This is a genomic window from Ramlibacter tataouinensis TTB310 (assembly GCF_000215705.1).
In the GTDB taxonomy this organism is placed as follows: Bacteria; Pseudomonadota; Gammaproteobacteria; order Burkholderiales; family Burkholderiaceae_C; genus Ramlibacter; species Ramlibacter tataouinensis.
The window spans coordinates 570,001-1,012,376 of record NC_015677.1; the positions used below are offsets into that span (position 1 = coordinate 570,001).

448 protein-coding genes, 1 tRNA gene, 2 rRNA genes, 1 other RNA gene, 4 pseudogenes and 1 riboswitch (2 of these 457 only partly in view) are annotated in these 442,376 nt (G+C 69.6%); of the genes and pseudogenes, 306 read left to right on the plus strand and 150 right to left on the minus strand.

The genetic code is table 11. The features are described 5' to 3' along the window. Nucleotides 1–1,036 (plus strand): 23S ribosomal RNA (locus tag RTA_RS02770); it begins 1,839 nt to the left of the window's first position. A 134-nt stretch (nt 1,037–1,170) separates the two neighbouring features. After that, a 5S ribosomal RNA gene (gene rrf, locus RTA_RS02775) occupies nt 1,171–1,283 on the plus strand. Nucleotides 1,284–1,352: 69 nt separating this feature from the next. Here the strand turns inward: rrf and RTA_RS02780 are convergent. After that, nucleotides 1,353–3,038 (minus strand): AMP-binding protein, encoded by a 1,686-nt coding sequence (locus tag RTA_RS02780; protein ID WP_013899854.1) that lies wholly within the window; start codon nt 3,036–3,038, stop codon nt 1,353–1,355. Nucleotides 3,039–3,169: 131 nt separating this feature from the next. Between RTA_RS02780 and RTA_RS02785 the strand changes: the two genes are divergently transcribed. The 3 genes from RTA_RS02785 to RTA_RS02795 all read left to right on the plus strand — a co-directional run bounded on the left by RTA_RS02785 (nt 3,170) and on the right by RTA_RS02795 (nt 5,540). After that, nucleotides 3,170–4,084, plus strand: coding sequence for an esterase/lipase family protein (locus RTA_RS02785; protein WP_013899855.1), 915 nt, complete (start codon nt 3,170–3,172; stop codon nt 4,082–4,084). A gap of 98 nt (nt 4,085–4,182) precedes the next feature. After that, entirely contained in the window at nt 4,183–4,812 is a 630-nt protein-coding gene (locus RTA_RS02790) for a helix-turn-helix transcriptional regulator (protein WP_013899856.1), read from the plus strand. 68 nt (nt 4,813–4,880) lie between these two features. Continuing rightward, complete coding sequence (locus RTA_RS02795) at nt 4,881–5,540, plus strand: Crp/Fnr family transcriptional regulator (RefSeq protein ID WP_013899857.1); 660 nt, start codon at nt 4,881–4,883, stop codon at nt 5,538–5,540. Here the strand turns inward: RTA_RS02795 and RTA_RS02800 are convergent. From RTA_RS02800 to hppD, 3 genes are all read right to left on the minus strand, one after another. After that, on the minus strand, nt 5,512–6,096 hold the full coding sequence (locus RTA_RS02800) for an adenylate/guanylate cyclase domain-containing protein (RefSeq protein WP_013899858.1): 585 nt from the start codon (nt 6,094–6,096) through the stop codon (nt 5,512–5,514). The two genes, RTA_RS02795 and RTA_RS02800, sit on opposite strands and share 29 nt — an antisense overlap. Nucleotides 6,097–6,204: 108 nt before the next feature. Continuing rightward, entirely contained in the window at nt 6,205–7,065 is an 861-nt protein-coding gene (gene phhA, locus RTA_RS02805; RefSeq protein ID WP_013899859.1) for a phenylalanine 4-monooxygenase, read from the minus strand. Between the two features lie 13 nt (nt 7,066–7,078). Further along, nucleotides 7,079–8,224, minus strand: a complete 1,146-nt coding sequence (hppD, locus tag RTA_RS02810) for a 4-hydroxyphenylpyruvate dioxygenase (RefSeq protein WP_013899860.1) — start codon at nt 8,222–8,224, stop codon at nt 7,079–7,081. Nucleotides 8,225–8,333: 109 nt separating this feature from the next. Between hppD and RTA_RS02815 the strand changes: the two genes are divergently transcribed. The 10 genes from RTA_RS02815 to RTA_RS19615 all read left to right on the plus strand — a co-directional run bounded on the left by RTA_RS02815 (nt 8,334) and on the right by RTA_RS19615 (nt 20,937). Beyond that, a complete protein-coding gene (locus tag RTA_RS02815) occupies nt 8,334–8,816 on the plus strand; it encodes an Lrp/AsnC family transcriptional regulator (RefSeq protein WP_013899861.1) in 483 nt (160 codons plus the stop codon). An 86-nt stretch (nt 8,817–8,902) separates the two neighbouring features. Further along, a complete protein-coding gene (locus RTA_RS02820; protein WP_013899862.1) occupies nt 8,903–9,556 on the plus strand; it encodes a GNAT family N-acetyltransferase in 654 nt (217 codons plus the stop codon). A 105-nt stretch (nt 9,557–9,661) separates the two neighbouring features. Continuing rightward, entirely contained in the window at nt 9,662–10,552 is an 891-nt protein-coding gene (locus RTA_RS02825) for a CorC family transporter (RefSeq protein ID WP_013899863.1), read from the plus strand. After that, a complete protein-coding gene (gene lnt / locus RTA_RS02830) occupies nt 10,552–12,150 on the plus strand; it encodes an apolipoprotein N-acyltransferase (protein ID WP_013899864.1) in 1,599 nt (532 codons plus the stop codon). Before RTA_RS02825 ends, lnt begins: the two co-directional genes overlap by 1 nt. Nucleotides 12,151–12,161: 11 nt before the next feature. Then, a complete protein-coding gene (glyQ, locus tag RTA_RS02835; RefSeq protein WP_013899865.1) occupies nt 12,162–13,082 on the plus strand; it encodes a glycine--tRNA ligase subunit alpha in 921 nt (306 codons plus the stop codon). Nucleotides 13,083–13,087: 5 nt separating this feature from the next. Then, nucleotides 13,088–15,199 (plus strand): glycine--tRNA ligase subunit beta, encoded by a 2,112-nt coding sequence (gene glyS / locus RTA_RS02840; RefSeq protein WP_013899866.1) that lies wholly within the window; start codon nt 13,088–13,090, stop codon nt 15,197–15,199. After that, on the plus strand, nt 15,196–15,753 hold the full coding sequence (gene gmhB, locus RTA_RS02845) for a D-glycero-beta-D-manno-heptose 1,7-bisphosphate 7-phosphatase (RefSeq protein WP_013899867.1): 558 nt from the start codon (nt 15,196–15,198) through the stop codon (nt 15,751–15,753). The genes glyS and gmhB overlap by 4 nt, the downstream gene beginning before the upstream one ends. 37 nt (nt 15,754–15,790) lie before the next feature. Next, a complete protein-coding gene (locus RTA_RS02850; protein ID WP_013899868.1) occupies nt 15,791–16,564 on the plus strand; it encodes a lysophospholipid acyltransferase family protein in 774 nt (257 codons plus the stop codon). Next, entirely contained in the window at nt 16,536–17,453 is a 918-nt protein-coding gene (locus tag RTA_RS02855) for a M48 family metallopeptidase (protein WP_013899869.1), read from the plus strand. The genes RTA_RS02850 and RTA_RS02855 overlap by 29 nt, the downstream gene beginning before the upstream one ends. Nucleotides 17,454–17,523: 70 nt before the next feature. Beyond that, complete coding sequence (locus RTA_RS19615; RefSeq protein WP_013899870.1) at nt 17,524–20,937, plus strand: PAS domain-containing protein; 3,414 nt, start codon at nt 17,524–17,526, stop codon at nt 20,935–20,937. A gap of 11 nt (nt 20,938–20,948) precedes the next feature. On the opposite strand, the gene RTA_RS02865 is transcribed toward RTA_RS19615, so the two are convergent. After that, nucleotides 20,949–22,019: an MBL fold metallo-hydrolase gene (locus tag RTA_RS02865; RefSeq protein ID WP_041674991.1), complete on the minus strand. Its 1,071-nt coding sequence runs from the start codon at nt 22,017–22,019 to the stop codon at nt 20,949–20,951. 113 nt (nt 22,020–22,132) lie between these two features. On the opposite strand from RTA_RS02865, the gene RTA_RS02870 reads away from it, so the two are divergent. Genes RTA_RS02870 through RTA_RS02945 form a run of 16 tightly spaced genes read left to right on the plus strand, consistent with a single transcriptional unit; the run spans nt 22,133 to nt 35,539 of the window. Then, nucleotides 22,133–22,558 carry a MerR family transcriptional regulator gene (locus RTA_RS02870; RefSeq protein ID WP_013899872.1) on the plus strand — a complete coding sequence of 142 codons (426 nt, stop codon included), beginning with the start codon at nt 22,133–22,135 and terminating at the stop codon, nt 22,556–22,558. A 32-nt stretch (nt 22,559–22,590) separates the two neighbouring features. Next, nucleotides 22,591–23,055 (plus strand): PaaI family thioesterase, encoded by a 465-nt coding sequence (locus RTA_RS02875; RefSeq protein ID WP_041674992.1) that lies wholly within the window; start codon nt 22,591–22,593, stop codon nt 23,053–23,055. A gap of 23 nt (nt 23,056–23,078) precedes the next feature. Next, nucleotides 23,079–24,257 carry an isovaleryl-CoA dehydrogenase gene (locus RTA_RS02880; protein WP_013899874.1) on the plus strand — a complete coding sequence of 393 codons (1,179 nt, stop codon included), beginning with the start codon at nt 23,079–23,081 and terminating at the stop codon, nt 24,255–24,257. 49 nt (nt 24,258–24,306) lie between these two features. Beyond that, nucleotides 24,307–24,966 (plus strand): carbonate dehydratase, encoded by a 660-nt coding sequence (gene can, locus RTA_RS02885; protein ID WP_013899875.1) that lies wholly within the window; start codon nt 24,307–24,309, stop codon nt 24,964–24,966. Nucleotides 24,967–24,986: 20 nt separating this feature from the next. Beyond that, entirely contained in the window at nt 24,987–26,777 is a 1,791-nt protein-coding gene (gene aceK / locus RTA_RS02890) for a bifunctional isocitrate dehydrogenase kinase/phosphatase (RefSeq protein ID WP_013899876.1), read from the plus strand. A gap of 10 nt (nt 26,778–26,787) precedes the next feature. Continuing rightward, nucleotides 26,788–27,276 carry a hypothetical protein gene (locus RTA_RS02895; RefSeq protein ID WP_013899877.1) on the plus strand — a complete coding sequence of 163 codons (489 nt, stop codon included), beginning with the start codon at nt 26,788–26,790 and terminating at the stop codon, nt 27,274–27,276. Nucleotides 27,277–27,292: 16 nt separating this feature from the next. After that, nucleotides 27,293–28,474: an acetyl-CoA C-acyltransferase gene (locus tag RTA_RS02900; RefSeq protein WP_013899878.1), complete on the plus strand. Its 1,182-nt coding sequence runs from the start codon at nt 27,293–27,295 to the stop codon at nt 28,472–28,474. An 8-nt stretch (nt 28,475–28,482) separates the two neighbouring features. Beyond that, the gene (locus tag RTA_RS02905) at nt 28,483–29,136 is read left to right on the plus strand and encodes an SDR family oxidoreductase (RefSeq protein ID WP_013899879.1); all 654 of its coding nucleotides are present in this window, start codon (nt 28,483–28,485) and stop codon (nt 29,134–29,136) included. A gap of 51 nt (nt 29,137–29,187) precedes the next feature. Further along, nucleotides 29,188–29,460: an AbrB/MazE/SpoVT family DNA-binding domain-containing protein gene (locus RTA_RS02910; protein WP_013899880.1), complete on the plus strand. Its 273-nt coding sequence runs from the start codon at nt 29,188–29,190 to the stop codon at nt 29,458–29,460. Beyond that, nucleotides 29,457–29,855 carry a type II toxin-antitoxin system VapC family toxin gene (locus RTA_RS02915; RefSeq protein ID WP_013899881.1) on the plus strand — a complete coding sequence of 133 codons (399 nt, stop codon included), beginning with the start codon at nt 29,457–29,459 and terminating at the stop codon, nt 29,853–29,855. The genes RTA_RS02910 and RTA_RS02915 overlap by 4 nt, the downstream gene beginning before the upstream one ends. A gap of 11 nt (nt 29,856–29,866) precedes the next feature. After that, nucleotides 29,867–30,994: an acyl-CoA dehydrogenase family protein gene (locus tag RTA_RS02920; protein WP_013899882.1), complete on the plus strand. Its 1,128-nt coding sequence runs from the start codon at nt 29,867–29,869 to the stop codon at nt 30,992–30,994. After that, nucleotides 30,991–32,385 carry a Trk system potassium transporter TrkA gene (trkA, locus tag RTA_RS02925; protein ID WP_013899883.1) on the plus strand — a complete coding sequence of 465 codons (1,395 nt, stop codon included), beginning with the start codon at nt 30,991–30,993 and terminating at the stop codon, nt 32,383–32,385. The genes RTA_RS02920 and trkA overlap by 4 nt, the downstream gene beginning before the upstream one ends. Before the next feature lie 2 nt (nt 32,386–32,387). Further along, entirely contained in the window at nt 32,388–33,848 is a 1,461-nt protein-coding gene (locus tag RTA_RS02930) for a TrkH family potassium uptake protein (protein WP_013899884.1), read from the plus strand. A 4-nt stretch (nt 33,849–33,852) separates the two neighbouring features. Next, nucleotides 33,853–34,269 carry a YchJ family protein gene (locus tag RTA_RS02935; RefSeq protein WP_013899885.1) on the plus strand — a complete coding sequence of 139 codons (417 nt, stop codon included), beginning with the start codon at nt 33,853–33,855 and terminating at the stop codon, nt 34,267–34,269. A gap of 47 nt (nt 34,270–34,316) precedes the next feature. Then, entirely contained in the window at nt 34,317–34,997 is a 681-nt protein-coding gene (locus RTA_RS02940) for an HAD family hydrolase (protein ID WP_013899886.1), read from the plus strand. Between the two features lie 47 nt (nt 34,998–35,044). Further along, nucleotides 35,045–35,539: a hypothetical protein gene (locus RTA_RS02945; protein ID WP_013899887.1), complete on the plus strand. Its 495-nt coding sequence runs from the start codon at nt 35,045–35,047 to the stop codon at nt 35,537–35,539. A 22-nt stretch (nt 35,540–35,561) separates the two neighbouring features. On the opposite strand, the gene RTA_RS02950 is transcribed toward RTA_RS02945, so the two are convergent. Then, entirely contained in the window at nt 35,562–36,158 is a 597-nt protein-coding gene (locus tag RTA_RS02950) for an ATP-dependent Clp protease proteolytic subunit (RefSeq protein ID WP_013899888.1), read from the minus strand. A gap of 238 nt (nt 36,159–36,396) precedes the next feature. Here RTA_RS02950 and RTA_RS02955 point away from each other — a divergent pair, with 238 nt between their 5' ends. Then, on the plus strand, nt 36,397–36,720 hold the full coding sequence (locus tag RTA_RS02955) for a hypothetical protein (RefSeq protein ID WP_013899889.1): 324 nt from the start codon (nt 36,397–36,399) through the stop codon (nt 36,718–36,720). A 24-nt stretch (nt 36,721–36,744) separates the two neighbouring features. On the opposite strand, the gene RTA_RS02960 is transcribed toward RTA_RS02955, so the two are convergent. Then, nucleotides 36,745–37,131 (minus strand): AraC family ligand binding domain-containing protein, encoded by a 387-nt coding sequence (locus RTA_RS02960; RefSeq protein ID WP_013899890.1) that lies wholly within the window; start codon nt 37,129–37,131, stop codon nt 36,745–36,747. A gap of 82 nt (nt 37,132–37,213) precedes the next feature. Between RTA_RS02960 and RTA_RS02965 the strand changes: the two genes are divergently transcribed. Further along, nucleotides 37,214–37,540, plus strand: a complete 327-nt coding sequence (locus RTA_RS02965; protein ID WP_013899891.1) for a hypothetical protein — start codon at nt 37,214–37,216, stop codon at nt 37,538–37,540. Nucleotides 37,541–37,549: 9 nt separating this feature from the next. Here the strand turns inward: RTA_RS02965 and RTA_RS02970 are convergent, their stop codons facing one another. Further along, entirely contained in the window at nt 37,550–39,607 is a 2,058-nt protein-coding gene (locus RTA_RS02970; protein ID WP_013899892.1) for a hybrid sensor histidine kinase/response regulator, read from the minus strand. Nucleotides 39,608–39,701: 94 nt separating this feature from the next. Here RTA_RS02970 and RTA_RS02975 point away from each other — a divergent pair, with 94 nt between their 5' ends. From RTA_RS02975 to RTA_RS02985, 3 genes are all read left to right on the plus strand, one after another. Next, nucleotides 39,702–40,280 carry a restriction endonuclease gene (locus RTA_RS02975; RefSeq protein WP_041675991.1) on the plus strand — a complete coding sequence of 193 codons (579 nt, stop codon included), beginning with the start codon at nt 39,702–39,704 and terminating at the stop codon, nt 40,278–40,280. 85 nt (nt 40,281–40,365) lie between these two features. After that, complete coding sequence (locus RTA_RS02980) at nt 40,366–40,677, plus strand: hypothetical protein (protein ID WP_013899894.1); 312 nt, start codon at nt 40,366–40,368, stop codon at nt 40,675–40,677. Then, nucleotides 40,674–41,180 carry an ankyrin repeat domain-containing protein gene (locus RTA_RS02985; protein WP_013899895.1) on the plus strand — a complete coding sequence of 169 codons (507 nt, stop codon included), beginning with the start codon at nt 40,674–40,676 and terminating at the stop codon, nt 41,178–41,180. The genes RTA_RS02980 and RTA_RS02985 overlap by 4 nt, the downstream gene beginning before the upstream one ends. Before the next feature lie 30 nt (nt 41,181–41,210). Here the strand turns inward: RTA_RS02985 and RTA_RS21090 are convergent, their stop codons facing one another. Continuing rightward, the gene (locus tag RTA_RS21090) at nt 41,211–42,200 is read right to left on the minus strand and encodes a hypothetical protein (protein ID WP_013899896.1); all 990 of its coding nucleotides are present in this window, start codon (nt 42,198–42,200) and stop codon (nt 41,211–41,213) included. A 134-nt stretch (nt 42,201–42,334) separates the two neighbouring features. On the opposite strand from RTA_RS21090, the gene RTA_RS02995 reads away from it, so the two are divergent. Then, on the plus strand, nt 42,335–43,318 hold the full coding sequence (locus RTA_RS02995; RefSeq protein WP_013899897.1) for a Bug family tripartite tricarboxylate transporter substrate binding protein: 984 nt from the start codon (nt 42,335–42,337) through the stop codon (nt 43,316–43,318). A 27-nt stretch (nt 43,319–43,345) separates the two neighbouring features. On the opposite strand, the gene RTA_RS03000 is transcribed toward RTA_RS02995, so the two are convergent. Then, a complete protein-coding gene (locus RTA_RS03000) occupies nt 43,346–44,293 on the minus strand; it encodes a tripartite tricarboxylate transporter substrate binding protein (RefSeq protein ID WP_013899898.1) in 948 nt (315 codons plus the stop codon). A 43-nt stretch (nt 44,294–44,336) separates the two neighbouring features. After that, on the minus strand, nt 44,337–45,416 hold the full coding sequence (locus RTA_RS03005) for a tartrate dehydrogenase (RefSeq protein ID WP_013899899.1): 1,080 nt from the start codon (nt 45,414–45,416) through the stop codon (nt 44,337–44,339). A gap of 95 nt (nt 45,417–45,511) precedes the next feature. On the opposite strand from RTA_RS03005, the gene RTA_RS03010 reads away from it, so the two are divergent. From RTA_RS03010 to RTA_RS03020, 4 genes and pseudogenes are all read left to right on the plus strand, one after another. Continuing rightward, nucleotides 45,512–46,420, plus strand: coding sequence for a LysR family transcriptional regulator (locus tag RTA_RS03010; protein ID WP_013899900.1), 909 nt, complete (start codon nt 45,512–45,514; stop codon nt 46,418–46,420). 17 nt (nt 46,421–46,437) lie between these two features. Continuing rightward, nucleotides 46,438–46,503 (plus strand): annotated as a pseudogene (locus tag RTA_RS21410) (hypothetical protein); the annotation flags it as partial. A 46-nt stretch (nt 46,504–46,549) separates the two neighbouring features. Continuing rightward, nucleotides 46,550–47,149 carry a pseudouridine synthase family protein gene (locus RTA_RS03015; RefSeq protein WP_013899901.1) on the plus strand — a complete coding sequence of 200 codons (600 nt, stop codon included), beginning with the start codon at nt 46,550–46,552 and terminating at the stop codon, nt 47,147–47,149. Between the two features lie 125 nt (nt 47,150–47,274). Then, nucleotides 47,275–48,258, plus strand: coding sequence for a Bug family tripartite tricarboxylate transporter substrate binding protein (locus RTA_RS03020; protein ID WP_013899902.1), 984 nt, complete (start codon nt 47,275–47,277; stop codon nt 48,256–48,258). On the opposite strand, the gene RTA_RS03025 is transcribed toward RTA_RS03020, so the two are convergent. After that, nucleotides 48,255–49,145, minus strand: coding sequence for an NAD(P)-dependent oxidoreductase (locus RTA_RS03025; protein ID WP_013899903.1), 891 nt, complete (start codon nt 49,143–49,145; stop codon nt 48,255–48,257). The two genes, RTA_RS03020 and RTA_RS03025, sit on opposite strands and share 4 nt — an antisense overlap. A gap of 95 nt (nt 49,146–49,240) precedes the next feature. Here RTA_RS03025 and RTA_RS03030 point away from each other — a divergent pair, with 95 nt between their 5' ends. After that, nucleotides 49,241–50,086 carry an alpha/beta fold hydrolase gene (locus tag RTA_RS03030; RefSeq protein WP_013899904.1) on the plus strand — a complete coding sequence of 282 codons (846 nt, stop codon included), beginning with the start codon at nt 49,241–49,243 and terminating at the stop codon, nt 50,084–50,086. A gap of 37 nt (nt 50,087–50,123) precedes the next feature. Continuing rightward, nucleotides 50,124–51,350, plus strand: coding sequence for a YbfB/YjiJ family MFS transporter (locus RTA_RS03035; RefSeq protein ID WP_013899905.1), 1,227 nt, complete (start codon nt 50,124–50,126; stop codon nt 51,348–51,350). A gap of 42 nt (nt 51,351–51,392) precedes the next feature. Here RTA_RS03035 and RTA_RS03040 read toward each other — a convergent pair whose 3' ends face one another. The 5 genes from RTA_RS03040 to RTA_RS03060 all read right to left on the minus strand — a co-directional run bounded on the left by RTA_RS03040 (nt 51,393) and on the right by RTA_RS03060 (nt 56,178). Then, nucleotides 51,393–52,070, minus strand: coding sequence for a putative Ig domain-containing protein (locus tag RTA_RS03040; RefSeq protein ID WP_013899906.1), 678 nt, complete (start codon nt 52,068–52,070; stop codon nt 51,393–51,395). Between the two features lie 109 nt (nt 52,071–52,179). Further along, nucleotides 52,180–53,151 carry a Bug family tripartite tricarboxylate transporter substrate binding protein gene (locus RTA_RS03045; RefSeq protein ID WP_013899907.1) on the minus strand — a complete coding sequence of 324 codons (972 nt, stop codon included), beginning with the start codon at nt 53,149–53,151 and terminating at the stop codon, nt 52,180–52,182. A 30-nt stretch (nt 53,152–53,181) separates the two neighbouring features. After that, nucleotides 53,182–54,168 (minus strand): zinc-binding dehydrogenase, encoded by a 987-nt coding sequence (locus RTA_RS03050; RefSeq protein ID WP_013899908.1) that lies wholly within the window; start codon nt 54,166–54,168, stop codon nt 53,182–53,184. Nucleotides 54,169–54,178: 10 nt separating this feature from the next. Beyond that, nucleotides 54,179–54,988 carry an enoyl-CoA hydratase gene (locus RTA_RS03055; protein WP_013899909.1) on the minus strand — a complete coding sequence of 270 codons (810 nt, stop codon included), beginning with the start codon at nt 54,986–54,988 and terminating at the stop codon, nt 54,179–54,181. Next, nucleotides 54,988–56,178, minus strand: a complete 1,191-nt coding sequence (locus RTA_RS03060) for a CaiB/BaiF CoA transferase family protein (protein WP_013899910.1) — start codon at nt 56,176–56,178, stop codon at nt 54,988–54,990. Before RTA_RS03060 ends, RTA_RS03055 begins: the two co-directional genes overlap by 1 nt. A gap of 103 nt (nt 56,179–56,281) precedes the next feature. On the opposite strand from RTA_RS03060, the gene RTA_RS03065 reads away from it, so the two are divergent. After that, nucleotides 56,282–57,211 carry a LysR family transcriptional regulator gene (locus RTA_RS03065; protein ID WP_013899911.1) on the plus strand — a complete coding sequence of 310 codons (930 nt, stop codon included), beginning with the start codon at nt 56,282–56,284 and terminating at the stop codon, nt 57,209–57,211. A 12-nt stretch (nt 57,212–57,223) separates the two neighbouring features. Here the strand turns inward: RTA_RS03065 and RTA_RS03070 are convergent, their stop codons facing one another. Then, complete coding sequence (locus RTA_RS03070) at nt 57,224–57,550, minus strand: GNAT family N-acetyltransferase (protein ID WP_013899912.1); 327 nt, start codon at nt 57,548–57,550, stop codon at nt 57,224–57,226. A 180-nt stretch (nt 57,551–57,730) separates the two neighbouring features. On the opposite strand from RTA_RS03070, the gene RTA_RS03075 reads away from it, so the two are divergent. The 4 genes from RTA_RS03075 (at nt 57,731) to RTA_RS03090 (ending at nt 61,093) form a co-directional block, all read left to right on the plus strand. Then, complete coding sequence (locus RTA_RS03075) at nt 57,731–58,636, plus strand: DUF5996 family protein (RefSeq protein ID WP_013899913.1); 906 nt, start codon at nt 57,731–57,733, stop codon at nt 58,634–58,636. Further along, on the plus strand, nt 58,633–59,391 hold the full coding sequence (locus RTA_RS03080; RefSeq protein ID WP_013899914.1) for an alpha/beta hydrolase family protein: 759 nt from the start codon (nt 58,633–58,635) through the stop codon (nt 59,389–59,391). The genes RTA_RS03075 and RTA_RS03080 overlap by 4 nt, the downstream gene beginning before the upstream one ends. 257 nt (nt 59,392–59,648) lie before the next feature. Then, the gene (locus RTA_RS03085; protein ID WP_013899915.1) at nt 59,649–60,683 is read left to right on the plus strand and encodes a VWA domain-containing protein; all 1,035 of its coding nucleotides are present in this window, start codon (nt 59,649–59,651) and stop codon (nt 60,681–60,683) included. Nucleotides 60,684–60,853: 170 nt separating this feature from the next. Continuing rightward, complete coding sequence (locus tag RTA_RS03090) at nt 60,854–61,093, plus strand: hypothetical protein (protein ID WP_041674994.1); 240 nt, start codon at nt 60,854–60,856, stop codon at nt 61,091–61,093. Nucleotides 61,094–61,158: 65 nt separating this feature from the next. Here the strand turns inward: RTA_RS03090 and RTA_RS03095 are convergent, their stop codons facing one another. Next, nucleotides 61,159–61,524: a hypothetical protein gene (locus RTA_RS03095; protein ID WP_041674995.1), complete on the minus strand. Its 366-nt coding sequence runs from the start codon at nt 61,522–61,524 to the stop codon at nt 61,159–61,161. Between the two features lie 99 nt (nt 61,525–61,623). On the opposite strand from RTA_RS03095, the gene RTA_RS03100 reads away from it, so the two are divergent. Together RTA_RS03100 and gdhA are read left to right on the plus strand one after the other, a co-directional pair. Continuing rightward, nucleotides 61,624–63,144, plus strand: a complete 1,521-nt coding sequence (locus tag RTA_RS03100; RefSeq protein ID WP_041674996.1) for a protein adenylyltransferase SelO — start codon at nt 61,624–61,626, stop codon at nt 63,142–63,144. A gap of 41 nt (nt 63,145–63,185) precedes the next feature. After that, a complete protein-coding gene (gene gdhA / locus RTA_RS03105) occupies nt 63,186–64,529 on the plus strand; it encodes an NADP-specific glutamate dehydrogenase (RefSeq protein WP_013899919.1) in 1,344 nt (447 codons plus the stop codon). A 5-nt stretch (nt 64,530–64,534) separates the two neighbouring features. Here the strand turns inward: gdhA and RTA_RS03110 are convergent, their stop codons facing one another. From RTA_RS03110 to RTA_RS03125, 4 genes are all read right to left on the minus strand, one after another. Continuing rightward, entirely contained in the window at nt 64,535–64,993 is a 459-nt protein-coding gene (locus RTA_RS03110; RefSeq protein ID WP_013899920.1) for a carboxymuconolactone decarboxylase family protein, read from the minus strand. Nucleotides 64,994–65,102: 109 nt separating this feature from the next. Continuing rightward, on the minus strand, nt 65,103–65,978 hold the full coding sequence (locus RTA_RS03115) for an RNA polymerase sigma-70 factor (RefSeq protein ID WP_013899921.1): 876 nt from the start codon (nt 65,976–65,978) through the stop codon (nt 65,103–65,105). A 108-nt stretch (nt 65,979–66,086) separates the two neighbouring features. Then, the gene (locus RTA_RS03120) at nt 66,087–66,968 is read right to left on the minus strand and encodes a universal stress protein (RefSeq protein ID WP_158307816.1); all 882 of its coding nucleotides are present in this window, start codon (nt 66,966–66,968) and stop codon (nt 66,087–66,089) included. A gap of 47 nt (nt 66,969–67,015) precedes the next feature. Beyond that, entirely contained in the window at nt 67,016–67,426 is a 411-nt protein-coding gene (locus tag RTA_RS03125; RefSeq protein WP_013899923.1) for a GreA/GreB family elongation factor, read from the minus strand. A 397-nt stretch (nt 67,427–67,823) separates the two neighbouring features. Between RTA_RS03125 and RTA_RS03130 the strand changes: the two genes are divergently transcribed. From RTA_RS03130 to RTA_RS03160, 8 genes are all read left to right on the plus strand, one after another. After that, on the plus strand, nt 67,824–70,691 hold the full coding sequence (locus RTA_RS03130; RefSeq protein WP_013899924.1) for a monovalent cation/H+ antiporter subunit A: 2,868 nt from the start codon (nt 67,824–67,826) through the stop codon (nt 70,689–70,691). Further along, entirely contained in the window at nt 70,691–71,035 is a 345-nt protein-coding gene (locus tag RTA_RS03135) for a Na+/H+ antiporter subunit C (protein ID WP_013899925.1), read from the plus strand. The genes RTA_RS03130 and RTA_RS03135 overlap by 1 nt, the downstream gene beginning before the upstream one ends. Then, nucleotides 71,032–72,588 (plus strand): monovalent cation/H+ antiporter subunit D, encoded by a 1,557-nt coding sequence (locus RTA_RS03140; protein ID WP_013899926.1) that lies wholly within the window; start codon nt 71,032–71,034, stop codon nt 72,586–72,588. The genes RTA_RS03135 and RTA_RS03140 overlap by 4 nt, the downstream gene beginning before the upstream one ends. Next, nucleotides 72,585–73,076, plus strand: coding sequence for a Na+/H+ antiporter subunit E (locus RTA_RS03145; RefSeq protein WP_013899927.1), 492 nt, complete (start codon nt 72,585–72,587; stop codon nt 73,074–73,076). The genes RTA_RS03140 and RTA_RS03145 overlap by 4 nt, the downstream gene beginning before the upstream one ends. After that, nucleotides 73,073–73,354 carry a K+/H+ antiporter subunit F gene (locus RTA_RS03150; RefSeq protein ID WP_013899928.1) on the plus strand — a complete coding sequence of 94 codons (282 nt, stop codon included), beginning with the start codon at nt 73,073–73,075 and terminating at the stop codon, nt 73,352–73,354. Before RTA_RS03145 ends, RTA_RS03150 begins: the two co-directional genes overlap by 4 nt. Next, nucleotides 73,351–73,701 carry a monovalent cation/H(+) antiporter subunit G gene (gene mnhG, locus RTA_RS03155; RefSeq protein ID WP_013899929.1) on the plus strand — a complete coding sequence of 117 codons (351 nt, stop codon included), beginning with the start codon at nt 73,351–73,353 and terminating at the stop codon, nt 73,699–73,701. Before RTA_RS03150 ends, mnhG begins: the two co-directional genes overlap by 4 nt. A 261-nt stretch (nt 73,702–73,962) precedes the next feature. Then, nucleotides 73,963–74,226: a hypothetical protein gene (locus RTA_RS20570; RefSeq protein ID WP_143762892.1), complete on the plus strand. Its 264-nt coding sequence runs from the start codon at nt 73,963–73,965 to the stop codon at nt 74,224–74,226. Between the two features lie 42 nt (nt 74,227–74,268). Beyond that, a complete protein-coding gene (locus tag RTA_RS03160; protein ID WP_143762893.1) occupies nt 74,269–74,799 on the plus strand; it encodes an adenine nucleotide alpha hydrolase family protein in 531 nt (176 codons plus the stop codon). Between the two features lie 167 nt (nt 74,800–74,966). Here RTA_RS03160 and ygiD read toward each other — a convergent pair whose 3' ends face one another. The 10 genes from ygiD to RTA_RS03210 form a co-directional block, all read right to left on the minus strand. Then, nucleotides 74,967–75,878 carry a 4,5-DOPA-extradiol-dioxygenase gene (ygiD, locus tag RTA_RS03165; protein ID WP_013899931.1) on the minus strand — a complete coding sequence of 304 codons (912 nt, stop codon included), beginning with the start codon at nt 75,876–75,878 and terminating at the stop codon, nt 74,967–74,969. Nucleotides 75,879–76,043: 165 nt separating this feature from the next. Continuing rightward, nucleotides 76,044–77,549 carry a glycosyl hydrolase family 79 C-terminal domain-containing protein gene (locus RTA_RS03170; RefSeq protein WP_143762894.1) on the minus strand — a complete coding sequence of 502 codons (1,506 nt, stop codon included), beginning with the start codon at nt 77,547–77,549 and terminating at the stop codon, nt 76,044–76,046. A 5-nt stretch (nt 77,550–77,554) separates the two neighbouring features. Further along, entirely contained in the window at nt 77,555–79,918 is a 2,364-nt protein-coding gene (locus RTA_RS03175; protein WP_013899933.1) for a beta-glucosidase, read from the minus strand. A 98-nt stretch (nt 79,919–80,016) separates the two neighbouring features. Then, nucleotides 80,017–80,898 (minus strand): cytochrome c oxidase assembly protein, encoded by an 882-nt coding sequence (locus RTA_RS03180; RefSeq protein ID WP_226986105.1) that lies wholly within the window; start codon nt 80,896–80,898, stop codon nt 80,017–80,019. Nucleotides 80,899–80,954: 56 nt separating this feature from the next. After that, nucleotides 80,955–81,335, minus strand: coding sequence for a hypothetical protein (locus tag RTA_RS20915; protein ID WP_041674999.1), 381 nt, complete (start codon nt 81,333–81,335; stop codon nt 80,955–80,957). Continuing rightward, complete coding sequence (ctaD, locus tag RTA_RS03190; RefSeq protein ID WP_013899936.1) at nt 81,322–83,904, minus strand: cytochrome c oxidase subunit I; 2,583 nt, start codon at nt 83,902–83,904, stop codon at nt 81,322–81,324. The genes RTA_RS20915 and ctaD overlap by 14 nt, the downstream gene beginning before the upstream one ends. Continuing rightward, a complete protein-coding gene (gene coxB / locus RTA_RS03195; protein WP_081466198.1) occupies nt 83,901–84,878 on the minus strand; it encodes a cytochrome c oxidase subunit II in 978 nt (325 codons plus the stop codon). Before coxB ends, ctaD begins: the two co-directional genes overlap by 4 nt. Further along, entirely contained in the window at nt 84,868–85,854 is a 987-nt protein-coding gene (locus RTA_RS19620; RefSeq protein WP_013899938.1) for a c-type cytochrome, read from the minus strand. The genes coxB and RTA_RS19620 overlap by 11 nt, the downstream gene beginning before the upstream one ends. Further along, entirely contained in the window at nt 85,851–87,620 is a 1,770-nt protein-coding gene (locus tag RTA_RS03205) for a GMC family oxidoreductase (RefSeq protein WP_013899939.1), read from the minus strand. The genes RTA_RS19620 and RTA_RS03205 overlap by 4 nt, the downstream gene beginning before the upstream one ends. Before the next feature lie 3 nt (nt 87,621–87,623). Further along, entirely contained in the window at nt 87,624–88,316 is a 693-nt protein-coding gene (locus RTA_RS03210) for a gluconate 2-dehydrogenase subunit 3 family protein (RefSeq protein ID WP_264362255.1), read from the minus strand. Nucleotides 88,317–88,636: 320 nt separating this feature from the next. Between RTA_RS03210 and RTA_RS20070 the strand changes: the two genes are divergently transcribed. The 5 genes from RTA_RS20070 to RTA_RS03240 all read left to right on the plus strand — a co-directional run bounded on the left by RTA_RS20070 (nt 88,637) and on the right by RTA_RS03240 (nt 94,259). Continuing rightward, complete coding sequence (locus tag RTA_RS20070) at nt 88,637–90,607, plus strand: universal stress protein (RefSeq protein WP_013899941.1); 1,971 nt, start codon at nt 88,637–88,639, stop codon at nt 90,605–90,607. A gap of 72 nt (nt 90,608–90,679) precedes the next feature. Next, the gene (locus RTA_RS19625) at nt 90,680–91,387 is read left to right on the plus strand and encodes a hypothetical protein (RefSeq protein ID WP_013899942.1); all 708 of its coding nucleotides are present in this window, start codon (nt 90,680–90,682) and stop codon (nt 91,385–91,387) included. Then, complete coding sequence (locus RTA_RS03230; protein WP_013899943.1) at nt 91,384–91,920, plus strand: nucleotidyltransferase family protein; 537 nt, start codon at nt 91,384–91,386, stop codon at nt 91,918–91,920. Before RTA_RS19625 ends, RTA_RS03230 begins: the two co-directional genes overlap by 4 nt. 216 nt (nt 91,921–92,136) lie before the next feature. After that, nucleotides 92,137–93,258 carry a YsnF/AvaK domain-containing protein gene (locus tag RTA_RS03235; RefSeq protein WP_013899944.1) on the plus strand — a complete coding sequence of 374 codons (1,122 nt, stop codon included), beginning with the start codon at nt 92,137–92,139 and terminating at the stop codon, nt 93,256–93,258. A 41-nt stretch (nt 93,259–93,299) separates the two neighbouring features. Next, the gene (locus tag RTA_RS03240) at nt 93,300–94,259 is read left to right on the plus strand and encodes a hypothetical protein (RefSeq protein ID WP_041675002.1); all 960 of its coding nucleotides are present in this window, start codon (nt 93,300–93,302) and stop codon (nt 94,257–94,259) included. Nucleotide 94,260: 1 nt separating this feature from the next. Here the strand turns inward: RTA_RS03240 and RTA_RS03245 are convergent, their stop codons facing one another. The 4 genes from RTA_RS03245 to RTA_RS03260 all read right to left on the minus strand — a co-directional run bounded on the left by RTA_RS03245 (nt 94,261) and on the right by RTA_RS03260 (nt 97,535). Then, the gene (locus RTA_RS03245; RefSeq protein ID WP_013899946.1) at nt 94,261–94,521 is read right to left on the minus strand and encodes a hypothetical protein; all 261 of its coding nucleotides are present in this window, start codon (nt 94,519–94,521) and stop codon (nt 94,261–94,263) included. Nucleotides 94,522–94,655: 134 nt separating this feature from the next. Further along, the gene (locus tag RTA_RS03250) at nt 94,656–95,723 is read right to left on the minus strand and encodes a thioredoxin family protein (protein WP_049871210.1); all 1,068 of its coding nucleotides are present in this window, start codon (nt 95,721–95,723) and stop codon (nt 94,656–94,658) included. A 129-nt stretch (nt 95,724–95,852) separates the two neighbouring features. Then, the gene (locus RTA_RS03255) at nt 95,853–96,509 is read right to left on the minus strand and encodes a cupredoxin domain-containing protein (protein ID WP_013899948.1); all 657 of its coding nucleotides are present in this window, start codon (nt 96,507–96,509) and stop codon (nt 95,853–95,855) included. A gap of 27 nt (nt 96,510–96,536) precedes the next feature. Continuing rightward, nucleotides 96,537–97,535 carry a catalase family peroxidase gene (locus RTA_RS03260; RefSeq protein ID WP_013899949.1) on the minus strand — a complete coding sequence of 333 codons (999 nt, stop codon included), beginning with the start codon at nt 97,533–97,535 and terminating at the stop codon, nt 96,537–96,539. Nucleotides 97,536–97,746: 211 nt separating this feature from the next. Between RTA_RS03260 and RTA_RS03265 the strand changes: the two genes are divergently transcribed. Next, complete coding sequence (locus RTA_RS03265; RefSeq protein WP_041676009.1) at nt 97,747–98,913, plus strand: mandelate racemase/muconate lactonizing enzyme family protein; 1,167 nt, start codon at nt 97,747–97,749, stop codon at nt 98,911–98,913. A gap of 16 nt (nt 98,914–98,929) precedes the next feature. Here RTA_RS03265 and glsA read toward each other — a convergent pair whose 3' ends face one another. From glsA to RTA_RS03280, 3 genes are all read right to left on the minus strand, one after another. Beyond that, nucleotides 98,930–99,862: a glutaminase A gene (glsA, locus tag RTA_RS03270; RefSeq protein WP_041676011.1), complete on the minus strand. Its 933-nt coding sequence runs from the start codon at nt 99,860–99,862 to the stop codon at nt 98,930–98,932. Between the two features lie 103 nt (nt 99,863–99,965). After that, nucleotides 99,966–101,081 carry an MFS transporter gene (locus RTA_RS03275; RefSeq protein ID WP_013899952.1) on the minus strand — a complete coding sequence of 372 codons (1,116 nt, stop codon included), beginning with the start codon at nt 101,079–101,081 and terminating at the stop codon, nt 99,966–99,968. Between the two features lie 91 nt (nt 101,082–101,172). Beyond that, complete coding sequence (locus tag RTA_RS03280; protein WP_041675004.1) at nt 101,173–101,565, minus strand: TraR/DksA family transcriptional regulator; 393 nt, start codon at nt 101,563–101,565, stop codon at nt 101,173–101,175. 194 nt (nt 101,566–101,759) lie between these two features. On the opposite strand from RTA_RS03280, the gene RTA_RS03285 reads away from it, so the two are divergent. After that, nucleotides 101,760–102,104 (plus strand): four-helix bundle copper-binding protein, encoded by a 345-nt coding sequence (locus RTA_RS03285; RefSeq protein ID WP_013899954.1) that lies wholly within the window; start codon nt 101,760–101,762, stop codon nt 102,102–102,104. A 33-nt stretch (nt 102,105–102,137) separates the two neighbouring features. Next, nucleotides 102,138–102,680 carry a DUF4334 domain-containing protein gene (locus tag RTA_RS03290; RefSeq protein ID WP_013899955.1) on the plus strand — a complete coding sequence of 181 codons (543 nt, stop codon included), beginning with the start codon at nt 102,138–102,140 and terminating at the stop codon, nt 102,678–102,680. A gap of 32 nt (nt 102,681–102,712) precedes the next feature. Here RTA_RS03290 and RTA_RS03295 read toward each other — a convergent pair whose 3' ends face one another. Next, nucleotides 102,713–103,054 carry a hypothetical protein gene (locus RTA_RS03295; protein WP_041675005.1) on the minus strand — a complete coding sequence of 114 codons (342 nt, stop codon included), beginning with the start codon at nt 103,052–103,054 and terminating at the stop codon, nt 102,713–102,715. Nucleotide 103,055: 1 nt separating this feature from the next. Further along, complete coding sequence (locus RTA_RS03300; protein ID WP_013899956.1) at nt 103,056–103,391, minus strand: hypothetical protein; 336 nt, start codon at nt 103,389–103,391, stop codon at nt 103,056–103,058. A gap of 237 nt (nt 103,392–103,628) precedes the next feature. Between RTA_RS03300 and RTA_RS03305 the strand changes: the two genes are divergently transcribed. Then, complete coding sequence (locus tag RTA_RS03305; RefSeq protein WP_013899957.1) at nt 103,629–104,690, plus strand: alpha/beta hydrolase; 1,062 nt, start codon at nt 103,629–103,631, stop codon at nt 104,688–104,690. Nucleotides 104,691–104,746: 56 nt separating this feature from the next. Here RTA_RS03305 and RTA_RS03310 read toward each other — a convergent pair whose 3' ends face one another. Together RTA_RS03310 and RTA_RS03315 are read right to left on the minus strand one after the other, a co-directional pair. After that, nucleotides 104,747–105,820 (minus strand): alpha/beta fold hydrolase, encoded by a 1,074-nt coding sequence (locus RTA_RS03310; RefSeq protein ID WP_013899958.1) that lies wholly within the window; start codon nt 105,818–105,820, stop codon nt 104,747–104,749. Nucleotides 105,821–105,857: 37 nt separating this feature from the next. Further along, on the minus strand, nt 105,858–106,817 hold the full coding sequence (locus tag RTA_RS03315; RefSeq protein ID WP_226986106.1) for a recombination-associated protein RdgC: 960 nt from the start codon (nt 106,815–106,817) through the stop codon (nt 105,858–105,860). 171 nt (nt 106,818–106,988) lie between these two features. On the opposite strand from RTA_RS03315, the gene RTA_RS03320 reads away from it, so the two are divergent. Next, the gene (locus tag RTA_RS03320) at nt 106,989–107,750 is read left to right on the plus strand and encodes a S1 family peptidase (protein ID WP_049871211.1); all 762 of its coding nucleotides are present in this window, start codon (nt 106,989–106,991) and stop codon (nt 107,748–107,750) included. Here the strand turns inward: RTA_RS03320 and RTA_RS03325 are convergent. Then, entirely contained in the window at nt 107,716–108,003 is a 288-nt protein-coding gene (locus tag RTA_RS03325) for a hypothetical protein (protein ID WP_226986111.1), read from the minus strand. The genes RTA_RS03320 and RTA_RS03325 overlap by 35 nt on opposite strands. A 133-nt stretch (nt 108,004–108,136) precedes the next feature. Then, nucleotides 108,137–108,373: a hypothetical protein gene (locus tag RTA_RS03330; protein WP_013899961.1), complete on the minus strand. Its 237-nt coding sequence runs from the start codon at nt 108,371–108,373 to the stop codon at nt 108,137–108,139. A 191-nt stretch (nt 108,374–108,564) separates the two neighbouring features. On the opposite strand from RTA_RS03330, the gene RTA_RS03335 reads away from it, so the two are divergent. Further along, complete coding sequence (locus RTA_RS03335) at nt 108,565–110,007, plus strand: DHA2 family efflux MFS transporter permease subunit (protein WP_013899962.1); 1,443 nt, start codon at nt 108,565–108,567, stop codon at nt 110,005–110,007. Nucleotides 110,008–110,538: 531 nt separating this feature from the next. On the opposite strand, the gene RTA_RS03340 is transcribed toward RTA_RS03335, so the two are convergent. Together RTA_RS03340 and RTA_RS03345 are read right to left on the minus strand one after the other, a co-directional pair. After that, nucleotides 110,539–111,327 (minus strand): TraX family protein, encoded by a 789-nt coding sequence (locus RTA_RS03340; RefSeq protein WP_318532693.1) that lies wholly within the window; start codon nt 111,325–111,327, stop codon nt 110,539–110,541. Then, nucleotides 111,261–111,734 carry a phasin family protein gene (locus RTA_RS03345; RefSeq protein WP_013899964.1) on the minus strand — a complete coding sequence of 158 codons (474 nt, stop codon included), beginning with the start codon at nt 111,732–111,734 and terminating at the stop codon, nt 111,261–111,263. The genes RTA_RS03340 and RTA_RS03345 overlap by 67 nt, the downstream gene beginning before the upstream one ends. A gap of 267 nt (nt 111,735–112,001) precedes the next feature. On the opposite strand from RTA_RS03345, the gene RTA_RS03350 reads away from it, so the two are divergent. After that, nucleotides 112,002–112,529, plus strand: a complete 528-nt coding sequence (locus RTA_RS03350; protein ID WP_013899965.1) for a porin family protein — start codon at nt 112,002–112,004, stop codon at nt 112,527–112,529. 69 nt (nt 112,530–112,598) lie between these two features. On the opposite strand, the gene RTA_RS03355 is transcribed toward RTA_RS03350, so the two are convergent. Beyond that, nucleotides 112,599–113,345 (minus strand): formylglycine-generating enzyme family protein, encoded by a 747-nt coding sequence (locus tag RTA_RS03355; RefSeq protein ID WP_041675007.1) that lies wholly within the window; start codon nt 113,343–113,345, stop codon nt 112,599–112,601. A gap of 118 nt (nt 113,346–113,463) precedes the next feature. On the opposite strand from RTA_RS03355, the gene RTA_RS03360 reads away from it, so the two are divergent. After that, nucleotides 113,464–113,937, plus strand: a complete 474-nt coding sequence (locus RTA_RS03360; RefSeq protein WP_143762896.1) for a hypothetical protein — start codon at nt 113,464–113,466, stop codon at nt 113,935–113,937. 1 nt (nt 113,938) lies between these two features. Here the strand turns inward: RTA_RS03360 and RTA_RS03365 are convergent, their stop codons facing one another. Next, entirely contained in the window at nt 113,939–114,544 is a 606-nt protein-coding gene (locus RTA_RS03365) for an acyloxyacyl hydrolase (protein WP_013899968.1), read from the minus strand. Nucleotides 114,545–114,677: 133 nt separating this feature from the next. On the opposite strand from RTA_RS03365, the gene RTA_RS03370 reads away from it, so the two are divergent. Beyond that, nucleotides 114,678–114,914, plus strand: a complete 237-nt coding sequence (locus tag RTA_RS03370) for a DUF2061 domain-containing protein (RefSeq protein WP_013899969.1) — start codon at nt 114,678–114,680, stop codon at nt 114,912–114,914. Between the two features lie 100 nt (nt 114,915–115,014). Further along, the gene (locus tag RTA_RS03375; protein WP_049871213.1) at nt 115,015–115,824 is read left to right on the plus strand and encodes a glycine zipper 2TM domain-containing protein; all 810 of its coding nucleotides are present in this window, start codon (nt 115,015–115,017) and stop codon (nt 115,822–115,824) included. Here the strand turns inward: RTA_RS03375 and RTA_RS03380 are convergent. Further along, nucleotides 115,821–116,918 (minus strand): AraC family transcriptional regulator, encoded by a 1,098-nt coding sequence (locus RTA_RS03380; protein ID WP_049871214.1) that lies wholly within the window; start codon nt 116,916–116,918, stop codon nt 115,821–115,823. The two genes, RTA_RS03375 and RTA_RS03380, sit on opposite strands and share 4 nt — an antisense overlap. Before the next feature lie 121 nt (nt 116,919–117,039). Here RTA_RS03380 and RTA_RS03385 point away from each other — a divergent pair, with 121 nt between their 5' ends. From RTA_RS03385 to RTA_RS21095, 12 genes are all read left to right on the plus strand, one after another. Further along, nucleotides 117,040–118,647, plus strand: a complete 1,608-nt coding sequence (locus tag RTA_RS03385; RefSeq protein WP_041676027.1) for a carboxyl transferase domain-containing protein — start codon at nt 117,040–117,042, stop codon at nt 118,645–118,647. A 52-nt stretch (nt 118,648–118,699) separates the two neighbouring features. After that, on the plus strand, nt 118,700–119,839 hold the full coding sequence (locus RTA_RS03390; protein ID WP_041675008.1) for an acyl-CoA dehydrogenase family protein: 1,140 nt from the start codon (nt 118,700–118,702) through the stop codon (nt 119,837–119,839). Between the two features lie 17 nt (nt 119,840–119,856). Further along, the gene (locus tag RTA_RS03395) at nt 119,857–120,642 is read left to right on the plus strand and encodes an enoyl-CoA hydratase/isomerase family protein (protein WP_013899974.1); all 786 of its coding nucleotides are present in this window, start codon (nt 119,857–119,859) and stop codon (nt 120,640–120,642) included. Between the two features lie 5 nt (nt 120,643–120,647). Beyond that, complete coding sequence (locus RTA_RS03400) at nt 120,648–121,286, plus strand: DUF4126 domain-containing protein (protein ID WP_013899975.1); 639 nt, start codon at nt 120,648–120,650, stop codon at nt 121,284–121,286. Next, entirely contained in the window at nt 121,287–123,317 is a 2,031-nt protein-coding gene (locus RTA_RS03405; RefSeq protein ID WP_013899976.1) for an acetyl/propionyl/methylcrotonyl-CoA carboxylase subunit alpha, read from the plus strand. Nucleotides 123,318–123,344: 27 nt separating this feature from the next. Beyond that, nucleotides 123,345–124,265 carry a 2-hydroxyacid dehydrogenase gene (locus RTA_RS03410; RefSeq protein ID WP_013899977.1) on the plus strand — a complete coding sequence of 307 codons (921 nt, stop codon included), beginning with the start codon at nt 123,345–123,347 and terminating at the stop codon, nt 124,263–124,265. A 45-nt stretch (nt 124,266–124,310) separates the two neighbouring features. Continuing rightward, a complete protein-coding gene (locus RTA_RS03415) occupies nt 124,311–125,231 on the plus strand; it encodes a hydroxymethylglutaryl-CoA lyase (protein WP_013899978.1) in 921 nt (306 codons plus the stop codon). 12 nt (nt 125,232–125,243) lie between these two features. Continuing rightward, nucleotides 125,244–125,753: a YbaK/EbsC family protein gene (locus tag RTA_RS03420; protein WP_013899979.1), complete on the plus strand. Its 510-nt coding sequence runs from the start codon at nt 125,244–125,246 to the stop codon at nt 125,751–125,753. Further along, nucleotides 125,750–125,953: a DUF1289 domain-containing protein gene (locus RTA_RS03425; RefSeq protein ID WP_041675009.1), complete on the plus strand. Its 204-nt coding sequence runs from the start codon at nt 125,750–125,752 to the stop codon at nt 125,951–125,953. The genes RTA_RS03420 and RTA_RS03425 overlap by 4 nt, the downstream gene beginning before the upstream one ends. Next, entirely contained in the window at nt 125,950–126,597 is a 648-nt protein-coding gene (locus RTA_RS03430; RefSeq protein ID WP_013899980.1) for a 2-hydroxychromene-2-carboxylate isomerase, read from the plus strand. Before RTA_RS03425 ends, RTA_RS03430 begins: the two co-directional genes overlap by 4 nt. A gap of 155 nt (nt 126,598–126,752) precedes the next feature. Then, complete coding sequence (locus RTA_RS03435) at nt 126,753–128,423, plus strand: MFS transporter (RefSeq protein WP_013899981.1); 1,671 nt, start codon at nt 126,753–126,755, stop codon at nt 128,421–128,423. Nucleotides 128,424–128,497: 74 nt separating this feature from the next. Then, nucleotides 128,498–128,656: a hypothetical protein gene (locus RTA_RS21095; RefSeq protein WP_013899982.1), complete on the plus strand. Its 159-nt coding sequence runs from the start codon at nt 128,498–128,500 to the stop codon at nt 128,654–128,656. Nucleotides 128,657–128,714: 58 nt separating this feature from the next. Here RTA_RS21095 and RTA_RS03440 read toward each other — a convergent pair whose 3' ends face one another. Beyond that, on the minus strand, nt 128,715–129,827 hold the full coding sequence (locus RTA_RS03440; RefSeq protein WP_013899983.1) for an ABC transporter substrate-binding protein: 1,113 nt from the start codon (nt 129,825–129,827) through the stop codon (nt 128,715–128,717). Nucleotides 129,828–129,999: 172 nt separating this feature from the next. On the opposite strand from RTA_RS03440, the gene uvrA reads away from it, so the two are divergent. From uvrA to RTA_RS03470, 6 genes are all read left to right on the plus strand, one after another. Then, complete coding sequence (gene uvrA / locus RTA_RS03445) at nt 130,000–135,747, plus strand: excinuclease ABC subunit UvrA (protein WP_013899984.1); 5,748 nt, start codon at nt 130,000–130,002, stop codon at nt 135,745–135,747. A 163-nt stretch (nt 135,748–135,910) separates the two neighbouring features. Continuing rightward, entirely contained in the window at nt 135,911–138,385 is a 2,475-nt protein-coding gene (locus RTA_RS03450; RefSeq protein ID WP_013899985.1) for a glycoside hydrolase family 5 protein, read from the plus strand. 122 nt (nt 138,386–138,507) lie between these two features. Further along, entirely contained in the window at nt 138,508–139,758 is a 1,251-nt protein-coding gene (locus RTA_RS03455; protein ID WP_013899986.1) for an MFS transporter, read from the plus strand. A 60-nt stretch (nt 139,759–139,818) separates the two neighbouring features. Continuing rightward, nucleotides 139,819–140,793 (plus strand): tripartite tricarboxylate transporter substrate binding protein, encoded by a 975-nt coding sequence (locus RTA_RS03460; RefSeq protein WP_013899987.1) that lies wholly within the window; start codon nt 139,819–139,821, stop codon nt 140,791–140,793. A gap of 77 nt (nt 140,794–140,870) precedes the next feature. Beyond that, nucleotides 140,871–141,647 carry a gamma-glutamyl-gamma-aminobutyrate hydrolase family protein gene (locus tag RTA_RS03465; RefSeq protein ID WP_013899988.1) on the plus strand — a complete coding sequence of 259 codons (777 nt, stop codon included), beginning with the start codon at nt 140,871–140,873 and terminating at the stop codon, nt 141,645–141,647. 1 nt (nt 141,648) lies between these two features. After that, nucleotides 141,649–142,464: a gamma-glutamyl-gamma-aminobutyrate hydrolase family protein gene (locus tag RTA_RS03470; protein ID WP_013899989.1), complete on the plus strand. Its 816-nt coding sequence runs from the start codon at nt 141,649–141,651 to the stop codon at nt 142,462–142,464. Here the strand turns inward: RTA_RS03470 and RTA_RS03475 are convergent. The 3 genes from RTA_RS03475 to RTA_RS03485 form a co-directional block, all read right to left on the minus strand. Beyond that, a complete protein-coding gene (locus RTA_RS03475) occupies nt 142,461–143,258 on the minus strand; it encodes an HAD family hydrolase (RefSeq protein WP_013899990.1) in 798 nt (265 codons plus the stop codon). The genes RTA_RS03470 and RTA_RS03475 overlap by 4 nt on opposite strands. Then, nucleotides 143,258–144,496: a S41 family peptidase gene (locus RTA_RS19630; RefSeq protein ID WP_143762897.1), complete on the minus strand. Its 1,239-nt coding sequence runs from the start codon at nt 144,494–144,496 to the stop codon at nt 143,258–143,260. The genes RTA_RS03475 and RTA_RS19630 overlap by 1 nt, the downstream gene beginning before the upstream one ends. 62 nt (nt 144,497–144,558) lie before the next feature. Next, on the minus strand, nt 144,559–146,190 hold the full coding sequence (locus RTA_RS03485) for a peptide chain release factor 3 (protein ID WP_013899992.1): 1,632 nt from the start codon (nt 146,188–146,190) through the stop codon (nt 144,559–144,561). 98 nt (nt 146,191–146,288) lie between these two features. Between RTA_RS03485 and ligD (RTA_RS03490) the strand changes: the two genes are divergently transcribed. From ligD (RTA_RS03490) to RTA_RS21180, 5 genes are all read left to right on the plus strand, one after another. Next, entirely contained in the window at nt 146,289–147,521 is a 1,233-nt protein-coding gene (gene ligD / locus RTA_RS03490) for a non-homologous end-joining DNA ligase (protein WP_013899993.1), read from the plus strand. 46 nt (nt 147,522–147,567) lie between these two features. Then, nucleotides 147,568–147,891 (plus strand): hypothetical protein, encoded by a 324-nt coding sequence (locus RTA_RS03495; RefSeq protein ID WP_041675011.1) that lies wholly within the window; start codon nt 147,568–147,570, stop codon nt 147,889–147,891. 112 nt (nt 147,892–148,003) lie between these two features. After that, on the plus strand, nt 148,004–148,189 hold the full coding sequence (locus RTA_RS03500) for a hypothetical protein (protein ID WP_013899995.1): 186 nt from the start codon (nt 148,004–148,006) through the stop codon (nt 148,187–148,189). 577 nt (nt 148,190–148,766) lie between these two features. Then, nucleotides 148,767–149,945, plus strand: a complete 1,179-nt coding sequence (locus RTA_RS03505; RefSeq protein ID WP_013899997.1) for a CgeB family protein — start codon at nt 148,767–148,769, stop codon at nt 149,943–149,945. Then, entirely contained in the window at nt 149,848–151,434 is a 1,587-nt protein-coding gene (locus tag RTA_RS21180; RefSeq protein ID WP_226986112.1) for a TIGR04290 family methyltransferase, read from the plus strand. The genes RTA_RS03505 and RTA_RS21180 overlap by 98 nt, the downstream gene beginning before the upstream one ends. On the opposite strand, the gene RTA_RS03515 is transcribed toward RTA_RS21180, so the two are convergent. The 3 genes from RTA_RS03515 to RTA_RS03525 form a co-directional block, all read right to left on the minus strand. Further along, nucleotides 151,426–152,808, minus strand: coding sequence for a phosphomannomutase/phosphoglucomutase (locus RTA_RS03515; RefSeq protein WP_013899999.1), 1,383 nt, complete (start codon nt 152,806–152,808; stop codon nt 151,426–151,428). The genes RTA_RS21180 and RTA_RS03515 overlap by 9 nt on opposite strands. Nucleotides 152,809–152,842: 34 nt before the next feature. Then, a complete protein-coding gene (locus RTA_RS03520; RefSeq protein ID WP_041675012.1) occupies nt 152,843–153,109 on the minus strand; it encodes a hypothetical protein in 267 nt (88 codons plus the stop codon). A 133-nt stretch (nt 153,110–153,242) separates the two neighbouring features. Beyond that, nucleotides 153,243–154,319 (minus strand): ATP-dependent DNA ligase, encoded by a 1,077-nt coding sequence (locus tag RTA_RS03525; protein ID WP_013900001.1) that lies wholly within the window; start codon nt 154,317–154,319, stop codon nt 153,243–153,245. Between the two features lie 136 nt (nt 154,320–154,455). On the opposite strand from RTA_RS03525, the gene RTA_RS03530 reads away from it, so the two are divergent. The 5 genes from RTA_RS03530 (at nt 154,456) to metF (ending at nt 158,424) form a co-directional block, all read left to right on the plus strand. Beyond that, complete coding sequence (locus tag RTA_RS03530) at nt 154,456–154,746, plus strand: nucleotidyltransferase family protein (RefSeq protein WP_013900002.1); 291 nt, start codon at nt 154,456–154,458, stop codon at nt 154,744–154,746. Continuing rightward, entirely contained in the window at nt 154,743–155,141 is a 399-nt protein-coding gene (locus RTA_RS03535; protein WP_013900003.1) for a HepT-like ribonuclease domain-containing protein, read from the plus strand. Before RTA_RS03530 ends, RTA_RS03535 begins: the two co-directional genes overlap by 4 nt. 63 nt (nt 155,142–155,204) lie before the next feature. Further along, a riboswitch (S-adenosyl-L-homocysteine riboswitch) is annotated at nt 155,205–155,273 on the plus strand. A gap of 74 nt (nt 155,274–155,347) precedes the next feature. After that, entirely contained in the window at nt 155,348–156,784 is a 1,437-nt protein-coding gene (gene ahcY, locus RTA_RS03540) for an adenosylhomocysteinase (RefSeq protein WP_013900004.1), read from the plus strand. A gap of 46 nt (nt 156,785–156,830) precedes the next feature. Beyond that, nucleotides 156,831–157,625 (plus strand): TlyA family RNA methyltransferase, encoded by a 795-nt coding sequence (locus RTA_RS03545; RefSeq protein ID WP_013900005.1) that lies wholly within the window; start codon nt 156,831–156,833, stop codon nt 157,623–157,625. Next, the gene (metF, locus tag RTA_RS03550) at nt 157,606–158,424 is read left to right on the plus strand and encodes a methylenetetrahydrofolate reductase [NAD(P)H] (protein WP_013900006.1); all 819 of its coding nucleotides are present in this window, start codon (nt 157,606–157,608) and stop codon (nt 158,422–158,424) included. Before RTA_RS03545 ends, metF begins: the two co-directional genes overlap by 20 nt. Before the next feature lie 21 nt (nt 158,425–158,445). Here metF and RTA_RS03555 read toward each other — a convergent pair whose 3' ends face one another. From RTA_RS03555 to RTA_RS03585, 7 genes are all read right to left on the minus strand, one after another. Beyond that, complete coding sequence (locus RTA_RS03555) at nt 158,446–159,180, minus strand: transglutaminase-like domain-containing protein (RefSeq protein ID WP_013900007.1); 735 nt, start codon at nt 159,178–159,180, stop codon at nt 158,446–158,448. A 73-nt stretch (nt 159,181–159,253) separates the two neighbouring features. Then, nucleotides 159,254–160,351: a 1,2-phenylacetyl-CoA epoxidase subunit PaaE gene (paaE, locus tag RTA_RS03560; protein ID WP_013900008.1), complete on the minus strand. Its 1,098-nt coding sequence runs from the start codon at nt 160,349–160,351 to the stop codon at nt 159,254–159,256. 12 nt (nt 160,352–160,363) lie between these two features. Further along, the gene (gene paaD / locus RTA_RS03565; RefSeq protein WP_013900009.1) at nt 160,364–160,879 is read right to left on the minus strand and encodes a 1,2-phenylacetyl-CoA epoxidase subunit PaaD; all 516 of its coding nucleotides are present in this window, start codon (nt 160,877–160,879) and stop codon (nt 160,364–160,366) included. Between the two features lie 14 nt (nt 160,880–160,893). Then, entirely contained in the window at nt 160,894–161,688 is a 795-nt protein-coding gene (gene paaC, locus RTA_RS03570; protein WP_013900010.1) for a 1,2-phenylacetyl-CoA epoxidase subunit PaaC, read from the minus strand. Next, nucleotides 161,688–161,981, minus strand: a complete 294-nt coding sequence (paaB, locus tag RTA_RS03575; RefSeq protein ID WP_013900011.1) for a 1,2-phenylacetyl-CoA epoxidase subunit PaaB — start codon at nt 161,979–161,981, stop codon at nt 161,688–161,690. The genes paaC and paaB overlap by 1 nt, the downstream gene beginning before the upstream one ends. After that, nucleotides 161,978–162,997, minus strand: coding sequence for a 1,2-phenylacetyl-CoA epoxidase subunit PaaA (gene paaA / locus RTA_RS03580; protein ID WP_041675014.1), 1,020 nt, complete (start codon nt 162,995–162,997; stop codon nt 161,978–161,980). The genes paaB and paaA overlap by 4 nt, the downstream gene beginning before the upstream one ends. Nucleotides 162,998–163,050: 53 nt before the next feature. Beyond that, nucleotides 163,051–163,971, minus strand: a complete 921-nt coding sequence (locus RTA_RS03585; protein ID WP_013900013.1) for a 23S rRNA (adenine(2030)-N(6))-methyltransferase RlmJ — start codon at nt 163,969–163,971, stop codon at nt 163,051–163,053. 205 nt (nt 163,972–164,176) lie between these two features. On the opposite strand from RTA_RS03585, the gene rplM reads away from it, so the two are divergent. The 5 genes from rplM (at nt 164,177) to erpA (ending at nt 166,672) form a co-directional block, all read left to right on the plus strand. Then, a complete protein-coding gene (gene rplM, locus RTA_RS03590; protein ID WP_013900014.1) occupies nt 164,177–164,605 on the plus strand; it encodes a 50S ribosomal protein L13 in 429 nt (142 codons plus the stop codon). A 10-nt stretch (nt 164,606–164,615) separates the two neighbouring features. Further along, complete coding sequence (rpsI, locus tag RTA_RS03595; RefSeq protein ID WP_013900015.1) at nt 164,616–165,008, plus strand: 30S ribosomal protein S9; 393 nt, start codon at nt 164,616–164,618, stop codon at nt 165,006–165,008. A gap of 104 nt (nt 165,009–165,112) precedes the next feature. Next, complete coding sequence (locus RTA_RS03600) at nt 165,113–165,820, plus strand: DUF6776 family protein (protein ID WP_013900016.1); 708 nt, start codon at nt 165,113–165,115, stop codon at nt 165,818–165,820. 26 nt (nt 165,821–165,846) lie between these two features. Further along, nucleotides 165,847–166,248, plus strand: coding sequence for a bactofilin family protein (locus RTA_RS03605; RefSeq protein ID WP_013900017.1), 402 nt, complete (start codon nt 165,847–165,849; stop codon nt 166,246–166,248). A 58-nt stretch (nt 166,249–166,306) separates the two neighbouring features. Then, nucleotides 166,307–166,672: an iron-sulfur cluster insertion protein ErpA gene (gene erpA / locus RTA_RS03610; RefSeq protein ID WP_013900018.1), complete on the plus strand. Its 366-nt coding sequence runs from the start codon at nt 166,307–166,309 to the stop codon at nt 166,670–166,672. Here the strand turns inward: erpA and RTA_RS03615 are convergent. Further along, a complete protein-coding gene (locus RTA_RS03615; RefSeq protein WP_193384818.1) occupies nt 166,669–167,784 on the minus strand; it encodes an anhydro-N-acetylmuramic acid kinase in 1,116 nt (371 codons plus the stop codon). The genes erpA and RTA_RS03615 overlap by 4 nt on opposite strands. Before the next feature lie 29 nt (nt 167,785–167,813). Beyond that, complete coding sequence (locus RTA_RS03620; protein WP_013900020.1) at nt 167,814–169,172, minus strand: M23 family metallopeptidase; 1,359 nt, start codon at nt 169,170–169,172, stop codon at nt 167,814–167,816. A gap of 170 nt (nt 169,173–169,342) precedes the next feature. On the opposite strand from RTA_RS03620, the gene tyrS reads away from it, so the two are divergent. The 3 genes from tyrS to dtd are packed head-to-tail and all read left to right on the plus strand — an operon-like array spanning nt 169,343 to nt 171,950. Continuing rightward, entirely contained in the window at nt 169,343–170,578 is a 1,236-nt protein-coding gene (gene tyrS, locus RTA_RS03625) for a tyrosine--tRNA ligase (RefSeq protein ID WP_041675015.1), read from the plus strand. A gap of 5 nt (nt 170,579–170,583) precedes the next feature. After that, nucleotides 170,584–171,513, plus strand: a complete 930-nt coding sequence (locus RTA_RS03630; protein WP_013900022.1) for a cation diffusion facilitator family transporter — start codon at nt 170,584–170,586, stop codon at nt 171,511–171,513. Continuing rightward, complete coding sequence (dtd, locus tag RTA_RS03635) at nt 171,510–171,950, plus strand: D-aminoacyl-tRNA deacylase (protein WP_013900023.1); 441 nt, start codon at nt 171,510–171,512, stop codon at nt 171,948–171,950. Before RTA_RS03630 ends, dtd begins: the two co-directional genes overlap by 4 nt. On the opposite strand, the gene ybeY is transcribed toward dtd, so the two are convergent. Together ybeY and RTA_RS03645 are read right to left on the minus strand one after the other, a co-directional pair. Further along, nucleotides 171,944–172,345 (minus strand): rRNA maturation RNase YbeY, encoded by a 402-nt coding sequence (gene ybeY / locus RTA_RS03640; RefSeq protein WP_013900024.1) that lies wholly within the window; start codon nt 172,343–172,345, stop codon nt 171,944–171,946. The genes dtd and ybeY overlap by 7 nt on opposite strands. 88 nt (nt 172,346–172,433) lie before the next feature. Further along, nucleotides 172,434–173,381: a PhoH family protein gene (locus RTA_RS03645; protein WP_013900025.1), complete on the minus strand. Its 948-nt coding sequence runs from the start codon at nt 173,379–173,381 to the stop codon at nt 172,434–172,436. 26 nt (nt 173,382–173,407) lie between these two features. Here RTA_RS03645 and ruvA point away from each other — a divergent pair, with 26 nt between their 5' ends. The 3 genes from ruvA (at nt 173,408) to RTA_RS03660 (ending at nt 176,144) form a co-directional block, all read left to right on the plus strand. After that, a complete protein-coding gene (gene ruvA / locus RTA_RS03650; RefSeq protein ID WP_013900026.1) occupies nt 173,408–173,989 on the plus strand; it encodes a Holliday junction branch migration protein RuvA in 582 nt (193 codons plus the stop codon). A 7-nt stretch (nt 173,990–173,996) separates the two neighbouring features. After that, nucleotides 173,997–175,052 (plus strand): Holliday junction branch migration DNA helicase RuvB, encoded by a 1,056-nt coding sequence (gene ruvB / locus RTA_RS03655; protein WP_013900027.1) that lies wholly within the window; start codon nt 173,997–173,999, stop codon nt 175,050–175,052. A 150-nt stretch (nt 175,053–175,202) separates the two neighbouring features. Further along, nucleotides 175,203–176,144, plus strand: a complete 942-nt coding sequence (locus tag RTA_RS03660) for a Tim44 domain-containing protein (protein ID WP_013900028.1) — start codon at nt 175,203–175,205, stop codon at nt 176,142–176,144. A gap of 8 nt (nt 176,145–176,152) precedes the next feature. Here the strand turns inward: RTA_RS03660 and RTA_RS03665 are convergent, their stop codons facing one another. Next, the gene (locus RTA_RS03665) at nt 176,153–177,016 is read right to left on the minus strand and encodes a nucleotidyltransferase (protein ID WP_013900029.1); all 864 of its coding nucleotides are present in this window, start codon (nt 177,014–177,016) and stop codon (nt 176,153–176,155) included. Nucleotides 177,017–177,192: 176 nt separating this feature from the next. Between RTA_RS03665 and RTA_RS03670 the strand changes: the two genes are divergently transcribed. Beyond that, complete coding sequence (locus RTA_RS03670; protein ID WP_013900030.1) at nt 177,193–177,969, plus strand: metallophosphoesterase family protein; 777 nt, start codon at nt 177,193–177,195, stop codon at nt 177,967–177,969. 6 nt (nt 177,970–177,975) lie between these two features. Here RTA_RS03670 and RTA_RS03675 read toward each other — a convergent pair whose 3' ends face one another. The 6 genes from RTA_RS03675 to RTA_RS03700 are packed head-to-tail and all read right to left on the minus strand — an operon-like array spanning nt 177,976 to nt 183,537. Further along, entirely contained in the window at nt 177,976–179,163 is a 1,188-nt protein-coding gene (locus RTA_RS03675; RefSeq protein WP_013900031.1) for a DSD1 family PLP-dependent enzyme, read from the minus strand. Then, nucleotides 179,147–179,788, minus strand: coding sequence for a histidine phosphatase family protein (locus tag RTA_RS03680; RefSeq protein ID WP_013900032.1), 642 nt, complete (start codon nt 179,786–179,788; stop codon nt 179,147–179,149). The genes RTA_RS03675 and RTA_RS03680 overlap by 17 nt, the downstream gene beginning before the upstream one ends. Nucleotides 179,789–179,844: 56 nt before the next feature. Next, nucleotides 179,845–180,522, minus strand: coding sequence for a DUF4136 domain-containing protein (locus tag RTA_RS03685; RefSeq protein ID WP_013900033.1), 678 nt, complete (start codon nt 180,520–180,522; stop codon nt 179,845–179,847). 36 nt (nt 180,523–180,558) lie between these two features. Further along, nucleotides 180,559–181,488, minus strand: a complete 930-nt coding sequence (gene ttcA / locus RTA_RS03690) for a tRNA 2-thiocytidine(32) synthetase TtcA (RefSeq protein ID WP_013900034.1) — start codon at nt 181,486–181,488, stop codon at nt 180,559–180,561. Between the two features lie 33 nt (nt 181,489–181,521). Further along, a complete protein-coding gene (locus RTA_RS03695) occupies nt 181,522–182,502 on the minus strand; it encodes a Bug family tripartite tricarboxylate transporter substrate binding protein (RefSeq protein ID WP_013900035.1) in 981 nt (326 codons plus the stop codon). 57 nt (nt 182,503–182,559) lie between these two features. Further along, entirely contained in the window at nt 182,560–183,537 is a 978-nt protein-coding gene (locus RTA_RS03700; protein WP_013900036.1) for an LLM class flavin-dependent oxidoreductase, read from the minus strand. 154 nt (nt 183,538–183,691) lie between these two features. Here RTA_RS03700 and RTA_RS03705 point away from each other — a divergent pair, with 154 nt between their 5' ends. After that, complete coding sequence (locus RTA_RS03705) at nt 183,692–184,702, plus strand: Bug family tripartite tricarboxylate transporter substrate binding protein (RefSeq protein WP_013900037.1); 1,011 nt, start codon at nt 183,692–183,694, stop codon at nt 184,700–184,702. Nucleotides 184,703–184,729: 27 nt separating this feature from the next. On the opposite strand, the gene RTA_RS03710 is transcribed toward RTA_RS03705, so the two are convergent. Together RTA_RS03710 and RTA_RS03715 are read right to left on the minus strand one after the other, a co-directional pair. Further along, on the minus strand, nt 184,730–185,098 hold the full coding sequence (locus RTA_RS03710; RefSeq protein WP_013900038.1) for a dihydroneopterin aldolase: 369 nt from the start codon (nt 185,096–185,098) through the stop codon (nt 184,730–184,732). A gap of 13 nt (nt 185,099–185,111) precedes the next feature. Then, nucleotides 185,112–185,909: an SDR family oxidoreductase gene (locus tag RTA_RS03715; RefSeq protein ID WP_013900039.1), complete on the minus strand. Its 798-nt coding sequence runs from the start codon at nt 185,907–185,909 to the stop codon at nt 185,112–185,114. Here RTA_RS03715 and RTA_RS03720 point away from each other — a divergent pair. The 9 genes from RTA_RS03720 (at nt 185,908) to RTA_RS03760 (ending at nt 195,290) form a co-directional block, all read left to right on the plus strand. Then, the gene (locus RTA_RS03720) at nt 185,908–187,023 is read left to right on the plus strand and encodes a class I SAM-dependent methyltransferase (RefSeq protein ID WP_013900040.1); all 1,116 of its coding nucleotides are present in this window, start codon (nt 185,908–185,910) and stop codon (nt 187,021–187,023) included. The two genes, RTA_RS03715 and RTA_RS03720, sit on opposite strands and share 2 nt — an antisense overlap. Before the next feature lie 186 nt (nt 187,024–187,209). Continuing rightward, nucleotides 187,210–188,439 carry an ROK family protein gene (locus tag RTA_RS03725; protein ID WP_049871356.1) on the plus strand — a complete coding sequence of 410 codons (1,230 nt, stop codon included), beginning with the start codon at nt 187,210–187,212 and terminating at the stop codon, nt 188,437–188,439. Beyond that, nucleotides 188,436–189,923, plus strand: coding sequence for a sugar ABC transporter ATP-binding protein (locus RTA_RS03730; protein ID WP_013900042.1), 1,488 nt, complete (start codon nt 188,436–188,438; stop codon nt 189,921–189,923). Before RTA_RS03725 ends, RTA_RS03730 begins: the two co-directional genes overlap by 4 nt. Further along, nucleotides 189,904–190,914 carry an ABC transporter permease gene (locus RTA_RS03735; RefSeq protein WP_013900043.1) on the plus strand — a complete coding sequence of 337 codons (1,011 nt, stop codon included), beginning with the start codon at nt 189,904–189,906 and terminating at the stop codon, nt 190,912–190,914. The genes RTA_RS03730 and RTA_RS03735 overlap by 20 nt, the downstream gene beginning before the upstream one ends. A gap of 41 nt (nt 190,915–190,955) precedes the next feature. Continuing rightward, nucleotides 190,956–191,930: a substrate-binding domain-containing protein gene (locus RTA_RS03740; protein WP_013900044.1), complete on the plus strand. Its 975-nt coding sequence runs from the start codon at nt 190,956–190,958 to the stop codon at nt 191,928–191,930. Nucleotide 191,931: 1 nt separating this feature from the next. Next, entirely contained in the window at nt 191,932–192,939 is a 1,008-nt protein-coding gene (locus RTA_RS03745) for a sugar phosphate isomerase/epimerase family protein (protein ID WP_013900045.1), read from the plus strand. 29 nt (nt 192,940–192,968) lie between these two features. Further along, nucleotides 192,969–194,102 carry a Gfo/Idh/MocA family protein gene (locus RTA_RS03750; protein ID WP_049871357.1) on the plus strand — a complete coding sequence of 378 codons (1,134 nt, stop codon included), beginning with the start codon at nt 192,969–192,971 and terminating at the stop codon, nt 194,100–194,102. 44 nt (nt 194,103–194,146) lie between these two features. Then, entirely contained in the window at nt 194,147–194,341 is a 195-nt protein-coding gene (locus tag RTA_RS03755) for a DUF2905 family protein (protein WP_041676046.1), read from the plus strand. 1 nt (nt 194,342) lies between these two features. Further along, nucleotides 194,343–195,290, plus strand: coding sequence for an ROK family protein (locus tag RTA_RS03760; protein WP_013900048.1), 948 nt, complete (start codon nt 194,343–194,345; stop codon nt 195,288–195,290). 57 nt (nt 195,291–195,347) lie between these two features. Here the strand turns inward: RTA_RS03760 and RTA_RS03765 are convergent, their stop codons facing one another. The 4 genes from RTA_RS03765 to RTA_RS03780 form a co-directional block, all read right to left on the minus strand. Then, nucleotides 195,348–195,881, minus strand: a complete 534-nt coding sequence (locus tag RTA_RS03765) for a hypothetical protein (protein ID WP_013900049.1) — start codon at nt 195,879–195,881, stop codon at nt 195,348–195,350. 132 nt (nt 195,882–196,013) lie between these two features. Further along, on the minus strand, nt 196,014–197,243 hold the full coding sequence (locus tag RTA_RS03770; RefSeq protein ID WP_013900050.1) for a multifunctional CCA addition/repair protein: 1,230 nt from the start codon (nt 197,241–197,243) through the stop codon (nt 196,014–196,016). A gap of 35 nt (nt 197,244–197,278) precedes the next feature. Beyond that, complete coding sequence (dapA, locus tag RTA_RS03775; RefSeq protein ID WP_013900051.1) at nt 197,279–198,190, minus strand: 4-hydroxy-tetrahydrodipicolinate synthase; 912 nt, start codon at nt 198,188–198,190, stop codon at nt 197,279–197,281. Then, nucleotides 198,187–198,867 carry a glutathione S-transferase family protein gene (locus RTA_RS03780; RefSeq protein ID WP_013900052.1) on the minus strand — a complete coding sequence of 227 codons (681 nt, stop codon included), beginning with the start codon at nt 198,865–198,867 and terminating at the stop codon, nt 198,187–198,189. The genes dapA and RTA_RS03780 overlap by 4 nt, the downstream gene beginning before the upstream one ends. A gap of 151 nt (nt 198,868–199,018) precedes the next feature. Here RTA_RS03780 and RTA_RS03785 point away from each other — a divergent pair, with 151 nt between their 5' ends. Genes RTA_RS03785 through RTA_RS03795 form a run of 3 tightly spaced genes read left to right on the plus strand, consistent with a single transcriptional unit; the run spans nt 199,019 to nt 200,332 of the window. Then, nucleotides 199,019–199,441 (plus strand): ArsR/SmtB family transcription factor, encoded by a 423-nt coding sequence (locus RTA_RS03785; RefSeq protein WP_013900053.1) that lies wholly within the window; start codon nt 199,019–199,021, stop codon nt 199,439–199,441. Between the two features lies 1 nt (nt 199,442). Beyond that, the gene (locus RTA_RS03790) at nt 199,443–199,931 is read left to right on the plus strand and encodes an SRPBCC family protein (protein ID WP_013900054.1); all 489 of its coding nucleotides are present in this window, start codon (nt 199,443–199,445) and stop codon (nt 199,929–199,931) included. Further along, on the plus strand, nt 199,928–200,332 hold the full coding sequence (locus RTA_RS03795; protein WP_013900055.1) for a GFA family protein: 405 nt from the start codon (nt 199,928–199,930) through the stop codon (nt 200,330–200,332). The genes RTA_RS03790 and RTA_RS03795 overlap by 4 nt, the downstream gene beginning before the upstream one ends. An 18-nt stretch (nt 200,333–200,350) precedes the next feature. Here RTA_RS03795 and RTA_RS03800 read toward each other — a convergent pair whose 3' ends face one another. Together RTA_RS03800 and RTA_RS03805 are read right to left on the minus strand one after the other, a co-directional pair. After that, nucleotides 200,351–200,857: an MgtC/SapB family protein gene (locus tag RTA_RS03800; RefSeq protein ID WP_013900056.1), complete on the minus strand. Its 507-nt coding sequence runs from the start codon at nt 200,855–200,857 to the stop codon at nt 200,351–200,353. Next, nucleotides 200,857–202,854 carry a lytic transglycosylase domain-containing protein gene (locus tag RTA_RS03805; protein WP_013900057.1) on the minus strand — a complete coding sequence of 666 codons (1,998 nt, stop codon included), beginning with the start codon at nt 202,852–202,854 and terminating at the stop codon, nt 200,857–200,859. The genes RTA_RS03800 and RTA_RS03805 overlap by 1 nt, the downstream gene beginning before the upstream one ends. A gap of 9 nt (nt 202,855–202,863) precedes the next feature. On the opposite strand from RTA_RS03805, the gene RTA_RS03810 reads away from it, so the two are divergent. After that, entirely contained in the window at nt 202,864–203,448 is a 585-nt protein-coding gene (locus RTA_RS03810) for a 5-formyltetrahydrofolate cyclo-ligase (RefSeq protein WP_013900058.1), read from the plus strand. Between the two features lie 19 nt (nt 203,449–203,467). Further along, the gene (locus tag RTA_RS03815; protein WP_013900059.1) at nt 203,468–204,658 is read left to right on the plus strand and encodes a serine hydrolase domain-containing protein; all 1,191 of its coding nucleotides are present in this window, start codon (nt 203,468–203,470) and stop codon (nt 204,656–204,658) included. Here the strand turns inward: RTA_RS03815 and RTA_RS03820 are convergent. After that, a complete protein-coding gene (locus tag RTA_RS03820) occupies nt 204,655–205,638 on the minus strand; it encodes a LysR substrate-binding domain-containing protein (RefSeq protein WP_013900060.1) in 984 nt (327 codons plus the stop codon). The two genes, RTA_RS03815 and RTA_RS03820, sit on opposite strands and share 4 nt — an antisense overlap. Nucleotides 205,639–205,745: 107 nt before the next feature. On the opposite strand from RTA_RS03820, the gene RTA_RS19635 reads away from it, so the two are divergent. The 5 genes from RTA_RS19635 to RTA_RS03845 all read left to right on the plus strand — a co-directional run bounded on the left by RTA_RS19635 (nt 205,746) and on the right by RTA_RS03845 (nt 208,842). Beyond that, nucleotides 205,746–206,240: a DUF2917 domain-containing protein gene (locus RTA_RS19635; RefSeq protein ID WP_013900061.1), complete on the plus strand. Its 495-nt coding sequence runs from the start codon at nt 205,746–205,748 to the stop codon at nt 206,238–206,240. Nucleotides 206,241–206,385: 145 nt separating this feature from the next. Then, nucleotides 206,386–206,985 (plus strand): TetR/AcrR family transcriptional regulator, encoded by a 600-nt coding sequence (locus RTA_RS03830; RefSeq protein WP_013900062.1) that lies wholly within the window; start codon nt 206,386–206,388, stop codon nt 206,983–206,985. Next, nucleotides 206,982–207,494 (plus strand): gluconokinase, encoded by a 513-nt coding sequence (locus tag RTA_RS03835; RefSeq protein ID WP_013900063.1) that lies wholly within the window; start codon nt 206,982–206,984, stop codon nt 207,492–207,494. The genes RTA_RS03830 and RTA_RS03835 overlap by 4 nt, the downstream gene beginning before the upstream one ends. Nucleotides 207,495–207,563: 69 nt before the next feature. Next, complete coding sequence (locus RTA_RS03840; RefSeq protein ID WP_013900064.1) at nt 207,564–208,553, plus strand: MBL fold metallo-hydrolase; 990 nt, start codon at nt 207,564–207,566, stop codon at nt 208,551–208,553. 103 nt (nt 208,554–208,656) lie between these two features. Beyond that, a complete protein-coding gene (locus tag RTA_RS03845) occupies nt 208,657–208,842 on the plus strand; it encodes a hypothetical protein (protein ID WP_013900065.1) in 186 nt (61 codons plus the stop codon). A 4-nt stretch (nt 208,843–208,846) separates the two neighbouring features. Here the strand turns inward: RTA_RS03845 and RTA_RS03850 are convergent, their stop codons facing one another. Continuing rightward, nucleotides 208,847–209,734, minus strand: a complete 888-nt coding sequence (locus tag RTA_RS03850) for a DUF6279 family lipoprotein (RefSeq protein WP_013900066.1) — start codon at nt 209,732–209,734, stop codon at nt 208,847–208,849. 17 nt (nt 209,735–209,751) lie between these two features. Between RTA_RS03850 and glmU the strand changes: the two genes are divergently transcribed. Beyond that, nucleotides 209,752–211,155 carry a bifunctional UDP-N-acetylglucosamine diphosphorylase/glucosamine-1-phosphate N-acetyltransferase GlmU gene (gene glmU, locus RTA_RS03855; RefSeq protein WP_013900067.1) on the plus strand — a complete coding sequence of 468 codons (1,404 nt, stop codon included), beginning with the start codon at nt 209,752–209,754 and terminating at the stop codon, nt 211,153–211,155. Here the strand turns inward: glmU and RTA_RS03860 are convergent. The 4 genes from RTA_RS03860 to RTA_RS03875 are packed head-to-tail and all read right to left on the minus strand — an operon-like array spanning nt 211,152 to nt 215,294. Beyond that, nucleotides 211,152–212,633 carry an aldo/keto reductase gene (locus RTA_RS03860; RefSeq protein WP_013900068.1) on the minus strand — a complete coding sequence of 494 codons (1,482 nt, stop codon included), beginning with the start codon at nt 212,631–212,633 and terminating at the stop codon, nt 211,152–211,154. The genes glmU and RTA_RS03860 overlap by 4 nt on opposite strands. Beyond that, entirely contained in the window at nt 212,630–213,928 is a 1,299-nt protein-coding gene (locus RTA_RS03865; RefSeq protein ID WP_013900069.1) for an ABC transporter substrate-binding protein, read from the minus strand. The genes RTA_RS03860 and RTA_RS03865 overlap by 4 nt, the downstream gene beginning before the upstream one ends. Continuing rightward, entirely contained in the window at nt 213,925–214,953 is a 1,029-nt protein-coding gene (locus RTA_RS21185; protein ID WP_013900070.1) for an aldo/keto reductase, read from the minus strand. The genes RTA_RS03865 and RTA_RS21185 overlap by 4 nt, the downstream gene beginning before the upstream one ends. Beyond that, nucleotides 214,950–215,294 carry a TIGR04076 family protein gene (locus RTA_RS03875; RefSeq protein WP_041675018.1) on the minus strand — a complete coding sequence of 115 codons (345 nt, stop codon included), beginning with the start codon at nt 215,292–215,294 and terminating at the stop codon, nt 214,950–214,952. The genes RTA_RS21185 and RTA_RS03875 overlap by 4 nt, the downstream gene beginning before the upstream one ends. Nucleotides 215,295–215,330: 36 nt before the next feature. On the opposite strand from RTA_RS03875, the gene RTA_RS03880 reads away from it, so the two are divergent. Genes RTA_RS03880 through RTA_RS03895 form a run of 4 tightly spaced genes read left to right on the plus strand, consistent with a single transcriptional unit; the run spans nt 215,331 to nt 218,707 of the window. Next, nucleotides 215,331–216,086 (plus strand): ABC transporter ATP-binding protein, encoded by a 756-nt coding sequence (locus RTA_RS03880; RefSeq protein ID WP_226986114.1) that lies wholly within the window; start codon nt 215,331–215,333, stop codon nt 216,084–216,086. Then, entirely contained in the window at nt 216,083–216,814 is a 732-nt protein-coding gene (locus tag RTA_RS03885; protein ID WP_013900073.1) for an ABC transporter ATP-binding protein, read from the plus strand. Before RTA_RS03880 ends, RTA_RS03885 begins: the two co-directional genes overlap by 4 nt. Continuing rightward, entirely contained in the window at nt 216,811–217,725 is a 915-nt protein-coding gene (locus tag RTA_RS03890) for a branched-chain amino acid ABC transporter permease (RefSeq protein WP_013900074.1), read from the plus strand. The genes RTA_RS03885 and RTA_RS03890 overlap by 4 nt, the downstream gene beginning before the upstream one ends. A gap of 1 nt (nt 217,726) precedes the next feature. Next, nucleotides 217,727–218,707: a branched-chain amino acid ABC transporter permease gene (locus RTA_RS03895; protein ID WP_013900075.1), complete on the plus strand. Its 981-nt coding sequence runs from the start codon at nt 217,727–217,729 to the stop codon at nt 218,705–218,707. Here RTA_RS03895 and RTA_RS03900 read toward each other — a convergent pair whose 3' ends face one another. After that, the gene (locus RTA_RS03900) at nt 218,708–219,208 is read right to left on the minus strand and encodes an Lrp/AsnC family transcriptional regulator (protein ID WP_013900076.1); all 501 of its coding nucleotides are present in this window, start codon (nt 219,206–219,208) and stop codon (nt 218,708–218,710) included. Nucleotides 219,209–219,328: 120 nt separating this feature from the next. On the opposite strand from RTA_RS03900, the gene glmS reads away from it, so the two are divergent. The 7 genes from glmS to RTA_RS03935 all read left to right on the plus strand — a co-directional run bounded on the left by glmS (nt 219,329) and on the right by RTA_RS03935 (nt 227,797). Beyond that, nucleotides 219,329–221,224, plus strand: a complete 1,896-nt coding sequence (glmS, locus tag RTA_RS03905; RefSeq protein WP_013900077.1) for a glutamine--fructose-6-phosphate transaminase (isomerizing) — start codon at nt 219,329–219,331, stop codon at nt 221,222–221,224. A gap of 245 nt (nt 221,225–221,469) precedes the next feature. Beyond that, nucleotides 221,470–222,009 (plus strand): DUF4402 domain-containing protein, encoded by a 540-nt coding sequence (locus tag RTA_RS03910; RefSeq protein WP_013900078.1) that lies wholly within the window; start codon nt 221,470–221,472, stop codon nt 222,007–222,009. A gap of 8 nt (nt 222,010–222,017) precedes the next feature. Then, nucleotides 222,018–222,476 carry a DUF4402 domain-containing protein gene (locus tag RTA_RS19640; protein ID WP_013900079.1) on the plus strand — a complete coding sequence of 153 codons (459 nt, stop codon included), beginning with the start codon at nt 222,018–222,020 and terminating at the stop codon, nt 222,474–222,476. A gap of 11 nt (nt 222,477–222,487) precedes the next feature. After that, nucleotides 222,488–223,369 (plus strand): fimbrial biogenesis chaperone, encoded by an 882-nt coding sequence (locus RTA_RS03920; RefSeq protein ID WP_013900080.1) that lies wholly within the window; start codon nt 222,488–222,490, stop codon nt 223,367–223,369. A 57-nt stretch (nt 223,370–223,426) separates the two neighbouring features. Continuing rightward, a complete protein-coding gene (locus RTA_RS03925) occupies nt 223,427–226,471 on the plus strand; it encodes an AMIN domain-containing protein (RefSeq protein WP_226986116.1) in 3,045 nt (1,014 codons plus the stop codon). A 59-nt stretch (nt 226,472–226,530) separates the two neighbouring features. Beyond that, nucleotides 226,531–227,046: a sterol desaturase family protein gene (locus RTA_RS03930; protein ID WP_013900082.1), complete on the plus strand. Its 516-nt coding sequence runs from the start codon at nt 226,531–226,533 to the stop codon at nt 227,044–227,046. Then, a complete protein-coding gene (locus RTA_RS03935; protein WP_013900083.1) occupies nt 227,027–227,797 on the plus strand; it encodes a fatty acid desaturase in 771 nt (256 codons plus the stop codon). Before RTA_RS03930 ends, RTA_RS03935 begins: the two co-directional genes overlap by 20 nt. Before the next feature lie 8 nt (nt 227,798–227,805). Here RTA_RS03935 and RTA_RS03940 read toward each other — a convergent pair whose 3' ends face one another. Genes RTA_RS03940 through RTA_RS03955 form a run of 4 tightly spaced genes read right to left on the minus strand, consistent with a single transcriptional unit; the run spans nt 227,806 to nt 232,766 of the window. After that, the gene (locus RTA_RS03940; RefSeq protein WP_013900084.1) at nt 227,806–228,738 is read right to left on the minus strand and encodes a phytoene/squalene synthase family protein; all 933 of its coding nucleotides are present in this window, start codon (nt 228,736–228,738) and stop codon (nt 227,806–227,808) included. Next, the gene (locus tag RTA_RS03945; RefSeq protein ID WP_013900085.1) at nt 228,735–230,222 is read right to left on the minus strand and encodes a phytoene desaturase; all 1,488 of its coding nucleotides are present in this window, start codon (nt 230,220–230,222) and stop codon (nt 228,735–228,737) included. Before RTA_RS03945 ends, RTA_RS03940 begins: the two co-directional genes overlap by 4 nt. Continuing rightward, nucleotides 230,219–231,415 carry a lycopene beta-cyclase CrtY gene (gene crtY / locus RTA_RS03950; protein ID WP_013900086.1) on the minus strand — a complete coding sequence of 399 codons (1,197 nt, stop codon included), beginning with the start codon at nt 231,413–231,415 and terminating at the stop codon, nt 230,219–230,221. The genes RTA_RS03945 and crtY overlap by 4 nt, the downstream gene beginning before the upstream one ends. Before the next feature lies 1 nt (nt 231,416). Continuing rightward, nucleotides 231,417–232,766: a glycosyltransferase gene (locus RTA_RS03955; RefSeq protein WP_013900087.1), complete on the minus strand. Its 1,350-nt coding sequence runs from the start codon at nt 232,764–232,766 to the stop codon at nt 231,417–231,419. A 174-nt stretch (nt 232,767–232,940) separates the two neighbouring features. Between RTA_RS03955 and RTA_RS03960 the strand changes: the two genes are divergently transcribed. Both RTA_RS03960 and RTA_RS03965 read left to right on the plus strand, forming a co-directional pair. Further along, complete coding sequence (locus RTA_RS03960) at nt 232,941–233,939, plus strand: polyprenyl synthetase family protein (protein ID WP_013900088.1); 999 nt, start codon at nt 232,941–232,943, stop codon at nt 233,937–233,939. Nucleotides 233,940–234,054: 115 nt separating this feature from the next. Further along, nucleotides 234,055–234,759 carry a hypothetical protein gene (locus tag RTA_RS03965; RefSeq protein WP_041675020.1) on the plus strand — a complete coding sequence of 235 codons (705 nt, stop codon included), beginning with the start codon at nt 234,055–234,057 and terminating at the stop codon, nt 234,757–234,759. A 16-nt stretch (nt 234,760–234,775) separates the two neighbouring features. Here RTA_RS03965 and RTA_RS03970 read toward each other — a convergent pair whose 3' ends face one another. Genes RTA_RS03970 through RTA_RS03985 form a run of 4 tightly spaced genes read right to left on the minus strand, consistent with a single transcriptional unit; the run spans nt 234,776 to nt 240,189 of the window. Further along, nucleotides 234,776–235,663 (minus strand): NAD(P)H-hydrate dehydratase, encoded by an 888-nt coding sequence (locus RTA_RS03970; protein WP_013900090.1) that lies wholly within the window; start codon nt 235,661–235,663, stop codon nt 234,776–234,778. Continuing rightward, nucleotides 235,660–236,412 (minus strand): histidine phosphatase family protein, encoded by a 753-nt coding sequence (locus RTA_RS03975; RefSeq protein ID WP_013900091.1) that lies wholly within the window; start codon nt 236,410–236,412, stop codon nt 235,660–235,662. The genes RTA_RS03970 and RTA_RS03975 overlap by 4 nt, the downstream gene beginning before the upstream one ends. Before the next feature lie 14 nt (nt 236,413–236,426). Further along, on the minus strand, nt 236,427–239,012 hold the full coding sequence (ligD, locus tag RTA_RS03980) for a DNA ligase D (protein ID WP_041675022.1): 2,586 nt from the start codon (nt 239,010–239,012) through the stop codon (nt 236,427–236,429). A gap of 49 nt (nt 239,013–239,061) precedes the next feature. Continuing rightward, nucleotides 239,062–240,189 carry a ferritin-like domain-containing protein gene (locus RTA_RS03985; protein WP_013900093.1) on the minus strand — a complete coding sequence of 376 codons (1,128 nt, stop codon included), beginning with the start codon at nt 240,187–240,189 and terminating at the stop codon, nt 239,062–239,064. A 223-nt stretch (nt 240,190–240,412) separates the two neighbouring features. On the opposite strand from RTA_RS03985, the gene RTA_RS03990 reads away from it, so the two are divergent. From RTA_RS03990 to RTA_RS04005, 4 genes are all read left to right on the plus strand, one after another. Next, nucleotides 240,413–240,871 (plus strand): hypothetical protein, encoded by a 459-nt coding sequence (locus RTA_RS03990; RefSeq protein WP_041675023.1) that lies wholly within the window; start codon nt 240,413–240,415, stop codon nt 240,869–240,871. A gap of 58 nt (nt 240,872–240,929) precedes the next feature. Further along, complete coding sequence (locus RTA_RS03995) at nt 240,930–241,808, plus strand: hypothetical protein (RefSeq protein WP_013900095.1); 879 nt, start codon at nt 240,930–240,932, stop codon at nt 241,806–241,808. 121 nt (nt 241,809–241,929) lie between these two features. Beyond that, the gene (locus RTA_RS04000) at nt 241,930–243,381 is read left to right on the plus strand and encodes an APC family permease (RefSeq protein WP_013900096.1); all 1,452 of its coding nucleotides are present in this window, start codon (nt 241,930–241,932) and stop codon (nt 243,379–243,381) included. Between the two features lie 25 nt (nt 243,382–243,406). Beyond that, nucleotides 243,407–244,012, plus strand: coding sequence for an SAM-dependent methyltransferase (locus RTA_RS04005; RefSeq protein ID WP_013900097.1), 606 nt, complete (start codon nt 243,407–243,409; stop codon nt 244,010–244,012). 19 nt (nt 244,013–244,031) lie between these two features. Here RTA_RS04005 and metK read toward each other — a convergent pair whose 3' ends face one another. Next, entirely contained in the window at nt 244,032–245,219 is a 1,188-nt protein-coding gene (gene metK / locus RTA_RS04010) for a methionine adenosyltransferase (RefSeq protein ID WP_013900098.1), read from the minus strand. 148 nt (nt 245,220–245,367) lie between these two features. Between metK and RTA_RS04015 the strand changes: the two genes are divergently transcribed. Further along, the gene (locus RTA_RS04015; RefSeq protein ID WP_013900099.1) at nt 245,368–246,207 is read left to right on the plus strand and encodes a lysophospholipid acyltransferase family protein; all 840 of its coding nucleotides are present in this window, start codon (nt 245,368–245,370) and stop codon (nt 246,205–246,207) included. Then, the gene (locus RTA_RS04020; protein ID WP_013900100.1) at nt 246,204–247,100 is read left to right on the plus strand and encodes an LpxL/LpxP family acyltransferase; all 897 of its coding nucleotides are present in this window, start codon (nt 246,204–246,206) and stop codon (nt 247,098–247,100) included. Before RTA_RS04015 ends, RTA_RS04020 begins: the two co-directional genes overlap by 4 nt. Here the strand turns inward: RTA_RS04020 and RTA_RS04025 are convergent. Further along, nucleotides 247,094–248,023 (minus strand): alpha/beta fold hydrolase, encoded by a 930-nt coding sequence (locus RTA_RS04025; RefSeq protein ID WP_041675024.1) that lies wholly within the window; start codon nt 248,021–248,023, stop codon nt 247,094–247,096. The genes RTA_RS04020 and RTA_RS04025 overlap by 7 nt on opposite strands. Beyond that, nucleotides 248,020–248,712, minus strand: a complete 693-nt coding sequence (yihA, locus tag RTA_RS04030; RefSeq protein WP_081466205.1) for a ribosome biogenesis GTP-binding protein YihA/YsxC — start codon at nt 248,710–248,712, stop codon at nt 248,020–248,022. Before yihA ends, RTA_RS04025 begins: the two co-directional genes overlap by 4 nt. Before the next feature lie 86 nt (nt 248,713–248,798). Here yihA and RTA_RS04035 point away from each other — a divergent pair, with 86 nt between their 5' ends. The 5 genes from RTA_RS04035 (at nt 248,799) to msrQ (ending at nt 254,773) form a co-directional block, all read left to right on the plus strand. Further along, nucleotides 248,799–249,512, plus strand: coding sequence for a c-type cytochrome (locus tag RTA_RS04035; protein WP_013900102.1), 714 nt, complete (start codon nt 248,799–248,801; stop codon nt 249,510–249,512). A 93-nt stretch (nt 249,513–249,605) separates the two neighbouring features. Continuing rightward, a complete protein-coding gene (locus RTA_RS04040) occupies nt 249,606–251,729 on the plus strand; it encodes a cytochrome c biogenesis protein ResB (protein ID WP_041675025.1) in 2,124 nt (707 codons plus the stop codon). Continuing rightward, a complete protein-coding gene (gene ccsB / locus RTA_RS04045; RefSeq protein ID WP_013900104.1) occupies nt 251,726–253,048 on the plus strand; it encodes a c-type cytochrome biogenesis protein CcsB in 1,323 nt (440 codons plus the stop codon). The genes RTA_RS04040 and ccsB overlap by 4 nt, the downstream gene beginning before the upstream one ends. 65 nt (nt 253,049–253,113) lie before the next feature. Continuing rightward, on the plus strand, nt 253,114–254,112 hold the full coding sequence (gene msrP, locus RTA_RS04050; RefSeq protein ID WP_013900105.1) for a protein-methionine-sulfoxide reductase catalytic subunit MsrP: 999 nt from the start codon (nt 253,114–253,116) through the stop codon (nt 254,110–254,112). A gap of 1 nt (nt 254,113) precedes the next feature. Then, complete coding sequence (gene msrQ, locus RTA_RS04055; RefSeq protein WP_013900106.1) at nt 254,114–254,773, plus strand: protein-methionine-sulfoxide reductase heme-binding subunit MsrQ; 660 nt, start codon at nt 254,114–254,116, stop codon at nt 254,771–254,773. A gap of 10 nt (nt 254,774–254,783) precedes the next feature. Here msrQ and lysA read toward each other — a convergent pair whose 3' ends face one another. Together lysA and lptM are read right to left on the minus strand one after the other, a co-directional pair. Further along, nucleotides 254,784–256,055, minus strand: a complete 1,272-nt coding sequence (lysA, locus tag RTA_RS04060) for a diaminopimelate decarboxylase (protein WP_013900107.1) — start codon at nt 256,053–256,055, stop codon at nt 254,784–254,786. Further along, nucleotides 256,052–256,288, minus strand: a complete 237-nt coding sequence (gene lptM / locus RTA_RS04065; RefSeq protein WP_041675026.1) for an LPS translocon maturation chaperone LptM — start codon at nt 256,286–256,288, stop codon at nt 256,052–256,054. Before lptM ends, lysA begins: the two co-directional genes overlap by 4 nt. A gap of 12 nt (nt 256,289–256,300) precedes the next feature. On the opposite strand from lptM, the gene cyaY reads away from it, so the two are divergent. Continuing rightward, nucleotides 256,301–256,636, plus strand: a complete 336-nt coding sequence (gene cyaY / locus RTA_RS04070) for an iron donor protein CyaY (protein ID WP_013900108.1) — start codon at nt 256,301–256,303, stop codon at nt 256,634–256,636. Here cyaY and RTA_RS04075 read toward each other — a convergent pair. Further along, nucleotides 256,633–259,119, minus strand: a complete 2,487-nt coding sequence (locus tag RTA_RS04075) for a penicillin-binding protein 1A (protein WP_081466206.1) — start codon at nt 259,117–259,119, stop codon at nt 256,633–256,635. The two genes, cyaY and RTA_RS04075, sit on opposite strands and share 4 nt — an antisense overlap. Before the next feature lie 270 nt (nt 259,120–259,389). On the opposite strand from RTA_RS04075, the gene RTA_RS04080 reads away from it, so the two are divergent. The 12 genes from RTA_RS04080 to RTA_RS04135 are packed head-to-tail and all read left to right on the plus strand — an operon-like array spanning nt 259,390 to nt 270,620. Then, nucleotides 259,390–260,469: a pilus assembly protein PilM gene (locus tag RTA_RS04080; protein WP_013900110.1), complete on the plus strand. Its 1,080-nt coding sequence runs from the start codon at nt 259,390–259,392 to the stop codon at nt 260,467–260,469. Beyond that, nucleotides 260,466–261,080, plus strand: a complete 615-nt coding sequence (locus RTA_RS04085) for a PilN domain-containing protein (RefSeq protein WP_013900111.1) — start codon at nt 260,466–260,468, stop codon at nt 261,078–261,080. The genes RTA_RS04080 and RTA_RS04085 overlap by 4 nt, the downstream gene beginning before the upstream one ends. Before the next feature lie 5 nt (nt 261,081–261,085). Continuing rightward, nucleotides 261,086–261,751, plus strand: coding sequence for a type IV pilus inner membrane component PilO (locus tag RTA_RS04090; protein WP_013900112.1), 666 nt, complete (start codon nt 261,086–261,088; stop codon nt 261,749–261,751). Then, the gene (locus RTA_RS04095; RefSeq protein ID WP_013900113.1) at nt 261,751–262,296 is read left to right on the plus strand and encodes a pilus assembly protein PilP; all 546 of its coding nucleotides are present in this window, start codon (nt 261,751–261,753) and stop codon (nt 262,294–262,296) included. Before RTA_RS04090 ends, RTA_RS04095 begins: the two co-directional genes overlap by 1 nt. Further along, nucleotides 262,293–264,422 carry a type IV pilus secretin PilQ gene (locus RTA_RS04100; protein ID WP_013900114.1) on the plus strand — a complete coding sequence of 710 codons (2,130 nt, stop codon included), beginning with the start codon at nt 262,293–262,295 and terminating at the stop codon, nt 264,420–264,422. The genes RTA_RS04095 and RTA_RS04100 overlap by 4 nt, the downstream gene beginning before the upstream one ends. A gap of 21 nt (nt 264,423–264,443) precedes the next feature. Then, nucleotides 264,444–265,181 carry a hypothetical protein gene (locus RTA_RS04105; protein WP_013900115.1) on the plus strand — a complete coding sequence of 246 codons (738 nt, stop codon included), beginning with the start codon at nt 264,444–264,446 and terminating at the stop codon, nt 265,179–265,181. Next, complete coding sequence (locus RTA_RS04110; protein ID WP_013900116.1) at nt 265,181–265,717, plus strand: shikimate kinase; 537 nt, start codon at nt 265,181–265,183, stop codon at nt 265,715–265,717. The genes RTA_RS04105 and RTA_RS04110 overlap by 1 nt, the downstream gene beginning before the upstream one ends. Before the next feature lie 24 nt (nt 265,718–265,741). Then, on the plus strand, nt 265,742–266,839 hold the full coding sequence (gene aroB / locus RTA_RS04115; RefSeq protein WP_041675027.1) for a 3-dehydroquinate synthase: 1,098 nt from the start codon (nt 265,742–265,744) through the stop codon (nt 266,837–266,839). An 11-nt stretch (nt 266,840–266,850) separates the two neighbouring features. Continuing rightward, nucleotides 266,851–267,981, plus strand: a complete 1,131-nt coding sequence (locus RTA_RS04120; RefSeq protein ID WP_041675028.1) for a deoxyguanosinetriphosphate triphosphohydrolase — start codon at nt 266,851–266,853, stop codon at nt 267,979–267,981. Then, nucleotides 267,978–269,186 carry an MFS transporter gene (locus RTA_RS04125; protein WP_013900119.1) on the plus strand — a complete coding sequence of 403 codons (1,209 nt, stop codon included), beginning with the start codon at nt 267,978–267,980 and terminating at the stop codon, nt 269,184–269,186. Before RTA_RS04120 ends, RTA_RS04125 begins: the two co-directional genes overlap by 4 nt. A 10-nt stretch (nt 269,187–269,196) precedes the next feature. Continuing rightward, the gene (locus RTA_RS04130) at nt 269,197–269,754 is read left to right on the plus strand and encodes a DUF1415 domain-containing protein (RefSeq protein WP_041675029.1); all 558 of its coding nucleotides are present in this window, start codon (nt 269,197–269,199) and stop codon (nt 269,752–269,754) included. Further along, a complete protein-coding gene (locus RTA_RS04135) occupies nt 269,751–270,620 on the plus strand; it encodes a class I SAM-dependent methyltransferase (protein WP_013900121.1) in 870 nt (289 codons plus the stop codon). Before RTA_RS04130 ends, RTA_RS04135 begins: the two co-directional genes overlap by 4 nt. Here the strand turns inward: RTA_RS04135 and RTA_RS04140 are convergent. Next, nucleotides 270,592–270,774 (minus strand): hypothetical protein, encoded by a 183-nt coding sequence (locus RTA_RS04140; protein WP_041675030.1) that lies wholly within the window; start codon nt 270,772–270,774, stop codon nt 270,592–270,594. The two genes, RTA_RS04135 and RTA_RS04140, sit on opposite strands and share 29 nt — an antisense overlap. A 118-nt stretch (nt 270,775–270,892) precedes the next feature. Here RTA_RS04140 and RTA_RS04145 point away from each other — a divergent pair, with 118 nt between their 5' ends. The 28 genes and pseudogenes from RTA_RS04145 (at nt 270,893) to tatC (ending at nt 295,083) form a co-directional block, all read left to right on the plus strand. Further along, nucleotides 270,893–271,594 carry a transposase gene (locus RTA_RS04145; RefSeq protein ID WP_013900123.1) on the plus strand — a complete coding sequence of 234 codons (702 nt, stop codon included), beginning with the start codon at nt 270,893–270,895 and terminating at the stop codon, nt 271,592–271,594. 135 nt (nt 271,595–271,729) lie between these two features. Then, entirely contained in the window at nt 271,730–276,451 is a 4,722-nt protein-coding gene (locus tag RTA_RS04150; protein ID WP_013900124.1) for a glutamate synthase-related protein, read from the plus strand. Nucleotides 276,452–276,480: 29 nt separating this feature from the next. Further along, nucleotides 276,481–277,947 (plus strand): glutamate synthase subunit beta, encoded by a 1,467-nt coding sequence (locus RTA_RS04155; RefSeq protein ID WP_013900125.1) that lies wholly within the window; start codon nt 276,481–276,483, stop codon nt 277,945–277,947. Between the two features lie 106 nt (nt 277,948–278,053). Continuing rightward, nucleotides 278,054–278,872 (plus strand): ABC transporter ATP-binding protein, encoded by an 819-nt coding sequence (locus RTA_RS04160; RefSeq protein WP_013900126.1) that lies wholly within the window; start codon nt 278,054–278,056, stop codon nt 278,870–278,872. Continuing rightward, entirely contained in the window at nt 278,869–279,651 is a 783-nt protein-coding gene (gene mlaE / locus RTA_RS04165) for a lipid asymmetry maintenance ABC transporter permease subunit MlaE (protein ID WP_013900127.1), read from the plus strand. Before RTA_RS04160 ends, mlaE begins: the two co-directional genes overlap by 4 nt. 27 nt (nt 279,652–279,678) lie before the next feature. Further along, a complete protein-coding gene (gene mlaD, locus RTA_RS04170; RefSeq protein WP_013900128.1) occupies nt 279,679–280,176 on the plus strand; it encodes an outer membrane lipid asymmetry maintenance protein MlaD in 498 nt (165 codons plus the stop codon). After that, nucleotides 280,173–280,958, plus strand: a complete 786-nt coding sequence (locus RTA_RS04175) for an MlaA family lipoprotein (protein ID WP_013900129.1) — start codon at nt 280,173–280,175, stop codon at nt 280,956–280,958. The genes mlaD and RTA_RS04175 overlap by 4 nt, the downstream gene beginning before the upstream one ends. Before the next feature lie 102 nt (nt 280,959–281,060). After that, nucleotides 281,061–281,702: an MlaC/ttg2D family ABC transporter substrate-binding protein gene (locus RTA_RS04180; protein ID WP_013900130.1), complete on the plus strand. Its 642-nt coding sequence runs from the start codon at nt 281,061–281,063 to the stop codon at nt 281,700–281,702. After that, nucleotides 281,698–282,021 (plus strand): annotated as a pseudogene (locus RTA_RS04185) (STAS domain-containing protein); the annotation flags it as partial. The gene RTA_RS04180 and the pseudogene RTA_RS04185, both read left to right, overlap by 5 nt. Nucleotides 282,022–282,035: 14 nt before the next feature. After that, nucleotides 282,036–282,962, plus strand: coding sequence for an ABC transporter ATP-binding protein (locus RTA_RS04190; RefSeq protein ID WP_013900132.1), 927 nt, complete (start codon nt 282,036–282,038; stop codon nt 282,960–282,962). Continuing rightward, nucleotides 282,959–283,714: an ABC transporter permease gene (locus RTA_RS04195; protein WP_013900133.1), complete on the plus strand. Its 756-nt coding sequence runs from the start codon at nt 282,959–282,961 to the stop codon at nt 283,712–283,714. Before RTA_RS04190 ends, RTA_RS04195 begins: the two co-directional genes overlap by 4 nt. 13 nt (nt 283,715–283,727) lie before the next feature. After that, nucleotides 283,728–283,976 carry a BolA family protein gene (locus RTA_RS04200; protein WP_013900134.1) on the plus strand — a complete coding sequence of 83 codons (249 nt, stop codon included), beginning with the start codon at nt 283,728–283,730 and terminating at the stop codon, nt 283,974–283,976. Between the two features lie 9 nt (nt 283,977–283,985). Continuing rightward, nucleotides 283,986–285,248, plus strand: a complete 1,263-nt coding sequence (murA, locus tag RTA_RS04205; protein WP_013900135.1) for a UDP-N-acetylglucosamine 1-carboxyvinyltransferase — start codon at nt 283,986–283,988, stop codon at nt 285,246–285,248. After that, the gene (hisG, locus tag RTA_RS04210; protein WP_013900136.1) at nt 285,245–285,895 is read left to right on the plus strand and encodes an ATP phosphoribosyltransferase; all 651 of its coding nucleotides are present in this window, start codon (nt 285,245–285,247) and stop codon (nt 285,893–285,895) included. The genes murA and hisG overlap by 4 nt, the downstream gene beginning before the upstream one ends. After that, nucleotides 285,892–287,241 carry a histidinol dehydrogenase gene (hisD, locus tag RTA_RS04215; protein ID WP_041675032.1) on the plus strand — a complete coding sequence of 450 codons (1,350 nt, stop codon included), beginning with the start codon at nt 285,892–285,894 and terminating at the stop codon, nt 287,239–287,241. Before hisG ends, hisD begins: the two co-directional genes overlap by 4 nt. Next, nucleotides 287,238–288,317: a histidinol-phosphate transaminase gene (hisC, locus tag RTA_RS04220; RefSeq protein WP_013900138.1), complete on the plus strand. Its 1,080-nt coding sequence runs from the start codon at nt 287,238–287,240 to the stop codon at nt 288,315–288,317. The genes hisD and hisC overlap by 4 nt, the downstream gene beginning before the upstream one ends. Continuing rightward, the gene (gene hisB / locus RTA_RS04225) at nt 288,314–288,913 is read left to right on the plus strand and encodes an imidazoleglycerol-phosphate dehydratase HisB (protein ID WP_013900139.1); all 600 of its coding nucleotides are present in this window, start codon (nt 288,314–288,316) and stop codon (nt 288,911–288,913) included. The genes hisC and hisB overlap by 4 nt, the downstream gene beginning before the upstream one ends. 10 nt (nt 288,914–288,923) lie before the next feature. Then, a complete protein-coding gene (gene hisH / locus RTA_RS04230; RefSeq protein ID WP_041675033.1) occupies nt 288,924–289,568 on the plus strand; it encodes an imidazole glycerol phosphate synthase subunit HisH in 645 nt (214 codons plus the stop codon). Nucleotides 289,569–289,577: 9 nt separating this feature from the next. Continuing rightward, on the plus strand, nt 289,578–290,318 hold the full coding sequence (gene hisA / locus RTA_RS04235) for a 1-(5-phosphoribosyl)-5-[(5-phosphoribosylamino)methylideneamino]imidazole-4-carboxamide isomerase (protein WP_041675034.1): 741 nt from the start codon (nt 289,578–289,580) through the stop codon (nt 290,316–290,318). Beyond that, a complete protein-coding gene (locus RTA_RS04240; protein ID WP_041675035.1) occupies nt 290,315–291,175 on the plus strand; it encodes a D-hexose-6-phosphate mutarotase in 861 nt (286 codons plus the stop codon). The genes hisA and RTA_RS04240 overlap by 4 nt, the downstream gene beginning before the upstream one ends. Nucleotides 291,176–291,182: 7 nt before the next feature. Next, on the plus strand, nt 291,183–291,962 hold the full coding sequence (gene hisF / locus RTA_RS04245) for an imidazole glycerol phosphate synthase subunit HisF (protein WP_013900143.1): 780 nt from the start codon (nt 291,183–291,185) through the stop codon (nt 291,960–291,962). 14 nt (nt 291,963–291,976) lie between these two features. Beyond that, nucleotides 291,977–292,366, plus strand: a complete 390-nt coding sequence (hisI, locus tag RTA_RS04250) for a phosphoribosyl-AMP cyclohydrolase (RefSeq protein ID WP_041675036.1) — start codon at nt 291,977–291,979, stop codon at nt 292,364–292,366. Between the two features lie 7 nt (nt 292,367–292,373). Beyond that, nucleotides 292,374–292,748 (plus strand): phosphoribosyl-ATP diphosphatase, encoded by a 375-nt coding sequence (locus RTA_RS04255; RefSeq protein WP_013900145.1) that lies wholly within the window; start codon nt 292,374–292,376, stop codon nt 292,746–292,748. Continuing rightward, complete coding sequence (locus RTA_RS04260) at nt 292,745–293,101, plus strand: DUF4870 family protein (RefSeq protein WP_013900146.1); 357 nt, start codon at nt 292,745–292,747, stop codon at nt 293,099–293,101. The genes RTA_RS04255 and RTA_RS04260 overlap by 4 nt, the downstream gene beginning before the upstream one ends. A gap of 2 nt (nt 293,102–293,103) precedes the next feature. After that, nucleotides 293,104–293,466: a histidine triad nucleotide-binding protein gene (locus RTA_RS04265; protein WP_013900147.1), complete on the plus strand. Its 363-nt coding sequence runs from the start codon at nt 293,104–293,106 to the stop codon at nt 293,464–293,466. A gap of 89 nt (nt 293,467–293,555) precedes the next feature. After that, nucleotides 293,556–293,798, plus strand: a complete 243-nt coding sequence (gene tatA, locus RTA_RS04270) for a Sec-independent protein translocase subunit TatA (RefSeq protein WP_013900148.1) — start codon at nt 293,556–293,558, stop codon at nt 293,796–293,798. 28 nt (nt 293,799–293,826) lie between these two features. After that, nucleotides 293,827–294,291: a Sec-independent protein translocase protein TatB gene (tatB, locus tag RTA_RS04275; RefSeq protein ID WP_013900149.1), complete on the plus strand. Its 465-nt coding sequence runs from the start codon at nt 293,827–293,829 to the stop codon at nt 294,289–294,291. Between the two features lie 3 nt (nt 294,292–294,294). Next, on the plus strand, nt 294,295–295,083 hold the full coding sequence (tatC, locus tag RTA_RS04280; RefSeq protein ID WP_013900150.1) for a twin-arginine translocase subunit TatC: 789 nt from the start codon (nt 294,295–294,297) through the stop codon (nt 295,081–295,083). Nucleotides 295,084–295,110: 27 nt separating this feature from the next. Here the strand turns inward: tatC and RTA_RS04285 are convergent, their stop codons facing one another. Together RTA_RS04285 and RTA_RS04290 are read right to left on the minus strand one after the other, a co-directional pair. Next, a complete protein-coding gene (locus tag RTA_RS04285; RefSeq protein WP_013900151.1) occupies nt 295,111–296,985 on the minus strand; it encodes a monovalent cation:proton antiporter-2 (CPA2) family protein in 1,875 nt (624 codons plus the stop codon). 10 nt (nt 296,986–296,995) lie between these two features. After that, nucleotides 296,996–298,135, minus strand: a complete 1,140-nt coding sequence (locus RTA_RS04290) for a S1C family serine protease (RefSeq protein WP_041675037.1) — start codon at nt 298,133–298,135, stop codon at nt 296,996–296,998. Between the two features lie 110 nt (nt 298,136–298,245). Between RTA_RS04290 and RTA_RS04295 the strand changes: the two genes are divergently transcribed. Together RTA_RS04295 and pdxA are read left to right on the plus strand one after the other, a co-directional pair. Further along, nucleotides 298,246–299,004, plus strand: coding sequence for a Nif3-like dinuclear metal center hexameric protein (locus RTA_RS04295; protein ID WP_041675038.1), 759 nt, complete (start codon nt 298,246–298,248; stop codon nt 299,002–299,004). Next, complete coding sequence (gene pdxA / locus RTA_RS04300) at nt 299,001–300,032, plus strand: 4-hydroxythreonine-4-phosphate dehydrogenase PdxA (protein WP_013900154.1); 1,032 nt, start codon at nt 299,001–299,003, stop codon at nt 300,030–300,032. Before RTA_RS04295 ends, pdxA begins: the two co-directional genes overlap by 4 nt. Here the strand turns inward: pdxA and mscL are convergent. Continuing rightward, nucleotides 300,022–300,453 carry a large conductance mechanosensitive channel protein MscL gene (gene mscL / locus RTA_RS04305; RefSeq protein WP_041675039.1) on the minus strand — a complete coding sequence of 144 codons (432 nt, stop codon included), beginning with the start codon at nt 300,451–300,453 and terminating at the stop codon, nt 300,022–300,024. The two genes, pdxA and mscL, sit on opposite strands and share 11 nt — an antisense overlap. A gap of 141 nt (nt 300,454–300,594) precedes the next feature. Between mscL and petA the strand changes: the two genes are divergently transcribed. From petA to RTA_RS04335, 6 genes are all read left to right on the plus strand, one after another. Continuing rightward, complete coding sequence (petA, locus tag RTA_RS04310) at nt 300,595–301,191, plus strand: ubiquinol-cytochrome c reductase iron-sulfur subunit (RefSeq protein ID WP_013900156.1); 597 nt, start codon at nt 300,595–300,597, stop codon at nt 301,189–301,191. A 5-nt stretch (nt 301,192–301,196) separates the two neighbouring features. Then, entirely contained in the window at nt 301,197–302,612 is a 1,416-nt protein-coding gene (locus tag RTA_RS04315; RefSeq protein ID WP_013900157.1) for a cytochrome b, read from the plus strand. Nucleotides 302,613–302,629: 17 nt separating this feature from the next. Beyond that, nucleotides 302,630–303,400, plus strand: coding sequence for a cytochrome c1 (locus tag RTA_RS04320; protein WP_013900158.1), 771 nt, complete (start codon nt 302,630–302,632; stop codon nt 303,398–303,400). 94 nt (nt 303,401–303,494) lie between these two features. Beyond that, nucleotides 303,495–304,106, plus strand: a complete 612-nt coding sequence (locus tag RTA_RS04325) for a glutathione S-transferase N-terminal domain-containing protein (protein ID WP_013900159.1) — start codon at nt 303,495–303,497, stop codon at nt 304,104–304,106. 15 nt (nt 304,107–304,121) lie between these two features. Next, nucleotides 304,122–304,646: a ClpXP protease specificity-enhancing factor gene (locus tag RTA_RS04330; RefSeq protein WP_013900160.1), complete on the plus strand. Its 525-nt coding sequence runs from the start codon at nt 304,122–304,124 to the stop codon at nt 304,644–304,646. Nucleotides 304,647–304,692: 46 nt separating this feature from the next. Beyond that, nucleotides 304,693–304,765: transfer RNA gene (locus RTA_RS04335), tRNA-Thr, on the plus strand. 32 nt (nt 304,766–304,797) lie between these two features. Here the strand turns inward: RTA_RS04335 and RTA_RS04340 are convergent. Continuing rightward, nucleotides 304,798–305,106: a hypothetical protein gene (locus RTA_RS04340; RefSeq protein WP_013900161.1), complete on the minus strand. Its 309-nt coding sequence runs from the start codon at nt 305,104–305,106 to the stop codon at nt 304,798–304,800. A 21-nt stretch (nt 305,107–305,127) separates the two neighbouring features. On the opposite strand from RTA_RS04340, the gene RTA_RS04345 reads away from it, so the two are divergent. The 3 genes from RTA_RS04345 (at nt 305,128) to cqsA (ending at nt 310,378) form a co-directional block, all read left to right on the plus strand. Then, a complete protein-coding gene (locus RTA_RS04345) occupies nt 305,128–306,081 on the plus strand; it encodes a M23 family metallopeptidase (protein WP_013900162.1) in 954 nt (317 codons plus the stop codon). Nucleotides 306,082–306,209: 128 nt separating this feature from the next. After that, nucleotides 306,210–308,990, plus strand: a complete 2,781-nt coding sequence (gene secA / locus RTA_RS04350; protein ID WP_013900163.1) for a preprotein translocase subunit SecA — start codon at nt 306,210–306,212, stop codon at nt 308,988–308,990. Nucleotides 308,991–309,121: 131 nt separating this feature from the next. Continuing rightward, complete coding sequence (gene cqsA / locus RTA_RS04355) at nt 309,122–310,378, plus strand: alpha-hydroxyketone-type quorum-sensing autoinducer synthase (RefSeq protein WP_013900164.1); 1,257 nt, start codon at nt 309,122–309,124, stop codon at nt 310,376–310,378. Between the two features lie 6 nt (nt 310,379–310,384). Here cqsA and RTA_RS04360 read toward each other — a convergent pair whose 3' ends face one another. Next, on the minus strand, nt 310,385–311,365 hold the full coding sequence (locus RTA_RS04360) for a response regulator (protein ID WP_041675040.1): 981 nt from the start codon (nt 311,363–311,365) through the stop codon (nt 310,385–310,387). A 39-nt stretch (nt 311,366–311,404) separates the two neighbouring features. Continuing rightward, nucleotides 311,405–312,751, minus strand: a complete 1,347-nt coding sequence (locus tag RTA_RS04365) for a sensor histidine kinase (protein ID WP_013900166.1) — start codon at nt 312,749–312,751, stop codon at nt 311,405–311,407. A 31-nt stretch (nt 312,752–312,782) separates the two neighbouring features. Between RTA_RS04365 and RTA_RS04370 the strand changes: the two genes are divergently transcribed. Both RTA_RS04370 and RTA_RS04375 read left to right on the plus strand, forming a co-directional pair. Continuing rightward, on the plus strand, nt 312,783–313,451 hold the full coding sequence (locus RTA_RS04370) for a helix-turn-helix transcriptional regulator (protein WP_041675041.1): 669 nt from the start codon (nt 312,783–312,785) through the stop codon (nt 313,449–313,451). Between the two features lie 57 nt (nt 313,452–313,508). Next, entirely contained in the window at nt 313,509–314,276 is a 768-nt protein-coding gene (locus RTA_RS04375; protein WP_041675042.1) for a type III pantothenate kinase, read from the plus strand. On the opposite strand, the gene RTA_RS04380 is transcribed toward RTA_RS04375, so the two are convergent. Then, nucleotides 314,277–315,389 (minus strand): M14 family metallopeptidase, encoded by a 1,113-nt coding sequence (locus RTA_RS04380; protein ID WP_041675043.1) that lies wholly within the window; start codon nt 315,387–315,389, stop codon nt 314,277–314,279. Continuing rightward, nucleotides 315,386–316,582 (minus strand): M20 aminoacylase family protein, encoded by a 1,197-nt coding sequence (locus RTA_RS04385; RefSeq protein WP_013900170.1) that lies wholly within the window; start codon nt 316,580–316,582, stop codon nt 315,386–315,388. Before RTA_RS04385 ends, RTA_RS04380 begins: the two co-directional genes overlap by 4 nt. Before the next feature lie 93 nt (nt 316,583–316,675). Here RTA_RS04385 and argE point away from each other — a divergent pair, with 93 nt between their 5' ends. After that, nucleotides 316,676–317,842, plus strand: coding sequence for an acetylornithine deacetylase (argE, locus tag RTA_RS04390; RefSeq protein ID WP_041675044.1), 1,167 nt, complete (start codon nt 316,676–316,678; stop codon nt 317,840–317,842). 53 nt (nt 317,843–317,895) lie between these two features. On the opposite strand, the gene RTA_RS04395 is transcribed toward argE, so the two are convergent. Then, on the minus strand, nt 317,896–319,026 hold the full coding sequence (locus RTA_RS04395; protein ID WP_041675045.1) for an ABC transporter substrate-binding protein: 1,131 nt from the start codon (nt 319,024–319,026) through the stop codon (nt 317,896–317,898). 84 nt (nt 319,027–319,110) lie between these two features. Here RTA_RS04395 and RTA_RS04400 point away from each other — a divergent pair, with 84 nt between their 5' ends. The 5 genes from RTA_RS04400 to RTA_RS04420 all read left to right on the plus strand — a co-directional run bounded on the left by RTA_RS04400 (nt 319,111) and on the right by RTA_RS04420 (nt 324,669). After that, nucleotides 319,111–321,207 (plus strand): molybdopterin-containing oxidoreductase family protein, encoded by a 2,097-nt coding sequence (locus tag RTA_RS04400; protein WP_049871217.1) that lies wholly within the window; start codon nt 319,111–319,113, stop codon nt 321,205–321,207. A 14-nt stretch (nt 321,208–321,221) separates the two neighbouring features. Continuing rightward, nucleotides 321,222–322,310 carry an aminopeptidase gene (locus RTA_RS04405; protein ID WP_013900174.1) on the plus strand — a complete coding sequence of 363 codons (1,089 nt, stop codon included), beginning with the start codon at nt 321,222–321,224 and terminating at the stop codon, nt 322,308–322,310. After that, complete coding sequence (locus tag RTA_RS04410) at nt 322,303–322,671, plus strand: polyhydroxyalkanoic acid system family protein (protein WP_013900175.1); 369 nt, start codon at nt 322,303–322,305, stop codon at nt 322,669–322,671. Before RTA_RS04405 ends, RTA_RS04410 begins: the two co-directional genes overlap by 8 nt. Then, nucleotides 322,668–323,594, plus strand: a complete 927-nt coding sequence (locus RTA_RS04415; protein ID WP_013900176.1) for a LysR family transcriptional regulator — start codon at nt 322,668–322,670, stop codon at nt 323,592–323,594. Before RTA_RS04410 ends, RTA_RS04415 begins: the two co-directional genes overlap by 4 nt. A 103-nt stretch (nt 323,595–323,697) precedes the next feature. Next, nucleotides 323,698–324,669, plus strand: a complete 972-nt coding sequence (locus RTA_RS04420; RefSeq protein ID WP_013900177.1) for a Bug family tripartite tricarboxylate transporter substrate binding protein — start codon at nt 323,698–323,700, stop codon at nt 324,667–324,669. A 364-nt stretch (nt 324,670–325,033) separates the two neighbouring features. Here RTA_RS04420 and RTA_RS04425 read toward each other — a convergent pair whose 3' ends face one another. From RTA_RS04425 to RTA_RS04445, 5 genes are all read right to left on the minus strand, one after another. Next, on the minus strand, nt 325,034–325,288 hold the full coding sequence (locus RTA_RS04425; protein WP_013900178.1) for an acyl-CoA-binding protein: 255 nt from the start codon (nt 325,286–325,288) through the stop codon (nt 325,034–325,036). 63 nt (nt 325,289–325,351) lie between these two features. Then, the gene (locus RTA_RS04430) at nt 325,352–325,807 is read right to left on the minus strand and encodes a hemerythrin domain-containing protein (RefSeq protein ID WP_013900179.1); all 456 of its coding nucleotides are present in this window, start codon (nt 325,805–325,807) and stop codon (nt 325,352–325,354) included. A gap of 72 nt (nt 325,808–325,879) precedes the next feature. After that, nucleotides 325,880–326,653 (minus strand): tetratricopeptide repeat protein, encoded by a 774-nt coding sequence (locus tag RTA_RS04435; protein ID WP_013900180.1) that lies wholly within the window; start codon nt 326,651–326,653, stop codon nt 325,880–325,882. A 19-nt stretch (nt 326,654–326,672) separates the two neighbouring features. Further along, nucleotides 326,673–327,338 carry a TetR/AcrR family transcriptional regulator gene (locus RTA_RS04440; RefSeq protein ID WP_013900181.1) on the minus strand — a complete coding sequence of 222 codons (666 nt, stop codon included), beginning with the start codon at nt 327,336–327,338 and terminating at the stop codon, nt 326,673–326,675. Between the two features lie 88 nt (nt 327,339–327,426). Continuing rightward, entirely contained in the window at nt 327,427–327,933 is a 507-nt protein-coding gene (locus RTA_RS04445; protein ID WP_013900182.1) for a phasin family protein, read from the minus strand. A 202-nt stretch (nt 327,934–328,135) separates the two neighbouring features. Between RTA_RS04445 and rfbB the strand changes: the two genes are divergently transcribed. The 14 genes from rfbB (at nt 328,136) to RTA_RS04515 (ending at nt 342,899) form a co-directional block, all read left to right on the plus strand. Further along, a complete protein-coding gene (rfbB, locus tag RTA_RS04450) occupies nt 328,136–329,203 on the plus strand; it encodes a dTDP-glucose 4,6-dehydratase (protein ID WP_013900183.1) in 1,068 nt (355 codons plus the stop codon). Between the two features lie 7 nt (nt 329,204–329,210). Then, complete coding sequence (rfbD, locus tag RTA_RS04455; protein ID WP_013900184.1) at nt 329,211–330,101, plus strand: dTDP-4-dehydrorhamnose reductase; 891 nt, start codon at nt 329,211–329,213, stop codon at nt 330,099–330,101. A gap of 6 nt (nt 330,102–330,107) precedes the next feature. Next, the gene (rfbA, locus tag RTA_RS04460; RefSeq protein WP_013900185.1) at nt 330,108–330,995 is read left to right on the plus strand and encodes a glucose-1-phosphate thymidylyltransferase RfbA; all 888 of its coding nucleotides are present in this window, start codon (nt 330,108–330,110) and stop codon (nt 330,993–330,995) included. Beyond that, nucleotides 330,992–331,549, plus strand: coding sequence for a dTDP-4-dehydrorhamnose 3,5-epimerase (gene rfbC, locus RTA_RS04465; RefSeq protein WP_013900186.1), 558 nt, complete (start codon nt 330,992–330,994; stop codon nt 331,547–331,549). Before rfbA ends, rfbC begins: the two co-directional genes overlap by 4 nt. Nucleotides 331,550–331,643: 94 nt before the next feature. Further along, a complete protein-coding gene (locus RTA_RS04470; protein ID WP_041675046.1) occupies nt 331,644–332,462 on the plus strand; it encodes an ABC transporter permease in 819 nt (272 codons plus the stop codon). Beyond that, nucleotides 332,452–333,798, plus strand: coding sequence for an ABC transporter ATP-binding protein (locus RTA_RS04475; protein WP_013900188.1), 1,347 nt, complete (start codon nt 332,452–332,454; stop codon nt 333,796–333,798). Before RTA_RS04470 ends, RTA_RS04475 begins: the two co-directional genes overlap by 11 nt. Further along, nucleotides 333,795–335,039, plus strand: a complete 1,245-nt coding sequence (locus RTA_RS19645; protein ID WP_013900189.1) for an FkbM family methyltransferase — start codon at nt 333,795–333,797, stop codon at nt 335,037–335,039. Before RTA_RS04475 ends, RTA_RS19645 begins: the two co-directional genes overlap by 4 nt. Then, nucleotides 335,036–336,610, plus strand: a complete 1,575-nt coding sequence (locus tag RTA_RS04485; RefSeq protein ID WP_013900190.1) for a glycosyltransferase — start codon at nt 335,036–335,038, stop codon at nt 336,608–336,610. Before RTA_RS19645 ends, RTA_RS04485 begins: the two co-directional genes overlap by 4 nt. After that, a complete protein-coding gene (locus RTA_RS04490) occupies nt 336,607–337,860 on the plus strand; it encodes a hypothetical protein (RefSeq protein WP_013900191.1) in 1,254 nt (417 codons plus the stop codon). The genes RTA_RS04485 and RTA_RS04490 overlap by 4 nt, the downstream gene beginning before the upstream one ends. 119 nt (nt 337,861–337,979) lie before the next feature. After that, nucleotides 337,980–339,254, plus strand: a complete 1,275-nt coding sequence (locus RTA_RS04495; protein WP_013900192.1) for a hypothetical protein — start codon at nt 337,980–337,982, stop codon at nt 339,252–339,254. Beyond that, a complete protein-coding gene (locus tag RTA_RS04500) occupies nt 339,251–340,276 on the plus strand; it encodes a glycosyltransferase family 2 protein (protein WP_013900193.1) in 1,026 nt (341 codons plus the stop codon). The genes RTA_RS04495 and RTA_RS04500 overlap by 4 nt, the downstream gene beginning before the upstream one ends. A gap of 166 nt (nt 340,277–340,442) precedes the next feature. After that, nucleotides 340,443–340,802 (plus strand): DMT family transporter, encoded by a 360-nt coding sequence (locus RTA_RS20575; protein WP_143762899.1) that lies wholly within the window; start codon nt 340,443–340,445, stop codon nt 340,800–340,802. A gap of 109 nt (nt 340,803–340,911) precedes the next feature. Beyond that, entirely contained in the window at nt 340,912–341,904 is a 993-nt protein-coding gene (locus tag RTA_RS04510) for a glycosyltransferase family 2 protein (RefSeq protein ID WP_013900195.1), read from the plus strand. Further along, nucleotides 341,904–342,899, plus strand: coding sequence for a glycosyltransferase family 2 protein (locus RTA_RS04515; protein WP_013900196.1), 996 nt, complete (start codon nt 341,904–341,906; stop codon nt 342,897–342,899). The genes RTA_RS04510 and RTA_RS04515 overlap by 1 nt, the downstream gene beginning before the upstream one ends. Before the next feature lie 10 nt (nt 342,900–342,909). Here the strand turns inward: RTA_RS04515 and RTA_RS04520 are convergent, their stop codons facing one another. Then, nucleotides 342,910–343,674 (minus strand): glycosyltransferase, encoded by a 765-nt coding sequence (locus RTA_RS04520; protein ID WP_041675048.1) that lies wholly within the window; start codon nt 343,672–343,674, stop codon nt 342,910–342,912. Between the two features lie 86 nt (nt 343,675–343,760). Between RTA_RS04520 and RTA_RS04525 the strand changes: the two genes are divergently transcribed. Then, nucleotides 343,761–344,870 carry a glycosyltransferase family 4 protein gene (locus RTA_RS04525; protein WP_013900198.1) on the plus strand — a complete coding sequence of 370 codons (1,110 nt, stop codon included), beginning with the start codon at nt 343,761–343,763 and terminating at the stop codon, nt 344,868–344,870. Nucleotides 344,871–344,896: 26 nt separating this feature from the next. Here RTA_RS04525 and RTA_RS19650 read toward each other — a convergent pair whose 3' ends face one another. From RTA_RS19650 to RTA_RS04560, 7 genes are read right to left on the minus strand one after another with little or no spacing between them, the layout of a single operon-like run. Beyond that, on the minus strand, nt 344,897–345,946 hold the full coding sequence (locus tag RTA_RS19650) for a WavE lipopolysaccharide synthesis family protein (RefSeq protein ID WP_013900199.1): 1,050 nt from the start codon (nt 345,944–345,946) through the stop codon (nt 344,897–344,899). Beyond that, on the minus strand, nt 345,943–346,677 hold the full coding sequence (locus tag RTA_RS04535; RefSeq protein WP_013900200.1) for a glycosyltransferase family protein: 735 nt from the start codon (nt 346,675–346,677) through the stop codon (nt 345,943–345,945). The genes RTA_RS19650 and RTA_RS04535 overlap by 4 nt, the downstream gene beginning before the upstream one ends. Further along, nucleotides 346,674–348,212, minus strand: coding sequence for a phosphotransferase (locus tag RTA_RS04540; RefSeq protein WP_013900201.1), 1,539 nt, complete (start codon nt 348,210–348,212; stop codon nt 346,674–346,676). The genes RTA_RS04535 and RTA_RS04540 overlap by 4 nt, the downstream gene beginning before the upstream one ends. 1 nt (nt 348,213) lies before the next feature. Next, nucleotides 348,214–348,594: an HAD family hydrolase gene (locus tag RTA_RS04545; protein WP_013900202.1), complete on the minus strand. Its 381-nt coding sequence runs from the start codon at nt 348,592–348,594 to the stop codon at nt 348,214–348,216. An 11-nt stretch (nt 348,595–348,605) separates the two neighbouring features. Next, complete coding sequence (locus RTA_RS04550; protein ID WP_013900203.1) at nt 348,606–349,316, minus strand: ABC transporter ATP-binding protein; 711 nt, start codon at nt 349,314–349,316, stop codon at nt 348,606–348,608. 11 nt (nt 349,317–349,327) lie between these two features. After that, the gene (locus RTA_RS04555) at nt 349,328–350,122 is read right to left on the minus strand and encodes an ABC transporter permease (protein WP_013900204.1); all 795 of its coding nucleotides are present in this window, start codon (nt 350,120–350,122) and stop codon (nt 349,328–349,330) included. Beyond that, the gene (locus RTA_RS04560; RefSeq protein WP_081466209.1) at nt 350,119–351,114 is read right to left on the minus strand and encodes a glycosyltransferase; all 996 of its coding nucleotides are present in this window, start codon (nt 351,112–351,114) and stop codon (nt 350,119–350,121) included. The genes RTA_RS04555 and RTA_RS04560 overlap by 4 nt, the downstream gene beginning before the upstream one ends. Nucleotides 351,115–351,436: 322 nt before the next feature. Here RTA_RS04560 and RTA_RS04565 point away from each other — a divergent pair, with 322 nt between their 5' ends. The 6 genes from RTA_RS04565 (at nt 351,437) to pdeM (ending at nt 357,129) form a co-directional block, all read left to right on the plus strand. Then, nucleotides 351,437–352,531: an FkbM family methyltransferase gene (locus tag RTA_RS04565; RefSeq protein ID WP_013900206.1), complete on the plus strand. Its 1,095-nt coding sequence runs from the start codon at nt 351,437–351,439 to the stop codon at nt 352,529–352,531. A gap of 88 nt (nt 352,532–352,619) precedes the next feature. Next, on the plus strand, nt 352,620–353,510 hold the full coding sequence (gene argB, locus RTA_RS04570) for an acetylglutamate kinase (protein ID WP_041676093.1): 891 nt from the start codon (nt 352,620–352,622) through the stop codon (nt 353,508–353,510). 25 nt (nt 353,511–353,535) lie between these two features. After that, nucleotides 353,536–354,243: a response regulator transcription factor gene (locus tag RTA_RS04575; RefSeq protein WP_013900208.1), complete on the plus strand. Its 708-nt coding sequence runs from the start codon at nt 353,536–353,538 to the stop codon at nt 354,241–354,243. Between the two features lie 59 nt (nt 354,244–354,302). Further along, nucleotides 354,303–355,682, plus strand: coding sequence for a sensor histidine kinase (locus RTA_RS04580; protein WP_013900209.1), 1,380 nt, complete (start codon nt 354,303–354,305; stop codon nt 355,680–355,682). A gap of 94 nt (nt 355,683–355,776) precedes the next feature. Next, nucleotides 355,777–356,445 carry a nucleoid occlusion factor SlmA gene (gene slmA / locus RTA_RS04585; RefSeq protein WP_041675050.1) on the plus strand — a complete coding sequence of 223 codons (669 nt, stop codon included), beginning with the start codon at nt 355,777–355,779 and terminating at the stop codon, nt 356,443–356,445. Then, nucleotides 356,446–357,129 (plus strand): ligase-associated DNA damage response endonuclease PdeM, encoded by a 684-nt coding sequence (gene pdeM / locus RTA_RS04590; protein ID WP_013900211.1) that lies wholly within the window; start codon nt 356,446–356,448, stop codon nt 357,127–357,129. 94 nt (nt 357,130–357,223) lie between these two features. Here the strand turns inward: pdeM and RTA_RS20085 are convergent, their stop codons facing one another. From RTA_RS20085 to RTA_RS04620, 9 genes are all read right to left on the minus strand, one after another. Beyond that, on the minus strand, nt 357,224–358,042 hold the full coding sequence (locus RTA_RS20085; protein ID WP_226986142.1) for a polysaccharide deacetylase family protein: 819 nt from the start codon (nt 358,040–358,042) through the stop codon (nt 357,224–357,226). Nucleotides 358,043–358,085: 43 nt separating this feature from the next. Next, on the minus strand, nt 358,086–359,021 hold the full coding sequence (locus RTA_RS20090; RefSeq protein WP_081466210.1) for a GNAT family N-acetyltransferase: 936 nt from the start codon (nt 359,019–359,021) through the stop codon (nt 358,086–358,088). A gap of 12 nt (nt 359,022–359,033) precedes the next feature. Then, nucleotides 359,034–360,548: a glycosyltransferase family protein gene (locus tag RTA_RS20580; protein WP_143762900.1), complete on the minus strand. Its 1,515-nt coding sequence runs from the start codon at nt 360,546–360,548 to the stop codon at nt 359,034–359,036. Nucleotides 360,549–360,944: 396 nt separating this feature from the next. After that, nucleotides 360,945–362,012 (minus strand): malate/lactate/ureidoglycolate dehydrogenase, encoded by a 1,068-nt coding sequence (locus tag RTA_RS04595; protein ID WP_013900215.1) that lies wholly within the window; start codon nt 362,010–362,012, stop codon nt 360,945–360,947. 8 nt (nt 362,013–362,020) lie between these two features. Beyond that, a complete protein-coding gene (locus RTA_RS04600; RefSeq protein ID WP_013900216.1) occupies nt 362,021–363,535 on the minus strand; it encodes a UxaA family hydrolase in 1,515 nt (504 codons plus the stop codon). A gap of 366 nt (nt 363,536–363,901) precedes the next feature. Beyond that, on the minus strand, nt 363,902–365,296 hold the full coding sequence (locus RTA_RS04605; RefSeq protein WP_013900217.1) for a TRAP transporter large permease: 1,395 nt from the start codon (nt 365,294–365,296) through the stop codon (nt 363,902–363,904). Nucleotides 365,297–365,300: 4 nt separating this feature from the next. Next, on the minus strand, nt 365,301–365,876 hold the full coding sequence (locus RTA_RS04610) for a TRAP transporter small permease (protein ID WP_013900218.1): 576 nt from the start codon (nt 365,874–365,876) through the stop codon (nt 365,301–365,303). A 10-nt stretch (nt 365,877–365,886) separates the two neighbouring features. Then, on the minus strand, nt 365,887–366,879 hold the full coding sequence (locus RTA_RS04615; protein ID WP_013900219.1) for a sialic acid TRAP transporter substrate-binding protein SiaP: 993 nt from the start codon (nt 366,877–366,879) through the stop codon (nt 365,887–365,889). Then, nucleotides 366,876–367,625: a FadR/GntR family transcriptional regulator gene (locus RTA_RS04620; RefSeq protein ID WP_013900220.1), complete on the minus strand. Its 750-nt coding sequence runs from the start codon at nt 367,623–367,625 to the stop codon at nt 366,876–366,878. Before RTA_RS04620 ends, RTA_RS04615 begins: the two co-directional genes overlap by 4 nt. A gap of 137 nt (nt 367,626–367,762) precedes the next feature. Here RTA_RS04620 and RTA_RS04625 point away from each other — a divergent pair, with 137 nt between their 5' ends. From RTA_RS04625 to RTA_RS04635, 3 genes are read left to right on the plus strand one after another with little or no spacing between them, the layout of a single operon-like run. Beyond that, nucleotides 367,763–368,509, plus strand: coding sequence for an SDR family oxidoreductase (locus RTA_RS04625; RefSeq protein WP_013900221.1), 747 nt, complete (start codon nt 367,763–367,765; stop codon nt 368,507–368,509). Then, the gene (locus RTA_RS04630) at nt 368,506–369,252 is read left to right on the plus strand and encodes an SDR family NAD(P)-dependent oxidoreductase (protein ID WP_013900222.1); all 747 of its coding nucleotides are present in this window, start codon (nt 368,506–368,508) and stop codon (nt 369,250–369,252) included. Before RTA_RS04625 ends, RTA_RS04630 begins: the two co-directional genes overlap by 4 nt. Before the next feature lie 24 nt (nt 369,253–369,276). After that, entirely contained in the window at nt 369,277–370,128 is an 852-nt protein-coding gene (locus RTA_RS04635) for a fumarylacetoacetate hydrolase family protein (protein ID WP_013900223.1), read from the plus strand. 17 nt (nt 370,129–370,145) lie between these two features. On the opposite strand, the gene RTA_RS04640 is transcribed toward RTA_RS04635, so the two are convergent. Genes RTA_RS04640 through RTA_RS04655 form a run of 4 tightly spaced genes read right to left on the minus strand, consistent with a single transcriptional unit; the run spans nt 370,146 to nt 374,074 of the window. Next, the gene (locus tag RTA_RS04640; protein WP_049871220.1) at nt 370,146–370,970 is read right to left on the minus strand and encodes an amidohydrolase family protein; all 825 of its coding nucleotides are present in this window, start codon (nt 370,968–370,970) and stop codon (nt 370,146–370,148) included. 2 nt (nt 370,971–370,972) lie between these two features. Next, nucleotides 370,973–371,962: a tripartite tricarboxylate transporter substrate binding protein gene (locus RTA_RS04645; protein WP_013900225.1), complete on the minus strand. Its 990-nt coding sequence runs from the start codon at nt 371,960–371,962 to the stop codon at nt 370,973–370,975. 8 nt (nt 371,963–371,970) lie between these two features. Beyond that, complete coding sequence (locus RTA_RS04650; protein ID WP_438865679.1) at nt 371,971–372,750, minus strand: GntR family transcriptional regulator; 780 nt, start codon at nt 372,748–372,750, stop codon at nt 371,971–371,973. 52 nt (nt 372,751–372,802) lie between these two features. Beyond that, nucleotides 372,803–374,074, minus strand: coding sequence for an MFS transporter (locus tag RTA_RS04655; RefSeq protein ID WP_013900227.1), 1,272 nt, complete (start codon nt 374,072–374,074; stop codon nt 372,803–372,805). Nucleotides 374,075–374,246: 172 nt separating this feature from the next. Between RTA_RS04655 and RTA_RS04660 the strand changes: the two genes are divergently transcribed. The 18 genes and pseudogenes from RTA_RS04660 (at nt 374,247) to RTA_RS04740 (ending at nt 389,581) form a co-directional block, all read left to right on the plus strand. Beyond that, entirely contained in the window at nt 374,247–374,906 is a 660-nt protein-coding gene (locus RTA_RS04660) for a TetR/AcrR family transcriptional regulator (protein WP_041675052.1), read from the plus strand. A 26-nt stretch (nt 374,907–374,932) separates the two neighbouring features. Continuing rightward, complete coding sequence (locus RTA_RS04665) at nt 374,933–376,729, plus strand: acyl-CoA dehydrogenase C-terminal domain-containing protein (RefSeq protein ID WP_013900229.1); 1,797 nt, start codon at nt 374,933–374,935, stop codon at nt 376,727–376,729. 116 nt (nt 376,730–376,845) lie between these two features. Further along, entirely contained in the window at nt 376,846–377,244 is a 399-nt protein-coding gene (locus RTA_RS04670; protein ID WP_081466211.1) for a DUF2147 domain-containing protein, read from the plus strand. Nucleotides 377,245–377,265: 21 nt separating this feature from the next. Further along, nucleotides 377,266–378,132, plus strand: coding sequence for an alpha/beta hydrolase (locus RTA_RS04675; RefSeq protein WP_013900231.1), 867 nt, complete (start codon nt 377,266–377,268; stop codon nt 378,130–378,132). Between the two features lie 65 nt (nt 378,133–378,197). Further along, complete coding sequence (locus RTA_RS04680) at nt 378,198–380,621, plus strand: 3-hydroxyacyl-CoA dehydrogenase/enoyl-CoA hydratase family protein (protein ID WP_041676105.1); 2,424 nt, start codon at nt 378,198–378,200, stop codon at nt 380,619–380,621. Between the two features lie 110 nt (nt 380,622–380,731). After that, nucleotides 380,732–381,085, plus strand: a complete 354-nt coding sequence (locus RTA_RS04685) for an endonuclease domain-containing protein (RefSeq protein ID WP_264362375.1) — start codon at nt 380,732–380,734, stop codon at nt 381,083–381,085. Next, the gene (locus RTA_RS04690) at nt 381,085–382,290 is read left to right on the plus strand and encodes an acetyl-CoA C-acyltransferase (protein WP_013900233.1); all 1,206 of its coding nucleotides are present in this window, start codon (nt 381,085–381,087) and stop codon (nt 382,288–382,290) included. Before RTA_RS04685 ends, RTA_RS04690 begins: the two co-directional genes overlap by 1 nt. A gap of 4 nt (nt 382,291–382,294) precedes the next feature. Beyond that, a pseudogene (locus tag RTA_RS04695) lies at nt 382,295–383,134 on the plus strand (alpha/beta hydrolase family protein); the annotation flags it as partial. A 75-nt stretch (nt 383,135–383,209) separates the two neighbouring features. After that, entirely contained in the window at nt 383,210–384,025 is an 816-nt protein-coding gene (locus RTA_RS20095; protein WP_081466334.1) for an acyl-CoA thioesterase, read from the plus strand. Between the two features lie 2 nt (nt 384,026–384,027). Further along, entirely contained in the window at nt 384,028–384,750 is a 723-nt protein-coding gene (locus RTA_RS04700) for an SDR family oxidoreductase (protein WP_013900235.1), read from the plus strand. Beyond that, entirely contained in the window at nt 384,747–385,337 is a 591-nt protein-coding gene (locus RTA_RS04705) for a 2-hydroxychromene-2-carboxylate isomerase (protein ID WP_041676108.1), read from the plus strand. Before RTA_RS04700 ends, RTA_RS04705 begins: the two co-directional genes overlap by 4 nt. After that, nucleotides 385,334–386,098, plus strand: a complete 765-nt coding sequence (locus RTA_RS04710; protein WP_013900237.1) for an enoyl-CoA hydratase — start codon at nt 385,334–385,336, stop codon at nt 386,096–386,098. The genes RTA_RS04705 and RTA_RS04710 overlap by 4 nt, the downstream gene beginning before the upstream one ends. A gap of 45 nt (nt 386,099–386,143) precedes the next feature. Then, nucleotides 386,144–386,500 carry a YciI family protein gene (locus RTA_RS04715; protein WP_013900238.1) on the plus strand — a complete coding sequence of 119 codons (357 nt, stop codon included), beginning with the start codon at nt 386,144–386,146 and terminating at the stop codon, nt 386,498–386,500. A 115-nt stretch (nt 386,501–386,615) separates the two neighbouring features. Further along, nucleotides 386,616–387,089 (plus strand): VOC family protein, encoded by a 474-nt coding sequence (locus tag RTA_RS04720; protein WP_013900239.1) that lies wholly within the window; start codon nt 386,616–386,618, stop codon nt 387,087–387,089. A 21-nt stretch (nt 387,090–387,110) separates the two neighbouring features. Then, nucleotides 387,111–387,536, plus strand: coding sequence for a YciI family protein (locus RTA_RS04725; RefSeq protein ID WP_013900240.1), 426 nt, complete (start codon nt 387,111–387,113; stop codon nt 387,534–387,536). A gap of 30 nt (nt 387,537–387,566) precedes the next feature. After that, entirely contained in the window at nt 387,567–387,980 is a 414-nt protein-coding gene (locus RTA_RS04730) for a VOC family protein (protein WP_013900241.1), read from the plus strand. A 6-nt stretch (nt 387,981–387,986) separates the two neighbouring features. Next, nucleotides 387,987–389,270: an RNA polymerase sigma factor gene (locus tag RTA_RS04735; RefSeq protein WP_013900242.1), complete on the plus strand. Its 1,284-nt coding sequence runs from the start codon at nt 387,987–387,989 to the stop codon at nt 389,268–389,270. After that, on the plus strand, nt 389,267–389,581 hold the full coding sequence (locus tag RTA_RS04740; RefSeq protein WP_013900243.1) for a GNAT family N-acetyltransferase: 315 nt from the start codon (nt 389,267–389,269) through the stop codon (nt 389,579–389,581). Before RTA_RS04735 ends, RTA_RS04740 begins: the two co-directional genes overlap by 4 nt. An 11-nt stretch (nt 389,582–389,592) precedes the next feature. Here the strand turns inward: RTA_RS04740 and RTA_RS04745 are convergent, their stop codons facing one another. Further along, nucleotides 389,593–390,042, minus strand: a complete 450-nt coding sequence (locus tag RTA_RS04745) for a helix-turn-helix domain-containing protein (protein ID WP_013900244.1) — start codon at nt 390,040–390,042, stop codon at nt 389,593–389,595. 87 nt (nt 390,043–390,129) lie between these two features. Here RTA_RS04745 and RTA_RS04750 point away from each other — a divergent pair, with 87 nt between their 5' ends. Both RTA_RS04750 and aroD read left to right on the plus strand, forming a co-directional pair. Next, complete coding sequence (locus RTA_RS04750; protein ID WP_013900245.1) at nt 390,130–390,615, plus strand: thioesterase family protein; 486 nt, start codon at nt 390,130–390,132, stop codon at nt 390,613–390,615. Between the two features lie 39 nt (nt 390,616–390,654). Further along, nucleotides 390,655–391,431 (plus strand): type I 3-dehydroquinate dehydratase, encoded by a 777-nt coding sequence (gene aroD, locus RTA_RS04755; protein WP_049871222.1) that lies wholly within the window; start codon nt 390,655–390,657, stop codon nt 391,429–391,431. On the opposite strand, the gene RTA_RS04760 is transcribed toward aroD, so the two are convergent. Next, entirely contained in the window at nt 391,428–392,516 is a 1,089-nt protein-coding gene (locus tag RTA_RS04760) for an AI-2E family transporter (RefSeq protein ID WP_013900247.1), read from the minus strand. The genes aroD and RTA_RS04760 overlap by 4 nt on opposite strands. 39 nt (nt 392,517–392,555) lie before the next feature. Beyond that, complete coding sequence (locus RTA_RS04765; protein WP_013900248.1) at nt 392,556–392,966, minus strand: acyl-CoA thioesterase; 411 nt, start codon at nt 392,964–392,966, stop codon at nt 392,556–392,558. A 43-nt stretch (nt 392,967–393,009) separates the two neighbouring features. On the opposite strand from RTA_RS04765, the gene RTA_RS04770 reads away from it, so the two are divergent. The 14 genes from RTA_RS04770 (at nt 393,010) to htpX (ending at nt 405,409) form a co-directional block, all read left to right on the plus strand. After that, nucleotides 393,010–394,896: an ABCB family ABC transporter ATP-binding protein/permease gene (locus RTA_RS04770; protein ID WP_013900249.1), complete on the plus strand. Its 1,887-nt coding sequence runs from the start codon at nt 393,010–393,012 to the stop codon at nt 394,894–394,896. 22 nt (nt 394,897–394,918) lie between these two features. Continuing rightward, nucleotides 394,919–395,299, plus strand: a complete 381-nt coding sequence (locus RTA_RS04775; protein WP_013900250.1) for a hypothetical protein — start codon at nt 394,919–394,921, stop codon at nt 395,297–395,299. Nucleotides 395,300–395,324: 25 nt separating this feature from the next. Beyond that, complete coding sequence (locus RTA_RS04780; RefSeq protein ID WP_013900251.1) at nt 395,325–395,603, plus strand: hypothetical protein; 279 nt, start codon at nt 395,325–395,327, stop codon at nt 395,601–395,603. Next, complete coding sequence (locus tag RTA_RS04785; protein ID WP_049871223.1) at nt 395,584–396,096, plus strand: metallophosphoesterase family protein; 513 nt, start codon at nt 395,584–395,586, stop codon at nt 396,094–396,096. Before RTA_RS04780 ends, RTA_RS04785 begins: the two co-directional genes overlap by 20 nt. A gap of 9 nt (nt 396,097–396,105) precedes the next feature. Continuing rightward, complete coding sequence (locus RTA_RS04790; RefSeq protein WP_013900253.1) at nt 396,106–397,035, plus strand: LysR substrate-binding domain-containing protein; 930 nt, start codon at nt 396,106–396,108, stop codon at nt 397,033–397,035. 84 nt (nt 397,036–397,119) lie between these two features. Then, complete coding sequence (locus tag RTA_RS04795; protein ID WP_013900254.1) at nt 397,120–398,529, plus strand: aspartate ammonia-lyase; 1,410 nt, start codon at nt 397,120–397,122, stop codon at nt 398,527–398,529. 104 nt (nt 398,530–398,633) lie between these two features. Continuing rightward, nucleotides 398,634–399,530 carry an amino acid ABC transporter substrate-binding protein gene (locus RTA_RS04800; protein ID WP_013900255.1) on the plus strand — a complete coding sequence of 299 codons (897 nt, stop codon included), beginning with the start codon at nt 398,634–398,636 and terminating at the stop codon, nt 399,528–399,530. A gap of 95 nt (nt 399,531–399,625) precedes the next feature. Then, nucleotides 399,626–400,345: an amino acid ABC transporter permease gene (locus tag RTA_RS04805; RefSeq protein ID WP_013900256.1), complete on the plus strand. Its 720-nt coding sequence runs from the start codon at nt 399,626–399,628 to the stop codon at nt 400,343–400,345. Next, nucleotides 400,345–401,013, plus strand: coding sequence for an amino acid ABC transporter permease (locus RTA_RS04810; protein WP_013900257.1), 669 nt, complete (start codon nt 400,345–400,347; stop codon nt 401,011–401,013). The genes RTA_RS04805 and RTA_RS04810 overlap by 1 nt, the downstream gene beginning before the upstream one ends. Nucleotides 401,014–401,027: 14 nt before the next feature. Next, nucleotides 401,028–401,765 (plus strand): amino acid ABC transporter ATP-binding protein, encoded by a 738-nt coding sequence (locus RTA_RS04815; RefSeq protein ID WP_013900258.1) that lies wholly within the window; start codon nt 401,028–401,030, stop codon nt 401,763–401,765. 141 nt (nt 401,766–401,906) lie between these two features. Next, nucleotides 401,907–402,941: a dihydroorotase gene (gene pyrC / locus RTA_RS04820; protein ID WP_013900259.1), complete on the plus strand. Its 1,035-nt coding sequence runs from the start codon at nt 401,907–401,909 to the stop codon at nt 402,939–402,941. Then, nucleotides 402,938–403,705, plus strand: a complete 768-nt coding sequence (locus RTA_RS04825) for an NYN domain-containing protein (protein ID WP_013900260.1) — start codon at nt 402,938–402,940, stop codon at nt 403,703–403,705. The genes pyrC and RTA_RS04825 overlap by 4 nt, the downstream gene beginning before the upstream one ends. After that, nucleotides 403,702–404,436, plus strand: coding sequence for a DUF3025 domain-containing protein (locus RTA_RS04830; protein WP_013900261.1), 735 nt, complete (start codon nt 403,702–403,704; stop codon nt 404,434–404,436). Before RTA_RS04825 ends, RTA_RS04830 begins: the two co-directional genes overlap by 4 nt. A 106-nt stretch (nt 404,437–404,542) precedes the next feature. Further along, nucleotides 404,543–405,409: a protease HtpX gene (htpX, locus tag RTA_RS04835; protein ID WP_013900262.1), complete on the plus strand. Its 867-nt coding sequence runs from the start codon at nt 404,543–404,545 to the stop codon at nt 405,407–405,409. Between the two features lie 36 nt (nt 405,410–405,445). On the opposite strand, the gene RTA_RS04840 is transcribed toward htpX, so the two are convergent. Both RTA_RS04840 and RTA_RS04845 read right to left on the minus strand, forming a co-directional pair. Beyond that, a complete protein-coding gene (locus RTA_RS04840) occupies nt 405,446–406,123 on the minus strand; it encodes a hypothetical protein (RefSeq protein ID WP_013900263.1) in 678 nt (225 codons plus the stop codon). Nucleotides 406,124–406,159: 36 nt separating this feature from the next. Beyond that, entirely contained in the window at nt 406,160–407,803 is a 1,644-nt protein-coding gene (locus tag RTA_RS04845; protein WP_013900264.1) for an NAD(P)/FAD-dependent oxidoreductase, read from the minus strand. Nucleotides 407,804–407,857: 54 nt separating this feature from the next. Here RTA_RS04845 and rnpB point away from each other — a divergent pair. Further along, nucleotides 407,858–408,202, plus strand: an RNA gene (rnpB, locus tag RTA_RS19970) — RNase P RNA component class A. Nucleotides 408,203–408,218: 16 nt separating this feature from the next. Here the strand turns inward: rnpB and RTA_RS04850 are convergent. Beyond that, nucleotides 408,219–409,853 carry an MBL fold metallo-hydrolase gene (locus RTA_RS04850; protein WP_041675054.1) on the minus strand — a complete coding sequence of 545 codons (1,635 nt, stop codon included), beginning with the start codon at nt 409,851–409,853 and terminating at the stop codon, nt 408,219–408,221. Nucleotides 409,854–409,881: 28 nt separating this feature from the next. On the opposite strand from RTA_RS04850, the gene RTA_RS04855 reads away from it, so the two are divergent. Beyond that, nucleotides 409,882–410,883: a tripartite tricarboxylate transporter substrate binding protein gene (locus RTA_RS04855; protein ID WP_013900266.1), complete on the plus strand. Its 1,002-nt coding sequence runs from the start codon at nt 409,882–409,884 to the stop codon at nt 410,881–410,883. Between the two features lie 12 nt (nt 410,884–410,895). Here RTA_RS04855 and RTA_RS04860 read toward each other — a convergent pair whose 3' ends face one another. Beyond that, nucleotides 410,896–411,438, minus strand: coding sequence for a carboxymuconolactone decarboxylase family protein (locus RTA_RS04860; protein WP_013900267.1), 543 nt, complete (start codon nt 411,436–411,438; stop codon nt 410,896–410,898). Nucleotides 411,439–411,511: 73 nt separating this feature from the next. Between RTA_RS04860 and dapF the strand changes: the two genes are divergently transcribed. From dapF to RTA_RS21100, 27 genes and pseudogenes are all read left to right on the plus strand, one after another. Further along, nucleotides 411,512–412,381, plus strand: coding sequence for a diaminopimelate epimerase (gene dapF / locus RTA_RS04865; RefSeq protein ID WP_013900268.1), 870 nt, complete (start codon nt 411,512–411,514; stop codon nt 412,379–412,381). Further along, entirely contained in the window at nt 412,378–413,067 is a 690-nt protein-coding gene (locus tag RTA_RS04870) for a DUF484 family protein (protein ID WP_013900269.1), read from the plus strand. The genes dapF and RTA_RS04870 overlap by 4 nt, the downstream gene beginning before the upstream one ends. Before the next feature lie 6 nt (nt 413,068–413,073). Next, a complete protein-coding gene (locus tag RTA_RS04875; protein ID WP_013900270.1) occupies nt 413,074–414,003 on the plus strand; it encodes a tyrosine recombinase XerC in 930 nt (309 codons plus the stop codon). Between the two features lie 81 nt (nt 414,004–414,084). After that, nucleotides 414,085–414,480 carry a hypothetical protein gene (locus RTA_RS04880; RefSeq protein ID WP_013900271.1) on the plus strand — a complete coding sequence of 132 codons (396 nt, stop codon included), beginning with the start codon at nt 414,085–414,087 and terminating at the stop codon, nt 414,478–414,480. Between the two features lie 123 nt (nt 414,481–414,603). After that, nucleotides 414,604–415,788, plus strand: a complete 1,185-nt coding sequence (locus RTA_RS04885; RefSeq protein WP_013900272.1) for a class I SAM-dependent rRNA methyltransferase — start codon at nt 414,604–414,606, stop codon at nt 415,786–415,788. Between the two features lie 100 nt (nt 415,789–415,888). Next, nucleotides 415,889–416,929: a CobW family GTP-binding protein gene (locus RTA_RS04890; RefSeq protein WP_013900273.1), complete on the plus strand. Its 1,041-nt coding sequence runs from the start codon at nt 415,889–415,891 to the stop codon at nt 416,927–416,929. A 279-nt stretch (nt 416,930–417,208) separates the two neighbouring features. Beyond that, on the plus strand, nt 417,209–418,240 hold the full coding sequence (dksA, locus tag RTA_RS21190) for an RNA polymerase-binding protein DksA (protein ID WP_013900274.1): 1,032 nt from the start codon (nt 417,209–417,211) through the stop codon (nt 418,238–418,240). A 34-nt stretch (nt 418,241–418,274) separates the two neighbouring features. Beyond that, entirely contained in the window at nt 418,275–420,281 is a 2,007-nt protein-coding gene (locus tag RTA_RS04900; RefSeq protein WP_013900275.1) for an STAS domain-containing protein, read from the plus strand. 96 nt (nt 420,282–420,377) lie between these two features. Further along, nucleotides 420,378–420,929 carry an ATP-dependent protease subunit HslV gene (gene hslV, locus RTA_RS04905; protein ID WP_041675056.1) on the plus strand — a complete coding sequence of 184 codons (552 nt, stop codon included), beginning with the start codon at nt 420,378–420,380 and terminating at the stop codon, nt 420,927–420,929. Continuing rightward, nucleotides 420,926–422,236, plus strand: a complete 1,311-nt coding sequence (hslU, locus tag RTA_RS04910) for an ATP-dependent protease ATPase subunit HslU (RefSeq protein ID WP_013900277.1) — start codon at nt 420,926–420,928, stop codon at nt 422,234–422,236. The genes hslV and hslU overlap by 4 nt, the downstream gene beginning before the upstream one ends. A gap of 247 nt (nt 422,237–422,483) precedes the next feature. Then, complete coding sequence (gene mraZ / locus RTA_RS04915; protein ID WP_013900278.1) at nt 422,484–422,909, plus strand: division/cell wall cluster transcriptional repressor MraZ; 426 nt, start codon at nt 422,484–422,486, stop codon at nt 422,907–422,909. An 11-nt stretch (nt 422,910–422,920) separates the two neighbouring features. Beyond that, the gene (rsmH, locus tag RTA_RS04920; RefSeq protein ID WP_041675058.1) at nt 422,921–423,832 is read left to right on the plus strand and encodes a 16S rRNA (cytosine(1402)-N(4))-methyltransferase RsmH; all 912 of its coding nucleotides are present in this window, start codon (nt 422,921–422,923) and stop codon (nt 423,830–423,832) included. Further along, the gene (gene ftsL / locus RTA_RS04925; protein WP_013900280.1) at nt 423,829–424,110 is read left to right on the plus strand and encodes a cell division protein FtsL; all 282 of its coding nucleotides are present in this window, start codon (nt 423,829–423,831) and stop codon (nt 424,108–424,110) included. The genes rsmH and ftsL overlap by 4 nt, the downstream gene beginning before the upstream one ends. Beyond that, a complete protein-coding gene (locus RTA_RS04930; RefSeq protein WP_013900281.1) occupies nt 424,107–425,843 on the plus strand; it encodes a peptidoglycan D,D-transpeptidase FtsI family protein in 1,737 nt (578 codons plus the stop codon). Before ftsL ends, RTA_RS04930 begins: the two co-directional genes overlap by 4 nt. Next, a complete protein-coding gene (locus RTA_RS04935; protein ID WP_013900282.1) occupies nt 425,843–427,327 on the plus strand; it encodes a UDP-N-acetylmuramoyl-L-alanyl-D-glutamate--2,6-diaminopimelate ligase in 1,485 nt (494 codons plus the stop codon). The genes RTA_RS04930 and RTA_RS04935 overlap by 1 nt, the downstream gene beginning before the upstream one ends. A gap of 5 nt (nt 427,328–427,332) precedes the next feature. Then, nucleotides 427,333–428,752, plus strand: a pseudogene (locus RTA_RS04940) (UDP-N-acetylmuramoyl-tripeptide--D-alanyl-D-alanine ligase). Next, nucleotides 428,742–429,920 carry a phospho-N-acetylmuramoyl-pentapeptide-transferase gene (gene mraY, locus RTA_RS04945; RefSeq protein ID WP_041675059.1) on the plus strand — a complete coding sequence of 393 codons (1,179 nt, stop codon included), beginning with the start codon at nt 428,742–428,744 and terminating at the stop codon, nt 429,918–429,920. The pseudogene RTA_RS04940 and the gene mraY overlap by 11 nt, the downstream one beginning before the upstream one ends. 2 nt (nt 429,921–429,922) lie before the next feature. Further along, a complete protein-coding gene (gene murD, locus RTA_RS04950; protein WP_081466213.1) occupies nt 429,923–431,515 on the plus strand; it encodes a UDP-N-acetylmuramoyl-L-alanine--D-glutamate ligase in 1,593 nt (530 codons plus the stop codon). Next, the gene (ftsW, locus tag RTA_RS04955) at nt 431,512–432,756 is read left to right on the plus strand and encodes a putative lipid II flippase FtsW (protein ID WP_013900286.1); all 1,245 of its coding nucleotides are present in this window, start codon (nt 431,512–431,514) and stop codon (nt 432,754–432,756) included. The genes murD and ftsW overlap by 4 nt, the downstream gene beginning before the upstream one ends. Next, the gene (murG, locus tag RTA_RS04960; RefSeq protein ID WP_013900287.1) at nt 432,753–433,826 is read left to right on the plus strand and encodes an undecaprenyldiphospho-muramoylpentapeptide beta-N-acetylglucosaminyltransferase; all 1,074 of its coding nucleotides are present in this window, start codon (nt 432,753–432,755) and stop codon (nt 433,824–433,826) included. The genes ftsW and murG overlap by 4 nt, the downstream gene beginning before the upstream one ends. Next, nucleotides 433,823–435,235: a UDP-N-acetylmuramate--L-alanine ligase gene (gene murC / locus RTA_RS04965; protein ID WP_013900288.1), complete on the plus strand. Its 1,413-nt coding sequence runs from the start codon at nt 433,823–433,825 to the stop codon at nt 435,233–435,235. Before murG ends, murC begins: the two co-directional genes overlap by 4 nt. Next, a complete protein-coding gene (locus tag RTA_RS04970) occupies nt 435,232–436,203 on the plus strand; it encodes a D-alanine--D-alanine ligase (RefSeq protein ID WP_013900289.1) in 972 nt (323 codons plus the stop codon). The genes murC and RTA_RS04970 overlap by 4 nt, the downstream gene beginning before the upstream one ends. Further along, nucleotides 436,200–436,997: a cell division protein FtsQ/DivIB gene (locus tag RTA_RS04975; RefSeq protein WP_013900290.1), complete on the plus strand. Its 798-nt coding sequence runs from the start codon at nt 436,200–436,202 to the stop codon at nt 436,995–436,997. The genes RTA_RS04970 and RTA_RS04975 overlap by 4 nt, the downstream gene beginning before the upstream one ends. A 46-nt stretch (nt 436,998–437,043) precedes the next feature. After that, nucleotides 437,044–438,273 (plus strand): cell division protein FtsA, encoded by a 1,230-nt coding sequence (gene ftsA, locus RTA_RS04980; RefSeq protein WP_013900291.1) that lies wholly within the window; start codon nt 437,044–437,046, stop codon nt 438,271–438,273. Nucleotides 438,274–438,398: 125 nt separating this feature from the next. Next, entirely contained in the window at nt 438,399–439,622 is a 1,224-nt protein-coding gene (gene ftsZ / locus RTA_RS04985; protein WP_013900292.1) for a cell division protein FtsZ, read from the plus strand. Nucleotides 439,623–439,706: 84 nt separating this feature from the next. Continuing rightward, a complete protein-coding gene (gene lpxC, locus RTA_RS04990) occupies nt 439,707–440,630 on the plus strand; it encodes a UDP-3-O-acyl-N-acetylglucosamine deacetylase (protein WP_041676119.1) in 924 nt (307 codons plus the stop codon). A gap of 22 nt (nt 440,631–440,652) precedes the next feature. Beyond that, a complete protein-coding gene (locus RTA_RS21100; RefSeq protein ID WP_013900294.1) occupies nt 440,653–440,829 on the plus strand; it encodes a hypothetical protein in 177 nt (58 codons plus the stop codon). 2 nt (nt 440,830–440,831) lie between these two features. On the opposite strand, the gene RTA_RS04995 is transcribed toward RTA_RS21100, so the two are convergent. After that, complete coding sequence (locus tag RTA_RS04995) at nt 440,832–441,758, minus strand: LysR family transcriptional regulator (RefSeq protein ID WP_013900295.1); 927 nt, start codon at nt 441,756–441,758, stop codon at nt 440,832–440,834. A 134-nt stretch (nt 441,759–441,892) separates the two neighbouring features. Here RTA_RS04995 and RTA_RS05000 point away from each other — a divergent pair, with 134 nt between their 5' ends. Further along, nucleotides 441,893–442,303, plus strand: a complete 411-nt coding sequence (locus RTA_RS05000; RefSeq protein ID WP_013900296.1) for a RidA family protein — start codon at nt 441,893–441,895, stop codon at nt 442,301–442,303. On the opposite strand, the gene ruvC is transcribed toward RTA_RS05000, so the two are convergent. Next, nucleotides 442,300–442,376, minus strand: partial view of a crossover junction endodeoxyribonuclease RuvC gene (ruvC, locus tag RTA_RS05005; RefSeq protein WP_013900297.1) — the final stretch only. Its footprint extends 472 nt past the window's final position; only the last 77 of its 549 coding nucleotides appear in the window; the start codon falls outside the window, past its right edge; it ends in the stop codon at nt 442,300–442,302. The genes RTA_RS05000 and ruvC overlap by 4 nt on opposite strands.

Genomic DNA, 442,376 nt, shown 5'->3' on the forward strand with positions numbered 1-442,376 from the left:
TGGGGTGCAAGCTCTTGATTGAAGTCCCAGTAAACGGCGGCCGTAACTATAACGGTCCTAAGGTAGCGAAATTCCTTGTCGGGTAAGTTCCGACCTGCACGAATGGCGTAACGATGGCCACACTGTCTCCTCCCGAGACTCAGCGAAGTTGAAATGTTTGTGATGATGCAATCTCCCCGCGGAAAGACGGAAAGACCCCATGAACCTTTACTGTAGCTTTGTATTGGACTTTGAACAGATCTGTGTAGGATAGGTGGGAGGCTTTGAAGCTTGGTCGCTAGATCAGGTGGAGCCAACGTTGAAATACCACCCTGGTGTGTTTGAGGTTCTAACCTAGGCCCGTAATCCGGGTCGGGGACAGTGCATGGTAGGCAGTTTGACTGGGGCGGTCTCCTCCCAAAGCGTAACGGAGGAGTTCGAAGGTACGCTAGTTACGGTCGGACATCGTGACGATAGTGCAATGGCATAAGCGTGCTTAACTGCGAGACTGACAAGTCGAGCAGATGCGAAAGCAGGACATAGTGATCCGGTGGTTCTGTATGGAAGGGCCATCGCTCAACGGATAAAAGGTACTCTGGGGATAACAGGCTGATACCGCCCAAGAGTTCATATCGACGGCGGTGTTTGGCACCTCGATGTCGGCTCATCTCATCCTGGGGCTGTAGCCGGTCCCAAGGGTATGGCTGTTCGCCATTTAAAGAGGTACGTGAGCTGGGTTTAAAACGTCGTGAGACAGTTTGGTCCCTATCTTCCGTGGGCGCTGCAGATTTGAGGAAGCCTGCTCCTAGTACGAGAGGACCGGAGTGGACGCACCTCTGGTGTACCTGTTGTCACGCCAGTGGCATCGCAGGGTAGCTATGTGCGGAAGAGATAACCGCTGAAAGCATCTAAGCGGGAAACTCGTTTCAAGATGAGATCTGCCGGGGCCTCGAGCCCCCTAAAGAGTCGTTCAAGACCAGGACGTTGATAGGTCGGGTGTGGAAGCGCAGCAATGCGTTAAGCTAACCGATACTAATTGCTCGTGCGGCTTGACCCTATAACTTTGATCCAATGCCGGAGGCATTCCCTCCGGTTGCTGATCAGGGTGTTATGCCAAGTGACGCATTCAAATAAGCTGATTTGCTCTATGAATTGGTTGTCTTGACCTAGTCAAGACGACGACAAGTTATGCCTGATGACCATAGCGAGGTGGTCCCACTCCTTCCCATCCCGAACAGGACAGTGAAACGCCTCTGCGCCGATGATAGTGCGGATTCCCGTGTGAAAGTAGGACATCGTCAGGCTCTTACAGCGGCAAAGGCCCAGCAGAAATGCTGGGCCTTTTGCTTTTGGGCAGCTGAATCCCGAGGTGCTTATTTCGTGCCCCGCAGCTCGCGCCGCAGGATCTTGCCCACGTTGGTCTTGGGCAGCTCGTCGCGGAATTCGATGTACTTGGGGATTTTGTAGCCCGTGAAGTTTTCCCGGCAGTACTTCGCCACGTCTTCCTCGGTGAGGATGGGGTCGTTCTTGACGATGAAAACCTTGATGGCCTCGCCCTGTTTTTCGTCCGGGACGCCGACCACGGCGCATTCGACGACGCCGGGGCAAAGGGAAATGACGTTCTCGAGCTCGTTGGGGAAGACGTTGAATCCGCTGACCAGGATCATGTCCTTCTTGCGATCGATGATCCTGGTGTAGCCGCGTTCGTCCATCACGCCGATGTCGCCGGTGCGCATGAAGCCGTCGGACGTGAAGGCGTTGGCGTTTTCCTGCGGCTGGTTGAAATAGCCCGACATCACGTTCGGACCACGGATGCAGATCTCGCCCGCTTCGCCCTGGGCCAGGCTGTTGCCCGCGTCGTCCTTGATGGCGATGTCGATGCCCGGCAGCGGGAGCCCTATCGACCCCGAGAACTCCCTGGTGGTCACCGGATTGTTGGTGCCGATCGCGCAGGTCTCGCTCATGCCCCAGCCTTCCACCATTGCGCAGCCCGTCACACGCTGCCACTGGCGCGCCGTTCCCTCGGAGGCCGCCATCCCACCAGCCTGCGACACGCACAGGTGAGAAAAGTCCACCGTCCTGAACTGCGGATGCTGAAGCAGCGCATTGAACAAGGTGTTCACCGCCGGCAGCAGGTGGAAGGGGCGCTTCTTGAGCACCTCGACGAACTTGCCGATGTCGCGGGGATTCGGGATCAGCGTCATGTGCGATCCCCAGCGGATCGCCAGCAAGGACAGCGTCAGCGCGTAGATGTGGTACAGCGGCAGGGCCGCGATGCCATTGGTCCGGCTCACGTCCCCGATGCGCTTGAGCGCCGGCGTGAACCAGGCTTCGGCCTGCAGGATCGCCGCCACGATGTTGCGATGCGTGAGCACCGCGCCCTTGGACAGCCCGGTCGTGCCGCCGGTGTACTGCAGGAAGGCCACCGAATCCAGCGTCTGGGCGCAGGGCCGCAGCTGCAAGCGCAGGCCCTGCGCCAGCACCCGTGAAAACGGCGTGACCTGCCGCCCCTCGGACAGCGGCAGCTTGTAGGCCGGCACCAGCTTGGCCAGGTGCCGGACCGCGAACGTGATCCATCGGCCGTACCAGAAGCCGAGCAGGTCCCCCATGCTCGCCACGACCACATGCCGCAGCGGCGTGCGCTGGATCACCTGCTCCAGCGTGTGCGCGAAATTCTCGAGGATGACGATCGCCGTGGCGCCCGAGTCCTTCAGCTGGTGCTCGAGCTCCCGCGGGGTGTACAAGGGATTGACGTTGACGCAGGTGAAGCCGGCGCGCAGCACGCCCGCCATCGTCACTGGAAACTGCGGGACGTTTGGCAGCATGATCGCCACCCGCGCGCCGGTCTCCAGCCCCTGGGCCTGCAACCAGGCGCCGATCGCGGCCGACCACTCGTCCAGGGCGCGATAACTCATCCACTGCTCCAGGCAGACCGAGAACGGACGCGAGGCGTTCTTTTTGAAGGACTCTTCCAGCAGGTGGGTGAACGAGCGGTATTGCTCGGGATGCACCTCGTGCGGCACGCCTTCGGGGTAGCTTCTGAGCCAGTATCTGTCCATTGCGTCTCCTTGCGCGCGATTGTGGGAGCAGAGCCGCCCGCTGCTCAGGGGGCTTGTCCTAGGATGGACTCCAGCCCGGTCACCGCAGGTGACAAGGTGGCGCCGAGTGGGCGCCGGGCGATACTCGCCTGATGCCCCGGCTCTCGATCCTCGCGCGTCTCCAGCAGTTCATCGTGGCCGGCCTGGTCCTCGCCGCAACCGGCTGGCTGGCTTGGCAATGGCCCCGTTCGCCTTGGCTAGCGATGCTGGGCGCCTGCGCCATCCTGTTCGTGCATGCAGGTTTCCTGGCTGCCGAATTCCTGCTGCTGCGCACCGTGGGCCGTGACGATGCGGTGCCCGTGCCCTCTTCCCGCGAGCTGTTGCGCGCCTGGTGGTGCGAGACCCGGATCGCCGTGGCGATCTTCGGCTGGCGACAGCCGTTCCGTTGGCGGGACGTGCCCGACCAGCTGCAGGGCCCCGGTGTGGCAGGCCGGCGCGGCATCGTGTTCATCCATGGTTTCGTGTGCAACCGCGGTTTCTGGCGGCCTTGGCTGGAGCGAGTGCGCGCCGACGGGCGGGCCTTCGTTGCCGTCAACCTGGAGCCGGTGTTCACTTCCATCGACGACTATGGCCCCATCGTCGAGCGCGCGGTGGCGGCGGTCACGCAAGCCACCGGCCGGCCGCCGGTGCTGGTGTGCCACAGCATGGGCGGCCTGGTGGCCCGCGCCTGGCTGCGCCACCGCCCGGCGCAGGCGCCGGGGGTCGCCCACGTGGTGACCATCGGCAGCCCGCACCGCGGCACCTGGCTTGCCCGCCTGAGCCAGGTGGCGAACGGACGCCAGATGCGGCTGGACAGCCCATGGGTCGCTGAACTGGGGCGTGCAGAGGCTGCACGGGACCGGGTGCCCTTCACCTGCTGGTACTCGCATTGCGACAACATCGTGTTCCCGCCCACCACCGCCACCCTGTCCGGCGCGGACAACCGCCTAGTGCACGGTGCGGGCCACGTGGACCTGGCCTTCGTGCCCAGGGTGATGGAGGAGTCGCTTCTCATCGCCCGCGAGTGAAATACCGCACAGGATTTGGCGGTTCTACTGCACTGACGCTGCGATGGGTCATTCCTAACCTTGCGCCATCACAAGAGAAGCTTCAGGGAGGGATAGGAATGGACATGGTCTTGGAGGGCGGCCGCACAGCCGCCATGCGCCCGTGGGAGGGTGGCGAGGAGCTGGCTCAACTGGTGGACGAGCTCGCGCACGGCATGCTGGTCGCCAGCTTGCAAGGACGGCTGTTGCACGCCAACCAGGCTGCGCTGCAGGAGCTGGCGCGTGGCCGCGTGATCACGGCCCGGCATGGCGCGCTGCAGGCCTGCGGCGCGGACAATGGCCGTGTGCTGGCCAACGCGCTTCGCCAGGCGGGCGGGGGCCGCCGCAGCCTGATCACCCTGTCCGGCCCCGACGCCGTGATCACCGTGGCCGTGGTGCCGCTTCGCCAGCCGCAAACGAGTGAACACTGCAGGGTGGCCCTGGTTTTCGCGCGGGCCAGCGTGTGCGATTCGCTCATGCTGTGCTTCTTTGCCCGCGGGCATGGGCTGACGCCGACCGAGGAGCTGGTGCTGGGCATCCTGTGCCAGGGGTTTTCCGCGCCGGACATCGCCCGGCAGATGCGGGTGGCCGTCTCCACCGTCCGCAGCCACGTGCGAAGCCTGTGCGCCAAGACGCGCTCCAGCGGCGTGCGCGAGCTGGTCAGCCGCGTCGCCGTGCTGCCACCCGTGGCATGCGCGCCCCTGCACTGAACCTCCCGGCGGGCGCGCGGGCGCCGTGCCCTGTCGTGCTAGAGTGTCCTGCGCAGGGAGAACCACGTATGAGCGCGCCGAGCCCGTCCACGGCCCGCGAGAGGCTGCTGGCCGCGGTCAGCACGCCGCTGCGCGCCCTGGCGTTGCGTGGCCAGCTGCGCAGCTACCGCAAGAACAGCGTCGTCATCCACGAAGGCGACCCGGGCGAAGCGCTGTTCGTGCTGCTGCACGGCAGCGTCAAGGCTTATGCCACGGACGAGAACGGCCGCGAGATCATCTACGGAACCATCCATGCCGGGGGCTACTTCGGCGAGATGTCGCTGGACGGCGGGCCGCGCTCGGCATCCGTCATGACGCTGGAGCCCTGCACATGCGCCGTGGTCCCGTGCGCCGCCGTGCGCGAGCACCTGACCCAGGAACCTGGATTCGCGCTGGACCTGGTGCTGCAGGTGATCCAGCGGGCCCGCGCCGCCACCGAGACGGCCCGTCAGATGGCGCTGCTGGACGTGTACGGCCGCGTGGCCGCCACGCTGGAAGGCCAGTGCGGCCCCGCCCGCACCGATGCGCCGGTGCTGCTCGCCCCCATCACCCACCAGGGCATCGCCAGCCGGGTCGGCGCGTCGCGCGAGATGGTCAGCCGTTTGCTCAAGGACCTGGAGCGGGGCGGCTATGTCGAACTGGGCGTCAAGCGCATCATGCTCAAGAAGAAGCTGCCGGCGCGCTGGTAGCGCTGCCCGGGGCCGAGACGCGGAAAAGGCGGATCGTGTTGCGCACGTGTTTGAGCCAGCATTCGCCCAGATCCTCCACATCGGCATGCAAGCCGGCGGTCAGCTGGTCCCGCAGGCCGGCGGACACGAGGAGCTGGTCGATGCCGGCGAGGCCGGCGATGCGAGCCGTCAGGTTGACCCCCGAGCCATAGATGTCGAACCTGTCACAGAGGTAATCGGTCACGTGGGCGCCCATGCGCAGGCACAGGTGGTGCGCCGCCTCCAGCGGCCGGTTGAGGTCCTGGGCCGCCTGCTGGATGCCGAAGGCGGCGCCCACGCATTGCCGCGCATCGCCGAATTCCAGCATCAAGCCGTCCCCCAGGCTCTTGACGATGCGCCCGCCGTGGACCGGCAGCACCTGCTGCTCGGTCTGCTCCACCAGCCGCCGCCAGCGCCTGACGAACCCGCCCTCGTCCTCCTCCATCAGCCGGACCGACTCCACCACGTCCATCACCATCAGCACGCCATGACGGCGGGCGAGGGACTCCAGGACGGAGGGAGGTTGGGCGGGCGGCATCGGGCTTGCAGCAAGGCGAAACGCCTCCTCATTGTGGAGGAGGCGTTTCGCCTTGTCTGCCCGATCCGGCCGAGAGCGGCCCGCGGCCGCAATGGCGTTGCCGCCTGACTACGCCGTGACGGCCTGCACGTCTTCCTCGTGGTCCAGCCGGGCGTCGGCCGCCAACGGCGGCAGGGTCCGCACCCGTTCGTACAGCGGCGTGAAATCGGGCGCCGTCTTGTCGAACAGTTCGCGGAAGCTGTCGATCACGAAGTAGGTGGACTGGTAGCTGTCGATCTTGTAGCGGGTGCGCATCACGCGCTCGATGTCCAGCGGCAGGCGCTGCGGCTCGCGGCTTTGCACCGCGTGCTGCAGTTCGCCCGGCGAGCTGAGGATGCCGGCGCCGTAGGCGCGCAGGCCGTCCTTCTGGCGGATCAGGCCGAACTCCACCGTGTACCAGTACAGACGGCTCAGCAGCTCGCAGGCGCCCAGCCCGTGCGCCTTGAGGCCGCCCTGGCCGTAGGCCTGCACGTGGTCGGCGAACACCGGATCGAACAGCAGCGGCACGTGGCCGAACAGGTCGTGGAAGATGTCCGGTTCGACGATGTAGTCGAACTCGGCCGGCGTGCGGATCCAGTCGGTCACCGGGAACCGGCGGTTGGCCAGCAGGGTGAAGAATGGCACCTCGGGGATCAGCCCCGGCACGCCGACGACCTCCCAGCGCGTGGCCTTGTACAGCCGCTCGTTGATCTCCTCGAAGCGCGGGATGCGGTCCTTGATGCCCAGCGACGGCAGGGCGGCGATGAACTCGTCGCAGGCGCGCCCCGGCAGCAGCGCGGCCTGGCGCTCGTACAGGCGCCGGTAGGTGTCATGGTCCGCGGGCGTGTAGCTGTCGTAGGCCTGGGCGCAGGTGTAGTCGGCGCCGGCGCGCGCGTAGTCGCCGCGTGGCGGCCGCTCGCTGGCGCCGTAGATCACGGGTTCGACGGCCATGCTTGCCTCCTTGTCAGGCCGGCTGCTTGGCGGGCAGCACGCCGCGGCGCATCTGGTCCAGCTCCATGGTCTCGAACAGGGCCTTGAAGTTGCCCTCGCCGAAACCCTCGTTGCCCTTGCGCTGGATGAACTCGAAGAAGATCGGGCCCAGCTGGTTCTCGCTGAAGATCTGCAGCAGCAGCTCGCCCGACTTGCCGTCCACCAGGATGTTGCGCTGCTGCAGGGCCGGGATGTCCTCCTGCAGGTCGGGGATGCGCCTGGGCAGCAGCTCGTAGTAGGTCTCGCTGGTGTTGAGCAGCTTGATGCCCGCCATCTGCAGCGCGTCCACCGTGTCGTACAGGTTGGTCGAGCCCATCGCGATGTGCTGGATGCCCTCGCCATGGTACTTGTCCAGGTACTCCTGGATCTGGCCGGCCTTGTCGTTGCCTTCCTCGTTGATCGGGATGCGGATCTTGCCGCAGGGGCTGGTCATGGCCTTGCTCTTGACGCCGGTGGCCTGGCCCTCGATGTCGAAATAGCGCACCTCGCGGAAGTTGAACAGCCGCTCGTAGAAGTCGGCCCATTCAGCCATGCGGCCGCGGTGCACGTTGTGGGTGAGGTGGTCGATGTAGGTCAGCCCGAAGCCCGCCGGCTCCAGCGCGCCGGCACCGCTCACGCCCGGCAGCGGCTCGAAGTCCACGTCGAAGAAGCCTATGTTGCCGATGTCGCCTTCCCTGGCGCCGTTCTTGCCGCGCCAGCGGTCCACCAGGTAGATCAGGCTGTCGCCGATGCCCTTGATGGCCGGGATGTTCAGCTCGCCCGGGCCGGCCTGGCCGGCATAGCCCCAGGCGCCCAGGGCCACGGCCCGCTCGTAGGCTGCCTTGGCGTCCTGCACCCGGAAGGCGATGGCGCAGATGCTGGGGCCATGCAGGCGCGCGAAGCGCTGCGCGAAGGAGTCGGGCTCGGCGTTGACGATGAAGTTGATGCCGCCCTGGCGGTACAGCGTCACGTTCTTGTGGCGGTGCCGGGCGATAGGCTTGAAGCCCATGCGTTCGAACAGCTGGCCCATGGCCTGCGGGTCGGGCGCGGCGTACTCGATGAACTCGAAACCGTCGGTGCCCATGGGGTTGTCCCAGGCAGCGGCTTGTCGTATGGCGGGTTGAGGCAGGGCGGCGTTCATCGCGAGTGTCTCCGAATCAGGCTGGAAGCTTGCACTGTAGGACTGCCGACCTTCAGGTTTTTGCTGTCTTTGCGCCTGATTGGGCATATAGGAGCAATAATCCTGCGCGATGAACGAAACCGCAGCACTCGACAAGCTCGACCGTGCCATCCTGCGCCGCCTGCAGGCTCATGGCCGCGAGACCTACGACGTGGTCGGCGAGCAGGTGGGCCTGTCGCCCAGCGCCGTGTTGCGGCGGGTCAAGCGGCTGGAGGAAGCGGGAGTGATCGACCGCTACGTGGCCCTGGTGCGGCCCGAAGCCGTGGGCCTGGGCCTGACCGCCTACATCAACGTGCGGCTGGAAAAGCATACCGAGAGCCACAAGCGCAACCCGATGGACGTGTTCCGCGCCAGCGTGCAGACCTGGCCCGAGGTGGTGGAATGCGCCGCCCTGACCGGCGACATGGACTACCTGCTGCGGGTGGTGGTGCAGGACATGGCGCATTACAGCCGCTTCATCATGGACACGCTGCTCAAGCACCCCAGCGTGCAGGATTGCAGGACCAGCTTCGTGCTGGATCGGGTGAAGGCCACCACCGCCGTTCCGCTCTAGCCACGGCACTAGGTAGTACTACCTGATTCACCACACTTGCCGGTTCTTTGGCTTGGCAACCTGGTGGAAACCCTTAAATTGGAGACATGTCCGCTCCGCCCGCCACCCGGCCGACCTCGCTGATCGTGCCCATCCGCTCGCTCGGGCCCGGTCACCGCGATCGCATTCGCACGCATCTGCTGGCGCTGGAGGGCGAGGATCGTTACCTGCGCTTCGGCTATGCCGCCAACGACGAGCAGATCAACCGCTACGTGGACGGCCTGGACTTCGAGCGCGACGAGATCTTCGGCATCTACAACCGCCGGCTGGAACTGATCGCCATGGCCCACCTGGCGTTCTCGCACGGTGCCCACGCCGGCACGGCCGAGTTTGGTGTCTCGGTGCTGCGCAAGGCGCGCGGCCGCGGCTACGGCAGCCGGCTGTTCGAGCGGGCCGTCATGCACGCGCGCAACGAAGGGGTGGATGTGCTCTACATCCACGCGCTGACCGAGAACACCGCCATGCTGCGCATCGCGGCCAAGGCCGGCGCCGTGCTGGAGCGCGAAGGCTCCGAGACCGAGGCGCACCTGCGCCTGCCGCCCGCCACGCTGGACAGCCGCGTCAGCGAGCTGGTGGAAGAGCAGCTGGCCCAGACCGACTACCGCCTCAAGGTGCAGGCCAAGGGCTGGGCCGACTTCCTCGCCGGGCTGCAGGAGGTGCGGCAGGGCGTGCGCGACAGCCGCGGCAAGTCCGGGCGCTGAAGCCGCTGCCGGGGCCCTGTGCCTCCCGCTTGCCCCTGAGCCAGGGCGACATTCGATTGGGCTATCCTATCGCTCCCCCATTACCGCACGTCCTGCCCCACGGCTGTGTCCGACCCGCACCCTGCGCGCGCTTCCCCGGAAAAGGAAGACAAGCGCACTTTCCTGCAAAAGCTCGCTGAATTCATCCACCCCGGGCCGGATTCCCGGGCCGAGCTGATCGAAACACTGGCCGATGCGGAGGACAACGACGTCATCGGCGCCGAATCCCGGGTGATGCTCGAGGGCGTCATCCGCATGGCGGACCTCACCGCCGGCGACGTGATGGTCGCCGCGCCGCGGATGGACGTCATCAACATCGACTCGCCCTACGACGAGATCCTCAACGTGGTGATCGACACCGCGCACTCGCGCTTCCCGGTGTACGAGGGCGACCGCGAGAACATCATCGGCATCCTGCTGGCCAAGGACCTGCTCAAGCTGCAGCGCGCGCCGGAGCTGAACATCCGGGCTTTGCTGCGGCCGGCCGCCTTCGTTCCGGAAAGCAAGGGCCTCAACGACCTGCTGCGCGAGTTCCGCGGCAACCGCAACCACCTGGCCGTGGTGATCGACGAGTTCGGCCGCATCGCCGGGCTGATCACCATCGAGGACGTGCTGGAACAGATCGTCGGGGAGATCGAGGACGAGTTCGACATCGCCGAGGACGAGGGCGACATCTTCGCCCTGGCCGACCGGACCTACCGGGTCAGCGGCGACACGGCCGTGGAGCGCGTGGCCGAGGCTTTCGGCGTCACGCTGGCGCCCAGCCAGGGCAGCGATGGCGAGCACAAGTTCGAGACCATCGGCGGCCTGGTCGCGCACGAGATGGGCCACGTGCCCAAGCGGGGCGAGTTCCTCACGCTGGCCGGCCTGAACTTCGTGGTGCTGCACACCAAGGGCGGCGCCGTGCGCTGGTTCAAGGTGGCGCCGGCCACCGAGACCGACGACAACACCGGTTGATGGCTCCCCCCCGAAGCGGCCTGCGGCCACCACTGGAATGGCGGCATCTGGGCCTGGCGGTCTTCGCGGGCCTGGCGCAGGCGGTGTCCATCGCGGCGCCCTGGAACGGGCAGCCGCTGTGGTGGCTGCAGATCCTCTCGCTGGCCATGCTGGCCGGCCTGCTGCAGCGCCAGCCTTCGTGGCGGCGTGCGGGCCTGGTGGGCTGGACGTTTGCCATCGCCTGGCTGGCCGGCACCTGGTGGTGGCTGTTCATCTCCATGCATGTGTACGGCGGGCTGGCGGCGCCGCTGGCCGTGGTCGCGGTGCTGGGGCTGGCCGCTTTCCTGGGCAGCTACTACGCCGCCGCCGGCGCGGCCTTCTGGGCCCTGGCCCGCGGAGGGACCGGCGCGGGCGCCATCGTGTTCGGCGCCCTCTGGCTGCTGGCGGAGCTGATGCGCGGCACCTGGTTCACCGGCTTTCCCTGGGGCGCCGGCGGCTATGCCCACGTGGACGGGCCGCTGGCCGCGCTCGCGCCCTGGGTGGGCGCATACGGCATCGCCTTTGTCGCGGCAGCCCTGGCGGCCGCGCTGGCCGGCCTGACGCTGCGCCCCGGCCGCGTCGCTGCCGCGGCGCTGGGTGCCGGCGCGCTGGCCCTGGTGGGCGCCGCCCACCTGCGGCCGCCTGCGGAGGGGACGGCGGCAGGCGCGCCGCTGTCGGTGGCCCTGCTCCAGGGCAACATCCCCCAGGACGAGAAATTCCAGGGCGGCACCGGCATCCCCGTGGCGCTGGACTGGTACGGCGCCCAGCTGCGGGACAGCCGCGCCAGCCTGGTGGTGGCGCCGGAGACTGCCATCCCGCTGCTGCCCGAGCAGCTCCCCGAGGGCTACCTGGGCGCGCTGGCGAAGGACGTGGTGGACGACGGGCGGGCGGCGCTGATCGGCATTCCCCTGGGCAATTTCCAGCAGGGCTACACCAACTCCGTCATCGGCCTGAAGCCCCAGGCCCCGGTCTACCGCTTCGACAAGCACCACCTGGTGCCCTTCGGCGAGTTCATCCCGCCGCTGTTCCGCTGGTTCACCGACCTGATGAACATCCCCCTGGGCGATTTCAATCGCGGCGCCGTCGGCCAGCCCTCGTTCGCGTGGCAGGGCCAGCGCCTGGCGCCCAACATCTGCTACGAGGACCTGTTCGGCGAGGAACTGGGTGCGCGCTTCGCCGACCCGGCGACCGCGCCCACCATCTTCGTCAACGTCAGCAACATCGCCTGGTTCGGCAACACGGTGGCCATCGACCAGCACCTGCAGATCAGCCGCATGCGCGCCCTGGAGTTCCGCCGGCCCGTGGTCCGGGCCACCAACACCGGCGCCACGGCCGTCATCGACCACCGGGGCGTGGTGACGCACCGGCTCCAACGCCACACCCGCGGCGTGCTCGGCGCGCAGGTGGAGGGCCGCCAGGGCCTGACGCCCTTTGCGCGATGGATCGCGGCGGCCGGGCTGTGGCCTTACTGGATGCTTGGTGTTGCTATTGTTTTGATAGCTTCCGGCGCCCGCCGGCTCCGGGCTGCGCCGCGGGAAATGCCGCTGCAACCGCGGCGGACGCAGGGCCGTGCCCCGTAAAATCGCGGGCCATGCTCACCTTCCAGCAAATCATCCTCAAGCTGCAGTCGTACTGGGACGCGCAGGGCTGCGCGCTGCTGCAGCCGTACGACATGGAGGTCGGCGCCGGCACCTCGCACACCGCCACCTTCCTGCGCGCGCTGGGGCCCGAGCCCTGGAAGGCCGCCTACGTGCAGCCCAGCCGCCGGCCCAAGGACGGCCGCTACGGCGAGAACCCCAACCGCCTGCAGCACTACTACCAGTACCAGGTGGTGCTCAAGCCCGCGCCGGCCAACATCCTGGAGCTGTACCTGGGGTCGCTGGAGGCGCTGGGGTTCGACCTGAAGAAGAACGACATCCGCTTCGTCGAGGACGACTGGGAGAACCCGACGCTGGGCGCCTGGGGCCTGGGCTGGGAGGTCTGGCTCAATGGCATGGAGGTCACGCAGTTCACCTACTTCCAGCAGGTCGGCGGCATCGACTGCAAGCCCATCACCGGCGAGATCACCTACGGCCTGGAGCGGCTGGCGATGTACCTGCAGGGCGTGGAGAACGTGTACGACCTGACCTGGACCCAGGGACCTGATGGAACGAAGTTGAGTTATGGCGACGTCTACCTGCAAAACGAGAAGGAGCAATCGGCCTACAACTTCGAGCACAGCGACGCCGAGTTCCTGTTCACCGCCTTCGCCGCCCACGAGCGCCAGGCCAAGCACCTGGTGGAGCGGCAGCTCGCGCTGCCGGCCTACGAGCAGGTGCTCAAGGCAGCGCACAGCTTCAACCTGCTGGACGCGCGGGGCGCCATCAGCGTGACCGAACGGGCGGCCTACATCGGGCGCATCCGCAACCTGGCCCGCAGCGTGGCCCAGAGCTACTACGACAGCCGCGAGCGGCTGGGCTTTCCCATGGCGCCCGCGGAGTGGGTGGCGCAGCTGCAGAAGAAGGCTGCCTGAGCACCATGACCGACAAGAACAAGAACCTGCTCGTCGAACTGTTCGTCGAGGAGCTGCCGCCCAGGGCATTGAAGAAGCTGGGCCAGGCGTTCGGCGCCACGCTGCTGGAGCAGCTGCAGGCCCAGGGCCTGGCCGCGGCCGCCTCCAGGCTCACGCCCTTCGCCTCGCCGCGCCGCCTGGCGGCGCACATCACGGCCGTCGCGCCGCAGGCGGCGGACAAGGCGGTGTCGCAGAAGCTGATGCCGGTGAGCGTCGGCCTGGACGCGGCCGGGCAGCCGACGCCGGCGCTGCTGAAGAAGCTGCAGTCGCTGGGCGCCGACGCGTCGGCCGTCGCCGGCCTCAAGCGCGCGCCCGACGGCAAGGCGCAGGCGCTGTTCTACGAAAGCCAGGTCCGCGGCGCCACCCTGGCCGAGGGCCTGCAGAAGGCCCTGGCGGAAGCCATCGCCAGGCTGCCCATCCCCAAGGTGATGACCTACCAGCTGGCCGACGGCTGGACCGACGTGAAGTTCGTGCGGCCCGCCCATGCGCTGGTGGCCCTGCATGGCGCCGAGGTGGTGCCGGTGCGCGCGCTGGGCCTGGCGGCCGGCGACGAAACGCGTGGCCACCGCTTCGAGGCGGCGTCGGCCACGGTGAAGATCGCCCATGCCGACGAGTACGCGGCCACGCTGGCGCGCGACGGCGCGGTGATCGCCGGTTTCGACGACCGCAAGGCCGAGATCGCGCGGCAGCTGGCCGCCGCGGCCGCCCGGGTGGGCGGCGGCGTGCGTCCCATCGAGGACGAGGCGCTGCTGGACGAGGTCACGGCGCTGGTCGAGCGGCCCAACGTGCTGCTGTGCCAGTTCGAGCGCGAGTTCCTGGAGGTGCCGCAGGAATGCCTGATCCTGACCATGAAGGCCAACCAGAAGTACTTCCCGCTGCTCCAGGCTTCGGGCCAGCTGACCCACCAGTTCCTGGTGGTGAGCAACATCCGGCCCGAGGACCCGAGCGCCGTCGTCGGCGGCAACGAGCGCGTGGTGCGCCCGCGCCTGGCCGACGCCAAGTTCTTCTTCGACCAGGACCGCAAGAAGCCGCTGGCCTCGCGCATCGAGGCCCTGGCCAAGGTGGTCTACCACAACAAGCTGGGCACGCAGGGCGAGCGCATGGCGCGTGTGCGCGAACTGGCCGGCGTCATCGCAAACGCGCTTGATCCCGCGCTGGTCGCGAATGTGCAGAAGGCGGCCGAGCTCGCCAAGGCCGACCTGCTGACCGACATGGTGGGCGAGTTCCCCGAGCTGCAGGGCACCATGGGCCGCTACTACGCGCTGGCCGACGGCCTGCCGGCGGAGATCGCCGACGCCATCGAGGACCACTACAAGCCCCGCTTCGCCGGCGACAGCCTGCCGCGGGGCCGCGTCGGCCTGGCGGTGGCCCTGGCCGACAAGCTGGAGACGCTGGCCGGCCTGTTCGCCATCGGCCAGCTGCCCACCGGCGACAAGGACCCGTTCGCGCTGCGCCGCCATGCTCTGGGGCTGGTGCGGATGCTGATGGAGCAGGACCTGCCGCTGCCGCTGGGCGAGCTGCTGGACCGGGCCGTGGCGCTGTTCCCGCAGGCCGCGCCGGCGACCCGCCAGCTGCTGGCCGACTTCATCTACGAGCGCCTGGCCGGCCTGCTGCGCGAGCAGGGCTACAGCGCGCAGGAGGTGGACGCGGTGCTGGCGCTGCAGCCGCAGCGCCTGGGCGAGGTGGCCCGGCGGCTGGCCGCGGTGCGCGCCTTCGCCGCGCTGCCCGAGGCGCCGGCGCTGGCCGCGGCCAACAAGCGCATCGCCAACATCCTGCGAAAGGCCGAGGGCGCGGTCGACGCGAGCGTGCGCGAAGGCCTGCTGAAGGAGGACGCCGAGAAGGCCTTGTACATCGCCACGCGCGAGCTGGCGCCCGCGGCCGGCGGCAAGTTCGACTCCGGCGACTACACCGGCTCGCTGCAGACCCTGGCCGCCCTGCGCGGCCCGGTCGACGCCTTTTTCGACGGCGTGATGGTCAACGCGGAGGAGGCGGATCTGCGCGCCAACCGCCTGGGCCTGCTGGCCACGCTGCACCAGGCGATGAACCGGGTCGCGGACTTGTCGCGGCTGGCCGCATGAAACTCGTCATCCTCGACCGCGACGGCACGATCAACGCCGACAGCGACGAGTTCGTCAAGTCGCCCGAGGAATGGCAGCCGCTGCCCGGCGCGCTGGAGGCGATCGCACGGCTCAACCACGCGGGCTGGCACGTGGCCATCGCCTCCAACCAGTCGGGCCTGGGCCGCGGCCTGTTCGACGTGGCCCAGCTCAACGCCATGCACGCCAAGATGCACAAGCTGCTGGCGGCGCACGGCGGGCGCATCGACGCGGTCTTCTACTGCCCGCACACGCCGGACGACCACTGCCACTGCCGCAAGCCGCTGCCCGGGCTGTTCGAGCAGATCGGCGAGCGCTTCGGCGTCGAGCTCAAGGGCACGCCGGCGGTCGGCGACAGCTTGCGCGACGTGCAGGCCGGCGCCGCCGTCGGCTGCGAGCCCCACCTGGTGCTCAGCGGTAAGGGCGCGGAGTTCCGCGGCCGCCCGCTGCCCGACACCTTTCCGCCCGGCACCCGGGTCCACGAGGACCTGGCCGCTTTCGCCGAACACCTGATCTCCCGCCACGCCAAGGCCTGAGCGGCGCAACCTTCCACATCCGTCCCGACACGCACCCATGGCTTTCATCCGTTCGACCCTGCACTTGCTCTGGATGCTGGTGACCGTGGTGCCCTGGGCCCTGGTCATGCTGGGGGCCTCCCTGCGCCTGCGCGGCGTCCCGCTGTACTGGATGGCGGTGCGCTGGCTGTGCTGGGCCGTCGACGGCGCGCGCGTGCTGCTGGGCATCCAGGTGCGGGTCACCGGCATGGAGCACCTGCCGCAGGGCACGACCAGCCCGGCCATCCTGCTGGTCAAGCACCAGTCCACGTTCGAGACCTTCCTGATGCCCACGCTGATGCCGCATCCGCTGGCCTACGTGTTCAAGCGCGAGCTGCTGTTCGTGCCGTTCTTCGGCTGGGCCATGGGCCGGCTGGACATGATCCACATCGACCGGCGCCAGCGCGCCCAGGCCTTCAACAAGGTGGTGGAGCAGGGCAAGCGCCTGCTGGACCAGGGCATCTGGATCATCATGTTCCCCGAAGGCACCCGCATCCCGCGCGGCCAGCAGGGCGTGTACAAATCCGGCGGCACCCGCCTGGCGGTGGAGACCGGCGCGCCGGTGGTGCCCATCGCCGTGACCTCGGCCCGGTGCTGGCCGCGCAAGGCCTTCCTCAAGCGCCCGGGCGTGGTCGACGTGTCCATCGGCAAACCCATCCCCAGCCAGGGCCGGCAACCCGAGGAACTGATGCGCGAAGTCGAGGCCTGGATCGAGGCCGAGATGCGGCGCCTGGACCCCGAGGCCTACTCCAAGACCCGTACCGATGCCCAGGTTTCTCCAGCTCGCCCTTGACCTGTTCGAGGCGGCGGTGCCGGCTGCGCAGCCTGCGCAGCCCGCCCCGCCCGCCGCCGCTGCCGCGCCGGCTTCGGCGACCGGCGAGCCTGCCGAAACGCTGGACAGCGTGCTCGAGCCCGAGCGCTTCGGCCATCCGCGCGCCAACCGCCAGGCCGTGTTGGGCGACACCCGGGTGGCCTTCGAGCTGCGCCGCGCGCGCCGGCGCAACATCGGCTTCATGGTGGGCCCCGAGGGCCTTACCGTCACCGCGCCCAAGTGGGTGCCGCTGTACGAGATCGACGCGGCGGTGCGCAGCAAGGCCGGCTGGATCGTGCGCAAGCTGGGCGAGGCGCGCGAGCGCGCCGGCCGCATCGAGGCCGCCCGCATCGTCTGGCGCGACGGCGCCGCCTTTCCCTTCCTGGGCGAGCAGGTGATCGTGGTGCTGGACCCGAGCCATGGCTTCCACGAAGCCGGCGCCAGGCTCAACACCGACGGCCAGGCCCTGCCCGGCGTGCCGCGCCTGACGCTGCACGTGGGGCTGCCGCACCATGCCACCCCGGAACAGGTCCGCGACGCGGTGCAGGCCTGGCTGATGCGCCAGGCCACGCGCCTGTTCACCGAGCGGCTGGACCATTTCGCGCCGCTGCTGGGCGTGCATTGGCGCAAGCTGAGTCTGAGCAACGCCGGCACGCGCTGGGGCACGGCGCATTCGGACGGCACCATCCGCCTCAACTGGCGCCTGATCCACTTCCGCCTGCCGGTGATCGACTACGTGGTGGCCCACGAGCTGAGCCACCTGCGGGTGATGGACCACAGCCCGCGCTTCTGGGACACGGTGCGCACCGTCGTGCCCGACTACGCGCAGCTGCGCGGGCAGCTGAAGGACGAGGCGCTGCCTCCCTGGTGATGCCTCCCAGGCCCAAGACCCCGCATACACTCGAGCAGGGTCGAACACCTCTGGGGGAAGGACGCACGAGATGCAGGGCCGCCTGAGCCTGAGTGGCCGTTTGATGCTGCTGGTGCTGGCCGCCATCCTGCCGCTGGTGGCGCAGCTGGTCTGGTCGGCGCTGCGCGATGCGGGCAATGCGAGGCTGCAGGCGCAGGAGCAGCTGCGGCTGACCGCCACCCTGGTGGCGGCCCATCAGGAGCGGCTGATCGATTCGGCGCAGCACCTGCTGGGCGCCATCAGCGCCATGCCGCAGATCCGCTCGCTGGACAGGAAGGTCTGCGGCGAGTACCTCGGCCAGCTGCGCGGCCGCTACCCGGTCTACGCCAACATCGGCCTGCTGGATACCCGGGGCGACGTGATCTGCCACGCCATGGGCCAGCCGGGCAGCTTCAACTCGGCCGACCGCGATTATTTCCAGCGCATCCTGGCCGAGCCTCGTTTCACCGTCGGATCGGTGGTGGTCGGGCGCGCCTCCGGCCGGCCCGTCATCCCGGTCGGGCTTCCCATCCTCGACGGCGAGCGTCTGCTCGCCATCGCCTTCGCATCGCTGGACCTGGGGCGCGCCGACGACCTGCTGACGCAGACCGACCTGCCGGACGGCGTGCGCCTGGTCGTGGTCGACCGGCAGGCCACGGTGCTGATGGAAGGCCCGCTGCGGCCGGACCGCGCGGTGGGGCGGCGACTGAACAACCAGGCCACGCGCGCCGCCGTGCAGGCCATGCAGCCCGGCGTCGGCGAGGCCCTGGACAGCGCCGGCAACCCGCGCATCTACGCCTTCGCGCCCACCCGCGGGGTGAACGGCGAGAAGTACCTGGTCATCGCCAGCGTCGACGCCGAGCGCGTGACCGGCGGCGCCTTCGCCGGCCTGCGCAAGGAGCTCCTGGTGGTAGGCGCCAGCCTGCTGGCCAGCCTGGGCCTGGCCGCCTGGCTGGGAAGACGCTTCATCGTGCGGCCGGCCGGCCACATCGTCGATGCGGCCCGCCAGCTGGAGCAGGGCCGGCTGGACGCTCGCGTGCCCACGTCGGCAGGCACCCAGCGCAGCGAACTGGCCCTGATCGCCTCGTCCTTCAACCTGATGGCCGACTCGCTGCAGGCGCGCCAGCGCGAGCTGGAACTGGAGCTGCGGCGCAGCCAGGGGGCCTACGAGCTGCTGGACCTGGTGCTCAACAGCATGCAGGAAGGCGTGATCGCCTGCAACATGCAGGGCGAGCTCATCATCAACAACGACGCGGCGAACCAGATGTTCGACCTGCGCGGCCCGCACGTCCCGCCGGAGCAATGGTCGTCCCGTTTCGGCCTCTACCACCCCGACGGCGCCACCTTGTTCAGGACCTCGCAGCTGCCGCTGGCGCAGGCCGTGCAGGGGCGCAGCGGCCAGCTGCAGATGCTGGTGCGCAGCGCGCGCCAGCCGCAGGACAGGCTCATCCATTGCAGCTACCGCCCGCTGGGCGGACCGGGCGAGGCGCGCGGCGGCCTGCTGGTGTTCTCGGACGTGACCGAGCTGCAGCGGCTGCAGGCCGAGCAGGTGCGGCAGTTCGAGCGCCTGCGCGATGCCCAGCGCCGCCTGCTGGAAGCCCAGCGCATCGGACGCATCGGCCACTGGGAGTGCGACCTGAATTCCGGCGCGATGACCTGGTCGGACAAGGTCAGGGAGCTGCTCAACGCTGCCTCCCGGGGGTTCGACGGCAGCCTGCCCGCGCTGCTGCGCCGCCTCCATCCCGACGATCGCCGTCCGCTGCGCCGGCTGATCGAGGCGCCGCCGTCCAGCGGCCGGCTGGACCTGCAGCTGCGCCTGCGGCAGCGGCGCGGGCGCGACGTGATCTGGGTCCACGCGATCGGGGAGGTTGTGCTCGACGGTGGCGGCCGGGCCCGGCTGCTCGGGGTGGCGCAGGACATCACGGGGCGCAAGCGCAGCGAGGCGGCCCTGCTGCAAAGCGAAAGCGAGCTGCGCGGCTACACCGAGATGCTGCAGCGCTCGGCGGTGGCGGCGCGGGCGATCAGCCGGCAGCCGACGGTCGAGCGCACGGTGCAGGAAGTCGAGCGCCAGGCCTGCGTGGTGCTGGGATGCGCCGGCGCCCGCCTGGTGCTGGTTGCCGGCGACGACCCGCTGCCGCCGTCCCTGGGAGGCGGCGCCCGCCTGTCCCTGCGCCTGGCCGGGCGCGACGGCCAGGTCATGGGGGTGCTGGAGCTGTGGGGCCACGACGCCGACAGCTTCTCGGAGCGCCACGGCCACGTGGCGGCCGAGCTGGCGCAGTTCGCGGCCATCGCGATCGACAACGCCCGCCTGCTCGGCCAGATTCGCGAGCTCAATGCCGGCCTGGAGCAGCGCATCGCCGAACGAACGGCCGAGCTGTCCAGGCAGGAGGCCCTGGCCCGGGCGCTGGCCGAGCAGGCCCCCGAGGTGGTGTGGAACGCCGATCCCGAGGGCCGGCTGACCTTCGTCAACCGGGCCTGGTCCGACCTGGTCGGCGGCGAACCCGCCCAGTGGCTGGGCCACGCATGGATGTCCTGCATCCACCCCGACGACGTGCCCGTGATCGAGAGCAACTGGCGGCGCAGCCGCGAGACGCACGAGCCCTACACCGGCATGCGCCGCGTGCGCGCGCGGGACGGCAGCTGGCACACCATGTCCTACCGGGCCACGCTGGTGACGCGGCCCGACGGCAGCCCGCTGTTCTGGGTCGGCGTGGACAGCGACGTGACCGCGCTCAAGGCCATCGAGGCGGCGCTGCGCAATTCCAACCACGAGCTGGAGGCCTTTTCCTATTCGGTCTCGCACGACCTGCGGGCGCCCCTGGGGGCGATCGGCGGCTTCAGCCGCGCCGTCGCGCAAAAGCTCTCCGGGCACGAGGATCCCAAGGTCCAGCACTACCTGGCACGGGTGCAGGCGGGCGTCGAACGGATGGAGCAGCTGATCGAGGCGCTGCTGTCGCTGGCGCGCGTGGTGCGCGAGCCCATGCACTGGGGCCCGGTGGACCTGGGCGCGCTGGCGCGCGAGGTGCTGGAGGGGCTGCAGCTGCAGGAGCCCGAGCGCCGCGTCGACGCCGTGGTCGCCGAGGGTCTGACGGCGCAGGGGGATGCGCGGCTGTTGCGCATCGTGCTGCAGAACCTGGTGGGCAATGCCTGGAAATTCACGGCGCACGCAGACCGTGCCTGCATCGAGATCGGCCGGCTGGCGCAGGGCGACGGCGACACCTTCTTCGTGCGCGACAACGGCGTGGGCTTCGACATGGCGCATGCCGGAAAACTGTTCGGACCGTTCCAGCGGCTGCACACCGAGGCCGAGTTCCCGGGCACCGGGATCGGGCTGGCCACGGTGCAGCGCGTGGTGCTGCGGCACCAGGGGCGGGTCTGGGTCCAGTCCCAGCCGGGGCTTGGCACCACCTTCTTCTTCACCCTGCCCCTGCTGCCGCCGGCGCTGCTGCCCTCCGGCGCGGGCTGACCGGGCGGCGCTCAGGCGGCGCCGAAACGCCAGACGCCGTCGGCTCCCCGTTCGCGCCGCAGCCGGCCCTGGTACCACAGCGCGTGCAGGTGCGCCACCGCCTCGCCCATGGCGAAAGTGGCCTGGTGCAGGTCCAGCGCGCGCTTGAACAGCACGGGCAGCATCTCCGCTGCCGTGCGCGGCCGTGGCGTGCAGGCGGCCAGCACGTCGGCCAGCCGGTCGCGGTGGTGCTCGTGCAGTTGCTCGATGCGCCGATGCAGGCCGCGGAACGGCTTGCCGTGCGAGGGCAGGGTGAGCGTGTCCTGCGGCAGGCGGCGGAACTTGTCGATGGAGTCCAGGAACAGCGCCAGCGGGTCGGACTCGGGTTCCACGTCGTACACGCTGATGTTGGTGGAGATGCGCGGCAGCATCATGTCGCCGCTGATGAGCATTTCCAGCCCGGGGCAGAACAGCGCGATGTGCTCGGGCGCGTGGCCGTAACCGCTGATGCATTCCCAGTCGCGTCCGCCGATGCGGACCCGGTCGCCGTCCCGCAGCCGGCGGAAGCTGCGCGGCACCTCGGGCACCATGCCGGGATAGTAGCTGGCGCGGGCGCGTATCTTCTCCAGCGCCTGCGGGTCGCCCAGGCCGTGCGAGGCGAAGAAACGCGCCGCCGACTCGCCGCCGAAGCCCGTGGTGCTCTGCGACGCCAGGCGGGCCGCGTTGTAGTCGGTGGCGCTGATCCACAGGCGGCAGGGATGCTCCCCGGTGCTCCAGCGCTCGCACAGCCAGTGCGCCAGGCCGATGTGGTCCGGGTGCATGTGCGTGACCAGCACGCGCAGGATGGGCAGGCCCTCCAGCTCGCCCGCGAACACCTGTTCCCACTGGGCCTTGGCCTCGTCCCGCGTGATGCAGCAGTCCACCACGGTCCAGCCGGGGCGGCCGTCCAGCTCGTCGCGCAGCAGCCAGAGGTTGATGTGGTCCAGCGCGAACGGCAGGGCCATGCGCACCCAGCGCACGCCGGGCGCCAGCTCGAGCGAGCCGCCGGGAGCCGGCAGCGTGTCGCCCAGCGGGTAGTGGAGCTGGCTTTCCTGTGCGTTCATGGCGTGGTGCGGATGGAAGGGACGGGCAATGGATGCGTTGACGTTGACGTAAACGTCATATGTAATCGGCATTGTAGGCAGCGCCGCCGCGCCGTCCGTCCTTGCGCATACCCATGGCCCCCGCCACCACGTACACCATCAGCGACCTGGCCCGCGAATTCGACCTCACGACGCGCGCCATGCGCTTCTACGAGGACATGGGCCTGCTGCAGCCGCAGCGCTCGGGCCCGGGCGGGCGCAACCGCATCTACAGCGCGCGCGACCGCACCCGGCTCAAGCTCACGCTGCGGGCCAAGCGGCTGGGCCTGTCGCTGAACGAGGCGCGCGAGATCATCGACATGTACGACAGCCCGCGCGACACCGGGCCGCAGCTGCGCAAGTTCCTTGCGGTGCTGGCGCAGCACCGCAAGCAGCTGGAGGACCAGATGGCCGACCTGCAGGCCAACCTGGAGGAGGTCAAGACCCACGAGAAGGAGGCGCGCGCCCTGCTGGCGCGCACCGAGCGGCCGGCCGCGGCCAAGGTCCGGCAGCGCGCATAATTGACGTTTACGTCAACGTCAACCAAGTCCCCATGTCCGCGACCGCCTTCCAGCCCCAGGACCCCGGCTTCGCCGCCCGCGTGCGCGAGAGCTTCCGCCGGCAGGCGGCGATGGACACGCTGGGCGCGCGCCTGGCCGCCGTGGAGGCGGGCCGGGTGGTGATCGAGATGGCCTGGGCCCGGGGATTGACGCAGCAGCACGGCTTCCTGCACGCGGGCATGCTGGCCGCGGCGCTGGACTCGGCCTGCGGCTACGCGGCCTCCACGCTGATGCCCGAGGACGCCGGCGTGCTGACCATCGAATTCAAGATCAACCTGCTGGCGCCGGCGCAGGGCCCGCGCTTCCGCATGGAGGGCGTGGTGGTCAAGCCGGGCCGCACCATCAGCGTGGCCGAGGGGCGGGCCTGGGGCATCGCCGGGGACGGGCAGGAAAAGCTCATCGCCACGCTGGGCGCCACCCTGATGACGGTGGTCGGCCGCGACGGAATCCGCCACTGACACCATCAACAGGAGACACGCACATGGACCTGCCGGGCCTGAACTTCCAGCTGGGCGAAGACATCGACGCCCTGCGCGACGCGGTGCGCGCCTTCGCGCAGGCCGAGATCGCCCCGCGCGCCGCCGAGATCGACCACAGCGACCAGTTCCCCATGCATCTCTGGCGCAAGATGGGCGAGCTGGGCGTCCTGGGCATCACCGTGCCCGAGGCCTACGGCGGGGCCAACATGGGCTACCTGGCGCACATGATCGCCATGGAGGAGATCTCGCGCGCCAGCGCCTCGGTGGGCCTGTCCTACGGCGCGCACTCCAACCTGTGCGTCAACCAGATCAGGCGCAACGGCAGCGAGGCGCAGAAGCGCAAGTACCTGCCCGGGCTGGTCAGCGGCGAGCACGTGGGCGCGCTGGCCATGAGCGAGCCGGGCGCCGGCAGCGACGTGATCTCGATGAAGCTCAAGGCCGAAGACAAGGGCGGCTACTACGTCCTCAACGGCAGCAAGTTCTGGATCACCAACGGGCCCGATGCCGACACCCTGGTGGTCTACGCCAAGACGGAGCCCGAGCTGGGCGCGCGCGGCGTCACCGCCTTCCTGATCGAGAAGGGCATGAAGGGCTTTTCCGTCGCGCAGAAGCTGGACAAGCTGGGCATGCGCGGCAGCCACACCGGCGAGCTGGTGTTCCGGGACGTGGAGGTGCCGGCCGAGAACGTGCTGGGCGCGGTCAACGGCGGCGCCAAGGTGCTGATGAGCGGCCTGGACTACGAGCGCGCCGTGCTGGCCGCCGGCCCCATCGGCATCATGCAGGCGGTGATGGACAACGTGGTTCCCTACATCCACGACCGCAAGCAGTTCGGCCAGAGCATCGGCGAGTTCCAGCTGATCCAGGGCAAGGTGGCCGACATGTACACCGTGCTGCAGGCCGGGCGGGCCTTCTGCTACACGGTGGGCAAGAACCTCGACATGCTCGGCGCCGAGCACGTGCGGCAGGTGCGCAAGGACTGCGCCTCGGTCATCCTGTGGTGCGCCGAGAAGGCCACCTGGATGGCCGGCGAGGGCATCCAGATCTTCGGCGGCAACGGCTACATCAACGAGTACCCGCTGGGTCGCCTGTGGCGCGACGCCAAGCTGTACGAGATCGGCGCCGGCACCAGCGAGATCCGCCGCATGCTGATAGGCCGCGAGCTGTTCGCCGAAACGATGTAGGTAGTTCACCGGTGCTGCCGGGTGCTCGGCCGTAGGCCAAAATCACGCCATGTCTTCCGACCTTTCCGACCTGTTCGCCCACAACCGCGCCTGGGCCGCCCAGATGGAGCGCGACCGCCCCGGTTTCTTCACCGGCCTGCAGGCGCAGCAGAAGCCGCGCTACATGTGGATAGGCTGCTCGGACTCCCGGGTGCCGGCCAACCAGATCACCGGACTGGAGCCGGGCGAGGTGTTCGTGCACCGCAACGTGGCCAACGTGGTGGTGCCTACCGACCTGAACTGCCTGTCGACCATCCAGTACGCCGTCGACCAGCTCAAGGTCGGGCACCTGATGGTGGTGGGCCACTACGGCTGCGGCGGCGTGCAGGCGGCGCTGCACAACACGCGGGTGGGCCTGGCCGACAACTGGCTGCGCCACATCAAGGACGTGTGCGGCCGCCACCGCGGGCTGATCGAGGCCGCCCCGCCCCAGGCCCGCCATGACCTGCTGTGCGAGCTCAACGTGATCGAGCAGGTGGTCAACGTGGCGCAGACCACCGTGGTGCAGGACGCCTGGGAGCGCGGACAGCCCCTGACGCTGCACGGCTGGGTCTACGGCCTCAAGGACGGCCTGCTCAAGGACCTGCGCATGACGGCCGACGGCAATGCCGCCGTGGAGGCCGCGTACGCCCAGGCCGTGCGGCCGCGCTCCCGCATCCCCGCCGCCTGAGGGCCGCGCCCGAGCGTCGCATGTTCCCGCAGCGCCTGGACTCGCCGCTGGCCTACGACATCGCCAAGGCGCTGATGGACGGCTTCAACCGCCACTACCGGCTGTTCCGCACCGAGTCCGCCCGGGCCAAGCACCGCTTCGAGACGGCGGACTGGCACGGCCAGCAGCGCGCCCAGCGCGAGCGCATCGAGTTCTACGACCTGCGGGTCAAGGAGGCGTCGCAGCGCCTGGAAAAGGAGTTCCGCGCCCACGAGCAGCCGATGGAGGTGTGGCAGCAGGTCAAGCTGCACTACATCGGCCTGCTGATCGACCACCACCAGCCGGAGCTGGCCGAGACCTTCTTCAACTCGGTCACCACCAAGATCCTGCACCGCACCTACTTCCACAACGACTTCATCTTCGTGCGGCCGGCGGTCAGCACCGAGTACATCGAGAACGACGAGCCGGCGGCGCTGCCCACCTACCGGGCCTACTACCCGACCCGCGAGACGCTGCGCGACACCATCGCCCGCATCGTCGACAACTTCCGGCTGCAGCGGCCTTTCGAGGACCTGCAGCGCGACGCCGGCTTCGTGCTCAAGGCCATGGGCGGGCGGCTGGCTCAGGTCAAGCTGCGCGCCAACTTCCAGATCCAGGTGCTGTCGTCCCTGTTCTACCGCAACAAGGGCGCCTACGTGGTCGGCAAGATCATCAACGGCTTCAACGAGGTGCCGTTCGCGCTGCCCATCCTGCACGGCAAGAGCGGCGGCCTGGTGATCGACGCCTGCCTGTTCGGCGAGGACGAGCTGCAGATGCTGTTCTCCTTCGCCCGCGCCTACTTCATGGTGGACATGGAGGTGCCCTCGGCCTATGTGCAGTTCCTGCGCTCGCTGATGCCGCGCAAGCCGCGCGCCGAGATCTACAACGCGCTGGGCCTGGCCAAGCAGGGCAAGACGCTGTTCTACCGGGACTTCCTCCACCACCTGAAGCACTCCAGCGACAAGTTCCGCATCGCCCCCGGCATCAAGGGCATGGTGATGCTGGTGTTCGACCTGCCGTCCTTCCCCTACGTGTTCAAGGTGATCAAGGACTACTACCCGCCGCAGAAGGACACCACGCGCGAGCAGATCAAGGGCAAGTACCTGCTGGTCAAGCAGCACGACCGGGTGGGGCGCATGGCCGACACGCTGGAGTACAGCGAGGTGGCCTTCGCGCGCGACCGCTTCGAGGACGAGCTGATCGAGGAGATCCGCCGCTTCGCGCCCAGCCAGCTGGAGATCGGCGACCGCGACGGCGACGGCCACGAGGAGGTGGTCATCAAGCACCTGTACATCGAGCGGCGCATGATCCCCCTGAACATCTACCTGCAGGAGGCGTTCGACGCCGGCGCGCGCGAGCAGATCGAGCGCGCCGTCATCGAGTACGGCAACGCCATCAAGGACCTGGTGGCGGCCAACATCTTCCCGGGCGACATGCTGTGGAAGAACTTCGGGGTCACGCGCAACGGCAAGGTGGTGTTCTACGACTACGACGAGATCGAGTACCTGACCGACTGCCAGTTCCGCCGCGTGCCGGCGCCGCGCAACGAGGAGGAGGAGCTGTCCGGCGAGGTCTGGTGGTCGGTCGGCCCGAAGGACGTGTTCCCGGAGACCTTCGGCCCCTTCCTGCTGGGCAACCCGGCCGTGCGCGAGGTCTTCCTCAAGCACCATGGCGACCTGCTCCAGGCGGACTTCTGGCAGAGCCACAAGGAGCGCATCCACTCGGGCCATGTGTACGACGTGTTCCCCTACGAGCACGACAAGCGCTTCATGCCCGAAAAGGCGGAGCTGTGAGGGGCCAAGGATGAGCGCGCGCGACATCTGGGAGCTGGCCAGCTACATCGTCACCACGCTGGGCCTGCCGGTGGCCATCCTGTTCTTCGCCTGGGAGCAGCGCAAGGAGCGCGACAACGAGGAGGAGGAGGCCTACCAGTTGCTCTCCGACGCATACAACGACTTCCTCAAGGTGGTGCTGGCGCATCCCGACCTGCAGCTGCGCGCCGCCGAGCCGCTGCCCAACCCCACCGCCGAGCAGCGCGAGCGCATGCTCGTCATCTTCGATATGCTGATGTCGCTGTTCGAGCGGGCCTACCTGGTGGCCTACAAAGACGACATGGGCGAGACCGAGCGGCGCCGCTGGAACAGCTGGGACGACTACATGCGCGAGTGGTGCCGGCGCGAGGACTTCCACAACGCCCTGCCGCTGCTGCTGCGCGGCGAGGACCCCGAATTCCAGAGCTACATCCGCCGCATCGCCGAAGAAGAGAGCGGCATCATCATCCAGACCATCTGAAGCCAAGGAGCACACCATGTCCGAATCCATCGTCATCGCCGGCTGCGCCCGCACCCCCATGGGCGCGTTCCAGGGCGACTTCTCCACGCTGGCCGCGCACGACCTGGGCGGCGCCGCCATCCGGGCCGCCGTCGAGCGCGCCGGCATCCCGGCCGACGCGGTGGGCGAGGTGCTGTTCGGCAACTGCCTGATGGCCGGCCAGGGCCAGGCGCCGGCGCGCCAGGCCGCGTTCAAGGGCGGCCTGCCCAAGAGCGCGGGCGCGGTGACGCTGTCCAAGATGTGCGGCTCGGGCATGAAGGCGGCCATGTTCGCGCACGACATGCTGCTGGCCGGCACGCACGAGATCATGGTGGCCGGCGGCATGGAGAGCATGACCAACGCGCCGCACCTGCTGCCCAAGGGGCGCAGCGGCATCCGCCTGGGCCATGACCGCATCTACGACCACATGATGCTGGACGGCCTGGAGGATGCCTACGAGCCCGGCCGCGCCATGGGCACCTTCGGCGAGGACTGCGCCGCCAAGTACAGGTTCAGCCGCGAGGCCCAGGATGCGTTCGCCGTCGCGTCCGTCACGCGCGCCAAGAAGGCCACCGAATCGGGCGCCTTCGCCGCGGAGATCACCCCGGTGACGGTGAAGGAGCGCGCCGGCGAGCGCCTGGTGTCCATCGACGAGGGCCCGGGCAAGGTCAAGCTGGACAAGATCCCGCAGCTCAAGCCGGCGTTCAAGAAAGACGGCACCATCACCGCCGCCTCCAGCTCCAGCATCAACGACGGCGCGGCCGCGCTGGTGATGATGACCGAGGGCACGGCGCGCCGCCTGGGCGTGACGCCGCTGGCGCGCATCGTCGGCCATGCCATGCACGCCCAGGAGCCCAGCTGGTTCACCACCGCGCCGGTGGGCGCCACCCAGAAGCTGCTGGCCAGGACCGGCTGGAAGGTGGCCGACGTCGACCTGTGGGAGGTGAACGAGGCCTTCGCCGTGGTGCCCATGGCGCTGATGGAGGAGCTCAAGGTCGCGCACGACATCGTCAACGTCAACGGCGGCGCCTGCGCCCTGGGCCACCCGATCGGCGCCTCGGGCGCGCGCATCATGGTCACGCTGCTGCATGCGCTCAAGGCGCGCGGCGGCAAGCGCGGCATCGCCACGCTGTGCATCGGCGGCGGCGAGGGCACGGCCGTGGCGCTGGAGCTGCTCTGAACATCCTGGTGATCGGCGCCTCGCGCGGCATCGGCCTGGAGTTCGTGCGCCAGTACCGCGCGCAGTGGGACCGCGTCGTCGCGACGGCGCGCGACGACGCCGGCCTGGCCCGCATCGAGGCGCTGGGCGCCAAGGCCATCCGCCTGGACGTGGCCGATCCGGCCAGCCTCAGCGGCCTGGCCTGGCAGCTGGAAGGCGAGAAGTTCGACGTCGCGCTGTACGTGGCCGGCGTGTACAGCACGGCCGGCGCCACCCAGCCGCCCACGCGCGAGGAGTTCGACACCGTGCTGCACACCAACGTGCTGGGCGCGATGCAGGCCATCCCGCAGGTGGCGCCGCTGGTCGAGGCCGCCGGCGGCAGGTTCGCCTTCATCACCAGCGAGATGGGCTGCATAGGCCAGACCGACTCCAGCTTCGGCTGGACCTACCGGGTCAGCAAGGCCGGCCTCAACATGGCGGTGGCCGCGGCCCAGCACGACTATCCCGCGGCCATCCTGGTGGCGATCAGCCCCGGCTGGGTCAGGACCGACATGGGCGGCCCCGGCGCGCCGCTGGAAGCCGAGCGCAGCGTCGCCGCCATGCGCCAGACCCTGGCCGGCCTGACCCGCCGCCACAAGGGCGCCTTCCTCAACTACGATGGGCGCCGGTTCAAGAGCTGGTAGGACCCGGCGCCGCGACCTGCGTGCTATCCTTACCAGGGCGTAAGGAATCTCATGCACACCACGCTCACCTCCAAAGGCCAGATGACGCTGCCGCAGGCCACGCGGGAGCAGCTAGGCTTGAAACCCGGCGACCAGCTGGTGGTGACCATTGCGGATGCCGACACGATCGTCCTCAAGCGCCGCCGTCGCGAGCCGATCTCGGCTCTGCGGGGGCTGCTGCCGCCGCCCAGGGCGGCACTGACGGTGCAGGAGATGGACGACGGCTTGGCGGCTCACCTGAAAGGCAAGCACTCACCGGCGCCGGCCAAGCCCCGCCGCCGATGATGGCCCTGGACACCAACCTGCTGGTGCGGCTGCTGACCAACGACGATCCGCGCCAGGCATCCCGGGTCCAGGCTTGGCTGACGGCGCATGCCACCCCCACGAAGCCGGCCTACATCGACCACATCGTGCTGTGCGAACTGGCCCGGGTGCTCGAGCGCAGCTACGGCTACGCCCGGGCCGCGGTGCATACGGCGCTGGCCGCCTTGCTGGGCCAGGACCAGCTGCAGGTGGAATCGCCGGGCCAGGTCCGCCGCGCGCTCGCACTCTACGAGGCGGGTCCTGCCGACTTCTCCGATTACCTGTTGGCACAACGAGCGCAGGCTGCGGGCTTCGCGCCCGTGCTGACGCTGGACAAGCGCGCCGCCAAGGGCGCCACCCACCAATTGTTGCGTTAGGCAGGTCCGCCATGCTGCTCACCCCCGACCAGGAAATGATCCGCGACGCCGTGCGCGCGTTCGCGCAGGAGCAGCTGTGGCCGAATGCCGCGCGCTGGGACAAGGAGCACCACTTCCCGCGCGAGGCGCACCGCGGCCTGGCGGCGCTGGGCGCCTATGGCATTTGCGTGCCCGAGGAGCACGGCGGCGCGGGCCTGGACTACGTCACGCTGGCCCTGGTGCTGGAGGAGATCGCCGCCGGCGACGGCGGCACCAGCACCGCCATCAGCGTCACCAACTGCCCGGTCAACGCCATCCTGATGCGCTATGGCAGCGCGGCGCAGAAGAAGCGCTGGCTCGCGCCGCTGGCCCAGGGCGAGCTGCTGGGCGCCTTCTGCCTGACCGAGCCGCACGTGGGCAGCGACGCCTCCGCCCTGCGCACCACGGCGGTGAAGCAGGGCGACGGCTACGTGATCAACGGCATCAAGCAGTTCATCACCAGTGGCCAACACGGCGACCTGGCCATCGTGGTCGCCGTCACCGACAAGGCGGCGGGCAAGAAGGGCATGAGCGCCTTCCTGGTGCCCACCCGCACGCCCGGCTACGTGGTGGCGCGGCTGGAGGACAAGGTGGGCCAGCACTCCAGCGACACGGCCCAGATCAACTTCGATGGCTGCCGCATCCCGGCCGACCACCTGATCGGCGAGGAGGGCGAGGGCTACCGTATCGCGCTGTCGGCCCTGGAAGGCGGGCGCATCGGCATCGCCGCGCAGAGCGTGGGCATGGCGCGCAGCGCCTTCGAGGCGGCGCTGGCCTATGCCAGGGAACGCCAGAGCTTCGGCACGGCCATCTTCAACCACCAGGCGGTCGGCTTCCGGCTGGCCGACTGCGCCACGCGCATCGAGGCCGCGCGCCAGCTGGTCTGGCATGCCGCGGCCCTGCGCGACGCCGGGCGGCCCTGCCTGAAGGAGGCCGCCATGGCCAAGCTGTTCGCCAGCGAGATGGCCGAGCAGGTCTGCAGCGCCGCCATCCAGACCCTGGGCGGCTACGGCTACGTCAGCGACTTCCCGGTCGAGCGGATCTGGCGCGACGTGCGGGTGTGCCAGATCTACGAGGGCACCTCCGACGTGCAGAAGATCCTTATCCAGCGCGCGCTATGAGGATAGTCATCCTCGGCGCCGGCCGCGTGGGCGAGAGCGTGGCCGAAAGCCTGGTGTCCGAGCGCAACGACATCACGCTGATCGACCCCGACGCGCAGCGCCTGCGCGAGCTGGAGGAGCGGCTGGACCTGCGCGGCGTGGTGGGCAACGGCATCCACCCCAGCACCTTGGAGCGCGCCGGCATCCGCGACGCCGACATGCTGATCGCCTGCGCCACCCAGGACGAGACCAACCTGGTGGCCTGCAAGATCGCGCACGACCGCTTCGGCGTGCCGTCCACCGTCGCCCGGCTGCGCTCGGCCGAGTTCGTCGACGGCGGGCCGCTGCTGCAGGAGACCGGCTTCGCGGTGGACCACGTGATCTGCCCCGAGGAGTCGGTGGTGCGCTACATCCAGAAGCTGATCGACTACCCCGAGGCGCTGCAGGTGCTGGAGTTCGCCCGCGGCCGGGCCCACCTGATCGCGGTGCGCGCGGTGGCCGGCAGCGCCATCGTCAACCGCAGCATCGCCGAGTTCCGCGCGCGGTTCCCCCACGCGCCCATGCGCGTGGTGGCGGTGTACCGGCAGGAGGCGCAGGTCACCTGCGAGGGCAGCACCCGCATCCTGCCGGGCGACGAGGTGTTCCTGCTGGCCGACCAGGAGCACCACCGCGCCGTGCTGGAGGCCATCCACGACGCCGACCAGCCGGTGCGCCGGGTCATGATCGCCGGCGGCGGCAACGTCGGCCTGCGGCTGGCGCGCCGCCTGGTCGGGCACTGCGAGGTCAAGCTGATCGAGCGCGACCCCAAGCGCTGCGAGTACCTGGCCACCGAACTGCCCTCCGAGCTGCTGGTGCTGCAGGGCGACGGCACCGACGAGGAGCTGCTGGCCGACGAGAATGTCGGCAGCATGGACATGTTCCTGGCGCTGACCAGCGACGACGAGGACAACATCCTGTCGGCCATGCTGGCCAAGCGGCTGGGCGCGCGGCGCGTGCTGTCGCTGATCAACCGCCGCGCCTATGCCGACCTGATGCAGGGCAGCACCATCGACATCGCGGTCTCGCCCGCGCACACCGTCATCGGCGAGCTGCTGGCGCACGTGCGCCGGGGCGACGTGGTGGCGGTGCACAGCCTGCGCCGCGGCGCAGCCGAGGCGCTGGAGGGCGTGGCCCACGGCGACGCCAAGACCTCCAGGCTGGTCGGACGCACCGTGGCCCACATCGACAGGACGCTGCCGGACGGCGTGCGCCTGGGCGCGGTGGTGCGCGGCGAGGGCGAGCGCCAGCGCGTGCTGATGCCCGGGCACGACCTGGTGATCGAGACCGACGACCACCTGATCCTGTTCATCCCCAACAAGCGCCAGGTGCGCGAAGTCGAGCGCCTGTTCCAGGTGAGCGCCACCTTCTTCTAGCCATGCACAGCCTGGGACCGGTGCTGGCGGTGGTGGCGCGCGTGCTCGCCGGCTTCTCCTTTGCCTTCCTGGTGCCGCTGGCCTGGGCCTGGGTGCTGGACGAGCCCTGGCTGCGGCCGGTGTGGGCCGGCGCCTTCGCCGGTACCCTGGTGGCGGGCCTGGTGCTGGGCTGGATCGTCCGGCATGCACGGCGCGAGCTGCAGCCCAAGGACGGCTTCCTGCTGGTGACCCTGGTGTGGGTGGCGCTGCCGGCATGCTCGGCCATCCCGCTCTACCTGGCCGTGCCGGGCATCGACCTGGCGCACTCCTACTTCGAGTCGATGAGCGCGCTCACCGCCACCGGCGCCACGGCCCTGTCGGGGCTGGACGCGCTGCCGGTCTCGGTCAACGTCTGGCGCTGCTTCCTGCAGTTCGTGGGCGGGCTGGGCATCATCCTGCTGGTGGTGGCCGTGCTGCCGCTGCTGGGCCTGGGCGGCGTGCAGCTGTACCGGGCCGAGGCGCCGGGGCCCCTGAAGGACGCCAAGCTCACCCCGCGCATCGCGGAGACGGCGCGTGGTTTGTGGACCGTGTACTTCGTGCTGTCGGCGGCCTGCTTCCTGGCCTACCGCTGGGCCGGCATGGGCTGGGCCGACGCCTTCATGCACATGTGCAGCACCATGGGCCTGGGCGGCTTCTCCTCGCACGACGCCAGCTTCGGCTACTGGAACTCGCCGCTGATCGAGGGCGTGGCCATCGTCTTCATGGCGCTGTCGGGCATCAGCTTCGCGCGCTACTTCATCGTCTGGCGCAACCGCTCGGCGGCCACGCTGGTGCGAGACCAGGAGGTGCGGGCCTACGTCACGCTGCTGCTGCTGTCCATCGCGCTGCTGACCTGGCTGCTGGTGGACCGGGCGGTGTACGACGGCACCGCCGCCGCGCTGCGCGCCGCCGCCTTCCAGGTGGTCTCGCTGGCCACCACCACCGGCTACGCGTCCACCGACTACACCCAGTGGCCGGTGTTCGCGCCGGTACTGCTGATCTTCCTGGGCTGCTTCGTCTCCTGCGCCGGCTCCACCGGCGGCGGCATCAAGCTGGTGCGCATGATCCTGCTGGTCAAGCAGGCGCGGCGCGAGCTGGTGCGCATCATCCACCCGCGGGTGGTCAACCCGGTCACGTTGGGCGGCGCCACCGTGCCGCCGCAGGTGATCGCCAACGTGCTGGCCTACATGCTGATCTACGGCGCCAGCATCGTCGGCCTCACCTTTTTGCTGCTGTTGTCGGGGCTGGAGCTGGTGACGGCGTTCTCGGCCGTCATCGTCTGCGTCAACAACATCGGCCCGGGCCTGGGCCTGGTCGGGCCGGCCGGCCATTTCGGCGTGCTCACCGACTTCCAGCTGTGGGTGCTGAGCTTCGCCATGCTGCTGGGCCGGCTGGAGCTGATGTCGGTGCTGGTGCTGTTCACGGTGCCGTTCTGGCGCAAGTGAGCCCATGGCGCCCACCGACCCCTGTCCCTGCGGACGGGCTGACGCGAAAGGCCGGCCGCGGTCCTGGGCGCAGTGCTGTGGTCCGCACCTGCAGGACCCGCAGGGCTGTCCGGCGCCCGATGCGCAGGCGCTGATGCGCTCGCGGTACAGCGCGTTCGTCGTCGGCGATGCGGCCTACCTGCTGGCGACCTGGCACCCGAGCCGCCGCCCCGCCGAGGTGCGGTTCGAAGCGGGCGCCAAGTGGCTGGGGCTCGAGGTGCGCCGGCATCGCAGGGTCGGCCCCGATCACGCGGAGGTGGAGTTCGTGGCCCGCTGCCGGGTCGAGGGCCGGGCGGTGCGGCTGCACGAACGCAGCCGGTTCGTTCGGGAGGAGGGACGCTGGTACTACGTGGAGGGTGACGACCTCGAGCCTGCGGGGTAGCAGCTCTGCCGTTGCTACGATCCTGCCCCACCTCCATCAGGATTTTCATGCCGACCCTCCTCTCCTTCGCCGCCGTCCTGTTCGATTGCGACGGCGTGCTCGTCGACAGCGAGCCCATCACCAACGGCGTGCTGCGCGACATGCTGGAGGAGCTGGGCTGGCGGCTCACGCCTGAGGAATGCATGCGGCTGTTCGTCGGCAAGGCGGTGCGCGACGAGCGCTCGCTGATCGAGTCGCGCACCGGGCGCCCGCTCACCGACGCCTGGCTGGCCGAGTTCCGCGAGCGGCGCAACCAGGGGCTGCGCGAGCGATTGCAGGCGGTGCGCCATGCGCCCGAGGCGGTGGCGTGGGTGCACGGGCATTACCAGGGGCGCATCGCCTGTGCCTCCGGCGCCGACCTGTTCAAGGTCCGGCTGCAGCTGGAGATGACCGGCCTGATGCGCTGGTTCGACGGCCGCATCTTCAGCGGGCACGACCTGCCGCGCTCCAAGCCGCATCCCGACGTGTACCTGGCCGCCGCCGCCGCCCTGGGCGTGGACCCGCGGCGCTGCGCGGTGGTGGAGGACACGGTCACGGGCACCGCGGCCGGCGTGGCCGCGGGCGCCACCGTGTTCGGCTACAGCCCGCCCGAGGCCGGGCATGACGCGCCCGGCGCGCTGCGCGCCGCCGGCGCCGCGCGCATCTTCACCGACATGGCCGAGCTGCCGGAACTGCTGAGCAACGGTTAGGATGGGGCGCCTCGCGGGGAGGCGCGTCACTGCAGGAGGAGGAATTCATGAACAAGGCGCTTGTCGCATTGGCCGCGGCCCTGGCCGCAACGTCCCTGTCGCTCGCGGGCGGGGTCACCCCCAACGCCAACGGCTATCTGGTGCTGCCCCTCGCACCCGTGCTGGAGCAGGCCCAGACCCAGGGGGTGCTGGACGGCATGCCGGTGCGCTTCGGCGCCGGCCCGTCGGCGGCGGCCGGCACCGAGATCAAGGTCATGTCCTGGGCGCGGCCCGGCGACCTGCGCGGCTGGGGCATCCCGACGCCGCGCATGGCCGACGGCCGGCCGGTGTCGCTGACGCCCGAGCAGACCTGCCAGCTGGCGCTGCGCTACACGCTGGAGAGCCTGGTGGCGCAAGCCCGCAGGCACGGCGCCAAGGCCGTGGTCGACGTCGTCAGCTACAACGACGAGGTGGTGCTGGACAGCCCCACCAGCTTCGAGTGCATCCCGGGCCGGGCCAGCTCCGTCGTGAACCTCAAGGGCCGGATCGCGGCCCAGCCCTGAAGGCCGCGGCTTGGCCGCGGCGTCAGCGCCGCAGTTCGGTCTTGTGGTTGACGATGCGGCCCACCAGGCCGTACTCGATGGCTTCCTCGGCCGACAGCCAGCGGTCGCGCTCGATGTCCTGCAGCACCGTGTCCAGCGGCTTGCCGGTCTCGCGCGAGATGGTGCGGGCGATGCGCTCGCGCGCCTTGATGATCTCCTGCGCGTGGATGGCGATGTCGCTGGCCTGGCCGCCGGCCCCGCCCGAGGGCTGGTGGATCAGGAAGCGGGTGTTGGGCGTGCAGTAGCGGCGCTCGCGCGGCACGGCCAGGTACAGGTGGGTGGCCGCGCTGCCGACCCAGCCGGTGCCTATCATGTTCACCGGCGCCGAGATGAAGCGGATGATGTCGTGGATGGCATCGCCGGATTCCAGGTGGCCGCCGGGCGAGCTGACCAGCAGGTCGATGGGCGTGGGCGCGTCGGCGTCCAGGGCGATCAGGCGGCGGGCGATGTCGGCGGCCGAGCGGTCGTTGATCTCGCCGAACACCATCACGGTGCGCGACTTGAAGGCCTTCTCTTCCAGGAAGGCGTTGCGCGGCTCGGCGGTGGTGGTGGACGCGGTGTCGGTATCGGGTTGTTCCATGGGGGACTCCTGAATCATGCAGCCGCCATGATGGCATGGCGCCGGGGACCCGGGTCGCGGCGCGGCGATTGACGGCCTGGCCGAAGGGGCGCCTGCCTGGAGGCTGCCGGCGGGTGGGCGCAGACGCGCACCGGCGTGCGGCGCCGCCGCACGGGACGCGTCCGGAGGTTCCTACAGACAGGGCTGCACCGCGCCGGGACACTGCAATCGCCTTCTTTCTCCCGAACCGTCATCGATCGTGCAAGAGCCGGCCTTCTCCACCCTGCTGTACCGCTACTTCTTCTTCGGCTGGCTGTTCAAGGACATCGGCCAGGGCACCATGTTCGAACGCGCCGCCGTGATGCGGCACAACCGCGAGCAGGCGCGCTGGCTGCCGGTCTACCTGCTGCGCTGGCTGTGGTGGGGCCTGGGTTTCTATGCCGTGGCCCAGGTGGTCGAGTTCGTGCTGCAGGCGCCCGCGTTGTCCATGCTGTTCTATGCCGCCAGCTCGCTGAGCGTGCCCTTCACCGTGGCAGCCGCGGCGGCCTGGGTCGGCCTGCGCTGGCTGCACCGCCCTTCCTGAGCGGCGGGTACGGGGGCCCGAGCCCTAGTTCTGATCGCCTTGCAGCGTGCGCGCGCCGGCGCCTCCGCCATGGCCGGCATCGCCGTTGTGCAGCACCAGGGTGACCAGCACGGCGCAGGTGCTGCGCGCGCGCAGCGAATGCTTCTGCTTGCCCGGCAGCAGCAGCAGCTGGCCGGGGCGCAGGCGCCGCGTGCCGCCCGGCCATACCACCTCCACATCGCCTTCCAGGCACTGGATGGTGCATTCCTCGTCCACGTGGTGCGGCGGCTGGTCGTGGTGCGCCGGCAGCACCAGGTGCAGCAGCTGCAGCCGGTCGGTCTTGATCAGGCTGGTGCTGACGGCGCGGGCCAGGTCCGGCCCCAGCGGGCCGACGTTGATGATGTCCAGCGGTTGGGCGTGCGGCAGGGCCATTCAGTGCTCCGGTGGGCAGAAGGTGGTCATGGACGGGCAGGGCAAGACACGTGCCCGGCCGTAAGGCGTACACTCGATCGTTGTGACCTACGTCGACCTGCTGCGCAAGGTGCTCCTGCAGGGTGTGCCTGTCGAGAACGCGTTGGATTTCCTGCGCGACGCCGGCGCTTCCCCGCTGGAGGCGGCGGTGGCGGTCCACATCGTGACCGGCACCGAGCTGGCCGATGCGCGCAAGCTGGTCGAGATCTCCCAGGCCTGGAAGGCGCCGCGCCCGCGGCCGGCCCCCACCGTGGCGGCCGAGCCTTCGGTGGGGCACTACGGCCGCTCGGGCCGGGGCTCGCACAGCGTGCTGGCCCACCTGCTGGCGGTCCAGTCGGCGCGGCCGTCAGCGCAGCCGCAGGGCGGCTGAGCGCCACTGTCAGTCGCCCGCGGTGTCGGCCAGCAGCCGCGCCAGCTGGGACACGTCCACCGGCTTGACGAAATGCGCGTCGAAGCCGGCGGCCAGCGTGCCGCGGCGGTCGTGCTCCTGGCCGTAACCGGTAATCGCCACCAGCCGGGCGCCCGCCGTGGCCGGGTCGGCGCGCAGGCGGCGCGCCAGCTCCTTGCCGTCCATGTCGGGCAGTCCGATGTCCAGCAGGAACAGCTGCGGCCGCAGGGTCCGGGCCCGCTCCAGCGCCCCCAGCGGATTGGTCTCCACGGTCACCTGGTGGCCCAGCGTCTCGACCAGCATCGCCAGCAGCTGGGCCGCGTCGGCGTTGTCGTCCACCACCATCACCTGCAGGGGCTGCGCAGCTGGGGCAGCCAGCGCCGGCCCTGGGGCGTCGGCAGCCGGCGGCGGCTCCACCAGGCGCGGCAGGCAGACCGTGAAGCGGCTGCCGCGGCCCGGGCCGTCGCTGTGGGCCGTCACGCGGCCACCATGCAGCTCGACCAGGCTGCGCACCAGCGCCAGCCCGATGCCCAGCCCGCCCTGCGAGCGGTCGGAGCTGCGCGCCGCCTGCGCGAACAGCTCGAAGGCGCGCTGCGCCAGCTCGGGCGTCATGCCGGTGCCATTGTCGTCGACCACCAGCTCGACCTGGGCGTCGTGGGTGCGCAGCCGCACCTCGATCTCGCCGCCCTCGGGCGTGTACTTGGCCGCGTTGTTCAGCAGGTTGCCGACCACCTGCACCAGGCGCTTGTGGTCGCCGCGCACGAACACCGGTTCGGGCGGCATGTGCAGGGACAGCCGGTGCCGCCGGGCTTCGATCAGCGGCCGCACCTGCTCGCCGGCGTCGCGCACCACCCGCTTGGCATCCACCCTGGCCTGCTCCAGCTCGACCAGGCCACGGGTGACGCGCGAGACGTCCAGCAGATCGTCCACCAGGCCGGTCATGTGCCTGACCTGGCGCGAGATGATGGCGCTGGTGTGGCGCACCCGTGCCTCGTCCATCCGCCCCAGGGTCAGCAGGTCGGCGGCGGCGGCGATGGGCGCCAGCGGGTTGCGCAGCTCGTGCGCCAGCATCGCCAGGAACTCGTCCTTGCGCCGGTCGGCCTCGGTCAGCGCGTTCACGGCCTTGACCTGCTCGGTCACGTCGTTGCCCTGCGCGAAGATGCCGACCACCTGCCCGCTGGCGTCGCGCACCGGCTGGTAGACCAGGTCGACGAAGCGCTCGGCCAGCGGCCCGCCGGGTTCCTTCTGCACCACCAGGCGCACGGCACGGCCGGTGAAGGGTTCGCCGCTGGCGTACACCTGGTGCAGCAGCTCCTCGAAGCCCTGGTGGCGCAGGTCGGGCAGGGCCTGGAACACCGGCAGCCCCTCGATCTGGCGGTGGCCCACCAGCTGGTAGTAGGCCTGGTTCACCATCTCGAACACCAGGTCGGGCCCGCGCAGCAGGGCGATGAAGCCCGGCGCGTTGTCGAACCAGGTCTGCAGCGTCTGCGCGGCGTCCTGCGCCTCGCGCACCAGGCGGTCGCGCTCGCGTTCGGCGGCGACCCGGCCCGTCTCCTCGGTGCAGGCGCAGAACAGGCCGCCGATCGCGCCCGCGTCGTCGTGGACCGGGCTGTACGACCAGGTGAACCAGGTGTCCTCGGGAAAGCCGTTGCGCTCCATCACCAGCAGCACCCGCTCGTTCCAGGTCGGGCGGCCGTGCCGCATCACCGCCTCCACCTGCGGCCCCAGCACGTCCCAGATGTCGGACCAGCTGTCCAGCGCCGGCCGCCCGAAGGCCTGCGGGTGGCGCTTGCCCAGGATCGGGACGTAGGCGTCGTTGTAGATGTTGACCAGCGACGGGCCCCACCACACGAACATCGGGAAGCGCGAGTTCAGGCAGATGCTCGCCGCGATGCGCAGGCTTTGCGGCCAGTGCTCCACTGGCCCGAGCGGCGTGGCGGCCCAGTCGGTGCGCTCGAACATGCGCCCGGTCTCGGTGGCAGCGGCGGCGCCGGCCCCTTCCGTGGGAACCATCAGCAGCGGATGCGGGGTCTGGGCAGGGCGGTTCATGGCCGGCGCAGTCTAGCGGTACGGCCCGGCTGTCGGACCACGAGGTAAGCGCATTTTTCCGGCACGGCACAATCCGGCCGGCATGAAGTTCAAGATGGCCCCCAATTCCCTGTTCGCGATCCTGCTGCGCTCGCCGTGGTGGATCAGCCTGGCCGTCGCGCTGGCCTTCGTGGCCGTGGCCCACGCGTTGCTGCCGGCGGACTACCGCCTGCTGGGCGCCATGGGCAGCCTGCCGTTCTTCGTCATCGCCGCGGTGGCGCTGGTGCGGCAGCTGCGCGCGCCCAGCGCGCGCCAGAGCGAAGCCACCCTGCAGGCGGTGGGCCGGATGAACTGGGCCGAGTTCGGCGACACGCTGGCGCGCGGCTTCGAACGGCAGGGCCACGCGGTCGAGCGGCTGCCCGCAGGCGCCGCGGCCGACCTGCGGCTGCGCCGCGACGGCCGCACCACCCTGGTGGCGGCGCGCCGATGGAAGGCGGCGCGGCACGGCGAGGAGGCCCTGGCCGCGCTGCATGCCTCGGCGCGCCGGGAGGATGCCGGCGGCTGCGTCTATGTCACGCTCGGCGAGCTCAGCGCCAACGCCCGCAGCCTGGCCGCCCGCCAGTCCATCGAGCTGATGCAGGCGCCCGAACTGGCGCGCCTGCTGCACGGCGTGGCCCTGCCGCCACACGCCTGAATTGGCGGAGCCGGCTGACAGCGCCTGGCCGGCAAAGATGGTGTGATGGCCGGCAACGCCCTGCTTGCGAGGACGAGGACGCCGCATGTACTACGCGATAGAAGCCATCCATTGGGCCCCCGGCGGCCACATCTCCCATGTGCGCTGGTACCGGGTGTCCGCCGGCAACGAGGGCGTGCAGCGCAGCGGGCCCGAGGTCGTGCCGGTGGTGGACGCGGCCCGGGTGTGCGAGTCGCACGAGGTGCGGGTCTACGTCGAGGGCGACGCCGGGCGTTTCTTCCGGATGAAGGCCTGCCCCGAGGGGATCGACGCGGTGGCCGACGAGGCCGGCACCCCGCTGAAGGCGCGCCTGGCCCACCTGCCCACCTTCGAGCTCGACGAGGCGGTGCAGCGGTGAGCGCGCCGGCGCTGGACGAGGAGACGCTGCGCATGGCGCGGCAGGTGTTCCACTGGGTGCGCAGCGGCGACCTGGCGTCGCTGCAGCCGCTGCTGGACCAGGGCCTGCCGCCCAACCTGCTGAACGAGAACGGCGACAGCCTGCTGATGCTGGCCGCCTACCACGGCCACCTGGAGGTGTCGCGGGCGCTGCTGGCGGCCGGCGCCGATACCGAGATCCGCAACGACCGCGGCCAGACGCCGCTGGCCGGCGCCGCCTTCAAGGGCCATGCCGAGGTGGTCCGGCTGCTGCTGGACCAGGGCGCGCTGGCGGACGGCCACGGGCCGGACGGCAAGACCGCGCTGATGACGGCCGCCATGTTCAACCGGGTGGAGGTGATGGACCTGCTGCTGGGGCGGGGCGCCGACCCGGCGCACCGCGACGCCGCCGGCATGAACGCGCTGGAGGCGGCCCAGCGCATGGGCGCCGACGACGCGGTGCAGCGGCTGCGCCAGTCTGCTTAGGGCCGCGGCGCGGCGGCACGCCGCTGGCCGTCAGAGGGCGCGGTTCATGTCGACCGCGAGCCCGGCCTGCCTCATCTCGCGAGCCAGCACCAGCCGCCACAGGCCGGCGCTGTCCACGGCATGGCAGGCCAGGCCGTCCAGCGCGGGCACGGACTGCGGTTCGGTGGTCAGCAGCAGGCAGACCCGGTTGCGGCCGACGGCGCCCAGCAGGAAACCGATCTGCAGGGGCAGCGCGGCGTCGGCATCCGGGCCGGGGATCACCACCGCGAACTCGGCGCCGCGCAGGCTCTCCAGCCCGTCCAGCAGCGAGGCGCCGGTACCGGTCGCGGGCGGACGCAGCACCGCCGTCAGGCCCAGCTGCCCCACCAGCGCCGCCACGGCCTGGCCGGTGCCATCGCCCGCCGCGCACACCACCGCCACGCCGCTGGTGCGGCCGCCCGAAGCCGCCGGCGCCAGGGCCGGCCGCGGGGGTGGGGGTGGGGGAGGGGGCGTCACCACCGCCTTGGCGACGGGGCTGGACGACGGCGCGGGCGGGGGCGCCGGGGTGAAGGCGGGGGCGGGGGCCGGCGCAGGGTTGGCCACAGGCGCCGGTGCCGGCCTGGGGGCAGGTGCCTGGGTGGGCGCAGCCGCCGTGGGCGCCGCCGGAGCCGGCCCTTCCAGGCGCCGGGTCAGCAGCATGCTGACGGCGTTCACCTTGGTGCCCGCGCGGGCGATCGCCTGCCGCACGCTGTCCTGGAACTCCTCGGGCGAGTAGCGGTCGCCCAGGGCGGGGTCCATCTCGCCCAGGGGGCCGATCGCGTACTGCTGGTACTCCGGCGTGCCGGCGCCCAGCGCGTCGGCCAGCGTGCCGTTGACCTTCTTCTGCAGCGCCTCCAGCCGCTGGTCCCAGCGGTCCTGGATGGCCGATGCGTTGAAGGCCCGCAGCTCGCGGGCGCGCCGGGCCAGCTTGTCGATCGCGTTCTCCAGCGCCGCCCGGTCGCCCTCGATGGCCGGGCCCGGCGCCGCTTTCCCTGTGGACATGCATCCTCCTCGTCACGTGGGGTGTGCGACTGTAGCGCCTCGCCGCGGCGGCGGTCCAGCGCGGGCATGCCCGCGCTCGTCGCCCGGCGGAACGCCTAGACTCGCATCCGCACGCAATTCCCAAGGAGACTTCCATGCGCTTCGCTTCCCGCTGCCTGGCGGCGCTCGCCGCCACCCTGCTGGGCTCGGCCGCCGCCCTGGCCCAGCCCGCCCCCGGACCGGCCTATCCCACCAAGCCCATCAAGGCCATCGTGCCCTTCGCTCCCGGCAGCGCCACCGACCAGATCGGCCGCGCCTTCGCCGCCAAGATGTCCGAAACGCTGGGCCAGCCCATCGTGGTCGAGAACAAGCCGGGCGTGAACGGCATGCTGGGCGCGGCCGACGTGGCCAAGGCCGCACCGGATGGCTACACCCTGCTGATCGGCACCAACAGCACCAACGCTGCCCTGAAGAGCCTGATGAAGTCGCTGCCCTACGACCAGGACACGGCCTTCGCCCCGGTGGGCTACCTGGGCCAGGTGCCGCTGATCGTGGCGGTGAACAACGAGGTGCCGGCCAAGAACCTGCGCGAGCTGGTGGACATGGCCAAAGCCAAGCCCGGCCACGTCACCTTCGCCAGCGCCAGCACCTCGCAGCTGGTGTCCACCGAGATGCTGGCCAGCATGGCCGGCGTGAAGATGACCAACGTGCCGTACAAGAGCGGCCCGGCGGCCATGACCGACCTGATCGGCGGGCAGGTGATGATGTTCACGGCCGACTTCGCCGTGATGCTGCCGCAGGTCAAGGGCGGCAAGGTGCGCGGCCTGGCCGTCACCTCGGCCAAGCGCTCGGCCGCCATCCCCGAGCTGCCCACCGTCAACGAGGCGCTGGGGCTGAAGGACTACGAGCTGATCGCCTACTTCGCCGCCTTCGCGCCGGCCGGCACGCCGCCCGACGTGATCGCCAGGCTGAACCGGGCGATCAACGCCGCCGCCTCCAGCAAGGACCTGCAGGAGAAATTCGCGCCCATCGGCTTCGTGGTCGACCCCGGCCCGCCCGAGGCCCTGGCCCAGCGCACCCGCACCGAGACCGCCAAGTGGGCCAAGGCGATCAAGGAAGCGGGCATCGAGCCGCAGTGACCCTGGGCGGCGCGGCGGCCGCCGGCCTTACTTCTTGCCCAGGCCCAGCCGCGCCGCGCCCTCGGTGTACAGCCGGGTCTTGTCGGCCATGAAGGCGTCCATCTGCTCCAGGCCGACGTTGACCAGCTCGAAGCCGCTCTTGGCCGCCAGCTCCTTCATCTCGGGATCGTTGTTCAGCGCCATCCACAGGTCGGACATGCGCTTGCGCGCCTCCGGCGGCGTGGACTTGGGCATGCCGATGCCGCGGTAGGCGCCGTCCACCCAGTCGACCCCCAGCTCGCGGAAGGTCGGCACGTCCGGCATCAGCGGGTGGCGCTTTTCCATGGCCACCGCCAGCGGCCGCACCCGGCCCTTGTTGCTGATGGCGAACGGCACGTAGGTCATGGCGCCGTCCACCTGCGCGCCCAGCACCGAGGTCGCCATGTCGCCGGTGCCCTTGAACGGCACGTAGATGGTCTTGACGCCGAAGGCGGCGTTCAGGCGCTCGTGCGCCGCGTGGTTGGCCGAGTTGGTGCCCGAGCCGCCCAGGCTGATCTTGCCGGGGCTGGCCTTGGCCGCCTTGAGGAACTCGTCGAAGTTCTTGATGGCGCTCTGCTCCGGCACCACCAGGATGTCGGGCGTGTAGTGGAACCAGAACACCGGCAGGATGTCCTGGGTCTTGTACTGCACCTGCCCCTCGATCGGCTGGAACACGATGTGCGGCAGGTTGATGCCCGCCACGTTCACGCCGTCGCCGGGCAGCTGGTTGATCTGCGTCCACATCAGCGCGCCGCCGGCACCGGCCTTGTACTGGATGATGGTCTCGACCGCGGGGCACTTCTTCTTGAGCACCAGCTGCTGGTGGCGCGCCGACAGGTCGGACTCGCCGCCCGGCGTGAAGGCCTGCCAGTACATCACGTTCTTGTCGGGGCAGGGCTGGGCCAGCGCCGCCGAGGCGAGGACCGTGAGTCCCAGGGCCGCCATCCACTGTTTCATCGCTTGTCTCCTGTTGGGGGTGAAGAGGGGTTGTGGCACGCTCTCAGCGCGGATGCAATCGGTGGATCACCGCAGCCGTCACCTCGGCCGTGCCGGCGCGGCCGCCCAGGTCGCGGGTGTGCAGCCGGCTGTCGGCGGTCACCGCCTCGATGGCCTGCATCAGCCGCTGCGCCGCGGCGCGCTCGCCCAGGTGCTCGAGCAGCATGACGCAGCTCCAGAAGGTGCCGACCGGGTTGGCCAGGCCCTTGCCCATGATGTCGAAGGCCGAGCCGTGGATGGGCTCGAACATGCTGGGATAGCGGCGCTCCGGGTCGATGTTGCCGGTGGGCGCGATGCCCAGGCTGCCGGCCAGGGCGGCCGCCAGGTCGCTCAGGATGTCGGCGTGCAGGTTGGTGGCCACCAGGGTGTCCAGCGAGGCCGGGCGGTTGACCATGCGCGCGGTGCAGGCGTCCACCAGTTCCTTGTCCCATTTGACGTCGGGGAACTCCCGGCTCACCTGGACCGCGATCTCGTCCCACATCACCATGGCATGGCGCTGGGCGTTGGACTTGGTCACCACCGTCAGCAGCTTGCGCGGGCGCGCCTGCGCCAGGCGGAAGGCGTAGCGCATGATGCGCTCCACGCCGGCGCGCGTCATCATGCTCACGTCGGTCGCCACCTCGATCGGGTGGCCCTGGTGGGCGCGGCCGCCCACGCCCGCGTACTCGCCCTCGGAGTTCTCGCGCACGATCACCCAGTCCAGGTCGGCCGGCGCGCAGCGCTTGAGCGGCGCGTCGATGCCCGGCAGGATGCGCGTGGGCCGCACGTTGGCGTACTGGTCGAAGCCCTGGCAGATCTTCAGGCGCAGGCCCCACAGGGTGACGTGGTCGGGGATGTCGGGGTCGCCGGCCGACCCGAACAGGATGGCGTCCATCCCGCGCAGCGCCTCCAGCCCGTCGGCCGGCATCATCTCGCCGTGTTCGCGGTACCAGTCGCCGCCCCAGCCGAAGCTCTGGAACTCGAAGCGCAGGCCGTCCTGCGACGCCGCCAGCGCCTGCAGCACCTGCTGCCCCGCGGGGATCACTTCCTTGCCGATGCCGTCGCCGGGGATGCAGGCGATGCGGTAGCTCTTCCTTGCGCTCATGGGCGGTTTCCTCGTTGCCAGGGGCGCATGGTGCGCGCGGCCATGCGGGAAACAATGCGACAGAATTCAAACCATTCTGAACCTGGAGTTCACCAATGGCGGCACCGCGCGCGGCCTCGGCCGACATGCAGTTCTTCGGCACCCTGGTGCGCTGCGGCAGCCTGGCCGCGGCGGCGCGCGAGCTGCAGGTCACGCCGCCGGCGGTGAGCAAGCGCCTGGCGCAGCTGGAGCAGCACCTGGGTACGCGGTTGCTCAGCCGCACCACGCGCCGCATCGGCCTCACCGCCGAAGGCGAGGCCTACCTGGCCCACGCGCGCCGCATCCTGGCCGAGATCGCGGCCGTCGAGCGCGAGCTGCAGGGCGCGCGCGAGCAGCCCGCCGGCCTGCTGCGCGTGAACGCCACGCTGGGCTTCGGCCGCCTGCACATCGCGCCGCTGGTGGCCAGCTTCGTGCGCGGGCACCCGGGCGTGCAGGTGCAATTGCAGCTGTCGGCCAGCCCGCCGCCGCTGACGCAGGACGCGTTCGACGTCTGCGTGCGCTTCGGCGAGCCGCCCGACGCGCGCGTCATCGCCCGCCTGCTGGCGCCCAACCGCCGCCTGCTGTGCGCCTCGCCCGGCTACCTGGCCCGGCGCGGCACGCCCCGGGCCCCGGCCGACCTGGCGCGCCACGACACCATCGCCATCCGCCAGGGCGACGAGGCCTACGGCGTATGGCGGCTGCGCTCGGGCAGGCGCACCGAGACCGTCAAGGTGCACGGACCCTTGAGCAGCAACGACGGCGAGATCGCCGTGCAGTGGGCGCTGGCCGGCCACGGCATCGTGCTGCGGGCGGAGTGGGACATCGCCCGCTACCTCCGCAGCGGACGGCTGCGCGAGGTGCTGCCGAACTGGCAGACGCCGCCGGCGGATGTGTACGCGGTGTACCCGGTGCAGGCGCAGGGCGCGGCCCGGGTGCGGGCGTTCGTGGAGTACCTGGCGGCGGAGTTGGGCAAGGCAACGGGGTAGGATGCCCTTTGTCGACCATGTCTGAAGAGCCGCAGCGTCTGTCCAAGGTGGTTGCGGCCCGGGTGCCCTGCTCGCGCCGCGAGGCGGAGCAGTACATCGCCGAAGGCTGGGTGCGCGTGGACGGCAGGGGTGGAAGAGCCGCAGTTCCGGGTGGCCGGCGAGCGCGTCGACATCGATCCGCAGGCCCGCCTGCAGGCCACGACGCCCGCCACGCTGCTGATGCACAAGCCGGCGGGGATGAGCACAACCCAGGCGCAGGCGCTGCTGGGCGCGGCAACCCACTGGGCCGGCGACACCTCGGGCATCCGCCGGGTCAAGAGCCATGCCGTCGGGCTCGCGGCGCTGCTGGCGCTGCCGGTGCAGGCCAGCGGGCTGTCGGTCTTCAGCCAGGACGGGCGCATCGTGCGCAAGCTCAACGAGGACGCGGGCTTGATCGAGCAGGAGCTGGTCGCGCAGGTGGCCGGTACCCTCGCGCCCGAGGGCCTGGCTCTGCTGTGCCGGGGCCTGGTGTTCGAGGGCCGTGCCCTGCCGCCGGCACGCGTGAGCTGGCAGAGCGAGGCGCGCCTGCGCTTGGCCCTCAAGGGCATCGCGCCCGAGTGGGTGCCCTGGATGTGCGCGCAGGTGGGTCTCGAGCTCACGGCGCTCAAACGCATCCGTATCGGGCGCGTGCCCATGGCCGGGCTGCCACCGGGCCAGTGGCGCTATCTCCCGCCGGGCGAACGGTTCTAGCCTCGGGCCGCAAGGGATTGCCCGCATGAACCTGGGTGGCTCGTGCCACTAGCATGCTTGCGACTCGCGCGATGAGGGCGCATCGCCGAGCCGCTCCTCATAGCGCATCCACAAAGGGAGACTCCATGCGAAAGATCGCGAAAACGCTGCTGGGCCTGGCCTTCACGGCCGCCTGCCTGCTCTCCGGGACCGCGGTCCTGGCGCAGGCCTACCCCTCCAAGCCGATCAGGATGATCGTCCCCTTCCCCGCGGGAGGCACGACCGACATCGTGGCGCGCATCGTGGCGCAGCGCATGTCCGAGTCGATGGGGCAGCCGGTGCTGGTGGAAAACCGGGGCGGCGCGGGCGGTGCCATCGGCGCGGACGTGGTCGCCAAGGCGCCGCCCGACGGCTACACCATCATGATGCACAACCTCACCTTCCCGCTGTCGTCGGTCGCGCAGACGCTGTCCAAGCGCTCGCCCTTCAACCCGGAGACGGATTTCGAGGGAGTGGCCATCGCGGTGTACGTGCCGTTCGTGTGGACCGCCCATCCCGGCGTGCCGGCCAAGGATTTGCGTGAGCTCGGCAACCTGCTGCGCGGCAGCCCCGGCCTGCAGTACAACTACGGCTCCACCGGGCCGGGCTCCACCATGCACGTGCTGGGCGAGGCCTTCAAGCGCGACGCCAAGGTCCAGATGGAGCACGTGCCCTTCAAGGGCGCCGCGCCGCTGAAGCAGGAGCTGCTCGCCGGCCGCCTGCAGGTCGGCGGCGACCAGCTCTCCTCGTCGCTGGCCGAGATCAAGGCGGGCACGCTGAAGGCGCTGGCCACCACGGCTTCGAAGCGGATCCCCGGCCTGCCCGACGTGCCGACGGTGAGGGAGCTGGGCTTCCCCAACCTGGAGCTGGAAGGCTGGAACGGCGTATTCGCCCCCGCCAAGACGCCCAGGGAGGTGCTGGACCGGCTGAACCGCGAGGTGGTGGCGGCGGTCAAACACCCCGACGTGCAGAAGCGCCTGGCCGACATGGGCGCGGAGGCGGTGGGCTCGACCGGCGCCGAGCAGGACGCCATCTTCCGCCGCCAGATGGACCAGTTCCGGCCCATCATCCGCGACATGAAGATCGACTAGGCCCGGCCGGCGTCCTTCAGCCACCAGACCGGCAGCTGCGCGCAGTCGGCCTGCGCCAGCCCCTGGTCCATGGCCGAGCGCAGGCTCTGGGCCGTGCGCGCGGTGAGCGGCAGCTGCCGGTGCAGGCTGCCGGCCAGCTCCAGCATCTTCTGCACGTCCTTGTGCATGGTGGCGATGTCCACGGTCACCGCGCCGCCCGCGTCGCCGGCCAGCGCCTGGGCGATCATGCCCCCGCGCACCTTCAGCATGTTCGGTCCGCCCGACGAGTCGGACAGGATGTCGATGACGCGCGCCGGGTCCAGCTGCAGCGGCTGCACCAGGGAGAGCGCCTCTCCCAGGGTCTGCCAGTAGACCATCAGCGGCAGGTTGACCGCCAGCTTCATGGTGGCGCCCGCGCCATGCGGGCCCACGTGCTCCACACGCCGGCACAGCTGCGACAGCAGCTCGCGCGCACGCTCCACGTCCTGCGCCGCGCCGCCGGCAAAGCCCATCAGCTTGCCCTCCCTGGCCGGGCCCACGCTGCCGCCCACCGGGCACTCGACGTAGGAAGCGCCGGCCGCGGCCGCGCGGGAGGCGAGCTCTTGCTGCTTGGCCGGCGCCACCGTGCTCATCTCGATGAACAGCTTGCCGGTACAGGACCCCGACAACAGCCCGGACGGCGAGAGGTAGACCTCGTCCAGCGCCTTCTCGTCGGTGAGGAAGGTGATCACCGTGTCCACGGCCGCCGCGAGCTCGCGCGGGGACGCCGCCCAGCCAAGACCGCTGTCCAGCAGCGGCTGCGCACGTTGCCGGGTGCGGTTCCACACACTGACCCCGTGCCCGAGGGAGCTCAGCCGCGCGGCCACCACGCCGCCCATCTTGCCCGTCCCGGCGATGCCGACCTTCATGCGATCTCCTTGAAAGCGCGATGGAATGATAGCCAGCATGCCGTGCCGCGGCCGCCGGTGATGCCTTGTTCCACCTGCGGTATGGTGTCGCCCGCATGAGCGCCGTTCCCGCTACCGACGACCCCGCAGTCCTGCTCGCCCACGCCACCACGCTGACCACGCCCTGCGGCACGGGTCACATGGTGTGGCGGCGCTGGGGCGCCGGCCGGCCGCTGGTGCTGCTGCATGGCGGCAGCGGCAGCTGGACCCACTGGATCCGCTCGATCGCGCCGCTCACTGCCGCCGGCCGCGAGCTGTGGGTGCCCGACCTGCCGGGGTTCGGCGACTCGGACGTGCCGCCCGGCGGCGGCGATGCCGACGCGGTGGCGCCGGTGCTGCTGCAGGGGCTGGCAACGCTGTTCGGCGCGCAGCCGGTCGAGGTGGCGGCCTTCTCGTTCGGCAGCCTGGTGGCCAGCCTGGCCGAGGCGCAGGCGCCGGGCCACATCGCGAGGCTGGTGATCGTGGGCGCGCCGGCGCTGGCGCTGGCCCAGCCGCTGCGGCTGCGCCTGTGGCAGCACCTGGAGGGCGAGGCCGCCCGGCGCGAGGTGCACCGGCACAACCTCGGGGTGCTGATGCTGGCCGACGCGGCCCGCATCACCGAGGCCACAGTGGACCTGCACGCCGCCAACATGGCCCGCGACCGCCTGCGCGAGCGCCGGCTGGTGCGCACCGATGCGATGGCGCGCGCGCTGCGGGCGCTGCGCTGCCCGCTGCACGCGATCTACGGCCGCCACGACGCCTTGTACGCCGACCGCTGGCCGCAGCTGCAGGCGCTGCTGGAGGGCATGCCGGCGCTGCGCAGCCTGCGCTTCGTCGAGGACGCCGGGCACTGGGTGCAGTACGAGGCGCCGGAGGGCTTCCACGCCTTGCTGGCGCAGGCGCTCGGGGGCGGGTGCCCGTAGCTGGCTGGCCAGCGGGCGTGGGACACTGCGCGCCGATATGCGATCAACAAGCAACCTGACGCCCCTTGCCATCGTCCTGGCGGGGCTGGTTGCCCTCGGTGTGGCGATGGGCATAGGCCGGTTCGCGTTCACGCCGCTGCTGCCCATGATGCTGGCGGAGCGGTCCGTGGACCTGCCGGGCGCGAGCCTGCTGGCCAGCGCCAACTACCTCGGCTACCTGGTCGGTGCACTGGCCTGCACGTTCCAGCCCTGGATCTGGCGCCGCCTCGGCCTGTCCGCCGCCGTGAACGGGCCGGCGCTGGTGCGCGGCGGGCTGGTCGCCACCGCGCTGCTCACGCTGGGCATGGCACTGCACATGCCCGCCGCGTGGACCCTGCTGCGCTTCGCCGCCGGCGTGGCGAGCGCCGTGGTCTTCCTCTACACGTCCGGCTTCTGCCTGGAGCAGCTGGCACGCCGCGCGGTCCCGGCCATGGGGGCGCTGATCTATGTCGGGCCCGGCCTGGGCATCGTCGCCAGCGGACTCGCGGCGACCGCCCTGGTGCAGATGGAAGCGCCGGCCGCCGCGGGCTGGCTGACGTTCGGCCTGCTGGCCGCACTGCTGACGGCCGCGGTGTGGCGGGTCTTCGATGCAAGCCGCGGCATCCCCGCGCCGGCGCCGGCGGCCGGCGGCGCGGGGCAGGCGCGGGCGCACGTGGCGGCCGGCGCCGGCGAGATGGGCCTGCTCACGCTGGCTTATGGCCTGGCCGGCATCGGCTACATCATCACCGCCACTTTCCTGCCCGTGATCGCCCGCCAGGCCTTGCCCGGGTCGCACTGGCTGGACCTGTTCTGGCCGCTGTTCGGAACCGGGGTGATGCTCGGCGCCCTGGGCGCGTCGCGGCTGCGTCCCGGAGCCGACCTGCGGCTGCGGCTGGCGGGCTGCTATGTCATCCAGGCCGTCGGCGTGGCCGCGAGCCTCGTCAGCCCCACGCTGGCCGGCTTCGCGATCGGCAGCCTGCTGCTGGGGCTGCCCTTCACGGCCATCACGTTCTTCGCGATGCAGGAGGTCAGGCGCGTGCGGCCCCTGCAGGCCACCAGCTTCATGGGCCTGCTCACCGCCTCGTACGGGCTGGGCCAGATCGTGGGTCCGCCGCTGGCCGCCTGGCTGGTGGCGCGCAGCGCGAGTGCGGCGGTCGGATTCGGCATCTCGCTGTGGATCGCGAGCGCACTGCTGGTGCTCGGCGCGGCGGTGTACCTGGTGATCGCGCGTCGCTACCCCGTGTGAGGGTGCTCGGCGGCCTCGGCCGCGAACACCCGCGCGAGGCGGTTACTGGACCGAGAAATAGAGGTAGCTTCCGGATTCGATCGTGGCCTGCCGGTCCCCGCGAACCACGGTGGCCTGGACGAATGCCACGTAGGTGCCCCTGCTGGTCGGTGTTCCGCTGACGGTGCCGGTCTGCGGGTCCAGGCTGACTCCGGGCGGCAGGCTGGACGGGGTTGCACCTGCCACATTCGGGCGGATCCGGAAGTTGGTGACTGCATCCCCCGGCAGCGTGCCGGAAACGGTCGGAGTCAGCGGGGTGATCGCCGTGCCGAAGGTCGTCGTGCCCGACGAGAAGGGGTAGCTCAGGCGAATGTCAGTGCTGATCCGGAAGGACGGGACCTGCGTGAGCGTGCCTTCGTAGCCGGCGACGGTGAGTTCGGAAAACACCAAGTAGTTGCCGGCTTGGGCGGCATAGCCGCCGATGGCACCGTCCGAAGTGGAAAAGGTGAACCCCTGCGGCAGCGGGCCTGACTCGGACTTGTGCCGGAACGACGGCTTGCGCCCGTCCAGCCCGGACACGACCGGCCGGACGTCCACGCTCTGGAAAAGCTGCAGCTCGGTGGTCTGCGGATAGTTGAACGACACGTACAGGTCGCCCTCCGGTTCGTCACTGCCGCCTCCGCAGGCGGTCAGGAGCAGGGCGCAGGCAAGCGCGGCTTGCAGATGGCGACGACGACCCATTCTCTTCTCCATGTAACAAGAAGTCACATTAAAGCAGAGCATCAGCGGGATGCGAAGCGCGGCACGCCATGTGTCGTATGGCGGCGACTCGCGCCTCCGCGAGGTCTGGTCAATCGACCTTGACGTTGGCGTTCTTGACCAGGTCGACCCAGAACCTGCCGTCGCTCACGAGGAAGCTCTCGAACTGCTCGGGCGAGCCGGAGAGGGACACCTCCGTCCCTTCGCGCGCCAAGGCCGCCTTCACCGAGGGCTGCTGCATCGCGTTGGCGGTGGCGTCGTGGATCCTCTTCACGACCGCCGGGGGCGTGCCGGCCGGCACGAACATGCCGTACCAGAACTCGATGTGGTACTCCGGCAAGCCGGCCTCCCTCATGCCGGGCAGGTCGGGCACCAGCGGGGAGCGCTCGCGCGTGCTGACGGCGATCGCGCGCAGGCGTCCGCTGCTGCCGGCATGCGGCAGGACGGTGGGCGAGGTGCCGAAAGTGACCTGGGTGTCGCCCGACATGACGGACTGCACCGCCGGGGCGCCGCCCCGGTAGGGGACATGGGTCATCTGCGCGCCGGTGAGCATGGCAAAGAGCGCCGCGCCCAGGTGCGGCGCGGAACCGTTGCCCGAGGTGGAGTAATTGAGCTTGCCCGGCTCCTTCCTGGCCGCCGCGATCAGCTCGGGAACGGTGCGTATGCCGGTGGCCGGGTTGACGGCCAGCACCAGCGGCGAGGTCGTCATCTTGGTCACGGGCAGCAGGTCGCCCGGCTTGTACGCCAGCCTGGGATTGAGCGCCGGGTTGACCGAGATGCTGCTGGGGCTGGCGATCAGCAGCGTGTAGCCGTCCGGCGCGGCCTTCGCCACGAGTTCGGCGGCGATGCTCGAGCCGTTGCCCGGCTTGTTGTCGACCACCACGGGCTGGCCCAGCGCTTGGCCGAAGGCCTCGCTCATGCTGCGCGCGACCTGATCGGCGGCGCCCCCGGGCGCGAAGCCGACCACCAGCCGGATCGGCTTGCTGGGGTAGGCGGTCTGGGCGAGGGCGCTGGAACCGAGCACGGCCAGGCCGACGGCGAGGAACACGGGCGGTGTTTTCATGGGCTTGTCTCCTTCGATGTGTTCTTGCGTTCAGGCGGCGGCCGGCATGCGCAGCACGATCTTGCCGATGTGCTCGCCGGCTTCCATGCGGGCCTTGGCCTCCTGCAGCCGGGCGAAGTCGCAGACGCGGTCGATCTGCGGCCGGATGCGGCCGGCCGCGATGTGCGGCATGACTTCCGCCGTGAAGCGGGGCACCGCCGCGGCGCGCTGGGCCTTGGTGCGCAGCTTGTTCGACACGCCGAACAGGGTCAGCCGCTTGGCATGCAGCGCGCCGAGGTCCAGGTCCGCATGCAGCACGCCATCGACATAGCCGACCGTGGCGAGCCGGGCCTCGAAGGCGGCGGCCCGGATGTTCTCGGCGAACACGGTCCCGCCGACGGTGTTGACGATGAGGTCGGCGCCATGCTGCCCGCTGAGCTCCAGCACCGCCGCGGCGAAGTCGGCCGCGCGCGTCGGCAGCCCGGCATCCAGGCCCAGCGGCTCCAGCGCCGCCAGCTTGGCGGCCGAGCCCGAGGTTCCCGCCACCTTGCCGCCCAGCACCTTGCCCAGCTGCAGGCAGGCCACGCCCACGCCCGAGGAAACGCCATTGACCAGCAGCCATTCCCCCGCCTTCAGCCGTCCCTGCAGGACCAGCATGTCGAAGGCGACCAGGAAAGTGAGCGGGATGGCCGACGCCTCCTCCCACGACAGCCCGGGCGGCACCGCGATGGCCTCCGCCACGTCGATCAGGGCGTACTCCGAGAAGGCGCCGGCGCAGCGGCCCATCACCCGGTCGCCGGGGCGCCAGCCCTGCACGCCGGCGCCGGTCGCCACCACCTCACCGGCACCCTCGCCGCCGATCGCCTTCCAGGAACCCGCCTTGCCGTGCAGCCCGTGGCCCACCACGAACTCGCCGCGGTTGAGCGAGGCGGCCCGCATGCGCACCAGCAGCTGCCCGGGCCCCGCCTGCGGCACGGGCACCTCGCGCAGTTCGACAGCCGTGTCCGTCTCGGTCATCAGCATCCAGTAGGACTGCATGGATCGCTCCTCACCGGCCGGTGAACACGGGTTTGCGCTTTTGCATGAAGGCGGTGCGGCCCTCGGTGTAGTCCTCGCTCTCGAAGCAGCCGCGGATGAGCGACGCGCACAGCTCGCGGTCGAGGTCGGGCGAGGGCTTGAGGATCTCGCGCGTGATCGCCTTGCCGGCCATGACCGTGAGCGGCGCGTTCTCGCCGATGCTGGAGGCGTATTCCGCCAGCAGCGCCTCCAGCCCGTCGGGCGGACAGGCGCGGGTGACCAGCCCGACGGCCTGGGCCTCGACGCCGTCGATGCGGCGTGCGGTGAAGAACAGGTCCTTGGCCACGCCGGGACCCACCAGGTCCACCAGGTTCTTCATCGCGGAGTAGCGGTACCCCAGGCCCAGGCGCGCCGCGGGGATGGAAAACACCGAATCGGTGGTGGCCAGGCGGATGTCGCAGCTGATGGCGACGTTCACGCCGCCGCCGATGCACCAGCCGCGGATGCAGGCCAGCGTGGGCTTGGGGAAGTCGTGGATGCCCGTCAGCGTGGCCTCGGCCATGGCCTCGTAGTGGGCCACTGCTGCGCGGGCGGCGCGCATGTCCTCGAACTGCGAGATGTCGGCACCGGAGACGAAGGCCTTGCCGCCTTCGCCCGAGAACACGACCAGCCGCACGCGGTCGTCGTCCCGCGCCAGCGCCAGCAGCGGCGGCACCGCCTCCCACATGTCGACGGACAGCGCGTTGTGCCTGGCCGGGTTGTTGAAGCGGATGTGCAGCGCGCGGCCGTCCAGCCAGGTTTGCACGCGCTGCGTCGAGGAGGTGTAGGCAGGTTGGGGCATCAGTAGACTCCGTCGGCTTTCATGCGGGCCAGGTCGTCCCCGGCGAAGCCCAGCTCGAGCAGGATCTCCTCCGTGTGTTCGCCCCGCCGCGGGGCGGCGCGCGCGATGGTGCTGGGCGTGCGCTCCAGCTGCACCGGCTGGCCCACCAGCCGCTGGGCCCCCTGCCATTGCGAGACCACCTCCTTGACCATGCGCAGGTGCTGCACCTGCGGCTCCTCGAAGACCTCGCGCATGTCGTTGATCAGCCCGCAGGCGACCCCGCCCTCGTTGAACTGCCTGACCCAGTAGGCCCGGTCCTGCGCCGCCAGGCGCCGGTTGATCTCGGCGTTGAGCGCGTCCCGGTTGACGGATCGGGCGGGCTTGTCGTGGTAGCGCTCGTCCGTTATCCATTCGGGCGCGCCGAGGATGCTGCAGAAGCGCTCCCAGATCTTGGAGCCGAACACGGCGATGTTCATGTACCCGTCCCGCGCCTTGTAGACGCCGGTGGGGATGCTGGTGGGGTGGTAGTTGCCCGCCTGGACCGCGACTTCGCCGTCGATCAGGTAGCGCGAGGTCTGGAAGTCCATCATGTAGACCATGGACTCCAGCAGCGAGGTGTGCAGGAACTGGCCCTGGCCGGACACCTCCCGCTCCAGGAGGGCGACCAGGATGCCTTGCGCCGCGAAGATGCCGGCGCACAGGTCGGCGATCGGGATGCCGACGCGCATGGGCCCGTCGCCGGGCAGGCCGGTGACCGACATCAGCCCGCCCATGCCCTGGGCGATCTGGTCGAAGCCCGGCCGGGCCGCCAGCGGGCCCGTCTGCCCGAAGCCGGAGATGCTCGCATAGACCAGCCGCGGGTTGTCCCGCGCCAGGGTCTCATGGTCGATGCCCAGGCGGAACTTGACGTCGGGACGGAAGTTCTCGACCACCACGTCGGCGCGCGCGATCAGCCGCTTCAGCGTGGCGATGCCCTCCGGCTCCTTGAGGTTGAGCGTGATCGAGCGCTTGTTGCGGTGCGTGTACTGGTAGTCCGAGCCGTCCTGCCCGCCCAGGGTGTCGTCCCCGCGCATGTGCTCGGGCATCTGGACCTGCACGACGTCGGCGCCCCAGTCGGCGAGCTGGCGGCAGCAGGTCGGACCGGCGCGCACCTGGGTCAGGTCGATCACGCGGAAGCGCTGGAGCGCTTGCGAGGCAGGAACATGAGGCATGGAGGTCTCCCGTGGCCCGGATGGTGGCCGGGGTGCCCTCTGCTGTAAATTGCATCTTGCGGATGCTTTATTGCATTTCGTGCATCAGTGCGGAGGCTCCCCAGTGAAGACACCATCCCTGCCGGACCTGCGGGCCTTCGTCATGGTCAGCAAGCTCGAGAGCTTCGCGGCGGCGGCCCAGGCCCTGCACCTGTCGCAGCCGGCCCTGTCGCGGCGCGTCGCCGGCCTGGAGGAGGTGCTCGGCGTGCGGCTGCTGGACCGCACCACCCGCAGCGTCGCGCTCACCTCGGCCGGGCGGCGGTTCCTGGCGGACATCGGCCAGGTGCTGGGCGACCTGGACCGCTCCATCATGGGCCTGCACGACGTGGCGCGCCTGGAAGCGGGCGACGTGACGATAGGGTGCATCTTCTCCGTCGTCCACCACTTCCTGCTGGAGGTGATCGGCACCTTCCGCGAGCAGCACCCGCGCGTGATGGTCCGGCTGGTGGAGGAAAGCGGCGACGAGGTGCTCGCCAGCGTCAAGAGCGGCCAGGCCGACTTCGCCATCAGCTACACCGGGATGCACGATCCGGACGTCGAATTCACCGCGCTGCTGAAGGAGCCTTTCGTCCTGGCCTGCCGGCCGGAGCATCCGCTGGCCGGGCGCCGCACGGTGCGCTGGGAGGACCTGGGCGACCACCCCTATGCCCTGGTGTCGCACGAGAGCCGGATCCGCTTCCTGATCGACCAGGCCCTCGAACGCGTGGGGCGGCTGCCGCGGCCGGTTTGCGAGGTGCGGCACGTCTCGACGCTGATCGGCATGGTCGAGACGGGCCTGGCCGTGGCGGTGGTGCCTCAGCTGACGCTGCCCAACGCACCGGCACCCGTGGTGGGCGTGCGGCTGGAGCAGCCGGTGATCACGCGCACCGTGGGCATGCTCAGGCGCCGGGGCCGCAGCCTCTCGCCGGCGGCCGAGGCGCTGGCCGGGATCCTGCTCGGGGCGATCCGCGCCAGGAACAAGGCGCTCGGGCGCACGCGAGCAAGACGTTCCTGAACCAGGCTGATCTCAGATCCGGTAGGCGCGGCGGGTCTGGGCGGAGACGAGATCCTGGTAATCCGGGTGCTTGCGAAGGAAGCCCGCGACAAACGGGCAGACGGGTATCGCCAGCAGGGAGCGGCGGCGCACCTCGTCGAGGGCGAAGCGCACGATCGCCGAGCCGACGCCCCGCCGCTCGAACGACGGCAGAACTTCCGTGTGCGTGAAGAGCATGCCGGTCTTCAGCACGTTGTACTCCGCGAAGGCGGCCAGTTCGCCACCCACGTGCAGCTCGAAGCGATGCCTTGCCGGGTTGTCCGACAGCTGGAAAGCTGGGTCCGCCGATGGCTGTTCCACGAGACTCCTTCCTTCCTTCGTGTGTACGTGCGCAGCGCCAAGTATGCCGCCTCGCATGCTTGCGGCGGTCGACACCCCGGAACCTCAGCCGCAAGACGAGGAGTATCGTTCGGCACTGCCCAGGGGGCACCTCATGAGGAACGCTCGGCCACCGTCGGGAATACTATGCAAGGACTCTCCATGACCACCTGGCCCGCGCTGCCGCTGGCCGACTGGCGGGACACCCTCGCCACCCTGCACATGTGGACGCAGGTGGTGGGCAAGACCCGGCTGGCGCTGGCGCCCATGGAGAACCATTGGTGGCAGTGCACGCTGTACGTCACCGAACGAGGGCTGACCACGATGCCGATGCCCGCCGGTTCGCACCTGCTGACGGTGGATTTCGATTTCACCGACCACCTGCTGGTGCTGCGCACGGCCGACGGCGCCAGGCGGCAGTTCCCGCTGGCCCCCCGCAGCGTCGCGCAGTTCTATGCGCAGTACATCGAGGCCCAGCGCGAGCTGGGCTTCGCGCCGCGGATCCTCGCCCGCCCGGTCGAGGTCGAGCCGTCGATTCCGTTTGCCGAGGACGAGGCCCACGTCGCCTATGACCGCGAGGCGGCCCGGCGCTGGTGGCGCGCGCTGATCCAAGTCGATCGCGTGTTCAAGCGCTTCCGCAGCAGCTTCACCGGCAAGCAGAGCCCGGCGCACTTCTTCTGGGGCAGCTTCGACCTGGCGGTGACGCGCTTCTCGGGCCGGACGGCGCCGCGCCATCCGGGCGGCGCGCCGAACTGCCCTGACTACGTGATGGTGGAAGCCTATTCGCACGAGTGCAGCAGCGCCGGCTTCTGGCCCGGCGGCGGAGCCGTGGAGGAAGCCGCGTTCTACGCCTATGCCTATCCCGAACCGGAGGGCTATGCCGGCCATCCGGTCCGGCCCGCAGCCGCCGCGTACCACGCCAAGGCTCGCGAATTCATCCTGCCGTACGAGGCGGTGCGCACGGCGGCCGACCCCGACGCCACGCTGCTGGAGTTCCTGCAATCCACCTACGAGGCCGCGTCCAGCCTGGGGCGCTGGGACCGCGCCGCACTGGAGCGCAGGCCGTGAAGAGCGAACACGTCTCCTTTCCAGGCGCGCGCGGCGCCACCCTCGCGGCACGCCTCGATGCGCCGGACGGGCCGGTGCGTGCGTACGCCCTGTTCGCGCATTGCTTCACCTGCAGCAAGGACATCTTCGCGGCCAGCCGGATCGCCGAGTCCCTGGTGCAGCACGGCCTTGCCGTGCTGCGCTTCGATTTCACCGGGCTCGGTCACAGCGAGGGCGAGTTCGCCAACACGGACTTCTCGTCCAACGTGCAAGACCTCCTGGCAGCGGCCGACTGGCTGCGTCGCAGTGCCGATGCGCCGGTGCTGCTGATCGGCCACAGCCTGGGCGGGGCCGCCGTGCTCGCGGCCGCCGGCGCGGTGCCGGAGGTGCGCGCCGTGGCCACCATCGGCGCGCCCAGCGATGTCTCGCACGTGGTCGGCCTGTTCCGCGAGCATGTGCCCGAGATCGAAGCAAGAGGCGAGGCGCTCGTGCAGCTCGCGGGGCGAACTTTCCGCATTCGCCGCGAGTTCCTGGTCGACGCGGCGGAGCAGAACTTGCGCGAAAAGATCGGGGCGCTCGGCCGCCCCCTGCTGATCCTTCATTCCCCAGTGGACGACACGGTCGCCATCGGCAATGCCACCGGCATCTTCGTCAATGCCCGACATCCGAAGAGCTTCGTCTCGCTCGCCGACGCCGACCACCTGCTGCGACGCCGCAGCGATGCCGCTTATGCCGCGGACATCATCGCGGTCTGGAGCGAACGCTACCTGCCCTGACACGTTGAGCCGGACCCTTGTGAACAGGCACGGCGGAACCGGGCGCAGTGTCCGGTTCGCGCGGATACGGCGGAACACGGAAACTACAAGCGCTTACCGAGCAGCCGCTTGGGCCTGGCACCACGGAACACGCGTGGTTGCCAACCTGCCCCCGCCCGGGCACGATGGTGCTGCCGTGCGGGAGAACTCGTGCCTCGCCCGCCCTGCCAGCCCGCTGCCGGGTTGCCGCGCTGCACGGGGCCGCGAGGGCGCCGATGATGTTTTTCCTGTGGCCCAAGTACCTTTGGTTGATGGCGACCCTGCCGCTGCTGGCGGCGGCGTACGTCTGGCTGCTGCGCCGCCGGGGCAAGATGGCGGTGCGCTACAGCAGCCTGGGCACCGTGCGGGCTGCAGCCGCCCGGAGCTGGCGCCGGCACGTACCTCCATTCCTGCTGCTGCTGGCCTGCGCGGGCCTTCTGTTCGCGGCGGCGCGGCCGGTGGCGCAGGTGCCGCTGCCAGGCGCCAGGTCGACCATCGTGCTGGCGATGGACGTGTCGCTCAGCATGCGCGTCGCGGACGTCAAGCCGACGCGGCTGGTCGCGGCGCAGGACGCGGCGAAGTCGTTCCTGCGCGAGCTGCCCAAGGGCATCGAAGTCGGGCTGGTCACGTTCGCGGGAAGCAGCCAGGTCGCGCAACGGGCAACGCTGGACCGCGGGGTACTTGTCGCGGCGATCGACGCGTTCCAGATGCAAACCGGCACGGCCGTGGGCAACGCCATCGTGGTGAGCCTGGCGGAGCTGTTTCCGGAGCACCAGCTGGACGTGGGCGAGATGACGTTCGGCAGCAATCGGGGCGCGCGCAGCCTCGACGAACCATCGAAGCCGCGGCGCAAGCAGATCACGCCGGTCGCCCCCGGCTCCTATTCCTCCGCCGCGATCATCCTGCTCAGCGACGGACGGCGGACCACGGGCGTCGACACCCTGGCGGCGGCGAAGATCGCCGCCGACCTGGGCGTGCGCATCTACGTGGTCGGGCTGGGAACGGTCAACGGCGAGGCTTCCAGCCCCGAAGGCATGCCCATCTACCTGCAGCTGGACGAACCGACGCTGCGCGAGGTGGCGCGCATGACCGGCGGCGAGTACCACCATGCGGGCACGGCGGAGAAGCTGCGCAGCGTCTATGAAAACCTCGGCTCCCGGGTGCAGGTCATGGCCCGCGAGACCGAACTGACGGGACTGCTGGCGCTTTCTTCGGCGCTGGTGGCGCTCGCAGGCGCAGCGCTGTCGGTGCTGTGGTTCGGGCGGATCACCTGAACCCGCCCCAAGCCCGACAGTCGCGGCGGGCGGTTCAGCTGAGGGTGCGAAGGCGGGCGGTTCTCCGACGCGCCTTGCGTGGCAGATGTGCGAACCTCTTGCTCAAGCAAGAGCGCCGGCGCTGGCCACCTGCAACTGGCCAGACGCTGTGCCGAATCGATGAAACCATCATGAAACTTCTGCTCCCGGTCCTCACCGCCCTCCTGATGTCTGCATGCGCCAGCGCCCCGCCAGCGAACCCGGCGGCCGCGCAGGCGTACCCCGCGTGGCTGGAGATGAAGCCCGGGTACGCCGAAGCCTGCATCAGCGCAGGCGGCTGCGTGCCGATGACCCAGGGCGAACTGCAGCAGATGGCCGCGGAGATCATGCAGCGGACGATGCAGGTGTGCCGGCGGACGTCGGACATCTGACCGGCGGCATCCGCTTGCGCCGGGAACGGTCGCGAGCCCGCACCCGGCAAGCTGCACACAGCCGCTCAGTCGACCACGCCGTAAGTGCGCCGGAACGCTTCGCAGAACGCGGGCACGCCGCTCAGCGTCAGCGCCAGGGTGACCCGCGTCCGAGGGTTGGAGGGCGCGAGCGATATCGCTGCGCTTCGGCTGTCATAGACGACTTGCAGCGGCGCCTCGGGCTCCAGCGTTCCCTGCAGTTCATAGTCCCAGTCGCCCTCGTCCTGCAGCGCGGCCGCCGGCCCGAAGTTCGCGTGCGCCCATTGCAGAACCGCCGCCAGCTCGGCCAGCAGTGCAGGCAAACGGTCGGGAAGCACGGACGCCAGGGCATCGAAGCTGCCCCGGCCGGATTCCTCGTCGCTGAAGTCGAAGACAAGGTACTGCAGTTCCATGGCGCAAGCATGCACCACGCCCGGCCGAAGGCGGATGCCTTAGGGATCGATCGACTTTTGCTCACAACGCGGGCTGCGCGACTTGTCAAACTCGGACCGATGCAATCCCTTGCTGCCTCTTCATTCTTCCGCTTCGACAACAGCTACGCCCGCGACCTTCCGGGCCTTTATGTCCCCTGGAAGCCGGCCCAGGTGCCTGCGCCCCGGCTGCTGTTCCTGAACCGGCCCCTGGCCGAAGAGCTCGGGCTCGACCCCGCCTCCCTGCTCGGCGACGAGGGTGCGGCCATCTTCGCCGGCAACACGGTTCCGCAAGGTGCCGAACCGCTGGCACAGGCTTATGCGGGCCACCAGTTCGGCGGGTTCTCCCCCCAGCTGGGCGATGGCCGTGCGCTGCTCCTGGGCGAGATCCTGGACCGGCAGGGCCGGCGGCGCGACATCGCCTTCAAGGGCTCGGGCCGGACGCCTTTCTCCCGCGGCGGTGACGGCAAGGCGGCCGTGGGGCCGATGCTGCGCGAGGTGCTCATCAGCGAAGCGATGCACTCGCTGGGGATCCCCACCACGCGCGCCCTGGCCGTGGCGGGCACCGGCGAGCCCGTCTACCGGGAGAAGGTCCTGCCCGGCGCGGTGCTGACGCGCGTGGCCTCCAGCCACCTGCGCGTGGGCACCTTCCAGTTCTTCGCGGCCCGCGGCGAAACGGGCAAGCTGCGCCAACTGGCCGAGTACGCGATCGCCCGCCACGACCCTGACCTGGCGGACACGCCGGGCCGGTACCTGGCGCTGCTGGGCCGCGTGGCGCAGCGCCAGGCCGCTCTGATCGCCCAGTGGATGAACGTCGGCTTCATCCATGGGGTGATGAACACCGACAACATGACGATCTCGGGCGAGACCATCGACTACGGCCCCTGTGCATTCATGGAGGCCTACGACCCCGGGGCGGTCTTCAGTTCGATCGACCACGGCGGCCGCTACGCCTACGGCAACCAGCCGCTCATCGCGCAGTGGAACCTGGCCCGGCTGGCCGAGGCCCTGTTGCCGCTGATGGTGGAGGACGAGAGCGAGGAGGCGGCGGACCGTGCCGTGGCGCAGGCGTCGGCCGTGATCGATTCCTTCTCCGGGCTGCACCAGGGTTTCCTGCTGCGCGGCCAGCGTGCCAAGCTGGGGCTGGGAGAGGCTGCCCAGGGCAGCGACGCGGCCGATGCCGCGCTGGCGAACGACTGGCTCGCCTTGCTGCACGCGCAGGGCGTCGACTTCACCCTCGGCTGGCGGCGGCTGGCGGATGCGGCCGCGGGTGACGACCCTGCGCTGCGGGCGCTGTTCCCCGACGCGCAGGCGCTGGACGCATGGCTGGCCCGCTGGCGCGCCCGGTGCGCGAGCGACGGTGCCGTATCGGCCGACGCCCGGGCCGGGCGCATGCGCAGCGCCAACCCCTGGATCATTCCGCGCAACCACCGCGTGGAGGAAGCGCTGCAGGCCGCCTCCGACCAGGGCGACCTGGCGCCTTTCGAGCGCCTGCTCTCGGCACTGCGCCGGCCCCATGAGGAAAAGCCGGAGCACGCCCCCTATGCGGCGCCGGCGCCGGCCGCCGTGACGGCCGGCTACCAGACCTTCTGCGGCACCTGAAGCCGCGGTCATCGCCGTTGTTCGCACCATCCGGAGAGTCGATGGAATACACCTCTGCCCATGAGTTCCTGCGCCGCGTCGGTGAGCGCAATCCCGGCCAACCCGAATTCCTCCAGGCGGTGGCCGAGGTGGTGGACAGCGTCTGGCCCTTCATCGAGCAGCATCCGCGCTATGCCGAGCAGGGGCTGCTGGACCGGCTGGTCGAACCCGAGCGCGTGGTCATGTTCCGCGTCAGCTGGGTGGACGACCACGGCCGTGTCCGGGTCAACCGGGGCTACCGCATCCAGCACAGCATGGCCATAGGCCCGTACAAGGGCGGCATCCGCTTCCACCCCTCGGTCAACCTCTCGGTGCTCAAGTTCCTGGCCTTCGAGCAGACCTTCAAGAACGCGCTGACCACCTTGCCCCTGGGCGGCGGCAAGGGCGGGGCGGACTTCGACCCCAAGGGCAAGAGCCCCGCCGAGGTCATGCGCTTCTGCCAGGCCCTGGTCTCGGAACTGTTCCGGCACGTGGGGGCCGACACGGACGTGCCTGCAGGCGACATCGGCGTGGGCGGGCGCGAAGTCGGCTACATGACGGGCATGTACAAGAAGCTGGCCAACCGGGCCGACGCCGTGTTCACCGGCAAGGGGCTGAGCTTCGGCGGCTCGCTGATGCGCCCCGAAGCCACGGGCTACGGCACGGTCTACTTCGCCCAGGAGATGCTCGGGACCCGGGGCCGCGGCCTGGAAGGCCTGCGGGTGAGCGTTTCGGGGTCGGGGAACGTGGCGCAGTACGCCATCGAGAAGGCGATGGCGCTGGGTGCCCGGGTGGTCACCGCTTCCGACTCCGGCGGCACCGTGGTGGACCCCGAGGGTTTCACGCCGGAGAAGCTGGCCCTCCTGATGGAGGTGAAGAACCAGCGCTATGGCCGCATCAGCGAATACGCCGAGCGCACCGGCGTCCGCTACGAAGCCGGCAAGCGCCCCTGGCATGTGCCCGTGGATGTCGCCCTTCCGTGCGCGACGCAAAACGAGCTGGACGCGCGGGATGCGGCGCAGTTGGTAGCCAACGGCGTCCTCTGCGTGGCCGAAGGCGCGAACATGCCCTGCACCCTGGAGGCCGCCCACGCGTTCGAAGCCGCCCAGGTGCTGTATGCGCCCGGCAAGGCGAGCAATGCCGGCGGCGTGGCCACCTCGGGCCTGGAGATGAGCCAGAACGCGCTGCGCCTGTCCTGGCCGCGCGAAGAGGTCGACGCCCGGCTGCTGCAGATCATGCAGGGCATCCACGCGGCCTGCCTGCGGCACGGCAGGCGTGCCGACGGCACCGTCAGCTACCTGGACGGCGCCAACATCGCGGGTTTCGTCCAGGTGGCCGATGCGATGCTGGCCCAGGGCGTGACCTGAACCATTCAGCCCACAACGTAGGGCGTCTCTGGCACGGGCGTGTGGAAGCTTGCATTCAGCACGTTCCAGACCCGGATGGCGCCGACGCAGAAGGTCAGCTCGGCGATCTCGGCTTCGCTGAAGTGCCGCTTCAGCTCCTCGAAATCGGCATCGCCGGGCACGCGGTGCGGGATGGCGTTGACCGCTTCGGCCCAGTTGAGCGCCGCGCGGTCCTTCGGGTCGAAGAAGCGGTGCGCCTCGCGCCAGCCGGCCAGGGCATTCACCTGACGAGGCTCCAGCCCCATCCTGAGCAGCTCGGCCCAGTGCATGTCGATGCAGAAAGCACAGCCGTTGATCTGGCTGACGCGCAGGTTGACGAGTTCCTTCAGCCGCTTGTCCAGCGTTGCGCCGGCCGTGAAGGCCAGCTGCGTCAGCGCTTTGGCGGACTTGGGGGCAAGGGCGTGGTAGTTGAGGCGAGGCGACATGGACGTGCTCCTGGAATGGAAGATCTTGGGGCGGGAACGCCGGATCGGCGTTCCTGCACCCAAGACGCCCGGGGGGCGCGTCTTGTGACAGGCGAGGGCAGCGGCAGCGTCAAGGCAGCACGTTCACCAGCTTGGCGGGGTTGCGGATGGCGTAGATCGCCACGATCCGCTGGCCGTCCGTCACCACGGCATTGGCGGACTCCAGCCTGCCGTCGACGTAGCGCAGCAGGCCCGGCTCGCCGTTGATGGTGGCGATGCGGTATTCCAGGCGCTGTCCCAGGCGCAGCGCATGCGCCCAGTACAGGTTGGTCACGCGCTCGCCGCCGTGCATGCCGCCGGCCACGGCAGGCACCTTGCCGCCGCCGTCGCCGATGGTCTGCACGTCGTCGGCCAGCAGCGCGCGGATGGCGGCGCGCTGGCCGCTCTGCGCGGCGGCCACGAATTTCTCGAGCAGCCGCCGGTGCGTTTCCGCCGGTACCCGGAACCGCGGCCGCCGGTGCCGCACGCGCTCCCCGGCGCGATGCACCATCTGGCGCACGGCGGGTTCCTGCTTGCCCAGCATGTCGGCGATCTCGCCGTAGTCGTAGTCGAACACCTGCCGCAGCAGGAAGGCGGCGCGTTCCTCGGGCCCCAGCCGCTCGAGCAGGTGGAGGAAGGCGACGGACAGGTCGCTGGCGAGTTCCGCGGCGGCCTCGGGCGTGCGCTCATCCACCTCGACGATCGGCTCGGGAAGCCACGAGCCGACGTAGGCCTCGCGTTCGCTGCGGGCCGATCTCAGCCGGTCGATGGCCAGCCGGGTCACCACCGTGACCAGCCAGGCCTGCGCGGACTGCAGGGCGGCGTGGTCCGCCTCGCGCCAGCGCAGCCAGGCGTCCTGCAGGACGTCCTCCGCGTCCGCGCGAACGCCGAGCATGCGGTAGGCCATGCCGAAGAGGCGGGGACGCAGGTCCCAGAACAACCCGGTTTGGGTGGAATCGGTGGCCATGGCTACTCAAGCCCGTCAAATCCGACTAGACGAACCAGCGGTAGGTTCTGTGACACGGTGCTGGCCCTCGCTCCCATTGTCCGCTTCGGCGGTGCCGGGTTCAACCGATCAAGGCGGACGGGCAGGGGCCATTGGCTGCCACGTTGGAGCTGGCCGGTTCGGCATGACGAGCACGTCGGCGCGACTGCTCGCAAGCACCTGCTGGGTGACGCCGCCCAGGATGAAGTCGGCCAGCAGACCACGCTGGCGCTTTCCGATGACCACCAGTTCCGCGCCAGTGGCGCGCTCCCTGGCCAGCACGCAGCGGGCCGCGTGGCCGAACGCGACGGCGGACACCGCCCCGAGCTTCTGCGCGCCGGACGACTTGATGAAGTCCCTCAGCATCGCCTGCGCCTTTTGAATGGCAGTCTCGCCCGGATGGGCAACCAGTGCCTCAGGCGCTGTTGCCCGACCATTCGCGTTGGCCACCACAGCATGAAAGACCTGCGGTTGCGGATCGCGCGACAGCGACATCGCGGCAGCGATCAAGTCGACAGCCTCCGGCCGCAGGTCCACCGACACGAGCACCCGGCCGTAGCGCCCGTGTTCGGGGGGGCCGGGTGTGGCATTTCGCCCCGGGGTGGCGGGCCGCTTGACCACCAAGGTCGGGATGCGGCATAGCCGGATCAGGCGCTCGGCCTGGGTGCCCGAAATCCACTCGCGAAGTGGGTTGGCCCGGCGGGGACCGATCACCAGCAGGCCCGCGGCGCGCGCGGCACTGATGGCCGCTGGCAGCAGCTCGCCTTCCAGCGCCTGTGCGTCCAGCTCGATGCCGAGGTGCTCATGCAGCTGCCTGCCGATGCTGCCGAGCGCTTGGCGTGCTCCAGCCATGTGCTTGGCCCCAGCGCTGACATGCAGCAGGCGCAAGGACGCTCCTCGCTCGCGCGCGATGCGTGCACCGCGCCAGACGGCGTTGTTCGAAGCCGGCGAAAGGTCGGTGATCACCAGCACGTCTTGGGAAGCAAGCCCCACGGCCGTCCCGGCGCATGACAACGCGCTCACGTGGTGTAGTCCCCGGTGGCTTCCGGCTGGAACAGCACGTCGACGATCCGCGCCGCCCGCTCCTCTCCTCCCGGCGTGCGCCATTTCGCCACGTCACCCGCCCGCAGGCCGATGAGGCTCGAGCCCAGCGGAGACAGCACGGAGATGAAGCCTTGCGACGGCTCCGCGTCATCGGGGTAGCACAACGTGATCTTGTAGCGCGCGGCGTGCGGCACGTGCTCCAGCAGCACCTGGGTGTACATCGTGATCACGGTGGGCGCGACCGACGGCGATCCGACGAGAACGCTGTTGTCGAGCAGATCCTGAATGGCTTCGGACGTGCCGGGTTCTGACTGCAACAGCAGCCGCGTCAGGCGCAGGTAGTCGATTTCGGTGAGCGTGCGCTCGGCGGACAATTGGGTTTCCATGAACAACTCCTGGGCAAAGGCAAACGTGATGCCGGGCTGCAGCCAGCCGCGGCTCGGGCGCGGGGAGTGCCCGGCGATTCAGGGTTGCGCAAAGGGGAGTTGGGGGGTGAATCGCCGGGCTCAGGGGAGTGCTTGCAGCTGCGGATTCGCGGCCGCACTCCCTTGAACATCCTGCGGCGTTCGCACGCAGGCCCGCCCGGCGCCCGCACGAGCGCATGCGCCAAGGATCAGAGGGGGCCAGGAGATCGCCTTCACGCAGCCGAGTCTAGGGCGCCGAGGGGGACATCACAAATTCCGGCCCAATGCCCTTGCAGCCCTTGCCAGAATCGGAATGCGTCCGCTTGCCGCAGCGTGAAGCGTCGGGACTGGGGTAAGCTCGGACCGCTTTCGGCCCGACATGCCCGATGAAAAGCTCCTAATCGTTCTGCTGCTGCTGCCCTTCGTCGGCAGCGTTGCCACGGTCGTGCTTTCTTCCCGAGCGCGCGACGCTGCCGCGTGGGTGTCTGCCGGCGCTTCCCTTCTGGCGCTGGCGGGCGCGGCCAGCCTGTACGGCCGCATGAACACGGGCGATGTGGTGCGCCTGAAGATGCCTTGGGTGCCGACGGCAGGGCTTGAATTCACGCTGCGCATGGATGGCTTGGCCTGGATGTTCTGCATGCTCGTGACGGGCATCGGATTCTTGGTCGTGCTGTACGCCCGCTACTACATGTCGCCGCGCGACCCCATCGCGAGGTTCTTCGCCTTCTTCCTGGCGTTCATGGGCTCGATGCTCGGCGTGGTGCTTTCGGGCAACCTATTCCAGCTGGTGTTTTTCTGGGAGCTCACCAGCCTTTTCTCCTTCCTGCTCATCGGCTACTGGCACCACAACCCGGCCGCACGCGACGGCGCACGCATGGCGCTCATCATCACCTCGGCCGGGGGCCTCAGCCTGTTTGCCGGCGTGCTGCTCCTGGGCCGCATCGCGGGCAGCTACGACCTCGATGCGGTGCTGCTCGCAGGCGATCGCATCCGGGCTCATTCGCTGTACGTGCCGGCCCTCATCCTCATTGCCGGCGGGGCGCTGACCAAATCCGCGCAGTTCCCATTCCACTTCTGGTTGCCACAGGCCATGGCCGCACCGACGCCGGTATCGGCCTACCTGCACTCGGCGGCCATGGTCAAGCTGGGCGTGTTCCTGCTGGTGCGGCTCTGGCCGGCTTTGGCGGGAACGGATGCCTGGACCTGGGTGATCGGAACGGCTGGACTGGTCACGCTGGTCCTGGGTGCCTATGTGGCCATCTTCCAGCACGACCTGAAGGGCCTGCTGGCGTACTCCACCGCCAGCCACCTGGGCCTGATCACGGCGCTGCTGGGGCTGAACAGCCCGCTTGCGCTGGTGGCGGCGGTCTTCCACGTCATGAACCATGCGACCTTCAAGGCGTCGCTCTTCATGGCCGCGGGCATCATCGACCACGAATCGGGCACGCGGGACATCCGCCGGCTCTCGGGCCTGTATCGCTTCATGCCGGTCACCGCGACGCTGGCGATGGTGGCCGCCGCCGCCATGGCCGGCGTGCCGCTCCTGAATGGCTTCCTGTCCAAGGAGATGTTCTTTTCCGAGTCACTGCGGGCGCAAGGACCGGTGCAGGCGATCAACAGCGTTTTGCCGGTCATCGCTACGGCGTGGGGGATGTTCAGCGTCGCCTACTCACTGAGATTCATCCACGGCGTGTTCTTTGGCCCGGCGCCGACCGGTCTGCCACGGACCCCGCATGAGCCACCGCGATGGATGCGCTTGCCGATCGAGTTCCTGGTGCTCGCCTGCCTCGTCGTCGGCATCTTGCCGACGCTCACGATCGGCCCGGTCCTGGACATCGCGATTCGCTCGGTGCTGGGCGACCAGGTGCCGCCGTACAGCCTGGCCGTCTGGCACGGCCTGACGGTCCCGTTGATGATGAGCCTGCTGGCGCTTGGCGGCGGCGCAGTTCTCTATCGGGTGCTGCAGCGATACTTCGCTCGCGGGCAGGACCGCACGCCGCTGCTGCCCTCGATCCAGGGACGCCATGTCTTCGACAGCCTGCTGGCTGCCGTCTCATGGCGCTGGGCTCGGGCAATCGAGCGAGCCATTGGCACCCGGCGGCTGCAGCCGCAGCTCGGCCTGCTCATACTGTTCGCCCTGGCAGCCGGCCTCTGGCCGGTGTGGGCGCGCGGCCTTCACTTCGGAGCTCTGCTGCCGACCGACGCGGACACGGCCTTCCTGCTGATCTGGATCGTCGGCGTGGCCTGTGCAATAGGGGCCGCCTGGCAAGCCAAATTCCACCGTTTGGTGGCCATCGTGCTCGCCAGTGGCGCTGGGCTGGTGGTTTGCCTCACCTTCGCCTGGCTCTCCGCTCCGGACCTGGCTCTGACGCAGCTGCTGGTGGAGATCGTGACGAGCATCCTGCTGCTGCTGGGCTTGCGTTGGCTTCCGCAGCGCATGCCGTTTCGCAGAAGCGCGGCCGCCACCCGCGCCGCGCTGCCGCGCAGGGCGCGCGACCTCGCCCTGGCCATCGGCGGCGGCGCTGGCCTCGGCCTCGTCGCGTACGCCGTGATGACACGGCCCTTGCCCGACGGGACCGTTTCGCGCTTCTTTCTGGAAAACGCCTGGCCCCTGGGCGGCGGCACCAACGTCGTGAACGTGATCATCGTGGACTTCCGCGGCTTCGACACGCTGGGCGAGATTTCCGTGCTCTGCGTGGTGGCGATCACCGTCTACTCGCTGCTGCGTCGGTTCCGGCCCGCGCCGGAGAGCATCGCGCCCCTGGCGCAGCGGGCTGGGCAGACAGGCGTGACCAAGGGGGAGGATCTCGCGATCCCGGCCATCATCATGCGGTGGATGTTGCCGGCCATCAGCCTCGTGGCGCTCTACCTCCTGCTGCGCGGGCACAACCTCCCGGGCGGCGGATTTGCGGCGGGGATCACCATGACGGTCGGGCTGATCCTGCAGTACATGGCCGGCGGCACGCGTTGGGCGGAAGACCGGCTCCCCATCCGGCCGCTCAGCTGGATGATGGCCGGTCTTCTCCTGGCAGTCGGTACCGGCGTCGGCTCCTGGCTTTTCGGGTATCCCTTCCTCACTTCACACGTGGCCCACTTCGAAGTGCCGCTGCTGGGCGAGCTGCATGTGCCCAGCGCGTTCTTCTTCGACCTGGGCGTTTTCTTCCTGGTGGTAGGAGCCGCCGCGCTGCTCCTGATCGCGCTCGGCCACCAATCGACGCGCGCGCACCGCTCCGCCGAAAGACGCTGATGGAAATCATCGTCGCCTTCGGGATCGCGGTGCTGACAGGCTCGGGCGTCTGGCTCATCCTGCGCCCGCGTACCTTCCAGGTCATCGTTGGCCTGTCGCTGCTTTCCTACGCCGTCAACCTGTTCATCTTCGTGATGGGCTGGGTTCGTGCCGGCGCGCCGCCGATCGTCGGCACGGCGGGCATCCCGGACCCTTCCCGTTTCGCCGACCCCCTCCCTCAAGCGCTGGTCCTGACGGCCATCGTGATCGCGTTCGCCACCACGGCACTGCTGATGGTCGTGCTGCTTGCGGCGCGGGGCCTCACCGGGACGGACCATGTGGACGGGCGGGAACCGGACCAATGAGCCAGGTCGCCCAGCACTTGATCATTGCGCCGGTCATCGTGCCGCTGCTCGCGGGGGCGCTCCTGCTTGTCATCGATGAGCCGCGCCATACCTTGAAAGCCTCCGTCAGCCTGGCAGCGGTGCTTGTGTTGCTGACGGTGGCGGCAGCACTGGTGGCCCAAGCTGATGCTCCCGTCACGCACGTGTACTCGCTGGGTGCCTGGGCGGCTCCCCTGGGCATCGTGCTGGTGGCGGACCGCCTCGCGGCCGCCATGGTTCTGCTGACGTCGCTGCTCGGCCTGGCTGCCCTGCTGTTCTCCGTGGCACGCTGGCACCGGGCCGGGCCTCAATTCCACTCGCTGGTGCAATTTCTCCTGGCAGGGCTGAATGGGGCCTTTCTGACCGGCGACCTTTTCAACCTGTTCGTGTTTTTCGAGTTGCTGCTGGCCGCCTCCTATGGGCTGGCCTTGCACGGCAGCGGGGCGCCCCGGGTTCGCGCGGGTCTTCACTACATCGTGATCAACCTCGCCGCGTCCCTGCTGTTCCTGGTGGGCGTGAGCCTGCTGTACGGGATGGCCGGCACGTTGAACATGGCCGACTTGGCGGTCAGGCTGCCGCAGCTGCCGGCCGAGGACCGGCCGCTGCTCGAAGTCGGCGCGGCGACGCTCGCCGTCGCATTCCTGGTGAAGGCGGGCATGTGGCCTCTTGGGTTTTGGCTGCCTGCCACCTACTCGTCCAGCAGCGCGCCAGCGGCGGCGCTCTTCTGCATCCTGAGCAAGGTCGGCATTTACGCCGTCTTGCGCATCTGGTTCGTCGTCTTCGGCGACGGGCCGGGCGCCGAGCTGATCGCCTACGGGGGCCTGGCCACGCTCGTGTTCGGGATGGTGGGGATGCTCGGCTCGCAGGACCTCGGCCGAATTGCGAGTTTCAGCCTGGTGGTGTCGTCGGGCACGCTGCTGGCGGCCATCGGCGTGGGCGGCCCGGCCGCCGTCGCGCCCGCGCTGTTCTATCTCGTGACTTCCACGCTCGGGACGGCGGCACTGTTCCTCCTTGTGGAACTGGTCCAGCGCTCGCGGGCGCCCGGGGCCGACCTGCTGGCGGTGACAGCCGACGCCTTTCGCCTCGAGGGCGAAGATGACGAGCCCGAAGAGCTGGTGGGCGTGCTCATTCCCGCCAGCATGGCGGTGCTGGGCCTGGCCTTTGCTTGCGCCTCCCTGCAGATCGCCGGGCTGCCGCCGCTGCCCGGGTTTGTGGCCAAGTTCTCCATCATGGCCAGTGTGCTGGATGCGGGCACGGTCTCGGGGGGTGCATGGGTGCTGCTCACCCTGGTCATGCTCTCCGGACTGGCGGCCCTGATCGCACTCGGACGCGGGGGTGTGCGCGTCTTCTGGGCCGGCTCCGATCGAACCGTTCCCCGCGTTCGCCTCATCGAGGTCGTGCCGGTCGCGGGCCTGATCGCGGTCTGCCTCGTGCTCACCGTGTTCGCCGGTCCGGCCATGACCTACATGCAGGACGCCGTGGACGCGCTGCATCCGGCCGACGGCTACATCAGGGAGGTCCTGGAGGCGCCGTGAAAAGTTTCGTTCCTTATCCGCTGCTGACGTTCGCGCTGCTCGTGATATGGCTTACCCTGAATGACAGCATCGATCCCGCGCACGTGCTGCTGGGGTTGCTGATCGGCCTGGCCGGCGGCAACGTGTACGCACGGCTGGAGCCACCCCGCAAGAAGTTCCGGAACTTCCTTGTTCCCGCCGCCGCCCTGATCTGGCTGGTGTTCGTGGACATCGTCCGATCGAACATCGCCGTCGCGCGGATCGCCTTGCATCTGCCCGCGCGGGACCGGGTGGCAGGCTTCCTGCCGATTCCGCTGGAGCTGCGCGAGCCTGCCGGGCTGGCCGTGCTCGCCTGTATCGTCACCGCCACCCCTGGGACATCCTGGGCCCACTACGACGCAGCCGCGAGCGTGCTCACCCTGCACGTGCTCGACCTGGTCGACGAAGAAACGTGGGTTCGGCAGTTCAAGGACCGGTATGAGCGGCGCCTGATGGAGATCTTCGGATGAACACGTCTTTCCTTGATGCCGCGCTCGCCACGGCGCAGCTTCTCATCGGTCTCGCCATCGTGTGCAGCTCGATCCGCCTGGTGCTCGGGCCCCGCGCGCAGGATCGCGTTCTGTCGGTGGATACGCTTTACGTCAACGCGGTGCTCCTGTTCCTCACGCACGGGCTTCGTACGGGAAATCCGTACGTGTTCGAATCCGCGCTGGTGATCGCCGTGCTCGGCTTCGCCTCGACAGCAGCGCTGGCCAGGTTCCTGCTGCGCGGGGAGGTGATCGAATGAGCATCCTGACAGGCGTGCTCGTCCTGGCCGGCGCCCTGCTGGCACTGGCCGGCTCCGTGGGACTCCTCAGGCTGAAGTCGTTCTACGAGCGGGTCCATCCGCCCACGATGGGCAGCACCCTCGGCACGGGGCTCATCCTCATCGCCTGCATCGTTCACTTCAGTGGCATCGAGGGTCGCCTGGTCCTCCACCACCTGCTGATCGGTGTCTTCATGACCGTCACCACGCCGGTCACGTACATGATGCTGGTGCGTGCAGCGCTGCATCGGGATGCTGCCGAAGGCCGGGACCTTCTGGCTTTGCGTGAACAGCGCCCCACAGCGGTCGAGGCGCCGCCGCAAGGTTGAGGTGGCGCCTATTCTGGCAAGCCTCGTGCGGTCTTGCCCACCCTCGCGGGAGCCATCGAGCTTGCCGTCCTAAACTGGGCGGCATGACGTCCTTCTGTGCACCGCGACTGCCTGCGCCAGCGTCCTGCCGTTTCGGTCCACAGCGCGCAGCGCTCTCCTGAGCCCGGCGGTTCCGGCCACGCGCCATGGAATCGCCGGGCCGCATAGCCCCGGCCGCTTGCCATGTGCGGCAAGCGCAGTCCCGCTTCGCAGGAGTGTTCCATGCCCGACTCTTTGCCTTTCCACGGCCTGCTGGCCCCGCCCGCGTCGAACTCGGCAGCGCTTGCCGCACCGCCATCGGCTGGTTTTCGGTTCCGGCCAACGAAGCCACAACCCATCGTGGCCTTGGTCGATGGTTCGCGTGGTTCCGTCAATGCAGCGTGGCGCGCCGCGCTCATAGCCCAGGATTGGGAGGTGCCTTTGAACCTGCTGCGCACGGCGCACGCAACGCAACCCGGCAGCGCCATCGACGACTTGCCCCGCTAGGTCAGGCAGCGCCTGCGGGTCAAGGTCACCACCCGGACCGTGGTGGGTGACCTGCTGGATGCACCAGCCCAGGTCCTGGAATCCGCGGCACTGCTGGTCACGCACGGTGCGACCGGCTTGCGGCCTCTCGACTGGTTCCAGGGTACCCGCGCCGAGCGGCTGGTGCGGAGGTTTTCCGTTCCGGTCCTGGTGGTGAAGCAGCCCGCAGGCAGGCGCTACCGGCGGGTGCTGGTGGGCGTCAAGCTGGATCCGCGCGCCGGCGAACTGATCGCACGGGCCAGCAAGGTGTCGCCCAGCGCCCGGGTCGATGTTCTCCACGTGCTCGGCACCTCGCATGAGTACAGGTTGCAACTGGCCGACGCTCCCGAAGCCGCAAGGCGAGCGCAGCGCCTGCAGGTCGTGCGCGACGCGTACAGGAAAATCGAGGCCATCATCGCCGCCGCGGCTGGCCACGCATCGGACGCGGCCGCCTCCCTGGTCTTTGGCAGCGCGCCGGGCCGGCTGGTGGAGGTGGAGCCGCGTTGCTCGTGCTGGGCAAGCGGCAGCGGCACCGCCTCGCTGACTTCTTCCTGAACGGCGGAGTCGTGCAAAGGGCGTTGGCTGAAGTCTCGAGCGATGTGCTGGTCGTGCCACTGGGCGGCCCGAGGTCGCGCCGAACAGAGGAGTCGGGTACCGTGGCCCAGTTCTGATGCCGGCGCCCTGCGCGATGGCCGGTAGCTTGATGCTCATCGTTCCTTGGGTCAGGTATTGGTCTGTTCCGGCGGGACCGTCGCGGGATTCGGGAGTGCAGCGGCCGGCTTTCCGCTCGGCTGCCTGCCGCGCGGCGTCGGTCTGTCCAGCACGTAACTCGTCATCGTGATCGAACCCAGGGTGCCGCCCTCCACCAGCACCTCCGCAGGGCTGGCCGCTCGTGCGCACAACCCGGCCAGGTACGCGAGCGGGAGGAAGTGCTCCGGAGTCGGCACGGACAGGCCGTAATCGGGGTGGGATGCCAGGTCCGCCAGTTGCCCAGGGCGGGACGTCATCACATCCTTCACGGCGGCATCGAATCTCCCGGCCCATTCGCAGCTGCGGTCCGGGTTGTCCCAATCCACCCGGCGCAGGTTGTGGACGACGTTGCCGCTGCAGATGATGAAGACACCCCGTCCGCGCAAAGGGGCCAGGCTCGCGCCCAACCCGATGTGGTAGCGCATGTCCTCACCGCTGTGGACGGAAAGCTGGACGACCGGCACATCCGCCTTCGGAAAGAGATGGGCCAGCACCGACCACGTACCGTGGTCAATGCCCCAGCTGTCCCGGTCGAGCCCGATGAAACCGGGCTTGACCAGCTCGGCCACCTCCCGCGCCAGTTCCGGCGAGCCAGGCGCCGGGTAGTCGAAGTCGAACAGCGCCTTGGGGAAACCGTAGAAATCATGGATGACCGGCGGGCGTTCCATGGCCGTAACCGCACTCACATTCACGAACCAGTGCGCCGAGATGGCAAGGATCGCTCTCGGACGAGGGACCGTTCGCCCAAGCTCCTGCCACGCAGCCGTGAACCGGTTGGTTTCCAAGGTGTTCATCGGGCTTCCGTGGCCGATGAACGCGGCGGGCATGATGTCCATGGAGGTTTTTGCTTTCGTGACCGTACGGCTTCGGAAATCCTGGCTCATGCGTCCTCCTTCGGCTGGCACAAGGGCTGCGAGCAGGCACTTTCATTATGAGTGCACCCGCGGGCGCCATGCAGGCTGCCGACTCAGGATGTCACCGAGCAGCCCGACCGCTTGCGGTGCGGCCCGAGCACTCCGAACGCAGTACGAGCGCCGGCTTTGGCCCGTTCACAGGGACCGCAGCAACACGGCGCTGGCCGGCGGCAACAGCACGTTGAGCTCGCCATCGCTGGCGATCAGCGGCGGCTGTGCCTGCGGCGCCCAGCTGCCGTCCTGGCCGATCGCAACGCCACCCAGGGTCTGCCCGGTGCTCGCAGACAATGCCGTGCCGCGCAGCCACAGCGGTTCGTAGCGATCGGCGGCGATGCCGGTGACGACGCTCATGCGGACGCTGCGGCTGTCGTCCTTGTTGATCAGGATGAGGTTGCGGCCGCCGTCGGCCCGCTGGACCCCCCAGGCGCTGACATTGATGACGGCGCTGGGCGCGACCACCAGGCCTCTCATCGGCAGTCCCTGGGCAGCTTGCGAGAACATCAACATGCCATAGAACTCGGGGCGCGCTTCCACCACCACGCCATTGCGGTCGGCTATCGGCGTATAGCCTGGGCCGCTGCCGCCACCATGCATGTTCACACCCGTACAGCCGGCCACGGCGCAGTTGAACATGAAGTCCATGACCCACAGGGCCGTGCCGAAGGCATTGCTGACGTTCGCCACCCCGCCGTTGAAGAAGCTGTTGGCCTCGGCCAGGCGCACGCCCTGCTCGATGCCTGCCTGCGACGCGCCCGAGACGAGAACGGCCAGCTCGTTCAGCAGGACGGGGTCGGGCCGCAGCAGCAGCGCCAGCGTGGAGGCCGGATCATTGCGGTCGGCCCGGTAGTAATGGTGGGTCAGCAGGGACACGTTATCGCCCTCGTCGCGCGCGAAGGGCAGCGTGAAGCGCCTGATATCGAATGCGACGGCCGGCCCGCTGAAGGCCACGCCGGGGCTGACGGCGCTCATCGCGCTTCGCAGCTCGCGCCATTCGCTGCGGAAATCGGGATAGGACCAGTCATCCGGCCGATACTCGTTCCTGCGATACAGGTCGGGCTCATTGCCGATCTCCCAGGCGAGCAGCGATGAACCCAGACGGCCGAAGACGTAGGCGGCCTCGTCGGCGGCGCTGGCCGTCGTGTTGCGTGCCATGTTCACGCCATAGATCAGCTGCCACTGCGTGGCTTGCAGAAAGTCGGCCAGGGCGTCGACATGGGCCGGAAGGATCGGGGTGAGGCCGCTGACTGCCCCGTTCCAGCTTGATCGATCCACCGCATTGGCGCCTATGCGAAGAACCCCTGGTCCCAACAAACGAAAGAGCTGGATCAAGGCCGTATTGCTGCCCGTGAACAATGGCTGGGCGAGCTTGTTCTTCTCATAGCTCAATCCCGTGAAACGGCTGTCCAGGCGCGCTGCCGTGCTGACGCTCTGGAACCCGACATCGGCTTGCACCTGGGGTGCGGAAGCAGGGGCCGGCTGCGGCGGTTGTGCGCTCGCACCGGCGGCGCCGTCACTTCCTCCGCACGCGGCAAGGGCCGGCAGCAGGGAGGCGCCGGCGAGTGCGTAGGTCTTGATCAGCAGGCTCCGCCGCGTCGGATCCGGCGGCGACGGGGCAGGAACAGCGGGATGATTGCTGGACATTGCTGTCACGCGGTGCAACTCGCCAGGTCCAGGGCAACCGCGCTTTGAAGCGGCGTCTGTGCCGACGAGGTGCCGACGTGGACGACGAACTCCCCGTTGGGCGTGACCCAGTTTCCGTCGGCCCACTTCTGCAGGTCCGATTCGTTCGCCGGCTGGAAATAGGAGAACGGATGATGGGAAGCCGAGCAGTCGATGGCGACCGAGACCTGCTGGCTCGCGCCCGGCTGCAACTCCACCTTCCTGAAGCCCACCAGCCGCTTGGACGGCTCGCCAGCCTCGAGAGGCAGGGTCACATAGACCTGAGAGGCCTCTTTGCCGGCGCGGGTGCCGGTGTTGGTGATGGTGTAGTCCACCGTCAGCACCACCTTACCCGGGGCGGGACTGGCGGTCGCCAGGCGCAGGTTGCTGTAGGCGAAGGTGGTGTACGACAGGCCGTGGCCGAACGGGAACACCGGCGGTACGTTCCGGGCCTCGTACCACCGATATCCAAGCTCCAGGTTCTCGTCGTACAGCGTGACGAGTTGGGGGGAGCCGTCGGGCTCGAAGCCACCTTCTCCGCCGCCCAGTCCATTGGCCTCCCGCACGCCGGGGTACTGCGCCTCGGTCTGGTACGCGGCTTCGTTCGCGCTGTTGCCGAAGGTGACGGGCAGCTTGCCCGAAGGATTGGTGACGCCGAAGAGGATGTCCGCCACGACGTCTCCATCGTGCTGGCCCGGGTACCAGGCCTCGACCAGCGCACGCGCCTGGGGCAGCCAGGGCATGAGCACCGATCCCTGCGTCTTCAGGACCACAACGGTGTTCGGGTTTGCGGCCAGGATGGCCGGCACGAGCATGTCCTGGTTGGTGCCGTTGATGGAAGGCAGCGAAGGCGTGTTCGTGTCAAGGGTCTCCCGGGGGTTGTCGCCGACCATGACGATCACGACGTCGGCGTTGGTCGCCAGCTGGACCGCCTCTTCGATGACGTCCCCGTCGTTGTAGGTCACCTGGGCGCTGGAACCCAGCCTTCTCAGGGTGTTTTCCAGCCCTTGCCGCGGGGTTACCGTGGAGGACGCGATGACGTTCGTCATCTCCTCCCGGTCGCCACTGCGAGGAGGCATGGTCGCCTGACCGGCGAACCAGTCTGCGCCAATGAGGGCGACGGAGCGCACCTGAGGGTTCAGCGGCAGCAGCCCGTCGTTCTTCAGCAGGACCACGCTGCCGTCCGCTGCCTTGCGGGCGACCTGCGCGTGCGCCTGCAAGTCCCTCGGCAGAAAAGCGTCGTACGCCTCGTCGAAATGCCCGAATTCGAACATCTTGAGGAACCTGGGGCGCAGCAGCCGGTCGATGTCGGCCACGGTGATGTCTCCGGCCTCAAGGGCGGCCTTCATCCGCGAAGGCTCGTAGAACTCGGGCTCGAAGTCGAGCTCGTAGCTGACGCCGGCGCGAACGGAAGGCACCGTGCTGTGCATCGCGCGGCGGTCACTGACCACGTAGCCGTCGAAGCCCCAGCGTCCACGCAGGGTCTGCTGCAACAAGGGCTCGTTCTCGCAGGCCCATTCGAAGTTCAGGTGAGGGAATGCGCACATGATGGACGCGGGCTTGCCATCCCGCACCGTCATTTCGAAGGGCAGCAAGTACAGCTCGTGCATGGCGCGGGACGGGATCCTGGACGCCGCCGTCCAGCGTTCCTGCTGGTATTCCGACTCGTTGCCGACAAAGTGCTTGGGCGTCGCGTGCGACTTGCCGTTCGACTGGATGCCGCGCACCTGCTGGGTCGCGGTCACGCCAGTCAGGTAGGGATCCTCGCTCATGTACTCGTGGTTGCGGCCGCCGAAGGGGGTGCGGATCAGGTTCAGGCCAGGGCCCCACAGCGAGTGATGCGCCCAGCTGCGCAGCTCGGCGCCGAGGACCTGGCCCCATTGGAAGTTGATTTCAGGGTCGAAGTTGGCTGCAGCTGCCACACCGCTGGGCAGCGCGGTGGCGGTCGGTTCAGGAAGACAGTCCCCGCCGCGGATACCGGTGCCGCCGTTGGCGAACCTGAACGTCGGGATGTGCAACTCCGGGATGCCTTCGATATGCCGCCCGACCTGCTGGAACTCGCACGGCGGGTCCTCGTCCTGCAACTCCTCGTTGAGGACCGGCAGGTTGTAGAGCTGCTGCAGCTTCTGGTCCAGCGTCATTGCCGCGAGCAGGGCCTCCGTGCGTTCAGCCGCACCGAGGCTGGTGTTCATCCAGGCCGGCCGGCCTTCGCCCGCCGTAGTGGCCGGGGCGGTCGGCGCCGTCGGTGCATTGGCCGCGCCGCTGGTCTCTGAACCACCATCGCCCGAGCCACCACAGCTGCTCATGATCGAAAGTATGAAACACCCCAGAATCACAGCGAACTTCTTCATGATGATGACTCCTAGATCCGATGAAGGCCGGATTCCAAGCTTTCCATGCGCCGGTGGCCGGGTGTTTTCCGTTCCTGCTTGAAAATGCTCCTCACCTGCTAAGAGCGGGCACGCTGATCCACGGCTGTCCAATGCCCTTGCGGCGCCCCGTCAACCGTCAAATGCTTGTCGTTCCGCGATGCAAGCAGCCGGCTGGCCAGCGCGAGGCAGGCACCCAGGTAGACGATGCCCATGGGCACCCACATGATCAGCCCTGCAAGCTGCTGGTCTTCCAGTGCGTTCAATCCCCACGGGGCGGTGCGGTCGAGATACCAGGCGTACAGCGGAAAAGGAGCCGTCGTCAGCAGGGCGCCGAGCAGTCCGCCATGCACCAGCGTGGCAAACGCCGCGCCCAGTGCCGCTGCGGCGCGGCGTCGCGAGTGAGCGTCGAGGATCGCCTTCCAGAACAAAAGCGCCGTGCCGAAAAAGCAGGCATGCTCGAGCATGTGCACACCGTAGCTTGCAACCGCCGCGTCGAACGCGCGCGGCGCGTGCCAGCCCCAAAGTGCCAGACCATGCAGGAACGCCGACGGTAGCGGCCGTGAAAGCGCGCCAATGAGCGCGGCAAGCGCGCGCCATGGGTGGGAGCGAAGAAAACGCTTCCTGGATTCGGCAGGCAGCGCCCAGGCAAGGACCGCCCCCGGCTTGCCCAGCAGGAGAAGCACAGGCGCGGCTGTGACCAGCAGCGCGTGCTGGGCCATGTGGGCCGAGAGCAGTTCCTCGCCAAGCACATCCAGTGGCGAGACCAGCGCGACAAACAACGCAGCCGTGCCGAAGGCAAAGGCCACCACGTGGGACAGCGCGACGCCGCGCCCCCAGCCGGCGCTTGTCCAGAGCTGCCGCAATCCGCGACCGTAGAGCCAGACCGCGAGCAGCAGCGGCACAAGGACGACCGGATCGAAGCTCCAGGCGTGCCACAGCGTGTCGGGTCGCAGGGGCACGGACCCATGGGCAGCGGCCCAGCGGATCGCCGCGAACCAGAGCAAGACGCCAGCGACTACACGCACGCCGGCACCAACAGAATGGGAAAGAGCTGCCAGGTGATCGCGACGCTTGCGATCGCATCGCACCCGATCGTGACCGACATCCTGAAATGCAGGTCGGGAACCCCGTGCTGCTGCCGGTAGCGCCGTGCCGCATGCAGCAAGGTGGCGGCGGCGGCGGCCGCAGTCGCCAACGCAAGCGCCCCCAGGAAAGTTGACCTGGCGCCGGTGCTGGCGGTACCAAGCCCCACTACGCAGGCCACCGCGGCTGCAACATAGACGACCAGGAAGTGAGCCGCCCAGACGAAAAGACCGAAGGCAGGGTCGAGCAGCCGGCCCAGCCCTTCGGCTTTGGCGCGTGCCCTTCCCTTCGCATGGAATCTAAGGGACCACATGCGGGAACGCCGTGATGAGAATGAGCGTGAGCGCTGCCGCCGGCGCGGTGAAGCGCCACCAAAGCAGGCAGAGGTGAAGCGTCAGGCTACGCCACCCATCGAGCATGCCGAGCGCCTGGCGCGCGATGCACCACGGCGCCATCGCGGCGCCGATGGCAACGTGCAACCCCACATGGCCGGCCAGCGTCCACACCGACGCGCCGTAGCTATGGCGCGTCGGATCGATGTCCAGGCTGTTGAGCCACATCCACCCCATGATCAGGGCGCCTGCAGCCAGGACCGCCGCTGCCGCCAGGCTGGCGCTTGCCGCCGACCGGCGATCGCGCTGATTGGAACGAGACGCCGCCTCGAACAGGATCCAGGCGCCAATGACCAAGGCAGCAATGACGGCAGGCCCGAGAAACCCGGGCAGCCGCGATCCATCCGGAGGCCAGGCGACGGGATGCGCTGTCCACAGGAACAGGTAGGCAAAGGCGAAGGAGGCCAGCACGACCGCGTCCGCGATGAGTAGCACCGTCATCCCCCACCAGCCGACGCTGCCGCTGTCGCTGCGATAGAGCGGCAAGGCAAGGCCGCGCCCGGCGTCTGCCGGCTCGCGCGGCAGGCCCTTGTCCATGGACCACAGCCAGTAGAGGTAGGCAGCGGCCGCAACCGCGCCAGCGGCCGAGCCGACGGCCGCGGATTTGACGGTCATGCCCGCGAAGGCGACAGCGGTTGCGGTGGCGGCCAGAAACGGGATCCAGCTGGGACCCGGCAAGCGGATGATCTGCTCCGGCTCGGCGCTTATGGGCGAGGTGGCCAATGCCTCGCGTTCTTGCGTGGGCGCATCCGGCAGGTAGCCGCGACCGGCTAGTTCCTCGTCCTTCAGGGCCTTGTGCTCCCAAAGCGGGTAAAGCGACGTGATCGGCATCAGGCTGCGGAAGCCGTGCGCCGGCTGACCCGACATCCACTCGAGCGTTGGCGCATCCCATGGGTTGTGGCCAGCCTGCTGCCCCGAGCGGCGGTGCCGGACGAAGTCGGCCACGAACACCAGCACCCCCGCCGCAAACAGGAAGGCAAACACCGAGGAGACGAGATTCAGCGTGTTCCACCCAAGGTTGCCTGGATAGGTGTAGATGCGCCGAGGCATGCCGAGCAGGCCGGTGAGATGCATCGGCAGGAACGCGGCGTTGAAGCCGATGAACATGAGCCAGAACGCCCAGCGCCCGAGCCGCTCGGAGAGCATTCGTCCCGTTATCGCCGGGATCCAGTAGTAGAGGGCCGCGAACAGCGGGAACACCATGCCGCCGATGAGCACGTAATGGAAGTGGGCGACGACGAAATAGGTGTCGTGCACCTGCCAGTTGTAGGGCACGGCCGCCACCATCACGCCGGTCAGCCCGCCAATGACGAAGATGAACAGGAAGCCCAGGATGAACAGCATCGGCACGCGCAACACCGGCTTGCCATTCCAGAGTGTCGCGATCCAGGCGAACACCTGGATACCCATCGGGATGGCGATGGCGGAGCTTGCCGCCGAAAAGAAGGAAAGCGACAGCAGCGGCAAGCCCGTCGTGAACATGTGGTGCACCCACAGGCCGAAGCTGAGGAAGCCGACCGCCAGCGCCGCCAGCACCACCCAGCTGTAACCGACCAGCGGCGTGCGCGCGAAGCTGGGCAGCATCATCGAGACCATGCCGGCGGCCGGCAGGAAGATGATGTAGACCTCCGGGTGCGCGAACAACCAGAACAGATGCTGCCACAGGAGCGGCTCGCCGCCCCGGGTTGGGTCGTAGAACGGCATGCCGAAGGCGCGTTCCAGTTCGAGCAGGATATCGGCCGCGATGACCGCCGGCATGCCGACCATGATCATGCCGGCAGTCACCAGCATGTACCAGGCGAAGATCGGCATCTTGCCGAGCGTCATGCCCGGCGCGCGCGTCTTGAGGATCCCGACGATCAGTTCGACGGCCGCAGCGACGGCGGCGATCTCGACGAAACCGAGCCCGAGCACCCAGACATCGGTATTGATCCCGGGCGAATACCTGGCGCCGGTCAAGGGCGGATACATGAACCAGCCACCGTCCGGTGCAACGCCGAGAAACAGGCTGGAGAACACCATCGCGCCGCCGATGGCGTAGCACCAGTACCCGAGGGAGGACAGGCGGGGAAACGGCATGTCGCGCGTGCCGAGCATGCTGGGCAGCAGCAGCACCGCGACAGCCTCGACGATCGGCACCGCGAACAGGAACATCATCACCGTGCCGTGCATGGTGAAGAACTGGTTGTAGGTGGCCGCGTCGAGGAAGGTATTGTTGGGCCAGGCGAGCTGGATGCGCATGAGCAGCGCGAGCACGCCGGCGCCCAGAAAGAACAGGAAGCCGGTGGCGATATACAGGACACCGATGTGCGTGTTGTTGATCTCGGTGAGGAATCCGAACCGTTTCGGCATCGCCCACGCGGCAGCGATCCGTGCGAGACCGTCCGGCCCGCTCGATTGCCGGTAGAGCGGCGGTGTCACGCCGGCCGCCTGCGGGTCGCCCCGGCTGGCTGGCAGTGCTGCTCCGGCGCCGCCCAACGCCGCCGTCATTTCAGCGACTCCAGATAGGCGGCAAGCGCGCGCAGCTCCGGGCCTTCGAGCTGATCGTAGGAGGGCATGGCATTGCCGGGCTTGAGATGCTGGGCGCTGGCGATCCACGCCGCCATATTGCCGACGCCTCCTGGAAGGGTTCCGGCGCCGATCGAGCGGCGGCTACCGATCTGCGTCAGGTCCGGGCCGAGCCTGCCTTCGCTCACGCCGCGCACCGTGTGGCAAGCGCCGCAGCCGGTATGGACGAAAAGATCGCGGCCTTGGCGCAGGTACGCCGTCGGCGGTTCGGGCACGGGCAGTGCAAGCCGTGCCAGCCATGCGTCGAATCCGTCCCGCGGCAAGACAATGACGTCGAGCGCCATGAGCGCATGCTGTGTGCCGCAATATTCGGCGCACTGGCCGCGATAGACGCCCGGCCGGTCGGCCTGGATCACCATGCGGTTGACCCGTCCCGGGATCATGTCGGTCTTGCCGGCGAGGTTCGGGATCCAGAAGCTGTGAATGACATCGGCCGAGTGCAGGAGAAGTTCGACCGGCACCCCGGCCGGCAGATGCAACTCGTTGCCCGAGCGGACCGGCACAGTCCTGTCGCCACGCCGGTAAGACATTTCCCACCACCAGAGATGCCCCGTCACATCGATGGTGAGCCGATCTGCCGACGGCACGCGCGTCTCTTGGCCGGTGCTGAGGACGTAGGGCACGAGCAGCGTCAGCGTCAGCAGCGGCAACGCGACCCCGCCGCCCCACAGGAACAGTTTGTGGTTGACCGGGCGCGCGCGCCGGCGCAGGAACGGCACGAGCATCAGTACGGTGACCAGCAGCGTCACCACGGCCGCTCCGACATACATGATCATTCCGAGCTGGTGGATCGACGCCGCGGAGGGGCCCGCGGGATCGAGCGCCGATTGCTGGCCGGCGCATCCCGCCAATAACAGGGATAGCAGGGCTGGCCACAGCCTCCGTTCAGCGCGCACGCGGTGGCTCCAGGGTGTAGAGGAAGGCAGCGATGTCGCGCGCCTCCTGGTTGTTGAGCCCCACGTCCGGCATGCCCGTTCGCGGCACCAGCGCCGCCGGATCCTGCAGGAAGGTGACCAGCACCTCGGTGTTGTTCGGCAGTTGCCCGGCCAGGAAGCTGCGTCCGGCCAAGCCGCCGAGCGGCGGGCCGACGATGCCGATCGGCCCCCTGATCCCGGGAATGGCATGGCAGGCGGTACAGCCATGCGCACCGCTGGCGACGATGGCGTGCCCGCGCGCGGCGTCCCCAGCGCGCACCGGCCGACTTACCAAAGGCTGCGGCGCTGGTTTGGGCGGCTGCAGGCCCGAGAAATACTGTGCAACGGCCACAACGTCGTCGGCCGTCATCCCTTTGACCGTTGTCGCCATCTGCTGGCCCGCATCATTCTTCCGCGTGCCCTCCTTCCATGCATTCATCGCAGCGACCAGGTAGCCGTGGTCGAGCCCGGCCAGGTACGGGATCGCCGGCGGCTCGCCGACGCCGCCCGGCCCGTGGCAGTTGATGCAGGCCGGCACCTGACGGACGGAATCGCCTTGGGTAGCCAGCACCCTGCCGCGCTCCACCGCCGCGGCCGTGCCAGCAGTCGCAGCGACGCCTGTGGCTGCGGGGGCGTCGAGCCGCGAGTAGTACGCGGCGAAGCTGGCCATGTCTTGCGCGGACATTGCCTTTGCCATGGCCTCCATGACCGGATTGCGCCGGCTGCCATTCGCATAACTGCGAAGCTGCTTCTCGATGTATGGCGCTGACTGCCCGGCAATCCGCGGAGCGCCGTCCCTGCCCTCGCCGGACTCGCCGTGGCAGGCGGCGCAATGCTGGGCAGTGGCAGGGCGTTGCGCCTGCTCCGTCGTTTTCCCGGAGGGCACCACCAGCTGCGCATGTGCCGCCTGCAGCAGCGCCGCCAGCACGCCGGTGGCGAGAAGGTGCGAGGCATTCATCTGGGCACCAGCGGTCCGGGGGACTTCAGGTACTTCCGCACGATCGCGTCCGCAGACCAGTAGGCGAGCGCGCCTACGGTATCGGTGGGGTTGTAGGACCCGTTCTGGGGGAAGTTCGATGCGCCGATCACGAAGACGTTCGAAACATCCCAGCTCTGGAGGTAGCGGTTCACGACGCTGGTGGACGGATCGGTTCCCATGATCGTTCCGCCGGTGTTGTGGGTGGTCTGGTACTCGGTCATGTCATACGGGCGTTTGCGGGGAGCGCCGGTGACCAGCCGGCCACCCATGCTTCTTCCGATCTCGACGGCCTTCTCCGTGCAGTAGGCGGACATCCGAAGGTCGTTCTCGGGAAAATCGAACGTCATCCGCAGCAGCGGCAGGCCCCACGCATCCTTGTAGGTGGGATCGAGATCGAGGTAGTTGTGGCGGGTCGCCACCGAACTGCCGTGGACGTTGATCGTCGAGGTGTGGTTGTAGTGCCTGGCAACGGCCTTCTTCCATGCCGAGCCCCACCTCGGCGTGCCGGGCGGCGTGGGATGGAAGCCGATCGGCCTTCCGTTAGTCATGATCTCGCCGATGTACGCGCCGCCGATGAAGCCCAGGGGCCCATGGTCGAAGTTGTCCCCGGCGAAGTCCGAGATCATGGTGCCGTTCGCGCCCGAGCGCATGAACGGGTTGATGTTGATGCTCTCGTCAAAGAACACCTGCGGATAGCTCATCGTCTGGTAGGCATAGTTGCGGCCCACGACGCCCTTGCCCGTGGCCGGGTCGTAGGGCGCACCGATGCCCGACAGCAGCAGCATGCGGGCATTGTTCTGCGCATACATGCCGACGATGACCAGGCTCGCCGGCTGTTCGACCTCCTCGCCGTTGGGCCCCGCGTAGGTGACGCCGGTGGCGGTTTTCCTGGCGCCGTCGAGGTTGATGCGCAGCACGTTGCAGCCCGTGCGCAGCTCGAAATTCGGGTCTTTCAGAAGCACCGGCAGCAGCACCGTCAGAGGCGTCGACTTGGCAAAGTGCTCGCAGCCGAAGCGCTCGCAGAAGCCGCAGAAGGTGCAGGTCTTGAGGCTCAGCCCTTCGGGATTGGTGTACGGCTGGCTCAGGTTGCACGAGGGCTGGGGATACGTGTGGTACCCCAGGTTGTCGGCTGCCTTGCGGAAGATGGCGGAGCCATAAGGCTCCTTCTGCGGCGGCGTGGGGTACTCGCGTGAGCGCGGGTCCTCGAAGATGTTGCCGCCCGGGATCTTCTTTCCCTGGAGGTTGCCGGCTTTCCCGCTGGTGCCGAGCAGATACTCGAAGCGGTCGAAGTGCGGCTCCAGCTCGGCGGCGGTGACACCCCAGTCCTGGATCGTCACGTCAGCAGGGATGAACTTGCTGCCGTAGCGTTCGATGAGGCGGCTGCGCTGCCTGAAGTCGTCTTCCTGGAAACGGAAGGTCTGCCCGTTCCAATGCACGATCGATCCGCCGAGTCCGCTGCCGGGCAGAAAGCTCTCCCAGCGCCGCACGGGCAACGCCGTCCCCCGCGAGGTATGCCGGAAGGTGAGCGTCTCCTTGGCGTTGTCCGACATCAGCGCCTTGCGCACCGCGTAGCGCAGCTCGTCATGGACCTGGGGCCCCTGGAAGTCGGGAACGGTGTCGCGTGCTTCGCCGCGCTCGAGCCCGACCACCTTCAGGCCCGCACGCGTCAATTCACGGCCCAGCAGCGTCCCGACCAGGCCCACGCCGATCAGGACTGCATCCACTTCGGGGCGACGGGCGGCCATGGGTCACCTTCCTTTCGCCGCGGCCGGCGGGGAGCTCACCGGGTGCAGGTGGACGGTTCCGCCCGCGTCCTGGCCGAGACTCATCGGGGGGCGGGTGAAACGGATGCCGTGCTGGTCCACGAACTCGTAGTAGTTGGCGTAGGCACCCGGAAAACCGACCAGCTTCCAGCCGACCATGTCCTTGTTGCCGCCATAGACGGGATCGGCAAAAAAGCCTTCGACCGTCATGTCCAGCAGCAGCTGGAAGAACACGTCCGACGGTACGCCGCCCAGGTCGCGCGGCTCGTTCTCAAGCGAACGCAGATACGCATCCTGCTCCTGGGGCTCGAGCTTTGACAGCTTGCCCCGGTTCGACTTGCCCACGTCAGCGGCAATCGCGCGAAGCGAATTCTTGAAAAGCTCCGCCGGCGTGAAGGGCAGCTGGTAACCCTGCTCGGGTGTTCCAGCGAGCCAAGGTCCGCTGCGGTACATCCGCCCTCCGGCGCCCCACGCCCCCGCAAGCTGCCGGTCGATGTAAGCGGGAACCTCTGCTTCGAGCGCGCCCGGCCCGGCGTCATCCGCCGGAATCAGGCGGGCAACGGCAGCTTCAACGAAGGCGGCATCCTCCGCATTGAAAAAAAGGTACGGCGGGCGCGGATTTGCGGCTTGCGGTGGCGGGCGTTCACAGCCGGGAACAACGACCGCGGTCGCGGCCACACCGACGCCTTTGAGGAATGATCGTCGCGGTATTCTTTCCATCGGGTCTCCGGACTCCCTTTCACAACTGACAGCGCATGCCTGATGCCTGTTAAACCGCGAGCGGACCGCTGATCGCGGCAGTGGCGGTTCCGGATACCGAAGGCATTCATAGCTGGCTCTTTGCCCGCCGCAGTGGCGGGGGCACTCGGCGCAGTCGGTAAATTCAAAGCTTTCCATGCGTCACTGGCGGGATGTTTTCCGTTCCTGCTGGAAAGTTGTCCTTAGCTGCTAGGCACGCAGCCTGCCCCGCGCTGGAGAACGCGACGACTCCAAAGGTCATGACACCACTGCAGGTGCGCAAGTACCCGAACGCCCGGGTGACGGCCTCCTCAGGACAGCGGGACTGGCCCGGCCTGCTCGCCGAGCTGCTCGAGCATCCTGCAGGCCGCATCGCGTCTTTTGCGGCAACCATGACGGAACTGACCGTCGTGCTCCAGGGCAGCGCATCGGTGCGCCGGCAATTGGACGGCGCGCGGCCTCAGAGGATCGACGCGGCGCCGGGGGCGATGTGGCTCACCCCCGCCGGCGTCCGGGAAGACTTCGTCGAGTTCGAAAGCGCGGTGGCGCAAGTCCTTCACATCTATCTCACTCGGGATCGCTTCCGGTGCGTGTGTCCGAGGTCATGGCCGTGCAGCATGGCCATCGCAACCTTGCGGCGTGATGCGCCTTTTGGCGATCCCCTGCTCGAGGAGATCGCCCGCGTCATCTCCGCCGAGCTACAGGCTCAGTCCGGCGAGGCGCGTCTGCTGACCGAGCCCTTGAGCCTGTGTCTTGCGGCACGTCTTCTGCACGACCACACCGATGCGCAACCCGATGGGATGTCCATCCAGCAAGCGTCCGGGCTGGAGGCACGCCGTCTTGCACGGGTGAGGGAACATGTTGCGGCCCATCTCGACCACGATCTCAGCGTCGCTGAGCTTGCCAAGGTTGCCTGTCTGAGCCCGTCCCGCTTCGCGCACGGCTTTAAGACTTCGACCGGCGAATCGCCACAGCAGTACGTGAGCGCCCAACGACTGGAGCGCGCCAGGACCTTGCTCTGCAACAGCAGGCTGCCTCTGGCCGAGATTGCCCGTGTGTGTGGTTTTTCCAGCCAGGCGAGCTTCACCAAAGCCTTCGTGCGTGCCACCTCCCAACCCCCGGGCCGATACCGCGCGGACCATCGAGACAGGTGCCTGGCCGGATCGCCCGGTGCGCGATCAGCAGGCTCTTCAAACGTTCAGCTTTCGTGGTCAACGGCATCAGCAGCCGGTGCGTCGGCGACACGGGTCCGCGGAACATCCGCGGGTGAGCGCAGTCAGACGCTTAAGCCAGAGCATGGCCAGCTCATTACGCGGCATCGCTTCACCTGGAGAACCGCAATGGATCCGATTCGCACCGTGCTAGCCGCCACCGATTTCTCTTTGGGAGCCCGGTGGGCGACCAGCCGGGCAGCCCAGCTTGCAGCGGCGCATCAGGCCGCGCTGAACCTGGTGCATGTGGTCGAGCCTGATGGATTCCTGGCGGTGCGGGACTTCGTGGCTGGCAGCGACCTGCAGGCGCGGGTCGAGGAGCAGGGCAGGATGGAACTGGCGGCGCTGGCCGAAACGGTGACCCGGCACCATTCGCTGCCAGTGCACACGCTGCTTCGCACCGGCCGGCCGCTGGAGGAACTGAGCGCCGCCGCCAGCAGCGCAGACGTGGTGGTGCTTGGCGCGCAAGGCAGCCACCCCGTCCGCCAGTTCGCGCTCGGCTCGACCGCCGACCGGCTGTCGCGCCTCACCCACCGGCCGTTGCTGGTGGTCCGCAGCGAGCCGGACGGCGGCTACTGCCGCGTCCTGGTCGCGGTCGACTTCTCGGAAGCTTCGAGGCAGGCGTTGCAGGCGGCGCTGCGACTGGCACCCGACGCGACGTTGCACCTGGTGCACTGTTTCGACGTGCCGTTCGAAGGCTGGCTGCGCATGGCCGGCACGGCCGACCAGCAGATCGAGGCCTGCCGCGCCCGCAGCCGGGCGCGCGCCATGGAGCAGTGCCAGGCGCTGCTGGCGCAGCTGGGAGGCGGCACCCGGGCCAGCGCTTCGGTTCGGCAGGGCGACGCCCGGCTCGAACTGCTGGCCGCAGCAGATGAGGAAAAGGCCGACCTGATCGCAGTCGGCAAGCAAGGCCAGGCCTTGGTGGCAGACACGCTGCTCGGCAGCGTCACCTCGTGGGTGCTCCGCGAAGCGAGCTGCGACGTGCTGATGGTGCCGTCGAAGGCGCCGGCCAGCGCGTAGCGCCTCGGCGCCGATGAAGCCGGTCGATCCTGAAAGCTGCTTTGGTGCATCACCCGATAAACTCGCCCGCTCATGATCCCCGCCGACATCACGCCGCTGGAGACTCGACAGTTCGAGCTCGTCATCCGAAGGAGCGGCGCCAACCCGGCCGCGTTCGAGCTGCGCAAGTTCAGGTCCCTGGCCGGCACCGGTTACAAGGTCCGCGTGGTCGGGCGGGGAGCCGCCACGGTCTACGAGATGGACGACCCGACCTCCTGGATCGGGCCTTTCTCCCAGGATGTCGAGAAAGGGCTGTTCGGGACCGATGCCGAGGTGGCGCTGCCCCCGGCGGTGGCCAGCGGCCTGGCTGAAGTGGAAAAGGGCCTGGCACGCAAAGGCTTGCCGGGCGCGCTCGCCATCCTGAACCGGCGGGTGCCGCATCGATTCACCGCGGTGTACCGCCTGGAGGGGCAGTTCCTGCACAACGTCGCGGCAGTGGACAAGCACCTCCACCTGGAGCCCCTGGACCTGAAGGTCGTCCCGTTCAAGGACAGCTTCTGCCAGTTCGTGCTGAGGGACGGCCTTTTCCTCACCCGGGATTCCGGGACGGACACCCGCCTGAGCGGCCATCCGTACCGCGGCGTGATGGGGTGTTATGTCGGCGTGCCCATCCGCGAGCGACAGGGCCGGCTGGCCGGCACCTTGTGCCACTTCGACCTGGACAGCCACGACATCGAGGACGACGAGTACCTGCTGCTGGACCGGGCGGCAAAGCTGATGCCGGCGTTCCTGGGCCCGTGAAGCCTGCATCCGGTCCGGGGCTGGTCACGCCCGAGCGCTTCATCGCCGACGCGCTCCAGAACCGCCACGTTCGGGCCATTCTTGCGCGATGGGAGCGGCTGGAGCTGCAGGACGGGTGGCTGGTGGCGGGCTGCCTGTTCCAGACCGTCTGGAACCTGCTGGACGGTGGGCCGGCCGAGGCCGGCATCAAGGACTACGACATCTTCTACTTCGACGACTCGGACCTGGGCGAGGCGGCAGAGGTGCGTGTGCAGGACCGTGTCTCCTGCGTCCTGTCGGACCTGGGCATCGTGGTGGAGGCGACCAACCAGGCACGCGTGCACCTCTGGTACGAGCAGCACTTCGGCCATCCCTATCCCCGGCTGTCCGATTCCCGCGAGGGCATCGAGCTGTATGCGCCCCATGGCCTGGACATGCTCTACCAGGGCATCCTCACGCCCAACACGCTGACGGACCACCGGCTCTTGTTCCGGCGGAAGGCGGCTTCCTACCGTGGGCGATGGCCGTGGCTGAAGGTGGTGGAGCCGTCATAGACCGCACGCCTTCGGCGCGCCAGGCTGAACATCCCGAGTACTGCCGATGCTGTGTCGAACATGGACTACCACCGTAGGTCGTTCCCCTCGGACATAAGCGCCAAAACCACACAGCGCGAACTCGGGCGTCCTCCTACCCTCCCGGTTTCGCAACAGCCCGGAGTCTCGATGTAGTGAGAGACAAAGGGTGCCATTGGCATTTGAAGGAGAACCTCCATGGAAGATCGTGACATCAAGAAGGGTACTGGCGCTGGCGCAGCAGTCGGAGCCGCCGCGGGCGGTGTGGCCGGCGGCGCGGCTGCAGGCGCGGCGGTGGGGGGCGTGACCGGCCCGGTGGGCGCGGCGCTGGGTGCCGCCGTCGGCGCAGGACTGGGGGCGGTGACCGGAGGGACAGCCGCCGCCACCGACGACGGGCTGTCGCGCGACAACGGATCCATTCACACCGTCATCGGTGCGTTCGATGACGCGTCCAGCGCACAGCGCGCGGTCGAGCGGCTGGTGCAAGCCGGTTTCCAACGCGACGACGTTCATCTCCAGCATCAGCAGGGCAGTGAGTTGACCGGGCAGCAGCGCGAGGTCGACGCGCCGATGAAAAGGCGAGGCTTTTTCGCCAGCCTGTTCGGCATGGACGATGCCGAAGATCGCCGGGTGCAGCAGAACCCTTATGCCGAGCATGCCTACACCTACGACGAAGCGGTCCGGCGCGGCAGTGCCGTCGTGGTGGTCGATGTGCAGGACGAGCCGCAAGCCGACCAGGCTGCCGCCTTGCTGCATGAGCTGGGCGCGGTGGACGTGGACGAGCGCTCCAAGCAGTGGCGCGCCGAAGGCTGGCAGCCGCCGCAGCTGGGAGTCCAGCAGAACGTGGCAAGGAGCGATGGCCAGGACAAGGTGCTCGACGTCGTGGAGGAACAGCTTCAAGTTGGCAAGCGCGCCCTGGACCGCGGCGGCGTGCGCGTCGTCCAGCGCGTGTCGTCCAAGCCGGTGCGCGAGCTGATCCGCCTGCGCGAGGAGCACGCGGTCGTGGAGCGCCGTGCCGTCAACCGTCCTGCGACCGGCGAGGAACTGTCGAACTTCAGGGAAAGCGCGGTGGAAGTGCGCGAGATGGTGGAACAGCCCGTGGTCGCCAAGACCGCCCGCGTGGTGGAAGAGGTCGTGGTGGGCAAGGAAGTGCGCGAGCGCGAAGAGGTCGTCGAAGACACCGTGCGGCGCAAGGACGTGGTGGTCGAGCGTGTCGCCGGGCAGGCCGGCCGCGACACGGCGCGCGAGCGTGCTGCGGCCGCGGACGAGTCTCCCCTGGCCACGCGCAAGAGCGGTGGCACGGACAAGCCGACGCTGTAAGCGGATGGTTGCCCGACTTTTTGTTCCTGAAGGAAACCGTAATGCCTAAGACGACTGTAAAAACCACGAGCGGTGACACCGCCGTGTCCCTTATCCCGTCCATGCCCAATGGCCTGGCTGCCGAAGAGGGCGGCGGCATGCCCGCGCCCATGCTCGACGAACCCGCGAGCGCTGACGCGCTCGCGCCAAAGGTGGCCGCTGTGCGCGAGCGCATCCACAGCTTCGCCGGCATGGTGCACCAGGCCATCGACAAGCTGGAGCAGAAGCTGAACTCGACGGGCGAGAGCGTGACGACCGCCCAGGCCAGATACAGCGGCCAGGCGCGGCAGTATGGAGAAAAGCTGGGCGGGCAGATCAGCGCCCGGCCGCTGCAGTCCGCCGGCATGGCGCTGGGCGCCGGCGTGATCCTCAGCAAGGTGTTGTTCAGGCGCGCGCCGAAGGTGCGCGTGGTCAAGGTGCCTGTGCATACCCCTTCGCCCCCGGTTGTGAGCCACTCTCCTGACCGGCGCGCCACGCGCTGGATGCACGAAGCCGGTGCCGGCATGCGGCGTTTGGGCGCGCTCGGGCAGGAGGCGGTGGGGCGGATGGGGGCGGCCGCCGGCCTGGGCCTGGCCGGCACCAAGGCGACCTCGTCCACGTTGAGGCACAAAGCCAGTACCTGGCCCCTGCAGATGCGGCTTGCAGGCCAGCGCTTGCTGGCCGGCTCGCAGGGGTACGGCACCTTGGCACGCGCGAAAGTGCAGGCGCATCCCGTGATCGGGATCGGCGCCGTGCTCGGCGTCGGCATGCTGTTGAGAACGGTCTGGCTGCAGCGTCGGCGTCCGGCGCCCGACACGGCGTACGTCAGCGTCGATGCGGATGGCAACGGGGTCGCCTGGGGGCGGGAGCCGCTGGATGTCCAATCCCGCGCGCGGGGCATGATTTCATCCCGCCCTGCGACGTCCGCCGTGGTGCTGCTGGGCCTCGGCGCGCTGGTCGGCCTGCTGTTGAAGCGACGGTAAGTCAGGCGGCCGCCGCTGCGGCGGCCGCCGAGGCCGGCCAGGACCTCCGCAACCCCAGCTTGCGCCGCAACGCGTCCTGATACTCCCAATCAGCGGCGCAGTCGCTGTCGCAGAACAGGCGCTCTTCGAAAACCTGTTCGTTGCCGCAGTTGTGGCAAAGCCCCCTGGGCTGCAGCGCGCCTGATCGGCGGCGCTGCGCGGCCAGGGCCTGCGTCAGGTAACGCTGCTCAGAATCGAATGCGAGATCGGCTTCATCGGCCATGCGATGCTCCCATGACGGTGAGAGCCGATTCTTCCGCACGGACGCCGGGCTGCCGCTTCGGGTGCGCCAAGTTCTGCTGTAGGACTTCGGCCTGCCGTTGAGCCAGCGCCTGTGAAAGGTCTCGTAGGCGCCGGTCAGCCGAACGTGAACGCATAAGCCTCGATTCCCGGCTTCTCGAACTCGACTTCGAAGACCCGGTCATGGATCGGCCCAGGCTGCCGGACCAGCTGGTAGAGCCTGTGTTCGGCGAGCACGCCCCGGCCCTGGGCATCGATGTCGGCGCCGTGGGCAGGCCCGGGCGGCTGCCCGTCGAGCCGCACCCGGAACGGCACGGGCTTGCCTGGCGCCGCAGGGCCCATCACCAGATGGACATCCCGGGCGTGGAAGCTGTGCACGATGCGTCCGTGCGCCCCGTCGAGCAGCGCCGCTTCGCGCCCGACCGTCCAGTCGCCGGCGAGTGCCCAGGTGTCCGGCCGCAAGCGGTCGGGCGCCGCGTAGCGCGCGGTCCGGCCCAGCACCATCCCCCCGGCAGAAGCGAAGTTCGCCGCGCGGTCGCGGCCGACGTAGGTCTCCGGCGTTCGCAGGTGGGCCCAGTCGGCTGGGGCCTGGCTGCCGGTGCCGGTCACGCGGACCGGATCCATCGGCACGTCCTTCGCCCCGGCTTCCATCAAGAGCTGCTGGATGACCTTTTCGGAGCGTTCGAAGTCCCCCTCCCCGAAGTGATGGTGGCGGATCCTCCCCCGCGCATCGACGAAGTAGAGCGCCGGCCAGTACCTGTTGCCGAACGCATCCCAGACCGCGCGCCTGCTGTCCACCGCGATGGGGTAATCGATCCTGAATTGCGCCGCCGCCTGCCGAACCCGGTCGACGTCCTTCTCGAAGCTGAACTCCGGCGTGTGCACGCCGATGACGACCAGCCCGCGGTCCTGGTACCTGTCGGCCCATGCGCGCACGTGGGGCAGCGTGCGCTGCCAGTTGATGCACGAGTAGGTCCAGAAGTCGACCAGCACCACCTTGCCGCGCAGCGCCTGGGCAGTGAGCGGACTCGAGTTCAGCCACCCGACCGCCCCGTCCAGGGAGGGCATGGCGCGTGCCGCATGCAGCCGGGAAGGGCTCCACAGGACGCACGCGGCAGCGGCCACGGCCAGGGTGCGGCGCGGAATGTTGCCGGGGGTCGCGGCAGGACTAAGGGTCATGGTCATCGCCTCCAGGAACGAGGGATGTCCACGATAGGCCGGACCCCGCACGACATCAAGTACCCCGATGCCGGCATCGGGGCAGGCCAGCCGTCCCGTCCTGATCAATGCACGGGCATCCTCGAGAAGCAGGTCTTAGCGCCGCGGCCTCATGCTCGCCGTCAGGCGCACCGTCAGCTGCTGCGGCTCGCTGCCTGCCGCCACGGCCTGCGGCGGCAGGTCGAACAGCTGGTCGGCGGACCAGACCCGCACCTGGGCGGCTCCCGCGGGCAGGTCGTCGAAGGTCGCCTTGCCGTCCGCCTGGGTCAGCCTGGTCCAGGGCGAGTCGGTCACGTACACATGGCCGCGCATGGACTGGTGGATGTGGCAGCTCAGCGCCAAAGGTCCCGCCTTGGTCATCGCCACCTGCTCGGCCGAAGCCGGCTTGCCCGCCACCTTGCCGTCCAGGCGCAGCACGAAGCCGTCCGTGTCCTTGGCGGTGAATTGCGCGGCACCCGCCGGGACGCCGCGCACGTGGTGGTCGAATGCATCGTCGTTGACGAAATTCACCCGGGCGCCGACCGGCACGATGGTCACCGCCGGTACGAAGCGCATCCTGGCCTGGCTGACGGTGGCGGAAGCGGGCAGCTCCTGGCGCGGCTGGCCCCTGGCCGTGGTGGTGACCACCACCACCGCGTCGGGCACGGGCTTGCCGTCCTTGTCGACGACGTTCACGGAGAGGGTGCGGGCCATGCCCCAGCCGTGCACGCACAGCAGGGCGGTGCCTGCCAGCATGGCAAGTGTCTTGTTCATCGGGATGTCCTCGGGTTGAAACGCGGCTCAGGGCTGGCTGCGGCGTTCGATGCTGTAGGTATAAGCCTCGGGCCGTGCCAGGAGAATGGGGTCGTCGGAGGGTTCGATGCCTTCCGTCAGGATCAGCGGGTTGAACTGCAGCCGCCGCTCCGCGCCCGCGCTGTCCTCCACCACCGTGGTCAGGACGATGCGGCCCAGGTCGACGGTCTCCCGGCTGGTGGGCCAGACCTGGCTGCCGTCATTGATCGGGTCGGCGGGTTGCGCCAGCTGCGCCACCAGGCGGAACTGCGCAGCCTCGCGGGGCAGGCGCGCCCGCAGCTCGTCGAACAGGTGGTTGGCCGGCAGGCGCGCGGCGTCCCTGTCGGCAATGAACTGCTCGCCCTCGACCGGCAGGATCTGGTAGCGGATGTACCGCTTGTCCCCCTGGGCGTTGATGAAGCGGAAGGCATTGACGCCGTAGAACGACTGGCGGGCGAAGCTCACCGGCATGGGCTTGGGCGTGGTGACGAACTGCCTGGCCTTGGGATGGGCGGCCAGGTAGCGCTCGATAGGCGTGGGCTTGGCCGCCTTGGGGCCGCTGCGGGCCACGGCGTTCAGGAAGTCCAGGAACTGCTCCGGCGTGGCCGACGGGAAGCCGTTGTACGAGATGCTCACGATGTCCGTGTAGGCACGCTCGGTGTAGTGGAAGCGCAGTGCGATGCCGCGAGGACTGGCGTTGCCGTCGGCGTCGGGCATGCTGGGCACGCCGGTGCTGTTGGAAAAGCGCGCCGTGACCGGGACCGACCCCTTGTTGAAGTGGGGGGCCTTGCTCAAAGCCGCCGCCGCCGCCGTCGGCACGAACACGCCGCGCACCACGATGCCCTTGGCGTGGTTGGCCCGGTGGCCCTTGTGCGGCCCGCCGGCCAGCTTTTCCATCACGTTCACCAGGCGCTCGTTGGTGTCCGGCCCGTCCACCTGGGCATTCGCCCCTCCTGCGATGGCAACACACGCCAGCGTCAACGCATGGCAGCCACGAATCTTTTTCATGCTATCTCCTGTTACACCCGAGAGGGTGGTACTGCTTGGTCGGCTCCCATACTGTTGAGTTGATTACAACTAGTTTCAAAGGTGGTGGGTATGCCTATTAGTTCCTTGGTGGGACGTAAGCCTGCAGCAAGCTTGCTGAAATCAGAGGCAATGGATGCCCCTGCCATGGGCTTGCGCGATGATCTCGGCTCCCCGTGAACTGCCTTCCTTCATGAAAATCCTCGAAGTCCGCGAAAAAACCGTTCCCATCGCCTCCCCCATCCGCAACGCCTACATCGACTTCAGCAAGATGACGCTGAGCCTGGTGGCGGTGGTGACCGACGTGGTCCGCCATGGCCGGCGGGTGGTGGGCTACGGCTTCAACTCCAACGGCCGCTACGGCCAGGGCCAGCTGATGCGCGAGCGCTTCATCCCGCGCCTGATGGAGGCCGAACCCGGCTCTTTGCTCGACGACGGCGGCGCCAACCTCGATGCGCACAAGGTCTGGGCCTGCATGTTCAGGAACGAGAAGCCCGGCGGCCATGGCGAGCGCTCGGTCGCCATCGGCACCATCGACATGGCGGTCTGGGACGCGATCGCCAAGATCGAGGACAAGCCGCTGTACCAGCTGCTGGCCGAGCGCTACGGCAACGGCACGCCCGACCGCAGGGTGTTCGTCTACGCGGCCGGCGGCTACTACTACCCGGGCAAGGACGACACGCAGCTCAAGGACGAGATGCGCAAGTACCTGGACCGCGGCTACACGGTGGTCAAGATGAAGATCGGCGGCGCGTCCTTGCCCGAGGACCAGCGCCGCATCGAGTCCGTGCTGTCCATGCTGCCGGCCGGCTGCCGGCTGGCCGTGGACGCCAACGGCCGCTTCGACCTGGACACGGCCATCGCCTATGCCAAGGCGCTGTCACGCTACGACCTGTTCTGGTACGAGGAGGCGGGCGACCCGCTGGACTACGAGCTGCAGGCCACCCTGCGCAACTACTACGCCAACCCCATGGCGACCGGCGAGAACCTGTTCTCCATGCAGGACGCGCGCAACCTGGTCCGCTACGGCGGCATGCGCCCCGACCGCGACTGGCTGCAGTTCGACTGCGCCCTGAGCTACGGCCTGGTCGAGTACCTGCGCACCCTGGACATGCTGCGCCAGCACGGCTGGTCGCCGGCGCGCTGCATCCCGCACGGCGGCCACCAGATGTCGCTGGCCATCGCGGCCGGCCTGGGCCTGGGCGGCAACGAGTCCTATCCCGACCTGTTCCAGCCCTACGGCGGCTTCCCAGACGGCGTGCGGGTGGAGGGCAGCCACGTGGTGCTGCCCGAGCTGCCGGGCATCGGCTTCGAGGGCAAGGCCGACCTGATCCGCGAGATGCGCGCGCTGGCGGAGTAGGCGCGGGCGGGCGCCTTCAGCCGGTGCCGAACAGGCTGAGCCGCCACTGCGCGGCCAGCGCCTTGAGCACCGCCATGCCGCGCACGCTGTGGCCGTGGGCGTCCAGCCGCGGCGAGTAAACGGCCAGGCCCATGCGGCCGGGCACCACGGCCAGGATGCCGCCGCTCACGCCGCTCTTGGCCGGCAGGCCCACGGTATAGGCCCATTCGCCGGCGGTGTCGTACATGCCGCAGGTGAACATCAGGCTGAGCATGTCGCGCACCAGGGCCGGCGCCAGCACCTGCCGGCCGGTCAGGGGCTGCACGCCGCGGTGGGCCAGGGTCGCCGCCACCAGCGCCAGGTCCAGCGTGCCGACCTGCAGGGAGCACTGCAGCGAGTACAGCTGCAGCACGGCCTGGATGTCCGGGCCGATCACGCCGTAGTGGTGCAGCAGGTGGGCGATGGCACGGTTGCGGTGGCCGGTGGCCAGCTCCGAGCGCAGCGTGGGCTCGTCGGCCGTGACCGGCCGGCCCAGGTAGGCCTGCACCATGTGCATCAGCCGCGTAGCCGCCTGACCGGGGGCCGCCTCGTGGAGCAGGGCGGCGATGGTGATCGCGCCGGAGTTGATCATGGGGTTGTAGGGCCGGTGCACCTCCTCCTCGAGCTCGACGATGGAGTTGAAGGCCTCGCCGGTGGGCTCCACGCCCACCTTGCGGTGCACCGCCTCGCGTCCCAGCTGCTGCAGGGCCAGGCCGTAGGCCAGGGGCTTGGACATGGACTGCAGCGTGAACCGGGCCTCGCTGTCGCCCACCTGCACGACACGGCCGTCCACGCCCACCATGGCGATGGCGAACGCCTCGGGGTCGGCCTTGGCCAGCTCGGGGATGTAGCCGGCCACCCGGCCCTCGCGCAGCCCGCGGTAGCGCTGGTGCAGCGCCTGCAGGTCGGCGGTGGCGTCGTCGGTGTTCATGCGGGGGTGGGACCAGGCCGTGCTGAGCTGCTGTCGGGCATGGTGCCCCATCATACGGGCGGCACCGCTTTTCCTGCGCGCAGGCATGGCCGAGCTGGCTGCGCTAGGGTCGTCGGCTCGCCAGCCCCCGCAGCACCGCTACCGAGGCCAGCGAGATCGCCGCGGCCACCGCCGCCAGCGGCACCAGGCCCCGGGCAATCCAAGGCGCCACGGCCACCGTGCCCAGGGCGGTGGTCAGCAGGGTGGCCAGCACCACCAGGGCCGCCGCGCGCGAGTCGTCCCCCTGGGCCGCGACGATGGCGAGCAGGAAGCCCGGCGGGCCGCGCAGGCCCAGGCCCAGGTTCACCGGGATGAACAGCAGCGCCACCGCCAGCGCGTCGCGCCCGCCGGCCAGCGCGTAGGCCAGCAGGGCGCAGCAGCCCGCGGCCGAAAGCAGGCTGCCGGCCAGGACCACGGCTTCCACGCCGTGCCGCCGGCACAGCGGGCCGGACAGCTGAACGGCGGCGATGAACGAGGCCACGCCCAGGATCTGCAGCCGGATGAAATCCGACAGCGGCCCGCCCCAGGCGCCCACCAGCACCGCCGGCGCGCCGAACACGAGGATCAGCAGCCCGCCCAGCGTGAAGGCCTGGCCCAGGCCGTGGCGCACCAGCTCGCGCCGGCGCAGCAGCCGCAGGTAGCCGCCGTGGCGGGCGGCGCCGGCGGGCGGGAAGGCCTGTCCGGGCAGCAGGGCCACCGGCACGGCGGTGGCCAGCGCGAGCACGCCCAGCACCAGGAACGAGGTGCGCCAGGAGCCGGCGGCCAGCAGCCAGGCGCCCGCGATCGGCGCCAGCGCCGGGACCAGCGATTCGATGCTGCCCTGCAGGCCTATCGCGCGCAGGGCCTGGCGTTCGTCGAACACGGTACGGATGATCCCGGGCGCCAGGGCCGCGGCGGCCGACGCCGCCGTGCCTTGAACGAAGCGCAGGGCCACCAGCCGCGGCAGCGAATCGGCCGCCGCCGCGGCAAGGGAGCAGGCCGCCAGCAGCAGCAGGGCCACGCCCAGCACGGCGCGCTGGCTCCAGCGCGCGGCCAGTTCGCCGAACAGCAGCAGCCCGGCCGCGAAGCCGGCGGCGAACGCGGCCAGCACGTGCTGGGCCTGCGCGGGCGTGCCCTGCAGCGCCGCCGGCAGGTCGGGGATGGCCGGCAGCACCAGGTCGGTGGCGGCGAATCCCAGCACGGTGGCCAGTGTGACCTGGGCGAACGCGAAGATGCGCTGGCGTTGGGTCAGCGAGGCAGCGGAAGGGGGAGGAAACAGCAGGCCAGGCCCGTCAGCTGGTGGCCGGCACAGGCTGCGGGTTGGCCTTCTCCCAGGCCTCCTCGTGCCTGAGGCAGAAGCGCGCCGCGGGCCGCACCTGCAGCCGCGCGAAGGGGATGGGCTCCTCGCATTCCTCGCACAGGCCGTAGCGGCCGTCACGCATGCGCTGGCGCGCCTGCTGCACCTCGCCCAGCTCCTGCTCCTGCCGGCCGAGCTGGGTCAGGTCCAGCGTGGACATCATGCGGGCGTCGCCGTCCTCCACGGAGTCGCGCACCTCGGGGCCCATGCCGGCGGCCGGCGAGGCGATGGCGGCGCGCAGCCGGCCGATCGCGTCCAGCAGCTCGACTTCGCGTTGCGAGAGGGCCCGCTCCAGCTGGGTCCGTTGCTCATCGTTCAGATCTTCCAACGCTTGCTCCAAAGAGCCCGTACGCCCGGGCCACCTGCCTACCTTAGGAGTTCCGTGGCGCCGGCGGTAGTTCACCCGGCGCCATCCGGACGTCGGCACCGGCCTACGGGCGGCGTCACGAACCGCGTGCAGACGGCCGCCGGCGCGGACGCGATAGTGGTGTTGCCACTTCCACCGTTCCATGGAGACCCCCGATGGCACTCGATCCACTGGACCGCTACCTCGACTGCATCGCCGCCTGCAATGCCTGCGCCGTCGCCTGCCAGCACTGCGCGGCTGCCTGCCTGCAGGAGCCCGACGTCAAGATGATGGCGCGCTGCATCGCGCTGGACATGGACTGCGCGCAGGTGTGCCAGGTGTCGGTCGCCCTGATGGCCGGCGGCAGCGATTTCGCGCCGGACATGTGCCGCCTGTGCGCGCAGGTCTGCCGCGCCTGCGGCGAGGAATGCGCGAGGCACGACATGGACCACTGCCTGCAGTGCGCCGAGGCCTGCCGGCGCTGCGCGCAGGCCTGCGAGCAGATGGCCGGCGCGGCCTAGTTGCCGGGTCCGGCGCGCGGCGGGGCCTTTGTCATGCCGTCCGTTGAAGCGCCCGGCGCTGCAGGCGCAACGACCGAGGAAGCCCTGGCGTTTTTCGATGCCTTGAGGGCCGTGGAACTGGACTTCATGGCCGGGGCCTGGGCGGGCGAGGGCTTCCCCAGCGGCCACCCGCTGGATGGCGTGCTGGAGGCGTGCCACTGGCACGGCAAGCGCTTCGACAGCGCGGACGAGGTGCACCCGCTGGTGTTCCGCGGGCCGGGCGGCACGAAGATCAACGTCAATCCCGCATGGGTGGGCCCGGGCATCCCCTTGGCGATGCGCCTGCCGCTGCTGAAGGCCAGGCCGGTCGGCCGGCTGGTCCAGGCGCTGCTGCCGCTCCTCGCCACGCGCCGGTCACGCGCCCGCCTGCGGATGACACGGCACCGCGGCTGCCTGACCGCGACCATGGTCTACGACAGCGTTCCCATCCTCGACGTGTTCCGCCAGATCGACCGCGACACGGTGCTCGGCCTCATGGATCTGAAAGGCATGGAGCAGCCGTTCTTCTTCGTCCTGCGGCGGGAGCGGCCGGGCTGAGCACGTGCCGCGTCGCCAGCGCCGTCACGACATCAACGCGCGGAGTCCTGCTTGCACAGGTCCGCACGGCCCCTGCAGTCGTCTTCCCTGGACCTGTTCCCCGGCGTGGCCCGGCGGTCTGCCGGGGCGGGATCGGTGCCGGCATCGGCCGGCGGCCTGGTCACCATCCCGGGATCGACATTGCCCGGCGCGCGGTCGATGAGCTTCGGGGCCACGTTGTCCGGCGGCCTTTTCACCATGCCCGGGTCCGTGGCCGGCGGCATGCCGGGCGCGCCCGGACCGGCACGCGCCGGAGGGTCGGGCGCGAGTTGCGCCGACGCCCAGGCCGAGGCGGCCAGGAGCGCGGCGACGACGGCCTGGCGTGGTCTGCCCATGTCAGCGATGCGAGTGGCTGCGCTCGCGCCTGTGCTGCCAGCGCTTGCGCAGCGCCACCCACTTGGCTTCCAGCCACAGCGTCATGTCGGCCACCGGCTCGCGCAGGAAAGGCAGGTCCTGCGCGACCAGCAGCAGGCCCAGGGGGATGAACTCGAAGCCGAGCACGGGCAGGAAGCCGAAGAAGCCGCCGGCGATGAGCAGCAGACCCAGTGGAAGCCGCACCCACTTCGCCTTGGGATTGCGCATCCAGCGGATCGCCCGCGCCACCCGGTCGGGCGTCTCGCGCTCCAGCCCTTCGTAGGCGTGGTCCAGCTTCTCTTGTCCTTCGTCCTTCATCGGACGGCTCCCGATGGGTGTGAGATGGACATGCTTTCACAGCTCCTCGGGAGCAAACGTAGGAAAGGGCGCCTTCGCAGCCGACGCCCATTTCCGATCAGCCAGCCCGGCACGCGTTACCGCAACCAACAGATGTAAAAGCGTACGCGTCCCGCATCGCCGATTTCGAAGGTTGCGCAGACTCCCCGGTCATTCCGTGCCGCAAGGCGTTCTCTTCCCACTTCCACAGGAGCCTCGATGAGCAAGTACGACAACGACCGGTCCGACGACGGCCAGCCCAACCCCATCATCAACGCCGTCTCGCACGCCGTGGCCGCGATCCGGGCCGACGACGACATGCAGGCCCTGGCCAAGGCCTGGGAGTCGCTGGGACCCAAGGCCATCGAGAAGCTCAGCCCCGAAGAGGCGCGGCGACAACCCACGCCGACGGATGGCGTGATGGAACTGCTGCGCCAGCAGGGCCGCAGCACGCGCCCGGAGGACCTGGTGCCCGGCGTGCGCAGCCAGGACACCCTGATCGACGGCGCGGCCGGGCAGATCCCCGCGCGCATCTACACGCCCGAGGGCAACGGCCCGTTCCCCGTCGTCCTGTACTTCCATGGCGGCGGGTGGGTCATCGCCGACAAGGACGTGTACGACGGTGGCGCGCGCGGCCTGTCCAAGCAGGCGCAGGCCGTCGTCGTTTCCATCGATTACCGCCAGGCGCCCGAGCACAAGTTCCCCGCGCAGTGGGACGACGCCTTGGCCGCCTACCGCTGGACCCTGGCCAACGCGCAGTCGCTGGGTGCCGACCCGAACCGCATCGCGCTGGCCGGCGAGAGCGCCGGCGGCAACCTGGCCGTGGCCACGGCGATCGCGGCACGCGATGCCGGGCTGCCGCCGCCCTGCCACGTGCTGTCGGTCTACCCGATCGCCCAGAACAGCCTGAACACCGAGTCCTACCTCGAGAACGCCATCGCCAAGCCGCTCAACCGCGCCATGATGCAGTGGTTCATGGACCACGTGGCGCGCTCGCCCGAGGACCTGAAGGACCCGCGCATCAACCTGGTCGACGCCAGGCTCGAGGGCCTGCCGCCGGTGACCATCATCAACGCCCGCATCGACCCGCTGCGCAGCGACGGCGCCAAGCTGGAGGATGCGCTGCAGCGCGCCGGCGTGCCGGTGGAGCGGCGCGAGTACGAAGGCGTGACGCACGAGTTCTTCGGCGCGGCTGCCGTGCTGCAGAAGGCGCGCGAAGCGCAGGCCTACGCCGCGCAGCGGCTGCAGCGGGATTTCGCGACCGCGGCAGCCATGGGCTGAGTGCCCCCGGGGCGTAGAGCGCCAGGCGCCCCGGCGGCGCTTCGTCCGGTGCCCGTTCAGGCGTTGTCCACGCGCGCCGGCTGCTGCGGTGTGGCGGCCGGCGCCGCCGCCGGCGGCACGGCCGCCTGCGCGGGCCGCAGCGAGACGGCGCTTTGCAGGGCGCCCGTCAGCGCGCGCACGATCAGGTCCCGGGCGGAATGGTGTGCCATGTGCCCGGTGCGCGGGACGGCGAACATCCGGGATTGCGGCAGCTCGCGGTGCAGGCGGGACGAGTGCGCCTGCAGGTCGACCACCTTGTCGTCCTCGCCGGCCACCAGCGTCACCGGCACCGTGATCTCGGCGTAGCGCCGGCTCAGCCGACGCGCGTCGCCCCGCATGCAGGCGGCATCCTCCGCATCGGCGCGCAGCTGCGACGGCCGCAGCATCAGTTCGCGCGGCACCACCGCCTGGTAGCCGGGCGGCGCGGGGTCGGGGGCGAACATGGCGCGCACCGCCGCGCCCAGGCCGGCGCGGGCGGTCAGCGCGGTGGAGGTGTAGCGCATCACGTCGCCCAGCACCGGCAGGGCGGCCGGCGCGGTGAGCAGGGCGTCCCAGCGCAGGGTGGGGTAGTAGTAGCCGCCCACCAGCACCAGGCCGGCCACCCGGCCGGGATGGTCCAGCGCCAATGCCAGGGCCACCAGGGTGCCGATCGAGTGGCCCAGCACCACGGCGCGTTCCACCTCCAGCGCCTGCAGCGCACGGCTCAGCACATCGGCCTGGGCGCTGGCGGTCCAGCGGCGGTCGCGCGGGCGGCTGCTGTGCCCGAAGCCGGGCCGGTCGAAGGCGATGACGCGGTGGTGCTGCGCGAGCTGGTCGATCAGGCCGCTGGCCTCGAAGTCGGCGTGCGTGACCATGTTGCCGTGCAGCAGGACGATGGGCTCGCCCTGGCCGCGCTCGACGTAGTGCAGCCGCACGCCGGCGATGTGCATGAAGCGGCCGGCCGGCGGATGCTGGCGCTCGGCGCGGCGCGCCCGCCATGCGACCCACGTCGCGGTGGCGGTGGACGCGGCTGCCAGGCCCAGCAGCGTGATGGTGGTGGTCGAAGGCTGCCCGTGCGGCCGGGCAGGATCCAGGGTGTCGTGCGCTTGCATCCGGCCGCATCATTCAGCCGTCGCAAGCCTTCACGGGTCAGGCCGGCACTTGCGCGCTTGTAGTTCCTGTCTTACGCAGAGCAAACTCGCTGCCGGGCGTGAGCTCGCCGCCCATCGACTCCAGCAGCTCGGGCAGCAGCAGCGACAGCTCGCCGGTGGCGATGGCCACGTCGGCGTCGAAGCCGTCCTCGCCCTTGGGAGCCTGCTCCACGTCGCGGATGTCGATCTTGCGGATGCCCAGCTGCTCGGTCAGCACGAAGGACACCTTGTCGTTCCAGGTCAGCGCCAGCTGGGTGGGCAGCTTGCCTTCCTGGATGTGCTGGCCGATCTCGTCCAGCTCCAGGGTATGGCGGGCGTAGCGCACCACCGACTTCTCCTCGCCGGCCTTCTTGAGTTCCAGGTCGCGCTCGATGGTGAAACCGGCCGGGGCCTGGCGGGCGGTGAGCCATTCGCCCATGGCCGTGGCGGGCGCCAGGCTGGTGGACAGCGGCGCCAGCGGCAGCACGTGGCCGAGCTCGGCCATCAGATCCGCCAGCTGCTTGATCACGGGCTCGGCCGCCTTCATGCTGCCGGCGGCCACCACCAGGGTGCGCTGCTGCGCGTCCAGCCAGACCATGTGCGCGGCGCGCTTGCTGAAGGCGCGCGGCAGCAGGGTGAGCACGATCTCCTCCTTGATCTCGGCCTTCTCCTTGCGCCCGGGCTTGCGGCCGCGCTCGGCCTCGAGGGCCTTGCAGCGCGCCTCCAGCTCGGTGCGCACCGCGCCGCCGGGCACGGTCTTGCGCTCCACGGCCAGCTTCAGGATCCACTGGCCGTCCACGCTTTCCGCTAGGGCGCCGTGCTCCTGGCCGCGCGGCGCCACCCAGCCGGCCGACAGCGGCTGCGTCGGCTGGCAGGGCGCGAAGGCCTGGCGCCGCAGCGCCTCCTCCAGCGTGTCCAGGTCGGGCGCCTGCCAGTCGGGGCCGATGCGATAGACGACGATGTTCTTGAACAGGGGCATGGGTACTGCAAATGGATGAGGTGGCCGAAGGGCTCGCATTCTGCCTCGTCGGCACGACGCGGCCGCGCCTGCAGCAAGCCGTTTCAATTGGGTGGCGGGATTTCGGTGGGCGCCGCGCGCCGCATGTGGGACGATGCGGCCGGACGGCTTGCGTCCGCCACCAGAGACCGCTTGATCGACGCCCTTCTGCTGAGCACCGTCCGGGTGGCCACCTTCCAGGGGCCGCAGCCGCTGACCGCTGCCTCCGGCTTCCTGTTCGAGCGGGACACGCGCCTGTTCGTGGTGACCAGCCGGCACGTGCTCAGCGACCCGCCCAGCGGCCACGAGCCCGACCGCATCGAGATCACCCTGCACACCAGCGAGACCCGCCTGGCCCAGGTGGCCGTCCAGTCGCTGCTGCTGTACGACGGCGGGCGGGCGGTGTGGCGGCAAGGGCGCGACGCCTCGGGCGCGATCGACGTGGCGGTGATCGAGCTGCAGCGCCACGCCCTGCCGCCCGGGGTGGTGCTGCGGCCGTTCACGCCGGCCCACCTGCTGGGCAGCCTGGAAGGCGTGGAGGTCGGCCAGCCCCTGCTGCTGGTGGGCTATCCGCTGGGGTTCTACGACACCGTCCACCATCTGCCGGTGGTGCGGCAGGCGGCCGTGGCCTCGGCGTTCGGCGTGCGCTTCCAGGGCCAGGGGCTGTTCCTGACGGATGCCCGGGCGCACCGCGGCTCCAGCGGCGGCGCGGTCGTGATGCGCGATCCGCGGGTCGCCGGGGCGCTCGGCTGGCGGCTGCTGGGCGTGCACTCCTCGCGCATGGACATGGCCACGCGCGACCGGGTGCAGGACGAGTCGCTGGGGCTGAACTGCGCCTGGTACGCCGACATCCTGCTGACGCTGACGGAGGACGCCGCCCTTACGCCGCCTGGAGCGGGCGCCCGGCCGACCTGATCCACTGCAGCCCTTCGGCCACCGCGTACTCGGCGGCGGCCATCGGCGACAGGAACAGCCGGGTCAGCCGCAGCACGCGGTCGGTGGTGCCGCGGCCGGAGCCGGAGCGGATGGAGACGGAACAGGCGTACCAGCCGTTGGCCATCGGCTTGGTGAGGGGGGACACGAGGTACTTGCCCACGGTGAGGCTGGAAGATGGGTTCATTGTTGTGGTGATGGTGAAGGCGGCGCCGGCCATCGCGGGCGCGCCCATCAGGAAGGGAAGCCAGCGCGTTCGCTGGGCGTGCAGAGCCGGGTCACGTCCTCGCTCGGAGGCTCGGGGTCTGCGTAGGCAGGGGCTGGCGGCCGGATGGCGCATGCCCGAGCGCTGCATTGTACAGGCGCGGCTAGGCGGCCGGCCGGGCGTTCATCACCTCGGCCCAGCGGCCCCAGGCGGCGTCGGTGTCGTGGCGCGCCGCCATCCAGCAGGCGAACTCCTGCGTGGCCAGGGCGCGAGCGTGATCGCCGGTGGCCTCCGCGCGGGCGTGCACCTCGTCGAACCGGCGTTCGGCTGCGTCTTCTTGCGCCTGGATCCGTTGCGCGGCCGCCTCGACCAGCGCCAGTTCTTCCATCCAGTACTTCATACTCAGCCTTTCGTTTGAAGGGACGGAGTATGAGGCCGGGCAGGGTCGCCTTGCCGGCGTGGGCCTTTAGCGGCCCTGCACGATGCGGCTTCGGCCCGCCGGGGCTCGGCGCGCGTGTCGATCCCGGGCCGGCCCGTTCGTCGTAGAGGAGGCGCCTGACGCCACCCGCAACCGACTCCTGGAGGAACCTGATGACAAGTCGACAAACCGAAGCCCGCCGGCGCTGGTGGGCGCTGCTCGTGCTGTGCCTGGGCGTGCTGATGATCGTGCTGGACACCACCATCGTGAACGTGGCCCTGCCGTCCATCCGCGCCGACCTGGGCTTTTCCGAGACCGGCCTGGTCTGGGTGGTCAACGCCTACATGCTGACCTTCGGCGGCTTCCTGCTGCTGGGCGGCCGGCTGGGCGACCTGTACGGCCACCGCCGGGTGTTCCTGGCCGGCATCGCGCTGTTCACGCTGGCCTCGCTGGGCTGCGGCCTGGCGCAGACGCAGGGCCTGCTGGTGGTGGCCCGGGCGGTGCAGGGGCTGGGCGGCGCGGTGGTCTCGGCCGTCGCACTGTCGCTGATCATGAACCTGTTCACGGAACCGGCCGATCGGGCCCGCGCCATGGGCGTCTACGGCTTCGTCTGCGCCGGCGGCGGCAGCCTGGGCGTGCTGCTAGGCGGCTTCCTGACCGGCACGCTGAGCTGGCATTGGGTGTTCCTGGTCAACCTGCCCATCGGCATCGCGGTGGCGGGGCTGTGCCTGGCCCTGATTCCGCGCGGCAGCAAGCCGGCGGGGAACCGGCGGCTGGACTGGGGCGGCGCCGCCAGCATCACCGGCGCGCTGATGCTGGCCGTGTACGCCGTGGTGGGCGGCAACGAGGCCGGCTGGACCTCGGCCCGCACGCTGGGCCTGCTGGCGGCCGCCGCGGCGCTGCTGGCGGCCTTCATCGTGATCGAGTCGCGCGTGGCCGTGCCGCTGATGCCCCTGGGGCTGTTCCGGCACCGCAACGTCGCCACCGCCAACGCCGCGGGCGTGCTGTGGGCCGCCGCCATGTTCGCCTGGTTCTTCATGTCGGCGCTGTACATGCAGCTGGTGCTGGGCTGGAGCCCGATGCAGGTGGGCCTGGCCTTCCTGCCGGCCAACCTGATCATGGCGGTGCTGTCGCTGGGCATCTCGGCGCGCATCGTCATGCGCTTCGGCTTGCGCCTGCCCATGGCCGGCGGCCTGATGCTGGGTGCGCTCGGGCTGGCGCTGTTCGCGCTGGCGCCGGTGGGCGGCAGCTTCGTGCTGCACGTGCTGCCCGGCATGGTGCTGCTGGGCATAGGCGCGGGCATCGCCTTCAACCCCATGCTGCTGGCCGCGATGAGCGACGTCGCCCCCGAGGATTCGGGCCTGGCCTCGGGCGTGGTCAACACCGCCTTCATGATGGGCGGCGCGCTGGGCCTGGCGGTGCTGGCCAGCCTGGCCGCCGGGCGCACGGCGGGCCTGCAGGCCGCGGGCGTGTCGCCGGTGGAGGCGCTCAATGCCGGCTACCGGCTCGCCTTCGCCCTGGGCGCCGGCTTCGCGCTGCTGGCCGGTGCGCTGGGCAGCTGGTGGCTGCGCACGCCGGCTGCTCCCATGGCTGCGCCGGCGACGCCTGTGGCCTGAGGGCCCCTGCGCTGCGCGCGACCGCTGCTATTCCCCCCCTTCTCCCCCCCGCCCCTCTTCGCCCCCGCCGGGGCGAAGAGGGGAGCTTTGATTTGGTTTCGTCGCGCCGGCTACGCCACTACAGGCCGCCGTCGCTACCTCCGCGGCGCGCCACGGCGCGGGCGCTGCAGTCCTAGTGATGGCTGCCGCCCGTGCAGGGAGCCGCGAGCCAGCGCGCAAGCGCGGCTGGCTCGTGCCGAGGCACGAAGGCTGTCTCGTCCTGGCCAGCGCTTGGCGCGGCCAGCGGCTCCGCGCCTGTCGGCGTCGAAGCGCGTCCAACAGCAGGTTCGCGCCGTGGTGCGCCAACCCTGTACCGCAACCTCTCCCTTGTAGCCCGTAGTCGGCGCGCGCGGGCAAATCCAGGCTCCCCTCTTCGCCCCGGCGGGGGGCGAAGAGGGGCGGGGGGGAGAAGGGGGGGAGGCGAGGGGCTCCTACCCCCCTACAAGCAGGCCATCACCATCGATCCGGCCGAGTGAGCAAGGGGCCCGGGGCTCACGTCACCTTCAGCAGCCCGATCAGCAGCAGGTGCGCCGGGTAGGTGACGTAGAACAGGGGCTGCCACCGTGGCAGCGAGAGCGGCAGCCGGCGCACGCCCCAGGCGATCGCCAGGCCGGCCAGCGTTCCCCACCAGGCCGGCCAGCCGCCGAAGCTGGCGTTCTGCCAGGCCACCAGCAGGACCAGCACCGCGGCCAGCAGCGCGGCGTCCGGCTGCCGCCGGGTGGCGCAGAGGTAGGCGGCCGGCACCAGGAACACGCCCGCCAGCCCGAATTCCACCGGATACGAGAACGCCGCGATGGCGAGACAGGCCACCAGGCGCCACGCCGTGGAAGCGGTGCTTTCCAGCACCCAGCACAAGGCCGCGCCCAGCGCCAGCGTGCCCAGCACGTTGACCAGGGCCGGCTCGCCGCGCGCCAGCACCGAGGGCAGCACCGAGATGGCGCACCACACGGACAGGCGGCGCGTGCTGCGCTCGGCCCGGGCCCGGCGGTCGCCGGCCCGTGCCAGGTTCAGGCCCAGCACCAGCGCGAACAGCGGAAAGGCGATCCGGCCGAACGCGAACACCCAACCTTCCTGGCTGTGCCCCAGCAGGTGGCGGCCGAAATGGTCCACGAACATGGAGGCCAGCCCGACCCACTTGAGGGCCTCGAGCTGGCCGTCGGTGAACCCCAGCGGCGCGCCGGTCTCGCGGCGAGCGCCGGGTGCGGCGGACGCGTTCAGTGCGCCTGCATCGTCGTCGATGTCGCGCCGTTGTTGAGCGGTGCGGTGAACATGGACTGCCAGGCCTGCACCAGCGGCGCCGTCATCGGATTGGCCACGCCGGCGCCGCCCTGCTGCGGGTTGGCGCTGGCCATCAGCTCGCCCTGGATGCGCAGCGAGGCGTTCATCAGGTCCTGCAGGTACTGCATGGACTCGCCCACGCCCGCCATCACCAGGCCGGACTGCACGGTCGCCACCTCGGCGGGGCTGCTGGCCTGGCGCAGGCGCTCGGCTGCCTGCTGCTGGCCCACGGCGGCGCGCTCGAGCATCTGCAGGTTCACCTGGTGCCAGGCGCCGACGGCCCGCAGCATCGTGGCCGAGGTCTGGGCGATGGCCGCCAGCGGCTGGCGGGTGGCGCCCGCCATGTCCTTGGCCCCGGCGTCGCCGTCGGGGGTGTTGCTCCGTGTCGTGGTCGTGGTCTTGGCCGTCATGCGAGTCTCCTCAAGAAGGGGTGGTAATGCACGGCGTGACGTCGCCGCGGGCCGACTGTAGGCCGGCCCGCCGTGCAAAGGATCTCGGCAATACGCTGTTTCGTAATCTTGCGTGCGCCATGGGGATGCTGCCAATCCGCCACACCTTGGCGTGTGGCGGTACCGCCCGCGTTGACCCCGCGACGGCGCGCTGCCTACACTGCCGACGAGCCTTCCGCTCATCGGCATCTGCCGACCCATGAACCAAGACCCACTGAGGGGGACTCCTTGAAGAAAACACTTATCGGCATCGCTGCCGCCTCCCTGCTGATGCTCGGCACCGCCGCCCAAGCCCAGCAAGCCAAGCCGCCGGTGTACGGCGAGATCGGCTACTCGATGATCGAAAACGACGATCTGAAGTTCGGCGTGCTGCGCGGCATCATCGGTGCGGACCTGCACCCCAATGTCGCCGTCGAGGGCATGCTCGGCCTGGGCGTGAAGGACGACAGCTTCACCGCTTTCGGCACCACCTTCGATGCCAAGATCAAGAACATGGTCGGCGTCTACGCCAAGCCCAAGTTCAACGTCACCCCCGAGCTCGAGCTGTTCGGCCGCGTGGGCTTCACCCGCATCAACATCGAGGCCTCGGTCGGCGGCGCATCCGCCTCCGATGCCGACAGCGACCTCTCCTACGGCGTCGGCCTGAACTACAACATCACGCCCACGGTGCACATCGGCGTGGACTACATGAACTACTACGACAAGGACGGCAGCAAGTTCGACGGCGTCACCGTCGGCGTCGGCTTCCGCTTCTGATCGCAGGCTGCGCTTCGCAGCCCGCCAAGGCCCACCGCGAGGTGGGCTTTTTCTTTCCGCCGCCGCCGTTCAGCGGTCGCGCGCGCAGCGCAAGCCGATGTACACCACGGCGGTGTCGAACGGCTTGCCCTGGATGTGCTCGTCGCGCATGGCCTGCGCGCCGTACCACCACGAGCCTCCGCGGGTGCGCTTCTCGGGGCCGGGCCCGCTGTCCACCCATTCCCAGGCATTGCCGCCCATCTCGAACAGGCCGTTGACGCCGGCGCGGGTGGTGCCCGCCTCCGCATGGCCGCGGCCGCGCGAGCTGACCGCGTGGGGCACGGTACGCACCTCGCCGCAGTCGCCCGCCAGGCAGTTGGCGCCGCGCGGGCTCTCGCCCGTGGGGTAGGGATAACGGCGCCCGGTGACGAAGCCCGACGGCGGCTGCGCGCGCCGCTCCACGTAGGCGGCCTCGCCCCATTCGCTGTCGGTGGGCAGCCGCTTGCCCGCCCAGCGGCAGAACGCCTCGGCCTCGCGGTAGTTCAGGTGCACGGCCGGCTCGCGCTCGCCACCCGGGCTGCCGAACGGCGCGCGCCAGGTCCAGCCCCGGCGCTGCTGCCAGCCGCCCTCGTAGGTGCTGCCGCCGCCGGCGCGTTCGGCAGCCGTCACGGTGCCGGTGGCCTCGGCGAACCGGCGGAACTGGCCGATGGTGACCTCGGTCCGGTCGATCTCGAAGCGGCCGACCGGCTGCATGTCCTGGGCGGCGGCCGAGGCCGGCAAAGCCAGCAGGACGCCGGCCAGGCCGGCGAGGGGCAAGCGGTGCGTGGGGCAGGCCATCGCCGGATTGGAGCGCAGATGCCAAATCCTTGGCGCGCGATGGCCTGTACGCCACAGTCCCGCCCCCGCGTGGGCATGCGCGCATTGCATCCTGTTACCCCGGCCCTAGACTGCGTGCATGGAGACGAGCCTGCGGGAAGAACTGGACGGATTGCTCAGCACCTACACAGCGTCCACGCCGGCGGCGCGCCTGCGCATCATCCGACGGCAGCTGGCGTGGGCCGCGTCCGAGCCCGGCACCTTGCGCCTGATCACCACCGTCTCGGCGGTCGAGGCGCTGGCTCGTTCGCTGGTGGTGCATGCCTCCGGCCGGCCCTCGAACACCGCGCAGATGCGCTACCGCCAGTTCCGCCACAGCGGGCCGGTCGAACTGGTGGAGGAGGTGCTGCGGCTGCGCGGCGCGGCGCCGGCGGCCCGCCACTTCCCGGGCGAGACCTGGCCGCTGTTCGAGCTGGCCAGCGACTGCCGCGACGCGGTCGTGCACGAATGCGCCCAGCTGGCACCGGACCGCACGGCGGCGGCGGTGCAGGCGGCGCAGGCCGTGTTCGAGGGCCTGATCGAGCTGGCCGGCCTGCCGCGCGCGGTCGTCTGACTCAGTCGAGCTGCCAGACCAGGCCGGTGTTCAGGCCCAGCACGTCGATGCCGGGGTTGGGATCGGTCATGCCCAGGTTGGAGTGGTGGGTGAAGTACAGGCCGCCGGTCAGCGCCAGCCGGGGCGTGAACTGGCGCCGCACGCCCAGCTGGGTGAACCAGTTGAAGCTCAGGTCCTGCCCCTGGCCGCCGGCCACGCCCTTGGCGTTGACCCAGCCCAGGCCCCCGCCGATCTCGTAGAACAGCGCCGTGCGCCGGTCGGCCGCCCACAGCTCGAAGGTGGGCGCGGCCGCGAACGCGAGGTAGTAGTCCTCCGGCCCGCGCACGAAGTGCTCGGCGACCAGCGCCAGGCGGTGGCGCACGGCCAGGCGGGCGCCGCCTTCGCCCTGCCACAGGTCCAACATCGCCGGGCTGCGCCACACCGCCTGCAGCGGGACGATGCGGTAGTCCAGCGGGGAGTTGCGGCGCACCTTGTCCAGCCAGCCGGCTTCGATGCCGAACTCCCAATGCTCGGCCGGGTGCGCCTGGGCGTGCGCGACCGCGGTGGTGGTGGCTGACAGGGCGGCGGACAGCAGCAACGGGACGAGGAGCGGCGAAATTGGCTTCATGTGTCGGGGTGAGCAGCCAGCTCATCATAGGCAACGCGGCCGCGCGCCTGTCCTGCACCCGTGGGCCGCGACCTACGCGGGGTCGCTCCCGAACCTGCTACTGGCGCCGGGGACGCTTCGGCAGAGTAGGCACATGGGACGATTTCGCAACCAGGACTGGTGGACCCTTAAAAAGACCGCTTCTTACTACGTCATGCACATCTCGGTGGCCGCCGTGGTGGCCTACCTGATCACGCGCGACTGGCAGGCGGCCGTCGCCCTGAGCCTGATCGAGCCCAGCGTGCAGGCCGTGGCGTATTTCTTCCACGAGAAGGCCTGGCAGAAGCGGGAGGGCCGCGCGCAGGCCCAAGCAGCCGCGCCGCCGCCGTGAAACGACTGGAAACAGGCTTCACCTGAGCTTCGCCGGGCGTTGTCGGCGGGTGCGCAGGCCGGCCGTTATAAATCGCACATCCATTCACTTCCTGCCTGCCATGAACGCTGACCTGACCCACCCGACCGCCCCGCAATCCTCCCTGCGTGCCGTGCCGCGTGCCGTGTGGGTGGCGCTGGGCGCCTTGTCCCTGGCGACGGCCGGGCTGACGGGCGCGCTGGTGATGCGGGCCATCGACGCGCCGGCCGCCGTGCCCCAGGTGGCCTCCGCGGTCGAAGCCCAGGCCGCGCCCGCGCCGGCCACTGCCGCCGCGGCAGTGTCGCAGTTCCAGCCCGCCGCCGTGCCGCAGGCGCCGGTCGCCGTCGCGCCGCAGCCGGTGGCCCAAGCCCCGGCCCCGGTCCGCGTGGCCAGGCCGGCCCCGGCCAGACCGGTCCAGGCCGCGCCTGCGCCCGTGGTGGCCCGGGCCCCGGCCCAGCCGGCCTGGAATCCGCCTCTGGAAACCACCCGCGCGGCGGTGTGCGCCAGCTGCGGCACGGTCGAGACGGTACAGGCCGTGCGGGAGCAGGGCCAGGGCAGCGGCCTGGGCGCCGTCGGCGGCGCCGTGATCGGCGGCCTGCTGGGCAACCAGGTCGGCGGTGGCAACGGCCGCAAGGTGATGACCGTGGTCGGCGCGGCCGGCGGCGCCCTGGCCGGCCACCAGCTCGAAAAGCGGGTGCGCGGCACCTCCGCCTACGACGTGCAGGTGCGCATGGAAGACGGCAGCGTCCGCACCTACCGCCAGGCCGAACCCATGGCGGTGGGCACGCGGGTGGTGGCCGAAGGCCAGGTACTGCGTGCGGCCCAGGGCCGTGCCGCGCCCGCGGCGCCGCGCCCCATCTACACCACGCAGTCGGTCGGCTACGGCGGCTAGGACCGGGACGCGGGCGGACGGGCGGACATGGCAACGCCCGCCGCGCCCGGGTCCCTCGCGCCCTCGCGAAAGCTCCCCGGCGTGACCCCCGTCCACTGCCGGAACGCGCGCGCGAAGCTCTTCTCGTTCCCGAACCCCACGGCCGCCGCCACCTGCTTGAGCGGCTGGCCGGTGCGCCAGAGCAGGTCCTGGGCGCGCTCCAGGCGCACCTGGTCCTTCAGCTGCTGCAGGCTGGCGCCTTCCTCCTTCAGTTGCCGGTGCAGGGTGCGGGACGAGACGTGCAGCAGCCCGGCGATCGCCTCGGCGCTGTGGCTGCGGCCGGGATGCGCCGCCAGCGCCCGGCGCACCTGCGGCACCAGCAGCCGGTCGCGGCGGTAGGGCAGCACGGTGACCGGCAGCGCGCGCTGCAGCATCTGCGACAGCGCCTTCTCGTCCCGGCGCAGCGGCAGCGCCAGGTAGCGGGCGTCGAAGCGGATGCCGCCCGGCGCCCCGGGCGCGAAGCGCACCGGCCCGCCCGGGAACATATGGCCATAGGCCTGCGCATGTGGCGGCGCGGCGAAGGGGAAGCTGGCCTCCAGCAGCGGGATGCGCGAGTCGACGTACCAGCAGGCCAGGCCGTGGATGTTGCGCAGCACGAAGGCGATGCTCAGCTCGCGCACCTCGGCCGGCAGCGGGCGGCGCTCTTCCAGGTGGACGGTGGCGCTGGCGCCCTGGAGGGCCAGCGACAGCCGGATGTCGTCCGCGATCAGGCCGTGGTGGCGGCACCAGCGCTTGAGGGCCACGCCCAGATCCGGCGCCGTGAGGGAGGCGCGGGCCAGCATGCCGTAGCTGCCCCAGGGCAGCCTGCGGCCGAAGGCGCCCAGGCCCTCGTCGTCCAGTTCCTGCATGGCGGCCACGGACAGCAGCTCCATCTGCCGCGCGGTCATGCGGCCCTCGGGTTGGCGCAGCTGCGCTGGCGTGATCTGTGCCAGCTCGAGCGCCGCGTCCGGGCTGCGGCCATGGCGCCGGTAGGCCGCGACGATGGCTCGGGCGAAGGCCATCGGCGTGACGGCGGTGGAGGGCGGGGCGGGGCGGCGCGGGAGACCTCGGGGCATCGCGGCAGTGTGCGTCCGCATGGCAGGATTTGCAACCCGACCGGCGGCCGCGGCCACCGCTTCCATCCTCAAGCACGCGCTCTGGCGCTATCGTGTGCCCACACCACGACCCCGCGAAGACATGCCACCGCTGGAAACCCGACTCAACGCCCGCTCGGCCGACTTCCAGGCCAACGCCGCCGCCATGCGCGCCCTGGTGGAGGACCTGAACCAGCAGGTCGCCCGGGCCGCGGCCGGCGGCGGCGAGACCGCCCGCGCCCGCCACGCGGCGCGCGGCAAGCTGCTGCCGCGCGAGCGGGTCGCCAGCCTGCTGGACCCCGGCACGCCCTTCCTGGAGCTGGGGCCGCTGGCCGCGCACGGCATGTACAACGGCGACGCGCCCTGCGCCGGCGTCATCGTGGGCATCGGGCGGGTCAGCGGCGTCGACTGCATGATCGTCTGCAACGACGCCACGGTGAAGGGCGGCACCTACTACCCGATGACGGTGAAGAAGCACCTGCGCGGGCAGGAGGTGGCGATGCAGAACCGCCTGCCCTGCATCTACCTGGTGGACTCGGGCGGCGCCAACCTGCCCAACCAGGACGACGTGTTCCCCGACCGCGACCACTTCGGCCGCATCTTCTACAACCAGGCCAACCTGTCGGCCCAGGGCATCGCCCAGATCGCGGTGGTGATGGGCTCGTGCACCGCGGGCGGCGCCTACGTGCCGGCCATGAGCGACGAGACCATCATCGTCAAGAACCAGGGCACCATCTTCCTGGGCGGCCCGCCGCTGGTGAAGGCCGCCATCGGCGAGATCGTCTCGGCCGAGGACCTGGGCGGCGGCGACGTGCACACCCGGCTGTCGGGCGTGGCCGACCACCTGGCGCAGAACGACCTGCACGCGCTGGCCCTGGCGCGCCAGGCGGTCGCCAGCCTGAACCGGACCCAGCGGCACGACCAGCAGCTGGTGCCGCCGCGCCCGCCCCGGTACGACGCGAAGGAGCTCTACGGCGTGGTGCCCACCGACGTGCGCAAGCCCTACGACGTGCGCGAGATCATCGCCCGCATCGTCGACGACTCGGAGCTGCACGAGTTCAAGGCCCGGTACGGAACCACCCTGGTCTGCGGCTTCGCCCACATCGAGGGCATGCCGGTGGGCATCGTCGCCAACAACGGCGTGCTGTTCTCCGAGTCGGCGCAGAAGGGCGCCCACTTCATCGAGCTGTGCTGCCAGCGCAAGGTGCCGCTGGTGTTCCTGCAGAACATCACCGGCTTCATGGTGGGCCGCAAGTACGAGAGCGAGGGCATTGCCCGCCACGGCGCCAAGATGGTGACGGCGGTGGCGACGGCCCAGGTGCCCAAGTTCACCGTGATCATCGGCGGCAGCTACGGCGCGGGCAACTACGGCATGTGCGGCCGCGCCTACTCGCCGCGCTTCCTGTGGATGTGGCCGAACGCGCGCATCTGCGTGATGGGCGGCGAGCAGGCCGCCGGCGTGCTGGCCACCGTCAAGCGCGACGCCATCGAGGCCAAGGGCGGCCGCTGGAGCGCGGACGAGGAGGCGAAGTTCAAGCAGCCCATCCTGGACCAGTTCGCGCACCAGTCGCATCCCTATTACTCCAGCGCCCGGCTGTGGGACGACGGCGTGATCGACCCGGCCGACACGCGCCGCGTGCTGGCCCTGGGGCTGGCGGCCTCGCTGAACGCGCCGATCGACGAGCCGAGGTTCGGCGTGTTCCGCATGTGACCCGGCGGCCACCCGCAACCGACGACAGGACAGGAGACAAGCCGTGCAAGAGATGATCTACACCACGCCCGAGCACGAGGCGCTGCGCGAGCAGGTGGCGCGCTTCCTGGCGCGCGAGGTCGAGCCGCAGGCCGCGGCCTGGGAAGAGCAGGGCTTCGTGCCGCGCGAGGTGCTGCGCCGCATGGGTCAGGCCGGCCTGTTCGGCCTGATGTACGAGGAGCGCTATGGCGGCGCCGAGGCCGACGCCATGACCAACCTGGTGTTCGCCGAGGCCTTGTCGCAGAGCACCTTCGCCGGCTTCATCATCACGGTGCTGGTGCACACCGACATGGCCAGCCCGCACCTGCACCATGCCGGCAGCCCGGCGCAGAAGGACAAGTACCTGCGCAAGGTCGTCGGCGGCGAGCTCATCACCGCGGTGGGCATCACCGAGCCGGGCGCCGGCTCGGACGTGGCGGGCATCCGCACCGCCGCCAGGCGCGTCAGCGACGGCGATGGCGACCACTGGGTGCTCAATGGCACCAAGATGTTCATCACCAACGGCGTGATGGCCGACCTGTACTTCGTCGCCGCCAAGACCGGGCCGGGCAGGCGCGAGGTCTCGATGTTCATCGTCGAGAAGGGCACGCCGGGCTTTTCCGTGGGCCGCGCGCTCAAGAAGACCGGCTGGCTGAGCAGCGACACGGCCGAGCTGGTTTTCGACAACGTGCGCATCCCGGCCACCAACCTGCTGGGCGAGGAGGGCAAGGGCTTCTACTCGGTGATGAAGAACTTCCAGACCGAGCGCATCGCCCTGGGTGCCATGGCCGTCGGCCACTGCCAGCAGGCGCTCAAGCTGACGCTGGACTACGTGCGCCAGCGCCAGGCCTTCGGCGGGCCGCTGTGGGACCAGCAGACCATCCGCCAGCGCCTGGCCATGCTGGATGCCAAGACGCGGGCAGCGCGGCAGTTCATGTACCACTGCGCCTGGCGCGTGACACAGGGGCACGACATCGTGCAGGATGTGTCCATGCTCAAGGCGCTGACCGGCGAGCTGGTGAACGAGGTGGTGCAGACCTGCCAGCAGTTCCACGGCGGCATGGGCTACATCCGCGAGACGGCGATCGAGCGGCTGTGGCGCGATGCCCGGGTGCTGGCCATCGGCGGCGGCGCCACCGAGGTCATGCTGGAAGAGGTCGCCAAGCGCTACTGAGCCAAGGGAGAACGAACATGAAACACCTGCTGCTGCAGTTCGCAGCCGGCGTGGCCACCGTCACGCTCAACCGGCCCGAGGTGCGCAATGCCTTCAACGACGAGGTCATCGCCGAGATGATGGCGGTGTTCCACGAACTGGGCCAGCGGACGGAGGTGCGCTGCGTGGTGCTGGCCGCCAACGGCCCGGCCTTCTGCGCCGGCGCCGACCTGAACTGGATGAAGCGCATGGCCGGCTACACCCGCGACGAGAACATCGCCGACGCGACGGCGCTGGCGCGCATGCTGGAGATCGTCTTCCGCTGCCCCAAGCCCACCATCGCCAGGGTGCAGGGCGACGTGTACGCCGGCGGATGCGGCCTGGTGGCCGCCTGCGACATCGCGGTGTCGGTGGACACGGCCCAGTACTGCCTGTCCGAGACCCGGCTCGGCCTGATCCCGGCGACCATCAGCCCCTACGTGATCCGCGCCATGGGCGCTCGGGCGGCGCACCGCTGGTTCCTCACGGCCGAGCGCTTCGGCGCCGCCGAGGCCCACCGCATCGGCTTGGTCCACGAGGTGGTGACCGCCGACCAGCTCGACGGCAAGGTGGCGGAGGTTGCGCAGGCCTTGGTGCAGGCCGGCCCGGCGGCGGTCACGGCCTGCAAGCAGCTGGTGCACGACGTGGCCGGGCACGACATCACCGCGCCCCTGATCCAGCGCACCGTGGAGGGCATCGCCGACATCCGGGTGAGCGAGGAAGGCCGCGAAGGCATCCGCTCCTTCCTGGAAAAACGAAAGCCGGCCTGGATGTTGCCAAGCTGATCTTCATGGACAACCTGCCCGCCTACGCCGACACCCCCCAACTCCTGGCCCTGGCCGCCGCGCTCGGCTGGGCCAGCGGGGTGCGGCTGTACGCGGCGGTGTTCATGGCCGGCGCCGCCGGCTACCTGGGCTGGCTGGATTTGCCGCAAGGTTTGCAGGTCCTGCAGCATCCGGGGGTGCTGGGCACCAGCGCCTTCATGCTGTTCGTGGAGTTCTTCGCCGACAAGGTGCCGCTGGTCGATTCGCTCTGGGACACGGCCCACACGCTGATCCGCATCCCGGCCGGCGCCGCGCTGGCCGCGGGCGCGCTGGGCGCCGACGGCAGCGCCATGGGCTGGGTCGGCGCGCTGCTGGGCGGCAGCCTGGCGGCCACCAGCCACACCGCCAAGCTGACCACGCGGGCGGCGGTCAACACCTCGCCCGAGCCGTTCTCCAACATCGGCGTGTCGCTGCTGGAGGACGGCCTGGTCGTCTTCATGCTGTGGCTGGCGGCCACCCATCCGCTGATCTTCGGCGTCGTGCTGGCCTTCACCGTGGTGCTGGCCGTCGTGCTGATGGTCGTGCTGTTCAAGTTCCTGCGCGCGGTGGCGCGCAACGTCTCCGAGTTCTTCGCGGGCAGCCGCTCGCCCACCCAAGGAAGCTGAATGTTCCAGAAGATTCTGATCGCCAACCGGGGTGAGATCGCCTGCCGCGTGGCCGCCACGGCCCGGCGCCTGGCGGTGGGCACGGTGGCGGTCTACTCGGATGCCGATGCCCGGGCCAAGCACGTGGCCGCCTGCGACGAGGCGGTGCACATCGGCGGCAGCGCCCCGCGCGACAGCTACCTGCGCTGGGAACGCATCATCGAGGCCGCGCGGGCTACCGGCGCGCAGGCCATCCACCCCGGCTACGGCTTCCTCAGCGAGAACGAGGAGTTCGCCCAGGCCTGCGCCGACGCCGGCCTGGTCTTCATCGGCCCGCCGGCCTCGGCCGTCCAGGCCATGGGGCTGAAGGCGCAATCCAAGCAGCTGATGGAGAAGGCCGGCGTGCCCCTGGTGCCGGGCTACCACGGCGCCAACCAGGACGCGGCGTTCCTCCAGGACCAGGCCGGGCGCATCGGCTACCCGGTGCTCATCAAGGCCAGCGCCGGCGGCGGCGGCAAGGGCATGCGCGCGGTCGAGAAGGCTGCCGACTTCGAGGCGGCCCTGGCCTCGTGCAAGCGCGAGGCGGCCGGCAGCTTCGGCGACGACGCGGTGCTGATCGAGAAGTACGTGCAGCGGCCGCGGCACATCGAAATCCAGGTGTTCGGCGACACGCACGGCAACTGCCTGTGGCTGTTCGAGCGCGACTGCTCGGTGCAGCGGCGCCACCAGAAGGTGCTGGAGGAGGCACCGGCCCCCGGCATGGCGCCCGAGCTGCGCCGCCGGATGGGCGAGGCGGCGGTGGCCGCCGCGCGCGCGGTGGACTACGTGGGCGCCGGCACGGTGGAGTTCATCGTGGAGCAACGCGAAGGCGGGAAGATGGACTTCTTCTTCATGGAGATGAACACCCGGCTGCAGGTGGAGCATCCGGTGACCGAGGCCATCACCGGCCTGGACCTGGTGGAGTGGCAGCTGCGCGTGGCCGCCGGCGAGCCGCTGCCGCTGAAGCAGGACCAGCTGCGCATGCACGGCCATGCCATCGAGGCCCGCATCTGCGCCGAGAACCCCGACAACAACTTCCTGCCGGCGACCGGGACGCTGCAGGTGTACCGCACGCCCCCCTGTGCAGAGTTCCTGCACCCTCTCCCTCTGGGAGAGGGTGGGGGTGAGGGCCGCCGCGCCAGAGTGGACTCGGGCGTGCGCGAGGGCGACGCGATCTCACCCTACTACGACTCCATGATCGCCAAGCTCATCGTGCACGGCGCCGACCGCGCCGAGGCGCTGGCGCGGCTGGACCGGGCGCTGGCCCAGACCCACATCGTGGGCCCGGCCACCAACGTGCAGTTCCTGCGCCAGGTGGTGCGCAGCGAGTCCTTCGCCAAGGCCGACCTGGACACCGCCCTGATCCAGCGCGAGGCGCCCTCCTTGTTCCACCGCAGGAGCATGCCCCTGCCGCTGGCCGCCGCCGCGGCCGTGGCCCGCACGCTGCTGGACGAGAAGGCACAGGAGGGCCGGGACCCGTTCAGCCGGCGCGACGGCTGGCGCTCGCACGGCGTGGCCACGCGGCGCTTCGAATTCGACTTCGATGGCGAGCGTGCCAAGGCCGAGCTGAGCTATCTGCACGACGGCGGGCTGTTCCTGGCGGTGGGCGACGCCGCCGGGCCGCTGGTGGTCGACACCGACGGCTCTGCTTGCATCGACATCCGCTTCGCCGGCCTGCGCGAGCGCGTCTGGGTCTATGCCGAGGGCGAGACCGACCACGTGTTCGGCGGCCGCGGCGCGGCGACCATCGTGTCGGTGGACCTGCTGGCCCATGCGGGCGAGGGCCAGGCCGAGACCGGCCGGCTCACCGCGCCCATGCCGGGCAAGGTCGTGTCCTTCGCCGTCCAGGCCGGCGACGCGGTGCGCAAGGGGCAGGCGCTGGCCGTGATGGAGGCCATGAAGATGGAGCACACAATTGCCGCGCCGGCCGACGGCACCGTGGCCGAGCTGCTGTACGGGCCGGGCGACCAAGTCGCCGAGGGCGCCGAACTGCTGAGGCTGGCGGCGACCTGAACTGCCCGAGGACGCCAAAATAGCGGGATGCGCATCGCCTTCTGCTGCACCGATACCAAGCCCGAGCCCTGGCTCTCCGGCCTGCGCGCCGCGCTGCCGGAGGCCGAAGTCCGGCTGTGGGAACCCGGCGCGCCCCAGGCCGACCACGCCGTGGTCTGGGCGCCGCCCCAGCAGTTCCTGGACGAGCAGGCCGGGCTCAAGGGCATCTTCAACATCGGCGCCGGCGTGGACGCGCTGATGAAGCTGCGGCTGCCGCCGCTCGCCCGGGTGGTGCGGCTCGACGATGCCGGCATGTCGGTGCAGATGGCCGAGTACGTCTGCCATGCGCTGATCCGCCACTTCCGCGAGTTCGACGGCTACGAGCGCGACGTGGCCCAGGGCAAGTGGTCCTACCGCAAACCCCGTTCACGCGGCGAGTTCCCGGTGGGCGTGATGGGCCTGGGCGTGCTGGGCGAGCGGGTGGCCCGCGCCGTGGCGCAGTTCGACTTCCCGGTGCTGGGCTGGAGCCGCACGGCCAGGCGCGTGCCGGGCGTGCAGACCTTCGCCGGCGCGGACCAGTTCGACGCCTTCCTGGTGCGCACCCGCGTGCTGGTGTGCCTGCTGCCGCTGACGCCGGACACCGAAGGCATCCTGAACCGACACCACCTGGCCAAGCTGCAGCCGGGCGGATACCTCATCAACGTCGCGCGCGGCGCGCACCTGGTGGACGAGGACCTGCTGACCCTGCTGGACAACGGCCACCTGGCCGGCGCCACGCTGGATGTGTTCCGCACCGAGCCGCTGCCGGCGCAGCATCCGTTCTGGAAACATCCCAAGCTCACGGTCACGCCCCACACCTCGGCACGCACGCTGCGCGACGAGAGCATCGCCCAGATCGCCGGCAAGATCCGCGCGCTGGAGCGCGGCGAGCCCATCGCCGGCGTGGTCGATCCGGACCGTGGATACTAGCCCTCATCCCCACCCTCTCCCGGCGGGAGAGGGAGAAAGCCAACCATGAAACTCCCCAGCAAAGTCAAGCTCGTGGACGTCGGACCGCGCGACGGCCTTCAGAACGAGAAGCAGCCGGTGCCGGCCGAGGTCAAGATCGGCCTGGTGCACCGCCTGCAGGACGCCGGCCTGACCGAGATCGAGGTCACCAGCTTCGTCAGCCCCAAGTGGGTGCCGCAGATGGCCGACAACGCCCAGGTGATGGCCGGCATCCGCCGCAAGCCCGGCGTGCGCTACTCGGTGCTGACGCCCAACCTGAAGGGATTGGAGGCGGCGGTGGCGGCGCCGCGCGAGTTCTGGCCCGACGAGATCGTGGTGTTCGGCGCGGCCAGCGAGGCCTTCAGCCAGAAGAACATCAACTGCTCCATCGCTGAGAGCATCGAGCGCTTCGCCCCGGTGGTCGAGGCGGCCAAGGCCAGGGGTATCCAGGTGCGCGGCGCCATCTCCACCGCCGTCGGCTGCCCCTACGAGGGCGAGGTGCCGCCCGAGCGGGTGGAGCTGGTGGCCCGGCTGATGAAGCAGATCGGCGTGCAGCACGTGGGCGTGGCCGACACCATCGGCGTGGGCACGCCGGTGAAGGTGCAGCGCGCCCTGGAAGCGGCGCTGCGGCACTACGGCATCGACGAGGTGTCGGGACACTTCCACGACACCTACGGCCAGGCGCTGGGCAACACCCTGGCTTCGCTGGAGATGGGCGTGTGGCAGTTCGACACCTCGTCGGCCGGCCTGGGCGGCTGCCCCTACGCCAAGGGCGCCACCGGCAACGTGGCCACGGAGGACGTGGTCTACATGCTGCACGGCATGGGGGTGGACACCGGCATCGACCTGGACAAGCTGATCGACGCCGGCGCCTATATCAGCGAGCAGCTGGGCCGCAAGCCGAATTCGCGCGCCTCCACCGCCATCCTGAACAAGCGGATGGCCTGATGAGGCATTGCCATGTGCGGCGCTGAGCTGCGTTCCCTACCCGAAGGCGTGCAGCGGGTGGCCGGCCTGCTGCAGGCCATGGGCCACCCGCACGCGCCGGTGATGCTGGCCGATGCGGTGCGCACCGCGCAGCAGGCCGCCGACGCGCTGGGCATAGCGGTCGGCCAGGTGGCCAAGAGCATCGTCTTCCGGCGCAAGGCCGACGACGCGGCGGTGCTGATCGTCACCTCGGGCGACCGGCGGGTCGACGAGAAGAAGGTCGAGGCGCTGGTGGGCCAGGGCGGCAAGCTCGGCCGTGCCGACGCCGACTTCGTCAAGGCGCGCACGGGCTTCTCCATCGGCGGGGTCTCGCCGGTCGGGCATCTGCAGCCGCCGGTGACGCTGATCGACCGCGAGCTGTTCCGCTTCGAGGTGGTGTGGGCCGCGGCCGGGCATCCGCACGGCGTTTTCCAGCTGCGGCCGCAGGACCTGGAGCGGCTGACCGGCGCGCCGGTGGCCGACGTGGTGCAGCCGCCGGCATGAACGGCGCCGCCGGATCCATGGAGGCCGTGCCCTCGCCCTGCATCTCGGTGTGCCGCATGGACGCCGCCAGCGGCCTGTGCGAGGGCTGCCTGCGCACGCTGGACGAGATAGCGGCCTGGGGCGGCCTGGACAGCGAGGGCAGGCGCGCCGTGTGGGCATTGATCGAGGAGCGGGCCCGGGAGAGGGAGAACCGTCCATGAAGCGCATCACCTGCTGGCTGGACTTCATCTCGCCCTACGCCTACCTGGCGTTCGAGGAGCTGCCGCAGGCGCTGCTGGGGCTGAGCTACCAGGTGGACTACCGGCCCGTGCTGTTCGCCGGCCTGCTCAAGCAGCACGGCCAGCGGGGGCCGGCCGAGATCGCGCCCAAGCGCGACTGGACCTACCGCCAGGTGCTGTGGCTGGCGCACCGCCACGGCATCCCGCTGCAGCTGCCGGCGGCGCATCCGTTCAACCCGTTGGGCCTGCTGCGCCTGGCGCTGGCCTGCGGTGAGGGCGGCGTGGCCAACCGCTACGTGTGCGAGACCGTTTTCCGGCATGCCTGGCGCGGCGGCGCCGACGCGGCCGATGCGCAGCGGCTGCAGGCACTGACCCAGGCGCTGCAGCCGCCACGCGACCCCGCCGGCGATGCGGTGAAGGCCGAGCTCAAGGCCAACACCGACGAAGCCCTCGCGCACGGCGTGTTCGGCGTGCCCGCCTTCGCCGTGGACGACAGGCTGTTCTGGGGCTTCGACGCGCTGCCCATGCTGCGCGCCTGGCTGGAAGGCGATGCCTGGTTCAGGGCCGGCGGCGACTGGGACGCCGCCACGCAGGTGGGCGCCGGCGTGCGCCGCGCCGCATCGTGAAACGCGGCGCGCGGGTTTCACCCTAGTTCGTCAGAGCGCGTTCAGTTTCGCGCAAGCCTGCGTTGGTTTGGCGCAAGGCCGGGGTCAGAGGCGTTCCCAAGAATGGGGGCAGGCGCCCATGTCGGGCCCCCATGCATTCAACAGGAGACAAACCCATGGCCACTGCCGCCGCACCGCGGCCGATGACGCCGGAAGAGAAGAAGGTCATCTTCGCTTCCTCGCTCGGCACCGTATTCGAGTGGTACGACTTCTACCTCTACGGCTCGCTCGCCGCCATCATCGCGCGGCAGTTCTTCGCGGGGCTGGACCCGACCTCGGCCTTCATCTTCGCACTGCTGGCCTTCGCCGCGGGCTTCCTGGTGCGGCCGTTCGGCGCCATCTTCTTCGGCCGCCTGGGCGACATGATCGGCCGCAAGTACACCTTCCTGGTCACCATCCTGATCATGGGCCTGTCCACCTTCATCGTGGGCATCCTGCCGACCTACGCCAGCATCGGCGTGGCCGCGCCGGTGATCCTGATCATCCTGCGCCTGCTGCAGGGCCTGGCCCTGGGCGGCGAGTACGGCGGCGCGGCGACCTACGTGGCCGAGCATGCGCCGCACGGCAAGCGCGGCGCCTACACCGCCTGGATCCAGACCACCGCGACGCTGGGCCTGTTCCTGTCGCTGATCGTCATCCTGGGCACCCGCACCGCCATGGGCGAGCAGGCCTTCGCCGACTGGGGCTGGCGCATTCCCTTCATCGTCTCCATCGTGCTGCTGGCCATCTCGGTGTGGATCCGACTGGCGATGAACGAGTCGCCGGCCTTCCAGAAGATGAAGGCCGAGGGCAAGACCTCCAAGGCGCCGCTGAAGGAGTCGTTCGGCCAGTGGAAGAACCTGAAGATCGTGATCCTGGCGCTGGTCGGCCTGACGGCCGGCCAGGCGGTGGTCTGGTACTCGGGCCAGTTCTACGCGCTGTTCTTCCTGACGCAGGCGCTGAAGGTGGACAACGCCACCGCCAACATCCTGGTGGCCGTGGCCCTGCTGATCGGCACGCCGTTCTTCGTGGTCTTCGGCGCCCTGTCCGACAAGATCGGCCGCAAGCCCATCATCATGGCCGGCTGCCTGCTGGCGGCGCTGACCTACTTCCCGGTGTTCGGCGCGCTGACCAAGGCGGCCAACCCCGACCTGGCCGCGGCCCAGGCCAAGACCCAGGTGGTGGTGACGGCCAATCCGGCCGAGTGCTCGTTCCAGGGCAGCCCGATCGCGCGCGAGATCGACTTCCGCACGTCCTGCGACATCGCCAAGCGCTTCCTGGCCCAGAGCTCGGTGAGCTACCAGAACGCGGCCGGCCCGGCCGGCCAGCCCGCCACCGTGAAGATCGGCGAGACCGTGATCACCGCGCCGGCCGCCACCGTGGTGAACTCCAAGTTCGACGACGCCAGCACCAAGGCCATCGCCGCCTTCAAGAAGGAAGTCTCGGGCGCGCTCACCGCCGCCGGCTACCCCGCCAAGGCCGACCCGGCCAAGATCGACAAGGTCATGGTGGTGGCCATCCTCACCTACCTGGTGATCCTGGTGACCATGGTGTACGGCCCGATCGCCGCCATGCTGGTGGAGATGTTCCCCACCCGCATCCGCTACACATCCATGAGCCTGCCCTACCACATCGGCAACGGCTGGTTCGGCGGCCTGCTGCCCACCACCGCCTTCGCCATCGTGGCGGCCACCGGCAACATGTACAACGGCCTGTGGTACCCGATCATCATCGCCGCCGCCACCTTCGTCATCGGCGTGCTGTTCGTCAAGGAAACGAAGGACGTCGATATCTACGCAGCGGATTGACGAGCCGTCGCTGAAGGGCCGCCCCTGGGGCGGCCCTTTGTCGAATGTTCTAACGCAGTACCGGAGACAAGCTCATGTGGAAAATCGTGGTGGGGTTCATCGTGTTCGCGGCCGTGGCCATGTTCGTGATCATCAAGGGCGGGGACAACCTCAGCATGAGCGGCGAGCAGCACGGCGGCGACGCCTCGCATGCGCCCGCTGCCGCGCCGGCGGCATCGGCCGCCAAGCCTTGAGCGCACCATGAAAAAAGCCGCCAGGGCCGTGCGCCCTGGCGGCTGCGGACTGTACGGTTCAGCGGCGGAAGCGGCCGTCCTGCCCGATGATGGAGAGGTCGGCGAAATCGAGCCCGGTGTGGTCGTCCGGCCCGAAGCTCACCTCCAGCCCGCCGATGTCGAAGCCCTTCAGGTTCTCCAGGGCGGTCTGCAGCTTGGCGCGGGTCGGGTTGGGGCCGGCGCGGCGCAGCGCCTCCACCAGCACCTTGCCGGCGGCGTAGCCTTCCAGCATCGCGGGGCTCAGCTCCATCTTCTTTGCCTGTGCCAGGGCCATGGCTTCCTTGATGAAGCCGTAGGCATAGGAGCGCTCGTACGGGAAGACCTGCGTCACCACCACACCCCGCGCCTGGTCCCCCAGGCTCTTGATGAATCCGCTCGACGCGTTGTTGGACAGCGTCACCACCTGCGCGACCGACTTCGCGGCGCGCAGTGCCTTGACCCCTTCGGCCACGGTGTTGCCCGAGCCGATCCACACCACCGCCTGCGACTGCTGGGACGTGATCGCCGGGATGAGGGTGGCGTAGTCCGGCTTGAGGCGGTCGGCCTTGATGATGGTCACCGGTTCGAAGCCGGCCTTGCGGAAGCCCTTGCGGGCGCCTTCCAGGCCATCGGCGCCGAACGAGTCGTCGGCGTAGACCACGGCGATGCGCGTCACGCCCATGGTGTGCAGGTGCGTGACGGCCTTCTCGGCCTCGCGCTGGTAGGTGGCGCGCACGTTGAACACGTGCTTCTTGACCGGCTGGTGCAGCACCATGGCCCCGGTGGACGGCGCGATCAGCGGCACGCCGTGCTGGTCAAGCAAGGGGAGGATGGCTTCCGAGTGGGGCGTGCCGCGGTTGAGGAACAGCGCGAGCACGTTCTTCTCCTCGATCAGCACCTTGGCATTCGCGGCGGCGGCCTTGGGGTCGAACTTGTCGTCCATCCCCAACAGCTCGATCTTCTGCCCGTGGACGCCGCCCTTGGCGTTGATGCTGTCGATCCACAGCCTGGCGCCCTCGGTGGTTTCCTTGACGCCGGCTGCCACCGTGCCGGTGAAGCCGGCGGTCTGGCCGATCAGTATCTGCGCCTGCGCCGTGCCCAGGCTCGCCGCGACGGCGAGTGCGCCCGTCCAGCGCTTCCATGCATGTGTCATTTCCCGATTCCTCTTCGCTCTTACCCCTTTTTTCTCTTTCTCCCCTGTAGCGTGCAGTGTAGGCAGCCGCATGCCGTCCCGCCAAGGGCTCATCAGTAAAAAGTCCCCATGCGCGCAACGTCCGAGGGTTTCTCCCTAGAATCTTCCGCCCCCACTTGGAAAGACCCCCCGAATGACCCAGGGACTGATCCGCATCCGCGGTGCCAGGCAGCACAACCTCAAGAACCTCGACCTCGACCTGCGCACCGGCGAACTGACGGTGGTCACGGGCCCCAGCGGCTCCGGCAAATCCAGCCTGGTGTTCGACACCCTCTACGCCGAGGGCCAGCGCCGCTATGTCGAGACCTTCTCGGCCTACGCCCGCCAGTTCCTGGACCGCATGGACAAGCCCGCCGTGGACCGGGTGGAGGGCGTGCCGCCGGCCATCGCCATCGACCAGACCAACCCGGTGCGCTCGTCGCGCTCCACCGTCGGCACCATGACGGAGCTGAACGACCACCTCAAGCTGCTGTTCGCGCGGGCAGCGGAGCTGTTCGACCGCCGGACGGCGCGGCGGGTGCGGCACGACACGCCGGAGACCATCTATGCGCAGCTGATGGAGCGCACCCGGGAGGGCGATCCGCGGCTGGTCGTGACCTTCCCGGTGGAACTGCCCGCCAGCACCACGCCCGAGGAGGTGGAGCAGTGGCTGGCCGCCAGCGGCTTCACCCGGGTGCAGGCCGAGCGCGAGGTGGCGACGGTGACGGGCCCGCGCAAGGTGCTCGATGTCGTGGCCGACCGCTTCCGCATCCAGGGGGTGGACAAGGCGCGCGCCATCGAGGCGATCGAGGTGGCCTTGAAGCGCGGGGCGGGGCGCATGGCCGTGTATGCGGACGCGTCCGAAGACGGCCATGAGGTCTGGAAATTCTCCACCGGCCTGCATTGCCCCGACAGCGACATCCGCTACGCCGATCCCATTCCGTCCATGTTCTCGTTCAACTCCGCGGTCGGCGCCTGCGAGGCCTGCCGCGGCTTCGGCCGGGTGATCGGGGTGGACTGGGGCCTGGTCATCCCCAACGACAAGCTCACGCTGCGCGCCGGCGCCGTCAAGACCATCCAGACACCGGCCTGGTCCGAGGCGCAGGACGACCTGATGCGCCACGCCGAGGCGGCCGGCATCCCGCGCGACACGCCCTGGTACAAGCTCACGCCGGAGCACCAGGCCTGGGTGATCAACGGCACGCCGACCTACAAGGAAGGCAACTGGAACAAGCAGTGGTACGGCATGAAGCGCTTCTTCCAGTACCTGGAGAGCAAGGCCTACAAGATGCACATCCGGGTGCTGCTGTCCAAGTACCGCAGCTACACGCCCTGCGAGACCTGCGGCGGCGCGCGCCTCAAGCCCGAGAGCCTGCTGTGGCGCCTGGGCAGCAAGGAGGACGCAGACGCGGTGCTCGAGCCCGCCCGGCGGTTCATGCCGGTGGGCGTGGAGTGGACGCGCGGGCAATTGGAGGCGCTGCCGGGCCTGTCGCTGCACGACCTGATGATGCTGCCGATCGACCGGCTGCAGAAGTTCTTCGCGCGGCTGCAGCCGCATGCAGGCGACCACGCGGGGGAGGGTGAGACGCAAGCCCTCAAGCTCCTCTATGAAGAGATCACCACCCGCCTGCGGTACCTGGTCGACGTGGGCATCGGCTACCTCACGCTCGACCGGCAGAGCCGCACGCTGTCGGGCGGCGAGGTGCAGCGCATCAACCTGACCACCGCGCTGGGCACCTCGCTGGTGAACACCCTGTTCGTGCTGGACGAGCCCAGCATCGGCCTGCACCCGCGCGACATCCACCGCATCACCGAGGCGATGAAGCGCCTGCGCGACGCCGGCAACACGCTGGTGGTGGTGGAGCACGACCCGGCCGTCATGCTGGCGGCCGACCGCATGATCGACATGGGCCCGGCGCCGGGCGAGCGCGGCGGCCAGATCGTGTTCGACGGCAGCACCGACGCATTGCGGCATGCCGACACGCTCACCGGCCAGTACCTGGGCGGGCGCAAGCAGGTGGGCATGGGCTTCAAGCGCGCGGTCACCGACGCCACGCCGCGCCTGGTGCTGGAGGGCGCCAGCGAGCACAACCTGAAGAACGTCTCGGTCGAGTTCCCGCTGCAGCGGCTGGTGGTGGTGACCGGCGTGTCGGGGTCCGGAAAGTCCAGCCTGGTGCAGGACATCCTGGCGCCTGCGCTGCTGCGGCATTTCGGCCGCGCGACCGAAACGCCCGGCCACCATGAACGGCTGCTGGGCGCCGACCACCTGGGCGACGTGGTGTTCGTCGACCAGTCGCCCATCGGCAAGACGGCCCGCTCCAACCCGGTGAGCTATGTCGGCGCCTGGGACTGCATCCGCGAGATATTCGCCACGGCGCCGCTGGCGCGCCAGCGCGGCTACACCGGCTCCAAGTTCAGCTTCAACTCGGGCGACGGGCGCTGCCCCACCTGCGGCGGCTCGGGCTTCGAGCACGTGGAGATGCAGTTCCTGTCCGACGTGTACCTGCGCTGCCCGGACTGCGACGGCAAGCGCTACCGGCCCGAGATCCTGGAGATCGCCATCGAGCGCCAGGCCGTCGGCGCGGTGCACCCGCGCGCGATGAACGTGGCCGACGTGCTGGAACTCACCGTCAGCGAGGCCGCCGCCTTGTTCGCCAACGACCGCGACGTGATCCGCGCACTGCAGCCCATCGTGGATGTCGGCCTGGAGTACGTGAAGCTGGGCCAGCCGGTGCCGACGCTGTCGGGCGGCGAGTCGCAGCGCCTCAAGCTCGCCGGCTTCCTGGCCGAGGCCGCGGGCCGGCGCAGCAGCCAGGCGCTGGCGACCAGGGGCACGCTGTTCCTGTTCGACGAGCCGACCACCGGCCTGCACTTCGACGACATCGCCAAGCTGATGCGCGCGTTGCGCAAGCTGCTGGACGCCGGGCACTCGCTGGTCGTCATCGAGCACAACCTCGACGTGATCCGCGCCGCCGACTGGCTGGTGGACCTGGGCCCCGAGGGCGGCGACAGCGGTGGCCTGCTGGTGGCCGAAGGCTCGCCGGAGGAGGTCAGGCAGCATCCCACCTCGCACACCGCCAAGGCGCTGCGCGAGTACGACGGCACGCTGGGGATGGCGTCGGAGCGCGTGCCTGACTTCCAGCGCCCCCGCCCCAACCCTCCCGCAAAGGGGGCGGGGGCCATCCAGATCGTCAACGCGCGCGAGCACAACCTCAAGTCGATGTCGGTCGACATCCCGCACAACAAGTTCAGCGTGGTGACCGGCGTGTCGGGCTCGGGCAAGTCGACGCTGGCGTTCGACATCCTGTTCAACGAAGGGCAGCGCCGCTACCTGGAGTCGCTCAACGCCTACGCCCGCAGCATCGTGCAGCCGGCCGGCCGGCCCGAGGTGGACGCGGTGTACGGCATCCCGCCCACGGTGGCCATCGAGCAGCGCCTGTCGCGCGGCGGGCGCAAGTCCACCGTGGGCACCACCACCGAGGTCTGGCACTTCCTGCGCCTGCTGTACGTCAAGCTGGGCGTGCAGCACTGCGTGAAGGAGGGCGCCGAGGTGCGGCCGCAGACGCCCGACAGCATCGCGGCGCAGATCCTCAGGCGCTACCGCGGCCAGCACGTCGGCCTGCTGGCGCCGCTGGTCGTCAACCGCAAGGGCGTGTACACCGAGCTGGCCGACTGGGCGCGGCCGCGCGGCTACACCCACCTGCGGGTGGACGGCAACTTCCTGCCGACCACGGGGTTCCCGCGCATCGACCGCTTCAAGGAGCACACCATCGAGCTGCCGGTGTGCGACCTGGACGTCAGGCCCGAGAACGAGGCCCTGCTGCGCGAGAAGCTGGCCATCGCCCTGGAGCACGGCAAGGGCGTGCTGCACCTGCTGGCGCCGCTGGACCGGCTGCGCACGGCGTTCAGCCGGGGCGTGGCCACGCACAGCGACATCGGCACGGTGGAGGTGTTCTCCACCCGCCGCGCCTGCCCGGTGTGCAGCACCTCCTACCCCGAGCTGGATCCGCGCCTGTTCTCCTACAACAGCAAGCACGGCTGGTGCCCCGAGTGCGTGGGCACCGGCGTCAAGCTCACCCGCGAGCAGCGCAAGGCATTCGACGACACGGTTGCCGCCGACGACACCAAGGGCCGCGAGCAGACCTTCGCCGAACCCGAGGTGGAGGACGTGACCGACGAGGCCTGCCCGGCGTGCCGTGGCGCCCGGCTCAACGGGCAGGCGCGCGCGGTCCGCTTCGACGGCGTGGGCATCGACGAGATCGCCGCGCTGTCGGTGACCGACGTGCGCCGCTGGATCGAAAAGCTGCAGGCGCAGGGCGGCCTGAGCGCGCGCGAGCAGGGCATCGCGCGCGACCTGATCCCCGAGATCAGGAGCCGGCTGGAGTTCCTGGAGGAGGTGGGCCTGGGCTACCTGACGCTGGACCGCGGCGCGCCCACGCTGTCGGGCGGCGAGGCCCAGCGCATCCGGCTGGCGGCGCAACTGGGCTCCAACCTGCAGGGCGTGTGCTACGTTCTGGACGAGCCGACCATCGGCCTGCATGCGCGCGACAACCAGATCCTGCTGAACGCGCTGCACAAGCTGGGCGGCAAGGGCAACACCCTGGTGGTGGTGGAGCACGACGAGGACACCATCCGCCGGGCCGACCACATCATCGACATCGGCCCCAGCGCCGGCAAGCGCGGCGGCCGCGTGATCGCGCAGGGCACGGCGGCGCAGGTCACGGCGAACCCGGAGTCGCTCACGGGCCGCTACCTGCTGCATGCGATGAAGCATCCCCTGCGGCCGCGGCGGGAGGTGACGGCGGTCGAGGCCGACACCACCTTCCTCCAGCTGCGCGGCGCTCGCCTGCACAACCTGCAGGACGTGGACGTCGATGTCCCGCTGCGCCGCCTGGTCGTCGTCACCGGCGTGTCCGGTTCCGGCAAGTCCACCCTGGCGCGCGACGTGCTGCTGCACAACGTGCAGCTGGCCGTGCAGCAGCGCGCCACCAAGGCCGGGCGCGACGCCGACGACAGGGGCAAGCGGCCCGCCTGGGCCGGCTGCGCCTCGCTGGACGGCTACCAGGCCGTCGACCGCGTGCTGGAGGTCGACCAGACGCCCATCGGCAAGACGCCCCGCTCCTGCCCGGCCACCTACATCGGCTTCTGGGACACCATCCGCCGGCTGTTCGCCGACACGCTGGAGGCCAAGGCGCGCGGCTACGGGCCGGGCCGGTTCTCGTTCAACACCGGAGCATCAGGAGGAGCCTCCGGCTCGGGCCGCTGCCCGACCTGCGAAGGCCAGGGCGTTCGCACCATCGCGATGAGCTTCCTGCCCGACGTGAAGGTGCCCTGCGAGTCCTGCCACGGCGCGCGCTTCAACCCGGAGACGCTGGCGGTCACCTGGCGCGGCAAGAGCATAGGCGACGTGCTGCAGATGGAGGTGGACGAGGCGGTCGGGTTCTTCGCCTCCATGCCCAGCATCAGCCACCCGCTGCAGCTGCTCAAGGACGTGGGCCTGGGCTACCTGACGCTGGGCCAGCCCTCGCCCACGCTGTCGGGCGGCGAGGCGCAGCGGATCAAGCTGGTGACCGAGCTGTCCAAGGTGCGCGACGACATCACGCGCCGCGGGCAGAAGCCCCCGCACACGCTGTACGTGCTGGACGAGCCCACGGTCGGCCTGCACATGGCCGACGTGGAAAAGCTGATCCGCGTGCTGCACCGCCTGGTCGACGGCAGCCACAGCGTGGTGGTGATCGAGCACGACCTCGACGTCATCGCCGAGGCCGACTGGGTGGTGGACCTGGGGCCGGAAGGCGGGACCGCCGGCGGGCGCATCGTGGCGGCCGCCCCGCCCGAGGAGGTGGTGCGTCTGGCCACCCATACCGGCCGCGTGCTCGGGCCCGTGCTCGCGCGCAGCTAGGAGGCTGAGCCCGGCTCGAAGCCGCGCCGCGCAGGCGGCCAGCCCGGCCCTGCGCGGGGTTACTTTTGTCGCGGCTGTTTACGCCTGCGGCAGCGCCTGAGTGACGACACTGTGCGGGCGATTGGCAGGGGACGGCCTTGCTGCGCACAGGGAGTACAGGGCGATGCAGCGACGGACCTTTCACAAGGGCGCGGTCACCACGGCCGTGCTGGGCTTGTTTGCCCTGGTGGGCTGTGGCGGAGGCGGCGGGGGCAGCAGCACCTCGGCGGGCGCGGCGCCGGGGCCGGGCACCGGGCCGGTGGCTTCGCCCACGCCCGGCACGCCCGCACCGCCGCCGCTGCCGGCCAACCTGGCCACCATGGGCACCAATTTCGCAGGCATGGAATGGGCGGCCGGCCGGCTGCGGGTGAGCCCGGAGATCCTTCCCAACGAGCACTTCAGCGTGCCGCGGGCGGCCGACGTGACCTACATGGCCACCCAGGGCTTCGGCCGCAACCGGCTACCCATCCAATGGGAGCTGCTGCAGCCCATGCTCAGCGACACCCCGGCGAACGCGCAGGCGCGCGCCCTGATCGGCGAGCCGGGTGCTTTCAATGCAGCCTACGCCGGCTATATCACGGCGGTGTTCGACGCGCACGCGGCCGTGGGCGCGCGCTGCATCCTGGACCTGCACAACTACTGCCGCTACCGCGACTTCCGCTTCCAGCCGGACGGCTCGGTGATCGGGCTGGCGGCCGGCGGGCCGCCCCTGGGCCACGCCTACACCACCGACCCATCCCAGGTGTGGACGCGCATTTGCGCCACGGCGCCGGGCGCTTCCATCACGACGGCGGCCCTGGCCGACTTCTGGTCGCGTGCCGCCGCGCTGTGGAAGGACCATCCCGGCTTCGGCGGCTACGGCCTGATGAACGAGCCGCACGACATGCCCCGGCCGGGCGAGACCGTGGAGTCCACCTCGGGCGAGGACCTGATGATCTGGCCGGCCTTCGCCCGCGCCGCCATCGCCGCGATCCGGGCGGTGGACCCCAGCGGCCCCATCTATGTGTCCGGCAACGCCTGGGGCGGCGCGATGAGCATAGGGCCGCAGTTCAACCCGGCCTGGCCGCTGGCCGGCGACAACCTGGTCTACGAGGTCCATGCCTATCTGGATGCCTGGAACAGCGGCACCGGCTTCGACTGGGACGTCGAGCTGCGCGAGAAGGACTACGTGGCGGGCGTCGGCCCTGGCCGCATGACGCTGGACACCGGCGTCGACCGCATGCGCATCGCCACCGACTGGGCGCGCGCCAACGGCCAGCGCATCGCGCTGACCGAGGCCGGCATGCCCATCGACGACCCGCGCTGGGAGGAGGCTTTCCGCCGCATGGTGGAACACACCCGGGACAACGGCGTCGAGATGCAAAGCTGGATGGGCGGCAGCCACTGGCAGGTGCGCAACTTCCCCATCCACCACACCCCCGGCTGGCACCAGAACCGCACGCTGGAGCCGCAGGTGGCCGGGCCGATGAAGGCGGCCGACGGCATCGCCCTGGCGGCGGTGTTCGACGACGGCCCGGGCAGCCCGCAGGGCGGCGGCGCCGTCACCATCACGGTCTACGTGCGCGGCCACCTGGAGCGGCCCCTGACCCTGACCGTGGCCTCGGATAACGGCGGCGCGTTCAGCAAGACCACCCTGGTGATCCCGGCCGGCGCCAACGGCCAGGACAGCTATAGCTTCACGCCGGGGCCGGACCGGGTGACCACGCTGAGCTACGCCAGTGACGGCTCGCTGGGCGGCCAGGTACCGCCGCCGCGCAAGGTGTACTCGCTGGCCGACCCGGTGGCCCATGCCGCCGTCGACCTGGCCACCGCGGCCATGGCCCTGATCGCGCGCTATGGCGCGGGCAAGTGGGACATGGCGGACGGCCACACCGACTTCGTCCAGGGCTGGCCGGCCGGCGAGGGTGAGGCCGTGCGCGCGGTGGCGGACTCCGGCTTCGCCTCCAGCCCGGGCAACGCCATGGAGATGCTGAACTGGTTCAACCAGGACGGCCCGAACATGGGCGCGCTGCAGCCGCCGGTGATGCGCGGCACCGCGGGCCGCCGCCACACCGACCACACGGCACCCGGCAGCACCGGCCTGTGGTGCAAGAAGGCGGTGCCCGAGCCGAGCAAGCCGAACCCGCGCAACCGCGCGCCCTACGACCTGCAGGACCCGCACTTCGTCGTCGCCGCCGTCCGGCTGCCTGGCGCCAACAGCGGCGTGGTGTTCCAGGCCTCCATGGCCGAGAACGCCTGGTACTCGGAACTGGCGGTGCGCAACGGCCAGCCGCAGGCGCGCTGGCGCGACCGCAACGGGCAGGTGGTGGAACTGACGGCCGCGGCCGCCCTGGCACCCGAGGCGCCGGCGGTGCTGTCGCTGGTGGCGGCGCCCGGCTCGCAGCAGCTGCGCGTCAACGGCAGCCCGGCGGGCAGCGCCGGTGCGAGCCTCGCGTCCTGCCCGTTCGGCCAGATGCTGATCGGCTTCGGCTTCCTGCAGGGGCGGGCGGTGCCCGGCTTCGGCGGCCACGTGTACGGCGTGATCGCCGGCCGCGGCAGCCCGAGCGCGGCCGAGCTGGCGGTGCTCGAGCAGTACGCGGCGTCGCTGGGCGGCGCCTGAGCCTGTTTCTCCCTCTCCCTCCGGGAGAGGGCTGGGGTGAGGGTGACCCCCGGGCCGCGGCCTGTCGATTCCCGCGTGCCTGCTTCGTCGTGCAGGTATCCACGCCTGGAGGCGCTTCATCCATGAACACCCGCACCGCCGCGCACGCTTTCCCTTCCCCCGACAGCAACTGGCCGCTGGTGGCTGCCGGCGCCTTGATGGGCTGCGTGGCCATCGGCGTCGTGTTCTCGCTGGCGGTGTTGCTCGAGCCCATGGGCGCGGCCAGCGGCTGGTCGCGCGCGGGCATCTCCGGCGCGATGACCCTGGCCTTCCTGAGCATGGGCGTCGCCGGCTTCGGCTGGGGCACGCTGAGCGACCGCTATGGCCCGCGCGTGGTGGTGCTGGCCGGCTCGGTGCTGCTGGGCCTGGCCAGCGTGGGAGCCAGCCGCGCGGCCAGCCTGCTGGAGTTCCAGCTGTTCTACGGCGTGCTGATGGGCGCCGCCGCGGGCAGCTTCTTCGCACCGGTGATCGCGGCCACGGCGGCCTCGTTCGAGCGGCACCGCAGCCTGGCCGTGTCCCTGGTGTCCGCCGGCATGGGCATGGGGCCCATGACCATCTCGCCGCTGGTCGGCTGGCTGGTCACGCAGCATGACTGGCGCACCACCCTGCTGATCGTCGGCATCCTCGCCTGGGCGCTCACGCTGCCCGCCGTGTGGTTCGTGCGGTCCGCGCCCGCCGCGGCCCAGGCCGGTGCAGGCGAGGGCGGCGGGGCGCCGCCGATGACGGCCCGGCAGGCGCTGCGCTCGAAAGCCTTCATCGTGCTGGCCGCCACCTTCTTCGCCTGCTGCGCGGCGCACTCCGGGCCGATCTTCCACACCGTCAGCTACGCCATCGGCTGCGGGCTGTCGACCGTGGCGGCCGTGACCATCTACAGCATGGAGGGCGCGGCCGGCCTGGGCGGGCGCCTGCTGTTCGGCCTATTGGCGGACCGGCTGGGCGCCAAGCCGGTGCTGGTGGCCGGGTTGCTGGTCCAGGCGTTCGCCGCCGCGGCCTACCTGCTGGTGAACCAGCTGGGCGGCTTCTATGCCGTGGCCCTCGTGTTCGGCATGGCCTATGGCGGCACCATGCCGCTCTACGCCACGCTGGCGCGGGAAGCCTTCGGGCCCCGCATCCTCGGTACCATGCTGGGCGCGGCCACCCTGCTGTCCAGCCTGGGCATGGCCACGGGTCCCCTGCTGGGCGGCTGGTTGTACGACCGCTTCGGCAGCTACGCCTGGCTGTACCTCGGTTCCCTGGCCGTCGGCCTGGGCGCGGCCGCCATCGCGCTGATGTTCCCGGCGTCACGGCCGCCCACGGGCACCTTGGCGACACCGGCCCGGTGTTTCCCCGGTTGAAGCCCCACGCGCGCCGGGGTTCCAATGGCGGGCTTGCAGAGATCCACAGGAGAACCATCCATGCGCCGCCGCCAACTCGTCCAATTCGCCGCCGCTGCCGCGGCCAGCCCGGCCCTGTCCAGCTTCGCCCAGTCCGGCGCGGCGGGCTTTCCCAACAAGCCCATCCGGCTGCTGATCGCCTTCCCGGCCGGCGGGCCCACCGACATCACCATGCGCCAGCTGGCCGACAACGCCGGCAAGGTCCTGGGCCAGCCCGTGGTGGTGGAGAACAAGCCCGGCGCCGGCGGCACGCTGCCGGCCCAGCAGCTGCAGACCTCGGCGCCGGACGGCTACACGCTGGCGCAGATCCCGCTGGGCGTGTTCCGCCTGCCCTACACCACCAAGATCAACTGGGACCCGGTCAAGGACATCGCCTACGTCATCAACGTCACCGGCTACGCCTTCGGCATCATCGTGCCCAGCGACAGCCCGATCAAGACATGGGCCGACTTCGTGGCCTATGCCAAGGCCAACCCCGGCAAGCTCAGCTACGGTTCCACCGGCACGCTGACCAGCCCGCACCTGACCACCGAGCTGATCGCGCAGCAGCTGGGCATCCAGCTGAACCACGTCCCGTTCAAGGGCAGCGCCGAGCTGGCCACGGCCATCAGCGGCGGCCACATCATGGCCGCGGCCGACTCCACCGGCTTCGCGCCGCTGGTGCAGGCCGGCAAGGTGCGCGTGCTCAACACCTGGGGCGACAAGCGCCTGGAAAAATTCCCCGACGCGCCCACGCTCAAGGAGCTGGGCCTGAACATCGTGCAGAACTCGCCCTTCGGCATCGGCGCGCCGCGCGGCACGCCGCCGGACGTGGTGGCCAGGCTGCACGATGCCTTCAAGAAGGCGATGGAAGAGCCCAGCTATGTGCAGGCGCTGGCCAAGTACGACATGGTGCCCATGTACATGAGCTCATCGGCCTACGGCAAGTTCGCGCAGGACACCTTCAACACCGAGAAGGCGCTCGTCGAGAAACTCGGCCTGTCCAAGCCGAGCTGAGTCTTTCCCAAAGTCAGCGGCTGCGCGCAGGCGGCGTCTGACGCCTGGCGCGCCGCCGTTGCGGCAAGATCCGGGCCATGAGCCCCCGTGCCGCCGCCCACAAGCCGCTGGTCTGGCTGCCCGCCTGCCATCGCCACCTGGACCTGCATGACCCGGGCGGCTACACGGTGCTGGCGGACCGCTACGCCGCCGCGGTCTGCGAGCTGGGGCTGCAGCCGGTGCTGTTCCCCATGGCCGGCGCCGAGGATGTGCCCCATCTCCTGCCACTGGTCGATGGCGTGCTGCTGACCGGCTCGCCGTCCAACGTGGAGGCCACGCACTACAGCAGCGCGGCGCTGCCCACCGACCTGCTCGACCCGCGGCGCGATGCGCTGACCATGGCCCTGGTGCGGGCGGCGCTGGCGGGCGGCACGCCGCTGTTCGGCGTCTGCCGCGGGCTGCAGGAGATGAACGTGGCGCTGGGCGGCAGCCTGTACCAGCAGGTGCATGCGGAGCAGGGGCTGCTGGACCACCGCGAGCCCGAGACCGAGGACCTGGAGGCGCAGTTCGCGGTGCGCCACGAGGTCCGCCTGGCGCCGGGCAGCGCCTTCGCCGAGTGGGCCGGCGGCACGACCGCGCAGGTCAATTCGCTGCACGGCCAGGGCATCAGGCGCCTGGGCCGCGGCCTGGTGGCCGAAGCCTTCGCGCCCGACGGCCTGGTCGAGGGCGTGCGGGTGGAGGACGCGCAGGCGTTCGCCTATGGCGTGCAGTGGCACCCGGAATGGACGCACGCCAGCAACCCTTTCTACGCCCGCACCTTCGACGCGTTCGCCCAGGCCTGCCGCGCGCACCGCGAGCGCCGTGCCGAGGCTTGACATGGACACGCCGCCGCCCGACCGCGTCCCCTGCGTCTGGGTCATCGCCAGCCACCGCGAGCTGGGCAACGAGCACGGCCATCCGCAGCGCTACACCGTGATGGACGAGGTCGGCACGCGCACCCTGGTCAACCTGGGCCTGCAGCCGGTGTGCTACCCGCGGGTGCCGCCCGGTCGCATCCCCACGCTGCTGGGCATGGTGGACGGCGTGCTGCTGGGTGGCTCGGCCACCAACGTGCATCCGCGCTACTTCGGCGAGGAGCCGCTGTTCGGCCCGCTGGCCTACGACGAGGCGCGCGACAGCGTCTCGCTGCCGCTGGTGCGGCTGGCCATCGAGGCCGGCGTGCCGCTGATCGGCTTCTGCCGCGGCTGCCATGAGGTCAACGTCTCCCTGGGCGGCAGCCTGCACCAGTCGCTGCAGGCGCTGGACGGCCCGGTGGTGCACTGGGAGGACCCCGCGGAATCGCTGGACCAGCAGTACCGCGAGCGGCACGAGGTGGCCTGCGTGCCGGGCGGCGAGCTCGAGCGCCTGTCCGGATGCAGCCGCTTCCCGGTCAGCTCCCTGCATTCGCAGGGCGTGCGCCGGCTGGGCAACGGGCTGGTGGCGGAGGCCTGCGCGGAGGATGGCCTGGTCGAGGCCTTCCGCTGGCACGACGCCAGCCGCTTCGCCTGGGGCTTCCAGTTCCACCCCGAATGGGGGCACCAGGCCCACCCGCGCTACGCGCGCATCATGGGCGCCTTCGTCGACGCCTGCTGGCGCCGCCTGTACGGCCGCCACGAGCAGGAGGGCTGCGCGCCGGGCGTGGCCGCGGGCTAGGCGGCCGCGCGGCCGTCCAGCAGCGCCCGCGCCAGCTCGGTGAAGCCGGCGCCGCGCTCGCCTGGGGTGATCCAGCGCGGCGGGTGCGCCAGCCGGCTCTCGAAGCGGCGGATGTTGGCCACGCCCACGCTGTGCGGGAAGTGGCGGAACATCAGCTCGTCGTTGGTCGAGTCGCCCACGTAGACCCAGCGCTCCAGCTCGGCATCGATGTCGCGCCCCAGCAGCTGGCGCACGATCCAGCGCGCGCCCGACAGCTTGTGGTGCTCGCCCCACCAGCCGTTGACGTGGATGGAGCTCACGGTGGCATTCATGCCCTCGCTGCGCATCAGGGCCACCACCTGCTCGATGCGCGCCTGCGGCAGCCGCGTGAACTCGCTGTGGTCGATGGCGATGTCGGTCTCGCGGCCGGCGCTGTCCTGCGCGCGGCGGGCGCCGGGCACCTCCTGCTCGATGCGTGCCAGCACCTGCTGCATGCGCGCGAAGTTGGCCGCGCGGGTGGCCTCATCCTGCTGGTAGGTCTTGTGCAGCGCGCCCGATGCCGTGCGGCGCAGCGCCACGGCGCCGTTCTCGGCCACGATGGCATCGACCGGCCAGGCCAGCGCGAAGGGCTCGCTCCAGCCGGCCGGCCGGCCGGTGATGGGGATGAGGTGCAGGCCGGCCTCGCGCAAGGCGCCCAGCGCGGCCAGCGCCTCCGGGGTGATCGCGCCCTCGGTGGTGAGCGTGTCGTCGATATCGGTCAGCACGCCCGTGATGCCGCGCCGCGGCCCCGGCGGCCACTGCGCCAGGGGCCGCATCAGGGCGTGGCGGTCGGCAGCAGCAGGCGGCCGTTGACGCCGGGCTGCGACGCGCTAGCCGGCCGGCTGGCGGACCGTCCGGCCGTGACGCCCGTGGCCAGGCCTTGCGACAGCAGCGAGGCCTTGCTGGGGGCGCCGGTGGCGGTGCCGGCGGGGCAGCTGTTGGTGTCGGCATGGAACAGCGCGCCGGCCAGAAGCGGATCGTTCGCCGTACCGGGCTCGATGGTCTCGTTGTCCGTCACCCGGCATTGCGGCGTGAATCCGGCCTGGTAGTCGCCAAAGCCCTTGGCGTTGTAGCCCTGGAATTCGACGGCGTAGTAGGTGATGCCGCAGTTGGGCCGGGCCCTGAAGCCGAACGGCTTGCCGCAGGTGGCTTCCTCCCCGACCACGATGACCTCCACGTCGATGCCGCGCAGGCTGTTGATCACCGATTCGCTGGCCGAACAGGTCAGCGCCGAGCTGAGGACATAGACCCGGGGCAGCGAAAGCTGCGGCAGCATCGTCCCTGCCGGGTATTGCCGCTCCGCGAACTGCACCTTGTTCGTGAAGTAGAAGGTGTTCCTTTCGCTCTCCGCCTGCCGCTTGTTGTTGAATTGCAGTCGTTCGAAGACCCGGCCTTCGGCCGCAGGAGCGGTCACCATGGATGCCGCGGCCTGCGCGCTGTACAGATAGCCTCCGCCGTTGAAGCGTAGGTCGAGCACGAGGTCCTGCACGCCGCTCTGCGCCTTCAGGTAGTTGAACGCGGTGATCAGCTGGTCCTGCGCACCGGTCAGGAAGTCGTCCACCCGGACGTAACCCGCGGTCCGGCCGCCCGGGCTGCGCACGGTCTTGTACTCCGGCACGGAGTCGCCTGCCGTGAGCTTCAGGGCAGTGCCCGCAGCCGCCGTGGCGGTGGCTGCCAGGCTGGTGGGCTCGAAGCCGCTGTAGGACCCGGAGCCGTCGCTGTAACGATCCTTGGGCACCAGCAGCGCCCGGAAGTAGTCGGGCGCCGAGCTGTAGTTCGCCGGGTTCAGGTTGACGATCTCGTCGTACCACAGGTAGACCTCGTCGAGGTAGCTGCGCACGAACAGCTTCTGGCCTTCGGGCGTGCAGACGCCGCCGTAGTCGGCGGAGGACGGCGGGCGCGAGGCATCGGCACCGCCGCCGCCACCGCCGCCGCAGGCGGCCAGCAGCAAGGTGGCGGATACGCAGGCCAGACCGGCCGCGCGGCGCATGGAGGAAGGGAGGGAACGGGTCACGCTTGGCTTTCGCAAAAGATGCGGCGCATTATGCGGGCGCCGCCGGGCCTTGCCGGCGGGTGTCAGGACTGCAAGGCCAATCCGGCGTGCTCGCGCAACGGATGGAAGTGGATCCTGGGAAATCTTTCCTGCGCCAGCCGCACGTCGTAGGGCGAGGTGCACAGGTAAGCCAGGGCGTCGGCCGCATCCAGGGCCATGCGCTGGGGGTAAGCGTCTGTAAACGCGCGCAGTTCGGCCGGCGTGTCCGCGGTGATCCAGCGGGCGCCCGTGTACTGGCAGCCTTCCAGCCGGATGTCGGCGTCGTACTCCGCCTTCAGGCGGTGCTGCACCACCTCGAACTGCAGCTGCCCCACGGCCCCCAGCAGCATGGCGCCGCCGGCCTGCGGACGGAACACCTGGATCGCGCCTTCCTCGCCCAGCTGGGCCAGGCCCTGCTGCAGCTGCTTGGTGCGCAGCGGGTTCTTCAGCAGCACGGTCATGAACAGCTCAGGCGCGAAGAAGGGCAGGCCGGTGAACTGCAGGCTCGCGCCGTCGGTGATGGTGTCGCCCAGCTGCACGCCGCCATGCGTGGTGAAGCCGATGATGTCGCCGGCGTACGCCTCGTCCACCGCCTCGCGCCGCTGCGACAGGAAGGTGACCACCGAGGTCGGGCGCAGCTCCTTGCCGGTGCGCTGCACCTTGAGCTTCATGCCCGGGGTGTACTTGCCCGAGGCCATGCGCACGAAGGCGATGCGGTCGCGGTGGTTGGCGTCCATGTTGGCCTGGACCTTGAAGACCACCCCGGAGAAGGCGGGCTCGTCGGGCTGGATGATCTTCTCCTGCGGCTGCCGGTTCACGATCAGCGAACTCTTGCGCGGCTGCGGCGCGGGCGCCAGGTCCACCAGCGCGTCCAGCACCTCCATCACGCCGAAGTTGTTGACGCCCGAGCCGAAGAACACCGGCGTCTGCTTCGCATCCAGGAAGGCCTGGTGGTCCCATTCCGGCGAGGCGCCCGCGGCCAGCTCCATGCTCTCGGCCGCCGCGTCCCACTCGCCCTCGAAGCGCCGGCGCAACGTGCCGGCGTCCGACAGCGGGAGGGTCTCGAAGTCCTGGGGCCGGCGCTCGCTGCCGGACTCGAACACCGTCATGGCCTGCGTGCGCAGGTTCACGATGCCGCCGAACGACTTGCCCTTGCCCACCGGCCAGGTCATGGGCACGCAGGGCATGCCCAGCTCGCGCTCCACCTCGTCCAGGATGTCCAGCGGCTCGCGCACCTCGCGGTCCATCTTGTTGACGAAGGTGATGATGGGCGTGTTGCGCTGGCGGCAGACCTCGATCAGCCGGCGCGTCTGCGCCTCCACGCCGTTGGCCGCGTCGATCACCATCAGCGCCGAGTCCACGGCCGTGAGCACGCGGTAGGTGTCCTCGGAGAAGTCCTTGTGGCCCGGCGTGTCCAGCAGGTTGATCACGTGGTCGCGGTACAGCATCTGCATCACCGAGGAGGCCACCGAGATGCCGCGCTGCTTCTCGATCTCCATCCAGTCGGAGGTGGCGTGGCGCGAGGCCTTGCGCGCCTTGACGCTGCCGGCGATCTGGATCGCGCCGGAGAACAGCAGCAGCTTTTCCGTCAGCGTGGTCTTGCCCGCGTCGGGGTGGGAGATGATGGCGAAGGTGCGGCGGCGCCGGGTTTCGGCGGCCAGGGGCGAGGACGACAAGGGAAGCTCCGGAAGGGGCGGCGAAGCGGTTCGGCGCTCTGCAGTGCAAACCGTTTCAGCAAACCCCGTATTGTGCCGCGCGGGTGTAGCGTGGCTCCATGACCAGCCCCGATGCACCCGTCCGCCTGCAGGTGGAAGGCCGCGAGCTGGTGGTCACGCATCCCGGCAAGCTGCTCTTTCCCGAGGCGGGCCTCACCAAGCTGGACCTGGTGAACTACTACCTGGCGGTGGCCGAAGGCGCCTTGCGCGGCGCCGGCAGCCGGCCCTGCGTGATGGTGCGCTACCCCGACGGCATCGGCGGCGAGTTCTTCTTCCAGAAGCGCGCGCCGGCCAGCCGGCCGGCCTGGGTGGAGGTGAGCACCATCCGCTTCCCCTCCGGCCGCACGGCCGAGGAGGTGGTGCCGCGCGACGCGGCCACCCTGGCCTGGATGGCCCAGCTGGGCTGCATCGAGCTGCACCCGCACCCGGTGCGCGCCGACGACCTCGACCATCCCGATGAGCTGCGCGTGGACCTGGACCCGATGCCCGGCGTGGCCTGGCGGCAGATCCAGCAGGTGGCCGCCGTGGTGCGCGAGGTGCTGCACGAGGTGGGCCTCACCGGCTGGCCCAAGACCTCCGGCTCGCGCGGCATCCACGTCATCGCCCGCATCCAGCGGCGCTGGACCTTCGACCAGGTGCGCCGCGCCGCGCTGGCGCTGGCGCGCGAGGTGGAGCGCCGAGCGCCCGACCTGGCCACCAGCCGGTGGTGGAAGGAGGAACGGCACGGCGTGTTCGTGGACTACAACCAGAACGCCAAGGACCGCACCGTCGCCTCGGCCTACTCGGTGCGGCCCAAGCCGGATGCGCGCGTGTCGGCGCCGGTGACCTGGGACGAGCTGCAGCAGTGCGACCCGGCGGACTTCACGCTGCGCACCGTGCCGGCGCGCCTGCGGGCCATCGGCGATCCGCATGCCGGCATCGACGAGGCGGCCTGCTCGCTGGAGGCCCTGCTCGGGCTGTCGGCCCGGCAGGAGGCGCAAGGCCAGGGCGACGCGCCCTGGCCGCCGCACTACCGCAGGCAATCCGGCGAGCCGACCCGCGCGCCGCCCTCGACGCGTGCCCGCCGCCAGGCCGCCAGGCCGCTGATCGAGATCGCGCGCGCCGACCGCGAGGCCGACGCCTTGGCCGCCGCGCAAGCCTGGAAGCAGAAGCACCCCCAGGTCGCCGCCCACCTGCAGCCCGCCGACGTGCTGGTCGACCGCATGCGGAGCAGCTCCTCGCTGTGGTGGCGCGTGCGCATCAACCTGGAGCACGTGCCGGCGCGGCTGCGCCCGAAGGAAGCGGGCAGCTAGCGGCTGCCGAGCTTGCATTCGCCGCGGCCAGCCCCAGCTTCACGGCATGAACACGCCCTCTGTCTCCCCTTCCAAGAACCTGGTCGCCCTGGCCCGGATGCTTGAGCGGCTGGAGCGCAGCGCCCAGCCGGTCGATGCCGGCCAGTACCGCGCCCTGGTGGCCCGCGTGGCCGCGGAACTCGAGTCGGCGCCGCGCGGCGCCGCGCTCGACGCCGTGCTCGCCACCTTCCCCAGTGCCGCGCAGCTGTACGAGAACCTGAACTACCGGCACGCCGGCCTGTGCCGCTCGCCGCTGGAGCCGGCACTGGCCGCCGAGGTCGCGGCGCGTGCGGCCATCGCCGCCGCCCGCCGGCAGCCGCGGCCTGCCTGAGCCGCACCGCCGGCTGCCTTGGCGGCTCCTACAGGTCAGGCCGAAGCCGCCTGACATACGCCGGCGACCGCGTGCGCAAGACTGGCCTTCACCGACAGCCAGCCACAACGACATGTCCGACATCCCGACGTACGTCTATCCCTTCATCATCGCCGTGATCGCCGCCATTGCCGGCCGGCTGCTCGGCGGTCCCGTCCGCGACGATGCCAGTTCGCTGCCCGGCTGGATCCTGTACGCCGTGGCCTTGGGCTGCGTCATCATCGGGTTTGCCACGATGTGGCTGAGCAGTCAGCCCTGACTTTTTTCTCCCCCCTCTCCCCCCCCCGCCCCTCTTCGCCCCCGCCGGGGCGAAGAGGGGAGCCTTGATTTGGTTGCGTCGCGCCGGCTACGCCACTACCAGGAGCCGTTGCCACCTCCGCGGTGAACCACGGCCCGGGCGCTGCAGTCCTAGGAATGGCCGCCCGACCAGCTCGCAGCCGCAAGCTAGCGCGCAAGCGCGGCTGGCTCGTAGGGAGCCGGCATCCCCTCTTTTTGTCTTGTGCTGGCCAGCGCTTGCGCGGCCAGCGGCTCCGAGCCTGCTGGCATCGAAGCGCGTCCAACAGCGGGTTCGCGCCGTGGTGTGCTGACCGGCACCGCGACCTCACCCCCGTAGCTCCGTATTCGGTGCGCGAGGACAAATCCAGGCTCCCCCCTTCGCCCCGGCGGGGGGCGAAGAGGGGCGGGGGGAGAAGGGGGGGAAGCTTGCCCAGCAACGCAACATTCCGTACTGCCGTGCTTCACCGCCCCACAGCCGAGACCCGCATGGATAAGATGACCCGACAACGTGCGACACGCACACGGTCAGGGAGATCGACACCCATGCCGGTGTTCATGCCATGAAGCTGGTCGTCTTCGGCCTGACGGTCAGTTCATCCTGGGGCAACGGCCATGCCACCTTGTGGCGCGGCCTCTGGCGCGCGCTTGCCGCCGCGGGCCACCGCGTGGTGTTCTTCGAGCGCGACGTGCCCTACTACGCGCAGCACCGCGACCTGACGCAGCTGCCGGGCGGCGAGCTGGTGCTCTACCCGCAATGGGAGGACATCCGGCCGCGCGCTGCGCGCGAGCTGCGCGATGCCGACGCGGTGATGGTCACCTCCTACTGCCCCGACGGCGTCGCGGCCACGCAGCTGCTGATGGACTCGGACAGCCCGGCCGTCAAGGTGTTCTACGACATGGACACGCCGGTCACGCTGGAGGCTATCCGCGCCGGCGGAACCGTGCCCTACATCGGCCCGCGCGGCCTGCGCGACTTCGACCTGGTGCTCAGCTACACCGGCGGCCCTTCGCTGGGCGAGCTGGAATCGCTGCTGGGCGCGCGCCGGGTGCGCACGCTCTACGGCCACGTCGACCCGCAGGTGCACCGCCGCGTGCCCGCCGTGGACAGCTACGGCGCCGACCTGTCCTACCTGGGCACCTACGCGGCCGACCGGCAGGCCGCCCTGGAGGCCTTGTTCATCGAACCGGCGCGGCGCCTGCCGGCACGCGGCTTCCTGATCGGCGGCGCCCAGTACCCGGCCGACTTCCCGTGGACGGACAACATCCGCTTCGTGCGGCACCTGCCGCCGGTGGAGCATCCCGCCTTCTTCTCGTCCTCGCGCCTGACGCTCAGCGTCACCCGCCGCGCCATGGCCGACAACGGCCACTGCCCCTCGGGGCGCCTGTTCGAGGCCGCCGCCTGCGGCACGCCGGTGGTCAGCGACTGGTGGACGGGGCTGGACGCCTTCTTCGAGCCGGGGCGCGAGATCCTGGTGGCGCGCTCCACCGCCGACGTGGTGCAGGCGCTGGAACTGCCCGACGAGCAGGTCGCGCGCATCGCCCGGGCGGCCCGCGAACGCGTGCTGGCCGAGCACACCTCGGCGCACCGCGCACGCGAGCTCGAAGCGCTGCTGGACAACCTGACGACAAAGGACGCACCACATGTGGGGAATCATTCCGGCGGCCGGCATGGCCACGCGCATCCAGCCCCTGGGCTTCTCGAAGGAGCTGCTGCCGGTGGGCAGCCACCTGGTCGGTGACGTGGAGCGGCCGCGAGCCGTCAGCGAGTTCCTGGTCGACCGCATGCTGCAGGCCGGCGCCACCCGCCTGTGCTTCGTGGTGGCGCCGGGCAAGTCGGACATCGTGCAGTACTACGGCTCCAGCGTGCGCGAGGCGGACCTGTGCTACGTGGTGCAGCCCAAGGCGGGGGGGCTGTGCGATGCGATCTTCCGCGCGTGCTCGCTGGTGCAGCCCCATGAACCGGTGCTGGTCGGGCTGCCCGACACCATCTGGTTCCCGGAGAACGGCTTCTCGGCGCTGCCGGACGACCGGCTGTCCTTCCTGCTGTTCCCGGTGGACCGGCCGCAGGCCTTCGACGCGGTGGTCACGGACGAGGAAGGCATCGTGCAGGAGATCCAGGTCAAGCATCCGGACGCCAAGACCAACTGGATCTGGGGCGCCTTCAAGATGCCCGGGCGGGTGCTGCACGAGCTGCAGGCCCTGTGGCAGGAACGCGGCCGGCGCGACGAGTACATGGGCACCCTGGTCAACGCCTGGATCCAGAAGGGCGGGCAGGCCGTCGGGGTGCGGGCGGGCGAGGCCTATGTCGACGTGGGCACGGTGCACGGCTACCGCGAGGCGCTGAACCTGCTGGGCGCGCGCCGGCGCGGCGCCGCGGCGGCGCCGGGCCCGCGGCATTCCACGGTGTGCGGCAATGCCGGCACTTCCATCGTCAAGCGGCCGGGCGACACCCCCGCGCGCGTGGGCGGCAAGCTGTTCAGCCGGGCCGAGGTCGAGCGGCGGGTGCAGGAGCTGGGCGACTGGTTCCAGAACATCGACCTGCTGGGCGTGCCCACCGCGCCGGCGCACTTCCTGGGCGACTACCCGGCGCTGAAGTGGAAGCGCTTCGCCCACGTGCTGCCGCAGGACATGAGCGGCATGTCGGTGCTGGACATCGGCTGCAACGCCGGCTTCTACTCGCTGGAGGTGAAGCGCCGGGGCGCCGAGCGGGTGGTCGGCATCGACTTCGACCACTACTACCTGGACCAGGCGCGCTTCGCCGCCGAGGTGCTGGGCCAGGACATCGAGTTCCGCCGCCTGTCGGTGTACGACGTGGGCCGGCTGGGCGAGCGCTTCGACCTGGTGCTGTTCATGGGCCTGATCTACCACCTGCGCCATCCGCTGCTGGCACTGGACCTGATCCACGAGCACGTGGCCCGCGACCTGCTGCTGTACCAGTCGCTGCAGCGCGGCAGCCCCGAGATGGAGCCGCTGGAGAAGGATTACGACTTCTGGGAGACCGAGGTCTTCGAGCGGCCGTCCTACCCGCGCCTGCATTTCGTGGAGCACAAGTACTCCCGCGACGAGACCAACTGGTGGATCCCGAACGCGGCGGCCAGCGCGGCCATGCTGCGCAGCGCCGGCTTCGCCATCGTGGCCCATCCGGAGGAGGAGGTGTTCCTCTGCAAGCGGGGCGAGATCCCGCAGGGGCCCGACGGTCCGCGCGCCGTCTACCCGGCGTCAGCGTGAACCGCCGGCGACCGCCGCGTCAGGCTTGACGCGGCGCAGCAGGTCCATCATCTGCCGCTCGATGCGCCCCATCGCCTCGGGCGTGTGGCCTTCGAAGCGCACGGTGAGCACCGGCGTGGTGTTGGACGCGCGCACCAGCCCGAAGCCGTCGGGCCAGTCCACCCGCAGGCCGTCGATCGTGCAGACCTGCGCGTCGGGAAAGCGGGCCGTGGACGCGAGCTCGGCGGCGACGCGGTGCGCCTCGCCTTCGGCGCAGGGCACGTGCAGCTCCGGTGTCGAGCAGCTGGCCGGCAGGGCATCGAGCACGGCGCCCGCGTCGGGGTGGCGCGACAGGATCTCCAGCAGGCGGCAGCCGGCATAGGTGCCGTCGTCGAAGCCCCACCAGCGATCGTTGAAGAACAGGTGGCCGCTCATCTCGCCGGCCAGCGGCGCGCCCAGCGCCTGCATGCGGTCCTTGAGCAGCACGTAGCCGCTCCTGTCCATCACCGGCCGCCCCCCCGCGGCGGCGATGGCCTCGGGCAGGCGCTGGGTGGACTTGACGTCGAACACGATGGGCGCGCCGGGGTGGCGCGACAGCACGTCCCGCGCGAACAGCACCATCTGCCGGTCCGGGTAGATGATGTGGCCGCCGCGGGTGACCACGCCCAGCCGGTCGCCGTCCCCGTCCAGCGCCAGGCCGAGATCGGCGCGCGTCTCCTGCACGGCGGCGATCAGGTCGCGCAGGTTCTCCGGCTGGGCCGGGTCGGGATGGTGGTTGGGAAACCGGCCGTCCACCTCGCTGAACAGCTCCACCACCTCGCAGCCGATGGCGCGGAACACCCCCGGCGAGGAGGCGCCGGCCACGCCGTTGCCGCAGTCGAGGACGATCTGGAGAGGGCGCGCCAGGCGGATGTCGCCCGCGATGCGGTCCCGGTAGGCCGCCGCCACCTCGACCTGCCGCACTTCGCCCGGGGGGCGCGACTCGTTCCATTCCCCGCGCTCGATGCGCCGGCGCAGCTGCTGGATCGCCTCGCCATGCACGGTGCGGCCGGCCAGCACCATCTTGAAGCCGTTGTGCTCGCGCGGGTTGTGGCTGGCCGTGACCTGGATGCCGCTGCGCGCCAGCGTGGAGGTGGCGAAGTACAGCATGGGGGTGGTCACCATGCCCAGGTCGATCACGTCGATGCCGGCGGCCAGCAGGCCGCGCACCAGGGCCTGCGCCAGCGCCGGGCCGCTCAGGCGGCCATCGCGGCCGACGGCCACCACGCGCTCACCCTGCTCGCGCGCCAGGCTGCCGAACACGCGGCCCAGCGCCTCGGACAGCGGCTCGTCCAGCGTGGCGGGCACGACGCCGCGGATGTCGTAGGCCTTGAAGATGCCGGGCCAGGCTTGCACGGTGCGCCCGGGTCAGGAGCTGCCGCGGAGGCCGCTAGACCACGTCGTTCCAGTCGCGCTTGATGCCGCCGCCCACCGGCGTCCAGCGCATGACCTGGCCCAGCCGGCGGTGGCCGTGCGCGCCGCGGGCCACCAGCGTGGCGCCGACGAACACGCCCAGGGTGCGCACCGCCAGCGAGGGGTGCGTGCGCGTGGCCAGCCAGGCGCCGATGCCGGCGGCCAGCGCGACCCAGGGTTCACCCGGGAACAGCGGGCGGGGGTTGTCGAATCGGGCGATGGCGGCAGGCTTGCGGGTGTCCATGGCGTGGTGCGGAAGAGGGTTGGCTGCGGTGGAGGGGCGCGCATCGAGGCTAACCGCGATCGCGGCTGCACGGACCGGAACGGCCTGCATTCCAGCTGTGGGACATGTCCGACGCGGGCGCCGCGCCCAGCCTTCAGGCGCCGAACACCTGGGCCAGCTCGAAGGGCGTGCTGGTCTCGAGCTGGTCGTAGCGGCAGGCCTGCGGCGGCTTGTCGTCCCGCCAGCGCAGGAAGGTGGTGGCGTGGCGGAAGCGCCGGCCCTGCAGGTGGTCGTACCGGACCTCGCACACCCGCTCGGGTCGCAGCGGTTCCCAGCTCAGGTCCTTGCCGCCGGACCAGCGGCTCTTCGCGCCGGGCATGCGTTCGGCATCGCCGACCTCGGCCTCGGCCCAGCCGCGCCAAGGGTGATTCTCCAACGCGTGCTCGCGCAGCGGCCCCAGCTCTTCCAGCAGCTGCTTGCGCACGGCCAGGGTGAAGGAGGAGGTGATGCCCACGTGCTGCAGCACGCCGGCATCGTCGTACAGGCCCAGCAGCAGGGAGCCCACGGCCTCCTGCTTGTCCTTGTACCAGCGGAAGCCCGCCACCACGCAGTCGGCCGTGCGGGCGTGTTTGATCTTGAACATGGCGCGCTTGCCGGGTTGGTAGGGCGCGTCTGCCGGCTTGGCCATCACGCCGTCCAGGCCGGCGCCCTCGAAGCGCTGCAGCCAGTCCTGGGCCTGGGCGCGGTCGGTGGTCACGGGCGTGAGGTGCAGGGGCGGGCGGGCTTGGCCGAGCAGCCGCTCCAGCCGGGTGCGGCGCTCCTGCTGGGGCAGGGCCGTGATGTCCTTGCCGCCGGCCGCCAGCAGGTCGAAGGCGACGAAGCCGGCCGGCGTTTCCTGGGCCAGCCGGGCGATGCGCGAGGCGGCGGGATGGATGCGCTGCTGGAGCGCGTCGAAGTCCAGGCCGCCCGGGCCGGCGACCACCACCTCGCCGTCGACCACGCAGCCGCGCGGCAGCTGCTCGGCCAGCATTTTCTCCAGCTCGGGGAAGTAGCGGTTGAGCGGCTTGCCGTCGCGGCTCTGGATCAGCGCGCCCTCGGCCGTGCGGAACACCAGGGCCCGGAAGCCGTCCCACTTGGGCTCGAACAGGAAACCCTCGCCCTGCGGCAGCTCTTCCGCGATCTTGGCCAGCATGGGCTCGATGGGCGGGACGGGGAAGGTGCTGGCGGCCATGCTCGGGTTGTACCTGAAGCTCGCTGGCCTGTGGTGCGGCTGTTCTGAGCTACTTATTTATGCGGCCAGGACGCTCAGTCGGTGCAGCGGTAGTGGCTCATAGAATGTCCAGGTTTGGCTTCCAGCGGAGTTCCACATGCGGCCATCCATTCCGTTCGAGCAAAGGCGTGACGACATTCGCGTGATCGCCAGGCGCTTTCGTGTGGCGAACCCGCGCGTGTTCGGTTCCGTGCTTCACGGTGAGGACACCGACGGTAGCGACCTCGATCTCTTGGTGGATCCGCTGCCAGGGACGACGCTGTTTGACTTGGGGGGGCTGCAAGGCGAGTTGGAGGAACTGCTGGGCGTACCGGTCGATGTGCGGACACCGGGTGGCTTGCCTCCGAAGTTTCGGGCTGCGGTGTTGGCTGAGGCAAAGCCGGTATGAAAGCCGAACCTAGGCTGCTCGACTATCTGCACCATCTGCGAGAGGCGGCGCAGCAGATTCGGAACTACACCTCAGGCATGGACAAGGCTGCATTTCTGGCAGACAGCCGCACCCAGCAGGCGGTGTTCTTCAATTTCGTGATCCTGGGCGAGGCCTGTGCAAGGCTGATGGCTGGTCATGCCGACTTCCTGGCTCGCCATCCGCAAGTGCCTTGGCGCAGCATCAGGGACATGCGCAATCAGGTCGCGCACGGTTACTTCACCATCGACACCGAGGTGGTCTGGCGCACCGTGCAGGATGCGCTGCCCGACCTGCTGGCCAAGCTGCCAGTGGTCATCGCGGCTGCAGATCAGCAAGCGACCTCGGGCCGCCCTCCTGCCAGCTCCGCTTCGTGAACCGCAGTGCGGGATGGAAACGGCCACATGGCGCTCGGCCATGGCGACTTGCTTATAATTTCCCGATCCGAGGAGCGTTGCAGCACCGCACGGTGTGAGGCTCGGAACCTACAGCAACGACGCTCACCCACTGTCCGCGTGGGGTGAGTCCCCCGTCTCTCCCGTGCCGCAGTGGTTGACCTGAAAACTTCTTTTCTGGAGCCACGATGAACGCCGTACTGAAGCCCGTCCCCACCAAGGACTGCGCGATCGCCGACCTGTCGCTCGCCGACTGGGGCCGCAAGGAAATCAAGATCGCCGAGACCGAGATGCCCGGCCTCATGGCCATCCGCCAGGAGTTCGCCAAGAGCCAGCCGCTCAAGGGCGCCCGCATCACCGGTTCGCTGCACATGACCATCCAGACCGCGGTGCTGATCGAGACGCTGCAGGCCCTGGGCGCGCAGGTGCGCTGGGCCTCGTGCAACATCTTCTCCACCCAGGACCACGCCGCCGCGGCCATCGCCGCCGCCGGCACGCCGGTGTTCGCGGTCAAGGGCGAGACGCTGGAGGACTACTGGGACTACACCCACCGCATCTTCGAGTTCGGGCCCCAGGGCGCGGCCGGCGAGGGCCCCAACATGATCCTGGACGACGGCGGCGACGCCACGCTGCTGATGCACCTGGGCCAGCGCTGCGAGCAGGACCTGTCGCTGATCGACACCCACTCCAGCGAGGAGGAGCGCATCCTCTACGCGTCCATCCGCAAGAAGCTCAAGGAGGACCCGACCTGGTACAGCCGCAAGGCCAGGGAGATCATCGGCGTCACGGAAGAGACCACCACCGGCGTGCACCGCCTGATCGACATGGCCAACAAGGGCCTGCTGAAATTCCGCGCGATCAACGTCAACGACTCGGTCACCAAGAGCAAGTTCGACAACCTGTACGGCTGCCGCGAGTCGCTGGTGGACGGCATCAAGCGCGCCACCGACGTGATGGTGGCCGGCAAGGTGGCGGTGGTGTGCGGCTACGGCGACGTGGGCAAGGGCAGCGCCCAGGCCCTGCGCGCGCTGTCGGCCCAGGTCTGGGTGACCGAGATCGACCCGATCAACGCGCTGCAGGCCGCCATGGAGGGCTACCGCATCGTCACCATGGAGTACGCCGCCGACAAGGCCGACATCTTCGTCACTGCCACCGGCAACCGCGACGTGATCACCTACGCCCACATGGCCAAGATGAAGGACCAGGCCATCGTCTGCAACATCGGCCACTTCGACAATGAGATCGACGTCGCTTCGATCGAGAAGAAGTGCCGCTGGGAGGAGATCAAGCCGCAGGTCGACCACGTGATCTTCGACGACGGCAAGCGCATCATCCTGCTGGCCAAGGGCCGGCTGGTGAACCTGGGCTGCGGCACCGGCCACCCCAGCTACGTGATGTCCTCCTCCTTCGCCAACCAGACGCTGGCGCAGATCGAGCTGTTCACCAAGCCCAAGGACTACCAGGTGGGCCAGGTCTACGTGCTGCCCAAGCACCTGGACGAGAAGGTGGCGCGGCTGCAGCTGTCCAAGCTGGGCGCGCAGTTGACCGAGCTGAGCGACGCGCAGGCGGCCTACATCGGCGTCCAGAAGACCGGGCCGTACAAGCCGGACACCTACAGGTATTGACCTCTGGCTCCCTTTCCCTCTGGGAGAGGGTTGGGGTGAAGGCAACATGCGCGCCGACCAACTCCTCGTCGAACGCGGCCTGGCGGTCAGCCGCTCGCAGGCGCAGCGGCTGATCGCCGCGGCCGGCGTGCGCTGGCGTGGGCCGCACGGCTGGCAGGCGGTCGCCAGGAACGGCGACGAACTGCCGCCCGCGGCCGAGCTGGCCCTGGCCGACGCGGCCGAGGCGCGCTATGTCTCGCGCGGCGGGCTCAAGCTGGAGGGCGCGCTGGCCGCCAGCGGCGTCGACGTGACGGGCAGGCTGTGCCTGGACGTAGGCCAGTCCACGGGCGGCTTCACCGACTGCCTGCTGCAGCGCGGCGCCGCCCACGTGGTGGGCGTGGACGTGGGGCATGGGCAGCTGCATGCGCGGCTGCGGGCCGACCATCGCGTCACCTGCCTGGAGCACGTCAATGCGCGGGCGCTGACGGCCGACGTCCTGGCGGCGGCCAGCCCGGCGGCGGCGCGGGCCCAGGCCGGCTTCGACCTGGTGGTGGGCGACCTGTCCTTCATCTCCCTGACCCTGGTGCTGCCGGCGCTCGCACCGCTGGTGACGCCTGCCGGCGACCTGCTGATGCTGGTCAAGCCGCAGTTCGAGCTGCAGCCGGGCGACATCGGCAAGGGCGGCATCGTGCGCGACCCGGCGCTGCACGCCCAGGTCGAGCACCGGCTGCGCCAGGCCTGCGGGTCCCTGGGACTGCGCGTGGCCGGCTGGCACGACAGCCCGATCGCGGGCGGCGACGGCAACCGCGAGTTCTTTCTTCATGCCAACCGAGCACCTGATGATGCTGCCGATCAGCCTTGAGTTCTTCCCGCCCAAGACGCCCGAAGGCGCGGCCAAGCTGCGCGCGGCGCGCCAGCGGCTGTATACCCTGCGGCCCGAGTTCTGCTCCGTCACCTTCGGTGCCGGCGGCTCCACCCAGGACGGCACCCTGCAGGCCGTCACCGAGATCATGGCCGAGGGCGTCTGCGCCGCACCGCACCTGTCGTGCATAGGCCAGAGCAGGGACAGCATCCGCGACCGGCTGGCCGCCTATGCCGCCGCCAGCGTCAGGCGCATCGTCACCCTGCGCGGCGACCTGCCCTCGGGCTACGGCCTGGGCGGCGAGTTCCGCTATGCCAGCGACCTGGTGGCCTTCATCCGCAGCGAGACCGGGCGGCAGTTCCACCTGGAGGTGGCGGCCTACCCCGAGACGCATCCGCAGGCCCGCTCGCCCCAGACCGACATCGAGGCCTTCATCGCCAAGGTGGAGGCGGGCGCCGATTCGGGCATCACGCAGTACTTCTTCAATGCCGATGCCTACGCCCGCTACGTGGAGGAGTTGCGCCGCCGCGGCGTGGGCGTGCCCATCGTGCCGGGCATCATGCCCATCACCAGCTCCACGCAGCTGATGCGCTTTTCCGATGCCTGCGGCGCCGAGATCCCGCGCTGGATCCGGCTGCGGCTGCAAAGCTATGGCGACGACACGGCGTCGATCAAGGCCTTCGGCCTGGACGTGGTGACCCAGCTGTGCCACCAGCTGCGCGCGGCCGGCGCGCCGGGGCTGCACTTCTACACCATGAACCAGGCCGAGGCCACCCTGGCGATCTGCCAGCGGCTGTAGTAGGCCGGGCGGCGCGCCCGCTCAGGCTGCCGAGGGCTGCTCCTGCACCGCCGGCGATTCGCGCAGCCTGGCCACCCGCCGGTTGACGATCTGCGCGCCCAGCGCATACCTCAGGCGGGACACCCAGCTGGGTGCGCCCTCGTCGTGACTGAGCTCCTCGTAGAACTCGGCCGGGTCGTGGTAGGCGCCGTAGCTGTGCACCAGGTCGACCGGCTCGAACTGCTGGATGCAGTCGGCGGCGCCGTCCCACCGGGCCGGTGCGTCGTGCCGCAGCCCCCAGCCGCAGGTGAGGCCCTCCCGCTTGAGCCGCTGGCGCGCCTGCGCGAACATGGCGGGGTCGACCACGTAGCCGTCGGTGGCCACCCAAGCGCCCTCCAGCAGCACCTGGCCGATGGCATGGGCCATGGCGGGGGGGCCCTCGTTCAGGATGCCGTGCAGCAAGCGCGCCTGGATGCGCACGAACTGCAGCCGCGCCGGCAGGCCGGCGGCGCGGCACAGCGCGACGAACAGCACGCCCTTGGAATGGCAGTCGCCCCGGCGCGCGCGCAGCACGTCGCTGGCGCGCACGTGGCTCACGTCGGAAAAGGCGCCGAAGGGGATGCGGCGCACGAAGTCGTGCACGGCGACCGCGCGCTCGCGCGGCGTCCGCAGCATCTGCGTCAGCTTCAGCGCCGTGATGTGGATCTTGGGATGCGACAGGTCCAGCTGCGCCGTCTCGCGCAGCCAGCTGCGGGGCTTGCCTAGCTGGACGGACATGCCGCGATGCTCGTCCGGCGGCCCGCCGCTGTCAATACGGCCTTGCCGCAGGAGCCTGCGACCGTCAACAGGCTCAGCGCTCGTCGTAGCTGACCACCAGGCGGGGGGTCAGTGCGCGCGCCTGGCAGGTGAGCACGAAGCCCTGCTCGACTTCCCAGGCCTCCAGCGTGAAGTTGCGGTCCATCGCCACCTGGCCTTCCAGCACCTTGGCCCGGCAGGTGCAGCACACGCCGCCCTTGCAGGAATAAGGCAGGTCCAGGCCGGCCTCCAGCGCCGCATCCAGCACGTGGTCGGCCCGGCCCAGGGTCAGTTGATGGGTCTTGCCGTCCAGCACCACCTGCAACTGGGTGGAAGGCGCGCTCGTTCGCGCGGCTGACGCCGCCGGGCCGGCCGCGCCCACCGGCGTGGCGACGGCGCTGCCCGCGGAGAAGAAGCGCTCGCTGTGGATGCGCCCGGCCGGCACGCCGGCCGCCAGCAAGGCGCTCTGCACCGATTCGATCATGCCCTCGGGCCCGCACAGGAAGGCCTCGTCGATGGACGCGGCGGGCACCAGGGTGCGCAGCAGTTCGGCGGCCTTGGCCTGGTCCAGCCGTCCCTGCAGCAGCTGCACCTCCTGCGGCTGGCGCGAGAGCAGGTGCACCAGCGCCAGCCGGTCGGGGTGGCGGTCCTTCAGGTCGGCCAGTGCCTCGTTGAACATGATGGTGTTCACGCGCTGGTTGCCGTACACCAGGGTGAAGCGCGAATCCGGCTCGCGCGCCAGCGTGGTCGCGATGATGGACAGCAGCGGCGTGATGCCCGAACCGGCGGCGAAGCCCACGCGGTGGCGCGCGCCGGGCAGGCGCGGGCTGAAGCGGCCGTCGGGCGGCATCACGTCCACCGTCGCGCCCGGCACCAGGTGGCGCAGCGCCCAGCGCGAGAACAGGCCCCCTTCCACGGGCTTGATGCCGACCTCGATCTCGCCGCTGCGCTCATAGCGCTGGTGCGGGCTGCAGATCGAGTAGCTGCGCCGCACCTCCTGGCCGCCGATGATGGCACGCAGCGTGAGGAACTGGCCGGGGTGGAAGTCGAACGCCGCGCGCAGCGCCTCGGGCACGGCGAAGGTGACGGCGGCCGCGCCGGCCGCTTCGGGCGTGACGCGACGCACGGGCAGCGGGTGGAAGGTGGTGGCCATCGCGACGCGGGGTCAATAGGGTTTGAAGTGGTCGAAGGGCTCCAAACACGCCAGGCACTTGTACAGGGCCTTGCAGGCGGTGGAGCCGAAGTGCGAGACCTCGGTGGTGTCGCTGGAGCCGCAGCGCGGGCAGGGTACGGCGTCGGCCGCGCTCCGGCGCGGGGCCAGCCGCACGACGTTGGCCGATGGCGCCTGCGCATTAGGGGGCGCGATGCCGAAGGCGCGCAGCTTCTCGCGGGCGACCGGGGTGATCCAGTCCGTGGTCCAGGCCGGCGCCAGCCGCGTCACCACCGCCGCGTCCAGTCCTTGCGTGGCGAGCGCGGCACGCACGTCGTCCTCGATCTGGCCCATGGCGGGACAGCCGCTGTAGGTGGGGGTGATCACCACTTCCAGCGTGCCGTCCTCACGCTCGTTCACGCTGCGCAAGATGCCTAGCTCGGCAATGGTTACCACGGGGATTTCCGGGTCGGTCACCCCCTCCAGGGCCTGCCAGGCGCGTTCGGCCGGGCTGCAGATCGGGATCGCCATGGCCGCGAACGCCGCTACCACGTGGCGCCCGGGTGCGCCCGCGCCAGGCTCTGCATCTCGGCCAGCAGATAACCCAGGTGCTCGGAATGCTGGCCCTGCTTGCCACGCGGCACGTGGCCGCCCGGCGTGGGCCGGCGCAACGTGGCCTCGGCCAGCGCCTCGTCCACCGCGCGATCCCAGTCCGGTTGCAGCGATCGCGTGTCGACGCCCGTGCCGTCCGCCCCCGCCGCGGCTTCGTCGGGCGAGGCGATGAAGAACTCCTGCGTGTAGGGCAGCAGGTGGTCCAGCGCCGCCTGCATGCGCGCATGCGACTCGTCGGTGCCGTCGCCCAGGCGCACCAGCCAGTCGCGGGCATGGCGCAGGTGGTAGCGCACCTCCTTGAGCGACTTGGCAGCGATGGCCGCCAGCTGCGCATCGCGCGAGCCGGCCAGCGCGCCCCACAGCAGCACCATCAACTGGCTGTAGAGGAAGTTGCGGGCGATGGTGGTGGCGTAGTCGCGGTCGGCCGCGGCCGTGCCGGCCAGCGGGCCGTGGTGCGGCAGCTCCAGCAGCGTGCAGTTGCGAAACTGCTGCGCGTCGCGGAAGTAGGCCAGGGTGTCCTCGGTCGCCCCTTCACCCTGCACGGAGGCTGCATGCTGGTACAGCAGCCGCGCCTGGCCGATCAGGTCCAGGCTGATGTTGGTCAAGGCGATGTCCTCCTCCAGCACCGGCCCGTGGCCGCACCACTCGGCGTTGCGCTGGCCCAGCACCAGCGCGTTGTCGGCCAGGTGCAGCAGGTAGCCCACCGGCGCGTGCACGGCGGCGTCCATCACATGTGGCCCACTTCGGGCGGGATATCGTAGAAGGTGGGATGGCGGTAGATCTTGTCGCCGGCCGGCTCGAAGAACTCGGCCTTGTCCTCGGGCTCGCTGGCCGTGATCAGCGCCGAGGGCACGACCCAGAGGCTCACGCCTTCCTGGCGGCGGGTGTAGACGTCGCGCGCCATCTGCAGCGCCTGCTGCGCGTCGGCCGCGTGCAGGCTGCCGCAGTGCTTGTGCTCCAGGCCCTGTTTGCTGCGGACAAAAACTTCCCAGAGCGGCCATTCCTTGCGCGGATCGCTCATGCCGCCTCCTTCATCGCCCGCGAGCGCTGCTTGCGCGCATGCGCCAGCGCGGCCTCGCGCACCCAGCGTCCGTCCTCGTGCGCCTTGACCCGGGTGGCCAGGCGCTCCTTGTTGCACGGGCCGTTGCCGTTGACCACGGCCCAGAAGTCGTCCCAGTCGATGGCGCCAAAGGCGTGCTGCTGGCGCTCCTCGTTCCACTGGAGCTCCGGGTCGGGCAGGGTGACGCCCAAGATTTGCGCCTGCGGCACCGTGGCGTCAACGAACTTCTGGCGCAGTTCGTCGTTGCTGATGCGCTTGATGCCCCAGCGCATGCCCTGCGCGCTGTTGGGGCTGTCGGCGTCGGGCGGGCCGAACATGGCCAGCACCGGCCACCACCAGCGGTTGACGGCATCCTGCACCATCTCGCGCTGCGCCGGCGTGCCCTTCATCAGCGTCATCAGGCTCTCGAAGCCCTGGCGCTGGTGGAAGCTTTCCTCCTTGCAGATGCGGATCATCGCCCGCGCGTAGGGGCCGTACGAGCAGCGGCAGATCGGCACCTGGTTCATGATGGCCGCGCCGTCCACCAGCCAGCCGATCACGCCCACGTCGGCCCAGGTCAGGGTGGGGTAGTTGAAGATGGAGCTGTACTTGGCCTTGCCCGAATGCAGGGCGTCCAGCATCTGGTCGCGGCTGGTGCCCAGGGTCTCGGCCGCGCTGTATAGGTACAAGCCATGGCCGCCCTCGTCCTGCACTTTGGCCAGCAGGATGGCCTTGCGCTTGAGCGAGGGCGCGCGCGAGATCCAGTTGCCCTCGGGCAGCATGCCGACGATCTCGCTGTGCGCATGCTGGCTGATCTGGCGCACCAGGGTCTTGCGGTAGGCCTCGGGCATCCAGTCCTGCGGCTCGATCTTGCCTTGGGCATCGATCCTGGCGTCGAAACGCGATTGCAGCTCGGCAGTGTGAGCATCCGCTCGCGGCGACACGGGCTGCAGGGCTCGCTGCGACGGATCGGGAAGGTCCAGGGCTTGCGTGTACATGCCCGAAGTATAGTCATTCACCGACCGGCCGGTCGGTGAATTAGGAGCCACTGTCAGCCAGCGGATTCCAGCGCCTGCGCCTGTCCCCGCCCACGGCCGAGCACAGCCAGCAGCTGGGGCAGGGCGGCCGCCAGGGCCGGCTTGAGCGTGTGCGGCGGGTTCACCACGAACATGCCGCTGGCCGCCAGGCCGGGGCGGCGCACCTCGCCGGGCTCCGGCTGCTTGTCCTCGCGCTGGCCGATGGCCAGGCTGGCGTGCAGCCAGGGCTTGCCGGCCTGGTTGGCGACGGTCTTCAGCCGCCGCGGCAGCTCGTGCGCCTCGGGGCGGGGGATGAGGGGGTACCAGATCGCGTAGGTGCCGGTGGCGAAGCGCTTGAGGCTGTCCTGCAGGCAGGCGCTCACTTTGGCGTAGTCGCTCTTGATCTCGTAGCTGGGATCGATCAGCACCAGGGCGCGGCGCGACGGGGGCGGCAGCAGCGCCTTGAGCGCCTCGAAGCCGTCCTGCCGCGCCACGCTGATCTGGCGCCCCGCCTGCAGCTGGGCGACGTTGGCCGCCAGCGACTTGCTATCGGTGGGGTGCAGCTCGAACAGCTTGAGCTTGTCGCGCGCCTCGGCGCGCAGGAACTGCTGGGCGACGAAAGGCGAGCCGGGATAGATCCTGAGCAGCCCGTCCGGGTTCAGGCCCGCCACCAGGTCCAGGTAGTCCTGGACCGCGGGTGCTATGTCTTCAATGGCACCCGCTGCTTCTCCTGCGGGGGCCAGGGCCGAGAACAGCTTGAAAACGCCGTCCTGGGCCTCGCCCGAGGTGCCGGCATAGTCGCCGTCCAGCCGGTACAGCCCGGCGCCGGCATGGGTGTCGATCACCGTCAGCGGCGTGGGCTTGCGGGTCAGGTGCCGCAGGAGGGCGATCAGCACCGTGTGCTTGAGCACGTCGGCGTGGTTGCCGGCGTGGAAGGCGTGGCGGTAGCTGAACATCCGGCCATCCTAACCCGCCGCAACCGCCAGGATTGGGCCCATGGCCGGTTCATCCTATAATCGTGGGCTCTGCAGCGCCTTGAACCCCGCGGCAGATAACGGCAGGCTTGCCGCCTGCCGCCATCTCCTACCTAAGAGGTCTCCACCCAGAGAGACACCGACCGTGGAAAAGGGTTCTCTCAAGCCACTACCTCGAAAGAGACTCATGAAAACGTTCAGCGCGAAACCCGCTGACGTGACGCACGAGTGGTTTGTGATTGACGCCACCGACAAGGTGCTCGGTCGGGTTGCCAGCGAAGCAGCCCTCCGTTTGCGCGGCAAGCACAAGGCCATCTACACGCCTCACGTCGACACCGGCGACTTCATTGTCGTCGTCAATGCCTCCAAGCTCCGGGTCACCGGCGCCAAGGAACTCGACAAGAAGTACTACCGCCACTCCGGCTTCCCCGGTGGCATCCGCGAAACCAACTTCCGCGACATGCAGGCCAGGCACCCGGGCCGCGCGCTCGAGAAGGCCGTCAAGGGCATGCTGCCCAAAGGTCCGCTCGGCTACGCCATGATCAAGAAGCTCAAGGTCTACGGCGGCGCGGAGCACCCGCACACCGCCCAGCAACCCAAGCCGCTGGAAATCTGAGGAGCCCGCAATGATTGGTGAATGGAACAACGGCACCGGCCGCCGCAAGAGCAGCGTGGCCCGTGTCTTCCTGAAGAAGGGCTCCGGCAAGATCACGGTCAACGGCAAGGACATCGAGCAGTTCTTCGGCCGCCAGACCTCGATCATGATCGTCAAGCAGCCGCTCTTCTTGACCAACCATGTCGAAACCTTCGACATCCAGGTCAACGTGCACGGCGGCGGCGAGTCCGGCCAGGCCGGGGCGGCGCGCCACGGCATCACCCGGGCGCTGATCGACTACGACGCGGCCCTCAAGCCGGCGCTCAGCCAGGCCGGCTTCGTCACCCGCGACGCCCGCGAGGTGGAGCGCAAGAAGGTGGGCCTGCATTCCGCCCGCCGCCGCAAGCAGTTCAGCAAGCGCTAAGCCCCCAAGCGCAAGGCGCCAAAACAACGGTTTTGGCACCGCGTTACAAGCCGCAAGGGTCCGCCCGTGCGGCTTCGTGCTTTCTGGCGGCATCATTCGAGCTCATGCGTTTCAAGCTGCTTCGACGCCGCCTCACCATCAGCGCTCCGCGCGTGGCCGTGCGCAGCGCGATGCCGTGGCCGCTGCGCTGGGCCGCCGCCGCCATCGTGCTGGGCTTTTGCGGCGCCATCAGCCTGTGGGCCTTCGAGATCGGCCGGAACATCGCCGGCTTGGACACCGCCGCCGAGCGGGAGCTGTTGCGCCTGCGCAAGGAAGTGGTCGAGCTGCGCGAGGAGCGCGAGCGCATCCAGTCCGAGCTCAACACCTCGGGCAGCCGCATCACCACGGAAAAAGCCGCGCAGGAGCGGCTGACCGCCCAGATCCGCGTGCTGGAAGCCGAGAACCGGGCCTTGCGCGACGACCTGGGCTTCTTCGAAAAGCTCATCCCGACCGCCAGCGCCGAGGCCGTAGCCATCCGCGGACTGCAGGCCGAAGTGCTGGCGGGCAGCCAGCTGCGCTGGCAGGTGCTGGTGCTGCAGCCGGTGAAGAACGCGCCCGAATTCCACGGCCGCCTGGAGCTCAGCATTGCCGGCACCCAGGACGGCCGTCCCTGGACCATGCAGCTGCCCGGCGGTGCGCAACCGCTGAGCTTTCGCCAGTACCGGCGGATCGAGGGAATGGTCGATCTGCCGGCCAACGCCGTGGTACAAAACGTATCCGCCAGGGTGGTGGAGGGCAATGCCACCCGGGCCATGCAAAGCATTCCGCTGTAGAGCAAGCGACACCGAGGAGAAAGACCATGTTCGGCAAGAAAGCGCAACCCCCGATCAAGAGCCTGATCGCCCAGGGCAGCCGCATCGAAGGCAGCCTGAAATTCAGCGAGGGCCTGCGCATCGACGGCGAGGTCGTGGGCGACATGCGGGCCGACCCGGAGCAGCCCAGCCTGCTGGTCATCTCCGAGCAGGCCGTGGTGGCGGGAGAGATCCACGCCGACCATGTCATCGTCAACGGTACGGTGCGCGGCCCCATCCATGCGCGCGAGCTGCTGGAGCTGCAGCCGCGGGCCCGCATCGAGGGCGACGTGTCCTACCGCTCCCTGGAAATGCACCAGGGCGCCACCATCTCCGGGCAGTTGCGGCCCATGCTGGTGGAGGCCGAGGAAGAAAAGCCCTTACTGAAGCTGGCGGCAAACAACCAGTGAGCCGGCCCCGCCCCGGCATTGCCCTAGCATGGCGGGTAGAGTTGAAAAGGATCCTTTCATGAGCGCAGTCGCCGAGAACCTCCAGACCGAAATGCCCGCCCCGCTGATCTTCACGGACAGCGCCGCGGCCAAGGTGGCCGACCTCATCGCCGAGGAGGGCAACCCCGACCTGAAGCTGCGCGTCTTCGTGCAGGGTGGCGGCTGCTCCGGCTTCCAGTACGGCTTCACCTTCGACGAGATCGCCAACGAGGACGACACCGTCATGAGCAAGAACGGCGTCTCGCTGCTGATCGACGCCATGAGCTACCAGTACCTCGTGGGCGCGGAGATCGACTACAAGGAAGACCTGCAGGGCGCGCAGTTCGTGATCAAGAACCCGAACGCCAGCACCACCTGCGGCTGCGGCTCCAGCTTCTCTGTCTAAGCGGGGTACACCGCACCCAGCACACGGGCGCCCAGGGCGCCCGTGGTGCTTGTGAGGGGCAGCTTTTCGCCGCGCAGGCACTGCCGCGCCAGCCAGGCGAAGGCGGTCGCTTCCACCTGCTGCGGCGGCAGGCCGGCCTCGGCGCTGGACAGCACCCGTGCCTGGGGCAGCAGCGCCTGCAGGTGGCGCATCAGATGCCCGTTGAGCGCTCCGCCGCCGCAGACGTACAGCTTGTGCAGGCCGGGGGCGTGGCGCCGCACGTCGTCGGCGCAGCTGCAGGCCGTCAGCTCGGCCAGCGTGGCCTGTACATCGGCAGCGGCCAGGCCCGCGAAGCCGGCCGCCAGCCGCCGGTCCAGCCAATCCATGTTGAACAGGTCGCGGCCGGTGCTCTTGGGCGGCACCTCGCCGAAGTAGGGCTCGGCCAGCAGGGCCGCCAGCAAGCCGGGTTGCATCCGGCCGGACGCCGCCCAGGCACCGTCGGCGTCGAAGGGCTGGCCGCGGTGGCGGGCGCACCAGCCGTCCATCAGGCCGTTGGCGGGGCCGCAGTCGAAGCCCAGCATGTCGCCCTGCGGCCGCAGCACGGTCAGGTTGGCGATGCCGCCCAGGTTGAGCACGCCCACGGTCTGGGCGTCGTCGCCGAACCATCCCCGGTGGAAAAAGGGTGCCAGTGGCGCGCCCTGGCCGCCCGCCGCCACGTCGCGGCTGCGGAAATCGGCCACCACGGCGATGCCCGTGAGCTCGGCCAGCAGGGCGGGCTGGCACAGCTGCAGCGTGTAGCCGGTGCCGTCGAATTCGCGCGGGCGGTGCCGCACCGTCTGGCCGTGGGCGCCGATCGCGGCCACCGAACGGGCCTCCGTCCGGGTGGCGGCGAGCAGCTGGCCGGCCACCTGCGCATAGACGCGCATCAGGCCGTTGCCGGCCAGCGCGGCCCGGTGCAGCTCGTTGTCGCCCGGGGTGTTCAGCGCCAGCAGCTCGGCGCGCAGCGCCGGCGCGAAGTCGCCGCCGGCATGGGCCAGCACCTGCGGCCGGCCGGAAGAGAAATCGGCCAGCACGCCATCGACACCGTCGATGGAGGTGCCGGACATGAGGCCGATGTAGAGATCCTGCATGATGGGACGCACAGGATGGGGGGGAGGTGCTTTTACTCGGCGCTGGCCATCAGCGACGAGGCGGCCGCAGCCGCCAGCTGCATGCGCATGGAGCGCGCCACGCGCTCGAAGGCCGGGCGCGCGCCGGCCGACAGCTCGCGGCTGGGCCTCTCGCGGGCCACCTGCAGCGGATTGCGGTGCTGGCCGTTGACGCGGAACTCGAAATGCAGGTGCGGGCCGGTGGCCCAGCCGGTGGCGCCGACCGCACCCAGGCGCTGGCCCTGGGTGACCGCCTGGCCGCGCCGCACGTCGATGCGGCTGAGGTGGGCGTACAAGGTGGTGTCCACGTGGTTGTGCCGGACCGTGACCACGTTGCCGAAGCCGTTCTGCACGCCGGCGAACTCGACGACGCCGTCGCCCACCACCCGCACCGGCGTGCCGGTGGGCGCGCCATAGTCCACGCCCAGATGCGCGCGCCAGCGCTGCAGGACGGGATGGAAGCGCATGGCGAAGCCGCTGGTCACGCGCGAGAACTCCATGGGCGAGGCCAGGTAGGCGCTGGCCAGGCTCTTGCCCTCCAGCGTGTAGTAGCCGCCCTTCTGGCCCGGCTCCTGGAACCACATGGCGGTGTAGGTCCTGCCGTTGTTGACGAACTCCAGCGACAGCACGCGGCCGGTGCGCATCGGCTCCCCGTCGGCCTCCAGCGTCTCGTACACGACGCTGAAGCGGTCGCCGCGGCGCAGGCCGCGGTGGAAGTCGATGCTGCTGGACAGGACATCGGCCACCTGGACCGCCACCTCGTCGGGGATGCGGGCTTCGTCCACGGCGGCGAACAGCGAGCTGCGGATGGTGCCGCTGCCCAGGCGGGCCGAGGCGGTCAGCGGCGCGGTCTCGATGCGCGACACGAAGGTGCCGCCGGCCACGCGCTGGATCACCAGGCGCCTGAACTGGCCGTCGTCCTCGGGCGCCCAGCGCGCGGTGAGCCGGTCCAGGCCATGCTGGTCGTTCGCTTCCACCGTGACCGTGCGGCCGACACGTCCCAGCAGCTGGGTGCGGAACACGTCGTCGTGGCGCAGGTAGGCGGCGGCGGCCGGATCGCTCACGCCCAATCGAGCGAGCAGGGTGTCGACGGTGTCGGTGGGCCGCACGACTTCGGAGCGGAACAGTCGCAGGTTATGAACGTCCAGCGCCTCGACCTGCGGTTCCAGCGGCAGGGGCTGCACCGCCTCCACCACCTCGCGCACCGGCATCTCCGCGGGGTCCGGGCCGAACGAGGCCACGGCGAAAGCACCGCCACCGCCCCCCAGCAGCAAGGCCGCGACCAGGGCGGTGAGCTTGCGCGGATGATGTTCAAGCACCTGCAAGGCGCGTAAGGCGAAAGCCTGGCTGGCGGTGAACAATGGGATCTTCAATTCGTGGGTCCTTGTGTCAGCGGGAACAATCCGTTTCGCCCCGTGCCCGAGGCTCCCGGCGTGACAAGCCGACACAAAAGCACCAAATGTGCCCGGAACTAGAATCGGCCGTCCCAAAAAGCTGGAGCGAGTATAGCCACGGCTCAAGCTCGGCAGCAGGTAAACCCGTTATGAATCAGCCCGTTACAAAAGAAACTTTCCAAGTTACTGAAGAGGTGAAAAGGGCCCTGGCGGTGAGCTTGCGGGGGTGCGAAGAGCTGCTGCCTCAGCAGGATTGGTTACAAAAATTGGCGCGCTCGGCGAGTACGGGCGTGCCTCTGCGCATCAAGCTGGGCCTGGATCCCACGGCGCCTGACATTCATGTCGGACATACCGTGGTGCTGAACAAGATGCGCCAGCTGCAGGACCTGGGCCACACGGTCATTTTCCTGATCGGCGACTTCACCTCCATGATCGGCGACCCGTCGGGCCGCAACACCACCCGCCCGCCACTCACGGCTGAGCAGATCAAGGCCAATGCCGAGACCTACTACCGCCAGGCCAGCCTGGTGCTGGACCCGGCCCGCACGGAGATCCGCTACAACAGCGAGTGGAGCGACCCGCTGGGCGCGCGCGGCATGATCGAGCTGGCGGCCAGGTACACGGTGGCCCGCATGATGGAGCGCGACGATTTCCACAAGCGCTTCACGGAAGGGCGCCCGATCTCCATCCACGAGTTCCTCTACCCGCTGATGCAGGGCTACGACTCGGTGGCGCTGCGCAGCGACCTGGAGCTGGGCGGCACAGACCAGAAGTTCAACCTGCTGATGGGCCGCCACCTGCAGCAGGAATACGGGCAGGAGCCGCAGTGCATCCTGACCATGCCGCTGCTGGAAGGGCTGGACGGCGTGGAGAAGATGTCCAAGAGCAAGAACAACTACATCGGCATCAGCGAGGATCCCAACACCATGTTCGCCAAGGTGATGTCCATCTCCGACACGCTGATGTGGCGCTGGTACCTGCTGCTGAGCTTCCGCAGCGAGGCGGAGATCGCCGCGTTGAAGCAGGAGGTCGACGCCGGCCGCAATCCGCGCGACGCCAAGGTGCTGCTGGCCAAGGAGATCACCGCCCGCTTCCACAGCGCCGCGGCGGCCGACGCGGCCGAGCAGGACTTCGTCAATCGCAGCAAGGGCGGCGTGCCCGACGACATCCCCGAGGTTTCGCTGGCCGGTGCGCCCCTGGGCATCGCGGCGCTGCTCAAACAGGCCGGGCTCGCGCCCTCCAGCTCGGAGGCGAATCGCCTGATCGAGGGCGGGGGCGTGCGCGTCGATGGCTCCGTGGTCAGCGACAAGGGGCTCAGGCTCGGCGCCGGCACCTACGTGGTGCAGGTCGGCAAGCGCAAGTTCGCGCGCGTCGCGCTGGCCTGAGCGTAGTGCTGGCTGCCGCCCGCACCCCGGCGCCCGAGACGCTGCTGCGCGCCTCGGTGGCCGTGGCGCTGGCCACCATCGCGCTCAAGACCCTGGCCTGGTGGCTCACGTCGTCGGTCGGCCTGCTGTCCGATGCCATGGAGTCGCTGGTCAACCTGGCCGGCGCGCTGTTCGGGCTGCTGATGGTGCGCATCGCCAGCCAGCCAGCCGACCCGGAGCATCCCTATGGCCACCACAAGGCCGAGTATTTCTCCTCCGGTTTCGAGGGCCTGCTGATCCTGGTGGCTGCGCTGGCCATCCTCTGGGCGGCCGTGGGGCGCCTGCTGGCGCCCCGGCCGCTGGAGCAGATCGGCCTGGGCATGGCCCTGTCGGTGCTGAGCTCGGCGCTCAACGGCGCGCTGGCCTGGGCCATGCTGCGCTCGGCCCGCGCGCACCGCTCCATGGCGCTGGAAGGCGGGGCGCGCCACCTGCTCACCGACGTGTGGACCTCGGCCGGCGTGCTGGCGGGCGTGGCGCTGGTCGCCGCCACCGGCTGGGGCTGGCTGGACCCGGTCATCGCCGTCGCGGTGGCGCTCAACATCCTGCGCGAGGGAGCTCGGCTGGTGTGGAAGTCCGCCCAGGGCCTGATGGACCAGCGTGTCGACTCGGCCTCGCTGGCCGCCATCGAGCAGACCCTGGAGGGGCTGCGTCGTCCCGGCATCCGGTTCGACCACGTCATCACGCGCCGCTCCGGGCGCCGGCGCTTCCTGGACATGCACATGCATGTGCCGGGCAGCTGGACGCTGCAGCGGGCCGCCGCCCAGCGCGCCCGGGTCGAGGAAGGGCTGCGGGCGGCGGTGCCCGGCCTGCATGCCACGATCCAGCTGCTGCCCACCGACGTGGAGGCGCAGCTGACCGGGCAAGACGAGGACTTGGACGAGGGGAGCGCGGCTTGATCGGCCTGGTGCAGCGCGTGCGCGAGGCCCGGGTCGAGGTGGACGGCCGCACGGTGGGCGCGATCGGGCCCGGCCTGCTGGTGCTGCTGTGCGCCGAGCGCGGCGACGGCCCGGCCCAGGCCGACCGGCTGCTGGCCAAGCTGCTCAAGCTGCGCATCTTCGCGGACCAGGCCGGCAGGATGAACCGCAGCCTGCAGGACATGGGCGGCGGCCTGCTGGTGGTCAGCCAGTTCACGCTGGCGGCGGACACCTCCGGCGGCAACCGGCCCAGCTTCACGGCCGCCGCCGCGCCCGAGGAGGGCCGGCGCCTTTACGACTATTTCCTGGCCCAGGCCCGGGCGGCCCATCCGCAGGTGGCCAGCGGCGAGTTCGGCGCCGACATGCAGGTGCACCTGGTGGGCGACGGTCCGGTGACCATCCCCATCCGCATTCAGTAGGGATTGGGGTAGCCCAGGGCGCCCAGCAGCAGGATCTCGGCGGCCTCCATCTCCAGCGCCTGGCGCTGGCCGCCCTCGTGGTCGTAGCCCTGGGCATGCAGCGTCCCGTGCACCAGCAGGTGCGCGTAGTGCGCCTCCAGCGTCTTGCGCTGCCCGCGTGCCTCGCGCTCGACCACCGGGCCGCACAGCACCAGGTCGCACAGCACCACCGGCTCGCGCGCGTAGTCGAAGGTCAGCACGTTGGTGGCGTAGTCGCGGCCGCGGAACCGCAGGTTGAGCTCGCGGCCCTCGTCCTCGCCGACGATGCGCACCGCCATCTCGGCCGGCCGCCGCAGCGCGTGGCCGATCCAGCGCAGCACGCGCTCACGGCGCAGCACGGCACGGTGCGCGGCCACGCCGGGGAAGGCGCCGAACTGCAGCGTCAGCTCGGGTTGCTCCGCCGCGCGGGCTGGTGGTTCGCCCCCGTTCGCAGCCGACCGCCCGCTACTTGGCGGGTTCCGACTTGCGTGCGGCATCATAGGCATCGACGATGCGCGCCACCAGCGGATGCCGCACCACGTCGGCGCTGGTGAAGCGGGTGTGGGCGATGCCCTTGACGCGCTTGAGCACGCGCTCGGCGTCGACCAGCCCGGAGAGCTGGCCCTTGGGCAGGTCGATCTGGCTGATGTCGCCGGTCACCACGCACTTGCTGCCGAAGCCGATGCGGGTGAGGAACATCTTCATCTGCTCGGGCGTGGTGTTCTGTGCCTCGTCCAGGATGACGAAGGCCTTGTTCAACGTGCGCCCGCGCATGAAGGCCAGCGGCGCGATCTCCAGCTCATTGCGCTCGAAGGCCTTGGTCACCCGGTCGAAGCCCATCAGGTCGTACAGCGCGTCGTACAGCGGCCGCAGGTAGGGGTCCACCTTCTGCGTCAGGTCGCCGGGCAGGAAGCCCAGCTTCTCGCCGGCCTCCACCGCCGGGCGGGTGAGCACGATGCGCTGCACGCCGCTGCGCTCCAGCGCGTCCACCGCGCAGGCCACGGCCAGGTAGGTCTTGCCGGTGCCGGCCGGGCCGATGCCGAAGGTGATGTCGTGGCTGGCGATGTTGTCCAGGTAGACGCTCTGGTTGGGGGTGCGCGCCTTGAGGTCGCTGCGGCGGGTGCGCAGCCCCTGGGCGCCTTCCTCGTCCTCCTCCATCGCCTGCTCGCCCGCCACCATCAGCTGCACCTTGTCGGCCGGGATCGGACGGGCCGCCATCTCGTACATGGCCTGCAGCACCTCCAGCGCCCGCTGCGCCTGCGCCTTGGGTCCCTCGATCTTGAAATGCTCCTGCCGGTGCGAGATGGCCACCTGCAGCGCGGTCTCCACGGTCCTCAGGTGCTCGTCGGTGGGGCCGCACAGGTTGGCCAGGCGCGTGTTGTTGGGCGGGGAAAAAGCGTGTTTGAGGATCAAGCTGATAATTCCGTTCGAGGAACCTCATGATAGGCAGATTGATAGGAACGCTCGCGGACAAGAACCCGCCCCAGGTGCTGCTGGACTGCCAGGGCGTGGGCTACGAGGTGGACGTGCCCATGAGCACCTTCTACCACCTGCCGGGCCTGGGTGAGAAGGTCACGCTGCTGACGCATTTCGTGGTGCGCGAGGACGCACAGGTGCTGTACGGCTTCGGCAGCACAGGCGAGCGCGAGGCCTTCCGCCAGCTGATCAAGATCTCGGGCGTGGGCCCGCGCACCGCGCTGTCGGTGCTGTCGGGCCTGAGCGTGGCCGACATCGCCCAGGCCGTCACGGCCCAGGACGCCGGCCGGCTGGTCAAGGTGCCCGGCATCGGCAAGAAGACGGCCGAGCGGCTGCTGCTGGAACTCAAGGGCAAGATCGGCGCCGACCTGGGTGCGCCGGCCGGCGGCGCCGGCGCTGCCAGCGATGCGCAGGCCGACATCCTGCAGGCCCTGCAGACCTTGGGCTACAGCGACAAGGAAGCCCAGGCCGCGCTGCGGGCGCTGCCCAAGGACGTGGGCGTGAGCGAGGGCATCAAGCTGGCGCTCAAGGCGCTGACCAAGTGACACCCGTATGAGCATCCAGACCGACGACTTCGGCCTGCCGCCGTCCCCGCGCGTGGTGTCCGCCGCGCCCGCCTCGCCGGGCGAGGAGGCGATCGAGCGCGCCCTGCGGCCCAAGCAGCTGGCCGAGTACGTGGGCCAGGCCAAGACGCGCGAGCAGCTGGAGATCTTCATCAGCGCGGCCAGGAAGCGCGGCGAGGCGCTGGACCACGTGCTGCTGTTCGGCCCGCCGGGCCTGGGCAAGACCACGCTGTCCCACATCATCGCGCAGGAGCTGGGCGTCAACCTGCGCCAGACCTCGGGCCCGGTGCTGGAAAAGCCCAAGGACCTGGCGGCGCTGCTGACCAACCTCGAGAAGAACGACGTGCTGTTCATCGACGAGATCCACCGCCTGTCGCCGGTGGTCGAGGAGATCCTCTACCCGGCGCTGGAGGACTACCAGATCGACATCATGATCGGCGAGGGCCCGGCGGCGCGCTCGATCAAGCTGGACCTGCAGCCCTTCACGCTGGTGGGCGCCACCACGCGCGCCGGCATGCTGACCAACCCGCTGCGCGACCGCTTCGGCATCGTGGCGCGGCTGGAGTTCTACACCGCCGAGGAGCTGACCCGCATCGTGCGCCGCAGCGCCACGCTGCTGGACGCGCCGATGGACCCCGAGGGCGCGGTCGAGATCGCGCGCCGTTCGCGCGGCACGCCGCGCATCGCCAACCGGCTGCTGCGGCGGGTGCGCGACTATGCGGACGTGAAGGGCTCGGGCCGCATCACCCAGGACATCGCGCAAAAGGCCCTGGCGATGCTGGACGTCGATCCGCAGGGCTTCGACGTGATGGACCGCAAGCTGCTGGAGGCGGTGATCCACCGCTTCGACGGCGGCCCGGTCGGCCTGGACAACATCGCCGCCAGCATCGGCGAGGAAGCCGGCACCATCGAGGACGTGATCGAGCCCTACCTGATCCAGCAGGGCTACCTGCAGCGCACGCCGCGCGGGCGCATCGCCACGCTGGCGGCGTTCCGCCACCTGGGCGTGGCGCCGCCCAAGAGCGCCGGCAGCTTGTTCGAGTGAAGGCGCCGCCGCCGGGCGGCGCGACGGCCGGCACACCGCCCGCAGCAACCAAGCTTCGGCTTATACGAAGCGTCCGCGCGAAAAATCTGCTTTTTCCGACATCTGCGCGCTGCTATACCTCGGGGCATCGACATTCCCGGAGGTGACGCCATGAAGAAAGCACTGACGCTGCTGACTGTTGTCCTGGCGCTGGGCCTCGCGGCCCTGGACGCCGATGCCGCCCGCCGGTTGGGCGGCGGCAAGTCCAGTGGCATGCAGCGCGACAACGTGACGGCGCCGGCCAAGCCGGCCGGCGCCAGCAACGCCGCCCCCGGCACGCCGGGCCAGGCGCCTGCGGCCGCGGCTGCACCGGCGGCCGCCACCGCGCCGGCGACGGCCGGCGCCGCGGCCCAGGCCAAGCGCAGCTGGATGGGGCCGCTGGCCGGCATCGCCGCGGGCCTGGGCCTGGCGGCGCTGGCCTCCCACTTGGGCTTTGGCGAGGAACTGGCCGCCGTGCTGCTGATCGCATTGCTGGCGATGGCCGTGCTGGCGGTGGCGGGCCTGGTGCTGCGGCGGCGCGCCGGGCAGCCGACGATGGCCGGCATGGGTGGCTTCGGCAGCACGGGTCCAGTTCCTGCGGACCCGGCGCCGGGCCCGGCTGGCACCCTGCAGCGCACCGGCGGCTCCGGCGGCTCCCTGATCGGCTCGCGCCTGGACGGCGTCGCCGCCCCGCGCTCGACCATTCCCCAGGACTTCGATGCCGAGGGTTTCGTGCGCAATGCCAAGGCGAACTTCCTCGCGCTGCAGGCGGCCCATGACGCGCGGGACCTGGACCGCCTGGGCGAGTACCTCACGCCCGAGATGCTGGACGCCGTGCGCGCCGAGCTGGCCGAACGGGACGATGTGCCGCAAACCACCGAGGTGTTCGGTCTGCAGGCCGAGGTGCTGGACGTGGCGCAGGAGCCCGCGCAGTACGTGGTGAGCGTGCGCTTCACCGGCAGCATCCGCCACGCGCACGGCACCGAGACCGAGGACCTGGACGAGATCTGGCACCTGGCCAAGCCGCGCTTCGGCACCGGCGGGTGGCTGGTCGCCGGCATCCAGCAGGCCTGAACCCGGGCTCAGGGGCGCACGGGCGGGGCGTCGGCCTCGCCCGCTGCCGCTTCCTGCCGCGCCGGGATGGCCTCGGTCCACAGCGCCACGTCTTCCTGCGTCATGGTGCTGGCGGGCGTGAGCCGGCCGTCCACGTAGCCCAGCTGCTCCACGTCGTGCAGGTACTGCTGGCGCGACAGCAGGGTGCCGGCGCACACATGCGGATCGCCCGGCAGCGGCTGGCGGCTCTCGGCGGCCAGCCGGGCCAGCAGCTCGTCCATCACCCAGAGCGGAACGCGCTGCCGCTCGCCGGGGTAGACGTAGCCGAACAGGGTGAGGTGGGCCAGCAGCACGCGCCAGTGCAGGCCAAAGCGTTCCAGCAGCCCGGCCCAGTCGATGCGCTCGGCGTTCACCTGCAGCAGGTGGGCGATGTCGGCGCCGTCGTAGCGCTCGCGCTCCATGATGAAGGCCTTTGACAGCAGGCTGTCTTCCATGTTGACGACGTGCACCGGCACGCCCAGCACCTCGGCCTGCGCGTTGTCCTGGAACCAGCGGTCGTCCACGACCGCCACGCCGTTGCCCGAGTTGAAGATCAGGTCGATGAAGTCCTCGCCCGCGTGCACCTTGGCCAGCCAGTGCGGGTACGTGAGCTCGGCGCGCCAACCCTCGGCGCCCATCCGTGCGGCCGCACGCTCGTAGTCGTCGCGGCGGATGAACAGGTCCAGGTCCTTGGTGGACCGTCGGATGCCGGTGTGGCAGGCGTGGGCGAAGGCGCCGCCGACCAGGAACGGGACGCCGGCATCGGCCAGCGCTTGCAGGGCACGCCGGTAGAAGGCGGCGGTTCGGGGTTGCACCTCGTCTTCCAGGGACGGGGCCAGAGGGGCAGAAGACATGCAACTCTCCGCGGGGATGTTCGTCGCCTGAGCCTAGCCGACTCGGCCGCAGCCCGGGCCGGCACACAGCCTCATGCGGCGTCGGCTTCGGCCTACAGCACCTGGCGCGGGCTGGACGATGGCTGGCGCGGCAAGCCAAGGCACCATGGCCGCATGCGTTGCTCCGATTGCCACCCATGAACCCCAAGTCCGCCAGCACCGTGCGCTTCGCCGCCGTCGGCGACATCCACGTCACCAAGGAATCCGCCGGCAGGCTGCGCGGCTTTTTCGCGCAAGCCTCGGAGGCGGCCGACGCGCTGCTGCTGTGCGGCGACCTGACCGACTACGGCACCGCGGAGGAAGCGCGGGTGCTCGCCGACGAGCTCGCCGTGGTCAAGGTCCCCATCGTCGCCGTCCTGGGCAACCACGATTTCGAGTCCGGCACGCCGGAGGTGGTGCGGGAGACACTCACCCGCGCCGGCGTGCGCGTGCTCGACGGCGAAGCGGTCGAGATCCACGGCGTGGGCATCGCCGGGGCCAAGGGTTTCGCCGGCGGCTATGGCCGCGGTTCGTTGGGCGGCTGGGGCGAGCCGGCGATCAAGCACTTCGTGCAGGAGGCGCTGAACGAGGCGCTCAAGCTGGAATCGGCCCTGGCCAAGCTGCGCACGCCGCGCCGCATCGCCTTACTGCACTACTCGCCCATCGCCGGCACGGTGCAGGGCGAGCCGGTGGAGATCTTCCCGTTCCTGGGCTCCAGCCGGCTGGAGGAGCCGCTGCTGCGCTACCCGGTGGATGCCGTCTTCCACGGCCACGCGCACCGCGGCACGCCCGAGGGGCGGACCATCAACGGCGTGCCGGTCTACAACGTCGCCAAGCCCCTGCTGCAGCGCACCCGGCCGGGCCAGCCGCCATTCCGGCTGTTCGAGCTGCCGCGCGAAGCGGCAGAAGCGCCGCCCGCCCTGGCCGAGGGCTGAGCCCGCTCAGGTCAGCGCGCCCCGGGCGTCCACCCGGAGGATGCGCTCCACCACGCCGTTGCGCAGGCCGCCCCGTATGCCGATCAGGTGGTCGTGCAGGTTGACCGTGGGATCGCAGTGGCCCGGGATCAGCCACAGCAGGCGGCCGATCTCCGGCACGCGCGGGTTGCCCGCCACGGGCCGCAGGATGCCGTGCTCGTCGCCACCGTTGAAGTAGGCCAGCTCCGGGGCGCCGTCCAGCGCATGGACCCTGGGCAGGCCCGAGTCGATGGCATGGCTCTTGTGGCCGGCGTCGCACACCGCGTGCTGCAGGCCGCTGCTGATCACCTGGGTCTTGACGAACAGCGCATGCTCGAAATGCGGCTGAGCCGGATCCCGCTCGTTGGCGCCGTAGTCCACGTCCATGAAGATGAAGGAGCCGGCCTGCAGCTCGCCGTAGACGCCGCTGGCCGCCTCGCACACCATGGTGCCGGTGCCGGCGCCGGTGACCAGCTCGACGGCGATGCCGTCGGCCTCGATCAGCTTGCGGGTGAACACCACGTCCTGCACCACGGTGGCGATGGCCTCGCGCCGCTCCTGCGCCGTGCGCAGGTGCTGGGCCTTGCCATGGTAGGCCTGCAGCCCGGCGAAGCGCAGGGCGGGATGCTTGCGGATCTCGTGCACCAGGGCCACCGCCGAGCGGCCGGGCGTCACGCCGCAGCGGCCGTGGCCCACGTCCAGTTCCACGTACACGTCGATCACGGCGCGGCCGCGGCCGGCGGCGCGGGCCTCGTTCATGGCCTGTGCCAGCCGGGCCACGCCCTCGGGGCTGTCGACCGCGATCGAGAGCTGGCCGCGCTCGGCCGCCACCCGGTGGGCCAGCGCCGCCACCCGGGCCAGCTTGGCCGGCGCGATCACCTCGTTGGTGATGTAGACGTCGTGGATGCCGCCGGCCACCATGGCCTCGGCCTCCGCCGTCTTCTGCACGCACACCCCGTGCGCGCCGGCCTGCAGCTGCAGCCGCGCGATGGCCCCGCTCTTGTGCGTCTTGGCATGCGGGCGCCAGCGGATGTCGTGCTTGCGCGCGAACTCGGCCATGCGGCCCAGGTTGCGCTGCAGCGCGTCCAGGTCCACCACCAGGGCCGGCGTGTCGATGGCCGTGGCCGGCTGGCCGACCAGCTGCTTGAGCGTTTCGCCGCTAAGGGGTGTTTTCATCGATGGCCTGTGCTTCCAGATGCTGGGTGTCGGACCAGCCGACCAGGGTGAAGCCCCCGGGTGTCCACAGGAGGCGGTTGATGGCAGCGTTGGGCAGCTGCCAGGTGCGCGGCGCATCCACCGCCTGGCCGGTGGCGATGCGGTAAAGCGCGTCCAGCACGCCGCCATGGGTGACCATCACGATCTGTCCGCCGGCATGCCGGCCGGCCAGGGCGTGCACCGTGCGGCCGACGCGCTCGCGCAGCTGCAGCAGCGACTCGCCGCCTTCGGGTGGCTGCCATTGCGGCACGCGCTTGCGCCATTGCTGGGCCTCCTCGGGCCAGGCCTGGTGGATCTCCTCGAAGGTCAGGCCCTCGAAGCGGCCGAAGCCGCGCTCGCGCAGTCCGCGGTCGGCGGCCACCGGCAGGCCAAAGGCCGCCGCGATGGACCGGGCCGTGGCCTGGGCACGCTCCAGGTCACTGGTGTAGACCGCGGTGATGGCCTCGCCCGCCAGGGCCTCGCCTGCGCGCTGCGCCTGCCAGCGGCCCCTGTCGTTCAGGGCGATGTCCAGCTGGCCCTGGATGCGTCCGTCGACGTTCCAGGCCGTCTCGCCATGGCGCACGGCAATGATGCGGGTGGCTTCCATACGCGGCCATTCTAGGCGGCACCCGGTGCGGCCCAGCCGCGGGGCGCAGCCCCGCTTCAACGGGCCGGCGCGGAGGCGGCGGGAGCGGGCGCCGCGGCCGGCGCCGCTGCGCGGGCCTGCTGCGTGCCGCCGACCTGGACATCGACCCGGCGCACGCCGGCGGGGGGATTCGGGAAGCCGTGCAGCGCGGCGTCGAACATCGCGGCGATCACGGTGTTGTTGTCCATCCAGGGCCCGTCGTTGACGGCGCGGCTTTCGAACACCACCCGGTTGCTGGCGATGTCACGCACGATCACCGCCACCTCGCGGTGGTACCAGGGCTGCTCCCAGCGCGGGAACAGCGGCGCGCCGTAGCCGACGCCCAGGCCCACGCCGCTGTGGAAGCCGAAGCCGCCGCCCCAGCCCCAGCCATAGTCCCAGGGATCGGCCCAGGGCGAGAGCACGCGCTGGGCGCGCGCCGACACCTGCACGCTGTAGCGCGGCGCCGCGTCGTCGCGGCGCAGGCCGGCGCGGAACAGGGCGGGGTCGGCCAGGGCCTCCAGCTCGGTCTGGCCGGGCAGCTGCTGCTGCGAGGGCAGGCGCTCGAAACGGTAGGTCGGGTTGGGCGGCAGCGTCGGCAGGCTGGAGAAGGACTGCACCGTGTTGTCCAGCCGGTAGCCCGTTCCGCAGCCGGCGAGCAGCGTCGCCGCAAGGATCAGCCATGCACCGGCCCAGCGCAGGGTTGCGCGCGTCATACCACCTCCAAAGGCACTTGACCAAAAGCACGTCCGCTAGAGGCGGACGATCTGCAGGCCGGGCGGCGCGCTGGCGGGAGCTGCGAACTCCTGCGCATCGAAGGCCTTGTCGCCCTCGTCGCTGGCCACGCCGGTGGCGATTAGATTCTTGAAGTCGTGGTGCGTTCCGTCGGCCAGGTGCGAAGGCACGATGTTTTGCAGGGCGCTGAACATGTTCTCCAGCCGTCCCGGGTGCTTGCGCTCCCACTCCTGCAGCATGGCGGCCACCTGCTTGCGCTGCAGGTTCTCCTGGCTGCCGCACAGCGTGCAGGGGATGATGGGGAACTGCCGGTACGCGGCCCAGCGGATGAGGTCCTTCTCGGCCACATAGGCCAGCGGCCGGATGACCATGTGGCGGCCGTCGTCGCTGACCAGCTTGGGCGGCATGGCCTTGAGCTTGCCGCCGAAGAACATGTTGAGGAAGAAGGTCTGCAGGATGTCGTCGCGGTGGTGGCCCAGCGCCAGCTTGGTCGCGCCCAGCTCGTCGGCCACCCGGTACAGGATGCCCCGGCGCAGCCGCGAGCACAGGCTGCACATGGTCTTGCCTTCGGGGATCTTGTCCTTGACGATGGAGTAGGTGTCCTGGTTCTCGATGTGGAAGGGCACGCCCAGCGCCTTCAGGTACTGCGGCAGCACGTGCTCGGGAAAGCCGGGCTGCTTCTGGTCGAGGTTGACGGCGACGATCTCGAAGCGCACCGGCGCGCGCTGCTGCATCTTGAGCAGGATGTCCAGCAGGCCGTAGCTGTCCTTGCCGCCAGACAGGCAGACCATGACCTTGTCGCCCTCGCCGATCATGTTGAAGTCGACGATGGCCTGGCCGACCTGCCGGCACAGGCGCTTTTCCAGCTTGTGCGTTTCGCGCTCGATCCTGCGCTCGCGCGCCTGCGGTGCGGTGTCGGCTTCGGGGTCGATCCAGACGGCGCTCATGGCAGGGATTGTCTCATCGGCCAGGGCGCGCGCTCACTCGGCCTTGATCTTCGCCCGTTCCACCACCTGCTTCCAGCGCTTTTGCTCGGTCGCGATGAACTGGGCGAACTGGGCGGGCGTGCCGCCCGCCGCCTCGGCTGCGTCCTGACTGAGCCGCTCCAGCACCGACGGCGACTTCATGGCTTTCTGCGTCTCGGCGGCAAGCCGGTCCACGTGCCCCTGGGCCATGGACGCCGGTGCCAGCATGCCGTACCACTGCGTCATCTCGAAGCCGGGGAAGCCTTGTTCCGCCACGGTGGGGACCTCCGGCAGCTGCGGCAGGCGCTGGGCGGAGCCGGTGGCGATGCAGCGCAGTTTGCCGGTCTTGATGTGCTGCAGGATCGCCGAGGCGCCCACCGAGGCGGCTTCGAGCCGGCCGGCCAGCAGGTCGGTGAGCTGCGGGCCGGTGCCCTTGTAGGGGATGTGCGTGATGGAGACGTCGGCCGTCATCTTCAGGTACTCCATCGCCAGGTGGCCGGCACTGCCGTTGCCCGCCGAGCCGTAGTTCATCGTGCCGGGCTTGCTCTTGACCAGTGCGAGGAATTCCTTGAGGTCCCTGGCCGGCACACTGGGGTTCACCACGTACAGGCTGGGCACCTTGGCCAGCAGGCTGACCGGCTTGAAATCCTTGTTCGCGTCGTACGGCAGCTTGTCGTACATGTAGGGGTTCACCGCCAGCGTGCCGATGTGGCCCAGGATCAGGGTGTGCTGATCGTCGGCCCGCGCCACTTCGGCCATCGCGATGTTGCCGGATGCGCCCGGCTTGTTGTCGACGAAGAAGTTCTGTCCCAGCGCCTTGCTCAGCTCACCCGCGGCCGAACGGGCAACGATCTCCGAGCTGCCGCCGGGCGCAAAGGGCACGACGAAGCGCACCGCCTTGCTGGGCCATGGGGCCTGCGCAAAGCCCCGGAACGGGAGGAAATGCGCGACCACCGCGCCGGCGCCGCCGGCGAAATGTCGTCTCGTGATGGTCATGGGTGCCTCCGGACGCCGCACAGCGCGGCAGAGGCGGCAGCTTACTACCAAGGCCTTTCAGTCCCAGATCGTGAGCTCGTACGAACGCAGCCGGGCCTGGTGGTCGAAGATCTGGGAGGTGATCATCAGCTCGTCGGCGCCCGTGCGTGCGATGAAGTCCTGCAGGCCTTGCCGCACGGTGGCGGGTGAGCCGATGGCGCTGCACGCCAGCACCTCGTCCAGCATGGCGCGGGCCGGCGCAGGCAGGGTCTCCAGGTAGCCGGGCAGGGGCGGCTGCAGCTTGGACGGGCGGCCGGTGCGCAGGTTGACGAAGGCCTGCTGCATCGAGGTTGCCAGCACCGCGGCCTCCTGGTCCGTCTCGGCCGCGAACACGTTGAAGCCCAGCATCACGTGCGGCTTGTCCAGCTGCTCGGACGGCTTGAAGGTCGCGCGGTAGAGCGCGATGGCCTGCATCATCTGCGCCGGCGCGAAATGCGAGGCGAAGGCATAGGGCAGGCCCAGCATCGCCGCCAGCTGGGCGCCGAACAGGCTGGAGCCCAGGATCCAGACCGGCACCTTGAGGCCCCGGCCCGGCACCGCGCGCACCGCCTGCTGCGGCTCGTCGGACAGGAAGTCCATCAGCTCCACCACGTCCTGGGGGAAGGCGTCCGGGTCGGAAACGAGGTCCCGGCGCAAGGCCCGGGCGGTCGCCGGGTCGGAGCCCGGGGCGCGGCCCAGGCCCAGGTCGATCCGGCCGGGATACAGCGACTCCAGCGTGCCGAACTGCTCGGCGATCACCAGCGGCGAGTGGTTGGGCAGCATGATGCCGCCCGCGCCGACGCGGATGCTGCGCGTGCCGCCGGCCACGTGCCCGATCAGCACGGCGGTGGCGGCGCTGGCGATGCCCGGCATGCCATGGTGCTCGGCCAGCCAGAAGCGGCGGTAGCCCAGGCGCTCGGCCAGCTGCGCGAGCTCGAGCGAGTTGCGGAAGGACCGGGCGGCATCGCTGCCTTCGGCGATGGGAGCCAGGTCGAGGACGGACAGCGGGGTCGGCATCGGCGGCAGGTGGGGGCGGACCGGTCGTTGGCAAGTGGGCGGCGTGAGCCGGCTGGGTCCGTGGCGCCACGGTGGCCTTGCCCAGCGCAAGGGCGGGCGCTACATTGCGGGAAAAGGCCTGCGCCTGCGGCCGACAAGATCATTCAGGAGGACCATGATGCACCACCCCACCCGACGTCAATTCGAAGCCCTGCTGCTCGCATCGCTGTGCGGCGCGGCCTCGGCCCAGTCCGCGCGGCAGCCCGCGCCGGCCGCGCCGCAGCAGCCCTGGCCGACCAAGCCCGTGCGCCTGCTGATCGGCTTCCCGCCGGGGTCGGTGCAGGACCTGTCCGCGCGCGCCATCTCCGAGCAGCTGTCCAAGCAGCTGGGGCAGCCGGTCATCGTGGAGAACAAGGCCGGCGCCTCCGGCACCATCGCGGCCGACCAAGTGGCCAAGTCGATCGACTGGCATACCTTCGGCGTGATGAACAACAGCCAGCTGACCATCGCCAAGATGCTCAACCCGGCCACGGCCTACGACCCGAGCCGCGACCTGGCGCCCGTCGCCCTGATCGGCGTCACGCCCCTGCTGCTGGTGGTCAGCAATGCCGCGCCGGGTGCCACGTCCAGCGACTGGATGACGTGGCTGCGCAACATGGGCAGCAAGGCGTCGTACGGTTCACCCGGCGTCGGCACCCCCGGCCACCTCGGCATGGAGCTGCTGAAGTCGCGTGCGTCGTTCGATGCGGTCCACGTGCCCTACCAGGGCAACCCGCAGATCATCACGGCCCTGAACGGCGGGCAGCTGCACGCGGCGCTGCTGCCGCCGGGATTGGCGCTGCAGCATGTGCGCGCCGGCAAGATGAAGGCGGTGGGCGTCACCTCCGGCAGGCGCAGCCCGCTGGCTTCGGAGCAGCCGACGCTGCGCGAGGTCGGGGTGCTCGGCGCGGACCTGGAGCTGTGGACCGCGATGGCCGGCCCGGCCGGCCTGCCCGCCGCCATCCGCGACAAGCTGGGAGCCGCCGTCATCGAGGTGGTGAAGGACGACGAGACGCGCCAGCGCCTGCTGACCGCGGGCTGGCAGGCTGCGCCCAGCAACCACGAGGGGCTGCGCATCCGCATGAAGAGCGACACCCAGACCCTGGGCGGCATCATCATGCTGCGCAACATCCGGGCCGACAGCTGACCTGACCGCCCGCGGGGATTCAGCTACTCACCACTGCCCCGTCTCCACCCGGATCGCCACCTCGCAGTCATCGAAGATTTCGAGCTTGGCGATCCGGACGCGCACGCCGATCACGCCGGGCAGCTGCATCAGGCGGTGCGCGACCTTGCCGATCAGGCTTTCCAGCAGGTTGACGTGCTCGGCGGTGCATTCGTCGATGACGATCTTGCGCACCTTGCGGTAGTCCAGCACGTGCCGGATGTCGTCGTCGCGCGGCAGCAGCGGCTGGGTGCCCAGGTTGAGCTCGGCATCCACCCGGATCGGCTGGGGCGCAGCCTTCTCGTGGTCCAGGATGCCCAGGTTGGCGTCGAAGCGCAGCCCGGTCAGGGTCAGGATCTGGGTGCCGGCCTTGCTCATGCCTGGTCTTTCTTCACATCAGCGAGAAGTCGCGCTCGAACCTCATCAGGTGCTGCCCGCCGTCGACCAGCAGCGTGGTGCCCGTGATGGACTCGTTCTCCAGCGCGAAGCGCACGGCAGCCACCACGTCGGCCGGCGTGGACGAGCGGCCCAGCGGCGACAGCCGGTGCAGCTGCCGGAACTTCTCCTCGGGCAGCAGGTGGCTGGTGAGGGTCAGGCCCGGGGCCACGCCCACCACGCGCAGCCGCGGCGCGAGCCCCAGCGCCAGCATGGTGGTGGCGGCCTCCAGGGCGGCCTTGGACAGGGTGTAGCTGAAGAAATCCGGGTTCTGGTTCCACAGCTTCTGGTCCAGCAGGTTGACCACGACGCCACGCGTCGTGTCCGGGGACTCGCCACGACCGTCGCGCGCCGCCACATGCGCATGCAGCGCCTGCGCCAGCAGCACCGGGGCGCCGGTGTTGGCGCGCAGATGTGATTCCAGGGCCTGGTAGCTGAAGCTGGCCACGCTGTCGTGCTCGAACAGCGAGGCGCTGTTGACCACGGCATCGACGCCGCCGAAGCGCTCGACCACCCGCGGCAGCAGGGCGCGCGTCTGCGCTTCGTCGGCCAGGTCGGCCTGGAAGGCGTCGAACACGGCGCTGGCGGGTCCCCGGTCGCGGCAGTCGGCCACGGTCTGGACGGCGTCCTGGGCCGAGCCGCGGTAGTGCACCGCCACCTGCCAGCCGGCGGACGCCAGGCCCAGCGCCATCTCGCGGCCCAGGCGCCGGGCGGCGCCGGTGATCAGCACGGTGCGTAACGAGGGGCGGTCCATGGGCGGCGACAATCGGCGCGTGTCTTCAGAAGCGACCAGTGTAACGACGGCCCTGCAGGCGCTGCTGCGCGCCGCCATCGCCCGGGCCGGCGGCTGGCTGCCGTTCGACCGGTTCATGGCCCTGGCCTTGTACGCGCCCGGGCTGGGTTACTACGCCCATGGCTCGCGCAAGTTCGGCCTGCTGCCGTCCTCGGGCAGCGATTTCGTGACGGCGCCCGAGCTGACGCCGCTGTTCGGCCAGGCGCTGGCGGTGCAGCTGGGCGAAGCGCTGCAGGCCACCGCTACCGACGAGGTGTGGGAGTTCGGCGCGGGCTCCGGCGCACTGGCGCAGCAGCTGCTGTCGGCGCTGGGCGACCGGGTGCGGCGCTACACCATCGTCGAGGTCTCCGGCAGCCTGCGCGAGCGCCAGCGCGAGCGGCTGGCCGGGTTCGGCGACCGGGTGCGGTGGGCCGACGAGCTGCCGGCGCGGCTGCAGGGCGTGGTGGTGGGCAACGAGGTGCTGGATGCCATGCCGGTCAAGCTGCTCGCGCGCGTCGCGGGCGCGTGGCACGAGCGCGGCGTGGCCTGGGGCGCGGACCGCCTGGCCTGGGAGGACCGGCCCACCGACCTGCGCCCGCCGGTGGAGGTGGCGGGCACGCACGACTACCTCACCGAGATCCACCCGCAGGCCGAGGCCTTCGTCCGCACCCTGGCCGACCGCCTGGCGCAAGGCGCCGCCTTCTTCCTCGACTACGGTTTCCCGGAAGCCGAGTACTACCACCCGCAGCGCCACATGGGCACGGTGATGTGCCACCAGGGGCACCGGGCCGATCCCGATCCGCTGTCCGACGTCGGACTGAAGGACATCACGGCCCACGTCAACTTCACCGGCCTGGCGCTGGCGGCGCAGGAGGCCGGCCTGCCGACGCTGGGTTACACCAGCCAGGGGCGCTTCCTGATCAACTGCGGCCTGGTCGACCGGATGGCGCAGGCCGACCTGGCCCAGCGCGTGGCGGCGCAGCGCCTGGTCGCCGAGCACGAGATGGGCGAGCTGTTCAAGGTGATCGCCTTCGGCCGCCCGCCGGTCTGGGACGCCCTGGGGTTTTCCCAGGGCGATCGCACGCACCGGCTGTGAAGAACGCCTAAGTTCTCTCTTTCGCAGCCCATCCGCTAAAACTGGTCTACTTCTGCCAATGTTTGGCCGAAGTTCGGTCTTGCCCGGCCGAAGTGGGCCGCCTAGCATGCTCCGCACACGGCGCCTGAGCGCCGGCTGCAAGGAAACATTCGCGTGCCGCGCTGGGACCAGCTGTCCTCTGCCGAGATGGAAGTGCTGCAGACCGTGTTCTGGTCCTCGGCCAGCTCGCGCCATGGGCTGGCCCATCGCCTCTCCTTCTCGCGCAGCAAGGCCAACGGCCTGATCGCCGGCCTGCTGGACCAGGGCCTGGTGGAAGAAGCCGGCCTGCAGGCCTCGTCCGGCGGGCGCCGCGCCGAGACCCTGCAGCTGGCCGGCGGCCTGGGCGTGGTGCTGGGCGCGGACCTGGGCGCCACCAGCCTGGACGTGGCGGTGATGCGGCCGGACCTGAGCGTCATCGCCCGCCATGCCGAGGAGGCCGACGTGCGGGCCGGGCCCGGCGTGGTGCTGGCCCGGGTGCGCGAGCTGATGCGCCAGCTGCTGGCCGGCTGCGGCCTGACGGCGCGGCAGGTGATCGCCGTCGGACTGGGCGTGCCCGGCCCGGTGGACTTCGAGCGCGGGCAGCTGGTCGAGCCGCCGCTGATGCCCGAATGGGACAGCTTCTCCATCCGCGACTACCTGGCCGAGGCCTTCGGCGCGCCGGTGTTCGTGGACAACGACGTGAACCTGATGGCGCTGGGCGAGCTGTGGCGGCTGCAGCGCGGGCTGCCCAACTTCCTGGTGATCAAGGTCGGCACCGGCATCGGCTGCGGCATCGTGTGCCATGGCGAGGTCTACCGCGGCGCCAACGGCTCGGCCGGCGACGTCGGCCACATCTGCGTGGACCAGGCCGGCCCGCGCTGCCACTGCGGCAACCTGGGCTGCGTCGAGGCCATGGCCGCGGCGCCGGCGATCAGCCGCATGGCGGTGGACGCGGCCGGCAGCGGCGGCAGCGCGGCGCTGGCCGAGGCGCTGCGCCAGAACGGCCGCCTCACCGCGGTGGACGTGGGCCAGGCCAGCCGCAACGGCGACGCCGCGGCCAACGCCATCATCCAGCGCGCCGGCAGCCTGATCGGGCAGATGCTGGCGTCGGTGGTCAACTTCTTCAATCCCTCGCACGTGTTCATCGGCGGCGGCGTGACGCAGATCGGGCCGCTGTTCCTGGCCTCGGTGCGCCAGAGCATCTACCACCGCTCGCTGGCGCTGTCGACGCGGCACCTGGAGATCCAGTACACGCCGCTGGGCGCGCAGGCCGGCCTGGTGGGCACGGGCGTGCTCGCCATGCAGGAGGCGCTGCGCCTGGCCGCCGCCCGGGCCGGCGCACCCGCCATGCCCAGGGCGCAGGGAACCGCCGGCCGCAGGGCGGAGGCCTTTCAATGAGCCTGGCGGTCGAATTCCGCGAGATCACCAAGGCCTTCGGGCCGGTGCAGGTGCTGCACGGGGTGAGCTTCGAACTGGCGCCGGGACGCGTGGTCGGGCTGCTGGGCGAGAACGGCGCCGGCAAGTCCACGCTGATGAAGATCCTGGCCGGCTACGAGCAGCCCTCCGGCGGCAGCCTGCTGGTGGACGGCCAGCCGCGGCGCTTCGCCAGCTCGCGCGAGGCGCAGGCCCAGGGCATCGTGCTGATCCACCAGGAGTTCAACCTGGCCGAGGACCTGACGATCGCGCAGAACATCTTCCTGGGCCACGAGAAGAAGTGCGGCTGGCGGCTGGACGAGGCGGCGATGGAGCGCGAGACCGCACGCGTGCTGGCCGAGGTCGGCCTGCGGGCGTCGCCGGGTACGCGCGTGCGCCAGCTGATCGTGGCCGAGAAGCAACTGGTGGAGATCGCCAAGGCGCTGGCGCGCAACGCCCGCCTGCTGGTGATGGACGAGCCCACGGCCACGCTGACGCCCGGCGAGACCGAGCGCCTGTTCGCCCTGGTGGCGCGGCTCAAGGCCGGCGGCACCACCATCGTCTACATCTCGCACAAGCTGGACGAGGTGGAGCGCATCACCGACGAGGTCGTGGTGATGCGCGACGGGCGCTTCGTGGCGCGCCAGCCCACGGCCGCCCTGACCCGGCACCAGATGGCCAACCTGATGGTGGGCCGCGAGCTGTCCGACCTGTTCCCGCCGCGGCAGCCGCCCCTGCCTGACGCGCCGGTGCTGCTGCGGGTGCGAGACCTGAGCGTGCCGGGCTGGGCGCAGGGCGCCAGCTTCGAGGTGCGCGCCGGCGAGATCTTCGGCTTCGCCGGCCTGGTGGGCGCCGGGCGCACCGAGCTGTTCGAGGGCCTGCTGGGCCTGCGCCCCTGCCGCGCCGCCGGGGTGGAGATCGCCGGCCACGCGTCCCTGCCGAAGAGCCCTCGCGAGGCCGCCGACCAGGGCCTGACCTACCTGAGCGAGGACCGCAAGGGCAAGGGCCTGCACGTGCAGCTGCCGCTGGCCGAGAACCTGACCTTGATGAACCTGCGGGCCTATGGCGGCCGCTGGCTGCAGCCGGCCGCCGAACAGGCCGCGCTGCGCCAGGCCGTGGCCGCCTTCGGCATCCGAACCGGCGACCTGGGCTGCCGGGCCTCGCAGCTGTCCGGCGGCAACCAGCAGAAGCTGGCCCTGGCCAAGGTGCTGCAACCGCAGCCGCGCGTGGTGGTGCTGGACGAGCCCACCCGCGGGGTGGACGTGGGCGCCAAGCGCGACATCTACTTCCTGATCCAGCGCCTGGCCGCCCAGGGCCGGGCCGTGGTGGTGATCTCCTCCGAGCTGCCGGAGCTGATCGGGCTGTGCCACCGCGTCGCGGTGATGCGCGCCGGCCGCATCGCGGCCACGCTGGCGCAGGAACAACTGAACGAAGAGGAGCTGATCGGCCATGCCACCGGAACACGCTGAACGCGCCCCGGCGCCCGCCGGCCGCGCCCCGGGCACCTGGTGGGGCCGGCTGCACGGCGCCGGTCCGGTGATCGGGCTGGTGCTGCTGTGCCTGGCGGGCACCGCGCTCAACGGCGACTTCGCCACCCTGGACAACGCGCTGAACGTGCTGACCCGCACCGCCTTCATCGGCATCATCGCCGTGGGCATGTGCTTCGTCATCATCTCCGGCGGCATCGACCTGTCGGTGGGCTCGATGGCGGCGCTGATCGCCGGCTGCATGATCCTGGTGATGAACGGCGCGGCCCAGGCGATCGCCTCGCCGGTCGCGGTGGTGGCCGTCGGCATGGCGGTGGCGCTGGCGCTGGGCGCGGCCTTCGGCCTGGCGCACGGCCTGCTGATCACCAAGGGCCGCATCGAGCCTTTCATCGTGACCCTGGGCACGCTGGGCATCTTCCGCGCCTACCTCACCTACTTCGCGGGCGGCGGCGCGATCACGCTGGACAACGCGCTCGCCGACCTCTACAGCCCGGTGTACTACGGCAGCCTGCTGGGCGTGCCCATCCCGGTGTGGATCTTCGCCCTGGTGGCGCTGGCCGGCGGCTTCATCCTCAACCGCACCGCCTATGGCCGCTACGTCCAGGCCATAGGCTCCAACGAGCAGGTGGCGCGCTACGCCGCGGTGGACGTGGACCGGGTCAAGATCCTCACCTACATGCTGCTGGGCCTGTGCGTGGGCATCGCCACCCTGCTGTACGTGCCGCGCCTGGGATCGGCCTCGCCCACCACCGGCCTGCTGTGGGAGCTGGAGGCGATCGCCGCCGTGATCGTGGGCGGCACCGCGCTCAAGGGCGGGGCCGGCAGCATCACCGGCACCTTAGTCGGCGCCGTGCTGCTCTCGGTGATCAGCAACATCCTCAACCTCACCAGCATCATCAGCGTCTACCTGAACGCGGCGGTGCAGGGCTTCGTCATCATCGTGGTGGCTTTCCTGCAGCGGGGCCGCCGGTGAAAGATGTTCTTCAACCGCTGACATTCCTCAAGGAGACACGCATGAAAAACCTGACCCGCCGGCTGGCCCTCGCGGCTGCCGCCCTGACCCTGGCGGCCGGCGCCGCACCCGCCCTGGCGCAACAGGCCAGCCAGAAGCAGGTGGTCGGCGTCGCCATCCCGGCCGCCACCCACAGCTTCACCGCCGGCATCGTGTACTGGGCCAACCAAGCCAAGAAGGACCTGGAGAAGGCCAACCCCGGGCTGCAGGTGATCGTCAAGACCGCGGCCAATGCCTCCGAACAGGCCAACCAGCTGCAGGACCTGGTGACGGTGAACAAGATCAACGCGCTGGTGATCTTCCCGTTCGAATCGGCGGCGCTCACCAAGCCGGTGGCGCAGGTCAAGTCCAAGGGCATCTACGTCACGGTGGTCGACCGGGGCCTGACCGACACCAGCGCCCAGGACGCCTACGTGGCCGGCGACAACACCGCCTTCGGCCGCATCCCGGCCGAGTACATCGCCAAGGCCCTGGGCGGCAAGGGCAACATCGTGGCCCTGCGCGGCATCCCCACCACCCTGGACAACGAGCGCATGGAGGCCTTCAACGCGGTGCTCAAGAAGCATCCCGACCTGAAGCTGCTCGATGCCAAGCACGCCAACTGGAACCGCGACGACGCCTTCAAGGTGACGCAGGACTACCTCACGCGCTTCAAGAACATCGACGCGATCTGGGCCGCCGACGACGACATGGCGGTGGGCGTGCTGCGCGCCATCGAGCAGGCCAAGCGCAACGACATCAAGCTGGTGTTCGGCGGCGCGGGTGCCAAGGGCATGGTCAAGACGCTGATGGACGGCAGCAACCCGCTGATCCAGGCCAACGTGTCCTACTCGCCCAAGTTCATGTACGACGCGATCAAGCTCACCGCCGAGGCCAGGCTGAAGGGCCAGAAGCTGCCCGCCACCACCATCATCCCCTCGGTGCTGATCACCAAGGAGAACGCCAAGCAGTTCTACTTCCCGGACTCGCCGTTCTGACATGTCTCGCCCCATCACCCTGTTCACCGGCCAGTGGGCCGACCTGCCGCTGGCCGAGCTGGCGCCGCTGGCCAAGCGCATGGGCTACGACGGCCTGGAGCTGGCCTGCTGGGGCGACCACTTCAACGTGCAGGAAGCGCTGGCCTCGCCGCGCTACCTGCAGGACAAGTGGGCCCTGCTGCGCGAGCACGGCCTGACCAGCCTGGCCATCGGCAACCACCTGGTGGGCCAGGCGGTGTGCGACCCGATCGACGAGCGCCACCGGTCCATCCTGCCGCCCCACGTGTGGGGCGACGGCGACACGGAGGGCGTGCGCCAGCGCGCAGCCCGGGAGCTGGCCGACACCGCCCGGGCGGCCGCGAAGTTCGGTGTGGAGACCGTCACCGGCTTCACCGGCTCGTCGATCTGGCATGCCACCTACGCCTTCCCGCCGACCTCGCAGGCCTACTGGGACCAGGGCTTCGCCGACTTCGGCCGGCGCTTCGCCCCCATCCTGCAGGCCTTCGACGAGGCCGGCGTGAACTTCGCGCTGGAGGTGCACCCCACCGAGATCGCGTTCGACATCGCCTCCAGCCAGCGCGCCATCGAGGCGGTGGGCGGCCACCGCCGCTTCGGCTTCAACTTCGACCCCAGCCACCTGGCCTACCAGGGCGTGGACTACGTGAAGTTCCTGCGCACCTTCGCCGACCGCATCTACAACGCCCACATGAAGGACGTGTGGTGGGGCAGGGGCGACGGCACGGTGGGCGTGTTCGGCGGCCACACCAGTTTCGGCGACGCGCGCCGCTTCTGGGACTTCCGCAGCGTGGGCCGCGGCATGGTGGACTTCGAGTCCATCATCGTCGCGCTCAACGACATAGCCTACGCCGGCCCGCTGTCGGTGGAATGGGAGGACAGCCGGATGGACCGCGTGCACGGCGCCACCGAGAGCGCGGCCTTCTGCAGGCGGCTGGACTTCAAGCCGGCCGCCGGCGCCTTCGACGCGGTGTTCGCGCGGGAGCACCAGTGACCGGCTCCCACCGCAAGCTGCGCTACGCCATGGTCGGCGGCGGCCAGGGCGCCTTCATCGGCGCGGTGCACCGGCAGGCCCTGGCGCTGGACGGGCAGTTCGAGCTGGTGGCCGGCGCGCTCTCGTCCACGCCGGATCGGGCGCGCGCCTCCGGCCGCGCGCTGCGGCTGCCCGAGTCGCGCAACCACGGCAACTGGAAGGAGTTGCTGGCCGACGAGCTGCGCCGCGATGCCGCCGAGCGCATCGACCTGGTGGTGATCGTCACGCCCAACCACCTGCACCACCCGGTGGCATGCGCCTTCGTCGATGCAGGCTTCCACGTGGTGTGCGACAAGCCGCTGGTGCACACCGGCGCGCAGGCCGAGGAGCTGGCCGCCGCGGTGCGGCGCCAGGGCACGGTGTTCGGCGTCACCTACAACTACACCGGCTACCCGCTGGTGCGCCAGGCGCGCGAGATGGTGCGCGCGGGCGAACTGGGCGCCATCCGCAAGGTAGTGGTCGAGTACAGCCAGGGCTGGCTGGCGACCCCGCAGGAAGCGGGCGGCAACAAGCAGGCGGCCTGGCGCGCCGATCCGGCCCAGGGCGGCCTGGGAGGCGCCATCGCCGACATCGGCACGCATGCCGAGAACCTGGTCACAACGGTCACCGGCCTGCGAATTGAGAGCCTGTGCGCCGACCTCACCGCCTTCGTGCCGGGGCGGGCACTGGACGACGACGCGAGCGTGCTGCTGCGCTTCGAGGGCGGCGCCCGCGGCGTGCTGGTGGCCTCGCAGGTGATGACGGGCGTGGAGAACGGGCTGCGGCTGCAGGTAGCCGGTACCGGCGGCAGCCTGGAGTGGCACCAGGAGGACCCCAACCGCCTGCTGCACCGGCCGCTGGACGGGCCGGCGCGCCTGCTCACCCGCGGCGGGCCGGGGCTGTGCGAGGCGGCGCGCCGCGCCTGCCGGCTGCCGCCCGGCCATCCCGAAGGCTTCATCGAGGCCTTCGCCAACGTCTACCTGGGCGTCGCCGGCGCGGTGCGTGCCCATGCGCAGGGCCGCGCGCCGCAGCCGCTGGAGGCCGACCACCCGGGCATCGCCGAGGGCGTGCGCGGCGTGCGCTTCGTCGAGGCGGTGGTCGCGTCCGCCGCCAGCGCGCAGAAGTGGACGCCGCTGCCCGACTGAGCGGGCGCATGGCCGGTGCCGGGGCACTGGACCTACACTGGCGCATGCTTCGCTGGATCATCGTCATCTTCCTGGCCCTCATGCTGATCAGCTGGTTCAGCCCCATGCTGCAGAAACTGGGCTTGGGCAAACTGCCCGGCGACCTGCGCTTCCGGCTGTTCGGCCGCGAATGGTTCGTCCCGCTGACCACCACCATCCTGCTGAGCCTGCTGGCCGGCGGCATTGCCAGGCTGATCTGACATGCAGGCCTGCGTCGACATCGGTGGCACCAAGGTCGCCGCCAGCCTGGTGCAGCCGGGGGCGGACCTGTCGCGCACGCTGGTGCACCGCCAGTCCGAACCCACGGTGAAGGAGGGCGCCCGCACGGCGCTGGCGGGCCAGGTGCTGCGCCTGGTCGACCGGGCCTGCGCGCAGGCGGGCATCCCCGCCTCGGCCATCACCGAAGTGGCGGTGTCCTCCACCGGGCCGTTCCGGCTGCACGGGGGCCGGGCCGAACTGGTCACGCCCAACATCTGCGGCGGCATGGGTGAGCCCGGGCGCCTGCCCAACGACTGGACCTCCGTGCCCATGGAGGCGCCGCTGGCCGAACGCTTTCCCGCCGTGCGGATGGAGAACGACGGCATCGCCGCCCTGGAGGCCGAGCGCCGCTGGGGGGCGCTGCAGGGCCTGGACCACTGCGCGTACGTGACCTGGAGCACCGGCGTAGGCACCGGGCTGTGCGTGGGCGGGCGCGTGCTGCGCGGCAAGAACGGCAACGCCGGCCATGCCGGCCACAGCTATGTGGCCGACGCCGATCCCCAGGCCCTGTGCGGCTGCGGCAACCGGGGCGACCTGGAGTCGCTGGTGTCGGGCACGGCCATCAGGAGGCGCTTCGGCGACCGCTGGCCGGGTGCAAGCGCACTCATGGAGGCCGCGGGCAGCGGCGACGCGGCCGCCCTGGCGGTGGTGGACGATCTGTGCCGGGTGCTGGGCCGCGCGCTGTACAACCTGGCCGTCACGCTGGACCTGCAGCGCATCAGCCTGGGAGGCAGCGTGTTCCTGCACCACCAGGCACTGCTGCTGCCCCGGCTGCAGGCGCAGCTGCGCGGCCGCCTGCCGGCCCTCACCGACGGGTGCGACATCGTGGCGGCCGGCCTGGGCGAGCGCGTCGGCGACTACGCCGCGCTGGCCCTGCTGGCTGCCCCATGAAAACGGCCCCTGACCCATCGCGGGCGGGGCCGTGAGCTCAAGACCAGCGGCGGCGCGTCAGCGGTAACCCGGTTCGCTGGCGTTGTGGATGATCCAGATCAGGTTGCCCGAGCCGTACTGGAAGCCGGCCGGCCCTGCGAAGATCAGGCGGCCCTGGTTCTTGTAGACCAGCTCGTGGCGGTGGCGGTCGCTGCCGAAGTAGAACGGGATCCAGGCCTTGCCCGAGATATAGGTGCCCTGGTCGCTGGGCGCGCCCAGCATGTCGGTCACCTGCTTCATCGGCATGCCGATCTCCAGCCGGTTGAACCGGCTGCCGGACACCGGCTTGCCGGTGATCTCGCCTTCCCAGCCGTCGCGTCCCTTGACCTTGCGGCCTTCGCCGGCCGCCACCTTGGACGAGTCGGTCACCTCGCCGCGGCCGTTGACGCCACCGGCCGGTACCGGTGCCTTGGCGGCCGGTGCGGGCGCGGGGGCAGCCGCAGGGGCGGGGGCGGCGGCCGTTCCGCCACCCAGGCCCATCTGGGCGCAACCGGCGGTCAGCAGGGCGGCGCCGAACAGGGCGGCCAGGGTCGGGGTCTGTTGTTTGCGCATGGCAGTTCTCCTCCTCTTTGAAAGGTCTTCCATTGTGGGTGCGCGTCTTCGCCGGCGCCCATAGCTGGAGGGTGTGTTGATGCGCGCATGCAACGCCGCGACGCTGCCGTCGGCAGCAGGCGGACTTATGGATTACTTGGCCATCCGGGCCTGCACGGCCTCGACGCGCGCCCGGTGGATCATGTCCCCGATGTTCTTGCCGGCCACCCCGCTCGCGTGCGCGGCGTCGGCCACCGAGGCCGTGTCCACCGACCGGGCGGCGGCGAGCGCAGCCAGCAGCGTTTCCCGCTGCGGGTAGGGCCGCTGGTCCAGGCCGCCGCCGCGGCCGCGCGCGTCGCACTCGCAGGCCAGCAGGATGTCGGCAAAGCGCGCCGGCTTGCGGAAGGCATCGCAGCGCTCCAGCAACCGCACCACCGCGGCGGCGCCGAATTCGCCGCTGCGGTGGATGTTGCCGTGCTCGCGCGCCACCACGTCGGCCAGCTCGCGGCATTCGCCCGGCACCCGCAGCCGCTCGGCCAGGCCCTTGAGCAGCCGGGCGCTGCGTTCCTCGTGGCCGATGTGCCTGGGCAGGACATGGGCCGGGGTCGTGCCCTTGCCCAGGTCGTGCGCCAGGCAGGCGAAGCGCACCGGCAACGGCGCCTGCAGCCGTGCGCCCATGTCCAGCACCATCATCAGGTGCACGCCGGTGTCCACCTCCGGGTGGTACTCGGCGCGCTGCGGCACGCCCCACAGGCGGTCCACCTCGGGCAGCAGCCGGGCCAGCGCGCCGCACTCGCGCAGCACCCCGAACATGCGCGAGGGCCGCTGCTCCATCAGCCCGCGCGCCAGCTCCTGCCAGACGCGCTCGGCCACCAGGGCGTCGACCTCGCCGTCCTGCACCATGCCGCGCATCAGCGCCAGGGTCTCCGGCGCCACGGCGAAGTCGGCGAAGCGGGCGGCGAAGCGCGCCAGCCGCAGGATGCGCACCGGGTCCTCGCGGAAAGCCTCGGTGACGTGGCGCAGCACGCGCGCGCGCAGGTCGCGCTGGCCGCCGAACGGATCGATCAGCCGTCCCTGGGGATCGCGCGCCATGGCGTTGATGGTCAGGTCGCGCCGGGCCAGGTCCTGCTCCAGCGTCACGCCGGGCTCGGCATGGAAGGCGAAGCCGTGGTAGCCGCGCGCGGTCTTGCGCTCGGTGCGCGCCAGCGCGTACTCCTCGCGCGTCTCGGGATGCAGGAAGACCGGGAAGTCCTTGCCCACCGGCAGCCAGCCGGCGCGCATCATGGCCTCGGGCGTGGCGCCCACCACCACCCAGTCGCGGTCATGCACCGGCCGGCCCAGCAGGGCATCGCGCACCGCACCGCCGACTTCGTAGATCTGCATCGGGCCAGTGTACGGCCCGGCCAGCGGCGGGCAGCTCAGCCGTTGAGCTGCTGCCAGACCTGGCGGGCCTGCACGGCCAGCTGAGGTGGCGCCGGCGGCAGCGGCAGCCGGCAGTCGCCCACCTCCAGGCCCAGCGTGCGCAGCATCGCCTTGGCCGACATCGCGAAGACCCAGTCCTCGCCGCTGGCAAAGGCGAACGAGGGCAGCAGCCGCTGGTTCAGCTCGCGGGCACGCTGCACGTCACCCCTGCCGAATGCTTCGATCAGTTCCTTGAAGACCGGCGAGGTCCAGTGGGTGCTGGTGCCCACCAGGCCGACCCCGCCCACGGCGAGCAGCGGCAGGGTCAGCGCGTCGTCGCCCGCGTACAGGTCGAAATGCGCGCCGGCCTGCGCCACCAGGTCCGCCGCCGCGGCCGGATCGCCGGTGGCGTCCTTGAACGCGACCAGGTTGGGCACTTCGCGGAACAGGCGCAGCAGCACCTCCCGGGCGATGCGGCGGCCGGTGCGCAGCGGCACGTCATAGGCCATCACCGGCAGGCGGGTGGCGCCGGCGACGGCGCGCAAGTGCGCCTCCAGGCCGGCCTGGGGCGGCCGGGTGTAGTAGGGCGCCACCACCAGCACGCCGGCCGCGCCCAGGCCCTGCGCCCGGCGCGTGAGCGCCACGCTGCGCGCCGTGTCGCCGCTGCCGGTGCCGGCCAGCACCGGGATGGTGACGGCTTGCGCCACCGCCCGCACCAGGTCGCTGTGCTCCTCGTCGGTGAGCGAGGAGCCCTCGCCGGTGGTGCCCGCCACCACCAGAGCGTCATGGCCGCGGCCAGCCAGCCAGCGGGCCAGCCGCTGCGCCGCACCCAGGTCCAGCCGCCCCTGCGCGTCGAAGGGCGTCACCATGGCCGTCAGCACGGCGCCGAAATGGCGCGGCTGCGCCGCATTGCCGGCGGTGGCGTTCACCGCGCCGTCCGGTAGGGCTCCTCGAAATCGAGGAAGTCCTTCTCGGCCAGCGCATCGTCCACCCAGGCCTTCACGCCCGGCAGGGCGCCGACACGGCGGATGTAGTCGGTGACAGGCGCGGGAACCGGCAGGGCATAGGTCTTCAGGCGCATGCACACGGGCGCGAAGAAGGCGTCGGCGATGGAGAACTCTCCGAACAGCATTGGGCCGCCGTGCTGCTCCAGCAGCCCGGTCCACATGTCGACGATGCGCTGCACGTCGGCGCGCACTGCCGGCTGGTCGCGCCAGACCAGGGCGCCCACCTGCGGCAGCGTCGCCTCGATGTTCATCGGGCAGTGGCTGCGCAGGGCGGAGAAGCCCGCGTGCATCTCGGCGCAGACGCTGCGCGCCCGCGCGCGGGCACGGGTATCGCGCGGCCACAGCGCCCGCTCGGGAAAGCGCTCGGCCAGGTATTCCGCGATCGCCAGCGTGTCCCAGACCGCGAGGTCCCCGTCCACCAGGACCGGCACCAGGCCCGCGGGGCTCACCGCCGCCACCGTTTTCTGGAACGCGGAATCGGCGTCCCGGTCGAAGCGGACCTTGACCTCCTCGAACGGGATGCCGGCCTGGCGCAGCAGCACCCAGGGCCGCATGGACCAGGACGAGTAGTTCTTGTTGCCGATGTAGAGCTTGAGCACGCGCGTTCTCCTCGAATGCAGCGCATGCTAGCGGCCGCCGCCGGCGCATTGATGCAAAAAAGTCGGCTGATTGATGCGGCCCGTGCGGCCGGCTTGCGTCGACGGCTGTTCGTGTTATAAACCAGATGGTTAAATAACCGATTGGCTTTTCATGGCGACCGACGCACTGAGCCTGGCCTTCGCGGCGCTGGCCGACCCCACCCGCCGCATGCTGCTGGCCCGCCTGGCCCAGGGTGCGACCAGCGTGAACGAACTGGCGGCGCCCTTCGACATGAGCACGCCGGCGGTCTCCAAGCACCTGAAGGTGCTGGAGCGCGCAGGCCTGGTGGAAACGGGACGCCTGGCGCAGGCCCGGCCGCGCCGGCTGGTCGCGCAGCCGCTGCAGGCGGCGGCCCAGTGGCTGGAGGTTTACCGCCCGCTCTGGGAGGCGCGGCTGGACCGGCTGGACGGCTATGTGCGCGAGCTGAAGGCAGCCCGTGAGCAGGGCGGCAACGGCCCACCCGGCGCCAAGAGGCCCGGCCGCGCCGGTGCGCCGCCGCGGTCCCCGAACCCCCCGCGCAAGAAAAGGAGCTGACATGCCGAACCCGATGCACACCGACCGGCCACAAGCCGGGCACGCCCTGGTCATCACCCGGGTGCTCGACGCGCCGCCTGATCTCGTGTTCGAAGCCTGGACGTCGGCCGACCACCTCCAGCGGTGGTGGTACCCCCGCCAGGACGGCCGGGACTTCGTCTGCACGTCGTTCGAGATGGACTTCCGCGTCGGCGGTGCCTACCGGTACTCGATCCGCTCGCCGCAGGGGCAGGACTACCCAGCCCACGGCACCTACCTGGAGATCGCGCCGGGGCGGCGGCTGGTGTTCACCTTCCAATGGGACGGTCCGGCTTCGCCCCAGACCTTGATCGCCGTGGACTTCGAAGCCCTGGCCGGCGCCAGGACGCGCCTGACCTTCACCCAGGAGGCGTTTGCCGATGCGGCCGACCGAGACTCGCACGAGAGCGGGTGGAGCGACGTGCTGGACCGGCTGGCCGAGGCGCTGGCCGTGCGGGAGAAAAGGGCATGACGGCCGCGTTCCACGGCTCCTGCCACTGTGCCGCGGTCCGGTTCCGCTGCGAATTGGAGGTCCAGCAGCCCACCAGCCGGTGCAACTGCTCGATCTGCCGCAAGTCGCGCTTCTGGAAGACCCTGGTGGCGGGCGACCGGTTCACGCTGCTGCAGGGCCGCCAGGCCCTCGCCGAGTACCGCTTCGGCAGCCGCAGGATCGCGCACATGTTCTGCCGCCACTGTGGCGTGAAGGTCTATGGCCACAGCGGCGCCGAGGCGTTCGGGCAGGAGTTCTACGCCGTGAACCTCGCATGCCTGGACGACGTGCGCGACGAGGACCTGGCCGCCCTGCCCCTGGCCTACGAGGACGGGCGGCACGACGACTGGGCATCCGCGCCCGCGGTGACCTGCATCCTCTGAGCCGCGGGCAGGCCGGCGTCAGTCGTCCGTCTTGCGCGGGCCCTCGTCCTTGCCCATCAGCCGCCGCACCGGTTTCTCGGACATCAGCACGCCCAGGGCCAGCAGCGCGCTGAACACCGCGATGGCCTCGCGGCCCAGGCCCGCCGTCATGCCGATGGCCGACGTCATCCACAGGCCGGCCGCCGTGGTCAGGCCGCGCACCTGGTCGTCCTGGGCCGACTTCAGGATGGCGCCGGCGCACAGGAAGCCGATGCCCGCGACCACGCCCTGGATCACCCGGCTCAGGTCGCCGGGCTCGATGCCGGACTGCAGCGCGGCGAGCACGAACAGGGCCGAGCCCAGCGACACCAGCATGTGCGTGCGCAGTCCCGCGGCCTTGCCGGCGTGCTCGCGCTCGTAGCCGAGCATCGCACCCAGCAGCGCCGCCAGCAGCAGGCGCAGCACGATGCGGGTGATGTCCTCCAGGTCGCGGAAGTCCGAGAACTCGGCCGCGAGGGTGGCCAGGATCCGGTCGCCCACGTCCATCAGGGCAGGTCCGCGCTGGGCTCGGGCAGGCTGGCGTCGCGCGGCCCCACGCTGCCCAGGCGCGCCTTGAGCGACTGCGGCTGGCCGGTGAGCAGCGCGGCGTAGGCCGTGGTGTTGGCCAGCACCTTCTTGACGTAGTCGCGGGTCTCGCCGAAGGGCACGTTCTCGGCCCAGGCGGCGGCGTCCATCACGGGGCCGTTGCGCCAGGCGCGCGGGCGGCTGGGACCGGCGTTGTAGGCGGCCGCGGCCAGCGGCATGGAGCCGCCGAAATCGTCCAGCACCAGCTTGAGGTAGCCGGTGCCGATGGCGATGTTGGTCTCGCGGTCGTTCAGCTGGTCGACCTTGAAGCCCTGCAGCCCGATGCGGCGCGCCGTCCAGCGGGCCGTGCCGGGCATCACCTGCATCAGCCCGGAGGCGCCCACGTGCGAGCGCGCGTCCGTGACGAAGCGGCTTTCCTGGCGGATCAGGCCGTACACGTAGGCCGGGTCCAGGCCGATGTCCTGGCTGCGGCGCACCACCGACGCCTGGTGGGGCGTGGGGAAGCGCTGCTGGACGTCGAACTCGACCTTGGTGCGCTCGCTGGTGTTGATGCAGCGGTCCCAGACCTGGCTGTCGCAGGCCAGCTGCGCCGCCGCCAGCAGTTCGCGGTCGTTCATGCCGCCGGGCCGGTGCAGGTTGGTGGTGTAGTTCCACTCGCGCACGCCCTCGGGGCGCAGGCCCAGGGCGATGGCCTGCAGCCCGCGCGCCAGCCCGGGGTTGAGGCGGGCGGCCTCGCGCTCCTCGTCGGTCAGCGGCGCCGGCCGCGCGGGCAGCACGATGCGGTGGCCCAGTTCCTCCAGCGCCAGCTGCTCGTAGAAGCCGCGCGGCGATGCCAGCGCCGCCAGCAGGCGGCGGGACTCCTCGCGCCGGTCGTCCCCGCCCACGCCCATCAGGGCGCGGGCGCGCCAGTAGGTCCATGCCGGCTCGCGACGCAGTTCCTCGCTCATGGCGTCGGTGGCCGCCAGGATGGATTTCCATTGCGGCCCGCCGGCGGTGCGCAGGGCGGCGCGAACCTTCCAGGCCAGCATGTCGTCGCTGAGGTCCGAGTCGCGGCTGACGCGGGCGTAGTAGCCGGCCGCTTCCGGCTCCAGCCGGGTCGCGGCCTGCTTGCCGATCGCGCCCCAGACCCAGTTGCGCTCCTCCGGCGAGAGCATGGGCCCCCACTTGTTCTCCAGCTGGGCGGCGGCCTTCTCGCTGTCGCTGGAGGCCAGGCGGATCAGGGCCAGCACCACCAGCTCCTTGCGGGTGCGCGAGGCCGCGAAGACCCGGCTGGTGAGGAACTTGGTGGGGCTGGCATTGAGCTCCTTCAGGCCGGACAGGGCTTCGGGCTCCACCATCTCGACGGCCGCCGCGGCGGCCTGCGGGCGGTTGTGCTCCGTGGCCAGGCGGGCCTTGCGCCAGACGTCGGCCTCGGCGAGCCGGCCGCGCCCGACCTCGCCCACCAGGCCGCGCGCGGCCAGGGTGCAGGCGTCCTCGGGGTCGCGCTGCGCGAACCACAGCCGGCGCACCTCCTCGGCCAGGGCCGGCGAGGCGCCTTCGCGCTGCTGCTGCACCGCCAGGGCGTAGCAGCGCACCTGCGGGTCGTCGTTCATGCGAAAGCGCGGGTACTCCTGCGCGAAGGTTGCCCAGTCGCGCCGCAGGCCCAGCTGCAGCAGCCAGTCGTTGCGCAGGCGGTCTTCCTGGTAGGTGCCGGCGTAGCGGGTGAGGAACTCCTGCACCTCCTGCGGCGTGGCCGTCTCCAGCCGCGCGCGCAGCTCCCAGTAGGCGGCCCAGGGCTCCAGGGCGTGGCCGTGCACCTCGGGCAGCAGCTGCGCCAGGCGGGCGCGGTCGTTCCGCTCGAAGGCCTTGGCCATCTCCAGCAGGGCATCGTCGCCGCGACCCGGCGGCAGGACATGCTGTGCCTGCCCGGGGCCGGCCAGCACGGCCGCGAGCAGTGTCAGAATCGTTCTCAACTTCATCGAGGGATTATGGACAAGTCGGAAGAGAAAAAGGCGCTGCGGGCCCAGCTGGTCCAGGCGCGCCTGGCCATGCCGGACCGGCTGCGCGCCGCCTCCGAACTCCAGCGCGTGATGCGCATCTGGCTGGTGGGCAGGGCCGACACCGTGATCGGCGCCTACTGGCCGATCAAGGGCGAGTTCGACCCGCTGCCGGCGCTGCACCGCTGGAAGGAGGACGGCGAGCTGCAGGGCCGGCCGCAGCCGCGCCGCATCGGCCTGCCGGTGGTGGACAAGCTGCACAAGACCCTGAAGTTCCACGCCTGGTTCCCCGGCTGCCCGATGGAGGAGGACGCCTACGGCATCCCCAAGCCCAAGGACACCGAGGTGATCGTGCCCACGCTGCTGTTCGTGCCCTGCGTGGGCTACGGGCCCGGCGGCTTCCGGCTGGGCTATGGCGGCGGCTTCTACGACCGGACCCTGGCCGAGCTGCGGCCGCGGCCCTTCACCGTGGGCCTGGGCTTTTGCAACGCCTTCCTGCCCGACCTGGAGCCCGAGCCGCACGACGTCCCGCTGGACGCCATCCTGAACGACAACGGCGTCGTCTGGCCGGTGTGACACCCTGGGAAGCCCGCGCGTGAAAACCCTGACCCGGATCCTGATCGCCCTGCTGGCCGTGCTGCTGCTGGCCGCCGCCGTCCTGCAGCTGACGGGCCACGGCTACTTCTGGAAGGCCCTGCGCTACACCTACCTGCAAGGCCACAACACCGCGCACATCGACGATGCGCGCAACTTCATCCAGGCCCCGATCACCGGCGGCCCGCCCCAGCCCTGGCCGGCGGCGGCCGCCCCGCGGCCGCTGTCCGACGCCATGCGGCAGTACCTGCAGACGCACCGCAGCGCCGCCTTCCTGGTGGCGCACCGCGGCGCGCTGGTGCACGAGAGCTACTTCCCGCCCTACGGCCCGGACAGCCGCACCAACGTCTTCTCCATGGCCAAGACGGTGACCACCCTGCTCGCCGGCGCGGCCGTTGCCGACGGGCTGGTGCCCGGCTTCGACGCGCCGCTGTCCACCTGGGTGGGCGAGTACGCGGCGCACCCGCAGGGCCGCTCCGCCACCCTGGCGCAGCTGTCGGCCATGACCGCCGGCCACGAGTGGACCGAGAACTACTACCTGCCGCTCAACCCCACGACCGAGCTGTACTTCGCCGGCCATGCCGCGGCCACCGTGCTGCGCCACGGCTTCGAGCGGGCGCCGGGCAGCGGCTACGAGTACAGCAGCGCTTCCACCCAGCTGCTGGGCATCGCCCTGCAGCGGGCGCTGCAGGTGCGCGAGGGCGGCCTCACGCTGGCCGGCTACGCGTCGCGCCGGCTGTGGCAGCCGCTGGGCCTGCAGGACGCGAGCTGGAGCCTGGACGCGCCGCGCGAGCGCGGCGGCATGGAGCTGGCCTACTGCTGCATCCACACCTCGGCGCGCAACATGGCCCGCCTGGGGCAGCTGCTGCTGCAGGAAGGCCAGTGGAACGGCCGGGCGGTGCTGCCCGCCGACTTCGTGCGGCGCATGACCTCGCCCAACGGCCAGGTGGACTACTACGGCCACGGCCTGTGGATGGACCCGGGCCACAGCCCGCCCTTCTACTTCATGCAGGGCCACCTGGGCCAGTACACCATCGTCGTTCCCTCGGCGCAGCTGGTGATCGTGCGCCTGGGCCAGTGGCGCACCAAGGAACGGGGCCGCCACGCCGTCATCCCGGAAGAGGTGTACCTCTACGTGCAGGAGGCGCTGGCCCTGGTGGGCGGGCCTTCCAAGCAGGCGGCCGGTCGCTAGTCGATGAAGTCCACGGTGTCCGGGTCGGGCACCTCGCCGATGGTCTCGCGGGTGCGCTTGCTCTGCGCCATCATCCAGTCGCGGAAGGCCGCGATCTCCGGCCGCTGCGCGCCGCGCGGCCCCAGGATCATCCAGTAGGCCATGGGCGACTCCATGCGCAGCTGGGGCAGCGGCTCGATCAGGTCGCCGTTGGCCAGGTGCTCGGCCACCATGGGCAGGCGCGCCAGCACCACGCCCTGGCCGGTGAGGGCCGCCTGCACCATCTGGTAGGCGTAGTTGAAGTACAGCCAGCGCTTGGGCTGCAGCTTCGGCTGCTGCTGCTCGTCGAACCAGCGGCGCCAGGTCAGCCACTCCAGGTGGGTGCGGTGCGCGTCGCCCGCCTCGATCAGCGCGAACTGCGCCAGGTCGGCCGGCTTCTTCAAGGGACCGCCGGTCTTGAGCAGCCAGGGGCTGACCACCGGCGTGAGCTGCTCGCCGAACAGCCGCGCCGCCTGCGCCGGCATGGTGGCCATGGGACCGTAGCGCAGGGCCAGATCCACGTCGGCCAGCTCCAGGTCGAGCGTGGTGTCCGAGGCGTCGATGCGGATGTCGATGTCCGGGTGCTCGCGCTGGAACTGCTCCAGCCGCGGGATCAGCCACATGGACGCGAACGAGGCGAAGGTGGTGAGCGAGACGTTCTTGCGCCCGGCGCTCTGGCGGATCTGGCGCACCGCGCCGTCGATGCGCGGCAGGCTCTGCGACACCGCCAGCAGCAGCTGGGCACCGGCGCTGGTCAGCTCCACCGCGCGGGTGTGGCGCAGGAACAGGCCCACGCCCACCTCCTCCTCCAGCGCCTGGATCTGCCGGCTGACGGCCGACTGCGTCAAGGCCATCTCCTCGGCGGCGGCGCGGAAGTTCAGGTGGCGGGCCACCGCCTCGAAGGCGCGCAGGTAGCCCGCCGAGACCGGCCGGCTGCGCAGGTGGGTTTGCGAGTGCTGCATGGGGATTGATGCGGAACGCGAATGAATAGCCTAGCCGCATTTCATTGGACTGCCAAGCCGCCGGCGCCCATCATCCCATTGCAGACAAGCCCAACCGGAGCGCCGCCATGGAGTTCAGATCGCAAGCCGCCACGCATCAATCGCCCGCCGCCGCCAAAGCCGCCCTGGCGGGCACCTGGAAACTGGGCGTGCGCCAGGCGGTGAGCCTGGCGCCGCGCGAGCCGGGCGTCTTCACCGTGGCCCATGGCCGGCTCTGGGTGACCTTCGACGGCCCGCACGCCGGCCCCGCCAACGACTGGGGCGACCGGGTGCTGGGCGCCGGCGACCGGCTGGTGCTGGGGCCCGGCCAGCGCCTGGTGGTCGAGCCCTGGGACTGCCGGCAGGCCGGCTATTTCAGCTGGGATCCCTTGCCCCACGCCGTGCCGGTGCGCTCGGCCCGGATGGTCCCCCTGCTGCAGGCCGTGGCCGACCTGCGCCTGGCGTTGGTGTTCGGCGCCGGCGCGTCGCTGCGGCTGCTGCGCGGCATCGGCCATGCGGTGCTGGGCGCCGCGCCGCGGCAATCGGCGCCGGACGTCTGCTGCCCGCGTGGTGCGATGGGCTGAGGCTTTCCCCCCGCCGGGCGAAGAGGGGCAGGGGGAGAAGGGGGTAAGGCGAGGAGCTCCTACAGCCCTGCAAGCAGGCCAGCACCCCTATTGATCAGGCTTCTGCGAACCTGGGCAGGGATAATGCCCGGCACCTGCCTGCCCCATGGCCCGCCCCAAGTCCCAGCAACACGACATCAAGCGCGACGAGATCCTGGACGTGGCGGCGCAGTGCTTCGCCGACCGCAGCTATCCCGCCGCCAGCATGAACGACATCGCCGCGGCCTGCGGCGCGTCCAAGGCCCGGCTCTACCACTACTACGAGAGCAAGGAAGCCATCCTGTTCGATCTGCTGGACCGCTACACCCAGCGGCTGCTGGCGCTGATCGCGCAGGCCGAGGCCACCGCGCAGCGGCGCAACCTGGACGACCGCGCCGCGCTGCACGAGCTGGTGCGCGCCTTCCTGCAGGAGTACGAGACCTCGGCCACCCGCCACGTGGCGCTGCTGAACGACACCAAGTTCCTGGGCCCGGCGCAGCGCGAGCTGGTGCTGGACCGCCAGCGCGACGTGGTCTCGGCCGTCACCCGCTTCCTGCGGCGCGCCTACCCGCAGCGGCTGCAGGCGGGCAACCAGACCGCCGTGACCATGATGCTGTTCGGCATGATCAACTGGACCTTCACCTGGCTGCGTCCGGGCGGCGCCATGAGCTACGCCGCCTTCGCCGAGGAGGTGATCGCCATGCTGGAGCACGGGCTGAAGGGATGACCGCGCGCCACGTCGTCGTCATGGGCGTCTCCGGCTGCGGCAAGTCGGCGGCGGGGCAGGCGATCGCGCGGGCGCTGGGCCTGCCCATGATCGAGGGCGACGCCTTCCACCCGCCCGGCAACATCGCCAAGATGCAGGGCGGCCTGCCGCTGTCGGACGCCGACCGCGCCGGCTGGCTGGACACGCTGGCGGCCGAACTGGCGCGGCATCCCGGCGGCGCCGTGCTGGCCTGCTCCGCGCTCAAGGCCGCCTACCGCGAGCGGCTGCGCCGCGCCGTGCCCGACCTGCGCTTCGTGCACTTGGCGCTTACGCCCGAGCAGGCACTGGCCCGGGTGGCGGCCCGGCCCGGCCACTTCTACCCGCCCAGCCTGGTGGGCAGCCAGTTCCAGGCGCTGCAGGACCCGGCCGGCGAGCCCGGCGTCACGGTGGTGGATGCGACGCTGCCGCCGGCCCAGGTGGTGGACCGCGCGCTGGCCGGCTTGGCCGCAGGGCGATTCAACAATCCGTAATCGATTACGGATAGGTAAAATCGACCGCTTCCGCGCCGGCGCCGATGCTGGTGCGCACCAGGAGACACGATGTCCAAAGCCTTCGCCAGCCAGGCCGACCTGGCCGACAAGAAGATCACCTTCGAGCAGCTGTCCGCCCACTGCTGGGCCTACACCGCGGAGGGCGACCCGAACTCCGGCGTCATCATCGGCGACAGGTTCATCATGGTCAGCGACGCCACCGCCACGCCGGCCATGGCGCGCGACCTGATCGCCAGGATCCGCACCGTCAGCGACAAGCCGATCAAGTACGTGCTGCTCACGCACTACCACGCGGTGCGGGTGCTGGGCGCCAGCGCCTACTTCGCCGAGGGCGCGCAGGAGATCATCGCCAGCCAGGGCACGCTGGAGCTGATCATCGAGCGCGGCAAGGAGGACATGCAGTCCGAGATGGAGCGCTTCCCGCGCCTGTTCCGCAACGCCGAGACGGTGCCGGGCCTGACCTGGCCCACCCTGGTGATCGGCGGCGGCAACCCGGTCCAGGGCGAGGTGCCCGGCCGGCTGACCGTGGACCTGGGCGGCGTCCAGGTGCAGATCTGGCATCCCGGGCCCGGCCACACCCGCGGCGACACCATCGCCTGGGTGGCGCAGGAGAAGGTGCTGTTCTCCGGCGATCTGGTGGAGTACGAGGCCGGCGTGTACACCGGCGACGCGCACCTGGAGGAATGGCCCGCCACGCTGGAGGCGCTGCGCGCCCTCAACGCCGAAGCCATCGTGCCCGGCCGCGGCGAAGCCATGAAGGGCAGCGCCCAGGTGAACCGGGCGCTGGACTACACCAAGCGCTGGGTCGAGACGCTGTACCGCTGCGCCCGCGAGGCCGCGCAGGCGAACATGGACCTCAGGTCCGCGATGGCGCACACGCGCAAGGCGATGGACCCGGTGTTCGGCCACGTGTTCATCTACGAGCACTGCCTGCCCTTCGACGTCAGCCGCGCCTACGACGAGGCGCGCGGCATCAAGAACCCCCGCATCTGGACCGCCGAACGCGACAAGGAGATGTGGGCGTCGCTGCAGGCGTGACCGCCAGTCTGTAGTCCGCCGACTACATGCTCAGCGGCAGGCGGACGACAGTCCGGCTCAGCAAGACTTTCTAAGCTGCGGTCGCCCAGAACAAGGAGACCACGTGCTTTCAGGCAAGACCCCGCGCATCCTGCAGCAGCAGCCGCGCCGCGATGACGACAGCGACAGGCAGCAGCAACAACAGTCCGGCTCGCGCGAGTTCCAGCCCCGGGCGGGCGACCAGCAGCAGCGTCTGCAACGGCAACAGATGGGGGAGGGCAACCCCTCGCAGGAGAAAGGCGGGCGCTGATCCTTCAGCCGCGCGCCGGGGCGCCGTTGCGCGCCAGCTCGCGCAGGTCGCGCTGCCAGCCGCGCAGGCGCTGCACCGCGGTCTCGCGCTGGGCCGGCGTGGTGGCGTTGTGGCCCGCGGCGAAGCTGCGGCAGCCTTCCTGTGTCAGCGCCTCCTGGTGCGCGCGCCAGGCCGCGTCGGGCGAGGACTGCACCCGCTCGAAGTAGCCGCGCATCAGGCCGCGCGCCTGCGCCAGCTCCAGGCCCGGCGCCTGCAGCTGGCGCAGCGTCTGCAGCATGTCCTGCTGGCGGCGCTGGCGCTCGGCCAGGATGCGCTGCGGATCGAACACCGACTGCGCCAGCTGCCGGCGCAGCACCGCCAGCTGCGGCTCCTCCAGGCGGCCGTACACCCGCTCGCTGCGTTCGACGATCCGCTCCAGCCGCTGGTCCAGGCGCTCGCCGGGCGGCAGGCGCAGCCACTCGCGCCGGTACTCCTGGTTGTTGCGAGCATAACGCCGCTCCAGGTGCTGCAGCTGGTCGGGCGTGAGCGACAGAGCCAGGGTGACGATGGCCGGCTCTGCCCGCTCGGCCACCGCCAGCAGCCGCTTGCGCGCCTGCTCGAACAGGTCGCAGGCCTGCGCCGCCGTCACCTCGCCCGGCGCCAGGCGCTCCAGCCCCTGCAGCAGCTCTTCCACGCGCGGCAGCTCGGTCTCGCGGTGCCAGAGGTGCAGCCGGGCGATGTCCCCGCGCACGCGCGACGCCTGCGCGGTGTCGAAATCCAGGTAGCCGTCCAGCCACCAGTATGCGACTTCGTCCAGGTTGTTGTAGCTCAGTTTGACCGCGCTGCAGGCGGCCAGGGCCAGGCACAGGGCCAGCAGGCCGATAATCCGCAGCCGTAGTTTGAAGGTGGTCATGGGATGAAGGAGCCTCAATGACAGCAGTGGATGTGGTCGTCATGGCCGCCGGCAAGGGCACGCGCATGAAAAGCCGCCTGCCCAAAGTGTTGCACCGATTGGGCGGCCGCGCGCTGCTGGCCCACGTGGTCGAATGCGCCGCGGGGTTGAAGCCGCGCCGGGTGATCGTGATCACCGGCCACGGGGCCCCCGAGGTCGAAGCCGCGGTGGGGCGCCTCGCGCAGGCGGGCGGCCTGCAGGACTGCTCATGCGTGCGTCAGGAGCCGCAGCTGGGCACCGGCCATGCGGTGCAGCAGGCGCTGCCGCACCTGCCGGAGGACGGCATCTGCCTGGTCCTCAACGGCGACGTGCCGCTGATCGAGGCGGCCACGCTGCAGGCCCTGGTGGACGCCTGCGGCGGCGAGCGGCTGGCCCTGCTGTCGGTGGAGATGGCCGACCCCACCGGCTACGGCCGCATCGTGCGCGAAGGCGACGCCGTGCGCGCCATCGTGGAACACAAGGACGCCGGCGAGGCGCAGCGCGCCATCCGCGAGGTCTACACCGGCTTCATGGCGGTGCCCAACCGGCTGCTGCGCCGCTGGCTGCCCCGGCTCACCGACGACAACGCGCAGCGCGAGTACTACCTGACCGACATCGTCAAGCTGGCGGCGCAGGACGGCGCCGCCGTGGTGGCGCAGCGCACGCACGACCAGGTGCAGGTGGACGGGGTGAACAGCCCGCTGCAGCTGGCCGACCTGGAGCGCGCCTACCAGCGGCGCCAGGCGCGCCGCCTGCTGGAGTCCGGCGTGCGCCTGGCGGACCCGGCGCGCTTCGACCTGCGCGGCCAGCTCAGCTGCGGCCAGGACGTGGAGATCGACGTCAACTGCGTGTTCGAGGGCGAGGTGGCGCTGGGCGACGGCGTGCGCATCGGCGCGAACTGCGTGATCGCCAATGCCCGCATCGAGGCCGGCGCGGTGATCCATCCCTTCACCCACATCGAGGGCGAGAAGGCCGGCGTGCGGGTCGGCGAGGGCGCGCTGGTCGGGCCGTTCGCGCGCCTGCGGCCGGGCGCGCAGCTGGGCGCCGAGGTGCACATCGGCAACTTCGTGGAGGTCAAGAACAGCAGCCTCGCGCGCGGCGCCAAGGCCAACCACCTGGCCTACCTGGGCGACGCCACCGTGGGCGAGCGGGTCAACTACGGCGCCGGCTCCATCACCGCCAACTACGACGGGGCCAACAAGCACCACACCGTGATCGAGGAGGACGTGCACGTGGGCAGCAACTGCGTGCTGGTGGCACCCGTGACCCTGGGCCGCGGCGGCACCGTGGGCGGCGGCTCCACCATCACCAAGGACACGCCGGCCGGCGCGCTGTCGGTGGCGCGCGGCAAGCAGGTGACCATCGCCGGCTGGCAGCGGCCGGTCAAGGGCAAGAAGGCCTAGGCCCGCGGCAGCAGCGCTTCGGCCTCGATCTCCACCCGGTACCCCGGCCCGATCAGCGCGCCCACCTGCAGCATGGTGTTGGCCGGGCGCACCTCGCCGAAGAAGCGCCCGTGCGCGCGGGCTACGGCCTCCCACTCGTTCGCGTCGGTCAGGTACACCCGGGTGCGCACCACGTCCTGCGGGCCCGCGCCCAGGGCCCGCAGGCTGGCCGAGATCTTGTCCAGGATGTAGGTGGCCTGCGCGCCCGCGTCCTGCGGCGCGATGACCGTGGAGGCGCCGTGCGTGGCGGTGGTGCCGGACACCAGGATGCGGCGGCCGTCCCGCACCGCGCGGGAATAACCCGCCAGCGGTTCCCAGACGCTGCCGCTGTCCACCCGCAGCCGCCCCGCCCGCCCCGGCACGGGCTGCGCCCGGTACACCTGCGGCAGAGATTCCAGGTGGTGGCTCAGGTCGCCCGAGGCGGTGAGGAAGGGGGGCTTGCGGTATTCGTCGCCGCAATCGCCCGGGATGGCGCGCGTGGCGGCGAAGGCCCGCTCCAGCAGGGCATGGTCGCGCGCGTCGAGCCGGAACGAGAACACCCGGGCGTTGCCGGCCCGGTGCTCCGACTCGCCCAGGCGGGCGCCGACGATGACCGCGGCCACGGCGGGCTGGTCCAGCACCCAGCGGGTGGCCACGTTGGCGATGGACACCCCGTGGCGCAGCGCGACGGCGTGCGCCGCCCGCAGCACGCCCTGCAGCGCGTCCCAGCCGCCCACCGCCTCGATGAAGCGGCGGTACTTCATCTTGCTCCAGTCGCCGATGGCTTCGGGCTCGGGCTGGTCCAGCCAACGCTCCGACAGGAAGCCGCCGGCCAGCGTGCCGTAGGCCAGCAGCTTCACGCCGCGTGCGAGGCACAGGCGGCTCATCTCGCCCAGGGCGCGCCGGTCCAGCAGCGAGAGGCAGACCTGGTTGGTCGCGACGGGGATGCCGTGCGACAGCAGCAGGTTCAGGTGGGCCGTGTCGAAGTTGGTCAGGCCCAGGTGCGCGACCAGGCCCTCCTGGCGCAGCCGGGCCAGCTGCGCCATCGCGTCGATGTACTGCGGGTGGTCGAAGGACCACCAGTGGAGCTGCATCAGGTCGATGCGGCGCGTGCGCATGCGTTCGCGCGCCCGGTCGACCGCGGCGCGCACCACCTCGGCCGTCATGGGGCCGGGCTCGGGGCACCACTTGGTGAAGGCCGCCAGGCGCAGGCCCTGCGACAACGCCTGGCCGGTGATGACCTCGGCCGAGCCGTAGTGGTCGGCCATGTCGAAGGCGTCGAAGCCGTCGGCCACGTACGCGGCCATCGCGGCCGCGCCCGCGGCAGGGTCCAGCGGCGGCCGGCCCCGCTCCATGTCCGCCACCTGCCACAGGCCGGTGACGATGCGCGGGATGGTGCAGCCGGGGGCGAGCTCGGTGCGCTCCATCGCCGGCGGTCGCGCGGGCGGGTCCCCGCTCATCGGGGCAGGCGGGCCTGCACGGCCTGGACGTCCTCGGCGCTCATCTGGCCGGTGGTCGCCACCTCCCCGTTCTGGATGCGCCACAGGCGGAAGGGGCCGACGATGTCGCCGTTGCGGTCGAACTCCACCGCCCCGATCACGCCCACGTAGCGCACCGGCTTGCGCTCGCGGATCAGCTGCAGCGCGCGGGCGAAGCCCTCGGGGCCGGCGTGCACCACCTCGCCGCCCGGCCGGGTGACCTCGCGGACGGCATCGCGGATGGCCGCGGCCTCGAAGCGGCCGGCCCTGGCGATGGCCAGGCCCAGGATGGCCGCCGCGTCGAAGGAGCGGTCGGCCGCCGGCGCGTTGGCGTCGAAGCCGCCGCTCATGGCGGGGTAGGCCTTGGCGAAGTAGTCGGTGCTGGGCGTGCGGCTGGTCCCGGACGAGGTGCCGAAGGCGTTGTTCAGGTACTGCGCGCCCACGCCCTTGATCAGGTCGGCCGAGTTCATCCCGTCGTTGAGCAGGAAACGCGGCTCGCCGCCCTGCTGCAGCCAGGTGCGCAGGAGGGTGGTGCCGTCACCGGGATAGCCGATCAGGTAGAGCGCCGGCGGGTCGCCCTGCAGCGCGCGCGTGACCTCGGGCGCGTACGAGGCCTGGCTCTGGTTGTAGGGCGTGATGCTGGTGATCTTGCCGCCCAGCGCCTCGTAGGCCTTGCGGAACTCGGCCAGCATGTTGACGCCGAAGTCGTTGTTCACGTGGATCACGGCCAGCTGGCGCATGCCCTGGTCCAGCGCGTACCTGGCCGCGGCCGTGCCCTGCAGCGCGTCGGAGGTGATGGTGCGGAAGAACCAGCCCCTGGTCTGCCCCTCGGCCGCCAGGCGCGTGAGCGTGGGCGAGGACGAAGCCGGCGAGACCTGCACCACGCCCGCCGGCGCGGTGACCGAGGTCACCATGGGAATGGAGTCCGAGGAGATGATGCCGCCGATGATGGCCGGCGTCTTGCGCAGGTCCACCAGCTGGCGCGCCTGGTCCACCGCCACGCTGCCCTGGCTCTGCGAGTCGCGCAGCTCGAAGGCCAGCTGGCAGCCGGCGATGCCCGCCGCGCCGGCGGCGGCGTTGAGGTCGCGAAAGGCCAGTTCCACCGACTTGGACGCGGCCTGGCCGAAGCGGCCGGCCGGGCCGGTGAGCGAGACCACCATGCCCACGTTGTGGCGGCAGCCGGGCGCGCCGGGCGCCGTGGCGGGCGCCTGGGCCCCCGCGGGCAGGGCGGCGCAAAGCAGCGCGGACAGGGCGAGCAGGGACGGGAGCTGGGTCACCGGTTTTCTCCTTGGTTCAGGTTGTATTTCATGATTCGGCCGTGCCGCCCCTGGCGGTCCCGCTCGAGGGTGTAGGTATCGCCCTGCGGGCCGGGGCACTGCGCGAGCAGCCGGTCGATCGCGGCATGGTCGGCGTCGGACAGCGCGAAGTCGAAGACCTTCAGGTGCTGGGGCAGGTGCGCGGCATAGCGCGCGCCGACGATGGCCGCGGCCACGTGGGGCCGCTCCAGCACCCAGCGCGTGGCCACCGCCGCGATGTCCACGCCGTGGCGGTCGGCGATGCCGCGCAGCAGCCGCAGCAGCTCCTGGAACTTCGTCCAGCCGCCGAAATCGTCGATCACCAGCTTGTACTTGACCAGCGAGCGGTTGCTGGGCGCCTGCGGCTCGGGCGCGCCCAGCCAGTGGTCGGTGAGGAAGCCGCCGGCCAGGGTGCCGTAGCACAGCAGGCGCAGCGGGGTGCGCGCGCACAGGTCGGACAGCGTCCCGGCCGGCCGCCGGTCCAGCAGCGAGTACTGCACCTGCATGCTCACCAGCGGGACGCCGGCGTCCAGCAGCTGCCGCGTGTGCCCGGTGTCGAAGTTGGTGCCGCCCAGGTGGCGGATCAGTCCCTCGCGCTGCAGCCGGGCCAGCCATCCGGCGACCCGCAGCATGCCGGGCACCTCGTAGTCCCACCAGTGGAACTGCACCAGGTCCAGCGCCGGGGCGCGCAGGCGCTGGCGCGAGCGCTCGTTGATGCGGCGCACGTAGGCCTCATCGACCTGGGACAGGATGGCCAGGTCGGGCACGAACTTGGTGTGCACGCGCAGCCGCGGCTCGCCCGCGCGGAACTCGCCGATGATCTCCTCCACCCCGGTGTAGATGTCGGCGCAGTCGAACACGTCGACGCCGGCCGCCACGAACTGCGCCATGTCGGCGATGGCCCGCCGGCGGTCCACCTCGCCATGGTCGCCGGCCAGCTGCCAGCCGCCGCGCAGCAGGCGCGGGATCTCGTAGCCCGGCGCCAGGGTGTAGCGCTCGACCGTCATGCCGCAGCCCCCGGCAGCGCGACGGCCGTGGTCTCGCCGTGCTCGAAGCGCCGCTTGCCCAGGCGGGTGATGCGGAACCGGGTGGGGCAGTGGGGGTCGGGGCAGGCCACCTCGGCGTCGGTGCTCATCCAGTCGTGGGGATCGGTGGCCCGCTGCTTGGCCGGCAGCAGCGGCAGCAGGGCCGCCAGCGAGTACATGGAGAACCCCTGTCCCGGCGGGAAGTGCAGCATCTCGCCGCGCACCTCGAACCAGTCGCCGGGGCGGGCGTTGCACCAGATCCTGGCGCCCGGCGGGGCCACGACCTCGACGCGCAGGTCGTGGAGCTCGAATCCTTGAGGCATGAAGTAGCTGCTCTGCTTGGTGTGACAATGCACACGATGCTGGCATTGAACCGTTTGGTCAAGGCTTTTGGCGGCCACCGCGCGGTCGACGGCCTCACCTGCGCCATCCCGGCCGGCCGCATCACCGGCGTGATCGGCCCCAATGGCGCCGGCAAGACCACGCTGTTCAACTTGGTGGCCGGCGCGATGAAGCCCACCTCGGGCGAGATCCTGTTCGAAGGCCGCCCGATCGGCGGCCGGCGCGCCGACCAGGTGTTCCGCGCCGGCATCGGCCGCACCTTCCAGATCCCCCGTCCCTTCCCGGCCATGACCGTGCTGGAGAACGTCATGCTGGCGCCGCCCGCCCAGGCCGGCGAGTCCTTCTGGCGCAACTGGCTGCGGCCGGGGCAGGTCCGCGCGCAGGAGCGCGCGGTGCGCGAGCAGGCCCTGCACTGGCTGGACTTCGTCGGCCTGGCGGGCCTGGCGCAGCAGCCGGCCCGGGTGCTCTCGGGCGGCCAGCGCAAGCTGCTGGAGCTGGCGCGGGTGATGGTGGCCCAGCCCCGCCTGGTGCTGCTGGACGAGCCGGGGGCCGGCGTCAACCCGGCGCTGCTGGACGTCATCGTGGACCGCATCGCCGCCCTGCACCGCCAGGGGACCAGCTTCCTCGTCATCGAGCACAACATGGACCTGGTGGCCTCGCTGTGCGATCCCGTCCTGGTGATGGCGCAGGGGCGGCTGCTGGCGCAGGGGCGCGCCGGCGAGGTGCTGCGCGATGCGCGCGTGGTCGAGGCGTACCTGGGGGAGGGGGCATGAACGCACCGGCCCTGCGGGTCGAGCGCCTGGAGGCCGGCTACGAGCCCGGCCTGCCCATCGTGCGCGGCGCCAGCCTGGCGGTGCAGCCTGGCGAGGTGCTGGCCATCCTCGGGCCCAACGGCGCTGGCAAGTCCACCCTGGTCAAGGCCATCGCCGGCCTGGTGCCCGTGTACGGCGGCCGCGTGCACCTGGGGCAGGCCGACATCACCGGCGTGGCGGCGCACCGGCTGTGCGGCCTGGGCCTGGGCTTCGTGCCGCAGACCGAGAACGTGTTCACCAACCTCAGCGTCGCCGAGAACCTGGAGCTGGCCGCCGCGCTGCAGCGGGTGCCGGTGCGCACCCGCCTGGCCGCGCTCTACGAGCAGTTCCCCGACCTGGCGCGCCAGCGCACGCTGCCGGCCGGGCGCCTGTCCGGCGGGCAGCGCCAGATGCTGGCCATCGCCCGGGCCCTGGTGCGCACCCCGCAGGTGCTGATGCTGGACGAGCCCTCGGCCGGCCTGTCGCCGCGGCTGGTGGGCGAGGTGTTCGCCGCGCTGCGCCGCATCCGCGACGGCGGCGTCGCGGTGGTGCTGGTGGAGCAGAACGTCAAGGCCGCCCTGGCGCTGGCCGACCGCGCCGCCGTGCTGGTGGAAGGCCGCGAGCAAGTGGTCGCGCCCGCGGCCGAGCTCGCCCGCGACCGGCGCATCGCCGACCTGTACCTGGGGCGCCACGTGGAGGCGGCCCGATGATCCTGCAGGTGCTGGCCGACGGGCTGGTGGTCGGCTCGGTGGTCTCGCTGGGCGCGATCGGCCTGACGCTCACCTTCTCCATCCTGCGCTTTTCCAACTTCGGCCATGGCGAGCTGCTGGCCTGGGGCGCCTACCTCGCGCTGTCGGCACTGGGCTGGTTCGCCGCGCTGGGCGGCGGCCAGCCCTTCGCGCCGCTGTCCTTCGGCTGGCCGCTGCTGGGTGCGCTGGCCGCCGCCGCGGCCGGCACCGCGGGCCTGGCCCTGGCGCTGGACTGGCTGCTGTTCCGGCGGCTGCGCGCCCAGGGGGCGATCACGCTGGTGATCGCGAGTTTCGGCGCGGCGCTGGCGCTGCGCAACCTGCTGTTCTTCCTCTACGGCGGCATCCCGCAGTACTACTCGGGCGAGCTGCAGATGGCCATCCGCCTGGTGCCGCGCAGCGTCGCGGGCGGCCTGCGCATCACGCCGGACCAGCTGTTCGTGCTCGCGCTCACGCTGGCCATCGTGCTCGGGCTGCATCTCTTTCTCAGCCGCAGCACCATGGGCCGGGCCATGCGCGGCACCGCCGGCAACCCGCAGCTGGCGCGGGTGGCCGGCATCGATCCCGAGCACGTGCTGCGCGTCACCTGGGTGCTGGGCGGCGTGCTGGCGGCGGTGGCCGGCGTGTTCGCCGGCCTGACCGTGCAGCTGCGCCCCACGCTGGGCCAGGAGCTGCTGCTGCCGCTGTTCGCCGCGGCCATCCTGGGCGGCATCGGGTCCGTGTGGGGCGCCGTCATCGGCGGGCTGATCGTCGGCCTGGCCGAGAGCGCCGCGGTGATGTGGGTAGGCGCCGAGTACCGGGCCGCCGTCTCCTTCCTGGTGCTGATCGCCATCCTGCTGGTGCGGCCCACCGGCCTGTTCGCGGAAAAAGCCTGAGATGCCCGCCCTGACCGACCTGCTTTCCTACGGCAGCTTCTTCCTCGTGTTCTCGACGGTGTTCGCCGTCATCGTGCTGGGGCTGAACCTGCAGTGGGGCTACACGGGCCTGTTCAACGTGGGCGTGGCCGGTTTCGTGGCAGTAGGGGCCTATACCTCTGCCCTGCTGACCACGCCCGAGGCGGCGGGCCGCGTGGCCGGCCTGGGCTGGCCGGTGGCCCTGGGCTGGGCGGGGGCCATGGCCGCGTCCGCCCTGGCCGGGCTGCTGGTGGGCCTGGCGGCGCTGCGCCTGCGGCACGACTACCTGGCCATCACCACCTTCGGCATCGCCGTGTGCGTGCAGCTGGTGGCGCTGAACGCGCAGTGGCTCACGGGCGGGCCTTTCGGCGTGCAGTTCATCCCGCGGCCCCTGCAGGGGTGGCTGGGCACGGGGCTGCCGTGGACGCTGGGCTACCTGGCGCTGTCGGTGGGGCTGCTGGCGGTGGCGTACCTGGCGCTGGAGCGGTTGGTCGCCAGCCCCTGGGGGCGCGTGCTGCGCGCCATCCGCGAGGAGGAGGACGCGGCCTCGTCCCTGGGCAAGCACGCGTTCGCTTTCCGCCTGCAGTCCTTCGTGATCGGCTGCGCGCTGATGGGGCTGGGCGGCGCGATGTACGCGCACTTCGTCGGCTTCATCGCGCCCGAGGATTTCCTGCCCATCCTCACCTTCCAGCTTTGGGCGATGCTGATCGTGGGCGGCTCCGGCAACAACCGGGGCGCCATCCTGGGCAGCTACCTGGTCTGGGGCTTCTGGGCGCTCTCGGGCGGGCTGCTGCGCGGCCTGGTCCCGCAGGCCGAGCAGGCCCGGGCGGCGGCGCTGCAGGTGATGCTGATCGGGGTGCTGATCGCCGTCATGCTGCTGTGGCGGCCCCGCGGCCTGCTGGGCGAGAACGCGGCCGTGTCGCGGCATGCGGGCGGACCGGACGCGGCAGCGGCCAAGCCCTGATCACGGCCGCGACAGCCGCACTTTCGGGTTGAATTTTCCGCGCTTGACCGAGAAGAAGGCCTTGACGTTGCGCACGTTGGCGTCGCTGGTGAACAGGCGCTGGGCCAGCGCCAGGTAGTCCGGCATGTCGGCCGCGCGCACGAGCAGGATGAAGTCCGGCCCCGGCGAGACCCGGTAGCACTGCTGCACCGCGTCGTCGGCGACCACGCGGCGCTCGAAGGCCTCCATCTGCTCGGCGCCCTGGCGCTCCAGCGTGACCTCCACGATGGCCTCCAGCCCGTGGCCGAGCAGGCGGCCCAGCCGGTCGCTGTCCAGCAGCGCGACCTGCCGCTGGATCAGGCCCGCCTCGCGCAGCCGCTTGACCCGGCGCAGGCAGGTGGGCGGCGAGACGTGGACGGCGGCCGCCAGATCCAGGTTGCTCAGCGAGGCGTCCTGCTGCAGGCGATCCAGCAGGGCAAGGTCCACGGCATCGAGAAATTCTGCAGCTTCTAGTGACGACATAACGGAATTTTATTCCGTGTAAAGGAGTGAACGATATTTAATTTCAGTGGAAGGCGAATATTGAAAACCTATTCCGTGACCGGCCGCCTACAGTTGCCTCACCTCTGAAGGAGCCCATCCATGTGTGGAATCGTCGCCGCCGTTTCGTCCCGCAACATCGTCCCCATCCTGGTCCAGGGCCTGCAACGGCTTGAATACCGCGGCTATGACTCCTGCGGCGTGGCGGTGCATGCCGGCGGCCTGAAGCGCGCCCGCAGCACCGCCCGGGTGGCCGAGCTGCTGCAGCAGGTGGAGCAGGAGCACATCACCGGCACCACCGGCATCGCCCACACCCGCTGGGCCACGCACGGCGCGCCGGCGGTGCACAACGCCCATCCGCACTTCAGCCACGGTCCCGGCGCCGACGCGGACGCCCGACCCGGACGCATTGCGCTGGTGCACAACGGGATCATCGAGAACCATGAGGAGCTGCGCGCCAAGCTCAGGGCCAAGGGCTACGTGTTCGCCAGCCAGACCGACACCGAGGTGATCTCGCACCTGGTGGACAGCCTGTACGAGGGCGACCTGTTCGAGGCGGTGCAGATGGCGGTGTCGCGGCTGCAGGGCGCCTACGCCATCGCCGTGTTCTGCAAGGACGAGCCGCACCGCGTGGTCGGCGCCCGGGCCGGCTCGCCGATGGTGCTGGGCGTCGGTGCCACCGCCGGGGCCGACACGTCCGCCGACGGCGAGCGCTTCCTGGCCAGCGACGCCATGGCCCTGGCCGGCGTGACCGACCAGATCGTGTACCTGGAAGAGGGCGACCTGGTGGACATCCAGCTGGGGCGCCACTGGGTGGTGGACAAGGCGCGCAAGCCGGCCACCCGCCCGGTGCGCACGGTGCTGGCGCACAGCGGCGCGGCCGAGCTGGGCCCGTACCGGCACTACATGCAGAAGGAGATCTTCGAGCAGCCGCGCGCCATCGGCGACACGCTGGAAGGCGTGCAGGCCGTGGTGCCCGAGCTGTTCGAGGCTTCGGGCAACCATGCGCCGGGGCAGGGCGCCCATGCGGTGTTCAAGGCCGTCGACTCGGTGCTGATCCTGGCCTGCGGCACCAGCTACTACAGCGGCTGCACCGCCAAGTACTGGCTGGAGAGCATCGCCAAGATCCCGACCCAGGTGGAGATCGCCAGCGAGTACCGCTACCGCGACTCGGTGCCGAACCCGCGCACGCTGGTGGTGACCATCACCCAGTCGGGCGAGACCGCCGATACGCTGGCCGCGCTGCGCCACGCGCAGTCGCTGGGCATGCAGCACACGCTCACGGTGTGCAACGTCGCCACCTCGGCCATGGTGCGCGAGACCAAGCTCGCCTACGTCACCCGCGCCGGGGTGGAGATCGGCGTGGCCTCCACCAAGGCCTTCACCACCCAACTGGCCGGCCTGTTCCTGCTGACCCTGGCGCTGGCCCAGGCCAAGGGGCGGCTGTCGGCCGAGCAGGAAGCCCAGCACCTCAAGGCCATGCGCCACCTGCCGGCCGCGCTGTCCGCGGTGCTCGCGCTGGAACCGCAGCTCATGAGCTGGGCCGAGGACTTTGCCAAGAAGGAGAACGCGCTGTTCCTGGGCCGTGGCCTGCACTACCCGATCGCCCTGGAGGGCGCGCTCAAGCTCAAGGAGATCACCTACATCCATGCCGAGGCCTATGCCGCCGGCGAGCTCAAGCACGGACCGCTGGCCCTGGTGACCAGCGAGATGCCGGTGGTCACGGTGGCGCCCAACGACACGCTGCTGGAAAAGCTCAAGAGCAACATGCAGGAGGTGCGCGCCCGCGGCGGCGTGCTGTACGTGCTGGCCGACGCCGATACCCGCATCGAGAGCGAGGATGGCATCCACGTGATCCGCATGCCCGAGCACTACGGCCCGCTGAGCCCGCTACTGCACGTGGTGCCGCTGCAGCTGCTGGCCTACCACACGGCCATCGCGCGCGGCACGGATGTCGACAAGCCGAGGAACCTGGCGAAGAGCGTGACGGTGGAGTGAGGGTCTCACGACTCAACCAGAAGTTGCGAGACGCGGCAAGTAGCCCGATCGGGTGACAGCCGCCGGCTTAACGTCGTGTGGGGAATGAGCTTAGGTCGAGTTCGCTAGCACATGTTGGAATCCCCTGTGCCCGGACAGAGCTTTTGCTCTTGACCGCAAGCACCCTGAGGGGGTGTTTGCGGCAATCATCGATTGCGGGCTCTCTCGTATCGCTCTGACGAGCCCAACTTTTGGAGGGGATTCCCGTGAAAAGCAACTTCAAGAAGAATTCGACGCGTGCCGCGCTGGCCGTGGCTCTCGCTGTGGCTGCCCTGAGCGGTCATGCGGTGGAAGGCGTCGCGAGCGCCAGCGGGACGGTGGTCGCCCCGATCGCGGTCACCAAATCAGCCGACCTGAACTTCGGCAAGTTCGCGCCCGGCACGGGCGGCTCGATGACCGTCAGCACCAGCGGCGCCGCGACCTCGACGGGCGTCGTCCGCTCGACCGCCGTGACCCCGACCGCGGCCCGGTTCGACGTCTCGGGCGACGCGAACGCCACCTATGCCATCACCTACACCGGCAGCAGCACCGCCCTGACCCACGCGGTCGACTCGACCAAAACCATGGCCCTGAGCATCCACAGCGACCTGACCGCGGGCAATGCCACCAGCGGCACCGTGTCCTCCGGTACCTTGTCAGGCACCGGCACCCAGTCCGTGTATGTCGGCGGCACGCTGACCGTCGGCGCGGCGCAGGTGGCCGGCACCTACAACGGCAGCGTCAAGGTGCAGGTGGAATACAACTGACGTCCCAGGTGCTGCGCTGCTGCCGGATAGCGGTCCTGGCCGCTGCCCTGCCGCAGGCCGCGGCGCAGCAAGCCCTCTCCGTCACCCCCGTCGCGCCGCTGGCGTTCGGCCGCTTTGCCGCCGGCACGGGCGGCCAGGTGACCATCAGCGCCGGCGGCGTTCGAACGGCCAGCGGCGGCGTGGTGCTGCTGTCCTCCGCCGGGGGCTCGCCCGCCCAGTTCTCCCTGGCCGGGGAACCCCATGCCGCCTACTCCATCGGCTTGCCCGCCGATGGCTCGGTGGTGCTCACCAATGCCGCCGGCCACACCATGCCCGTGCAGTCCTTCTTCAGCAGCCCCAGCGGTTCCGGCCAGCTCGGGCCGGGGGGCACCCAGACGATGTCCGTCGGAGCCAGCCTGGGTGTCGCCGCAGGCCAACGCGTCGGCAACTACTCCGGGAGCTTCCAGGTGTTTCTCAACTACAACTGATCCGCAGTGCCATGGCTGAGCACATCATCCTCCCCATGACCTTCTCCGCCGTTTTCTCCCGCCGCCGGATCGCCCTGCGCGCGGCCTGCGGCCTGCTGCTGTCCCTCTGGTTGGCCGACGCCGCCAGGGCCGACCTGCTGGTGTACCCGACCCGGCTGGTGTTCGAGGACAACGCTCGGGCCGCGCAACTCGACCTGAACAACAACGGCAACGAAACGGCCACCTACCGCATCACCGTCATCAACCGGCGCATGACGGACACCGGCAGCTTCGTCGAGATCGACAAGCCGCAGCCGGGCGAGCTGTTCGCCGACGAGATGATCCGGTTCTCCCCGCGGCAGGTGGTGCTGGCTCCGGGGGCCACCCAGACCGTGCGGGTGTCGGTGCGCAGGCCGGCGGACCTGCCGCAGGGCGAATACCGCTCGCATCTGCATTTCGAGCGGGTGCCCGAGGCCAGCGGCGGCAGCAACGTGGAGGTCGCGGCCCGGCCGGGCGAGCTGGGCGTCCAGCTGCGCATGCTGGTCGGCGTCACGATCCCGGTGATCGTCCGCCAGGGCGCCACCAGCGCAACGGTGAGCCTGTCGGGATTGGAGCTGAGCCGGCGGGCGGCCGAGCGTATGCCCACGCTGGCTTTCGTGCTGAACCGGGCCGGCAACCGTTCCGTGTACGGCGACCTGGGCGCCACCTTCACACCACGGGGCGGCACCGAGCAGCAGGTGGGCAAGGCCGCGGGTGTCGCCGTGTACACGCCCAACCCGCTGCGCCGCGGACGGCTCGAGCTGCAGCTGCCGCCGGGGCTGGTGCTGTCCCGCGGCACGTTGCGCCTGAGCTACCGCGACCGCCCGGAAGCCGGCGGCAAGCTGCTGGCCGAAGCCGTCCTGCCGATCCCCTGATCCACGGCGCTGACGAGCGTGCTGTTGCGGCCCCTGGCATTGGCTGCCGCGCTGGCCGTGGCCCTCCCGGCATGGGCTGAGCTGCCGATCCGGTCGGCCGCGCTGGAACAGCGCGATGGCGGCACCCGGCTCATCCTGGAGTCGACCGAGGAATTCCACTTCACGCTGTTCATCCTGCGCTACCCGAACCGGCTGGTGCTGGAGATCGAGGACGTGACCCGCACCGGTGTACTGCATGCCCTGGCCGGCCAGATCCCCGCCAGCCATCCTCACCTGCGGTTGATTCGCGTCCGTCCCGCGCCCGGCAAGCCCCGCGCCGTGCATGTCGAGCTGGAGCTCAAGGGCGAGATGGTCGCGGCGGTGCGCACGTTCAAGCCCTCGGGCGGCCGCGACCACCGGCTGGTGCTGGACCTGGCGGCCGCCGAATCGCAGCCGGCCGGCGCCGCGATCTCGCCCATCCCCGCTCCTGCACCTCCACCTGCCAGCCCACCTCTGCGACCCTCGCCGCCTCGTCCTGCTGCTGCGCCCGTACCCCCCAGCGCGGTTGCCGAGGACACGCTGCTGCTGGAGGTCACGCTGGACGACCATGTGCTGGCCGACGCGATCACGGCGTACCAGGAGGGCCGCCGCGTCTTCCTGCCGCTGGGCGAGCTGGCCGGCCTGCTGACGCTGGCCATCCGCACCCAGCCGGCGCAGGGCACGGCCGAAGGCTTCGTGCTGAGCGAGGCGCGCAGCTTCCGGCTCAACGTCCCCCAGCGGCGGCTGGCGCTGGGCGAGGAGGCGCAGGCGATCGACCCGGCGCTGGTGCGCGTGCGCGGCGACGACATCTATGTGGAAAGCGGGCTGCTGGCGCGCTGGCTGCCGGTGGACCTCCACCTGGACATGTCGCGGCTGCGCCTGCGGGTGCGCCCGCGCGAGACCCTGCCGCTGCAGTCGCGCCTGCAGCGCGAGCGCGCAGGCGCGCGCGTGGGCACCCGCAGCGGCGGCTGGCAGGACCCCGGCTTCCCCCGGCTGGAAACGCCCTATGGACTGGCCGGCACCCCCTTCCTCGACCAGACGCTGGGGCTGGGCCTGCGCACCGGCAAGGGCCGGACCGAGTACAGCGCCAGCTACACCACCTACCTGACGGGTGACCTGCTGGGCCTGGAATCCTCGCTGTTCGTCAGCCGCACCCGCGAGCGCCCATCGACGGAGGTGCGCTATGCGCTGGGTCGGCATGACCCGGACGCCGGCCTGCTCGGGCCGCTGCAGGCCCGCTCCGTGTTCTTCGGCAGCGGCGTGGGCCTGCCCAGCGTCCCGCACGTCGCGCTGAGCACCCGCGTCGGCGAAGGACGCGGCCTGACCCTGAGCAACCGGCCCCTCAACCAGCCGGCCAACTTCGACCGCCATACGCTGGAAGGCGACCTCCCGCCCGGCTGGGACGTGGAGCTGTACTACAACGACGCGCTGGTCGGCTTCCAGCGGGCGCGGCCGGACGGCCGCTACCGGTTCGAGGATTTGCTGCTGAGTTACGGCGCCAACGAGTTCCGGCTGGTGTTCCACGGGCCCCTGGGGCAGCAGCGCGTGGAGCGGCGCAGCTTCCTGCTGGACCAGACCAGCACGCCGGCCGGCGCCGTGCACTACCACCTGACGCAGCACCGCGACGATGCGGGGGCGCTGCGCTCGGTAGGCCAGGTCGACTGGGGCCTGAGCAGCAACCTCACCGGCAGCGCCGGCTGGGTGCGGCTGCCGGATGCGATCGGGTCCGCCGCAACCGGCTCTTCGGTCTACGGCAAGCTGGGCCTGCGCGGATTCTGGGGCGATGTCATCGCGGGCACCGACCTGCTGCGGGGTCCGGCGGGCGGGTGGCTCAGCGACACCGCGATCAAGACACGCGTGGGCAGCGTCGCAGTGGACTACAACCATGTGCAGCTGCAGGACTTCGTGAGCGAGGTGTTCCCCAGCGCTCCCGATCCGCTGCGCACCCGCGACCGGTTGCGCCTGCAGTCGGCGCTGCCGGCCCCCGGGAACTGGCCGCGCCTGCCCGTGACGCTGGAGGTGCAGCGTGACCGGCAGGCGTCGGGCAGCAGCAGCCTGCTGCTGGGCGGCCGGGTATCGGCCTATGTGCGGAACACCTCCTTGACCCACCAGCTGGCCTGGCAGGAATCGGGCAGCGGCACCAGCTCCTTCCTGGGCGCCCTGAGCCTGAGCCACCGGCTGGGCGACGTGGGTGTGGCGGGCCAGCTGGGCTACACCCTGCGGCCCGCGGCCCGCCTGGACACGATCGCCGTGTCCGGGGACAGGCGTTTCGGCGAGGGCTACCTGGCCAGCGTCGGCGTGGCGCGCGCCATGGCCAGCGGCGAGACCCTCTATTCGGCGAGCCTCAACAAGATACGCGGGGAGTACGGCCACGGGCTGAGCGCCACCTATTCGAAGGCCGCGGGCCTGACCGTGGGCCTGCAGCTGTTCTTCGCCATGGGCCGGGAACCGCGCGAAGGCCGCTGGATCTCCGACGCCCTGCCCAAGGCCGACACCGGCGCCGCCTCCCTGCGGGTGTTCCTGGACGGCAACGGCAACGGCGTGCTGGACGCGGGTGAGGAGCTGATCGCCAACGCCGGGCTGATCGTCAACGGCAGCCGCCAGCCGGCACGCACCAACGAGGCGGGCGTGGCCTGGCTGGACCGGCTGCCCACCCGCGTGCCGCTGGACATCGCGCTCGACGTGCAGACGCTGGAGGACCCGTTCTGGCAGCCGCTGCACAAGGGGGTGCGCATCGTCGCGCGGCCGGGGCACGTGGCGACCATCGACCTGCCGGTGGTGCAGATCAGCGAGATCGAGGGCACCGTCTACCTGCAGGAAGGCCGCGCCCGGCGCGGCATAGGCAACGTGGCGATCGAGCTGGTCGATGCCGCCGGCAGCGTCGTCTCGGGCGTGCGCAGCAGTTCCGATGGTTACTACGTGCTGGCCGGCGTCCTGCAGGGCCGCTACACGCTGCGCCTGTCGCCCCAGCAGCTCAGGCAGCTCGGGCTGGCCGACCCCGGCGGCCGCCCAGTCACCGTCGGCGCCCAGGGCAAGCTCCTGAGCGGCGCCGATTTCGTGCTGAAGGGCGCGCCGAAGCGCTGATCCGCACCAGCGACGTCCCCGAGCCCCCCGGGGAGGCGGACGCTGCGTACACTGGCCCCATGCAAGCACTGGGCTGGTCCCTCATCGCCTTGGCCAGCTTCGTGGTGATGGAAGGCCTCGCCTGGCTGTCGCACCGCTACGTGATGCACGGCTGGGGCTGGGGCTGGCACCGCAGCCACCATGAGCCGCGCCAGGGCTGGTTCGAGCGCAACGACCTGTACGCCTTGGTGGGCTTGGCTTTGTCGGTCGGGTTGTTCCTGATCGCCGGACGGCTCCAGTGGCCCGCGCTGCAGGCGGCGGCGGTGGGGGTCACCGCCTACGGGCTGGTGTACGCCTTCGTGCACGACGGGCTGGTGCACCAGCGCTGGCCGTTCCGCTACCTGCCCCGCAACCGCTACCTGCGCCGGCTGGTGCAGGCGCACCGGCTGCACCACGCGATGCACACGCGCGAGGGCGCCGTCTCGTTCGGCTTCCTGGTCGCGCCCGACCCGCGGCGCCTGGCCGAGACGCTCAAGGCGCGCCGGGCGCGCCAGCGCGGCGAAATGGAGGCAGGCCATGTCGGCCCTCGCGACTGATCCGGTGGCCCCGGCGCAGCGCCGCCAGGCTGCGGTGGGCCTGCTCCTGGCTTCGCTCATCCTGTCGGGCTGGCTGGCGCTGCACCTGTGGGGGGTGTTCTTCTTTCCGCTGCACGGCGCCTGGCTCTGGGTGGCGCCCCTGCAGGTCGCATTGCAGACCTGGCTGAGCGTCGGCCTGTTCATCGTGGCGCACGACGCCATGCACGGCTCCCTGGCGCCGGGGCATGCGCGGCTCAACCGCGCCATCGGGCAGCTGTGCGTGGGGGCGTATGCCGGTTTCTCCTACGGGCGGCTGCACGCCTGCCACCACCGGCACCATGCCGCCCCGGGCACGCCGCAGGACCCCGACTTCCATGCCGAGCGGCCGCAGGCCTTCGGCCCCTGGTTCCTGCGCTTCTTCCTGTCCTACTTCGGCTGGCGCGAGCTCGCCCTGCTGACACTGGGGGTGGGCGCGTACCTGCTGGCCGGCGCCCGGCTGCCGAACCTGCTGCTGTTCTGGGCGCTGCCGGCCCTGCTCAGCGCGCTGCAACTGTTCATCGTGGGCACCTGGCTGCCGCACCGGCACCGCGCCGGGCAGGATCCGGCGCGCGACTTCGTCGACCCGCACCGCGCGCGCACGCTCGACCTGCCCTGGCTGGCCTCGCTGCTGGCCTGCTTCCATTTCGGGCTGCACCATGAGCACCACCGGGCGCCGCATGTGCCCTGGTGGCGGCTGCCGGCCGAGCGCCGCGCCGCACGCCCGGCCCGCTGAGCGCGGGCTCAAAGCGGCCGCACGAACAGCCCCGGCGGCCGCGGCGGCAGCGCGACGCCATGCGCGATCAGCGCCACGCCCGCACCCCGCGCGACCAGCCACAGCTTTTCCATGCGCGAGGTCGCGACCCGCTGGTCCCAGGCGTGCCCGCCCTGGGCCCGCACCTTGCGCCCGATCTCGCGGTAGATGCCGCGCGCCGTGGCGATCGACCAGGCGCAGCGCATCGGCAGCTCGCCGATGCCGGCCACGGCCGAGGCGTAATAAGGATCGGCCGCGCCCACCAGGCGGGCGGCGACCCGGGCCAGCGCCTCGCGGTTGGGCCCGTGCAGCACGCCGTCCAGGCCGTCGATGCCTTCCTCGCGCAGCCAGTCCTCGGGCAGGTAGAGCCGGCCGATGGCGGCGTCCTCCACCACGTCGCGGGCGATGTTGGTGAGCTGGAACGCCAGGCCCAGGTCGCAGGCCCGGTCCAGGGTCTCGGGCCGGCCCGACCCCATCACCCGCGCCATCATCACGCCCACCACGCCGGCCACGCGCCAGCAGTACAGCAGCGTGTCGGGCAGCGTGCGGTAGTGCGCGCCCTGCACGTCCATCGCGAAGCCGGCCAGGTGCTCCATGGGCCAGGCCGGCTCGATGCCGTGGCGGCGCACCACTTCGGCCAGCCCCTGGAACACCGGCTCGGGCCCGGGCCGGCCGCCGCAGGCATCCAGCGTCTGCTGCTGCAGCCGGGCCAGGCGCTGGGCGCCGCCTTCGCGGTCGCCCTCGCGCTGCCCATGGCCCAGCGACTGGCCGTCCACCACGTCGTCGCAGTGCCGGCACCAGGCGTACAGCAGCACCGCGCTCTCGCGGGTGTAGCTGTCGAACAGGCGCGTCGCGGCCGCGAAGCTCTGCGAGCCCGCCTCGATGGTGCGTGTCGCGTGCTCGAGCAGGGCGGCGTCGCTCACTGGCCACCCTCCAGCATCAGGCCGGCCGTGGCCTTGGCCGATCCCACCACGCCCGGCACGCCGGCGCCGGGATGCGTGCCGGCACCGACGATGTAGAGGTTGGGGATGGCGTCGTCGCGGTTGTGCGGGCGGAACCAGGCGCTCTGCGTCAGCACCGGCTCCAGCGAGAAGGCCGAGCCCAGGTGGGCGCCGAGCTCGTCGCGGAAATCGGCCGGCGTGAAGATGCGGCTGGTCACCAGGTCGCGCCGCAGGTTGGGCATGTAGCGCTGCTCCAGGTAGGCCAGGATGCGATCCCGCAGCCGCGGCCCCTCCACCGACCAGTCCAGCGCGGCATTGCCCAGGTGCGGCACGGGCGCCAGCACGTAGTGGCTGGAGCAGCCCGGCGGCGCCAGCGACGGGTCGGTGATGCAGGGGGCATGCAGGTAGAGCGAGAAGTCGTCGGCCAGCGCGCTGCCGTGGAAGATGTCCTGGATCAGCTCGCGGTAGCGCGGGCCGAAGCACACGGTGTGGTGCGCCAGCTGCGGCTGCGGCCGGGACAGGCCGAAGTGGATGACGAACAGCGACATGGAGAAGCGCTTGCCCTTCAGCCGCGCCGCCTCCTGCGCGCCGCGCGGCACGTGGCCCAGCAGGCGCTCGTAGGTGTGGACCACGTCGGCGTTCGAGGCCACCTGGTCGAAGGCGAGCCGCTGGCCGTCCACCCGCAGCGCGCGGGCCCGGCCGCCCTCCACCTCGATGCGCTGCACCGGCGCGGACAGCCGCAGGGTGCCGCCCAGGTCCTCGAACAGCCGCACCAGGCCGCGCACCAGCGCGCCGGTGCCGCCGCGCGGGAACCACACGCCCCACTCGCGCTCCAGCGCATGGATCAGGGCGTAGATGGACGAGGTGGCGAACGGGTTGCCGCCCACCAGCAGCGAGTGGAACGAGAACGCCTGGCGCAGCTGCTCGTCGCGGATGAAGCGCGAGACCATGCCGTAGACGCTGCGCCAGGCCGACAGCTTGGCCAGCTGCGGGCCGGCCTGCACCATGCTGCGGAAGTTGAGGAAGGGCACCGTGCCCAGCTTGAGGTAGCCCTCGGCGAACACCGCCCGCGAGTAGGCCAGGAAGCGGCGGTAGCCCTCGACGTCGGCCGGGTTGCGGGCGGCGATCTGCGCGTCCAGCGCCGCCTGGTCGTTGGCGTAGTCGAAGTGCGAGCCGTCCTCCCAGCACAGGCGGTAGAACGGCGCCACCGGCAGCAGCTCCACGTAGTCGGCCATCCTGCGGCCGGACAGCTGGAACAGCTCCTCCAGCGCCGACGGGTCGGTGATCACCGTGGGTCCGGCGTCGAAGGTGAAGCCCTGGTCCTGGTACACGTAGGCCCGGCCGCCCGGCTTGTCGCGCGCCTCGAACAGCGTGGTCTGCACGCCGGCCGATTGCAGCCGGATGGCCAGCGCCAGGCCGCCGAAGCCGGCGCCGATGACGGCGGCGCTGCGCAGCGGGGCGTTCATTGGATGACCTCCTGGGCGCGGCCGCCCGCCGGGCGTCCCAGGGCGGCGCGCACGGCCGCGGCCAGCGGCACCGGCGGCTTGCCGCTGACGATGCGCAGCCGGTCCCAGGCGGTCAGGCGCGAGCCGTAGAAGCGGGCGATCAGCGGCTCGGGCAGCCCATAGAAGCGCTGCATCACGCGCCAGCGCTGCGCCGGCGCCGCGGCGCGGAACAGCATGCGATTGAGCAGCCGGAAGAAGGCCTGGTCGCGCCAGCGCTCCATCGCATGGGCCCGCACGGCCTGGAACAGCGCGCCGGCCGACAGGTCGGGCAGCCCGGCCACGCGCTCGGCCAGCCGCACGGCCTCCGGCAGCGAGTAGCCGGTGGTGGGGTGGAACAGGCCGGCGGCCAGGCCCGAGCGCGGCACGCCGCCGGCCCGGGACCACAGGGCCTGCGGATCGCCGTCCAGCGTGATGGGCAGCACGCCGCGCTCCTCGCGCAGCACGCCCGCGGGACGCCAGCCCTGCGCCTGCGCGTAGGCGGCGAGGTTGCGGCGCAGCGCCGCCTCGTCCACGGCGTCGCCGTCGGCGTAGAAGGTGTCCTCCACCAGCACCGTGCGCTCGTCCAGCGGCAGGGTGTAGACGAAACGGTAGCCGTCGTGCTGCGGCACGGTGGCGTCCATCAGGATGGGGCCGGCCAGGCCGTGCGGCGCTTGCAGCCGCAGCACCTGCCCCAGGAACTTCTGGAAGCCCAGCTCCAGCGGCGCATCGGGCGGCAGGCCGCGGCCGTCGATCACCGCGCCCGCCCGCAGCCAGCTGCCGTCGGACAGCCGCACGTGCCCGGGGCCGACTTCGGCCACCGCCGTGTCCAGCCGCACCGCGTCGCCCAGTGCCCCCCGCAGCACCGCATCGAAGCGCTCGGAAGCGATGGACGCATAGCCGCCCGAGAGCTGGCGCGCCAGGCCGGGAAAACGCACCTCATGCCGGTCCCAGCGCCAGCCGACCAGCGGATCCAGCATCCGCTGCTGGTCCGGCGCCAGGTCGGTGGGATGGAACGACCAGGTGTGGTTGCCGCCCAGGGCCGGCCCGGCTTCCAGCAGCAGCACGCGAAGCTCGGGCCGGCGGTGGCGCAGCCACCAGGCGATCAGGCCGTTGGCCAGCCCGCCGCCCGCCAGGACCAGGTCGGCGTCGTGCGCGCCGTCGGAGTGCCGGTGCATCTCAGGCCCGCTGCGGCATGAGCGTCGGCGCCGGGACGGGCGTGCCCGAGCGGGCCGGTTCGCCCGACCGGAGCACCGGCCGCCCGGTCCTCGAGGCCTGCTCGACGATGTCGGCCGCCCGGGTGACGCCGCCGGCCGCGCGCACGTCCGCGCCGAGGGCGCGGGCGCGCGCCGCGTAGCCGGGGTCGTCCAGCAGCTGGCGCAGCGACTCGCGCAGGGCCGAGCGGCTGGCCAGCAGCGGCAGCAGCTTGCAGCCGGCGCCGGCGTGCACCACGCGGGCGGCCACGCCCGGCTGGTCGAAGGCGACGGGCAGGGCCAGCATCGGGGTGCCGGCGGCCAGCGCATCCATCACGGTGTTGAGCCCGGCATGGGTGACCACCACGTCGGCCCGCTCCAGCGCCGCCTGCTGCGGCGCGAAGCCGGTGACCCAGGTCGCGCCGCTGCGCTCCAGGGCCTGGGCCTGGCGCATGCCCAGCCGGTCGCAGTGGGCCAGCAGCAGTTGAACGCCTTCGTCGCGGCAGGCCTGGGCGATCCGGCGGAACAGGCCGAAGCGGCCGCCCTGCAGCGTGCCCAGGGAGGCGAAGACGAAGGGCACATCGGCTTTCGGCTGGCGCTGCGGCGGGAAGCTCAGGCGTTGCGGCCGCCGCGTCGGTGCTCGCAACGGACCTACGTGATGCAACTGCGGCGGCGCGGCCTCCCGCGGGAAGTCGAACGAGGCGGTGGTCTGGCTGATCTGCGCCAACGGCGACAGGCACTCGGCCAGCGTCTCGCGCGGGCGCAGCCCGAACCCGCGTGCATGGCGGGCGATCACGCGCGCATGCGGCCGCATCAGCCAGTCGTACACGCGCGCGCTGCCTTCGTTCAGCCGCTCGCCCGCCAGGTCGCGCGCCCAGCCCCAGGGCATCACCGGCAGCGGCAGGCGCGCCTCGCGGTTGACCGGCAGCGCGCAGGCCACCGAGACGAAGGGCAGGCCCATCGCTTCGGCCACCAGGCCGCCGGCCGCTTCCATCTCGTCGGCGATGACGGCGTCCACGCCCAGGTCGCGCAGGGCGGCAGGGGCTTCGCTGCAGAGCATGTCGGTGGCGGCGGCCACGTCGGCGATCACCCGGGCCAGGCCCAGCGGTCCGCCGGGCCGCGCGGCGCGTTCGATCACCCGCTGCAGGCTGCCGGGCGGGTGCGTCTGCCGGCCCAGCGCGCGGAAGCGGATGCGCGGGTCCTGCAGCAGCGCCCGCGCCTCGCCCTGGTGCAGCCAGCTCACGCGGTGGCCGCGGGCCAGCAGCTCGCCGCAGAGCGCCTCCAGGGCGCGGACATGGCTGAGGAAGGGTGGGGCGAGGACGGCGAAGTGGCGCACGGTGAGAGAGGCTCGACAGGCGGGGCAGTCTCATTTTGGGACAGGTGTGCTGTAGGACGGCGCCGCGTTCGCCCCTTGACTGCCCCGTTTAGGAAAGGCCTTGGATAACCTGCTGCGAGCAGGGCACCCACGCGCCACGCCATCCCCAACGACCGTACCCAAGGACGAACCTCCATGTCCAGCTCCGCCGTACCGACCGTGACCCTGCAGACCTTGCTGGCTTGGCGCGCCAGCGTGGACGCGCGGCTGGCGCAGCTGCTGCCGCCCGGCGCGGACGGCCTCGGCGCCGCCATGCGCGATGCCGCCCTGGCGCCGGGGAAACGCCTGCGCCCCCTGCTCATGCTGGCGGCGGGCCGGGCCCTGGCCGGCCGGGGTGAGGCGGTGCTCGACCTGGCCTGTGCGGTGGAAATGGTGCACGCGGCCTCCCTGGTGCTGGACGACATGCCTTGCATGGACGATGCCCGGCTGCGCCGCGGCCGGCCTGCGGTGCACGTGCGGCATGGCCAGGACGTCGCGATGCTGGCTGCGGTAGCGCTGTTGACCCAGGCGTATGGCGCCGTGGCAGCCGCGCCTGGGCTGGACGGCGCGGTGCGGGCGCAGCTGGTCGGTGTGCTGTGCGACGCCGTCGGCGCGCGCGGCCTGGTGCGCGGCCAGTACCGCGACCTGCGCGAAGGCGCCGCCGCGCGCAGCCTGCAGGACATCGCCGAAACCAACGAGCAGAAGACCGGCGTGCTGTTCGCCGCCGCGCTCGAGATGGCGGCGCTGGCGGCCGGCGCGCCGGATGCGGTGGCTGCGCTGCGCGCCGCGGCCGGCGAGATCGGCCAGGCGTTCCAGCTGCGCGACGACCTGGAGGACGGCGCAGCCGGCACGGCCGTGCCGCTCAAGGACCGGCACAAGGACGTGGGCAAGAGCACCATGGTGGCGCTGCTCGGGCGCCCGGCGGTGCAGCAGCGGATGGACGCTCATCTGCGGCGGGCCGAGGGCCTGCTGCGCAGCGGCCTGCGCGGCGACGAGACCCTGTGCGTGCTGCTGCGCCAGGCCTTCGGCAGCGCGCCGCCTGCCGTGTCCGCCAAGACGCCCGCACCGCGGCGACGCGCGCCCGCACCCGACCTTGTCGCCGCAGCGGTGGCGGCAGGCGCGGGCGGGGCCGAGGGACATGCCTCCGCTTCCTAGAAAACGCGGTTCTTTCCACGGCTGAGCAGGGGCGCGGGCTTGGTGACGCCGGCCTGGCGCAGTCCGGTCAGGTACCGTTGACAGGCACCCGGCGGGGTGAAACCATGGCCCTCCCATGAGCCATGAACTGCCCGCCACGCAAGAGCCTTCCGCCGGGTTCGCATGGAGGGACCCGGCGCAGGCCGAGGCCGCGCGCTACGTGCTGCTGCGGCGCCTGGCGCCGGCGATGCGGCACCACCTGGTGGTCAACCTGCAGCCCATCGGCATGGTCTACGAGGTCATGCAGCGCCGCCTGCGCGCGCCCCAGCCCGACCTGTCGCAGGCCCTGGGCAGTGCCCACAAGATCCATGGCTTCGCCCGGGCCGCGCTGAGCTCCTGCCTGGACGTGGTGACCTGGCTGGTGCCGGAGGAAAACGCCGCCATGCCGCTGGCCGACGGCGTGCGCGAGTGCGCCGGGCTGCTGGCGAGCAACCTGAGCTTCCGCGGCTACGGGCTGCGCAACGAGGTCGGCCCCCTGCCTGGCCAGGTGCGCCGCGCCGCCTTGCGCACCATGCTCACGGCACTGCTGATCCATGCGACCGACGAGCAGCCTTCGCCGGCGGAACTGGTGCTGACGGCCCAGGCGGGTGCCGAAGGGGCGGTCCTCACGCTGACCGTGCGCCCGGCGCAGGGCGCCGGCGGCTTCGCCACCGAAGCCGGCTACCGCGGCCTGGCGCACCAGGACCTGGAGGCCCTGGCGGCCGCCGAATCCGTGCGCCTGGAGCGGGAGGGCTGGTGCTGGCGGCTGTCGCTGCCCTGGGTGGGGTCCGCCCAGGCCTGAGCCGCGGCGTCCCGGCTCAGGCTTGCAAGGCGTTCAGCGCGGCCAGCATCTCGTCCGGCAGCTCGCGCGCCAGGAAGCCGACCGCGCCCCGCCGGGCCGCCAGCCGCTCGCCGGCCTGCGCATGCAGCACCACGCCCCAGGCGCAGGCCTGCACCAGGTCGGCGCCGCGCGCGGCCAGCCCGGCGACCAGCCCCGCCAGCGTGTCGCCCGAGCCGGAGGTGGCCAGGCCGCAGTTGCCGCCCTGGTGGCGCCAGGCGCGGCCGTCGGGCGTGGCGATCACCGTGACCGGCCCCTTGAGCGCGACCACCGCGTTCCACCGCCGGGCCGCGGCCAGCGCCGCCGACAGCGGATCGCGCAGCACCTCGTCCTTGTCCAGGCCGCTCAGGTGCGCCATCTCGCCGGCATGGGGGGTGAGCAGCACCGGTTCGGCCAGGCGCTGCTGCCGCTGCAGCACGTCCATCGCGCCCGCATCCAGCACCACCGGGCGGCCTGCCAGCCGGGGCAGCAGCGCCTGCACGAAGTCGCACGTGGCCTGCGCATCCATCAGGCCGGGGCCGACCAGCACGGACTGTGCCGCTGCCGCGGTGTCGGCCAGCAGCTGCGCGCTCCCGGCCTGGAAGCCGCCGCCCGGCGTCTCGGGCAGGGCGATCACGCGCGCCTCGGGCATGGCGAAGGCCATGGGCTGGGCGACGCTGGCGCCGGTGGCGATGACCAGCTTGCCCGCGCCGGCGCGCAGGGCGGCGGTGGCCGCCAGCACCGCGGCGCCGGGGATCTCGCGGCTGCCGGCAACCACCAGGATGCGGCCGCGCGCCTCCTTGTCGGCGTCGTCGGCCAGGGCCGGCAGGGGCCAGCCGCGCAGCGCCTGCGCGTCCAGCGTCGCGGGTTGCGGTGCGTTTCTGCTCATGGCTTGGCGGCCAGCGGCGCGTCCGGCTCCGTGGTGATGGGCGCGCCGGCCTCGCGCAGCGGCGCGACGAAGTACACCAGGTCGCGCGCCAGGGTGCCGGCCGCATCGCGCCGGTACGAGGTCACGCTGCAGTTGGGCACGTCGCCCTGGCGGTCGATGGCCAGCACCTGCGCCTCGTCCAGCTCCTCCAGCAGGTAGCGCACGCAGGTCACCGTGACCTGGTGGGCCACCAGCAGCAGGCGCTGGCCGGCGTACTCGCGCGCCACCATCTCCAGCAGGCTGCGCAGGCGCAGGATCACGTCGCACCAGCTCTCGCCGCCGGGCGGGCGGAAGTAGAACTTGCCGACGTGGCCGCGCTGCTCGCTCAGCTCGGGGTACTTCTGCCGGATGCCATGCACGGTGAGCCGGTCCAGGATGCCGAACTCCTTCTCGCGCAGGCGCTCGTCCACGCGCACCCGCAGGCCGGCGCCGCCGGGCATCTGCGCCAGCAGCAGGCGCGCGGTCTCGCGCGCGCGCACGTAGGGCGAGCACAGGATGGCGTCGGGCCGCTGCGAGGGCGGCAGGGCGGCGAACCAGCCGCCCAGGGCGACGGACTGCTCCTCGCCCAGCGCCGACAGCGGCGTGTCGACGTCGCGGAACGCGATGTCGATCATGGCGGCGCCGCTGGCCTCGGCCAGGTCGCGCGCCACGTTGCCGGCGCTCTGGCCGTGCCGCACGATCCAGAGCTGCGCCGGGCCGTCCTTGATCATGCCTGCCGCATCCCTCAGGGTCTCTGGAAGCCGAGCGTCTTCATGGCGCGCGACAGGCCGGCGCGCTGCGCCTCGTAGTCGGACCAGGGCGCGTTGCCCTCATCCAGCCGGGTGTGCACCGTGGCCACGGTCCAGTGCGCGCCGCTGCCCAAGGCGCCCAGCTCCTCCCAGCGCACCGGCACCGAGATGCCCAGGCCGGGCCGGGAGCGGGCCGACCAGGCGGCCACCGTGGTGGCGCCGTAGCCGTTGCGCAGGTAGTCGATGAAGATCTTGCCGACCCGGTTGCTGGGCCCGCTCTTGGCGACGAAGCGGTCGGGCAGGGTGCGGGCCAGGTGCTGCACGATGGCCTGCGAGAAATCCTTCACCGTGTCCCAGTCGCGCTGCTTCTTCAGCGGCACCACCACGTGCAGCCCCTTGCCGCCGCTGGTCTTGAGGAAGGCCGGCAGCCCCAGCTCGCCGAGGAAGGCGCGCACCAGCTGCGCCGCCTCCTGCACCTGCGGCCATTGCACGCCTTCGCCCGGGTCCAGGTCGAAGGTCATGCGGTCGGGCTTGGCGATGGCGGTCTTCACGCCGTTCCAGGTGTGGAACTCGATGACGTTCATCTGCGCCGCCGACAGCAGGCCCTCGGGCCGCACCACTTCCAGCACGGGCGGGTGGTCGGGATCGAGGGCCGGGTCCAGCGCCTCGATGCCCGCCATCTGGTAGCGCTCCGCGTGCTTCTGGAAGAACAGCTCGCCGCCGATGCCCTGGGGCGCGCGCACCAGAGACACCGGCCGGTTCTTCAGGTGCGGCATCATCAGCGGCGCCACCAGGGCGTAGTAGCGCACCAGCTGGATCTTGGTGGTGCCGCTGGCGGCGTCGATCACCCGCTCCGGGTGGCTGACGCGCAGCTTGGCGGGCAGGGCGACGGATGCCGTTGCCGGTGCGGGTGCCGGTTCCGCTGCGGGTGCCGGCATCGCCTCCTCGCGCGTGATCGCCTGCGGCGCCTTGTCGCCGCGCAGGCCGCGGAACACCGAATGCCGCACCCGCCCGTCGCGCGTCCATTCGCCGAAGGACACCTCGGCGATCAGCTCCGGCCGCACCCAGTGCGCCTTCTTCGGGATCTGCGCGCCGGACGCGAACGGCTTGGTGTCGGTGGCCAGCGCGTCCAGCCGCTCGCGCAGCTGCCGCAGGCTCTGCTCGTTGAAGCCGGTGCCCACGTTGCCGGCGTACTTCAGCTCGCCCTGGGCACCGTGCACGCCCAGCAGCAGCGAGCCTATGCCGGTGCGCGAGCCCTTGGGGTCGGTGAAGCCGCCAATGACGAATTCCTGGCGCCGCGCGCACTTGAGCTTGATCCAGTCGGCCGAGCGCCGCGTGACGTAGCGGGAATCGCGCCGCTTGCCGATCACGCCCTCCAGCCCCAGGCGGCAGGCCGAGGCCACGATGTCCTCGGGCGGCGCGTCGAACACGGCGGAAAAGCGCACGCCCGGCTGCGGGCGGCGTTCCACCACCCGCTGCAGCACCGCGCGACGCTGCTCCAGCGGCACGTCGCGCAGGTCGTGCCCGGCGCAATAGGGAAGGTCGAACAGGTGGTAGACGATGTCGGCCGTGCGCGAGCTCTCGAAGGCGCCCTGCAGCGACTGGAAGTCGGCGGGGGTGCCGTTGCCCGGCACGATGATCTCGCCGTCGTACCAGCCGTCGGGCAGCTCCATCGCGACCAGGGCCCGCTCCAGGTGCGGCAGCCGGTGCGTCCAGTCGTTGCCGTTGCGGGTGACGAGGCGCACCGCGCCGCCCTCGGCGCGCGCGAGCATGCGGTAGCCGTCGAACTTGATCTCGTAGATCCAGTTCTGCGGATCCTCCGGCGGCCCCTCGACCAGGGTCGCCAGCTGCGGCTGCATCTCCTGCGGCAGCGCCGCGGGACGCGCGCCGGCGGGCGGTCCGCCGACGGCTGCCTGCGGCGCCACGGACGCGGGCACCGCGGCATCCGCAGCAGGGGCCGAGCTGGAGGACGGTGCCGGGGAGGATGCCGCGCCCTCCGGCACGTCGGGCAGGTGGCCCACGCTGTCCGGCATCTCGTCGACCACGCTGAACTCGGCCGCCGGCCGGGCCAGCTCGTCGCGTTCCTTGATCAGCAGCCAGGGGTCCTCGCGGCCATTGCCGCGGCCCTTCATGCGCACCAGCGTCCAGTGGCCGCGCAGCTTGTGCCCGCGCAGCTCGAACTTCAGCTTGCCTTCGCGCCAGCCCCGGTGCGGGTCTTCCAGCGGCACCCAGGTGCCCTTGTCCCAGATGATGACCTTGCCCGCGCCATAGTTGCCCGGCGGGATGGTGCCCTCGAAGCGGTTGTAGGCGATAGGGTGGTCCTCGGTCGGCATCGCCATGCGCTTGTCGGCCGGGTCGAAGCTGGGGCCCTTGGGCACGGCCCAGCTCTTCATGGTGCCTTCCAGCTCCAGCCGGAAGTCGTAGTGCAGCCGCGTGGCCCAGTGCTTCTGGACCACGAAGGCCCGCTCCTGCTCGTTCGGCACGCCGCCCTCGGCGGGTTCCGGCGTCGCATCGAAGTTGCGCTTGTCCCGGTACGTCCTGAGGGCGGGGGAAGAAGAGGAGGGGGTGCGGTCGTCTGCCACGGCTGCAACGGGGCGCGCGGGCCCGCGCCCGCGCCCCTTCGCCTTGCGCTCAGCTCTTCATCCGCTCCTGGTCGCGCAGCATCTTGATCTGGTCGTGGTTGCGCTGCACGCCCTGCATCTGATGCTCCACGACCTGCTTGATGTGCGCAGGCAGCGGCTTCTGCAGGGCCTTGCGGTAGCGCGCCAGGGCGTTGTCCTCGCCGCGCTCGGCCTCCTCCAGCACCGCCTTGTCGTCGTAGGTCGTCAGCGTCGACTTCACCGAGACCCAGCCGCGATGGATCGCGCCCAGCGTGCTGCCGCCGTCCTCGGCGCTGCCGCCCAGGCTGCGGATCTGCTCATTGAGCTGCTGCGCGCCCTTGCGGCAGTCGTCGGCGCGCTGCAGGAACAGCGACTTCAGGTCCTGCCGCTGGGTCTGCTCGGCGCACGACTGGAAGCCGTACTCGCCGTCCTTGCAGCACTCGACCAGGTTCTGCAGCGTGTCGATCACGTCGGCCGTGTCGCCGCTGTTGTTGCCGGCCGTCTGGCCCGCGCCCACCGCCGCGGCCACGCCGCCCACGCCGGTGCCCGAGCCCATGCCGGCGCCGGTGGAGCCGGGCACGCCGGTGGAGCGGTCACGCCCCATGTCCAGGCTGGAGTCGGTGGTCACGCCATCGGAGTTGGCGGCGGACACGCCGCCCGAGCCGGTGACGTCGGAAAAGCCGCTGCTGCCCGAGCGCATCGTGGTGTCCACGCGGTTCCAGGCCGCGCGGCTGGCCGGCTGGGCCTGCGGCCAGCTGAGCGAGGAGCCGCCGCGGGCGCTGTCCCAGTCCGAAGCCAGGCGAGGCTCGGCCGTGTCCCAGCTGTCGTACTGGGTGCGGGCGGTCAGGCCATGGCGGTAGGCCGGGCCGTAGTCGTCGAAGCTGCGGCCCTGCTCGTAGTAAGGCTCGCGGTCGTAGTTGTCGCGCCAGTAGGCTTCTTCGGCGGTCGGGTTGATGGCCTCGGCCGCGGCCTTGCCCGCCAGTCCGCCCACCACCGCGCCGACAACGCCGCCCACGGCCATGCCCAGCGGGCCGCCCAATGCGCCGGCCGCCGCGCCGGCCACGGCGCCACCGGTGGCGCCCACGCCGGTACCCACGGGATGGGCGCCGGGCTCGTCGGTGATGGGATCGCGGTTCGAATCTCTTTCGTCTGCAGCCATGTCATGCTCCTTGGGGTGAGGGTGAAAGGCCCGCGCGTTGCGTGCGCGTGGGGCTCTTGATGCATCTTCCGACCCGTGCGCCCAACCCGGCCGTCAGCCAAGCCGGGGAGCGGCTGTAGGAAAAAATGCCAAGGCTTCGCGCACCCACGGCCCGGCAGGCGCACAGGGCCTCGCACCGTTGTCCTACAGCTGGCGGCGCCGCTGCGCGGCAATCTCCGGGGCCATGAGGCATTCGCTGCGCAAGACCGCATCGCATCTGCACCTGGGGTACTCCCACGGCGACGCCAGCGATGGCCTGATGGGCCGGCGCTTTGAGCTCGAGGTGGAGGGCAGCCTGCTCACGCTGTCCATCGACCTCACGATCAACTTCCACACGCGCGACAAGTCGGCCGGCAGCTACCTGGATGCCGCTGCGCTGGCGCGCAACCACCGGCAGCTGCGCCACCTTCAGTGCGGCGACAACCTGGTGCGCACGCGCCTGATCAGGGCCTGGGAGTCGGTGCCCGCGCCGCGGCTGCGCATGGCGCTGGACCTGGGCTCGCGCGGCTGCTTTGTCTATGCCGTGCAGCCGCACTCGCTGCTCATGGGCGGCATCCAGCTCGACATCACCGCCGTGCTGGAGGACGAGCCGCCGGACGAGGGCGGTGCCGCCAGCGGCGCGCAGCGCACGGAGCACGCATGAGCCGCACGGCCGCTCCGAAGGCCCATCGCACCGCAGCCCGCAGGGCAAAGGTTGTCCGATGACCTGGCGCCGGCTGCGCGCCGCGATGCTGTCGGCCCTGCTGGGGCTGGCCGCCTGGCAGGCGCTCGCAGACCCGGCACAGCTGCGCGCCCGCCATGCGGAACTGCGCGACGAGCTGCGCAACAACGGCTTCGGCGAGGCGCTGCACATCGATTCGGCCGAGTCGGGCGACGCGCTCAAGGGCGACGTGTACGCCGTGCTCGAGCACCCGTTCGCCCGCGTCCGCGACGCGCTGCGCGAACCGCCCAGCTGGTGCGACATCCTGATCCTGCCGTTCAACACCAAGTACTGCCATGCCGTGGGGGCCGCGGACGGGCCGGCGCTGCGCGTGCGCATCGGCCGCAAGCACGACCAGCCGGTGGAGCAGGCCTACCGGCTGACCTTCGCCTTCCGCAACGTGGCTGCGCAGGCCGACTATTTCGAGACCCGGCTGTCCGCCGCCGAAGGCCCGCTGGGCACGCGCGACTACCGCATCAGCGTCTCGGCGATCCCGCTGGAGGGCGGACGCACCTTCATGCACCTGAGCTATGCCTACGGCTATGGCATGGCGGGCCGGCTCGCCATGCAGGCCTACCTGGCCACCGTGGGCGCCGACAAGGTGGGGTTCACGCGCACCGGCCGCGACGCGGCGGGCCAGCCCCAGCACATCGGCGGCGTGCGCGGTGCGGTCGAGCGCAACGCGGTGCGCTACTACCTGGCGATCGACGCCTACCTGGACTCGCTCGCGGCCCCGCCGCCCCAGCGGGTGGAAACGCGCATCCGCCGCTGGTTCGACGCCACCGAGCGCTATCCGCGGCAGCTGCGCGAGATGGACTGGCCCACCTACGCGGCGATGAAGCGGCACGAGTACGAACGTCAACAAACCTTGCTCCAGTAGTACCTGAGTGGCTCTGCGAAAGCACATTCCTACACCAGGTTCATACCGGGCCTACAAGCACTTGAGCTAAGCGGCTTCGATGATGCGGAGCCCGCCGAGCTTGGCGGCTCCAGGACTTTCCATGAACGACCATGCTCTGCGGGCCGCCAGCGCCGAAGCGGCCCGGCGCCAGGCCTCGCGCCCCGTGTTTTCCAACGAACCCTCGGCGGTGCTGGGCCTGCGCGAGGCGGTGATGCTCATCGTCGGCGTGGTGATCGGCGCCGGCATCTTCAAGGCGCCTTCCATGGTCGCCGGCATGACCGGCAGCGCGCCTTGGATGTTCGGCGCCTGGATCCTGGGCGGCGTGATCTCGCTGATCGGCGCGCTGTGCTACGCCGAGCTGACCACGGCCTATCCCAGCGCCGGCGGCGACTACCACTTCCTCAAGCGGGCCTATGGGCGCTCGGTGTCCTTCCTGTTCGGCTGGGCCCGCTTCTCGGTGATCACCACCGGCTCGATCGCGCTGCTGGCCTTCGTGTTCGGCGACTACCTGCAGCAGGCCCTGCCGCTGTACCTGGGCGGCCGGGCCATCGGGCCGGTGGTGTACGCGGTCACGGCCATCCTGGTGCTGTGGTGGATCAACTCGCGCGGCATCAAGGCCGGCACGTCGGCCCAGACCTGGCTGACCGCCGCCGAGGTGGGCGGGCTGCTGCTCATCGTGGCGGCTGCGCTGTGGCTGGCCGGCGCCACCTCGCACCAGCCCGCGGCGCCGGCAGCGGGCGCCGCCGCGGCCCCGTCCCTGTCGTCCTTCGGCCTGGCCATGGTGTTCGTGCTGCTGACCTACGGCGGCTGGAACGAGGCCGGCTACATCAGCGCCGAGCTCAAGGACAAGCGGCGCAACATGGTGCGCGCGCTGGTGCTGTCCATCCTGGTCATCACCGCGCTGTATCTGCTGGTGACCTGGGCCTACTGGCGCGGGCTGGGGCTGGAGGGCATGGCCAAGTCGCAGGCGCTGGCCGCCGACCTGATGCGCGTGGCCTTCGGCACGGTGGGCGAGAAGATCATCGCGGTGCTGGTGGCGGTGGCGGCCGTCACCTCCATCAACGCCACCATGATCGTCGGCGCCCGCACCAATTACGCCGTGGGCCGCGACTGGCCGGCGCTGGGCAAGCTGGCGTTCTGGGACAGCGAGCGCGGCACGCCGGCCAACGCGATGCACGTGCAGAACATCGCGGCGCTGCTGCTGGTGGCGCTGGGCGCCTGGACCGGCAGCGGCTTCCGTTCCATGGTGGAGTTCACCGCGCCCGTGTTCTGGCTGTTCTTCCTGCTGTCGGGCCTGGCGCTGTTCGTGCTGCGCCGGCGCGAGCCCGCCACCGAGCGCCCGTTCAAGGTGCCGCTGTACCCGCTGCTGCCGCTGCTGTTCGTGGCCACCTGCGCCTACATGCTCTGGTCCAGCCTGTCCTACGTGTACAGCCAGTCCCTGGGCGGACTGAACGCCGCCTGGATCGGCGTGGCGGTGCTGGCCGTGGGCCTGCTGCTGCTGCTGGCGCTGGACCGCGGCGCCGGCCGCACCGCCGCTTCCCCCCGCCCCTGACCTTCATCCCCAAGGAGAGATAACGATGCGCAAGCCCCATTCCCCCATCCCCGACGCGCGGCGCCGTGCGGTCACGCTGGCCGTGCCCTCGCTGCTTGCCGGCCTGCTGGCGCCCCGCGGGGCGCTGGCCCAGTACAGCTCGTCCAGCGCGCCGCGGCTGGACGTGCCTTACGTGCCCACGCCCCAGCCGGTGGTGGACAAGATGCTGGAGGTCGGCAAGGTCGGCAAGAACGACGTGCTGTACGACCTGGGCTGCGGCGACGGCCGCATCGTGGTGACGGCCGTCAAGGACCGCGGCGCGTCGCGCGGCGTGGGCATCGACATCGATCCGCAGCGCATCAGCGAGGCCCGGGAGAACGCGAAGAAGGCCGGCGTGGGCGACAAGGTGGAGTTCCGCAATGCCGACCTGTTCGAGTCGGACTTCTCGCCGGCCACGGTGGTCACGCTCTACCTGCTGCCCAGCATCAACCAGAAGCTGCGTCCGCAGCTGTGGAAGCAGCTCAAGGTCGGCACCCGTGTGGTGTCGCACGATTTCGACATGGGCGAGGCCTGGCCGCCCGAGCGCACCGAGCGCGTGGCCAACAAGACGATCTACTACTGGACCATCAAGCCGGAGCACAAGAAGGCTTGAGGCCGCTGCGCGGCGCGGCTCAGCCTTTCAGGCCGGCTGCGTCCCGCAGCAGCGCGGCGCGATCCGTGCGCTCCCAGGAGAACTCGGGTTCCTCGCGGCCGAAGTGGCCGTAGGCGGCGGTCTTCTCGTAGATGGGGCGCAGCAGATCCAGCATCTGGATGATGCCCTTGGGCCGCAGGTCGAAGTGCTCGTTCACCAGCGCCGCGATCTTGTCGTCCGGGATCACGCCCGTGCCCTCGGTGTACACCGTCACGTTCATGGGCTTGGCCACCCCGATCGCATAGGCCACCTGGATCTGGCACTGGCGCGCCAGGCCGGCGGCCACGATGTTCTTGGCCACGTAGCGCGCCGCGTACGCGGCCGAGCGGTCCACCTTGGACGGGTCCTTGCCCGAGAACGCGCCGCCGCCGTGCGGGCAGGCGCCGCCGTAGGTGTCGACGATGATCTTGCGGCCGGTGAGGCCGCAGTCGCCCTGCGGGCCGCCGATGACGAAGCGGCCGGTCGGGTTGATCAGGTAGCGCGTGTCCTTGAGCCACCCTTTGGGCAGCACCGGCTTGATGATCTCCTCGATGATGGCCTCGTTGAAGCTGGACTTCATCCTGGTCGGCGTCTCGCTCTGGCTGGGGTCGTGCTGGGTGGACAGCACCACCGTGTCGATGCTGTGCGGCTTGCCGTCCACGTAGCGCATGGTCACCTGGCTCTTGGCGTCGGGCCGCAGGAAGGGCAGGCGGCCGTCCTTGCGCAGCTGGGCCTGGCGCTCCACCAGCCGGTGGGCGTAGTAGATGGGCGCCGGCATCAGCTCGGGCGTCTCGTCGCAGGCGTAGCCGAACATCAGGCCCTGGTCGCCGGCGCCGGTGTTGAGGTGGTCGTCGCTGGCGTGGTCCACGCCCTGGGCGATGTCGTTGGACTGCTTGTCGTAGCAGACCATGACCGCGCAGCCACGGTAGTCGATGCCGTAATCGGTGTTGTCGTAGCCGATGCGCTTGATGGTGTCGCGCGCCACCTGGATGTAGTCCACGTGGGCGTTGGTCGTGATCTCGCCGGCCAGCACCACCAGGCCGGTGTTGCACAGCGTCTCGGCGGCCACGCGGCTGCGCGGGTCCTGGCGGAAGATCGCGTCGAGGATCGCGTCCGAGACCTGGTCGGCTACCTTGTCGGGATGGCCCTCGGACACGGATTCGGAAGTGAAGAGGAAGTCGTTCGCCATTTGAGATACTCCGTCGGTTTGCAAGGCGCGTTGCCTCGCGGGAGCTTCGGCGAACGCTTTAGCAGCTTGGTTTAACGTCGCCCTGCAAGTAGTTCAATAACTCGGCGACGGGACGGATTCTACCGCTGCGCCGCGCCTTCGCGCCACCATGCTGCCGCTGTTTCGCCTGCTGTCCGTCCTGCCCCTGCGCGTGCTGCACGCGCTGGGCGCCGCCATCGGCTGGCTCGCCTTCGCGCTGTCGCCCACCTACCGCCGGCGCTTCCTGGGGAACATCGCCCAGGCCGGCCTGCGCTTCGCCGAAGCCCGGCCGGCCGTGGCCCACATCGGCCGCATGGTGGCCGAGCTGCCGCGGCTGTGGCTGGGCCGCATGCCGCCCATCGAATGGGACAACGCCGAATGCGTGGACCGGGCCTATGCCCGGGGCGCTGGCGTGCTGTTCCTCACGCCGCACCTGGGCTGCTTCGAGGTCACCGCGCAGGCCCTGGCGCAGCGCTACGCGCCCGCCCACGGCCCGCTGACGGTGCTGTTCCGCCCGGCGCGCAAGGCCTGGCTGGCCCCCCTGGTCGCCGCCTCGCGCGGGCGGCCCGGCCTGGAGGCGGCGCCCACCACGCTGGCCGGCGTGCGCCAGATGATCAAGGCGCTGCGCAGCAACCGCGCGGTGGGCCTGCTGCCCGACCAGGTGCCGCCCGATGGCATGGGCGTGTGGGTACCGTTCTTCGGCCGGCCGGCCTACACCATGACGCTGGCGGCGCGCCTGGCGCTGCAGACCGGCGCCGAGGTGCGGCTGGTGTGGGGCGAGCGGCTGCCCGGCGGGCGTGGCTTCCGCCTGCATTTCCGCGAGCTGCTGCAGCCGCTGCAGGGCGAGCTGGAGCCGGCGGTCGCGCAGCTCAACGAGGAGATGGCCCGGCTGATCCGCGAATGCCCGCAGCAGTACCTGTGGAGCTACGCGCGCTACAAGGCGCCGCGGGCGCAGGCCGCCAAATCATGAAAGCCCTGCTGTCCGGTGCCGGCAGCCGTGCCGTGCTGGCCTTCCTGTGGCTGTTCCAGTGGCTGCCGCTGGCCTGGCAGGCCGCCTGCGGCCGCGCGCTGGGTGCCGCCCTGTGGCGGCTGGCGGCTTCGCGCCGCCGCGTGGCCCTGCGCAACCTGGAGCTGTGCCTGCCGGAGAGGCCGCCCTCCGAGCGCGAGCGGATCGCGCGAGAGCTGTTCCAGTGGTTCAGCCGCAGCGTGCTGGAACGCGGCCTGCTCTGGTACGCGCCGGTGGCGCGCCTCAGGCACCTGATCCATGTGGAGGGCGACGTGGGCTTTGCCGACCGGCACCCGGGCCCCGTGATGTGGCTGGTGCCCCACTTCGTCGGCCTGGACGTCGCCGGCGCGGCGGTGCAGCTGTACGTGCGCCGGCCCGGCGTGTCCATCTACCAGGCGCAGACCAACCCGGTAATCGATGCGGCGGTGCGGCGCGGACGGCTGCGCCATGGCAACGCGCAGATCTTCGCGCGCAGCGAGACGGCCAAGCCGCTGATGCGCGCGGTGCGCCAGGGCGCGGGCTTCTTCAACCTGCCGGACATGGATTTCGGCGAGCGCGATGCCGCCTTCGTGCCCTTCTTCGGCGTGCCGGCCGCCACGCTGCTCGCACCCTCGCGCATGGCGCGCGCGCTGGGCATGAAGGTGCAGCCGGTGGTGGCCGAGATGCTGCCGGGCGGCCAGGGCTGGCGCGTGCGCTTCCTGCCGCCCTGGGACGACTTCCCCACCGGGGACGCGCTGGCCGACACGGCGCGCATGAACCGCTGGATCGAGGGCCAGGTGCGCCAGCGGCCCGAGCAGTATTTCTGGGTGCACAAGCGCTTCAAGACGCGGCCGGCGGGGGAGCCGGGGGTTTATTGATCCTGGGGCGCTTGCAGCAGGAAGCGTCCGATCCGGTCGGCCACCAGCCCCGGCTGCTCGTGCACGATCCAGTGGCTGACGCCGGGGATGCGCTCCAGCGTGAGCCGCGGCACGTACTCCTCCAAGCCGTCGACCAGGCCGGGCAGCAGCGCCAGGTCGTCCATGGCCCACAGCACCAGCGTGGGCAAGGCCACGGTGAGCGCCTCGCGCGGCAGCGTGACGGCCGCGGCGGCCGGCTCCCCGGGCCGGGGCGGGCGCAGCGGCGAGGCGCGGTAGTAGTTGCAGCCGCCCACCAGGCCGGCGCCGGGCGGCCCGCCGGCAGGGCCGTCCCACACAGCCCGGTAACGTGCTTTCAGGTCGTCCGTCAGCCAGGCCTCGCCACCCATGGACGTGAAGAAGGCCCAGAGGCGCCGGTAGTCGTCCTCGGCCAGCAGCCGCTCGGCGTCCGGCCGGATCAGGAAGTTCATGTAGGCGCTGGCGGCCTGCTGGCGCGGGTTGGCCCGGAGCTCGCGCAGGAAGGTGCCGGGGTGGGGCGAGTTGACGATCGCCAGCCGCCGGGTCAGCTGCGGCAGCTGGTTGGCCAGGTTCCAGGCCACGGCGCCGCCCCAGTCGTGGGCCACCAGGCATTCCAGCTGCCCGCCTTCGGCCTGGATCAGGGCCGCGACGTCCTGGACCAGGTGCCTGGGCCGGTAGGCCGCCACGTCGGCGGGGGACGAGGACTTCTCGTAGCCGCGCAGGTTGGGTGCCACGCAACGGTAACCCCCGTGCTCGGGCCGGGCGAAGTGCTCCAGCAGGCCGTCCCACACGAAAGCCGCCTCCGGGAAACCATGCAGGAACACCAGCACCGGACGCCCGCGCCGGCCGGCGGCGCGGCAGCTGAGGGTGGTGCCGTGCGGCAGCGGCTGCAGGTAGGTCTCGATCATGGCGCCGGCTCCTCGGGGTGCGTCCACTGCCACAACAGGAGGGCGGTGTCCTCCACGCCCTGCTTCTTCAGGGCAGAGAACAGTTTCACCTCGCCGCCGCCAGCCTGCAGTCGCGCGATGGACAGGGCCTTGGCGGCCTCGCTGCGATTGAGCTTGTCGGCCTTGGTCAGCAGCACCAGGAACTTCAGCCCCTGCTCGACGCGCGGGCGGATCACCTCCAGCAGGATGTTGTCCAGCTCGGTCAGCCCGTGGCGCGGGTCGCACAGCAGCACCACGCCGCGCAGGTTCTCGCGCGTGACCAGGTAGCTGGCCATGACCTGCTGCCAGCGCAGCTTGTCCTGCTGCGGCACGGCGGCGTAGCCATAACCCGGCAGGTCGGCCAGCACGGCGTCGGTCAGGCCCTGCCGGCCCAGCGCGAACAGGTTGATGCTTTGCGTGCGGCCAGGCGTCTTGGAGGCGAAGGCCAGGCGCTTTTGCTGCGCCAGCGTGTTGATGCAGGTGGACTTGCCGGCATTGGAGCGGCCGACGAAGGCGATCTCGGGCCATTCGTGCGGCGGCAGGAATTCCAGCCGCGGCGCCGTGGTCAGGAAGCGGGCCGTGTGCAGCCATCCCATGGCCTGGGCCGCGGTGGCGCGGGCCGGTGGCGCGGGGGAAGGAGCAGGGGCGGCGGGGCCCGGCGGGTGCGTCATGCGTGCTGTCCAGTCAGGGCGGAGGGCCGGGGTCGGCATTGTAGAATCTCGCGGTTTTGCGCCTCAAGAGACGAATTCCCAAGCCTATGAAGTTGCACGCTTTCCTGCTGATGGCTGCCTCGCTGGCGGCGACCGTGACCACGGCGCTGGCCCAGCAGCCGGCCGCGAATGCCGCGCCCGCCGACCAGGTGGCACCCGCGCAGCCGGCGGCAGCGGCCCAGGCCCCCGCCAAGCCGGACCCCGCGTTGGGCGAGCAGCGCTTCACCGCGGTGTGCGCCGCCTGCCACGGCGCGGACGGCAATTCGGCCATCCCGGCCAACCCCAAGCTGGCCGCCCAGCATCCGGAGTACATCGTCAAGCAGCTGCAGGAGTACAAGGCCGGCAAGAGGCCCAACGCGATCATGCAGGGCTTTGCCGCGCAGCTGTCGGACGCCGACATGCGCAACATCGCCGTCTGGCTGGACCGCCAGAAGGCCAAGCCGGGCTTCGCCCGCGACAAGCAGCTGGTGGCCACGGGCGAGCGCATCTGGCGCGGCGGCCTGCCCGACCGGCAGATCGCCGCCTGCGCGGGCTGCCACAGCCCCAACGGCGCAGGCATCCCGGCGCAGTACCCGCGCCTGTCGGGCCAGCATGCCGACTACACCGCGGCGCAGCTGGTGAAATTCCGCACGGCCGCCAACGTTCCCAACGTCAAGGGCGACAGCGCCCGGCCCAACAGCGTGCAGATGATGCAGATCGCCTCGCGCATGACCGACCAGGAGATCCGCGCGGTGTCCGACTACGTCGCCGGGCTTCGCTGAGGCCCAGCGGGAACCAAGCCCGCTTTGGCAGACACTTAAGACAGGCGGGACTCGCACCGGGCTCCCGCCTGTCGTCCCTTTCACGCCCCCACCATGAACGCTTCGACCCACGGACTCCGGGTCCGCACCGGCTCGCAGACGCTGCGCGCGGCGGTGGAGATGCTGTCGTCGATGCGCTTCGCGATCTCGCTGCTCACCGTCATCTGCATCGCCTCGGTGATCGGCACCGTGCTCAAGCAGCACGAGCCCGCCGTCAACTACTTCAACCAGTTCGGCCCCTTCTGGGCCGAGCTGTTCCTGGCGCTCAAGCTCAACGCGGTCTACAGCGCCTGGTGGTTCCTGCTGATCCTGGCCTTCCTGGTGGCCAGCACCTCGCTGTGCATCGCCCGCAACACGCCCCGGATCCTGACCGACCTGAAGGCGCACAAGGAGAACATCCGCGAGCAGGGCCTGCAGGCCTTCCGCCACAAGGCCGAGGGTGGCGTGGCGGACGCGCCGGAGCTGGCGGCGCAGCGCATCGGCCAGGCGCTGGCGCGCGCCGGCTGGAAGGTCAAGCTGCAGCGGCGCGAAGGCCCCGCCGGCACCGGCTGGATGGTGGCCGCCAAGGCCGGCGCGGCCAACAAGCTGGGCTACATCGCGGCGCACAGCGCCATCGTGCTGGTCTGCCTGGGCGGCCTGCTGGACGGCGACCTGATCGTGCGGGCGCAGATGTGGTGGGGCGGCAAGCAACCCTTTGCCGGCGGCGGCATGATCGCCGACGTGCCGGCCCGCCACCGGCTGCCGGCCGGCAATCCCACCTTCCGCGGCAACCTGCTGGTGGCCGAGGGCGCGCAGGCGGGCACGGCCATCCTGAACCAGTCCGACGGCATCCTGCTGCAGGAACTGCCGTTCTCCATCGAGCTGAAGAAGTTCATCGTGGAGCACTACTCCACCGGCATGCCCAAGCTGTTCGCCAGCGAGATCGTGATCCACGACCGCGAGACCGGCGAGAAGGTCCCGGCGCGCGTGGAGGTGAACCACCCGGCCCGGCACCGCGGCATCGAGATCTACCAGTCCAGCTTCGACGACGGCGGCTCCACGGTGCGGCTGGCGGCCGTGCCCATGAGCCCGGGCGGCAAGGCGTTCGAGATCCAGGGCGTGATCGGCGGCAGCTCGCAGCTGTCCAGGGGGCAGGGCGAGGGCGCGCAGACCCTGGCGCTGGAGTACACGGCCCTGCGCGTGATCAACGTCGAGAACTTCAGCGGCGACCCCGCGAGCAGCGGCGCCGACGTGCGCAAGGTGGACCTGCAAAGCTCCATCGAGGCGCGCCTGGGCGCGGGCAACAAGACGGTGACCAAGCGCGAGCTGCGCAACGTGGGCCCCAGCATCACCTACAAGCTGCGCGACGCCGCCGGCCAGGCGCGCGAGTTCCACAACTACATGCTGCCGGTGGACATGGGCGAGGGCGTGCCGGTGTTCCTGCTGGGGCTGCGCGACACGCCGGCCCAGGCCTTCCGCTACCTGCGCATACCCGCCGACGACCAGGGCGAGCTGGCCGGCTTCGTGCGCCTGCGCGATGCGCTGGCCGACGCGCAGCTGCGCGAGCAGGCGGTGCGCCGCTACGCCGCCAAGGCCACCGACCCGGCGCGGCCCGAGCTGGCGGGCCAGTTGGCCGCCTCGGCCAGCCGCGCGCTGCAGCTGTTCGCCGGCGGCAGTGGTCCGGACGGCAAGGCGGTAGGTGGGCTGCAGGCCATCTCCAATTTCATGGAGGCCAACGTGCCCGAGGCCGAGCGGGCCCGCGCGGGCGAGGTGCTGGTGCGCATCCTGAGCGGCTCGCTGTTCGAGCTGGTGCAGCTGACGCGCGAGCAGGCCGGCTTGGCACCGTTGCAGCCCAGCGACGCCACCCAGGCCTTCATGAGCCAGGCCGTGCTGGCCCTGAGCGACGCGCCGCTGTACCCTGCGCCCATGGCCTTCCAGCTCAAGGACTTCACCCAGGTCCAGGCCAGCGTGTTCCAGGTGGCGCGCGCCCCCGGGCGCAACATCGTCTACCTGGGCTGCGCCTTGCTGATCCTGGGCGTTTTCGCCATGCTCTACGTGCGCGAGAGGCGGCTGTGGGTCTGGCTGGCGCCGCAGGCCGGCGGGTCCCGCGCCACCATGGCCTTGTCCAGCAACCGCCAGACGCTGGACACGGACCGCGAATTCGAGCTGCTGCGCCACAAACTCCTGGGCCATCCATGAACACCGCCACCACCACCCTGATTCTGAACGAGGGCTTCCTGGCCCGCCGCAACTGGCTGGACTGGCTGTTCGCCGCGCTGGTGGCTGCCGGCGGCGCCTTTGCCTTCAGCCGCTACGGCGGCTACATGGACGTGTACGAGAAGGCGATCCTGCTGGCGGCCATCCCCTCGACCGTCTGGCTGGGCTGGTTCTGGCGGCCCCTGCAGCGGCTGATGGCGGCGGTGGCGGTTTTCGCGCTGCTGGGCGTGGGCAGCTACCAGGGCGACCTGGGCCGGGCCGAGTCCGTCTTCTGGCTGAAGTATTTCCTGTCCAGCCAGTCCGCCATCCTCTGGATGAGCATGCTCTTCTTCATGAGCACCGCCTTCTACTGGATCGGCCTGCTGGGCCGTGGCCAGGCCACTGCCATGGAGCGCATCGGCTCGGGCATCGCCTGGGTCGCCGTGGGCATGGCCCTGATCGGCACCCTGGTGCGCTGGTACGAGAGCTACCTGATCGGCCCCGACATCGGCCACATCCCGGTGAGCAACCTGTACGAGGTGTTCGTGCTGTTCTGCTGGATGACGGCGCTGTTCTACCTGTACTTCGAGCAGCAGTACGGCACGCGCGCCCTGGGCGCCTTCGCCATGCTGGTGGTCAGCGCCGCGGTCGGCTTCCTGCTCTGGTACACCGTGGTGCGCGAGGCGCACGAGATCCAGCCGCTGGTGCCGGCGCTCAAGAGCTGGTGGATGAAGCTGCACGTGCCGGCCAACTTCGTGGGTTATGGCACCTTCGCGCTGGCGGCCATGGTGGCCTTCGCCTACCTGGTCAAGGCGCAGGCGGCCGAGACGCGCTGGTGGAAGCTGGCGCCGCTGTGGGCACTGGGCATGGTGCTGTGCTTCGAGCCGCTGGTGTTCCGCAAGGCGCCCGAGGGCGGCATGAGCGACTATTGGGCGGTGTATTTCGGCATCTCGGCCCTGATCGTCGGTGGCATTTTGATGCTGCGGCGGCGCATCGCCGAGCGCCTGCCGGCCTTCGAGGTGCTGGACGATGTGATGTACAAGTCCATCGCCGTGGGCTTCGCCTTCTTCACCATCGCCACCGTGCTGGGAGCGCTGTGGGCCGCCGAGGCCTGGGGCGGCTACTGGAGCTGGGACCCCAAGGAGACCTGGGCGCTGATCGTCTGGCTCAACTACGCGGCCTGGCTGCACATGCGGCTGATGAAGGGCTTGCGCGGCGCCGTCTCGGCCTGGTGGGCGCTGGTCGGCCTGGCGGTGACCACCTTCGCCTTCCTGGGCGTCAACATGTTCCTGTCGGGGCTGCACAGCTACGGCAACCTGTAATGCCCTACTGAATCCGTTGCCCGACCGGCCCGCGTAACCTGACCAGAACCCCAAGGACGACGAGCATGCTGATCAAGACGAACGACGACGGATTCATCCACCCGGTCCCCGGCGAGATCACGCCGCGGGCGGCCTACCAGAACCGGCGGGAATTGCTGCGCTTCATGGCCAGCGGCGCCGCCGGCGGCACGCTGGCGGCCTGGGCCGGGCGCCAGGCCCTGGCCCAGCAGGTGCAACGCCCGGGCAAGCTGGCCCCTCTGCCGGGCACGCGCTCGGCCGTGGCCGGTGCGGTCACCATGGAGAAGGTGACCGACTACAAGGACGCCGCCAGCTACAACAACTTCTACGAGTTCGGCACCGACAAGGCGGACCCGGCGCGCAACGCCCACACGCTCAAGACCACGCCCTGGACGGTGGAGGTCGACGGCCTGGTGAAGAAGCCGGCCAAGTACGCCATCGAGGACCTGCTCAAGCTCAGCGCACAGGAAGAGCGCATCTACCGCCTGCGCTGCGTGGAAGGCTGGTCCATGGTCATCCCCTGGGTCGGCTACTCGCTGGCGCGGCTGATCGAGAAGGTGGAGCCCCTGGGCAACGCCAAGTACGTGGAGTTCATCACCCAGGCCGACCGGGCCACCATGCCCGGCCTGCGCGCCTCGGTGCTGGACTGGCCTTACGCGGAAGGCCTGCGCCTGGACGAGGCCATGCACCCGCTGACCCTGCTGGCCTTCGGCATGTACGGCGAGGTGCTGCCCAACCAGAACGGCGCGCCGGTGCGGCTGGTCGTGCCCTGGAAGTACGGGTTCAAGAGCGGCAAGAGCATCGTGCGCATCCGCTTCACCGAGCAGGAACCCAGGACCGCCTGGAACAAGGCCGCCGCCAACGAGTACGGCTTCTATTCCAACGTGAACCCCAATGTCGACCATCCGCGCTGGAGCCAGGCCACCGAACGGCGCATCGGCGAGGACGGCCTGTTCGCCAAGAAGCGCAAGACACTGATGTTCAACGGCTACGAGGCCCAGGTGGGGCAGCTGTACGCCGGCATGGACCTGAAGAAGAACTACTGAGATGGCCTCTTCGGCCACCCATGCCGCACCGGCCTCGCGTCGCCCGCCCGCCGCGGTCTCGCGCGGGCTGATGCACCCGGCGGCCAAGCCGCTGCTGTTCGCACTGTGCCTGCTGCCGTTCGGCTGGCTGTTCTACGGCGCCCTGACCGATGGCCTGGGCGCCAATCCGGCCGAGTACCTGATCCGCGCCACCGGCGACTGGACGCTGCGCTTCCTGTGCCTGACCTTGGCGGTGACGCCGCTGCGGGTGCTGGCCGGCCTGCCGGCGCTGGCGCGCTTTCGTCGCATGCTGGGCCTGTTCATGTATTTCTACGTCGTGCTGCACCTGGTCAGCTACGCCTGGTTCGACATGGGCTTCGACGTGAGCGAGATCGCGCGCGACATCGCCAAGCGGCCCTTCATCCTGGTGGGCTTTGCCGCTTTCCTGCTGCTGACGCCGCTGGCCGCGACCTCGTTCAACCGGGCAGTCAAGGCCCTGGGGGCCAAGCGCTGGCAGGCGCTGCACAAGCTGGTCTATGCGGTCGCCGGTCTGGCCGTGCTGCATTTCTTCTGGATGCGCGCGGGCAAGAACGACTTCGCCGAGGTGGCGGTGTATGCCGCCATCCTGGCCGTGCTGCTGGGGTGGCGTGTGCTGCAGTGGGCGAAGAGGAAGCGGGCCTAGCCCGCTTGCATCAACCGGGCAGCCGTTCCATCCGCATCTGGTCCTGCGCCGTTTCGCGCTCGCGGATCAGGTGGGCCCGGTCGCCGTCCACCAGCACCTCGGCGGCGCGGCCACGGGTGTTGTAGTTGCTGGCCATGCTCATGCAGTAGGCACCGGCCGACAGCACGGCCAGCAGGTCGCCGGACCGCACGGCCAGCTCGCGGTCACGTCCCAGCCAGTCGCCGCTCTCGCACACCGGGCCGACCACGTCATAGCGCTGCGCGTTGCCGCGCGTCGGCCGCACCGGTTCGATGCGGTGGAAGGCTTGGTACATGGCCGGCCGCGGCAGGTCGTTCATGGCGGCATCGACGATGCAGAAGTTCTTGTGCTCGCCGGGCTTGAGGTACAGCACCTCGGTCAGGCAGACGCCGGCATTGCCCACCAGCGAGCGGCCGGGCTCGATCATGAGATGGCGGCCGCCATGGCCGCGCGCGTCCAGCTTGGCCAGCAGCTGCGCCCACAGCGTATCGGCGGCCGGTGGGCGGTCGCCGTTGTAGTCGATGCCCAGGCCGCCGCCGAAGTCGATGTGGGCGAGGGGGATGCCGGCGGCCTCGACCGCCTCCACCAGGTCGAGCACGCGGTCCATGGCGTCGAGGTAGGGCGCGCCGTCGGTGATCTGCGAGCCGATGTGGCAGTCGATGCCCACCACCTTCAGCCCCGGCAGTTCGACGGCGCGGCGGTAGGCGTGCAGAGTGCGCTCGTGCGCGACGCCGAACTTGTTGTCCTTGAGGCCGGTGGAGATGTAAGGATGGGTCCTGGCATCGACGTTCGGGTTGACACGGATGCTCACGGACGCCGCCACGCCGGCGGCGCTGGCCACCCGGCTCAGCTCCTCGAGCTCGGCTTCGCTCTCGACATTGAAGCAACCTATGCCCACCTCCAGCGCGCGGCGCATCTCGGCGCGTGTCTTGCCGACCCCGGAGAAGATGACCTTGGAGGGCAGCGCCCCGGCCGCGAGCACGCGCTCGAGCTCGCCGCCCGAGACGATGTCGAAACCGCAGCCGGCCCGCGCGAACAGCTGCAGCACGGCCAGCGAGGAGTTGGCTTTCATCGCATAGCAGATGGTGGCCTGGCGGCCGGCGAAGCCGCGCTGGTAGGCCGCGAGCGCTGCCAGCATGGCCGCCTTGGAATAGACGAACAGGGGCGTGCCGTGCTGCCGCGCCAGCGCTGCCAGCGGCAGCTGTTCGATCCAGAGTTCACCGTCCTGCCGGTGGACGTAAGGGTGGCCGGGCAGGTGGGTCATGGCGGGCTGTTGCCGGTGGGCGTGGACGCTGCAGGGGCCGGGGCAGGCGCGACGGTGGGGTTGGTCGGCGCCGGCGTCAGGGTCTGCGGCAGCGTGGCGCGGTTGGCCGCCGCCGGGCCGGTGGGCAGGTACAGCGAGCCCTTCTGGCCGCAGCCGGCCAGCACCAGGGACAGCACGGCCAGCCCCAGCGGGCCGCAGGTGACCCGCCTCACTAGAATCGATAGGTCGAACATCGTGAAATTGTAATGACCGACCTCGAATACATGGACCAGGCCGAAGCCCTGCTGCACGCGGTGGAGGCGAGCTGCGACCGTATCAACGAGGCCAGCGATGCCGACATCGACAACCAGCGCGTGGGCGGCATGGTGACGCTCACCTTCCCCAACGGCAGCCAGGTCATCGTCAACCAGCAAAAGCCCCTGCATGAGGTCTGGATGGCCGCCAAGGCCGGCGGCTTCCACTACCGCTTCGATGGCGGCCAGTGGCGCGACACCAAGACCGGTAGCGAGTTCTTCGCGGACCTGAGCCGCTACGCCAGCCAGCAGGCCGGCCAGGCGCTGCGCTTCGTGGCGCCCGCCTAGTTGCGGAACAGGTCCAGGATGCTGCGTCGCTCCTCGCCCGCCGGCGGGCGGCTGGGCGTGGGCGGCAAGCCGTCCGAATTGAGCAGGCTGCGGTCGGTCGCCGGCGTGCCGGGCGTGCCTTCGCCGGTGCTGCCGCCCAGCGGCGTCAGCGGTGTCAGCGGCACCAAGGCCGGCTCCGTCGGCGCCGCGCCGCCCAGGCTGGTGATGCCCGCGCCGTTCGAGTACTCCTGGTAGTACCACTCGCCCGCCACGTTGATGACGCCGTCCGGCGCCGTGGGCTCCGCCACCGGCACGCCCTTGAGCGCGGTTTCCATGAAGCTGATCCACACCGGCAGGCTCAGGCCGCCGCCGGTCTCGCGGTCGCCCAGCGAGCGGGGCGTGTCGTAGCCCATCCAGACCACGGCGGCGACCGTGGGCTGGAAGCCGGCGAACCAGGTGTCGATGGCGTCGTTGGTGGTGCCGGTCTTGCCGTACACGTCGGGACGCTTCAGGGAAGCCTGCGCTTTGGCTGCGGTGCCCGAGCGGGTGATCTCCTGCAGCAGCCGGTTCATGATGAAGGCATTGCGGGCGTCGATGGCGCGCGCTGATTCGTTGAGCAGTGGCGGCTGGCTCTCCACCAGCGTGCGGCCCTTGTGGTCGGTGATGCGGGTCACCAGCCAGGGGTTGACGCGGTAGCCGCCGTTGGCGAAGACGGAATAGGCGGTGGCCATCTGCATGGGCGTGACCGAGCCGGCGCCCAGTGCCATGGGAAGGTAGGGCGGGTGCTTCTCGGCATCGAAACCGAAACGCAGCACCCAGTCCTGGGCGTTGTGCGGGCCCACCGCCTCCAGGATGCGGATCGACACCATGTTCTTGGACTTGGCCAGGGCGGTATGCAGCTGCATGGGACCTTCGAACTTGCCGTCGTAGTTCTTGGGTTCCCAGGGCTGCCCACCCGTGACGCCGGCGTCGAAGAACAGCGGCGAGTCGTTGACCATGGTGCTGGGCGTGAATCCCTTCTCCAGCGCGGCGGAATAGATGAAGGGCTTGAACGCCGAGCCGGGTTGCCGCCAGGCCTGGGTGACGTGGTTGAACTTGTTCTTGTTGAAGTCGAAGCCGCCGATCATCGCCAGGATGCCGCCGTCGCGCGGGTCCAGCGCCACGAAGGCGCCTTCGACCTCGGGCAGCTGCGTGATCTCCCAGGTGTTCTTGGGCGTCTTCAACACCCGGATGACCGCGCCGCGGCGCAGCTTGATCTTGGGCGGCGCCTTGGCGGACAGGCCGGGCTGGGCCGGCCGCAGGCCTTCGCCGGTGATCTCCAGCTCCTCGCCGGTCTGGCGCACGGCCACGACCCGCCTCGGGCTGGCCTCCAGCACCACTGCCGACATCACGTCACCGTTGTCGGGATGCTCGGCCAGGGCGTCGTCCACCGCGTCGTCCAGTTCCTTGGGGTCGGCCGGGAGATCGACGAACTGTTCCGGGCCCCGGTAGATCTGGCGCCGCTCGTAATCCATGATGCCCTTGCGCAGGGCCTTGTAGGCGGCCTCCTGATGCGACAGCTTGACGGTGGTGAAGACGTTGAGGCCGCGGGTATAGGCCTCGTCCCCATACTGCGCATAGACCAGCTGGCGCACGGTCTCGGCCACGTAGTCGCCGTGTACGCGCAGGACCTCGCCGCCGCTGCGGATCTTCAGCTCCTGCTGCTTGGCCGCGGCCGCCTGGGCCGCCGTGATGTAGCCGTTCTCCTCCATGCGCTGGATGATGTAGAGCTGGCGCGCCCGGGCGCGCTTGGGGTTGCTGATCGGGTTGTAGGCGGAAGGCGCCTTGGGCAGGCCGGCCAGCATGGCGGCCTCGGCGATCGTGATGTCCTTCATGGGCTTGCCGAAATACGCTTCCGACGCCGCCGAGAACCCGTAGGACCGGTTGCCCAGGAAGATCTGGTTCATGTAGATCTCCAGGATCTGGTCCTTGGTCAGCAGGTGCTCCAGCTTCATGGTCAGCAGCACCTCGTACAGCTTGCGGGTGAAGGTCTTTTCGGACGAGAGATAGACGTTGCGCGCCACCTGCATGGTGATGGTCGAGGCGCCCTGGCTCTTGACCCTCCCCAGGTTGGCCACCGCCGCTCGCAAGAGGCCCCGGTAGTCCACGCCGCCGTGCGAGTAGAAGCGCGTGTCCTCGATGGCCAGCACGGCATCCTTCATGACCTGCGGGATCTCGGCGATGGGCGTGAGGTTGCGCCTTTCCTCGCCGAATTCGCCGATCAGCACGCCCTCGGCCGAGAACACCCGCAACGGCAGCTTGGGCCGGTAGTCCGACAGCTCCGAGATGTCCGGCAAATTGGGGTAGGCGACCGCCAGCGCCACGCCAACGATGGTGGCCACCGACACGATCACGGCCAGCAGCGCGCCGCCTGTCCACAAAGCGACACGACCGAGCGTACTTTCCCAGCCAGCGGGCTTTCGGGGCGAGGAGGCTGGCTTGTCCTGTTGAGCTTCAGAAGGCATAAAGAGTGAGATGAGGCTGCGTGGACATTATCGGAGCTTGCTCCTCAACGCATGAGCATTGTCCCAAGGTGCGCGATCGCCCGGCTGATGAAAGAAGGCCGCTGGCGGGCAGGGGACGCTCCCAGTATCGCAGTGAACCTCGTCAGTTTTTGCCAACGTGCACAGCCGTAGAGGGGGAAAAGTCCTTTGTCGACAAGGATGTTACTGCTAGCATTGAAGTGAAACCTTAAGTTTGTTACGCCTTGAAATAGGTCGTTTCAGGAGACTGTCTTGAGTTCTCTGAGCTCGCTTTTCAGCCACCAAGCCGCGCCACTGCTGGGCTTGGACATCAGCTCTTCCAGCGTGAAGCTGGTGGAACTCGGGCGTGACCGGAACGGCAACTACGTGCTGGAGCGCTGCGCTATCGAGCCGCTCGAGCGCGGCTGGATCACCGACGGCAACGTGGAGAAGTTCGACGAAGTGGCCGAGGCGATGCGTCGCGTCGTCAAGAAAAGCGGAACACGCACCCGCAACGTCGCCATGGCACTGCCGCCTTCGGCGGTGATCACCAAGAAGATCATCCTGCCGGGCGGCCTGTCCGAGCAGGACCTGGAACTGCAGGTAGAGGCCGAGGCCAACCAGTACATCCCCTTCTCCCTGGACGAAGTGAGCCTGGACTTCTGCGTGGTCGGCCCGAGTACCACCTCCGCGGGCGATGTGGAGGTGCTGATCGCCGCCTCGCGCAAGGAGAAGGTCCAGGACCGCCAGGGCCTGGCAGAGGCCGCCGGCCTCAAGCCCGTGATCATCGACGTGGAGTCCTATGCCTCGCGCCTGGCGGCCGGCCGCCTGATCCAGGGCCTGCCGAACGGCGGCGTCGACACCATGGTCGCGCTGTTCGAGGTGGGCGCGTTCACCACCAGCATGCAGGTCATGCGCAATGAGGAGGTCCTGTACGACCGGGACCAGGCCTTCGGCGGGGCGCAGCTGACCCAGTTGATCGTCCGCCAGTACGGCTTCTCGCCCGAGGAGGCGGAAACCAAGAAGCGCAGCGGCGACCTGCCGGACGACTACGAGGGCGGCGTGCTCAAGCCCTTCGTGGAGAGCATGGCGCAGGAGATCGCGCGGGCGCTGCAGTTCTTCTTCACCAGCACGCCGCACAACCGGGTCGACTACATCATGATCGCCGGCGGTTCGGCGGCGCTGCCCGGCCTGAACGAGATGGTGACGGCGCAAACCTCCTTTCCCTGCAGCCTGGCCGACCCGTTCGAGGGCATGCAGGTCGCCGGCGGCGTGCGCGAGAAGAAGATGCGGCGTGAAGCGCCGTCCTACCTGACCTCCTGCGGTCTGGCCATGCGGAGGTTCCTGCAGTGATCCTGATCAACCTGCTGCCGCACCGCGAGGCGGCGCGCAAGAAAAGACGCGAACGCTTCTATGCCACGCTGGGCGCATCGGCGGTGGCCGGCCTCCTGGTCTCCGGCGCCATCTACCTCTGGTACGCGGCCCAGATCTCCCGGCAGCAGGCGCAGAACATGGTGCTGAAGACCGAGATCAAGGTACTGGAAAACCAGATCAAGGACATCGCCGCCCTGCAGCAGGAGATCGCGGCGCTGCGTGCGCGGCAACAGGCCGTGGAGGACCTCCAGGCCGACCGCAACATGCCGGTGCACCTCCTGAACGAGCTGGTGCGCCAGCTGCCGGACGGCGTCTACGTCACCAGCGTCAAGCAGGAAAACCAGTCGGTCGCGATCCTCGGCGTGGCCCAGTCCAACGAGCGGGTGTCGGAGCTGCTGCGCAACCTCGGCAACAACAGCCCCTGGCTGACGCGCCCCGAGCTGGTGGAGATCGTCGCCGGCAACGTGAACCTGTCGCCGCGGGAGCAGCGTCGCGTCGCGAACTTCAACATCCGCGTCAAGGTGCTGCGCGCCAGCGAGGCGCAAAAAGCCGCAGCCGCCGCCAGCGCCGCTTCGGCGCCCAAGACCTGATCGCCATGGCCACCCAATCCCTACCCAAGGTCGATTTCGCCGCGCTGCAGCAGCAGCTCCAGGCCCAGTTCCGCGGCCTCAATCCCAACGATCCGGCCTCCTGGCCGGGGCTGCCCAAGGCGCTGCTGTGCCTGGCGCTGGCGGCAGCGATCGTCGTCGCGTTGTGGTTCGTCTGGCTAAGCAGCTCCGACGAGGAGCTGCAGGCCGAACAGCGCAAGGAGCTGGAACTGCGCGAGGACTACAAGAAAAAGCTCGCGCAGGCCGTGAACCTGGAGGCGCTCAAGAAACAGCGCGAGCAGGTCCAGCAGTACGTGATCCAGCTGGAAAAGCAGCTGCCCAGCAAGGCCGAGATGGACGCGCTGCTGTCCGACATCAACCAGGCCGGCCTGGGCCGCAGCCTGCACTTCGATCTGTTCCGGCCGGGGCAGGTGAGCGTGAAGGAGTACTACGCCGAGCTGCCCATCGCCGTGCGCGTGACCGGCCGCTATCACGACATCGGCTCCTTCGCCTCCGACGTGGCCAACCTGTCGCGCATCGTCACACTGAACAACATGGCCATCACCCCGGCCAAGGACGGAGCCCTCACATTCGACGCCACCGCCAAGACCTACCGCTACCTGGATGCCGATGAAGTGAACGCGCAGCGCAAGGCGGCTGGAGGCAAGAAGTGATGAAGCGGACCTCTGTCACCGGTGTGGTCCTGGCAGCCTTCGCGCTGGCGGGGTGCGGTACGTCGCAGGAAGACGAGCTGCGTCAGTGGATGGCCGACCAGAAGGCACAGACCAAGCCGCAGATCAAGCCCATCCCCGAGCCCAAGAAATTCGTTCCCGAGCTGTACAGCGAGGAAGCGGCCACCGATCCGTTCAGCAACCTGAAGCTGACCCAGGCGCTCAAGCGCGAGTCCGGGCAGAACACGGCCAACGCGGCCCTGGTGGCGCCCGAGCTGGCGCGCCGCAAGGAGCCGCTGGAGGCCTATCCCCTGGATGCCATGGCCATGGTCGGCAGCCTGATGAAGCAGGGCCAACCGGTGGCGCTGGTGCGGGTGGACAACCTGCTCTACCAGGTCCGGCCGGGCAACTACCTGGGGCAGAACTACGGGCGCATCACCAAGGTAGGGGAGGCCGAGGTCATGCTGCGCGAGATCGTGCAGGACGCGGCCGGTGAATGGGTAGAACGCACAGCCACTTTGCAGCTGCAAGAGAGGTCCACGAAATGAAACAACGAAAACTGATGCAGTGGCGCTCGTTCCTGACGCTCAGCTGTGCGGTACTGACGTCGCTGGCGGCCGTCCAGGCGCACGCGCAAACCGTGATCGAGTCGGTCACCAGCTCCATCCAGGGAGGCATGGAGGTCGTGCGGGTCGATTTCTCGCAGCCGCTGGCGGCAGTGCCGGCCGGTTTCACCATCCAGGCTCCGGCGCGCGTCGCACTGGACCTCACCGGCGCCGCCAACGGCATGGGACGCTCGTCGGTCGACATCAACCAGGGCAACCTGCGCTCCGTCAACGTGGTGCAGTCGGGTGAGCGTACCCGGTTGGTCCTCAACCTGAAGGCGCCGACGGCGTACAAGGCGCAGCTGCAAGGCAAGTCGCTGCTGGTGATGCTGGACCCGGTGGCAGTGGCCGCCACCGCGCCGGCACCGGCCCAGAACACCTTCGCCGAGAACCGCGCCGTCGACACCCAGCCGATCAAGGACGTCGATTTCCGCCGCGGCACCGACAGCGCGGGCCGGGTGATCGTGGACCTGCCCAACAACCAGGTGGGGGTGGACATCCGCCAGCAGGGCAAGAGCCTGGTGGTCGAACTGCTCAAGTCGTCCCTGCCCGAGGGGCTGCGCCGGCGCCTGGACGTGACCGACTTCGGCACGCCCGTGCAGACCGTGACCACTACCCAGGTCGGCGACCGCGTGCGGCTGGTGATCGAGCCCCGGGGCCTGTGGGAGCACAGCGCCTACCAGAGCGACAACCAGTTCGTGGTCGAGGTGCGCCAGCAGAAGATCGACCCGAACAAGCTGACGCAGGGCCCCGGCTACGCCGGGGAAAAACTCTCGCTCAACTTCCAGAACATCGAGGTCCGGTCGCTGCTACAGGTGATCGCCGACTTCACCAACTTCAACATCGTCACCTCGGACTCGGTGACAGGCGCCGTGACGCTGCGCCTGAAGGACGTGCCCTGGGACCAGGCGCTGGACATCGTGCTGCAGGCCAAGGGCCTGGGCATGCGCAAGAGCGGCAACGTGCTGTGGGTCGCGCCCAAGGACGAGATCGCGGCCAAGGAAAAGCTCGACCTCGAGTCGCGCGCCGCCCTCCAGACCCTGGAGCCGGTGCGCACGCAGGCCTTCCAACTCAATTACAGCAAGGCGGTGGACATCGCCGCCCAGCTTACCTCGGGCACCGGCGCGGCGCGCATGCTGAGCCCGCGCGGCAGCGTGATCGCCGAGCCGCGCACCAACCAGCTGTTCGTCACCGACATCGGTTCGCGGCTGGAGCAGGTGCAGGCGCTGATCGCCCGGCTGGACATCGCCGTGCGCCAGGTGTTGATCGAGGCCCGCATCGTGGAAGCTTCGGACACCTTCGGCCGCTCGCTGGGCGTGCGCCTGGGCGGCAGCGATCTGCGCGGACTGCGCGGCGGCGACCCGGGTTACTCCGTCGGTGGCGGCACGAACCGCGTCGCGCTCGGCGGCACCTACGATGCCGTGTCGGGCACCACCGGGGAGGGCGATGTCGATCTGACCACCCTCAACACCAACTTTGTCAACCTGCCGGCCATCGGCCTGGCCGGTTTCAATGCGCCCAGTTTCGCCATCTCGCTGTTCAGCTCCGCGGCCAACCGGTTCCTGAACCTGGAGCTGTCCGCCATGGAAGCGGACGGCAAGGGCAAGCTGGTGTCCAGCCCGCGGGTCGTCACCGCTGACCAGACGAAGGCGCTGATCGAGCAGGGCACCGAGTTCCCCTACCAGCAGGCCACGTCCAGCGGCGCCACCTCGGTCGCGTTCCGCCGGGCCACGCTCAAGCTGGAAGTGACGCCTCAGATCACCCCCGAGGGCAACATCATCCTGGACCTGGACATCACCAAGGACAGCCGGGGCGAGACCACGGCCGCCGGCATCGCCATCAACACCAAGCACATCAAGACGCAGGTGCTGGTGGAGAACGGCGGCACTGTGGTGATCGGCGGCATCTTCGAGCTGACCGAAACGGAAAACGAAGCCAGGGTGCCGCTGCTCGGGGACGTTCCGGTCCTGGGCTACCTGTTCAAGAACAAGCAGCGTAGCTCCAACAAGCAGGAGATGCTGGTGTTCATCACGCCAAAGATGATTTCGGATCGGGCCGCGGCCAGGTAAACAAAACAGGAGAGAGGGTTTATGTTTTCGATCGATTTTTCGCGGCGCTCCGTTCGTGCAGGGTTGGGCGGCTCGGCGCTGCTGGCTTCGTTGCTGCTGGCTTCATGTGGCGGCGGGGGCGGGTGCGCGTCTGCCGAGGCCTGTGCTGGTGGGGGCTCGGGTGCGAGCACAGGCGCGGTCACTTCGGCCAGCGCCGTCTCGGTGTCGATCGGGACGGACGGGACGCTCGGCGCGGAAGCCGTAGACTCGCTCAAATATTCCAAACGTTTTGTGGTTACGGTGGTGGACCAGCTCGGCCGCCCTGTGCTTGGTGCGACGATCAGCCCTCGCGTCGAGATGCTGGCGTTCGCCAAAGGCTACTTCGAGCGTGATCCGGCCGACCTTACGAAGGTGACAAACGAATATCGTTACTTGTGCCAAGCCGAGGACGCTAACAACAACGACATCTTGGACGCGAACGAAGATGTCAACGGCGACGGCTTGCTCACGCCTCCCCGTTCCACGGTGGTGATAGTCCCGACGAAGGGCGTGTATACGACCGATGCCAGCGGTTCGGTGGTATTCGAGCTGCAGTACCCCAAGAACTACGCCACGTGGATCGTTCCCACCTTGGTGGCCACGGCCGGGGTCACAGGCACCGAGGGCCAGGCTCGCTTCGATTTCGTGACGGGCTACGTTGTTGGTGATGAGAAGCAGGTCAGCGCGCCTTTCAACTTCTCGCCTTTCGGGACCACGCCCGCCTGCACCGACACCAACTGATGGAAAGATATACCCTGGGCATTGGGCTCGTCGGCCTGCCCGGGGCTGGCAAATCCACAGTTGGGCGGCAACTGGCACGGCGCCTTAAGCTGCCCTTCGTCGACGCCGACCACCGGATCGAACAGCTCCTCGGCTGTTCGATCCGTTCCTTTTTCGAGCGTGAAGGCGAATCCGCCTTCCGCGACGTGGAGGCCTCCGTCATCGACGAGCTCACCCGGCAGTCCGCGTCGGTGATCGCCACCGGCGGCGGCGCGGTGCTGAGGGAGGCCAACCGGCGCTGCCTGCGCGAGCGCTGCCAGGTGGTTTACCTGTACTCCGCGCCCGAGGACATCTTCCGGCGCATCCAGCACGACACCCAGCGGCCCCTGCTGCAGGTAGACGACCCCATGGCGCGCCTGCGCGAATTGTTCGAGGCCCGGGACCCGCTGTACCGGCAGACTGCGCATGTGGTCGTGGAGGCCGGCACGCTGTCGGCCCCCGCGGTCGTCAAACGGCTGCTGGCCCAGCTGCGCCAGGGTGGCGGCCAAGGCGCCTGACGCGCCGCCCGTAAACTTGGGGCCATGCAGGCCTCTTCGGATCCCCGGCAGGTTCACATCGCCCTCGGACAGCGCAGCTACCCCATCCTCATCGGGACGGGGCTGATCGGCCGCCCGTCCACCTGGGAATCGGTGTCCTCCGGGGTGGGTGCCGTGATCGTCACCAACCAGCTTGTGGCCCCCCTGTACGCCGACCGCCTGGCGCGGGCGCTCTCCCCCCGGCATGCCTCGGTGCGCACCGTCACGCTGCCCGACGGCGAGGAGCACAAGCACTGGCAGACGCTCAACCTGATCTTCGACGGCTTGCTGGAAAGCGGCTGCGACCGCAAGACGGTGCTGTACGCCCTGGGCGGGGGGGTCGTCGGCGACATGACGGGCTTCGCGGCCGCCTGCTACATGCGCGGCGTGCCCTTCGTCCAGGTGCCCACGACGCTGCTGGCGCAGGTGGATTCCTCTGTCGGCGGCAAGACGGCGATCAACCACTCGCTGGGCAAGAACATGATCGGCGCTTTCTACCAGCCGCAACTCGTGGTGTGCGACCTCGACACCCTGGCGACGCTGCCGGACCGGGAGATGAGCGCGGGCCTGGCCGAGGTGATCAAGTACGGTCCGATCGCGGACCTGGAATTCCTGGGCTGGATCGAAGACCACATCGACGCGCTGCGCGCGCGCGATCCGCAGGCGCTGGCGCATGCCGTGCGCCGCAGCTGCGAGATCAAGGCCTGGGTGGTGGGGCAGGACGAGCGCGAGACGGGGCTGCGCGTCATCCTCAACTTCGGGCACACCTTCGGCCACGCGATCGAAGCCGGCCTGGGTTATGGCCAATGGCTGCACGGCGAGGCCGTGGGTTGCGGCATGGTGATGGCGCTGCACCTTTCGCATCGGCTCGGGCTGGTCGACGCTGCCTTCGTCGACCGCTGCGTTGCGCTGATCCGGCGCGCCGGCCTGCCGACCATGGGGCCGGCCTTGGGGGCCGACCGTTACCTGGAGCTGATGCGTGTGGACAAGAAGGCCGAGGCGGGCGAGATCCGCTTCGTCGTGATCGGCCCGCCTGGCCAGGCGCAGCTTCGCCCGGCTCCGGACGCGCTGGTCCGCGAGGTTATCGCCGACTGTTGCCGCTGAATCCACGACCGATGAGCCTGGCGGCCTACGCCTGCGACCCCGCCCATTCACGCGGGCGCCGCCACCCGGAGCCCACGGCGCCGACGCGCACCGAGTTCCAGCGCGACCGTGACCGCATCGTGCATTCCACGGCGTTCCGGCGGCTGGTCTATAAGACCCAGGTGTTCCTCAACCACGAGGGCGACCTGTTCCGCACCCGGCTCACGCACTCGCTGGAGGTGGCGCAGCTCGCGCGCTCCATCGCCCGGCCGCTCGGCCTGAACGAGGACCTGGTCGAGGCGGTCGCGCTGGCGCACGACCTGGGCCACACGCCTTTCGGGCACGCCGGCCAGGACGCGCTGGACGATTGCATGGCCACGCATGGCGGCTTCGAGCACAACCTGCAAAGCCTGCGGGTGGTCGACCAGCTGGAGGAGCGCTACCCGGCCTTCGATGGCCTGAACCTCAGCTTCGAGACGCGGGAAGGCATCCTCAAGCACTGCTCGCGGGCCAATGCGCAGCGGCTGGAGGCGCAGGAGCCCGGCGGAGTGGGGCGCCGCTTTCTGGACCGCACCCAACCCAGCCTGGAAGCCCAGCTGTGCAACTTGGCCGACGAGATTGCCTACAACGCGCACGACATCGATGACGGCGTCCGCTCCGGCTTGCTGACGCTGGAGCAGCTGGAGCAGGTGAGCCTGTTCGATCGGTTCCGGCGCGAGGCCCTGGCTGCCCACCCGCAGCTGCAAGGCCGGCGGCTGCTGTACGAGTCCATCCGCCTCATGCTCAGTGCCCAGGTGTACGACGTGATCGACGCCACGGCCTTGGCGCTGCGCCGCCACGCGCCCGCCAGCGCCGACGCTGCACGCCTGCTGAGACCGGTGCTCTGTTTCGGTGAGGCGATGCGCCAGGAATCGCAGGCGCTCAAGACCTTCCTTCTGCGCAACCTGTACCGCCATCCCCAGGTGATGGCGACGACCGGCCGTGCCAAGACGGTCGTGCGCGAGCTGTTTGCCGCCTACATGGCCGACCCCGCCCAGCTGCAGGCGGGCTTTGCCTCACGCGGAGACACGCCTCGCGCCGTGGCGGACTACATTGCCGGCATGACCGACCGCTTTGCCGCGCGCGAGCACGAGCGGCTGACCGGCCGGCGGCTGCTGCCTTGAAAGCGCCCGGCCTGCTGCCGCCGGCCTGGCTGGTGGTGCTGGGCGGCGTCGCCGCGGCGCTGCACGTGGGCAAGCTCCCGCCCGCCCTGCCGGTGCTGCGCGACGCGCTGGACATCGGGTTGGTGCAGGCCGGCTTCCTGCTGTCGCTGGTGCAGCTCGCAGGCATGACGCTGGGCCTGGTGGCCGGCTTGGCGGCCGACCGCATCGGCCTGAAACGCACCATGGTCGCCGGCTTGCTGCTGACGGGCGCGGCCAGCGTGCTGGGCGGCTGCGTCGGCACGCCGGCACTGCTGCTGGCCCTGCGCGCCCTCGAGGGCTTGGGCTTCCTGCTGGCGTCCATGCCGGCGCCGGGCCTGATCCGCCGGCTGGTCCCGCCCGAGAGGATGAGCGCCACGCTCGGCGTCTGGGGCGCCTACATGCCGTTCGCCACGGCCGCGGCGCTGCTCGCCGGCCCCGCATGGATGGCCTGGGCCGGCTGGCGCGGCTGGTGGTGGCTGCTGGGCGGTGTGTCGCTGGCGCTGGCCGGCTGGCTCGCGGCCGCCTTGCCGGCCGATCCTGCGCGGCCCAACGCCATGCCGCAGCAAGGCTCCCGAGTGCGGCTGACGCTCACGGCGCGCGGCCCTTGGCTGGTGGCCTGTGCGTTTGGCGTCTACTCGGCGCAATGGCTGGCAGTGATCGGCTTCCTGCCTTCGATCTACCTGGCCGCGGGCTTCGCTGCCGGGTTGGCCGCAGTGGCGACGGCGCTGGCCGCTGCGGTGAACATGGTCGGCAATCTCGCCTCCGGCCGCCTGCTGCAGCGCGGCGCGTCGCCCCAGCACCTGCTGGCGACCGGCTTCCTGGCGATGGGCCTGGGCGGCTTCCTGGCCTTCAGCGACGTGCTGGGTCAGGGCGCGGCCGGGGCGTGGGGACGCTACGCCGCGGTGCTCGGTTTCTCGATGGTGGGCGGCGTGATTCCGGGCACGCTGTTCTCGCTGGCCGTGCGGCTGGCACCCAGCGAGCACACCGTGTCGGCGACAGTGGGCTGGATGCAGCAGTGGTCCGCGTTCGGGCAGTTCGCCGGCCCGCCCCTGGTCGCCTCGGTGGCGGCCCGCGCTGGCGGGTGGCAGTGGAGCTGGCTGGTCACCGGCGCCTGTGCCGCTGCCGGGCTGCTGCTGGCGCGCAGCATGGGCCGGCTGCTGGCAAAAGGGTCACGGGCCGGCCCGTAGAATTTGAGCGATGACGACGAGGGACCATGATCGCATCGTCGCCGACACGCGCGCCTGGCTGGAGCGAGCCGTGATCGGCTTGAATTTGTGCCCATTCGCCAAGGCCGTGCATGCCAAGGGCCAGGTGCACTACGCTGTCAGCACCAACGACGACTTCGCCGGCGTGCTCGAGGACCTGCATGCCGAGCTCCAGGCCTTGCTGCATCTGCCGGCGTCCGAGCGGGACACCACGCTGCTGGCCGTCCCGCGCGGCTTCGACGATTTCTTGCTGTTCAACGAGCTGGTGCGCCAGGGCGACCGCCTGCTGGCGCGCGAGCGCGTGCAGGGCATCGTGCAGCTGGCCAGCTTCCATCCCCGCTTCGTGTTCGCGGGGGCCGACGAGGATGACATGGGCAATTTCAGCAACCGCGCGCCGTACCCCACGCTGCACCTGCTGCGCGAGGACAGCATGGACCGCGCGGTGGCCGCCTTTCCGCAGGCCGACGCCATCTTCGGCACCAACATCGAACGGCTGCGGCAGCTCGGGCGTAACGGCTGGGATGCTCTGCGGGTGGGGGCCAGCGGATGACGACGCCGCGCGAGCTGGACCTGCGCCCGGGTCAATCCGTCGAGCTGCTCAAGGAGCTGCACATCCTCACGCAGGATGGCAAGCTGAATCAGGACTCGCGTCGCAAGCTCAAGCAGGTCTACCACCTCTACCAGTTCATCGAAGCGCTGCTGCTTGAGCTGCCTGCCTCGCCGGGCTCGCCCACCATCGCCGACCACGGCGCGGGCAAGTCCTACCTGGGCTTCATCCTGTACGACCTGTTCCTCAAGCCGCGCGGATCCGGCCAGGTGTACGGCATCGAGACCCGGGCGGAACTGGTCACACGCTCGCAGGCGCTGGCGCAGCGCCTAGGCTTTGAACGCATGAGCTTTCTGAACCTGAGCGCCGCCGAAGCCAGCGACGCGCAGCAGCTGCCTGGGAAGATCGACATGGTCACCGCCCTGCACGCCTGCGACACGGCGACCGACGACGCCATCGCTTTCGGCCTGCGCAAGCAGGCCGGCTTTCTGGTGCTGGTGCCCTGCTGCCAGGCGGAGGTGGCAGGTCGGCTGCGGCAGAACAAGGCCTTGGCGCTCAGCCGCACGCCGCTGGCCGAGCTGTGGCGCCGTCCCTTGCATACCCGTGAGCTGGGCAGCCAGCTGACCAACGTGATGCGCTGCCTGTACCTGGAAGCCTGCGGCTACCAGGTAACGGTGACTGAACTGGTGGGCTGGGAGCACAGCCTGAAGAACGAACTGATCCTGGCCCGCCGCACCGGACAGCGCAAGCGCAGCGCGGCCGAACGCTTGCGGGCGCTGCTGGCCGAATTCGGCCTGCCCGAGCTCGAGCCGGTGCGCTTCCCGGCGCTTGCTGCCCTGCCTAGCCCCGGGGAGGCGGCTGGTTCTTGACGCGGGTGCGGCTGACGGCGGTGAAGATGCCGATACCCAGCAGGATCAAGGCGCCGATCGCGATGTACAGCTGCGGCACGCCCACCACCACGGCAGCCCAGACCACGCCGGCCATGAAGACCAGAAAGCCGATCATGTAGAGCGCGAAGGACATGGTACTTCTCCGATGTTGAGGACAGTGTCCCTGCGCGTTTGCAGAGCTTTTGTCGGCGAGCGGCACCACCGCGCGTCAGAGAAATCCGAGGCGGGGCCGCGTGCAATAACATCCACCCATGGCCCGATTGCCCCGTCTCACCGTTGCGGGCTATCCGCACCACATCATCCAGCGCGGCAACAACGGCCAGCCGGTGTTCTCCACATCCGGCGACCGCGAGACCTTCCTGTCCATCCTGGCGGAGCAGGCGCGCCAGCGCCAGGTGGCTCTCCACGCCTACGTGCTGATGGACAACCACTTCCACCTGCTGGCGTCACCTGCATCGGCCGAGGCCATCCCGCGGTGGATGCAGGCGGTCGGCCGGCAGTACGTCCGTTACTACAACCAGCGGATGGGGCGGACGGGCACGCTGTGGGAGGGGCGCTACCGTTCCAACCTGATCCAGGCCGAGCGCTACCTGCTGGCCTGCATGGTGTACCTGGACCTGAACCCGGTGCGCGCCGGCCTGGTGGCCCAGGCCGCCGATTACCCATGGTCCAGCCACGCGCATTACGTGGGATTGAGGCACGATTCCCTGGTCACGCCGCATCCGCTCTACTGGGCCCTGGGCAACACGCCCTTTGCGCGAGAGCTGGCTTATGCCGAACTGGTGCAAACAGGCATCCCCCATGAGCAGATCAAACAGCTGGGCGAATCGGCCCTGCAGGGATGGGCCCTGGGCGAGCCGGAGTACCTGGGGCGCCTGCAACAGCAAACCGTGCGACGGGTAAGCAAGGGCAGTGCAGGACGGCCTTCCAAGGCCAAGCTTCCCACCCATTAATGTGTCCCTAATTATCTACGTAGAGATTCGACGCGACCTGAAATTGTAATCTGACCCCAATTAAAGTGATTGGCAGGCTTGTTGCGCTGCACTATGCTTCACGCCCTTCCTCCGACAATCCTGCAGGAGCGCGTGATGACCACCGCCGCCGAAATTTCCGATCTCCAACAGCGTGGCCTGTACTCGGCCGAACATGAGCACGACGCCTGCGGCGTGGGCTTCGTCGCGCATATCAAGGGCGAGAAGAACCATGCCATCGTCCAGCAGGGCCTGAAGATCCTGGAAAACCTGGACCACCGTGGCGCGGTGGGTGCCGACAAGCTGATGGGCGATGGCGCCGGCATCCTGATCCAGTTGCCCGACGCGCTCTACCGCGAAGAGATGGCCAGGCAGGGCGTGGAACTGCCGCCGCCCGGCGAGTACGGCGTGGGCATGGTCTTCCTGCCCAAGGAGCACGCCTCGCGCCTGGCCTGCGAGCAGGAGCTGGAGCGCGCCATCAAGGCCGAGGGGCAGGTGCTGCTGGGCTGGCGCGACGTTCCGGTGGACCGCGACATGCCCATGTCGCCGGCCGTGCGCAAGAAGGAGCCCATCCTGCGCCAGGTCTTCATCGGCCGCGGCAGCGACGTGATCGTGCAGGACGCGCTGGAGCGCAAGCTGTACGTGATCCGCAAGACCGCCAGCGCCGCCATCCAGAACCTGCGCCTGAAGCACTCCAAGGAGTACTACGTCCCCTCCATGTCCAGCCGCACCGTGGTCTACAAGGGCCTGCTGCTGGCCGACCAGGTGGGCACCTACTACCTGGACCTGAAGGATGCGCGCTGCGTCTCGGCGCTGGCCCTGGTGCACCAGCGCTTTTCCACCAACACCTTCCCCGAGTGGCCGCTCGCCCATCCCTACCGCTATGTCGCGCACAACGGCGAGATCAACACGGTCAAGGGCAACTACAACTGGATGCGGGCCCGCGAAGGCGTGATGTCCTCGCCGGTGCTGGCGAACGACCTGAAGAAGCTGTACCCGATCAGCTTCCCGAACCAGTCCGACACCGCCACCTTCGACAACTGCCTGGAGCTGCTGACCATGGCCGGCTACCCGCTGGCCCAGGCCGTGATGATGATGATCCCCGAGCCGTGGGAGCAGCACACGCTGATGGACGAGCGCCGCAAGGCCTTCTACGAGTACCACGCGGCCATGCTGGAGCCCTGGGACGGCCCGGCCTCCATCGTGTTCACCGACGGCCGCCAGATCGGCGCCACGCTTGACCGCAACGGCCTGCGTCCCTCGCGCTACTGCGTGACCGACGACGACCTGGTGATCATGGCCTCCGAATCCGGCGTGCTGCCGGTGCCGGAGAACAGGATCGTGCGCAAGTGGCGCCTGCAGCCCGGCAAGATGTTCCTGATCGACCTGGAGCAGGGCCGCATGATCGACGACGAGGAGCTCAAGGCCAACCTCGCCAACAGCCGGCCCTACAAGCAGTGGATCGAGAACCTGCGCATCAAGCTGGACGACCTGTCGCAGGACACCGGCGAGGCGCCGGCCAGCGAGGTCGCGCTGCTGGACCGCCAGCAGGCCTTCGGCTACAGCCAGGAGGACATCAAGTTCCTGATGTCGCCCATGGCCCAGGCCGGCGAGGAGGGCGTGGGCTCCATGGGCAACGACAGCCCGCTGGCCGTGCTGTCGTCCAAGAACAAGCCGCTGTACAACTACTTCAAGCAACTGTTCGCCCAGGTGACCAACCCGCCGATCGACCCGATCCGCGAGGCCATCGTGATGTCGCTGGTGTCCTTCATCGGACCCAAACCCAACCTGCTGGACATCAACCAGGTCAACCCGCCGATGCGGCTGGAAGTCAGCCAGCCCATCCTGGACTTCGCCGACATGGCCAAGCTGCGCTCGATCGAGAAGATCACGCAGGGCAAGTTCCGCAGCCACACGCTGGACATCACCTACCCGCTGGCCTGGGGGCACGAGGGCGTGGAGGCCAAGCTGGCCTCGCTCAATGCCGAGGCGGTGGACGCCATCAAGGGCGGCAAGAACATCCTGATCATCAGCGACCGCGCGGTCAGCCCCTCGCGGGTGGCCATCCCCGCCTTGCTGGCGCTGTCCTCCATCCACCAGCACCTGGTGCGCGAAGGCCTGCGCACCACTGCCGGCCTGGTGGTCGAGACCGGTTCGGCCCGCGAGGTCCACCATTTCGGCGTGCTGGCCGGCTACGGCGCCGAGGCCGTGCACCCCTACCTGGCGATGGAAACCCTGGTGTCCATCCACAAGGACCTGCCGGGCGAGCTGTCGGCGGACAAGGCCATCTACAACTACGTCAAGGCGATTGGCAAGGGGCTGTCCAAGATCATGTCCAAGATGGGCGTGAGCACTTACATGAGCTACTGCGGCGCCCAGCTGTTCGAGGCCATCGGCCTGAACAGCGACACGGTGGAGAAGTACTTCTCCGGCACGGCCAGCCGCGTGGAAGGCATCGGCGTGTTCGAGATCGCCGAGGAAGCCATCCGCATGCACAAGGCGGCCTTCGGCGACGACCCGGTGCTGGCCAGCATGCTGGACGTCGGCGGCGAATACGCCTGGCGCCACCGTGGCGAGGAGCACATGTGGACGCCGGACGCCATCGCCAAGCTGCAGCACAGCACGCGCGCCAACAGCTGGAACACCTACAAGGAGTACGCCCAGCTGATCAACGACCAGAGCCGCCGCCACATGACGCTGCGCGGCCTGTTCGAGTTCAGGGTCGATCCGGCCAGGGCCATCGCCATCGACGAGGTCGAGCCGGCCAAGGAGATCGTCAAGCGCTTCGCCACCGGCGCCATGTCGCTGGGCTCGATTTCCACCGAGGCGCACGCCACCCTCGCCGTCGCGATGAACCGCATCGGCGGCAAGAGCAACACCGGCGAGGGCGGCGAGGACCCGGCGCGCTACCGCCAGGAGCTCAAGGGCATCCCGATCAAGCAGGGCCAGACCATGGCCCAGATCATCGGCAGCGACGTGGTCGAGGTCGACATCCCGCTGCAGGAGGGCGATTCGCTGCGCTCGCGCATCAAGCAGGTGGCGTCCGGCCGCTTCGGCGTGACGGCGGAGTACCTGGCGTCGTCCGACCAGATCCAGATCAAGATGGCGCAGGGCGCCAAGCCCGGCGAGGGCGGCCAGCTGCCCGGCGGCAAGGTGTCCAAGTACATCGGCAAGCTGCGCTACTCGGTGCCGGGCGTGGGCCTGATCTCCCCGCCGCCGCACCACGACATCTACTCGATCGAGGACCTGGCCCAGCTGATCCACGACCTGAAGAACGTGGCGCCGCACGCCAGCATCAGCGTCAAGCTGGTCTCCGAGGTGGGCGTGGGCACCATCGCTGCGGGCGTGGCCAAGTGCAAGAGCGACCATGTGGTGATCGCCGGCCATGACGGCGGCACCGGCGCCTCGCCCTGGTCGTCCATCAAGCACGCGGGCAGCCCCTGGGAGATCGGCCTGGCCGAGACCCAGCAGACCCTGGTGCTCAACCGACTGCGCGGCCGCATCCGCGTGCAGGCCGACGGCCAGATGAAGACCGGCCGCGACGTCGCCATCGGCGCGCTGCTGGGCGCCGACGAGTTCGGCTTCGCTACCGCGCCGCTGGTGGTGGAAGGCTGCATCATGATGCGCAAGTGCCACCTCAACACCTGCCCGGTGGGCGTGGCCACGCAGGACCCGGCGCTGCGCGCCAAGTTCGCGGGCAAGCCCGAGCACGTGGTGAACTACTTCTTCTTCGTCGCCGAGGAGGTGCGCCAGATCATGGCGCAGCTGGGCATCCGCAGGTTCGACGACATGATCGGCCGGGCCGACCTGCTGGACATGAAGAAGGGCATCGAGCACTGGAAGGCGCGCGGCCTCGATTTCACGCGGCTGCTGGCGCAGCCCAGCGTGCCGGCCGAGGTGCCGCGCTTCCACGTCGAGCAGCAGGACCACGGCCTGCACAAGAGCCTGGACCGCGTGCTGATCGAAAGGTCGCGCCCCGCCATCGACAAGGGCGAGAAGGTGCAGTTCATCGAGGTGGTGCGCAACGTCAACCGCTCGGTGGGCGCCATGCTGTCGGGCGCGGTGACCCAGGTGCATCCCGAGGGCCTGCCGGACGACAGCGTCCGCATCCAGCTCGAAGGCACGGGTGGCCAGTCGTTCGGTGCCTTCCTGGCCAAGGGCATCACGCTGTACCTGATAGGCGACGCCAACGACTACACCGGCAAGGGTCTGTCGGGCGGCCGCATCGTGGTCCGGCCCAGCATCGACTTCCGCGGCGAGGCGACCAAGAACATCATCATCGGCAACACCGCGCTGTACGGCGCCACCACCGGCGAGGCCTTCTTCAGCGGCGTGGCCGGCGAGCGCTTCGCGGTGCGGCTGTCCGGCGCCACGGCGGTGGTGGAGGGCACGGGCGACCACGGCTGCGAGTACATGACCGGCGGCACGGTGGCGGTGCTGGGCAGGACCGGGCGCAACTTCGCCGCCGGCATGTCCGGCGGGGTGGCCTACGTGTACGACGAGGACGGCCAGTTCGCGCGGCGCTGCAACACGTCCATGGTCTCGCTGGAGCCCGTCGGGGCCTCCGCCGAGCAGAAGGCCGCCAGCACGGCCACCAAGCTGCACCGCGACCAGACCGACGAGGCGCTGCTCAAGAAACTGCTGGAGGACCACCACCGCTGGACAGGCAGCAAGCGCGCGCGCGAGCTGCTGGACAACTGGAAGGAGGCCCGCGGCAGGTTCGTCAAGGTCTTCCCCAACGAGTACAAGCGGGCCCTGGCCGAGATGCACGGCCGCGAGGTGGCCGCCGCCAGCACGGGCAACAATGCGCACGTGGCGATGGCCGCCGCCGCGGCCTGACACACCCCAGAGACAGACGGAGCGACAGCATGGGAAAGATCACCGGCTTCATGGAGTACGAGCGCGTCGAGGAGGGCTACAAGCCCGTGCCGGAACGCCTGAAGCACTACAAGGAATTCGTCATCGGGCTGGACGACCAGCAGGCCCAGGTGCAGGCGGCGCGCTGCATGGACTGCGGCATCCCGTTCTGCAACTCGGGCTGCCCGGTCAACAACCTCATCCCCGATTTCAATGACCTGGTGTACCGGCAGGACTGGAAGAACGCCTTCACGGTCCTGGACTCGACCAACAACTTCCCCGAGTTCACCGGCCGCATCTGCCCCGCGCCTTGCGAGGCGGCCTGCACGCTGAACTACAACGACGCGGCGGTCGGCATCAAGTCGCTGGAGCGCGCCATCGCCGACCGCGCCTGGGACAACGGCTGGGTGCTGCCCCGGGTGCCGCGCATCAAGACCGGCAAGAAGGTGGCGGTGGTCGGCTCCGGCCCGGCAGGCATGGCGGCGGCGCAGCAGCTGGCGCGGGCCGGCCACGACGTGACGCTGTTCGAGAAGAACGACCGCGTCGGCGGCCTGCTGCGCTACGGTATCCCCGACTTCAAGATGGAAAAGCGCGACATCGACCGCCGCATCGAGCAGATGAAGGCCGAGGGCGTCACCGTCCGCACCAGCGTGCTGGTGGGCGAACTGCCCAAGGACTCCAAGGTCACCAACTGGGCCAAGGAAACGGTCACGCCGCAGCAGCTGCAGTCCGAGTTCGACGCCGTGCTGCTGGCCGGAGGCGCCGAGCAGTCGCGCGACCTGCCGGTGCCGGGCCGCGACCTCGACGGCATCCACTTCGCCATGGAGTTCCTGCCGCAGCAGAACAAGGTCAACGCCGGCGACAAGGTGAAGAACCAGATCTCAGCCTCCGGCAAGCACGTCATCGTGATCGGCGGCGGCGACACCGGCAGCGACTGCGTGGGCACCAGCAACCGCCATGGCGCGGCCAGCGTGGTGCAGTTCGAGCTGATGCCGCAGCCCCCGCAGGAGGAGAACAAGCCGCTGACCTGGCCGTACTGGCCCTACAAGCTGCGCACCAGTTCCAGCCACGAGGAGGGCTGCGAGCGCGAGTTCGCCATCGCCACCAAGGAGTTCATCGGCGAGAAGGGCAAGGTCACCGGGCTCAAGACCGTCCGCGTGGAATGGAAGGACGGCAGGATGCAGGAGGTGCCCGGCACCGAGCAGACCCTGAAGGCCGACCTGGTGCTGCTGGCCATGGGCTTCGTCAGCCCGGTGGCCAGCATCCTGGAGGCCTTCGGCGTGGACAAGGATGCCCGTGGCAATGCCAAGGCCAGCGTCGACTTCATCGGCGGCTACGCCACCAGCGCGCCCAAGGTGTTCGCCGCCGGCGACATGCGACGGGGCCAGAGCCTGGTGGTCTGGGCGATCCGCGAGGGCCGCCAGGCGGCGCGGGCAGTCGACGAGTTCCTGATGGGATTCTCGGACCTGCCGCGCTAAGCGCTGGCCGGCCGGGACGCGCGCCGGGAGGACGGCTGCCCGGCAAGGAAGCCGTATCATCGGCGCTTTTGTCCATGGCTGGGCTTTCCGGCCGCGCCATTGCCGGATGTCCGACCCCCACGCACCACCGCTGATCGACTGCCAGGCGCTGAGCTTCGGCTACGGCGCGCGCCGCATCCTCGACGGGGTGAGCTTCACCGTGCCGCGCGGCAAGGTCACGGCGCTGATGGGGGCCTCCGGCGGCGGCAAGACCACCCTCCTGCGGCTGATCGGCGGCCAGGTCCGGGCCCAGCAGGGCGGGTTGCTGTTCGACGGTCAGGAGGTGGGCGCGTTGAATGCCGCCGGCCTGCACGCCATGCGCCGGCGCATGGGGATGCTGTTCCAGTTCGGTGCGCTGTTCACCGACCTGACGGTGTTCGAGAACGTGGCTTTTCCGCTGCGCGAGCACACCGACCTGCCCGAGCCGCTGATCCGCGACATCGTGCTGATGAAGCTCAACGCCGTCGGCCTGCGCGGCGCGCGCGACCTGATGCCCAGCCAGGTGTCCGGCGGCATGGCGCGGCGGGTGGCGCTGGCGCGCGCGATCGCGCTGGATCCGGAACTGGTGATGTATGACGAGCCGTTCGCCGGCCTGGACCCGATCTCGTTGGGAACGGCCGCGCAGCTGATCCGTCAGCTCAACGACACCCTGGGCATCACCAGTATCGTGGTGTCGCATGACTTGGAAGAAACCTTCCGCATCGCCGACCAGGTGATCGTGCTGGCCGACGGGCGCATCGCCGCGCAGGGCACGCCGGCCCAGGTGCAGCAGTCGTCCGACCCCCTGGTGCGGCAGTTCATCCATGCCCAGGCCGACGGCCCGGTGCGTTTCCACTATCCCGGCCTCAGCGTGGCGCAGGACTTTGGCGGGGGAATGCCTTCATGAGCTGGTGGAACCCCGCCGACGTCGGCTTCGCCACGCGCACCAAACTGGCCGATCTCGGCCGTGGGGCGCGGATGTTCGCCCGCCTGGTGCTGCTGCTGGGCGCCAGCCTGCGCCGTTTCGGCCTGGTGCGCGACCAGATCCATTTCCTGGGCAACTACTCGCTGGCCATCATCGCCGTCTCCGGCCTGTTCGTCGGCTTCGTGCTGGGCCTGCAGGGCTACTACACGCTGCAACGTTACGGCTCGTCGGAAGCCCTGGGCCTGCTGGTGGCGCTGTCGCTGGTGCGCGAGCTGGGGCCGGTGGTCACGGCTCTGCTGTTCGCCGGCCGCGCCGGCACCTCGCTCACGGCCGAGATCGGCCTGATGAAGGCCGGCGAGCAGCTGTCGGCCATGGAGATGATGGCCGTGGACCCGGTGCGCCGCATCCTGGCGCCGCGCTTCTGGGCCGGCGTGATCACCATGCCGCTGCTGGCGGCGGTGTTCAGCGCCGTGGGCATCATCGGCGGCTACCTGGTGGGCGTGGTGATGATAGGCGTGGACCCGGGCTCCTTCTGGAGCCAGATGCAGGGCGGCGTGGACGTGTGGCGCGACGTCGGCAACGGCGTCGTCAAGAGCCTGGTGTTCGGCATCACCGTCACCTTCATCGCGCTGCTCGAGGGCTTCGAGGCCCACCCCACGCCCGAAGGCGTCTCCCGCGCCACCACCCGCACCGTCGTGGTGGCATCCTTGTCGGTCCTGGGGCTGGATTTCGTCCTCACGGCCATGATGTTCAGTATTTGAGCTCGACAAGCTCAGGATGATCGAAATATGACGGATCGCTCCAAAAACGATGTGTGGGTGGGCCTGTTCGTGCTGCTCGGGGCCGCCGCCCTGCTGTTCCTGGCGCTGCAGTCGGCCAACCTGCTGAGCCTGAGCTTCCAGCCGACCTACCAGGTGGTCGCCCGCTTCGACAACATCGGCGGCCTGAAGCCCCAGGCGGCCGTCAAGAGCGCGGGCGTGGTGGTCGGCCGGGTCGAATCGATCAGCTTCGACGACAAGAGCTTCCAGGCCCGGGTCAACCTGGCGCTGGACACCCGTTACACCTTTCCGCGGGACAGCTCGCTGAAGATCCTCACCAGCGGCCTGCTGGGCGAGCAGTACATCGGCATCGAAGCCGGCGCGGACGAGAAGTTTTTGGCGCAAGGCGATACCATCACGACCACGCAGTCGGCCGTGGTCCTGGAAAACCTGATCGGTCAGTTCCTCTACAACCGGGCGGCGGACAGCGGCAATCCACCGACAACGGGTACAGGACCGAAAAAGTGAACAAACAAAGCGATGGCGTGGGATGGTCGGCGCGCGCCGCCCTGATGGCGGCGGCGCTGGTGCTGGCCGGCTGCGCCGTCGGCCCGGACCGGCGCGACCCGTTCGAGAACTTCAATCGCAAGGTATCGGACTTCAACGAGAGCGTGGATGCCGTGGTGCTCAAGCCGGCGGCCACCGTCTACCGCGAGGCCCTGCCGCCGCTGGTGCGCACCGGCGTGAGCAATTTCTTCGGCAACCTGAGCGACGCCTGGTCCTTCGTGAACAGCGCGCTGCAGTTGAAGGGGCAGAACGCGGCCGAGAACTGGATGCGGCTGAACGTCAACACCATTTTCGGCCTGGGCGGCATCCTGGACGTGGCCAGCGAGCTGGGCATCGAGCGCCACCGCGAGGACTTCGGCCAGACGCTGGGCAGCTGGGGCGTGCCTACCGGGCCGTACCTGGTGCTGCCGCTGCTGGGACCCTCGACGGTGCGCGATACCTTCGCCCTGCCGGTGGACAACCTGGGCGATCCGGTGGCCGCGGTGGATCCGGCCGGCTGGCGCAACTCGCTCTACGGGTTGCGGGTGGTCAACGTGCGCTCCAACCTGCTGCGGGCGAGTTCCGTGCTGGAGGAGGCGGCGCTGGACCGCTACAGCTTCACCCGTGACGCCTACCTGCAGCGGCGCCGCGCCGAGGTGCAAGAGGGCGAGCCCCGGTCCGAAAACGATGGCAGCGACGCCGAGGGGACCGAGATGGCGCGCACGCCCGTCAACCGGCCGTGGCTGCGGTTGATGGGGCGCTAGCGTATCCAGTTGTTGCCAAGAATGAAGCTCAGCCCGGAACCCGGCGGTCGGCCCCGGCTCCAACCGGCATCGTGGCCGAGCCACACAAGAAAGGTGAATGAGATGAAGCGACGTACCCTGGGCCACTGGATGGCCGGCGTGGCGGCCCTGGCCTTGTGTGCCGGCGCCATCCTGCCCGCGCATGCCGCGGACGAGGCGCCCGACGTCATGATCAAGCGGCTGTCGGAAGAGACCCTGGGCGCCATCAAATCGGACCCGTCGGTGCGCAGCGGCGACATCAACAAGGTCATGGCGTTGGTGGACAGCAAGATCATGCCCAACGTGAACTTCCAGCGCATGACCGCTTCGGCCGTCGGCCCGGCCTGGCGCCAGGCCACGCCCGAGCAGCAGAAGCGGCTGCAGGATGAGTTCAAGACCCTGCTGGTGCGCACCTATTCGGGCGCGCTGTCGCAGGTCAATGACCAGAGCATCACGGTCAAGCCGCTGCGCGCCTCGCCCGAGGACAAGGAAGTGGTCGTGCGCACCGAGGTCCGCGGCCGCGGCGACCCGATCCAGCTGGAATACCGGCTGGAGAAGACCCCGGGCGAGGGCGCCGGCTGGAAGATCTACAACCTGAACGTGCTGGGCGTGTGGCTGGTGGAGACCTACCGCAGCCAGTTCGCGCAGGAGATCAACGCCAAGGGCGTGGATGGGCTGATCGCCACCCTGGCCGAGCGCAACAAGTCCAACGCCAAGCGCGGCTGACCGCCGGCCCGCCATGCTCGTCCTGCCCGCCGCGTTGACGCACGCCCAGGCCGCCGCCTGCAGCCGCATGCTGGCGCAGGCCGTGCGCTCCGAGCCCGGCTCGGCCGCGGTGGCGGATGCGTCCGCGCTGGAGCGGTTCGACTCGTCGGCGCTGGCCGTGCTGCTGGAATGCCGGCGCGAGGCGCTGGCCCTGGGCAAGTCGTTCTCCGTGTCGCAGCTGCCGGCGCGCCTGCGCGCCCTGGCCGCGCTGTACGGCGTGGCCGAGCTGCTGCCGGCGGCGCCCGGCGGCGCGCCAGCAGCGCGGCAGCAGCCCGCCTAGAATGGCGGGCTTTCATGCCCGCCATCTCCTTCCAGTCTGTCTCCAAGCACTACGCCTCGGCCCGGGGAGAGCTCAAGGCGCTCGACGGCGTCAGCCTGGACATCGAAGAAGGCGAGTTCTTCGGGCTGCTGGGTCCCAACGGCGCAGGCAAGACCACCCTGATCAGCATCCTGGCCGGCCTGACCCGCGCCAGCGCCGGGCGCGTTGCGGTGCACGGCCATGATGTGCAGGCCGACTTCGCCAAGGCCCGCCGGCAGCTGGGCATCGTTCCGCAGGAGCTGGTGTTCGACCCCTTCTTCAACGTGCGCGAGGCGCTGCGCATCCAGTCCGGCTATTTCGGCGTGAAGAACAACGACGCCTGGATCGACGAGCTGCTGGACAGCCTGGGCCTGGCCGACAAGGCCAAGGCCAACATGCGCCAGCTGTCGGGCGGCATGAAACGGCGCGTGCTGGTGGCGCAGGCGCTGGTGCACAAGCCGCCGGTGATCGTGCTGGACGAGCCGACCGCCGGCGTCGACGTGGAGCTGCGCCAGACGCTGTGGCAGTTCATCGCCCGCCTCAACCGCCAGGGCCACACGGTGCTGCTGACCACGCACTACCTGGAGGAGGCGGAAGCGCTGTGCGGCCGCATCGCCATGCTCAAGACGGGCCGGGTGGTGGCGCTGGAGCGCACCAGCGAGCTGCTCAAGGCTGCCTCCAGCAACGTGCTGCGCTTCAAGGTGGACAGCCACGAGTTGCCGCCCGAGTTCGCGGGCAAGGCCCGCATCACGGGGCGGATCGTGCAGCTGCCTGCGCACGACGCGCACGAAATCGAGCAGTACCTGGCCGTCATCCGCCAGGCCGGTTTGCGGGTGGAGGACGTGGAGATCCGCAAGGCCGACCTGGAGGACGTGTTCCTGGATGTGATGTCGGGCAAGCAGGTCAAGGAAATGGCCTCATGACAGGCTGGCAGACCCTGTTCTACAAGGAGGTGCTGCGCTTCTGGAAGGTGAGCTTCCAGACGGTGGCGGCGCCGGTGCTGACGGCGGTGCTGTACCTGCTGATCTTCGGCCACGTGCTGGAGGACAACGTCCGGGTGTACGACAAGGTCAGCTACACCGCCTTCCTGGTGCCCGGCCTGGTGATGATGAGCGTGCTGCAGAACGCGTTCGCCAACAGCTCGTCATCGCTGATCCAGAGCAAGATCATGGGCAACCTGGTGTTCGTGCTGCTCACGCCGCTGTCGCACTGGAGCTGGTTCATCGCCTATGTCGGCTCGTCCGTGGTGCGCGGCCTGGCCGTGGGCCTGGGCGTGCTGGTGGTGGGCGCCGTGTTCGCGCGGCCCGACTTCGCGGCGCCGCTGTGGATCCTCGTGTTCGCGCTGCTGGGGGCCGCCATGCTGGGCGCGCTGGGGCTGATCGCCGGGCTGTGGGCGGAGAAATTCGACCAGATGGCCGCCTTCCAGAACTTCGTGGTCATGCCCATGACCTTCCTGTCGGGCGTCTTCTACTCGGTGCACTCGCTGCCCGAGTTCTGGCAGGGCGTGAGCCACCTCAACCCGTTCTTCTACATGATCGACGGCTTTCGCCATGGCTTCTTCGGCGTGAGCGACGTCTCGCCCTGGCTGAGCCTGGCCGTCGTCGGCTCGGCCCTGGTCCTGGTGAGCGCGGTCGCGCTGCACCTGCTTCGCATCGGCTACAAAATCCGTTCCTGATGCCGGAGCCCTCATGACCGCCGAAGAACTGCAATCCCTTATCGCGGCCGGCCTGCCGTGCCAGCATCTGCGCGTCGAGGGCGACGGCCGCCATTGGTCGGCCGTCATCGTCTCGGCCGAATTCGAGGGCAAGCGCCTCATCCAGCGGCACCAGCGGGTGTACGCCACCCTCGGTGCGAGAATGCATACCGACGAGGTGCATGCCTTGTCGATGAAGACGCTGACGCCGGCCGAATGGGCGGCGTCCCCAGACCTGCACTGAGTATTCTCGATGGACAAGCTTTTGATTCGCGGGGGCCGCCGGCTCCACGGCGAGGTCGTCGTCTCCGGCGCCAAGAACGCGGCGCTGCCCGAGCTGTGCGCCGCCCTGCTGACCGACCAGCCGGTCCAGCTGCGCAACGTCCCGCGCCTGCAGGACGTGGCCACCATGGTCAAGCTGATCCAGAACATGGGCGTGCAGGTCGAACGCGGTACCGACATCGTGCGCATCGACGCCGGCGGCCTGAGCTCGCCCGAGGCGCCGTATGAGCTGGTTAAGACGATGCGCGCCTCGGTGCTGGCGCTGGGGCCGCTGCTGGCGCGTTTCGGCGAGGCCACGGTGTCGCTGCCGGGAGGCTGCGCCATCGGCTCGCGGCCGGTCGACCAGCACATCAAAGGCCTGCAGCAGATGGGCGCCGAGATCGTGGTCGAGCACGGCTACATCATCGCCAAGCTGCCCAAGGGCCGCGAGCGCCTGCGCGGCGCCCACATCCGCACCGACATGGTCACCGTGACCGGCACCGAGAACTTCCTGATGGCCGCCACCCTGGCCGAAGGCGAGACGGTGCTGGAGAACGCGGCCCAGGAGCCGGAGATCACCGACCTGGCCGAGATGCTGATCGCTATGGGCGCCAGGATCGAGGGCCATGGCACCAGCCGCATCCGCATCCAGGGCGTGGACCGGCTGCGCGGCTGCGAGCACCGGGTGGTGGCCGACCGCATCGAGGCTGGCACCTTCCTGTGCGCCGTGGCGGCGACCGGCGGCGACGTGCTGCTGCGCCATGGGCGGGCCGACCACCTGGAGGCCGTGATCGACAAGCTGCGCGAGGCCGGCGCCAGGGTGGAGGCCGTGGACGGCGGCATGCGCGTGAGCGCACAGGGCCGGTTGGTAGCGCAGAGCTTCCGCACCGCGGAGTACCCGGGCTTTCCCACCGACATGCAGGCCCAGTTCATGGTGCTCAACGTGATCAGCGACGGGCCGTCCAAGGTGACCGAGACCATCTTCGAGAACCGCTTCATGCACGTCAACGAGCTGGTGCGCCTGGGCGCGCGCATCCAGATCGACGGCAAGTTCGCGGTGATTGACGGCGTCGAGCGCCTGTCCGGCGCCACCGTCATGGCCACCGACCTGCGCGCCTCGGCCAGCCTGGTGATCGCCGGCCTGGTGGCCGAAGGCGAGACCCTGGTCGACCGCATCTACCACCTGGACCGCGGCTACGACCGCATGGAAGACAAGCTGCGCGGCATCGGCGCCGACATCGAGCGGATCAAATGAACCTCACGCTGGCGCTGTCCAAGGGGCGCATCTTCGACGAGACGCTGCCGCTGCTGCGCGCCGCGGGCATCGAGGTGCTGGAGGACCCGGAGACTTCGCGCAAGCTGATCCTGGCGACCAACCAGCCGCAGGTGCGGGTGGTGCTGGTGCGCGCCACCGACGTGCCGACCTACGTGCAGTACGGCGGGGCCGACCTGGGGGTCACCGGGCTGGACACGCTGATCGAGCACGGCAACCAGGGCCTGTACCAGCCGCTGGACCTGGGCATCGCCCGCTGCCGCGTGAGCGTGGCCGTGCGCGCCGACTTCGACTATGCCAGCGCGGTGCGCCAGGGCGCGCGGCTGAAGGTGGCCACCAAGTACGTGGCCATCGCGCGCGAGTTCTTCGCCGCCAAGGGCGTGCACGTGGACCTGATCAAGCTGTACGGCAGCATGGAGCTGGCGCCGCTGACCGGCCTGGCCGACGCCATCGTGGACCTGGTGTCCACCGGCAGCACGCTCAAGGCCAACCAGCTGGTGGAGGTGGAGCGCATCATGGACATCAGCGCGCGCCTAGTGGTGAACCAGGCGGCCCTCAAGCTCAAGCAGGCGCCGATCCGGCGGCTGATCGACGCCTTCCGTACCGCCGCCGTCACCCAGACGCGATGAAAACAGCCGCTGTTCCCCTCCGCTTGGCCACGACCGACGCCGGATTCGAAGCCGGCTTCAAGGCCCGGCTGCACTGGTCGGCCGACACCGATGCGCAGGTCGAGCAGCGGGTCGCCGAGATCCTCGCCGAAGTCGAGCGCAGGGGTGATGCCGCCGTGCTGGCGTACACGGCGCGCTTCGACGGCCTGCAGGCGGCCTCCCTGCAGGAGCTGGAGTTGACGCAGGCCGAGCTGGAAGCGGCTTTCGACGGCCTGCCTGCGGCGCAGCGCCAGGCGCTCCAGCAGGCCGCCGCCCGCGTGCGCACCTACCACGAGGCGCAGAAGAAGGCCGCCGGCGAGAGCTGGAGCTACCGCGATGCCGACGGCACGCTGCTGGGGCAGAAGGTGACGCCGCTGGACCGGGTGGGCATCTACGTGCCCGGCGGCAAGGCGGCTTACCCGTCGTCGGTGCTGATGAACGCCATCCCCGCCCATGTGGCGGGCGTGGCCGAGATCATCATGGTCGTGCCCACGCCGGCCCGCTGGGACGGCGTCACCCCGTCCGCGCGAGGCGAGAAAAACCCCCTGGTGCTCGCCGCCGCCCACGTGGCCGGCGTGACGCGCGCCTTCACCATCGGCGGGGCGCAGGCGGTTGCCGCGCTGGCGTACGGCACGCAAACCGTACCCCGGGTGGACAAGATCACCGGCCCGGGCAATGCCTACGTGGCCAGCGCCAAGCGCCGGGTGTTCGGGCGGGTCGGCATCGACATGATCGCCGGGCCCAGCGAGATCCTGGTGCTGGCCGACGGCAGCACGCCGGCGGACTGGGTGGCCATGGACCTGTTCTCGCAGGCCGAGCACGACGAGCTGGCCCAGAGCATCCTGCTGTGCCCGGACGCCGCCTACATCGACCGCGTGCAGGCCGAGATCGACCGCCTGCTGCCGCAGATGCCGCGGGCCGGGATCATCGCCAAGTCGCTCACCGGACGCGGCGCGCTGATCCACACCCGCAGCATGGAAGAGGCCTGCGAGATCAGCAACCGCATCGCGCCCGAACACCTGGAGATCGCCAGCACCGAGCCGCACCGCTGGGAGCCGCTGCTGCGCCATGCCGGCGCCATCTTCCTGGGGGGCTATACCAGCGAGTCCCTGGGCGATTACTGTGCCGGTCCCAACCACGTCCTGCCCACCAGCAGCACGGCGCGCTTTTCCAGCCCCCTAGGCGTGTACGACTTCCAGAAGCGCAGCAGCATCATCGAGGTGAGCGAGCAGGGCGCGCAGGTGCTCGGAGAGATCGCTTCCGTGCTGGCGCATGGGGAGGGCCTGCAGGCACATGCCCGGGCCGCAGAGATGAGGCTGAGGCGATGAGTTCACCGCTGCCCGGCCGGCTGGCACGGCTGATCCGCCAGGACGTGCAGTCCATGCACGCCTACGCGGTGCAGGACGCGCGCGGCCTGGTCAAGCTGGATGCGATGGAGAACCCGCACCGGCTTCCGACCCAGCTCCAGGAGGAGCTGGGTCGGCGCCTCGGCGCGTTGCCGCTCAACCGTTACCCCGGCCCGCGCATGGACGATCTGCGCGAGGCCCTGGCGCGCCATGCGCAGCTCCCCCCGGGATACGCACTGATGCTGGGCAATGGCTCGGACGAGCTGATCTCGTTGATCGCCATGGCCTGCGACGTGCCGGGCGCGTCCATCCTGGCGCCGCTGCCGGGCTTCGTGATGTATGCCATGAGCGCGCAGCTGCAGGGCCTGAAGTTCATCAGCGTGGACCTGACGCCGGACTTCGAACTGGATGAGCGCGCCATGCTGGCGGCCATCGAGCAGCACCGGCCGTCCATCATCTACCTGGCCTATCCCAACAACCCCACGGCCAAGCTGTGGGATGACGCGGTGATCGAGCGCATCGTGCAGGCCGCGCCGGGGCTGGTGGTGATCGACGAGGCCTACCAGCCGTTCTCCAGCCGCAGCTACATCGATCGGCTGGCCCGGCACGAGCACGTGCTGCTGATGCGAACGCTGAGCAAGTTCGGGCTGGCCGGCGTGCGCATCGGCTACCTGATGGGCCGCCGGGCGCTGTTGGCCGAGATCGACAAGGTGCGCCCGCCCTACAACATCAGCGTGCTCAACGCCGAGACGGCGCTGTTCGCGCTGGAGCACGAGGACGTGTTCCAGGCCCATGCGCGCGAGCTGCGCGCCCAGCGGCAAGTGCTGATCGAGCGCCTGCAGGCGCTGCCCGGGGTGCGGGTGTGGCCCAGCGACGCCAACATGGTGCTGGTGCGCGTGCCCGATGCCCCGGCGGCATTCGAGGGCATGAAGGCGCGCGGGGTGCTCGTCAAGAACGTTTCTAAAATGCACCCGTTGCTGGCCAACTGCCTGCGGCTGACGGTCGGCACCGCCGACGAGAACGCGCAGATGCTGGCGGCGCTGCAGGCCTGCCTATGACACTTGCTCCCCGCACCGCGGAAATCGTCCGCAATACCAACGAGACGCAGATCCGCGTCGGCGTCAACCTGGACGGCACCGGCCAGGCCCGGCTGGCCACCGGCATCGGCTTCTTCGACCACATGCTCGAGCAGATCGCCCGCCACGGCTTGGTGGACCTGGACATCCAGGCCCAGGGCGACCTGCACATCGACGGCCACCACACCGTGGAGGACGTGGGCATCACGCTGGGGCAGGCGGTGCACAAGGCCGTGGGCGACAAGAAGGGCATCCGCCGCTACGGCCATGCCTACGTGCCGCTGGACGAGGCGCTGTCGCGCGTGGTGATCGACTTCTCCGGCCGCCCGGGGTTGGTGATGAACGTGCCGTTCAAGAGCGGCACGATCGGCAGCTTCGACACCCCGCTCGCGCACGAGTTCTTCCAGGGCTTCGTCAACCACGCGTTCGTGACGCTGCACATCGACAACCTGCGTGGCGAGAACGCGCACCACCAGTGCGAAACGGTGTTCAAGGCCTTTGCCCGCGCCCTGCGGTCGGCGGTCGAGCTGGATCCGCGCGCCGCCGGCACCATTCCTTCCACCAAGGGCTCGCTCTGACGCGGCTGGCATGAAAAGCGTCGCGGTGGTGGATTACGGGATGGGCAACCTGCGCTCGGTGTCGCAGGCCGTGCTGCATGCCGCCCGTGGCAGCGGTGTCGAGGTGGTCTGGGCGCGCCGACCCGAGGAGGTGATGGCGGCCGAGCGCGTGGTGCTGCCCGGCCAGGGCGCCATGCGCGACTGCATGCGCGAGCTGCGCGAATCGGGCATGCACCCCGCCGTGCTGCACGCTGCCGCGCACAAGCCGCTGATGGGCGTGTGCGTGGGCATGCAGATGCTGCTGGATCGCAGCCACGAGGGCCCCGCCGAGGGTCTGGGCCTGATCCCGGGCGAGGTGGTGCGCTTCGAGCTGGCGGGCCGGCTGCAGCCGGATGGCAGCCGTTTCAAGGTGCCGCAGATCGGCTGGAACCGCGTGCGGCAGGCGCGGCCGCACCCGGTCTGGGCCGGGGTGGAGGACGGCAGCTGGTTCTATTTCGTCCACAGCTACCGCGCCCGTCCGTCGGATGAACGCCACAGCGTGGGCCTGTCCGACTACGGCGGCGTATTTACCGCCGCGGTGGCACGCGATAATATTTTTGCCACCCAGTTCCATCCCGAGAAGAGCGCAAACGCCGGCCTCGCCCTGTACCGCAATTTCCTCCACTGGAATCCCTGATTCCTTTCCATGCTGCTGATTCCCGCGATCGATCTGAAAGACGGCCACTGCGTGCGCCTCAAGCAAGGCGACATGGACCAGGCCACCACCTTCAGCGAAGACCCCGCGGCCATGGCCCGCAGCTGGCTGGCCAAGGGCGCGCGGCGGCTGCACCTGGTGGACCTCAACGGCGCGTTCGCCGGCAAGCCGCAGAACTTCGCCGCGGTCAAGTCTATCCTGAAGGCCGTGGGCGATGAGATCCCGGTGCAGCTGGGCGGCGGCATCCGCGACCTGGACACCATCGAGAAGTACATCGACGGCGGCCTGCGCTACGTGATCATCGGCACGGCGGCCGTCAAGAACCCCGGCTTCCTCAAGGATGCCTGCAGCGCCTTCGGTGGCCACATCATCGTCGGCCTGGACGCCAAGGACGGCAAAGTGGCCACCGACGGCTGGAGCAAGCTCACCGGCCACGAGGTGGTCGACCTGGCGCGCAAGTTCGAGGACTGGGGCGTCGAATCCATCGTGTACACCGACATCGGCCGCGACGGCATGCTCACCGGCATCAACATCGAGGCCACCGTCAAGCTGGCGCAGTCGCTCACCATCCCCGTCATCGCGTCCGGCGGCCTGGCCGGCATGACCGACATCGAGAAGCTGTGCGCGGTGGAGGACGAGGGCATCGAGGGCGTGATCTGCGGCCGCGCCATCTACAGCGGCGACCTCGATTTCGCCCAGGCCCAGGCCAAGGCGGACGAGCTGGGCGCGTGAATTTCCACGGACACGAGGCGGTGGCCTTGGCGCTGCCCACGGGCGACCGCTGCGTGGCCGCCCTGCAGGGAGCGCAGGTGCTGTCCTGGACACCGGCCGGCAGCCCCGGCGAACGGCTGTACCTCAGCCCCGGCGCGGCCAGCGATGGCGCCACAGCGATCCGCGGCGGCGTCCCCCTGTGCTTTCCGCAGTTCAACCAGCGCGTGCTGGGCGGCCGGCCGCTGCCCAAGCACGGCTTCGCCCGCAACCGGCGCTGGACGCCGCTTGGCGTGGTGGCCGAAGGGGAAGACCGCATCGCCGAGTTCGGGTTGGCCAACGACGAGGAGACGCATGCGCTCTGGCCTGCTTCGTTCGAGGCGCGGGTGGCGGTGCGTCTCTCGCCCGGGCGGCTGGCCATCGGTTTCCGGGTCCGCAACACGGGCTGGGCCTGCTGGCCCTTCGCTCTGGCCCTGCACACCTACCTGCGGGTGGACGACGTCACCCGCGCGTCGCTCCATGGCCTGGAGGGCGCGGCCTACTGGGACGCCGTGGCCGATCTGGATCGTCCCCAGGCGCGGCGCTTCCAGAGCGGCGCCCTGGCCGTGGAGGGCGAGACGGACCGGGTGTACGCGGGCGGAGCCCGGGTGCTGCGGCTGAGCGAGCCCGGCCGGACCCTGACCGTCTCCCAGAGCACCACCTTGCCGGACACGGTGGTGTGGAATCCTGGCGCCGCGCTGTGCGCCCGGCTGGCCGACATGCCCGCCGATGGCTGGCGCCACATGCTGTGCGTGGAGGCGGCGTGCATCGAGGAGCCGGTGGTGCTGGGGCCGGGCCAGGAGTGGCAGGGCTGGCAATCGTTCGAGGTGGTGGCGGGATAATCCGCCCATGCTCGCCAAACGCATCATCCCCTGCCTGGACGTGACCGGCGGCCGCGTCGTCAAGGGCGTCAACTTCGTCGAACTGAGGGACGCCGGCGACCCGGTGGAGATCGCCGCGCGCTACAACCAGCAGGGCGCCGACGAGCTCACCTTCCTGGACATCACGGCCACCAGCGACGGGCGCGACCTGATCCTGCCCATCATCGAAGCCGTGGCCTCCCAGGTGTTCATCCCGCTCACCGTGGGCGGCGGGGTGCGCACGGTGGAGGATGTGCGCCGGCTGCTCAATGCGGGGGCCGACAAGACCAGCTTCAACTCGGCCGCGATCGCCGATCCCGACGTCATCTCGGCAGCCTCCGACCGTTATGGCTCGCAATGCATCGTGGTGGCGATCGACGCCAAGCGCCGCGGCGCGGACGACGAGCGGCAGCGCGGCGCGGGCTGGGACGTGTACAGCCATGGGGGGCGCAAGAACACCGGGCTGGACGCGGTGGAGTGGGCGCGCGAGATGGCCCGGCGCGGCGCCGGCGAGATACTGCTGACCAGCATGGACCGCGACGGCACCAAGGTTGGCTTCGACCTGGCGCTCACCCGTGCGGTGAGCGACGCGATCCAGGTGCCGGTGATCGCCTCGGGCGGGGTGGGCAACCTCGACCACCTGGCCGACGGCGTGCAGCAGGGCGGCGCGGACGCCGTGCTGGCCGCCAGCATCTTCCATTACGCGGAGTACACCGTCGGCCAGGCCAAGGCCCACATGGCACGGCGCGGCATCCCGGTGCGCCTGTAAGCCACAATACGGCCATGGACTGGCTTGACAGCGTGCGATGGGACGAGCGGGGCCTGGTGCCCGTGATCGCGCAGGAGGCGTCCACCGGCGACGTGCTCATGTTCGCCTGGATGAACCGCGAAGCGCTGGCCAGGACCGTGGAACTGGGCCGGGCGGTGTACTGGAGCCGCTCGCGCGGCAAGCTGTGGTTCAAGGGCGAGGAATCCGGGCACGTGCAGACCGTGCATGACATCCGCATGGACTGCGACAACGACGTGCTGCTGCTGAAGGTGACCCAGCAGGGCCATGATCCGTCCATCGCCTGCCACACCGGCCGCCACAGCTGCTTCTTCCAGCGCCTGGAAGCGGGGGCCTGGCAGGCCGTCGAACCGGTGCTGAAAGACCCGCAATCCATCTACAAGTGAACCCTTGATGACCGCCAACGATTCCCTGGCCCGCCTGGCGGCCGTGATCGAGTCCCGCAAGCCCGGCCGGGGAGGGGACCCCGAACGCAGCTACGTGGCCCGGCTGCTGCACCGCGGGCCCGACGCCTTCCTGAAGAAGGTGGGCGAGGAGGCCACGGAGGTGGTGATGGCCGCCAAGGACCTGGAGCGCGGCGGCGACCCGGCCCGGCTGGTGGGCGAGGTGGCCGACCTCTGGTTCCACAGCATGATCGCGCTGGCACACTACGGGCTGCGCCCGGCCGACGTCATCGCCGAGCTGGAGCGCCGCGAGGGCACCAGCGGCATCGAGGAGAAAGCCCTGCGCAAGGCCCAGGCGCGCGACAGCGAGGGTGGAGAAACATGAGCCAGACCGACTTCGTCAACTACGACCAGAAGACCCCGGGCGACCGCACGGTGATGCACGTGCTGTACGCGCTGCACACGGTGGCCTGGGCCAGCCTGGGCACCCTGGCCGTGATCGCGCTCATCGTCAACTACATCAAGCGCGCCGACGAGACGGACGCCCTCTATGCCAGCCACCACAGCTACATGATCAGCACCTTCTGGTGGACCATCCTGTGGCTGGTGGTCACCTCCCCGCTGTACCTGCTGTTCATCATGCCGGGCGTGATCGCGCACGGCATCGTCGGCCTGTGGTACCTGTACCGCTGCATCCGCGGCTGGCTGCGCTTCACCAACGGCAACGTGCCTTCCTGACCATGAGCCCCAGCGATCCCCAGTGCCTCTTCTGCAAGATCGTCGAAGGCAAGATCCCTTCGCGCAAGGTCTACGAGGACGAGGAGATCCTCGCCTTCCACGACATCCATCCCTGGGCGCCGGTCCACTTCCTCATGATCCCCAAGGCGCACATCCCGTCCATGGCCCAGGTGGAGCCGCAGCACGCCGCGCTGCTCGGCCGCCTCATGACCCTGGCGCCGCGCCTGGCTCTGCAGGAAGGCTGCAATCCCTATCCCGCGGGCGGCTTCCGCATGGTCGTCAACACCGGCGCGGAAGGCGGGCAGGAGGTTCCCCACCTGCACGTGCACGTCATGGGCGGACCCCGCCCCTGGCTCAAAGGCTGAGCTCGAGCTGAGCCTTCGCGGGGTCTTTGCCGGGGGAGCGTTTCCCCTGCGCGACTAGAATCCCCTCCAAGTCATTCAGGAGTTTTTCCATGGGTTCGTTTTCCATCTGGCATTGGCTGATCGTGCTGTTGATCATCGTGCTGGTGTTCGGCACGAAGAAGCTCAAGAACATCGGTTCCGATCTCGGTGGCGCGGTCAAGGGTTTCAAGGACGGCATCAAGGAGGGTTCGACCCCCGAGACGCCGGTCCCGCCGCAGCAGGTCACCACTTCCGGGCAGCCCGGCAACGACGGCAAGACCACCATTGACGTCGAGGCGCGCAACAAGTCGTGATCGCGCCCTGCGGGTCCTGGCGAAGTAAGTGATCGATCTCGGCATTTCCAAGATGGCCCTGATCGGCGCCGTGGCGCTGATCGTCATCGGGCCCGAAAAACTGCCGCGCGTGGCCCGCACCGTGGGCACGCTGCTGGGCAAGGCGCAGCGCTACGTCAACGACGTCAAGGCCGAGGTGAACCGGTCCATGGAGTTGGACGAGCTGCGCAAGATGAAGGACACGGTGGAAAGCGCCGCGCGCGACGTGGAGAGTTCCATCCACAGCACCACCGCCGACTTCGAGAAGCAGTTCTCCGAGGCGACCACAACGTCGTCCCCCGGCACCGGCCTGGAGCCGCCGCCGTCCTACCCCGAGTACAAGCGCCCCCGGAAAAACTGGCGCATCAAGCAGGGCGCGGTGCCCGGCTGGTACAAGGCCCGCACAGGCGTGCGCCGGCATGCCTTGTCCGGCGCGGCCCGGGTGGCCCGCTTCCGGCCGAAGAAGTTCAACTGACGGATGGCTGATCCCAACAAGGAAGACGAGCTCGCAGGCACCGAGCAGCCCTTCGTCGCCCACCTGGTGGAACTGCGCGACCGGCTGATCAAGGCCCTGATCGCCGTCGCCGTCGTCGCCGCCGTGCTGTTCGCATGGCCGGGGCCGGGCGCGCTCTACGACATCCTGGCCGCGCCGCTGGTGGCGCACCTGCCCAAGGGCGCGACGCTGATCGCCACCTCGGTGATCTCGCCGTTCCTGGTGCCGCTGAAGATCCTGCTGATGGCGGCGTTCCTGATCGCGCTGCCGGTGGTGCTGTACCAGGCCTGGGCCTTCATCGCGCCGGGGCTGTACACGCACGAGAAGAAGCTGGTCATGCCGCTGGTGATCTCCAGCACCCTGCTGTTCTTCGTCGGCGTGGCGTTCTGCTACTTCTTCGTGTTCGGCCAAGTGTTCTCCTTCATCCAGGGCTTCGCGCCCAAGAGCATCACGGCGGCGCCGGACATCGAGGCCTACCTCAGCTTCGTGATGACCATGTTCCTGGCCTTCGGCCTGGCTTTCGAGGTGCCCATCGTGGTGATCGTGCTGGCCCGGCTGGGCGTGGTCAGCATCGAGAAGCTCAAGGCCTTCCGCAGCTACTTCATCGTGCTGGCCTTCGTCATCGCGGCGGTGGTCACGCCGCCGGACGTGGTGTCCCAGCTGGCGCTGGCCATTCCCATGGTGCTGCTGTACGAGGTCGGCATCTGGGCGGCGCAGATCTTCATCAAGCACACCAAGGCGCCGGAAGAGGGCGCCACCGCGGCCGACTCCTGAGCACCGGGCCCGGGCCCGGTGCGCCGCTCACTTCACCAGTTCGGGCGGCTTGGTTTCCCCGGCCGGCCGTGCGCCCTGCGGCGACACCACCGACTCGATGGCGCCCGCGGCTTCCGGGTTCATGGGACGGCCCTCGCGCTGCGGCTGGGTGAGGGGCACCGGCGCCCACTTGTTGCCGTGCAGCAGCCGCAGCGCGGCTTCGCGGTCGCCGGCCAGCTGCAGCGTCATGCGCTCGGCATCGCGGCGCCGCAGGTCCTCTTCCACCTCGGCCACCTGCTCGGGCTCCACGCCGAGCGTGCGCAAGGCCTGCAGGCCGAAGTTCATGGCCGATTCGAAGGTTTCGCGCAGCTGCCAGTCCACGCCCAGCCGGACCAGCTCGATGGCATGCTGCCGGTCGTAGGCCCGCGCCAGCACCGGCGTCAGCGGGAACTCGTGCTTGATCAGCGCAACGATGCGGTTGGTCGCCTCCTTGTCGTCCACGCACACCAGGATGGCCTTGGCGGTGCGGGCGCCGCTGGCGTGCAGCACGTCCAGCCGCGCGCCGTCGCCGTAGTACACCTGGAAGCCGAACTGCGCCGCGCCGCGGATCATGTCGGTGTCGCTCTCGATGATGGTGACCTGGAGCCCGCGCGCCAGCAGGGCCTGGCTGGCGATCTGGCCGAAACGGCCGAAACCGATGATCAGCACGCAGCTGGACAGGTTCTCGGCCACCTGCACGCCGTCCATGTTCTGCTCGGCGCGTCGCGGCAGCAGCCAGCGCAGGGACAGCACGGCCAGCGGCGTGAGGGCCATGGACACGATCACCGCGGCGGTCAGGACCGCGTGCACGCCGACGCTCACCAGGCCCGCGGTCGCCGCGGCCGAGTACAGCACGAAGGCGAATTCGCCGCCCTGGGCCATCAGCATGGCCCGCTCCAGCGCCTCGGGGTGGCGCGCCCGGGTCAGCCGGGCCACCGCATACACCCCCAGTCCCTTGATCGCCATGCAGGCCACCACGCCGCCCAGGATCAGCGGCCAGTCCGCCAGCACCAGCCGCAGGTCCAGCGACATGCCCACGCCCATGAAGAACAGGCCCAGCAGGATGCCGCGGAAGGGCTCGATGTCGGCCTCCAGCTGGTGGCGGAAGGTCGATTCCGACAGCATCACGCCGGCGGCAAAAGCGCCCATGGCCATGGACAGCCCGCTCCACTGCATGGCCAGCGCCGCGCCCAGCACCACCAGCAGCGCTGCCGCCGTCATCACCTCGCGCGCCTTGGCGTGCGCCAGCACGCGGAACAGGGGATTGAGCAGCCAGCGGCTGACCGTGATCAGCCCCACCACCGCCACGAGCCCGGCGCCGACCGCGATCCAGCGCGAGGTGCCGGAGGCGCTGGGCGGCGCGGGCGCCATCAGGGCCACCAGGGCGAGCAGCGGCACGATGGCCAGGTCTTCCAGCAGCAGGATGGAGACGATGCGCTGGCCGCGCGGCGTCGAGGTGTCGCCCCGCTCGTCCAGGATCTGCATCACGATGGCGGTGGACGACAGCACGAAGCCCATGGCGCCGATGAAGGCCACGGCGGGTGCCAGGCCCAGCGCCACGCCCGCCACGGTGAGCAGGGCGCCGCAGCCCAGCACCTGGCCCAGGCCCAGCCCGAAGATCTCGCGGCGCAGCTTCCACAGCCGGCGCGGCTGCATCTCCAGGCCGATGACGAACAGGAACATCACCACGCCCAGCTCGGCCACGTGCAGGACGGTCTGGCCCTCGTTGAAGAACGCCAGCCCGAACGGGCCGATGGCCAGGCCGGCGGCCAGGTAGCCCAGCACCGAACCCAGGCCCAGTCGCCGGAACAGGGGCACCGCCAGCACGCCGGCGGCCAGCACCACCACCGCCTTGACCAGCTCGCTGCCTTGCTCGAGCGCCATGCAGCGGCCGCTAGCGCGGCATCTGCGGCTTGGGCCGCAGGCCGGGGGTCACATTCAGCTCGACCGCATCGTCGCGGCGCTGCAGCCTGAAGGGCGTGGGCTGGCCCGGCCGCAGCGCGGCCACGCTGGTCAGCAGCTCCGACACGTTGCCGATCTGGCTGCCGGCCACTTCCATGATCACGTCGCCGGGCCGGATGCCGGCCTGCGCCGCCGGGCCGTTCTGCAGCACGCCGGTGATGAGCACGCCGCGCCGGGCCTTCACGCCGAAGGTCTCCATCAGCTCGGGCGACAGGTCGGCCGGCTCCACGCCGATCCAGCCGCGCCGCACCACGCCTTCCTTGACGATGCCCTCCAGCACCAGCTTGGCGGTGGACACCGGGATGGCGAAACCGATGCCCATGCTGCCGCCCGAGCGCGAATAGATGGCGGTGTTGATGCCCATCAGCTGGCCGTTGACGTCCACCAGCGCCCCGCCCGAGTTGCCCGGGTTGATCGCGGCGTCGGTCTGGATGAAGTTCTCGAAGGTGTTGATGCCCAGCTGGTTGCGCCCCAGCGCGCTGACGATGCCGCTGGTCACGGTCTGGCCGACGCCGAACGGGTTGCCGATGGCCAGTACCTGGTCGCCGACCTGGAGCGAGTCCGAGCTGCCCAGCGTGATCACCGGCAGGCGGTCCAGCGTGATGCGCAGGATGGCCAGGTCGGTCTCGGGGTCGGTGCCTATCACCTTGGCCCGCGTGCTGCGGCTGTCGTTGAGCACTACCTCGATCTCGTCCGCGCCCTCCACCACGTGGTTGTTGGTGAGGATATAGCCCTCGGCGCTGATGATTACCCCGCTGCCCAGGCCGGCCTGGGGTGCGCCGCCGCGCTCGCCGAAGAAGAAGCGGAACCAGGGATCGTTGCTGTTCGGGTTGGCGGCCTTGCTGGTGTTGATGCTGACCACGGCGGCCGAGGCGCGCTGCGCCGCCTGGCGGAAGCTGCCCGGCGGCGCCGTGCCGGCCGGCGCCGGCGGCGCCTCGATCAGGGAAACGCCGGTCGAGTGCGTCACCGTGCCCACCCGCCCTAGCCAGTCCGGCTGGAGCGTGGCGACCACGAAATAGGCGGCCAGCAGCACGGTGACGGCCTGCGAGAAAACGAGCCAGTAGCGACGCATGGGGGCGGGCGGATGTAAAGCCTGGGAGTTTAGGCGAGCGGCCGCCGGCCGTGCGCCGCGGAGGCGGCCGGGAATGCGCCGACAATCGGGTCTTTCACCGACCGTTTCCCATGGCCGACCGAGACCAGCTGCTGCGCGCCTTCGACGAGCTGCTGCAACCCCAGCAGTTCAAGGACTACGGACCCAACGGTCTGCAGGTCGAAGGCCGGCGCGAGGTGCGCCGCATCGTCTCCGGCGTCACGGCCAGCCGCGCGCTGATCGAGGCCGCCATCGCCGGGCGGGCCGACGCCCTGTTCGTCCACCATGGCCTGTTCTGGCGCGGGCACGACGGCCGGGTGACCGGCTGGCTGCGCCAGCGCCTGGGCCTGCTGCTGGCGCACGACATCAGCCTCTACGCCTACCATCTGCCGCTGGATGCCCATCCTGAGCTGGGCAACAACGCGCAGCTGGGGCAGCGGCTGGGGTTGCGCGCCACCGGCCGCTTCGGCGAGCAGTCGCTCGGCTTCATCGGCCAGCGGGCCGACGGCGGCGCGTTCCGGGATGCGGCCGAACTCGCGCGACACCTGGAGGACGCGCTGCACCGGCCGGTCACCCGGGTGGACGCCGCGCCAGGCGCCATCAGGAACATCGCCTGGTGCACCGGCGGGGCCCAGGGCTATTTCGAGGCGGCGATCGCCGCGGGCGCCGATGCCTTCCTCACCGGCGAGATCTCCGAGCCCCAGGCGCACTACGCCCGCGAGTGCGGCGTCGGCTACTTCGCCTGCGGCCACCATGCCAGCGAGCGCTATGGCGCGCCGGCCGTGGCGGCGCACGTCGCCGCCGCGCTGGGGCTGGAGCACCGGTTCATCGACATCGACAACCCGGCATGAAGACCGGCGCCCTCCTGGCCCTGACCCTGGGCGACCCCGCCGGCATCGGCGGGGAGATCATCGCCAAGGCCTTCCGCGACGCGCCCGAGCACACGGGCGGCTGCTTCGTGGTGGGCGATCTCGCCCATCTGCGCCGGGCGGTCCAGGCGGCCGCCGCCGAGAGGCCGCCGCTGCCGGTGGCCGTGATCGAGGCGCCGGGCGATGCGCTGGACCTGCCGCCGCGCTGCATTCCGCTGCTGCAGCCCGGCCCGGGCGGCGAGCTGGTGCCCTGGGGGCAGGTCAGCGCGCGGGCCGGCCGGCTGGCGGCGGACGCGGTGGTCTGGGCGGCCCGGGCGGCGCTGCGGGGCGAGATCGCCGGGCTGGTGACGGCGCCCCTGCACAAGGAGGCGCTGGCGGCCGCCGGCGTGCCCTACCCGGGCCACACCGAGCTCTTGCAGGCCGAGGCCGCAGCCTTCCTCGGCCGCCCGGTGGAGCAGTTGCCGGTGCGCATGATGCTGGCCAACGAGGAGCTGCGCACCGTGCTGGTGAGCATCCACCTGCCGCTGCGAAAGGCGCTGGACGCGGTCACCTTCGACAACGTGCTCCAGACCCTGGACATCACGCACCGGGCGCTGGGCCGGGCGCTCGGCCGGCCGCCGCGCATCGCGGTCGCCGGGCTGAATCCGCATGCCGGGGAGGGCGGGCTGTTCGGGCGGGAGGAACTGGACGTCATCGGCCCGGCCGTGGCGGCGGCACGAGGCCGGGGACTGGACGTGCACGGCCCGTTTGCGCCCGACACGGTCTTCATGCGCGCCCGCACCGGCGAGTTCGACGTGGTGGTGGCCATGTATCACGACCAGGGCCTGATCCCGGTCAAGTACCTGGGCGTGCAGCACGGGGTGAACGTGACGCTGGGCCTGCCGCTGGTGCGCACCAGCCCCGACCACGGCACCGCCTTCGACATCGCCGGCACCGGCCGGGCCGACGCGTCCAGCCTGGTCGCGGCCATCCGCACGGCGCGCGACCTGAGCGCCGACGCTACTTCTTAAGGCTGTCGCGGATCTCGCGCAGCAGCACGATGTCTTCCGGCGGCGCCGCCGGCGCGGCCGCGGCGGGCTCGGCATGCAGGCGCTTGAGGCGATTGATCTGCCGCACCATCAGGAAGATCACGAAGGCCAGGATGGTGAAGTTGAGCACGACGGTGAGGAAGCTGCCCCAGGCAAGGACCGGCACGCCGGCCTTGACCAGGTCGGCCAGGATGTAGGGAACGCCCTGGGGCACGCGGCCGAGCACCACGAACTTGCTGGAGAAGTCCAGGTCGCCGCCGACCAGGCTGATCACCGGCATGATGATGTCCCTGACCAGCGAATCGACGATCTTGCCGAACGCCGCGCCGATGATGACGCCGACGGCCAGGTCGATCACGTTGCCCTTGACGGCGAATTCGCGGAATTCCTTGAGCATGCCCATGCGGTGCGTTCCTCGACGGTGAAACCGAAGGGCTGCAGTATCCCGCAAGGACGGGTTGGCCTGCCCCTGACGTTGAATCGGCGAGAAACGCTCCGCTACAATCGCGGGTTGACCTAACAAGCGATCCCCGTTGAGGAATTCATGAGTGCAACCCCAGTGGACACCAGCAAACGGACGTGGCTGATCGCGTCCGGCTGCGCCGGAGCCGTGGGCGCCGGTTTCGTGGCCGTGCCCTTCGTCAGCAGCTTCCAGCCGTCGGAGAGGGCCCGTGCCGCGGGCGCGCCGGTGGAGGTGGACATCGGAGCACTGCAGCCCGGCGACAAGATCACCGTGGAATGGCGCGGCAAGCCGGTGTGGATCATGAAGCGAACGCCCGAGCAGCTGGCCTCGCTCAAGAAGATCGAGGGCCAGCTGGCGGACCCCAATTCCGAGCGCACCGCCTACCCGACGCCCGAGTACGCCAAGAACCCCCACCGCTCCATCAAGCCCGAGGTGTTCGTGGCCGTGGGCATCTGCTCGCACCTGGGCTGCTCTCCGACGGACAGGCTGCAGCCCGGTCCTCAGCCTTCGCTGCCGGCCGACTGGCAGGGTGGCTTCCTGTGCCCGTGCCACGGCTCCACCTTCGACTTGGCGGGCCGCGTGTTCGCCAACAAGCCCGCGCCCGACAACCTGGAAGTGCCGCCCCACACCTACCTGTCGGACACGCGCCTCTTGATCGGCGAAGACAACAAGGCTTGAGGACCATGGCTGCTGAATTCAAGGAAATCTCCCCGAACGCCACGGCCGGCGAGAAGCTCGGCAACTGGTTCAACAACCGGTTCCCCTCGGCCGGCGAGTCCCTGCGCTACCACGTCACCGAGTACTACGCGCCCAAGAACTTCAACTTCTGGTACTTCTTCGGCTCGCTGGCCCTGCTGGTGCTGGTGATCCAGATCGTCACCGGCATCTTCCTGGTGATGCACTACAAGCCGGACGCCAACCTGGCGTTCGCCTCGGTCGAGTACATCATGCGCGACGTGCCCTGGGGCTGGCTGGTGCGCTACATGCACTCCACCGGCGCCTCCGCGTTTTTCGTGGTGGTGTACCTGCATATGTTCAAGAGCCTGATCTACGGCAGCTACCGCAAGCCGCGCGAGCTGGTCTGGATCTTCGGCTGCACCATCTTCCTGACGCTCATGGCCGAGGCCTTCATGGGCTACCTGCTGCCCTGGGGCCAGATGTCCTACTGGGGCGCCCAGGTGATCGTGAACCTGTTCTCCGCCATCCCCTTCATCGGCCCCGACCTGGCGCTGCTGATCCGCGGCGACTACGTGGTGTCCGACGCTACGCTCAACCGCTTCTTCAGCTTCCACGTGATCGCCGTGCCGCTGGTGCTGCTGGGCCTGGTGGTGGCGCACCTGCTGGCACTGCACGACGTGGGCTCGAACAACCCCGACGGCGTGGAGATCAAGGGCCCCAACGCCCCGCGCGACGAGAAAGGCCGGCCGCTGGACGGCATCCCCTTCCATCCGTACTACACGGTGCACGACATCATGGGCGTGGCGGTGTTCCTGGCGCTGTTCTCGGCCGTGATCTTCTTCGCGCCCGAGTTCGGCGGCTACTTCCTGGAATACAACAACTTCATCCCGGCCGACCCGCTGAAGACCCCCGCCCACATCGCGCCGGTGTGGTACTTCACGCCCTTCTATTCGATGCTGCGCGCCATCACCAGCGAGATGATGTACGCCCTCGTCCTGTGCGTGCTGGCCGCTGCCGCGTTCGGCGTGCTGCGCAGCCGAATGTCCCCCATCGGCAAGGGGGCCGTGGTGCTGGGCGCCGCCGTCGCCATCGCGTTGATGCTGGCCATCGACGCCAAGTTCTGGGGCGTGGTCGTGATGGGTGGCGCCGTGATCATCCTGTTCTTCCTGCCCTGGCTGGACGCGAGCCCGGTCAAGTCCATCCGCTACCGGCCCCAGTGGCACAAGTGGATGTACGGCCTGTTCGTCGTCAACTTCCTGGTGCTGGGCTACCTGGGCGTGCAGCCGCCTTCGCCGCTGGGCGAGCGGGTGTCGCAGATCGGCACGCTGTTCTACTTCGGCTTCTTCCTGCTGATGCCCTGGTGGAGCCGCCTGGGGGCCTTCAAGCCCGTGCCCGAGCGCATCACCTTTGCCGCGCACTGAACGCTGCCGGACAAGCCATGAAAAAATTCTTCCTCATCCTGTTTGTCTCGCTCGCGGCCGCCGCCGGGCTGGTGGGCCGGGCCCAGGCCGCGGCCGGCGAAGGCATCGTCTGGGACAAGGCGCCCAACATGACGAACGACCTGCCGGCGCTGCAGAACGGCGCCAAGCTGTTCGTCAACTACTGCCTGAACTGCCACTCGGCGGCGTTCATGCGCTACAACCGCCTGCAGGACATCGGCCTGTCCGAGCAGCAGATCAAGGACTATCTGCTGTTCACCACGGACCGGGTGGGCGACACCATGAAGTCGGCCATCGATCCCCAGCAGGCCAAGGAGTGGTTCGGCGCCAACCCGCCCGATCTGACGCTGATCGCGCGCTCGCGTTCCGGCCATGGCGGCACCGGCGCCGACTACCTGTACACCTTCCTGCGCACCTTCTACCGCGACCCGACCAAGCCCACCGGCTGGAACAACCTGGCCTTCCCCAACGTCGGCATGCCGCACGTGCTGTGGGAACTGCAGGGCGAGCGCGAGCCGGTGTTCGAGACGGTGAACAGCCATGGCCAGGAAACCCAGATCTTCCGCGGCTGGAAGCAGGTCAGCCCCGGCACCCTGACGCCGCTGCAGTACGACCAAGCCGTGGGCAACCTGGTGGGTTACCTGCAATGGATGGCCGAACCGGTGCAAAACACCCGGGTACGGGTCGGCGTATGGGTGCTGCTCTTCCTGGGCGTGTTCACCGTCATCGCCTGGCGCCTGAACGCCGCTTTCTGGAAAGACGTGAAATAACGAACGGGAGCAAGGCACGGCAGAGCCGCGCCTTGTCCTTCATGGAGTGGATGCGGCCTGGCGTCCACTCTTTTTTGCTTAAGGAGCCACCGCCATGATGGTGCTGTATTCGGGAACCACCTGCCCCTTCTCCCACCGCTGCCGTTTCGTGCTGTTCGAAAAAGGCATGGACTTCGAGATTCGTGACGTGGACCTCTACAACAAGCCGGAGGACATCAGCGTCATGAACCCGTACGGCCAAGTGCCCATCCTGGTCGAGCGCGATCTCATCCTGTACGAATCCAACATCATCAACGAGTACATCGACGAGCGCTTCCCGCATCCGCAGCTCATGCCCGGCGATCCGGTCGACCGCGCCCGCGTGCGGCTGTTCCTGCTCAACTTCGAGAAGGAGCTGTTCGTCCATGTCAGCACGCTGGAGTCGCGTGCGGCCAAGGGCAACGAGAAGGCCCTGGAGAAGGCCCGTTCGCACATCCGCGACCGCCTGACCCAGCTCGCGCCGGTGTTCCTCAAGAACAAGTACATGCTGGGCGAGAATTTCTCCATGCTCGACGTGGCCATCGCGCCTCTGCTGTGGCGCATGGACTACTATGGCATCGAGCTGTCCAAGAACGCGGCGCCGCTGCTCAAGTACGCCGAGCGCATCTTCTCCCGTCCGGCCTACATCGAGGCCCTGACGCCGTCCGAGAAGGTAATGCGCAAATAAGCCGTTGCCCGAGCGATGAACGCCCTCGAATCCACGTCCACGCGTCCGTACCTGATCCGTGCGCTGTATGACTGGTGCACCGACAACGGCTTCACGCCCTATGTTGCGGTGCAGGTGGACGACACCGTCCAGGTGCCGCGCGAGTACGTGAAGAACGGCGAGATCGTGCTCAACATCAGCTTCGATGCGACCAGTTCGCTCAAGCTGGGCAACGACTTCATCGAGTTCAAGGCCCGTTTCGCGGGCACCGCCCGGGAGATCATGGTGCCGGTCAACCGGGTGATCGCCATTTACGCTCGGGAGAACGGGCAAGGCATGGCTTTCCCCATGTCGGCTCCGCCCTCCGGCGAAGACGCTGCTGCACCGCGCGCCTCCCCGCTCAGCAGCGTCCCGGCAGCCGGCAACAGCGGTGCGGAGCCCGATGGCAAGGTGGTGCAGCTGGTCACGCCGGATGCAGCGGCGGGCGGTGAAAGTCCGGCCGACGAGCCGCCACGCCCGCCGGGAGGCGGTCCCAGGCCGGCGCTCAAGCGCGTGAAGTGACTTATAAGCAACGCTCTGAAACGCCAGCCTTTAGAATTTCAGCCGCGCCGGCTTAGCTCAGTTGGTAGAGCAACCGCCTTGTAAGCGGTAGGTCATCAGTTCGAATCCGATAGCCGGCACCCCTCTTTCCACCTCATCCGGTCGCAGGCTGTTACGTTTGCGCGCTTTGTAACTTGATGCGGATGGATGTAATCTGCCATCCACGGTTGCACAGCTGAGCTTGAAGAGCAGGGACCACCTGCCGCAGTTTTGCCGCCGCAGCACTGCCGTTCACCAGAAGGCACCAGGTCGTTCCCTCGATCGGGCCTGCCTTCACAGCGGACCGCAGCGTCTGGGGAATGAGGAGTTCAATCGCCTTGAGTCGCTCGCTGGAGTCGCGCGCGAGCTCCGCCAGTCTCGCCAACGTGGGCGAGTCCTCGGCGGCTTGCTGCAGTGTGACCGGGTGCGGGCGGCGGTTCATGGGCGCAGGCAGGAGGTTGGGATGCATTTCATTATCACGGATGGGTGGGGAACCAAGAGCCGGGCCGTTCACCTGAGCGGCACGCGACTGGTCTTGGCCGGGTTGACGGTATCCGTCGCGCTCATGCTGGCCGCCGCCGGCCTGTACCACTGGGTTTTTCTCAAGGGCGCACGCGAGGGCTGGCCGGTGGTCGGCACCCTGGTGCGGTGGATCGTGAAGGACGAGGTTGCACAGCGCGACCGCTTCGTACGCGAGAACCTGGACGCGATGGCGCGCCAGTTGGGCGAGATGCAGGCCAAGCTGATGCAGCTGGACGCTTTGGGCGAGCGGGTGTCCGGTCTGGCGGGCGTCAATCCGGCCGAGCTGCGCAGCGGCCCGGGCCGGGGCGGGGCACTGGTATCGGGCCGGCCGCTGAGCGCCCAGGAACTGCAGGCCACGTTGTCCGAGCTCGACCGTCTGGCCGAAAGCCGCACCGACCTGCTGACCGTCATGGAATCGCGCCTGCTGGACCAGAGGATCAAGAAAATGATGGCGCCCAGCCAGCGGCCCATCCACGACGGCCACGCGAGTTCCGCCTTCGGCTGGCGCATCGATCCCTTCACCGGCCGCTCGGCCCTGCACACCGGCATCGATTTCCAGGCCGATACCGGTACGCCCATCCTGGCGGCTTCCGGTGGCGTGGTCGTCACCCAGGAACACCACCCGGCCTACGGCAACATGGTCGAGGTCGACCATGGCAACGGACTGGTGACTCGCTACGCGCATGCGTCCAAGCTGGACGTCAAGAAAGGCGACCTGGTCAAACGCGGCCAGAAGATCGCCGAGGTCGGCAACACCGGCCGCTCGACCGGCCCGCACCTGCACTTCGAGGTGCTGGTCCAGGGCGTGCCGCAAGATCCGAAGAAGTTCCTGGCGGCAGGGCGGCAGGGCCCGCAAGCCCTGGCCCAGGGCCTGCCTGCGCCTTTGCGCAGGTAAAATCGCAGGCTCTGCCGCCGGCGGGCTATTGCCTTGCCGCGCGGCGGCCTTAATTTCCCCATCACAAGGATTGCGCTGCCCTGCGGGCCTCGGCCCGCAGGGCAGCATCGCAAGCCTTGGTACTTTCAATGGCCAAGAACTTCCTCACCCAGATCTTCGGTTCCCGCAACGACCGTTTGCTCAAGCAGTACCGGCGCACCGTCGAGCGCATCAATGCCCTGGAGCCCGAGCTCGAGAAGCTGGACGACGCGGCGCTGCGCGCCAAGACCGGGCAGTTCAAGGAGCGCGTCGCGCAAGGTGAAGCGCTGGAGGCCCTGCTGCCCGAGGCTTTCGCCGTGGTGCGCGAAGGCTCCAAGCGCGTGATGAAGATGCGCCACTTCGACGTGCAGATGCTGGGCGGCATGGCGCTGCATCACGGCAAGGTGGCCGAGATGCGCACCGGCGAGGGCAAGACCCTGACGGCCACGCTGGCGGTGTACCTCAATGCGCTGGCCGGCAAGGGCGTGCACGTGGTCACCGTCAACGACTACCTGGCCAACCGCGACGCCCAGTGGATGGGCAAGCTGTACAACTTCCTCGGGCTGAGCGTGGGCGTCAACCTGCCGCAGATGCCGCGCGAGCTGAAGCAGGCGGCCTACCGGTCCGACATCACCTACGGCACCAACAACGAGTTCGGCTTCGACTACCTGCGCGACAACATGGTGTACGAGCCGGCCGACCGGGTCCAGCGCGGGCTGCACTACGCCATCGTCGACGAGGTGGACTCCATCCTGATCGACGAGGCGCGCACGCCGCTGATCATCAGCGGCCAGGCCGAGGACCACACCGACCTGTACATCGCCATGAACCGCGTCGTGCCCATGCTCACGCGGCAGGAGGGCGAAGCCGACCCGCGCACCGGCGAAGGCATCGTCAAGCCGGGCGACTTCACCCTGGACGAGAAGACCCGCCAGGTGTTCCTCACCGAGCAAGGGCACGAGCATGCCGAGCGCATCCTGTTCAACCTGGGGCTGATTCCCGAGGGCGCCACGCTGTACGACCCCGCCAACATCGCGCTGATGCACCACCTGTACGCGGCGCTGCGGGCCAACCACCTGTACCACCGCGACCAGCACTACGTGGTGCAGCGCGGCGAGGACGGAACGCCCGAGGTGGTGATCGTCGACGAGTTCACCGGGCGCCTGATGGCCGGCCGCCGCTGGAGCGAGGGCCTGCACCAGGCGGTGGAGGCCAAGGAGGGCGTGCCGATCCAGGCCGAGAACCAGACCCTGGCCTCCATCACCTTCCAGAACTACTTCCGCCTGTACGCCAAGCTGGCCGGCATGACCGGCACCGCCGACACCGAGGCCTACGAATTCCAGGAGATCTACGGCCTGGAGACCGTGGTCGTCCCGCCCAACCGGCCGAGCCGCCGCGAAGACCAGCTCGACCGCGTCTACAAGACCACGCGCGAGAAGTACGAGGCGGCGATCAAGGACATCCGCGAGTGCCACGAGCGCGGCCAGCCGGTGCTGGTGGGCACCACCTCGATCGAGAATTCCGAGATCATCGACCAGCTGCTGAACAAGGAGGGCCTGCCGCACCAGGTGCTCAACGCCAAGCAGCACGCGCGCGAAGCCGACATCGTGGCCCAGGCCGGCCGGCCCAAAATGATCACCATCGCCACCAACATGGCGGGCCGCGGCACCGACATCGTGCTGGGCGGCAACGTCGAAAAAGCGGTGGAGGCCGTGGAGGCGGACGAGTCGCTGGACGCGGCGGCCAGGCAGGCGCGCATCGCCGAGCTGCGCGCGCAGTGGCAGAAGGACCATGAATTCGTGGTCCAGCAGGGTGGACTGCGCATCATCGCCACCGAGCGGCACGAGTCGCGCCGCATCGACAACCAGCTGCGCGGCCGCTCCGGCCGCCAGGGCGACCCGGGCTCCTCGCGCTTCTACCTGAGCCTGGACGATCCGCTGATGCGCATCTTCGCCGGCGACCGCGTCAAGGCCATCATGGACCGGCTGAAGATGCCGGACGGCGAGGCCATCGAAGCCGGCATCGTCACCCGCAGCATCGAGAGCGCCCAGCGCAAGGTCGAGGCGCGCAACTTCGACATCCGCAAGCAGCTGCTGGAATACGACGACGTGTCGAACGACCAGCGCAAGGTGATCTACCAGCAGCGCAACGACATCATGGACTCGGCCGACCTGTCGGCCCAGATCGCCGCCCTGCGCGAGGGCTGCTTCACCGACCTGGTGCGCCAGTACGTGCCGGTGGAGTCCATGGAAGAGCAGTGGGACGTCGCCGGCCTGGACAAGGTGCTGGCCGAGGAATGGGGCATCCAGCTGGGGCTGCAGCAGCTGGTGGAGTCCTCCACGGCCATCACGGATGAGGACATCCTGGAGAAGGTGCTCGTTGCCGCCAACCAGGCGTTCGAGGCCAAGGTGCAGCAGATCGGCGCCGACAACTTCACCCAGTTCGAGCGGGTGGTGCTGCTGCAGAGCATAGACACGCACTGGCGCGAGCACCTGTCCGCGCTGGACTACCTGCGCCAGGGCATCCACCTGCGCGGCTACGCGCAGAAGCAGCCCAAGCAGGAGTACAAGCGCGAGGCCTTCGAGCTGTTCGGCCAGCTGCTCGACTCGGTGAAGAACGAGGTCACCAAGGTCTTGATGACGGTCAAGGTGCAGTCCGGCGAGCAGCTGGAGCAGGCCGCCGAGGACATGGAGGACCGTGCCGAGCGCATCGCCAACGTCACCTACACGGCGCCCACCGTCACGGGCGAGGTGGAAACCCTGGTGGACGAAAGCACGGCCCGCGCCCGCCCGGCCGCCGCCGCGGCCAGCCTGCCGCGCGTGGGCCGCAACGATCCCTGCCCCTGCGGCAGCGGGAAGAAGTACAAGCACTGCCACGGCAAGCTGGCCTGAAGCGCGGGCGCATGCAGCGCCCAACGGCGGCACGAAGCAAGGGACCCCCCTGTCAACTCTGACAGGGGGGGCTGGGCAGGGAAGGCTGATTGCCTCTTCAATCGGCATACCTTTTCTTGACAGGTATGCCCATGGAAGCCGCCATCCAATCCGTTGCCCCCGCTGCCCCCTCCGCCGACTCGCGGCTGCCGTCGGCGCTGCGCCAGCGCATCGCCCGTGAATTCGACGCCCGCTGGAAGGAGCAATGGGGCGGCCGGTTCGTCCTGCACGGCCGGCCGGCGGGCGCCGCCGCCGTGCGGCTGGACGGCAACGACTACCTGAGCATGACAGGCCACCCCGACATCGTGCAGGCGCAGATCGCCGCGCTGCGATGCGACACGGAATCGGTGGTGCAGTCAGGGGTGTTCCTGCTGGAAGGCCATCCGGCGCACGCCCTGGAGCGCTCGCTCGCGCAGTGGGTCGGCATGGAGGATGGCTTCCTCTGCCAGTCGGGCTATGCGGCCAACCTGGGCCTGCTGCAGATCATCGCCGATCCCCAGACGCCGGTGTACCTGGACAGCCTGGCGCACATGTCGCTGTGGGAGGGCGCCCGCGCGGCGCGCGCGCCCGCCCACGCGTTCCGGCACAACGACCCGGAGCATCTGCGGCGACTGGTGCAGTCCCAGGGGCCTGGCGTGATCGTGGTCGACTCGGTCTACAGCACCACCGGGGCGCTCTGCCCACTGGCGCAGATCCTGGAAGTGGTGGAAGCCACCGGCAGTGCCATCGTGGTGGACGAGTCGCACTCGCTGGGCACCCATGGACCCGCAGGCGCCGGCCTGTGCGCCCAGCTCGGGCTGACGGACCGCGTGCACTTCATCACCGCCAGCTTGGCCAAGGCCTTCGCCGGGCGTGCCGGCTTCTTCACGGCCCCGGCGAGCATGCGCTACTACACGCTGATCTCGAGCTTCCCCAACATCTTCAGTTCCTCGCTGCTGCCGCACGAGGTCGCCGGCCTGGCGGCGACGCTGGAGGTGATCCGCCGCAGCGACGACGCGCGGCAGCGGCTGCATGCCAACACGGCCCGGCTGCGCAGGAGCCTGTCCGAGACCGGGTTTCCCATCCACCAGGGCACCGAGCAGATCATCGCGCTCGAAGCGGGCACCGAGGAGGCTGCCATCGTGCTGCGGGACGCGTTGGAAGAGCGCGACGTGGTGGGTTCCATTTTCTGCGCGCCGGCGACCAGCAAGAACCGGGCGATGGTGCGCCTGACGCTCAATGCCTCACTGACCGAGGCGGAAATGGCCCATGTCGAGAAGGCCGCCCGGGAGATCGCGCCGCTGCTCAAGCCCTGGGACTGGCCCATCGCGCGCCGCCATCGCGCCGCGGCCTGCCGCCAGGCCGCCTGAACCGCCTCAGCCCTCCACCTTCCTTTGCTCCTGCCGTCGCAGCCATTCCCCATACCCCTGGATGCGGGCGCGGTTGTGCTCGTCGGCTGGCACGGGGAACAGCGCGGCCAGCAATTCCCCGTTCTGGCCCATCGCGAAGGCGGGCATCAGCTGCACGGGCTGGGCGCGCCCCAGGGCCTGCCGCAGCTCGATATCGGCCAGCTGCCGCCCGCTGCGGATCTGCTCCAGCCCGGCGCCGGCGATGCCTTCCACCTCCGCCAGTTCGGCCAGGGCGTTCAAGCCCTGCGGCGTCTCCAGCTGGAGCCAGCTGACCGCGCCCTGGGCATCCATGCCCAGCACCCCGAACGGGTCACCGATCACCACGTACTCCGACCACTGCTTGGAGGCGAAAGCGGCCAGCTCGCGCGCCACCGAGGGCAGGCGAAGCAGCGTGCTGTGCTGCGGGCGCAGGGTGGCGCGCCAGGTCTGGGCATGCCGGGCATTCGGCGTGCTCATCAGGTGGCTCACGGCGCTGACCAGACGGCGCGAGATGTCGGGTGCCTGCTTGGCGATGAACTGGTCGATCAGGCCGCGGTTGAAGGCCTGCACGGCGATCTGCTCGTCGGCCTGGCCGGTGAGCAGCACCCGCGAGCCCGGCCACTCCACCAGCTCGGCCAGCGCCTGCAGGCCGTTCATGGCGGGCATGGAATAGTCCACCACGAAGACGCGTGTCATGGCGTAGCGCTCGGTGTACCGGGCCCAGTAACCGAGGATCTGCGGGATCAGGGGCTTGCCCTCGCGCCACTGGTCGACCAGCTGCTGCTGGTTCCAGGCGTCGGCCTCCCAGAACGGCGGCTCCTGCAGCAGGTAGTTGATGCACTGGGCGGGGCGCAGGAACAGCTTGACGTGCCAGTCCTGCGGCAGCACGACGGCCAGCATCTCGAGGTAGTCCGGGTCGTCGTCGAGGAACACCACGGTGCCCGGGCGGTGGAACAGGGGAAAGCTCATTGGAAGGGCGGGCACGCGATAGGCGAAGGCATGATTCTGCTACGCCAGGAGCGGCAGTTCAATCGTGAAGGTGGCGCCGCGGCCCGGCTCGGACTCGACCCGGATGTGGCCGCCCGAGCGCTGCACCACGCGGTGCGAGAACGCCAGGCCCAGGCCGTGGCCGGTACCGCGGTTGGTCGAGAAGAATGGCTCGAAGATGCGCGGCTGCAGCTGCGGGTCGATGCCCACGCCGCGGTCGGCGACGCGGATGCGGCCGTGCTTGCCGGCGGCGTCCACCTCGATCTGCACGTCGCCGGGCTGCAACAGGGTGCCGGCGGCGGCCATGGACCTCAGGGCATTCTTCAGCAGGTTGTCCAGCACCTGGCCGAACAGCGCCTCCGACCCCGCGAACTGGAAGTCGCGGCGCACCTGCAGCCGCACGCTCTCGCGTTCCCGGCTGCTGCGGAAAGGGTAGTTGAACACCGTGGAGCGCACCAGATCGGCGGCGGAGATGGCGTCCTTGTGGCCGGGAAGCCGCAGCAGCCGCGCGTTGGCGATCTGCATGTCGATCTGGTGGTTCATGTTGCGCACCAGCATGTGCAGCCGCTCGGCCAGCTTCTCCAGCGTGCCGCGGCTGGTCGGCGGGCAGGTGTCGGCCGCCCCGCGCATCGCGTCGCCGATCAGCGCCATGGTGGCCAGGGGAGTGCGCAGCTCGTGGGCCATGATGCCCATGGTGGCCAGGGTGTGGGCCAGGTGCTCGCGGCGCAGGTTGGCCGAAGACACCCCCAGCAGCATGCCCATGCTCACGCAGAAGGCGATGACCACCGTGTTGGCCAGCGCCACCGGTGTGGGGATCGGGGGCGCCGCCGGGCCGACCAGCTCGAACAGCGCTCGCGCGCCGACGGCGGCCAGCAGCAGACCCAGCGTGGCGATGCGCCAGTCGGTGACGAAGTAGTAGGTCAGGATCATGGCTGCCACGCTGGCCAGCCAGACCGAGTTGCCGCCGTTGCACAGGTACATCCAGCTGAAAAGAAAGGGCAGTTCCAGCCAGATCACGGCGCTGAAGACCTGTCCGGACAGGCGGCTGGCCGGATCGTTGAAGATCCTGGGGCTCATCAGCAGCAGGCCCAGGGCGGCGGTCAGCAGCCGCAGCGCCAGGTTCTCGTAGGGCTGCGGCAGCGCGCGCCCCCACAGCCACCAGAAAAGCGGATGGCCCAGCAGGGTGAATACGCCCAGGCCCTTCATCCGCAGCGGCGATGGATGGAGCACGGGCACCCAGGGCGCCTTGACGACTTCTTCCTTCAGCCAGCGCCCCGCCTGGGCCCGGATCGAAGGCTCGACGGAGAAAGCGTCGGAGTGGGCGCGGAATTTGGTCACGGAGGGCGAGGCCCGCGAAGGAGCGGGCATGCTATTGTCCCGCTTCTTTCGAATCACGTCGATGCAGCTGCCTGTTAACTTTGACAGCGTGAGCCTGGACGGCATCCTCAGCGATTGGGTCAGCGCGCTGCGCGAGTTTTCGGTGGAAGCCGTGGCGGTGCTGGGGCCCGACCCGTTCGGCACCACCGAGGACCGGCAGGTGGTGGCGGCGCACCCGCCCCTGATCGCCGATGCCGCGGTGGCCCTGGCCGAGAGCCGCGACTTCGGCGCGCCGTGGCGCGACTCCGATGCGCCCCTGGTCGCCTGGCAGCACATCGCCAAGTCCGAGCACCTCAGCGCCAGCCGCTGGCGCACGCTGGCCCTGGCGCATGGCCTGCAGACCGTGGTGCGGGTCGAGTTCCCCCTGCCGGCGGGCCGCGCCTTCGAGTGCTTCATGTTCAGCCCGCGCGAGCTGCACGATCGCACCGAAGCGGCCTTGCTGGTGTGGTCGGCGCTCAACATCTGGCCGGTGGTCAAGCGCAGCATCGCGCAGGAGCGTTCGGCCCTCAGCCCGCGCGAGCGCGAATGCCTGGCGCTGGCCTTCAGCGGCCTGACCGCCCGCGAGAGCGCCGTGCGGCTGAACTGCACCGAACGCACGATCAACTACCACCTGGCCAACGCCATGGGCAAGCTCAAGGTGGACAACAAGCTGGCCGCCATCCAGCGCGCCTGCTGGCTCGGCGCGCTCTGAGCCCCGGCCGGCGCGGCCGGCGGTATATTGCGTCCACCTCTCCACCGCTGCTTCTCCATGTTCCTGGCCATCGACGTCGGCAACACGCGCCTGAAATGGGCGCTGTACGCGCAGGCTGTGCCGGGCGCCGCCCTGCACGGGCATGGCGCGGAATTCCTGGAAAACATCGACCGGCTGGCCGACGGCGACTGGGCCGGGCTGCCGCCGCCCACCCGCATGCTGGGCTGCGCGGTCGCGGCGGACGCGGTCAAGCGCCGGGTCGAGACCCAGATGGAGGAGCTGTGGGACGTGGCGCCGCAATGGGTGCATGCCAGCAGCGCCGAGGCCGGGCTGGTCAACGGCTACGACCATCCCACGCGCCTGGGCGCGGACCGCTGGGTGGCCATGATCGGCGCGTGGCACCGCCTGCGCGCACGCGGCCCGGCGCGGCCGCTGGTGGTGGTGATGGTCGGCACCGCGGTGACCGTGGAGGCGATCGACGCCCACGGGCACTTCCTGGGCGGGCTGATCCTGCCGGGCCACGGCATCATGCTGCGCGCGCTGGAGTCCGGCACCGCCGGCCTGCACGTGCCCACCGGCGAGGTGCGCGAATTCCCCACCAACACCAGCGACGCGCTCACCAGCGGCGGCACCTACGCCATCGCCGGCGCGGTCGAACGCATGGTGCAGCACGTGCGCCGGCGTTGCGGCGCGGAGCCGGCCTGCATCATGACCGGCGGGGCGGGCTGGAAGATGGCGCCGGCCATGTCGGTGCCGTTCGAGCTGGTGGACAGCCTGATCTTCGACGGCCTGCTGGAGATCGCCCGCCACCGCGCGGCCGCCTGATCAGCTGCTCAGCCCGTCCACCGCCTGGAACAGGGCCTCGCGCGCCTGGCGCACGATCTGTTCCTTCCACTCGTCGGTGTCGGTGTAGAAGGCCCGCATCACCTGCTGCTTGATGCGGTGCGCCAGCTCGGCGGGCGCCTCGGGATGCAGGGCCAGCCAGTGGTCGGCGCGCAGGGCGTTCATCACGTCCACCACCGGCACCGTGCCGTATTCCATGGCGATGCCGGTGTACTCGGCCTGCGGGCATTCCTCGTAGACCGAGTTGAACATCAGGCCCGTGAGGTAGGCCGAGGTCGAGGAGCCGTCGTAGAAGGACGTCACCGGCGTGCGTCCGCCGCCGTCCCACCAGCGGCGCGCCCGGTCCACCGAGGCCGGATCGTCGCGGCCGGCATAGATGCGCTCGCCCACCCCGCTCGGGCCCAGTCCGGTGTGGATGTCGATCCAGGCGACGCGGGCGGCGCGGTGGCCGTGCACGCGCAGCACCTCGCGCCAAGTGCTGTTGCTCCAGGTCGGCGCGCGGCCGCCGTAGAACAGCCCCTCGGGAAACTCGTGCTGGCCGCGGGTGATGGCGGCCTGCCAGGCGGCCTCGCCGCGCTGCGCGATGAACGCCGCGACCGCCGCCTCGTTCTCCGGCGGGGGCGGCCAGGACGCCGACAGCAGCAACGGCTGCACCTCGCGGTAGGGCTCGTTCGCCGGCAGGGGTTGGCTGAAGTCGTGGAAATTGCGGTTCAGGTCCACGTTCTCGTGCGTGACGCGCCGCGCATGCGAGAAGCCGTGCGGGTTGAGCGCGTGCACGTACAGCACGGCCACGCCGCGGGCGGCGGCGTACTCGCGCCACTCGCGGTCGCGCAGCGCGGCCACCTGCACGCCGGAGCCGCAGTAGCCCTCCGCGCCGTGGCAGGCGCTGGTCAGGACCAGCAGGGCGCCTGCGTTGGGATGGCCCTGGCGCGCCACGTCCATCGCCAGGTCCTCGCCGTCCCGGCCCGGGAGCGGGTGGCGCTTGGATTCCACCGCCAGCTCCGCGGCGGCTGCGGCCTGCAGGAACTTCTGCCGTGCCTGCGCATAGCTGGACGAGAAGGCGTCGCGCGGCCCCTCGCCGGTCGTGCCGGTCATGCGCGTTCGCGGGCCAGCCAAGCCTCGGCCAGCCGCACCCAGTAGGTGGCACCCAGCGGGATCAGCTCGTCGTTGAAGTCGTAGCTGGGGTTGTGGATCACGCAGGGCCCCGCGCCATGGCCGATCTCGCGGTGGCTGCCATCGCCGTTGCCGATGAAGCAGTACGCGCCGGGCTTGGCCTGCAGCATGTAGGCGAAATCCTCGGCGCCCATGGTGGGCTCCTGCGCCTGCACGTTGGACTCGCCGACGATGGACGCCATCACCTGGCGGGCGAACTCGGCCTCTGCCGCGCTATTCACGGTGGGCGGGTAGTTGCGCACGAACTCGAACTCGCAGGTCGCGTCGTGCGCGGCGCACACGTGCTCGGCCACCTGCCGCATGCGCTTTTCGATCAGGTCCAGCACCTCGGTGGTGAAGGTGCGCACCGTGCCCTGCAGCTCGCAGCTGTCGGGCACGACATTGGTGGCCTCGCCGGCGTGGATCATGGTGACCGAGATCACGCCCGCGTCCACCGGCTTCTTGTTGCGGCTGATGATGGTCTGGAACGCCTGCACCATCTGGCAGGCGACGGGCACCGGGTCGATGCCGGTGTGGGGCAGGGCGGCATGGCTGCCCTTGCCGCGGATGGTGACCTTGAATTCGCTGGTCGAAGCCATCACCGGCCCGGGGCTGACGAAGAAGGTGCCCACGCGCGGCGACGCCCAGTTGTGCATGCCGAACACCGCCTCCATCGGGAAGCGCTCGAACAGGCCGTCCCTGATCATCTCGCGCGCGCCGCCCCCGCCTTCTTCGGCCGGCTGGAAGATCAGGTAGACCGTGCCGTCGAAGTTGCGGTGCCTGGCGAAGTGCTGGGCCGCCGCCAGCAGCATGGCCGTGTGGCCGTCGTGGCCGCAGGCGTGCATCCTGCCGGGGTGCTTGCTGGCATGGGCGAAGGTGTTGAACTCCTGCATGGGCAGCGCATCCATGTCGGCGCGCAGCCCCAGTGCGCGGCTGCTGGTGCCGTTCTTGACGATGCCCACCACGCCGGTGGTGCCCATGCCGCGGTGGACGGGAATGCCCCATTCGGTGAGCTTGGCGGCCACCAGGTCGGCGGTGCGCACCTCCTCGAAGCACAGTTCGGGATGGGCATGCAGGTCGCGGCGGATGGCGGTGATGCTTGCCGCCTGGGTGACGATGGAGTCGAGGACGTTCATGGTGGGAGGGGGAAACTGCGTGGTCTGGCTGGGCCTGCCAGTCTAGCCCTGCCCCCGGGGCGCTGCCATCGGGTAAATCCGCCAGAATGCGCCATGCCCGCCGACCTCTCCGCCCGCGCCCTCGAGCTCGCGCAAACCTTGGTTCGCATGGACACCGTGAGTGCCCGTTCCAACCTCGCGCTCATCCATTTCGTGCGCGACGAACTGCAACGGCTGGGCGTGCGCGCGCGCCTGACCTTCAACGCCGACAAGACCAAGGCCAACCTGTTCGCCACGCTGGGCGAGGGCAAGCCGGCCGGCGTCATCCTCTCGGGCCACACCGACACCGTCCCCTGGGACGGCCAGGCCTGGAGCGATTCGCCGCTGGCCGGCAACGTCAGGGACGGCCGACTGTACGGCCGCGGCTCGGCCGACATGAAGAGCTTCATCGCGCTGGCGGTGGCGCATGCCCAGACCTTCCTGGACAGCCAGGCGCCGTTCGCGGTGCATTTCGCCTTCAGCTACGACGAGGAGGTGGGCTGCTTCGGCGTGCGCGAGCTCATCGCCGATCTGCGCGACGCCGGCATCCGGCCGCTGGCCTGCATCGTCGGCGAGCCCACCAGCATGGTGCCGGCGATCGCGCACAAGGGCGTCTACCGCTACAAGTGCTGCGTGCGCGGCAAGGAGGCGCATTCCTCCCTCACGCCGCGCTCGGTCAACGCGATCGAGATGGCTGCGCGCCTGGTGGGCAAGCTGCGCGACATGGCCGAGGGCTTCGAGCGCGAGGAACCGCGCTACGCGGGCTTCGACGTGCCGTTCTCCACCGCCAGCGTGGGCCAGTTCCACGGCGGCATCGCCGACAACGTGGTGCCGCGCGACGCAGAGTTCCGCTACGAGTTCCGCGACCTGCCCACCGCGGACGCGTACGCCATGCAGGCGCAGGTGGTGGCCCATGCCCGCTCGCTCGAGCCGGCGATGAAGCAGGTGGCGCCCGACGCGGGTTTCCGCTTCGAGACCATCTGCGAGATCCCCAGCTTCCTGGGCTCGGCCGAAGACCCGGTGACGCGGCTGGCCCAGCGCCTGTCGGGCGAGCGGCGCACCACGCTGGTGGCCTTCGGCACCGAGGCCGGCCTGTTCAAGAACGCCGGCATTCCCACCGTGGTGTGCGGGCCCGGCAGCATCGAGCAGGCGCACCAGCCCGATGAGTACGTCAGCCTCGAGCAGTTGGCTCGCTGCGAGGCCTTCCTGCGTGGCCTGGCCGGCACGCGCGAGCTGGCCTGAGCGCCCGGCCCCGCGCCGGTTACTTCCTAGCTCGTGGGGCCCGCCCCTGTGGCTCAGGTCCTGACCCGGCCGTCGCCGGTGAGCATGGACAGCTCCACGAAGCTGGACGCCACGTGGTCGGCGGGGGAGAACGTCACCTCGAAGCCGCCGAACGACTGGTTGTTGATGGTCTCCAGCCCGGCGACCAGGGTGTCCTGGCTGGGCTTGGGGCCGGCCCGGCGCAGGCCTTCGGCCATGACCTTGGCCGCCAGGTAGCCCTCCATGCTGGAGAAGTTGGCCTGGTGGTCGCCACCGGCCTTCTTGACGGCCTCCACGAACTCGCGGGTGATGGCGCGCGCGGCGTAATAGGGAGAGGGCATGACCTGCGACACCACCACGCCCGCGCCGTCCTTGCCCAGCTCGTCGGCCAGGGCCTGCGTGCCGACGAAGGACACGTTGAAGAAGGTGCCGCCGAAGCCGGCCTTGCGGGCGGTGCGGATGCACGCGGCGCAGGACTTGTAGGCACTGATCTGCACGATGGCGTCGGGCCTGGCCGCCACCAGGGTCTGCACGGCGGCGGCCACGTCCACCGAATTGCGCTCCACGGTGGCCAGCGCCACCGGCTTCATGTTCAGCTTGGCCAGCGCCAGCTGCACGCCGTCCAGGCCGGCCTTGCCATAGGCGTCGTTCTGGTAGAAGACGGCGATCTTTTGCAGCCCCAGCGTGGTCAGGTTGCGCACGATCAGCGCCGCCTCGTCGTTGTACGAGGCGCGGATGTGGAAGGCGTAGCGGTTGAACGGCTGGCGCAGGCCCATGGCGCCGGTGAAGGGCGCGAAGAACGGCGTCTTGGCCGCTGTGGCCAGCGGCAGCGCCGCCAGGCTGGTGGGCGTGCCGATGTAGCCGAACAGGGCGAAGGCGTCGTCGGCCAGCAGCTTGCGGGTGTTGTCGGCGCAGCGGTCGGGTTCGTAGCCGTCGTCCAGGGTCACCAGCTCCACGCTGCGCTTGTGGATGCCGCCTTGCGCGTTGACCTGGTCGAAGTACAGCTTGGCACCGCGGTTGAACTGGATCCCCAGCTGGGCCGCCGGGCCGGTGAACGGCGCGGATTGGCCGAGAATGATGCGGTTGTCAGGCTGCGCGCGCAGCACGGGGGCGCCCGCCGCGGCGACGGCGCCCAGGGCCTGGGAGAACTTTCGACGGGAAATCATCTCGTTATTCTTATGGCGACTCATCAGTCACGCCAGTTCCGATTTTTCTTAACGGCCGACTGCGCGCGCAACAATACCCAGCCCATGCATCCAGACGCCCGCATCCCCCCTGCCGCCGCCGGCACCGCCCAGGTGCTGGGCGCCTGCCCGCACGACTGCCCGGACACCTGCGCCCTGATCACCACCGTGCGTGACGGCGTGGCGCTGAAGGTGCAGGGCAACCCCGCGCACCGGCCCACCGACGGCGTGCTGTGCACCAAGGTCTCGCGCTACACCGAGCGCACCTACCACCCCGAGCGCCTCATGCATCCGATGCGGCGCGTGGGCCCCAAGGGCTCGGGCCGCTTCGAGCCGGTGGGCTGGGACCAGGCGCTGGATGACATCGCGCACCGGCTGAAGGCGATCGCCGCGCGCGACCCCCAGGCCGTCCTGCCCTACAGCTACGCCGGCACCATGGGCCTGGTGCAGGGCGAGGGCATGGCCGCCCGCTTCTTCCACCGCCTGGGCGCCTCCCTGCTGGACCGCACCATCTGCGCCGCCGCCGGCGCCGAGGGCCTGACCCAGACCCTGGGCGGCAAGGTCGGCATGAAAGTGGAGTTCTTCGCCGAGTCCAAACTCATCCTGATCTGGGGCAGCAACTCCATCGCCAGCAACCTGCATTTCTGGCGCCTGGCGCAGCAGGCCAAGCGCGACGGCGCCCGGCTGGTGTGCATCGACCCGCGGCGCACCGAAACCGCCGAGAAATGCCACGAGCACGTGCAGCTGCGCCCCGGCACCGACGCCGCCCTGGCGCTGGCGCTGATGCACGAGCTCATCGTCAACGACTGGCTGGACCACGACTACCTGGCCCGGCACACCCTGGGCTGGGAGGCCTTGCGCGAGCGCGCCCTGCGCTGGGCGCCCGAGCGCGCGGCGCAGGTGTGCGGCGTGCCGGCGGCGCAGATCCGGGCCCTGGCGCGCGCCTGGGGCACCACCCGGCCGGCGGCCATCCGCCTGAACTACGGCATGCAGCGCGTGCGCGGCGGCGGCAACGCGGCCCGCGCCATCGCCTGCCTGCCGGCGCTCACCGGCGCCTGGCGCCACCGCGCCGGCGGCCTGCTGCTGTCCAGCTCGGGCATGGTCCGGTTCAACCGGGCGGCCCTGCAGCGCGCCGACCTGCTGGCCGGGCGCCAGCCCCGCACCATCAACATGAGCACCATCGGCGACGACCTGCTGCGGCCGTCCTCGCCGGCCTTCGGCCCCCGGGTCGAGGCCGTGATCGTCTACAACAGCAACCCGGTGGCGGTGGCGCCCGAGTCCGGCAAGGTGGTGCGCGGCTTCGCCCGCGAGGACCTGTTCACCGTGGTGCTGGAGCATTTCCGCACCGACACGGCCGACTACGCCGACTACCTGCTGCCGGCCACGACGCAGCTGGAGCACTGGGACCTCCACCTCTCCTACGGCCACACCGACGTGCTGCTGAACCGGCCCGCCATCGCGCCCGTGGGCCAGTCGCGCACCAACACCGAGGTGTTCCGCCAGCTGGCGCGGCGCATGGGCTTCACCGAGGACTGCTTCGCCGACAGCGACGAGGACCTGTGCCGCCTGGCGGTGGACGGCCACTTCGATTTCGAGCTGCTGCTCGCCCAGGGCTTCGCCACCCAGGCCATCCCCGACGCGCCCTTCGCCGAGGGTGGCTTTCCCACGCCCTCGGGCCGCTGCGAATTCTTCAGCGAGCGCCTGGCGCGCGCGGGGCTGGACGGCCTGCCCGACCACTTGCCCAACCACGAGACGGCGGGCAGCTCCACGCGCTACCCGCTGGCCATGATCTCGCCGCCGGCACGCAACTTCCTCAACTCCACCTTCGTCAACCTGCAAAGCCTGCGCGACATCGAGCGCGAGCCGCTGCTGGAGATCCATGCGCAGGACGCCGCCGCGCGCGGCATCGCCACCGGCGACGTGGTGCGCGTGTTCAACGACCGGGGCGAGTACCGCTGCAAGGCCGAGGTGTCGACGCGGGCGCGGCCGGGCGTGGTCAATGGCCTGGGCATCTGGTGGCGCAAGCTGGGCCTCCAAGGTACCAACGTCAACGAGCTGACCAGCCAGAAGCTCACCGACCTGGGCCGCGGCCCGGTGTTCTACGACTGCCTGGTGGAGGTGCAGGCCGTGGCCGCGCCCGCCACCGCACCCGCGGCCGCGTGAGGCGCAAGCTCCTGATGGCAAGCCTGGCGGGCGTGGCGGCATTGGCGACGGCGGCGGCGCTGTGCCTGTCCGGCTGCGCCAACCTGGGCTACTACTGGCAATCGGCCGCCGGCCACCTGGGCATGCTCCAGGCCGCGCGGCCGGTAAGCGAATGGCTGGACGGGGCCGAAACGCCCGAGCGCTTGAAGGACAAGCTGCAGCTGAGCCAGCGCATCCGCGCCTTCGCCAGCCAGGAACTGGGCCTGCCCGACAACGCCAGCTACCGCCGCTATGCCGACCTGCGCCGGCCGGCCGTGGTGTGGAACGTGGTGGGCGCGCCGGCCTACTCGCTCACGCTCAAGACCTGGTGCTTCCCGGTGACCGGCTGCGTGGGCTACCGCGGCTACTTCGACGAGGCCGACGCCCGGGCCGAGGCGGCCGACCTGCGCCAGCAGGGCTACGAGGCCAGCGTGTACCCGGTGCCGGCGTACTCCACCCTGGGCTGGATGAACTGGGCCGGCGGCGACCCGCTGCTCAACACCTTCATCCACTACCCCGAAGGCGAGCTGGCGCGGCTGATCTTCCACGAGCTGGCGCACCAGGTGCTGTACGTGCAGAACGACACCATGTTCAACGAGTCCTTCGCCACCGCGGTCGAGCGCCTGGGCGGCCGGCGCTGGCTGGCCACCCACGCCAGCGAGGCGGCACGCCAGGAGTACGCCCAGTTCGACGCCCGGCGCCGCCAGTTCCGCCAGCTCACCCAGGCCACGCGCGAGCGCCTGAAGGCCATCTACGAGAAGAAGGTGCCCGGCACGCAGGACCTGGCCGGCCAGGAGGCACTGAAGCAGGAGACGATGGCCGATTTCCGGGCGCGCTATGCCCGCCTGCGCGACAGCTGGGGCGGCGATCCCGCGCGCTGGCGCAACTTCGACCGCTGGGTGGCCGAGGCCAACAACGCATCGTTCGGCGCCCAGGCGGCGTACGACGAACTGGTGCCGGGCTTCGAGGCGCTGTTCGAGCGCGAGGGCGGCAACTGGCAGCGGTTCTATGATGCGGCCAAAGCGCTGGCGCAGCTGCCCAAGCCGCGGCGACACGAGAAATTAAAGGAGATGGCCGGTGCCTGACATCCACATCAAACGCGAACACACCCTCGGCCTGGCGCAGGCGCGCGAGCTGGCCTTCAAGTGGGCCCAGACCGCCGAAGCCAAGCTGGACATGGACTGCAGCTACGAGGAGGGCAAGACCTCCGACGTGGTGAGCTTCAAGCGCTCGGGCGTCAATGGCGAGCTGCGCGTCACGCCGGACCGCTTCGAGCTGGACGCCCGCCTGGGCTTCCTGCTGGGTGCGTTCAAGGACCGCATCGTCGCCGAGATCGAGAAGAACCTCGACCAGCTGCTGTCGCAGGACAACCCGGTCCAGGCCTTCGACCAGGCCGTGGCACAGGCCAGCGCCAAGAAGAAGAAGTCCGGCGGCCGCCCGGCGTGAACCTCCACCGGCTGGACCTGGTCTCGCTCTCGCTGTTCTCGCTGGTGGTGCGCACCGGCAGCATCAGCCGGGGCGCCGAGCTGGCCCACCTGGCCGTGGGCGCGGCCAGCAAGCGCATCTCCGACCTGGAGGCCGCCGTCGGCGCCGAGCTGTTCGACCGGCACTCGCGCGGCGTGACGCTCACGCCGGCCGGCCAGGCGCTGCAGCGGCACGCCCAGCGCATCCTGAGCGACGTGGACCAGCTCGCCGCGGACCTGTCGGACCACGCCAAGGGCGTCGTCGGGGTGGTGCGCCTGTGGGCCAACACCTCGGCCATCACCCAGTTCCTGCCCGCCGATTTGGCGTCGTTCATCGCGCTGCACCCCGGCATCCGCATCGAGATGCACGAGCACAACAGCAGCGACGTGGTGCTGGCCGTGGCGGACGGGCGGGCCGACCTGGGCCTGTTCGCCGAGCGCACGCCGGCCCTGGGCCTGCAGACGCTGCCCTATCGCAGCGACCGGCTGGTGCTGGTGGTGCCGCAGGGCCATGCGCTGGCGCAGCGCGAGGCCATCGCCTTTGCCGAGGCGGCCGACTTCGACTTCGTCAGCCTGGCGCAGGACACCTCGCTCGCGCAGCGGCTGGCGCTGGAAACGCGCCCGCTGGGCAAGGCGCTGCGCATCCGCATCCACGTGCGCAGCTTCGATGCCATGTGCCAGATGGTGGCCGCGGGGCTGGGCGTGGCGGTGCTGCCCAACGCGGCGGTGCAGCCGCTGGTGCGGGCCCTGGGGCTGCGCATGGTGGCGATCAGCGATCCCTGGGTGGAGCGGCAGCTGCTCATCGGTGCGCGCGACTGGGGCGTACTGCCGCGGCCGGTGCGCACGCTGCGCGACCACCTGCTCGGAGCGCGGGGCCCGGGCGGCGTCACCCCTGATAAACCCTGATCGGCTTTCGCATTCGGCGAAAGCAGCGCTCGCGGCTGGGCCATTCCGTGGGCGCGGCCGGCTTCCTAGACTGGCGCAGCCAGACCCCGATCCAGGAGACACGATGAACACCACCCGACGCGCCGGCTTGGCGCTGGCCCTGCTGGCCGCCCTCGGGGCGCCCGTCCTCGCTTCCGACAAGTACCCGGGCAAGCCGGTCACGGTGATCGTCCCGCAGGCCGCCGGCGGCGCCAACGACGCCATCGCCCGCGTCATCGCGCAGAAGCTCTCGGAGCAGACCGGCCAGCAGTTCATCGTGGACAACCGGCCTGGCGCGGGCGGCAACGTCGGCACCGCGCTGGCCGCGCGCGCCAAGGCCGACGGCTACACGCTGATGCTGACGGCCGACAGCAGCTACGTGATCAACCCTTCGCTCTACAAGAACCCGGGCTTCGACCCGCTCAAGGACTTCGAGCCCGTCTCGCCGGTGGCCAACGCCGGCTACGTGCTGGTGGCCAACAACGGCTTCCCGGCGAAGAACGTGGGGGAGCTGATCGCCATGGCCAAGGCGCAGCCCGGCAAGATCATGATCGGCTCAGCCGGCAACGGCACGCTCAACCATCTGTTCGGCGAGATGCTGGGCAAGGCCGCCGGCATCCAGCTGGTGCACGTGCCGTACAAGGGCGCCGCCGCGGCGGTGACCGACCTGGTCGGCGGCCAGGTGCAGGTATCCGTGCAAAGCCTGCCTTCGTCCATCGCCTTCATTAGGAGCGGCAAGCTCAAGGTGCTGGGCGTGGTCAACGAGAAGCGCGTCGCGGCGCTGCCCGAGGTGCCTACCATCGGCGAGACGGTCCAGGGCCTGGGCTACACGCCCTGGTACGGCCTGTTCGCGCCGGCGGGCACGCCCAAGCCGGTGCTGGCGCAGCTGCAGGCCGAGCTGGCCAAGGCGCTGGATGCGCCCGACGTGCGCGAGAAGCTCGCGGGCGTGGGCGCCGAACCGTACAAATCCAGCCCCGAGCAGTTCGCCGCCATGATCCGCGGCGAGCTGCCGCGCTGGGCCCAGGTGGTCAAGGACTCCGGCGCCACCGTGGACTGACAGCCAACGCCGCGGCGCTAGCGGTGGTTTGCCCTATCGGGGCAGGCTCTGACTGGTTGCAGGTTTGAATGCAACATCCCCCTGGACGCCTACAACTTGGGGATGCGAAAGAATGCGGGCCAGCGTCTTGGCATCGGGGACCCGCACAACAACGACAGGCACATGCGGGTGATCCTTGACGATCACCGCATCGTCGAGCTTTCCTTGGGGAAAGATGTTGTCCTTGAGCTCCCTGTATTCACGGACGGCTGTCTCATTGAGCTCTCGGTCGTTGAACTTGATCCCTTTCGCTTGACGCCGAGCCTCCTGGCGCTTCCCGCGCTGATGGCCAGGAAGAGGAAGGCGTTGAGAAATACGGACGCCATCAGCTCAGGGACGCGATCAGGTCCACGTACTGCTGCATGGCCTGCTCGCTGGAGGTGCCCTTCAGGCCGTTCCAGGCGTCCCATTTGGCGCGGCCCACCATGTCGCCGAAGCCGGGCTTCTTCTCGGTGACGTCGCCCACCGTGGCCTGCTTGTACAGGGCGTAGATCTTCAGCAGGGTGGCGTTGTCGGGCCGCTCGCTGAGGTTCTTGGAATTGGCGACGGCGGATTCGAAGGCGGCTTTGAGGTCGGCCATGGGCAGGTTTCTCCTGGGTAGTTTCGCGGCATCTTAAACGCCGCGCCCAGGAGGCAAGGCCGATCAGCCGGCGCTTTCTGCCTTGGCCACCAGCCGCTCGTGCTCTTCCTGGTACAGGGCGCCCAGCTCCTCCTGCCGGGGCGGCGGCAGCACCTTGCGGGCCTCAGGGAAGAACTTCTGCTCCTCCTCTTTCAGGTGGTGCTCGACCTTGTGCACCAGCTTGCCCACCATCTCCAGGTACTCGGCCGAGCCCTCGCCGGTTTCCTCCAGCTCCTCGACCATCTCGTCCATCTCGTGGTGCTCGGCGATGGCGTGGCGGGCTTCGTCCACGGTGTCGTCGTGCTCGATCAGCGGCACATAGAAGGCGCGCTCCTCGGCGGTCTCGTGCGCCGCCATCTCGGACTTGAGTTCCTGGAAGGCCTGGCGGCGCGCCTCGGGATCGCCGATGCCGGACAGCAGGCGGGCGCAGTGCTCGCGCTGGCGTTTGTGGCTTTGCAGCAGGGCTTGGAAGATGTCCATGCGCGCAGTCTGCGCGGCTGGCCGGCCTGGCCCTGTAGGCGCAGGCCGCAACCGCCCGCAGGTCCCGTCCAGCTACTCCTGCAGCTCGACGCGGGCCAGCTCCACGTCCAGCCGCTCCAGCGCATCGGCGGCTTGGCAGGCGGCGGCCTGCTCGTACAGGCGCGTGGCCTCTTCCATGCGGCTTTCGCCTTCCAGCATGACCAGGCCGTTGGCGTACTCGACCAGGGCGATGGGGCACCCCGGGTTGAGCCGCAGCCCCTCCTGGAACAGCTTCAGCCCCACGTCCTTGCGGGCGCCGTAGGTCATGCCGGCGATCAGCGAGCCCACCTTGTCGATGACCTCGGCGTGGAAGGCGCCCAGCGCGATGTGCGCGTCGGCATGGCGCGGCTGCAGCCGGATGGCGCGCTCCAGCGCCTCCTTGACCCGGCTGCCCAGGCCCTGGGCCAGCGCCTTGGCCACGCTGATGCCCTGCATGTAGCGGCCCAGCGCGTAAGCCTGCCAGTACCACGCGTTGGGGTTGCCGGGCTCCGCCGCCGCCTGGGCAGCCGCGCGCTGCGCCACTTCCATCAGCAGCTCGAGCTTGGCTTTTTCCTTCCTCTCGAGGTAGTTGGCGTACAGGGCCGTCGCCTTGTTGGCCACCGTGATGCCGGTGCCGCCGGCCGCGAGGCCGGCCTCGGCCGCCTTCTGGAACTCGCCCTGGTGCAGCAGCGCCCAGGCCTGCAGCACGGCTGGATCCTGGGGCAGGGGCTCGGCGTCGCAGGCATGCAGCCGCGCCCAGTGCTTTCTCAGGCCGTCCGCATCGAATGCGTAATCGCCCAGATGAGGGAACGGCGTCCATCGCGCCATGCTTGTCTCCTTGTACTGCTCATTCGTTCTGCGGCGCGCCGTACGCGCCCGCCAGGCCCAAGAGATGCACGCGCTGGCCTGGTTCCAGATAGGGTACCAGCAGATGGAGCACGTGGTGCGCCCCGCGCAGCAAGGACTGCTGCGCGCCTTCGGGCTCCAGGGCGCGGCGCGGATCGCGCGCGTACTCGTAGCTGAGCCAATAGGTCAGCACCACCACCATGCTGGTGGCGGTCGGCCCGGCCTCGCGCTTGTCGATGCGCACCGCGCCCGCGCGGCACATGCCGTCCAGCAGGGCGCAGACGGCGCGCACCTTGTCCTTCAGCACGCCCCGGACCTGCGTCTCCAGCCGCCGGTTCCGGGACAGCAGGTCGTTCAGGTCGCGGTACAGGAAGCGGTACTGCCAGATCAGCTCGAACAGGGTGTGCATGAAGAACCAGGCGTCCTCCACGTCACGCACGCCGCCGCCCGCGTTCAGCAACTCGCCCAGGGCGCGCTCGTAGCGGCAGAACAGCGCGTTGACCAGTTCGTCCTTGGCCGGGTAGTGGTAGTACAGGTTGCCCGGGCTGATGCCCATCTCGGCCGAGATCAGCGTGGTCGAGACGTTGGGCTCGCCGAAGCGGTTGAACAGATCGAGCGTGACCTCGAGGATGCGTTCAGCCGTGCGGCGCGGGGCTTTCTTGGCCATGCGGCCAGTTTAGGCGGCGCGCTGAGCTGGCGCTGCTGCAACGCAGCAATGTGCGGCGCCGAAGCGCCTGGTCTGCGTGGGCCGCCGGTCAGGCCGACTTGCGGGCAGGGGCGCGCTTGGCCGCCGGCTTGGCGGCTCGAGCAGCCGGCCGCACCGCGGTCTTGCGCGGCGCGCTGGCGCGCCGGGCGCTGAGCCGGGCGACGGTGCGTTCGAGTTCCTCGATGCGGGCTGCCATCGTGGCGAGGTCCTGGGACGAAGGCACGCCCAGCCGGTGCAGCGCCCTGGAGACACGCTCCTCGAAGATGGTCTCCAGCTTGTCCCACTGGCCCGAGGCCTTGGCCGAGAGGTCGCCGGCCATGCTGGCCATGCGCTGGCTCGCTTCGGAGAGTTTTTCCTCGGCGGCCGCCTGGGTCTTGCGCTGCAGGGTCTGGCCGTCCTTGACCAGGGACTCGAACACCTTGCCGCCTTCCTGCTGCGCCTTGGCGAAGGCGCCCAGGCCTGCCAGCCAGATCTGGCTGGCCGATTCCTTGATGGTGTCGGCGAACGGGGCGCCGCTCTTGCTGTCGTCGCTGGTGGGCTTCTGTTTCTGGGCCATGGTGCATTCCGGGGGCGAGGTTGGTGAATGTACGTCGGGCTGCGGCGTGGTGTTTAGGCAAACACTTCTAGGCGCGAGTGCTGCGACGGGACTTACCAAGGAGAGGAGGTAGGCGGAAATGCTCAACCGTCGATGAGATAATCCCGGCCTCTTGTCGGAGGTACCTGTAACAGCACGGTGGCCGCGCAGAGGGGAAGTACACATGATTTTGGTTACAGGCGGGGCCGGCTTCATCGGCTCCAACTTCGTTCTGGACTGGCTGGCCGCGGGTGGCGAGGGCGTCGTCAACCTCGACAAGCTGACCTACGCCGGCAACCTGGAGAACCTGCGTTCCCTGGAAGGCAACTCCCGGCATGTCTTCGTGCAGGGTGATATCGGCGATCAGCAGTTGGTGAGGCAACTGCTGGCCCGGCATCGCCCGCGAGCGGTGTTGAACTTCGCAGCCGAATCCCACGTGGACCGCTCCATCCACGCGCCCGGCACCTTCATCGAGACCAACGTGGTCGGCACCTTCCGCCTGCTGGAGGCCGTGCGGGCGTACTGGGGCGAGCTGAAGGGCGGCGAGCGCGAGGGCTTTCGCCTGCTGCACGTGTCTACCGACGAGGTGTACGGCTCGCTGGCTCCGAAGGATCCGGCCTTCACCGAGCAGAACAAGTACGAGCCGAACAGCCCCTACTCGGCCAGCAAGGCGGCCAGCGACCACCTGGTGAGGGCCTACCACCACACCTACGGCCTGCCGGTCCTGACCACCAACTGCTCCAACAACTACGGTCCGTACCACTTTCCCGAGAAGCTGATCCCGCTGATGATCGTGAACGCCCTGGCGGGCAAGCCGCTGCCGGTGTACGGCGACGGCCAGCAGATCAGGGACTGGCTGTACGTGGGCGACCATTGCAGCGCCATCCGCCGCGTGCTGGAGGCCGGCCGTCTGGGCGAGACCTACAACATCGGCGGCTGGAACGAGAAGCCCAACCTTGAGATCGTGCAGACGGTGTGCAACCTGTTGGACGAGCTCAAGCCGCGCGCCGGCGGCGGCAGCTACCGCGAGCAGATCACCTTCGTGACTGACCGCCCGGGTCATGACCGCCGCTACGCCATCGACGCCCGCAAGATCGAGCGCGAGCTGGGCTGGAAGCCGGCGGAGACCTTTGAGACCGGCATCCGCAAGACGGTGCGCTGGTACCTGGAGCACGGCGACTGGGTGCAGCGCGTGCAGAGCGGCGCCTACCGCGAGTGGATGAACACCAATTACGCCGCGCGCGCTGCCTGAGTTTGCCGTGAAGATCCTGTTGTTTGGCAAGAACGGCCAGGTGGGCTGGGAGCTGCAGCGCAGCCTGGCGCCTCTTGGCGAGCTGGTGGCGCTGGGCTCGCGCGAGGCGGATCTTCCGTCCAATTTTCTGGAACCTGATCGGCTGGCCGAGACCGTCCGCCGCGTGCGGCCAGACGTCATCGTCAACGCGGCGGCGTATACCGCCGTCGACAAGGCCGAGACTGATCAGCACAGCGCGCAGCTGGTGAACGCGGTGGCACCGGGCGTGCTGGCGCAGGCAGCCAATGCATGCGGCGCGGCCCTGGTCCACTACTCAACGGACTACGTGTTCGACGGCAGTGGCGCGGCCCCGCGCATCGAAACCGAGCCCACTGCGCCGTTGAACGTCTATGGCCTGACCAAGCTCGAGGGTGAGCGGCTCATCCAGCAACATTGCGAGCGGCACCTGATCTTGCGGACGAGCTGGGTCTATGGCGCGCGCGGCGGCAACTTCGCCAAGACCATGCTTCGCCTGGCCAAGGAGCGGGACCGCCTGACCGTGGTGGACGACCAGGTCGGCGCGCCGACCGGCGCGGACCTGCTGGCCGACGTGACGGCCCATGCCCTGCGCGCCCTGGTGGCCGATGGCGGCAAGGCCGGCCTCTACCACGTGGCGGCCGGGGGCGAGACCTCCTGGCACGGTTATGCGCGCTTCGTCATCGCGACCGCCCAGCAAGCAGGGCAGGTGCTGAAGGCGGGCGTGGAAGCGGTCGCACCCGTTCCCTCCACCGCCTTTCCAACGCCCGCCAGGCGTCCTCATAATTCCCGCCTCGACACCTCCCGCTTCCGCGCCGCCTTCGACCTGACGCTGCCCCCTTGGCAGCAAGGCGTGGCGCGGATGCTGGAAGAAATTCTTTAGCTCCCCATGACACAACGCAAAGGCATCATCCTGGCGGGCGGCTCCGGCACGCGCCTGCACCCGGCCACGCTGGCCATCAGCAAGCAGCTGCTGCCGGTGTATGACAAGCCGATGATCTACTACCCGCTCAGCACGCTGATGCTGGCGGGCATGCGGGACATCCTCGTCATCAGCACCCCGCAGGATACGCCGCGCTTCACCCAGCTGCTGGGCGATGGGTCCCAATGGGGGCTGAACATCCAGTACGCCGTGCAGCCGAGCCCGGATGGCCTGGCGCAGGCCTTCATCATCGGCGACAAGTTCGTCGGCAATGCACCCAGCGCACTGGTGCTGGGCGACAACATCTTCTATGGGCACGACCTGGCCCCCTTGCTGCGCAACGCCGACGCGCAAAAGACCGGTGCCACCGTGTTCGCCTACCACGTCAACGACCCGGAGCGGTATGGCGTGGTGGCTTTTGATCCGGAAGGCAAGGCCAGCAGCATCGAGGAAAAGCCGGCCAGGCCCAAGAGCCACTATGCCGTGACCGGCTTGTACTTCTACGACAACCAGGTCGTCGAGATCGCCAAGGCCGTGAAGCCCAGCGCACGCGGCGAGTTGGAGATCACCGCGGTCAACCAGGCCTATCTGGAGCGCAAGGCACTGTCGGTGCAGATCATGCAGCGTGGCTATGCCTGGCTGGACACGGGTACGCACGAGAGCCTGCTGGAGGCCAGCCAGTTCATCGCGACGCTGGAGCATCGCCAGGGGCTGAAGATCGCTTGTCCCGAAGAGATCGCGTGGCGTGCGGGGTTCATCGACGACGCGCAATTGGAGAAGCTGGCCAAGCCGATGGCCAAGAACGGCTATGGCAAGTACCTGCTCCACGTGCTGCGCGAGGGCATCGTCGAATGAAAGTCACCCCGACGGCCATTCCCGACGTGCTCATCATTGAGCCCAAGTTGTTTGGTGATGCCCGCGGCTTTTTCCTCGAGAGCTTCAACCAGCGCCAGTTCAATGACGCCACCGGGCTGCAGGTTCAATTTGTGCAGGACAATCATTCGCGTTCCGCCAAAGGCGTGTTGCGCGGGCTGCACTATCAGCTGCAACAGCCACAAGGCAAGCTTGTGCGCGTTGTGCGTGGGAGGGTCTTTGACGTAGCTGTGGACATCCGGCACTCCTCCCCCACTTTCGGCCGCTGGGCAGGCACCGAGCTCTCGGAAGACAACCATCGCCAGTTCTGGGTGCCAGCCGGCTTCGCGCATGGCTTTGTGGTGCTGAGCGATTCGGCCGACTTCTTGTACAAGACCACGGACTACTACGCCCCGCAGCACGAGCGCTGCATCGCCTGGAATGACCCGGCTATCGGAATCGACTGGGGACTTCAGGCAGCAGGCATCAAGCAGCCGCTGTTGTCGGCGAAGGACGAAGCGGGCGTGCTGCTGGCCCGGGCTGACGTGTTCGCTTGATTGCTGGCGTGCCGCGCACCCGTCAGGCCCGCTTTTCGCATCCAGATGAACCCAATCACCCGGCCTGCGTGATCCGCTGCGCCGTCCTGACCAGATGAGTGCTTATTCTTCGTCCCCGCTGGAGATCGTGGCCAGCGCGTGGCGCCATCGTGCGCTGATTGCCACGCTCACGGGGCGTGAGGTCGCCGGCCGTTATAAAGGATCAATGCTCGGCATCGTATGGGCCTTCCTGCTGCCGCTGCTGATGCTGGCCACTTACACATTCGTGTTCAGCGTGGTGTTCCAGGCGCGTTGGCAGGGACAGAGCGCCTCGCGTGGTGAGTTCGCGCTGATCCTCTTCGCCGGGCTGCTGGTGTTCAATCTTTTCTCGGAATGCCTCAACCGGGCGCCCTCGCTGATCCTGCAGAACCAGAGCTACGTGAAAAAGGTGGTGTTTCCTCTGGAGATCTTGCCTTGGGTGACGTTGGGCGCAGCACTGTTCCACACTGGCATCAGCTACTTGGTGTGGCAGCTGTTCGCGTTGCTGGTCCTGGGAGTGCCGTCATGGACAGTGCTGCTGCTGCCCTTGCAGTTGCTGCCCGTATGCGTGCTGACGCTGGGCCTGAGCTGGTTTACCGCCGCCCTGGGCGTGTACATGCGCGACCTGGCGCAGCTCGTAGGCGTGCTGCTGGGAATTTTGATGTTCCTGTCGCCGCTGTTCTATCCCCTTTCAATCTTGCCGCCAGGCTACCAGGCGCTGTTGGCGATCAACCCGCTGGCGCCCGCCATTGAAGCGACCCGCGAGGTTCTGATTTGGTCGCGCGTTCCGGCAGCACCGGGTTACCTGCTGCAGCTGGCGGTGGCGCTGATCGTGGCGTGGGCTGGCTTCGCTTTCTTTCAGCGCACTCGCCGGGGTTTTGCCGATGTCGTCTGAACCCATCATCGAAGTCCAGGGCCTCGCCAAGGCTTACCAGATCTACAACTCGCCACGAGACCGTCTGAGGCAGCTGGTGGCACTGGGCGGGCGCAAGCACTACCGCGAGTACTTGGCCCTGAACGGGCTGTCGTTCGCAGTGACACGGGGTGAGACGCTGGGTGTTATTGGCCGCAACGGCGCGGGCAAATCCACGCTGTTGCAGCTCATATGCGGCACTCTCAGCCCTACCGCAGGCTCCATCGCCGTGCGTGGTCGTGTGGCCGCCCTGCTCGAGCTGGGAGCGGGCTTCAACCCTGAGTTCACCGGGCGCGAGAACATTGCGGTGGCTGGGGCACTGTACGGCCTCAGCCGGCAGCAAGTGGAGGAACGCATGGAGCGCATCCTCTCCTTTGCTGAGATCGGCGCCTTCGTCGACCAACCGGTCAAGACCTACTCGAGTGGCATGTTCGTACGGCTGGCATTTGCGCTGATCGCGCATGTCGATGCCGATGTGCTGGTGGTGGACGAGGCCTTGGCCGTGGGTGACGTCTACTTCCAGCAGAAGTGCATGCGCTTTCTGCGCCGCTTCCAGGAGGGCGGCGGCACCATGCTGTTCGTCAGCCATGACACTGCAGCCGTGATGAACCTGTGCCGTACCGCACTATGGCTGCGGCAGCCATCGGCAGGCGACTACGTGCTTGGGCCGGCCGAGACCGTTTGCAAGGCCTACCTGCAGGACTTCTATGCCCGTCAGGAGGAGAGCCTGCGGTCGAGCAGCCCACTGGACGCGGCGGCCGCGCCAGCCAAGGACGACGTCATAGAGTGGCTGGCCGACCCTTTCGCCGAGAATATGGTGGAGGTTTCCCCGTATAACCACGCAGCCGAGTCATTCGGACAAGGCGGCGGGCGTTTCGTTTCGGCTGGCTTCCATGATCCTGAAGGCCGTCTGCTGACTACCCTGCGCGGGGGCGACCAGGTTGTCCTGCGGTTGCAGGCGCGCATGGAGCAGCCCATTGCCGATCCCGCCTTCGGCATCACCATCAAGGACCGACTTGGGCAGTTCATCTTTTCTGAAAGCACAGACAGTGCCTTTCGTAGCAGCCGTCCCGTGTTTGCGCCTGGCGACGTGGTGACAGTGGAGTTCAGCTTCCGCATGCCGATCTTGCTTCAAGGCCATTACACGCTGGACATCGCCTTCGCCGAAGGGCTGGGCCACGAGCACACGCAGCATCATTGGGTGCACGACGCTCTGGTTCTAACCTCGCTGCGTGGTCGCTTGGTGCAGGGCATTTGCGGCTTGCCGGACTTGGCGGTGCGACTGTCGCGGCACCCCGCGCGGGAGGAGGCACTATGACGGTCCTAGCAACCACTCGCTACGGCGACATGGAGTGCCTGTCGGGGGACAGCGTTGTGTCGCGTTCCCTCGTGCAATACGGCGAATGGGCGCAGCTGGAATTGGAACTGCTTGCGGCCCTGATTCGGCCGGGCACGGTCGTGCTCGACGTCGGCGCCTTCCTCGGCACACATACCCTGGCGTTCGCCACCATGGTGGGGCCGGAGGGTGTTGTGCACAGCTTCGAGCCACGTGCCGGCATTCGCGAGGTGTTGCGCCGCAACGTAGAGCGCAACGGCCTGCTTCAAGTGGTGCTGCACGCCTGTGCGCTCGGCTCGCGTGCGGAGCGCATTGAGGTGCCGGCGATCGATCTGGAGAGTGAAGCCAACTTCGGCGGCTTGGCATTGGAAGGACACGAGGCTGCTGCCCGTACCGAGACCATCGTGATCGAGCGCCTGGATGACTTGGCGATAGACCGACTCGACTTCATCAAGCTTGATGCCGAGGGGATGGAGGCGGATGTGCTGGCTGGCGCTCGCCGCACGTTGGCACATCAGCGACCGCTGCTGTTTGCGGAGTGCAACGACCTGGAGCGGGGCAGCCGCACCTTGGCGGCCTGCATTGCGCTGGGATATAGGGTTTACGGGGTACTCTCGCCGGCGTTCAATCCGGCCAACTTGCGTGGGCAGAACGAAAACATGTTTGGCGATGCCGTTGAGGCCTCGCTCCTGGCGGTCGCCCCCGAGAAACAGGACATGCTGCGCACCATCGCTGATCAGCTGACTCCGATCGCTTCGTTGGATGACTTGGCCCTCTTGCTGTTGCACAAGGCGCAGTACCCCATCGAGGTGCTTGCCCAAGGCGCGGCGGCTACGGTGCTTGGCACGGACTATCTCAGTCCTGTAGCGCGGCGTCAGCAGGACCGCATCACGGAGCTGGAACATGCGGTTAAGGAAGCCTACGACCGAGCTCAGGAGGCCCTCGGCGCGGAGCCTCTTAAGCCTGTGGTTCAGCGTCAGCAGGAACGTTTGACCGAGCTTGAAAGTGTCATAAAGGCAGCTTGTGACCGTGCACAGGAGGCGGAGCGGCGCGCCGAATTGGCAGCCAACTCCGTTGCTGCCGTGCAGGCGTTGGCTGATCATTTTCAGCGGACACAGGCACAAGCCCAGCAGGCACAGGCGCAGGCGGAGCGCTATCGGCGCAGCAGCCTCCTGTACTGGACCGAGCGCCTGCGTCAGGGGCTCGGGGGCCGGCGCCCGTGAAGCACAGCCTCGACGCGCTGGTGGTCCGCGAGGGGCGACTGTTCGCCTACGGTTGGCTCTTCCATCCAGTGCAGCCAACGCACGAGCTGGCTTTGCGTGTCACGCTGGAGGACGGCGCCAGCCTGCACCTGCCGGTCACGGCGGGCAAAGAGCGCTCCGACGTCGCAGCGGCCTTCCCGAGCGAACCGCAGGCGCGCTGGTCTGGCTGGATGGCCTATGTGGGTTGGAGCTATTCGCGGCCGCACCGTATTGAGTTGCTCGGCACCGTGAAAAGCGGCGAGCCTTTCGTTGTGCTGGTTGACGGCGTGCCAGCGGCACGGGCCTCGCTCAATGAGCGTTTGCGCACGTTCGTGCGGCGAGCGCGACGTCAGTGGAAAGGCCAGGCCACGGTCGATGCCGAACAAGCGGAGGGCGAAGTCGCGGGGGATGAAGAGGCGTTGGCGGCCGTGCGGGTGGCCATGAAGGCGGCCGGTCTGCAGCGCCTTTGCCTGGTGATTGACCATGCCATGGGCGGCGGGGCCAACCACTACCGCAAGGAATGGGTGACACACCGACTTACCGAGCTGCCGCTCTTGGCGGTAATGACTTTCGACGTGCATCGCCTGAGCTATGGCTTGGAGCTGCAGACCAGTACCGGACACGTGCTGCGGATGGCTTGCAGCGGCAATCTGCCTGCGGCTCTGGCGGCCTCTGGCCTGGTGCATAAGGTCTTCTACAACGACGCGGTCTCCTTTCCGCGCGCGGGTGAGGTGCCTGCTTGGCTGCAGGCCTTCGTGGCGGCGGGCGCATCGCTCACCGTGGCAGTGCACGACTACCTTGCGGTATGCCCGTCGCCATTCCTGCTGAACGACGCCAACACCTTCTGTGGGGTACCCCCGATCGAGGAATGCATGCGTTGCATGCGCTGCAACGACAACGCCTTTCCGACTGTCCGGCCCGCTCCAGACATGGTCGGGTGGCGTAGCACCTGGGGTGATGCGCTGGCTGTAGCCGACGCCATCCTCTGCTTCTCGGCCTCATCCCAAGATCTGCTACTGCGTGCCTACCCCCGACTGGACCGCACGCGCATCCGCGTGGTGCCGCACGAAGTACGCCGATTCACGACCCAAGTGCATCACTTGGGTGAGGGGCCGCTGCACGTGGGCGTGGTCGGCGCCATCAGCATGCACAAGGGCGCGGGTGTGCTGAAGGCGCTGGCGCGTGAAATCGAGGCGCGCGGAGCGCCAGTGCGCATCACGGTCTTTGGGACGCTGGAGGGCGCCGTGGCCGGCGACACCGTGACAGTGACCGGCGCTTATGAGCGCGACGAGCTGCCGGGCTTGATCGAACGCTCTGGCGCAAACGTGTTCCTGTTGCCCTCAATCTGCCCCGAAACCTTTTCCTACGTCACGCACGAACTGGTGCAATTGGCGCTACCGGTGGCCTGCTTCGACTTGGGCGCACCGGCCGACTGTGTGGCGCAGTACAAGCGCGGCCGGGTGCTACGGCAGCGCGGCGCTGCGGCGCTGCTCGATGACCTCATCGCCTTCCACCGCGATATCCATATCCTCAGCCTGCAGAGGGACCAATGAAAAAGATCCACGTATTCACCAGCGCTGCCTTCAACTACATCCCGAAGGTGCGCATGCTGTTTGAGTCCCTGCGCAGGCTACACCCCGAGTTCGTGCTGCACCTGGCGTTGGCCGATCGCATTGCGCCGGGCAGCGATCTGACGGCCGAGCCCTTCGACCACGTCATGGCCGTCGAGGAAATGGGTATCCCGAACGTGCAGCGCTGGATCTTCTGCCATCGCATAGTGGAACTAGCAACCGCGATCAAGCCGTTCATGCTGAGGGCCCTGCTGGAGCGCGACGATTGCGCCGGCGTCCTCTACATGGACCCCGATACGGTGGCCTTCTCACGCCTGGACGATATCGTTCAGGCAGTGAGCAGGCACAGTGTGGTGCTGACACCCCACCTCACGCTTCCCGAGTTGACATTGGAGGGCGTGATGGACAACGAGATCAGCTGTCTCAAGCACGGCATCTACAACCTGGGCTTCGCGGGCGTCAAGGCCGACGAACAGGGTAGGGCTTTTGCCAGCTGGTGGTGCGAGCGCATCTACCGCTTCTGTCGCGATGACATCAAGAATGGCCTGTTCACTGACCAGCGTTGGATCGACCTCGTACCGGCATTCTTCGATAACGTTGGCATCCTGCGCTCGCCTCGCCACAACGTGGCCACCTGGAACCTGCGCCGTCGCCTGCTGGAGGGTTCTGTTACCGAAGGCTTGCGCGTGAACGGTGAGCCGCTTGGTTTCTATCATTTCACTGGCTTCGATAGCGGTGCGCACAAGGCAATGGCGGACAAGAATGCGCAAGGCAATGCCGCCGTTGCTGGTCTTGTGCAGTGGTACCTCGACGCCACACGCAAGCTGGCGCAGGATCCGCTGGCCCGGGTGCCCTGGGCGTACAACACCTTCTCCGATGGCACGCCTATCAGCCCCGCCCAACGTGTCGTCTATCGCGACCGGCCAGACCTGCAGGACACTTTCGCCGACCCGTTTGAAGTGACGGGCTATCCCCTTTGGTGGAAGAAGAATGCGCCGCGCGAGTACCCGGGTCTGTTTGATCCCACACGCCAGGCCGGCGAGCTGGAGCGGTTGACCCAGCAGTTGTCGCCCGGCTGTTCGCCCGAACCAGGCCGGGCAGTCGTGCAAGCTGCGCAATTGGCGGGCGCCAAGCCTTTGCAGCCTGCGGGCCCGCCGGCATCGCTGCTGCGGCGTGGTTGGCGAGTGTTCCGGCGTGAAGGTATGCGGGGCGTGCTCAGGAGACTCTCGTGAACTTTGGGCTGCGCGGCTGGAGTCGCGTTGGCATCGGCACTGCGCGACGGGCACTCACCGTTATTACGTTGCTGCTAGCGTGTTCAGTGGCTGCGATCCACGCGCCTGGACACGTGTCCATGGACACCAGCGTGCAGCTGTATGAGGCCCATACCGGTTTGTCGGTGAGCTGGAACCCTCCCTTTATGTCAGCCTTGATGCGTTGGCTGGGTGGTGGCGAGCTCGCCACGACCGCATTAGTCATCCTGCACGTGGTATTGCTGTACGGAGCCAGCCTGTTGGTGATCGATTCGCTATTACGCGCTCGCGAAAGAAATGGCAACACTACCGTGACCATTTGGAAAATGTTGCTCGCTAGCGCAGTTGTTCTCAACCCGATCATCGCCATCTATGCGGGCATCGTATGGAAAGACGTGCTGTTCGGCGCCTTGCTGGCTGGAGGAGCGGCCTGCGCGATAGCCGCGCTGGCGGAGCAGGGGACACCACGCGGGCTGTACGCGACGTTGGCGGTATTGGCGCTCGCGGCTGCATTGCTTACGCGCCAGCAAGGCATCTTCATGGCTCCGGTGCTGCTGCTGGTGTTGTTGGCCGACCGAGGCCGCCGCACAACCCTCCGTGCATGGCTCTTGGTTATGGCGGCTTTCGCACTCGCGGTGCTGTTCCTGCAGCAGTCGGCGGGCCAAGCTGTGCGGGATAGTGATTCGCGTTCTACGTCAGTTGGATTTCGCAGCATCATGATCTTTGACATGATGGGAATCGTTGCCTACTCAGCTCGATCCGCGAGCGAACTGGCAGCGGCGATCACACCTCAGCAACTAAGGGCGGTGCGGATCGTCTATCAGCCCAGTCGCATTGACTCCATCGCCAGCGACCCTGTTGCGGAAAGTTGGCTGAACGGCTTTACGCCGACAGCACTGCGTGGCGCTTGGTGGGCGTTGGTTTGCCAGAACCCAGGCGCCTGGCTAAAGCATCGGGCAGCTGCCTTTGCGACGCTGCTGGGTCTTAGCGGCATTAAACACACGCTGCCGGTCCACACCGGCGTACACGGCAACACTGCCTACCTGCAGGCGGTAGGGCTACAGGAGCGGCGGAGTCTGCGCGACCTGCTGGTTGAACGCGTCGCCGCTTCCCTGTTTGGGTTGCCCCTTTACCGACACGCGTTTTGGCTGACCACACTGATCGTCTGCGCCGTTGCATGGCATCGTTGTGCGCTGCAAGCGCCACTTCGCCGCACCGCAGGCTGCATCATTGCGGCTTGCGCATTGTTCTATGTGTCCTTCGCTCCTACCATGATTGCAAGCGATTTTCGATACCTGTTCGCCGCAATTCCGCTAATTGGGCTAGTAATCTTGGTGCTCGCGTTCGGCGCACGCGAAGAGGAGCATGCCCCATGAGCATGCCGCTTACCCTGTCTTTTGCTGAGACTCGACGCGATGCTGGATCGGCGCGCGTTGCTGTGGTCGTCCCGTCTTACAAGGCTACCCGCCACATCCTGGACGTGATTGGCGGCATGGGCTCAGAGGTGGACCGTATCTATGTAGTCGACGACTGCTGCCCTGAACGGACTGGTGATTTTGTTGAGCGCCAAAACCGCGATCCGCGGGTGCGCGTGCTGCGGAATGCTGCAAACGAAGGCGTGGGCGGCGCGGTGATGCATGGCTACAAGCAGGCCATTGCCGATGGTTATGACGTGCTAGTCAAGATGGACAGTGACGGTCAGATGGATCCTCGCATGCTGCCCCGATTGGTACAGCCCATCGTACAGGGTCAGGCGGACTACACCAAAGGCAATCGTTTTTACGATCTCAAGGCAATCCACCGCATGCCGGCGGTACGCATCTTCGGCAATGCCGTGTTGTCCTTCATGTCTAAAGTCTCCACCGGTTACTGGGGAATGTTCGACCCGACCAATGGCTACACCGCGATTTCGGCGCGGGTGGCCGCGCATGTGCCGATGGACAAGATTAGCCAGCGCTATTTCTTCGAGACGGATATGCTTTTCCGGCTAAATATCCTAGGCGCGGTGGTGCGCGACATCCCGATGGATGCGATCTATGGCGATGAAACCAGTCATCTGCGGATCAGCCGCATTTTGCCCGAGTTCCTGGCCAAGCACGCCCGCAACTTCGGCAAGCGGATCTTCTACAATTACTTCTTGCGGGACCTGAATATTGCGTCTTTGCAATTGGTCGCTGGCAGCGGCCTGCTCGCCTTTGGCATGGTGCATGGCGGTTATCACTGGCTGCGAGCTCTGTCCACGGGGCTGCCCACGGCTGTAGGCATCATTATGGTTGCTGCCCTCACCACTTTGGTGGGCTTTCAGCTATTGCTCGCCTTCCTTTCCTACGACATGTCACATGTGCCGCGGGAGCCTATCGCCGAGCAACTCCCTGCGTCGACCCACTTACCAAGCTGACCATGTACCTCGAAACGCGAACCAATCTTCCGGTAACTGCGCTGGTGCAGCATTCGCGAGCTCAGCTCCCCCACATTAACGCAGTTGTAGTCTGCAGAGCACACGATGTTTATCGACGTCCAGGCGAGTGCGATTACGCACCTGCGAGAGCAACCGGTGGTCAGACATGATGACAAGTGCTAAATTTTTCTATGCACTGCTGACCGTGGCTGGTATATCGGCAGGGCAACTGCTGCTGAAAATTGCCGCTGTTCACCTTCATAACGGAACTGCATGGGAGGTGAGCGTGGCCGGTTTTCGGGTCAACGCCTGGCTAGTGGGAGGCATTGCCGTGCTCGGTGTGTCTACCTTGGTGTGGCTGTCGGTATTGCGCACCGTACCTCTGAACTATGCCTACCCCATCATGGCGCTGGCATTCGTGATGGTGCCGGCCATGAGCTTCCTCGTACTAGGCGAGCCTCTGACCTTGAAGCTTGGCCTGGGTAGCTTGCTAATTGCCGCCGGCGTAGTTGTCATCTACACCTGAGTCACCGTGCTTTTCAGCTGCTTGAAGTGATTGAGTCCGGCATCCGGCACGCAATGCCATCCCTCGCCGGCAGCATCTCTCCGCCGCCTGAGAAAAACTAGGTCCCCGCATGGCTGCATCGTCCACCCCCTTGTCTGCTGGCATTGCCATGTGCGTCTACAACGGCGCACGCTTCCTATCCAAGCAGCTGGAAAGCATCGCTGCACAGACGATCCTGCCGACGCGCATGGTGGTGCTCGACGACGGCTCTACCGACGGCAGCTGGGAGCTGTTGCAGGCTTGGGCGGCTGCAGCACCGTTCCCCGTGGACGTGGAACGCAACCAGGAGAAGCTGGGTGTGGTGCGCAATTTCGAGCGCGCCGCCACTCGGTTGGACACCGATATCGTGTTCCTCGCCGACCAGGATGACCTGTGGTACCCGGAGAAGGTGCGCACCTTCCTACAGGCATTTACAGCCAATCCGGGGCTGTGGCTGCTGCACAGCGAAGCCGACCTTATCGACGGCGACGGACGCCCACTCGGCCGCCGTCTGTTCGACACATTGTTGGTCACGGCTCAGGAGCGTGCGTTGGTGGCCGCGGGTGAGGCCTGGCGCGTGTACGCCAAACGTAATCTGGTCACTGGTGCTGCGGCTGCCTGCCGGCGCGAGCTGCTTGCGCGAGCGACTCCCTTTTCTCCGCGCTGGGTGCATGACGAGTGGCTAGCGTTTGTCGCGGCGCTCGCAGGCCGTGTGGCCATGCTGGACTTGCCCACGATGGCCTACCGACTGCATGGTGGTAACACCGTTGGACTGCCGGTCCCAACGCTAGGCTGGCGCGTGCGCAGCACAGTGAAGGCTTTTACGGAGCCCACATCGCCCAGGCAGCTAGCGCGTGCCGAACGGCTGGAGGAGATTAGGGCCCTTGCCCGCCAGATCGGCGCAGCCCCACAAGTGCTGCAGCACCTTGAACGAGCCGCAGCCCATGCGCGGTTTCGCGCCGAGCTGCCGCGCAATCCCGTTGTGCGGCTGGCACGCATCTGGACCGAGCGGCGCGCCGGGCATTACCACGCTTGGTCGAATGGCCCTGTGTCGATGCTGCACGACCTGTTGATCGCGCGCTGATGGGCGACCTGAGGGTCTCAGTCGCCCTGTGTACCTGCAACGGAGCTGCGTACATCGGCGAGCAGCTGCGCAGCATACTTGCGCAGACACGTCGGGTGGCCGAGATCGTGGTGCGCGACGATGCCTCAGACGACGCCACCCTGGCCGAGCTGCAAGCCTCTTGGGAGGCTCACCGGTGGGCCGTAACCGCCGAGCCACCGCCGCTTCGCATCACCCGCAACCCGCGGCGCTTGGGCGTGGCACGCAACTTCGAAGCCGCGTTAAGAGACTGTCGAGGCGATCTGATCGCGCTTTGCGATCAGGACGATGTTTGGGACCCGCAGCGCCTCGCCATCTTGCTACCCCGGTTCGAGGCCGACGCGCGCCTGCTGCTGCTTCACGGTGATGCGCGCCTCGTCGACGGTCAGGGGCAGGATTTAGGCAGCACATTGTTCCAGGCTCTGAACGTCACGTCGATGGAATTGGAGGCCATCAGCGAGGGGCAAGGCTGGCAGCCGCTGCTCGGTCGCAATCTGGTGACTGGCGCCACTGTGCTGCTTCGCCGATCATTGTGTGATGCCGCTATTCCCATTCCTGACCATTGGCTGCACGACGAGTGGCTGGGCATTGTGGCAGCGCTGCTGGGCGGCTTAGCAGTGGAGCGGCGCTGCCTACTGGCTTACCGGCAGCACAGCGGCAATCAGATCGGCGCTCGTCGCGCTAGCTTGGCCGACCTTGCAAGCCGCGCGCTCGGTAGGCGCGAACAGTGGCATGCGCAGAAGCTGCATCGGGCACGGGAACTGCACCAACGAGCTGCACAGTTGCCTGGAGCAGGACCTGCTGAGGCGCTTGCCGAGATCGAGGAGAAGGTGCTACATCAAGCCGTTCGCGCGTCTTTGCCCGCAACTCGCATCGCCCGGCTGCTACCGGTCCTGCGGGAGTGGCGTACCGGGCGGTATCGACGTTTTGGGCGAGGGATTCAGGGGGTGCTTCGTGACCTGCTGCAGCCCGAATGAGGTGTGCAGCTCAGCGCATCGCATCGGGGAACCGCTCCTCACGCAATAGCCGGCGATAGGCGCTGAATGCAGGCGAGGTCCACAGCCGTCCCAGACTGGCCAAGTGCCACAGCAGCGGCTGTAGCGAAGCCTGACTGGCGCGCTGCGCGTCGTGTCGTGCTGTGACCGATTCTTCAAGCTGCAGCGACCAGCCGGCTAGGCGCAGGCGGGCGCACAGGTCAACGTCCTCGCAGTACATGAAGAATCGCTCGTCAAAACCCTTGACGGCTGCAAACGCCTCGGCGCGCAGCAGCATGAACATTCCGGCAATCCAGGCAGGCTGGGTAGGCGGCCGATGGCCAGGCAAGCGCCGCCGCAGCAGCTCCGCCGGGGTGGGCAGTTCGCGGTATGGCTCCAACGCGGATTTGCCCGGCTCCTGAATACGCGGGGCTAATAAGCCAGTGCGTGGACCAGCGACGTGCAGCAAATCCGCAATGGAGTCGCGCTCCATGCGGATGTCGGGGTTTAGCACCAAGAACCAGGGTGTGTGGCAATGCTTGAAGGCGGCATTGTGGTTGGCACCGAAGCCGCGCGGCTGCACGTTATGAATCAGTTTGATCGGCAGACTCAGAGCGCCAGTGTCTATTGCTGCCTCTGGCTTGTTAACTGTGAGAAGCACCTGGGATACGGTGCCTGCGCACCACTGCTGCAACTGTTTCAATAACGGCTGCACCAGCGGCCACTGCCCATGACTCACGACGGAGACGGTAACAGGTCTGGAAGAAAGGTCTTGCATGGCAGCCCGCGCATTTTAGAGTCTCGACTTATTCACGGCCAAGCGCAGGTGCGACAATCGCCCCCGACGATTGCGGGTGGTAGGGCATGCTGATTCTTCTTGTTCTTTGCGGATTGCTGTCGGCCGTGGGCTGCGCCGTGCTTTTGCGCTACGGACGGCGCAGTGCCCGGCGCTACAGCCTCCACATGCCCCAGCGTTTTCATGCCGGCCATGTGCCGCGCCTGGGCGGTGCCGCCATGATCGTCGCGTGCACGGTTGGCTGGGTGTGGATGGTCATCGCGCAGCAATGGTTCGGCGTGCCGACCGGCATCCCTTACGAGCCGATGTTTGCATTTTCCTTGTGGATCGTTGCCACCGTCGCCGCGGTCGGGGGGGTCGCCGAGGATGTCAGCCACCGCCTGGGCGCACGCTGGCGGCTAGGTTTCACCTTGGTCGCGGGTGTCGCGGCTGCCTGGCTCCTGGGCCTGAGAATCGACGGCTTGGGCTTGGCTGCGGTGGACCGGGTGTGGGACAACAGCCGCTGGGCGCCCCTGGTGCTCGCCGTCTTTGCCGTGGCCGGACTGCCCCATGCCTTCAACCTGATCGACGGCTACAACGGCCTGGCCGGGATCGTGGCCACCATCTGCTGCCTGGCTCTGGCTTATGTGGCCCTGCAAGTCGGCGACCGCCAACTAGCCGCCGTGGTCCTGGTCCTCGCCGGCGCCACCGCGGGTTTCCTGGTCTGGAATTACCCGCGCGGCCTCATCTTCGCCGGTGACGGCGGCGCCTACCTCTGGGGCGTGGTCATCGCAGTAACCGCCATCCTGCTGGTGCAGCGCCACCCGCAGGTCTCCCCCTGGTTCCCCATGCTGCTGCTGATCTACCCGGTGTGGGAGACGGTGTTCTCCATTTACCGCAAGCTGATACGCGGACAGTCGCCCGGCGTGGCGGACGCGCTGCACTTCCACCAGCTGATCTACCGACGCATCGTCCGCGGCGTGTTCGATGAAGACAACGAGGCCCGGCGCATGCTGATGCGCAACAATCGCACCTCACCCTATCTGTGGGGCTTCACGATCCTGACCGTGGTGCCGGCCGTGCTGTTCTGGCAGAACACCTACGTTCTGATGGCCTTTTGCCTGCTGTTCGTCATCAGCTACATCTACGCATACGTCAGCATCGTGCGGTTCAAGGTGCCGCGCTGGGTCAAGCGCTAGGGCTTTTCTGAACCGCGCCACGTTGTTCAGGCACGCGCCACCCCCCGCAGCAGCCGGAATGCCCGCATCAGCAGCCGCCTCACCACACGGCCACGCAGGGAAGGTTCGAACATGGGGCCATGGAAAGGCTGGCTGGCGTCGAACAGCATGCCTGCGATCTTCTTCAGCCGGTGGCGGCGGGCGATGGCCTGCTCCAGCTGGCCGGGGACGTCGGCCTCGTCGAAGGATGGCTGGCCGGTGAGGGCCAGCCAATCGAGGTGCATGAAATTGTTGATCCCCTGCATGAGCGAAGCATTGACCCACTGGTACTTGGGAAACACCAGGCCGATCTGCCAGGGGTCCAGCACGAGCACCTCGTTGGCCAGGAAGCGGCGGTAGTCGCGCAGCACCTCGTCCGACGTGTCGTTCAGGTAGCGCGGAGGCGCATAGCCCAGCCGGCGTGCGTAGTGCATCCCCATGTGCTGCTCCACCGCGAACTCCGCCCGGAACCGCTTCTCGAAGACATTCGATCCTTTGGCATGCGGACGCCTCTCGTAGAAGCGCCCGGCCGCCTCCGACATCAGCGGCACATCCCAGTACGCCTGCAGCACGTCCGTCGCGGCGAACTGGAACCAGTCACTCACGTGGTAGGGGATGCGTTCGAAGACGGCCATGTCGAGCGTGAAGAACGAGTTGGCGACGATGCGCCGGGCGCGCTGGTCGCGGCGCAGCTGCGTTTCGTAAAAGTCGATGAAGCTGGCGTGCTCCAGGTAGCAGTCGGTCCTCAGCTTGACCGCATACGGCGTCTTCACGGCACTCAGTCCCGCCTGGGTGCAGACGATCTGACGGTTGATGTTGTTGGCCTTCTGGTCGGTCAGCTTCAACGGGGCGAGCGGGCCGGGGTCCTTGGAGAGGACCACTTCATCGATGGGCAAGCCTGCGGGTATGTCGGCTCCCTCCCAGGTCGACAGCAGGATCCTCGCGCCAGGAATGCTCCGCCGCGTGAGCTTGAGGGCGTTGGCAAAAGGCACCGTATCGCGCTGGGCGTAGGGCTTCATGCTTCCTTGGAAGACGATGGTGATGTCGCTTGTTTTCATGTGCCACGCCTGAGGAGTTCCTCGTATTCGGAGGGCGTTCCCGAGAAACCGATCTGCTCGGCGGCCACCTGGTGGTAGGCCACCACCTTGCCTTTGGCGATGAGCTGGTTGTAGAGAGGGGCGACGTACACCTCCGTCCAGCGCTCGCGGTAAGCGTCCACGTTCGACAGCGCATGCGTGCAGGCGGCCGCGAAGTCGCTGCAGCGCGCAAAGTGGTAGAGACCTGTCGAGCAGAGGTCGGAGATGCGTTCCTTCTCGGTCGTCCGCGCCACCCGCCGCGTGAACGATGCCGCCGGCTCGACGAACGACCAGTGGTCGCCGGAGCCGGAAAAGACCTCCAGGTAGCCATCGGCGAATTCGCACTCCGCCGGAAAGCGGTACCCCGGCCGGATGGTGTCGATGTTGAAGATCAACAGCGATTCCGCAGGCTCGTAGCCGCTGCGTTCCAGGCCGATCAGAACCGTTTCCGCCTGCCCACGGGTGGCCGCCGGCAGGGCGACCACATCGGCCCAGCGGATGCCAAGCCGGCCGCATTCCATCTGGACGAAGCCCTCCGCACCCAGGTCGCTGCGGCACACGAACACGAATCGCTCGCTCGGGAAGTAATGCTCGAAAGACAGCACTGTCAGCGCGAACAGCGATTGCCTGCCCACGGGCAGCTCGTACTTGGGGCGGGCGTAGCCAGCCTCCCTGAAGCGCCGGCTGTCGCCGGCCATCGGTATGACGATCATGCACGCCACTCCTGGAAGATCCTCATGCAGTTGGCCATCAGGGCTGTCTGCCGCCGCGGCTGGTCGGCGTGCAGCGGCAGCATCGACAGGAACAGCAGCACCATGATCGGCTCGCAATCCCAGGCATCGGGGGTGCGGCCGGCGAACGAGGTTCCCTTGAAGGCGCGTTGGACCGATTCCCAGCTCTGGCACGACACATCGAAGCGGACGTCGTGGTCGTCGACCATCAGCTCGAAGCGGCCCGCGACGATGGCGTCGTACAAGCCCAGCACCGAATGTGCGAGCTTGGCCATGTCGTAGCGGAAGTCCCCGAACGAGGTGATCCTCCCGCTGGCGTCCAACCCCCGCGGGTCGATCACCTTGATGCGGTCAGCCCGAAAGTCATAGAGGATGTTGCTGAAGCACAAGTCCCCATGCACGAACGAAGGCACGGGCGGCCTGGCGCTGACGGCAGCGTAGGCCTGCTGCGTCATCTCGCTCAGCGACGGCAGCGCCGACCCGTTGAACTGCCAGGCTTTGTGAATATCCACGCCGGTCTGGCGCGAGAAGGCCTCGAGCCGCACAAGGGTTTTGTCCAGGTAGGTGCGTCTGGTCAGTTCGCTGTCGCCGGCACCGGCGACCGGGACGCCGCGCTCGGCGCAAAGGTAGCGGTTGCATGCCGCCATCACCTTCTTCCAGACCTTCACCGGAAGGCGCCCGAAGACGTAGAGCTCGCTCAGCGATGTGAGCGGCAGGTACTCGATCGAGTACGCGCCGTGCTCGGCTGATTCGCCGCAGATCAGGTTGGGCAGGAACGGCCTGATGGCCTGGGGAGCCGTTTCGAACCACGTGGCTTCGGCGCACATCTTGCGGACGTCATCGCTGGACTTGGTGAGGACGCCCTCCACCACGTTCAGGCGGTTGAAGTGGCGCTGAGTCGTCATCGCCAGCCGCGAGTGGAAGTAGGTGTGGACGTGGCCGAAGTCCAGCCATCGCTTGAGGGACCTGCGCTCCAGGCTCTTGTACTCCCGCCCGTAGCGGGTCACCGTCTGGATGAAGTCGCCGGATTCCCGCAGCAGCCGGCGCAGCGCGTCGGCATTGGAAAACGAGAACATTCCCGCCCAGGCCTCTTCGTTCTCCGCGTCTTCCGGGGACGCCTCGTAGTGCCATGGGTAGAACTCGTCCGAGTTGCCCACCGCGATCCAGTCCGTGCCGCCGAGCTCGTCCTCGAAGACCAGCGTGTCCCCATAAAGGATGTCGATCCGGTCGCTCGCGTCGACCTGACCGAGCGCCTCCTGGACCGCCCCGCCCAGCGTCTGGCCGACCGCGGTGCGGATGACCCGCACTCCCAGCCTGGCCATGGCATTGCCATCCGCGTCCTCGAGATGGAAGTCGCTGGGCAGCGTCAGGACAACGCTCCCGTACGACCGGGACACCTGCGCGATCTGGTGGGTGTACAGGCGCTGGTTGCCCAGCGGCAGGAAGGTGGGCGGAATCTTGCCGAATTCGGCACGCAGCTCGCTCTCGACGTACTGGCCCGAAATGATGAGCAGCATGTCAATCTCCACCGCTTTCCGCGCGAAGAATATCGCGAATTTCCTCGATCGAGTGGCGGACGAACTCCGACGGACGGATGGCCTTGTCGTCCACGTAGAAGCCGCCGTCACCGCACCAGGGCTTGCCCACGTACACCTCGTCGAAAGGCACGTCATGGCGTTTGAGCCATTCCAGGATGACGGGCAGGGTGTGCGCGTTGATCTTCCCCACGTTGCCCTCGTACGTGCGCATGTTCCGGCTGGTGTGGATCACGAGCTCGAAGCCGGCCTTCTTGTACTCGCGCAGGCGGGCGATGAGCGGCAGGTTCGGCACGGCATTGGCGTATCCCTCGCCCGCGTGCAAGGTGATGGTCTGGTCCAGGTCGATGATCAGGCGGCTCATCATTTTGCTCGCTAAAGCTCGCTCGCGCCGATCTCGGTCAAGGTGCCGTGCGACAGCCGGAAGAAGCGGCTGCAGTAGCGCCTGAGCTTGTCGTGTTCATGCGAGGCGAATACGAAGATCCCCACGCTGGCGATCAGCGCCTCCATGCGCTGGCGCGCCTGGACTTGGAACTCCGCGTCGCCGGCGTCGAAGATCTCGTCCAGCAGAAGGATGTCCGGCTCGGTCGAGGTGGCGACGGCGAACATCAGCCGCGTCGTCATGCCCGCGGAGTAGGTGCGCACGGGAAGGTTGAGGAAATGGCCCAGCTGGGTGAACTGCTCGATGTCGGGCAAGGCCTTCTTCACCTCTGCGGCCGATCGGCCCAGCAGCCGCGACATGCGATGGATGTTTTCATAACCCGAGAGCTCGCCGTCTAACCCGGCGCCCAGCTCCAGCACGGTGGCGATGCGGCCCGAGGTGGCTACCACGCCGGATACCGGAACGTAGACGCCGGCGATGGTTCGCAGCAGCGTGCTTTTGCCCGCGCCGTTGTGACCGCTCAGGCCCACTCGGTCGCCTTCGCGCAATTCAAACGACACCTTGTGAAGCGCCGTCACCAATTGCACGCCCGCCGCCTCCTGTTCGACCAGGCCGCCAGTGGACAGCCGCACCAGATGGTTGCGCAGCGACTTGCTGCGGTTGCTGTAGACCGGGTATTGGACAGTCACATTGTCGAAGGACACCCTGGCTCCCCTCATACCCAGTACGCGATCCGGTTGCGCTTGGCATTGAACAGCGCCAGCGTGGAGGCCGTGCCGATCGCCAGCATGGCCAGGCTGGTGAGCACCACATGGCCGGGCGGTGGGGTGCCCAGCAAGGGGTGGCGCACCAGCTCGATGAAGTGGCTAAAAGGATTGAGCCAGATCAGCCATCCGCTGATCGGCAGGTAACTGGGCCGGTAGAACACCGGGCTCAGGAACATGAGGATGGGCATCGCGGCTGCGAGCAAGTACTCGAGGTCGCGAAATCGCGCGCCCAGCATGCTGAAGAGCATGCTGATCCAGACCAGGTTGGCAAGGGTGACCGCCAGGCACGGAATCACCAGCAGTGTGTTTCGATTGACAGGGACGTCGAAGATGAAGACGACGGCAACGAAGACCGGGAGCACATGCAGGAAGTTGATGGCGTGCTTGACCACCATCTGCAGCGGGTACAAGGTCAGGGGAAGGCGGACGTTGCGGATCAGGGTTCCCTGCCGCCAGTAGGTCGTGGTCGCCTCGACGATGCAGCCGCTCAGCAGCTGCCACATGATCAGGCCCGCCGTGAGCGCGGGAACGAAGACCGCCCGGTCGAGCTTGAACAGCTCGCTCCAGACCAGGCCCAGGCCGGCCGTGCCCGCCGCCGTGCCGAGCGTCAGCCACCAGGGGCCCAAGGCGCTGCGACGGTAGCGCGCCTGCAAATCGCTCCATGCCAGGTAGAAGATCAGCGGCAGGGCGCGGCCAGCCTGGGCAATGTCATGGAGGCCTGCGTTGCGGGTGAGCACTCTCATGGGGCCGGGCGGGACGTGAAGTGCTCGGGCAGGGGCCCGAGCCGTCCGGAGAAGCCATCCTTGATGGCGCACAGCACCATGCGCCATGGACGGGGACGGAAGCGCCCCGGCGTACACAGCCACAACCCCAACCCGAACAATGCGCCGAGTCCCGCGCCGGCGTAGCCGGCCTTGCAATAGGCGCGCTTGACGACGATCCGGTTGCGGACGTTGAAGTAGTGCCTGGGCCCGAACTCGGTGGACCGCAGGCGTTCTTGCTTCTTTCGCTTGTGCACGATGCCGCTCGCCGGCATCAGCCAGAGGCTGTAGCCATGTTTCTTCAGACGAAGCGAATACTCGGTGTCATCGTAGGAGACGAAGAACTCGGTCCTAGGCAGGCCGACGGCGCGCACGGCGGCAGCTGACACCATGAAGCCGACGAAGGAGGCCGTATCGACGGCCACCACGCTCGCGGTGTACGCGCCGGACGGAACTGGACGTTCGTAACCCAGGAGCATATTGAAACGCCGCCGGTGCGTAGTGGCGATGTCACCGAATTCCATGACACGGCTGCATGCGACGGCGGCGTTCGCAGGCAGGTGGGGCAACTGTGACGCGAGTTCCTCGAGCGCACCAGCTTCCGGTATGGCGTCGTCGTCCATCAGCCAGAGCCAGTCGACGCCTAGCTCGAGCGCATGCTGGATGCCAAGGGCGAAGCCGCCCGCACCACCGAGGTTCACATCCGAGCGCACGATCACGGCTGACGCCTGGGCCAGGATTTCCTGCGTTGCCTGGCCGCTTGCGTTGTCAACGATCACAGCTTGGTACCGAAGTCCCCTCTGCTGCTTCAATGCCAATAACAACTCCGCCAGAAGCTGCGGCCGGTCGTGGGTAACGACGATGACAGCAACGGTCGCTTGATGACCCGCGTCAGGAAGGTCGCTGGACGCAACAGCCGCTGGTGCCGCCGTTGGTGACCATCGGCGGGCAGGGGAAAGCGGAACGAAGTGCATCAACCGAGGCTAAATGCGACCGGGCATTTGCCCTCAGCAAGAGGTATGCAAGTGCACATCGTGCACAGGTCGACGTGCTCGTGCTTGAGTCCTGGGCTGGAAGCTCACCAACCACCTTGCAGTTTGGCTGGCCCATCGGAGCAGATGAGGAGTTGCCGGCAGTGCGCATCACTCAGCATTCAGTATTTCCCGTGTTTCCATTTGATGCCATTTGTCGCGCTATGCCTGAGCGGCGACTCGTCGGCAATCAGGCGCGTCTCTTGCTCTTGGCCTGCTCCTGTCGTGACTATCATTCCTGGAAGCGCTTGGAGAAATCACGGCAATGCGAGCAAATCGAAGCCTGACCATCGATCAAATCAATGCGGTCCATGTCGCTTTTTTCGGCTGGCCCTGCGACCATCTCACTCCGCTGGAGGAGTATTTGGAGTGCGACAGCATTCAGCAGGTGACGGAGCGGATCGTCAACAGCTCGAGATTCAGGGCCGCTGAATTGCTCCGCCCCACTTTTGACCGCCTCAACCTGGTTCACGCCGCGCTTTTTGGTTGGCCTTGCGATCACTTGACGCCAGTGACCGTATACCTTGCAAGCAAGGACATGCACGAGGCGACGGTAAAGATTCTCCGAAGTGATCGCTACCGCTGGGAAGTGCGTGGGAAGGTGGGCCTGTGGCCGAAAGACAAATGGGTAATGGCGGAGTTCAAGGGCTTCAACATCTGGGTCAACCTGGCTGACAGCTACATCTCCTTTGGCGTGTTGCATGATCGCTGGGAGGAGCACGAAGTCGAATTCATGCTCTCGTGCCTGCAACCCGGCGACGGAATGATCGACGCGGGCGCGAACATCGGGGTCTTCACGTTGCAGGCTGCGGCCAAGGTGGGATCTCGTGGCCGGGTCTACGCATTCGAGCCCATGAACAAGACCTACGACATGCTTGCCCGCAGCGTGAAAGCAAACGGTCTCGAGGACCGGTGCGTCATCCACAACGTCGGGCTTGGCTCGACCCGGGGCATCGGCTCTTTTCACCTGAGCGAGCACGCCACCAACCCGGGCAGTTCATACGTGTCCATGGAGTCGGGCGGCGATCAGATCTCGATCGTGCCTATCGACGTCATGGCTTACGACCGGCCGATCCGCTTCCTGAAGATGGACGTGGAGGGATTCGAGCCCCACGTGGTAGCCGGTGCGACGGCGACGATCCGTCGACACAGGCCGATGATCCTCACCGAGTTCTTTCCGCGCTCGCTGCGCCTCATTGGTGGGTCTTCAGGACGTCAGTACGTCAGGCAGCTCGAAGAGTTGGGGTATTCGATGACCCTGTTTTCCGAGGATGGTGCAGGCGAACCGGTGACTTCTGCGGACGCGCACCGCTTCGACGACATCGCTGAACCGGAAAACTTGATCTGCACGCCTTCCTAGGCAACTCCTGGAGGTCGGCCACCTACAAGGTCGCGCGGGTGTATTGCGGCAGAATCCGGGTTACATCCCGTCGACCTCCTCGCCCGCCATGCCCGACCTCCCCCAGATCGCCCCCCGCGACAAGGCCGAAATCCTGGCCCAGGCCCTGCCGTACATCCGCAAGTTCCACGGCAAGACCATGGTCATCAAGTACGGCGGCAACGCCATGACCGACCCGGAGCTGCAGGCCGATTTCGCCGAGGACGTGGTGCTGCTCAAGCTGGTGGGCATGAACCCGGTGGTGGTGCACGGCGGCGGGCCGCAGATCGAGCAGGCCCTCAACCGCCTGGGCAAGAAGGGCGAGTTCGTGCAGGGCATGCGCGTGACCGACGCCGAGACCATGGAGGTGGTCGAGTGGGTGCTGGCCGGCGAGGTGCAGCAGGACATCGTGGGCTTCATCCACAAGGCCGGCGGCCGGGCCGTGGGCCTGACCGGCCGCGACGGCGGCCTGATCCGCGCCAAGAAGCTCAAGATGATGGACAACAAGGACCCCAGCAAGGAGCACGACGTCGGGCAGGTGGGCGACATCGTCGAGATCGACCCGGGCGTGGTGCGGGCGCTGCTGGAGGACAACTTCATCCCCGTGGTCAGCCCCATCGGCTTCGGCGACGAGAACGAGAGCTACAACATCAACGCCGACGTGGTGGCCAGCAAGCTGGCCGAGGTGCTGCGGGCCGAGAAGCTGGTGCTGCTGACCAACACCCCCGGGGTGCTGGACAAGGACGGCAAGCTGCTCACCGACCTGACGGCGCGCGAGATCGACGCGCTGTTCGCCGACGGCACCATCTCCGGCGGCATGCTGCCCAAGATCAGCGGCGCGCTGAACGCGGCCAAGAGCGGCGTCAACTCGGTCCACATCATCGACGGGCGCGTGCCCCATTCCATGCTGCTGGAGATCCTGACCGAGCAGGCCTACGGCACCATGATCCGCAGCCACTGAGCGCGGGCCCAGGCGCTGATCCCCCATGCGGCTGCTGCTCGTCGAAGACGACGTCATGGTCGCCAGCGGCATCAAGCTGGGACTGTCCGACGCCGGCTACGCGGTCGACTGGGTCGGCAGCGGCGAGAGGGCGGTGGAGGTGCTGCGCACCGAGGTCTTCGACGCCGCCATCATCGACATCGGCCTGCCGCAGATGGACGGGCTGGAGCTCACCCGCCGCCTGCGCCGGCCGGAGATGCCCAGCCAGAAGCTGCCGGTGCTGATCCTCACCGCGCGCGACGCGCTGCACGACCGGGTGCAGGGCCTGGACCTGGGCGCCGACGACTACATGGTCAAGCCCTTCGAGCTGCCCGAGCTGCTGGCGCGGCTGCGGGCGCTGCTGCGCCGCTCCCAGGCCGCCACCTCGGCGGTGCTGAGCTTCGGGCCGATCGAGCTGGACACGTCCACCCGGCGCGCCGGCGCGCGGCAGGAGGGCGGCGCCATCACGCCCATCGAGCTCGGCCCGCGCGAATGGACGGTGCTGGAGTATTTGCTGATGCACGTGCCCAAGCCGGCCAGCAAGGACAAGCTGCTCCAGGCCCTGACCGGCTGGGACAAGGAGATCACGCCCAACGCGGTGGAGGTCTACATCTCGCGTCTGCGCGGCAAGCTCGAGCCGCACGGCGTGGCCCTGCGGTCGATCCGCGGCTTCGGCTACCGGCTGGAGCTGCAGGGCGCCGCCGCCCCCGCGTGAAGTTCGCGCCTGCCGTCCCGGCCGCACCGCGCGGCGCCGCGGCCGGCGGTGGCGGCCAGATGCTGTCGGGCCTGCGCCGGCGCCTGCTGGTGATGCTGATCGTGCCGCTGGTGCTGCTGGCCTGTCTGAACGCCTGGTTCGACTACCGCTCCGCCGACAACGTGGCCACCCGGCAGGACCAGCAGCTGCTGGCCCTGGTGCCCCTGCTGGCCGATTCGCTGCTGCCCGGCCCGGACGAGGGCGGCCCGCCCTCGCTGCTGCTGCTGGCCCCGCCGTTCGAACAGTTCCTGGAGGCCAGCCCCGGCTACGCCGCCTACGCGGTGGTCGACGCCGACGGCAGCCTGCTGCACGGCGAGCCCTGGCTGGCGCGCCTGCCGCCGGCCACGCCGGAGCCCGAGTACCACAGCGAGGAGCAGGGCGGCGTCACCTGGCGCATCGTGCGCCAGCGCCAGCAGACGGTGCTGGGCGAGGTGGCCATCGCCATCGCCGACGGCTCCGACCCGCGCCAGCAGTGGGCCCGCTCGATCGTGTTCCAGGTGCTGCTGCCCAACCTGGTGCTCATCCTGGCGGCCGCGTTCGCGGTGCGCTGGGCGGTGGAGCGGGCGCTGCGGCCGCTGCTGCAGCTGCGCGAGGCGGTGGAGCGCCGCTCGCCGCGCGACCTGAGCGCCATCGACGGACAGGCTTCGCCGGAGGAGGTGCGGCCGCTGGTGGAGTCGCTCAACCGGCTGTTCGGCCTGGTGAACGACCAGGCCGAGAGCCAGCGCCGCTTCATCGCCGACGCGGCGCACCAGCTGCGCACGCCGCTGGCCGGGCTGCAGGCCCAGGTGGAGGCCTGGGCCCAGGCGGCCGGCCGCGCCGGGCCGGACGGCGGCACGCTGAAGCTGCCGGTGGAGCAGGTCGAGAAGCTGCGCGGCGCCACCCGGCGCACCTCGCAGCTGGCCAACCAGCTGCTGGCGTTGTCGCGGGCCGACGCCCGCAGCATGCAGGCCCAGCCGCTGCAGCCGGTTCAGCTCAAGGCCCTGTGCGAGGAGGCGCTGGAGTCGCAGCTGGATGCCGCCAGCGCCAAGCGCATCGACCTGGGGCTGGACGCGCGGCCGGCCCAGGTGATGGGCCACGGATGGCTGCTGCGCGAGCTGCTGGCCAACCTGGTGGACAACGCCGTGCGCTACACGCCCGCGGGCGGCGCCGTCACCATCCGCTGCGGCCCGCGCGGCACCGGCGCCCTGCTGGAGGTGGAGGACGACGGCCCGGGCGTGCCCGAGGCCGAGCGGGGCCGGGTGCTGGAGCGCTTCTACCGGGTGCAGGGCACGCAGGGCGAGGGCAACGGCCTGGGGCTGGCCATCGCGGAAGAGATCGCGCGCGTGCACCACAGCCACCTGCAGCTAGCGCCGGGCGCGCGCGGGCGCGGGCTGAAGGTCACCGTGCACCTGCCGGGGTAAGTGCGCACTTGGCTTGGGGCCCGCAACTGTGGGGCCTTCGGAAGGCTAGCGCGACTGTGCGAGAATGCGCCGGACCCCACTAGCCGTGCCATCGATGACCGACGCCGAGCCGCTCAGCCCCCCTGAACCCAACGTCCAGGCCGAGGCCGCCGCGCCGGCCCGCAAGCGGCCCAAGCCGGGCGAGCGGCGGGTGCAGATCCTGCAGGCCCTGGCCACCATGCTGGAGCAGCCGGGCGCCGAGCGGATCACCACGGCCGCGCTGGCGGCCAAGCTGGAGGTGAGCGAAGCGGCCCTGTACCGCCATTTCGCGAGCAAGGCCCAGATGTTCGAGGGCCTGATCGAGTTCATCGAGCAGAGCGTGTTCACCCTGGTGGGCCAGATCGTCGAGCGCGACCCGGCCGTCAACGGCAGCGCGGCCGAGGCCGGCGTGCGCCAGGCCGCGCGCATCGTATCCATGCTGCTGCAGTTCGCCGAGCGCAACCCCGGCATGACCCGCGTCATGGTGGGCGACGCCCTGGTGTACGAGAATGAGCGGTTGCAGCAGCGCATGAACCAGTTCTTCGACAAGATCGAGGCCACGCTCAAGCAGAGCCTGCGCAGCGTGTCCGAGGCCAACGGCTCGGCCACGCCCACCGTGGACGCCCAGGTGCGCGCCTCGCTGCTCACCGCTTTCGTGGTCGGCCGCCTGCAGCGCTTCGCCCGCTCGGGCTTCCGCCGCGCCCCGTCCGAGCACCTGGAGGCCAGCCTGGCCTGCATGCTGTAAGTGCTCAGCATCCCCCTCTCAGGCACCGAAGCCGCCCTGCATCCCAGCGGCGCGCTCTACCTGCCGGCCCGGCGCACGCTGCTGGTGGCCGATGCCCATTTCGGCAAGGCGGTGAGCTTCCGCCGCCTGGGCGTGCCCGTGCCCGAGGCCACCACCCAGGCCACGCTGGACACGCTGTCCGACGCCCTGGCGGCGAGCGGCGCCCAGCGCCTGGTGTTCCTGGGCGACTTCCTGCATTCCGCGCGCTCCCATGCGGCGCAAACCCTGGACGCGCTGGAGCGCTGGCGGCTGCGGCATACCGGCCTGGAGATGGTGCTGGTGCGCGGCAACCACGACGAGCGCGCCGGCGACCCGCCGCCGCGCCTGGGCATCGAGGTGGTGGACGGGCCGCTGGCCTGCGGGCCTTTCGCGCTGAGCCACCACCCCGAGCCAGTGGCGGGCCGCTACGTGCTGGCCGGCCACTGGCATCCCTGCGTCAGCGTGCGGGGCCGGGCGTTCGAGCGGCTGCGCCTGCCGTGCTTCTGGTTCGGCGACGACTCGGGCGCGGCGCCGGATCAGGCGGTCGGCGTGCTGCCGGCCTTCGGCGAGTTCACCGGCATGCACCGCATCGAGCCGCGCGCCGGCGACCGCGTCTTCCCCATCGCGGACCAGGTGGTGCGGGAGCTGCCCGCAGCACTGGTCTAGCGACTTGTGAGTCTGATCGCCAAGCACCCATCGAGTTGATGAGTGTTACGCAGGCTAGGAACGATAGGCGCTGCTGCTCGTAAGGCGCTCGAACTCAGGGCAGGTATCTTGGCAGACAGGCAGAGTTTGCTTCAACCCAACCGCGCAGTGTCGAACTCGAGTTCTCACGAACCACCGCCAAGATTTTTGGCAATGTGTCTCGTCGATTGAACCAAAGAAGAATGCTGGTCCATAAGGGCGCACCTTGAATCCTGTTGAACGGCTCTGCGGTATCAAAGTCGTACGGGTGACAGTACGTCCATAAACAAGACTCAGGATCGGCTTGAGTGATGAGTGACCGAACCAGGATTTGAGGAAGATATCGAAGGTAGAAACCTCCCAGATACGGGAGAGTGATTGGTCCGAGTTTTCCGACAGGGCATGGAATCTCGACCAAACCGTTTTTCCAGAGAAATGGTTTTGTGGGTGCCTGGGGGAAACCGTAAAGTGGGTTGTGTGTCGGCATCACGCTCGACGAATACTGAAATCCCAGCTCCGCCAAAACGTCGACAGCCCAAAGGGTGCTCTTCGTGAGCGAAAAGACCGGGGCTCTGAACCCAACTACCGCCTTGCCAATGCAATTCTCGATCAGGTGCTTGGCCCGCGCTGTGTCTTCTCTAAAAGCGGCTGGCGCTTGTTTGTCCAGGGGCGTATGGTCCAAGCTGTGGCACGCAAGTTCGTGCCCCAAATCCGATATTTCACGTAGAAGCGCCGGTTCTGCTTTTGCGATCTTGCCGACTACAAACACGGTCCCGACAATGCCGTTCTGCGCCAAGGTCTGAAGTACTTGGCGGGAAATGGACGGATACCGGCTCGATGTATCGTACCGACCCACATGATCTTCTAAGTCAAGCGTAAATATTGCGCTTTTCACTTTAGACAAATCAGAATCTCCTGGTTGGCTTAAGCGGCCCTATTTAGTAAGCATCAAAATCAAGGAACTCGAACGAACTGAACTGGATGGAAATTGCATCAGGCAAGGTGCTGTCAAGCTTCCGATAGATCAAATTTAAGGGTGATGGTAGCAATCTACGCGGCAATGGTATGCCCTTGAGGGAGGCGCTGTTGTTAAAACCGGAGTAGATAAAAAACCAAGCCTTATGGTATGCGGCAGCTTGCCGAATTAGGGCGGCCGTATCAACCTGATCGACTTCATTACTTGGAAAAAACTTGAGAGCAATCACCACCCGAGCGCCAAGTGGTCCAGTGGCGGTTGTGGTTACCAGGACGCCGGACTTATGGGCATGCAATGCGTACTGACATTTTGGAGAAGACAAGCGCCAACGCAACTTGTCGATTGACCATTCCTGCGCGGCACCTCCCGGTCGATTAAAGTGCAAGCGAGCAGTGAGCAAGGTGAATTGCTTGCTATTTAAGAAGGCCGCGTTTACCGTGTGATTCGAAGCCGCATGCAGCGGGACTGGCAATGCCACGCCGGCGACGACAGGCAACGGGGACACTAGCGTGAACCCAAGACGCTTTACGAACCCAGGCGTCGAGTTTGCATTCGCGACTCCGACGATGCCTCTAATACCGTGCCTTGCCGCGATGGAGTAGGTTTCTTCAGCCAAGCGGACAAAAAGCCCTTTTCCACGAGCTTCCTCATGCACCGCTGTGTTCAAAGAAAGCGCCATCAACTTCGACTCTCCCCCGATGATCCATCTCTGCGGAACCATCGTGTAGTGCCCGAGGAGCTTGCCTGCCTCCGTGTAGTCACTGCTGATATTCAGACCATCGGGTGATTTTCGATATAGCCAGTCGAGATATTCAAAAGTCAAAGCTCCTTCTGGAAACACTTCGTTTAGAAGTCTCTCCTGCGCTAGCAACTGATCTTCGTCTTGTGTGAAACTCATCGGACTTAGTTGTTATCGCTTAGCCCGCGCCGGGATAAACACTGAATACTCAGTGTTGTCGTAGATTTTTAGCATGGTCGGGTCGACTTCGAGCTTTACGGAAACAGCGTCGTATAGGCCTCCGAGAGCGTTGGGGTTTGGGACTACCGCATACGCGCAGTGCAGCGCTCTCAGATATTCCTCCCCCGTACTTGGATACGCCGTAAAACCGATATCTTGCGTCCGTCTTTGTGTGAGATATAAAAAGGCGCGTGGCTTGAATGCGCATAGAGTTTCATCCGCACGCGTATTTGCCTTGAGCCACCCGAACAGCTCCATTGCCTTAGGTTTCTCGATCTCATCAGTCGAGTAGCCTTGAGCAGCGTTAACTTGTCGCGCGCCGTTGACGGCTACGTAAAGCAAGATGATCAAGGCCCCTACTTTCCCTATCCAGGCAGACGCTGTCCGACGTGAGGATTCACCTAGCATTGCAACGAAGATAAATATAACTGGAACCATCGGAAACAGGTAACGAGGTCCGCCGTTCCACGGAGTTAGCATGATCATCGCCGGGTATGCAAGCGCGAAAAAATGGATTGGTGTTAATTCCCGCCGATTGATGGCTCCCAACAGAGAACCGACAAACGCAAAGATCAAAAAGACTTTTGGAGCCCATGGCGGTGCCACAAACCCAAAGAAAAGGTTGGAGAAGTTCTTGAACTCTTCTGAGCTGCGAGTGGTAAATGAGTAGAACTGTCCGCTCGCTACCGCGTTTGTCCCATGTGCATTAAATGGACCTGGAAAGAGGGCGATGAAGAGTAAGGTGGTCAGCACGAGAAGTGTTGCAGCTGTCAATGCCAACCAGTTGTAGGAGCGAGTGCGTACGTAGGTGTGCACTAGCAAATAACTCTGATAGCCGACGAGTGCGGCGACCAGGCCAACGGTTGCGGGTCGAAACAAAAATGCAGTGAACACCCCTATGCAGAGTAAGCAGAGCCAACCTATTTGACGCCAGTGTGGTTGTCTGACAGAGGCCGCTGACGCTAAACAAAGGCATGTGGTGTTTAGTGCGGCGTATGGCATGTCGCTTATTAGGTCCTGTTGGGCGAATATGAAAAACGGGCAGCACAGTACCGCAATGGCTACGGCGAGAGAGTTAGAGGCTGATACGTAGTAGCGTGCCAACCGGTAGGTGGCGATTGCAAGCAGGCACCATGAAAAGACGTTCACCGTCTTCAATTTAGCCAAGTCCCAGCTAGTTAAATGAGACCAGAAGACTAGAAGGAGGGGAAATCCGGGCGGGGTCATCGCACCCATTTCGGGTGTTAAATAGTCATACGGTCGACCCAGCCGGATATTTTGGGCCAAATGCAAGTAGGCCCCGAAGTCGTCTCCCCAATCATGGCCACTCGCCAGTCGACTGCTATAAACGGCGGCGGCGAATACACAGGACACCAGCAAAACGTGCAGTTGCCATGTATCGACGACCCTCCTTCTCTGCCCTGCATTCGCAAGCCTTTCTGCTTTTCTTTTTGCTTCTTCAGTCATAGTGAAATTAAACGCTTGATCGTAAACAATATGGAATCGACAGCAAGATGCGATCAAGTCGTCCGAATTGTAGCGAGCTACCTTTGCGGTGCGGTGCGATTGAACTCGTCTCAAGGAGGGCTGATTAGCCCTACATAATTAATTAGCCCTACATAATTAATCGAAGTACAGGAAGGCACTTGCTTAGGAGTGGCGTGGTGGGCTCGGTTAAGAGTAGCCATGCTGGCTGACATGGGCCGTCGCAACTCCACTTCTCCCAGTGGCAGCAGTTGTGTCGCGGCGATGATTGCCTGACTGGTATGCAGCCTCTCCGTTTTTAGGAGCGAGGACGGCAACGTCTTACAAATCGAAGTTTTGAACTTAGATTGAAGGAGAGGGAGCCAGATGGCACTCGCTCTAGCTTTGGTGGGGTTCTCCCGCTCCGACCTTCACGCTCGCCGCCACGATCTCCGCCCAGGTCTGGTTGTCGATCGCGATGCCCTCCCGCTCGCGCCGCGCGCGAGCTTCGCGCTCGGGCTCGCCGGCCAGGCGCACGCCGTCCGTGCCTGGCGCGGCGGGGCTGCGGCGCAGCCAGTCGACGAAGGCCGTGGCCTCGCGTGCGAAGCTGTCTTGCGTACCCAGTTTGCGCGGATTGATCACGATGCTAAGCATGCCGTTGACCACCGCCCGGCGCGCGTCCGGTTCGCGGTGCCAGGTGCCGCCGCCGGTGAGCGCCCCGCCCAGCAACTCGCAGGCGATCGCCAGGCCGGAACCCTTGTGCTCGCCGAAGGGCAGCAGCGCGCCCAGGCGGCCGGCCGCATCGGGCACCACTACCACGCCCGGGTCGGTGGTGGGCTGGCCCTGGCGGTCAATCAGGTAACCTGGTTCGGCGGGGCGGCCTTCGTTGTGCGCCACGCGCATCTTGCCTTGCGCCACCCGGCTGGTGGCGAAGTCCAGGATGAAGGGCTCGCGCCCGGCCAGCGGGATGCCAGCGCAGAAGGGATTGGTGCCGAAGCGGCCGTCGCCACCGGCCCAGGGCGCCACTACGGGGCGCGACAGCACGTTGACGAAATGGAGCGACACCAAGCCCTGCGCCACCGCCATCTCGGCGAAGTGGCCGATGCGGCCCAGGTGGTGCGCGTTCGCCAATGCCATCACGCAGCTGCCCTGGGCCAGGGCGCGGTCCATGGCCAGGCGCATCGCCTGCTCGCCCACCACCTGGCCATAGCCGCGCCGCCCGTCCAGCGCCAGCAGGGCGCCGGCGTCCAGCGTCACTTCGGCTGAGGCGTTGGGCTGCAGGCCGCCCTCCAGCACGGCGTCGACGTAGCGCGGCAGCATGCCCACGCCATGCGAATCGTGCCCGCTCAGATTGGCCAGCACCAGATTGGCCGCCACTTGGCGCGCCTCGTCGGGGTCGCTGCCTGCGGCCTGCAGGACGGCCGCCGCGCGAGCCCGCAGCTCGGGCGCGAAGAATGTCTTGGTCATGCGCGTCCTTACATCACGGCGCCGACCTGCCAGGGCACGAACTCGTTCTGCCCGTAGCCGTGGCGCTCGCTCTTGCTGGCCTCGCCGGAGGCGGTGGCCAGCACCAGGCGGAAGATGCGCTCGCCCATCTCCTGGATCGAGGCCCGGCCGTCGATGATCTCGCCGCAGTTGATGTCCATGTCCTCCTCCTGGCGCTGCCACAGCGCCGTGTTGGTGGCCAGCTTGAGCGAGGGCGAGGGGGCGCAGCCGTAGGCCGAGCCGCGGCCGGTGGTGAAGCAGATCATGTTGGCGCCGCCGGCCACCTGGCCGGTGGCGCTGACCGGGTCGTAGCCCGGCGTGTCCATGTAGACGAAGCCCTGGGCCGTGACGGGCTCGGCGTACTCGTAGACGGCCTGCAGGCTGGTGGTGCCGCCCTTGGCCACCGCGCCCAGCGATTTCTCCAGGATGGTGGTGAGCCCGCCGGCCTTGTTGCCCGGCGAGGGGTTGTTGTTCATCTCGCCTTCGTTGACCCTGGTGTAGTGCTCCCACCAGCGGATGCGCGAGATCAGCTTCTCGCCGACCTCGCGGCGGACGGCGCGGCGCGTCAGCAGGTGCTCGGCGCCGTAGACCTCGGGCGTCTCCGACAGGATGGCCGTGCCGCCGTGCGCCACCAGCAGGTCCACCGCCGCGCCCAGCGCCGGGTTGGCGCTGATGCCGGAGTAGCCGTCGGACCCGCCGCACTGCAGGCCGATGGTGATGTGCGACGCGCTGCAGGGCTCGCGTTTGACCGCGTTGGCGCGGGGCAGCATGTCCTTGACGAGCGCGATGCCCTTTTCCACCGTCCTGCGGGTGCCGCCGGTGTCCTGGATGTTGAAGACCTTCAGCGTGTCGCCCTCGCGCAGGCTGCTGTGGGCCAGCCAGGCATTGATCTGGTTGGCTTCGCAGCCCAGGCCCACCACCAGCACGCCCCAGAAGTTGGCATGGGTGGCGTAGCCGGCCAGCGTGCGCTCCAGGATCTGCATGCCCATGCCCTCGGTATCCATGCCGCAGCCGGTGCCGTGGGTGAGGGCGACCACGCCGTCGACCATGGGGTAGTCCGCCAGCGCCGCCGGGTTCGTCTGGCGCGAGAAGTGGTCGGCGATCGCGCGGGCGGCGGTGGCCGAGCAGTTCACGCTGGACAGGATGCCGATGTAGTTGCGGGTGGCGACGCGGCCGTCGGAGCGCTTGATCCCCATGAAGGTGGCCTCGCGCCGCGCCGGTTCGGGCTTGAGGTCGGCGCCGAAGGCGTAGTCGCGCTCGAAGTCGCCCATCGCCAGGTTGTGGGTGTGCACGTGCTCGCCGGCGGCGATGGGCTTGCTGGCGAAGCCGATGATCTGGTTGTAGCGGCGCACCGGCTGGCCCTGCCCGATGTCGCGCGCGGCGACCTTGTGGCCGGGCGGCACCAGGCCCTTGACGGCCACACCTTCGATTTGCGTGCCGCCGACCAGCTGGGAACGGGCGATCAGGACGTCGTCCTGCGGGTGCAGGCGGATGAAAAGATTCATGTTTGTTCTCCTGCGGAGTGGCTGGAGTTGATCCTCGATCTCCCTGCTTCGGCACGAGACAGCCGCGCTTGCGCGCTGGCTCGCGGCTCCGCGCCGTTGCGGCAGCTTATTCCTAGGACGGCAGCGCCCGGGCCGTGGTTCACCGTGGAGTTGGCGACGGTGGCCTGTAGTTCCGTAGCCGGCGCGAGGTAACCAAATCCAGGCCCCCCTCTTCGCCCCGGCGGGGGGCGCTGAGCAACGGCCTTGCCGTTGCGCGCCCATGGCAGGGCAAACGCCCGCACGCGCCAAGGCGCGTGCTCAGGGGCGGGGGGGAGAAGAGGGGGAAGACGAGGAGTCACAACAACCAACCAAAAACGAAGAACAAAATCAATAGAACATCTTCGGCAGCCACAAGACCGCCTTCGGGAAGTACGTGATCAACACCAGCGATCCGAGCAGCGGCACCAGCCACGGCAGGATCGCCATCGTGGTCCGCTCCACCGACAGCTTGGCCACCCGGGCCAGGACGAACAGCACCATCCCCATGGGCGGATGCAGCAGCCCGATCATCAGGTTCAGCACCATCACCAGCCCGAAGTGCACCAGGTCGATGCCCAACTGCTGGCAGATCGGCACCAGGATGGGCACCAGGATGGTGATGGCCGCCGTGGGCTCCAGGAAGCAGCCGACGAACAGCATCAGCAGGTTGGCCAGCAGCAGGAACACCCAGGGATCCTTGGTGAAGGCCAGCACCCACTGCGAGATGGCGGCGGTGACGCCGGTGGCCGTGAGCATCCAGCCGAAGATGCTGGCGGCCGCCACGATGAACAGCACCGTGGCCGTGGTCTCCACCGTGTCCAGGCAGACCTTGACGAACATCTTCCAGTTCAGCGTGCGGTACCAGGCGAAGCCCAGCACCATGGCCCACAGGCAGGCGGCGATCGCGCCCTCGGTGGGCGTGAAGATGCCGGTGGTCATGCCGCCGATCAGCAGCACCGGCGTCATGATGGGCAGCACCGCCTGGAACCGGAACACCCGGTCGGCGACGAACAGCACCCCCAGCGCGGCGGTGACGGTGATCTGCGCCGGCAGGCCGGCCTTGTTGACCAGCAGCCACACCGCCACCGGCCAGCCGATCACTACGGCGGTTTCCATCAGCGCCTTGGCCACGCGCGGCCATTCGAACCTGATGTCGCCGCCCCAGCCGTTCTTGTGGGCGAAGTAGGCCACGGTGAACATCATGGCCACGGCCATCAGCACGCCGGGCAGGATGCCGGCCAGGAACAGCGCGCCCACGCTGACGTTGGCCATCATCCCGTAGATCACGAACGGCAGCGAGGGCGGGATGATGGGTCCCAGCGTGGCCGAGGCGGCGGTGACGCCGACCGCGAACTCGGTGTCGTAGCCATGGTCCTTCATGGCCTTGATCTCGATGGTGCCCAGGCCGGCGGCGTCGGCGATGGCGGTGCCGCTCATGCCGGCGAACACCACCGAGCCCACCACGTTGACATGGCCCAGGCCGCCCTTGAGCCAGCCCACCAGCGCCAGCGCGTAGTTGTAGATGCGGTTGGTGATGCCGGCGTTGTTCATCAGGTTGCCGGCCAGGATGAAGAAGGGCACGGCCAGCAACGGGAAGCTGTCGATGCCGCTGACCATGCGGTGGATGACCACGAAGGCCGGCAGGTTGCCCGTCCACCAGATGTACAGCAGGGCCGAGCCGGCCATGGCCAGGGCCACCGGCAGCCCGCCGGTCATGAGGAACAGGAAGATGATCTTCAGCATGGATTCACTCGGTGAGGGCGTCCGACCCTTCAGGCCGTTCCAGCACCGTCCAGCCACGCCGGCGGTGCACCAGCGCGAGTTGCACCGAGCGCACGGCCATGGCGACGAAGCCGGCCAGGCACACGCCGTAGACCCAGTTCATCGGCAGGTCGATCATGGTCATGCGCGAGTTGCTGCCCAGCTTGAGCATCATCATCACGGTGAGCACGGCGGCCGCCGCGAAGAAGGTGATGCGCAGCAGGTCCACCAGCGTCGCCAGGACGCGGCCCGCGCGGCGCGGCAGGTAGCGGTAGACGATGTCCACGTGGATGTGGTTGTTCTTGATGACGCCGATGACCGCGCCGGTGAACACCGTCGCGATCAGCAGGTAGCGGGCGATCTCCTCGGTCCAGGCGGCCGAGTCGTTGAGCACGTAGCGGGTGAAGAACTGGTAGAAGACGGTGATCCCCAGCAGCCAGAAGAAGCCCAGGGCGACCCAGGCCTCCACCGGCGTGCCGGCGAGCTGGACCGCCTCGTCCTGCGCATGGAACTCGCCATCCTCCCCCATCACCCGGGGCATGTCGTCCAGGACCGAAGACATCGCGGCACCCTTACTTGATGGCGATGACGCGGTCCCAGTCCTTCTTGTCCAGCTGCATGGAGCCGAACTCGATGGCCTTGAGCACGCGCTGCTGGAAGTCGTTGCGGTCCACGGTGATGATGTTCAGGCCCTTCTTCTTGAACTCGTCGACCAGCTCGCCCTCGCGCTTGCGCACGTCCTGGCTGGCCTTCTCGGCCGCCTCCTGCGTCACCTCCAGCAGCGTCTTCTGCTCGGCCGGCGTGAGGCGGCCCATGGTGGTGGGCGAGACGATGGTCAGCAGCGAGTCGGCGATGTGGCCGGTCAGGATGATGTTCTTCTGCACCTCGTAGAACTTCTTGGCCTCGATGGTGGGCAGCGGGTTCTCCTGCGCGTCGACGGTGCCGTTCTGCAGCGCCAGGTACACCTCGGCGAAGGCGATGGGCGTCGGGTTGGCGCCGCAAGCGCGCGGCAGCGCGGTGTAGGCGGGCGCGTCGGGCACGCGCATCTTCAGGCCCTTCATCTCGTCGCAGGTCTTGAAGGCCTTGTTGCTGGTGGCGTGGCGCACGCCGTAGTAGGTCATGGCCGTCACGGTGTTACCGCCGCTGGCCTTCTTGTAGCCTTCGGCCAGCTCCTTGAACACGTCGCTCTTGGCGTACTTGAGCACGTGGTCGGCGTCGCGGAAGGTGAAGGGGTAGTAGCTCACGGCCAGCCGCGGGAACGAGCGCGCGGCGAAGGAGGCGCCGGTCAGGATGATGTCCACCGTGCCCAGCTGCAGGCCCTGGTTGATGTCGCTTTCCTTGCCCAGGCTGGAGGCCGGGAACACCTGGATCTCGTACTTGCCGTTGGTGCGCTTCTTGAACTCCTCGCCGGCCCAGACCGACCACTTGTGGAAGGGCTCGGAGGCCTCGTACACGTGGGCCCACTTCAGCTTGGTCTGCGCGTTGGCGGCGCCGAACGGTGCCAGGGCGCCGGCCAGCAGGGCGCAGGCGGCTATCGATCGAAGGGTGAACCGGTGGGTCATCATGCTCGTCTCCTGAGTTGTAGAGGTGCTGGCGGGGTGTGGGATGCGTTGGCGCGGCGCCAGCTCGCGCCGTATCTCTTGCAGGCGCGCTGCAGGTGCAGGTGCATCGCCTCGCGCGCGGCCTGCGGGTCGCGCCCGCGGATGGCCTCCAGCACCTGCGCGTGCTCGACCAGCGCGGCGCTCCAGGAGGCGGGGTTCTCGAAGTAGTCGCCCAACCGCTCGAACAGCGGGCCGCTGCGCGCCTGCCAGTAGCCCATGACGGTGTCGCGCAGCACCTCGTTGCCGCAGGCACCCGCCACGGCGGCGTGGAAGGCCTCGTCGCCCTCGCGCGGCACGATGCCTGCGTCGGCCTGCTCCTGCATGCGGGCCAGGGCGCCGGCCATGGCCGCGACCTGGGCGCGCTTGGCATGGCGCGCCGCCAGCGCGGCGACCTCGCCCTCCACCAGCTCGCGCGCGCGCATCAGCTCCAGCGGGCCCCACTCGGCCGAGTCGTGCCCGGCGGCGGCGCCGCGCGGCAGCGGCTGGCGCACGTAGATGCCCGAGCCCGTGCGCACCTCGACCCAGCCTTCCACCTCCAGGGCGATCAGCGCCTCGCGCACCGAGGGGCGGCTCACGCCCAGCTGGCGCGCCAGGTCGCGCTCGGCCGGCAGGCGGCTGGCCGGCGCGAACTCGCCGGCCGCGATCAGCGAGCGCAGCTGCTCGGCGATCTGGCGGTACAGGCGATTCGACTCGACGGTCTGCAGCGGCATGGGTGGGGGTGTGGCGTGTGGCGACGGTGTCAGGGTTGACCGCAAGTGGCCAAGTGGTCTGACCAATTAAGATGCGCCGAAAACCCGCGCCGGGCATCGGGCAAAACCCGCAGGCGCCCTTTTCAGGAGACAGCTTCATGAGACTGCAAGGCAAGACCGCCCTGGTCACCGCAGCCGGGCAGGGCATAGGCCGCGCCAGCGCGCTGGCGCTGGCCGCGCAAGGCGCCCAGGTGTGGGCCACCGACGTGAACGAGGCGCTGCTGGCCGCCTACGAAGGCGTGGCGGGCGTGCGCGCCCTGCGCCTGGATGTGCTGGACAAGGAGGCGCTGAAACGCGTGATCGCCGCCATGCCGGCCATCGACGTGCTCTTCAACTGCGCCGGCTTCGTCCACAACGGCACCATCCAGCAGGCCAGCGACGAGGAATGGAACTTCGCGCTGAACCTGAACGTGCGCTCCCAGTTCTGGGCCATCCAGGCGGCGCTGCCGCGCATGCTGGGCAACGACGAGGGCCGCGGGCGCGGCAGCATCATCAACATGGCCAGCGTGTGCAGCAGCATCAAGGGCCTGCCCAACCGGTTCATCTACGGCACCACCAAGGCGGCGGTGATCGGCCTGACCAAGAGCGTGGCGGCCGACTACGTGGCCCACGGCATCCGCTGCAACGCCATCTGCCCGGGCACGGTGGACACGCCCTCGCTGCAGGGCCGCATCGATGCCAACGCCGACCCGCAGGCGGCCCGGCGCGCCTTCGTCGCCCGCCAGCCCATGGGCCGGCTGGCGCGGGCCGAGGAGATCGCGCCGCTGGTGGTGTTCCTGGCCAGCGACGAATCGGCCTTCGTCACCGGCCAGGCCTACGCGGTGGACGGCGGCATCTCGATATGAACCAGCTGGATTTCCAGGGCCGCCATGCGGTGGTCACGGGCGGCGCCGCCGGCCTGGGGTATGCGATCGCCGAGCGGCTGGTCCAGTCGGGCGGCAGCGTCACGCTGTGGGACCGCGACGCCTCGGCCGCGCAGCAGGCCGCGCTGGTGCTGGGTGCCAAGGCCGCGGCCGTGGAGGTGGACGTCAGCGACTACCTGTCGGTGCAGGCGGCGGTCAAGCGCACCGTGCGGCAGTCGGCGCGCATCGACGCCCTGGTCAACGGCGCCGGCATCACCGGGCCCAACGCCAAGGTCTGGGACTATCCCCTGGATGCCTGGCGCCAGGTGATGGACGTCAACCTGAACGGCCTGTTCTACTGCTGCCGCGAGGTGGCGCCGCTGATGCGCGCCCAGGGCTGGGGCCGCATCGTGAACATCGCCTCGGTGGCCGGCAAGGACGGCAACCCCAACGCCAGCGCCTACAGCGCCAGCAAGGCGGCGGTGATCGCCCTGACCAAGTCGCTGGGCAAGGAGCTGGCCGACGTGGACGTGCGCGTCAACTGCGTGACGCCCGCGGCCGTGAGGACGGCCATCTTCGAGCAGATGAGCCCCGAGCACATCCAGTTCATGCTGGGCAAGATCCCGATGGGGCGCTTCGGCACGCCGCAGGAGGTGGCGGCCCTGGTCGCCTGGCTGTGCACGGAAGAATGCTCGTTCTCCACCGGCGCCGTGTTCGACCTCTCGGGCGGCCGCTCCACCTACTGATCACGCAACAAGAAAGGCAAGACGATGAAACTGGTTCGCTATGGCAATCCCGGGCGCGAGAAACCCGGCCTGATCGACCTGGACGGCAAGCTGCGCGACCTGTCCTCGGTGGTGCCGGACATCGGCCCCGCCCAGCTGGGCAGCATCGGCATGGCCCGGCTGCACAAGGTCAACCCGGCCAAGCTGCCCCTGGTGCGCGGCAAGCCGCGCTTCGGCTGCCCGGTCACGGGCGTGGGCAAGTTCGTCGCCATCGGCCTGAACTTCGCCGACCATGCCGCGGAGTCGGGCGCGCCCATCCCCAAGGAACCCATCGTCTTCATGAAGGCCACCACCTGCATCCAGGGCCCGAATGACGCCGTGATGCTGCCGCGCGGCTCGACCAAGACCGACTGGGAGGTCGAGCTGGGCGTGGTGATCGGCACCACCGCCCGCTACGTCGCCAAGAAGGACGCGCTGGCCCACGTGGCCGGCTACTGCGTGGTCAACGACGTCAGCGAGCGCGAGTACCAGCTCGAGCGCGGCCCCCAGTGGGACAAGGGCAAGGGTTGCGACACCTTCGGCCCCATCGGCCCCTGGCTGGTCACGCCCGACGAGCTCGAGAACGTGCAGCGCCTGGACATGTGGCTGGACGTGAACGGCCAGCGCATGCAGACCGGCAACACCCGCACCATGATCTTCGACGCGGCCAAGCTGGTGAGCTACGTCAGCCACTTCATGACGCTCATGCCGGGCGACGTGATCACCACCGGCACGCCGCCCGGCGTGGGCCTGGGCATGAAGCCACCCAGGTACCTGAAGAAGGGCGACGTCATGACCCTGGGCATCCAGGGGCTGGGCGAGCAGCGGCAGGAAGTGGTGGCGTTCAAGGCCGGCTGAGGCCGCCGCCCGCGCGCTCAGGCGTACAGCCGCTGGCCCGCGACGCGCAGCGCCGCGGCGCGCGCCTCGCCCAGCACCCGCACCACCGGCGTCCACAGGCTCTCGTAGACGGGCAGCGCCTGCGGCTCGAAGCTGGTGTGCGGCCAGTCCGAGCCCCAGACCAGACGGTCGTCGAACAGCGCGGCGACGTGGCACAGCGTGGGCGCCAGGGCGTCGTAGGGCGGCGCAGCATGGAGCCGGTACCAGCCCGACAGCTTCACCCAGCAGCCGGCCGCGGCCAGCCTGGAGAGCGCTTCCCAGGCCGGGTCGTGCGCCGGGGCGGCGGGCGTCATGCCGGCCAGGTGGTCCAGCACGAAGCACAGGCCGGTCTCGTCCTGGCACCGCTGGATGACCGGCAGGTCCTCGGCCCGCGCATACCACTGCACGTGCCAGCCGCGCGCTCGCAGCCGCGGCGCCAGCGAGCGCAGCTGCGCCAGCGCGGCCTGGCGCTGGCTGCCGACCGGAGAGACCAGGTTGAAGCGGACGCCTCGCACCCCGGCCTCGTGCATCTCGTCCAGCAGCGAAGGCAGCGCCAAGGCATCCAGCACGGCGACGCCGCGATGCCGCCCGGCGCCGGCGCGCAGCGCCCGCAGCAGCACCGAGTTGTCGGTGCCGTACACGCTGGGCTGCACCAGGACCAGGTGGCCGAAGCCGTGCGCAGCCGCCAGGGCCTCGATGTCGGCCAGCGGCCGGCGCACCGGCGCGTAGTGCGCGCCCGGCGCGGCGGGGGCGTCGTCGAACACGTGGACGTGGCAGTCCCAGCCGGTCGCGGCGACGCGCTGCGGAGGCGGCGGCGTCGACAAGCTCAGCCGACGGCGATCTTGCGATCGCGCACCACCCGGGCCCACTGCGCCTGCTGCGCCTTGATGAAGGCGGGCACCAGGCCCTCGGGACCGTCGGGGAAGACCTCGCCGCTCAGGCTGCGCACCCGGCCCAGCACCTCGGGGTCGCTCATCGCCCGGCGCAGCGCCGTGCCCAGGCGCGTCTTGACCGCCGGCGAGATGCCGGCCGGCGCCAGCACCGGGTTCCATTCCAGCACCTCGTAGCCCGGCACGCCCGCCTCTTCCATGGTGGGGACCTCGGGCAGGACGCGGGCCCGGCGGCGGCTGGTGACCGCCAGCGGGCGCAGCTTGCCGGCCTGGATATGGCCCAGCGACGAGGCCACGTTGGCGAAGAACAGCGGCACCTGGCCGCCGATCACGTCGTTCATCGCCGGCCCGCCGCCCTTGTAGGGCACGTGGGTCAGGCTGACGCCGGCGCGGTCCTCGAACAGCGCCCCCGCCAGGTGCTGGGCCGAGCCGTTGCCGGAGGAGGCGTAGGCGATCTGCCCGGGCCGCGCCTTGGCCGCCTTGATCAGGTCGCGCACGTTCTTCGATTCATGCCCGGGATGGCTCACCAGCACGTTGGGGAACAGGGCCAGCACGGCCAGCGGGGTGAAGGCCTTGTCGCTGTCATAGGGCAGCTTGGGGAACAGCGAGGGATTGACGGCGAAGGAGGACGCATCCAGCAGCAGCTGGCTGCCGTCGGGCGTGGCGCGCGCCACCTGGCTGGCGGCGATCTGGCCGCTGGCGCCGGGCTTGTTGTCCACCACCACGTTCTGGCCCAGGGCCCGGGACAGGTGCGGCGCGATCAGCCGCGCCATCAGGTCGGCGCCGCCGCCGGCCGGGTAGGACACCACCAGGGTGACGGTGCCGCCCCCGGCCACGGTGTCCTGGGCGTGGGCCAGCCAGGGCGCGGCCAGGGTGGCGCCGGCCAGGCGCAGCAGGGTACGGCGGGATGCGGCGGGTGCGGTCATGATGCTCCTCAGGTGATGGTCAGGCTGTAGTGGAAGGCGTGCGCGTCGCCGTAGGTGGTGCGCGCCTCCACGCAGCGGCCCGTGATGTCCCAGGCGCGCCGGGTCACGCGCGCGCAGGGATGGCCGGGCGGCAGGTCCAGGTGGGCGGCCTGGGCGGCGCCGAAGGTGCCGAAGCCGATCTCGTCGCAGGCGCGCTGCACGTGCACGCCGCAGCGCTGCGCGTACATCGGGTAGAACAGGTCGTCCCAGGCGTCGGTGGGCCCACTGGCCAGGGCCTGGAACAGCGGCAGCGGCAGGTGGATCTCCTCCAGCAGGCAGGGCGTGCCGGCCAGCGCGCGCACCCGCAGCAGCTGCAGCACCGCCTCGCCGGGGGCGATGCCCAGGCGCATGGCCACCTCGCCCGAGGCGGCCAACGGGCGGCGCGCGACGATGCGCGAGGTCGGCACTTCGCCCGAGGCATTGCCGAAGCGGAAGAAGCGCAGCATGGTGGCGCCGCTGAGCGAGGCCCGCACGAAGGTGCCCCGGCCGTGGACGCGCTCCACCAGCCCCTGTTCGGCCAGCAGCTCCAGCGCGCGGCGCAGGGTGTTCAACGCCACGCCGTGTTCGGCCGCGAGCGCCTGTTCCGACGGCAGTGCCGTGCCGGGGGCCCATTCGCCGGCCAACACCCGGGCCCGCAGCGCGGCCGCGACGGCGGCGTACCGGCTCTGGCCGGGCTCGGCCTGGACCAGGGCGAGGGGTGGGCGTCGGTTGATGATGCGGTCCTCTAGATGACTGCAGGACTGTGGCAGAGGAGCGGATTGCCGGCCCCCGGGAAAACCCGGAGATGAGGCCGGTGCCGAGTCAGCCCGCCGCCGCCAGCGGCTTGGGCCCGCGGGTCGGCGGCGGTCCCCTCTTCCTCACGCGCCAGTACAGGCTGCCGACGATCGCCAGGTTCAGCAGGTTCCAGGCGATGCCGTTGAGGAAGGCCGCGTCGTAGCTGCCGGTCAGGTCGAACACCAGCCCGGACAGCCAGCCGCCCAGCGCCATGCCCAGCAGCGTGGCCATGATCACCGCGCCGACCCGGGCGCCCGCCTCCTGGGGCGGGAAGTGCTCGCGCACGATGATGGCGTACGCGGGCACGATGCCGCCCTGGAACAGGCCGAACAGGGCCGACACCAGGTACAGCGACACCAGCCCGTCGAAGGGCAGGAACATCAGCAGGGCGATGCCCTGCAGCGCCGAGCCCAGCAGCAGCGTGCGGATGCCGCCGATGCGGTCGCAGATCAGGCCCGAGACCAGCCGGCTGACGATGCCGCAGGCCAGCATCAGCGACAGCATCTCGGCCCCGCGCGCGGCGCCGAAGCCCAGGTCGGCGCAGTAGGCCACGATGTGGACCTGGGGCATGGACATGGCGACGCAGCAGGCCACGCCGGCGATGCACAGCAGCAGCTGCGCGTGGCCGGGGCGCAGGCCGAACGGGCGTGTCGCATCGGCCGCCGCGGCCAGGCCCTTGGCCGCCGGCGCGGCCACCACCAGCGGAGGCCGCTGGCGCATGCGCAGCGACAGCAGCGCCATGCCCACGCCGCACACCAGGCCGAGCAGCAGGTAGGTCTGGCGCCAGCCGATTTCCTCCACGCCCCACTGCACCAGCGGCGGCCAGACGGCGCCCGCGACGTAATTGCCGCTGGCGCACACGGCCACGGCGATGCCGCGCCGCCTGTTCCACCACAGCGAGGTGTCGGCCAGCAACGGCGCGAAGGTGGACGAGCTGCCCAGCAGGCCCAGCAGCAGGCCGTGCGCCAGCGCGAAGCTCCACAGGCTGTCGGCCATGCCGGCCCAGGCGAAGCCGCCGAAGACGGCCGCGGCGCCGATGGCCAGCACCCGCGCGATGCCGTAGCGGTCGGCCCACTTGCCGGTGAACAGCCCGCCGATGCCCAGGCCCACCATCATCAACGTGTAGGGCAGCGAGGCGTCGGCGCGGTCCACGCCGAACTCGGCCTGCACGGCCGGCAGCACCACGGCCACCACGTACATGCCGCTGTTGCCCAGCGTCACCAGCGCCAGCGTGGTGAGCAGCCGCATCGCGGCATAGCGCGAATCGATGAGGCCGGGATCGGCTGGAAGGCTGGACATGAGAGGGATGAATGTGCCACGCCCCGGCGCCTTCCCGTAGGTGGGACCTGCGCCTCAGGGTAAACCCGCAATTTGTACAGATCCCTGATGCCAGGACCGGGTACGGTCTGGAGGCATCGGCCGATTTCCTGCAAAATAGAACGACCGTTCGTTTTATTTTCCGCCCGAGACAATGTCCGTCAGCGAGTTCCCCCTTCGGCCCACGCGCATGCCACGCGACGGTCGGGCCCTGCAGAAAGGCCAGCAGACCAAGGCCGCCATCGTCGACGCGGCCCTGGGCCTGGCCACGCAGATCGGCCTGGAGGGCCTGTCCATCGGCGCGCTGGCCGAGGTCGCGCAGATGAGCAAGTCGGGCGTGTTCGCCCATTTCGGCTCGCGCGAGGAGCTGCAGATCTCGGTGATCCGCGAGTACCACACCCGCTTCGAGGAAGAGGTGTTCTACCCGGCGCTGGCCGAGCCGCGCGGCCTGCCCCGGCTGCGCGCCATGTTCGCCAACTGGATGAAGCGCACTTCGGTGGAGCTGGACTCGGGCTGCATCTACATCAGCGGCGCCGTCGAGTTCGACGACCGGGCAGGCCCGGTGCGCGATGCGCTGGCCAGTTCGGTGATGGCCTGGCACGCCGCCATGAAGCGCGCCATCGCGGGGGCCAAGGAGGAAGGCCACCTGCGGGCCGAGGTGGACGAGGAGCAGATGCTGTTCGAGATCCACGGCCTGATCCTGGCGCTGCACTACGAGGCGCGCTTCCTGAAGAACCCCGGTTCCATCGCCCGCGCCAACGCGGGCTTCGACAACATCCTGCGGCGCTACGGCACCGACAGCCCCGCCCACTGATCCCCCCAAAGACCCAAGGAGCAGCCATGCCCAGCTACACCCCGCCCCTGCGCGACATGCAGTTCGTGATGCACGAGCTGCTCAAGATCACCGACGAGTACAAGGCGATGCCGCGCCATGCCGAGGTGGACGTGGACACCGTCAACGCCATCCTGGAGGAGGGCGGCAAGTTCGCCAGCGAGGTGGTCTTCCCGCTCAACATCACCGGCGACCAGGAGGGCTGCAAGCTCGACAAGGAGACCCACGAGGTCACCACGCCCACCGGCTTCAAGGCGGCCTACGCCCGGTACATCGAGGGCGGCTGGCCCGCGCTCTCCTGCGACCCCGAGTACGGGGGCCAGGGCCTGCCGGTGGTGCTGAACCAGGCCTTCTACGAGATGCTCAACAGCGCCAACCAGGCCTGGACCATGTACCCGGGCCTGTCGCACGGCGCCTACGAGGCGATCCACGAGCATGGCACCGACGAGCAGAAAAAGCTGTACCTGCCCAAGCTGGTGAGCGGCGAGTGGACCGGCACCATGTGCCTGACCGAGCCGCACTGCGGCACCGACCTGGGCCTGCTGCGCACCAAGGCCGAACCGCAGTCCGACGGCACCTACCGGATCACCGGCAACAAGATCTTCATCTCCGCCGGCGAGCACGACTTCGTGCCGAACATCGTGCACCTGGTGCTGGCCCGCCTGCCCGACGCGCCCAAGGGCAGCAAGGGCATCAGCCTGTTCATCGTGCCCAAGTACAACGTCAAGGCCGACGGCTCCCTGGGCGGGCGCAACGGCATCTTCTGCGGCGGCCTGGAGCACAAGATGGGCATCCATGGCAACGCCACCGCGCAGCTGGTGCTGGACGGCGCCGTCGGCACGCTGGTGGGCGAGCCCCACAAGGGCCTGCAGGCCATGTTCGTGATGATGAACGCCGCCCGCATCGGCGTGGGCATGCAGTCGCTGGGCCTGACCGAGGTGGCCTTCCAGAACGCGCTGGCCTACGCCAAGGACCGCCTGCAGATGCGCAGCCTGTCGGGCACCAAGGCCAAGGACAAGCCGGCCGACCCCATCATCGTGCACCCCGACGTGCGCAAGATGCTGCTGACCGCCAAGGCCTACGCCGAGGGCGGCCGGGCGCTGACCATGTTCTGCTCGCTGCTGATCGACCGCGAGCTGCACCACCCCGACGCCAAGGTGCGCAAGGACGCCGCCGAGCTGGTGGCCCTGCTCACGCCCATCGTCAAGGCCTTCATCACCGACAACGGCCACATCGCCACCAATGCCTGCATGCAGGTGTTCGGCGGCCACGGCTACATCCAGGAATGGGGGATGGAGCAGTTCGCGCGGGACAACCGCATCAACATGATCTACGAGGGCACGAACACGGTGCAGTCGCTGGACCTGCTGGGACGCAAGGTGCTGGGCAACCAGGGCGCCACGCTCAAGAAGTTCGGCAAGCTGGTGGCCCAGCTGGTGGAGGAGGAGGGCGTCAACGAGAAGATGGCCGAGTTCATCAACCCGGTGGCCTACCTGGGCGAGCAGATGACCAAGTTCACCACCGAGATCGGCTTCAAGGCGTTCCAGAACCCCGACGAGGTGGGCGCCGCGGCGGTGGACTACCTGCGCGTGGCGGGCCACCTGGTGTTCGGCTACTTCTGGGCGCGCATGGCCCAGGTGGCGCTGCGCGAGATCGCCGCCGGCAACCAGGATCCGTTCTACAAGGCCAAGCTGCAGACCGCGCGCTTCTACTTCGCCAAGCTGTTCCCCGAGACCGCGACGCTGATGCGCGCGGCCCGTTCCGGCAGCAAGGTGCTGATGGACACCGACGAGGCCCTGGCGTGAAAAGATTGGCCCACCCCCGAAGCGCCTTCGGCGCCTCCCCCTCAAGGGGGCGCCACCAGCGGCCTGACAAAGCCGGTTCCGCGGTGGCCCGCGCCTTGGTGCTGGCGCTCGCAGGGATGTGGGGCGGTGCCTGGGCCCAGGCCACGCCGGTGGGCTTGTGGCGCAGCGTCGACGACAAGACCGGCGAGGCCAGGGCCGAGATCCGCATCACCGAGTCGGCCGGCGCGCTGAGCGGCCGCATCGAGAAGCGCCTGTCCAAGGACGCCCGGCCGGGTGACGTGTGCACCGAGTGCAAGGACGAGCGCAAGGGCCAGCCCCTGGCCGGCCTGGAGATCATCCGCGGCGCCCGCCAGGCCGAGGGCCGCGAGGTGTGGGAGGGCGGGAAGATCCTGGACCCGGAGAACGGGCGCGAGTACACGCTGCGCCTGACGCCCGTCGAGGGCGGCAAGCGGCTGGAAGTGCGCGGCTCCATCGGGCCCTTCGGACGCACCCAGACCTGGGTGCGGGTGCAGTGAACCGCGGCAAGGCGCACCGGCATGGGTGAAGCGATCCGCACGTCGCTGGCCATCGGCCAGCCCAACGGGCCGGCGGCGCCGCGCTGGTTCTGGCACCACCAGCTGAAGCGGCCGTTCTTCGGGCGCTTCATGAAGGCCTGGCGCTGGCCGGCGGACGTGCCGCAGGACGGCTGGGAGCGCGTGCGCATCGCCAGCCCCAGCCATTGCAGCCTGGCCGCCGTGCTCAAGCCCGCTCCCCAGGCGCGCGGCGTCGTGGTCTGCGCGCACCCGATGGGGCTGGCCGCCAAGGGCTTCTGGCTGCGTTATGGCCACGCCCAGGCATTGCATGGCGCCGGCTACCACGTGCTGGCGTTCGACTTCAACGGCTTCGGCGAGAGCCCGTCCACCAACTTCGGCTACCCGCAGGACGTGATGGCAGCCGGCCAATGGGCGCGCCAGCGCTTCCCCGGGCTGCCGGTGCATGCGCTGGCGGCCTCGTTCGGCGCGATGAACACGCTGGACGCCATCGACGATCCTCGCTTTCCGTTCGACAGCGTGGTGGCCGAAGGCTGCGCGCCCTCGCTGGCGCAGTTCTGGAAGGCTTATCCCTTTGCCCATGCCGTGCTGCAGCTGGCCCGGCGCATCGCCCCGGCCAGCGAGCGGCGCCTGCGCCCCTCGGCCCACCTGCCGCAGGCCAAGCCCGGCGTCCCGCTGCTGCTGATCCACAGCCGCGCGGACCGCTGGACGCCGGTGGCCTTCGGCGACGAGCTCGAGCGTGCCGCTTCGCCTGCCACGCCGCTGAAGCGGCTGGTGCTGGCGCGGGCCGACCACACCCATGGCCTGCGCGACGAGCCCGAACGCTGGCTGCCCGCCGTGCTGGCTTTTTTGGAAGAGACACAGGAGAGATGAGCGTGTACAAGGACCGCAACGAGCGCGCCGCCGGCGCTGCCACCACCGACGAAAGGCCGACCGTCATGAGCCGCTTCAACGTGAAGAAGGTCGCCGTGCTGGGCGCCGGCGTCATGGGCGCGCAGATCGCCGCGCACCTGGTGAACGTCAAGGTGCCGGTGGTGCTGTTCGACCTGCCGGCCAAGGAAGGCCCGAAGAACGGGATCGTCACGAAGGCCGTCGAAGGCCTGAAGAAGCTCAAGCCCGCGCCGCTGGGCGTGGCCGAGGACGCCGCGCTGATCCAGCCGGCCAACTACGAGGAGCACTTGGCTCGCTTGAGCGAATGCGACCTGGTGATCGAGGCGATCGCCGAGCGCATGGACTGGAAGCTGGACCTGTACAGGAAGATCGCGCCCCACGTGGCGCCGCACGCCATCGTCGCGTCCAACACCTCGGGGCTGTCCATCACCCGGCTCTCCGAGGCGCTGCCCGAGGCGCTCAAGCCGCGCTTTTGCGGCATCCACTTCTTCAACCCGCCGCGGTACATGTATCTGGTGGAGCTGATCGCCACGCCGTCCACGAGAGCCGAGATCCTGGACGACCTGGAAACGTTCGTGACCTCCGGGCTCGGCAAGGGCGTGGTGCGGGCCAAGGACACGCCCAACTTCATCGCCAACCGCGTCGGCATCGCCGGCATGCTGGCCACCATGAAGGAGGTGGAGAAGTTCGGCCTCAGCTACGACGTGGTGGACGACCTCACCGGCAAGAAGCTGGGCCGTGCCTCCAGCGGCACCTTCCGCACGGCGGACGTGGTGGGCCTGGACACCATGGCGCACGTCATCAAGACGCTGCAGGACACGCTGTCGGCCGACACCGATCCCTTCTACGGCAGCTTCGGCACGCCGCCGGTGCTCAAGAAGCTGCTGGAGCTGGGCCACCTGGGGCAGAAGGCCAAGGCCGGCTTCTACAAGAAGGTGGGCCGCGACGTGCTGCGCTTCGAGCTGGACAGCGAGGAGTACGTGCCCGCCGGCCAGAAGGCCGACGAGGTCTATGGCCGCATGCTCAGGAAGCCCGCCGCCGAGCGCCTGAAGCTGCTGCGTCACAGCGAGGGGCCGCAGGGGCGCTTCCTGTGGGCCATCCTGCGCAACAGCTTCCACTACGCGGCGGTGCACCTGGCCTCCATCGCCGACACCGCGCGCGACTTGGACTTCGCCATGCGCTGGGGCTTCGGCATGAAGCAGGGCCCGTTCGAGCTGTGGCAGGAAGCCGGCTGGGCGCAGGTGGCGGCCTGGATCCAGGAGGATATCGATGCCGGCGAAGCGCTGTCCAAGGCGCCGCTGCCGGACTGGGTGTTCCAGGGGCCGGTGGCCGAGGCGGGCGGCGTGCACACGCCCGAAGGATCGTGGAACCCGACCACCGGCCGCTTCGAGCCGCGCCGGCTGCTGCCGGTGTACCGGCGCCAGCACTTCCCCGAGTCCGTGCTGGGCAGCAACGCGCCGCGATACGAGACCGCGGGCAAGACGCTGCACGAGGACGCCAGCATCCGGCTGTGGACGCTGGACGCGGACCAGGATGGGCCCTTCGGTGGCCAGGTGCTCATCGCCAGCATCAAGACCAAGATGCATGCCATCAGCCCCGAGGTGTGCGAAGGGCTGACGCAGGCGGTCGAACTGGCCGAGAAGGCCTACCAGGGCCTGGTGGTCTGGTCCGGCGACGAGCCGTTCTCGGTGGGCGCCGACCTGCAGGCCATGCTGCCGGCCTTCATGGCGGTGGGCGTGAGCGCGATCGAGGATGCCGAAGGCTTCATGCAGCAGACCATGCTGAAGCTGCGCTATGCCGCCGTGCCTGTGGTCTCGGCCATCCGCGGCATGGCCCTGGGCGGCGGCTGCGAGCTGGCGGTGTACTCGTCGCGCCGGGTCGCCGCGATGGAAAGCTACATCGGCCTGGTCGAGGTCGGCGTGGGCCTGGTGCCCGGCGCCGGCGGCCTGACCTACATCGCGCGCCGCGCGGCCGAGAACTCGCAGCTGTCCACCGACAAGGACATCCTGAAGTTCCTGACCGAGGGCTTCACCGCGGCCGCCATGGCCAAGGTCGGCACCAGCGCCCTCGAGTCGCGCAAGCTGGGCTACCTGCTGGACAGCGACCTCATCGTGCCCAACAAGGACGAGCTGCTCTACGTGGCGATCAACGAGGCCAAGGCGATGGCCGACGCCGGCTGGCGGCCGCCGCACCGCCGCATGTTCCCGGTGGCGGGCCGCAGCGGCAAGGCCACCATCCAGGGGCAGCTGGTCAACATGCGCGACGGCGGCTTCATCAGCGCGCACGACTTCCGCATCGCCTCGCTGATCGCCCACGTGGTGACCGGCGGCGACGTGGACGCCGGCACGCTGGTGACCGAGGAGTACCTGATGACCCTGGAGCGCCAGGCCTTCTGCGAGCTGGTGCAGTACCCCAAGACGCAGGAGCGGATCCTGGGGATGCTGAGCACGGGCAAGCCCGTGAGGAACTGAACTCGGTTTTCCTCCTTCCCCCTCCGGGGGAAGGTCGGGATGGGGGCGCTCCGATGCGACAACAGGCCACTTCAAAAGTCCATGCCAATGCCCGCGCCTTGCGTGCGAGCATGACTGACTCCGAGCGCAAGCTCTGGTTACGGTTGCGAATGGAGCAGTTGGGAGCGAAGTTCCGGCGCCAGCATCCTCTTGGCAACTACGTTGCCGACTTCGCGTGTCTCGCGCCGAGGCTGATTGTGGAGCTAGACGGCTCCCAACATGCCGAGCAGGTCGACTACGACCGGCGGCGCGAGGCATTCTTCCGGGAGCATGGATTCCAGGTCCTCCGGTTCGCCAGTGACGAACCCCTGAGGAACATCGAAGGCGTGCTGACGGTCATCGTTGAACAACTCAGGGAGGCGGCTGATCGCCCCCACCCCAGCCCTCCCCCGGAGGGGGAGGGAGCCAATACCAGGAGCCCGTGATGAAACAGATCCAAGACGCCTACATCGTCGCCGCCACCCGCACGCCCATCGGGCGGTCGCATCGCGGCTTTTTCAGGAACACGCGGCCGGACGACCTGCTGGCCACGGCGCTGCGCTCGGCGCTGGCCCAGGTGCCGGGCCTGGACCCGCAGGCCATCGAGGACGTGGTCTGCGGCTGCGCCATCCCGGAGGCGCAGCAGGGGCTGAACGTGGCGCGCATCGGCGCGGTGCTGGCCGGGCTGCCCAAGAGCGTGGGCGGCATCACCGTCAATCGCTTCTGCGCCTCCGGCCTGTCCGCCGTGCAGATGGCGGCCGACCGCATCCGCGTGGGCGAGGCCGACGTGATGATCGCCGCCGGCACCGAGAGCATGAGCATGGTGCCCATGATGGGCAATTCGCCCTCGCTGTCGCCCACCATCTTCTCCAATCCGGAAGACCTCGACAGCTACGGCATCGCCTACGGCATGGGCCTGACGGCCGAGAAGGTGGCGCAGCAGTGGAAGGTCGGCCGGGACGCGCAGGACGAGTTCGCCTGGCGCTCGCACATGAAGGCCATCGCCGCAATGCAGGCCGGCGAGTTCAGCGACGAGATCACGCCGGTGGAGGTCGCCGACCGGTCGGTGGACCTCGAATCGGCCGAGGTCAGCGTCAAGACCCGCACCGTCAACCTCGACGAGGGCGCACGGCCCGACACCACCGTCGAAGGCCTGGCCAAGCTCAAGACGGTGTTCGCCGCGCGCGGCAGCGTCACCGCCGGCAACAGCTCGCAGACCTCCGACGGCGCCGGCGCGCTGATCCTGGTGAGCGAGGCCGCGCTCAAGCGCTACAACCTCACGCCGCTGGCGCGCTTCGTCAGCTACGCCAGCCGCGGCGTGCCGCCGCACATCATGGGCATCGGCCCGGTCGAAGCCATCCCGGCCGCGCTCAAGTCGGCCGGGCTCAAGCACCAGGACATTGACTGGATCGAGCTCAACGAGGCGTTCGCCGCGCAGTCGCTGGCCGTGATCAACACACTGGGCCTGGACGCCGGCAAGGTCAACCCCATGGGCGGCGCCATCGCCCTGGGCCATCCGCTGGGCGCCACCGGCGCCATCCGCTCGGCGACAGTGGTGCACGCCCTGCGGCGCAAGAACCTGAAGTACGGCATGGTGACCATGTGCGTGGGCATGGGGCAGGGCGCCGCCGGCATCTTCGAGCGCGTATGAACGCATGGCTTACCAGCCCTCCCAGCTGACCACCGCCGACGGCACGCGCCTGGCGGTGCGCACCTACGAGCCGACCGGCGCGCCGCGCGCCAGCATCGTCATCGGCGGCGCCATGGGCGTGCGCCAGGCGTTCTATGAACCCTTCGCTGTCTGGCTGGCCGGCCAGGGCTTCCGGGTCACCAGCTTCGACTACCGCGGCAGCGGCGATTCGCTGCCGCCAGGCCGCAGCCTGCGCGGCTTTTGCGCCGACCTGAGCGACTGGACGCGCGACTACGAGGCGGTGATCGCCAGCGCCAAGGCCGCACTGCCCCAGGCGCCGCTGTACTTGCTGGGCCACAGCCTGGGCGCGCAGCTGCCGGGCCTGTTCGAGCATCCGCACCAGGTGGACGGGCTGCTGAGCGTGGCCGCCGGCAGCGGCTACTGGCGCGACAACGCTCCGCGGCTGCGGCGCATGGTGCCGTACTTCTGGTGGGTGCTGGTGCCGCTGGCCACGCGCCTGTGCGGCTACTTTCCCGGTCGCAGGCTGCGCAAGGTGGGCGACCTGCCGGCCGGCGTGGTGATGCAGTGGCGCCGGTGGTGCCTGAACCCGCTGTACAGCCTGGGCGCCGAGGGAGAACCCGCCCGCCGGCGCTACCACCAGGTGCGCTTCCCGGTGCTGGCGCTGTCCATCAGCGACGACGAGCTGATGACCTGGCGCGGCACGCAGACCCTGGTGAGCCTGTACGCCAACGCGCCCCGGCAGGTGGAGCGCATCGAGCCGGCCCAGGTGCGGGCCCTGCGCATCGGCCACTTCGGCCTGTTCCGCGAGCAGTTCGCCGGCAGCCTCTGGCCCAAGATCGTGGAAGACCTGCAGCGCCTGCCGGGCCAAGATCGTGGAAGACCTGCAGCGCCTGCCGGGGCTGGGCGCCTGCGCCGCGTGATGGCCGAGCTCCACCCCTTCGACGCGGCCGTCGCGCTGCAGCCCCAGCCGGACGGCAGCTTTGCCGGCGCCACCCACCCGGCCTGGGCCAACATGGTGGGACCGTTCGGCGGCATCACCGCCGCGCAGGCGCTGTCGGCGGTGCTCCGGCACCCGCAGCGGCTGGGCGAGCCGGTGGCGATGACCGTGAACTTCGCGGCCGCGGTGGCCGACGGCCCGTTCACCGTGCTGGCGCGGCCGGCGCGCACCAACCGCTCCACCCAGCACTGGACGGTGGAGATCCAGCAGCAGGGCCAGGCGGTGCTGACCGGCACGGTGTTCACCGCGCTGCGCCGCGAGACCTGGGGCGATGCCAGGGAGACGCCCATGCCCGAGGTGCCGGCGCCCGAGGCGCTGCAGCCGCCGCCGGGCCGCGGCCGGGTCGAATGGATCCACCGCTACGAGCTGCGCTTCGCCGAGGGCGGCTACCCCACGGCCTGGGACGGCCGCGACAGCGGCGCCAGCCGCACCCGGCTGTGGATGCGCGACGCGCCGCCGCGGCCGCTGGACTTCGCCTCGCTGGCGGCGCTGTGCGACGTGTTCTTCCCGCGCATCTGGCTGCGCCGCGCCAGCTTCGTGCCGCTGGGCACGGTGACCCTGACCATCTACTTCCATGCCGACGCGGCGCTGCTGGCGGCCACCGGCACCGGCTGGCTGCTGGGCCAGGCGCGGGCCCAGGCGTTCCACAATGGCTACTTCGACCACAGCGCCCAGCTGTGGAACCAGGCCGGCCAGCTGCTGGCCACCACGCAGCAGGTCGTCTACTACAAGGAGTGACCATGCAGAAAGTTGCCCTGGTCGTGGGTGCCGGCGACGCCACCGGCGGCGCCATCGCCCGGCGCTTCGCGCGCGAGGGCTACACCGCCTGCGTCACCCGGCGCAGCGCCGACAAGCTGCAGCCGCTGGTCGAGCAGATCCGCGCGGCGGGCGGCCAGGCCCATGGCTTCGCCAGCGACGCCCGCCAGGAGGAAGAGGTGGTTCGGCTGGTCGAACGGATCGAGTCCACCCTCGGGCCCATCGAGGTGCTGGTGTTCAACATCGGCGCCAACGTGCCCTGCAGCATCCTGGACGAGACCGCGCGCAAGTACTTCAAGGTCTGGGAGATGGCCTGCCTGGGCGGTTTCCTGGCCGGGCGCGAGGCGGCGCGCCGCATGGTGCCGCGCGGCCGCGGCACCATCCTGTTCACCGGCGCCACGGCGTCGCTGCGCGGCGGCGCCAACTTCGCCGCCTTCGCCGGCGCCAAGCACGCGCTGCGCGCCCTGGCGCAGAGCATGGCGCGCGAGCTGGGCCCGCGCGGCATCCACGTGGCGCACGTGGTGGTGGACGGCGCCATCGACACCGCCTTCATCCGCGACAATTTCCCCGAGCGCTACGCCCTGAAGGACCAGGACGGCATCGTCAACCCCGAGCACATCGCCGACAGCTACTGGATGCTGCATTGCCAGCCGCGCGACGCCTGGACGCACGAGCTGGACCTGCGGCCCTGGATGGAGAAATTCTGATGAAGCAGGTCGATTTCTACTTCGACGTCGGCAGCCCGGCCGCCTACCTGGCGTGGACGCAGCTGCCTCGGCTGGCGGCCGAGACCGGCGCGGCGGTGCGCCACCAGCCCATGCTGCTGGGCGGCGTGTTCCAGGCCACCGGCAACCAGTCGCCCATGAACGTGCCGGCCAAGGGCCACTACATGCAGGCGGACCTGGAGCGCTTCGCGCGGCGCTACGGCGTGCCGTTCCGCCACAATCCGTTCTTTCCCATCAACACGCTGACGCTGATGCGCGGCGCCACCGGCGTGCAGCTGCGCGAGCCGGCGCGCCTGGCCGCCTACGTGGACGCGGTGTTCCGCGCCATCTGGGTCGAGGGACGCGACATGAACGATCCCGCCGTGGTCGGCCAGGCGCTGGCCGCCGCCGGCTTCCAGCCCGAGGTGCTGCTGGCCCTGACCCAGCAGCCCGAGGTCAAGGAGCGGCTCAAGACGGCCACCCAGGAGGCCGTGGCGCGCGGCGTCTTCGGCGCGCCCACCTTCTTCGTGGACGGCCAGATGTTCTGGGGCCAGGACCGCATCGATTTCGTCAAGGAGGCTTTGCTATGACCGACATCCTGGTGCACGCCGAAGCCGGCGTGATGACCCTTACCCTCAACCGCCTGGAACGCAAGAACTCCCTGACCGCCGCCATGTACGAGGCGCTGGCCGGCGCGGTGGCCTCGGCCGAGGCCGACCCCGCAGTGCGGGTGGTGGTCCTGCAAGGCCACGAGACCATCTTCTCCGCCGGCAACGACATCGGCGACTTCCTGCACAAGCCGCCGGCGGGGCTCGATTCGCCGGTGTTCCGCTTCCTGCGCGGCATCGCCACCTTCCCCAAACCGCTGCTGGCCGCCGTGTGCGGCCCGGCCGTGGGGGTGGGCACCACGATGCTGTTCCACTGCGACCTGGTCTATGCCGGCGACAACGCCGCCTTCTCCATGCCCTTCGTCAACCTGGGCCTGTGCCCGGAAGCGGCTTCCAGCCTGCTGGTGCCGCAGATGATGGGCTACCACCGCGCGGCCGAGGCGTTGCTGCTGGGCGAGCCCTTCATGGCCGAGGCGGCACTGGAGGTCGGCCTGGTCAACCGCGTGCTGCCGCCCACCGAGGCCAATGCCTATGCGCAGGCGCAGGCGCGCAAGCTGGCAGCCAAGCCGCTGTCCTCGCTGGTGGAAACCAAGCGGCTGATGAAGAAGGGCCAGCAGCCCCAGGTGCTGGCGCAGATGCAGGAGGAGGGCGCCAGCTTCGGCCGCATGCTCACCGAGCCGGCGGCCAAGGAGGCCTTCGGCGCCTTCCTGGACAAGCGCAAGCCGGACTTCTCCAGGCTCTGAGGTCTGTCTATCATTGCCGCTCCTGCTGCCTGAACGGTTCTGCCCATGGCCTACATGCTCCTGATCCACGAACCCGTCGGCCAGCGCGCCCTGCGCAGCGAAGCCGAGGGGCACGCGCTGTACGAGCGCATGCTGCGCTTTCGCGACGGCCTGCGCCAGCGCGGCCTGCTGGTGGTGGGCGAGTCGCTGGCTTCGCAGGACGCCCAGGCGGCGCAGGTGCGGGTGCAGGACGGCAAGGCGCGGGTGCTGGACGGCCCCTTCGCCGAGGCCAAGGAGATGGTGGGCGGCTTCTTCCTGCTGAACTGCGAAAGCCGCGAGCAGGCGCTGGCGGTGGCGGCCGAATGCCCGGCCGCCGCCTGGGCCACCGTCGAGGTGCGGGCGGTCGCACCCTGCTACCGCTAGCGCTTTCCGGGGCGCAGACCTAGGGTTTGTCCCAGGAGGCGGTTGTCGATCCGGGCCGGCCTGCCACGTCGTGCATCCAGACGGGCCTTCCGGCCCGCCAGCCCAGGAGCCGCGAATGCCCATGACCAGTCCCTGCCTGTGGTTCGACCGCCAGGCCCAGCAAGCCGCCGAGTTCTATGTCTCGGTCTTCCCCCGCTCACGCATCAAGACCGTCACGCACTACGGACCGGGCGGCCACATGCCCGAGGGCACGGTGCTCACCGTCGACTTCGAGCTGGACGGCCGCTCCTACACCGCGCTCAACGGCGGGACGCACTTCCGCTTTTCGCCGGCCGTCTCGCTGGTGATCCACTGCGCCAGCCAGGACGAGGTGGACCATTACTGGCAGCGCCTGTCGGCCGATACCGAGTGCGAGCAGTGCGGCTGGCTGGTGGACCGCTATGGCCTGTCCTGGCAGGTCGTGCCCACGGTGCTGATGGAGATGCTGCAGCACCCGGACGGCGCGCGGCGCCGGCGCGTGACCGCCGCGCTGCTGGCGATGAAGAAGCTCGACGTCGCCGGCCTGCAGCGGGCGTTCGACGCGTCCTGACCTCTCGAAAAAGGGAACACCATGCGATTCATGATCATCGTCAAGTCCACGCCCGAGTTCGAGGCCGAGACCACGCCGCAGGCACCGGACGAGAAACTGATGGCCGCGATGGCCGACTACCACGAGCAACTGGGCCGGGCCGGCGTGCTGCTGGACGCCAGCGGGCTGCAGCCCAGCCGCACGGGCTGGCGCATCGAGTACGACGGCCAGAGGCGCACCGTCATCGACGGCCCGTTCGCCGAGGCCAAGGAGCTGATCGCCGGCTTCACCATCATCCAGGTGCGCTCGCGCGAGGAGGCCCTGGAATGGTCGCGCCGCTTTCCCAACCCGGTGGGGGAGGACGCGCGCGCGGTGATCGAGGTGCGCCAGCTGTACGAGCTGGACGACTTCGCGCCCAGCGAACAGCTGGACCGCTTCCGCGAGATGAACACGCCCAGCCAGAAGTAGTCCTTCAACATCCAGCCAGGAACCCCCGCCATGAGCCGCCAAGTCTTCATCAACCTGCCCATCAAGAACATGGCCCGCAGCCAGGCTTTCTTCAAAGGCCTGGGCTTCGCCTTCAACCCGCAGTTCACCAACGAGCAGGGCGCCTGCATGGTGATCAGCGAGAACCACAGCTACGCCATGCTGCTGGTGGAATCGTTCTTCCAGGGCTTCACCAAGAAGCCGATCGCCGACGCTACCAAGACCACCGAGGTGCTGGTCTGCCTGTCCTGCGCCAGCCGCGCCGAGGTCGACGAGCTGGTGAAAAAAGCCCTGGCCGCCGGCGGCACCGCGCCCAACCCGCCGCAGGACCACGGCTTCATGTACGCCCACGGCTTCACCGACCTGGACGGCCACGTCTGGGAGCTGATGTGGATGGATCCGAATGCGGCACCGCCGCAGGCCTGAGGCCGGATGCATTCCGCCACCCACCAGGCGATCTCCGCGGTCTGGCGCATCGAATCGGCCAAGATCGTCGCCGTCGTGGCCCGCATGGTGCGCGACGTCGGCGTGGCCGAGGAGCTGGCGCAGGACGCGCTGATCGCCGCCTTGGAAAGCTGGCCGGCCAAGGGCGTTCCCGACAAGCCCGGCGCCTGGCTGATGACGGCGGCCAAGCGCAAGGCGCTGGACCACCTGCGGCACGCCAAGATGAGCGGCGAGAAGCTGGACGAGATCGGCCATGACCTCGAGGCCCAGGAGGCGCTGATCGTGCCGGACTTCGTCGATGCGCTGGACGCCGCGCGGCAGGACGAGATCGGCGACGACCTGCTGCGGCTGATCTTCACCGCCTGCCACCCGGTGCTGCCCACCGAGGCGCGCGTCGCGCTCACGCTGCGGCTGCTGGGCGGCCTGACCACGCACGAGATCGCGCGCGCCTTCCTGGTGCCCGAGCCGACCATCGCCCAGCGCATCGTGCGCGCCAAGCGCAGCCTGCGCGAAGCCCGGGTGCCCTACGAGGTGCCGCGCGGCGCGCAGCTGGGCGAACGCCTGGCCTCGGTGCTGGAGGTGGTCTACCTGGTGTTCAACGAAGGCTACACCGCCACGGCCGGCGAGGACTGGATGCGCCCGGCGCTGGCCGAGGAGGCGATGCGCCTGGGGCGCATGCTGGCCGAGCTGGCGCGCGACGAGCCCGAGGTGCAGGGCCTGGCCGCGCTGATGGAGCTGCAGGCCTCGCGCATGAAGGCGCGCACCGACGCGGCCGGCCGCCCCATCCTGCTGGCCGAGCAGGACCGCGGCCGCTGGGACCGGTTGCTGATCCGCCGTGGCCTGGCCTCCCTGGAACGCGCCGAGGCGCTGGCCCGGCAGCGCGGCCAGGCGCCCGGCCCCTATGCCCTGCAGGCGGCCATCGCGGCCTGCCATGCGCGCGCGCCCTCGGCGGCCGAGACCGACTGGCCGCGGATCGCCGACCTGTACGGCGCGCTGGCGCACACCGCGCCGTCCCCCGTGGTGGAGCTCAACCGCGCCGTGGCCGTGGCCATGGCCTTCGGCCCCGAAGCGGGCCTGGCCGTGCTGGAGCCCCTGCGCGGCGAGAAGGCGCTGCAGAATTACCAGTGGCTGCCCAGCGTGCGCGGCGACCTGCTGGCCCGGCTGGGCCGCCATGAAGAGGCGCGGGCCGAGTTCGAGCGGGCGGCCGCGCTCGCCTCCAACGCCCGGGAACGCGAATTGCTACTGCAGCGGGCACGAGGAACGAAACCATGAGCCAGGACCAGGACCAGGACCAGGACGCACGACCCATCGCCATCCACGACCGGCCCGAGCGGGAACGCTACGAACTCGACGCCGGCGGGGCAGTGGCGGCCATCATCGACTACCGGCTGCGCGGCCAGCGCATCGCGCTGCTGCACACCGAGGTGCAGCCCGAACACGAAGGCGGCGGGCTGGGCACGCAGCTGGCCCGCCATGCCCTGGACGACGCCCGGCGGCGCGGGCTGAAGGTCGTGCCCTCGTGTTCCTTCATCGCGGCCTACGTGCGCCGCCATCCGCAGTACCAGGACCTGGTGGCGGACTGAGCCGCGGAGGGTCAGCCGCCGCCCAGTTCCTCCAGCTTGGCCTGCGCGGCGCGCTTGCCCATGCCGCGCAGCGAGGCGATGGCCTGCAGCTGGCGGGCCCGCGGCCGCGCGCGGCCGTCTTCCCACTTGTACACCGACTGCGCCGACACGCCCAGCAGCGAGGCCAGGGCGGCGGCCGACAGGCCCAGGCGCTTGCGCTGCGCCGCCAGTCCCTTGGCCGAGAAACGCAGCGACGGGCTGTCGTCATCCGCCTCGGTCTCCTGCGCGCGTGCGGTGGCCCGGCCGCCTGCCTTGCCCAGCCGGTTCACCTGCTTTTCCAGCGTGTCGATGCGACGGCGCAGGGTGGCGATCTGGCCCCGGTAGTGGGCGTTGAGTTTCTTGAGTTGCTGCGTCTCGCCGCGAAGCTCCTTGCGGGCGACACGGGCGATCTCGCTTTTCAGGACCGCTGCGATATTTGGCATCGTCTTCTGGTTCCAAGGACGTCGAGAGAGAGAGGTGGGGATCATAAACACAAGCGTACGAAGGCCCGCCAACGCGACAATAGCCCCATGACCCGCCACCCATCCGCCGCCCCCGGCGACTTCGAACCCGAGTTCGTCGACGGCCTGCGCGCCATCTTCGAGGAGAAGATCGTCTTCAACCAGGTGCTGGGCCTGAAGATCACCGCCTTGCAGCCCGATGGCGTCGTGGGCCGCATCGCCATGAGGCGCGACCTGATCGGCCACTACGGCCACAACCGGCTGCACGGCGGCGTGGTCAGCGCGGGGCTGGACGCGATGGGCGGGCTGGCGGTGATGGCGGCGATCGGCGCGCGCCACATGGACGAGGCGCCGGCGCAGCGCCTGCACCGCTTTGCCAAGCTGGGCACCATCGACCTGCGCATCGACTACCTGCGCCCGGCGATCGGCGAGCATTTCGAGCTGCAGGCGCAGGTGCTGCGCCTGGGCTCGCGGGTGGCCTCCACCCGCATGGAATTCCTGGGCCCGGACGGCAAGCTGCTGTCCACCGGCGCCGGCGCCTACATCGTTTCCTGAAGCGGCGGCGCCCGCGCGGCGCTTCCTACAATCGCCGCCATGAAGCCCCTCCTGGTTCGAGGCCGTGCCCTGGCCGGCGGCACCACCCCCGCCGTGTGCGCGCCGCTGGTGGCCCATGACGCGCCAGGCCTGCTGGCCGAGGCCGCCGCCGTGGCGGCGCTGGGCCCCGACCTGCTGGAATGGCGGGTCGATTTCTTTGAAGGCATCGCCCGCACCGGCGAGGTGGTGGAGCTGGCCTCGGCGATCAAACGGGCGGCGGGCGGCCTGCCGCTGCTGTTCACGCGGCGTTCGGCGCGCGAGGGCGGCCAGCCCATCGCGCTGGACGAGGCCGCGGTGGCCGCGCTGTGCCGCGCGGTGTGCGCCGGCGGCGGCGTGGACCTGGTCGACTACGAGATGGACCACGACCCCGCCCACGTGGCGGCGGTGCGCGAGGCCGCGCGGACGCATGGCGTGGGGCTGGTGCTGTCGTTCCACGACTTCCAGGGCACGCCGCCGGTCGAGGCCTTGCTGGGGCGCTTGCGGCAGGCGGCCGCACTGGGCGCCGACGTGGCCAAGCTGGCGGTGATGCCGCGCGACATGGGCGACGTGCTGAACCTGCTGTCGGCCACCTGGCAGGCCAGCCAATCGCTGCCCATCCCGCTCATCAGCATGGCCATGGGGCCGCTGGGCGCGGTCACGCGGCTGGCCGGCGGCGCCTTCGGCTCGGCCCTGAGTTTCGGGGCGGGGCAGGCGGCCTCGGCGCCGGGGCAGATGCCCATCGCCGAGCTGCGCCAGGGACTGACCCTGCTGCAGAGGGCTATGGAGCGTCGGGCCTAGCCCTGCACCCCGCCATTGGGCTGCTTGCGGATGGTGGTGAACAGGTTCCAGGCCACCAGGAACATGGCGGCGATGACCGGGCCGATGACGAAGCCGTTCAGGCCGAACACCGCGATGCCGCCCAGGGTGGCGATCAGCACCAGGTAGTCGGGCATGCGGGTGTCCTTGCCCACCAGGATGGGCCGCAGCAGGTTGTCGACCAGGCCGATCACCAGCACGCCCCAGGCCGTCAGGCCCAGCCCGGCCACGATTTCGCCGGTGAACAGGAAGTACAGGGCCACCGGGCCCCAGACCAGGGCCGCGCCCACGGCCGGCAGCAGGGACAGCAGCGCCATCAGCGCGCCCCACAGCAGCGGCCCCGGCAGGCCCAGCACCCAGAAGGCCAGGCCGCCCAGCACGCCCTGGATCAGCGCGATCACGATGTTGCCCTTGACGGTGGCCCGCACCACGGTGACGAACTGGCCGAGCAGCCGGTGCGTCTGCTGTTCCTGCAGCGGGATGGCCTCGGCGATGCGCTCGCTCAGCCGGGCGCCGTCGCGCAGCAGGAAGAACAGCAGGTACAGCATGACGAAGAAGGCGATCACGAAATCGAGCGTGATCTGGCCGATGCCCAGCAGCCGGGTGGTGATGATCTGGCCGCTGCTGGTGAGCAGGCCCGTCAGGCGCTGCTGCAGCGCGCCCACGTTCACCAGGTCGAAGCGTTCCAGCACGGCGCGCCCCCAGGGCGGCAGCGCATCCAGCATGCGCTGCAGGTACTGGCCGAACTGCAGCTCGCCCGAGCGCACCTTCTGCACCACCACCGAGGCCTCCTGCACCACCGAGAAGCCCACCATGATCAGCGGCAGGATCACGATGAGCAGGATGAGCAGCAGCGTCAGCAGCGCCGCCAGCGTCGGCCGCCGGTTGGCCTGCCGCTGCACGCGGCGGTGCACCGGGGCGAACACGATGGCGATGAAGATCGCCCACAGAACCGCGCCGACGAAGGGCAGCAGGATGAGCACGAACGCCACCGTGACGACGGCCACCAGCCACAGCAGGGTCTTGTGCTCCAGGGTGGGCGACTGCAGGGGATCGGGCGGCGTCATGGGCGGGCAGGTGAATGGGGGCGCAAGGTTATCACCCCGCTAGCGAGGGATGGGCCGCGGTTTGCCGTTGTCGTCGATGGCCACGTAGGTGAGCGAGGCTTCGGTCACCTTGATGTAGTTGCCCTGCGAGCCGAAGCGCTCGGCGAAGACCTCCACCTGCACCGTGATCGAGGTGCGGCCGATGCGCGTGACGTGGGCGTAGAAGGACAGGATGTCGCCCACCCGCACCGGCTGCTTGAAGACGAACTGGTTGACCGCCACCGTCGCCATGCGCCCCTTGGCATGGCGCGCCGGCACCACCGCGCCGGCCAGGTCCACCTGGGCCATGACCCAGCCGCCGAAGATGTCGCCGTTGCCGTTGGTGTCGGCCGGCATCGGGATGACCTTGAGCACCAGCTCCCGGTCGGTGGGCAGCTGCACGTAGGCGGCGGCGCTTGCATTCGCGGACATGGTCACAATCTCCTCTGGCTCACTCCAACACCGATTGTCCCCGATGCGCCGCGCCGGCGAACTTGCCGCTCCCCCCCAGGCCTCCTCCTCCCCCGCCCAGGCGCCCACCCGCGGCCGCGACTGGGCCACGCTGCGCCGGCTGCTGCCCTACCTGTGGCAGTACAAGTGGCGCGTGCTGGCGGCGCTGGCGTTCATGGTCGGCGCCAAGCTGGCCAACGTCAGCGTGCCGTTGCTGCTCAAGAACCTGGTCGACACGATGAGCTTCAAGCCGGGCGACCCGGCGGCGGTGCTGGTGGTGCCGATCGGCCTGCTGGTGGGCTACGGCCTGCTGCGGCTGTCGACATCCCTGTTCACCGAGCTGCGCGAACTGGTGTTCGCCAAGGCCACCCAGGGCGCGGCGCGCAGCATCGCGCTGGAGACCTTCCAGCACCTGCATTCCCTGTCGCTGCGCTTCCACCTGGAGCGGCAGACCGGCGGCATGACGCGCGACATCGAGCGCGGCGTGCGCGGCATCGAGTCGCTGATCTCGTACTCGCTCTACAGTGTGGTGCCCACGCTGACCGAGGTGGCGCTGGTGCTGGGCATCCTGGCGGTGAAGTTCGACGCCGGCTTCGCCTGGATCACGCTGGCGGCGCTGGGCGTGTACATCCTCTTCACCGTCACGGTGACCGAGTGGCGCACCAAGTTCCGCCGCGAGGCCAACGAGTTCGACTCGGCGGCCCACACCCGGGCCATCGACTCGCTGCTGAACTACGAGACCGTCAAGTACTTCAACAACGAGGGCTTCGAAGCGCGGCGCTACGACGAGAGCCTGGAGCGGCTGCGCAAGTCGCGCCTGAAGTCGCAGACCACGCTGTCCATGCTCAACACCGGGCAGCAGCTGATCATCGCCATCGGCCTGGTGGCCATGCTGTGGCGCGCCACCGAGGGCGTGGCGCAGGGGCGCATGACGCTGGGCGACCTGGTGATGATCAACGCCTTCATGATCCAGCTGTACATCCCGCTCAATTTCCTGGGCGTGCTGTACCGGGAGATCAAGCAGAGCCTGACGGACCTGGACAAGATGTTCGTGCTGATGGAGCGCGAGCGCGAGGTGGCGGACAAGGCTGGCGCGCCGGCGCTGGCGGGACTGGAGCGGCCCACGGTGCGCTTCGAGCACGTGCACTTCGCCTACGAGCCCAGCCGGCCCATCCTGCACGACGTGAGCTTCGAGATCCCGGCCGGCAAGACGGTGGCGGTGGTCGGGCCCTCGGGCTCGGGCAAGTCGACGCTGGCGCGGCTGCTGTACCGCTTCTACGACGTCGGCATCCCGGGCAGCCCTTCGGTGGCCGGGGGCATCACCATCGCCGGCCAGGATATCCGCGAGGTCACCCAGGCCAGCGTGCGCCGGGCCATCGGCATCGTGCCGCAGGACACGGTGCTGTTCAACGACACGGTGGAATACAACATCGCCTACGGCCGCGCCGGCGCCAGCCGCGCCGAGGTGGAGGCGGCGGCCCGGGCGGCGCACATCCACGACTTCATCCGCTCCACCCCCAAGGGCTACGACACCATGGTGGGCGAGCGCGGCCTCAAGCTGTCGGGCGGGGAGAAGCAGCGCGTGGCGATCGCCCGCACCCTGCTGAAGGACCCGCCCATCCTGATCTTCGACGAGGCCACCTCGGCGCTGGATTCGGCCAACGAGCGCGCCATCCAGGCCGAGCTGGAAAGCGCGGCGCGCAACAAGACCACCCTGGTGATCGCCCACCGGCTGTCCACCGTGGTCCATGCCCACGAGATCCTGGTCATGGAGGCCGGCCGCATCATCGAGCGCGGCACGCACGAGGCCTTGCTGGCGTCGGGCGGCCGCTACGCGCGGATGTGGGCATTGCAACAACGCCGGGGCGACAAGATCGAGCCGCAAGCAGCGATCCAGTCGCTTCCGGGTTAAAGCTGAGGTACAACCCCATTCCATGATCGGTCTTACTGCCATCCGCCTTGCCGCCCTCGTCGCTGTCGCCTATGCCCTGTTGCTGCTCAGTGGCGGGCTGATCGGGGTGGCCGGCGGCGGCAGCCGCCTCAGCCTGAGCGTCAGCCTGGCCCAGCCGGTGACCTGGCTGATGGCCCTGCTGTCGCTGCTGATCGCCTGGGCGCTGTGGAGCCGCTATGCCTGGGGCTGGTGGCTGGGCCTGGCGGCGGCGCTGTTCCAGCTGTGGCGCATCGTGAGCGCGATCATCGCGCGGCCGGGCTACCCGCAGCTGCCCTCGCCCGGCACACTGCTGGTTCTGGGGTTGCTGGTGGCTTTCCTGATCCTGCTGTTCCTGCCCCGGGCCCGCGCGGCCTGCAGCCGCTGACAGCCTGAACAACGAGGAGTCCCTCATGGCACTGCGCACCGTCCGCCGTCTCGCCGTCGCCGGCGTCCTGCTGGCAGCGGCCGCGCTGCTCAATCCCTCGCCCGACAGGCACCGGGCCGGGCTGCGCCAGTCGGTGGCCGAGCGCAGCCCGCTGGCCGGCGCGCTGGGCATCGGTGCCGTGGCGGCCTTCGCCTCGAGGTACCACACGCTGGGCGTGGCTTCCTACACCACGGTGGGCGACCGCATCGCCACCATCGGGGCCTTCGGCCTGGTCTTCACGCTCAATGCCTCCCCGGCCCGCTGAGGCCGGCCGCCCGCCCGTGCGCATCGGCCTGATCTCCGATACCCACGGGCTGCTGCGGCCCGAGGCGCTGGCGTTCCTGGCCGGCAGCGACCACATCCTGCATGCCGGCGACATCGGCGATGCGGCCATCCTGGAAGCCCTGGCGGGCATCGCGCCGCTGACCGCGGTGCGCGGCAACAACGACACGGGGCCCTGGGCGCGGCAGCTCAAGGAGGTGGAGCAGCTGCGCCTGGCCGGCGTGGGCATCCACCTGCTGCACGACCGCCATGAGCTGGCCATTGATCCGCCGGCCAGCGGCGTGCGCGTGGTCGTGGCCGGGCATTCGCACAAGCCGCTGGTGCAGGAGCAGGGTGGCGTGCTGTACATCAACCCCGGCAGCGCCGGGCCGCGGCGCTTCTCGCTGCCGGTCTCGGTGGGCGAACTGCTGATCGAGGATGGCGGGGTGAGGGCGCGCACGGTGACGCTGGAGGTCGCGCCGCGCCCGCGCCGATAATCGCCGGCCATGGAGACCAAGTGGCTGGAAGACTTCGTGAGCCTGGCCGAGACGCGCAGCTTCAGCCGCTCGGCGCAGCTGCGCCACGTCACCCAGCCCGCCTTCTCCCGCCGCATCCAGGCGCTGGAAGCCTGGGCCGGCACCGACCTGGTGGACCGCAGCTCCTACCCCACGCGGCTGACGCCGGCCGGCCAGACCCTGTATGCCCAGTCGCTGGAGATGCTGCAGGCGCTGCAGAGCACGCGGGCCATGCTGCGCGGGCACTCGGCGGCCGGGCAGGACGTGATCGAGTTCGCGGTGCCGCACACCCTGGCCTTCACCTTCTTCCCGGCCTGGGTGTCCAGCCTGCGCGAGAAGTTCGGCCCCATCAAGAGCCGGCTGATCGCGCTGAACGTGCACGACGCGGTGATGCGCCTGGTCGAGGGCGGCTGCGACCTGCTGATCGCCTACCACCATGCCTCGCAGCCGTTCCAGCTGGACGCCGACCGCTACGAGATGGTGGACCTGGGCGAGGAGATGCTGGCCCCGTACTGCAAGCCCGACGCGCGCGGCGAGCCGCTGTTCAGGCTGCCGGGGCGTCCCGGCCAGCCGCTGCCCTACCTGGGCTACGCGCCGGGCGCCTACCTGGGTCGCGTGACCGAGCTCATCCTCAAGCAGTCGGGCACCGCCATCCACCTGGACCGCGTGTACGAGACCGACATGGCCGAAGGCCTGAAGGTGATGGCGGTGGAGGGGCATGGCCTGGCCTTCCTGCCGCACAGCGCCGTGAAGAAGGAGCTGCGGGCCCGGCGCCTGGTCGCCGCCGCCCCGGCCGACCTCGGCCTGGAGATGCCCATGGACGTGCGCGCCTACCGCGAGAAGCCGCAGGGGCGCGAGGCGCCCAAGGGCACGGCGCAGGCGCTGTGGGCCTTCCTGGCGGGCCAGGTGCCTCATAAATAATTTGCATAACGGCGCCCGCAAACGGCATTGGCTTGCTGCTGGGCCGCCATCTACAGTTCGCGCCACCTCAAGAACACATCGCCCATGTCCAGCCCGTACCGCGTCGAACGAGATTTCCTAGGCGAGAAACAGATACCGGCGCAGGCCTACTGGGGGGTCCACACGGCGCGGGCGATCGAGAACTTCCCCATCAGCGGCACGCCGGTGTCGGCCATGCCGGACCTCATCCGCGCCTTCGGCCATGTCAAGAAGGCCGCCGCCCGGGCCAACCTGCAGCTGGGCGCGCTGGACGACAAGCGCGCCCGGGCCATCATGTTCGCCTGCGAACGGCTGGTCGCGGGCGAGTACCACGATCAGTTCGTGGTCGACGTGATCCAGGGCGGCGCCGGCACCTCGACCAACATGAACGCCAACGAGGTGATCGCCAATCTGGCGCTGGAGAAGCTGGGTTTCGAGAAGGGCCGCTACGACGTGCTGCACCCCAACGACCACGTCAACGCCTCGCAGAGCACCAACGACGTCTACCCCACGGCCGTGCGGCTGTCCCTGTGGACCGGCATCGACCGGCTGCTCGCCTCCATGGCGCGGCTGCGCGCCGGCTTCGAGGCCAAGGCCGAGGAATTCAAGGGCGTGCTCAAGATCGGCCGCACCCAGCTGCAGGACGCCGTGCCCATGACGCTGGGGCAGGAGTTCTCCACCTACGCGGTGATGCTGGAGGAGGACGAGGCCCGGCTGCGCGAGGCGCGCGCCCTGATCCAGGAGATCAACCTGGGCGCCACGGCCATCGGCACCGGCATCAACGCGCCGGCCGGCTACGCCGACCTGGCCTGCCAGGAGCTGGCGGGGATCAGCGGCATCCCGGTGGTCAAGTCCAAGAACCTGGTGGAGGCGACCCAGGACACCGGCGCCTTCGTGCAGCTGTCGGGCGTGCTCAAGCGGGTGGCCACCAAGCTGTCGAAAACGTGCAACGACCTGCGGCTGCTGTCCAGCGGCCCGCAGGCCGGCTTCGGCGACATCAAGCTGCCGGCGCGCCAGGCCGGCTCGTCCATCATGCCGGGCAAGGTCAACCCGGTGATCCCCGAGGTGATGAACCAGGTGGCCTTCGAGGTCATCGGCAACGACGTGACCGTGACCCTGGCCTCCGAGGCCGGCCAGCTGCAGCTCAACGCCTTCGAGCCCATCATGGGCTGGAGCCTGTTCAAGAGCATCAAGCACCTGTCCAACGCCTGCCTGACGCTGCACGACCACTGCGTGACCGGCATCGAGGCCAACCACGACCTGCTGGCGCGGCGCGTGCGCGAGTCGGTGACGCTGGTCACGGCCCTCAATCCCATCATCGGCTACGAGAAGGCCGCCATGATCGCCAAGACCGCCATCGCCACGGGAGCGCCCATCGACGAGGTGGCGCAGGCGCTGGGCATCCTGACGCGCGAGCAGATGGAGGCGCTGCTGGTGCCCGAAAAGCTGACGGAGCCCTTGCGGCTGGCGAATTGAGGCGCGCGGCAGGCACAAAGCCTGCTTAGGGTTTGCTTGAGGGTAATCCCGCAAGGCCGAGTCCCTAGAATTTGGCCATCCCAGCTTCACCACAGGAGATCTCCATGAAAAAGCATTTGTTGGCCCTCGCCATCGCGGCCGTCGCCGGTGGCGCCTCCGCCCAGGCGAACGACACCGTGGCCAAGGCCAAGGCGTCGGGCGTCGTCACCATGGGCGTGCGCGACTCGTCGGGCGCCCTGTCCTACACCCTGGGCGACGGCAAGTACGCCGGCTACCACGTGGAGATCTGCCAGCGCGTGATCGCCAACCTGGAGAAGGCCGCCGGCCGCAAGCTGGAAGTCAAGTACCAGCCCGTGACCTCGCAGAACCGCATCCCGCTGGTGCAGAACGGCACCGTGGACATCGAGTGCGGCTCCACCACCAACAACGCCACGCGCCAGAAGGACGTGGCCTTCCTGCCCACCACCTTCGTCGAGGAGGTGCGCATCGCCGTCAAGGCCAACTCGGGCATCAACTCCATCGCCCAGCTGGCCGGCAAGAACGTGGCCACCACCACCGGCACCACCTCCGTGCAGCACCTGCGCAAGCACGAGCGCGGCGCGGGCATCCAGTTCAACGAGATCTACGGCAAGGACCACGCCGAGAGCTTCCTGCTGCTGGAGTCGGGCCGCGCCGACGCCTTCGTGATGGACGGCGCCATCCTGGCCGGCAACATCGCCACTTCCAAGAACCCGGCCGACTTCAAGCTGGTGGGCGAGGTGCTCTCCGTCGAGCCCATCGCCATCATGGTCCGCAAGGACGATGCCGCGCTCAAGAAGATCGGCGACGACACCGTCCGCGAGCTGGCCAAGTCGGGCGAGCTGGCCAAGCTGTGGGACAAGTGGTTCCAGCAGCCCATCCCGCCGAAGAACACCAAGGTGGGCTACGCCGTCAGCGAGAGCACCAAGGCGGCCTGGGCCAACCCGAACGACAAGCCGATGGAAGAGTACGCCAAGAAGTAAGCGGCGCCGCAGCGACCAACGGATCCCCGCCCGGCATGGCCCGGCGGGGATTCTTTTGAACAAGCAGAGAGACATCATCCCGCACGGGAGACGCAATGACCTGGGACTGGACGGTATTCCTCAACGACGACGGGAGCGGGCGCACCTACCTCCAGTGGATGTTCGAGGCCTGGCGCTGGACGCTGGCCGTGGCGGGCGCTTCCTGGGTGATCGCGGTCCTGACCGGCGCCCTGGTCGGCACGGTGCGCACCCTGCCCAACAGCCCCTGGGTGGTGCGCATCGCCAACGCCTGGGTGGAGCTGTTCCGCAACATCCCCATCCTGGTCCAGCTGTTCATCTGGTACTTCGTCGTGCCCCGGGTGTTCCCGTTCTTCCAGCAGGTGCCGGGCTTCCTGCTGGTGGTGTTCGCGCTGGGCTTCTTCACCTCGGCGCGCATCGCCGAGCAGGTGCGCGCCGGCATCCAGGCGCTGCCGCGCGGCCAGCGCTACGCCGGCCTGGCCATGGGCTTCACCACGGCCCAGACCTACCGCTACGTCATCCTGCCGATGGCCTTCCGCATCATCCTGCCGCCCCTGACCAGCGAGTCCATGAACCTGCTGAAGAACTCGTCGGTGGCGTTCGCCGTGTCCATCGCCGAGCTCACCATGTTCGCCATGCAGGCGCAGGAGGAGACCTCGCGCGGCATCGAGATCTACCTGGCCGTCACGGCGCTGTACGCCGTGTCCGCCTTCGCCGTCAACCGCGTGTTCGCCTTCATCGAGCGGCGCGTGCAGATCCCCGGCTTCATCGTGGCCGGCGGCACGGGAGGCCACTGATGGGCGGCCTGGACCTGACGTTCCTGAACTGGGAACTGATCCGCAACTTCGTGCTCAAGGGCTTCTGGTTCAGCGTCCAGCTGACCATCATCGCCACCCTGGGCGGCATCGTCTTCGGCACCGTGCTGGCGCTGATGCGCCTGTCGGGCAAGAAGGTCCTGATGCTGCCGGCCACCATCTACGTCAACGGCATGCGCTCCATCCCTCTGGTGATGGTGATCCTGTGGTTCTTCCTGCTGGTGCCGGTGATCATCGGCCGGCCGGTGGGGGCGGAGTATTCGGCCATCATCACCTTCGTCGCCTTCGAGGCGGCGTACTTCAGCGAGATCATGCGCGCCGGCATCCAGTCCATCCCGCGCGGGCAGGTGTACGCCGGCCAGGCGCTGGGCATGACCTACGGGCAGAACATGCGGCTGGTGGTGCTGCCCCAGGCCTTCCGCAACATGCTGCCGGTGCTGCTGACCCAGACCATCATCCTGTTCCAGGACACCTCGCTGGTCTACGCCATCGGCGCCTACGACCTGCTCAAGGGCTTTTCCACGGCCGGCAAGATCTACGGCCGGCCCGAGGAGGCCTACCTGCTGGCCGCCGTGGTCTATTTCGTCGTCTGCTACAGCCTGTCCTACCTGGTCAAGCGCCTGCAGGCGCGCATCGCCATCATCCGCTGAACGCGAGGCAAGTCATGATCGAGATCAACAACGTTTCCAAGTGGTACGGGCCGGTTCAGGTGCTGACCGACTGCTCGGTGCAGATCAGCAAGGGCGACGTGGTGGTCGTGTGCGGCCCCTCCGGCTCGGGCAAGTCCACGCTGATCAAGGCCGTCAACGGCCTGGAGCCGATCCAGAAGGGCACGATCACGGTGGACGGCGTGCCGGTCAACGACCCCCGGACCAACCTGCCCAAGCTGCGCAGCCGGGTGGGCATGGTGTTCCAGCACTTCGAGCTGTTCCCGCACCTGTCGGTGACCGAGAACCTGACCATCGCCCAGATCAAGGTGCTGGGCCGCAGCCAGGACGAGGCCCAGGCCCGCGGCCTGAAGATGCTGGACCGCGTGGGCCTGATGGCGCACAAGGACAAGTTCCCCGGCCAACTCTCGGGCGGGCAGCAGCAGCGGGTGGCCATCGCCCGCGCCCTGTCCATGGACCCCATCGTCATGCTGTTCGACGAGCCGACCTCGGCGCTGGACCCGGAGATGGTGGGCGAGGTGCTGGACGTGATGGTCAAGCTGGCGGGCGAGGGCATGACCATGATGGTGGTCACGCACGAGATGGGCTTCGCCCGCAAGGTCGCCAACCGGGTGATCTTCATCGACGTGGGCGGCCGCATCCTGGAGGACTGCGGCAAGGAGGAGTTCTTCGGCCACCCCGAGAACCGGCAGGCGCGGACCAAGGACTTCCTCAACAAGATCTTGAGTCACTGAAGAAAACGCTGCGCGTTTTTTCAGTGGTTTTTCCTGATCAGATGAAAGAGGCCGGGCAAGCCCGGCCTCTTTCATGAGGTGGTCGTCCTGCGCGCTGCTGCGGCCGACCGACGCCCCTGCGGGGTTTGGGACAATGCGCCCATGACGCAGCAGCTCACCCTCACCCGTCCCGACGACTGGCACCTGCACGTGCGTGACGGCGCGGCCATGGCGGCCGTGGTGCCGCACACGGCGGCGCAGTTCGCGCGGGCCGTCATCATGCCCAACCTGCGCCCGCCGGTGACCACCGCGGCGCAGGCGGCCGCGTACCGCGAACGCATCCTCGCCGTGGTGCCGCAGGGCCTGGACTTCCAGCCGCTGATGACGCTGTACCTCACCGACAACCTGCCGCCCGACGAGATCCGCCGCGCGCGAGAGGCCGGCGTGGTGGCGCTCAAGCTCTACCCGGCCGGCGCCACCACCAACAGCGACGCCGGCGTGACCGACATCCGCAAGACGTACCGCACGCTGGAGGCCATGCAGCGCGAAGGCCTGCCGCTGCTGGTGCACGGCGAGGTCACCTCGCCCGAGGTCGACCTGTTCGACCGCGAGGCGGTGTTCATCGACCAGCAGCTCATCCCGCTGCGCCGCGACTTCCCCGGCCTGAAGATCGTGATGGAGCACATCACCACCCGCGAGGCCGCGCAGTACGTCGGCGAGGCCGATGCGCTGACGGCGGCCACCATCACCGCCCACCACCTGCTGTACAACCGCAACGCCATCTTCACCGGCGGCATCCGGCCGCACTACTACTGCCTGCCGGTGCTCAAGCGCGAGACCCACCGCCTGGCGCTGGTGCAGGCCGCCACCTCCGGCAGTCCGCGGTTCTTCCTGGGCACGGACAGCGCGCCGCACCCGGCGCACCTGAAGGAGCACGCCACCGGCTGCGCCGGCTGCTACACGGCGCATGCGGCGATCGAGCTGTACGCCGAGGCTTTCGACGCCGCCGGCGCGCTGGACAGGCTGGAGGGCTTCGCCAGCTTCCACGGCGCGGACTTCTACGGCCTGCCGCGCAACGCCGGCCGGCTCACCCTGCGCCGCCAGGCCTGGACCGCGCCGGCCAGCTACCCCTTCGGCGAGGCCGAGCTCAAGCCGCTGCGCGGCGGCGAAGCGCTGGCGTGGCAGGTGGCGGCATGACCGGCAAGCCCCGCGTCGCGCTCCTGATCGATGCCGATAATTCGCCGGCGTCCAAGATCGGGCTGATCCTCAACGAGCTCTCGACCCAGGGCGAGACCAACATCCGGCGCGCCTACGGCAACTGGAAGAAGACCGAGCTCAAGGGCTGGGAGGAGCAGCTGCACGAGCACGCGATCCGGCCGATGCAGCAGTTCGACTACAGCAAGGGCAAGAACGCGAGCGACATGGCGATGGTGATCGACGCGCTGGACCTGCTCTACACCGACCGGCCGGATGCGTTCGGCATCGTGTCGTCCGACTCCGACTTCACGCCGCTGGTGATGCACCTGCGCGCCAAGGGCGCCGCCGTCTACGGCTTCGGCGCGCGCAAGACGCCCGAGCCCTTCGTCAACGCCTGCTCGCGCTTCCTGTTCCTGGACGACCTGCGCGCCGCCAGCGGCAGCGACGAGGGTGACGCGGCCGACGCCGACCGGGGCCCGCGCCTGCGCATGCCGCCGGCCGAGCTGCGGCAGGACCGTAAGCTGGTGGCGCTGCTGCGCAACGCGGTGCAGTCGGCCGCCGATGACGACGGTTGGGCCTACGTGAACGACGTGCGCCAGCAGATCGGCAACCAGGCCTCGTTCGACCAGCGCAACTACGGCTACTCCACGCTGACCAAGCTGCTGGCGGCGATCGACCTGTTCGACTTCGCGGACGAAGGCACCTCCAACGTATCGGTGCGCGAGAAGCGCGACAAGCCGCCCGGGGGGGCGCGGCGCAAGTGACCGCAGGGGTCGATTGGGCGCAGCCCTGGTTCGTGCCCTGGGCGGGCCCCGGCCGCCTGGCGGAGGCGGCCCTGGCCGCTGGGCGATCGACGGCCGAGGCGCTCGCCGCGGCCGGGCCCGCGCCGGTGCGCTTCGTCCCGCAGGAGGCGCTGCCCGCGGGCACGCCGTACGAGCGCTTCGTGCACGAGACCGGCTGCTGCCCGGTGCGCCCCGGCCTGCACGACTTCTTCAACGGGATCGTCTGGCTGGGCCTGCCGCGCACCAAGCGGCGGCTGAACCAGCTCCAGGCGCAGCAGATCGCGGCGCACGGCGTGGGCGGCGCCCGCGGGCCGGTACGCGACGCCATCACCGTGCTGGACGAGAACGGCGCGCTGCTGCAGGCCCCGCCGCCGCTGTGGGACGCGCTGCTGGCGCGCGACTGGCGGCGCCTGTTCGTCGAGCTGCGGCCGCGCTGGGCACAGGCGCGGCTGCTGGTGGTGGGCCACGCGCTGCTGGAAAAGCTGGCGGCGCCGCGCAAGGACCTCACGGCCCATGTCTGGCGCGAGCCCTGCCCGGCGGCGGAGCCGGCGCAGGCCGACGCCTGGCTGGCCGGGCGCTGCACCGCGCAGGCGCTGGCGGCCAAGCCGTTCACGCCGCTGCCGGTGCTGGGCGTGCCGGGCTGGTGGGCGCCCAACGAGAACTTTTCCTTCTACGACGACTCCCTTGTCTTCCGGCCGCGCCGGGGTCCCTGATGCGCAGGAATGCCCGTACGGCCGGTCGGTCTTGGCTTGATTTCGCCCGGCTCGGCCTTATCTTTCGCGCCGGGTGGCCGTCATCCCCACCCTCGGAGCTTCCAACGTGAAACGCATTCTTCTGTTCGTCGCGACCAACCTGGCCGTGGTGGTGGTGCTGGGCATCGTCGCCAGCCTGCTGGGCGTCAACCGCTACCTCACCGCCAACGGCCTGAACCTGGGCGCCCTGCTGGGCTTCGCGCTCATCATGGGCTTCGGCGGCGCCATCATCTCGCTGCTGATCTCCAAGCCCGTGGCCAAGTGGAGCTCCGGCGTGCAGGTGATCGACGGCAGCGAGGGCCCGGACGAGCGCTGGATCGTCGAGACCGTGCGCCGCTTCGCCGACAAGGCCGGCATCGGCATGCCCGAGGTCGGCATCTTCCCGGGCGAGCCCAATGCCTTCGCCACCGGCGCCTTCAAGAACAGCGCGCTGGTCGCGGTGTCCACCGGCCTGCTGCAGGGCATGACGCGCGACGAGGTGGAAGCCGTGATCGGCCACGAGGTCGCCCACATCGCCAACGGCGACATGGTCACCATGACGCTGATCCAGGGCGTGATGAACACCTTCGTCGTGTTCCTCTCGCGGGTGGTCGGCTACCTGGTGGACAGCTGGCTCAGCCGCGGCGAGCAGCGCTCGGGCCCCGGCATCGGCTACTTCGTGACCACCATCGTGCTGGACATCCTGCTGGGCTTCCTGGCGGCCATCATCGTGGCCTGGTTCTCGCGCCAGCGCGAGTTCCGCGCCGACCGCGGCGCCGCCCAGCTGATGGGCCGCAAGCAGCCCATGATCAACGCCCTGGCGCGCCTGGGCGGCATGGTGCCGGGCGACCTGCCCAAGGGGCTGCAGACCGCCGGCATCACCTCGGGCGTGGGCAAGCTGTTCTCCACCCACCCGCCGATCGAGGAGCGCATCGCGGCGCTGCAGGGCACCTGAGGCGCCCGCCCCCCGGTCGGTCAGACCGGCGGCTGACTAAGCCGAAGAACGCCCGGCCCGCGCGCCGGGCGTTTGCTTGTGCGGACGCCACAGCTGCTGCGCGGCGGCGACGGCGGCCACCAGCGGCAGCACCAGCTCCAGCACCTCTTCCCAGCCCTGCACCAGCACCGCGGCCGACAAGGACAGGGGCAGGCCGAAGTCCTCCGCCAGCACGCTGGCCGTGCGGTCCAGCAGCTTGGACAGCACCAGCGTCGCCAGGAAGGCCACCGTGGCCGCCGCGGCCGGTTCACCCTGCCGCCAGCGCCGCCACAGCGTCCGGCCGTGCCGCCACACCAGGTAGAGCAGGGCGGCCGCGAACGCGGCCAGCACCGCCAGGGACAGGGCATGGGCCGCCGTGAACGGCCCCTTGAGGTACCAGGACACGCGCAGCACGCTGGTGCCGGTGAGGTCCTTGTGCAGGTCCAGCTCGCGCGCGGCGAACAGCAGCGACACCAGGGCCAGCGCCAGCGCCGTGGCGCGGCCGCCGGGCCGCAGCACGGCCAGCGCCAGGAGCACCAGCACCGCCGCGCCCCAGGCCCAGACGGTCAGGTTCTCCAGCAGCTGGCCTTCCTCGAGCAGCAGCGCCAGCCGCGGCGCCGGCAGCGCCAGCCAGGCGGCGATGGCCGCCAGCATGCCCAGGGCCGGCAGCAGCCAGATCGGGTTCTTGTGTCGCATGGTCTTCTCCTCAGGGCCGCCCCGGCGGCGGCGCGCTCAGTGTGCCAGCAGGCCGCGGGCCACCGCCTCGCCCACCTTGATGCCGTCCACGCCGGCCGACAGGATGCCGCCGGCGTAGCTGGCGCCTTCGCCGGCGGGGTACAGGCCGCGCACGTTCAGGCTCTGGAAATCCTCGCCCCGGGTGATCTTCACCGGCGAGGAGGTGCGGGTCTCCACGCCGGTCAGCACCGCGTCGTGCCGGTCGAAGCCGCGGATCTTGCGGCCGAAGGCCGGCAGCGCCTCGCGCAGCGCCTCGATGGCGTAGGGCGGCAGCGCCTGGTGCAGGTCACCCAGCTTCACGCCCGGCTTGTACGAGGGCTCGACCTCGCCCAGCTGCGTGGACGGACGGCCGGCGATGAAGTCGCCCACCAGCTGGCCCGGCGCCTCGTAGGTGCCGCCGCCCAGCACGAAGGCGCGCGACTCCAGCTCGCGCTGCAGCGCGATGCCGGCCAGCGGGCCGCCCGGGAAGTCGCGCGGATCGATCGCCACCACCATGCCGGCGTTGGCATTGCGCTCGTTGCGCGAGTACTGGCTCATGCCGTTGGTCACCACCCGGTTCGGCTCGGAGGTGGCGGCCACCACGGTGCCGCCCGGGCACATGCAGAAGCTGTAGACGGCCCGGCCGTTGCTCGCGTGGTGCACCAGCTTGTAGTCGGCCGCGCCCAGCAGCGGGTGGCCGGCGTGCCGGCCCCAGCGGGCGCGGTCGATCAGGCCTTGCGGGTGCTCGATGCGAAAGCCGATGGAGAAGGGCTTGGCCTCCAGGTGCACGCCGCGCTGGTGCAGCACCGCGAAGGTGTCGCGCGAGCTGTGGCCCAGGGCCAGCACCACGTGGGAGGCAGCCAGCTCGCCGGTGGCGCCGGTGGCCTGGTCCAGCACCGTCAGGCCGCGCAGGTGCCGGCCGTCCGGCCCGTCCTCGATGTGGAAGTCGGTCACGCGCTGCTGGAAGCGCACCTCGCCGCCCAGGGCGATGATCTGCTCGCGCATGTTCTCCACCACCTTCACCAGCTTGAAGGTGCCGATGTGCGGATGGGCCGCCACCAGGATCTCCCCGGGCGCGCCGGCCTTGACGAACTCGCCCATGACCTTGCGGCCGAGGTGGCGCGGGTCGCGGATCTGGCTCCACAGCTTGCCGTCGGAGAAGGTGCCGGCGCCGCCCTCGCCGAACTGCACGTTGCTCTCGGGCTGCAGCTCGCGCCGGCGCCACAGGCCCCAGGTGTCCTGGGTGCGCTGGCGCACCGTCCTGCCGCGCTCCAGGACGATGGGCCGCAGGCCCATCTGGGCCAGCACCAGGGCGGCGAAGATGCCGCAGGGGCCGAAGCCGATGACCACCGGCCGCACGGCGGGCGGGGTCTGCGCCAGGACCGGCGGGCGCCAGGCCATGTCGGGCGCGGGCATCACATGGGGGTGGCCGGCCAGGCGGGCCAGCACCGCGGCCTCCTGCGACGCATCGGCCAGCGCCACGTCCACGATGTACACGGCCGTGAGGTCGGCCTTGCGCGCGTCGAAGCTGCGCTTGAAGATGTCGACGCGCGCCACGGCGGCGTCGGGCAGCTGCAGGGCGGCCAGGACGGCGGTGCGCAGCGGCGCTTCGGGCTGCTCGGCCTGGGCGAGCGGGAGCTTGAGTTCGGAGATGCGGATCATGGAGTCTCGGGCTTGGGTCTATCAAGCAGGCGAGGGCGCCGATAATACCGGCGTGAAGCCCGCCAGACCGCCGCTGGTGCAAGTGCCGAAAGGCCGCACTGGAGGAACGTCCGGACTGCACAGGGCAGCGTAGCAGGCAACACCTGTCCACCGCGAGGTGAGGATCAGAGCAACAGAGACGAGTCGCCTCGGGGCCGCAAGGTTCCGGGGCGGGTGAAACGGGCAATCTCTACGCGCAGCAATACCAAGTAGGCCAGCGTCGACCTGTGTCCCGGGGAGCTGGCGGGTAGGTAGCACCGAGCCGGTGGGGCGACCCCCGGCCCAGAGGAATGGCGGTCACGCCGCGCTCCGGCAACGGGGCGCGGCGCACAGAATCCGGCGTACCGGCGGACTTCACACTTTTTCCGGCTGGCGGCTAGGCCGCCAGCCCCAGCGCCTCGATGCGCTGCACGTGCGCCAGCAGCGAGCGCCGGGCCACGGGCCACAGCCGCGGCGGCGTGTCGTCATATGCCAGCGGCACCCAGGCGTCGGCGCCGCCGCCGGGGCGGGCCTTCATGGCGGCCAGCACCTTGGCCTCGCGCTGCAGCCGGTGCGCCTTGAGCCGGGCGATGGCGCCCGGCGCGTCGCCCAGCACGTGGCCGTGCGCCGGGAGGATGAAGCCCAGGCCATGCTCCGTGCAGGCCACGGCCAGGCGGTCCAGCGAATCGAGGTAGGCGCTCATGTCGCCGTCCGGCGGGTCGACCACGGTGGTGCTGCCGTTGAGGATGTGGTCGCCGGAGAACAGCAGCCCATCCTCCAGCAGCGCCAGGCACAGGTGGTTGGCGGCATGGCCGGGGGTGTGGATCACCATCAGGTGGTGCTCGCGCCCGCCGCCGGCCAGCACCAGCTGCTCCCCGTCGGCCAGCGCCCGGTCGGGCGTGAAGCTGCTGCCGGGGCGCGCCGTGGGCAGCGAGGACAGGCCCAGGATGGCCGGCCGGCCGGCGCAGCGCGCCTGCAGCGGGCGCGCCGCCGGCGAGTGGTCGGCGTGGGAGTGCGTGCACACGATCAGGCGCACGTCGCCGCCGGTGGCCTGCAGCAGCCGCTCGACGTGGGCCGGGTCGTCGGGGCCGGGGTCGACCACCAGGTAGCCGGTATCGCGGTCGCCCACCAGGTAGCTGTTGGTGCCCGGGCCGGTCATCGTCCCGCCGTTGGGCGCCGTGAGCCGCATCAGGTGCCGCAACAGCGCCACCGGCCGCTCGGACTGCCAGTCCAGCGGGTGCAGGATCTGGCCGTCGGGGCAGACCAGGGCCAGCTCGCCGTAGGGCGGCTCGTGCTCCATGTAGCGCGCCTCGGCGCCGGCCAGCAGGCCGGCGCGCGGGCAGCTGGTCCACAGCGGCCGCTCGGACGCGCAGGCGTCCAGCACCTCCCGCACGGTGGCGAACCGCTGCAGCCGCTCCAGCGTGCGGATGGTCGGGAAGATCATGAAGAAGCCGCCGGCCCGGTGCCGCTCCAGCGCGTCGGCCGGCCGCACCCACACCGGCTCGAACTGCTCGGCTTCGTCGGCCACGGGCTGCTGGCCTTCGGGCATGCGCGCGACCAGGAAGGGCACGTCGAAGCGCCGCGGCAGGTCGCGGTCGGTGACCCAGTGGGCCAGCACGAACACCTGGTCGGCGGCCAGCAGCAGGCCGCGCGCGGCGCACTGGGCGGCCAGCGGCCGGCGCCGGTCCAGCGCGGCGATGTCGGACGCATCGGCCGGCCGGCCGTCGGCATGGCGCGCCAGCAGCACGCCCAGCTCCTCGAAGCTCTCGCGGATGGCGGCGATGGCCTGGGTGAGGTGCAGCTCGCCCTGCGTGCTGCGCCGTGCGGCGATGCCGTGGGCCTGGGCATCGGCGGCGTCGATGCCGCCGCCCGGGAAGACATTGGCGCCGGGCGCGAAGCTGGCGGTGGGCGAGCGCCGCGTCATCAGGATCTCCACCCCGCGCGGCGTGTCACGCAGCAGCAGGACGGTGGCGGCGGGGCGGGTGGCTACGGGTTCTCGCTGGGGATGCAGCAGCTGGCTGGCTCGTACCATGCAGTCATTACATCATGGAGACACCGCGATGACCCTGGCCTTCCACCCCCGGCGCCGCCTGCTGGCGGCCGCCGCGTCCCTGCTGCTGGCCGGCGGGGCCGTCGCCCAGCAAGGCGTCCCTACCGCCGCCGGCGACTGGCCGCGCCGCCAGCCCATCAGGCTGGTGGCGGTGTTCCCGCCCGGCGGCTCGGTCGACCAGGTGGCGCGCATCCTGGCGCAGCCGCTGTCGCAGCAGCTGGGCCAGAGCGTGGTGGTGGAGAACCGCGGCGGCGCCTCGGGCAGCATAGGCACGGCGCAGGTCGCGTCCGCCGCCCCCGACGGCTACACCTTCGCCGTGGTGTTCGACACGCATGCGGTCAACCCCAGCCTGATCCCCAACCTGCCGTTCGACACCCGGCGCGACCTGGTGCCGCTGGTGCTGGTGGGCACCTCGGCCATGGTGCTGGCCACCCATGCCGGCTCGGAGTACAAGACCTTCGCCGACGTGGTGGCCGCCGCCAAGGCCAAGAAGAACGTGACCTACGGCTCCATCGGTTCCGGCAGCCTGGGCCACCTGGCGATGGCGCTGCTGGGCCGCAACGGCGGCCTGGAATGGACCCACGTGCCCTACAAGGGCGGCGGCCCGCTGATGCAGGACGCGGTGGCCGGCCACGTGCCGCTGTCCATCGGCTCGGTGTTCGTGACCAAGCCGCACATCGACAGCAAGCGCCTGCGCCCGCTGGCGGTGACCACCAGCAAGCGGGTGGCCGAGCTGCCCGAGGTGCCCACGGTGGCCGAGAGCGGCTATCCCGGCTTCGACGCGCCGGCCTGGTGGGCGCTGCTGGCCCCTGCCAAGACGCCGCCGGAGATCGTGCAGCGCATGAACGAGGAGCTGAACAAGGCGCTGAAGAACCCCGACGTGGCGGCCCGCCTGGCCGGCCAGGGCATCAGCGTGATCGGCGGCACGCCCGAGACGGCGCGAACCTTCATCGACAGACAGGTCGGGACCTGGTCCCAGGTGGTCAGGGACAACGGCATCAAGGCCGACTGAGCCGGTCGCCAGCTAGTGTTCCTCGGGCGTCACCCCCAGCGCCACCAGGAACCGCGCCACCATGTTGTAGGTGGCAATGGCCGCGGTGATCTCCACGATCTCGGTGGTGGAAAAACGCCGGCGCAGCTGCTCGAACAGCGCCTCGTCCACCTGCACGCGCTGCGTCATCTGCGCGGCGTAGCGCGCGACCAGCGCCTCGTCGGCGCCCAGGCCGGGCGGCGGCGGGGCCTCGGGCGCCCGGCAGAACGCGCCCAGCGCGTCCAGTTCGGCCTGGGTGCCGCCGGCGGCCAGGAAATCGGGCGCGTGGTGCTGGTACTCGTAGTGCGCGCCGGTCAGCAGGGCGACGGTACAGATGCCCAGCTCGCGCAGCTTGCGGCTGGTGGGCAGGCCGGTGCGCACGTTCTTCAGGTACACGTTCCAGCCGCGCGCCAGCGGCTCGCTCCACAGCAGCGCCCGGTCGAGGTTGATCAGCTGCCCGCCGCGGCGCGCCAGGATGGCGTCCACCAGGTCCTGCGGCTGGGGATGGGCTTCGGGGGTCCAGTCAGGGATGCGCATGGGCTTGCTTTCGCCGGGTCCGGCGACGGCCGGACGGTGGCCTGAGCTTACCCGTGCCGGATAATCGCGCCCCATGCGGATCCGCTTCACCAAGATGCAGGGCGCGGGCAACGATTTCGTGGTGCTCGACGAGACCCGCGCGCCGCTGGCGCTGACCCCGGCGCAGTACCGGTGGCTGGCCGACCGGCACTTCGGCATCGGCGCCGACCAGATCCTGTCGGTGCGGCCCTCGCCGGCGCCGGGCATCGACTTCGCCTACGCCATCCACAACGCCGACGGCGGCGAGGTCGAGCACTGCGGCAACGGCGCGCGCTGCTTCGTGCGCTTCGTGCGCGAGCGCGGGCTGACCGACAAGGCCACGGTCAAGGTGCAGACCGTCAACCAGGTGCTGGAGCTGCGCATGCTGCCGGACGGCCGCGTCACGGTGGACATGGGCGCGCCGGTGTTCGACCTGCCGGCCGTGCCCTTCGACGCCGCCGGCCTGCGGCCCGAGCCCGTGGGCGCGTGGCAGGCCTGGCCGCTCACCCTGCCCGGGGCCGGCGACCGCGCCGCGGTGCGCGTGGCGGTGCTGTCCATGGGCAACCCGCACGCCGTGGCCGAGGTGGAGGACGTGGACACGGCCTCCGTGGCCACCCTGGGCCCGCTGATCGAAGGCCACGCGCGCTTCCCGCGGCGCGTCAACGCCGGCTTCATGCAGGTGCTCTCGCGCGGGGCCATCCGCCTGCGCGTCTGGGAGCGCGGCGCCGGCGAGACCCTGGCCTGCGGCACCGGCGCCTGCGCGGCCGTCGTGGCCGGCATCCGGCTGGGCCGGCTGGACCGCCGGGTGGACGTGCACACCCGCGGCGGCGTGCTCACCATCGAGTGGGCGGGCGAGGGCCAGCCTGTCCTGATGACCGGCCCGGCCACCACCGTGTTCGAAGGCGAGATCGACGTACCCGAATGAGCAGCCCCATGAACCCCATCACCGAAGACGACATCGCCAACTACCTGGCGAACAACCCCGCCTTCTTCCAGCGCCATGCCCAGCTGCTGGCCAGCGTGCAGCTGACCAGCCCGCACGGCAATCGGGCGGTCAGCCTGCAGGAGCGCCAGGCCGAGATGCTGCGCGAGAAGATCAAGGCCCTGGAGCACCGGGTCATGGACATGGTGCGCCACGGCAACGAGAACATGGTCATCGCCGACCGGCTGCAGCGCTGGGCGCGCCAGCTGCTGCTGGCGCGCTCCTCGCAGGACCTGCCGGCCACCATCGCCGCCGAGATCCGCAGCCAGTTCATGGTGCCCCAGGTGGCCATCAAGGTCTGGGACGTGGACAGCCGCTACCGCGGCGACCCCTTCGCCGAAGGCGTGAGCCAGGATGCGCGCACCTTCGCCTCGTCGCTCACCCAGCCTTACTGCGGCGTCAACTCCGGCTTCGAGGCGGTGGGCTGGCTGGACGACACGGCCATGGCCATGTCGGTGGCGCTGCTGCCGCTGCGCGCCGGGCCCATCGCCGAGCCGGCGCCGGCCTTCGGCATGCTGGTGCTGGCCTCGCCCGACCCGCAGCGCTTCGCCAGCGGCATGGGCACGGATTTCCTGGAGCGCATCGCCGAGCTGGCCAGCGCGGCGCTGTCGCGGCTGCGGCAAGAGTAGCGGCGCATGGACACGGATGCCGGACTGGTCGAGCGCTACCTCGAGCACGTCCGCGTCGGAAAGCGCCTGGCCGACCGCACCGTCACCCTGTACGCGCTGGACCTGGAGAAGTTGCAGGCCCGGGCCCGCGAAGCGGGCGTGGCGCTCACCCAGGTGCAGAGCCACCACGTGCGCCGCTGGGTCGCGCAGATGCACGGCGCCGGGCGCAGCGGCCGCGGCATCGCGCTGATCCTGTCGGGCTGGCGCGGGTTCTATGCCTGGCTCGGCCGCGAGGGCCGCATCGCCAGCAATCCCGTGGTGGACGTGCGCGCGCCCCGGTCGCCCAAGCCGCTGCCCAAGGCGCTGAGCGTGGACGACTCGGTGCAGCTGGCCGAGTTCGAGGACGGCGAGGCCGATCCCTGGCTGGAGGCCCGCGATGCCGCCGCGGTCGAGCTGCTGTACGGCTGCGGGCTGCGGGTGGGCGAGCTGGTGGGCCTGGACGTGACGGCCAGCGCGGCCGCCCGCGGCTGGGTCGACCTGCAGGCCGGCGAGGCCCACGTGCTGGGCAAGGGCGGCAAACGGCGCAGCGTGCCGGTGGGCGGCAAGGCACTGGAGGCCCTGCGGCACTGGCTGGCGCTGCGCGACACCGCCGGCGCCTGGCCGCAGCAGGCCGCGCTGTTCGTCGGCCGGCACGGTACCCGCCTGTCCTCGGCCGCCCTGTGGCAGCGCCTGCGCCGGCGCAGCCTGCGCGCCGGTTTGGCAACGCCGGTGCATCCGCACATGCTGCGCCACTCTTTCGCCAGCCACCTGCTGCAGTCCAGCGGCGACCTGCGCGCCGTGCAGGAACTGCTGGGCCATGCCAGCATCGCCACCACCCAGGTCTATACCCGGCTCGACTTCCAGCACCTGGCACAGGCCTACGACGCGGCACACCCTCGCGCCAAGCGCAAGGGCTGACCGCTTCGGTATTGTCAAGCTCATCAGCCTATGCCAGCATACCCCCGCCAAATTCCTGGCCGCCTTCACTAGAGAACTTGCATGAACCACCGAATCGTCAACGGCATCTTTGCTTTTTTGCTGCTGTTGGTTTCCGCATCCGCATCTGCCGCGACCGATCCGCAGGTCGTCTATGAACGGGTGAAGACTGCGGCAGCGACGAGTGACATGTCGACGTACTTTAAGTACTCCACCGCCAAAGCCAAGGCGGATTTCGAGAAGTCGTACACCCCGGCGCAGCGGGCGAGCATCTTCAAGAACATGGGCGTCTTTTTCCCCACCACCTATTCCATCCTCAGCAGGAAAGAAGACAAGAACCAGATCGAGTGGAACGTGGAGGGTGTGTTTGCAAACAATGAAAAGGCCAAGGGCACGATGAAATTCATCTGGGAAGATGGCGATTGGAAGTTCGATCGCATGGCTTTCCGATCGAAGTAAGGACGTCCTGTCCAAACCATGCCCGGGCACCCCGGGCATACCCGCAAAGGCCCGGCAAATGCAGCGGGCCTTTTGCTTTTGCGGTCAGCCGGCCGGGCAGCGCTGCACGGACAATCGGCGCCCATGAAAACCATCCGTCTGAAGGAGGGCAAGGAGCGTTCGCTGCTGCGGCGCCATCCCTGGGTGTTCGATTCGGCCATCGCCAAGGGCGGCGGCGACGCCGGCGAGACGGTGCGCATCGAGGCGCACGACGGCCGGTTCCTGGCTTGGGCGGCCTTCAGCCCGGCCTCCAGGATCCGCGCGCGGGCCTGGAGCTTCGACGAGCGCCAGCGCATCGATGCGGCCTTCTTCGGCACGCTGGTGACGCAGGCGGTGCGGGCCCGGGCCCGCTTCGGCATCGACAGCGACGGCATGCGGCTGGTGCACGGCGAGTCCGACGGGCTGCCCGGGCTGATCGTGGACCGCTACGGCGACACCCTGGCGGCCCAGTTCCTGGCGGCCGGCGCCGAGCGCTGGAAGGCCGTGCTGGCCGACGCGCTGCTGGCCGAGACCGGCCTGGCGCGGCTGTACGAGCGTTCCGACACCAGCGCCCGCTCGCTGGAAGGGCTGGCGCTGGCCACCGGCTGGCTGCGTGGCGAGGGCGCGACGGAGCTGACGATCCGCGAGCACGGCTGGCGGCTGACCCTGGACGTGGCCACCGGCCACAAGACCGGCTTCTACCTGGACCAGCGCGACAGCCGCCACAAGTTCAGCCAGTACGTCCGCCGGCTGGGCTCACAGCGGGTGCTCAACTGCTACTGCTACACCGGCGGCTTCACCGTGGCCGCGCTGGCCGGCGGGGCGGGGCAGGTCGTTTCCATCGACTCTTCGGCGCCGGCGCTGGAGCGCGCCCGGGCCCATGTCGCGCTCAATGGTTTCGAAGCCGGACGCGCCGAATTCCTGGATGCCGACGTCAACGCCAGCCTGCGCCGCTTCATCGCCGAAGGCCGGCGCTTCGACGCCATCGTGCTGGACCCGCCCAAGCTGGCCCCCACGGCCGCGCACGCCGAGCGGGCGGCGCGCGCCTACAAGGACATCAACCGGCTGGCGCTGCAGCTGCTGGAGCCCGGCGGCGTGCTGTTCACCTACTCGTGCTCGGGCGGCATCAGCGCCGACCTGTTCCACAAGATCGTGGCCTCGGCTGGCATCGACGCGGGTGTCGACGGCTACGTGGCCGAGCGGCTGGGCGGCGCGCCCGACCACCCCATGACCCTGGTGTTCCCGGAGGGCGAGTACCTCAAGGGTCTGGTGGTGATGCGCAAGCCCTGAGCCGCCGGGTGGGCTGTCGCATCGCGTCCACACCGGTGTGAATTGCCCGCTACACTCGCCGCCTTTCGTTTTCTCCGACCTGCACACCGGGAGCGCGACCATGAGCCTCATCCCCGCCACCATCCTCACCGGCTTCCTCGGCTCGGGCAAGACCACGCTGCTCAAGCGCGTGCTCAGCGAGGCGCACGGCCAGAAGATCGCCGTCATCGAGAACGAGTTCGGCGAGGAGAACATCGATTCGGACATCCTGGTCAGCGAGACCAACGAGCAGATCGTGCAGATGAGCAACGGCTGCATCTGCTGCACCATCCGCGAGGACCTGCGTTCCACGCTGCAGCTGCTGGCGGCCAAGCGCCGCAAGGGCCTGCTGGACTTCGAGCGCGTGGTGATCGAGACCACCGGCCTGGCCGACCCGGGCCCGGTGGCGCAGACCTTCTTCATGGACGACGAGATCGCCGAAACCTACCTGCTCGATTCCATCCTGACCCTGGTGGATGCCAAGCACGCGCCCAGGCAGCTGGACGAGCGCCAGGAGGCACGGCGCCAGGTGGGTTTCGCCGACCAGATCTTCGTCAGCAAGACCGACCTGGTGGCCGGCGACGAGGCCCAGGCGCTGATGCACCGCCTGCGGCACATGAACCCGCGCGCGCCGCAGAAGGCGGTGCACTTCGGGGAGGTGGCGGTCAGCGAGGTGTTCGACCTGCGAGGCTTCAACCTCAACGCCAAGCTGGACATCGACCCGGACTTCCTCAAGGAGGACGGCCACGACCACCAGCACCAGGGTCACGACCACGACCACGAGCACGGGGAGCATTGCGACCACCCGCACCACCACCATCACGACGACGACGTCAAGAGCTTCGTCTTCAGGTCCGACCGGCCCTTCGATCCGGCCAAGCTGGAGGACTTCCTGGGCGCGGTCGTCAACATCTACGGCCCGCGGATGCTGCGTTACAAGGGCGTGCTGAACATGAAGGGCACGGACCGCAAGGTGATCTTCCAGGGCGTGCACCAGCTGATGGGCAGCGACCTGGGGCCGGCCTGGGCCGAGGGCGAGGCGCGCACCAGCAAGATGGTGTTCATCGGCATCGACCTGCCCCGGGACATCTTCATGCAGGGCCTGCAGCAATGCCTGTCCTGAGCCCGCCGCTGCCGCCCGCCCGAAAAACAGGGCCGGGACGCGTGGGAAACGGCTGGGTTTGAGTTAGGCTAGCGCGTTTTTCCCAGGCGGCGAGGGGCCATGATCGTTTCGATTCTTCAGATGATGGGGTTCCCCCTGGGAGGGGGTGTTTCCGCACCCGTGGAGCACGGCAATCGGGGTATAACTCGCACCGATGAAGGCCCGAGCAAAGCCAATAAGAACAGATCGGACGCAGCTGCGCGGCCAGAGCATGCCGCCGCAGCCGGGAGGAGACAGGACGTGAAACCGCAACCCAAGCCGCCTGCCAAGGCCAAGACGGGCGTCAAGGCGCCTGCGGGCAAGGCGGCGAAAGCCGCCGCCGCCAAGCCGCTGGCCAAGGCGCCCGCCAAGAAGGCCGCGGCCAAGGCAGGCAAGCCGGCCGCCAAGCCCGCGGCGAAATCCTCCGCCCCCGCCGCCAAGAAGGCCGCGCCCGCCGCCAAGACCGGCGCCGCCAAGCCCGCCGCCAAGGCCAGCGTCAAGGCCGCCCCCGTTCCCGCCAAGCCGGCCGCGCCCGCCAAAGCCGTGCCGGCCCGCTCCCATCCCCCCGCCGCCGCCAAGGCCCCCGCCAAGGCGAGCACCCCGTCCACCCCCGTAGCTGCGGCCCCGGCCCAGCCCGCGCCCGCCCGTGCCATGCCGCCGCGTCCCGACGCGGCCACCGTGGCCGCCAGCCCGGCGCGTTCGGCCAAGCCTTCGGCGCGACTGGCGCAGATCACGGTGCCCTCGATGGCCCAGTCCGTCGCGTCCACCGCGGCCAAGGCCAGCTACACGCAAACCCCCACACCTCCCGTGCTGACACCTCCTCCCCTCGTCGCGGTCAAGAAAGACCCCAAGCTCGCCAACAACTGGAAGAGCAAGCCCGCCGAACAGCTGAGCGACGCCGAAGTGCTGGCCATGCCGGACTCGGAGTACATGAACGACAAGCAGATGGCGTTCTTCCGGCTCAAGCTGGTGCAGCTCAAGCAGGACATCCTGAACAACGCCGGCGAGACCACCGAGCACCTGCGCGAGGACACCGTGATCGTGCCCGACCCGGCCGACCGCGCCACCATCGAGGAGGAGCACGCGCTGGAGCTGCGCACGCGCGACCGCGAGCGCAAGCTGCTCAAGAAGATCGAGCAGTCGATCGCCCGCATCGATGCCGGCGACTACGGCTACTGCGACGAGACCGGCGAGCCGATCGGCGTGGGCCGCTTGCTGGCGCGCCCCACCGCCACGCTGTCGCTGGAGGCGCAGCAGCGCCGCGAGCTCAAGCAGAAGATGTTCGGCGACTGACGCCGCCGGCCTTGCGCGTACCGCCCCCGAGCTGATGCCCCCCACCAAGGACGACAACAACGGACTGCTGTCCAAGGTGGTGAAGTTCGTCCGCAACCCGACGACGAACTGGTCCGACCTGGACACGGCCGAGTCGGACCGGGAGAGCAGCTACTCCAAGCAGATGCTCAAGGAGATGATCGAGCGCAAGCGGCGCAACGACTTTGTGCGTAAGCGCGAGTTCGACATGCTGCGCAAGATGCGCCGCAGCGAGGTCATGGCGGGCAACGACCCGACGGCCCGTCCTTCTTTCTTCCAGAGCTCCATGCCGTCGCGGCCCGACGACCGGGCCAGCACGCTCAAGAAGATCGACGAGATCGAGGCGCAGATGTCCATGCAGTGGTGGAAGACCAAGCATGGCGAGACCTCCACGCGCACCGGCATCCCGACCAATTTCCCGGCGTCGGCCCATGTGCCGCCCGACGCGCTGGGCCGGCCGGCCGCGCCGGTACCCGGCCAGGCGGCCGGCCCAGCGCTGCAGCGCACCCCCCCTGTCCAGCCGCCGCCCCTGGCGGCCGGCGGCCGGCTCCCGCCGGTGCCCATGGATCCCCTGCGGTCCCCCACCATGCCGCAGCCGGCGGCACCGCGCGCCGCGGCGACGCAGCCGCAGCCGCAGCCGCCACGTGCCGCCGCGCCCCAGCCCGTGCCGCCGCGCCCCGCCGGGCCGCAGCCCGTCCCGCCGGCGCAGCCGCGCGTCACCGCGCCGCAAGCTGTGCAGCCGCCGCAGCCGATGCAACCGCGTGCCGCGGCGCCCGCGCCCGCGCCGGCAGCGGCTCGGCCCGCGGTGCCGCAGCCGCCCGCGGCTGCCCCCGCGGCCAAGAAGGGGGGCGCCGAGTCCACGCCCGGGCCCGCCAGCAGCAACTTCTCGGTCTCCCGGGCATTCGCCGTCGACGTGGAGGAACTGGCCCACGATCCCGAGCTGGAGGAGGCCGCGATCCGCTTCGCCAATGGCGACGACGCCGGCGCGGAGGCCGGCCTGCAGGAGGTGCTCAAGCCTGGGGGCAGCCGCATCGGCCACGAGGACACCTGGCTGGCGCTGTTCGACCTGTACCGCGCCACCGGGCGGCAGGCGCCCTTCGACGAGGCGGCCATCGAGTTCGCCAACCGGTTCGGCCGTTCGTCGCCGCAGTGGCTGTCGCTGCCCGAGGCGGTGAGCCGCATCCAGTCGTCCGCCTCGGCGCCGCCGGCCAATTCTTCGGCCGCGGACTGGACCTGCCCCTCCACCCTGGGCACCCAGACGCTGGTGGTGCTGCAGGCCACCCTGGCACGGGCGCAGCAGCCATGGCGCCTGTCCTGGGCCAAGCTGGTCACCATCGAAGAGGCCGCGGTGGAGGGCCTGACGCGGCTGTTCAACCAGTGGGCCACGCAGCCGTTGCAGCTTCGCTTCATCGCCGCCGACAACCTGGAGCGGGTGCTCCAGGCCGCCGCGCCTTCCGGCGACAAGGCCGTCAACCCCGCCTGGTGGAAGCTGCGCATGGAGGCGCTGCGGGTGATGCACCGGCCGGACGAGTTCGAGCTCGCGGCGCTGGACTACTGCGTCACCTACGAGGTCTCGCCGCCGTCCTGGGACGCCGCGCGCTGCGCCTGCGTGTCCTTGCAAGCCGACGGCAGCTTTGCCGGCGGCAACACCATCATCGGCGAGGCGCACCACGACTCGGTGATGTCCGGGATGAGCAACTTCGGCGACACGGGCACCGCCGGCCCGAGCTCGCTGATGTCCAACATCGCCATGGTGGAGCTGTCCGGCTCCATCCTGGGCGATCCGGCCGATGTGCTGGGCACGCTGGAAGGCCGGATGGCCGGGGCCGACGTGATGGTCATCTCCTGCGCCCAGCTGATCCGCATCGACTTCTCGGCGGCCGGAACGCTGCTCAACTGGGTCACGGCACGCCAGGCCGAAGGCCGGCAGGTGCAGTTCGTCGAGGTGCACCGGCTGGTGGCCGCCTTCTTCGACGTGATCGGCATCAGCCAGTACGCCCGGGTCGGCACTCGGCGGGATTAAGCCCACCCCGAAGCGGCCCGGCAGAGCCGGTTCCGCGGTGTCCCCCGAACTAACGCGCTGCTTGCAATCTGCCTTGGCGGCCCCAACATGGCGCCGATGGAACAATTTCACGGCACGACCATCGTCAGCGTGCGGCGCAAGGACGCCGACGGCCGCTGGCAGGTGGCGATCGGCGGCGACGGCCAGGTCACCCTGGGCAATGTCGTCGTCAAGGGATCGGCACGCAAGGTGCGCAAGCTCTACCACGACAGGGTGGTCGCCGGTTTCGCCGGCGCCACGGCCGACGCCTTCACCCTGTTCGAGCGCTTCGAGGCCAAGCTGGAGAAGCACCAGGGCCACCTGGTGCGCTCGGCCATCGAGCTGACCAAGGACTGGCGCACCGACCGCGTGCTGCGCCGGCTGGAAGCCATGCTGGCGGTGGCCGACAAGGAGGCCTCGCTGATCATCACCGGCAACGGCGACGTGCTGGAGCCCGAGCACGGCATCATCGCCATCGGCTCGGGCGGGGCCTACGCCCAGGCGGCGGCCAGGGCGCTGCTGGACAACACCGGCCTCGGCGCCCGCGACATCGTCAAGAAGTCGCTGGAGATCGCCGGCGAGCTGTGCATCTACACCAACATGCACCACACCATCGAGGTGCTGGAATGAGTTCGGCCATGACCCCTCAGGAAATCGTCTCCGAGCTGGACCGCCACATCGTCGGCCAGCACGAGGCCAAGCGCGCGGTGGCGATCGCGCTGCGCAACCGCTGGCGCCGCCAGCAGGTCGATGAGAAGCTGCGCCCCGAGATCACGCCCAAGAACATCCTGATGATCGGCCCCACCGGCGTGGGCAAGACGGAGATCGCGCGCCGCCTGGCCCGGCTGGCCGACGCGCCCTTCATCAAGGTGGAGGCCACCAAGTTCACCGAGGTGGGTTACGTCGGCAAGGACGTGGACGCCATCATCCGCGACCTGGCCGAGATGGCCGTCAAGCAGACCCGCGTCGCCGAGATGCGAAAAGTGCGCACCCGCGCGGAGGACGCGGCCGAGGAGCGCATCCTGGACGCCCTGCTGCCCGGCACGCACGGCGGCGACGACAACCCCACGCGCCAGGCCTTCCGCAAGAAGCTGCGCGAGGGCCAGCTCGACGAGAAGGACATCGAGCTCGACCTGGCCGAGCCGCGCCAGCAGCTGGAGATCATGGGGCCGGCCGGCATGGAGGAGATGGCCGAGCAGCTGCGCGGCATGTTCAGCCAGTTCGGCGGCGGCAGGCGCCGCACCCGCAAGCTCAAGATCCGCGAGGGCCTCAGGCTGTTGGTGGACGAGGAGGCGGCCAAGCTGGTCAATGAGGACGAGATCCGGGCCCAGGCCATCCACAACGCCGAGCAGAACGGCATCGTCTTCATCGACGAGATCGACAAGGTGGCCTCGCGTAGCGAGACCAGCGGCGCCGACGTCTCGCGCCAGGGCGTGCAGCGCGACCTGCTGCCGCTGGTGGAGGGCACCACCGTGTCCACCAAGTACGGCCCGATCAGGACCGACCACATCCTGTTCATCGCCAGCGGCGCCTTCCACCTGGCCAAGCCCAGCGACCTGATCCCCGAGCTGCAGGGCCGCCTGCCGATCCGGGTGGAGCTCACGTCCCTGTCGGTGCAGGATTTCGAGGCCATCCTGACCCAGACCCACGCCTCCCTGGTCAAGCAGTACCAGGCGCTGCTGGCCACCGAGGGCGTGACGCTGGCGTTCGCGCCGGACGGCATCACCCGGCTGGCGCACATCGCCTACGAGGTGAACGAGCGCACCGAGAACATCGGCGCGCGCCGGCTGTCCACCGTGATGGAGCGCCTGCTGGACGAGATCAGCTTCGACGCCGCCCGGCTGGACGGCCAGACGGTGACCATCGACGCCGCCTATGTGGACGCGCGCCTGGGCGAGCTGAGCCGCGATGAGGACCTTTCGCGCTACATCCTCTGACAAACAACGGCTGAGTCTCACGCTTTACCTTCACAGCACCGGCTAAGTGCTTCTTTTAGAACGGTTTTCTGCTCGCAGCTTGCTGGCAGAAGCCGTTCTAAGTCATTGATTTCATTGCAAATTCCCCACGCGCCCTGGCTTGCGTGGTTGAGTTTTCCTGCTACAGTGCAAAAAAGTGCAATGAAGTGGGGAAACGTGCCATTCAGGCCCACCATTGCACCCTCTTTCACAGCAGGGGCTCAACTCGGTGTTTCAAGGTGCGTCGTCGCTCAGTCTCGATGCCAAGGGTCGGCTCTCCATGCCGACCCGGCACCGTGACGCGCTCGCGGCCGCCGGCAACCAGCTGACGATCACCAAGCACCCGCACGGCTGCCTGATGGTCTTTCCGCGACCCGAGTGGGAGCGGTTCCGCGACCGTATCGGAGCGTTACCGATGTCTGCCCAGTGGTGGAAGAGAATCTTCCTCGGCAATGCCATGGACGTGGAGCTCGACGGCACCGGCCGCGTCCTGGTCTCGCCGGAGTTGCGCGCCGCCGCCGGCATCGAGCGCGACACCATGCTGCTGGGCATGGGCAACCACTTCGAACTGTGGGACAAGGCGACCTACGAAGCCAAGGAAGCCGAGGCCATGCAGGGCCAGATGCCCGATGTGTTCAAAGACTTCTCTTTCTGACGGCGCAGGCGGTGGACACCCCATGGCAACACACCACGGTCCTGTTGGACGAAGCGGTTTCGGCGTTGGTCACCCAGCCCGACGGGCTGTACGTGGACGCGACCTTCGGCCGGGGCGGGCATTCGCGGCGGCTGCTGCAGCGCCTGTCCCCGCAGGGCCGGCTGCTGGCCTTCGACAAGGACCCGGAGGCGGTGGCCGAGGCGGGCCGCATCCAGGATCCGCGTTTTTCCATCCGGCACCAGGGGTTCGCCCGGCTGGGCGAGCTGGAGCCGGCCAGCGCGTCCGGCGTGCTGCTGGACCTGGGCGTGAGCTCGCCGCAGATCGACAACCCCGCACGGGGTTTTTCTTTTCGCCACGACGGCCCGCTGGACATGCGCATGGACCCCACGCGCGGACAGAGCGCGGCCGACTGGCTCGCAACGGCCGAGATCGGCCAGATCGCGGAGGTGATTCGTGACTACGGCGAAGAACGGTTTGCTGTCCCGATCGCAAAGGCGATTGCAGCTCGCCGACAGGAACGGGGCCCTGTTGCATCCACCGCCGAACTGGCCCAGCTCGTGGCTGGCGCGGTCAAAACCCGCGAGCCGGGCCAGGATCCTGCAACGCGCACATTTCAGGCTCTTCGGATTTTCGTCAACGCCGAGCTTGAAGAACTGCAACAGGCGCTAGAGGCCAGCTTGGACATCCTGCAACCCCAAGGACGGCTCGTGGCGATCAGCTTCCATTCGCTGGAGGACCGCATCGTCAAGCAGTTCATCGCCCGCCATTCGCGCGAGGTGGTGGACCGGCGCGCGCCGTTCGCGCAGCCGGCGCCGCTGAAGCTGCGCGCGCAGGGCCGCGTCAAGCCCTCGGCCGCCGAGGTCGCCGCCAACCCGCGCGCGCGCAGCGCGGTGATGCGGGTGGCGGAAAGGACACAGGCATGACCCGCCTCAACCTCGTCCTGCTGCTGGCCGTGCTGGCCAGCGCGCTGTACCTGGTGCGGGTGCAGTACGAGTCACGCCGCCTGTACGCCGAGATCGAGAAGGCGCAGGGCGAGACGCGCCGCCTGGAGATCGAGCACGAGCGGCTGCAGGTGGAAAGGCGCGCCCAGGCCACCCCGCTGCGGGTGGAGAAGCTGGCCAAGGAGCAGCTGCAGATGCGCCCGGCGACGCCGGCGATCACCCAATACGTGACGCTGCCCGCGTCGGGAGCCGCGCCATGAGCAGCCGCAGCGTCCTCTACACCTCCAGCCCGCTGCTGGCCAGCAAGACCCCGGTCTGGCGCAGCAAGCTGATCGTGGCCGGCATCGCCGCCGGCTTCCTGGGCCTGGCCGGCCGCGCCGCCTGGGTGCAGGTGTTCAGCAACGATTTCTTCCAGAAGCAGGGCGAGGTGCGCTTCGCCCGCACGCTGGAGCTGCCGGCCAACCGCGGCCGCATCCTGGACCGCAACGGCCTGCTGCTGGCCACCAGCGTGCCCTCGCCCAGCATCTGGGCCATCCCCGAGGACGTGGAGCGCGACAAGCCCAAGCTGGCCCAGCTGGCCCGGCTGCTGGAGATGCCGCTGCCCGAGCTGATGAAGAAGCTGGACGACGAGGACCGGACCTTTGTCTGGCTCAAGCGCCAGGTCGACGAGCCGGTGGCGCAGCAGATCGCCGCGCTGGGCCTCAAGGGGGTCTACCAGCGCAAGGAGTACAAGCGCCGCTACCCCGAGGGCGAGGCGGCCGCGCACGTGGTGGGCTTCACCAACGTGGAGGACGAGGGCCAGGAAGGCATGGAGCTGGCGTTCAACCGGCAGCTGGCCGGCCGGCCCGGCTCGCGCCGCGTGATCAAGGACCGGCTGGGCCGCATCGTGGAGGACGTGCGCGAGCAGGTGCGGCCGGTGGACGGGCGGGACCTGCAGCTGTCCGTCGACAGCAAGGTGCAGTTCTTCGCCTACCAGAAGCTGCGCGACGCGGTGGTCGCGAACAAGGCCAAGGCCGGCAGCGTGGTGGTGCTGGACGCCGTCACCGGCGAGGTGCTGGCGCTGGCCAACTACCCCAGCTACAACCCCAACCGCCGCCAGAACCTGAGCGGCGAGCAGCTGCGCAACCGGGCGCTGACCGACACCTTCGAGCCTGGCTCGACCATGAAGCCCATCACCGTGGCCGCGGCGATGGAGCTGGGCCGCGTGCGGCACGACACGGTGGTCGACACCACGCCGGGACGCTACAGCATCGGCGGCTTCACCATCAACGACACGCACAACTACGGCGTGCTCGACGTCGACGGCGTGATCCAGAAGTCCAGCAACGTGGGCGCGCTGAAGATCGCGCAGAAGATGAGCCCGAGCGAGATGTGGGACACGTACACCGCGCTGGGCTACGGCCAGAAGCCGCAGATCGACTTTCCCGGCGCCGCCACCGGCAAGCTGCGGCCCTGGAAGACCTGGAAGCCGGTCGAGCAGGCCACCATGTCGTACGGCTATGGCCTGTCGGCCTCGCTGTTCCAGATGGCGCGCTCGTACACCGCCTTCGCGCACGACGGCCAGATCATCCCGGCCACCATGCTCAAGAGCGGTGAGCCTGCCGCCGGCGTGTCGGTGTTCTCGGCCGAGAACGCGGCGCGGGTGCGCCACATGCTGTGGCTGGCCGCCGGCCCCGGCGGAACGGGCCAGAAGGCGCAGACCCTGGGCTACTCGGTGGGCGGAAAGTCCGGCACCGCGCGCAAGCAGGTGGGCAAGGGCTACGCCGCGGGCAAGTACCGCTCCTGGTTCACCGGCATGGCGCCCATCGACAAGCCGCGCATCATCGTGGCGGTGATGATCGACGAGCCCAATGCCGGCCACTACTACGGCGGCACGGTGGCCGGGCCCGTGTTCAGCGAGGTGGTGCAGCAGACCCTGCGCCTGATGAACGTGCAGCCGGACATGAGCGTCAAGCCGCAGATCGTGGTCAACGGCGTGGAGGAGTCGTTCTGATGCAGGCGTTGCACAGCCCCGGCCAGGCCGCGCAGTGGCTGCGCTCGCGCGTGCGCGGCGACCTGTCGGCCGACAGCCGCCAGGTGCGCGCGGGCGACGGCTTCATCGCCTGGCCCGGCGCGGCCACGGACGGCCGGCGCTACGTCGGCGCCGCCCTGGCGCAGGGCGCCGCGGCCTGCCTGGTGGAGGCGCAGGGCCTGCAGGCCTACGACTTCCACGGCGAATCCGTTGCCAGCTACGCCGGCCTGAAGGCCGCCACCGGGCCGATCGCGGCCGCGTACTACGAGCAGCCGACCGGGCGCCTGGACGTGCTCGCCGTCACCGGCACCAACGGCAAGACCTCCACCGCCTGGTGGCTGGCCCTGGCGCTGTCGAACCTGAAGCAGCCGGGCCCGATGCCGTGCGGCCTGGTAGGGACCCTGGGCATAGGCCAGCCGCCGCAGGTGGAGTTCAACGGCCTGACCACGCCCGACCCGGTGCTGCTGCAGCGCTGGTTCCGCCGCTTCGCCGACCAGGGCCTGGCGGCCTGCGCCATCGAGGCCTCGTCGGTCGGCATCGCCGAACGGCGCCTGGACGGCACGCGCATCCGAGTGGCCGTGTTCACCAATTTCAGCCAGGACCACCTGGACTACCACGCCAGCATGGACGCCTACTGGGCGGCCAAGGCCGAGCTGTTCCGCTGGCCCGGCCTGCAGGCGGCCGTGATCAACATCGACGACGCCCGCGGCCGCCCCCTGGCGGCCGGACTGGAGGGCGGCGGCCTGGACCTCTGGACGGTCTCGTGCGAGGGGCCGGCGCGCCTGCGGGCGACCGACATCGTGCACGCGGCCGAGGGCCTGCGCTTCACGGTGGCCGAGGGCGACCGGCGCGAGCCGCTGCCCACCCGGCTGGTCGGCCAGTACAACGTCTCCAACCTGCTGGGCGTGGTCGGCGCCATGCGCGCGCTGGGCGTGCCGCTGGCCGACGCCGTGCAGGCCTGCCGCGGCCTGCTGCCGGTGCCGGGCCGGATGGAACGCTTCGATGCGCCCGGCCAGCCATTGGTGGCCGTGGACTACGCGCACACGCCCGACGCGCTGGACAAGGCCTTGCAGGCGCTGCGCCCGCTGGCGGCGCAGCGCGGCGGCCGGCTGTGGTGCGTGTTCGGCTGCGGCGGCGACCGCGACGCCGGCAAGCGCCCGCTGATGGCGGCGGTGGCCGAGAAGAGCGCCGACCGCGTCGTCGTGACCAGCGACAACCCGCGCCGCGAGGAGCCCCAGGCCATCATCGGCCAGATCCTGCGCGGCCTGGCGCGCCCCGAGGCGGCGCAGGTGCAGGCCGACCGGGCCCGCGCCATCGCCGACGCGGTGGCGCAGGCGGCGCCGCAGGACGTGGTCCTGCTGGCCGGCAAGGGCCACGAGGACTACCAGGAGATCGCCGGCGCCAGGCATCCGTTCGACGACCGCCTGCATGCGCAGGCCGCGCTGGCCCGGAGGCCCGCCCCGTGAGCGGCATGTTCACCCTGCGGCAGGCGCTGCCCTGGGTCACCGGGGCCCGGCTCGTCGGCGACGGCGCCGCCGCCGTGACCCGCGTGCACAGCGACACCCGCACGCTGCAGCCCGGCGACCTGTTCGTGGCGCTGCGCGGCGAGCGCTTCGATGCCAACGACCTGGTGGGCCAGGCCCGGGCCCAGGGTGCCGTGGCCGCGCTGGCGCACCGCGGCCGCATCCCGGCCGGCTTCTGCGGCCTGGAGGTGGACGACAGCAAGCTCGCCCTGGGCCAGCTGGCGGCAGGCTGGCGCGCGCAGTTCAGGCTTCCGCTCGTCGCGGTCACCGGCAGCAACGGCAAGACCACGGTGACGCAGATGGTCGCCGCCATCCTGCGCGCCTGGCAGGGCGAGGCGGCCCTGGCCACGCAGGGCAACTTCAACAACGACATCGGCCTGCCCCTGACCCTGCTGCGGCTGCGCGCGCAGCACCGCGTCGCGGTGCTGGAGCTGGGCATGAACCATCCGGGCGAGATCGCCTACCTGGCGGGCATCGCCCGGCCCACCGTGGCCCTGGTCAACAACGCCCAGCGCGAGCACCAGGAGTTCATGGCCACGGTGGAGGCGGTGGCGCGCGAGAACGGCTCGGTGTTCGATTCGCTGGCAATCGGCGGCACCGCGGTCTTCCCGGCGGGCGACGAATTCAGCGCGCTGTGGCGCGAGCTGGCGGGCAGCCGTGCCTGCATGACTTTCTCTTCTTCCGGTTCGGCGGGCTCGGCCCGCGGCGCCGACATCGTTCTGGCCGGGTCTGAATGGCAAGAGGGCCACTGGCAGGTGCGGGCGGACACGCCCGCGGGACCAGTGGAATTCCGACTCCATATCGCCGGCCGCCACAACGTGGGCAATGCCCTGGCCGCGGTGGCCTGCACGCTGGCCGCCGGCGCGCCGCCGGCGGCCATCGCCCGGGGCCTGGAGGCCTTCGAGCCGGTCAAGGGCCGCTCGCGCGCGCTGGCCGTGCCGCTGGCCGGGCGCGTGCTCACGCTGGTGGACGACACCTACAACGCCAACCCCGATTCCGTGCGCGCCGCCATCGACGTGCTGGCCGAGCTGCCGGGCCCGCGCCTGCTGGTGCTGGGCGACATGGGCGAGGTGGGCGAGCAGGGGCCGCAGTTTCCACGCCGAGGTCGGCGGGTACGCGCGCGAGCGCGGCATCGACGCCCTGCTCACGCTGGGCGAGCAGGCGCGCGCCATGGGCGGGCGGCACTTCGATGCCATCGAGCCGCTGCAGGCAGAGGTGGCCGCGCGGCTGGGCGCGGTGCGCAGCGTTCTGGTCAAGGGCTCGCGCTTCATGAAGATGGAGCGGGTGGTGGAGGGCATCACCGCACACGCGCAGCGACAACAACAGCAAGACAACAAGAAGGACGAGGAGAAACCCGATGCTGCTTAGCCTGGCCGTGTGGCTGCAGACCCTGTCGCCTGAATTCGGCTTCCTGCGGGTGTTCCAGTACCTGACGTTCCGCGCCGTGATGGCGGCGATGACGGCGCTGCTGATCGGCCTGCTGGCCGGACCCTGGGTGATCCGCCGCCTGACCGAGCTGAAGATCGGCCAGCCGGTGCGCGGCTACGGCATGCAGACCCATCTGTCCAAGAGCGGCACGCCCACCATGGGCGGCGTGCTGGTGCTGCTGTCCATCGCCATCGCCACGCTCCTGTGGTTCGACCTGGCCAACCGCTTCGTCTGGATCGTGCTGATCGTGACCCTGGGCTTCGGCATGATCGGCTGGGCCGACGACTGGCGCAAGGTGGTGCAGAAGGATCCCGAGGGCATGCGCTCGCGCGAGAAGTACTTCTGGCAGTCGGTGATCGGGCTGCTGGCCGCCATGTACCTGGTGTTCACCATCTCCGAGAGCAACAACTACCGGGTGGTGGAGCTGTTCGTCGGCTGGGTGCGCTCCGGCTTCGACGTGGACCTGCCGCCCAAGGCCGGCCTGCTGGTGCCCTTCTTCAAGGAGGTGAGCTACCCGCTGGGCGTGTTCGGCTTCGTGTTCCTCACCTACCTGGTGATCGTGGGCGCGAGCAACGCCGTCAACCTCACCGACGGCCTGGACGGCCTGGCCATCATGCCGGTGGTGATGGTGGGCTCGGCGCTGGGCGTGTTCGCCTACGTCACGGGCAGCGCGGTGTACTCCAAGTACCTGCTGTTCCCATACATCCCGGGTTCGGGCGAGCTGCTGATCTTCTGCGCCGCGATGGCCGGCGCGGGCCTGGCCTTCCTGTGGTTCAACGCCCACCCGGCGCAGGTGTTCATGGGCGACGTGGGCGCGCTGGCCCTGGGCGGCGCGCTGGGCACCATCGCCGTGATCGTGCGCCAGGAGATCGTGCTGGCCATCATGGGCGGCGTGTTCGTGGTGGAGGCGATCTCCGTGATGGCGCAGGTGATGTACTTCAAGTACACCAAGCGCCGCTACGGGGAGGGCCGGCGCATCCTGAAGATGGCGCCGCTGCACCACCACTTCGAGAAAAGCGGCTGGAAGGAGACGCAGGTCGTGGTGCGTTTCTGGATCATCACGATGCTGCTGTGCCTGATCGGCCTGTCCACGCTGAAGCTGCGGTGAATATGAGCCCCCACGCTCCGCACTCCGTGTCGTCGCTGCCCCCCGAGGGGGCCGCAGCCTCCTTGGGGCGGCCCGGCGAAGGCTGGTCCGCCCTCCAGGACCAGCACGTCCTCGTCCTCGGCCTCGGCGCGTCCGGGCTGGCGATGGCGCGCTGGTGCGCGCGCGGCGGCGCGCGCGTGACCGTGGCGGACACGCGCGAGGCGCCGCCGCAGGTGGCCGCGCTGCGCGAGCAGCTGCCGCAGGCCTCGTTCGTCGCCGGCCCCTTCACCGGGGCGCTGCTGGAGGGCGTGCAGGCCGTGTTCCGCAGCCCCGGGCTGGCGCCGGCGCAGGTGGCCCCGGTGTGGGACGCCGCCCGCGCGGCCGGCCTGCGGGTCGGCGGCGAGCTGAGCCTGTTCTGCGGCGGGCTGGCCCAGCTGCAGGCCGAACAGGGTTACGCGCCGGCGGTGCTGGCCGTCACCGGCACCAACGGCAAGACCACGGTCACCTCGCTGGCCGGCCAGCTGGTGGAACGCAGCGGCCGCACGGTGGCGGTGGCCGGCAACATCGGCCCTACGCTGCTGGACACGCTGGCCGCGAAGATGGACGCGCAGGCGCTGCCGCAGGTCTGGGTGCTGGAGCTGTCCAGCTTCCAGCTCGAGGGCATGGAAGGCTTCGAGCCCACCGCGGCCACGGTGCTCAACCTCACCCAGGACCATCTGGACTGGCACGGCGGCATGCGGGCCTACGCGGCGGCCAAGGCCCGCATCTTCGGCACCCGCGGCCTCATGGTCCTGAACCGGGAAGACCCCGCGGTGATGGCCATGCTGCCGGCGCCGGCCAAGCTCAAGGGCGGCAAGACCGAGCAGCGCGAGCATGTGGGCTTCGGCGCCGACATGCCGCAGCGTCCCGGCGACTACGGCATCGAGGTGGTCAACGGCATGGCATGGCTGGTGCGCGCGCTGGAAGCCGACGAGACGCAAAAGCGCCGGCGCGATGCCGACGAAGAGATCCACATCCAGCGCCTGATGCCGGCCGACGCGCTGCGCATCCGCGGCCGCCACAACGCGGTGAACGCGCTGGCCGCGCTGGCCCTGGCGACGGCGGCCGGCTGCCCGCTGGCGCCCATGCTGTACGGCCTGCGCGAGTACCGCGGCGAGCCGCACCGGGTCGAGCCGGTGGGCATGGTGGGCGAGGTCGAGTTTTTCGACGACAGCAAGGGCACCAACGTCGGCGCCACCGCGGCGGCGCTGAATGGTCTCGGTGCCGAGCGCAAGCTGGTCGTGATCCTGGGGGGCGAGGGCAAGGGGCAGGACTTCTCCCCGCTGGCCGCGCCGGTGGCGCGCTTCTGCCGGGCGGCTGTGCTGATCGGCCGCGACGCGCCGCAGATCCGCGCCGCGCTGGAAGGCGCGGGGGTGGCGCTGCTGGACGCCGCCTCGATGGAGGAGGCGGTCTCGCTGGCCACGCAGCGCAGCCAGCCCGGCGACGCCGTGCTGATGTCGCCGGCCTGCGCCAGCTTCGACATGTTCCGCAACTACGAGCACCGCGCCGAGGTGTTCCGCGAGGCCGTGGCCCGGCTCGCGGCCGAGGCCGGGACCTCGCTGGAGGTTGTCCAATGAGCGCCGTCCTGGATCGCCTCAGCCGCTGGGTCGCCCGGTCGCCCCGCGGCGACCTGCCGCTGCCGGTGCGCGGCACCGGTTACGCCCGCGCGTCCGCGCCGGCCCGGATGGTGGTGTTCGACCAGGCCCTGCTGTGGGCCGCGCTGGGCCTGGCGGCCTTCGGCCTGGTGATGGTGTATTCGGCTTCCATCGCGATGCCGGACAACCCCAAGTTCGCCCGCTACGCCCACACCTATTTCCTGGCGCGCCACAGCCTGTCGCTGGTGCTGGCCTTCGTGGCGGCGCTGCTGGCCTTCCAGGTACCGATGGCCACCTGGGAGAAATACGCCCCCTGGCTGTTCGTGCTGTCGCTGCTGCTGCTGATCGCGGTGCTGGTGCCGGGCGTGGGCAGCATGGTCAACGGCGCGCGTCGCTGGATCTCGCTGGGCTTCATCAGCTTCCAGCCGTCGGAGCTGGCGAAGTTCACGGTGCTGCTGTACGCGGCCGACTACATGGTGCGCAAGATGGACGTGAAGGAGCGTTTCTTCCGCGCCGTGCTGCCCATGGCCGTCGCGGTCGCCGGGGTGGGCCTGCTGCTGCTGGCCGAGCCCGACATGGGGGCCTTCCTGGTGATCGCCGTCATCGCCATGGGCATCCTGTTCCTGGGCGGCGTCAACGCGCGCATGTTCTTCCTGATCGCCGCCGTGATGGTGGTGGCCTTCGTGCTGATGATCGCCCTGTCGGAGTGGCGGCGCGAGCGCATCTTCGCCTACCTCGACCCCTGGGACGAGAAGCATGCGCTGGGCAAGGGCTACCAGCTGTCGCACTCGCTGATCGCCATCGGCCGCGGCGAGATCTTCGGCGTGGGCCTGGGCGGCAGCGTGGAGAAGCTGCATTGGCTGCCCGAGGCGCACACCGACTTCCTGCTGGCCGTGATCGGCGAGGAGTTCGGCTTCGCCGGCCTGCTGGCGGTGATCACCACCTTCCTGTGGATGACCCGCCGCATCATGCACATCGGCCGCCAGGCGATCGCGCTGGACCGCGTGTTCGCCGGCCTGGTGGCGCAGGGCGTGGGCATCTGGATCGGCTTCCAGGCCTTCATCAACATGGGCGTGAACCTGGGCGCGCTGCCCACCAAGGGTCTGACCCTGCCGCTCATGAGCTACGGCGGCTCGGCCATCCTGATGAACATGGTCGCGCTGGCGGTGGTGCTGCGCATCGATTACGAGAACAGAACCCTCATGCGCGGAGGCCGCGCATGAAGCACCTGGTGGTCATGGCGGCAGGCACCGGCGGGCACGTGATCCCCGGGCTGGCCGTGGCGCGCGAGATGCACTCGCGCGGCTGGAGCGTGAGCTGGATGGGCACGCCCTCGGGCATGGAGAACCGGCTGGTGCCGCCCAGCGGCATCCCGATGGACACGCTGGCCTTCAGCGGCCTGCGCGGCAAGGGGCTGGTGCACACGCTGACCGGCGGGGTGCGCCTGCTGGCCGCCTTCTGGAGCAGCCGCCGCATCCTGAAGGCGCGCCGCGCCGACGCGGTGCTGGGCATGGGCGGCTACGTGTGCTTCCCGGGCGGCCTGATGGCGTCCTGGCTGGACCGGCCGCTGGTGCTGGTCAACGCCGACGCCTCGCTGCTGATGAGCAACAAGGCGCTGCTGCCGGTGGCCGACCGCGTCGCCTTCGGCTTCGACGGCGATGCCGCCCGCAGGACCCGCAACGCCGTGGTCACCGGCAACCCGGTGCGCGCGGAGATCGAGGCCATCGCGCCGCCGGCCCAGCGCTTCACCGGCCGCGGCGGGCCGCTGCGCCTGCTGGTGGTGGGCGGCAGCCTGGGGGCGCGCGTGCTCAACACCATCGTCCCGCAGGCCATCGCGGCGCTGGCGCCCGGGCAGCGGCCCCAGGTGGTGCACCAGACCGGACAGGCCGAGCTGGCCGGGGTGCAGGCGGCCTACGCGGGCGCCGGCATCCAGGCCCAGGTGCTGCCCTTCATCGACGACATGGCGCGGCAGCTCGCGGAATGCGACCTGATCGTCTGCCGCGCCGGCGCCGTCACCGTCAGCGAGCTGTGCGCGGCCGGCGTGCCGGCCGTCCTGGTGCCGCTGATCGTCAGCACCACCTCGCACCAGCGGGACAACGCGCAGTGGATGGCCGGGCAGGGCGCCGCGCTGCACCTGCCGCAGGCCGAGCTGACGCCGCCCCGGCTGGCGCAGCTGCTGTCGGGCCTGGACCGCGGGACTTTGTTGGACATGGCCACGCGGGCCCGGGCGCTGGCCCGGCCGCAGGCCGCCGCCCGCGTGGCGGACCAGATCGAGAGCTTGGTGGCCGCATGAAACACGCCGTCCGTCACATCCACTTCGTGGGCATCGGCGGCGCCGGCATGTCCGGCATCGCCGAGGTGCTGCGCAACCTGGGCTACCGGATCTCCGGCTCCGACCTGCACGACAGCCCCACGCTGCGCCGGCTGAAGGACCTGGGCATCCGCACCTGCGTGGGCCATGCCGAGGAGCACATCGCCGGCGCCGACGCGGTGGTCACCTCCACCGCGGTGCAGGCGGACAACCCCGAGGTGGTGGCGGCGCGCCGGCGCAAGATCCCGGTGGTGCCGCGCGCCATGATGCTGGCCGAGCTGATGCGCCTGAAGCAGGGCATCGCCATCGCCGGCACCCACGGCAAGACCACCACCACCAGCCTGGTGGCCAGCATCCTGGCCGAGGGCGGGCTGGACCCGACCTTCGTGATCGGCGGCAAGCTCAACAGCGCCGGCGCCAACGCCAAGCTGGGCGCCGGCGACTACATCGTGGTCGAGGCCGACGAGTCCGACGCCTCGTTCCTGAACCTGATGCCGGTGATGGCGGTGGTGACCAACATCGACGCCGACCACATGGAAACCTACGGCCACGACTTCGGCCGGCTCAAGGGCGCGTTCCTGGACTTCCTGCACCGCATGCCGTTCTACGGCACGGCCATCCTGTGCACCGACGACGCGGCCATCCGCGAGATCCTGCCGGACGTCCAGTGCCCGGTCACGACCTACGGCGAGGGCGAGGACGCCCAGGTGCGCGCCGTCGGCATCCGTGCCGTCGGCCCGCAGATGCACTTCACGGCGCAGCGGCGCAACGGCGTCGTGCTGCCCGACCTGGACATCAGGCTCAACCTGGCCGGCCACCACAACGTGCTGAACGCGCTGTCGGCGATCGCCGTCGCCGTGGAGCTGAACGTGCCGGATGCCGCCGTGCAGAAGGCGCTGGCCGAATTCCGCGGCGTCGGCCGGCGCTTCCAGGGCTACGGCGAGCTGCCGGTGCGCGCGGCCAACGGCGGCGGCCGCTTCATCGTGATCGAGGACTACGGCCACCACCCGGTGGAGATCGCCGCCACGCTGGCCGCGGCGCGCGGCGCCTACCCGGGCCGGCGCCTGGTGCTGGCCTTCCAGCCGCACCGCTACACCCGCACGCGCGACTGCTTCGAGGACTTCGTCAAGGTGATGGGTCAGGCCGACGCGGTGCTGCTGGCCGAGGTGTATGCCGCCGGCGAGTTGCCCATCGTGGCCGCCGACGGCCGCTCGCTGGCGCGCGCGGTGCGCGTGGCCGGCAAGGTCGAGCCGGTGTTCGTGGACGACATCGCCGGCATGCCGGAGGCCATCCTGGAGATGGCCCGCGACGGCGACGTGGTGATGTGCATGGGCGCGGGCTCCATCGGGGGCGTGCCTTCGAAGCTGGTCGAGATGGGAGGCGGGGCATGAGCGGTACCTTCAACTTTGGAAAGGTGGCTGTCCTGATGGGCGGCCAGTCGGCCGAGCGCGAGGTGTCGCTCATGTCCGGCAGCGGCGTGCTCAAGGCGCTGCAAGCCAAGGGCGTGGACGCGCACGCCTTCGATCCGGCGCAGCGCGACCTGTCCGAGCTCAAGCGCGAGGGCTTCGGGCGCTGCTTCATCGCCCTGCACGGCCGCTTCGGCGAGGACGGCACGGTGCAGGGCGCGCTGGAGCTGCTGGGCATCCCCTACACCGGCTCGGGCGTGATGGCCTCGTCCATCGCCATCGACAAGGTCATGACCAAGCGGGTCTGGCTGGCCGAGGGCATCCCGACGCCGAAGTACCGGCTGCTGCGGCGCGGCGCCTACCAGCGCGGGCAGGTGGTCCGCATCCCCGACGAGCTGGGCCTGCCGCTGATCGTCAAGCCGGCGCGCGAGGGCTCGTCCATCGGCGTCGCCAAGGTCCAGGGCTATTCCGAGATGCAGGGGGCCGTGGACGCGGCCGCCGCGCTGGATGCCGACGTGCTGTGCGAGCAGTTCGTCTCGGGCGACGAGGTGACCTGCCCGATCCTGGGAACGGGCGACGCGGCGCGCGCGCTGCCCGTCATCCGCATCGTCGCGCCGGCGGGCAACTACGACTACCAGAACAAGTACTTCACCGACGACACCCAGTACCTGGTGCCCTGCGGCCTGCCGGCGGGCGAGGAGGCGGCCATCCAGGCGCTGGTGCTCAAGGCCTACCGCGTGCTGGGCTGCCGCGGCTGGGGCCGCATCGACGTGATGATCGACGGCAGGACGCGCCAGCCCTCGCTGCTGGAGATCAACACCTCGCCGGGCATGACCGGGCACTCGCTGGTGCCCATGTCGGCGCGTGCCGCCGGCATCAGCTACGAGGACCTGTGCGTCCAGCTGCTGGCCTCGGCCACGCTGGACCATGCCAAGGAGGCGGCCATCCCATGAAGGCTTCCGCCGCGCTGACCCTGCCGGCCGACGTCAGGCTGATGAACATCACCGCCACGGTGCTGTTCGCGGCCTGCGGCGTGCTGCTGCTGGCGGCGCTGGCGTGGTGGCTGGTGCGGCACCCGGCGTTCGCGCTGGGGCGCATCACGGTGCAGGGCGACGTGGCGCACAACAGCCCGGCCACGCTGCGGGCCAACGTGGCCCCGCGCATGGCGGGCAACTTCTTCACGGTGGACCTGGTCGCGGTGCGGCAGGCATTCGAGGCCGCGCCCTGGGTCCGGCAGGCCGTGGTGCGTCGCGAGTTCCCCAACCGGCTGCGCGTGCTGCTGCAGGAGCACCGGCCGGTGGCCCTGTGGGGCACCGAGGGCGAATCGGCCCTGGTCAACAGCCACGGCGAGGTGTTCGAGGCCGATCCCGGCGACATCGAGCCGGAGGGGCTGCCGCGGCTGGCCGGCCCCGACGGACAGGCCGCCCAGGTGCTGGCCATGTACCGCGCGCTGGCGCCGCTGTTCCAGCCGCTGGGGCTCGAGCTGGTGCAGCTGGTGCTCACCAGCCGGGGCAGCTGGCAGGCCACGATGGACACCGGCGCGTCCGTGGAACTGGGCCGCGGCCCGGTGCAGGAGGTGGCGGCCCGGACCCGGAGGTTCGCGCAGACGCTGGCGCAGGCGGCTTCCAAGCTGGGCCGCCGGCCCGAGGCCCTGGTTTCCGCCGACCTGCGCCACGGGGACGGTTACGCGATCCGTCTGCGGGGCGTCACCACCGCCACGGGCGCAGAGGCGCAGAAAAAGAAATGACTTGGGGACAGACCTTCAGCTCTGTGCTCACCGACTAGAGGAAGCGATGGCAAAGGAATACAAGGACCTGGTCGTCGGCCTGGACATCGGCACCGCCAAGGTGATGGCGGTGGTGGCCGAGGTCCTGCCGGGCGGCGAGCTCAAGCTGGCAGGGCTGGGCGTGGCGCCGTCCAATGGCCTCAAGCGCGGCGTGGTGGTGAACATCGACGCCACGGTGCAGAGCATCCAGCAGGCCCTGAAGGAGGCCGAGCTGATGGCCGACTGCAAGATCACGCGGGTCTACACCGGCATCACCGGCAGCCACATCCGCGGCATCAACTCCAGCGGCATGGTGGCCGTCAAGGACAAGGAGGTCACGCCGGCCGACGTGGCGCGCGTGGTCGAGACGGCGCGCGCCATCAACATCTCGACGGACCAGCGCCTGCTGCTGGTGGAGCCGCAGGAGTTCGTGATCGACGGCCAGGACGTCAAGGAGCCGATCGGCATGAGCGGCATCCGGCTGGAGGCCAAGGTCCACATCGTCACCGGCGCGCAGAGCGCGGCCGAGAACATCGTCAAGTGCGTGCGCCGCTGCGGCCTGGAGGTCGACCAGCTGCTGCTGAACCCGCTGGCCTCCAGCGCCGCCGTGCTGACCGAGGACGAGCGCGAGCTGGGCGTGGCCCTGGTGGACATCGGCGCCGGCACCACCGACGTGGCCATCTTCACCGGCGGCGCCATCCGGCACACCGCCGTGATCCCCATCGCCGGCGACCTGATCACCAGCGACATCGCGATGGCGCTGCGCACGCCCACCAAGGACGCCGAGGACATCAAGGTCGAGAGCGGCTACGCCAAGCAGCTGCTGGCCGACCCGGAGCAGCAGGTCGAGGTGCCGGGCCTGGGCGACCGCGGCCCGCGCCTGCTGAGCAAGCAGGCCCTGGCCGGCGTGATCGAGCCGCGCATCGAGGAGATCTTCTCGCTGGTGCAGCAGGTGGTGCGCGAGTCGGGCTACGAGGAGGTGCTGTCCTCGGGCATCGTCATCACCGGCGGCAGCGCCGTCATGCCCGGCATGGTGGAACTGGGCGAGGACATCTTCCTCAAGCCGGTGCGCCGCGGCGTGCCCAAGTATTCGAGCGCCCTGTCCGACATGGTGGCCCAGCCCCGGGCCGCCACCGTGATGGGGCTGCTGGAGGAAGCGCGCCTGGCGCGCCTGCGCGGCTTCAAGGTGGCGCAGAAGAACGGATCGATGAAGACGGCCTTCGGCCGCTTCAAGGATTTCATCGTGGGGAACTTCTGAGCATGTTCCCCTGCAGCAGACCCAGAAAGGAGCGATGGCGGTGCACCGGCCCGCCGACGTGAACGTTCATGGTCCCAAAAACAGTCTTACAGCAGGCAACTGCACACAGCATTAGGAGTAGAGCAATGAGCATCGAAATGATCGAGGTCGAAGAGTTCAACCTGGGCACCCAGATCAAGGTGATCGGCGTGGGCGGCGGCGGCGGCAACGCCGTCGAGCACATGATCGGGCGGTCGGTGCAGGGCGTGGAGTTCATCTGCGCCAACACGGACGCGCAGGCGCTGTGCCGCAGCGCCGCGCACAAGACCATCCAGCTGGGCCACAGCGGCCTGGGCGCCGGCAGCAAGCCCGAGAAGGGCCGCGAGGCGGCCGAGGCCGCGTCCGAGGACATCCGCGAGGCCATCGACGGCGCGCACATGCTGTTCATCACCGCCGGCATGGGCGGCGGCACCGGCACCGGCGCGGCGCCGGTGATCGCCCGCATCGCCAAGGAGATGGGCATCCTCACCGTGGGCGTGGTGACCAAGCCCTTCGACTGGGAAGGCGGCCGCCGCATGACCAACGCCGACCAGGGCCTGGCCGAGCTGGAGGCCAACGTGGACTCGCTGATCGTGATCCTGAACGAGAAGCTGCTGGACGTGCTGGGCGACGACGTCACCCAGGACGAGGCCTTCGCGCATGCCAACGACGTGCTGAAGAACGCCGTCGGCGGCATCGCGGAGATCATCAACGTGCCCGGCCACGTGAACGTGGACTTCGAGGACGTGCGCACCGTGATGGGCGAGCCCGGCAAGGCGATGATGGGCACGGCGGTGGCCGCGGGCCCGGACCGCGCGCGCATCGCGGCGGAGCAGGCCGTGGCCTGCCCGCTGCTGGAGGGCATCGACCTGTCGGGCGCCAAGGGCGTGCTGGTGCTGATCACCGCGGCCAAGGGCAGCCTCAAGCTGTCGGAGTCCAAGCTGGCGATGAACACCATCCGCGCCTACGCCTCGGCCGACGCGCACGTGATCTACGGCACGGCCTACGACGACAACCTGGGCGACGAGGTGCGTGTGACGGTGGTGGCCACCGGCCTGTCGCGCCATGGCCAGCAGCGCCGCACCGCCCCGCCGCTGCAGGTGCTGCGCACCGGCACCGACAACGTGCCTTTCAACGTGCCCACCCTCCACGGCGCAGGCGCCGCGCTGGGCGTGGCGTCACAGGCCCAGCAGCCGGACTACGGCGGCATGGCGGTGCCCAGCGTCTGGCGCACCAACCGAACCCAGGCGGCTGCCAAGGTCGACGCGCTGTCCTCGGGCGGCATGGACGACTTCGAGATCCCGGCCTTCCTGCGCAAGCAGGCCGACTGACCCCGCCGCTGCCGAGCCCGTGCCTATCGGGGAGATAGGCACGGGCCGCCCCGCGCCTGTAACCCGAAACGTAAAATCATGCGCATGCTCCAACAACGCACCCTCAAGACCCTCACCCGCGCGGTGGGCGTGGGCCTGCACAGCGGCCAGCGTGTGGAGCTGACGCTGCGCCCCGCGCCGCCGGACACCGGCATCGTGTTCCGCCGGGTCGACCTGCCCCAGCCGGTCGACATCCCGGTGTCGGCGCAGAGCGTGACCGACACCCGCCTGGCCTCCACCGTGTCCAACGGCGGCGCCAAGGTGCACACGGTGGAGCACCTCATGTCGGCGTGCTGCGGCCTGGGCCTGGACAACCTCTACGTGGACATCACGGCCGAGGAGGTGCCCATCCTGGACGGCTCGTCCGCCTCGTTCGTGTTCCTGCTGCAAAGCGCGGGCATCGAGCACCAGAAGGCGCCGCGCCGCTTCATCCGGGTGCGCGAGCCGGTCGAGGTGCGCGAAGGCGAGGGCGAGACGCTGAAGTGGGCCAAGCTGGAGCCCTACCACGGCTTCAGGCTGGGCTTCGAGATCGACTTCGCCCACCGCGTGGTGGCAGCCACCGGCCAGCGCTACGAGTTCGACCTGAGCCGCGGCAACTACAGCCGCGACATCGCGCGGGCCCGCACCTTCGGCTTCACCAAGGACGTGGAGATGATGCGCGCCAACGGCCTGAGCCTGGGCGGCGGGCTGGACAACGCGGTGGTGATGGACGACTACCGGGTGCTCAATCCCGACGGCCTGCGCTACGACGACGAGCTGGTCAAGCACAAGATCCTGGACGCCATGGGCGACCTGTACCTGGTCGGCAAGCCGCTGCTGGCTTCCTACCGCGCGTTCCGCTCCGGCCATGCGCTGAACAACAAGCTGCTGCGCGCGCTGCTGGCCAAGCCCTCGGCCTTCGAGGTCGTGACCTTCCAGGACGAGAAGCTGGCCCCGATCGGCTTCGCGCAGCCGGCGCGCGCCTGGTAGCGGCGGCTGCCGCGATTCCACCGTGCTGCTGTTCCGCTGGATCCTGCTGCTGTCGTTGCTGGCGGCGGCCGTGTGCTTCGCGTTCTACGCCGGCACCGGCCAGCCGCGCTTCAAGCGCCGGGGCCTGGTGATCCTGAAGTGGACCCTGATCGCCGCCTTCGGCTTCTTCGCGGTGCTGGCGGTGGAGCGGCTGGCCTGAGGTCACGAACCACGTTTATCGGCGACGGGCGCATGCCGCGCCATCAGCTCGGCGATCCAGTCGATGAACACACGCAGCTTGGTGCTGACATGCCGGTTCGGCCGATACGCCACGTACAGCGGCATCGGCTCGAAGCGCCAGTCCTCGAACAGGGACACCAGCTCGCCGCTTGCCAGGTGCGCCCGGCACATGTAATCCGGCAGCCAAAGGACCCCCAGGCCGGCCAACCCGGCTGCGAGGTAGGCATTGCCGTCGTCCACTGCGAGCACGTAGCGGCCTTGCACATCGATGCTTTCGCCGCCGCGGCGCATCGCATAGGGGTAGGTCTTGCCGTTGCGCGACCACAGGAAACCCACGACGCGGTGATGCGTGTCTTCCAGCTGCCGCGGGTGTGAGGGAGTGCCGGCGCGTTCCAGGTAGCTGGGCGCCGCGCAAGCCCTGAGCTGCAGGTCCCCCACGCGGCGGGCCATCAGCGACTGGTCGGTGAGTTCGCCGCCGCGCACGACACAGTCCACGTTCTCGCCGATCATGTCCACCAGGCGATCGCTCACGCCCATGTCGATCTGGATGTCGGGATAGCGTGCATGGAACGCCGGCAAGGCCGGCACCAGGATCATGCGGGCCAGCGGGCTGGGCACATCCACCCGCAGCCGCCCACTGGGCGATGCCGAGGCGCCGGACAGGCTGGCCTCCGCATCGTCCAGGTCGGCCAGCAGGCGCAGAACGCGGTCATAGAAGGCGGCACCGTCGGCCGTGACATGGACCCTGCGCGTGGTGCGGTTGAGCAGCTTGACGCGCAGCCGTGCCTCCATCTGCTGCACCAGCTGGGTCACGCTGGTCTTGCTCATGTGGAGCGTCTCGGCCGCCTTGGTGAAGCTGCCTGCCTCCACCACGCGGGCGAATGCCTGCATCGCATCGAACCGGTCCATCGCTGCTCCAGAAGCTTCGAAGATTGTTTGGAGTTTACGGACAGTGATGGCCAGGCTTGCTCGTTTATGCGCGAGGCACGAGGCCCTAGATTGCGCTGACCGTCAATACCGACACCCCCATCGAGGAGCAACCAATGACAAAGCGCGACGTCGTTTTTCCGCCTGGACGCCAGGCCCTTTATGAAAGGAACCGCTATTCGCCTGCGATCCGCTCCAATGGCTTCCTGTTCGTTTCCGGACAAGTAGGCAGTCGCGAGGACGGCTCGCCCGAGCCCGAGCTGGAAGCGCAGGTCCGGCTCGCGTTCGACAACCTGAACGCCGTCCTCGCCGCTGCAGGCTGCACCTTCGACGACGTGGTCGACGTCACCGTCTTCATCGTCGATCCCGAATCGAAGTTCGACACGATCTGGAAGCTGGTGCCGCCGTATTGGGGCAAGGCGCCGCACCCGACGCTGACCGGCATCGGCGTGACCTGGCTCTATGGCTTCGACTTCGAAATCAAGGTGATCGCGAAGCTTCCAGAGACCCGGGAGCTGCCTGCCTAGTAGGTGCGCCCGGCCTTGTACATGCCGGTGCTCCTGCGCGCCGTGCCGGCGGCCCGCGCCAGGCGCGCCATGG

Excerpts from the sequence above, each read along its gene's own strand:
- RTA_RS03410 (WP_013899977.1), top strand. The coding sequence starts at position 123,345 with ATGCGCATCGCCTTCTGCTGCACCGATACCAAGCCCGAGCCCTGGCTC.
- RTA_RS03460 (WP_013899987.1), top strand. The coding sequence starts at position 139,819 with ATGCGCCGCCGCCAACTCGTCCAATTCGCCGCCGCTGCCGCGGCCAGC.
- tatA (WP_013900148.1), top strand. The coding sequence starts at position 293,556 with ATGGGTTCGTTTTCCATCTGGCATTGGCTGATCGTGCTGTTGATCATC.
- RTA_RS04370 (WP_041675041.1), top strand. The coding sequence starts at position 312,783 with ATGCAGCTGCCTGTTAACTTTGACAGCGTGAGCCTGGACGGCATCCTC.
- RTA_RS03135 (WP_013899925.1), top strand. The coding sequence starts at position 70,691 with ATGGAAATCATCGTCGCCTTCGGGATCGCGGTGCTGACAGGCTCGGGC.
- RTA_RS04580 (WP_013900209.1), top strand. The coding sequence starts at position 354,303 with ATGCTGTCGGGCCTGCGCCGGCGCCTGCTGGTGATGCTGATCGTGCCG.
- msrQ (WP_013900106.1), top strand. The coding sequence starts at position 254,114 with ATGGCCTCTTCGGCCACCCATGCCGCACCGGCCTCGCGTCGCCCGCCC.
- RTA_RS04020 (WP_013900100.1), top strand. The coding sequence starts at position 246,204 with ATGAAAGCCCTGCTGTCCGGTGCCGGCAGCCGTGCCGTGCTGGCCTTC.
- RTA_RS03885 (WP_013900073.1), top strand. The coding sequence starts at position 216,083 with ATGAACGCACCGGCCCTGCGGGTCGAGCGCCTGGAGGCCGGCTACGAG.
- RTA_RS03600 (WP_013900016.1), top strand. The coding sequence starts at position 165,113 with ATGCGTTTCAAGCTGCTTCGACGCCGCCTCACCATCAGCGCTCCGCGC.
- RTA_RS02930 (WP_013899884.1), top strand. The coding sequence starts at position 32,388 with ATGCACAGCCTGGGACCGGTGCTGGCGGTGGTGGCGCGCGTGCTCGCC.
- RTA_RS03285 (WP_013899954.1), top strand. The coding sequence starts at position 101,760 with ATGGCACTCGATCCACTGGACCGCTACCTCGACTGCATCGCCGCCTGC.
- RTA_RS20575 (WP_143762899.1), top strand. The coding sequence starts at position 340,443 with ATGATGACAAGTGCTAAATTTTTCTATGCACTGCTGACCGTGGCTGGT.
- RTA_RS03405 (WP_013899976.1), top strand. The coding sequence starts at position 121,287 with ATGTTCCAGAAGATTCTGATCGCCAACCGGGGTGAGATCGCCTGCCGC.
- RTA_RS04155 (WP_013900125.1), top strand. The coding sequence starts at position 276,481 with ATGGGAAAGATCACCGGCTTCATGGAGTACGAGCGCGTCGAGGAGGGC.
- RTA_RS04720 (WP_013900239.1), top strand. The coding sequence starts at position 386,616 with ATGCCCATGACCAGTCCCTGCCTGTGGTTCGACCGCCAGGCCCAGCAA.
- RTA_RS03760 (WP_013900048.1), top strand. The coding sequence starts at position 194,343 with ATGCAGGCCTGCGTCGACATCGGTGGCACCAAGGTCGCCGCCAGCCTG.
- RTA_RS04130 (WP_041675029.1), top strand. The coding sequence starts at position 269,197 with ATGACGACGAGGGACCATGATCGCATCGTCGCCGACACGCGCGCCTGG.
- lptM (WP_041675026.1), bottom strand. The coding sequence starts at position 256,288 with ATGTTCGACCTATCGATTCTAGTGAGGCGGGTCACCTGCGGCCCGCTG.
- RTA_RS03710 (WP_013900038.1), bottom strand. The coding sequence starts at position 185,098 with ATGAGCAAGGCCGGCACCCAGATCCTGACCCTGACCGGGCTGCGCTTC.
- RTA_RS03895 (WP_013900075.1), top strand. The coding sequence starts at position 217,727 with ATGCCCGCCCTGACCGACCTGCTTTCCTACGGCAGCTTCTTCCTCGTG.
- RTA_RS04520 (WP_041675048.1), bottom strand. The coding sequence starts at position 343,674 with ATGCAAGACCTTTCTTCCAGACCTGTTACCGTCTCCGTCGTGAGTCAT.
- hisA (WP_041675034.1), top strand. The coding sequence starts at position 289,578 with ATGCTGCTGATTCCCGCGATCGATCTGAAAGACGGCCACTGCGTGCGC.
- gmhB (WP_013899867.1), top strand. The coding sequence starts at position 15,196 with ATGAAACTCGTCATCCTCGACCGCGACGGCACGATCAACGCCGACAGC.
- RTA_RS03715 (WP_013900039.1), bottom strand. The coding sequence starts at position 185,909 with ATGGACCGCCCCTCGTTACGCACCGTGCTGATCACCGGCGCCGCCCGG.
- RTA_RS03060 (WP_013899910.1), bottom strand. The coding sequence starts at position 56,178 with ATGCCTCATGTTCCTGCCTCGCAAGCGCTCCAGCGCTTCCGCGTGATC.
- RTA_RS04680 (WP_041676105.1), top strand. The coding sequence starts at position 378,198 with ATGAGCCGCTTCAACGTGAAGAAGGTCGCCGTGCTGGGCGCCGGCGTC.
- lpxC (WP_041676119.1), top strand. The coding sequence starts at position 439,707 with ATGCTCCAACAACGCACCCTCAAGACCCTCACCCGCGCGGTGGGCGTG.
- RTA_RS03305 (WP_013899957.1), top strand. The coding sequence starts at position 103,629 with ATGAGCAAGTACGACAACGACCGGTCCGACGACGGCCAGCCCAACCCC.
- RTA_RS03240 (WP_041675002.1), top strand. The coding sequence starts at position 93,300 with ATGCCTAAGACGACTGTAAAAACCACGAGCGGTGACACCGCCGTGTCC.
- RTA_RS04135 (WP_013900121.1), top strand. The coding sequence starts at position 269,751 with ATGACGACGCCGCGCGAGCTGGACCTGCGCCCGGGTCAATCCGTCGAG.
- RTA_RS03085 (WP_013899915.1), top strand. The coding sequence starts at position 59,649 with ATGTTTTTCCTGTGGCCCAAGTACCTTTGGTTGATGGCGACCCTGCCG.
- RTA_RS02945 (WP_013899887.1), top strand. The coding sequence starts at position 35,045 with ATGAACAAGGCGCTTGTCGCATTGGCCGCGGCCCTGGCCGCAACGTCC.
- RTA_RS03390 (WP_041675008.1), top strand. The coding sequence starts at position 118,700 with ATGATCTACACCACGCCCGAGCACGAGGCGCTGCGCGAGCAGGTGGCG.
- RTA_RS03930 (WP_013900082.1), top strand. The coding sequence starts at position 226,531 with ATGCAAGCACTGGGCTGGTCCCTCATCGCCTTGGCCAGCTTCGTGGTG.
- RTA_RS04440 (WP_013900181.1), bottom strand. The coding sequence starts at position 327,338 with ATGGCCAAGAAAGCCCCGCGCCGCACGGCTGAACGCATCCTCGAGGTC.
- RTA_RS03660 (WP_013900028.1), top strand. The coding sequence starts at position 175,203 with ATGAAGAAAGCACTGACGCTGCTGACTGTTGTCCTGGCGCTGGGCCTC.
- RTA_RS04620 (WP_013900220.1), bottom strand. The coding sequence starts at position 367,625 with ATGCCGCTGCAGACCGTCGAGTCGAATCGCCTGTACCGCCAGATCGCC.
- slmA (WP_041675050.1), top strand. The coding sequence starts at position 355,777 with ATGACCGACGCCGAGCCGCTCAGCCCCCCTGAACCCAACGTCCAGGCC.
- RTA_RS04425 (WP_013900178.1), bottom strand. The coding sequence starts at position 325,288 with ATGGCCGACCTCAAAGCCGCCTTCGAATCCGCCGTCGCCAATTCCAAG.
- RTA_RS03465 (WP_013899988.1), top strand. The coding sequence starts at position 140,871 with ATGAGCCCCCGTGCCGCCGCCCACAAGCCGCTGGTCTGGCTGCCCGCC.
- RTA_RS04740 (WP_013900243.1), top strand. The coding sequence starts at position 389,267 with ATGAGCCAGGACCAGGACCAGGACCAGGACGCACGACCCATCGCCATC.
- hisC (WP_013900138.1), top strand. The coding sequence starts at position 287,238 with ATGAGTTCACCGCTGCCCGGCCGGCTGGCACGGCTGATCCGCCAGGAC.
- RTA_RS04970 (WP_013900289.1), top strand. The coding sequence starts at position 435,232 with ATGAGCGGTACCTTCAACTTTGGAAAGGTGGCTGTCCTGATGGGCGGC.
- paaA (WP_041675014.1), bottom strand. The coding sequence starts at position 162,997 with ATGTACACGCAAGCCCTGGACCTTCCCGATCCGTCGCAGCGAGCCCTG.
- RTA_RS20090 (WP_081466210.1), bottom strand. The coding sequence starts at position 359,021 with ATGAGTTTCACACAAGACGAAGATCAGTTGCTAGCGCAGGAGAGACTT.
- RTA_RS04265 (WP_013900147.1), top strand. The coding sequence starts at position 293,104 with ATGAGCCCCAGCGATCCCCAGTGCCTCTTCTGCAAGATCGTCGAAGGC.
- RTA_RS05000 (WP_013900296.1), top strand. The coding sequence starts at position 441,893 with ATGACAAAGCGCGACGTCGTTTTTCCGCCTGGACGCCAGGCCCTTTAT.
- RTA_RS02920 (WP_013899882.1), top strand. The coding sequence starts at position 29,867 with ATGCTGCTCACCCCCGACCAGGAAATGATCCGCGACGCCGTGCGCGCG.
- RTA_RS02950 (WP_013899888.1), bottom strand. The coding sequence starts at position 36,158 with ATGGAACAACCCGATACCGACACCGCGTCCACCACCACCGCCGAGCCG.
- RTA_RS04150 (WP_013900124.1), top strand. The coding sequence starts at position 271,730 with ATGACCACCGCCGCCGAAATTTCCGATCTCCAACAGCGTGGCCTGTAC.
- RTA_RS04655 (WP_013900227.1), bottom strand. The coding sequence starts at position 374,074 with ATGTCCAGCCTTCCAGCCGATCCCGGCCTCATCGATTCGCGCTATGCC.
- RTA_RS02800 (WP_013899858.1), bottom strand. The coding sequence starts at position 6,096 with ATGCCGCCCGCCCAACCTCCCTCCGTCCTGGAGTCCCTCGCCCGCCGT.
- RTA_RS20915 (WP_041674999.1), bottom strand. The coding sequence starts at position 81,335 with ATGTGGTCCCTTAGATTCCATGCGAAGGGAAGGGCACGCGCCAAAGCC.
- RTA_RS04760 (WP_013900247.1), bottom strand. The coding sequence starts at position 392,516 with ATGACGCCGCCCGATCCCCTGCAGTCGCCCACCCTGGAGCACAAGACC.
- RTA_RS03685 (WP_013900033.1), bottom strand. The coding sequence starts at position 180,522 with ATGACGCGCGCAACCCTGCGCTGGGCCGGTGCATGGCTGATCCTTGCG.
- RTA_RS04345 (WP_013900162.1), top strand. The coding sequence starts at position 305,128 with ATGCATTTCATTATCACGGATGGGTGGGGAACCAAGAGCCGGGCCGTT.
- RTA_RS03585 (WP_013900013.1), bottom strand. The coding sequence starts at position 163,971 with ATGTTCAGCTACCGCCACGCCTTCCACGCCGGCAACCACGCCGACGTG.
- RTA_RS03935 (WP_013900083.1), top strand. The coding sequence starts at position 227,027 with ATGTCGGCCCTCGCGACTGATCCGGTGGCCCCGGCGCAGCGCCGCCAG.
- RTA_RS03025 (WP_013899903.1), bottom strand. The coding sequence starts at position 49,145 with ATGAAGGTCGGCATCGCCGGGACGGGCAAGATGGGCGGCGTGGTGGCC.
- RTA_RS03000 (WP_013899898.1), bottom strand. The coding sequence starts at position 44,293 with ATGAAACAGTGGATGGCGGCCCTGGGACTCACGGTCCTCGCCTCGGCG.
- RTA_RS03040 (WP_013899906.1), bottom strand. The coding sequence starts at position 52,070 with ATGGGTCGTCGTCGCCATCTGCAAGCCGCGCTTGCCTGCGCCCTGCTC.
- RTA_RS03205 (WP_013899939.1), bottom strand. The coding sequence starts at position 87,620 with ATGGCCGCCCGTCGCCCCGAAGTGGATGCAGTCCTGATCGGCGTGGGC.
- RTA_RS04330 (WP_013900160.1), top strand. The coding sequence starts at position 304,122 with ATGAACGCCCTCGAATCCACGTCCACGCGTCCGTACCTGATCCGTGCG.
- hppD (WP_013899860.1), bottom strand. The coding sequence starts at position 8,224 with ATGAACGCCGCCCTGCCTCAACCCGCCATACGACAAGCCGCTGCCTGG.
- RTA_RS03110 (WP_013899920.1), bottom strand. The coding sequence starts at position 64,993 with ATGTCGCCTCGCCTCAACTACCACGCCCTTGCCCCCAAGTCCGCCAAA.
- hisD (WP_041675032.1), top strand. The coding sequence starts at position 285,892 with ATGAAAACAGCCGCTGTTCCCCTCCGCTTGGCCACGACCGACGCCGGA.
- RTA_RS03975 (WP_013900091.1), bottom strand. The coding sequence starts at position 236,412 with ATGATCAAGGACGGCCCGGCGCAGCTCTGGATCGTGCGGCACGGCCAG.
- RTA_RS03325 (WP_226986111.1), bottom strand. The coding sequence starts at position 108,003 with ATGGGCGCGCCCGCGATGGCCGGCGCCGCCTTCACCATCACCACAACA.
- RTA_RS03295 (WP_041675005.1), bottom strand. The coding sequence starts at position 103,054 with ATGGGCAGACCACGCCAGGCCGTCGTCGCCGCGCTCCTGGCCGCCTCG.
- RTA_RS04855 (WP_013900266.1), top strand. The coding sequence starts at position 409,882 with ATGACCCTGGCCTTCCACCCCCGGCGCCGCCTGCTGGCGGCCGCCGCG.
- RTA_RS04095 (WP_013900113.1), top strand. The coding sequence starts at position 261,751 with ATGAAGCGGACCTCTGTCACCGGTGTGGTCCTGGCAGCCTTCGCGCTG.
- RTA_RS03740 (WP_013900044.1), top strand. The coding sequence starts at position 190,956 with ATGAAAAACCTGACCCGCCGGCTGGCCCTCGCGGCTGCCGCCCTGACC.
- RTA_RS04885 (WP_013900272.1), top strand. The coding sequence starts at position 414,604 with ATGAAAACCATCCGTCTGAAGGAGGGCAAGGAGCGTTCGCTGCTGCGG.
- mscL (WP_041675039.1), bottom strand. The coding sequence starts at position 300,453 with ATGGGCATGCTCAAGGAATTCCGCGAATTCGCCGTCAAGGGCAACGTG.
- RTA_RS03475 (WP_013899990.1), bottom strand. The coding sequence starts at position 143,258 with ATGCGGCCCCTGGCGCAGTGGCCGCCGGGGCCGCGGCGCGGCATCACG.
- argE (WP_041675044.1), top strand. The coding sequence starts at position 316,676 with ATGCCCGCCGACCTCTCCGCCCGCGCCCTCGAGCTCGCGCAAACCTTG.
- RTA_RS03170 (WP_143762894.1), bottom strand. The coding sequence starts at position 77,549 with ATGTCCAGCAATCATCCCGCTGTTCCTGCCCCGTCGCCGCCGGATCCG.
- ftsW (WP_013900286.1), top strand. The coding sequence starts at position 431,512 with ATGAGCGCCGTCCTGGATCGCCTCAGCCGCTGGGTCGCCCGGTCGCCC.
- glyQ (WP_013899865.1), top strand. The coding sequence starts at position 12,162 with ATGCTCACCTTCCAGCAAATCATCCTCAAGCTGCAGTCGTACTGGGAC.
- tatC (WP_013900150.1), top strand. The coding sequence starts at position 294,295 with ATGGCTGATCCCAACAAGGAAGACGAGCTCGCAGGCACCGAGCAGCCC.
- RTA_RS04325 (WP_013900159.1), top strand. The coding sequence starts at position 303,495 with ATGATGGTGCTGTATTCGGGAACCACCTGCCCCTTCTCCCACCGCTGC.
- RTA_RS03365 (WP_013899968.1), bottom strand. The coding sequence starts at position 114,544 with ATGAAGCCAATTTCGCCGCTCCTCGTCCCGTTGCTGCTGTCCGCCGCC.
- RTA_RS03755 (WP_041676046.1), top strand. The coding sequence starts at position 194,147 with ATGCTTCGCTGGATCATCGTCATCTTCCTGGCCCTCATGCTGATCAGC.
- pyrC (WP_013900259.1), top strand. The coding sequence starts at position 401,907 with ATGACGCAGCAGCTCACCCTCACCCGTCCCGACGACTGGCACCTGCAC.
- RTA_RS03495 (WP_041675011.1), top strand. The coding sequence starts at position 147,568 with ATGAACACGCCCTCTGTCTCCCCTTCCAAGAACCTGGTCGCCCTGGCC.
- RTA_RS03290 (WP_013899955.1), top strand. The coding sequence starts at position 102,138 with ATGCCGTCCGTTGAAGCGCCCGGCGCTGCAGGCGCAACGACCGAGGAA.
- RTA_RS04565 (WP_013900206.1), top strand. The coding sequence starts at position 351,437 with ATGCGAGCAAATCGAAGCCTGACCATCGATCAAATCAATGCGGTCCAT.
- RTA_RS04750 (WP_013900245.1), top strand. The coding sequence starts at position 390,130 with ATGACCCGCCACCCATCCGCCGCCCCCGGCGACTTCGAACCCGAGTTC.
- RTA_RS03725 (WP_049871356.1), top strand. The coding sequence starts at position 187,210 with ATGGAAGTGCTGCAGACCGTGTTCTGGTCCTCGGCCAGCTCGCGCCAT.
- RTA_RS04870 (WP_013900269.1), top strand. The coding sequence starts at position 412,378 with ATGAGCAGCCCCATGAACCCCATCACCGAAGACGACATCGCCAACTAC.
- paaD (WP_013900009.1), bottom strand. The coding sequence starts at position 160,879 with ATGGCGATCCCGATCTGCAGCCCGGCCGAACGCGCCTGGCAGGCCCTG.
- RTA_RS04360 (WP_041675040.1), bottom strand. The coding sequence starts at position 311,365 with ATGAGCTTTCCCCTGTTCCACCGCCCGGGCACCGTGGTGTTCCTCGAC.
- RTA_RS04890 (WP_013900273.1), top strand. The coding sequence starts at position 415,889 with ATGAGCCTCATCCCCGCCACCATCCTCACCGGCTTCCTCGGCTCGGGC.
- msrP (WP_013900105.1), top strand. The coding sequence starts at position 253,114 with ATGCTGATCAAGACGAACGACGACGGATTCATCCACCCGGTCCCCGGC.
- RTA_RS04515 (WP_013900196.1), top strand. The coding sequence starts at position 341,904 with ATGGGCGACCTGAGGGTCTCAGTCGCCCTGTGTACCTGCAACGGAGCT.
- cyaY (WP_013900108.1), top strand. The coding sequence starts at position 256,301 with ATGACCGACCTCGAATACATGGACCAGGCCGAAGCCCTGCTGCACGCG.
- RTA_RS03730 (WP_013900042.1), top strand. The coding sequence starts at position 188,436 with ATGAGCCTGGCGGTCGAATTCCGCGAGATCACCAAGGCCTTCGGGCCG.
- RTA_RS04500 (WP_013900193.1), top strand. The coding sequence starts at position 339,251 with ATGAGCATGCCGCTTACCCTGTCTTTTGCTGAGACTCGACGCGATGCT.
- ftsA (WP_013900291.1), top strand. The coding sequence starts at position 437,044 with ATGGCAAAGGAATACAAGGACCTGGTCGTCGGCCTGGACATCGGCACC.
- RTA_RS04790 (WP_013900253.1), top strand. The coding sequence starts at position 396,106 with ATGGAGACCAAGTGGCTGGAAGACTTCGTGAGCCTGGCCGAGACGCGC.
- pdxA (WP_013900154.1), top strand. The coding sequence starts at position 299,001 with ATGAAGACCGGCGCCCTCCTGGCCCTGACCCTGGGCGACCCCGCCGGC.
- RTA_RS03415 (WP_013899978.1), top strand. The coding sequence starts at position 124,311 with ATGAAACTCCCCAGCAAAGTCAAGCTCGTGGACGTCGGACCGCGCGAC.
- RTA_RS04110 (WP_013900116.1), top strand. The coding sequence starts at position 265,181 with ATGGAAAGATATACCCTGGGCATTGGGCTCGTCGGCCTGCCCGGGGCT.
- RTA_RS04255 (WP_013900145.1), top strand. The coding sequence starts at position 292,374 with ATGACCGCCAACGATTCCCTGGCCCGCCTGGCGGCCGTGATCGAGTCC.
- RTA_RS03880 (WP_226986114.1), top strand. The coding sequence starts at position 215,331 with ATGCTGGCATTGAACCGTTTGGTCAAGGCTTTTGGCGGCCACCGCGCG.
- RTA_RS03175 (WP_013899933.1), bottom strand. The coding sequence starts at position 79,918 with ATGAAGAAGTTCGCTGTGATTCTGGGGTGTTTCATACTTTCGATCATG.
- RTA_RS03675 (WP_013900031.1), bottom strand. The coding sequence starts at position 179,163 with ATGAAAACACCCCTTAGCGGCGAAACGCTCAAGCAGCTGGTCGGCCAG.
- RTA_RS04090 (WP_013900112.1), top strand. The coding sequence starts at position 261,086 with ATGGCCACCCAATCCCTACCCAAGGTCGATTTCGCCGCGCTGCAGCAG.
- RTA_RS02855 (WP_013899869.1), top strand. The coding sequence starts at position 16,536 with ATGCCCAGGTTTCTCCAGCTCGCCCTTGACCTGTTCGAGGCGGCGGTG.
- RTA_RS04605 (WP_013900217.1), bottom strand. The coding sequence starts at position 365,296 with ATGCTGAAGATCATCTTCCTGTTCCTCATGACCGGCGGGCTGCCGGTG.
- RTA_RS04795 (WP_013900254.1), top strand. The coding sequence starts at position 397,120 with ATGTCCAGCCCGTACCGCGTCGAACGAGATTTCCTAGGCGAGAAACAG.
- RTA_RS04120 (WP_041675028.1), top strand. The coding sequence starts at position 266,851 with ATGAGCCTGGCGGCCTACGCCTGCGACCCCGCCCATTCACGCGGGCGC.
- RTA_RS04555 (WP_013900204.1), bottom strand. The coding sequence starts at position 350,122 with ATGAGAGTGCTCACCCGCAACGCAGGCCTCCATGACATTGCCCAGGCT.
- dapF (WP_013900268.1), top strand. The coding sequence starts at position 411,512 with ATGCGGATCCGCTTCACCAAGATGCAGGGCGCGGGCAACGATTTCGTG.
- RTA_RS04770 (WP_013900249.1), top strand. The coding sequence starts at position 393,010 with ATGCGCCGCGCCGGCGAACTTGCCGCTCCCCCCCAGGCCTCCTCCTCC.
- RTA_RS04765 (WP_013900248.1), bottom strand. The coding sequence starts at position 392,966 with ATGTCCGCGAATGCAAGCGCCGCCGCCTACGTGCAGCTGCCCACCGAC.
- RTA_RS03985 (WP_013900093.1), bottom strand. The coding sequence starts at position 240,189 with ATGGCTGCAGACGAAAGAGATTCGAACCGCGATCCCATCACCGACGAG.
- RTA_RS03835 (WP_013900063.1), top strand. The coding sequence starts at position 206,982 with ATGACCGCGCGCCACGTCGTCGTCATGGGCGTCTCCGGCTGCGGCAAG.
- RTA_RS03735 (WP_013900043.1), top strand. The coding sequence starts at position 189,904 with ATGCCACCGGAACACGCTGAACGCGCCCCGGCGCCCGCCGGCCGCGCC.
- RTA_RS03420 (WP_013899979.1), top strand. The coding sequence starts at position 125,244 with ATGTGCGGCGCTGAGCTGCGTTCCCTACCCGAAGGCGTGCAGCGGGTG.
- RTA_RS03005 (WP_013899899.1), bottom strand. The coding sequence starts at position 45,416 with ATGAGCGCAAGGAAGAGCTACCGCATCGCCTGCATCCCCGGCGACGGC.
- RTA_RS03605 (WP_013900017.1), top strand. The coding sequence starts at position 165,847 with ATGTTCGGCAAGAAAGCGCAACCCCCGATCAAGAGCCTGATCGCCCAG.
- RTA_RS03705 (WP_013900037.1), top strand. The coding sequence starts at position 183,692 with ATGATGCACCACCCCACCCGACGTCAATTCGAAGCCCTGCTGCTCGCA.
- rplM (WP_013900014.1), top strand. The coding sequence starts at position 164,177 with ATGAAAACGTTCAGCGCGAAACCCGCTGACGTGACGCACGAGTGGTTT.
- erpA (WP_013900018.1), top strand. The coding sequence starts at position 166,307 with ATGAGCGCAGTCGCCGAGAACCTCCAGACCGAAATGCCCGCCCCGCTG.
- aroD (WP_049871222.1), top strand. The coding sequence starts at position 390,655 with ATGAAGCCCCTCCTGGTTCGAGGCCGTGCCCTGGCCGGCGGCACCACC.
- RTA_RS20095 (WP_081466334.1), top strand. The coding sequence starts at position 383,210 with ATGGCCGAGCTCCACCCCTTCGACGCGGCCGTCGCGCTGCAGCCCCAG.
- RTA_RS04075 (WP_081466206.1), bottom strand. The coding sequence starts at position 259,119 with ATGCCTTCTGAAGCTCAACAGGACAAGCCAGCCTCCTCGCCCCGAAAG.
- RTA_RS04800 (WP_013900255.1), top strand. The coding sequence starts at position 398,634 with ATGAAAAAGCATTTGTTGGCCCTCGCCATCGCGGCCGTCGCCGGTGGC.
- RTA_RS03525 (WP_013900001.1), bottom strand. The coding sequence starts at position 154,319 with ATGGCCGCCAGCACCTTCCCCGTCCCGCCCATCGAGCCCATGCTGGCC.
- RTA_RS04730 (WP_013900241.1), top strand. The coding sequence starts at position 387,567 with ATGAGCCGCCAAGTCTTCATCAACCTGCCCATCAAGAACATGGCCCGC.
- RTA_RS04000 (WP_013900096.1), top strand. The coding sequence starts at position 241,930 with ATGAACGACCATGCTCTGCGGGCCGCCAGCGCCGAAGCGGCCCGGCGC.
- RTA_RS03820 (WP_013900060.1), bottom strand. The coding sequence starts at position 205,638 with ATGCAGCACTCGCAAACCCACCTGCGCAGCCGGCCGGTCTCGGCGGGC.
- RTA_RS02970 (WP_013899892.1), bottom strand. The coding sequence starts at position 39,607 with ATGAACCGCCCTGCCCAGACCCCGCATCCGCTGCTGATGGTTCCCACG.
- RTA_RS03535 (WP_013900003.1), top strand. The coding sequence starts at position 154,743 with ATGAAAGCCGAACCTAGGCTGCTCGACTATCTGCACCATCTGCGAGAG.
- RTA_RS03115 (WP_013899921.1), bottom strand. The coding sequence starts at position 65,978 with ATGGCCACCGATTCCACCCAAACCGGGTTGTTCTGGGACCTGCGTCCC.
- RTA_RS03680 (WP_013900032.1), bottom strand. The coding sequence starts at position 179,788 with ATGGAAGCCACCCGCATCATTGCCGTGCGCCATGGCGAGACGGCCTGG.
- RTA_RS04665 (WP_013900229.1), top strand. The coding sequence starts at position 374,933 with ATGCCCAGCTACACCCCGCCCCTGCGCGACATGCAGTTCGTGATGCAC.
- RTA_RS03255 (WP_013899948.1), bottom strand. The coding sequence starts at position 96,509 with ATGAACAAGACACTTGCCATGCTGGCAGGCACCGCCCTGCTGTGCGTG.
- RTA_RS03810 (WP_013900058.1), top strand. The coding sequence starts at position 202,864 with ATGGACAAGTCGGAAGAGAAAAAGGCGCTGCGGGCCCAGCTGGTCCAG.
- RTA_RS04495 (WP_013900192.1), top strand. The coding sequence starts at position 337,980 with ATGGACACCAGCGTGCAGCTGTATGAGGCCCATACCGGTTTGTCGGTG.
- RTA_RS04860 (WP_013900267.1), bottom strand. The coding sequence starts at position 411,438 with ATGCGCATCCCTGACTGGACCCCCGAAGCCCATCCCCAGCCGCAGGAC.
- ftsZ (WP_013900292.1), top strand. The coding sequence starts at position 438,399 with ATGAGCATCGAAATGATCGAGGTCGAAGAGTTCAACCTGGGCACCCAG.
- phhA (WP_013899859.1), bottom strand. The coding sequence starts at position 7,065 with ATGGCCGTCGAACCCGTGATCTACGGCGCCAGCGAGCGGCCGCCACGC.
- secA (WP_013900163.1), top strand. The coding sequence starts at position 306,210 with ATGGCCAAGAACTTCCTCACCCAGATCTTCGGTTCCCGCAACGACCGT.
- RTA_RS04490 (WP_013900191.1), top strand. The coding sequence starts at position 336,607 with ATGAAAAAGATCCACGTATTCACCAGCGCTGCCTTCAACTACATCCCG.
- RTA_RS03100 (WP_041674996.1), top strand. The coding sequence starts at position 61,624 with ATGCAATCCCTTGCTGCCTCTTCATTCTTCCGCTTCGACAACAGCTAC.
- RTA_RS04525 (WP_013900198.1), top strand. The coding sequence starts at position 343,761 with ATGCTGATTCTTCTTGTTCTTTGCGGATTGCTGTCGGCCGTGGGCTGC.
- paaB (WP_013900011.1), bottom strand. The coding sequence starts at position 161,981 with ATGAGCGATCCGCGCAAGGAATGGCCGCTCTGGGAAGTTTTTGTCCGC.
- RTA_RS04675 (WP_013900231.1), top strand. The coding sequence starts at position 377,266 with ATGGGTGAAGCGATCCGCACGTCGCTGGCCATCGGCCAGCCCAACGGG.
- RTA_RS03520 (WP_041675012.1), bottom strand. The coding sequence starts at position 153,109 with ATGGACACCCGCAAGCCTGCCGCCATCGCCCGATTCGACAACCCCCGC.
- RTA_RS04825 (WP_013900260.1), top strand. The coding sequence starts at position 402,938 with ATGACCGGCAAGCCCCGCGTCGCGCTCCTGATCGATGCCGATAATTCG.
- RTA_RS19620 (WP_013899938.1), bottom strand. The coding sequence starts at position 85,854 with ATGAATGCCTCGCACCTTCTCGCCACCGGCGTGCTGGCGGCGCTGCTG.
- RTA_RS03020 (WP_013899902.1), top strand. The coding sequence starts at position 47,275 with ATGCGAAAGATCGCGAAAACGCTGCTGGGCCTGGCCTTCACGGCCGCC.
- RTA_RS03440 (WP_013899983.1), bottom strand. The coding sequence starts at position 129,827 with ATGACACATGCATGGAAGCGCTGGACGGGCGCACTCGCCGTCGCGGCG.
- mraY (WP_041675059.1), top strand. The coding sequence starts at position 428,742 with ATGCTGCTTAGCCTGGCCGTGTGGCTGCAGACCCTGTCGCCTGAATTC.
- RTA_RS04285 (WP_013900151.1), bottom strand. The coding sequence starts at position 296,985 with ATGGCGCTCGAGCAAGGCAGCGAGCTGGTCAAGGCGGTGGTGGTGCTG.
- RTA_RS04545 (WP_013900202.1), bottom strand. The coding sequence starts at position 348,594 with ATGAGCCGCCTGATCATCGACCTGGACCAGACCATCACCTTGCACGCG.
- RTA_RS04785 (WP_049871223.1), top strand. The coding sequence starts at position 395,584 with ATGCCTCCCCGGCCCGCTGAGGCCGGCCGCCCGCCCGTGCGCATCGGC.
- RTA_RS03745 (WP_013900045.1), top strand. The coding sequence starts at position 191,932 with ATGTCTCGCCCCATCACCCTGTTCACCGGCCAGTGGGCCGACCTGCCG.
- RTA_RS04340 (WP_013900161.1), bottom strand. The coding sequence starts at position 305,106 with ATGAACCGCCGCCCGCACCCGGTCACACTGCAGCAAGCCGCCGAGGAC.
- RTA_RS04375 (WP_041675042.1), top strand. The coding sequence starts at position 313,509 with ATGTTCCTGGCCATCGACGTCGGCAACACGCGCCTGAAATGGGCGCTG.
- ctaD (WP_013899936.1), bottom strand. The coding sequence starts at position 83,904 with ATGACGGCGGCGTTGGGCGGCGCCGGAGCAGCACTGCCAGCCAGCCGG.
- mlaD (WP_013900128.1), top strand. The coding sequence starts at position 279,679 with ATGACGGATCGCTCCAAAAACGATGTGTGGGTGGGCCTGTTCGTGCTG.
- rfbB (WP_013900183.1), top strand. The coding sequence starts at position 328,136 with ATGATTTTGGTTACAGGCGGGGCCGGCTTCATCGGCTCCAACTTCGTT.
- hisH (WP_041675033.1), top strand. The coding sequence starts at position 288,924 with ATGAAAAGCGTCGCGGTGGTGGATTACGGGATGGGCAACCTGCGCTCG.
- RTA_RS04690 (WP_013900233.1), top strand. The coding sequence starts at position 381,085 with ATGAAACAGATCCAAGACGCCTACATCGTCGCCGCCACCCGCACGCCC.
- RTA_RS03380 (WP_049871214.1), bottom strand. The coding sequence starts at position 116,918 with ATGCCCCGAGGTCTCCCGCGCCGCCCCGCCCCGCCCTCCACCGCCGTC.
- RTA_RS04630 (WP_013900222.1), top strand. The coding sequence starts at position 368,506 with ATGAACCAGCTGGATTTCCAGGGCCGCCATGCGGTGGTCACGGGCGGC.
- murD (WP_081466213.1), top strand. The coding sequence starts at position 429,923 with ATGAGCCCCCACGCTCCGCACTCCGTGTCGTCGCTGCCCCCCGAGGGG.
- RTA_RS03555 (WP_013900007.1), bottom strand. The coding sequence starts at position 159,180 with ATGTCCGTCCAGCTAGGCAAGCCCCGCAGCTGGCTGCGCGAGACGGCG.
- RTA_RS03075 (WP_013899913.1), top strand. The coding sequence starts at position 57,731 with ATGACCACCTGGCCCGCGCTGCCGCTGGCCGACTGGCGGGACACCCTC.
- RTA_RS04145 (WP_013900123.1), top strand. The coding sequence starts at position 270,893 with ATGGCCCGATTGCCCCGTCTCACCGTTGCGGGCTATCCGCACCACATC.
- RTA_RS04470 (WP_041675046.1), top strand. The coding sequence starts at position 331,644 with ATGAGTGCTTATTCTTCGTCCCCGCTGGAGATCGTGGCCAGCGCGTGG.
- RTA_RS03395 (WP_013899974.1), top strand. The coding sequence starts at position 119,857 with ATGAAACACCTGCTGCTGCAGTTCGCAGCCGGCGTGGCCACCGTCACG.
- RTA_RS03345 (WP_013899964.1), bottom strand. The coding sequence starts at position 111,734 with ATGACGGCCAAGACCACGACCACGACACGGAGCAACACCCCCGACGGC.
- RTA_RS04670 (WP_081466211.1), top strand. The coding sequence starts at position 376,846 with ATGTGGGGCGGTGCCTGGGCCCAGGCCACGCCGGTGGGCTTGTGGCGC.
- RTA_RS04995 (WP_013900295.1), bottom strand. The coding sequence starts at position 441,758 with ATGGACCGGTTCGATGCGATGCAGGCATTCGCCCGCGTGGTGGAGGCA.
- RTA_RS04395 (WP_041675045.1), bottom strand. The coding sequence starts at position 319,026 with ATGATTTCCCGTCGAAAGTTCTCCCAGGCCCTGGGCGCCGTCGCCGCG.
- RTA_RS03500 (WP_013899995.1), top strand. The coding sequence starts at position 148,004 with ATGTCCGACATCCCGACGTACGTCTATCCCTTCATCATCGCCGTGATC.
- RTA_RS03045 (WP_013899907.1), bottom strand. The coding sequence starts at position 53,151 with ATGAAAACACCGCCCGTGTTCCTCGCCGTCGGCCTGGCCGTGCTCGGT.
- RTA_RS03250 (WP_049871210.1), bottom strand. The coding sequence starts at position 95,723 with ATGACCATGACCCTTAGTCCTGCCGCGACCCCCGGCAACATTCCGCGC.
- RTA_RS04715 (WP_013900238.1), top strand. The coding sequence starts at position 386,144 with ATGGCCTACATGCTCCTGATCCACGAACCCGTCGGCCAGCGCGCCCTG.
- RTA_RS04380 (WP_041675043.1), bottom strand. The coding sequence starts at position 315,389 with ATGACCGGCACGACCGGCGAGGGGCCGCGCGACGCCTTCTCGTCCAGC.
- RTA_RS03055 (WP_013899909.1), bottom strand. The coding sequence starts at position 54,988 with ATGCCCCAACCTGCCTACACCTCCTCGACGCAGCGCGTGCAAACCTGG.
- RTA_RS04810 (WP_013900257.1), top strand. The coding sequence starts at position 400,345 with ATGGGCGGCCTGGACCTGACGTTCCTGAACTGGGAACTGATCCGCAAC.
- glyS (WP_013899866.1), top strand. The coding sequence starts at position 13,088 with ATGACCGACAAGAACAAGAACCTGCTCGTCGAACTGTTCGTCGAGGAG.
- RTA_RS04105 (WP_013900115.1), top strand. The coding sequence starts at position 264,444 with ATGTTTTCGATCGATTTTTCGCGGCGCTCCGTTCGTGCAGGGTTGGGC.
- RTA_RS03335 (WP_013899962.1), top strand. The coding sequence starts at position 108,565 with ATGACAAGTCGACAAACCGAAGCCCGCCGGCGCTGGTGGGCGCTGCTC.
- RTA_RS19645 (WP_013900189.1), top strand. The coding sequence starts at position 333,795 with ATGACGGTCCTAGCAACCACTCGCTACGGCGACATGGAGTGCCTGTCG.
- lnt (WP_013899864.1), top strand. The coding sequence starts at position 10,552 with ATGGCTCCCCCCCGAAGCGGCCTGCGGCCACCACTGGAATGGCGGCAT.
- RTA_RS02895 (WP_013899877.1), top strand. The coding sequence starts at position 26,788 with ATGAGCGCGCGCGACATCTGGGAGCTGGCCAGCTACATCGTCACCACG.
- RTA_RS04850 (WP_041675054.1), bottom strand. The coding sequence starts at position 409,853 with ATGGTACGAGCCAGCCAGCTGCTGCATCCCCAGCGAGAACCCGTAGCC.
- rfbC (WP_013900186.1), top strand. The coding sequence starts at position 330,992 with ATGAAAGTCACCCCGACGGCCATTCCCGACGTGCTCATCATTGAGCCC.
- aroB (WP_041675027.1), top strand. The coding sequence starts at position 265,742 with ATGCAGGCCTCTTCGGATCCCCGGCAGGTTCACATCGCCCTCGGACAG.
- RTA_RS03700 (WP_013900036.1), bottom strand. The coding sequence starts at position 183,537 with ATGCCGACCCCGCTGTCCGTCCTCGACCTGGCTCCCATCGCCGAAGGC.
- hisB (WP_013900139.1), top strand. The coding sequence starts at position 288,314 with ATGACACTTGCTCCCCGCACCGCGGAAATCGTCCGCAATACCAACGAG.
- RTA_RS04420 (WP_013900177.1), top strand. The coding sequence starts at position 323,698 with ATGAACACCACCCGACGCGCCGGCTTGGCGCTGGCCCTGCTGGCCGCC.
- RTA_RS03795 (WP_013900055.1), top strand. The coding sequence starts at position 199,928 with ATGACGGCCGCGTTCCACGGCTCCTGCCACTGTGCCGCGGTCCGGTTC.
- RTA_RS03455 (WP_013899986.1), top strand. The coding sequence starts at position 138,508 with ATGAACACCCGCACCGCCGCGCACGCTTTCCCTTCCCCCGACAGCAAC.
- RTA_RS03805 (WP_013900057.1), bottom strand. The coding sequence starts at position 202,854 with ATGAAGTTGAGAACGATTCTGACACTGCTCGCGGCCGTGCTGGCCGGC.
- RTA_RS03670 (WP_013900030.1), top strand. The coding sequence starts at position 177,193 with ATGAACCCCAAGTCCGCCAGCACCGTGCGCTTCGCCGCCGTCGGCGAC.
- RTA_RS03375 (WP_049871213.1), top strand. The coding sequence starts at position 115,015 with ATGAACGCTGACCTGACCCACCCGACCGCCCCGCAATCCTCCCTGCGT.
- RTA_RS04540 (WP_013900201.1), bottom strand. The coding sequence starts at position 348,212 with ATGCTGCTCATCATTTCGGGCCAGTACGTCGAGAGCGAGCTGCGTGCC.
- RTA_RS04560 (WP_081466209.1), bottom strand. The coding sequence starts at position 351,114 with ATGCACTTCGTTCCGCTTTCCCCTGCCCGCCGATGGTCACCAACGGCG.
- RTA_RS04815 (WP_013900258.1), top strand. The coding sequence starts at position 401,028 with ATGATCGAGATCAACAACGTTTCCAAGTGGTACGGGCCGGTTCAGGTG.
- RTA_RS02960 (WP_013899890.1), bottom strand. The coding sequence starts at position 37,131 with ATGGCCCTGCCGCACGCCCAACCGCTGGACATCATCAACGTCGGCCCG.
- RTA_RS03875 (WP_041675018.1), bottom strand. The coding sequence starts at position 215,294 with ATGCCTCAAGGATTCGAGCTCCACGACCTGCGCGTCGAGGTCGTGGCC.
- RTA_RS04840 (WP_013900263.1), bottom strand. The coding sequence starts at position 406,123 with ATGCGACACAAGAACCCGATCTGGCTGCTGCCGGCCCTGGGCATGCTG.
- RTA_RS04775 (WP_013900250.1), top strand. The coding sequence starts at position 394,919 with ATGATCGGTCTTACTGCCATCCGCCTTGCCGCCCTCGTCGCTGTCGCC.
- RTA_RS04015 (WP_013900099.1), top strand. The coding sequence starts at position 245,368 with ATGCTGCCGCTGTTTCGCCTGCTGTCCGTCCTGCCCCTGCGCGTGCTG.
- RTA_RS02875 (WP_041674992.1), top strand. The coding sequence starts at position 22,591 with ATGTCCGCGACCGCCTTCCAGCCCCAGGACCCCGGCTTCGCCGCCCGC.
- RTA_RS04875 (WP_013900270.1), top strand. The coding sequence starts at position 413,074 with ATGGACACGGATGCCGGACTGGTCGAGCGCTACCTCGAGCACGTCCGC.
- RTA_RS04610 (WP_013900218.1), bottom strand. The coding sequence starts at position 365,876 with ATGTCTTCGGTCCTGGACGACATGCCCCGGGTGATGGGGGAGGATGGC.
- RTA_RS04435 (WP_013900180.1), bottom strand. The coding sequence starts at position 326,653 with ATGGCGCGATGGACGCCGTTCCCTCATCTGGGCGATTACGCATTCGAT.
- RTA_RS04880 (WP_013900271.1), top strand. The coding sequence starts at position 414,085 with ATGAACCACCGAATCGTCAACGGCATCTTTGCTTTTTTGCTGCTGTTG.
- trkA (WP_013899883.1), top strand. The coding sequence starts at position 30,991 with ATGAGGATAGTCATCCTCGGCGCCGGCCGCGTGGGCGAGAGCGTGGCC.
- RTA_RS04180 (WP_013900130.1), top strand. The coding sequence starts at position 281,061 with ATGAAGCGACGTACCCTGGGCCACTGGATGGCCGGCGTGGCGGCCCTG.
- RTA_RS03310 (WP_013899958.1), bottom strand. The coding sequence starts at position 105,820 with ATGCAAGCGCACGACACCCTGGATCCTGCCCGGCCGCACGGGCAGCCT.
- RTA_RS04735 (WP_013900242.1), top strand. The coding sequence starts at position 387,987 with ATGCATTCCGCCACCCACCAGGCGATCTCCGCGGTCTGGCGCATCGAA.
- RTA_RS04600 (WP_013900216.1), bottom strand. The coding sequence starts at position 363,535 with ATGAATCTTTTCATCCGCCTGCACCCGCAGGACGACGTCCTGATCGCC.
- RTA_RS04510 (WP_013900195.1), top strand. The coding sequence starts at position 340,912 with ATGGCTGCATCGTCCACCCCCTTGTCTGCTGGCATTGCCATGTGCGTC.
- RTA_RS04100 (WP_013900114.1), top strand. The coding sequence starts at position 262,293 with ATGAAACAACGAAAACTGATGCAGTGGCGCTCGTTCCTGACGCTCAGC.
- RTA_RS04385 (WP_013900170.1), bottom strand. The coding sequence starts at position 316,582 with ATGAACGTCCTCGACTCCATCGTCACCCAGGCGGCAAGCATCACCGCC.
- RTA_RS04445 (WP_013900182.1), bottom strand. The coding sequence starts at position 327,933 with ATGGCCCAGAAACAGAAGCCCACCAGCGACGACAGCAAGAGCGGCGCC.
- RTA_RS02915 (WP_013899881.1), top strand. The coding sequence starts at position 29,457 with ATGATGGCCCTGGACACCAACCTGCTGGTGCGGCTGCTGACCAACGAC.
- RTA_RS03430 (WP_013899980.1), top strand. The coding sequence starts at position 125,950 with ATGAAGCGCATCACCTGCTGGCTGGACTTCATCTCGCCCTACGCCTAC.
- RTA_RS04700 (WP_013900235.1), top strand. The coding sequence starts at position 384,028 with ATGCAGAAAGTTGCCCTGGTCGTGGGTGCCGGCGACGCCACCGGCGGC.
- RTA_RS21095 (WP_013899982.1), top strand. The coding sequence starts at position 128,498 with ATGTGGAAAATCGTGGTGGGGTTCATCGTGTTCGCGGCCGTGGCCATG.
- murA (WP_013900135.1), top strand. The coding sequence starts at position 283,986 with ATGGACAAGCTTTTGATTCGCGGGGGCCGCCGGCTCCACGGCGAGGTC.
- RTA_RS03130 (WP_013899924.1), top strand. The coding sequence starts at position 67,824 with ATGCCCGATGAAAAGCTCCTAATCGTTCTGCTGCTGCTGCCCTTCGTC.
- hslU (WP_013900277.1), top strand. The coding sequence starts at position 420,926 with ATGAGTTCGGCCATGACCCCTCAGGAAATCGTCTCCGAGCTGGACCGC.
- metK (WP_013900098.1), bottom strand. The coding sequence starts at position 245,219 with ATGGCGAACGACTTCCTCTTCACTTCCGAATCCGTGTCCGAGGGCCAT.
- RTA_RS04295 (WP_041675038.1), top strand. The coding sequence starts at position 298,246 with ATGGCCGACCGAGACCAGCTGCTGCGCGCCTTCGACGAGCTGCTGCAA.
- RTA_RS02815 (WP_013899861.1), top strand. The coding sequence starts at position 8,334 with ATGAACGAAACCGCAGCACTCGACAAGCTCGACCGTGCCATCCTGCGC.
- RTA_RS04685 (WP_264362375.1), top strand. The coding sequence starts at position 380,732 with ATGACTGACTCCGAGCGCAAGCTCTGGTTACGGTTGCGAATGGAGCAG.
- RTA_RS03400 (WP_013899975.1), top strand. The coding sequence starts at position 120,648 with ATGGACAACCTGCCCGCCTACGCCGACACCCCCCAACTCCTGGCCCTG.
- lysA (WP_013900107.1), bottom strand. The coding sequence starts at position 256,055 with ATGACCCACCTGCCCGGCCACCCTTACGTCCACCGGCAGGACGGTGAA.
- RTA_RS03530 (WP_013900002.1), top strand. The coding sequence starts at position 154,456 with ATGCGGCCATCCATTCCGTTCGAGCAAAGGCGTGACGACATTCGCGTG.
- RTA_RS02785 (WP_013899855.1), top strand. The coding sequence starts at position 3,170 with ATGCCCCGGCTCTCGATCCTCGCGCGTCTCCAGCAGTTCATCGTGGCC.
- RTA_RS04365 (WP_013900166.1), bottom strand. The coding sequence starts at position 312,751 with ATGCCCGCTCCTTCGCGGGCCTCGCCCTCCGTGACCAAATTCCGCGCC.
- RTA_RS04725 (WP_013900240.1), top strand. The coding sequence starts at position 387,111 with ATGCGATTCATGATCATCGTCAAGTCCACGCCCGAGTTCGAGGCCGAG.
- RTA_RS03995 (WP_013900095.1), top strand. The coding sequence starts at position 240,930 with ATGACCTGGCGCCGGCTGCGCGCCGCGATGCTGTCGGCCCTGCTGGGG.
- RTA_RS03785 (WP_013900053.1), top strand. The coding sequence starts at position 199,019 with ATGGCGACCGACGCACTGAGCCTGGCCTTCGCGGCGCTGGCCGACCCC.
- paaE (WP_013900008.1), bottom strand. The coding sequence starts at position 160,351 with ATGGCCACCACCTTCCACCCGCTGCCCGTGCGTCGCGTCACGCCCGAA.
- murC (WP_013900288.1), top strand. The coding sequence starts at position 433,823 with ATGAAACACGCCGTCCGTCACATCCACTTCGTGGGCATCGGCGGCGCC.
- glmS (WP_013900077.1), top strand. The coding sequence starts at position 219,329 with ATGTGTGGAATCGTCGCCGCCGTTTCGTCCCGCAACATCGTCCCCATC.
- RTA_RS04430 (WP_013900179.1), bottom strand. The coding sequence starts at position 325,807 with ATGGACATCTTCCAAGCCCTGCTGCAAAGCCACAAACGCCAGCGCGAG.
- RTA_RS20570 (WP_143762892.1), top strand. The coding sequence starts at position 73,963 with ATGCCCGACTCTTTGCCTTTCCACGGCCTGCTGGCCCCGCCCGCGTCG.
- hisI (WP_041675036.1), top strand. The coding sequence starts at position 291,977 with ATGGACTGGCTTGACAGCGTGCGATGGGACGAGCGGGGCCTGGTGCCC.
- RTA_RS04200 (WP_013900134.1), top strand. The coding sequence starts at position 283,728 with ATGACCGCCGAAGAACTGCAATCCCTTATCGCGGCCGGCCTGCCGTGC.
- RTA_RS03545 (WP_013900005.1), top strand. The coding sequence starts at position 156,831 with ATGCGCGCCGACCAACTCCTCGTCGAACGCGGCCTGGCGGTCAGCCGC.
- gdhA (WP_013899919.1), top strand. The coding sequence starts at position 63,186 with ATGGAATACACCTCTGCCCATGAGTTCCTGCGCCGCGTCGGTGAGCGC.
- RTA_RS21090 (WP_013899896.1), bottom strand. The coding sequence starts at position 42,200 with ATGTCCACAGGGAAAGCGGCGCCGGGCCCGGCCATCGAGGGCGACCGG.
- cqsA (WP_013900164.1), top strand. The coding sequence starts at position 309,122 with ATGGAAGCCGCCATCCAATCCGTTGCCCCCGCTGCCCCCTCCGCCGAC.
- RTA_RS03425 (WP_041675009.1), top strand. The coding sequence starts at position 125,750 with ATGAACGGCGCCGCCGGATCCATGGAGGCCGTGCCCTCGCCCTGCATC.
- RTA_RS03330 (WP_013899961.1), bottom strand. The coding sequence starts at position 108,373 with ATGAAGTACTGGATGGAAGAACTGGCGCTGGTCGAGGCGGCCGCGCAA.
- RTA_RS03030 (WP_013899904.1), top strand. The coding sequence starts at position 49,241 with ATGAGCGCCGTTCCCGCTACCGACGACCCCGCAGTCCTGCTCGCCCAC.
- RTA_RS02880 (WP_013899874.1), top strand. The coding sequence starts at position 23,079 with ATGGACCTGCCGGGCCTGAACTTCCAGCTGGGCGAAGACATCGACGCC.
- RTA_RS03965 (WP_041675020.1), top strand. The coding sequence starts at position 234,055 with ATGAGCCATGAACTGCCCGCCACGCAAGAGCCTTCCGCCGGGTTCGCA.
- RTA_RS04975 (WP_013900290.1), top strand. The coding sequence starts at position 436,200 with ATGAAGGCTTCCGCCGCGCTGACCCTGCCGGCCGACGTCAGGCTGATG.
- crtY (WP_013900086.1), bottom strand. The coding sequence starts at position 231,415 with ATGCACCGGCACTCCGACGGCGCGCACGACGCCGACCTGGTCCTGGCG.
- RTA_RS04635 (WP_013900223.1), top strand. The coding sequence starts at position 369,277 with ATGAAACTGGTTCGCTATGGCAATCCCGGGCGCGAGAAACCCGGCCTG.
- RTA_RS04535 (WP_013900200.1), bottom strand. The coding sequence starts at position 346,677 with ATGATCGTCATACCGATGGCCGGCGACAGCCGGCGCTTCAGGGAGGCT.
- paaC (WP_013900010.1), bottom strand. The coding sequence starts at position 161,688 with ATGGACGCCGCCGTGCACGCGCCGGTGGGCTACCTGCTGCACCTGGCC.
- RTA_RS02975 (WP_041675991.1), top strand. The coding sequence starts at position 39,702 with ATGGCCCCCAATTCCCTGTTCGCGATCCTGCTGCGCTCGCCGTGGTGG.
- RTA_RS02935 (WP_013899885.1), top strand. The coding sequence starts at position 33,853 with ATGGCGCCCACCGACCCCTGTCCCTGCGGACGGGCTGACGCGAAAGGC.
- RTA_RS04615 (WP_013900219.1), bottom strand. The coding sequence starts at position 366,879 with ATGATGACCCACCGGTTCACCCTTCGATCGATAGCCGCCTGCGCCCTG.
- yihA (WP_081466205.1), bottom strand. The coding sequence starts at position 248,712 with ATGACGCACCCGCCGGGCCCCGCCGCCCCTGCTCCTTCCCCCGCGCCA.
- tyrS (WP_041675015.1), top strand. The coding sequence starts at position 169,343 with ATGAATCAGCCCGTTACAAAAGAAACTTTCCAAGTTACTGAAGAGGTG.
- can (WP_013899875.1), top strand. The coding sequence starts at position 24,307 with ATGTCTTCCGACCTTTCCGACCTGTTCGCCCACAACCGCGCCTGGGCC.
- uvrA (WP_013899984.1), top strand. The coding sequence starts at position 130,000 with ATGACCCAGGGACTGATCCGCATCCGCGGTGCCAGGCAGCACAACCTC.
- RTA_RS04320 (WP_013900158.1), top strand. The coding sequence starts at position 302,630 with ATGAAAAAATTCTTCCTCATCCTGTTTGTCTCGCTCGCGGCCGCCGCC.
- murG (WP_013900287.1), top strand. The coding sequence starts at position 432,753 with ATGAAGCACCTGGTGGTCATGGCGGCAGGCACCGGCGGGCACGTGATC.
- RTA_RS03035 (WP_013899905.1), top strand. The coding sequence starts at position 50,124 with ATGCGATCAACAAGCAACCTGACGCCCCTTGCCATCGTCCTGGCGGGG.
- RTA_RS03890 (WP_013900074.1), top strand. The coding sequence starts at position 216,811 with ATGATCCTGCAGGTGCTGGCCGACGGGCTGGTGGTCGGCTCGGTGGTC.
- glmU (WP_013900067.1), top strand. The coding sequence starts at position 209,752 with ATGACAGCAGTGGATGTGGTCGTCATGGCCGCCGGCAAGGGCACGCGC.
- RTA_RS04290 (WP_041675037.1), bottom strand. The coding sequence starts at position 298,135 with ATGCGTCGCTACTGGCTCGTTTTCTCGCAGGCCGTCACCGTGCTGCTG.
- RTA_RS03300 (WP_013899956.1), bottom strand. The coding sequence starts at position 103,391 with ATGAAGGACGAAGGACAAGAGAAGCTGGACCACGCCTACGAAGGGCTG.
- RTA_RS02865 (WP_041674991.1), bottom strand. The coding sequence starts at position 22,019 with ATGAACGCACAGGAAAGCCAGCTCCACTACCCGCTGGGCGACACGCTG.
- RTA_RS02940 (WP_013899886.1), top strand. The coding sequence starts at position 34,317 with ATGCCGACCCTCCTCTCCTTCGCCGCCGTCCTGTTCGATTGCGACGGC.
- RTA_RS03235 (WP_013899944.1), top strand. The coding sequence starts at position 92,137 with ATGGAAGATCGTGACATCAAGAAGGGTACTGGCGCTGGCGCAGCAGTC.
- RTA_RS04805 (WP_013900256.1), top strand. The coding sequence starts at position 399,626 with ATGACCTGGGACTGGACGGTATTCCTCAACGACGACGGGAGCGGGCGC.
- ftsL (WP_013900280.1), top strand. The coding sequence starts at position 423,829 with ATGACCCGCCTCAACCTCGTCCTGCTGCTGGCCGTGCTGGCCAGCGCG.
- RTA_RS03260 (WP_013899949.1), bottom strand. The coding sequence starts at position 97,535 with ATGAAAAAGATTCGTGGCTGCCATGCGTTGACGCTGGCGTGTGTTGCC.
- RTA_RS04475 (WP_013900188.1), top strand. The coding sequence starts at position 332,452 with ATGTCGTCTGAACCCATCATCGAAGTCCAGGGCCTCGCCAAGGCTTAC.
- RTA_RS02980 (WP_013899894.1), top strand. The coding sequence starts at position 40,366 with ATGTACTACGCGATAGAAGCCATCCATTGGGCCCCCGGCGGCCACATC.
- RTA_RS04025 (WP_041675024.1), bottom strand. The coding sequence starts at position 248,023 with ATGATCGAGACCTACCTGCAGCCGCTGCCGCACGGCACCACCCTCAGC.
- ccsB (WP_013900104.1), top strand. The coding sequence starts at position 251,726 with ATGAACACCGCCACCACCACCCTGATTCTGAACGAGGGCTTCCTGGCC.
- metF (WP_013900006.1), top strand. The coding sequence starts at position 157,606 with ATGCTGCCGATCAGCCTTGAGTTCTTCCCGCCCAAGACGCCCGAAGGC.
- RTA_RS04005 (WP_013900097.1), top strand. The coding sequence starts at position 243,407 with ATGCGCAAGCCCCATTCCCCCATCCCCGACGCGCGGCGCCGTGCGGTC.
- RTA_RS02790 (WP_013899856.1), top strand. The coding sequence starts at position 4,183 with ATGGACATGGTCTTGGAGGGCGGCCGCACAGCCGCCATGCGCCCGTGG.
- RTA_RS03665 (WP_013900029.1), bottom strand. The coding sequence starts at position 177,016 with ATGTCTTCTGCCCCTCTGGCCCCGTCCCTGGAAGACGAGGTGCAACCC.
- RTA_RS04645 (WP_013900225.1), bottom strand. The coding sequence starts at position 371,962 with ATGACCGCACCCGCCGCATCCCGCCGTACCCTGCTGCGCCTGGCCGGC.
- RTA_RS21180 (WP_226986112.1), top strand. The coding sequence starts at position 149,848 with ATGTGGGGAATCATTCCGGCGGCCGGCATGGCCACGCGCATCCAGCCC.
- RTA_RS04575 (WP_013900208.1), top strand. The coding sequence starts at position 353,536 with ATGCGGCTGCTGCTCGTCGAAGACGACGTCATGGTCGCCAGCGGCATC.
- RTA_RS03695 (WP_013900035.1), bottom strand. The coding sequence starts at position 182,502 with ATGACCATCACGAGACGACATTTCGCCGGCGGCGCCGGCGCGGTGGTC.
- RTA_RS03125 (WP_013899923.1), bottom strand. The coding sequence starts at position 67,426 with ATGGAAACCCAATTGTCCGCCGAGCGCACGCTCACCGAAATCGACTAC.
- RTA_RS02780 (WP_013899854.1), bottom strand. The coding sequence starts at position 3,038 with ATGGACAGATACTGGCTCAGAAGCTACCCCGAAGGCGTGCCGCACGAG.
- RTA_RS03140 (WP_013899926.1), top strand. The coding sequence starts at position 71,032 with ATGAGCCAGGTCGCCCAGCACTTGATCATTGCGCCGGTCATCGTGCCG.
- rpsI (WP_013900015.1), top strand. The coding sequence starts at position 164,616 with ATGATTGGTGAATGGAACAACGGCACCGGCCGCCGCAAGAGCAGCGTG.
- RTA_RS04780 (WP_013900251.1), top strand. The coding sequence starts at position 395,325 with ATGGCACTGCGCACCGTCCGCCGTCTCGCCGTCGCCGGCGTCCTGCTG.
- RTA_RS03790 (WP_013900054.1), top strand. The coding sequence starts at position 199,443 with ATGCCGAACCCGATGCACACCGACCGGCCACAAGCCGGGCACGCCCTG.
- RTA_RS04400 (WP_049871217.1), top strand. The coding sequence starts at position 319,111 with ATGCATCCAGACGCCCGCATCCCCCCTGCCGCCGCCGGCACCGCCCAG.
- RTA_RS21185 (WP_013900070.1), bottom strand. The coding sequence starts at position 214,953 with ATGACGGTCGAGCGCTACACCCTGGCGCCGGGCTACGAGATCCCGCGC.
- RTA_RS04935 (WP_013900282.1), top strand. The coding sequence starts at position 425,843 with ATGCAGGCGTTGCACAGCCCCGGCCAGGCCGCGCAGTGGCTGCGCTCG.
- RTA_RS02820 (WP_013899862.1), top strand. The coding sequence starts at position 8,903 with ATGTCCGCTCCGCCCGCCACCCGGCCGACCTCGCTGATCGTGCCCATC.
- RTA_RS02850 (WP_013899868.1), top strand. The coding sequence starts at position 15,791 with ATGGCTTTCATCCGTTCGACCCTGCACTTGCTCTGGATGCTGGTGACC.
- RTA_RS04140 (WP_041675030.1), bottom strand. The coding sequence starts at position 270,774 with ATGTCCTTCGCGCTCTACATGATCGGCTTTCTGGTCTTCATGGCCGGC.
- ahcY (WP_013900004.1), top strand. The coding sequence starts at position 155,348 with ATGAACGCCGTACTGAAGCCCGTCCCCACCAAGGACTGCGCGATCGCC.
- RTA_RS03720 (WP_013900040.1), top strand. The coding sequence starts at position 185,908 with ATGGGCGGCGACAATCGGCGCGTGTCTTCAGAAGCGACCAGTGTAACG.
- RTA_RS03765 (WP_013900049.1), bottom strand. The coding sequence starts at position 195,881 with ATGCGCAAACAACAGACCCCGACCCTGGCCGCCCTGTTCGGCGCCGCC.
- RTA_RS03050 (WP_013899908.1), bottom strand. The coding sequence starts at position 54,168 with ATGCAGTCCTACTGGATGCTGATGACCGAGACGGACACGGCTGTCGAA.
- RTA_RS19625 (WP_013899942.1), top strand. The coding sequence starts at position 90,680 with ATGATCCCCGCCGACATCACGCCGCTGGAGACTCGACAGTTCGAGCTC.
- RTA_RS19615 (WP_013899870.1), top strand. The coding sequence starts at position 17,524 with ATGCAGGGCCGCCTGAGCCTGAGTGGCCGTTTGATGCTGCTGGTGCTG.
- RTA_RS03505 (WP_013899997.1), top strand. The coding sequence starts at position 148,767 with ATGAAGCTGGTCGTCTTCGGCCTGACGGTCAGTTCATCCTGGGGCAAC.
- RTA_RS04315 (WP_013900157.1), top strand. The coding sequence starts at position 301,197 with ATGGCTGCTGAATTCAAGGAAATCTCCCCGAACGCCACGGCCGGCGAG.
- RTA_RS03150 (WP_013899928.1), top strand. The coding sequence starts at position 73,073 with ATGAACACGTCTTTCCTTGATGCCGCGCTCGCCACGGCGCAGCTTCTC.
- RTA_RS02795 (WP_013899857.1), top strand. The coding sequence starts at position 4,881 with ATGAGCGCGCCGAGCCCGTCCACGGCCCGCGAGAGGCTGCTGGCCGCG.
- hisF (WP_013900143.1), top strand. The coding sequence starts at position 291,183 with ATGCTCGCCAAACGCATCATCCCCTGCCTGGACGTGACCGGCGGCCGC.
- glsA (WP_041676011.1), bottom strand. The coding sequence starts at position 99,862 with ATGAACACCGACGACGCCACCGCCGACCTGCAGGCGCTGCACCAGCGC.
- RTA_RS03840 (WP_013900064.1), top strand. The coding sequence starts at position 207,564 with ATGTCCAAAGCCTTCGCCAGCCAGGCCGACCTGGCCGACAAGAAGATC.
- RTA_RS03970 (WP_013900090.1), bottom strand. The coding sequence starts at position 235,663 with ATGAGCAGAAACGCACCGCAACCCGCGACGCTGGACGCGCAGGCGCTG.
- RTA_RS03990 (WP_041675023.1), top strand. The coding sequence starts at position 240,413 with ATGAGGCATTCGCTGCGCAAGACCGCATCGCATCTGCACCTGGGGTAC.
- RTA_RS03770 (WP_013900050.1), bottom strand. The coding sequence starts at position 197,243 with ATGCAGATCTACGAAGTCGGCGGTGCGGTGCGCGATGCCCTGCTGGGC.
- RTA_RS03370 (WP_013899969.1), top strand. The coding sequence starts at position 114,678 with ATGGGACGATTTCGCAACCAGGACTGGTGGACCCTTAAAAAGACCGCT.
- ruvA (WP_013900026.1), top strand. The coding sequence starts at position 173,408 with ATGATAGGCAGATTGATAGGAACGCTCGCGGACAAGAACCCGCCCCAG.
- RTA_RS04745 (WP_013900244.1), bottom strand. The coding sequence starts at position 390,042 with ATGCCAAATATCGCAGCGGTCCTGAAAAGCGAGATCGCCCGTGTCGCC.
- RTA_RS03360 (WP_143762896.1), top strand. The coding sequence starts at position 113,464 with ATGGAGACGAGCCTGCGGGAAGAACTGGACGGATTGCTCAGCACCTAC.
- RTA_RS03095 (WP_041674995.1), bottom strand. The coding sequence starts at position 61,524 with ATGGAACTGCAGTACCTTGTCTTCGACTTCAGCGACGAGGAATCCGGC.
- RTA_RS03960 (WP_013900088.1), top strand. The coding sequence starts at position 232,941 with ATGTCCAGCTCCGCCGTACCGACCGTGACCCTGCAGACCTTGCTGGCT.
- RTA_RS19650 (WP_013900199.1), bottom strand. The coding sequence starts at position 345,946 with ATGAAAACAAGCGACATCACCATCGTCTTCCAAGGAAGCATGAAGCCC.
- petA (WP_013900156.1), top strand. The coding sequence starts at position 300,595 with ATGAGTGCAACCCCAGTGGACACCAGCAAACGGACGTGGCTGATCGCG.
- RTA_RS04160 (WP_013900126.1), top strand. The coding sequence starts at position 278,054 with ATGTCCGACCCCCACGCACCACCGCTGATCGACTGCCAGGCGCTGAGC.
- RTA_RS03355 (WP_041675007.1), bottom strand. The coding sequence starts at position 113,345 with ATGGCCTGCCCCACGCACCGCTTGCCCCTCGCCGGCCTGGCCGGCGTC.
- RTA_RS19635 (WP_013900061.1), top strand. The coding sequence starts at position 205,746 with ATGGAGTTCAGATCGCAAGCCGCCACGCATCAATCGCCCGCCGCCGCC.
- RTA_RS02995 (WP_013899897.1), top strand. The coding sequence starts at position 42,335 with ATGCGCTTCGCTTCCCGCTGCCTGGCGGCGCTCGCCGCCACCCTGCTG.
- RTA_RS04595 (WP_013900215.1), bottom strand. The coding sequence starts at position 362,012 with ATGACCAAGACATTCTTCGCGCCCGAGCTGCGGGCTCGCGCGGCGGCC.
- RTA_RS03750 (WP_049871357.1), top strand. The coding sequence starts at position 192,969 with ATGGTCGGCGGCGGCCAGGGCGCCTTCATCGGCGCGGTGCACCGGCAG.
- RTA_RS03090 (WP_041674994.1), top strand. The coding sequence starts at position 60,854 with ATGAAACTTCTGCTCCCGGTCCTCACCGCCCTCCTGATGTCTGCATGC.
- hisG (WP_013900136.1), top strand. The coding sequence starts at position 285,245 with ATGAACCTCACGCTGGCGCTGTCCAAGGGGCGCATCTTCGACGAGACG.
- argB (WP_041676093.1), top strand. The coding sequence starts at position 352,620 with ATGCCCGACCTCCCCCAGATCGCCCCCCGCGACAAGGCCGAAATCCTG.
- RTA_RS02910 (WP_013899880.1), top strand. The coding sequence starts at position 29,188 with ATGCACACCACGCTCACCTCCAAAGGCCAGATGACGCTGCCGCAGGCC.
- RTA_RS03315 (WP_226986106.1), bottom strand. The coding sequence starts at position 106,817 with ATGCCCCTGTTCAAGAACATCGTCGTCTATCGCATCGGCCCCGACTGG.
- ttcA (WP_013900034.1), bottom strand. The coding sequence starts at position 181,488 with ATGAGCGCCGTCTGGATCGACCCCGAAGCCGACACCGCACCGCAGGCG.
- RTA_RS03900 (WP_013900076.1), bottom strand. The coding sequence starts at position 219,208 with ATGTCGTCACTAGAAGCTGCAGAATTTCTCGATGCCGTGGACCTTGCC.
- RTA_RS04625 (WP_013900221.1), top strand. The coding sequence starts at position 367,763 with ATGAGACTGCAAGGCAAGACCGCCCTGGTCACCGCAGCCGGGCAGGGC.
- RTA_RS04040 (WP_041675025.1), top strand. The coding sequence starts at position 249,606 with ATGAACGCTTCGACCCACGGACTCCGGGTCCGCACCGGCTCGCAGACG.
- RTA_RS04260 (WP_013900146.1), top strand. The coding sequence starts at position 292,745 with ATGAGCCAGACCGACTTCGTCAACTACGACCAGAAGACCCCGGGCGAC.
- RTA_RS04900 (WP_013900275.1), top strand. The coding sequence starts at position 418,275 with ATGCCCCCCACCAAGGACGACAACAACGGACTGCTGTCCAAGGTGGTG.
- RTA_RS04660 (WP_041675052.1), top strand. The coding sequence starts at position 374,247 with ATGTCCGTCAGCGAGTTCCCCCTTCGGCCCACGCGCATGCCACGCGAC.
- RTA_RS03385 (WP_041676027.1), top strand. The coding sequence starts at position 117,040 with ATGCCACCGCTGGAAACCCGACTCAACGCCCGCTCGGCCGACTTCCAG.
- ygiD (WP_013899931.1), bottom strand. The coding sequence starts at position 75,878 with ATGAGCCAGGATTTCCGAAGCCGTACGGTCACGAAAGCAAAAACCTCC.
- RTA_RS03265 (WP_041676009.1), top strand. The coding sequence starts at position 97,747 with ATGAAAATCCTCGAAGTCCGCGAAAAAACCGTTCCCATCGCCTCCCCC.
- RTA_RS03010 (WP_013899900.1), top strand. The coding sequence starts at position 45,512 with ATGGCGGCACCGCGCGCGGCCTCGGCCGACATGCAGTTCTTCGGCACC.
- RTA_RS04405 (WP_013900174.1), top strand. The coding sequence starts at position 321,222 with ATGGCAAGCCTGGCGGGCGTGGCGGCATTGGCGACGGCGGCGGCGCTG.
- RTA_RS04190 (WP_013900132.1), top strand. The coding sequence starts at position 282,036 with ATGCCCGCCATCTCCTTCCAGTCTGTCTCCAAGCACTACGCCTCGGCC.
- ligD (WP_013899993.1), top strand. The coding sequence starts at position 146,289 with ATGACCAGCCCCGATGCACCCGTCCGCCTGCAGGTGGAAGGCCGCGAG.
- RTA_RS20580 (WP_143762900.1), bottom strand. The coding sequence starts at position 360,548 with ATGACTGAAGAAGCAAAAAGAAAAGCAGAAAGGCTTGCGAATGCAGGG.
- RTA_RS03830 (WP_013900062.1), top strand. The coding sequence starts at position 206,386 with ATGGCCCGCCCCAAGTCCCAGCAACACGACATCAAGCGCGACGAGATC.
- mnhG (WP_013899929.1), top strand. The coding sequence starts at position 73,351 with ATGAGCATCCTGACAGGCGTGCTCGTCCTGGCCGGCGCCCTGCTGGCA.
- RTA_RS02870 (WP_013899872.1), top strand. The coding sequence starts at position 22,133 with ATGGCCCCCGCCACCACGTACACCATCAGCGACCTGGCCCGCGAATTC.
- RTA_RS03245 (WP_013899946.1), bottom strand. The coding sequence starts at position 94,521 with ATGGCCGATGAAGCCGATCTCGCATTCGATTCTGAGCAGCGTTACCTG.
- RTA_RS03435 (WP_013899981.1), top strand. The coding sequence starts at position 126,753 with ATGGCCACTGCCGCCGCACCGCGGCCGATGACGCCGGAAGAGAAGAAG.
- RTA_RS04195 (WP_013900133.1), top strand. The coding sequence starts at position 282,959 with ATGACAGGCTGGCAGACCCTGTTCTACAAGGAGGTGCTGCGCTTCTGG.
- RTA_RS04845 (WP_013900264.1), bottom strand. The coding sequence starts at position 407,803 with ATGATCCGCATCTCCGAACTCAAGCTCCCGCTCGCCCAGGCCGAGCAG.
- aceK (WP_013899876.1), top strand. The coding sequence starts at position 24,987 with ATGTTCCCGCAGCGCCTGGACTCGCCGCTGGCCTACGACATCGCCAAG.
- ruvB (WP_013900027.1), top strand. The coding sequence starts at position 173,997 with ATGAGCATCCAGACCGACGACTTCGGCCTGCCGCCGTCCCCGCGCGTG.
- RTA_RS02900 (WP_013899878.1), top strand. The coding sequence starts at position 27,293 with ATGTCCGAATCCATCGTCATCGCCGGCTGCGCCCGCACCCCCATGGGC.
- RTA_RS20070 (WP_013899941.1), top strand. The coding sequence starts at position 88,637 with ATGACACCACTGCAGGTGCGCAAGTACCCGAACGCCCGGGTGACGGCC.
- RTA_RS04930 (WP_013900281.1), top strand. The coding sequence starts at position 424,107 with ATGAGCAGCCGCAGCGTCCTCTACACCTCCAGCCCGCTGCTGGCCAGC.
- mlaE (WP_013900127.1), top strand. The coding sequence starts at position 278,869 with ATGAGCTGGTGGAACCCCGCCGACGTCGGCTTCGCCACGCGCACCAAA.
- hslV (WP_041675056.1), top strand. The coding sequence starts at position 420,378 with ATGGAACAATTTCACGGCACGACCATCGTCAGCGTGCGGCGCAAGGAC.
- RTA_RS03860 (WP_013900068.1), bottom strand. The coding sequence starts at position 212,633 with ATGAGCGGGGACCCGCCCGCGCGACCGCCGGCGATGGAGCGCACCGAG.
- RTA_RS03920 (WP_013900080.1), top strand. The coding sequence starts at position 222,488 with ATGGCTGAGCACATCATCCTCCCCATGACCTTCTCCGCCGTTTTCTCC.
- RTA_RS04035 (WP_013900102.1), top strand. The coding sequence starts at position 248,799 with ATGAAGTTGCACGCTTTCCTGCTGATGGCTGCCTCGCTGGCGGCGACC.
- RTA_RS03945 (WP_013900085.1), bottom strand. The coding sequence starts at position 230,222 with ATGAACGCCCCGCTGCGCAGCGCCGCCGTCATCGGCGCCGGCTTCGGC.
- RTA_RS03450 (WP_013899985.1), top strand. The coding sequence starts at position 135,911 with ATGCAGCGACGGACCTTTCACAAGGGCGCGGTCACCACGGCCGTGCTG.
- RTA_RS03800 (WP_013900056.1), bottom strand. The coding sequence starts at position 200,857 with ATGGACGTGGGCGACCGGATCCTGGCCACCCTCGCGGCCGAGTTCTCG.
- RTA_RS03850 (WP_013900066.1), bottom strand. The coding sequence starts at position 209,734 with ATGACCACCTTCAAACTACGGCTGCGGATTATCGGCCTGCTGGCCCTG.
- rfbA (WP_013900185.1), top strand. The coding sequence starts at position 330,108 with ATGACACAACGCAAAGGCATCATCCTGGCGGGCGGCTCCGGCACGCGC.
- RTA_RS03470 (WP_013899989.1), top strand. The coding sequence starts at position 141,649 with ATGGACACGCCGCCGCCCGACCGCGTCCCCTGCGTCTGGGTCATCGCC.
- RTA_RS04710 (WP_013900237.1), top strand. The coding sequence starts at position 385,334 with ATGACCGACATCCTGGTGCACGCCGAAGCCGGCGTGATGACCCTTACC.